At 38.7% G+C, this 461,373-nt stretch carries 409 protein-coding genes, 4 tRNA genes and 4 pseudogenes (2 of these 417 running past the window's edge); 226 read left to right on the top strand and 191 right to left on the bottom strand.

Features of this window, described 5'->3' with window-relative positions:
• From FUA48_RS05240 to FUA48_RS05230, 3 genes and pseudogenes are all read right to left on the bottom strand, one after another.
• A protein-coding gene (locus FUA48_RS05240) for an OmpA family protein (protein WP_147582571.1) crosses the window boundary here: on the bottom strand, window positions 1–54 show its start. Its footprint begins 1,818 nt before the window's first position; the window shows 54 of its 1,872 coding nt (coding positions 1–54); the start codon lies at window positions 52–54; the stop codon falls past the left edge of the window.
• A 20-nt stretch (window positions 55–74) separates the two neighbouring features.
• Window positions 75–1,006: pseudogene (locus FUA48_RS05235) on the bottom strand (PorP/SprF family type IX secretion system membrane protein).
• 78 nt (window positions 1,007–1,084) lie between these two features.
• Window positions 1,085–7,456: a choice-of-anchor L domain-containing protein gene (locus FUA48_RS05230; protein ID WP_147582570.1), complete on the bottom strand. Its 6,372-nt coding sequence runs from the start codon at window positions 7,454–7,456 to the stop codon at window positions 1,085–1,087.
• Window positions 7,457–7,667: 211 nt separating this feature from the next.
• Here FUA48_RS05230 and FUA48_RS05225 point away from each other — a divergent pair, with 211 nt between their 5' ends.
• Window positions 7,668–8,420: a UDP-2,3-diacylglucosamine diphosphatase gene (locus tag FUA48_RS05225; RefSeq protein WP_147582569.1), complete on the top strand. Its 753-nt coding sequence runs from the start codon at window positions 7,668–7,670 to the stop codon at window positions 8,418–8,420.
• Here the strand turns inward: FUA48_RS05225 and FUA48_RS05220 are convergent.
• Both FUA48_RS05220 and recJ read right to left on the bottom strand, forming a co-directional pair.
• Window positions 8,417–8,770, bottom strand: coding sequence for a hypothetical protein (locus tag FUA48_RS05220; RefSeq protein WP_147582568.1), 354 nt, complete (start codon window positions 8,768–8,770; stop codon window positions 8,417–8,419). The genes FUA48_RS05225 and FUA48_RS05220 overlap by 4 nt on opposite strands.
• A gap of 82 nt (window positions 8,771–8,852) precedes the next feature.
• A complete protein-coding gene (gene recJ / locus FUA48_RS05215; RefSeq protein ID WP_147582567.1) occupies window positions 8,853–10,550 on the bottom strand; it encodes a single-stranded-DNA-specific exonuclease RecJ in 1,698 nt (565 codons plus the stop codon).
• Window positions 10,551–10,634: 84 nt separating this feature from the next.
• On the opposite strand from recJ, the gene FUA48_RS05210 reads away from it, so the two are divergent.
• A complete protein-coding gene (locus FUA48_RS05210) occupies window positions 10,635–11,693 on the top strand; it encodes a carboxypeptidase-like regulatory domain-containing protein (protein ID WP_147582566.1) in 1,059 nt (352 codons plus the stop codon).
• A gap of 13 nt (window positions 11,694–11,706) precedes the next feature.
• On the opposite strand, the gene FUA48_RS05205 is transcribed toward FUA48_RS05210, so the two are convergent.
• The 3 genes from FUA48_RS05205 to FUA48_RS05195 are packed head-to-tail and all read right to left on the bottom strand — an operon-like array spanning window position 11,707 to window position 13,981.
• Window positions 11,707–12,177, bottom strand: coding sequence for a CPCC family cysteine-rich protein (locus FUA48_RS05205; protein WP_147582565.1), 471 nt, complete (start codon window positions 12,175–12,177; stop codon window positions 11,707–11,709).
• A gap of 17 nt (window positions 12,178–12,194) precedes the next feature.
• Complete coding sequence (gene rsmI / locus FUA48_RS05200; RefSeq protein WP_147582564.1) at window positions 12,195–12,905, bottom strand: 16S rRNA (cytidine(1402)-2'-O)-methyltransferase; 711 nt, start codon at window positions 12,903–12,905, stop codon at window positions 12,195–12,197.
• The gene (locus FUA48_RS05195) at window positions 12,905–13,981 is read right to left on the bottom strand and encodes a hypothetical protein (protein WP_147582563.1); all 1,077 of its coding nucleotides are present in this window, start codon (window positions 13,979–13,981) and stop codon (window positions 12,905–12,907) included. The genes rsmI and FUA48_RS05195 overlap by 1 nt, the downstream gene beginning before the upstream one ends.
• A gap of 102 nt (window positions 13,982–14,083) precedes the next feature.
• On the opposite strand from FUA48_RS05195, the gene FUA48_RS05190 reads away from it, so the two are divergent.
• The 13 genes from FUA48_RS05190 to FUA48_RS05135 all read left to right on the top strand — a co-directional run bounded on the left by FUA48_RS05190 (window position 14,084) and on the right by FUA48_RS05135 (window position 27,805).
• Window positions 14,084–14,704, top strand: coding sequence for a thymidine kinase (locus FUA48_RS05190; protein ID WP_147582562.1), 621 nt, complete (start codon window positions 14,084–14,086; stop codon window positions 14,702–14,704).
• A 21-nt stretch (window positions 14,705–14,725) separates the two neighbouring features.
• Window positions 14,726–17,164, top strand: coding sequence for a bifunctional UDP-N-acetylmuramoyl-tripeptide:D-alanyl-D-alanine ligase/alanine racemase (locus tag FUA48_RS05185; protein ID WP_147582561.1), 2,439 nt, complete (start codon window positions 14,726–14,728; stop codon window positions 17,162–17,164).
• Between the two features lie 63 nt (window positions 17,165–17,227).
• Window positions 17,228–17,662: a large-conductance mechanosensitive channel protein MscL gene (gene mscL, locus FUA48_RS05180; RefSeq protein ID WP_147582560.1), complete on the top strand. Its 435-nt coding sequence runs from the start codon at window positions 17,228–17,230 to the stop codon at window positions 17,660–17,662.
• 151 nt (window positions 17,663–17,813) lie between these two features.
• On the top strand, window positions 17,814–18,803 hold the full coding sequence (locus FUA48_RS05175) for an aspartate-semialdehyde dehydrogenase (RefSeq protein ID WP_147582559.1): 990 nt from the start codon (window positions 17,814–17,816) through the stop codon (window positions 18,801–18,803).
• Between the two features lie 52 nt (window positions 18,804–18,855).
• A complete protein-coding gene (locus FUA48_RS05170) occupies window positions 18,856–19,443 on the top strand; it encodes a hypothetical protein (RefSeq protein ID WP_147582558.1) in 588 nt (195 codons plus the stop codon).
• 155 nt (window positions 19,444–19,598) lie between these two features.
• Entirely contained in the window at window positions 19,599–20,363 is a 765-nt protein-coding gene (locus tag FUA48_RS05165) for a hypothetical protein (RefSeq protein ID WP_147582557.1), read from the top strand.
• 15 nt (window positions 20,364–20,378) lie between these two features.
• Entirely contained in the window at window positions 20,379–20,555 is a 177-nt protein-coding gene (locus FUA48_RS18325; RefSeq protein WP_168196940.1) for a hypothetical protein, read from the top strand.
• 1 nt (window position 20,556) lies between these two features.
• The gene (locus tag FUA48_RS05160) at window positions 20,557–21,669 is read left to right on the top strand and encodes a lactonase family protein (RefSeq protein WP_147582556.1); all 1,113 of its coding nucleotides are present in this window, start codon (window positions 20,557–20,559) and stop codon (window positions 21,667–21,669) included.
• A gap of 59 nt (window positions 21,670–21,728) precedes the next feature.
• Window positions 21,729–22,088 (top strand): hypothetical protein, encoded by a 360-nt coding sequence (locus FUA48_RS05155; protein ID WP_147582555.1) that lies wholly within the window; start codon window positions 21,729–21,731, stop codon window positions 22,086–22,088.
• 87 nt (window positions 22,089–22,175) lie between these two features.
• A complete protein-coding gene (locus FUA48_RS05150) occupies window positions 22,176–24,557 on the top strand; it encodes a TonB-dependent receptor (RefSeq protein WP_147582554.1) in 2,382 nt (793 codons plus the stop codon).
• A gap of 18 nt (window positions 24,558–24,575) precedes the next feature.
• Window positions 24,576–25,148 (top strand): type 1 periplasmic binding fold superfamily protein, encoded by a 573-nt coding sequence (locus FUA48_RS05145; RefSeq protein WP_147582553.1) that lies wholly within the window; start codon window positions 24,576–24,578, stop codon window positions 25,146–25,148.
• 123 nt (window positions 25,149–25,271) lie between these two features.
• Entirely contained in the window at window positions 25,272–25,646 is a 375-nt protein-coding gene (locus tag FUA48_RS05140) for a DoxX family membrane protein (protein WP_147582552.1), read from the top strand.
• Between the two features lie 44 nt (window positions 25,647–25,690).
• Window positions 25,691–27,805: a prolyl oligopeptidase family serine peptidase gene (locus FUA48_RS05135; protein ID WP_147582551.1), complete on the top strand. Its 2,115-nt coding sequence runs from the start codon at window positions 25,691–25,693 to the stop codon at window positions 27,803–27,805.
• A 56-nt stretch (window positions 27,806–27,861) separates the two neighbouring features.
• Here FUA48_RS05135 and FUA48_RS05130 read toward each other — a convergent pair whose 3' ends face one another.
• Complete coding sequence (locus tag FUA48_RS05130; protein WP_147582550.1) at window positions 27,862–28,812, bottom strand: lipid A deacylase LpxR family protein; 951 nt, start codon at window positions 28,810–28,812, stop codon at window positions 27,862–27,864.
• On the bottom strand, window positions 28,802–29,503 hold the full coding sequence (gene mtgA / locus FUA48_RS05125; RefSeq protein WP_147582549.1) for a monofunctional biosynthetic peptidoglycan transglycosylase: 702 nt from the start codon (window positions 29,501–29,503) through the stop codon (window positions 28,802–28,804). The genes FUA48_RS05130 and mtgA overlap by 11 nt, the downstream gene beginning before the upstream one ends.
• Window positions 29,504–29,620: 117 nt before the next feature.
• Here mtgA and FUA48_RS05120 point away from each other — a divergent pair, with 117 nt between their 5' ends.
• The gene (locus tag FUA48_RS05120) at window positions 29,621–30,151 is read left to right on the top strand and encodes a GNAT family N-acetyltransferase (protein ID WP_129752052.1); all 531 of its coding nucleotides are present in this window, start codon (window positions 29,621–29,623) and stop codon (window positions 30,149–30,151) included.
• Here the strand turns inward: FUA48_RS05120 and FUA48_RS05115 are convergent.
• On the bottom strand, window positions 30,120–31,232 hold the full coding sequence (locus FUA48_RS05115) for an NAD(P)/FAD-dependent oxidoreductase (RefSeq protein ID WP_147582548.1): 1,113 nt from the start codon (window positions 31,230–31,232) through the stop codon (window positions 30,120–30,122). The genes FUA48_RS05120 and FUA48_RS05115 overlap by 32 nt on opposite strands.
• 2 nt (window positions 31,233–31,234) lie before the next feature.
• Window positions 31,235–31,954: a DedA family protein gene (locus FUA48_RS05110; RefSeq protein WP_147582547.1), complete on the bottom strand. Its 720-nt coding sequence runs from the start codon at window positions 31,952–31,954 to the stop codon at window positions 31,235–31,237.
• Between the two features lie 313 nt (window positions 31,955–32,267).
• Here FUA48_RS05110 and FUA48_RS05105 point away from each other — a divergent pair, with 313 nt between their 5' ends.
• The 3 genes from FUA48_RS05105 to FUA48_RS05095 all read left to right on the top strand — a co-directional run bounded on the left by FUA48_RS05105 (window position 32,268) and on the right by FUA48_RS05095 (window position 37,173).
• Entirely contained in the window at window positions 32,268–34,166 is a 1,899-nt protein-coding gene (locus FUA48_RS05105; protein ID WP_147582546.1) for a S9 family peptidase, read from the top strand.
• A 60-nt stretch (window positions 34,167–34,226) separates the two neighbouring features.
• Entirely contained in the window at window positions 34,227–35,429 is a 1,203-nt protein-coding gene (locus FUA48_RS05100) for a C1 family peptidase (protein WP_147582545.1), read from the top strand.
• A gap of 160 nt (window positions 35,430–35,589) precedes the next feature.
• Window positions 35,590–37,173, top strand: a complete 1,584-nt coding sequence (locus FUA48_RS05095) for an FMN-binding glutamate synthase family protein (protein ID WP_147582544.1) — start codon at window positions 35,590–35,592, stop codon at window positions 37,171–37,173.
• A gap of 54 nt (window positions 37,174–37,227) precedes the next feature.
• Here the strand turns inward: FUA48_RS05095 and FUA48_RS05090 are convergent, their stop codons facing one another.
• From FUA48_RS05090 to pdxA, 8 genes are all read right to left on the bottom strand, one after another.
• Window positions 37,228–37,680, bottom strand: coding sequence for a hypothetical protein (locus tag FUA48_RS05090; protein ID WP_147582543.1), 453 nt, complete (start codon window positions 37,678–37,680; stop codon window positions 37,228–37,230).
• Window positions 37,681–37,867: 187 nt separating this feature from the next.
• A complete protein-coding gene (locus tag FUA48_RS05085; protein WP_147582542.1) occupies window positions 37,868–38,239 on the bottom strand; it encodes a hypothetical protein in 372 nt (123 codons plus the stop codon).
• Window positions 38,240–38,358: 119 nt separating this feature from the next.
• Window positions 38,359–39,708 carry an acetyl-CoA carboxylase biotin carboxylase subunit gene (gene accC, locus FUA48_RS05080; protein WP_147582541.1) on the bottom strand — a complete coding sequence of 450 codons (1,350 nt, stop codon included), beginning with the start codon at window positions 39,706–39,708 and terminating at the stop codon, window positions 38,359–38,361.
• Window positions 39,709–39,796: 88 nt separating this feature from the next.
• Entirely contained in the window at window positions 39,797–40,285 is a 489-nt protein-coding gene (accB, locus tag FUA48_RS05075) for an acetyl-CoA carboxylase biotin carboxyl carrier protein (protein ID WP_147582540.1), read from the bottom strand.
• A gap of 26 nt (window positions 40,286–40,311) precedes the next feature.
• Entirely contained in the window at window positions 40,312–41,310 is a 999-nt protein-coding gene (locus FUA48_RS05070; RefSeq protein ID WP_129752042.1) for a beta-ketoacyl-ACP synthase III, read from the bottom strand.
• Between the two features lie 160 nt (window positions 41,311–41,470).
• A complete protein-coding gene (gene rpmF / locus FUA48_RS05065; protein ID WP_082482157.1) occupies window positions 41,471–41,665 on the bottom strand; it encodes a 50S ribosomal protein L32 in 195 nt (64 codons plus the stop codon).
• A 9-nt stretch (window positions 41,666–41,674) separates the two neighbouring features.
• On the bottom strand, window positions 41,675–42,208 hold the full coding sequence (locus FUA48_RS05060) for a YceD family protein (protein ID WP_129752041.1): 534 nt from the start codon (window positions 42,206–42,208) through the stop codon (window positions 41,675–41,677).
• A 141-nt stretch (window positions 42,209–42,349) separates the two neighbouring features.
• Window positions 42,350–43,399 (bottom strand): 4-hydroxythreonine-4-phosphate dehydrogenase PdxA, encoded by a 1,050-nt coding sequence (gene pdxA, locus FUA48_RS05055; protein WP_147582539.1) that lies wholly within the window; start codon window positions 43,397–43,399, stop codon window positions 42,350–42,352.
• Window positions 43,400–43,453: 54 nt separating this feature from the next.
• On the opposite strand from pdxA, the gene FUA48_RS05050 reads away from it, so the two are divergent.
• The 6 genes from FUA48_RS05050 (at window position 43,454) to FUA48_RS05025 (ending at window position 54,118) form a co-directional block, all read left to right on the top strand.
• A complete protein-coding gene (locus tag FUA48_RS05050) occupies window positions 43,454–44,044 on the top strand; it encodes a riboflavin synthase (RefSeq protein WP_147582538.1) in 591 nt (196 codons plus the stop codon).
• A 59-nt stretch (window positions 44,045–44,103) separates the two neighbouring features.
• Complete coding sequence (locus FUA48_RS05045) at window positions 44,104–45,366, top strand: putative DNA modification/repair radical SAM protein (protein ID WP_147582537.1); 1,263 nt, start codon at window positions 44,104–44,106, stop codon at window positions 45,364–45,366.
• A gap of 2 nt (window positions 45,367–45,368) precedes the next feature.
• Entirely contained in the window at window positions 45,369–46,145 is a 777-nt protein-coding gene (locus FUA48_RS05040) for a TIGR03915 family putative DNA repair protein (protein WP_147582536.1), read from the top strand.
• Window positions 46,146–46,493: 348 nt separating this feature from the next.
• On the top strand, window positions 46,494–51,338 hold the full coding sequence (locus FUA48_RS05035; protein WP_205729431.1) for a PKD domain-containing protein: 4,845 nt from the start codon (window positions 46,494–46,496) through the stop codon (window positions 51,336–51,338).
• Between the two features lie 81 nt (window positions 51,339–51,419).
• The gene (locus FUA48_RS05030; protein ID WP_168196939.1) at window positions 51,420–53,381 is read left to right on the top strand and encodes a PKD domain-containing protein; all 1,962 of its coding nucleotides are present in this window, start codon (window positions 51,420–51,422) and stop codon (window positions 53,379–53,381) included.
• 176 nt (window positions 53,382–53,557) lie between these two features.
• Window positions 53,558–54,118, top strand: a complete 561-nt coding sequence (locus FUA48_RS05025) for a 2'-5' RNA ligase family protein (protein ID WP_147582533.1) — start codon at window positions 53,558–53,560, stop codon at window positions 54,116–54,118.
• Window positions 54,119–54,163: 45 nt separating this feature from the next.
• Here the strand turns inward: FUA48_RS05025 and FUA48_RS05020 are convergent, their stop codons facing one another.
• Window positions 54,164–54,370 carry a hypothetical protein gene (locus tag FUA48_RS05020; protein WP_147582532.1) on the bottom strand — a complete coding sequence of 69 codons (207 nt, stop codon included), beginning with the start codon at window positions 54,368–54,370 and terminating at the stop codon, window positions 54,164–54,166.
• A gap of 283 nt (window positions 54,371–54,653) precedes the next feature.
• Here FUA48_RS05020 and FUA48_RS05015 point away from each other — a divergent pair.
• Window positions 54,654–54,727, top strand: a tRNA-Ile gene (locus FUA48_RS05015).
• 97 nt (window positions 54,728–54,824) lie between these two features.
• Here the strand turns inward: FUA48_RS05015 and FUA48_RS05010 are convergent.
• Together FUA48_RS05010 and FUA48_RS05005 are read right to left on the bottom strand one after the other, a co-directional pair.
• Window positions 54,825–56,735: an ATP-dependent nuclease gene (locus FUA48_RS05010; RefSeq protein WP_147582531.1), complete on the bottom strand. Its 1,911-nt coding sequence runs from the start codon at window positions 56,733–56,735 to the stop codon at window positions 54,825–54,827.
• A 97-nt stretch (window positions 56,736–56,832) separates the two neighbouring features.
• Window positions 56,833–57,252 carry a winged helix-turn-helix transcriptional regulator gene (locus tag FUA48_RS05005; RefSeq protein WP_147582530.1) on the bottom strand — a complete coding sequence of 140 codons (420 nt, stop codon included), beginning with the start codon at window positions 57,250–57,252 and terminating at the stop codon, window positions 56,833–56,835.
• Window positions 57,253–57,345: 93 nt separating this feature from the next.
• Between FUA48_RS05005 and FUA48_RS05000 the strand changes: the two genes are divergently transcribed.
• The 5 genes from FUA48_RS05000 (at window position 57,346) to FUA48_RS04980 (ending at window position 61,662) form a co-directional block, all read left to right on the top strand.
• Window positions 57,346–57,924 carry a peroxiredoxin-like family protein gene (locus FUA48_RS05000; protein WP_147582529.1) on the top strand — a complete coding sequence of 193 codons (579 nt, stop codon included), beginning with the start codon at window positions 57,346–57,348 and terminating at the stop codon, window positions 57,922–57,924.
• A gap of 74 nt (window positions 57,925–57,998) precedes the next feature.
• Window positions 57,999–58,400: a methylmalonyl-CoA epimerase gene (gene mce / locus FUA48_RS04995; protein ID WP_129752023.1), complete on the top strand. Its 402-nt coding sequence runs from the start codon at window positions 57,999–58,001 to the stop codon at window positions 58,398–58,400.
• A 56-nt stretch (window positions 58,401–58,456) separates the two neighbouring features.
• A complete protein-coding gene (rbfA, locus tag FUA48_RS04990; protein ID WP_147582528.1) occupies window positions 58,457–58,849 on the top strand; it encodes a 30S ribosome-binding factor RbfA in 393 nt (130 codons plus the stop codon).
• Window position 58,850: 1 nt separating this feature from the next.
• Complete coding sequence (locus FUA48_RS04985) at window positions 58,851–60,056, top strand: ABC transporter permease (RefSeq protein WP_147582527.1); 1,206 nt, start codon at window positions 58,851–58,853, stop codon at window positions 60,054–60,056.
• A 193-nt stretch (window positions 60,057–60,249) separates the two neighbouring features.
• Window positions 60,250–61,662 (top strand): MATE family efflux transporter, encoded by a 1,413-nt coding sequence (locus FUA48_RS04980; RefSeq protein ID WP_147582526.1) that lies wholly within the window; start codon window positions 60,250–60,252, stop codon window positions 61,660–61,662.
• 49 nt (window positions 61,663–61,711) lie between these two features.
• Here the strand turns inward: FUA48_RS04980 and dusB are convergent, their stop codons facing one another.
• Entirely contained in the window at window positions 61,712–62,704 is a 993-nt protein-coding gene (gene dusB, locus FUA48_RS04975; RefSeq protein WP_147584956.1) for a tRNA dihydrouridine synthase DusB, read from the bottom strand.
• Window positions 62,705–63,272: 568 nt separating this feature from the next.
• Between dusB and lepA the strand changes: the two genes are divergently transcribed.
• From lepA to FUA48_RS04950, 5 genes are all read left to right on the top strand, one after another.
• Window positions 63,273–65,069 carry a translation elongation factor 4 gene (lepA, locus tag FUA48_RS04970; RefSeq protein ID WP_147582525.1) on the top strand — a complete coding sequence of 599 codons (1,797 nt, stop codon included), beginning with the start codon at window positions 63,273–63,275 and terminating at the stop codon, window positions 65,067–65,069.
• Window positions 65,070–65,183: 114 nt separating this feature from the next.
• Window positions 65,184–66,566 carry a pentapeptide repeat-containing protein gene (locus FUA48_RS04965; RefSeq protein WP_147582524.1) on the top strand — a complete coding sequence of 461 codons (1,383 nt, stop codon included), beginning with the start codon at window positions 65,184–65,186 and terminating at the stop codon, window positions 66,564–66,566.
• A gap of 439 nt (window positions 66,567–67,005) precedes the next feature.
• Entirely contained in the window at window positions 67,006–67,446 is a 441-nt protein-coding gene (locus FUA48_RS04960) for a response regulator (RefSeq protein WP_147582523.1), read from the top strand.
• A gap of 62 nt (window positions 67,447–67,508) precedes the next feature.
• Window positions 67,509–68,570 carry a thiamine-phosphate kinase gene (gene thiL, locus FUA48_RS04955; RefSeq protein ID WP_147582522.1) on the top strand — a complete coding sequence of 354 codons (1,062 nt, stop codon included), beginning with the start codon at window positions 67,509–67,511 and terminating at the stop codon, window positions 68,568–68,570.
• 200 nt (window positions 68,571–68,770) lie between these two features.
• Window positions 68,771–69,169 (top strand): hypothetical protein, encoded by a 399-nt coding sequence (locus FUA48_RS04950; RefSeq protein ID WP_147582521.1) that lies wholly within the window; start codon window positions 68,771–68,773, stop codon window positions 69,167–69,169.
• Between the two features lie 58 nt (window positions 69,170–69,227).
• Here FUA48_RS04950 and FUA48_RS04945 read toward each other — a convergent pair whose 3' ends face one another.
• From FUA48_RS04945 to FUA48_RS04935, 3 genes are all read right to left on the bottom strand, one after another.
• The gene (locus FUA48_RS04945) at window positions 69,228–69,641 is read right to left on the bottom strand and encodes a DUF2541 domain-containing protein (protein WP_147582520.1); all 414 of its coding nucleotides are present in this window, start codon (window positions 69,639–69,641) and stop codon (window positions 69,228–69,230) included.
• A gap of 107 nt (window positions 69,642–69,748) precedes the next feature.
• Window positions 69,749–70,120: a hypothetical protein gene (locus tag FUA48_RS04940; protein WP_147582519.1), complete on the bottom strand. Its 372-nt coding sequence runs from the start codon at window positions 70,118–70,120 to the stop codon at window positions 69,749–69,751.
• Window positions 70,121–70,180: 60 nt separating this feature from the next.
• A complete protein-coding gene (locus FUA48_RS04935; protein WP_147582518.1) occupies window positions 70,181–71,725 on the bottom strand; it encodes a glycine--tRNA ligase in 1,545 nt (514 codons plus the stop codon).
• Window positions 71,726–71,815: 90 nt separating this feature from the next.
• Between FUA48_RS04935 and FUA48_RS04930 the strand changes: the two genes are divergently transcribed.
• The gene (locus tag FUA48_RS04930) at window positions 71,816–72,499 is read left to right on the top strand and encodes a ComF family protein (protein WP_147582517.1); all 684 of its coding nucleotides are present in this window, start codon (window positions 71,816–71,818) and stop codon (window positions 72,497–72,499) included.
• 65 nt (window positions 72,500–72,564) lie between these two features.
• A complete protein-coding gene (locus FUA48_RS04925; protein ID WP_147582516.1) occupies window positions 72,565–74,217 on the top strand; it encodes an Ig-like domain-containing protein in 1,653 nt (550 codons plus the stop codon).
• Here FUA48_RS04925 and FUA48_RS04920 read toward each other — a convergent pair.
• The 5 genes from FUA48_RS04920 to FUA48_RS04900 form a co-directional block, all read right to left on the bottom strand.
• Window positions 74,204–74,971, bottom strand: a complete 768-nt coding sequence (locus tag FUA48_RS04920; protein WP_147582515.1) for an amidohydrolase — start codon at window positions 74,969–74,971, stop codon at window positions 74,204–74,206. The two genes, FUA48_RS04925 and FUA48_RS04920, sit on opposite strands and share 14 nt — an antisense overlap.
• 400 nt (window positions 74,972–75,371) lie before the next feature.
• Window positions 75,372–76,784 (bottom strand): glycoside hydrolase family 30 protein, encoded by a 1,413-nt coding sequence (locus FUA48_RS04915; RefSeq protein WP_147582514.1) that lies wholly within the window; start codon window positions 76,782–76,784, stop codon window positions 75,372–75,374.
• A gap of 59 nt (window positions 76,785–76,843) precedes the next feature.
• Window positions 76,844–78,298, bottom strand: a complete 1,455-nt coding sequence (locus tag FUA48_RS04910) for a glycoside hydrolase family 30 protein (RefSeq protein ID WP_147582513.1) — start codon at window positions 78,296–78,298, stop codon at window positions 76,844–76,846.
• A 14-nt stretch (window positions 78,299–78,312) separates the two neighbouring features.
• Window positions 78,313–79,797, bottom strand: coding sequence for a RagB/SusD family nutrient uptake outer membrane protein (locus FUA48_RS04905; RefSeq protein ID WP_147582512.1), 1,485 nt, complete (start codon window positions 79,795–79,797; stop codon window positions 78,313–78,315).
• 19 nt (window positions 79,798–79,816) lie between these two features.
• On the bottom strand, window positions 79,817–82,753 hold the full coding sequence (locus tag FUA48_RS04900) for a SusC/RagA family TonB-linked outer membrane protein (protein WP_147582511.1): 2,937 nt from the start codon (window positions 82,751–82,753) through the stop codon (window positions 79,817–79,819).
• A 385-nt stretch (window positions 82,754–83,138) separates the two neighbouring features.
• Here FUA48_RS04900 and FUA48_RS04895 point away from each other — a divergent pair, with 385 nt between their 5' ends.
• Complete coding sequence (locus FUA48_RS04895; protein WP_147582510.1) at window positions 83,139–86,057, top strand: triple tyrosine motif-containing protein; 2,919 nt, start codon at window positions 83,139–83,141, stop codon at window positions 86,055–86,057.
• 51 nt (window positions 86,058–86,108) lie between these two features.
• On the opposite strand, the gene FUA48_RS04890 is transcribed toward FUA48_RS04895, so the two are convergent.
• From FUA48_RS04890 to FUA48_RS04875, 4 genes are all read right to left on the bottom strand, one after another.
• Window positions 86,109–86,867 (bottom strand): succinate dehydrogenase/fumarate reductase iron-sulfur subunit, encoded by a 759-nt coding sequence (locus FUA48_RS04890; RefSeq protein WP_147582509.1) that lies wholly within the window; start codon window positions 86,865–86,867, stop codon window positions 86,109–86,111.
• Between the two features lie 12 nt (window positions 86,868–86,879).
• Window positions 86,880–88,889, bottom strand: a complete 2,010-nt coding sequence (locus tag FUA48_RS04885; RefSeq protein WP_147582508.1) for a fumarate reductase/succinate dehydrogenase flavoprotein subunit — start codon at window positions 88,887–88,889, stop codon at window positions 86,880–86,882.
• 15 nt (window positions 88,890–88,904) lie between these two features.
• Window positions 88,905–89,762, bottom strand: coding sequence for a succinate dehydrogenase cytochrome b subunit (locus tag FUA48_RS04880; protein ID WP_147582507.1), 858 nt, complete (start codon window positions 89,760–89,762; stop codon window positions 88,905–88,907).
• 224 nt (window positions 89,763–89,986) lie between these two features.
• Window positions 89,987–90,844, bottom strand: coding sequence for a ChaN family lipoprotein (locus tag FUA48_RS04875; RefSeq protein WP_147582506.1), 858 nt, complete (start codon window positions 90,842–90,844; stop codon window positions 89,987–89,989).
• A gap of 177 nt (window positions 90,845–91,021) precedes the next feature.
• Here FUA48_RS04875 and FUA48_RS04870 point away from each other — a divergent pair, with 177 nt between their 5' ends.
• A complete protein-coding gene (locus tag FUA48_RS04870) occupies window positions 91,022–92,377 on the top strand; it encodes a hydroxymethylglutaryl-CoA synthase family protein (protein WP_147582505.1) in 1,356 nt (451 codons plus the stop codon).
• A gap of 4 nt (window positions 92,378–92,381) precedes the next feature.
• Here the strand turns inward: FUA48_RS04870 and FUA48_RS04865 are convergent, their stop codons facing one another.
• Window positions 92,382–92,894, bottom strand: a complete 513-nt coding sequence (locus FUA48_RS04865) for a hypothetical protein (protein WP_147582504.1) — start codon at window positions 92,892–92,894, stop codon at window positions 92,382–92,384.
• A 109-nt stretch (window positions 92,895–93,003) separates the two neighbouring features.
• On the opposite strand from FUA48_RS04865, the gene FUA48_RS04860 reads away from it, so the two are divergent.
• Both FUA48_RS04860 and FUA48_RS04855 read left to right on the top strand, forming a co-directional pair.
• Window positions 93,004–94,296, top strand: coding sequence for an aminopeptidase P family protein (locus tag FUA48_RS04860; RefSeq protein ID WP_147582503.1), 1,293 nt, complete (start codon window positions 93,004–93,006; stop codon window positions 94,294–94,296).
• Between the two features lie 168 nt (window positions 94,297–94,464).
• Window positions 94,465–95,250, top strand: a complete 786-nt coding sequence (locus tag FUA48_RS04855) for an alpha/beta fold hydrolase (protein WP_147582502.1) — start codon at window positions 94,465–94,467, stop codon at window positions 95,248–95,250.
• A 17-nt stretch (window positions 95,251–95,267) separates the two neighbouring features.
• On the opposite strand, the gene FUA48_RS04850 is transcribed toward FUA48_RS04855, so the two are convergent.
• The 4 genes from FUA48_RS04850 to FUA48_RS04835 all read right to left on the bottom strand — a co-directional run bounded on the left by FUA48_RS04850 (window position 95,268) and on the right by FUA48_RS04835 (window position 103,991).
• Window positions 95,268–98,042 carry a PD-(D/E)XK nuclease family protein gene (locus tag FUA48_RS04850; protein ID WP_147582501.1) on the bottom strand — a complete coding sequence of 925 codons (2,775 nt, stop codon included), beginning with the start codon at window positions 98,040–98,042 and terminating at the stop codon, window positions 95,268–95,270.
• A 64-nt stretch (window positions 98,043–98,106) separates the two neighbouring features.
• Window positions 98,107–99,495, bottom strand: coding sequence for an OmpA family protein (locus FUA48_RS04845; RefSeq protein ID WP_147582500.1), 1,389 nt, complete (start codon window positions 99,493–99,495; stop codon window positions 98,107–98,109).
• A gap of 110 nt (window positions 99,496–99,605) precedes the next feature.
• Window positions 99,606–100,799, bottom strand: coding sequence for a glycine C-acetyltransferase (gene kbl, locus FUA48_RS04840; RefSeq protein ID WP_147582499.1), 1,194 nt, complete (start codon window positions 100,797–100,799; stop codon window positions 99,606–99,608).
• Between the two features lie 39 nt (window positions 100,800–100,838).
• The gene (locus tag FUA48_RS04835; RefSeq protein WP_147582498.1) at window positions 100,839–103,991 is read right to left on the bottom strand and encodes a UvrD-helicase domain-containing protein; all 3,153 of its coding nucleotides are present in this window, start codon (window positions 103,989–103,991) and stop codon (window positions 100,839–100,841) included.
• 123 nt (window positions 103,992–104,114) lie between these two features.
• Here FUA48_RS04835 and FUA48_RS04830 point away from each other — a divergent pair, with 123 nt between their 5' ends.
• Window positions 104,115–104,723, top strand: a complete 609-nt coding sequence (locus FUA48_RS04830; RefSeq protein ID WP_147582497.1) for a superoxide dismutase — start codon at window positions 104,115–104,117, stop codon at window positions 104,721–104,723.
• A 285-nt stretch (window positions 104,724–105,008) separates the two neighbouring features.
• On the opposite strand, the gene FUA48_RS04825 is transcribed toward FUA48_RS04830, so the two are convergent.
• Complete coding sequence (locus FUA48_RS04825; protein WP_147582496.1) at window positions 105,009–106,907, bottom strand: amidophosphoribosyltransferase; 1,899 nt, start codon at window positions 106,905–106,907, stop codon at window positions 105,009–105,011.
• Window positions 106,908–106,963: 56 nt separating this feature from the next.
• The gene (locus FUA48_RS04820; protein ID WP_147582495.1) at window positions 106,964–107,908 is read right to left on the bottom strand and encodes a PfkB family carbohydrate kinase; all 945 of its coding nucleotides are present in this window, start codon (window positions 107,906–107,908) and stop codon (window positions 106,964–106,966) included.
• Between the two features lie 204 nt (window positions 107,909–108,112).
• On the opposite strand from FUA48_RS04820, the gene FUA48_RS04815 reads away from it, so the two are divergent.
• A complete protein-coding gene (locus FUA48_RS04815) occupies window positions 108,113–108,616 on the top strand; it encodes a VOC family protein (protein WP_147582494.1) in 504 nt (167 codons plus the stop codon).
• Window positions 108,617–108,724: 108 nt separating this feature from the next.
• Window positions 108,725–109,243 carry a hypothetical protein gene (locus tag FUA48_RS04810; RefSeq protein ID WP_147582493.1) on the top strand — a complete coding sequence of 173 codons (519 nt, stop codon included), beginning with the start codon at window positions 108,725–108,727 and terminating at the stop codon, window positions 109,241–109,243.
• A 313-nt stretch (window positions 109,244–109,556) separates the two neighbouring features.
• Here the strand turns inward: FUA48_RS04810 and rnhA are convergent, their stop codons facing one another.
• Complete coding sequence (gene rnhA / locus FUA48_RS04805; RefSeq protein WP_147582492.1) at window positions 109,557–110,036, bottom strand: ribonuclease HI; 480 nt, start codon at window positions 110,034–110,036, stop codon at window positions 109,557–109,559.
• Between the two features lie 446 nt (window positions 110,037–110,482).
• Window positions 110,483–111,046, bottom strand: coding sequence for a phosphoribosylglycinamide formyltransferase (gene purN, locus FUA48_RS04800; RefSeq protein WP_147582491.1), 564 nt, complete (start codon window positions 111,044–111,046; stop codon window positions 110,483–110,485).
• Window positions 111,047–111,225: 179 nt separating this feature from the next.
• Between purN and FUA48_RS04795 the strand changes: the two genes are divergently transcribed.
• From FUA48_RS04795 to FUA48_RS04770, 6 genes are all read left to right on the top strand, one after another.
• Window positions 111,226–111,462, top strand: coding sequence for an acyl carrier protein (locus tag FUA48_RS04795; RefSeq protein ID WP_019037482.1), 237 nt, complete (start codon window positions 111,226–111,228; stop codon window positions 111,460–111,462).
• 191 nt (window positions 111,463–111,653) lie between these two features.
• Window positions 111,654–112,907 carry a beta-ketoacyl-ACP synthase II gene (gene fabF / locus FUA48_RS04790; protein WP_147582490.1) on the top strand — a complete coding sequence of 418 codons (1,254 nt, stop codon included), beginning with the start codon at window positions 111,654–111,656 and terminating at the stop codon, window positions 112,905–112,907.
• A 10-nt stretch (window positions 112,908–112,917) separates the two neighbouring features.
• Window positions 112,918–113,658, top strand: coding sequence for a ribonuclease III (gene rnc, locus FUA48_RS04785; RefSeq protein ID WP_147582489.1), 741 nt, complete (start codon window positions 112,918–112,920; stop codon window positions 113,656–113,658).
• Between the two features lie 116 nt (window positions 113,659–113,774).
• Entirely contained in the window at window positions 113,775–114,260 is a 486-nt protein-coding gene (locus FUA48_RS04780; RefSeq protein WP_147582488.1) for an IPExxxVDY family protein, read from the top strand.
• Between the two features lie 2 nt (window positions 114,261–114,262).
• On the top strand, window positions 114,263–115,693 hold the full coding sequence (gene pyk, locus FUA48_RS04775; protein ID WP_147582487.1) for a pyruvate kinase: 1,431 nt from the start codon (window positions 114,263–114,265) through the stop codon (window positions 115,691–115,693).
• Window positions 115,694–115,789: 96 nt separating this feature from the next.
• The gene (locus tag FUA48_RS04770) at window positions 115,790–116,572 is read left to right on the top strand and encodes a Bax inhibitor-1/YccA family protein (protein WP_147582486.1); all 783 of its coding nucleotides are present in this window, start codon (window positions 115,790–115,792) and stop codon (window positions 116,570–116,572) included.
• Between the two features lie 55 nt (window positions 116,573–116,627).
• On the opposite strand, the gene dinB is transcribed toward FUA48_RS04770, so the two are convergent.
• Together dinB and FUA48_RS04760 are read right to left on the bottom strand one after the other, a co-directional pair.
• Complete coding sequence (gene dinB / locus FUA48_RS04765) at window positions 116,628–117,719, bottom strand: DNA polymerase IV (protein WP_147582485.1); 1,092 nt, start codon at window positions 117,717–117,719, stop codon at window positions 116,628–116,630.
• A gap of 30 nt (window positions 117,720–117,749) precedes the next feature.
• On the bottom strand, window positions 117,750–119,795 hold the full coding sequence (locus FUA48_RS04760; protein WP_147582484.1) for a recombinase: 2,046 nt from the start codon (window positions 119,793–119,795) through the stop codon (window positions 117,750–117,752).
• A gap of 90 nt (window positions 119,796–119,885) precedes the next feature.
• Here FUA48_RS04760 and FUA48_RS04755 point away from each other — a divergent pair, with 90 nt between their 5' ends.
• Together FUA48_RS04755 and FUA48_RS04750 are read left to right on the top strand one after the other, a co-directional pair.
• The gene (locus tag FUA48_RS04755; RefSeq protein ID WP_147582483.1) at window positions 119,886–120,359 is read left to right on the top strand and encodes a CYTH domain-containing protein; all 474 of its coding nucleotides are present in this window, start codon (window positions 119,886–119,888) and stop codon (window positions 120,357–120,359) included.
• Window positions 120,347–121,321, top strand: a complete 975-nt coding sequence (locus FUA48_RS04750) for a YpdA family putative bacillithiol disulfide reductase (protein ID WP_147582482.1) — start codon at window positions 120,347–120,349, stop codon at window positions 121,319–121,321. Before FUA48_RS04755 ends, FUA48_RS04750 begins: the two co-directional genes overlap by 13 nt.
• Here the strand turns inward: FUA48_RS04750 and FUA48_RS04745 are convergent.
• Window positions 121,308–122,357, bottom strand: coding sequence for a PA0069 family radical SAM protein (locus FUA48_RS04745; RefSeq protein ID WP_147582481.1), 1,050 nt, complete (start codon window positions 122,355–122,357; stop codon window positions 121,308–121,310). The two genes, FUA48_RS04750 and FUA48_RS04745, sit on opposite strands and share 14 nt — an antisense overlap.
• A 125-nt stretch (window positions 122,358–122,482) precedes the next feature.
• Here FUA48_RS04745 and FUA48_RS04740 point away from each other — a divergent pair, with 125 nt between their 5' ends.
• On the top strand, window positions 122,483–122,806 hold the full coding sequence (locus FUA48_RS04740) for a hypothetical protein (protein ID WP_147582480.1): 324 nt from the start codon (window positions 122,483–122,485) through the stop codon (window positions 122,804–122,806).
• On the opposite strand, the gene FUA48_RS04735 is transcribed toward FUA48_RS04740, so the two are convergent.
• The 14 genes from FUA48_RS04735 to FUA48_RS04670 all read right to left on the bottom strand — a co-directional run bounded on the left by FUA48_RS04735 (window position 122,803) and on the right by FUA48_RS04670 (window position 141,043).
• Window positions 122,803–123,231 carry a hypothetical protein gene (locus FUA48_RS04735; protein WP_147582479.1) on the bottom strand — a complete coding sequence of 143 codons (429 nt, stop codon included), beginning with the start codon at window positions 123,229–123,231 and terminating at the stop codon, window positions 122,803–122,805. The two genes, FUA48_RS04740 and FUA48_RS04735, sit on opposite strands and share 4 nt — an antisense overlap.
• 219 nt (window positions 123,232–123,450) lie before the next feature.
• Window positions 123,451–124,851: an efflux transporter outer membrane subunit gene (locus FUA48_RS04730; protein ID WP_147582478.1), complete on the bottom strand. Its 1,401-nt coding sequence runs from the start codon at window positions 124,849–124,851 to the stop codon at window positions 123,451–123,453.
• Between the two features lie 18 nt (window positions 124,852–124,869).
• Entirely contained in the window at window positions 124,870–128,022 is a 3,153-nt protein-coding gene (locus FUA48_RS04725) for an efflux RND transporter permease subunit (RefSeq protein ID WP_129751970.1), read from the bottom strand.
• 30 nt (window positions 128,023–128,052) lie between these two features.
• Window positions 128,053–129,180: an efflux RND transporter periplasmic adaptor subunit gene (locus FUA48_RS04720; protein ID WP_147582477.1), complete on the bottom strand. Its 1,128-nt coding sequence runs from the start codon at window positions 129,178–129,180 to the stop codon at window positions 128,053–128,055.
• Entirely contained in the window at window positions 129,170–129,688 is a 519-nt protein-coding gene (locus FUA48_RS04715; RefSeq protein ID WP_147582476.1) for a GbsR/MarR family transcriptional regulator, read from the bottom strand. The genes FUA48_RS04720 and FUA48_RS04715 overlap by 11 nt, the downstream gene beginning before the upstream one ends.
• 119 nt (window positions 129,689–129,807) lie before the next feature.
• The gene (locus FUA48_RS04710) at window positions 129,808–130,245 is read right to left on the bottom strand and encodes a septal ring lytic transglycosylase RlpA family protein (protein WP_147582475.1); all 438 of its coding nucleotides are present in this window, start codon (window positions 130,243–130,245) and stop codon (window positions 129,808–129,810) included.
• A gap of 75 nt (window positions 130,246–130,320) precedes the next feature.
• Window positions 130,321–130,761 (bottom strand): hypothetical protein, encoded by a 441-nt coding sequence (locus FUA48_RS04705; RefSeq protein WP_147582474.1) that lies wholly within the window; start codon window positions 130,759–130,761, stop codon window positions 130,321–130,323.
• Between the two features lie 112 nt (window positions 130,762–130,873).
• A complete protein-coding gene (locus tag FUA48_RS04700; RefSeq protein ID WP_147582473.1) occupies window positions 130,874–133,465 on the bottom strand; it encodes a TonB-dependent receptor in 2,592 nt (863 codons plus the stop codon).
• A gap of 271 nt (window positions 133,466–133,736) precedes the next feature.
• The gene (gene pgi / locus FUA48_RS04695) at window positions 133,737–135,383 is read right to left on the bottom strand and encodes a glucose-6-phosphate isomerase (RefSeq protein WP_147582472.1); all 1,647 of its coding nucleotides are present in this window, start codon (window positions 135,381–135,383) and stop codon (window positions 133,737–133,739) included.
• Window positions 135,383–136,624: a M23 family metallopeptidase gene (locus FUA48_RS04690; protein WP_147582471.1), complete on the bottom strand. Its 1,242-nt coding sequence runs from the start codon at window positions 136,622–136,624 to the stop codon at window positions 135,383–135,385. Before FUA48_RS04690 ends, pgi begins: the two co-directional genes overlap by 1 nt.
• A 21-nt stretch (window positions 136,625–136,645) precedes the next feature.
• Entirely contained in the window at window positions 136,646–137,578 is a 933-nt protein-coding gene (locus FUA48_RS04685) for a tryptophan 2,3-dioxygenase family protein (protein ID WP_147582470.1), read from the bottom strand.
• Window positions 137,579–137,584: 6 nt separating this feature from the next.
• Complete coding sequence (locus tag FUA48_RS04680; RefSeq protein ID WP_129751961.1) at window positions 137,585–138,352, bottom strand: DUF3108 domain-containing protein; 768 nt, start codon at window positions 138,350–138,352, stop codon at window positions 137,585–137,587.
• 306 nt (window positions 138,353–138,658) lie between these two features.
• Complete coding sequence (hppD, locus tag FUA48_RS04675; protein WP_147582469.1) at window positions 138,659–139,819, bottom strand: 4-hydroxyphenylpyruvate dioxygenase; 1,161 nt, start codon at window positions 139,817–139,819, stop codon at window positions 138,659–138,661.
• Between the two features lie 66 nt (window positions 139,820–139,885).
• A complete protein-coding gene (locus tag FUA48_RS04670) occupies window positions 139,886–141,043 on the bottom strand; it encodes a homogentisate 1,2-dioxygenase (RefSeq protein ID WP_147582468.1) in 1,158 nt (385 codons plus the stop codon).
• Between the two features lie 383 nt (window positions 141,044–141,426).
• On the opposite strand from FUA48_RS04670, the gene FUA48_RS04665 reads away from it, so the two are divergent.
• Together FUA48_RS04665 and FUA48_RS18320 are read left to right on the top strand one after the other, a co-directional pair.
• Entirely contained in the window at window positions 141,427–143,238 is a 1,812-nt protein-coding gene (locus tag FUA48_RS04665) for a sodium-dependent transporter (RefSeq protein WP_147582467.1), read from the top strand.
• Window positions 143,235–143,390, top strand: a complete 156-nt coding sequence (locus FUA48_RS18320; RefSeq protein WP_168196938.1) for a hypothetical protein — start codon at window positions 143,235–143,237, stop codon at window positions 143,388–143,390. Before FUA48_RS04665 ends, FUA48_RS18320 begins: the two co-directional genes overlap by 4 nt.
• Window positions 143,391–143,411: 21 nt before the next feature.
• Here FUA48_RS18320 and FUA48_RS04660 read toward each other — a convergent pair whose 3' ends face one another.
• Window positions 143,412–145,631 carry a patatin-like phospholipase family protein gene (locus tag FUA48_RS04660; RefSeq protein ID WP_147582466.1) on the bottom strand — a complete coding sequence of 740 codons (2,220 nt, stop codon included), beginning with the start codon at window positions 145,629–145,631 and terminating at the stop codon, window positions 143,412–143,414.
• 3 nt (window positions 145,632–145,634) lie between these two features.
• Window positions 145,635–147,425: an excinuclease ABC subunit UvrC gene (gene uvrC / locus FUA48_RS04655; RefSeq protein ID WP_147582465.1), complete on the bottom strand. Its 1,791-nt coding sequence runs from the start codon at window positions 147,423–147,425 to the stop codon at window positions 145,635–145,637.
• Between the two features lie 102 nt (window positions 147,426–147,527).
• Here uvrC and FUA48_RS04650 point away from each other — a divergent pair, with 102 nt between their 5' ends.
• Both FUA48_RS04650 and FUA48_RS04645 read left to right on the top strand, forming a co-directional pair.
• Window positions 147,528–148,490: a succinylglutamate desuccinylase/aspartoacylase family protein gene (locus FUA48_RS04650; protein ID WP_147582464.1), complete on the top strand. Its 963-nt coding sequence runs from the start codon at window positions 147,528–147,530 to the stop codon at window positions 148,488–148,490.
• 1 nt (window position 148,491) lies between these two features.
• Window positions 148,492–149,055, top strand: coding sequence for a 5-formyltetrahydrofolate cyclo-ligase (locus tag FUA48_RS04645; protein WP_147582463.1), 564 nt, complete (start codon window positions 148,492–148,494; stop codon window positions 149,053–149,055).
• 2 nt (window positions 149,056–149,057) lie between these two features.
• On the opposite strand, the gene FUA48_RS04640 is transcribed toward FUA48_RS04645, so the two are convergent.
• The 4 genes from FUA48_RS04640 to ileS all read right to left on the bottom strand — a co-directional run bounded on the left by FUA48_RS04640 (window position 149,058) and on the right by ileS (window position 154,310).
• Window positions 149,058–149,678, bottom strand: a complete 621-nt coding sequence (locus FUA48_RS04640) for a lipoprotein signal peptidase (protein ID WP_147582462.1) — start codon at window positions 149,676–149,678, stop codon at window positions 149,058–149,060.
• Between the two features lie 69 nt (window positions 149,679–149,747).
• On the bottom strand, window positions 149,748–150,353 hold the full coding sequence (locus FUA48_RS04635) for a hypothetical protein (RefSeq protein WP_147582461.1): 606 nt from the start codon (window positions 150,351–150,353) through the stop codon (window positions 149,748–149,750).
• Window positions 150,354–150,517: 164 nt separating this feature from the next.
• Window positions 150,518–150,901 (bottom strand): TraR/DksA family transcriptional regulator, encoded by a 384-nt coding sequence (locus FUA48_RS04630; RefSeq protein WP_035133186.1) that lies wholly within the window; start codon window positions 150,899–150,901, stop codon window positions 150,518–150,520.
• A gap of 7 nt (window positions 150,902–150,908) precedes the next feature.
• The gene (ileS, locus tag FUA48_RS04625; protein ID WP_147582460.1) at window positions 150,909–154,310 is read right to left on the bottom strand and encodes an isoleucine--tRNA ligase; all 3,402 of its coding nucleotides are present in this window, start codon (window positions 154,308–154,310) and stop codon (window positions 150,909–150,911) included.
• A gap of 313 nt (window positions 154,311–154,623) precedes the next feature.
• Between ileS and FUA48_RS04620 the strand changes: the two genes are divergently transcribed.
• Window positions 154,624–155,541, top strand: coding sequence for an alpha/beta hydrolase (locus FUA48_RS04620; protein WP_147582459.1), 918 nt, complete (start codon window positions 154,624–154,626; stop codon window positions 155,539–155,541).
• A 21-nt stretch (window positions 155,542–155,562) separates the two neighbouring features.
• The gene (locus FUA48_RS04615) at window positions 155,563–156,270 is read left to right on the top strand and encodes a DsbA family oxidoreductase (protein WP_147582458.1); all 708 of its coding nucleotides are present in this window, start codon (window positions 155,563–155,565) and stop codon (window positions 156,268–156,270) included.
• Here the strand turns inward: FUA48_RS04615 and recO are convergent.
• The 4 genes from recO to FUA48_RS04595 form a co-directional block, all read right to left on the bottom strand.
• Window positions 156,267–156,980, bottom strand: a complete 714-nt coding sequence (recO, locus tag FUA48_RS04610; protein WP_147582457.1) for a DNA repair protein RecO — start codon at window positions 156,978–156,980, stop codon at window positions 156,267–156,269. The genes FUA48_RS04615 and recO overlap by 4 nt on opposite strands.
• A 1-nt stretch (window position 156,981) precedes the next feature.
• Complete coding sequence (gene porZ / locus FUA48_RS04605; protein ID WP_147582456.1) at window positions 156,982–159,252, bottom strand: type IX secretion system anionic LPS delivery protein PorZ; 2,271 nt, start codon at window positions 159,250–159,252, stop codon at window positions 156,982–156,984.
• Between the two features lie 120 nt (window positions 159,253–159,372).
• Window positions 159,373–160,716, bottom strand: coding sequence for an NADP-specific glutamate dehydrogenase (gene gdhA, locus FUA48_RS04600; RefSeq protein WP_147582455.1), 1,344 nt, complete (start codon window positions 160,714–160,716; stop codon window positions 159,373–159,375).
• 140 nt (window positions 160,717–160,856) lie between these two features.
• On the bottom strand, window positions 160,857–161,999 hold the full coding sequence (locus FUA48_RS04595) for a cystathionine gamma-synthase (RefSeq protein WP_147582454.1): 1,143 nt from the start codon (window positions 161,997–161,999) through the stop codon (window positions 160,857–160,859).
• 101 nt (window positions 162,000–162,100) lie between these two features.
• On the opposite strand from FUA48_RS04595, the gene FUA48_RS04590 reads away from it, so the two are divergent.
• Window positions 162,101–162,892 carry a DUF3298 and DUF4163 domain-containing protein gene (locus FUA48_RS04590; RefSeq protein WP_147582453.1) on the top strand — a complete coding sequence of 264 codons (792 nt, stop codon included), beginning with the start codon at window positions 162,101–162,103 and terminating at the stop codon, window positions 162,890–162,892.
• Here FUA48_RS04590 and FUA48_RS04585 read toward each other — a convergent pair.
• The gene (locus FUA48_RS04585) at window positions 162,885–163,340 is read right to left on the bottom strand and encodes a DinB family protein (RefSeq protein WP_147582452.1); all 456 of its coding nucleotides are present in this window, start codon (window positions 163,338–163,340) and stop codon (window positions 162,885–162,887) included. The genes FUA48_RS04590 and FUA48_RS04585 overlap by 8 nt on opposite strands.
• 8 nt (window positions 163,341–163,348) lie before the next feature.
• Window positions 163,349–163,879, bottom strand: a complete 531-nt coding sequence (locus FUA48_RS04580; RefSeq protein WP_147582451.1) for a hypothetical protein — start codon at window positions 163,877–163,879, stop codon at window positions 163,349–163,351.
• 80 nt (window positions 163,880–163,959) lie between these two features.
• On the opposite strand from FUA48_RS04580, the gene FUA48_RS04575 reads away from it, so the two are divergent.
• From FUA48_RS04575 to FUA48_RS04535, 9 genes are all read left to right on the top strand, one after another.
• On the top strand, window positions 163,960–164,316 hold the full coding sequence (locus tag FUA48_RS04575) for an arsenate reductase family protein (protein WP_147582450.1): 357 nt from the start codon (window positions 163,960–163,962) through the stop codon (window positions 164,314–164,316).
• On the top strand, window positions 164,309–165,226 hold the full coding sequence (locus FUA48_RS04570; protein WP_147582449.1) for a DMT family transporter: 918 nt from the start codon (window positions 164,309–164,311) through the stop codon (window positions 165,224–165,226). Before FUA48_RS04575 ends, FUA48_RS04570 begins: the two co-directional genes overlap by 8 nt.
• Window positions 165,227–165,282: 56 nt before the next feature.
• Complete coding sequence (locus FUA48_RS04565) at window positions 165,283–166,140, top strand: YicC/YloC family endoribonuclease (RefSeq protein ID WP_147582448.1); 858 nt, start codon at window positions 165,283–165,285, stop codon at window positions 166,138–166,140.
• A 27-nt stretch (window positions 166,141–166,167) separates the two neighbouring features.
• Window positions 166,168–166,737: a guanylate kinase gene (gene gmk, locus FUA48_RS04560; protein WP_147582447.1), complete on the top strand. Its 570-nt coding sequence runs from the start codon at window positions 166,168–166,170 to the stop codon at window positions 166,735–166,737.
• An 11-nt stretch (window positions 166,738–166,748) separates the two neighbouring features.
• Window positions 166,749–167,288 carry a hypothetical protein gene (locus FUA48_RS04555; RefSeq protein WP_147582446.1) on the top strand — a complete coding sequence of 180 codons (540 nt, stop codon included), beginning with the start codon at window positions 166,749–166,751 and terminating at the stop codon, window positions 167,286–167,288.
• Window positions 167,257–167,838: a nicotinate (nicotinamide) nucleotide adenylyltransferase gene (gene nadD / locus FUA48_RS04550; protein WP_147582445.1), complete on the top strand. Its 582-nt coding sequence runs from the start codon at window positions 167,257–167,259 to the stop codon at window positions 167,836–167,838. The genes FUA48_RS04555 and nadD overlap by 32 nt, the downstream gene beginning before the upstream one ends.
• 77 nt (window positions 167,839–167,915) lie before the next feature.
• Window positions 167,916–169,076: an iron-containing alcohol dehydrogenase gene (locus tag FUA48_RS04545; RefSeq protein WP_147582444.1), complete on the top strand. Its 1,161-nt coding sequence runs from the start codon at window positions 167,916–167,918 to the stop codon at window positions 169,074–169,076.
• A 261-nt stretch (window positions 169,077–169,337) separates the two neighbouring features.
• Window positions 169,338–170,333: an NAD(P)H-dependent glycerol-3-phosphate dehydrogenase gene (locus tag FUA48_RS04540; RefSeq protein WP_147582443.1), complete on the top strand. Its 996-nt coding sequence runs from the start codon at window positions 169,338–169,340 to the stop codon at window positions 170,331–170,333.
• 12 nt (window positions 170,334–170,345) lie between these two features.
• Window positions 170,346–171,386, top strand: a complete 1,041-nt coding sequence (locus FUA48_RS04535) for a TerC/Alx family metal homeostasis membrane protein (RefSeq protein WP_147582442.1) — start codon at window positions 170,346–170,348, stop codon at window positions 171,384–171,386.
• 17 nt (window positions 171,387–171,403) lie between these two features.
• Here FUA48_RS04535 and FUA48_RS04530 read toward each other — a convergent pair whose 3' ends face one another.
• Together FUA48_RS04530 and FUA48_RS04525 are read right to left on the bottom strand one after the other, a co-directional pair.
• Complete coding sequence (locus FUA48_RS04530) at window positions 171,404–174,199, bottom strand: GH92 family glycosyl hydrolase (RefSeq protein ID WP_147582441.1); 2,796 nt, start codon at window positions 174,197–174,199, stop codon at window positions 171,404–171,406.
• A 100-nt stretch (window positions 174,200–174,299) separates the two neighbouring features.
• Complete coding sequence (locus FUA48_RS04525; RefSeq protein WP_147582440.1) at window positions 174,300–174,707, bottom strand: hypothetical protein; 408 nt, start codon at window positions 174,705–174,707, stop codon at window positions 174,300–174,302.
• Window positions 174,708–174,767: 60 nt separating this feature from the next.
• Here FUA48_RS04525 and FUA48_RS04520 point away from each other — a divergent pair, with 60 nt between their 5' ends.
• A complete protein-coding gene (locus tag FUA48_RS04520) occupies window positions 174,768–175,229 on the top strand; it encodes a copper resistance protein NlpE (protein ID WP_147582439.1) in 462 nt (153 codons plus the stop codon).
• A 32-nt stretch (window positions 175,230–175,261) separates the two neighbouring features.
• Here FUA48_RS04520 and pheS read toward each other — a convergent pair whose 3' ends face one another.
• Window positions 175,262–176,281 carry a phenylalanine--tRNA ligase subunit alpha gene (gene pheS / locus FUA48_RS04515; RefSeq protein WP_147582438.1) on the bottom strand — a complete coding sequence of 340 codons (1,020 nt, stop codon included), beginning with the start codon at window positions 176,279–176,281 and terminating at the stop codon, window positions 175,262–175,264.
• A 58-nt stretch (window positions 176,282–176,339) separates the two neighbouring features.
• Entirely contained in the window at window positions 176,340–176,696 is a 357-nt protein-coding gene (locus FUA48_RS04510) for a hypothetical protein (RefSeq protein WP_147582437.1), read from the bottom strand.
• 96 nt (window positions 176,697–176,792) lie between these two features.
• Here FUA48_RS04510 and FUA48_RS04505 point away from each other — a divergent pair, with 96 nt between their 5' ends.
• On the top strand, window positions 176,793–177,344 hold the full coding sequence (locus tag FUA48_RS04505; RefSeq protein WP_147582436.1) for a CvpA family protein: 552 nt from the start codon (window positions 176,793–176,795) through the stop codon (window positions 177,342–177,344).
• On the opposite strand, the gene FUA48_RS04500 is transcribed toward FUA48_RS04505, so the two are convergent.
• The 8 genes from FUA48_RS04500 to FUA48_RS04465 all read right to left on the bottom strand — a co-directional run bounded on the left by FUA48_RS04500 (window position 177,341) and on the right by FUA48_RS04465 (window position 186,454).
• Window positions 177,341–178,087: a tetratricopeptide repeat protein gene (locus tag FUA48_RS04500; RefSeq protein ID WP_147582435.1), complete on the bottom strand. Its 747-nt coding sequence runs from the start codon at window positions 178,085–178,087 to the stop codon at window positions 177,341–177,343. The two genes, FUA48_RS04505 and FUA48_RS04500, sit on opposite strands and share 4 nt — an antisense overlap.
• 17 nt (window positions 178,088–178,104) lie before the next feature.
• Entirely contained in the window at window positions 178,105–179,856 is a 1,752-nt protein-coding gene (locus FUA48_RS04495; protein WP_147582434.1) for a BatD family protein, read from the bottom strand.
• Between the two features lie 65 nt (window positions 179,857–179,921).
• The gene (locus tag FUA48_RS04490) at window positions 179,922–180,815 is read right to left on the bottom strand and encodes a tetratricopeptide repeat protein (RefSeq protein ID WP_147582433.1); all 894 of its coding nucleotides are present in this window, start codon (window positions 180,813–180,815) and stop codon (window positions 179,922–179,924) included.
• The gene (locus FUA48_RS04485; protein WP_147582432.1) at window positions 180,816–181,850 is read right to left on the bottom strand and encodes a VWA domain-containing protein; all 1,035 of its coding nucleotides are present in this window, start codon (window positions 181,848–181,850) and stop codon (window positions 180,816–180,818) included.
• Between the two features lies 1 nt (window position 181,851).
• On the bottom strand, window positions 181,852–182,856 hold the full coding sequence (locus FUA48_RS04480; RefSeq protein ID WP_147584955.1) for a vWA domain-containing protein: 1,005 nt from the start codon (window positions 182,854–182,856) through the stop codon (window positions 181,852–181,854).
• Entirely contained in the window at window positions 182,856–184,478 is a 1,623-nt protein-coding gene (locus FUA48_RS04475) for a hypothetical protein (protein WP_147582431.1), read from the bottom strand. Before FUA48_RS04475 ends, FUA48_RS04480 begins: the two co-directional genes overlap by 1 nt.
• A 24-nt stretch (window positions 184,479–184,502) precedes the next feature.
• Window positions 184,503–185,366: a DUF58 domain-containing protein gene (locus FUA48_RS04470; RefSeq protein WP_147582430.1), complete on the bottom strand. Its 864-nt coding sequence runs from the start codon at window positions 185,364–185,366 to the stop codon at window positions 184,503–184,505.
• 83 nt (window positions 185,367–185,449) lie between these two features.
• Complete coding sequence (locus tag FUA48_RS04465) at window positions 185,450–186,454, bottom strand: AAA family ATPase (protein ID WP_147582429.1); 1,005 nt, start codon at window positions 186,452–186,454, stop codon at window positions 185,450–185,452.
• Between the two features lie 261 nt (window positions 186,455–186,715).
• Between FUA48_RS04465 and FUA48_RS04460 the strand changes: the two genes are divergently transcribed.
• The 4 genes from FUA48_RS04460 to FUA48_RS04445 are packed head-to-tail and all read left to right on the top strand — an operon-like array spanning window position 186,716 to window position 190,239.
• Window positions 186,716–187,585 (top strand): aldo/keto reductase, encoded by an 870-nt coding sequence (locus FUA48_RS04460; protein ID WP_147582428.1) that lies wholly within the window; start codon window positions 186,716–186,718, stop codon window positions 187,583–187,585.
• Between the two features lie 47 nt (window positions 187,586–187,632).
• Window positions 187,633–188,310, top strand: a complete 678-nt coding sequence (locus FUA48_RS04455; RefSeq protein WP_147582427.1) for a hypothetical protein — start codon at window positions 187,633–187,635, stop codon at window positions 188,308–188,310.
• Complete coding sequence (locus tag FUA48_RS04450) at window positions 188,261–189,094, top strand: SDR family NAD(P)-dependent oxidoreductase (RefSeq protein WP_449404036.1); 834 nt, start codon at window positions 188,261–188,263, stop codon at window positions 189,092–189,094. The genes FUA48_RS04455 and FUA48_RS04450 overlap by 50 nt, the downstream gene beginning before the upstream one ends.
• A 5-nt stretch (window positions 189,095–189,099) precedes the next feature.
• Window positions 189,100–190,239, top strand: coding sequence for an ATP-binding protein (locus FUA48_RS04445; protein WP_147582425.1), 1,140 nt, complete (start codon window positions 189,100–189,102; stop codon window positions 190,237–190,239).
• 33 nt (window positions 190,240–190,272) lie between these two features.
• Here the strand turns inward: FUA48_RS04445 and FUA48_RS04440 are convergent, their stop codons facing one another.
• Entirely contained in the window at window positions 190,273–192,414 is a 2,142-nt protein-coding gene (locus FUA48_RS04440; RefSeq protein ID WP_147582424.1) for a T9SS-dependent choice-of-anchor J family protein, read from the bottom strand.
• Between the two features lie 105 nt (window positions 192,415–192,519).
• The gene (locus tag FUA48_RS04435) at window positions 192,520–193,917 is read right to left on the bottom strand and encodes a T9SS-dependent choice-of-anchor J family protein (RefSeq protein ID WP_147582423.1); all 1,398 of its coding nucleotides are present in this window, start codon (window positions 193,915–193,917) and stop codon (window positions 192,520–192,522) included.
• 116 nt (window positions 193,918–194,033) lie between these two features.
• Here FUA48_RS04435 and FUA48_RS04430 point away from each other — a divergent pair, with 116 nt between their 5' ends.
• A complete protein-coding gene (locus FUA48_RS04430; RefSeq protein ID WP_147582422.1) occupies window positions 194,034–194,762 on the top strand; it encodes a metallophosphoesterase family protein in 729 nt (242 codons plus the stop codon).
• Between the two features lie 36 nt (window positions 194,763–194,798).
• On the opposite strand, the gene FUA48_RS04425 is transcribed toward FUA48_RS04430, so the two are convergent.
• From FUA48_RS04425 to FUA48_RS04415, 3 genes and pseudogenes are all read right to left on the bottom strand, one after another.
• Window positions 194,799–195,350: a tetratricopeptide repeat protein gene (locus FUA48_RS04425; protein ID WP_147582421.1), complete on the bottom strand. Its 552-nt coding sequence runs from the start codon at window positions 195,348–195,350 to the stop codon at window positions 194,799–194,801.
• A gap of 37 nt (window positions 195,351–195,387) precedes the next feature.
• Window positions 195,388–196,782, bottom strand: a pseudogene (locus tag FUA48_RS04420) (RtcB family protein).
• Window positions 196,783–196,813: 31 nt separating this feature from the next.
• Window positions 196,814–198,226 (bottom strand): PcfJ domain-containing protein, encoded by a 1,413-nt coding sequence (locus FUA48_RS04415; RefSeq protein WP_147582420.1) that lies wholly within the window; start codon window positions 198,224–198,226, stop codon window positions 196,814–196,816.
• A gap of 632 nt (window positions 198,227–198,858) precedes the next feature.
• Between FUA48_RS04415 and egtB the strand changes: the two genes are divergently transcribed.
• Window positions 198,859–200,007, top strand: a complete 1,149-nt coding sequence (gene egtB / locus FUA48_RS04410) for an ergothioneine biosynthesis protein EgtB (RefSeq protein WP_147582419.1) — start codon at window positions 198,859–198,861, stop codon at window positions 200,005–200,007.
• A gap of 3 nt (window positions 200,008–200,010) precedes the next feature.
• Complete coding sequence (locus FUA48_RS04405) at window positions 200,011–200,964, top strand: L-histidine N(alpha)-methyltransferase (RefSeq protein ID WP_147582418.1); 954 nt, start codon at window positions 200,011–200,013, stop codon at window positions 200,962–200,964.
• 53 nt (window positions 200,965–201,017) lie between these two features.
• On the opposite strand, the gene amaB is transcribed toward FUA48_RS04405, so the two are convergent.
• From amaB to FUA48_RS04390, 3 genes are all read right to left on the bottom strand, one after another.
• Window positions 201,018–202,565 carry an L-piperidine-6-carboxylate dehydrogenase gene (amaB, locus tag FUA48_RS04400; RefSeq protein ID WP_147582417.1) on the bottom strand — a complete coding sequence of 516 codons (1,548 nt, stop codon included), beginning with the start codon at window positions 202,563–202,565 and terminating at the stop codon, window positions 201,018–201,020.
• A 204-nt stretch (window positions 202,566–202,769) separates the two neighbouring features.
• Window positions 202,770–203,309 carry a 3-hydroxyanthranilate 3,4-dioxygenase gene (locus FUA48_RS04395; protein WP_147582416.1) on the bottom strand — a complete coding sequence of 180 codons (540 nt, stop codon included), beginning with the start codon at window positions 203,307–203,309 and terminating at the stop codon, window positions 202,770–202,772.
• Window positions 203,310–203,369: 60 nt separating this feature from the next.
• The gene (locus FUA48_RS04390) at window positions 203,370–204,449 is read right to left on the bottom strand and encodes an endonuclease/exonuclease/phosphatase family protein (RefSeq protein WP_147582415.1); all 1,080 of its coding nucleotides are present in this window, start codon (window positions 204,447–204,449) and stop codon (window positions 203,370–203,372) included.
• A 104-nt stretch (window positions 204,450–204,553) separates the two neighbouring features.
• Between FUA48_RS04390 and FUA48_RS04385 the strand changes: the two genes are divergently transcribed.
• A complete protein-coding gene (locus FUA48_RS04385; RefSeq protein WP_147582414.1) occupies window positions 204,554–207,454 on the top strand; it encodes a carboxypeptidase-like regulatory domain-containing protein in 2,901 nt (966 codons plus the stop codon).
• A 2-nt stretch (window positions 207,455–207,456) separates the two neighbouring features.
• Window positions 207,457–208,260, top strand: a complete 804-nt coding sequence (locus FUA48_RS04380; protein ID WP_147582413.1) for a DUF5689 domain-containing protein — start codon at window positions 207,457–207,459, stop codon at window positions 208,258–208,260.
• 25 nt (window positions 208,261–208,285) lie between these two features.
• Here FUA48_RS04380 and FUA48_RS04375 read toward each other — a convergent pair whose 3' ends face one another.
• The 5 genes and pseudogenes from FUA48_RS04375 to FUA48_RS04360 form a co-directional block, all read right to left on the bottom strand.
• A complete protein-coding gene (locus FUA48_RS04375) occupies window positions 208,286–209,338 on the bottom strand; it encodes a linear amide C-N hydrolase (protein ID WP_147582412.1) in 1,053 nt (350 codons plus the stop codon).
• 133 nt (window positions 209,339–209,471) lie between these two features.
• Window positions 209,472–210,230 carry an OmpA family protein gene (locus tag FUA48_RS18505; RefSeq protein ID WP_240732547.1) on the bottom strand — a complete coding sequence of 253 codons (759 nt, stop codon included), beginning with the start codon at window positions 210,228–210,230 and terminating at the stop codon, window positions 209,472–209,474.
• A gap of 112 nt (window positions 210,231–210,342) precedes the next feature.
• On the bottom strand, window positions 210,343–211,341 hold the full coding sequence (locus tag FUA48_RS18500) for a hypothetical protein (protein WP_240732546.1): 999 nt from the start codon (window positions 211,339–211,341) through the stop codon (window positions 210,343–210,345).
• 20 nt (window positions 211,342–211,361) lie between these two features.
• A pseudogene (locus FUA48_RS04365) lies at window positions 211,362–212,290 on the bottom strand (PorP/SprF family type IX secretion system membrane protein).
• Window positions 212,291–212,368: 78 nt separating this feature from the next.
• Window positions 212,369–218,524 carry a fibronectin type III domain-containing protein gene (locus FUA48_RS04360; protein ID WP_168196937.1) on the bottom strand — a complete coding sequence of 2,052 codons (6,156 nt, stop codon included), beginning with the start codon at window positions 218,522–218,524 and terminating at the stop codon, window positions 212,369–212,371.
• Window positions 218,525–218,685: 161 nt separating this feature from the next.
• Here FUA48_RS04360 and hflX point away from each other — a divergent pair, with 161 nt between their 5' ends.
• On the top strand, window positions 218,686–219,915 hold the full coding sequence (gene hflX / locus FUA48_RS04355) for a GTPase HflX (protein ID WP_147582410.1): 1,230 nt from the start codon (window positions 218,686–218,688) through the stop codon (window positions 219,913–219,915).
• Between the two features lie 123 nt (window positions 219,916–220,038).
• On the opposite strand, the gene FUA48_RS04350 is transcribed toward hflX, so the two are convergent.
• From FUA48_RS04350 to FUA48_RS04320, 7 genes are all read right to left on the bottom strand, one after another.
• Complete coding sequence (locus tag FUA48_RS04350) at window positions 220,039–220,344, bottom strand: hypothetical protein (RefSeq protein ID WP_147582409.1); 306 nt, start codon at window positions 220,342–220,344, stop codon at window positions 220,039–220,041.
• A gap of 89 nt (window positions 220,345–220,433) precedes the next feature.
• Entirely contained in the window at window positions 220,434–221,324 is an 891-nt protein-coding gene (locus FUA48_RS04345; RefSeq protein WP_147582408.1) for a DUF3078 domain-containing protein, read from the bottom strand.
• A 62-nt stretch (window positions 221,325–221,386) separates the two neighbouring features.
• Window positions 221,387–221,908, bottom strand: coding sequence for a DUF2480 family protein (locus tag FUA48_RS04340; protein WP_147582407.1), 522 nt, complete (start codon window positions 221,906–221,908; stop codon window positions 221,387–221,389).
• 70 nt (window positions 221,909–221,978) lie between these two features.
• On the bottom strand, window positions 221,979–222,302 hold the full coding sequence (locus tag FUA48_RS04335) for an SUF system Fe-S cluster assembly protein (protein ID WP_129750637.1): 324 nt from the start codon (window positions 222,300–222,302) through the stop codon (window positions 221,979–221,981).
• Window positions 222,303–222,307: 5 nt separating this feature from the next.
• Entirely contained in the window at window positions 222,308–222,727 is a 420-nt protein-coding gene (locus FUA48_RS04330; RefSeq protein WP_147582406.1) for a SufE family protein, read from the bottom strand.
• Window positions 222,728–222,729: 2 nt separating this feature from the next.
• Window positions 222,730–223,167 (bottom strand): hypothetical protein, encoded by a 438-nt coding sequence (locus tag FUA48_RS04325; protein WP_147582405.1) that lies wholly within the window; start codon window positions 223,165–223,167, stop codon window positions 222,730–222,732.
• Window positions 223,168–223,205: 38 nt separating this feature from the next.
• Complete coding sequence (locus FUA48_RS04320) at window positions 223,206–224,420, bottom strand: aminotransferase class V-fold PLP-dependent enzyme (protein ID WP_147582404.1); 1,215 nt, start codon at window positions 224,418–224,420, stop codon at window positions 223,206–223,208.
• Between the two features lie 207 nt (window positions 224,421–224,627).
• On the opposite strand from FUA48_RS04320, the gene FUA48_RS04315 reads away from it, so the two are divergent.
• The 5 genes from FUA48_RS04315 to FUA48_RS04295 all read left to right on the top strand — a co-directional run bounded on the left by FUA48_RS04315 (window position 224,628) and on the right by FUA48_RS04295 (window position 229,917).
• Window positions 224,628–225,506, top strand: coding sequence for a heme/hemin ABC transporter substrate-binding protein (locus FUA48_RS04315; protein WP_147582403.1), 879 nt, complete (start codon window positions 224,628–224,630; stop codon window positions 225,504–225,506).
• Window positions 225,496–226,530, top strand: coding sequence for a FecCD family ABC transporter permease (locus FUA48_RS04310; RefSeq protein ID WP_147582402.1), 1,035 nt, complete (start codon window positions 225,496–225,498; stop codon window positions 226,528–226,530). The genes FUA48_RS04315 and FUA48_RS04310 overlap by 11 nt, the downstream gene beginning before the upstream one ends.
• A gap of 1 nt (window position 226,531) precedes the next feature.
• Window positions 226,532–227,308 carry a heme ABC transporter ATP-binding protein gene (locus tag FUA48_RS04305; protein ID WP_147582401.1) on the top strand — a complete coding sequence of 259 codons (777 nt, stop codon included), beginning with the start codon at window positions 226,532–226,534 and terminating at the stop codon, window positions 227,306–227,308.
• 13 nt (window positions 227,309–227,321) lie between these two features.
• Entirely contained in the window at window positions 227,322–228,359 is a 1,038-nt protein-coding gene (locus FUA48_RS04300; protein WP_147582400.1) for a hemin-degrading factor, read from the top strand.
• A gap of 76 nt (window positions 228,360–228,435) precedes the next feature.
• Complete coding sequence (locus FUA48_RS04295) at window positions 228,436–229,917, top strand: leucine-rich repeat domain-containing protein (protein WP_147582399.1); 1,482 nt, start codon at window positions 228,436–228,438, stop codon at window positions 229,915–229,917.
• A 143-nt stretch (window positions 229,918–230,060) separates the two neighbouring features.
• On the opposite strand, the gene FUA48_RS04290 is transcribed toward FUA48_RS04295, so the two are convergent.
• The 7 genes and pseudogenes from FUA48_RS04290 to FUA48_RS04260 all read right to left on the bottom strand — a co-directional run bounded on the left by FUA48_RS04290 (window position 230,061) and on the right by FUA48_RS04260 (window position 237,907).
• On the bottom strand, window positions 230,061–231,161 hold the full coding sequence (locus FUA48_RS04290) for an HmuY family protein (protein ID WP_147582398.1): 1,101 nt from the start codon (window positions 231,159–231,161) through the stop codon (window positions 230,061–230,063).
• A gap of 19 nt (window positions 231,162–231,180) precedes the next feature.
• Window positions 231,181–233,298: a TonB-dependent receptor plug domain-containing protein gene (locus FUA48_RS04285; RefSeq protein ID WP_147582397.1), complete on the bottom strand. Its 2,118-nt coding sequence runs from the start codon at window positions 233,296–233,298 to the stop codon at window positions 231,181–231,183.
• A gap of 138 nt (window positions 233,299–233,436) precedes the next feature.
• Complete coding sequence (gene sufD / locus FUA48_RS04280; protein WP_147582396.1) at window positions 233,437–234,753, bottom strand: Fe-S cluster assembly protein SufD; 1,317 nt, start codon at window positions 234,751–234,753, stop codon at window positions 233,437–233,439.
• A gap of 40 nt (window positions 234,754–234,793) precedes the next feature.
• Window positions 234,794–235,123: pseudogene (locus FUA48_RS04275) on the bottom strand (four helix bundle protein); the annotation flags it as partial.
• Window positions 235,124–235,210: 87 nt separating this feature from the next.
• Window positions 235,211–235,957 carry a Fe-S cluster assembly ATPase SufC gene (gene sufC / locus FUA48_RS04270; RefSeq protein WP_129750626.1) on the bottom strand — a complete coding sequence of 249 codons (747 nt, stop codon included), beginning with the start codon at window positions 235,955–235,957 and terminating at the stop codon, window positions 235,211–235,213.
• Window positions 235,958–235,988: 31 nt separating this feature from the next.
• Window positions 235,989–237,437 carry a Fe-S cluster assembly protein SufB gene (gene sufB, locus FUA48_RS04265; RefSeq protein WP_147582395.1) on the bottom strand — a complete coding sequence of 483 codons (1,449 nt, stop codon included), beginning with the start codon at window positions 237,435–237,437 and terminating at the stop codon, window positions 235,989–235,991.
• A gap of 140 nt (window positions 237,438–237,577) precedes the next feature.
• Complete coding sequence (locus FUA48_RS04260) at window positions 237,578–237,907, bottom strand: HesB/IscA family protein (RefSeq protein WP_129750623.1); 330 nt, start codon at window positions 237,905–237,907, stop codon at window positions 237,578–237,580.
• A 159-nt stretch (window positions 237,908–238,066) separates the two neighbouring features.
• Between FUA48_RS04260 and FUA48_RS04255 the strand changes: the two genes are divergently transcribed.
• The 3 genes from FUA48_RS04255 to FUA48_RS04245 all read left to right on the top strand — a co-directional run bounded on the left by FUA48_RS04255 (window position 238,067) and on the right by FUA48_RS04245 (window position 242,567).
• A complete protein-coding gene (locus FUA48_RS04255) occupies window positions 238,067–238,927 on the top strand; it encodes an MBL fold metallo-hydrolase (RefSeq protein WP_147582394.1) in 861 nt (286 codons plus the stop codon).
• Between the two features lie 72 nt (window positions 238,928–238,999).
• A complete protein-coding gene (locus FUA48_RS04250; protein ID WP_240732544.1) occupies window positions 239,000–240,619 on the top strand; it encodes a S8 family peptidase in 1,620 nt (539 codons plus the stop codon).
• Window positions 240,620–240,677: 58 nt separating this feature from the next.
• Window positions 240,678–242,567: a M1 family metallopeptidase gene (locus FUA48_RS04245; RefSeq protein WP_147582392.1), complete on the top strand. Its 1,890-nt coding sequence runs from the start codon at window positions 240,678–240,680 to the stop codon at window positions 242,565–242,567.
• 154 nt (window positions 242,568–242,721) lie between these two features.
• Here the strand turns inward: FUA48_RS04245 and FUA48_RS04240 are convergent, their stop codons facing one another.
• Both FUA48_RS04240 and FUA48_RS04235 read right to left on the bottom strand, forming a co-directional pair.
• The gene (locus FUA48_RS04240; RefSeq protein ID WP_147582391.1) at window positions 242,722–242,946 is read right to left on the bottom strand and encodes a hypothetical protein; all 225 of its coding nucleotides are present in this window, start codon (window positions 242,944–242,946) and stop codon (window positions 242,722–242,724) included.
• Window positions 242,947–243,141: 195 nt separating this feature from the next.
• On the bottom strand, window positions 243,142–243,837 hold the full coding sequence (locus FUA48_RS04235; RefSeq protein ID WP_147582390.1) for a S24 family peptidase: 696 nt from the start codon (window positions 243,835–243,837) through the stop codon (window positions 243,142–243,144).
• A 98-nt stretch (window positions 243,838–243,935) separates the two neighbouring features.
• Between FUA48_RS04235 and rnpA the strand changes: the two genes are divergently transcribed.
• The 5 genes from rnpA to FUA48_RS04210 all read left to right on the top strand — a co-directional run bounded on the left by rnpA (window position 243,936) and on the right by FUA48_RS04210 (window position 249,772).
• Window positions 243,936–244,322, top strand: coding sequence for a ribonuclease P protein component (gene rnpA / locus FUA48_RS04230; protein WP_147582389.1), 387 nt, complete (start codon window positions 243,936–243,938; stop codon window positions 244,320–244,322).
• A gap of 65 nt (window positions 244,323–244,387) precedes the next feature.
• Window positions 244,388–245,212 (top strand): DUF4349 domain-containing protein, encoded by an 825-nt coding sequence (locus FUA48_RS04225; RefSeq protein ID WP_147582388.1) that lies wholly within the window; start codon window positions 244,388–244,390, stop codon window positions 245,210–245,212.
• Between the two features lie 4 nt (window positions 245,213–245,216).
• Window positions 245,217–246,854, top strand: coding sequence for a S41 family peptidase (locus FUA48_RS04220; protein ID WP_147582387.1), 1,638 nt, complete (start codon window positions 245,217–245,219; stop codon window positions 246,852–246,854).
• Between the two features lie 116 nt (window positions 246,855–246,970).
• On the top strand, window positions 246,971–248,944 hold the full coding sequence (locus FUA48_RS04215; RefSeq protein WP_147582386.1) for a KUP/HAK/KT family potassium transporter: 1,974 nt from the start codon (window positions 246,971–246,973) through the stop codon (window positions 248,942–248,944).
• Window positions 248,945–248,953: 9 nt separating this feature from the next.
• Window positions 248,954–249,772 (top strand): OmpA family protein, encoded by an 819-nt coding sequence (locus FUA48_RS04210; protein WP_147582385.1) that lies wholly within the window; start codon window positions 248,954–248,956, stop codon window positions 249,770–249,772.
• 2 nt (window positions 249,773–249,774) lie between these two features.
• On the opposite strand, the gene FUA48_RS04205 is transcribed toward FUA48_RS04210, so the two are convergent.
• From FUA48_RS04205 to FUA48_RS04190, 4 genes are all read right to left on the bottom strand, one after another.
• Window positions 249,775–250,221, bottom strand: a complete 447-nt coding sequence (locus FUA48_RS04205; protein ID WP_147582384.1) for a GNAT family N-acetyltransferase — start codon at window positions 250,219–250,221, stop codon at window positions 249,775–249,777.
• A complete protein-coding gene (locus FUA48_RS04200) occupies window positions 250,218–251,186 on the bottom strand; it encodes a DUF4837 family protein (RefSeq protein ID WP_147582383.1) in 969 nt (322 codons plus the stop codon). The genes FUA48_RS04205 and FUA48_RS04200 overlap by 4 nt, the downstream gene beginning before the upstream one ends.
• A gap of 9 nt (window positions 251,187–251,195) precedes the next feature.
• Window positions 251,196–252,908 carry a lytic transglycosylase domain-containing protein gene (locus tag FUA48_RS04195; RefSeq protein WP_147582382.1) on the bottom strand — a complete coding sequence of 571 codons (1,713 nt, stop codon included), beginning with the start codon at window positions 252,906–252,908 and terminating at the stop codon, window positions 251,196–251,198.
• Window positions 252,909–253,007: 99 nt separating this feature from the next.
• A complete protein-coding gene (locus FUA48_RS04190; RefSeq protein ID WP_147582381.1) occupies window positions 253,008–254,195 on the bottom strand; it encodes a phosphoglycerate kinase in 1,188 nt (395 codons plus the stop codon).
• A 348-nt stretch (window positions 254,196–254,543) separates the two neighbouring features.
• On the opposite strand from FUA48_RS04190, the gene FUA48_RS04185 reads away from it, so the two are divergent.
• A complete protein-coding gene (locus FUA48_RS04185; protein ID WP_147582380.1) occupies window positions 254,544–255,692 on the top strand; it encodes a DNA polymerase III subunit in 1,149 nt (382 codons plus the stop codon).
• Between the two features lies 1 nt (window position 255,693).
• Window positions 255,694–256,080 carry a DoxX family membrane protein gene (locus FUA48_RS04180; RefSeq protein WP_129750607.1) on the top strand — a complete coding sequence of 129 codons (387 nt, stop codon included), beginning with the start codon at window positions 255,694–255,696 and terminating at the stop codon, window positions 256,078–256,080.
• A gap of 51 nt (window positions 256,081–256,131) precedes the next feature.
• Here the strand turns inward: FUA48_RS04180 and FUA48_RS04175 are convergent, their stop codons facing one another.
• The 8 genes from FUA48_RS04175 to FUA48_RS04140 all read right to left on the bottom strand — a co-directional run bounded on the left by FUA48_RS04175 (window position 256,132) and on the right by FUA48_RS04140 (window position 267,884).
• On the bottom strand, window positions 256,132–258,408 hold the full coding sequence (locus FUA48_RS04175) for a helix-turn-helix domain-containing protein (protein WP_147582379.1): 2,277 nt from the start codon (window positions 258,406–258,408) through the stop codon (window positions 256,132–256,134).
• 99 nt (window positions 258,409–258,507) lie between these two features.
• The gene (locus tag FUA48_RS04170) at window positions 258,508–259,107 is read right to left on the bottom strand and encodes an OmpH family outer membrane protein (RefSeq protein ID WP_147582378.1); all 600 of its coding nucleotides are present in this window, start codon (window positions 259,105–259,107) and stop codon (window positions 258,508–258,510) included.
• A gap of 242 nt (window positions 259,108–259,349) precedes the next feature.
• Entirely contained in the window at window positions 259,350–260,204 is an 855-nt protein-coding gene (locus FUA48_RS04165; protein WP_147582377.1) for a class I SAM-dependent methyltransferase, read from the bottom strand.
• A complete protein-coding gene (locus FUA48_RS04160; protein ID WP_147582376.1) occupies window positions 260,204–260,731 on the bottom strand; it encodes a hypothetical protein in 528 nt (175 codons plus the stop codon). Before FUA48_RS04160 ends, FUA48_RS04165 begins: the two co-directional genes overlap by 1 nt.
• Before the next feature lies 1 nt (window position 260,732).
• On the bottom strand, window positions 260,733–262,604 hold the full coding sequence (gene mnmG, locus FUA48_RS04155) for a tRNA uridine-5-carboxymethylaminomethyl(34) synthesis enzyme MnmG (protein ID WP_147582375.1): 1,872 nt from the start codon (window positions 262,602–262,604) through the stop codon (window positions 260,733–260,735).
• A 160-nt stretch (window positions 262,605–262,764) separates the two neighbouring features.
• The gene (locus FUA48_RS04150) at window positions 262,765–264,159 is read right to left on the bottom strand and encodes a hypothetical protein (protein WP_147582374.1); all 1,395 of its coding nucleotides are present in this window, start codon (window positions 264,157–264,159) and stop codon (window positions 262,765–262,767) included.
• Between the two features lie 22 nt (window positions 264,160–264,181).
• Window positions 264,182–264,595 (bottom strand): rRNA maturation RNase YbeY, encoded by a 414-nt coding sequence (gene ybeY / locus FUA48_RS04145; RefSeq protein WP_147582373.1) that lies wholly within the window; start codon window positions 264,593–264,595, stop codon window positions 264,182–264,184.
• Window positions 264,588–267,884 carry a DUF4175 family protein gene (locus FUA48_RS04140; RefSeq protein ID WP_147582372.1) on the bottom strand — a complete coding sequence of 1,099 codons (3,297 nt, stop codon included), beginning with the start codon at window positions 267,882–267,884 and terminating at the stop codon, window positions 264,588–264,590. The genes ybeY and FUA48_RS04140 overlap by 8 nt, the downstream gene beginning before the upstream one ends.
• 201 nt (window positions 267,885–268,085) lie before the next feature.
• Here FUA48_RS04140 and gltX point away from each other — a divergent pair, with 201 nt between their 5' ends.
• Together gltX and FUA48_RS04130 are read left to right on the top strand one after the other, a co-directional pair.
• Window positions 268,086–269,594, top strand: a complete 1,509-nt coding sequence (gene gltX, locus FUA48_RS04135) for a glutamate--tRNA ligase (protein ID WP_147582371.1) — start codon at window positions 268,086–268,088, stop codon at window positions 269,592–269,594.
• Between the two features lie 83 nt (window positions 269,595–269,677).
• Window positions 269,678–270,673: an SPFH domain-containing protein gene (locus FUA48_RS04130; protein WP_147582370.1), complete on the top strand. Its 996-nt coding sequence runs from the start codon at window positions 269,678–269,680 to the stop codon at window positions 270,671–270,673.
• Between the two features lie 33 nt (window positions 270,674–270,706).
• Here the strand turns inward: FUA48_RS04130 and FUA48_RS04125 are convergent, their stop codons facing one another.
• The 4 genes from FUA48_RS04125 to FUA48_RS04110 form a co-directional block, all read right to left on the bottom strand.
• Window positions 270,707–270,946, bottom strand: coding sequence for a DUF6327 family protein (locus tag FUA48_RS04125; RefSeq protein WP_147582369.1), 240 nt, complete (start codon window positions 270,944–270,946; stop codon window positions 270,707–270,709).
• 2 nt (window positions 270,947–270,948) lie between these two features.
• Window positions 270,949–271,305, bottom strand: coding sequence for a competence protein (locus tag FUA48_RS04120; protein ID WP_129750598.1), 357 nt, complete (start codon window positions 271,303–271,305; stop codon window positions 270,949–270,951).
• A 17-nt stretch (window positions 271,306–271,322) separates the two neighbouring features.
• Entirely contained in the window at window positions 271,323–271,652 is a 330-nt protein-coding gene (locus tag FUA48_RS04115) for a YtxH domain-containing protein (protein WP_147582368.1), read from the bottom strand.
• Window positions 271,653–271,955: 303 nt separating this feature from the next.
• A complete protein-coding gene (locus FUA48_RS04110; RefSeq protein ID WP_147582367.1) occupies window positions 271,956–273,641 on the bottom strand; it encodes a glutamine--tRNA ligase/YqeY domain fusion protein in 1,686 nt (561 codons plus the stop codon).
• 114 nt (window positions 273,642–273,755) lie between these two features.
• On the opposite strand from FUA48_RS04110, the gene folB reads away from it, so the two are divergent.
• Together folB and FUA48_RS04100 are read left to right on the top strand one after the other, a co-directional pair.
• A complete protein-coding gene (folB, locus tag FUA48_RS04105; protein WP_147582366.1) occupies window positions 273,756–274,115 on the top strand; it encodes a dihydroneopterin aldolase in 360 nt (119 codons plus the stop codon).
• Window positions 274,116–274,249: 134 nt separating this feature from the next.
• A tRNA-Cys gene (locus FUA48_RS04100) sits at window positions 274,250–274,324 on the top strand.
• 50 nt (window positions 274,325–274,374) lie between these two features.
• Here the strand turns inward: FUA48_RS04100 and FUA48_RS04095 are convergent.
• The 4 genes from FUA48_RS04095 to rnr form a co-directional block, all read right to left on the bottom strand.
• Window positions 274,375–275,061 (bottom strand): LysE family translocator, encoded by a 687-nt coding sequence (locus tag FUA48_RS04095; RefSeq protein ID WP_147582365.1) that lies wholly within the window; start codon window positions 275,059–275,061, stop codon window positions 274,375–274,377.
• Between the two features lie 74 nt (window positions 275,062–275,135).
• Complete coding sequence (locus FUA48_RS04090) at window positions 275,136–275,789, bottom strand: head GIN domain-containing protein (RefSeq protein WP_147582364.1); 654 nt, start codon at window positions 275,787–275,789, stop codon at window positions 275,136–275,138.
• Window positions 275,790–275,913: 124 nt separating this feature from the next.
• Window positions 275,914–276,576 (bottom strand): head GIN domain-containing protein, encoded by a 663-nt coding sequence (locus FUA48_RS04085; protein ID WP_147582363.1) that lies wholly within the window; start codon window positions 276,574–276,576, stop codon window positions 275,914–275,916.
• Window positions 276,577–276,596: 20 nt separating this feature from the next.
• Window positions 276,597–278,786, bottom strand: a complete 2,190-nt coding sequence (gene rnr / locus FUA48_RS04080; protein WP_147582362.1) for a ribonuclease R — start codon at window positions 278,784–278,786, stop codon at window positions 276,597–276,599.
• 116 nt (window positions 278,787–278,902) lie between these two features.
• Here rnr and FUA48_RS04075 point away from each other — a divergent pair, with 116 nt between their 5' ends.
• The 3 genes from FUA48_RS04075 (at window position 278,903) to FUA48_RS04065 (ending at window position 281,122) form a co-directional block, all read left to right on the top strand.
• Window positions 278,903–279,142, top strand: a complete 240-nt coding sequence (locus tag FUA48_RS04075; RefSeq protein WP_129750589.1) for a DUF2007 domain-containing protein — start codon at window positions 278,903–278,905, stop codon at window positions 279,140–279,142.
• A gap of 625 nt (window positions 279,143–279,767) precedes the next feature.
• Window positions 279,768–280,196, top strand: a complete 429-nt coding sequence (rpiB, locus tag FUA48_RS04070) for a ribose 5-phosphate isomerase B (RefSeq protein ID WP_147582361.1) — start codon at window positions 279,768–279,770, stop codon at window positions 280,194–280,196.
• Window positions 280,197–280,210: 14 nt separating this feature from the next.
• Complete coding sequence (locus FUA48_RS04065; RefSeq protein WP_147582360.1) at window positions 280,211–281,122, top strand: cation diffusion facilitator family transporter; 912 nt, start codon at window positions 280,211–280,213, stop codon at window positions 281,120–281,122.
• 39 nt (window positions 281,123–281,161) lie between these two features.
• Here FUA48_RS04065 and FUA48_RS04060 read toward each other — a convergent pair whose 3' ends face one another.
• On the bottom strand, window positions 281,162–282,631 hold the full coding sequence (locus FUA48_RS04060) for a ligand-binding sensor domain-containing protein (protein WP_147582359.1): 1,470 nt from the start codon (window positions 282,629–282,631) through the stop codon (window positions 281,162–281,164).
• Between the two features lie 184 nt (window positions 282,632–282,815).
• On the opposite strand from FUA48_RS04060, the gene FUA48_RS04055 reads away from it, so the two are divergent.
• From FUA48_RS04055 to FUA48_RS04045, 3 genes are all read left to right on the top strand, one after another.
• Complete coding sequence (locus FUA48_RS04055) at window positions 282,816–283,382, top strand: helix-turn-helix domain-containing protein (RefSeq protein WP_147582358.1); 567 nt, start codon at window positions 282,816–282,818, stop codon at window positions 283,380–283,382.
• Between the two features lie 33 nt (window positions 283,383–283,415).
• On the top strand, window positions 283,416–285,536 hold the full coding sequence (locus FUA48_RS04050) for a Tex family protein (RefSeq protein WP_147582357.1): 2,121 nt from the start codon (window positions 283,416–283,418) through the stop codon (window positions 285,534–285,536).
• A gap of 114 nt (window positions 285,537–285,650) precedes the next feature.
• Entirely contained in the window at window positions 285,651–285,974 is a 324-nt protein-coding gene (locus FUA48_RS04045) for a DUF5684 domain-containing protein (protein WP_205729430.1), read from the top strand.
• A gap of 69 nt (window positions 285,975–286,043) precedes the next feature.
• Here the strand turns inward: FUA48_RS04045 and tatA are convergent, their stop codons facing one another.
• On the bottom strand, window positions 286,044–286,250 hold the full coding sequence (tatA, locus tag FUA48_RS04040) for a twin-arginine translocase TatA/TatE family subunit (RefSeq protein WP_205729442.1): 207 nt from the start codon (window positions 286,248–286,250) through the stop codon (window positions 286,044–286,046).
• Between the two features lie 190 nt (window positions 286,251–286,440).
• Here tatA and FUA48_RS04035 point away from each other — a divergent pair, with 190 nt between their 5' ends.
• From FUA48_RS04035 to purD, 19 genes are all read left to right on the top strand, one after another.
• Entirely contained in the window at window positions 286,441–287,307 is an 867-nt protein-coding gene (locus FUA48_RS04035) for a murein hydrolase activator EnvC family protein (RefSeq protein ID WP_129750581.1), read from the top strand.
• Window positions 287,308–287,313: 6 nt separating this feature from the next.
• The gene (locus FUA48_RS04030; protein ID WP_147582355.1) at window positions 287,314–288,798 is read left to right on the top strand and encodes a GH3 auxin-responsive promoter family protein; all 1,485 of its coding nucleotides are present in this window, start codon (window positions 287,314–287,316) and stop codon (window positions 288,796–288,798) included.
• A gap of 82 nt (window positions 288,799–288,880) precedes the next feature.
• On the top strand, window positions 288,881–290,572 hold the full coding sequence (locus tag FUA48_RS04025) for a DUF6909 family protein (RefSeq protein WP_147582354.1): 1,692 nt from the start codon (window positions 288,881–288,883) through the stop codon (window positions 290,570–290,572).
• Window positions 290,573–290,574: 2 nt separating this feature from the next.
• A complete protein-coding gene (locus FUA48_RS04020; protein ID WP_147582353.1) occupies window positions 290,575–291,552 on the top strand; it encodes a hypothetical protein in 978 nt (325 codons plus the stop codon).
• Window positions 291,545–292,561, top strand: a complete 1,017-nt coding sequence (gene rfbB / locus FUA48_RS04015) for a dTDP-glucose 4,6-dehydratase (protein ID WP_147582352.1) — start codon at window positions 291,545–291,547, stop codon at window positions 292,559–292,561. The genes FUA48_RS04020 and rfbB overlap by 8 nt, the downstream gene beginning before the upstream one ends.
• Before the next feature lie 6 nt (window positions 292,562–292,567).
• Window positions 292,568–293,428 carry a glucose-1-phosphate thymidylyltransferase RfbA gene (gene rfbA, locus FUA48_RS04010; protein WP_147582351.1) on the top strand — a complete coding sequence of 287 codons (861 nt, stop codon included), beginning with the start codon at window positions 292,568–292,570 and terminating at the stop codon, window positions 293,426–293,428.
• A complete protein-coding gene (gene rfbC / locus FUA48_RS04005; RefSeq protein WP_147582350.1) occupies window positions 293,429–293,980 on the top strand; it encodes a dTDP-4-dehydrorhamnose 3,5-epimerase in 552 nt (183 codons plus the stop codon).
• Window positions 293,974–294,813: a dTDP-4-dehydrorhamnose reductase gene (gene rfbD / locus FUA48_RS04000; RefSeq protein WP_147582349.1), complete on the top strand. Its 840-nt coding sequence runs from the start codon at window positions 293,974–293,976 to the stop codon at window positions 294,811–294,813. Before rfbC ends, rfbD begins: the two co-directional genes overlap by 7 nt.
• Window positions 294,814–294,818: 5 nt before the next feature.
• Window positions 294,819–295,745: a glycosyltransferase gene (locus FUA48_RS03995; RefSeq protein WP_147582348.1), complete on the top strand. Its 927-nt coding sequence runs from the start codon at window positions 294,819–294,821 to the stop codon at window positions 295,743–295,745.
• A gap of 30 nt (window positions 295,746–295,775) precedes the next feature.
• The gene (locus FUA48_RS03990; protein ID WP_147582347.1) at window positions 295,776–297,620 is read left to right on the top strand and encodes a glycosyltransferase family 39 protein; all 1,845 of its coding nucleotides are present in this window, start codon (window positions 295,776–295,778) and stop codon (window positions 297,618–297,620) included.
• 1 nt (window position 297,621) lies between these two features.
• On the top strand, window positions 297,622–298,875 hold the full coding sequence (locus tag FUA48_RS03985; RefSeq protein ID WP_147582346.1) for an oligosaccharide flippase family protein: 1,254 nt from the start codon (window positions 297,622–297,624) through the stop codon (window positions 298,873–298,875).
• Window positions 298,876–298,914: 39 nt separating this feature from the next.
• Entirely contained in the window at window positions 298,915–299,592 is a 678-nt protein-coding gene (locus FUA48_RS03980) for an acyltransferase (protein ID WP_147582345.1), read from the top strand.
• 3 nt (window positions 299,593–299,595) lie between these two features.
• Window positions 299,596–300,837, top strand: a complete 1,242-nt coding sequence (locus tag FUA48_RS03975) for a hypothetical protein (protein ID WP_147582344.1) — start codon at window positions 299,596–299,598, stop codon at window positions 300,835–300,837.
• Window positions 300,834–301,970, top strand: coding sequence for a glycosyltransferase family 4 protein (locus FUA48_RS03970; protein ID WP_147582343.1), 1,137 nt, complete (start codon window positions 300,834–300,836; stop codon window positions 301,968–301,970). Before FUA48_RS03975 ends, FUA48_RS03970 begins: the two co-directional genes overlap by 4 nt.
• Window positions 301,971–302,039: 69 nt before the next feature.
• Window positions 302,040–303,134 carry a DUF1972 domain-containing protein gene (locus FUA48_RS03965; protein ID WP_147582342.1) on the top strand — a complete coding sequence of 365 codons (1,095 nt, stop codon included), beginning with the start codon at window positions 302,040–302,042 and terminating at the stop codon, window positions 303,132–303,134.
• On the top strand, window positions 303,088–304,404 hold the full coding sequence (locus FUA48_RS03960) for an O-antigen ligase family protein (RefSeq protein ID WP_147582341.1): 1,317 nt from the start codon (window positions 303,088–303,090) through the stop codon (window positions 304,402–304,404). Before FUA48_RS03965 ends, FUA48_RS03960 begins: the two co-directional genes overlap by 47 nt.
• Complete coding sequence (locus FUA48_RS03955; protein ID WP_147582340.1) at window positions 304,401–305,384, top strand: UDP-glucuronic acid decarboxylase family protein; 984 nt, start codon at window positions 304,401–304,403, stop codon at window positions 305,382–305,384. Before FUA48_RS03960 ends, FUA48_RS03955 begins: the two co-directional genes overlap by 4 nt.
• Before the next feature lie 9 nt (window positions 305,385–305,393).
• Entirely contained in the window at window positions 305,394–306,755 is a 1,362-nt protein-coding gene (locus tag FUA48_RS03950) for an undecaprenyl-phosphate glucose phosphotransferase (protein WP_147582339.1), read from the top strand.
• A 27-nt stretch (window positions 306,756–306,782) separates the two neighbouring features.
• Window positions 306,783–308,057 (top strand): phosphoribosylamine--glycine ligase, encoded by a 1,275-nt coding sequence (purD, locus tag FUA48_RS03945; RefSeq protein ID WP_147582338.1) that lies wholly within the window; start codon window positions 306,783–306,785, stop codon window positions 308,055–308,057.
• Here the strand turns inward: purD and FUA48_RS03940 are convergent.
• Window positions 308,049–308,279: a DUF6341 family protein gene (locus tag FUA48_RS03940; protein WP_129750561.1), complete on the bottom strand. Its 231-nt coding sequence runs from the start codon at window positions 308,277–308,279 to the stop codon at window positions 308,049–308,051. The genes purD and FUA48_RS03940 overlap by 9 nt on opposite strands.
• A 102-nt stretch (window positions 308,280–308,381) precedes the next feature.
• Here FUA48_RS03940 and FUA48_RS03935 point away from each other — a divergent pair, with 102 nt between their 5' ends.
• The gene (locus FUA48_RS03935; protein ID WP_240732543.1) at window positions 308,382–309,257 is read left to right on the top strand and encodes a DUF6427 family protein; all 876 of its coding nucleotides are present in this window, start codon (window positions 308,382–308,384) and stop codon (window positions 309,255–309,257) included.
• Here the strand turns inward: FUA48_RS03935 and upp are convergent.
• On the bottom strand, window positions 309,252–309,905 hold the full coding sequence (gene upp, locus FUA48_RS03930; RefSeq protein ID WP_147582336.1) for a uracil phosphoribosyltransferase: 654 nt from the start codon (window positions 309,903–309,905) through the stop codon (window positions 309,252–309,254). The genes FUA48_RS03935 and upp overlap by 6 nt on opposite strands.
• A 67-nt stretch (window positions 309,906–309,972) precedes the next feature.
• Here upp and FUA48_RS03925 point away from each other — a divergent pair, with 67 nt between their 5' ends.
• A complete protein-coding gene (locus tag FUA48_RS03925) occupies window positions 309,973–310,578 on the top strand; it encodes a DUF4254 domain-containing protein (protein ID WP_147582335.1) in 606 nt (201 codons plus the stop codon).
• Between the two features lie 9 nt (window positions 310,579–310,587).
• On the top strand, window positions 310,588–311,628 hold the full coding sequence (locus tag FUA48_RS03920) for a glycosyltransferase family 9 protein (RefSeq protein WP_147582334.1): 1,041 nt from the start codon (window positions 310,588–310,590) through the stop codon (window positions 311,626–311,628).
• A gap of 47 nt (window positions 311,629–311,675) precedes the next feature.
• On the opposite strand, the gene FUA48_RS03915 is transcribed toward FUA48_RS03920, so the two are convergent.
• Complete coding sequence (locus FUA48_RS03915; RefSeq protein WP_147582333.1) at window positions 311,676–312,728, bottom strand: ferredoxin--NADP reductase; 1,053 nt, start codon at window positions 312,726–312,728, stop codon at window positions 311,676–311,678.
• Window positions 312,729–312,857: 129 nt separating this feature from the next.
• Between FUA48_RS03915 and FUA48_RS03910 the strand changes: the two genes are divergently transcribed.
• The 22 genes from FUA48_RS03910 (at window position 312,858) to FUA48_RS03805 (ending at window position 333,386) form a co-directional block, all read left to right on the top strand.
• Window positions 312,858–313,205, top strand: coding sequence for a PadR family transcriptional regulator (locus FUA48_RS03910; protein ID WP_147582332.1), 348 nt, complete (start codon window positions 312,858–312,860; stop codon window positions 313,203–313,205).
• 5 nt (window positions 313,206–313,210) lie between these two features.
• Complete coding sequence (locus FUA48_RS03905) at window positions 313,211–313,834, top strand: hypothetical protein (protein WP_147582330.1); 624 nt, start codon at window positions 313,211–313,213, stop codon at window positions 313,832–313,834.
• A 17-nt stretch (window positions 313,835–313,851) separates the two neighbouring features.
• Complete coding sequence (locus tag FUA48_RS03900; protein WP_147582328.1) at window positions 313,852–314,562, top strand: hypothetical protein; 711 nt, start codon at window positions 313,852–313,854, stop codon at window positions 314,560–314,562.
• Window positions 314,563–314,621: 59 nt separating this feature from the next.
• Window positions 314,622–316,097 carry a DUF5687 family protein gene (locus tag FUA48_RS03895; protein ID WP_147584954.1) on the top strand — a complete coding sequence of 492 codons (1,476 nt, stop codon included), beginning with the start codon at window positions 314,622–314,624 and terminating at the stop codon, window positions 316,095–316,097.
• Between the two features lie 24 nt (window positions 316,098–316,121).
• Window positions 316,122–316,817 carry an ABC transporter ATP-binding protein gene (locus tag FUA48_RS03890; RefSeq protein ID WP_147582326.1) on the top strand — a complete coding sequence of 232 codons (696 nt, stop codon included), beginning with the start codon at window positions 316,122–316,124 and terminating at the stop codon, window positions 316,815–316,817.
• Between the two features lie 141 nt (window positions 316,818–316,958).
• The gene (gene porW, locus FUA48_RS03885; RefSeq protein ID WP_147582324.1) at window positions 316,959–319,688 is read left to right on the top strand and encodes a type IX secretion system periplasmic lipoprotein PorW/SprE; all 2,730 of its coding nucleotides are present in this window, start codon (window positions 316,959–316,961) and stop codon (window positions 319,686–319,688) included.
• Window positions 319,689–319,690: 2 nt separating this feature from the next.
• Window positions 319,691–320,089 carry a bactofilin family protein gene (locus FUA48_RS03880; RefSeq protein ID WP_147582323.1) on the top strand — a complete coding sequence of 133 codons (399 nt, stop codon included), beginning with the start codon at window positions 319,691–319,693 and terminating at the stop codon, window positions 320,087–320,089.
• Window positions 320,067–320,291, top strand: coding sequence for an AtpZ/AtpI family protein (locus tag FUA48_RS03875; RefSeq protein WP_147582321.1), 225 nt, complete (start codon window positions 320,067–320,069; stop codon window positions 320,289–320,291). Before FUA48_RS03880 ends, FUA48_RS03875 begins: the two co-directional genes overlap by 23 nt.
• Entirely contained in the window at window positions 320,292–320,684 is a 393-nt protein-coding gene (locus FUA48_RS03870; protein ID WP_147582319.1) for a DUF6168 family protein, read from the top strand. It abuts the gene before it with no gap.
• 119 nt (window positions 320,685–320,803) lie between these two features.
• Window positions 320,804–321,976, top strand: coding sequence for a F0F1 ATP synthase subunit A (atpB, locus tag FUA48_RS03865; protein ID WP_147582317.1), 1,173 nt, complete (start codon window positions 320,804–320,806; stop codon window positions 321,974–321,976).
• A 39-nt stretch (window positions 321,977–322,015) separates the two neighbouring features.
• Window positions 322,016–322,207, top strand: a complete 192-nt coding sequence (atpE, locus tag FUA48_RS03860) for an ATP synthase F0 subunit C (protein WP_147582315.1) — start codon at window positions 322,016–322,018, stop codon at window positions 322,205–322,207.
• 94 nt (window positions 322,208–322,301) lie between these two features.
• The gene (locus FUA48_RS03855) at window positions 322,302–322,802 is read left to right on the top strand and encodes a F0F1 ATP synthase subunit B (protein ID WP_147582313.1); all 501 of its coding nucleotides are present in this window, start codon (window positions 322,302–322,304) and stop codon (window positions 322,800–322,802) included.
• Window positions 322,803–322,806: 4 nt separating this feature from the next.
• Window positions 322,807–323,340 carry an ATP synthase F1 subunit delta gene (gene atpH, locus FUA48_RS03850; protein WP_147582311.1) on the top strand — a complete coding sequence of 178 codons (534 nt, stop codon included), beginning with the start codon at window positions 322,807–322,809 and terminating at the stop codon, window positions 323,338–323,340.
• 37 nt (window positions 323,341–323,377) lie between these two features.
• Window positions 323,378–324,952 (top strand): F0F1 ATP synthase subunit alpha, encoded by a 1,575-nt coding sequence (gene atpA / locus FUA48_RS03845; protein ID WP_147582309.1) that lies wholly within the window; start codon window positions 323,378–323,380, stop codon window positions 324,950–324,952.
• Between the two features lie 80 nt (window positions 324,953–325,032).
• Window positions 325,033–325,899 (top strand): ATP synthase F1 subunit gamma, encoded by an 867-nt coding sequence (gene atpG / locus FUA48_RS03840; protein WP_147582307.1) that lies wholly within the window; start codon window positions 325,033–325,035, stop codon window positions 325,897–325,899.
• Window positions 325,900–326,029: 130 nt separating this feature from the next.
• On the top strand, window positions 326,030–327,487 hold the full coding sequence (locus FUA48_RS03835) for an oligosaccharide flippase family protein (protein WP_147582305.1): 1,458 nt from the start codon (window positions 326,030–326,032) through the stop codon (window positions 327,485–327,487).
• Between the two features lie 66 nt (window positions 327,488–327,553).
• Window positions 327,554–327,988, top strand: coding sequence for a dUTP diphosphatase (gene dut, locus FUA48_RS03830; protein WP_129750541.1), 435 nt, complete (start codon window positions 327,554–327,556; stop codon window positions 327,986–327,988).
• Window positions 327,989–328,007: 19 nt separating this feature from the next.
• The gene (locus FUA48_RS03825; RefSeq protein WP_147582303.1) at window positions 328,008–328,973 is read left to right on the top strand and encodes a tetratricopeptide repeat protein; all 966 of its coding nucleotides are present in this window, start codon (window positions 328,008–328,010) and stop codon (window positions 328,971–328,973) included.
• Window positions 328,973–329,983 (top strand): sugar phosphate nucleotidyltransferase, encoded by a 1,011-nt coding sequence (locus tag FUA48_RS03820; protein ID WP_147582301.1) that lies wholly within the window; start codon window positions 328,973–328,975, stop codon window positions 329,981–329,983. Before FUA48_RS03825 ends, FUA48_RS03820 begins: the two co-directional genes overlap by 1 nt.
• Window positions 329,984–329,988: 5 nt before the next feature.
• The gene (locus FUA48_RS03815; protein WP_147582300.1) at window positions 329,989–331,344 is read left to right on the top strand and encodes a tetratricopeptide repeat protein; all 1,356 of its coding nucleotides are present in this window, start codon (window positions 329,989–329,991) and stop codon (window positions 331,342–331,344) included.
• Between the two features lie 3 nt (window positions 331,345–331,347).
• Window positions 331,348–332,124 carry a DUF4292 domain-containing protein gene (locus FUA48_RS03810; protein WP_147582298.1) on the top strand — a complete coding sequence of 259 codons (777 nt, stop codon included), beginning with the start codon at window positions 331,348–331,350 and terminating at the stop codon, window positions 332,122–332,124.
• A 17-nt stretch (window positions 332,125–332,141) separates the two neighbouring features.
• Window positions 332,142–333,386, top strand: coding sequence for a murein hydrolase activator EnvC family protein (locus tag FUA48_RS03805; protein WP_147582296.1), 1,245 nt, complete (start codon window positions 332,142–332,144; stop codon window positions 333,384–333,386).
• A gap of 74 nt (window positions 333,387–333,460) precedes the next feature.
• On the opposite strand, the gene FUA48_RS03800 is transcribed toward FUA48_RS03805, so the two are convergent.
• The gene (locus FUA48_RS03800) at window positions 333,461–333,970 is read right to left on the bottom strand and encodes an acyl-CoA thioesterase (protein ID WP_147582294.1); all 510 of its coding nucleotides are present in this window, start codon (window positions 333,968–333,970) and stop codon (window positions 333,461–333,463) included.
• Window positions 333,971–334,040: 70 nt separating this feature from the next.
• Window positions 334,041–334,982 carry an HU domain-containing protein gene (locus tag FUA48_RS03795; RefSeq protein WP_147582292.1) on the bottom strand — a complete coding sequence of 314 codons (942 nt, stop codon included), beginning with the start codon at window positions 334,980–334,982 and terminating at the stop codon, window positions 334,041–334,043.
• A 101-nt stretch (window positions 334,983–335,083) separates the two neighbouring features.
• On the opposite strand from FUA48_RS03795, the gene dprA reads away from it, so the two are divergent.
• On the top strand, window positions 335,084–336,187 hold the full coding sequence (gene dprA, locus FUA48_RS03790) for a DNA-processing protein DprA (protein WP_147582291.1): 1,104 nt from the start codon (window positions 335,084–335,086) through the stop codon (window positions 336,185–336,187).
• A gap of 109 nt (window positions 336,188–336,296) precedes the next feature.
• On the opposite strand, the gene trpS is transcribed toward dprA, so the two are convergent.
• Window positions 336,297–337,268: a tryptophan--tRNA ligase gene (trpS, locus tag FUA48_RS03785; protein WP_147582289.1), complete on the bottom strand. Its 972-nt coding sequence runs from the start codon at window positions 337,266–337,268 to the stop codon at window positions 336,297–336,299.
• Between the two features lie 76 nt (window positions 337,269–337,344).
• Between trpS and FUA48_RS03780 the strand changes: the two genes are divergently transcribed.
• From FUA48_RS03780 to FUA48_RS03755, 6 genes are all read left to right on the top strand, one after another.
• Window positions 337,345–338,094, top strand: a complete 750-nt coding sequence (locus FUA48_RS03780) for a lysophospholipid acyltransferase family protein (protein WP_147582286.1) — start codon at window positions 337,345–337,347, stop codon at window positions 338,092–338,094.
• Window positions 338,095–338,175: 81 nt separating this feature from the next.
• Window positions 338,176–338,586, top strand: a complete 411-nt coding sequence (locus FUA48_RS03775) for a BrxA/BrxB family bacilliredoxin (RefSeq protein WP_147582284.1) — start codon at window positions 338,176–338,178, stop codon at window positions 338,584–338,586.
• 132 nt (window positions 338,587–338,718) lie between these two features.
• Entirely contained in the window at window positions 338,719–339,453 is a 735-nt protein-coding gene (locus FUA48_RS03770; RefSeq protein WP_147582282.1) for a lysophospholipid acyltransferase family protein, read from the top strand.
• Window positions 339,454–339,457: 4 nt separating this feature from the next.
• Window positions 339,458–340,456, top strand: a complete 999-nt coding sequence (locus FUA48_RS03765) for an acyl-ACP desaturase (protein WP_147582280.1) — start codon at window positions 339,458–339,460, stop codon at window positions 340,454–340,456.
• Window positions 340,457–340,514: 58 nt separating this feature from the next.
• Window positions 340,515–341,009 carry a hypothetical protein gene (locus FUA48_RS03760; RefSeq protein ID WP_147582279.1) on the top strand — a complete coding sequence of 165 codons (495 nt, stop codon included), beginning with the start codon at window positions 340,515–340,517 and terminating at the stop codon, window positions 341,007–341,009.
• A 16-nt stretch (window positions 341,010–341,025) separates the two neighbouring features.
• On the top strand, window positions 341,026–341,673 hold the full coding sequence (locus FUA48_RS03755) for an HD domain-containing protein (RefSeq protein WP_147582277.1): 648 nt from the start codon (window positions 341,026–341,028) through the stop codon (window positions 341,671–341,673).
• On the opposite strand, the gene FUA48_RS03750 is transcribed toward FUA48_RS03755, so the two are convergent.
• Window positions 341,646–343,166 carry a hypothetical protein gene (locus FUA48_RS03750; protein ID WP_147582275.1) on the bottom strand — a complete coding sequence of 507 codons (1,521 nt, stop codon included), beginning with the start codon at window positions 343,164–343,166 and terminating at the stop codon, window positions 341,646–341,648. The genes FUA48_RS03755 and FUA48_RS03750 overlap by 28 nt on opposite strands.
• A gap of 116 nt (window positions 343,167–343,282) precedes the next feature.
• Here FUA48_RS03750 and yiaA point away from each other — a divergent pair, with 116 nt between their 5' ends.
• The 3 genes from yiaA (at window position 343,283) to FUA48_RS03735 (ending at window position 344,883) form a co-directional block, all read left to right on the top strand.
• Entirely contained in the window at window positions 343,283–343,762 is a 480-nt protein-coding gene (gene yiaA / locus FUA48_RS03745) for an inner membrane protein YiaA (RefSeq protein WP_147582273.1), read from the top strand.
• Between the two features lie 73 nt (window positions 343,763–343,835).
• Window positions 343,836–344,153, top strand: coding sequence for a hypothetical protein (locus FUA48_RS03740; RefSeq protein ID WP_147582271.1), 318 nt, complete (start codon window positions 343,836–343,838; stop codon window positions 344,151–344,153).
• A gap of 10 nt (window positions 344,154–344,163) precedes the next feature.
• Window positions 344,164–344,883 carry a sterol desaturase family protein gene (locus tag FUA48_RS03735; protein ID WP_147582269.1) on the top strand — a complete coding sequence of 240 codons (720 nt, stop codon included), beginning with the start codon at window positions 344,164–344,166 and terminating at the stop codon, window positions 344,881–344,883.
• 38 nt (window positions 344,884–344,921) lie between these two features.
• Here FUA48_RS03735 and FUA48_RS03730 read toward each other — a convergent pair whose 3' ends face one another.
• The 6 genes from FUA48_RS03730 to FUA48_RS03705 form a co-directional block, all read right to left on the bottom strand.
• Window positions 344,922–345,704, bottom strand: coding sequence for an enoyl-CoA hydratase/isomerase family protein (locus FUA48_RS03730; RefSeq protein ID WP_147582267.1), 783 nt, complete (start codon window positions 345,702–345,704; stop codon window positions 344,922–344,924).
• An 11-nt stretch (window positions 345,705–345,715) separates the two neighbouring features.
• Complete coding sequence (locus FUA48_RS03725; RefSeq protein ID WP_240732541.1) at window positions 345,716–347,218, bottom strand: sensor histidine kinase; 1,503 nt, start codon at window positions 347,216–347,218, stop codon at window positions 345,716–345,718.
• A gap of 4 nt (window positions 347,219–347,222) precedes the next feature.
• Entirely contained in the window at window positions 347,223–347,774 is a 552-nt protein-coding gene (locus FUA48_RS03720) for a CopD family protein (RefSeq protein WP_147582265.1), read from the bottom strand.
• Window positions 347,774–349,114, bottom strand: coding sequence for an MATE family efflux transporter (locus FUA48_RS03715; protein ID WP_147582263.1), 1,341 nt, complete (start codon window positions 349,112–349,114; stop codon window positions 347,774–347,776). Before FUA48_RS03715 ends, FUA48_RS03720 begins: the two co-directional genes overlap by 1 nt.
• The gene (gene hemH / locus FUA48_RS03710) at window positions 349,114–350,145 is read right to left on the bottom strand and encodes a ferrochelatase (protein WP_147582261.1); all 1,032 of its coding nucleotides are present in this window, start codon (window positions 350,143–350,145) and stop codon (window positions 349,114–349,116) included. Before hemH ends, FUA48_RS03715 begins: the two co-directional genes overlap by 1 nt.
• A 170-nt stretch (window positions 350,146–350,315) precedes the next feature.
• Window positions 350,316–351,188, bottom strand: a complete 873-nt coding sequence (locus tag FUA48_RS03705) for a helix-turn-helix transcriptional regulator (protein ID WP_147582259.1) — start codon at window positions 351,186–351,188, stop codon at window positions 350,316–350,318.
• Window positions 351,189–351,416: 228 nt separating this feature from the next.
• Here FUA48_RS03705 and hemA point away from each other — a divergent pair, with 228 nt between their 5' ends.
• The 12 genes from hemA to FUA48_RS03645 all read left to right on the top strand — a co-directional run bounded on the left by hemA (window position 351,417) and on the right by FUA48_RS03645 (window position 362,129).
• Entirely contained in the window at window positions 351,417–352,673 is a 1,257-nt protein-coding gene (hemA, locus tag FUA48_RS03700) for a glutamyl-tRNA reductase (RefSeq protein WP_147582257.1), read from the top strand.
• Window positions 352,670–353,590, top strand: coding sequence for a hydroxymethylbilane synthase (gene hemC / locus FUA48_RS03695; RefSeq protein WP_147582255.1), 921 nt, complete (start codon window positions 352,670–352,672; stop codon window positions 353,588–353,590). Before hemA ends, hemC begins: the two co-directional genes overlap by 4 nt.
• 3 nt (window positions 353,591–353,593) lie before the next feature.
• Window positions 353,594–355,330, top strand: a complete 1,737-nt coding sequence (locus tag FUA48_RS03690) for a TrkH family potassium uptake protein (RefSeq protein ID WP_147582253.1) — start codon at window positions 353,594–353,596, stop codon at window positions 355,328–355,330.
• A gap of 10 nt (window positions 355,331–355,340) precedes the next feature.
• On the top strand, window positions 355,341–356,027 hold the full coding sequence (locus FUA48_RS03685) for a potassium channel family protein (protein WP_147582252.1): 687 nt from the start codon (window positions 355,341–355,343) through the stop codon (window positions 356,025–356,027).
• Window positions 356,028–356,038: 11 nt separating this feature from the next.
• Entirely contained in the window at window positions 356,039–356,707 is a 669-nt protein-coding gene (locus FUA48_RS03680) for a uroporphyrinogen-III synthase (RefSeq protein ID WP_147582250.1), read from the top strand.
• Between the two features lie 28 nt (window positions 356,708–356,735).
• Window positions 356,736–357,761 carry a uroporphyrinogen decarboxylase gene (gene hemE, locus FUA48_RS03675; RefSeq protein WP_129750513.1) on the top strand — a complete coding sequence of 342 codons (1,026 nt, stop codon included), beginning with the start codon at window positions 356,736–356,738 and terminating at the stop codon, window positions 357,759–357,761.
• A gap of 65 nt (window positions 357,762–357,826) precedes the next feature.
• Window positions 357,827–358,198: a hypothetical protein gene (locus FUA48_RS03670; RefSeq protein WP_147582248.1), complete on the top strand. Its 372-nt coding sequence runs from the start codon at window positions 357,827–357,829 to the stop codon at window positions 358,196–358,198.
• Window positions 358,199–358,200: 2 nt separating this feature from the next.
• The gene (locus tag FUA48_RS03665; RefSeq protein WP_147582247.1) at window positions 358,201–358,752 is read left to right on the top strand and encodes a GNAT family N-acetyltransferase; all 552 of its coding nucleotides are present in this window, start codon (window positions 358,201–358,203) and stop codon (window positions 358,750–358,752) included.
• Window positions 358,742–359,644: an oxygen-dependent coproporphyrinogen oxidase gene (hemF, locus tag FUA48_RS03660; RefSeq protein ID WP_147582245.1), complete on the top strand. Its 903-nt coding sequence runs from the start codon at window positions 358,742–358,744 to the stop codon at window positions 359,642–359,644. Before FUA48_RS03665 ends, hemF begins: the two co-directional genes overlap by 11 nt.
• Entirely contained in the window at window positions 359,635–360,588 is a 954-nt protein-coding gene (locus tag FUA48_RS03655; RefSeq protein ID WP_147582243.1) for a DUF4421 family protein, read from the top strand. Before hemF ends, FUA48_RS03655 begins: the two co-directional genes overlap by 10 nt.
• 11 nt (window positions 360,589–360,599) lie before the next feature.
• A complete protein-coding gene (gene hemB / locus FUA48_RS03650) occupies window positions 360,600–361,577 on the top strand; it encodes a porphobilinogen synthase (protein WP_147582241.1) in 978 nt (325 codons plus the stop codon).
• A 138-nt stretch (window positions 361,578–361,715) separates the two neighbouring features.
• Window positions 361,716–362,129, top strand: a complete 414-nt coding sequence (locus FUA48_RS03645) for a c-type cytochrome (RefSeq protein WP_147582239.1) — start codon at window positions 361,716–361,718, stop codon at window positions 362,127–362,129.
• 3 nt (window positions 362,130–362,132) lie between these two features.
• On the opposite strand, the gene FUA48_RS03640 is transcribed toward FUA48_RS03645, so the two are convergent.
• Both FUA48_RS03640 and FUA48_RS03635 read right to left on the bottom strand, forming a co-directional pair.
• On the bottom strand, window positions 362,133–362,816 hold the full coding sequence (locus tag FUA48_RS03640; RefSeq protein ID WP_147582237.1) for a response regulator transcription factor: 684 nt from the start codon (window positions 362,814–362,816) through the stop codon (window positions 362,133–362,135).
• Complete coding sequence (locus FUA48_RS03635; RefSeq protein ID WP_147582235.1) at window positions 362,813–364,093, bottom strand: sensor histidine kinase; 1,281 nt, start codon at window positions 364,091–364,093, stop codon at window positions 362,813–362,815. The genes FUA48_RS03640 and FUA48_RS03635 overlap by 4 nt, the downstream gene beginning before the upstream one ends.
• A gap of 170 nt (window positions 364,094–364,263) precedes the next feature.
• On the opposite strand from FUA48_RS03635, the gene FUA48_RS03630 reads away from it, so the two are divergent.
• From FUA48_RS03630 to FUA48_RS03595, 8 genes are all read left to right on the top strand, one after another.
• On the top strand, window positions 364,264–364,740 hold the full coding sequence (locus FUA48_RS03630; protein WP_147582233.1) for a DUF1573 domain-containing protein: 477 nt from the start codon (window positions 364,264–364,266) through the stop codon (window positions 364,738–364,740).
• 134 nt (window positions 364,741–364,874) lie between these two features.
• On the top strand, window positions 364,875–365,357 hold the full coding sequence (locus tag FUA48_RS03625) for a hypothetical protein (protein ID WP_147582231.1): 483 nt from the start codon (window positions 364,875–364,877) through the stop codon (window positions 365,355–365,357).
• Window positions 365,347–365,547 carry a helix-turn-helix transcriptional regulator gene (locus tag FUA48_RS03620; RefSeq protein WP_147582229.1) on the top strand — a complete coding sequence of 67 codons (201 nt, stop codon included), beginning with the start codon at window positions 365,347–365,349 and terminating at the stop codon, window positions 365,545–365,547. The genes FUA48_RS03625 and FUA48_RS03620 overlap by 11 nt, the downstream gene beginning before the upstream one ends.
• Before the next feature lie 32 nt (window positions 365,548–365,579).
• Window positions 365,580–366,056, top strand: a complete 477-nt coding sequence (locus tag FUA48_RS03615; protein ID WP_147582227.1) for a methylated-DNA--[protein]-cysteine S-methyltransferase — start codon at window positions 365,580–365,582, stop codon at window positions 366,054–366,056.
• 94 nt (window positions 366,057–366,150) lie between these two features.
• On the top strand, window positions 366,151–367,371 hold the full coding sequence (locus tag FUA48_RS03610; RefSeq protein WP_147582225.1) for a serine hydrolase domain-containing protein: 1,221 nt from the start codon (window positions 366,151–366,153) through the stop codon (window positions 367,369–367,371).
• Window positions 367,372–367,374: 3 nt separating this feature from the next.
• Window positions 367,375–368,088, top strand: a complete 714-nt coding sequence (locus FUA48_RS03605) for a 3'-5' exonuclease (protein ID WP_147582223.1) — start codon at window positions 367,375–367,377, stop codon at window positions 368,086–368,088.
• Between the two features lie 52 nt (window positions 368,089–368,140).
• Window positions 368,141–369,829 carry an ABC transporter ATP-binding protein gene (locus FUA48_RS03600; RefSeq protein ID WP_147582221.1) on the top strand — a complete coding sequence of 563 codons (1,689 nt, stop codon included), beginning with the start codon at window positions 368,141–368,143 and terminating at the stop codon, window positions 369,827–369,829.
• 1 nt (window position 369,830) lies between these two features.
• Complete coding sequence (locus FUA48_RS03595) at window positions 369,831–370,454, top strand: class I SAM-dependent methyltransferase (protein ID WP_147582219.1); 624 nt, start codon at window positions 369,831–369,833, stop codon at window positions 370,452–370,454.
• Window positions 370,455–370,487: 33 nt separating this feature from the next.
• On the opposite strand, the gene FUA48_RS03590 is transcribed toward FUA48_RS03595, so the two are convergent.
• From FUA48_RS03590 to FUA48_RS03560, 7 genes are all read right to left on the bottom strand, one after another.
• The gene (locus FUA48_RS03590; protein ID WP_129750496.1) at window positions 370,488–371,147 is read right to left on the bottom strand and encodes a CoA transferase subunit B; all 660 of its coding nucleotides are present in this window, start codon (window positions 371,145–371,147) and stop codon (window positions 370,488–370,490) included.
• Window positions 371,148–371,149: 2 nt separating this feature from the next.
• Window positions 371,150–371,851: a CoA transferase subunit A gene (locus tag FUA48_RS03585; protein ID WP_129750495.1), complete on the bottom strand. Its 702-nt coding sequence runs from the start codon at window positions 371,849–371,851 to the stop codon at window positions 371,150–371,152.
• Between the two features lie 95 nt (window positions 371,852–371,946).
• Window positions 371,947–374,265 (bottom strand): penicillin-binding protein 1A, encoded by a 2,319-nt coding sequence (locus FUA48_RS03580; RefSeq protein WP_147582218.1) that lies wholly within the window; start codon window positions 374,263–374,265, stop codon window positions 371,947–371,949.
• Between the two features lie 9 nt (window positions 374,266–374,274).
• The gene (locus tag FUA48_RS03575; protein WP_147582216.1) at window positions 374,275–374,769 is read right to left on the bottom strand and encodes a gliding motility lipoprotein GldH; all 495 of its coding nucleotides are present in this window, start codon (window positions 374,767–374,769) and stop codon (window positions 374,275–374,277) included.
• Window positions 374,753–376,144, bottom strand: coding sequence for a PSP1 domain-containing protein (locus tag FUA48_RS03570; RefSeq protein ID WP_147582214.1), 1,392 nt, complete (start codon window positions 376,142–376,144; stop codon window positions 374,753–374,755). The genes FUA48_RS03575 and FUA48_RS03570 overlap by 17 nt, the downstream gene beginning before the upstream one ends.
• Window positions 376,145–376,343: 199 nt before the next feature.
• A complete protein-coding gene (trhO, locus tag FUA48_RS03565; RefSeq protein ID WP_147582212.1) occupies window positions 376,344–377,687 on the bottom strand; it encodes an oxygen-dependent tRNA uridine(34) hydroxylase TrhO in 1,344 nt (447 codons plus the stop codon).
• 117 nt (window positions 377,688–377,804) lie between these two features.
• Window positions 377,805–379,367, bottom strand: a complete 1,563-nt coding sequence (locus FUA48_RS03560) for an ORC-CDC6 family AAA ATPase (RefSeq protein ID WP_147582211.1) — start codon at window positions 379,365–379,367, stop codon at window positions 377,805–377,807.
• A 144-nt stretch (window positions 379,368–379,511) separates the two neighbouring features.
• Between FUA48_RS03560 and recA the strand changes: the two genes are divergently transcribed.
• From recA to FUA48_RS03540, 4 genes are all read left to right on the top strand, one after another.
• The gene (gene recA, locus FUA48_RS03555; RefSeq protein WP_129750489.1) at window positions 379,512–380,516 is read left to right on the top strand and encodes a recombinase RecA; all 1,005 of its coding nucleotides are present in this window, start codon (window positions 379,512–379,514) and stop codon (window positions 380,514–380,516) included.
• A 104-nt stretch (window positions 380,517–380,620) separates the two neighbouring features.
• Complete coding sequence (locus FUA48_RS03550; RefSeq protein ID WP_147582209.1) at window positions 380,621–381,043, top strand: membrane lipoprotein lipid attachment site-containing protein; 423 nt, start codon at window positions 380,621–380,623, stop codon at window positions 381,041–381,043.
• A 22-nt stretch (window positions 381,044–381,065) separates the two neighbouring features.
• The gene (locus FUA48_RS03545; RefSeq protein WP_147582208.1) at window positions 381,066–381,614 is read left to right on the top strand and encodes an RNA polymerase sigma factor; all 549 of its coding nucleotides are present in this window, start codon (window positions 381,066–381,068) and stop codon (window positions 381,612–381,614) included.
• A complete protein-coding gene (locus tag FUA48_RS03540; protein ID WP_147582206.1) occupies window positions 381,611–383,338 on the top strand; it encodes a PorT family protein in 1,728 nt (575 codons plus the stop codon). The genes FUA48_RS03545 and FUA48_RS03540 overlap by 4 nt, the downstream gene beginning before the upstream one ends.
• Here FUA48_RS03540 and FUA48_RS03535 read toward each other — a convergent pair.
• The gene (locus FUA48_RS03535; protein ID WP_147582204.1) at window positions 383,328–384,470 is read right to left on the bottom strand and encodes a lycopene cyclase family protein; all 1,143 of its coding nucleotides are present in this window, start codon (window positions 384,468–384,470) and stop codon (window positions 383,328–383,330) included. The genes FUA48_RS03540 and FUA48_RS03535 overlap by 11 nt on opposite strands.
• Window positions 384,471–384,548: 78 nt before the next feature.
• Window positions 384,549–386,900, bottom strand: a complete 2,352-nt coding sequence (locus FUA48_RS03530; RefSeq protein WP_147582202.1) for a TonB-dependent receptor — start codon at window positions 386,898–386,900, stop codon at window positions 384,549–384,551.
• An 88-nt stretch (window positions 386,901–386,988) separates the two neighbouring features.
• On the opposite strand from FUA48_RS03530, the gene FUA48_RS03525 reads away from it, so the two are divergent.
• The 4 genes from FUA48_RS03525 (at window position 386,989) to FUA48_RS03510 (ending at window position 391,892) form a co-directional block, all read left to right on the top strand.
• Window positions 386,989–387,642, top strand: a complete 654-nt coding sequence (locus tag FUA48_RS03525) for a metal-dependent transcriptional regulator (RefSeq protein WP_129750483.1) — start codon at window positions 386,989–386,991, stop codon at window positions 387,640–387,642.
• 1 nt (window position 387,643) lies between these two features.
• Window positions 387,644–389,533, top strand: coding sequence for an Nramp family divalent metal transporter (locus FUA48_RS03520; RefSeq protein ID WP_147582200.1), 1,890 nt, complete (start codon window positions 387,644–387,646; stop codon window positions 389,531–389,533).
• Window positions 389,534–389,623: 90 nt separating this feature from the next.
• Window positions 389,624–391,039 (top strand): aldehyde dehydrogenase family protein, encoded by a 1,416-nt coding sequence (locus FUA48_RS03515; RefSeq protein ID WP_147582197.1) that lies wholly within the window; start codon window positions 389,624–389,626, stop codon window positions 391,037–391,039.
• 58 nt (window positions 391,040–391,097) lie between these two features.
• A complete protein-coding gene (locus FUA48_RS03510; RefSeq protein WP_147582196.1) occupies window positions 391,098–391,892 on the top strand; it encodes a helix-turn-helix domain-containing protein in 795 nt (264 codons plus the stop codon).
• On the opposite strand, the gene FUA48_RS03505 is transcribed toward FUA48_RS03510, so the two are convergent.
• Genes FUA48_RS03505 through FUA48_RS03485 form a run of 5 tightly spaced genes read right to left on the bottom strand, consistent with a single transcriptional unit; the run spans window position 391,889 to window position 395,934 of the window.
• The gene (locus FUA48_RS03505; protein WP_147582194.1) at window positions 391,889–392,014 is read right to left on the bottom strand and encodes a FeoB-associated Cys-rich membrane protein; all 126 of its coding nucleotides are present in this window, start codon (window positions 392,012–392,014) and stop codon (window positions 391,889–391,891) included. The two genes, FUA48_RS03510 and FUA48_RS03505, sit on opposite strands and share 4 nt — an antisense overlap.
• A gap of 2 nt (window positions 392,015–392,016) precedes the next feature.
• A complete protein-coding gene (locus FUA48_RS03500; protein WP_147582192.1) occupies window positions 392,017–392,844 on the bottom strand; it encodes a hypothetical protein in 828 nt (275 codons plus the stop codon).
• Window positions 392,845–394,947: a ferrous iron transport protein B gene (gene feoB, locus FUA48_RS03495; protein ID WP_147582190.1), complete on the bottom strand. Its 2,103-nt coding sequence runs from the start codon at window positions 394,945–394,947 to the stop codon at window positions 392,845–392,847.
• On the bottom strand, window positions 394,947–395,183 hold the full coding sequence (locus FUA48_RS03490; protein ID WP_129750476.1) for a FeoA family protein: 237 nt from the start codon (window positions 395,181–395,183) through the stop codon (window positions 394,947–394,949). The genes feoB and FUA48_RS03490 overlap by 1 nt, the downstream gene beginning before the upstream one ends.
• 55 nt (window positions 395,184–395,238) lie before the next feature.
• On the bottom strand, window positions 395,239–395,934 hold the full coding sequence (locus FUA48_RS03485; protein ID WP_147582188.1) for an SCO family protein: 696 nt from the start codon (window positions 395,932–395,934) through the stop codon (window positions 395,239–395,241).
• Window positions 395,935–396,099: 165 nt separating this feature from the next.
• Between FUA48_RS03485 and FUA48_RS03480 the strand changes: the two genes are divergently transcribed.
• Window positions 396,100–398,151: a M13 family metallopeptidase gene (locus FUA48_RS03480; RefSeq protein WP_147582186.1), complete on the top strand. Its 2,052-nt coding sequence runs from the start codon at window positions 396,100–396,102 to the stop codon at window positions 398,149–398,151.
• Between the two features lie 164 nt (window positions 398,152–398,315).
• Window positions 398,316–398,978 carry a response regulator gene (locus FUA48_RS03475; RefSeq protein WP_129750473.1) on the top strand — a complete coding sequence of 221 codons (663 nt, stop codon included), beginning with the start codon at window positions 398,316–398,318 and terminating at the stop codon, window positions 398,976–398,978.
• 184 nt (window positions 398,979–399,162) lie between these two features.
• Here FUA48_RS03475 and FUA48_RS03470 read toward each other — a convergent pair whose 3' ends face one another.
• The 4 genes from FUA48_RS03470 to FUA48_RS03455 are packed head-to-tail and all read right to left on the bottom strand — an operon-like array spanning window position 399,163 to window position 402,540.
• On the bottom strand, window positions 399,163–399,960 hold the full coding sequence (locus FUA48_RS03470; protein WP_147582184.1) for an SDR family oxidoreductase: 798 nt from the start codon (window positions 399,958–399,960) through the stop codon (window positions 399,163–399,165).
• A complete protein-coding gene (locus FUA48_RS03465; protein ID WP_147582182.1) occupies window positions 399,960–400,316 on the bottom strand; it encodes a hypothetical protein in 357 nt (118 codons plus the stop codon). The genes FUA48_RS03470 and FUA48_RS03465 overlap by 1 nt, the downstream gene beginning before the upstream one ends.
• Window positions 400,317–400,321: 5 nt before the next feature.
• Window positions 400,322–401,890: a bifunctional GNAT family N-acetyltransferase/carbon-nitrogen hydrolase family protein gene (locus FUA48_RS03460; RefSeq protein ID WP_129750470.1), complete on the bottom strand. Its 1,569-nt coding sequence runs from the start codon at window positions 401,888–401,890 to the stop codon at window positions 400,322–400,324.
• Window positions 401,891–401,895: 5 nt separating this feature from the next.
• Complete coding sequence (locus FUA48_RS03455) at window positions 401,896–402,540, bottom strand: DUF6000 family protein (protein WP_147582181.1); 645 nt, start codon at window positions 402,538–402,540, stop codon at window positions 401,896–401,898.
• A 161-nt stretch (window positions 402,541–402,701) separates the two neighbouring features.
• On the opposite strand from FUA48_RS03455, the gene FUA48_RS03450 reads away from it, so the two are divergent.
• Complete coding sequence (locus tag FUA48_RS03450; RefSeq protein ID WP_147582179.1) at window positions 402,702–403,034, top strand: single-stranded DNA-binding protein; 333 nt, start codon at window positions 402,702–402,704, stop codon at window positions 403,032–403,034.
• Window positions 403,035–403,089: 55 nt separating this feature from the next.
• Here the strand turns inward: FUA48_RS03450 and FUA48_RS03445 are convergent, their stop codons facing one another.
• Together FUA48_RS03445 and FUA48_RS03440 are read right to left on the bottom strand one after the other, a co-directional pair.
• Entirely contained in the window at window positions 403,090–404,073 is a 984-nt protein-coding gene (locus FUA48_RS03445; RefSeq protein WP_147582176.1) for a fasciclin domain-containing protein, read from the bottom strand.
• A gap of 95 nt (window positions 404,074–404,168) precedes the next feature.
• On the bottom strand, window positions 404,169–404,915 hold the full coding sequence (locus FUA48_RS03440; RefSeq protein WP_147582174.1) for a helix-turn-helix domain-containing protein: 747 nt from the start codon (window positions 404,913–404,915) through the stop codon (window positions 404,169–404,171).
• Window positions 404,916–405,122: 207 nt separating this feature from the next.
• Here FUA48_RS03440 and FUA48_RS03435 point away from each other — a divergent pair, with 207 nt between their 5' ends.
• The 6 genes from FUA48_RS03435 to FUA48_RS03410 all read left to right on the top strand — a co-directional run bounded on the left by FUA48_RS03435 (window position 405,123) and on the right by FUA48_RS03410 (window position 414,379).
• Window positions 405,123–405,521 (top strand): YbjN domain-containing protein, encoded by a 399-nt coding sequence (locus tag FUA48_RS03435; protein ID WP_129750648.1) that lies wholly within the window; start codon window positions 405,123–405,125, stop codon window positions 405,519–405,521.
• Window positions 405,522–405,526: 5 nt separating this feature from the next.
• On the top strand, window positions 405,527–406,240 hold the full coding sequence (locus tag FUA48_RS03430; RefSeq protein WP_147582172.1) for a PspA/IM30 family protein: 714 nt from the start codon (window positions 405,527–405,529) through the stop codon (window positions 406,238–406,240).
• Between the two features lie 11 nt (window positions 406,241–406,251).
• The gene (locus FUA48_RS03425) at window positions 406,252–406,905 is read left to right on the top strand and encodes an OB-fold-containig protein (RefSeq protein ID WP_147582170.1); all 654 of its coding nucleotides are present in this window, start codon (window positions 406,252–406,254) and stop codon (window positions 406,903–406,905) included.
• 150 nt (window positions 406,906–407,055) lie between these two features.
• A complete protein-coding gene (locus tag FUA48_RS03420) occupies window positions 407,056–409,089 on the top strand; it encodes a flotillin family protein (RefSeq protein ID WP_240732578.1) in 2,034 nt (677 codons plus the stop codon).
• Window positions 409,090–409,166: 77 nt separating this feature from the next.
• On the top strand, window positions 409,167–409,487 hold the full coding sequence (locus FUA48_RS03415) for a carboxypeptidase-like regulatory domain-containing protein (protein ID WP_147582166.1): 321 nt from the start codon (window positions 409,167–409,169) through the stop codon (window positions 409,485–409,487).
• Between the two features lie 38 nt (window positions 409,488–409,525).
• Window positions 409,526–414,379, top strand: a complete 4,854-nt coding sequence (locus FUA48_RS03410) for a DNA repair ATPase (RefSeq protein WP_147582165.1) — start codon at window positions 409,526–409,528, stop codon at window positions 414,377–414,379.
• A gap of 38 nt (window positions 414,380–414,417) precedes the next feature.
• Here FUA48_RS03410 and FUA48_RS03405 read toward each other — a convergent pair whose 3' ends face one another.
• Window positions 414,418–415,320: a histone deacetylase family protein gene (locus FUA48_RS03405; RefSeq protein WP_147582164.1), complete on the bottom strand. Its 903-nt coding sequence runs from the start codon at window positions 415,318–415,320 to the stop codon at window positions 414,418–414,420.
• The gene (locus FUA48_RS03400) at window positions 415,320–415,637 is read right to left on the bottom strand and encodes a hypothetical protein (RefSeq protein WP_147582163.1); all 318 of its coding nucleotides are present in this window, start codon (window positions 415,635–415,637) and stop codon (window positions 415,320–415,322) included. The genes FUA48_RS03405 and FUA48_RS03400 overlap by 1 nt, the downstream gene beginning before the upstream one ends.
• Before the next feature lie 216 nt (window positions 415,638–415,853).
• Between FUA48_RS03400 and FUA48_RS03395 the strand changes: the two genes are divergently transcribed.
• Window positions 415,854–416,483, top strand: coding sequence for a nitroreductase family protein (locus FUA48_RS03395; protein ID WP_147582162.1), 630 nt, complete (start codon window positions 415,854–415,856; stop codon window positions 416,481–416,483).
• A 56-nt stretch (window positions 416,484–416,539) separates the two neighbouring features.
• Here the strand turns inward: FUA48_RS03395 and metG are convergent, their stop codons facing one another.
• Window positions 416,540–418,603: a methionine--tRNA ligase gene (metG, locus tag FUA48_RS03390; protein ID WP_147582160.1), complete on the bottom strand. Its 2,064-nt coding sequence runs from the start codon at window positions 418,601–418,603 to the stop codon at window positions 416,540–416,542.
• 246 nt (window positions 418,604–418,849) lie between these two features.
• Between metG and FUA48_RS03385 the strand changes: the two genes are divergently transcribed.
• The 5 genes from FUA48_RS03385 (at window position 418,850) to FUA48_RS03365 (ending at window position 422,704) form a co-directional block, all read left to right on the top strand.
• A complete protein-coding gene (locus tag FUA48_RS03385) occupies window positions 418,850–419,746 on the top strand; it encodes a S66 peptidase family protein (RefSeq protein ID WP_147582158.1) in 897 nt (298 codons plus the stop codon).
• A complete protein-coding gene (locus FUA48_RS03380) occupies window positions 419,747–420,106 on the top strand; it encodes a YraN family protein (RefSeq protein ID WP_147582156.1) in 360 nt (119 codons plus the stop codon).
• A 77-nt stretch (window positions 420,107–420,183) separates the two neighbouring features.
• A complete protein-coding gene (locus FUA48_RS03375; protein ID WP_129750455.1) occupies window positions 420,184–420,846 on the top strand; it encodes an aspartate kinase in 663 nt (220 codons plus the stop codon).
• A gap of 123 nt (window positions 420,847–420,969) precedes the next feature.
• Window positions 420,970–421,530 carry a TetR/AcrR family transcriptional regulator gene (locus FUA48_RS03370; protein ID WP_168196935.1) on the top strand — a complete coding sequence of 187 codons (561 nt, stop codon included), beginning with the start codon at window positions 420,970–420,972 and terminating at the stop codon, window positions 421,528–421,530.
• A 79-nt stretch (window positions 421,531–421,609) separates the two neighbouring features.
• Complete coding sequence (locus FUA48_RS03365; RefSeq protein WP_205729429.1) at window positions 421,610–422,704, top strand: MBL fold metallo-hydrolase; 1,095 nt, start codon at window positions 421,610–421,612, stop codon at window positions 422,702–422,704.
• Between the two features lie 36 nt (window positions 422,705–422,740).
• Here FUA48_RS03365 and mfd read toward each other — a convergent pair whose 3' ends face one another.
• Both mfd and FUA48_RS03355 read right to left on the bottom strand, forming a co-directional pair.
• On the bottom strand, window positions 422,741–426,049 hold the full coding sequence (mfd, locus tag FUA48_RS03360; protein ID WP_394349207.1) for a transcription-repair coupling factor: 3,309 nt from the start codon (window positions 426,047–426,049) through the stop codon (window positions 422,741–422,743).
• Between the two features lie 47 nt (window positions 426,050–426,096).
• Window positions 426,097–426,786 (bottom strand): hypothetical protein, encoded by a 690-nt coding sequence (locus FUA48_RS03355; RefSeq protein ID WP_147582148.1) that lies wholly within the window; start codon window positions 426,784–426,786, stop codon window positions 426,097–426,099.
• Window positions 426,787–427,005: 219 nt separating this feature from the next.
• On the opposite strand from FUA48_RS03355, the gene FUA48_RS03350 reads away from it, so the two are divergent.
• Window positions 427,006–427,953, top strand: coding sequence for an L-threonine 3-dehydrogenase (locus tag FUA48_RS03350; RefSeq protein WP_129750450.1), 948 nt, complete (start codon window positions 427,006–427,008; stop codon window positions 427,951–427,953).
• Between the two features lie 109 nt (window positions 427,954–428,062).
• Here FUA48_RS03350 and FUA48_RS03345 read toward each other — a convergent pair whose 3' ends face one another.
• Window positions 428,063–428,584 carry a nuclear transport factor 2 family protein gene (locus FUA48_RS03345; protein ID WP_147582146.1) on the bottom strand — a complete coding sequence of 174 codons (522 nt, stop codon included), beginning with the start codon at window positions 428,582–428,584 and terminating at the stop codon, window positions 428,063–428,065.
• Between the two features lie 30 nt (window positions 428,585–428,614).
• Here FUA48_RS03345 and FUA48_RS03340 point away from each other — a divergent pair, with 30 nt between their 5' ends.
• On the top strand, window positions 428,615–429,547 hold the full coding sequence (locus FUA48_RS03340) for a hypothetical protein (protein WP_147582145.1): 933 nt from the start codon (window positions 428,615–428,617) through the stop codon (window positions 429,545–429,547).
• On the opposite strand, the gene mgtE is transcribed toward FUA48_RS03340, so the two are convergent.
• The 7 genes from mgtE to serS form a co-directional block, all read right to left on the bottom strand.
• Window positions 429,544–430,896 carry a magnesium transporter gene (mgtE, locus tag FUA48_RS03335; RefSeq protein WP_147582143.1) on the bottom strand — a complete coding sequence of 451 codons (1,353 nt, stop codon included), beginning with the start codon at window positions 430,894–430,896 and terminating at the stop codon, window positions 429,544–429,546. The two genes, FUA48_RS03340 and mgtE, sit on opposite strands and share 4 nt — an antisense overlap.
• Window positions 430,886–431,665: a 16S rRNA (adenine(1518)-N(6)/adenine(1519)-N(6))-dimethyltransferase RsmA gene (rsmA, locus tag FUA48_RS03330; RefSeq protein WP_147582141.1), complete on the bottom strand. Its 780-nt coding sequence runs from the start codon at window positions 431,663–431,665 to the stop codon at window positions 430,886–430,888. The genes mgtE and rsmA overlap by 11 nt, the downstream gene beginning before the upstream one ends.
• Before the next feature lie 52 nt (window positions 431,666–431,717).
• A complete protein-coding gene (locus FUA48_RS03325; protein WP_147582139.1) occupies window positions 431,718–432,038 on the bottom strand; it encodes a DUF4286 family protein in 321 nt (106 codons plus the stop codon).
• Between the two features lie 66 nt (window positions 432,039–432,104).
• Entirely contained in the window at window positions 432,105–433,880 is a 1,776-nt protein-coding gene (locus tag FUA48_RS03320) for a tetratricopeptide repeat protein (protein ID WP_147582137.1), read from the bottom strand.
• A gap of 1 nt (window position 433,881) precedes the next feature.
• Window positions 433,882–434,595, bottom strand: a complete 714-nt coding sequence (locus FUA48_RS03315) for a hypothetical protein (protein ID WP_147582135.1) — start codon at window positions 434,593–434,595, stop codon at window positions 433,882–433,884.
• A gap of 101 nt (window positions 434,596–434,696) precedes the next feature.
• A complete protein-coding gene (locus tag FUA48_RS03310; RefSeq protein ID WP_147582133.1) occupies window positions 434,697–435,236 on the bottom strand; it encodes a hypothetical protein in 540 nt (179 codons plus the stop codon).
• A 197-nt stretch (window positions 435,237–435,433) separates the two neighbouring features.
• The gene (gene serS / locus FUA48_RS03305; RefSeq protein ID WP_147582131.1) at window positions 435,434–436,705 is read right to left on the bottom strand and encodes a serine--tRNA ligase; all 1,272 of its coding nucleotides are present in this window, start codon (window positions 436,703–436,705) and stop codon (window positions 435,434–435,436) included.
• A 145-nt stretch (window positions 436,706–436,850) separates the two neighbouring features.
• Between serS and FUA48_RS03300 the strand changes: the two genes are divergently transcribed.
• On the top strand, window positions 436,851–438,764 hold the full coding sequence (locus FUA48_RS03300) for a M1 family aminopeptidase (protein WP_147582130.1): 1,914 nt from the start codon (window positions 436,851–436,853) through the stop codon (window positions 438,762–438,764).
• 118 nt (window positions 438,765–438,882) lie between these two features.
• Here the strand turns inward: FUA48_RS03300 and FUA48_RS03295 are convergent, their stop codons facing one another.
• The 5 genes from FUA48_RS03295 to FUA48_RS03275 all read right to left on the bottom strand — a co-directional run bounded on the left by FUA48_RS03295 (window position 438,883) and on the right by FUA48_RS03275 (window position 444,398).
• The gene (locus tag FUA48_RS03295) at window positions 438,883–439,878 is read right to left on the bottom strand and encodes an aldo/keto reductase (protein ID WP_147582128.1); all 996 of its coding nucleotides are present in this window, start codon (window positions 439,876–439,878) and stop codon (window positions 438,883–438,885) included.
• Between the two features lie 32 nt (window positions 439,879–439,910).
• Window positions 439,911–441,137 (bottom strand): MFS transporter, encoded by a 1,227-nt coding sequence (locus tag FUA48_RS03290; RefSeq protein WP_240732538.1) that lies wholly within the window; start codon window positions 441,135–441,137, stop codon window positions 439,911–439,913.
• Between the two features lie 115 nt (window positions 441,138–441,252).
• Window positions 441,253–442,206 (bottom strand): aldo/keto reductase, encoded by a 954-nt coding sequence (locus FUA48_RS03285; RefSeq protein ID WP_147582126.1) that lies wholly within the window; start codon window positions 442,204–442,206, stop codon window positions 441,253–441,255.
• Window positions 442,207–442,212: 6 nt separating this feature from the next.
• Complete coding sequence (locus FUA48_RS03280; RefSeq protein WP_147582124.1) at window positions 442,213–443,256, bottom strand: Gfo/Idh/MocA family oxidoreductase; 1,044 nt, start codon at window positions 443,254–443,256, stop codon at window positions 442,213–442,215.
• A 65-nt stretch (window positions 443,257–443,321) separates the two neighbouring features.
• Window positions 443,322–444,398: an NADH:flavin oxidoreductase/NADH oxidase gene (locus tag FUA48_RS03275; RefSeq protein WP_147582122.1), complete on the bottom strand. Its 1,077-nt coding sequence runs from the start codon at window positions 444,396–444,398 to the stop codon at window positions 443,322–443,324.
• Window positions 444,399–444,623: 225 nt separating this feature from the next.
• Between FUA48_RS03275 and rseP the strand changes: the two genes are divergently transcribed.
• From rseP to FUA48_RS03250, 5 genes are all read left to right on the top strand, one after another.
• Entirely contained in the window at window positions 444,624–445,967 is a 1,344-nt protein-coding gene (rseP, locus tag FUA48_RS03270) for an RIP metalloprotease RseP (protein WP_147582120.1), read from the top strand.
• A gap of 162 nt (window positions 445,968–446,129) precedes the next feature.
• Window positions 446,130–446,203: transfer RNA gene (locus FUA48_RS03265), tRNA-Asn, on the top strand.
• A 48-nt stretch (window positions 446,204–446,251) separates the two neighbouring features.
• Window positions 446,252–446,323: transfer RNA gene (locus tag FUA48_RS03260), tRNA-Arg, on the top strand.
• A 140-nt stretch (window positions 446,324–446,463) separates the two neighbouring features.
• Window positions 446,464–448,086: a hypothetical protein gene (locus FUA48_RS03255; RefSeq protein WP_147582118.1), complete on the top strand. Its 1,623-nt coding sequence runs from the start codon at window positions 446,464–446,466 to the stop codon at window positions 448,084–448,086.
• A 128-nt stretch (window positions 448,087–448,214) separates the two neighbouring features.
• Complete coding sequence (locus FUA48_RS03250; RefSeq protein WP_147582116.1) at window positions 448,215–448,820, top strand: hypothetical protein; 606 nt, start codon at window positions 448,215–448,217, stop codon at window positions 448,818–448,820.
• Window positions 448,821–448,889: 69 nt separating this feature from the next.
• On the opposite strand, the gene FUA48_RS03245 is transcribed toward FUA48_RS03250, so the two are convergent.
• Window positions 448,890–450,149: an NAD(P)/FAD-dependent oxidoreductase gene (locus FUA48_RS03245; RefSeq protein ID WP_147582114.1), complete on the bottom strand. Its 1,260-nt coding sequence runs from the start codon at window positions 450,147–450,149 to the stop codon at window positions 448,890–448,892.
• A 131-nt stretch (window positions 450,150–450,280) separates the two neighbouring features.
• On the opposite strand from FUA48_RS03245, the gene FUA48_RS03240 reads away from it, so the two are divergent.
• The 14 genes in view from FUA48_RS03240 to FUA48_RS03175 are tightly spaced (at most 50 nt apart) and all read left to right on the top strand, a layout consistent with a single transcriptional unit that may run on beyond the window.
• The gene (locus FUA48_RS03240) at window positions 450,281–451,798 is read left to right on the top strand and encodes an HAL/PAL/TAL family ammonia-lyase (RefSeq protein ID WP_147582112.1); all 1,518 of its coding nucleotides are present in this window, start codon (window positions 450,281–450,283) and stop codon (window positions 451,796–451,798) included.
• A gap of 39 nt (window positions 451,799–451,837) precedes the next feature.
• Entirely contained in the window at window positions 451,838–452,950 is a 1,113-nt protein-coding gene (locus FUA48_RS03235; protein ID WP_147582110.1) for a WG repeat-containing protein, read from the top strand.
• A 12-nt stretch (window positions 452,951–452,962) separates the two neighbouring features.
• On the top strand, window positions 452,963–453,694 hold the full coding sequence (gene fabG / locus FUA48_RS03230; protein ID WP_147582109.1) for a 3-oxoacyl-ACP reductase FabG: 732 nt from the start codon (window positions 452,963–452,965) through the stop codon (window positions 453,692–453,694).
• Between the two features lie 17 nt (window positions 453,695–453,711).
• Entirely contained in the window at window positions 453,712–454,929 is a 1,218-nt protein-coding gene (locus FUA48_RS03225; protein WP_129750425.1) for a beta-ketoacyl-[acyl-carrier-protein] synthase family protein, read from the top strand.
• Window positions 454,930–454,938: 9 nt separating this feature from the next.
• Window positions 454,939–455,187 carry an acyl carrier protein gene (locus tag FUA48_RS03220; protein ID WP_147582107.1) on the top strand — a complete coding sequence of 83 codons (249 nt, stop codon included), beginning with the start codon at window positions 454,939–454,941 and terminating at the stop codon, window positions 455,185–455,187.
• A gap of 6 nt (window positions 455,188–455,193) precedes the next feature.
• Window positions 455,194–456,072, top strand: coding sequence for an LpxL/LpxP family acyltransferase (locus FUA48_RS03215; protein ID WP_147582105.1), 879 nt, complete (start codon window positions 455,194–455,196; stop codon window positions 456,070–456,072).
• A 50-nt stretch (window positions 456,073–456,122) separates the two neighbouring features.
• A complete protein-coding gene (locus tag FUA48_RS03210) occupies window positions 456,123–457,034 on the top strand; it encodes a dialkylrecorsinol condensing enzyme DarA (RefSeq protein ID WP_147582103.1) in 912 nt (303 codons plus the stop codon).
• A 16-nt stretch (window positions 457,035–457,050) separates the two neighbouring features.
• Entirely contained in the window at window positions 457,051–458,181 is a 1,131-nt protein-coding gene (locus tag FUA48_RS03205) for a beta-ketoacyl-ACP synthase III (protein ID WP_147582101.1), read from the top strand.
• 2 nt (window positions 458,182–458,183) lie between these two features.
• Window positions 458,184–458,609 carry a hypothetical protein gene (locus FUA48_RS03200; protein ID WP_147582099.1) on the top strand — a complete coding sequence of 142 codons (426 nt, stop codon included), beginning with the start codon at window positions 458,184–458,186 and terminating at the stop codon, window positions 458,607–458,609.
• Between the two features lie 6 nt (window positions 458,610–458,615).
• Window positions 458,616–459,065 carry an ABC transporter permease gene (locus tag FUA48_RS03195; RefSeq protein ID WP_147582097.1) on the top strand — a complete coding sequence of 150 codons (450 nt, stop codon included), beginning with the start codon at window positions 458,616–458,618 and terminating at the stop codon, window positions 459,063–459,065.
• Complete coding sequence (locus FUA48_RS03190) at window positions 459,062–459,463, top strand: hypothetical protein (protein ID WP_147582095.1); 402 nt, start codon at window positions 459,062–459,064, stop codon at window positions 459,461–459,463. The genes FUA48_RS03195 and FUA48_RS03190 overlap by 4 nt, the downstream gene beginning before the upstream one ends.
• Before the next feature lie 4 nt (window positions 459,464–459,467).
• The gene (locus FUA48_RS03185) at window positions 459,468–460,463 is read left to right on the top strand and encodes a BtrH N-terminal domain-containing protein (RefSeq protein ID WP_147582093.1); all 996 of its coding nucleotides are present in this window, start codon (window positions 459,468–459,470) and stop codon (window positions 460,461–460,463) included.
• A gap of 5 nt (window positions 460,464–460,468) precedes the next feature.
• Window positions 460,469–461,224 (top strand): ABC transporter ATP-binding protein, encoded by a 756-nt coding sequence (locus FUA48_RS03180; RefSeq protein WP_147582091.1) that lies wholly within the window; start codon window positions 460,469–460,471, stop codon window positions 461,222–461,224.
• Window positions 461,217–461,373 carry the start of an ABC transporter permease gene (locus FUA48_RS03175; protein WP_168196934.1) on the top strand. 1,127 nt of this gene lie beyond the right edge of the window, so only the first 157 of its 1,284 coding nucleotides appear in the window; its start codon is at window positions 461,217–461,219; the stop codon falls past the right edge of the window. The genes FUA48_RS03180 and FUA48_RS03175 overlap by 8 nt, the downstream gene beginning before the upstream one ends.

The following is a 461,373-nucleotide window of genomic DNA, read 5'->3' as shown; positions in this document are numbered from 1 at the left end:
CATGGCAAACTGTGCTGCCAGCATAAAACTTAAACTGATATATAGGTTCTTCATTTTTCTTGGTCGCTTTTAGGTTAGAAATAACGTGGTGAACGTGATACTTTCTTAGGGAAGTTCAAATCGAATAAACAGCATTACCTCATGCGAGGCTGGGGTAGTGATGTTAAGGTCGGAAACAATATGGTCATAGGCATAACCCAGCCTAAGGTTAGGGGTAATCCTGTAGTTGACCATACCACCAAAAGAGTCATCAAGCCTGTAGGTGGCCCCGATCTCAAAGCGCTCAAAGAACAGCGCATTCAGTGAACCGTCTATAGAAGGCGATACGTTGAAGGCTGATTTTAACATGAAAGAGGGTTTTAGCTTTACGTTATCCGATAACTGGAATACGTAACCCCCCGTTAGGAAGTAGTGCTGAACTTCCGATCCGAACTGCCTTGTCAGTACCATCAAGGTCAAGGTGCTTGCTCTTAAGCATGTTCGGTACCGAGAAGGCCACATAGTACTTCTGGGTGTAGTAGAAGAATCCTGCACCTATGTTGAAATAGGTGTTGTTAACGTTCTCACTGAAGGCAGGGTCGCCCGGCGCCGGTACATATCCGTTACCGATGTCACTGTATAGCCCCACATCGTGGAACGTTGCTCCGGCCTTAAGGCCAAGGGCAAGGCGGTGCTCTCCACCTAAGTTAAGGGTGTAGGAGAAGTCCGCATAGGTGTTGGTCTCCTTTACAGGACCAATCTGGTCGTTGATTACAGATAGGCCCAATCCCACATTCTTACCAACAGGACTGTGCCCTGAGAAGGTTGCCGTGGTTGGGGAATCCTGGATGTCAACCCACTGTTTGCGGTACAATAACCCAAAGGACAAATTCTCCTTCGAGCCCGCATAGGCAGGGTTGATCACGTTCATGTTATACATGTACTGCGTATAGTGCGGGTCCTGCTGTGCAGAAACATCGGCAAGGCCACACAATGCCACTAAAGCGGCAAGGTATATTTTTCTCATGTGTGTGTTTTCTTTTTTGTTAGGCAAAGGAAGAACCGGGAGCCCATAAGGGCTCCCTGGTCATACCTTTATTATATCTTAGTCTTCTCTGTTGATGTAAACCCAACCTGTTTTGCTGGTACCATCGCCAAGCTCGATAGAGTAGAAATACGTCCCCGTAGGAAGCTCGTTACCACCCTTATCCTGGCCATGCCATTCTTTATTGTAAGAACTCTGGCTGTAAACCTCTTTACCGTAACGGTTAAAGATGCCTATCTTGGTTACATTAAATCCGGTCAGATCAAACTCGTCGTTCATACCATCACCATTCGGAGAAATACCGCGTGGGATTGTACAAGCAATACTCTCTACAGTCTGTACAAGAACAGAAGAACAGATATCACCACCAACAGGGGTAACGGTTACCATATATTCACCTGTCGCATCAGCAACAGCTGTAAGACCTGTACCTACCGTAGATCCGTTAGGGCCTGTCCACTCGATAAGAACTGTTTCCTCAGTATAATTATCATCAAGAGAAACTTCAAGCGTATAAATTCCGCCTTCACAACCACCTGTTATACCAAGTACCGGAGTAGGAACAACACTTACCATAAAGCTGCTCTCATCTGTACAATTTACAGGTGTAGTACCTGATTCTGCATAGATATAAATCATCTGGTCTGTTGTTATCTCAGTACCTGCTGTAAGCATATCACCTGAACCTGCAGGACCTGTGTAGTAGTTGTTTCCTGCACTTAGTGCCGGTAATACATAACTGTCGCACGAAGTAACATCTGTCATAACATCTGCAACCGGCACCGGAGTAACCGTTACAAATACTGACTGGGTAGCCTCACAACCTGAGTTGTTAACCGTAACCTCATAAGTACCTTCTCCTATAACAGCTACGCTGCTTCCTGTATCAGGTAATGGGTCTCCATCGTAAGTCCATGAGTAAGTAACATCAGGTGATGCAGGATCGTAGTTATTAGCTACAAGATCGATAGTTACATCAGTTGTACCTTCACAGATATTAAAATCGCCACCCATATCAAAATCAGGTGTAAGATCCTGAATGATCAGGTTAAAGTTAAGTATACCCACACATCCTGTTGGCGTGTAAACCACTCTAACATATATAGGTTGAGAGTCTGCAACCGTATTTTCATATACTGGACCTATAGGATTTGCATTATTCTGAGCATCATCCTCAGAAGCGTGGTAAGAAATTACAAAGTCTGCAACATCATAACCTTCAATAATTCCTGCCTCTATAAGATCTGTATTAGAAGTAAAGTCAAAAGTAGAGAATCCACTTGCATCACAAGCTATAAGGTCTACCGGAGCTCCTACAGTTTCAGGAACCGGAAGATAGAACTCAACACGTTTGTTACCTTCCAGTGAACATGTAGAGCCTGTATAAGTAGCAATTACTCTATAATCATTAGTCTCATTAACTACTAAATCAGCTCCTGTTTCACCCGGAATCTCAGTAGCTATACCATCTTCATCAACAGTGTACCAAACAAAGTCATAAAATTCTTCGTCTAATCCTGTTGAAATTGTAGATTCTTCCTGATCACAAATAGCTGTACCACCTATAACAGTAAGGTCTTCTCCAATATCTATACCTCCGATATCAAAACTACCACCCGCAAGGAATACGGCAGAGTTAAAGGACGAGTCATTATAATCGGCAATTACAAGCTTGATATGGTACTGGTTACCCGGTATTACATCTCCTGCAGCTGTCATTACAACTGTTTGTCCTCTATAGCCAATAGCCGAACCGTAAGGATTATCCTGGTTGAAAGTATCGAAATACTCAGGATTAACAGACTCACATCCTGCATTATAAGCCGCATCCCTAATATTTACAACTGATACCGGTACGTTTGTCCCTGGTATAACCGCTAAGTTTACCGGATCTACTGTATCATCTTCTAAATCCGTAAGGATGAATGCAAATGCATCAGAGAAGTTACACTGGAAAGTACCGTACTCATTTGAAGCAAATAGGAAATCGAATGTTATCTGGTTTGTTAACGGTATGAAATCAAACTCTAATATAGTAGCATTATTAAGTGTACCTGTGTTACCACCTTCAGCAATAATTGCAGACAGATCTGCATCACCACCCCAACCGGTTCCTACTGTACCTGCATTGTTATTAGGGTTTGGTCCAGGAGCTTCGTTAATACTACCTGTTGCCAGTATTACACCATCATTGAACGGGAAGCTTGAATCGTTAAAGTTAAAGTAACCGATACTGCTTGATCCTCCAAAATCAGAACCTGACTGAGAAGTAATATTAGATACAATAGCACACTCAGAACCGATAAGTACCGTTTCTACTAGCTGCTCTGTAGTAAATGTAGTATCATCTACAAGAATTGAACCAGCAGGAGTACCTACACATATATCAAAGTTTGATGTTTGACCAGCAGTACCTGTCCAAGAGTATACTCTTACTTTATAGGTAGTACCTACCGTTAAACCTGTTGCTAAACTCTGGTTGTTATCACTACAATATACCTGAGTTAATGCACCACACTCATCACCTTCATAAAGTACGTGGTATAAATCTGTTGTACCACCATTTATATTATAAAGTGTAATAAAGTGAGTTGTATTCGTTGCAGTAAATTCAAACCAAACGTCATCATCATCTGTACCACCACAAGTGTTACCTTCCGGTGAAGCGGTAGCTGAATAAATTGAAGCCGTTACAGACTCTATACATTCTGTACCTGCATTTACAGGAACTACTGTTGCATCTGCACACTCGTCATTTGCCGGTGGCGGTGGAGGTGTACCTACACAAACATCAAAGCTTGAAGTCTGGTTAGCAGTACTTGTCCAAGAGTAAACTCTTATTTTATATGTAGTACCAGCCGTTAATCCGGTAGCTAAACTCTGGTTAGGGTCGCTACAGTAAAGCTGCGTTAAAGCACCACACTCATCTCCTTCATAAAGTACGTGATATAAATCTGTTGTACCATCAGTAATGTTTATTAAAGAGACAATATGTTCCGGTCCTGTTGCCACGAACTCAAACCATACGTCATCATCATCTGTACCACCACAAGTGTTACCTTCTGCCGAAGCAGTAGCCGAATAAATTGTACCCGGTACTGTCTCAATACAGAACTGAGCAGGGTTTACCGGTACCGGAATAGCTTCAGCACACTCGTCGTTTGCTGGTGGCGGAGGTGGTGTACCTACACACACATCAAAGCTTGATTGCTGGTTAGATGTTGAAGTCCAAGAGTAAACTCTTATTTTATATGTATTACCAGCTGTTAAACCGTTAGCAACACTCTGGTTAGGGTCACTACAGTAAAGCTGCGTTAAAGTACCACACTCATCACCTTCATATAATACGTGATATAAATCTGTTGTACCACCTGTAATATTTATAAGGCTTATTAGGTGAGTTGGCCCTGTTGCTACGAACTCAAACCAAACGTCATCATCGTCTGTACCAAAACATGTATTACCTTCTGCAGATGGTGTAGTCCATGCAATTGAACCAGGCACAGTTTGTGCACATACCTGAGTTGGGTTAACCGGTACCGGAACAGCCTGAGCACACTCGTCGTTTGCCGGCGGCGGCGGCGGCGTACCAACACAAATATCAAATGTGGTAGTTTGACCTCCTGTAGCTGTAGAAGAATAAACTCTTACATAATATGTTTGACCTACAGTTAGTCCGGTTGCCAAACTTGAGTTAGCAGTAGAACAGTAAACCTGAGTCATAGAACCGCAAGAAACACCTTCATATAGAACATGATAAAGGAAAGTTGTACTACCAACTACGTTATTAAGATTTATAGTATGAACATCGTTTGTTGCAACGAATGAGAACCATACGTCATCATCATCTGTACCAAAACAAGAGTTTGGCTCAAGTGAACCAGTAGCCCACGCAATTGTACCAGACTCAAAGTTAGTACAGCTTAAATCAGTATTTGTTAAAACCTGAATTGCATCAGCGCACTCATCATTTGCCGGTGGCGGTGGAGGAGTACCTATACAAATATTGAACGTAGATGTTTGTCCTGAAGTAGAAGTCCACGAGTAAACTCTTACATAATAAGTATTACCTATTGTAAGTCCGCCAACAATACTGTTATTAGGGTCACTACAAACAAGGTTTGTTAATGCACCACAAGTACCTGAATAAACAGCATGGTATAAATCTGTTGTACCACCTGTAATATTAGTTAAATCAATGGTGTGAGTAGTACTTGTAGCTACAAACTGGAACCATACGTCATCATCGTCTGTACCAAAACATGAGTTAGCTTCAGCAGAACCTGTAGCCCATGCAATTGTACCTGTACCAACGTTACCACAAAGTAAATCAGGGTTTGTTAATACTACAGTAGCATTAGCACACTCGTCATTTGCAGGTGGTGGAGGTGGTGTACCAACACAAATATCAAATACTGATGTTTGTCCAGGAGTAGATGTCCACGAGTAAACTCTTACATAATAAGTATTACCTATTGTAAGACCACCCACTAAACTGTTATTAGGATCACTACAAACAAGGTTTGTTAGTGTACCACAAGAACCTGAATATACAGCATGGAATAAATCTGTTGTACCACCTGTAATGTTATTAAGGTTGATTGTATGAGTAGTAGCAGTTGCAACGAATGAGAACCACACATCGTCGTCGTCTGTACCAAAACAAGAGTTAGCATCAGCAGACGGTGTAGCCCAAGCAATTGTACCCTGAGTAAACTGTGTACAGTTTAAGTCCGGGTTAACAGCAACCGCAGTAGCGTTAACACAATCGTCGTTTGCTGGCGGCGGTGGCGGTGTACCAATACAGATATCAAAAGCTGAAGTTTGATTAGCTGTCGCAGTCCACGAATAAACCCTTACATAATAAGTGTTACCTATTGTAAGCCCACCTACAATACTGTTATTAGGGTCACTACAAACAAGGTTTGTTAATGATCCACATGTACCTGAATATACAGCATGGTATAAATCTGTTGTACCACCTGTAATGTTATTAAGGTTAATTGTATGATTAGCACTTGTAGCCACGAATGAGAACCATACGTCGTCATCGTCTGTACCACCACAAGAGTTAGCATCAGCAGAAGCTGTTGCCGAATAGATTGTACCTGTCGCAAACTGAGCACAGTTTAAATCAGGGTTAACAGCAACCGCAGTAGCGTTAGCACACTCATCATTTGCCGGTGGTGGTGGCGGTGTACCTACACATATATTAAAGTTTGATGTTTGTCCCGCAGTTGCAGTCCATGAATACACTCTAATATAATAAGTCTGACCAACAGTTAAACCATTAGCAGTACTATTATTAGGGTCACTACAATATAACTGAGTTAAAGCACCACAATCTGTACCTGAGTAAACCACATGGAACAGGTCTGTAGTACCATTTGTAATATTGTTTAAGTTAATTAAGTGAGTAGTACTTGTAGCCACAAAAGTAAACCAAACATCATCATCATCAGTACCACCACAAGTATTTGCCTCGGCAGAAGCCGTAGCACCATTAATACTTCCGGGTGTACTTGAAGTACAAATATTAGTTGGGTTAACCGTTAATGCAATGGCATCGGCACAAGCATCATTTTCAGGCGCCGTATTAAAGTTAAACGGTCCTGCCCAGTCGCTTGTATTACCCACACCACATACAGATCTTACATAAAATCTGTAAGGAGTCATTGGTAATAACGGATCGGCAACATAAGAGTTAGTGTCTACTATTTCACCAGAACCTGTAGGAACCTCAGTAAGCTGAACAACCTCAACCTCATATTGAGGAGCAGCACCTGTCCAGGTTAAAGTAGCAGTTGTATCTGTAACTCCCGAAACACCCAGGTTAGTAGGCGGTAAACACTGCTGAACGATAGCAACATCATCAACTAACCAACGATCCTGGAAGTCACCTTCCATAATGAAAGCCACATGATAGTTTTGACCTGCAGTACCCGGAAGGTTAAGCACAATCTCATTATATTCTGTTTGAGACGGGTTAATTAAAGCTTCCGTATAAGTCTGTACAGTTGTATAAGAAGCAAGATCATCTAAATCAGCACCTTCAGGTGCTATCATAATCCTGTAAATAGTCCCTTGGTTACCCGGCAGGGTAAGCCTTGACCAAAAACGTAATTGCCCGTTAACAGGCATCTCAAATAGTGGCGTTACTAACCAGTCTTTTGCAGGATCACCTGCATCCGACACGTTTTCACGATCAATAAAAGCAGCGAAAGTTCCTGTATTAGGCGGATAGGGATAACCCGGCTCATCCAGAGTTTGCTTCCACACTTGCAAATTTCCAATGTCATTATCATGAATTGACCACCCTGTAGGAGGGAAAGTTGCACCTTCAAAGCCTTCAGGCGGATCTATACCCACCTCTTGCGCAAAACTGCACAAAGACAATAATGACATGAAAAATAATAAAGTAATTTTTTTCATAGATTAATATTTAGTAGTTTATGTTTAAGTTACCGAAAATAGAAAAAAAAAGACAAAATCATACACCTAAGAGTGCCGATTATTTAAGTTTTAACTAAAAAAAACAAATTTTGCGCAATTTGTTATGAATTTAAAAATATATCAATAACATAACGTTATGTCATAATTTTAAAATACTCTTTATATCTTTGGCATAAACATTAAGATTTTCATGTCTGACAGACTCAAAATATACTTCGCTTCCGATCAACATTTAGGAGCTCCAACTCCCGAAGCCAGTTTCCCCAGAGAGAAAAAATTTGTTGCCTGGCTGGATGAAATTAAACATGATGCCGATATTATATTCCTTTTAGGAGACCTTTTTGACTTTTGGTTTGAGTACAAAACCGTTGTCCCTAAAGGGTTTGTGCGCGTTTTAGGCAAGCTGGCCGAAATTCGCGACTCAGGCACTCCTATATACTTTTTTACGGGAAATCATGACCTTTGGATGCACGATTATTTTGAAAAGGAACTTAATATTCCGGTATATCATAAACCAAAAGAATTCACTTTTAACAACAAGACCTTCCTTATAGGTCACGGAGACGGTTTAGGCCCGGGAGACAAAGGCTATAAGCGCATGAAAAAGGTTTTTACCAATCCTTTTTCCAAATGGCTTTTCCGATGGCTGCATCCTGATTTAGGGGTACGACTGGCACAATACCTTTCGGTAAAAAACAAACTTATTTCAGGTGATGCCGATGTAAAGTTTTTAGGAGAAGAAAACGAATGGCTGGTGCTTTATTCCAAAAGGAAACTGGAGAAAAAGCATTATGACTTTTTTGTTTTCGGACACAGGCACTTACCTATGACAATAGACCTTGGCAAAAACTCTACTTATATTAATCTGGGAGACTGGATAGGCTACTTTACTTATGGTGTTTTTGACGGAGAAAAATTTGAGCTGAAAGAATATAAAAATTAATTACGACAAACGTTATTTATATATTCATTAAGACTGATGGTAAACAAAGTACCTTCCAGCAGGTCTTTTATATCTGTAAGTTCCTGAGAAGATACAGCCAGATCAATTTCTTTTACAGGAGTTTTTAGTAATACCCTATGACATTTGTTTCTGAAACTACAGCCATTACAACCCGCATTGGCAAACATATCGCTAACAATTCCGGCAAACTGTTTTACCTCATCGTGCGTAAAGTAAAAGCCTGTTTCTTTGAAGATTATCTGTACCCTTTCTTTTAGCACAACATCATTTTTTCGCCAGTAAAACGATACACCAAAGTCGTTAAAGTATATTTGTTCAATCTCTTTCATTGTGATGGTTTTAAACAAAAATATAAATTATTTAAAACCGTTCTAAATAAAATAATTGATTTTGGAAAAAAGTTATTAACGGTTATTCTTCACAACGAATATCCCTTAATCGTAACTGTAGTGTAACATTGCCATTCCATTCGTTCTCCTCAATAGAATAAACGGCATCAAATAACTCACCTCCACAGGCAATATTCATTTTTGAAGCCAGTCCGAAACCAATAGCTCCAAACCCCTCTCCTTCTCCCTGTTTTATAAACAGTCTCAGATGCGTTTCATCAGCTCCTATAGGTTTACCATAACCGGTATCCCTTAAACCACGAGAAAGGAAAACCGGAGTCATATTACCGGGACCAAAAGGCTCAAACTGTTTGAGAATTCTGAAAAATTTCGGAGTTATATCTATAAAATCAATTTCGGCATCAACAGCAACTTCCGGAATTAAAAGTTCAGGAGCGATGGTGGTCGAAACCACTTCCTCAAACTTTTGCTTAAACCCGGCAAACTGTTCTTCCTTTAACGTTAACCCGGCTGCATACATATGCCCGCCAAACTGCTCTAAATAATCAGCACAGGCTTCCAGTGCATTGTAAATATCAAAATCCTTTACAGAACGCGCGGAAGCAGCCAGCTTTTCACCGCTCTTGGTAAAAACCAGTGTTGGCCTGTAATAGGTTTCTATCAGGCGGGATGCGACTATACCTATCACCCCCTTGTGCCAGTTCTCATCATACACCACTGTAGAAAATCGCTCCTGTTCATTGTTGGTTTCAATCTGCATAAGCGCTTCGGTGGTGATTTGCTTATCCAAATCCTTACGATCGGTATTAAGGCCTTCAATCTGTGAAGCAAACTCTTCTGCCTGCTCCAAATTGAATTCGGTAAGCAGTTCAACTGCTTTGTTACCGTGATAAATACGCCCTGCAGCATTAATACGCGGTGCAATAATAAACACCACATCGCTTATGGTTAGTTTTTGCTTTTTTACATTTTGAATAAGCGCCTGTATGCCCGGCCTGGGGAAAGTATTAATAATATCCAAACCAAAGGTGGCAAGTACGCGGTTCTCCCCTGTTATAGGGACAATATCGGCAGCTATAGCAGTGGCCACAAGGTCAAGATAAGGAACAAGATCAGTAATAGTTTGCCCTCTCCTCTCTGACAGTGCCTGTACCAGCTTAAACCCTACTCCACAACCGCAAAGTTCATCATACGGATAATTACAGTCGGCACGTTTGGGATCTAAAACCGCAACCGCATCCGGTAATTCATCACCCGGGCGGTGGTGGTCGCAGATAATAAAGTCTATCCCTTTAGATTTGGCATACTCAACCTTATCAATTGATTTTATCCCACAGTCCAAGGCAACAATAAGGGTAATGCCATTGTCGTCTGCAAAGTCGATTCCCGCATCAGACACCCCATAGCCTTCCTTATACCTGTCGGGAATATAGGTAGCTACATTCGGATAGAATGACCTTAGATAAGAAGAAACTAACGACACAGCAGTAGTACCATCCACATCATAATCGCCAAAAACCATAATGTTTTCTCCATCGGCAATAGCTTTTTCAATACGCATAACCGCCTTATCCATGTCTTTCATAAGGTACGGATCATGCAAATCACTTAAATGCGGACGAAAAAATGTTTTTGCTTCCTCAAAAGTTTCAATACCACGCTGCACCAACAATGAGGCTACAACCTCATCAATTTGAAGCACCTGCATTAAATGTTTTACTTTTTGAGAATCGGGTTTAGATTTGAGGGTCCAGCGCATGTAGAAAAGTTTATTCCCCAAATGTAACCATTGGCACGGGCTTTGCCAACCGAAAAGCAATTTTTACTAACTAAAATTACTTTAATGAAAAAACACATCTTACACTTTCTACTATTAATCATTTCTTTTTCAGTAGCAGCGCAAACAGCTATCAAATCAAAATTAACCGACAGCAACAACAACTCTGTAGCCTTTGCTAATATTTACATTCCCGAAAGCAAAAAATCTACTCTCTCAAACGAATCGGGCGATTTTTACATAGTTATCAATCCGGACACCGACAAAACATTACTGATATCACACCTTAGCTACCAACCTAGAGAAATTAAAATAACGAGCGACTTTCCTAAAAGCATCATTTTAGAGGAAGGTTCAATGCAGCTTAATGAGGTTGTGATAGGCAAAGAAAATACAGGATATGATATAGCCCTTAAAGTAGCAGAAAACCTTAAAAACAATCATGATGTAGACCCCGCCTACTATGAATATTTTACACGTGTAGTGCAATATGATGATAACTGGAAAGATATTGACCTGATACAGGAATATTACGGAAAACTAAAACATAACGGAGAACATAACACTAAAGCACTCGTTTATAAAAGCAGGGTGGTAACATATACACAAGCAGCAGAAGAGTTAACAAAAAAAGGCTCGATAGATTTATGGGGAATAAGAATGAATAACCTGTTGCTTTACAAACCTGACTATCTTAAAAAAGGCAGGTTAAAAAACTACGATATATCTATTGAAGGTACAACAACAATAAACGGACACGAATGCTATATATTGGAATATAGTACTGACAAAGACTATACAGACAAGTTTGTCACAGTATATGCGGACAAGAAAACATATGGAATTGTAAAAGTAATTGAAATGTATGATAAAAGTAAAACAAGCTATCTGGAAAGAAACTTTGTAAACATTAATGATAAGTGGGTATTAAGTTCGGCTACACGAAAATGGAATAACACAAAAGACATAACCACTACTGTATACAATTACCTTACTGAAGAAAAAGACTATGCAGATATAGATTTTACAAGAACACCTTTTTGGGAAAAACTGGAGAAGTTCAATAAAAACCCTAACGATACTTTTTGGGATAATTACCAGCACATACCTTTACCGGAAAATTAGTTTTCCGGTTTTTTTATTGTCTGAATAAAGAATCAAGTCCCGTAATACTATTCCCTTCAAAAACAGCAATAAGCTCTTCATGAGCTTTTAAAATATCATTTTTAGAATTATTATTTAGTATAAGATTATCGAGAAAAATCATTTTTAATTTAATGGTATTCCTTATATCATCCTTCATAAAATCCAAATCCATTAATTGCCTTTTTGAATTAAGAAAAATAGTCCTCGCTTCAGATAATGTCATATTGCCATTAGGCCCTCCTTTTGCAATTTCAGAATCAAAATTATCGGTTCCGTCATCTTCCCAAAAACAAAGCCAACATATATCATACGCACATCTTTGCTTAAGAGTAAGATAACCACAAACAGGACAACTAATTTTAAAAATCTCAAAGCGTGTATCAAGCCTTCTGACTTCAGGCCTGATTGAAAAATTATTATGAAAGAAATCTCTCCTGAAATGGAGCTCCTGTAAAAAGTCCATAACTACACAAAAAAAAGTTACTCTTCGCTATTCCTATCTTTTTTACCCTTCTTCACCTCGGGTTTACCCCCCACAATAACCACTATTTCGCCTTTTGGCTCTTTTTTGGTAAAGTGCTCCAGTACTTCAGTAGCTGTACCACGCACCGTTTCCTCATGCAGTTTACTCAACTCACGTGAAACCGATACCGGCCTGTCTTCTCCAAAATACTGTACAAACTCGCCAAGGGTTTTAACAAGTTTGTGCGGCGACACATAAAATATCATGGTACGGGTTTCTTCGGCAAGGGCTAAAAAGCGCGTTTGCCTTCCCTTTTTATCAGGCAGGAAACCTTCAAAAACAAACTTGTCGTTTGGCAATCCGCTGTTTACCAGGGCAGGCACGAAAGCCGTAGCACCCGGCAGGCATTCTACAGGTATATTGTTTTCCACACAGGCACGTGTAAGCAAAAATCCGGGATCGGAAATAGCAGGTGTACCCGCATCCGAAATAAGGGCAATGGTCTCCCCCATTTGCAGGCGCTTTACAATATTCTCAACGGTTTTGTGCTCGTTGTGCATGTGGTGGCTCTGCATGTGGGTGGCAATTTCAAAATGCTTCATCAGCTTACCGCTGGTACGGGTGTCTTCCGCCAGTATCAGGTCGGCTTCCTTAAGCACTTTAATTGCCCTGAAGGTCATATCCTCCAGATTGCCTATCGGCGTGGGTACTATGTATAGCTTAGACATTAATCAAATCTTTTTTCAACCAGTTGGAAGAAACGCTCTTCATACTCCTCTTTCCCTTCCCAGTTGTTATAATCAGGCTTGATAAGGTCGTTTATAAACGTTTTGGCCTCATCATAGGTATTGATAGTATTAAGCTGCGAAACCACACGGTTAAGATCATCGGCACTGCCGCCAAAAAGATGTTTCTCAAAAGCAATACGGTCGTTTAACCCTAATGTAATGGTTTTGGCAAACGTATCGTTTAAAGATCTTGATGATGAAGGTGCCCAACTGTCTTCTTTTTTAGGTTCTTCCGCTTTTGGCTCTTCTTTTACAGGTTCAAACACAGGCTCGCCAGGAGTTTCTGCTACAGGTTCCTCTTTTGGTTCTTCCTGTTTCGGAGCTTCAAAGTCTGATTTCTTTACAAATTCAGGCTCTACGTAATCATGAAAATCGTCTATCCCGATTTCCTTTTTAGGCTCTTCTTTCGGTTCCTCCGGAGCGGCTTTTCTTTCAAAGGCAAACTCAAAACCAACATCCGATTTCTCTACCTCAACATCCGCTTCCGGCTCAAGGGTTATCATTTCGGCATCGGCAGCCTGTTCTTCTTCATCTTCGGTACTGTCCTGTTCTTTTTCATACACCGCCTCAACAGACTCTTCCATCGCTTCAAGTTCCTCTTCGGTTTTTTCAAGCTCAATCTGTTGCTCCGGCTCAGGGGTTTCTTCTTTATTCTCTTCCTCTTTAACCTCGCCTTTGACTTCAACGGTTTCCTCTTCACTCTCGGCAGCAGCCTCTTTTTCTGCCTCTCCCGGTTCTTTTTTAGGCTCTCCGGCATCGGCAGGAGCTTCCTTAACGGCGTCCGGTTTTTCCGTATCTTCTTTTACCCCGTAAATATCTTCCAGCTTCTCCTCTGCAGAAGCATAGCCTATGGTAGGCTTTACATCATGAAAATTCTCCTCTACAAATTTAAGCACCGACAGTTTTTCATACAGCTTAAGCGTTTCCTGCTGCAGCTGCTCTATCTCTGCCTTATTCTTAAGCTTCAGTATCCTGTGTGCAATGCTTATCAATTCTGCTTCTAATTTTTTCTTCATAACTTTTGGAACAATAAAGAGTGGCGCAATACTTTTTTAATAAATTTGTTTAAATACAAAGTAACATAAAACATTTCTGTTTTACAGCCTGAAAAATACAAAATGTTTCTCGAAAATACAGTAAATCATAAAGAACAATTTGGGTGGATTGAAGTCATCTGCGGCTCGATGTTTTCGGGGAAAACCGAAGAACTTATACGCCGTTTAAAAAGGGCACAGTTTGCCCGCCAGCGTGTGGAGATTTTTAAACCCACTATAGACACCCGCTACAATGATGACATGGTAGTGTCGCACGACGCAAACGAAATACGCTCCACTCCGGTAGAATCGGCCTCCATGCTGCGCCTGTTAGCACAGGGGTGTGATGTGGTAGGTATAGACGAAGCCCAGTTTTTTGATGATGAGATCGTATCGGTTTGCAACGACCTTGCCAACAACGGCATAAGGGTTATTGTAGCCGGACTTGACATGGATTTTAAAGGCAATCCTTTTGGCCCCATGCCCGCACTTATGGCAACAGCCGAATATGTTACTAAAGTACATGCGGTTTGTACCCGCACCGGAAACCTGGCCAATTACAGCTTCCGTAAAGCGCAAAACGACAAACTGGTACTGCTTGGCGAAACCGAAGAATATGAGCCCCTTAGCAGGGCGGCTTTTTTCAGGGCGATGAAAGAGCAGGCAAAAGAATCTAAAAAGGAAGACAAAGAAGGCCTTTTGTAAAGAAACTAAAATACATTACCCTTGAGCATAAAAACAAACAATATCATAAAGGCTGTCAACCCTCATTTCGAAGGCATACAGCCCGATATGGAAATTGACAATGTTTCTATAGACAGCCGTTCGCTGCAAAACAATGCCGGAACATTATTTTTTGCCCTGCCGGGACAAAACCGCGACGGACATTACTACATACCTGAACTTATCGCTAAAGGAGTACTCAATTTTGTTGTTACCCATATACCTGCCGACACCAAAGGAAAAGCCAATTTTTTTGTAGTGGAAAACACCCTGAAAGCACTTCAGGATTTTGCGGTTTACTACCGCGGGCTTTTCAGTTTTCCGGTTATTGGGGTAACGGGCAGTAACGGCAAGACCATAGTAAAGGAATGGCTTAACTACCTTTTAAGCCCCGATTATAATATTATCCGAAGCCCTAAAAGCTACAACTCTCAGGTAGGTGTGCCGCTTTCGGTTATCGGTATAAACGAAAAACACAATTTAGGTATTTTTGAGGCAGGAATTTCCACTTCGGGCGAAATGGAAAAACTGGCAGCCATAATAAAACCCGGTATAGGAATACTTACCCATATCGGCGGTGCACATGATGAAGGCTTTACCGACAGGCAGCAGAAAATACAGGAAAAAGTCAAACTGTTTAAAGATTCAGATATTGTTATCCTTAAAAAGGACGATGCCGTTTTACAGGAACTGAACGGTAAAAAAACTTTTACCTGGAGTTTTAATAATGATGCCGATGTAAACCTTAACAGACAGTCAACCCCAGAGGGGACATTACTTTCCGTAAAATACAATGGCGACAATTTTGAAGTTGTAATTCCGTTTTTTGATGAGGCATTCGTAGAAAATGCCATAACCTGCCTTATGCTGCTGTTGCATTTGGGATACAACCACGAAGCCATAAGGGAGCGCCTTGCCGGACTGTATCCGGTGGAAATGCGCCTACAGGTAAAAAGCGGCATTAACGACTGCACCATTATAGACGACAGTTACAGTTCTGACTACCAATCTCTAAAAATAGCGCTTGACTTTTTAGAACAGCACAAAACCCATAAAAAGAAAACCATTATCCTTTCGGATGTTTTCCAGAGCGGATTTGCCGTAGAGGAACTCTATGCTAAAGTAAGCCGCCTTTTGGCTGCTAATAATATTAGCAGGGTAATCGGCATAGGCGAAACGATAAGCAAAAGGCTATCGGATTTTCCGAATTTTATAAGCTACAAAACCACTCAGGAATTTTTAGCCCAATACAATGCTAACAGTTTTAGCAACGAGACCATTTTGGTTAAGGGGGCAAGGAGTTTCCGTTTTGAGGAAATCGTTGTACTGCTTGAAGAAAAGACCCACGAAACGGTCCTTGAGATAAACCTCAATGCAATAGTGCACAACCTTAATTTTTACCGTGCAAAACTAAAACCCGAAACCAAGATTATGGTTATGGTAAAGGCTTTTGGTTACGGCAGTGGCAGCTATGAAATTGCCAAACTGCTTTCGCACCATAAAGTGGATTATCTGGGTGTGGCCTTTGCCGACGAAGGTATTGCCCTTCGCAATGCAGGTATAAGCACTCCCATTATAGTAATGAACCCTGAGGCCAGTGCCTTTAATGCCATGATTGCCTACAACCTGGAACCCGAAGTCTATTCGGCAAGGGAGCTTAGGGCCTTTATAGCCATTGCACAGCAAAAAAACCTATCGGACTATCCTATCCATATAAAACTGGATACCGGCATGCACCGTTTAGGGTTTGAGGCCCATCAGCTGGACGAACTTATCGACCTGCTTAAAAACAACAACTTCGTTTCGGTTAAGAGTATTTTCTCCCACCTGTCGTCAAGCGATGTTCCACAGTACAGGGATTTCACATTGGAACAGATTGAGAAATTCAGTAACCGTTCACAAAAAATAATCGATGCTTTAGGTATCAACCCTATTCGTCATATATTAAACACATCGGGCATTTATAATTTCCCCGAACATCAGTTTAACATGGTGCGCCTGGGCATAGGACTCTACGGCGTGGGCAATGATGCCGAGGAACGCAGATCGCTTGAAAACGTAGGCACGCTTAAAACCGTTATCCTCCAGATAAAGGATATTGAACCGGGAGAAAGCGTAGGATACAGCCGCAGGTTTATGGCCGACAAAAAAATACGCACCGCTACCCTGCCTATAGGATATGCCGATGGCATACCTCGAAGTTGGGGTAACGAAAAAGGCTATGTCATTATAAAAGGCCAGAAGGCGGTTATTACCGGAACCATTTCTATGGATATGATGATGGTAGATGTTACCCATATAGACTGCAAAGAAGGTGACAGGGCCGTAATTTTTGGCAATGCCCCTACCGTTGTGGAAATGGCAAACGCACTGGGAACCATACCCTATGAGATTTTAACCAGTATTTCCCAACGGGTAAAACGTGTTTTTTATAAGGAATAATCCAAGTTTTTTGTAAATTAGCTTTAGCTGAACAATCAATTTAATTAACCAAAATTTTAGCCTATGGGATTTTTTAAGGATTTTAAGGCCTTTTTGATGAAAGGTGATATTGTAAATCTGGCAACAGCCGTTATTATTGGTGGTGCCTTTGGTAACATCGTAAAATCTTTTACAAACGACATTTTAATGCCACCTATAGGCATGCTCCTTAACGGTGTTGACTTTAAGGATCTTAAATATGTATTGAAAGAAGGCGTTCCAGAAACCGTAGTGAATGGAGAAACAGTTGCTGCAGTAGATGCCGTTACTATTAACTACGGTAATTTTATACAGATAACACTCGACTTCATCATTGTTGGGTTCTGTATCTTTTTAGCACTTAAAGTATATGAAAGAACCAAAAAGAAAGAAGCCGAGACTCCGGCAGCACCTCCTGCACCAACTACAGAGGAGCAACTGCTTATGGAAATACGCGACATTCTTAAAACTAAACAGTAGAGTTACAGAAGTTTCCGCTACATTGCATATTCTTATATTTCTAACAAAACCGTCTGAAAAAGACGGTTTTTCTTTGTTATATTTTTTCGTTTCGAAACAAATTTATAACTAATTTTGCCGCAAAATTTATATAATTTAATAATTCAATACTATGAAAGTTGCTGTTGTAGGCGCTACCGGTATGGTAGGCGAAGTAATGCGAAAAGTGCTTGCGGAAAGAAATTTTCCGATAACCGAATTAATCCCTGTTGCTTCAGAGAAATCTGTAGGTAAGGAAATCGATTTTAACGGTAAGAAGTACAAGGTTGTGAGTCTTGAAACGGCAGTTGCCATGAAGCCTCAAATTGCATTATTTTCTGCAGGAGGCGACACTTCAAAAGAGTGGGCCCCTAAGTTTGCCGAAGCAGGAACAACTGTAATTGATAACTCCAGCGCATGGAGAATGGACCCGACAAAAAAACTTGTGGTTCCTGAAATCAATGCTTCTGAGCTTACTAAAGAAGACAAGATCATTGCTAACCCTAACTGCTCTACCATACAAATGGTACTGGCACTTAACCCGCTGCACAAAAAATACAACATTGAGCGCGTGGTGGTATCTACCTACCAGTCGGTTACCGGTACAGGTGTTAAGGCTGTACAGCAGTTAGAGAACGAATATGCAGGCGTACAGGGCGAAATGGCATACAAATATCCTATTCACCGTAATGCTATCCCTCAGATAGACGTTTTTGAAGACAACGGCTACACTAAAGAGGAAATGAAAATGACCCGCGAAACCAAAAAGATTATGGGTGACGACTCGATAAGGGTAACGGCTACTACAGTGCGTATACCAACCGTGGGCGGACACAGTGAAGCGGTAAACATTGAGTTCAGTAACGATTTTGACCTTAACGAGGTTCGCAGCATACTACACAACACGCCGGGCATTACAGTACAGGACAATACCGATACATTTACGTACCCAATGCCGCTTTATGCAGAAGGCAAGGATGATGTTTTTGTAGGGCGTATACGCCGTGACGAAAGCCAGCCAAACACACTTAACATGTGGATTGTGGCAGACAACCTTCGTAAAGGTGCAGCTACCAATGCCGTACAAATTGCAGAATACCTTGTTGCAAACGGGTTAGTGTAATTTATAATATTTAATATCTTTGAAAGGCTGCCAAATGGCAGCCTTTTGTTTTATGATAAAAAATATAAAATACTTATTTATCCCATTATTTATAGTCTCGTGTTCCTCAAACAAGATTTACAGAGATATAGATAAAAGTGTCAATTCTTTCACGAAAGAACACAATCATAAAATTGATCTAGAAAGAGACTGGAATCCTACTAAGGTAATATTTCAGGAATTAAAAGACAGCCTTACCAAGCCAACTAATATAATCTATATATTTTTATGGGAAAGCACAGCATATCAGGTAGCAAAAGTTGATTGTTCAGCACTGGTTTATGATCAAAATTCCGGAAAGAAACTTTACATAAAGGGTTTGACCGGGTTTAGATTAGACATTAAGAATAAAGAAAATGATTATTCCGATGATTTTTTTGTACAGAATTTCATATTAGAAAACTATCTCTTAGGAAAAACAGATTATTTACACACTATAGACAAACCTATATTTGCCGGTAGTTTTGCCTTTGACAGATATTATTTGATAGAAATAAATTCGAGCACTAAAAATGTTGAAACGTTTAGACAAATTAGCTTTGATAAAAATGGAAATCCAATCAGGCTTGAAGATTTAGAAAAGGATTTACCTTGGGAATAAGTTTTTGATAATTAATCTGTTTAAATAAAACTTATAAAACCTGCACAGTAATGTTGCAGGTTTTTTTATACGCCATACTACCTTTTAAAAAGAAAATAACAGAATTCTCGTTTATATTTAAACAATACCTTACTATTTCAAAACAAGTTATAATAATGAAAAACATAAGCCCTGCACTTCTTATTTTTTCTTTTATCTTATTCTCCTGTGTACAAAATAAAGATGACAGAAATATAAAAGATACATGCAATCATAATATTGACACAACCCGTATCATTACATCTAATGATGAAAGATTAAATATTCACTTTTCGGATTATGCCATTGACCCTGCAATAATTATAAACAACATTACCGATAACCAAACTAATATTGAAGTATCCAGTCATAAAATAGAATGGTTTGATAATGAAAAGGAAACCTATATGTTAATAGACAAGCAAAAGGTTTCTTTAAAAGATCAGTTAACAATTAATCAGGTTACAAACCTAAAGAAGTACAATGTAGATTTCGCTAATAACTGGAGACAAATAAGGCTTTATAAATACAACAACAAAGAGATTTTACTTATTGAATTAGTATATACACCTTGTACAGGACTAGGATGTAGTGTAAGCTATTATCTTTTGTATGACACTGACAAGAGGATAGCTAATTACTTTGGAACTTATGCCGAAAGACATGAAATAAATCTATTTAATTATGGGAACGGGGAAATTAGTTTTGTAAGCGAATCTAATATTACAACGCCTGCATGTGATCAAAAAAAATACAATCTCTACACAATGGACGACAAAGGTATTTTTCAATTACAAAGAAAAGAAGACGGCAACCCATATGAGATTGATCAGTATTATTCTGAAGAACGTTTAAAGGAATATGAACACTTAACACAAAACTGGATAAAAGAAGTAAAATAAATATCCTCCATCTTCATGAAAAAACAAACCAAATTATTATTAGCCTCAATAGGAATGGGAATCACAGGATGGCTTTCTATAGGAATTGGCTATACCTCAACTATAGGATCTACCCTAAACGGAATACTGTTTATGGGTGGATTACTACTGTGTTTTATTGCGTTGATTGTTTTTATTCTTAGCTTTAAATAACATGAACAGCAAATCTTGCCTTATCATCCTCATTCTCCTATTTTTAAGCTATACCGGCTACAGCCAAACCTATGCTTTTTTCGGGTCTTACAATCATGATAAAAATAAGGAAGGTCTGTACGTTTATGAGTTGGACACCGTTAAAGGCAGCCTTAAAAAGTTTACCTCAGCCAAAATACACAACCCTTCATACCTTACCCTTTCCCCTGCCGGAAATTTTATATACGCCTGCACCGATACCAAAACACCTAATGCAGGTAGCGTAAGCAGTTTTGTTTTTAATCCTGAAAAGAAAACCATCACGTTTGTAAACAGTCAGTCGAGCAGAGGTGAAAACCCGGTATACTGTGCCGTGCATCCTTCGGGCAACTGGCTTATAAACGGTAACTATACCGAAAGCGGCATTTCACTTTGCCCTTTAAATATCAACGGCAACATTGAACCTCCTGTACAGTTTTTAAGATATTTTGAAGGCAGTATCAACCCTGATAGACAGGCAAATTCCCATATTCATTCAACCGTATTTTCTCCCGATGGGAAATTTGTTTTTGTACCTGATTTGGGTAGTGATAAAATAAGACGCTACGAATTTGACACCTTAACAAAACAACCTCTGCTGGAAATAGCACCCTTAAAAACCACTCCCGGTAGTGGCCCGAGGCATTTTACTTTTCATCCTAACGGGAAATATGCTTACTGCATTGGAGAACTGTCGGGTACAGTAACCGTATATCAATACAGTAATGGCGAACTGAAACCCGTTCAGGAAATTGCCACACATGAAGATTCGATTACCGAAGCTTTTGAAAGTTCTGATGTACATTGTACACCAGATGGTAGGTTTTTGTATGCCACCAACAGGGGAGCAGAAAACAACATCGCTATTTTCTCTATCCGGGAAAACGGAACATTACAAAATATTGGCTATCAGTCCACACTGGGAAAACACCCACGCACTTTTGCTATAGATTCTAGTGGCAACTTTCTTATTGCGACTAACGTTAACAGTAGTTCGGCAGTCGTGTTCAGGATCAATAAAACAACCGGACAGCTCACAAAAACCAGCGAAACTACAATAGAACACGTAAGTTGCGTGAAGATAAAAACCTATTAATACATTTTTAACTGCAACCATGTTGCAATTGTAGATTCTTTTTCCCTACCTTTGCGGTAATGAAAAGAAAGTTTGCAATATTTAACCTTGCACTTATGGCTGTTGTACTCCTTACAACCGCCTTTCAGTCTTTTCACGCCTTTAGCCACGAGCATTATGCTGCCGGGCATTACCACAAGCATACCGAAGTATCTAAAACTGTAAAACAGTTTAGCGGCACAGACCACACACAACAGCACGACGATGACGACTGTTATGTATGTAGCTTTCACTTCGACTTTTTTGTGGCACCACAGCAGTTTTGCCTGAGGCTATATTTCCCATACAAACAAATACACTACACTTTCAGCAATATAGAAGGAAGCCCTTCATTTGCCGGAAGCCTTTTTGCACACCGCGGTCCCCCTCTTTCAGTATAAGCCTCTCCCCCCGCCCCTCTCCAATAGAGAGGGGAGTAACAGCACGTACTTAAACGTGAGTTTATTCATTACTGAACTGAAATTATCATGCGATTTAATATACTATTGCTTTTTGTCCTGGTGGCAATAAGCAACAGCACCTATTCGCAAAGTACGCTTAGCGGAAGGGTGACTGATACCAAAAACCAGCCTCTGGACGGGGCACATATACACATAGGCGAACGGCACGCCCTTAGCAATCCGGCTGGGACATACGAATTACACAATATCTCAAATGGGCAACAAAGGGTTGTAATATCCTACATTGGTTATTCTACACTTGACACCATTATGGATATACATGAAGATGTAGTTCTTAATGCCGTACTTAAACTCCAAAGCACCCAACTGGAAGAGGTGATGCTGAGTGAATCCGCAAGAGTCTCAAAAAGTGCTGTTGTAAAGCAGGATGTAAAACTCATAACACTTGAAAAATACAGCAGTGCAACATTGGGCGATGCCTTAAAGGAAATACCGGGCGTATATTCCCTTAAAACCGGGAACAGCATTGTAAAGCCCGTTATTAACGGACTGCACAGTAGCAGGGTTCCAGTTTTGGTAAACAATGTAAGGCTGGAAGACCAGCAATGGGGTACTGAGCATGCTCCTAACCTGGATATCAACTCGGCAGGAAAGGTATCGGTTATAAAAGGAGCCTCTGCCCTGCAATATGGCGGCGATGCTATTGGCGGGCTTGTATTGGTTGAGCCGGTATCAGTTTTAAAGGATACGCTGTATGGCAGGTCAATCGTTTCATTAAATTCAAATGGTCGCGGCAGTAGCATTACCAGCAGCCTGCATAAAGGTGCCGAAAAAGGCTGGGCATGGAATGCGGGAGGAACATTTAAGTACTTTGGTGACAGAGAAGCGCCCGATTATATATTATCCAATACAGGCAATCGTGAAGGCAATTTTTTTGGTGACGTTAAGTACATAGCCGACACTTACGACCTTTCGGCAAGCTACAGCTTTTATAACGCAACCATAGGCATTGCATCGGCGACCCACATAGGCAGTACCGCCGATTTGGCAAACGCAATAAACAGTGGCATACCGGCTGTAGTCAATCCGTTTACTTATAACATTAAAGCTCCCAAACAGGAAATTCAGCATCACTTAGGCAAACTTAATTTCAACACAGATCTTAGTCCCTTTTCAAAACTGGCACTGCAATATGCTTTTCAGCTTAACCACAGGAAAGAGTTTGACATACGTCGTGGTGACGACCGCAACAAGGCGGCCCTTGATCTTACCCTTATAACCCATTCAATACAGGCCGACTGGAAATACGAAAAAGACGATAACAGCCTTAAAGGAGGAGTAAGCTTTGCTATGCAAAACAATGAGGCGAGTCCGGATACGGGAATACGTCCCCTTATACCCAACTATAACCGTACAGATGCGGGTGCCTATGCCATAGCTGCACACCGCTTTACTAATAGCTTTAGTGCCGAAGCTGGTTTGCGCTACGATTTCTCTCATGTAGATGCTGATAAATTTTATCAGAAAAGCCGATGGACCAGTTTGGGTTACGAAGGAGAATTTGACAATTTTATAGTTGCCGATTATGGCACGCAATGGCTTACTAATCCAACCTTCACCTATAACAATATATCCGCCAGCCTGGGGATCAACAAACAGTTTAACTCTAACTGGGAATTGTTTGCCAATGCAGGTTTGGCCATGCGTAATCCAAACCCGTCGGAGCTGTTTAGCGACGGACTGCACCACTCTAACGGAACCATAGAACTGGGCGATTTACGCACCCAAAAAGAGGAGTCTTACAAGCTATCTACAACTCTTAAAAAACAAGGGAGGATTTTTAGTTTTGAGGTAACGCCTTATGCTAATTTTATTAGCAATTTTATTTTCCTTAAGCCCACAGGGGCAGAGTACACCATACGCGGATCATTCCCTGTGTACCAATACACCCAAAATGACGCACTGCTTACCGGAGTTGATTTCCATTCGGATGTATACCTCGGTAAACATTTAAAATACAGCCTAAATATGGCCTATGTGCACGGCACCAACAGAGATACCGATGAACCGCTTATAGACATGCCACCGTTCATTATGGGCAACTCGCTACTATACACATTTAACGACAGGCATAATTCCTATCTGGAATTGAACAGTCAGGCAGTATTTAAACAAAACCGTTACCCCAACTATAATTTTTATGCCGATGTACCTCAGGATGGCGAACTGGTTCCTGTATTGGTAGATGTAAGTACTCCCCCACCGGGCTATCATCTGCTTAACTTCAGCTCAGGGATGGATTTCACACTGGGTAAGACCCTAACATCGGTAAGTTTTACAGTAAACAACATTTTCAACACTTCCTACAGGGATTACCTTAACCGTCAAAGGCTTTATACCGATGACATAGGAAGAAACTTTATACTACAGTTAAAATTCAATTATTAATCATAAAAACAAGTATTCATGAAAAACTTAAAAATTTCATTATTAGCCTTAATTGCAACAGTATCATTTACATCATGTAGCAGCGACGACGATGCTTTAGTACCGGTAAATGAGGAGGAGGTAATAACAACCATCACGGCAACCTTTACACCACAGGGCGGCGGAGAAGCCATTGTACTTCAGTCACGCGACCTTGACGGCGACGGGCCTGATGCTCCAGTTGTAACCGTTTCGGGGGACTTTACAGCTGGTATTAATTACAACGGTACTGTTAGCTTTTTAAACGAACTTGCCAATCCTACGGAAGACATTACAGAAGAAATACATGAAGAAGGTGACGAGCACCAGCTGTTCTATCAGCAAAATGGTTTAGGCACATTTACTTATGCCGATGAAGATATAAACGGAAACCCTATTGGACTGCAGTTTACTTATCAGGCCAGTGCAACAGCAACTTCAGGCAACCTTACTATTACCCTTAGGCATGAGCCAAACAAGACTGCCGAAGGTGTAAGCAATGGTAACATTACAAACGCAGGAGGCAATACAGATGCTACTGTTACATTCACGATAAACGTGGTGCAGCCGTAACTTTCTCATTGTGAACACCCTGTTGATAAGGGTGTTCACAATTAAATAATTTTAAGTTAACATTTTATTTAAATATTCATTAATTTAGTTAAAATATTATTACTATCACCAAAACACTAAATTATGAATTCACAATTCACAAAGATTATACGAATACTTTTAGGTGTTATCCTTTTGGTATTCGGGTTAAACAAATTCCGTCCTTTTATTCCCCTACCACAACCTCCCGAAGCAGCCGCCAACTTTATGAACTCCCTTGCAGAAACAGGCTATGTTTTATATGTTGTTGCCTTTTTTGAAGTTGTTATTGGGATCATGCTGTTAGCCAAAAAATGGGTACCGTTTGCCATACTGCTTTTAGCGCCTATTTCGCTTAATATATTGCTGTTCCACATGTTCTTAGATGTGCCTGCAATAGCAACAGCCATAGTGGTGGTAGCCCTAAACGGTATATTAATTTATAAATACCGTCAAAAATACAGTCCGCTGTTCAGCTGATAAGCCTATTTCCTTATTTTTGTGTATAATCAAATTAAGCCAGAATGAATAAAACGATTTTAGGCATGGCTTTGGCTTGCAGTCTTAGCATGAACGCACAAACACAAAAAGGAGAGATTAGATATCCCGAAACAAAGAAAGGTAACCAGACAGACGATTATTTTGGCACTAAAGTGCAGGACCCATACCGTTGGCTGGAAGACGACCGCTCTGCAGAAACGGCAGAATGGGTTAAAGCAGAAAATGAGGTAACTTTTGCCTATCTGAAACAGATACCGTTTAGGGAGGAGATAAAGAACCGCATGCAACAGCTGTGGAATTATGAAAGGATATCGGCTCCGTTTAAGGAAGGCAATTACACTTACTATTATAAAAACGATGGTTTACAAAACCAGTCGGTATTATACCGCAGGGACGTAACCGGTGCAGAAGAGGTTTTTCTTGACCCTAATACTTTCTCTAAAGATGGTACCACATCACTTAGCGGTGTTAGCTTTACCAAAAAAGGTGATTTGGCCGCCTACTCCATTTCAGAAGGGGGAAGCGACTGGAGAAAAGTTTTTGTAATAGATACAGAAACCAAAAAACTTGTAGGCGAAACTTTAGTAGACGTTAAGTTTAGTGGTATTTCATGGAAAGACAGCGACGGATTTTACTATTCAAGCTATGAAAAACCAACAGGCAGCGAGCTTTCTGCAAAGACCGATCAGCATAAACTGTATTACCACAAACTGGGCACACCGCAAAAAGACGATAAAGTAATTTTTGGCGACAAACAAAAAAGAAGGTATGTGGGTGCTAATGTTACCGAAGATCAAAAGTATCTGGTTATATCGGCAGCAAACTCTACATCGGGTAACGAACTCTATATTAAAGACCTTACCAAAGCCAACAGCCCTATAGTAACCATTATAGATAATTTTGATACCGACACACATATTTTAGACAATGAGGGCACAAGATTAATTATCGCTACTAATTACAATGCTCCTAACAACAGGATAGTTACAGCAGACGCTTCTAACCCTGTACCTTCCAAATGGAAAGACCTTATTCCGGAAACGAAGAATGTATTAAGCCCTTCAACAGGTTCAGGATATATTTTTGCAGAGTACATGAAAGATGCCGTTTCGGTTGTGGAACAATACGACTATAACGGAAAACTGGTACGCAATGTAGAGTTACCTGGTATTGGTTCTGCCGGAGGATTCGGCGGCAAGAAAGATGAAAAGACACTTTACTATTCATTTACAAACTACATCACTCCGGGTACTATATACTCTTACAACCCTGCAACAGGAGAATCTAGAGTTTACCAAAAACCCAAAGTAGACTTTAACAGCGACGATTATGTATCAAAACAGGTATTTTATACCTCTAAAGACGGCACTAAAATACCAATGATAATAACCCACAGAAAAGACCTTGAACTAAACGGCCACAACCCAACAATACTATATGGTTATGGAGGGTTTAATATAAGCCTTACACCATCATTCAGCATTACTAATGCCGTATGGATGGAAAACGGAGGTATTTATGCTGTGGCTAACCTGAGAGGTGGTGGTGAATATGGTAAAGAATGGCACGATGCCGGAACCAAAACACACAAACAAAACGTGTTTGACGATTTTATTGCTGCTGCAGAATACCTTATTGCCAATAACTACACTTCATCGGATTATCTTGCCATAAGCGGAGGTTCTAACGGAGGATTACTGGTAGGCGCTACTATGACACAGCGCCCTGATCTTATGAAAGTAGCTTTACCGGCAGTAGGCGTACTGGATATGTTGCGCTACCATACCTTTACCGCAGGTGCGGGATGGGCTTATGATTACGGAACGGCAGAAGACAGTGCTGAAATGTTTGAATACCTAAAAGGTTATTCTCCGGTTCACAATGTAAAAGAAGGCGTTCAGTATCCTGCTACACTTGTTACAACGGGCGACCATGATGACCGAGTGGTTCCTGCACACAGTTTTAAGTTTGCCGCACAGCTACAGGCAAAGCAAAAAGGCCCGAATCCTGTATTAATCCGTATCGGCGTTAATGCCGGACACGGGGCAGGAAAATCGATAACACAAATGATCGAGGAGTATTCCGATATTCAGGCTTTTGCCCTTTATAATATGGGAGCAGAACCTAAGAGAAAATAGAGACTTCCCTAATGTTGAAATGACACAAAAAAGACCCTGCTGTAGCAGGGTCTTTTTTATAACAAATAGCTTACTCCTATCCTACCGTAGTAAAAGCCCTGTATAACGTTATTGGTAAGCTCTTTCCCCTGATAGTTGAACGAGAAGGAAAGGTTCCAGCTGTTTTTGCGGTACATTACTCCTGTTTCGGCTTCAAATCGCCATGGGATAAGCGGAAAAGTTACCGGACTTTCATCATTAAACAGGCTACCCTGTATAGTAGCATCATATATCTGGTAATTTACCTTAGGGCTTATAAAAAGAAAAAACTCACGGGTTTGGTCTCCGCACTTATTATTCCCCTCACTTAAGGTAGCACCATATAATGTAGAATCATACACCGGCTTTAATGGCCTTTTAAAACTTATACGCATCATTGGCCCGGCAGTTATTCCTGTAAAAATGGTTCCTGCTTTGGCCTTTGCCAGAAAATGCAGGTCTACTTTTTCATGCAGTTGCTTAGCAAGCACTTTATGGGAATAAAATGCCCCTACCTGAACCCCTAATGCAGTATGTATCTGGTATTCCCAGCCCCTTACTTTAGGATAGTTGAATACATTGTGCAGTCCTTTCTGAAAAGCCTCTGCTAAAGACTCCTTACCTACAATACCCAACTCAAAATTAAGCTTCAGTACACTTTCGCTTTTATAAAAAACATTGGCACCTGCCTGAGCAAAAAGATAGCCCGCAAAAGGCCTGTCGTGCACATTAATTTCTTCAGCCTTTACACTCTGCGGATTGTACATGTACTGCCCCGCCTTTACTTCACCAATAACCTTAGCGACCTTTTCGTCTCCGGTATAGGCCAGGTAACGGTAAAAAAGTTCTATTCCGTTTGTGTAATAGCGATCGTGTTTAAAGGAAGTATAAAGGTCGTTATCGGATATAAGGCCAATCTCTTTGGGCTTTTGTGCAAACAAAGACCCAAAGCATAAAAGAAGCGGTAATAGCAGTCTTTTATTTCTCATCCTTTGCTTCCGCATTATAATCAAGTTGAACATAACGCATAAGCCTCACAATCTTCCCTTTCCTTCTGTTTATGTATCCTGATGAATTTGTCGCTCTGTATTTAAGCGGATTTGGGAGTATTGCAGCTATACCCGCCGCCTCATAAGCCGTAAGGTCTTTAGCATCCTTATGGTACCAGTGCTGTGCCGCTGCCTGAACGCCATATACACCATCGCCCATTTCTATACTGTTAAGATATACTTCCATAATGCGTTCCTTGCTCCAAAGCAGCTCTATAAGCATCGTAAAGTAAGCCTCAAGCCCTTTACGCACATAGCTCCTGCCCTGCCATAAAAAAACATTTTTTGCCGTTTGCTGGCTAATGGTACTTCCGCCTTTTAGTTTTTTACCTTTCTTATTGCTTTCATAAGCCTTTTGCATCGCCTTAAAGTTAAAGCCATTATGCGTAAGGAAAGTATCATCTTCACTCGCAATCACCGCCTTTTGCATGTGTACCGATATTTCGTCTATAGATACCCAGTCATGGCTGCTGTGCATTTCCTCGCCATCGGCTTTTTGCTCAAAAGCACGAATAACCATTAACGGGGTACACGGCACAGGCACAAACCTTAAAAGCAAGACAGAAAATACCGAAAGCGCAATAAACCAAAGGAATAACTTAAAAAGAAAGCGGAATATTTTTCGCAGCATAAAACAATAGTAAAGATGATTGATATAGCGAAATTACAAATTAGTTAGCAATGACAATATGCTTATCCTATTGATTAGTAAAATATTTACATTTGTTAAAACTGTTATTATGTAAACATGAAACCCTTCATAACTGAAAGACTTATACTAAGAGAGCTATCTGTAAATGATGCATACTATTTTTATTTATTAAATGAGGATACCGAAGTTTTACAATATACCGGAGACATCCCTTTTGAAAATTTAGAAGCTGCAAAACAATTTTTGGCAGAATATGACCAGTATAAAAGATATGGATTAGGCAGATGGGCTGTAATCCGTAAAGATGACAATGCTTTTTTAGGATGGTGCGGATTAAAATATTCTTCAGATAAAAATGAATACGATATTGGTTTCCGTTTTTTCAGACACTATTGGAACATGGGATATGCCACCGAAGCAGCTAAAAAATGTATTGAAGTAGGATTTAATAAATTTAGAATTCCAATTATTATAGGAAGAGTAATGAAAAATAACAGCTCCTCAATAAGAGTTTTGGAAAAAATAGGCCTAACAAGAACAAAAGATTATGATTTTGACGGCCATGAAGGATATATTTATCTGATAAAAAGAAGCCTTAAACCAAATCAGCCAGTTCAGCACCAATAAGGCTTCCTATAGCCACACCCATACCACCAAGCCTTACGCCACAGTAAACGTGTTCTGACACCTTCTCTACTATAGGTTTTTTATGGCTGCCCATACCCATAATACCGCTCCAACGGTGTGCAATGGTAAAATCGGTATTTGGCAAGATCACTTCTTTAAGTAGTTGCTCCAGTCTGTTTTGTATCAGGTCGGTTTCCCCAAATTCAGTAGTGGTCTCACCTTCAAAATCAAGATTTCTTGCCCCGCCAAAAAGAATACGGTTTTCAATATTCCTAAAGTAGTAATAACCTTTCTCAATATGGAAAGTCCCGCGAATATCAAGGTTTGGTATAGGTTCTGTAATCAGCACCTGTGCACGGGCAGGTTTTACAGCATGATCAGTAAGTTCGGAAGCAAAACCATTGGTAGCAAAAAGCAGCTTTTTGGTATTAAAAGAAAATCCGCCGATATTAACCTGAACATGGTCGGCTCTTTCATGCCATCCTGTTACGCTGTGGCTGTTAAGAATATGTATGTTACTTGCAGCGGCAATTTTTAAAAGCGCCTGCATCATATTTCCGGTATCAATCTGCCCTTCAAACGGATTAAAGATAAGATACTCCTTTATCCCTTTAAAGTCAAAACGGTCTATCTCTTTTGCAAAGACATCATTCTTAAACAACGGGCGAAGCACATCATTTATAAACGGAAGTTTGCGCAGGCATTCCTCATAACCGTCGGTATTATCCTCAAGGAAAAGTTCATAACCTCCGTACGGTTTGTAATCCAAAACACCATCGCCCAAACGCCTCCTTAAAAGCTTAAGGCCGTTCCATCGTTTATGAATAAGATGCACAACATCCTCTTCGGTATGATTGTTAAGATCCTCAATAATTTCGGAAATACTGCCAAAGCAGGCAAACCCGGCGTTTTTTGTACTGGCACCCTGCGGAAGTGGGCCCTGCTCTAGAATTACAATCTTGCTGTCAGGAAAACGTTCACGAAGGCGAAGCGCGGTATGCAGCCCAACTATGCCGCTGCCTACCACGGTGTAATCTACACCTGTGTACCAGTTTTTAATTTCCCAATAGCTAAGGTTCATAATTAAAAGTCGCCGTGCTTTTCAGCCTCTTCTTCTGCTTCTTCCTCGGTAACTTTTTTACCTTTAAGTGCATTAAGAACAAGAGGTACTGTTGTAACAGCAATAATGATTAGTATTATATATTCTATATAAGACTTAAGGTCTATATTAAGTTTTGCAAGGAACAGCTCATACAGGTAGTGTCCAGAAAATATAAGCGTAAACGCCCATAATATGGAGCTTATTATATTGTAAAGCATGAACTTTTTACGGTCCATTTTTACAACACCTGCAATAATAGGTGCAAATGTCCTGATGATAGGAAGGAAACGGGCAAAAACAATAGCCCTGCCCCCGTGCTTTTCAAAAAAGTCGTGCGACTGGTACAGGTATTTCTTTTTAAACCAAAAAGTATCTTTCTTGTTATATAGGTAATTTCCGCTCTTGGCACCAAACCAGTAACCAAACGTATTACCTACTATACCGGCACCTGCAACAAGCAGTGCAAGGATAACCACATTTAAAAAGTCGCTCTCAATATTAAACAGGGTACCCATAAGTTCACCGCTGTAAATCCCCGCAAGGAATAAAAGGCTGTCACCCGGAAGGAAGAATCCGGCAAAAAGGCCGGTTTCGGCAAAAACAATAAACAGTACTACATAGATACCTACTGCTACTCCGCCAATTTCAAGATTAATATAAAACTCAGGATTTAATAACTGTGTCCAGTGAAAACTGTCCATATTTCTTCAAAAATTATAATCGTTACCGTAAAAATTTTGTGCTTTTAAGCGCCTCCCTCATTTGCCAAAACCCGTACGATTGCATCAATAACCATACCTGATATGCGGCTTTCATTTTAAGTTCGTGAAAATAACTATATTTTTTCAATCCTGCGTTCTCTTAATGTTTTTAAACAGTTCTTTTATGCTTTTTTCAAACATTTAACAATACATCGACCGCTTTATTGCTACTCTAACAAAAATTTACTCCTTTTTATAAATTTACCTTATTAAATAAAATCCTTACTTTTAGGGCCTCTTAACAGAAAAAACAATGAAAAAACTACTTATTTTAACCTTAAGTGTTATGGGATTAACCGCTACGGCTCAAGACCACATGACTCCTGAATTGCTATGGAAACTGGGCAGGATAAGCCCTTTAGGCATTACTAAAGACGGAAAGAATATAATTTACAAGGTATCTACCCCTGATGTAGACGAGAATGAATTCAACTCTAAGTTTTACATTATTCCGGTTAACGGAGGTGAGGGTAAGGAAATTGAAGATTATAAGAATCTACTGAAAGACCGTAATGTATCACCGGACGGAAAGTACCTTTTAAGCAGCCAGGAAATTAAGGTTGAAAAAGTAAACGGCGGAGACTACTATCCGGAACTGGACAAGTCTACCGTACAAATATATGACGGACTGGATTATCGCCACTGGGATACCTGGAATGAGGGAAAACACAATCATGTAGGTTATTCTCCTATAGATAATGCCGATAATTTTACCGACATAATGAAAGGTGAGCCTTATGATTCTCCACAAAAGCCTTTTGGCGGTGAAGAGGATTATACATGGACACCTAACGGAAATATTGTTTACGTTTCTAAGAAAAAATCAGGAACAGCATATGCCACAAGTACCAATACTGATTTGTATGAGTATGATATGGCAACCAAAACCACTAAGAACCTTACTCCAAATAACCCTGGATATGATACTCAGCCTGCATTTTCTCCCCAGGGAGATTTAACATGGTTACAGATGAAGCGTGACGGTTATGAAGCCGACAAGAATGACATCATTGTTCGCCATAAAGGTGCAGACATCAACCTTACTGCAGGATGGGATGGCACTGTAGATTCTTTCACATGGAGTGCAGACGGTAAAAAAGTATATTTCCTTGCCCCTATAGACGGTACAAAACAGCTTTTTGAAGTTAACTTCCCGGGACTTACTAGAATTGCCGTAAGGGTTACTCAGCTTACAGATGGTTACTGGGACGTAAACAGCATCATCGGTTTTTCAGACAACAATGTTGTTGTTACAAGATCTGACATGAACCATGCTAACGAGCTTTACAGCTACAACCTTAAGAAAAAGGACTGGAAACAGCTTTCGCATGTAAACGATGCTGCTTATTCTAAAATAGCTTTAAGCAAAACAGAGAAAAGATATGTTACCACTTCCGATGGCAAAAAAATGCTGGTATGGGTAATACTTCCTCCTAACTTTGATGCTAATAAAAAATACCCTACCCTGCTTTACTGCCAGGGAGGACCACAGTCGGCACTGTCACAATTCTATTCTTTCCGCTGGAACTTCCAGGTTATGGCTGCTCAGGGTTATGTAGTAGTAGCCCCTAACAGGAGAGGTATGCCGGGCCACGGTGTTGCATGGAACGAAGCCATAAGTAAAGACTGGGGTGGTGACGTTATGAACGACTATCTTGCAGCAATAGATGATGTTGCTAAAGAACCTTATGTAGACAAAAACCGTTTAGGTGCCGTAGGTGCCAGCTATGGAGGATACTCCGTATTCTATCTTGCAGGCATCCACAACAAACGTTTTAAAACCCTTATTGCTCACGACGGTGTATTTAACCTTCAAAGTATGTATGGCACTACCGAAGAGGTTTTCTTTACCAATTGGGACGGTGGCGGAGCTTACTGGGAAAAGGATAATGCCGTAGCGCAAAAAACATTCTCTCAGTTTAATCCAATAAACAATGTAGACAAATGGGACACTCCTATCCTTATATTCCAGGGCGATAAAGACTTCAGGGTACCAATCGGTCAGGGTCAGGAAGCCTTCCAGGCAGCACAGCTTAGAGGCATAAAAAGCCGTTTTATAGTTTTTCCGGATGAAAACCACTGGGTATTAAAACCACAAAACGGAATGGTATGGCAGCGCGAATTTTTTAAATGGCTTAAAGAAACCTTGTAAAAAACGTAACATTTAGATAATTTTAGCGACTATTTAAAAACAAAAATCAAATTACTACTTATGTATAAATTTTCAGTTAAACCAATTCTTGCAGCAACAGTGCTGTTGGCAGGTATGAATGCCGGGTTTGCACAGGATTACCTGGTTAACTCGTTAAAAAACAACCAAAGTGAAAACAGTAAAGACTCTTTTCAGTTTACCGAAGTAATAAATATTGAAAATACGCCGGTAAAAAGCCAGGGGTCTTCAGGTACGTGCTGGAGTTACTCTGCAAACTCTTTCCTTGAGTCGGAAATGATAAGAATGGGCAAAGAGCCTGTAGAGATTTCTCAAATATATACTGCACGTAACGCTTATATAGAAAAAGGGAAAAACTATGTACGTATGCATGGTGCTATTACCCTTGGTGATGGTGGTGCACTGCACGATGTAATAAACATGTACCGCAAATATGGTGCTTTACCGCAAAGCGAATATACCGGACTAAACTACGGTACCGCTAATAACAAATTTGCAGAAATGCAAACTATGGCTCAGGGTGTTCTTGAAGCTGCCGTTAAAAACCCTAACGGAGAACTTACACCAAACTGGATTAAGGCTTACACAGCAGTTATCGACTCTTACCTTGGTGAGGTTCCTGAATCATTTAAATACAAAGGAAAAACATATACTCCGCAAACTTTTGCTAAAGAGGTTATAGGTATTAATGCCGATGATTATGTAGAAATCTCTTCATTTAAAGAACACCCGTACTATACTAAATTTACTTTAATGGTACCGGACAACTGGTCTCTTGATCAGGTTTACAATGTAAAAATGAACGAGCTTACCGATATTATTGACAACGCTCTTAAAAAAGGTTACTCTGTAGCCTGGGCCGGTGACGTTAGCGAAAAAGGCTTTAGCTGGAAAAACGGTGTTGCTTACATTCCTTCAAAAGAATTTAGTGATATGACTCCGCAGGAAAGAGAGGAGATATTTAAAGGTCCTAAACCTGAAATGGAAATCACAGAAGATTTGCGTCAGGCTGCTTTTGACAACTATAACACTACCGATGATCACGGTATGCACATTGTAGGTATCACTAAAGACCAAAACGGTAAAGAGTACTACATCATCAAAAACTCTTGGGGTGCTACAAACGACTACAAAGGATATATGTATATGACTAAAAACTTTGTAAAGTATAAAACTACTGCTATCCTTCTTCACAAAGGAGGGGTTCCTTCATCTATCGCTAAAAAATTAGACATTAAGCAATAATTGCTTAATTACAGGATATAACTAAGCCCGAAGCAATGCTTCGGGCTTTTTGTTTATAATAAGTTCAAATTACACATTCCCGTAGCAGGAGCGGGTTAAACCGCTATCTTTATATACTTATAATCACAGCACATTCAAACACGCTAAAAAATACTATTTTATGAGAAGAGTATTTATTCTTTTTACAATTACTTCCTTATCCATTATTGCATTACTAACTTACATTAACTGGAAATCCATTTTACTACTGCTTATTTTTCTGCCTCTTATACTAATGGGGCTCTACGACATGTACCAGTCTAAAAAGACAATACGCCGTAACTTCCCTCTTTTAGGAAGGCTACGTTATGTATTGGAATCCATAGGACCTGAAATGCGCCAGTATTTTATCGAAACAGATCTTGACGGAAAGCCTTTTAACCGTCTGCAACGAAGTTTGGTTTACCAGCGCAGTAAAAAGGAACTTGACACCATGCCATTTGGTACCCAGCTTAATATTTATGATATAGGCTACCAATGGATAAACCACAGTATAAATGCCATCCCTTTTGCCGACATCAATTTTAGCCCAAGGGTAATAATCGGTTCTTCGCAATGTGAAAAACCATATTCGGCCAGTCTTTTCAATATTAGCGCTATGAGCTATGGCTCATTGAGCAAAAACGCAATTCTGGCACTAAATGCCGGAGCCAAAATAGGCGGCTTCTATCATAACACAGGCGAAGGGGGATTATCTCCTTATCATCTTAGTGAAGGCGGAGACATCGTTTGGAACATAGGTACCGGCTATTTTAGCTGTCGTGATGGCGAAGGTAAATTCAATTATGACGAATACGCCAAAAGAGCTGTACTCGATTCGGTAAAAATGATTGAGATAAAATTCTCCCAAGGTGCAAAACCCGGACATGGCGGAATACTGCCTAAAGAAAAAGTTACCGACGAAATTGCCGCTATCCGTATAGTGAGTAAAGGGCACGATATTGTATCGCCACCTTACCACTCGGCATTTACAAATCCGTTAGAACTGATGGATTTTGTAAAGCTGCTTAGAAAGGGATCCGGAGGAAAACCTGTAGGTATTAAAATATGTATCGGTAACAAATCAGAATTCATTTCTATTTGTAAAGCCATGGTTGAAACAGGAACCTATCTTGACTTTATTACAGTTGACGGAGGTGAAGGAGGAACAGGAGCTGCACCTCAGGAATATTCAGATCACGTAGGGATGCCACTTCGCGATGCACTCGCTTTTGTATACGACTGCCTTGTGGGCTTTGGAATAAAAGACCAGATAAAGATTATTTGCAGCGGAAAGATTGTGAGCGGATTTGACATTATTAAAACCCTTGCCACAGGGGCCGACTTATGTAATTCTGCCAGAGGGATGATGTTTGCCCTGGGGTGTATCCAGGCTTTAGAGTGCCACGCCAACACCTGTCCTACGGGTGTCGCAACACAAGATCCTGAGCTGGTTAAAGGACTTGTACCACAGGAAAAGAAACACCGTGTGGCAAGCTTTCAGCATGAAACGGTAAAAAGCGCAATGGAACTTATGGCTTCCGCCGGATTAAGGCACCCTGATGAAGTAGACAGAAGTGTTGTGAGCATGAGAACTGACCGAACAAAGATTGAAACATTTCTGGAAACCTATCCAGAGCCAAATAAAGGCTGTATGCTCGAAGAATCGACCGTACCCCCCACATTCCTTCATTTTTGGAAAAAAGCTTCAGCAGAACGCTTTTAAATAAAAAATCCCGAAGCGTCGCTTCGGGATTTTCTTTCTATTGCTTTTTAATTCTTAAGCTGCTTCTTTTACAACTTTTAAGCCTCCGTTTGATTTGGAAGCCCTGCTAAGTCTTTTAATAGCCAAATCGGCAAATTTCTTAGCATCCTTCTTATTATCTACAGACACCCTAACCTTTACATTTTGACCTCCTTTTAACTTTATCAGCATATAGTAGCTCTTCTCTGCCATTACAACAGAAAAAACAGATATACCAATAGCTACAAAAGAAAGTAAGATGAACATGGCTCCGTCAAGCATGGCACGTTGCAGGTAAAGCAAAACAAAAATACTTGATGGCATTAGCGCCCACATAACTGATTTTAAGCTGACATTGACGCCAAACTTAATTTTTTTAATCTCTTTAAATTCAATTTCGTCTTCCCTGTGTGCAGAGGCAAGTACGATTTTGTCATTAAAAAGTTTGCCGCAGCTGTTATTGAACAGCGGCATTTCTAACTTTTTCATAGGTTTTTTATTAGTTTTTCTCTTTCGTTTACAAAAGTAACATCTTATGGTCAAAAAACCCTAATGAAATCTTAAGATTTTTATAACCTGAAAGTCCAATCTAAATAGTAAATTACGCGCGTCTCCCTTTTCATAGGCTTTTCATGAAAGGTATTTATTTTTTAATTATGTTAAAGTTTTGTTAAATCTACATATCTACCACTTCCTTATACACCCTTGCGTTAGCAGAACGATTAGCAACATAAATTTTATACTGCGAATCATTAAGCACAGATTTTAATTTTCCATCCCTCTCTTCATCATATACCTTCTTATTTTTTGATTTTTGAACAACGGTAGCTCCTGGATTATCAACTACCTTTTGAAGGTAGTCTTTATTAATTGCCAAAACTCTGCTGTATTGTCCGTCATTAAGAGAAAGTTGAGACTTCATATGAGCGGTTACTTTTACTGCTCCTTCCTGCACTTTATCCTGTGCATTTACAGCTACTGTAAACACTAAAAAAAGCGCAAGTGTAGTGATAAAGCTTCTTAAGCTAAGTGTAAATTTGTTTGTCATGGTTGGTTAATTTTTTAGTTAATGCACTCTAATATAAAAAAATTGACACCAACATGAAAGAGCATAAAAAAAGCCTGCAATTTTGCAGGCTTTTTCCTATTTACTTTTTAACTACATATTTAATTTGCAGGTTCATTCATTTTGAAACTCTCCATGAACTTAGTTGTATAATTACCCGCCACATAATCCGGCTCATCCATAAGCTGTCTGTGGAAAGGTATAGTCGTTTTAACACCTTCAATAACAAACTCATCAAGAGCACGCTTCATTTTGTTTATAGCCTCTTCCCTTGTTTGGGCAGTTGTTATAAGCTTTGCGATCATTGAATCGTAGTTAGGCGGAATTGTATAACCTGAGTATACGTGAGTATCTAAACGCACTCCGTGACCTCCCGGCATGTGTAGGGTAGTAATTTTACCTGGTGACGGCCTAAAGTCGTTATATGGATCCTCAGCATTGATACGACACTCTATTGAGTGAAGCTGCGGAAGATAGTTCTTACCTGAAATAGGCACACCTGCAGCTACTAATATCTGCTCACGGATAAGGTCATAATCAATAACCTGCTCTGTAATAGGGTGCTCTACCTGAATACGGGTATTCATCTCCATGAAGTAGAAGTTTCTATGCTTATCTACAAGAAACTCAACTGTACCGGCACCTTCATACTGAATATATTCTGCTGCTTTAACAGCTGCTGTACCCATAGCCTCACGAAGCTCGTCTGTCATGAATGGAGACGGAGTTTCTTCAGTAAGTTTCTGGTGACGTCTTTGTACTGAACAGTCTCTTTCAGAAAGGTGACATGCTTTACCAAAAGAGTCTCCTACAACCTGAATCTCGATGTGTCTTGGCTCTTCGATAAGTTTTTCCATATACATACCGTCGTTACCAAAAGCAGCACCAGCTTCCTGCTTAGCACTTTCCCATGCTTTTTGAAGGTCTTCGGCTTTCCATACTGCCCTCATACCTTTACCACCACCACCGGCAGTAGCTTTAAGCATTACAGGGTAACCAAATTCTTTGGCAAGTTTTTGAGCATGCTCAAAAGACTCAAGAAGTCCGTCAGAACCCGGCACACATGGTACGCCTGCCGCTTTCATGGTAGCTTTTGCAGTCGCTTTGTCACCCATTTTTTCAATCATCTCAGGAGAAGCACCAATAAATTTAATACCGTGCTCCTGGCATATTTTAGAGAACTTGGCATTCTCTGAAAGGAAACCGTACCCGGGATGTATTGCATCTGCATTTGTAATCTCTGCAGCAGCAATAATGTTAGACATTTTAAGATATGATAAATTGCTTGGTGCAGGACCTATACATACAGCTTCATCAGCAAATTTTACGTGAAGGCTTTCTGCATCAGCAGTAGAATATACTGCTACGGTCTTGATGCCCATCTCCCTGCAGGTTCTTATTACACGTAGTGCAATCTCTCCCCTGTTTGCAATTAATATTTTTTTAAACATCGTTTGAAATTTTAAATTGAACTGTAAATTTTAAATAAAGCAAATGAGGAAGTTTCTTCCTCATTCGTATATCAGTATCTAAAATTCCTTATGACGGATCAACCAAGAATAAAGGCTGATCGAACTCAACAGGTGAAGCATCGTCAACTAATACCTTAACGATTTTACCTGAAACTTCAGATTCGATCTCGTTGAATAACTTCATAGCTTCGATAACACAAACCACATCTCCTTTAGAGATTGTGCTTCCTACCTCAACAAACGGAGCTTTATCCGGAGAAGGTTTTCTGTATAAAGTACCTATGATAGGCGATTTTATAGTTATATATTTAGAATCATCTTCAGCAGCAGCTGGTGCAGCAGGAGCGGCAGCCGGTGTAGCGGCAGGCGCCGGTTGATGCATTACCTGAGGAGCCGGTTGTCCTACAGGAACGTGCTGTACATAAGTAGTAGCAGCTTCTGCACCTGCTTCTGTAGTTTTGATGGTGATTTTAAAATCATCCATTTCTAATTTTACTTCGGTAGCACCGGATTTTGCTACAAACTTAATTAGGTTTTGAATTTCTCTAATATCCATAATTTCCGAATTTTGTTTAGTTTGTTCTATTTTTTATCGTAGGCCCATTTAAGATAAATTGAACCCCATGTAAAACCTCCTCCAAAAGAAGCAAAAACAAGGTTATCGCCTTTCTTCAAAAGGTGTTCAAAATCGTTTAAAAGCAAAGGTAGTGTTGCTGATGTTGTATTACCGTATTTTTCGATATTAATCAGCACTTTAGATTCATCCAGGTTCATTCTTGATGCAGTGGCATCAATAATTCTTTTGTTTGCCTGGTGGGCAATAAGCCAGTCTACATCATCGTGAGAAAGATTATTGCGTTGCATTATCTTTTCACTTACGTCGGCCATGTTAGATACCGCATACTTAAATACGGTCTTACCGTCCTGAAAAACATAATGCTGTTTGTTTGCCACAGTTTCTGCAGACGGAGGAAGTAAAGACCCTCCCGCATCAATTTTAAGATATTCACGACCAATACCGTCGCTTCTTAAATATTCATCCTGCAAACCAAGACCTTCTTCATTTGGTTCAAACAATGCAGCACCTGCACCGTCTCCAAATATAATACAGGTTGCCCTGTCTGTATAATCTATAATAGATGACATTTTATCTGCCCCTATAAGAAGTACTTTTTTATACCTGCCGCTTTGAATATAAGCTGCAGCGGTAGACATACCGTATAAAAAGCTGGAACATGCTGCCTGCAAGTCGTATGCAAAGGCATTAACAGCGCCTATTTGTGAAGCCACATAAACCGCAGTGGCAGCCACAGGCATATCAGGAGTTGCTGTTGCAACAAGAACCATATCGATGTCCTCCGGTTTTGTTCCTGATTTTTTCAGCAGGTCTTCTGCTGCTTTTATAGCCAAAAAGGAAGTCCCTTTATCTTTATCTTTAAGTATACGCCTTTCTTTAATACCTGTACGGGTGGTAATCCATTCGTCATTAGTATCAACCATAGTTTCCAGAACCTGGTTAGAAAGGACAAAATCTGGCACATAAGCCCCTACAGCTGTAATGGCGGCTGTTATTTTATTCATAAGGATAAATTATTTCTATTCAAATCCGGGATTTGAAAAAGTGGTGGAAATTACAAAAAAAATATAAAATCGCTTGTAATAATCCTCCTTAATTTCAAATAGATTGCGTTTAACAAAAAAACTCTCACTATGTGAGAGTTTTTCTCTTATATCTTAACAATTAAGCAACCGCTTCCTGCTTGTCTATTACTACCTGTCCTCTGTAGTACATTTTACCTTCATGCCAGTATGCTCTGTGGTATAAATGTGCTTCTCCGGTTACTGGACATGTAGCAATTTGAGGAACAGACGCCTTATAGTGTGTCCTTCTCTTGTCTCTTCTCGTTTTCGAGGTCTTTCTCTTAGGATGTGCCATTTTACTATATTATTTATCCGTTAATAGTTTTTTTAATTGATCCCAACGGGGATCTGTATTATCTTCTTTTTTATGTTCTTCTTTGGGAGCAAGCTCCTTCAGTTTGTCTAAAATTTCGGCGTTTAGCGTACCGTCTTTAATTCCCGGATGAATTCGTTTTGAAGGAACCGAAAGCACGATCATTTCATAAATGTACTGGCTTACGTCAACCTGATACTCACCATGCGGCAACACCAGCATCTCTTCATTCTCATCATTGTACTCATCCCCAAATTTCACTATGAGGTTAAGCTTACCTTTTACAGGTAAATCAAAATCTTCATTAGAAAGGTCACATGGTACATTTACAGTACCTTTATGCTTAAACGTTAACTCAAGCATTGTGCTCTTTTTCTCCAGAACTAAATTTACTTTAACATTTACGTCGTTAAACTCTTCAAAGTTAAAATCATCAAAGAACGCTTTTCCTATCTCAAATTCAAACTGATGCTTCCCTTGTTTTAACCCGGCGAACTGGATTAAAAATTCTTTATTCACTTTCATGTGTAGCAATTTTTAGATTTCACATGAATTTACGGATTATATACCATCTACACAACCCCAACTCACTTCATCACAACAGTTTTGAGCGTGCAAAGATATAAAATTATTGTAAATCCAAACCTGTTATCAACATTTTTTTGTTTATAACTGCTTTTCTTTTGTTTTTAGCGGATTTTTGGTTATTTCACTGTAATCATTTCGGTTATTAAACACATCCAGTGCTAAATAAACCGCCTCCTTAAAAGAGTTAAAATCGGCCTCACCCTTACCTGCAATATCATAAGCCGTTCCATGATCGGGAGAAGTTCTTATACCTTCAAGTCCTGCAGTATAATTTACACCGTTACCAAAAGAAAGCGTTTTAAACGGCACAAGCCCCTGATCGTGATAAGCCGCAATAACCGCATCATACTTTTCATAAGACCCGTTACCAAAGAACCCGTCGGCAGAAAACGGCCCGAAAGCAAGAATACCTTCATCAAACAGCTCTCTTAATGCAGGCTTCATTACCTTATCATCTTCATCACCTATAACACCATTATCTCCGCAATGCGGGTTTACGCAAAGCACGGCTATTCTTGGCCTGTTAACCCTAAAGTCCTGCTTAAGCGCATTGTTTACCGTAGTTATCTTTTTCTTTATAAGCTCTGCCGTTAAATGAGAAGCAACTTCGTTAACCGGTAAATGATCGGTTAAAAGCCCTACCTTTAAACTATCGTGTACCATAAGCATAAGGGCATCGCCCTCCAGTTCCTGATTCAGATAATCGGTATGTCCGGGGAATTTAAATTCTTCCGACTGAATATTATATTTATTTATAGGTGCCGTTACCAGCACATCTATTTCTTTATTTTTCAGAGCCTCTGTAGCAGCGGTAAACGATTTTATGGCATACTTTCCTACTGCCTCATCGTTTACACCAAATTCTATATTAACTCCTTCACGCCATACATTTAGCACATTTAGTTTACCATGCACTAACTGATCTATACTGTCTATACCATGCAGCGGCATATCAAGACCCAATGTTTTCCTTACAAAGGACATAATTTTTGCATTAGCAAAGATTACCGGAGTACACATCTCCATCATTCTGCTGTCCTCAAAGGTCTTCAGAACTACTTCACTGCCTATTCCGTTTAGGTCTCCTATAGATATACCTACAATTACATTTTCTGCTTTTTTGGTCATAATGGCGCTTTAATTTGCTACTTTTGAATTGCAAATTTATAAAATTAAATCAGGATGTTTACAGGAATCGTAGAAACACTTGGAACCATTAGAGAATTAAGGAAAGACAACGACAATCTTCACATAACCATACACTCATCTTTAACACCCGAACTTAAAATTGACCAAAGCGTATCACACAACGGGGTTTGCCTAACAGTAGTATCACTTACCGAAGAAACCTACACTGTAACAGCCATTAGGGAAACGCTTGAAAAAACCAATTTAGGCTTATGGAAAGAAGGTGAAATAGTAAATTTGGAAAGAGGCATGAAACTGGGCGACAGGCTGGATGGCCATATCGTACAGGGACATGTTGACCGAACGGGTATATGCAAAAGTGTAGAAGAGGCTAACGGAAGCTGGTACTATACTTTTGAATATGACAGGAATTTAAGCAACATCACTATAGAAAAAGGCTCGATTACCGTAAACGGGGTTAGCCTTACTGTAGTAAACTCTAAACCAAATGAGTTTAGCGTTGCAATTATACCTTATACTCACGAGCACACTAACTTTAAACACATAAAAGCGGGCACCGTAATTAACCTGGAGTTTGATGTGATAGGAAAGTATGTGAGTCGTATCCACGAACTGAGAAATTAACTTTCGTTCAACCCTACATATAAGATTATTTTCATAGCTTTGTTAGAAAATAATCTTATATGTATGATCGTATCCGTGAAAAGCTATCTATTTTAGCTGATGCCGCCAAGTATGATGTATCCTGCTCTTCCAGCGGAAGTAACAGAAAAAACGACAATAAAGGTCTTGGTAATAGCCACGCCAGTGGCATTTGCCACACTTATACCGAAGACGGGCGTTGTGTTTCGCTGCTAAAAATTCTCCTTACCAACCATTGCATTTATGATTGTGCCTTTTGTGTTTCCCGCAAAAGCAACGATATAAAACGTGCTGCTTTTACCGTACAGGAAGTAGTAGATCTTACTATCAGCTTTTACCGCCGTAACTATATTGAAGGATTATTTTTAAGTTCTGGTATATTTAAGGATGCCGACTTTACAATGGAGCGCCTTTTACGAATTGTAAAAAAACTTCGCCTTGAGGAGCGCTTTAACGGCTACATTCACTTAAAGACCATACCCGGCGCGAGCCAGGAACTGCTTACAGAAGCAGGATTATATGCAGATAGGATGAGCATTAACCTGGAAATGCCCACCGAAACAGGATTAAAACTCCTTGCCCCAGACAAATCGCACGAAGAGGTAAAAAAACCCTTAGGCTTTATAGAAAACACCATTACACAATATAAGGACGAAAAGAAAACCGGACTCATTAAGAGCATCCCGAAGTTTGTACCTGCCGGACAAAGCACCCAAATGGTAATAGGTGCCACACCGGAAACAGACATGGAAATTATGTACAGCGCTGCCGAATATTATAAGAATTTCAAACTGAAAAGGGTTTATTATTCCGGTTATATACCAATCAGTTACGACAGCCGTATGCCGCAAATAGGCAGCCAGCCTCCCCTGCTTCGCGAAAACCGACTTTACCAGACCGACTGGCTTATGCGTTTTTATGGCTTTGAAGTACAGGAGCTGCTTAACCCTCACAATCCGCATCTGGATACCGACATTGACCCCAAACTAAGTTGGGCGCTACGCAATCCTGAGCAGTTTCCCGTTGACATTAATACTGCCGATTATCGCATGATACTTCGCATACCGGGCATAGGAACACAATCAGCATTAAAGATTATAAGGGCAAGAAAATTCGGAAAGCTTCGCAGCGACCAGCTCAAAAAAATCGGTATTGCCTATAACAGGGCCAAATTTTTTATGCGTTGTGCAGATACACCCTACCAGCTTAATGACCCGGAGCCATCGCATATTAAAGGACTTATTCTTAGCGAAACCAACAGTAAATACCTAAAAGTTGCACAAAACCAGCTAAGCCTGTTTTAATTATGATTACTTATGTTTTTGACGGAAGCTTTGAAGGATTGCTTACGGCTATTTTTGAATTTTATGAATACAAACCCAAAGCTGTAAAATTGGTTTGGGACAGGCACTATCAGCCTTCAATGCTAGAAGAACCACATACAGTAACAAGCGACCCAACTAAGGCAGACAGGGTTTGGAAAGGACTGAAAAAGAAAATAAGCCCCGAATGGCTGTTTAATTTTTACAGAACATACCTTAGTGAGGACCCTGTTATTTTTCAGCACCTGTTTGAATTTGCCAGATACGTTTTTGATAACCCGCAGGGAGCAGAAAACAATTTTGGCAACCCACATGTAATGGCCGTTTCTAAAATGAACAGAATGGTAGGCCGTGAAAAACATCGTTTTACTGCCTTTATACGTTTTCAGCAAACAGCAGATGGTATTTACTATGCTCCTGCCGAACCCGACTTTAATATACTCCCACTTATTTCCTCCTTTTTTAAGAAGCGCTTTGCCGACCAAAAATGGGTCATCTATGATGTAAAAAGAAAATACGGACTCTATTATAACCTCAACACGGTAGAGATAATCTCTTATGAATTTATACAGAACGTAGACACTTCAAAAACGTTGCTTCCTGCTAACATGCTGGACGAAAAAGAAGAGCTCGCAGATGTGCTTTGGAAAGACTATTATAAGAGCACAAATATACCTGCAAGAAAGAACATGAAACTTCATATTCAGTATTTACCTAAGAGATATTGGAAATATCTCAACGAAAAACATGAGAAAAATTAGACAAATCCCTGTTAATCAATAAAAAAATAGAATTTTATAGATTTTACGTAAATCAAATAATGAATAATTTTTTTCCAGCATTAGCTCGCTTTTTTTTAAAAATATTTACAAAACAAATACAATGTTTTATTTGTAACATTTTTAAATACAATTGTTATAAAACGAAAACACCTTATTTTTAAGGCATTTTTAGCAAAACGTTAATAAAACTAAAAAATTTAGCTTTTCATTAACATTTTAACATCATTTTTCATAATTAACTTTAAAAAGCTAAAAAACAGATGTTTAACCAATCTAAAACCATGCCTTACTATGAGGAACTTTTCATGGCCGCTAAAAACGCGGCACATGCTGGCACTTGCAATATTTTTTATTGCATTCACACACACAGTAAATGCACAGCAGGCAATTTCAATCCTTTGGGATAAAGAAACAGGATGTCTTGTCTACGACGAGAAAAAACGTGAGTACGTAGAAGACATTAACGACGGACCCTGTGTAAGGGTTTGCGAATTCAGCACAGTTACCTATTCCTTAACAGGCAATAGCGCAAACTGGAACAACACACAATGGACGGTAGGTGGAGGTACAATCCAAAGCCAGAGCCTTACACAGTGTGTAGTTGTTTGGGGATCTTCCGGCGCAGCATCAGTTACTGCCGAGGTAACCAAAAATGACGGAACTGTACAGGTAGAAGAAATTTGCGTGGAAATTATTGTTTCACCAAAAGCTTTGTTTACGGTACAGCCTTACAGCCCGGGACAAACCGTGGAAGCCTGTATAGGTCAGGATTTGTATTTTACTAACTTATCAGATAATATGGGAGGCACTGAGCTTATCTCCTATTTCTGGGATTTTGGTGACAATACAACTTCTACAGAGTTTGAGCCGGTACACGCTTATCAGCAAGACGGTTTATATACGGTATACTTAACCGTAACTAATGCCTGTAACTGTACAAGCACCTTTGAAATGAACATTAACGTAGACAAATTCCCTGGCGTTGAGATCGTTTGCCCCGGAGTTGTTTGTGATGGGGCGACTGCTACTTACAGCGTTAATGATCAGGTTGGGCAACTTTGTGCTAATGTAGGCTTTAACTGGCATGTAGATGGTGGCCATATTGTGTCGCCACAACCATACGGACAGAGCATTGATGTGGTATGGGATAACGTAGACGAATCAGGATTTGGTTATGTAAGCTTTGATGCTACAGGTTGTGACATTAAATGTGCAGGTGTAACTACCATAAAAGTTCCTGTAATATTAAGTAAAGGCACAATTTTAGGTGATTCTACAATATGTATTGGAGAGCAAAACATATACAAATTACCACAGTGGCCATCTACAAACTTTACATGGACTCTAAATGCAAACGGAACAGGTGCATATTTAATAAACACACCTCTTGCCAATGAAGTTGTAGTATCAGCTCCAAGTTCTCCGGGAACTATAATCCTAAGTGCAACTTACAACAACACATTACTAAACTGTGGAGGTACGGCAGAAATACAAATTACCGTTAAGCCAAAAGCAGAAATATCCGGTGATACCGCGATGTGTGTAAACAGTACAGAAACTTACCAGTTAAGTAATGGCTACTCAGGTTCATGGACTCTAACAGGACCGGACGGCACACTAACAGGTAGCGGAAACACATTTACAAAAACATTTACAGTAGCCGGAAATTACATTTTAAATGTAAACGGGACCACCTTCTGTAGATCAAATCAGATATCTATAGTAATAAGAAATAAAGAGCAGGCTCCTCCTGCAATTACAGGACCACCTACAGCATGTCCCGGTATTGCAGAAACCTACTCGGTAACAAACAGCGTTCCGGGCACAATAATAACCTGGCAGGTAACCGGCGGCACAATTAACGGTAGCGATACCGGCAACAGCATTAATGTTACATTTGCAGGCCCGGGCCCATATGAAGTAAGGGCAAGGAGAGAAAACTCTACTGACCCTAACTGTCCGTCAGATTATGTTATAAAAACAGTAACTGCACCGGTGGTTAATGCACCAATTTTGGGAGATAATATTGTTTGTGGTAGTAGCTATGCAACATACCAAACTAATTATACCGATGGTGAATTCTACTCATGGAGCATAAGTCCTTCAAACAGAGGTAGTGTTAGCACAGGAAACGGAACCAATCAGGTAGAAATCCTTTGGAATCAGGAATCGGCAACCGGAGTGGTGCTAAAATTAGTTGTTACAAAATGTGGTATCCCTCATGAAGAGTTTTTTTATGTAGATATTGTACAAACCCCTCCTGCATCATTAGTAAATCCAATTACATCTATATGTGCCGATACTCCTTTCAGCTTAACAATGACAGGTGTAACAACGGGTACTGTTACGTGCGATTTTGGTGATGGCTCAATACCATATACCAGTACTAATCCACTGGCTCCTATTCTTTATTCTTATGACAATATAACTGGTGGTAACACTAATTATACTGTACATATTACTATACAAAACCCTAATGGCTGCCCAATGCCGGCAGAAATATTCCATACTATTACGGTTATACCTGCACCGGTAGCAAGTATTACTCCGGGTGGTACTTATTCTGTATGTCCGGAATCTGCTATAGATGACATACTAACCGTAAATATTCAGGGAGGTTTTGGAAGTGCTTCAAGTGTAATATGGTACCATAATGGCAATGTTATAGCCTCAGGCGTACCTAGTATAGACCTTGGCGCATTAGCATTAGGATATGGTGAGTATTATGCCGAGGTAAGTAATGGTTATTGTACTACTGTTACCAACAAGGTAAAATACAACGGCAACTGTAATGTAACACCTTGTACTATAACACCGGAACCAACAGTAACAGTATTTGGAACAAATAACTGTGGTGTTATTTCTGCAACTGCAAGTGCATCAGGAAGCCCTACAGGATATCAGTGGTTCTCGCAACCGGCTGCCTTATCTGTATCTTCTGTTACTTCAACATCAGCACAGTTTACATTTGGTGAATCGGGTACTTACAGAATTTATTACAGAGCAATTTATGGTAGTTGTGCAGTAGACAAATATTATGACGTGCTGGTGCCTTACATGCCAGATCTAAGATATAATATTACCTGCGGCACAGGAGGTAATTATAGTGTTACCCTATTAGACCACTCAAATTACCATCCGCTTACTCCTATGCAAAACTACGAGTTTATAGTAGATGGCGGCACGGTGTCTAACAGCCCGGCTAACTCTTATACTCTTAACTTAGCTCCTGGTAATCATACTCTACAACTTATCATTCAAGGCAGCGGGTATCCTGCATGCAGCACAAGCCCAATAACAATAAACCTGCCTGATATGCCTGATGCCAGCTTTACAATACCGGCAGAAATATGTCAGGGTACTCCTTTTGATTTAGCATTAGATACTCCACAGTCGGGATTAACCTATGAGTGGGTATTTGCAGATGGTTCAACAAACCTTCAGCCTAGTCCTTCAAAAGTTTATACAGATGTTAATACCTACAATGTTAAACTTAGAGTTGTAAACCAATATGGTTGTGAAGACATATACTACCATGCGCCAATAGATGTAAAATCTAATCAGCTAGATGGTATTATTGTCGCTAATCCTGCCGTAGCTTGTGAAGGAGGAACAAGTACTTTAACTTTCACCTCAACTTCTTCAGTTTTACCAACAAGCTATGAGTGGATGAAAGGCAATCAGGTTATAGGTACCACAACAACAAATACGTTTAATGTTACACAACCCGGCAGCTATTGGGTAAGAATAAGCGGTGCTTATGACTGTTACAAAGAAATAGGGCTTGATAACCCTGTAACCGTAACATTTGTAGAGCCAACACCTGCCCATATTTCGGGACCGGATGAAATTTGCTACAACGAAGGGTTTGGCCTTTCAACTCCGGAAGGACCTACAGGAACACTGTATACCTGGACCAAAAACGGAAATGTTGTAGGCTCAACAAACAGCATTACTGATTTTGCAAGTGCTATAACAACCTATACTTATACGGTTACGGTAAATACTCCAAACGGAGTGGGCGGCTATTGTACAACTACAGATACTCATACAGTAACTGTAAGGCCTATTCCAAGTGCCCCTTCAATCTCTATAACAAACGTTCAGTGTGACCCATACAGAATTCAGCTTACAGCTACTGCAGGCGAAGTGGGTACATTTAACTGGAGCAATGGTGAATACAGCTTTAACACCACTTCTCACTCTATAGAAGTAACACAGGGCGGAGCATATCAGGTGCGTTTTACAAACCAATACGGCTGTTCACGTACAGCACAAATTGATGTGCCTAAAGACCCGGCAATTTATTTATGGAATGTACCTGCGGGCTGTTACACACTTTGTGATTTAGGAACGGCTTACCTACAGGGTACCTCTCCTTTATCATTCCCTTCATGGCAATGGCTATATAACGGTTCAACAATAAATTCAGGATCTTATTCACCGGCAGCAGACCAGCCTGTATCATATCCGGGAGCGGGTACTTATCAGCTTGTTCTTAACAACGGACTTTGTTCAAGAGTGAGTGACAGAGTGAACATTGAGCAGGAAGAATGTACCGGTTGTAAATTTGAGATAAGAATAAAAGACCTTAAGCCTATATACGATCATGGTTATTGTTATTATGATATCCTATTTGATATCTACAATACTTATGGTATGCCGGTTCAAACAACCTTAACATTACCAGGTAACGAAGGTATATTTGTTCCTTCATCAATTACCCTTAATCCGGGACCGGGAGTATATCCTATACAGTTGATTCCGTTAAACGGATTCTCAGGAGGATATGTAACTGTAATGTTTGAAACTGTTATTGACGGTAAAACCTGTAGAGTTAAAATCGGACTTGAATTACCTGGATGTGCAGGCGAAAGACCTGCTCAGGATGCCGATACAAACAATTTTGCAGAAGTAACAGGTTATGATTTAGTTATTGCTCCTAACCCTGCCAAGGAAAATGTAGCAATGAACTACAGCTATGCTTATGCAGATTCAGAAAAATCTATTCAGGTTTACAACCTTCTTGGAGTTCTGTTGGAAACTTACACCCCTACAGAGCAAAAAGGAACATGGAACTTTAACCTGGGCCGATTGGCAGCAGGTCAATACATAGTAGTTATGAAAGAAAACGGTAATATGCTTATGCAGAAAAACCTTATAATACATTAATACTATTATAATGCAACTGGCCGGCAGTTTTACTGCCGGCTTTTTGTCATTATATAAATGCTCAACAGAAACTTATTTTTTATGAAAAAGAACTACTTTACACTTAACACTTTTCTTCTTATCACCTTTTTAACCCTGTCTTACTCTGCGCACTCTCAAAGTTGGCAATGGGGTGTTTCAGGAGGGAGTTTTAATCAGATTCAGAATAATGAGAAAACAGAATCTATAGTTACTGATGCTGATGGAAATGTATTCTTTCTGGCATCCGTAGGCCGTAACGGACTACATCTTGAGGACATGGAACTCACACCCTATGATGCAGGCAGCAATCGCGATTATGTTATTGCAAGCTACAACTGTAGTGGCGATTTTCGCTGGTCTAAAGTCATTGGAGGTGGCGATAAAGACTTTATCAAAAATATACAGGCAGATTCTCAGGGAAATATTTATGTGGGAGGTACAGTATATCGTACGTCACAAAATTATCCGGTTCATTTTGACACCGACACCATATTACCCCAGGGAAATCCTAATAACTTAGACGAACACAAAAGGAACCTTTTCCTGTTAAAATATAACAATACAGGTGAGATGCAATGGTTGAAAATGCCTCAACCTGAAGATGTAACTTTTATAGACGCTATAAGCCATAGCTTAGGTGCAGATATACAAACTGACGCTTTAGGCAACACCTATTGGTTATGTATATTACCTCCCGGCACTTATGCTGACGGAAGTTTTATAAATACCACCGAAGGTGATAACTTTTTTGTCTTAAAGTATGACACTAACGGCAATTTTGTTGAAGCCATTATTCCTGACATTCAATTTACCGGAGCCTTAGAATCATATAAAATGGTGAGAAACCATAACACCGGCAACTTTTATATTACCGGAAGAACAGGTTCTCAGGGAACGCTTACAGCCGGAGGAGAAACCATAACACACAATATGTATCTTATTGCTTTTAGCCCGGAAGGCGAAATGCTATGGAAAAATGAAAATAGTAGCGAAATAGGAGGTTACCTTAATGATATGGTTATAGGCGACCAGAATAACATTTATGTAGCAGGCTCTATATATGATGGAGATACTTTTTCAGGAATAACTTTCACCAATCCTGCTCCTTCTTCATCTCCTTTTTTAATGAAAATAAATTCTGAAGGTGTAGCGACTTGGGAAACCCATGCTCAAACTGAAAATTCAAACACCATGATATATGGTATCACATTAAATAATAACGAAGTAGCCGTCACCACGGGCTATGGAGTTATAAGTTGGCAGGGAGAAGAGCTCGCAATTGAAACCAATCAGGGTTATGACGTGCTCTTCGCCCGGTTCAACAAAAGTAACGGAACCATTATAGAAATGACAAACATTCCCGGAAATTTAGGCTTTTATGATTACGGACAAAGCCTCGCGGCAGACAGTTTTAATAACTACTATGTAGGCGGCAGATTTGGCAATTTGCTTTATGTAGGCGACGAAACATTGACAAACGGATCATCGGGAACAGATTTCTTTTTAGCAAAATACGGAACCGATAATTGTAACTGTACACTGCCTCAGCCTGGTTTTGGGTTTGAGCAGGATAGTGAAAACCAATTAGCCTATACATTTACCTACAGCGGATCAGGATATGATACTATTGAATGGGATTTTGGAGATGAAACAACTTCAGGTGAAGAGAGTCCTTCGCATACTTTCAACGAATCAGGAAACTACACTGTATGCGTTACCGTAACAAACGAGTGTGGCAGCCAGACTTACTGTAATGATATTGAAGCTGTTTTAGGAACTAACTCCTTTGTCTTTGCTGAAACCAAGGTATATCCTAACCCGGTTAACGGAGTACTTACAATAAGTACCGATACTAACATTGAATATACATTGTATTCTGTACTGGGTAGTGTTGTAGGATCCGGAGCCATGAATGCAGGTGAAACAACCATCGATTTTTCAGGATACGAATCGGGAATATATATGCTTGAACTGAAAAAAGAAAGCGGAGAAAGAAAAATCGTACGACTAATTAAAAACTAAATAAACAGGGACACACAAGTGTTAAAATATAATTACTGAAAAAAAATTTTAACTTATTTTTGCCCTGACACACCTTGCCTCCGGCATCTGTGTCAAAAACTACTTTTTAAATACAGCTCTCACAAGGAGCTGTATTTTGTGTTTAATAGAATAGGTATATTTGAAAAAATAAAACAATGGATTTTCAAAACCTTTACTTTACAGCTTTAATACCCCCGCAAACAATTTGTGAGGAAGTTACCGCCATTAAAACTGATTTTGCCAACCATTACAACAGCAAAAAAGCACTTAAGGTAATGCCACATATTACCCTGAAAGCCCCTTTTAAACTTTATGAGGAAGACCAAGCAAACCTTTTGGATTGGTTTAGAAACCTTAACCTTACACCACAAAACTTTACTGTACACCTAAACGGATTTGGTTGTTTTGATAACAGTAAAGCACCTGTAATATATGTAAAGCCTGAAGTTTCTCAGGCGCTCATATCGCTACAAAAAGAACTTATTAAAAGCTTCACATCACATTTCCCCGAAATAAGCGTGCATTATCATGAAAACGATTTTAGCCCCCACATGACGGTTGCTTACAGGGATTTATCGTATGAAGAATTTACAAAGGCATGGCAGGTATATCAAAAAAAGGAATATAAAGCCTCATTTGAAGTAAACGGACTCTATTTACTTAAACACGACACCAAACAATGGAATATAATTTCTGAAAATTTTCTTCAGGAATAAAAAAAAGCAGCCAATGGCTGCTTTCTTATTAATTTCATATCCAGATTATGGACCCATAACGGTATCTACGTCTACTTTAACAGTATCCTCATTAACATCTACATCCACATCTACATCTTCAATGTGTTCATCATGGTTTTCCATATTTTCCATATCAGCGTCTTTATCCTTTTTCTCGCCGCATGAAGTTAAACTAAGCGCAGTTACAAACAGTCCTGCGAATAGAGCGTTTTTTAGCAATCTCACGTTCATAATGTTTGGTTTTAATTAGTAATGTGTTTAAGTATCAAATATAATATTCTCATTTACAGGTTTTTCCCATAGAATTATTAAAATTCAGAATTAACTGTTAAAAAACACGGCTACTTTTTAACAGTATTAAGTTTTCACTTATAACTCAAAATCGAATACTATTATCAAATATTAAAATTCACATTATCAGGAAGTAAAAATTTATTATCAGGTTTTACAAAATAATCCTTTAAATTTATTTGCATTGAATTAAAAATAGTAGTAATATTGCAACCTCAAAACTGGTCCTATAGCTCAGTTGGTTAGAGCACCTGACTCATAATCAGGTGGTCCCTGGTTCGAGCCCAGGTGGGACCACCCAGTTTTATTAAAACCCTGCAAACGATGTTTGCAGGGTTTTTTGTTTTATACGACAGTAATTAATTGACAATAAAATCTACTTTTACAAGTCCAATTAATCACTATCCATTATCTTCTCGCAGATTTTGATTAAGTTTTCTGGAAGATATTGAACATCGTCTAAAAATTTTGCAATAAGCTTCCCAGATTCTAATCCTTTAGAAGGCAGGGCTTCATCAATAGTATGAAAATCACCTCTTCCAATATCAATCATTTTTTTACGTACAGACTGGATTAAAGCTGGATAAAATTTCTTTTTACTATCCTCTTCCGCATCACTTTTGATTGAATTTTTGATGTCATCAATTTCATCAATACTTAATCTTAAATCTTTTTCTAATTGATTTTCTAAAATTGCCATCCAAACAGTTGACGAGATAGAATCTTCAATATCTTGTTTACCAATAAATGTTGGAGAATATTTTTCTTTTTGATGTGTTGAAAGTTTAAAACTTGCATCATTATCCAAAATATAAAATACAGTATTAGTGGTCTTCTTAAACTCTCCTAATATTCCTTCTAAAATTAGAGCATTTTGTACAATTTTATCTTTACCCCCTAAATTAATTATTTTAATACTTTGCCCTTCAATTGAACAACCCGTAGCAAGCTTAAAACAATGCGGAATTAAACTTTCTTCCGTATCACCCTCAACAACAATAAATTTATCGTAAAATAAAAAATCACTGTTTTTCAATCGTAAACTTTCATATATATCATCAACTGAATTACATTTTGAAATAGTAGTTATTCCACTATTTAAATCCACTTTATTTATACTTTTCAAGATTGTTTTATCAACAAATATTGTTGAATGAGTTGATATTAAAGATTGTACATTTGCTGAGGTTGTTTTTTTTATAGTATCATAAAAGTCTCTTTGTGCAGTTGGATACAAATGAGTTTCCGGCTCATCAAAACACCATAAAAACCGTTTATTTTTCTCTTGAGCTTGAATAGCATTCAAAGCGTTCCATTTAATAAGTTGAAACCAAATTTGTCTCTTTATTCCTTCACCTTGTGAGTCGATATGAATATCACCAATACTATTTTTTTTATTAATCAGGAGATCGGTAATTTTAGGTGTGACATCAAAATATATATTCGCCTTTAATTTTTCGATATTAGGCAATTCCCTTAAAAAGGTTTCTTTAAATGTTTCTAATTCTTTATTAATCTTTTTTTGAGCCTGTATTCGTTTATCATCTGCATAACTTCTAGCGTCTTTCAAATCGGATTCAATTTGTGCTTGCATCACATCATTTGTAATCTGCGTAAGTTGATCCATGGAAATATGCCAATCTAAATAACGATATTGAGGGAAAATATTTTTATCAAACTTATACTCACTCCAAACAAGCTCAAGATCATCCATTTTCATTATACTTCTTAAAAGCTCAAGTGAAGTAAATCGACCAACACCATTTCTGTTTTCTGGCTTATCAGCACCTTTCTCTTTAGCTATTTTAGACAAAGCTGTTGCTCTTTCTTTATAATATTCAGCACTATCAGTTTTTCCCCTTGGAGTAAGCAACAAATATTGAGAATTCCTAAAAGAGTTATCAAACTTTCGACAGAGAAAGAAAGTATCATTTTCTTCCTCATCCAACACCCATTGAAGATGAGTTGAAATATCATTTATTGCATCATGCTCTTCAAGAATAAATTTACCGAAAAGAAAACAACAATTTTCAGAGTAATCTAAATGGGAAACACCTAAACTATCTAACACTTTATGAAATTCATCTTCCTTTATAGGAGAGTTTGACAAATCTTTTTTGGTCTTATCATCTTGAAAAAAATTGAATTTAGCTCTTTCCTCCAAAAGCAACCCTACAGCATTTAAAATAGTAGACTTCCCACAATCATTGATCCCAATAAAAATATTAGGATTATCTACTTCTAAATCTAAATAAACATTATTACAACTTTTATAATTTACAATTTGAAAAGCAGTTAATTTCATTTGATTAAATTTTAAGTATTTTTTAAAGTTAAAGAATTACTTTTCTTTTAATCAATATTTTACAGAAAAATACCATTTACATGTTTAAGGTTTTTTTTTACACCTTCACCCCATCTTCTTCCAACATACACGGCAGGCTTTTGGCAGAAGAAGGCATCATGTTTAAAAAGTCGTTGTAAAGCTCCCTAAAAGTTTCCCCTTCAAAAGAGAGGCTCCACTCGATAATATTACCCAATAGTTTTCGTAGTGAAACACCCTTATCGGTAAGTGAGTATACAACTATTTTCGGTTCTTTGGTTTTAAGCTCTTCCCTGCTTATAAGTCCGTCAGCTTCCAGTTGCTTAAGCTGATCGGTAAGCACCTTGCGGCTCACTTTAGGCATGTGCGCCAGCATTAGGCTAAAACGGTTAATATCATTTTCTATAAGGTAAAGTATAATGGGCTTCCACTTACCGGAAACCAAAGCCGAAAAACGTGTCATTACACATACATCGGCATCATAAAGCGGCTGGTTCATCTTTAGGTTTTTTAAGGTTACAAAAAAGTAACTTATTGACAGCGATACCTTTTACCGGTTTCTTTGCTGTACAATTGTAAAGTTAGCAAAACCATGAAAAAAATACTGACCAAACTAAAAGTAAACGATAATATTACCCCGCTGGAACTTACCTCATCAAAAAATGAAACAGTACTGCTCCCAAACCCCGAAAAGATAACCCATATACAGTTTCGCCGTTTTGCAGGCTGCCCCATCTGTAACCTTCACATACAGTCGGTCATGAAGGCAAAAGAAGAAATCGAGAACAAAGGCATTGCCGAAGTTATCGTTTTCCACTCCACCCTTAAAGAGCTGCAACTCTATGCCGATGACATTCCCTTCCCCACCATAGCCGATGCCGAGAAAAAACTTTATCATCAGTTTGGGGTAGACAAATCGGTTAAATCGTTATTAAACCCTCCATCATGGCCGGGTATGTTTGGCGGGGTATTCTACAGCCTTTGGGAAACCATAAAAAAAGGCAAGCGCATCCCTCCGGTAAATGCCACAGGCGGAAGCTTTGGCCTCCCTGCCGATTTCCTTATTTCTCCACAGGGCAAAATACTTGCCGTTAAGTATGGTACTCATGCAGACGACCAATGGTCGGTTAGCGAGATCCTGCAACTGGCAGATCGTTTTAACAACAAATAGCCCTTTGCAGCCTGCATCCTGTTATCTATTTCATCGTAAAAGAATATCTTTACCCCCTTTAAAGAAAACATACAATGAGAAAAATAGAACACATTGGCATAGCAGTTAAGGATTTAGAGGCATCAAACCAGCTTTTTGAAAAACTTTTTGGCGCTCCGGCATATAAAATGGAGGAAGTGGCAAGCGAAGGCGTTAAGACTTCTTTCTTTATGAACGGCCCTAACAAAATTGAACTTCTGGAAGCTACAAACCCAGACAGTCCTATTGCAAAGTTCTTAGAGAAAAAGGGAGAAGGCATACACCACATCGCTTTTGACGTGGAAGATATTGTTGCCGAAATTGCCCGACTAAAGGAAGAGGGTTTTACCGTACTTAACGAAACTCCTAAAAAAGGAGCCGACAATAAGCTTGTTGCTTTTTTACACCCTAAAGGCACAAATGGCGTGCTTGTAGAGCTTTGTCAGGAAATTGCATAATGACAAGCCTTAAAAAATAAAGGCTCAACTTGTAAAACTTTCTGTACTTTTGCATTATGGAAACGAACAGGCAAAAAAAAATAGGCACCCTGCTGCAAAAAGACCTTGTAGACATATTACAGGGAGAGGTGCGCAAAAACGGCATCAGCAATCTTATTATCTCTATATCTAAAGTAAATGTTACTTCAGACCTTTCAATAGCAAAGGTTTACATTAGCGTATTCCCTTCAGAAAGGGGCGATGAAATTCTTGCTGCGGTAAGATCTAATACGCCACTTATTAAGCACGATTTATCACAGCGCGTAAAAATGCAGCTTAGAAAAGTACCTAATCTTATTTTCTATATAGACGATTCGCTTGACCAGATTGAAAAAATTGACCAGGAACTTAAAGGCGAAAACAATCCTATTAAAAACCCTGAACTTTTAGACAAACGCAAGAAATCTTAAATTGAGCTTTCCTTTCTACATTGCCCGAAGGTATACTATTAGCAGAAGCAAAAGCACTGCGGTAAATATTATTTCCGTAATTGCTGCCTTGGGTATTGTAGTAAGCGCCACCGCTCTTTTTGTTATCCTTTCGGTTTTTAGCGGACTGAAAAATTTCAGTCTTTCTTTTACAAACGCTACAGATCCTGACCTTAAGATAACAACCAGCGTAGGCAAATCGTTTGTTATTTCCCCTGAACAGGAAAAGAAACTAAAAGCTATTAACGGCATTACCGTTTATACTAAAGTAGTAGAGGAACGTGTACTTTTTTATTACGATCAAAAAGAACACGTAGCCTTTCTTAAAGGAACCGACAGCCTTTTTACTACTGTAAACCCTATGGAAAAACAACTGGTTGTGGGTTACTGGGCAACGCCTCTTACCACACAATGTGTTGTAGGTATAGGCACTGTTAGCAAGCTATCATTAGGCCTTTCCTCTTTTAGCCACAGGCTGGAAGTGTATGTACCCAAACCCGGCAAGGGAACCATTGACACCCCCGATGACGCATTCAACAAGTCGGCATTGATTCCGGTAGGTATTTACTCCATTAACGATGATGTAGACAGCAAATATGTATACTGCGATTTAGGCATAGCACAAAGCCTTTTACAATTTAAACCCAATCAGGTTACGGCAATAGAAATTAAACTTGCCCCGGATGCTTCGGAAGACAACATTAAGGAGCAACTGATTACCGTATTTGGCAAAAATGCCGTTGTAAAGAACAGGGCACAATTAAACGACTCGCTTTACAAAATGCTTAATTCAGAGAACCTGATAACTTATCTTATCTGTTCGCTGGTAGTGGTGTTAACCCTTTTCTGTCTTGCAGGAGCATTGATAATGCTGATACTTGACAAAAAAGAAAACATCAAGACACTCTATTGTTTAGGACTAGAGGTAAGAAGTATAAGGAATATCTTTTTATATCAGGGACTTTTCATTACTGCACTGGGCGCTTTTGCCGGACTTCTTTTAGGCAGTATCATCGTACTGCTGCAAATGAAATTCAGCCTGATAACCATAACTCCTACCCTTCCTTTCCCGGTAGAGTTTAATATCCTGAATATTGTAATCGTATTACTTACTTTATTCATATTGGGTTACTTAGCTTCAAGAATAGCAGCAGGCAGGGTAAATCGTAAGCTGATTGAAAATTCATAATTTTTTTACTTAACGATTTCATTTTTAATCTATATTTGCCGTTCAAAGCATATAGAAATATGAAGTTATTTGCTGCTTTAACACGATAAGGCAAAAATACCACCGCTAACTTTTAAAGTGAATGAAGCATTAACCCTTTAATGCCTCTCTTCATTTTTATATTCTTTTTTATAACAATTTATTTCGAAATATTATGACACAGCAGGCACAGCGAAGCAGTGCATTGTCACGCTTTTATACATTATTACAACAATCCCTTAAAGGGGAAAATATAGATTTTACTACCGGCAGTATCCGTAGGGGTGTGTTGCTTTTAGCCATTCCCATGATGCTCGAGATGATGATGGAATCGGTTTTTGCACTGGTAGACCTTTACTTTGTAGGACACCTGGAAAACAGCAGCTTTGCCGTTCAAACCGTAGGCCTTACAGAGTCGGTACTTACAATAATCTACTCCATAGCCATAGGTATGAGTATGGCCGCCACGGCTGTTGTGGCAAGGCGTATAGGTGAGAAAAATCCCGAAGCCGCCGCAAGGGCTGGTATGCAGGCCATAGTAGTGGCAGTTGCGGTAAACCTTATTATTGCGGTTTTCGGTTTTATTTATGCTACCGAAATACTTGTATGGATGGGCTCTTCAACAGCATCCGCCGTTTACGGAACCAACTTTGTACGCATTATGATGGGCGGAAGCTTTGTTATCATGCTGTTATTTCTGTTCAATGGTATATTTCGTGGTGCAGGTAATGCAGCCATAGCCATGAAAAGCCTTTGGATTGCCAACATCTGTAATATTATACTTTGTCCTATATTTATTAACGTACTTGGATTCGGACTTACAGGCGCAGCCATAGCCACAACAATAGGACGTAGCACAGGCGTACTGTATCAGTTATACAACCTGTTTAACGGAAAAGGTGTATTGAAAGTAGTGCTGTCTTACTTTAAGCCAAATATGGAACAGATAAGAAACCTGGTAAAGATTGCTGCTCCGGGCGTACTCCAGTTTGTTATAGCGTCATGCAGCTGGATATTTTTAGCCCAGTTGGTTGCCACTACTGGTGGTGATGAAGGCTCGGCAGGATACCAGAGTGCTTTACGTATCATGATGTTCTTTATGCTGCCGGCATGGGGGCTTAGTGGAGCTGCCGCAACACTGGTAGGACAAAATTTGGGTGCACAACAGGTAGACCGGGCAGAAAGATCGGTACTGGTAACTGCTAAATTTAATGCTATTTATATGGGTGTGATTATGATTATTACCCTTGTCGCTGCCGATGAGTTCATGTGGTTCTTTACCAATAATACTCACGTGCACGATATTGCGGTAAAAGCAATTATGATATTAAGTTCGGCATATATATTTTACGGAATAGGCATGGTGCTTATTAACGCGTTTAACGGTTCGGGAGATACCAAAACACCTACATGGGTAAACTTCTTTGGTTTTTGGGTATTGCAAATCCCGTTAGCCTACCTGCTTGCCAAACATTTTAATCTTGGCCCTACAGGTGTCTTTATAGCCATCCCAATTGCAGAAACCGCCATGACCATTGCCAGTATGGCCTTATTTAAAAAAGGAAAGTGGAAAAAAGTACAGGTATAAAAAAGGCTCAGCAAATGCTGAGCCTTTTCATTTTATATCTAATGTTTTATTATACCATTTTATAGTCGGCAAATTTTTCAAGTACCTCATCAAAAACGGCATAAACATCTTCAGGTTTGTCGTTAGACACCATTCGTTGCCTGTATTCCTTAAAGCCGTGAATACCTTTAAAGTAATTGGTATAATGCCTGCGGGTTTCAAATACCCCTACCCTTTCACCTTTCCAGTCTATAGACCATTTAAGATGGTTACGTGCCGCCTCCACACGGTCTTCAACAGTTGGTTCCGGCAGATGCTCTCCCGTTGCAAAGTAATGTTTTATCTGATTGAATATCCACGGATACCCTATAGCCGCACGGCCTATCATAATACCGTCAAGTCCGTATTCATTTCTGTATTTAAGTGCCTTTTCAGGACTGTCTATGTCTCCGTTACCAAAAATAGGGATCTGTATGCGCGGGTTGTTTTTTACCTTAGCAATAGGAGCCCAGTCGGCTTCACCTTTGTACATCTGTGCACGGGTACGTCCGTGTATGGTTAAGGCTTTAATACCTACATCCTGTAACCTTTCGGCTACTTCATAAATATTAATGGAATCTTCGTCCCAACCCAAACGGGTTTTTACCGTTACGGGAAGATGGGTACTGTCTACCACAGCTTTGGTAAGGCGCACCATAAGGTCTATATCCTTTAAAACCCCGGCTCCCGCACCTTTACAAACCACCTTTTTTACAGGGCAGCCAAAGTTAATATCAACTATATCCGGATTTACGGTTTCCACTATTCTGGCACTCATAGCCATAGCTTCTTCGTCACCCCCGAATATCTGAATCCCTACAGGTCTCTCATAATCAAATATATCCAGCTTCTGGCGGCTTTTTATCGCATCACGAATAAGTCCCTCAGAAGAGATAAACTCACTATACATCAAATCGGCACCATGCTGTTTGCATAACCTGCGGAAAGGCGGATCGCTCACGTCCTCCATAGGCGCTAACAACAGTGGGAATTCAGGCAGTTCTATATTACCAATCTTAACCATCTTCTTCATTTTGTGCAAAATTACAACATTTTCACGATATGGTAATTAAGCACTATAAGCAAACCCAATAACACCATAAATAAAAACAATTATATTTTTTTATGATAATAGAAGCGAGCATATTACATTTGCGCCATCTTTAAAAACGCCATAAGCCCCCAATGGAATTTTAAGGGTATAAAAAACAGCTAAATTACATATTAAACCGGACGTGTCTTCCCTCCATGGCATGTCCGGTTTTTATTTTTCCAGTCTATGGAAAACCATAAACAATTTTCCTACGTATACATTCATATCAATGAATGTATTTCCTGAAAATCCGGATGATGGATATGCCTCCATCCGTTAAACCAAGGAACAGAAATAAAGCATTCGTTGGTAACCTAAATCCCCCCTTATAGTTGCAGCACATGCGTTAAAACATGTGCTGCTTTTTTATTTAGAAAATCCTGCTTTGCAACTTGCTAACTTTAACTATATTTGCCGATTAATTCACTACCTTTACTAAAGGCCGCATATTTTTCACGAATACTGGGCAAAAGGTATATTAAACTGATACTGAACGAAGATGAAGAATATTAGGAACTTTTGTATTATTGCCCACATTGACCACGGTAAAAGTACCCTGGCCGACAGGCTTCTGGATGCCACACAAACTGTTACTGCGCGCGAGCAGCAGGCACAGTTACTGGACAATATGGATCTTGAGCGTGAAAGGGGTATTACCATTAAAAGCCATGCCATACAAATGGATTACATGCATAATGGCGAAAAATACACCCTTAACCTTATTGACACCCCGGGCCACGTAGACTTCTCTTATGAAGTATCGCGTTCCATTGCTGCGTGTGAAGGAGCTTTGCTTATTGTAGATGCTGCACAAAGCATACAGGCGCAAACCATATCTAACCTTTACCTTGCACTGGAAAACGATCTTGAAATTATTCCGGTACTTAACAAGGTAGACTTACCAAGCGCCAATCCGGAAGAGGTAAGTGACGATATCGTAGACCTTTTAGGCTGTAAACTTGAAGACATTATTCCTGCCAGTGGTAAAACCGGTTTTGGAGTAGACAAAATATTAGAAGCGATTATTGACCGAATACCGGCACCTAAAGGTGATCCGGAAGAGCCGTTACAGGCGCTTATTTTCGACTCGGTTTATAACCCTTTCCGTGGTATTGAAGTTATATTCAGGGTAATTAACGGTTCTATAAGCAAAGGACAAAAAGTTAAGTTTATGGCAACGGGCAAAGAATATTTTGCCGACGAAATTGGTACGCTTAAACTAAACCAGGTTCCTAAACAGGAAATAAAAACAGGTGACGTAGGTTACCTTATTTCCGGTATTAAGGAAGCTCGTGAGGTAAAAGTGGGTGATACCATTACCGATGCCAAAACGCCAACCCAAAATATGATTGCCGGTTTTGAGAACGTAAAACCGATGGTATTTGCGGGTATTTATCCGGTGGACACCGAAGATTATGAAGAGCTTAGAAACTCGATGGAAAAACTTCAGTTAAATGATGCTTCCCTTGTTTTTGCTCCCGAAAGTTCGGCTGCACTTGGTTTTGGTTTCCGATGCGGATTCTTAGGAATGCTTCACATGGAGATTATCCAGGAGCGTTTGGAACGTGAGTTTGATATGACAGTAATTACTACTGTTCCCAACGTATCGTACCATGCCTACACTAAAAAAGAACCTGAAAAGGCAATTATAGTAAACAACCCTTCCGACTTACCGGAACCCTCTAAACTGGATCACGTAGAGGAACCTTACATTAAGGCCACGATTATTACAAAGAGCGACTTCGTAGGAAACGTAATGAGCCTTTGTATAGAAAAACGTGGTTTGATTACGAACCAAACGTATCTTACAACAGAACGTGTGGAGCTTACTTTTGATATGCCGCTTGCCGAGATTGTATTCGACTTTTACGACAGGTTAAAAACGGTATCTAAAGGATATGCTTCGTTTGACTACCACCCTATAGGTATGCGTACCTCTAAGCTTGTACGTTTAGATGTACTTCTTAACGCACAGCCGGTAGATGCCCTTTCGGCTCTTATCCACGAGGATAACGCTTACAACATCGGTAAAAAAATGTGTGAAAAGCTTAAGGAGCTTATACCGCGCCAGCAGTTTGATATTCCTATTCAGGCAGCTATCGGGGTTAAGGTAATATCAAGGGAAACAGTTAAAGCCCTTCGTAAGGACGTGACCGCAAAATGTTACGGTGGTGATATTTCACGTAAACGTAAGCTACTTGAAAAACAGAAAAAAGGTAAAAAACGTATGCGCCAGGTAGGTAACGTAGAGATACCACAGGAAGCGTTTATGGCAGTACTTAAACTAAATGACTAAAAGCCCCTCCCAACCTCCCCGAAGTGGAGGAGACTAAAAGAGGAATGAATAGAGAAACCCGGTGCAGATGTGCCGGGTTTTTTGTTTATTTTTAGATTTTTTAATCTCCAAAAAATGACTGAACGGGAATTACTTGAAAATATTGCTAATGGTAAATATAAATTTAATGGTGAAGTTTTTTCTTCAAACATCTCACTAAAATCAATTAAATTATTAAAAACTCTACAATTCAGGAACTGCGAATTCAACCGCAAATTCCTATTGAGAGATATCTACAGCGGCTCCTGTTCAATAAATTTTTACAATTGCAGTTTTCATAATTTTGAAATTGAATATTGTGATATAAATACTCTTGAGCTTTTAGCTGTTAAAAAGATCAGTAACCTTAAAGTCCATGATTGTAAATTTCAACAACTATTATTAAGAGACCACAATGCCATTGAATGTTATTATGAAATTTTTCAAACACAAATAAATCAATTATTTATTTGTACTAAAATAAATAATTCTAAAGGCGTATTTAACTCCAGCATTAATATTATTTCCGAAAAAACACTCCAAGCCAGCTTTTTATCGTCCAAATTTGGACATCTTGAAATTGATGGAAATTATGGATATTTTGATTTTAGAAAAAATGAAATCAATACATCTAGTAACTTTTTTAAAATAAACACTAATAAAGCATATTTTAATAACTCAAACTTTGGGCCTATTAGTAAATTCAACAGCTGCAATTTTGAATCTACAGCAAGTTTCAAAGAATGTGGCAATATATCCCATAATATATTTTTCCAAATATGTACTTTTAAAGAACAGGTATATTTCACTAATGCCAATTTTAACCATTTTGAAATCACTGATACTTCATTTGAATCTAGAGCATCATTTGATAATTTGGAAACCAACACCATTCGATTACATTTAGTTAGCTTTATAAAAACAGCTTATTTTGATAATTTAAAAATCAACCTATTAACTAATAAGAAAAATTTTAAAGCTTGGAAAACCGACACTGCTAAACAATGGCGAAGTACATTAAGACAAATTAAACAAGAACTTCAAAAAGCAGAAAACCGTATTGACTATAACCGATTTAGAGGATATGAATTACAAGCTTATTATCAAGAATTAGATTGGAAAAATAATTTTAAAGACAAAGCCATATTATGGGCTACAAAAGCATCTACAGGCTTTGAACATAGCTGGACAAAAGCATTGCGTTTTGTGTTAACAGGAGCGGCAATTTTCTACACCTTATTTTTCATTTCAGAAAATTACATGCTAACCCTAAATTTAAATCTATCCTCAATAAAAGATTTTGTATCCGGGTATTTTAGATTTCTAATTGTAACTGACTTTTACAATCCTCTGGAGGAAAAACGAATTTTTATTGACAATAGTAATACTATAGGTTGGATTATATTCATCTTAGGTAAAATTGTTTTGGCTTTTGGTATCTACGAGATGATACAGGCTTTCAGGAAGTTTAAGGCATAACACACCCCTACCCCCCTCTCAAGAGGGGAACTAGCAACCCTAAACTAACAACTAGCAATGACAAAACATGAGTGAAGCTATGGCATTAAACTCTGTGGCGTAAAGGAAATTATAAATGAGGCGTTAAAAAGCATCCGCTGTTTGAGCGCAGCGAGTTCGGATGGTTTAGCTGAATGCCATAATTTTTAGCCTAAGGAGTTAGAGTCTTGAATTTTTGGTTCTTTTGTGTCAAGACAAAAGAACAGAACAACCCAGATTGCCGCGTCGCCCCTCCTCGCAATGACACACCCCTAACCCCTCTCAAGAGGGGAACCAAAAACCCGAAGCTAATAACTTGAACAGCACTAAAACTTTATGACTCTTTTATGTTAGCAAAAGCCTAATGTGCATGGGTTTAAAAATCAGGCCCTTTACTTTTGCAGCGCTAAATAAATAAATCATGAAAAAAGAAGGCCCCATAGTTATAATTGAAGACGACGAGGACGATATATTAATTTTTGGAGAGGTTCTTAAAAGTTTTAACCTGCCTAACGAATTGGTGTTTATAAACGACAGTACCAAAGCTATTCCCTATCTTGAACAGAAGCACATCAACCCTTTTATGGTGATTTCTGATATCAATATGCCTAAAATGAGTGGGTTTGAACTGCGCGATGCCATTTGTAAAGATCCCTACCTTACCCAAAAGACCAAACCTTTTATATTTTTTACCACAGTTGGCAACGGCTACACCATAGAAGAAGCCTTTAAACGCGATGTACAGGGCTATTTCCATAAAACACCGGATCTTAATCAACTCACCGAAACCCTTAAAGAGGTAATTACCTTTTGGCAGGATATTGAGGAGGCAGAACCTAACAACCCTGAATTATGTGTTTAAAGCTATAGCGCTTTAGGACTTCTTTGAAACTTCGTACCTTTGCAACTTAGCAACTCAAAGAAATGATTGAAGATAAAAACCAACAACGCACTGATTTAGGTCAGCTGGGCGAATTCGGACTTATAGAGCATCTTACAAAGAACATAGAAATAAAACAGCCTTCTACCCTTACCGGTATAGGCGACGATGCTGCCGTACTTGACTTTAAGGACAGGAAAACTGTAGTTTCTACCGACCTGCTTATAGAAGGCGTGCATTTTGACCTGGCCTATGTTCCGTTAAAGCACTTAGGCTACAAAGCCGTAGTAGTTAACGTGAGTGACATTTGTGCCATGAACGCAAAACCTACCCAAATTACGGTTTCTATAGCGGTATCTAACCGTTTTCCGGTAGAAGCACTGGAAGAATTGTATGAAGGTATTAAACTGGGCGCAAAAGTTTATGATGTAGACATTGTGGGCGGTGATACAACTTCGTCTCAAAAAGGAATGATTTTAAGCATTACCGCCATAGGCGAGGCAGATGCCGAAGAGATAGTGTACCGCAACGGCGCTAACGATAACGATTTGTTGGTACTAACCGGTGATGTAGGCTCGGCTTATATGGGGTTACAGGTACTTGAAAGGGAAAAAGAGGTATTTAAGGTAAACCCAAACAGCCAGCCCGATTTAGACGCTTATACTTACCTTATTGAACGCCAACTGAAGCCTGAAGCGCGCAAAGACGTAAAAGAGCTCTTAAAAGCGCTTGAAATTAAGCCTACGTCGATGATTGATGTTTCTGACGGACTGTCATCGGAGATTATTCACCTATGTAAGAACAGTGGTGTGGGATGTAACCTGTATGAAGAGAAAATCCCGCTTGATCCTGAGTTTATAAATGTATGTGAAGAGTTTAATATAGATAGTACCACAGTTGCCATAAACGGAGGTGAGGATTATGAGTTACTGTTTACCATTAAACAGGATGACTACGATAAACTGAAAGGTAATCCTAACTTTACTATTATAGGCCACATGACACAGGAAAGCGAAGGCATACACCTTATTACCCGTGCCAACACTAAAATACAGCTTAAGGCAAGAGGCTGGAATGCTTTGAGTAACGAAAATAACGAACAATAAACATCCGTCTTTGCGAGGAGGCACGACGAAGCAATCTGAAAAATAGATTGCCACACTCCATTACATTTCGTTCGCAATGACACACCTTAATAAAAAGCTCCCGATTGGGAGCTTTTACTTTATTATATAATCTGTTAATACAATCCCTTTGTTTTTTGTTTTGAAATAAAAGCTTTAGTTTTATAGTAAAACCATTCAAAATGAAAAAGATAACCTTACTATTAGCCCTTTTTCTTGTAACGATTTCCGCCTATGCCCAGGAAAAAGAGATTTCAGATATAGAGAAAAAACAAGAAGTATCTATAATAGAAAAAACACCTGAACCGCTTCAAAGCAAGGATTTTTCTTTTGCATCAAGCCTTTTTAAATCTGACTACAATAAAAATTACACAGGTCTATATTTTCAGGGAGCAAAAATACATTCAACTGAAAATATTTTTTCAGTGTATGCTGAAAAACACCCTGAAGAGTATTCTCTCATAAATACATACAACAATGGTTCCCGCTATGATGCCACCGACGGATTTTCTTTAGGCAAATGGAATAACAAGAAAGGGTTTACTATGAACATAAGTTTAGGAGGTAAATGCGGTTTATAGCAATAAAAACATAATTAAAAAGGCTCCCGATTGGAAGCCTTCTTTATTGCATATTTTATTAATGTGAAACTCTTCCCTGTACCTCGACCTTAGCTTTTTTGGTAACCAGCATATTCCCTACGGAATCATACTCAAGTTCAATTTTTTTGATTTTAAGTTCGCCGCTTTTACCGGGCAAGTCCCATGCCAGTGAGGTCATCCCTTTTGTAAGTACGCCTACCCCTTTGGCATCATAGTCTTTTTTGGCACCGTCGCTCATTTCCACGTGTACCTTCTTTAGCTTTACAGTACCCTCAGTACATTTAATACGTATCTTATCTATATTCTTTTCGTTACCGCGTGGTGTTACCACATCTTTTTCGGCTTTAAAGTTAACCGTCTTTTCGGCAATCGTAGTCCAGTCCTGCGCCAAAGCTTTTGGTGAAACAGCCAAAAACAGGCAAATGGTGATTAGTTTGATTACATTTTTCATGGTACTATATAGATTTACATTACTCGTCAACACAAAGCACTACACATCAAATAGTTAACAAACTAAAGTTACAAAAAAGAAAGATATCAAAACTATATTTATATCCTTTAATCCTTTACCGGAATTGAAACATACATCTTCTTATTCTCTCTGTCCCCACTAAGCTCATAGTAAAACGTAATCTTAAAATAACCATCAACTACTCCTTTTTCATCTATTATTAATTCCCATGCGGCACAGTTATCCCCGCATTGTTCTTTTTTTCTTAATCCCCTTGCAATTGAAGAACTGTTTTTTATATCTATATTCTCAAAATAGGTTTTAAGTAGTGTTGGTTTATTTAATTCCAGGTAAGGTAATTTAGTATCCAGTACCACTGTTATTTTTTTATCGCCTTCGCTTACAACAAAAACTCCGTTTTCCTGAGCAAAAGAGGAAAGGCCTAAAAAAAGAAACAACAGCAAGGTAATTTTTTTCATATCGTATAATTTGACAATTTAAATATATAAAAAAAGGCTCCCGATTGGGAGCCTTTACTATTATTTCATTTTCATGAGCCAGTTTCTTACCGAAACCTCTTCGTTGATGATACCTCTTAATTCCGATATCTTCACCCTATCCTGCTGCATAGTATCACGGTGACGGATAGTTACCGTTTGATCCTCCAGCGTTTGGTGATCTACCGTAATACAGAACGGAGTACCTAGAGCATCCTGTCTTCTGTAACGACGTCCTACTGCATCTTTCTCGTCATAAGCCACATTGAAGTCCCATTTAAGATCTTCTATAATTTCGCGGGCAACTTCCGGAAGTCCGTCTCTCTTGATTAGCGGAAGTACGGCAGCTTTAGTAGGCGCCAGTACAGCCGGCAGGCTAAGTACGGTACGTGTAGAACCGTCTTCAAGGGTTTCCTCTTTTAATGAAGTTGAGAATACCGCTAGGAACATCCTGTCAAGACCCACTGATGTTTCCACCACATAAGGCACATAGTTCTGGTTAAGCTCCGTATCAAAGAACTGAAGCTTTTTACCTGAAAACTGTTCGTGTGCTTTAAGGTCGAAATCGGTTCTTGAGTGAATACCTTCAAGCTCTTTAAACCCAAACGGGAAGTTAAACTCAATGTCGGCAGCAGCATTAGCATAGTGAGCCAGCTTCTCATGGTCGTGGAAACGGTAGTTCTCCTCACCAAGTCCAAGAGATTTATGCCATTTTAATCTTGTTTCTTTCCAGTATTCATACCATTTCATTTCCTCACCCGGACGAACAAAGAACTGCATTTCCATTTGTTCGAACTCCCTCATACGGAAAATAAACTGTCTTGCCACAATCTCGTTACGGAAAGCCTTACCTGTTTGTGCTATACCAAAAGGAATTTTCATCCTTCCTGTTTTTTGCACATTAAGGAAGTTTACAAATATACCCTGGGCAGTTTCCGGACGAAGGTATAAATCCATTGCAGTAGAAGCCTCTGCACCCAGTTTAGTACCAAACATAAGGTTAAACTGACGTACCTCTGTCCAGTTTTTAGATCCTGTTTCAGGATCGGCAATACCAAGCTCCTCTATAAGCGCCTTTACATCGGCAAGGTTTTCGGTTTCCAAACTGTTAGCCATACGCTTAAGTATAGCATCTTTCTTTTCAAGGTACTCCTTAGTACGTGCATTAGTAGCCTTAAACTCCTCCTCATTAAAGGCATCGCCATAACGGTCTTTTGCCTTGTCTATTTCTTTTTGAGCTTTTTGGTTAAGCTTCTCGGCATAGTCTTCAATTAAAACGTCTGCCCTGTATCTTTTTTTGGAATCCTTATTGTCAATCAAAGGGTCGTTAAAAGCATCTACGTGTCCCGATGCTTTCCACGTTGTAGGATGCATAAATATTGAGGCATCTATACCTACAATGTTCTCATGCATCTGCACCATTGATTTCCACCAGTATTCCCTGATGTTCTTTTTTAGTTCGGCACCGTTTTGACCGTAGTCATACACAGCACTTAATCCATCGTATATTTCGCTTGACGGAAATATGTATCCGTATTCTTTAGCATGCGAAATTACATTCTTAAAAATATCTTCCTGTTTTGCCATGGTGCAAAAATATAAAAAGCGATTGTATATATAAATGCCCTCTTTTATTATCTTTAGCCTAAATCAAAATATTTTTGTGTTAACCACACCATGTTCAAAAGTTTAGTCAACTTATTATATCCAAAAACCTGCTCAGGCTGCAATGAAACGCTATTGGATAGCGAATCGGTACTATGTACTACCTGCAGGCATGAGCTGCCTTACACACAGCACCATCTTAACCCGGAAAACGAAACCTATAACAAATTTTACGGCAGATTGCCATTGGAGCACGCTTCTTCCCTCCTTTATTTCCACAAGGAAGGCATCGTACAACAGCTTATCCATAATCTTAAATACCGTGGACATGAAGAGGCAGGAAAACTTGCAGGAGAACTCTATGTTGATGATTTAGTAAAAACGGAAACATTACAGTCGGTTACCGATGTTATTCCCGTACCGTTACATAAGAAAAGACTAAGGGAACGCGGCTATAATCAGGTTACCGAATTTGGCAGGGCACTGGCAAAAGGTTTAGGTGTAAACTACAGCGACAACATCCTGTTAAGGGAAAGCTATACCAAAACCCAAACTAAAAAAGGATTATCAGACAGGGCAGAAATTACACGTTCTGCTTTTGAAGTTTCTTATACCGAAGCACACCATAACAGGCACTTTTTATTAATTGATGACGTTATTACCACAGGTGCTACCCTCGAGGCTTGCGGCAGGGCATTGCTTAAAATACCGGGAAGCCGCTTAAGCATTGTTACTATTGCTTATGCACATACTTAAATTTTACAAAAACATTTTATTTACACTAAATATAATTGTTATTTTGTGCTGTTAAAGAATACTATATGTACAGGAACCGATTTCTGCTTTATATCACACTTGCTTTATTTATATCCCTTTTATCGCTTAACAGTTGCGCAAAAAGAGGAACTATAACCGGTGGACCTAAAGATTCCATACCTCCGGTACTGGTATACAGCACACCTGATAATATGTCTACTGAATTTAAAGGTAACGAGATTCAGATAAACTTTAGCGAATACATTAAGGTAAAGGACATAAGCAAGCAGCTTATCATTTCCCCTCCAATGAAAAACACACCTACCATTTACCCAATGGGAAGTGCCAGCAAATACATACGCATAAAAATTAAAGACACACTGGAGGACAACACAACCTACAGCTTTAACTTCGGGCAAAGTATTACCGATAATAATGAGGGTAACCCTTACTCACAGTTTAAATTCGTTTTCTCTACAGGAACCTATATTGATTCCCTTACATTAGGCGGAAAAATTAAGGATGCCTTTGAAAAAAAGCCCGATAATTTTGTTACGGTTATGCTTTATGAGGCTAACGATACCTACAACGACTCTATAGTTTATAAGGAAAAACCACGCTACATAACCAACACGCTGGACAGTATGGTAAACTACAAGTTAGAAAACCTTAAGGAAGGCAAATACTATGTAGTGGCATTAAAAGACAAAAACAACAATTATAAGTTTGACCCTGCATCCGATAAGATTGCATTTCTTAATAAGCCAATAACAGTTCCTAACGATTCGCTTTATGAACTTAATCTCTTTATGGAGAAAAAGCCTTTTAAAGCGCTTAAACCTGTACAGGCATCATCAAACCGTTATTTTGCAGGATATGAAGGCGATGGCAGAGATGTAACCATCGAAGTTAAAAATGCTGCGACAAAAGAACTTATAAAAACCATAACCTCTAAGGTTCCAGAAAAGGACTCACTACAGATATGGACACCAAGAGACATTAACAGTGTAGCCGACTCACTATTGGTTTCGATTAGGAAAAATGATTCTCTAAGAGAATTTGTAGTAAAAACCAAAGAAATGAAAGCAGCCGATTCACTTGGTGTGGATGCCGTTCAAAAAGGAACATTACACTTTAGGGATAAGTTTGCCATATTTGCCAGCACACCACTTGTAAAAATAGACACCACAAAGATTGCACTTATCAATAAAGATTCAGTAGCTGTTCCTTACACCACTAAGTACGATGAACTGAAACAACAGTTGGAGTTTGACTTTAAAAAAGAGGAAGAACAAAAATATAACTTTACCCTTTTACCGGGAGCGCTTAAAGATTTCTACGAAATGGAAAACGACACTTTAAGCTATACCGTAACTACAAAACTATATTCGAATTATGGAAACCTGCGTATTAGCCTGCGCAACGCAAACCGTTTCCCTCTTATACTGGAAATATTTAATACGAAGGACAAAGTAATAGGGACTGCTTACATAGAAAATGAAAGCCAGGCCAGAGAAATTGCTTTTGATGCTATTGCTGCCGATAAATATTCTGTCAGGGTAATATATGACGGCAACGGCAACCGCGAATGGGATAGCGGAAACTATCTGGAAAAACGCCAGCCTGAAGAGGTATTTTATTATCTGGAAGGTATTAAGCCTAAAGAAATTGATATTAGGGAAAACTGGGATGCTATCGAAACTATTACTTTACCATAGTATAAGTATCCCTGTCGTTTAGAAATCCAAATCTTTTACGGGTTTGCAACATGGCTTCTTTATCCAGCGAAATGGTTATTACCTCTTCGCCGTCTGATGCCTTTGCCAATTCATTACCCAAACAATCCAATACCTGAGAATGCCCCGGATAATTGTGTCCGTTCTCATCCTGACCTACCCTATTAACGCCTGCCGTATAGCACATATTCTCTATACTGCGAGCCTTTAAAAGGGCATCCCACGCCAGTACCCTTGGTGAAGGCCAGTTAGCCACATAAAGCAACAAATCATAATCCTCCAGGTTACGGGAAAAAGCAGGAAAACGAAGATCATAACACACTAGAGGGCATATCTTCCACCCTTTATATTCTACTATCAGTTTTTCACTACCCGATGTATAGGCTTTATCCTCTCCCGCAAGGGTAAACAAATGGCGCTTGTCATAGGTTTTAATACTACCGTCAGGATACACAAAACATAGCCTGTTATAATAATTTCCGCCTTCCTTAATTACAAGGCTGCCTGTTATGGCAAAACCCTTTTGAGAAGCAATAGCTTTCATCCATTGCACCGTTTCACCTTCCATGTCTTCGGCGACCAATTCCGGCTTCATGGTAAAGCCCGTTGCAAACATTTCAGGCAATACAACAAGATCTGTATGTTCACCAATACTGTTTATTATCCTGGTAAAATTCTGCCTGTTTGCTTCGTGGTTTTCCCATTGCAGGGCCGTTTGTATAAGGGTTATGTTCATCGCAGTTATTTTTACTAAATGTACAAATAGCACATCACTCCTGCAAACAAAACAAAAGAGCCGCGCTAAAAGCGCGGCTCCCGTAACTAACCTAAACATAAACTATTCTTTCAATGAAAACTCATTTTAAGCTGTAACCATTATTATAAAGTCACATTTTTCGGGTCTCCACTCCCTGCAAATGTGTAGCTCCTACTTTAAAATAGCGGCACTAAAAGTTATGTTATCTCTTTATAATTAAACATCAAAAAGGTTTAGTGCATACCTGACTGTTATAGATTGCGGACAGCTTTGTTATCCTAATGCCTTAATTAAGGCTTTCACAAAAAACTATATACTCTTTAAGGCTACACTTATACGCTTGGCAAGGATTGCATGCACCAAACCCGTTGATTTATTATTACAGCACAAGCGTTGCCACAGCGCCTGCTTTTAGCATTACCGCTGCATTTTTAGCTCCTGCATTTATTGCTACTGCTTTATCTTCTCCTGATGTATTTTGTACAATAACCACAACTTTCCCTTCCGGTGTTTTATAAGCCACATTAGGCAATCCGTCTATAAGGTTAGAATCTATCCTTACACTGCCCGGGCGTACAAATTTTGAAGCATGGGCTATTATATAATAAGCCGGTTCTCTTGTTACCTTATCACCTGCTATAGTAACCGCGCCAAGGCAACGGTCGCAACCACCCCTGTCGGTATGAGGCTGTTGGTTTTCATCGGCTGCAAGATTCCATTCCAGTACCGTTTTACACCAGTTTCTTGGTGCGCCAATAATAAGGTTTTCCACATGCCAGTTCAGTTCTTTGGCAAAGTCGCCCGGAGCCCCTACCCACTGTTCGGTAAAGTATAAGTTTTTATTCGGATGCGCGTCATGAACCTTCGAAACCGCATCGATAGTACCCCCATACAAATGGAAGGCAGAACCATCAATATACTTGGCTGCTTCAGGATCATCCAGAATAGTGATGGGATAGTCCGGACGGTCTGCATTATGATCATAAACTATGATCTTAGTCTTTATCCCGTTCTTTTCAAATTCAGGACCTAAATGATCCCTTACAAATTCCTTTTGTGCCTCAGGCAACATTAAAAGGCTTGGATTGTTCCCCGGATGTAATGGCTCATTTTGTACGGTAACAGCATCTATTGTAATACCGTTAGCCTTCATCTCCTGAATGTATTTTACAAAATATTTGGCATAAGCAGGATAAAACTCCGGCTTAAGGCTTCCTCCCCTTGCATCACCATTATCTTTCATCCACACAGGCGGCGACCATGGTGATCCCAGAATTTTAATATCAGGGCTTATTTTTAGTATCTGTTGTAAAACCGGAATAAGGTATTGTTTGTCATAGCCTAAGTCAAACTTCTCCATCTTCACATCGGTTTCCCCTTCAGGAAGATCGTTATAAGAGAACACTTTTTCATCAAGATCTGACGCTCCCACGCTTATCCTGATGTAGCTAACCCCTATACTGCCCTCACCGGTACCGTATAGTTCCTGTAAAAGTTTTTCCTTTTCAGGCTCGCTCATATTGCTTATATGCTTAGCGCTCCCTCCGGTTAGTGTATACCCAAAACCATCCATTTCCTGATAGGTTTTTGAGGTATCTATTGTAATTACGTTTTGGTTTTCTGATTGATTGATTAAAAAGTTTTCCTGCTTTTGAAAAACAACCGATTTATCGGGCATGGTTAGCCACAATTCGGTATCATTTTTCTTTTCAGCAGATCCACATCCGGCCAGCATAGCCAGGCCTAAAAGCGGTAAAGTAATCTTTTTCAGTGAGGTATTTTTTTTATGCATAATCGTATTAAAGTGCTAAACAGCACTGCTTATTATTGTAAATGTTTGACAAATGCGGCTTACTGCCATACGATAGTCGCTACTGAATTAGCTTCTACCGAATAATTTATTTTGGTTTCCCCAACTACTATAGAAACAGTCCTGTTTTGAGATGATTCGTTAAGCAATACCATTACCTTAGAACCATCAGTATTTATAAAGGCTACGTTTCTTATGTTTAGGGAATTGTCGAAATTGGACGAGTTAACACGTTTAGCGCCCGGCCTCACAAATTTTGAAAAATGGGCAAGACAGTAGTACTCCACATTTTTTGTTACCTGTCCCGATGAACTTACAGTTACCACTCCACGACAGTCGGTACAGCCACCGTTTGTAGGTCCGTGATTACTGTTTAAAGCTAAGTTCCACAACAAGGCATTTTTAGACCAGTTTCTGGTAGTACCTATAAAAATATTTCCAACATTCCATTTTAAGTTACTCGAAAAATCAGTACTCCACTCGCCACCTGAAACCTCGGTAAAATAAAGTTTCTTATCAGGAAAGGCTGCATGTACCTGGTTCATAGCCGAAACATCTCCCCCATAGGCATGGAATGCAGAACCATCTATATATTGAGCAGCTTCCGCATCTCCCAATACACTAATTGGGTAAGAAGGCTGATCGAAATTATGGTCGTAAGCAATAATTTTAGTGGTAAGCCCTGCCTGTTGAAATTTAGGCCCAAGGCTGGATTTTATAAATTCGGCCTGCTCTGTTGCGGTCATTCCCATTGTTGGATAACCTCCGGTTTCGTGCAACGGTTCATTTTGTGGTGTAACAGCATCAATGGTTATACCGTGGTTAGCATAAGCATTAATGTATTTCACAAAATAATCACCATAAGCGCCATACCATTGCGGGTCTAAACTTCCGCCGCCAAGGCTGCCGGAATCCTTCATCCAGGCCGGAGCACTCCACGGGCTGGACACTATTTTAATACCGGGAGCGTAGCCTAATACAGACTGCAGCACCGGGATTACATGAGCTTCATCTTCAGCAATGGAAAACTGTTCCAGATTCGGATCAGTACTTCCCGCCGGAATGTCATCATAAGTAAAATCCTGTAGGGAAAAATCAGAAGCACCTATGGTAAGTCTTAAATAACTAAGTCCTATACCTTCCTGTTCGCTGAACAGGTCTTTTAGCAATGCTTCCTTTTGAGTGGCATTCATCTGACTGATAACATAAGCCGATGAACCTGTTAATGCGGCACCGAAACCGTCAATTTCCTGATACTGCTGAGAGAAATCAACTGAAACTGACGGATAGTCGGTCGCATTATTATCATAAATATTAAGAGAAGGCTGCCCACTTAAAAGCTTTTCTTTACTGCCGTTTGTTACCCATACATTAGCACTGCCTATAACATTACCGTTATTTTGGGCTGGCGGCGGCGGTGTTACCGGCCCATCTTCATTATCTGAACATGACCAAAACATACCGACAAGGCTTAAAAGTAAGAGCGTTTTTCTCATAATATCATTTTTTATTAATTATAACCTGGGTTTTGCTCAAGGTTAGGGTTTCTGCTTATTTCCTGTTGAGGTATAGGCAGGAAGATTTCATGCTCATCCATATCGTAATCTACTGGCTGACCATCTCTTAAATCTATGTCATCAACCGCATTCATAACCTCTACTACAACACCGTTTCTAACAAGGTCGTCCCAACGGTGCGCTTCCTGAGCAAGCTCCAGTCTTCTTTCTTTTAATATTACCTGTTTCATAACAGCTGCAGAAGCTGTTTGTGCCGCAGTAAGTACAGGCAGGTTAACCCTTTGTCTTACTTTATTAACCTCTGCCTCTGCCGATGCAATATCACCTAATGCATTGTGAGCTTCCGCTTTAAGAAGGATAATATCTGATAAACGAAGTAAGTAGATATGGTCTGAACTTGCCCATCCCATTGCATTTTTCCATTTGTAAGCAAAAGGAACTGAGCTTCCTGAAGCATTACCCCAGTACTCATCTATCCAGCTTACTTCCTCAAAAAGTATGGTTGCATTTTTACGGATATCGTCACCTTCAGAATCAAAAGCATCAACAAGGTCATGAGAAGGAGTAACAAACTTTCTCCATGTATCTCCGCTTATTGATGGCGGCAGGTGCATTTGAGGCCCCCAAGAACCTTCGTTACCTCCTAAATACTGCACTTCAAGGATAGACTCAATATTGTTGTAGTGGCTTCCGTCAAAAAGCTCGGCATAACTACCCATAAGATCGTATCCTGCAGGGCTTGTAAGTACCATGTTTGCGTAGCTTATTACCTGTCCGTAATCCGGATTTGGTTTTTGAGCATAGGCTTTAGCCAATAGTGCATAAGCTGCACCTTTAGTAGCACGTGCCTTATTTATGCTGGCGTCATCACCATAAGTATCAGGCAACATTAAAGCTGCTGTTTCTAAATCTTCAATTATCTGAGCATAAACTTCTTCAGCCGTACTTCTTGGCCTTCTTGTTACTGAAGGATCTGCAGAGTTAACCGGTGCAGTAAAGATTGGCACGCCTCCAAATAACCTTACAAGTGTGTAGTAATGATAAGCTCTTAAAAAATAAGCCTCACCCATTATCTGCTCTCTTCTTTCCTCTGTTATTTGCTGGGTTACGTTTGGTGTTTGCTCTAATACCACATTTGCTTTTGCAATAGCGTTAAATATAGCTCCCCATGCGTTAAGCACCCTGCTGTTTGCCGTTTCAACATTAATAGCCTCTATCTGGAAAACCTCAGGGTTATCACCTCCTGCATAATGATTGTCTGAACGAACATCAGAAAACAATACATGATCCCACACATAGTAATCATTACCCTGGAAAGATTCATACACCCCTGTAAGAGCTGCCTCAATCTGGTCTCCAGATGTATAGGCATTATCCTTTATAGATTGTGAAATAGGTGTATCGTCCAGTCCGTTTTCACATGCAGTGAATAAAAACCCTGCTAATAAAAGTGAAAAAACTATTTTCTTATTTTTCATAATAATACTGTTCTGTTAATTAAAGTGATGCCCTTATACCAAAAATTATATTTCTTGTTTGAGGGTATGTTCCATAATCTATACCGTATACCTGTGTGCTGTTACCTGCGAAGTTAACCTCAGGGTCAAATCCTTTGTAATTAGTAATGGTAAACAGGTTCTCGCCTGTAGTATAGATACTTAAATTACTAAGACCTATTTTATCAGTAACATTTTTAGTAAAGTTGTAGCTTAATGTTATTGCCTTTAGCCTTAGGTATGAACCGTCTTCTATATATCTTGTAGATATTCTTGAATTAGCTATACTACCATCTGTAGAAACTCTTGGGATATCTGTAATATCACCAGGCTGTTGCCAACGGTCTAATACTGCTGCAGACTGGTTTTTAGAGTTTATCATACTTTCTGTCTCGATTCTTGTAGCATTGAAAATATCATTCCCCTGAGAACCCTGGAAGAAAATATTAAGGTTAAAGTTTTTATAGCTTAAATTGTTAGTAACACCATAAATGAAATCCGGATTAGGGTTACCTATAATCTTACGGTCATCATCTGTAGGGTTAAATGTAGCCTCACCATCAGCACCAATATAGTATACATTACCGGTATCAGGATCTACTCCCCCCCACTCATAACCATAGAATGTTCCTACAGGCTGGCCTTCTTCAAGGCGAACTGCATCACCTCTTCCGGCAACTCCTCCTGTAGAGATAGTTTCACCTACAAGACTGGTAATTTTATTCTTATTGAAAGACATGTTTAAATCGGTAGTCCATTTAAACTCACCGTCCATGTTCACTGAACTTATTGCAAATTCGAAACCTTTGTTCTCAATTTCACCTGCATTCATTAATGCAGAATTAAATCCTGTAGCCCTTGGGATTGGCACATCAAGTAAAAGGTCGTTACTTGTTTTCTTGTAATAATCGGCAGAGAAACGTATTCTGTTGTTAAACAAGGCAACATCTATACCTATGTTAAGCTGCTCAGAAGCTTCCCATTTAAGGTCTTCATTCTGAATTCTACCCGGATAGTTACCCGGCTGTGTAGATCCGCCAATAGGATAGTTAGATCCGGGCACCACAGTACCATACCATGCATAGTTAGGAATACCTGTATCATTACCAACAAGACCCCAACCCGCTCTTAATTTTAAATCGTTAACAGCTGTAACTTCTGAGAAAAACTCCTCGTTAGAAATCCTCCATCCTGCAGAGAATGACGGGAAGTAACCCCATTTTTGGTTAGGTCCGAATTTTGTAGAACCATCTGCCCTAAAGTTTGCTGTTAATAAATATCTGTCGTCAAATGAATAGTTAAGCCTTGAAATAACCGAAGAGTTAACCTGTTCTGTTTTGTCTGCAGTAGCAGTTACAATTTGAGAACCTCCGTTTGGAGTTGTAATAGCATCACCGGCAAAGTTTCTTGTTTCGATGCTGCTGTTTTCTGCACGCCACTTTTGGTAAACAGTACCTACAAGAGCTTCAAAATGGTGTTTTTCAACATCAAAATTGTAAGTTAACGTGTTTTCGAAATTATAGTAATTGTTTAACCATGTCTGGTAACGGCTGATACCTTTCATAGCACGACCATAGCTGGTACGGTACGGATCTAAGAAATAATCACTTTTAGCATTACTGAAATCAATACCTAAAGCAGATCTGTATTTTAATCCTTTTAAGAATTCTACCTCTGCATAAACGTTACCAAAAACTCTTTGGTTTCTGTAGCCTCTTTGTGCCGCATCTGTACTTGAAATTGGGTTTTCCCAATCCTGGAAAGGGTTACTTGTAAAAGTACCGTTCTCATTATAGATACCTATGTTTTGAGGAGTAGTTAATACTCCAAGGATTACACCTCCCTGATTTACTGCAGAGTTATCTGTAACATCTACGTCATTATAATCAACATAGTTAAAGTGAGTACCAACTTTTAACCAATTATTCACCTCCTGATCAAGGTTTACCTTGAATGTTTTTCTTTTCATTTGTGCACTTCTTACAGCACCTTCCTGGTTAACATAACCACCGGACATGTAGTAAGATGTTTTATTTGATTTACCGGATACAGACACCTGCTGGTTGTTAGAGAAACCTGTCTGGAACACTTCATCCTGCCAGTTTGTATCGGCAGTATATAGTTCCCATGTAGTATTTCTACCCATCTCTTCCATTAAATCCCTGTATTGAGCAGCGTTTAAAACATCCAGCTTTTTCCATACGGTCTGGAATCCTACATAAGTATCATAAGTAATAACCGGTTTTTCTGATTTACCCTGTTTAGTAGTAATAATTACTACACCATTACTACCCTGAGAACCGTAAATTGCAGCTGCCGAAGCATCTTTAAGTATAGACATGCTTTCTATATCAGCCGGGTTAAGAGAACGCGTATCAGAAGTAACAACTCCGTCAATTACATAAATTGGGTCACTACCACCTGTAATTGAACTCGTACCACGAACACGTACACTAAAACCTCCACCTGGTTTACCTGAGTTTGAGATAACCTGAACACCGGCTGCCTGACCCTGCATAAGGCTGCTAACCTGATTATTTACACGGTTTTCAAACTTCTCACCATCTATAGTGGCAACAGCTCCTGTTATATCTTTTTTGGCTTGCGAACCATATCCCACTACTACCACCTCATTAAGTTCGGTAGCATCTTCTGCAAGTGTGACATCTATATTTCTGTTGTCAATAACCGAAACTTCCTGAGTGGCATAGCCAATATAGGAAAACACTAATACATCTCCCGGTACAGCCTGTATGGTAAAATTACCATCCACATCAGTAGATGCGTTAGCTTGCTTACCCTTAACCAGTACATTAACGCCCGGTAGGGTTAAGCCGGTTGCTTCTTCCTTAACAGTACCTTTTACCTGCCCAGACTGAGCAAAGGCTGCTGCCGAAAAAAACAACACTAATAAAATTAAGTAGTTTTTGAATCTCATAGATTTTAAGTTAGAGTTAAGTTTAAACTAATGAAAAACAATGTTTTACTTTCCATTTTTGCATTCCCAAACGGCCAAATTGAGAAAACAATAATTTTAGCAAAACCGAAATCGTTTTCGATTTAATTTTGATTGACGCCAAATTATAATTATGTAATGTATCCTATAAAAAATTGAATACACTTTATTTACACCATTTAGAAAAACAAACTACTTTTTTAGTTACTTTTTTTTTATAAAAAACTACAAACCAATTTTTTATGTAAAAATATTTCTTGGTAATTTCAAACTTTTTAATAGCTTTGTTTCGCCTCAAAAAGCTATTTTTACATCGTTTTCGTACGTTATTATTTAACAACACGATGACAAACCCTTAACACGACCCATGAAAAAAAACATTTTTTACATTTTAGCAACTATTTTTTTTCATTTATCGTTTTTTGCACAAACTCAGGATACTGCACTTCAGGCATTCTCGGGAAAGATAAAACAGTACGTTCGGAATGATTTTAATGCCGACCCTCAGTTTTGGGCAATGTGTGAAGACCGTGACGGAACTATTTTTTTTGGCAACAATGATGGTGTTATAATTTTTGACGGTGAACACTGGCAAAAAATAAACCTGCCCAATAATTCATCAGTCCGTAGTTTACTTACCACACCTAACAATACTATATATGCCGGAGGTTATAATGAAATAGGCACAATACAGAAGGACTCTAACGGTAGGTACTTTTACAGGTCGCTGATTGAAGACCTGCAACTTGAAGGCAAAAACATAGAGAACATCTGGCAGATACATTCACTGAACAACAAGATACTTTGCCGCGCTTTTGATGAACTTATTATAATTACAGGAAAAACGGCAACCCATATTCCTGCCTCAACCTCATTTATTTATTCCAATCTTGCAGGCAACAACTATTATATTCAGGATGCAAACCACGGGATTTTAAAACTGGACAGTAAAGGGCGCGAACTTGTTCAGGTATTTACTGCCGACGAATTTAATAATGAGGAAATTGCAGCCATATTACCCGCGGCCAATAATAAACTACTGGTATCGGTTAAATCAGGTAATATCTATGAAGCCAATCCTGAAACCGGTAAAATGCAGCTTTTAAATAATGTATTTACCAACCTTCCTAAAGATCAGGTTATATCTGCCATCCGTTATTCTTCAGATGCTATTTTCCTGGGCACTCTTAGCTCCAAAATACTGGTAATTAACAATAAGGGCGAAGTACTTAAAACACCTGCTGTTTTTCAAAACCTTCAGGATGCCGTTATACATCAGCTTTACAAAACCGCTTCAAACAATGTTTGGGCCATGCAAAACATAGGCCTTGCCTTTATAGACTTTAAATCACCCTATACTTACCTTTTCAATAAGGCCTCAGTTTACGATGCCCTGTTACATAACGGCGTATATTACCTGGCAACCAATCAGGGGATATATTACTCCAGCCAGAACTCTAACTCGATGGCGCCGGAATTTAAAAAAGTCCCTAACCTGCACGGGCAGGCATGGTCTTTACAGCTTTTGGAAGGCGACATTATTGTGGGGCATGATAACGGACTATTCAAAATACAGGACGGGCAGGCAATAAAAATAGGAAGTGTGAGTGGTTTTTGGAAAGTTACCCCAATAACAAATAAGAAAGGATTTTACCTAGCCTCACACTATAACGGGATTTACCTTCTTGAAAACAACTCAGGCAACTGGGTACTCCATAACAAGATTACAGGATTTGATGAATCTTCAAGAGATATAATTGCTTCCGACGAACCGGATACTTACTGGGTATGCCATGGTTATAAAGGGGTTTTTAGGATAAGAATCAATCCGTCTTACCAAAGGGTTAGCGCAGTAGATCACTTTACTAATAAAAACGGACTGGGTTCTTCGTTTAACGTAAATGTTACCCGTTGGCAAAACGAGATAGTATTCACCACTAATACCGGCATCTATAGGTTTGATGCCGCCCAAAACAAGTTTATTCCTCATGCACAGTTAAACTCCATACTGGACAGCACTAAAAACACAAGAAAACTTACCCAGTACGGAAACAAAACCTGGTTTGTACAGGATGATGAGGCAGGCTACTTTTTTACCGATGAAAAACATCCTACCCTTCACAAAGACCTTTTCCTCAATCTTAAAGGGAGTTTTAACAGGGGAATGGAATGTATTGTAAGCCTAAGCTCAAATTCTATCCTTTTTGGCACCACAACAGGACTGTATTTATATAACATAGAAAATAATAAGAACAGTAACGGAATAAACACGACTTTAACCCAAATTTCCTATTCCAAAGATCAGGAACTGAAGTTGCTTCCGCTAACCACTAATGAAAGCGAACCCATTACGCTTCCTAACCAAACTGACATATTACGTTTTGAGTTTGCCACTCCAAAAATGCCCCATGGCACCGAGGTACAATACAGCTATGTACTAGAAAATGTAGATAAAAACTGGTCTAACTGGCAAAATATCGCCTATAAGGAATATACCCACTTAAGGCCGGGCAATTATAAATTTAAGGTAAGAAGCCGCAATACTGCCGGACTATCGGGCACCGAAGCTGTTTATAACTTTACCATATTACCTAAATGGTATCAAACTACACTGGCTTACATTTTATATATAATTGCCGCCATAGTGCTTTTATTTGCAATTATACGCTATATAAGCAAGCGTATGGAGCGAGACCATCTAAAAAGCCAAAAAGAGGCACAGAGAGCAAAAAAACTACTGGAACTGGAACTTGAGCAGTTAAAACTGCAACGTGACAAAGAACAGATGAGCCGCGACAAAATGCACCTAGAAGAAGACGTACTCAATAAAAGTAAGGAACTGGCTAACTATACCATGCTGCTTGCCAGTAAAAAAGACATCTTTTCTGAGATTACAGACGACCTGAAGCAATTAAAGGAAAGCGTTAAGAACGACGACTCCCGCAAAAAGATACTGGAGATGTTCCAAAAGCTGAACCAACATAAAATTGGCGAGGAATATATGGAGGTGTTTGATGTTAACTTCGAGAAAGTACATCATAACTTTTTTGAAAAACTTAAAGAGATAAACCCTACCCTTACCAAAAGGGAATTAAGACTATGTGCTTTCGTTAAGATGGACCTTACCAATAAGGAAATCTCTCCCCTGCTTAACATTTCCCTACGCGGTGTAGAAAACGCCCGTTACAGGGTTCGTAAAAAGCTTAATGTAAACCATGAAGATAACTTTGTATCCTTCCTGGAAGGAGTTGCCAAAGAAGCAGAGGAACCACAGGAAAATGAATAATAAAAAAGCACCCTAATCGGGTGCTTTTTTTATATCGATAAGAACTGATTCTTATTTTACACTTGCAAACAGATACTCTCTGTTCATACGGGCAATGTTCTCAAGAGAGATTCCTTTAGGACACTCAACCTCACAAGCACCTGTATTGGTACAGTTACCAAATCCTTCCTCGTCCATTTGTCTCACCATGTTAAGTACACGCTCTGTAGCCTCAACTTTACCTTGTGGTAATAAAGCATACTGAGAAACTTTTGCACCAACAAAAAGCATAGCCGAACCATTTTTACAGCTGGCAACACAAGCTCCACAACCAATACATGCAGCAGCTTCAAAAGCTCTGTCTGCATCATGTTTAGGAACCGGAGTAGCGTTAGCATCAATAGTACGTCCTGAAGTATTTACAGAAACGAAACCACCAGCCTGCTGGATACGGTCAAAAGCACTTCTGTCAACAATAAGGTCTTTCACTACAGGGAAAGCCTTAGATCTCCATGGCTCAACATAAATAGTATCACCATCTTTAAACGATCTCATGTGCAGCTGACAAGTTGTTACTTTAGATGCAGGACCGTGTGCGCGTCCGTTAATATATAATGAACACATACCGCAAATACCTTCACGGCAGTCGTGGTCAAAAGCCACAGGCTCTTTTCTTTCGTTGATAAGCTGTTCGTTAAGCTGATCAAGCATTTCAAGAAAAGAACTGGCAGTAGAAACATTATCAAGTTTGTAAGTCTCTATTTGTCCTTTAGATTTAGCATCTTTCTGACGCCAGATTTTAAGGTTTATATTGATAGATTTTGAAGCCATTTCTGTTGAATTTTATTTGTAGTTCCTTGCGGCAATTTTAATATACTCATAGTTAAGAACTTCTTTATGAAGTGTCTCTGCATTAATATCGCTGCCACCATATTCCCAGGCACCTACGAAATTAAAGTTAACGTCGTCACGAAGTGTTTCACCTTCAGAATCCTGATATTCTTCTCTAAAGTGACCACCACAAGACTCTTTACGCTGTAGTGCATCCATAGCCATAAGCTGACCCAGTTCCATAAAGTCGGCAACACGAATAGCTTTTTCAAGCTCAGGGTTAAGCTCATTAGCAGATCCCGGAACGTAAACATCCTTATGGAATTCAGCTCTAAGCGCATCAATCTCAGCAATCGCTTCTTTTAGGCCCTGCTCGTTACGAGCCATACCTACCTTGTTCCACATAATGTTACCAAGGCGTTTGTGGAAGTGATCTACCGATTTAGTACCGTTATTATTAAGGAATCCGTCAATCTGAGCTTTAACAGCATTTTCAGCCTCAACGAATTCAGGAAGGTCTGTAGAAATCTTACCTGTACGGATATCGTTTGCAAGATAATCAGAAACAGTGTAAGGAATTACAAAATAACCATCAGCAAGACCCTGCATAAGTGCAGAAGCTCCTAAGCGGTTAGCTCCGTGATCTGAGAAGTTTGCCTCACCGGCAACAAAACATCCCGGAATTGAACTTTGTAGGTTATAATCAACCCAAACACCACCCATGGTATAGTGTACCGCTGGATAGATTTTCATTGGGGTTTCATACGGGTTCTCATCAGTAATCTGTTGGTACATCTGGAAAAGGTTACCATATTTCTCCTCTAACCATGCTTTACCAAGCTTAATTACTTCTTCATCTGAAGGGTGGTGATTACCTGAAGCATAAGCTGCCTGCTTACCTTTACTGATAATCTCTGAAGAGAAATCAAGGTAAACACCTTCGTTTGTATCGTTTGCCTCAATACCAAAACCGGCATCACAACGCTCTTTTGCAGCTCTCGATGCAACGTCGCGAGGTACAAGGTTACCAAACGCAGGATATCTTCTTTCAAGGAAGTAATCTCTGTCTTCTTCAGCAATCTGTGTCGGTTTTAATTTACCTGCACGGATAGCCTCAGCATCTTCTATCTTTTTAGGAACCCAAATACGTCCTGAGTTACGAAGTGACTCAGACATAAGCGTAAGCTTAGACTGGTTTGTTCCGTGAACCGGTATACATGTTGGGTGAATCTGTACATAACAAGGGTTAGCGAAGTAAGCTCCTTTTTTGTGGATCTTCCAGGCTGCAGTTACGTTACTTCCCATTGCATTTGTAGAAAGGAAGTATACGTTACCATAACCACCCGATGCGATAATTACCGCGTGAGCAGAATGTCTTTCAATTGCACCTGTAATAAGGTTACGTGCAATGATACCACGAGCTTTACCATCTACTTTTACGATGTCAAGCATCTCGTGGCGGTTGTACATTTCAACACGACCAAGACCAACCTGTCTTGAAAGCGCAGAGTAAGCACCTAATAAAAGCTGCTGACCTGTTTGCCCTGCAGCATAAAAAGTACGTTGTACCTGAGTACCACCAAATGAACGGTTATCAAGAAGTCCGCCGTAATCACGTGCAAACGGAACACCCTGAGCCACACACTGGTCTATAATATTTCCTGAAACTTCGGCAAGGCGGTGAACGTTTGCTTCACGAGCCCTGTAGTCTCCTCCTTTAATTGTATCGTAAAACAACCTGTAAACACTGTCACCGTCGTTTTGATAATTTTTAGCAGCATTAATACCACCCTGTGCAGCGATTGAGTGTGCACGGCGTGGAGAATCCTGAAAACAGAAAGCTTTTACGTTGTAGCCCATTTCACCAAGTGAAGCAGCAGCAGAAGCTCCCGCAAGACCTGTTCCTACAACAATTACATCAATTTTAGGTCGGTTGTTTGGAGCAACCAGCTTTAAATGGTCTTTGTATTTAGTCCATTTTTCTGATATATGCCCTTCTGGTATTTTAGAATCTAACTTCATAGTATTGATGTTGATTTATTTTAGAAAAAAGTGAATATAAACCGGAATTACGGCAAACAACAGTGGTACTATTATAGCAAACGCTTTTCCGAAATTTTTAATCAATAGGTTGTATTTTGGATTGTTTAATCCAAGAGACTGGAATGCACTACCAAAACCGTGGTAAAGGTGGAATGCTAAAACCAGCATAGAGAATACATAAAGTATAGTTGCGATTAATCCCCATTTAGCATCTTTAAAGAACTCTACAGTAATTTTATAAAGGTCTTTGTAAAGGTGAGCTATTTTAAGATTATTGTCTGTTCTGTAAACTTCAGTCCTGTTCTGGATAGAAATCATACCCTGCTCTACAGCAGCAACCGGTATGTAAGAACCTTCTACAGTTACAAACATTTCCTGAGTTTGCGGAGGCATACCTGGCATAACTTCAGACTCGATAGTTACGGTTTGTAAAGGCATTTTCTTATCAAAATGCATTACCGCCCAAAAGTTTGTCATGTGAGTAACAATGAAAACAAGGATTAGGGTACCTAAAACAGCCATGTTTCTTGAAGCCCAGATAGTGTTGCTTGAAGCACTGTTCTTAACATAGCCTACAGGCCTTGCCTTTTTGTTTTGCACTGTAAGCACTATTCCGTCTACAGCGTGGAAAAGAATAGAGAAGTAAGTCAGGTAAGACAGTAGTTTTACTGCCGGGTTCGTTGTCATAAATAACGCGTACTTGTTGAAGTTAAGTGCCGCATCTTTACCTGTAGAAAGCAATTGAAGGTTACCTAGTAAGTGCCCTATTAAGAACAAACATAAAAATAAACCTGTCAAAGCCATCCAGTATTTTTTTGCAAGCGACGACTTTAATAGTGCAGATTTTGCCATAGTATTTAAATAAAATAGTTTTTAAAAAAATCATACAAAAGTAAAGTTAAAACACAATAACTACAACCTTTGCGACCTAATTTATAATCAGTTTAAAGTAGACATGTTTTTCGTGGTTTTTTCACTTATTCTTTGTGAAATATCTTTTAAACCTTAAATAACTTTAAAAAATATAACAAAACTGTAAACTCATTATAAATTTTACGTTTTGTTAAAAATCAATATCAGTGGGTTTTGGTCATATCCTCGTCTACAACCAGTATAAAATCAGCTTTTTGAGTATTGTCTTTCTCCAGTTCTGTCACATCTTTTTGCGACACTGCCGAGATCGTTACAACTTTAAGTTCAGGCTTTGCTTTTTTAAGATACCAGTTTATCCCTTCAAAATTATCGCTGTGATATGTACCGTTAAAATGGACAAAAACATAATCCTTTTTAAGGTTTTGAGTAATAAAATAAGCCATTGTAGCATCTTTTATAGCCTGTGCTTTAGGCATGTTCTCTCCCGAAGCTCCACCATGGCCCGCCATCATCTCAACCATTTTCTTATAACCCGGCAAAGAGGCATCATAAGCTATTGGCAGCGGTGCAACCCAGCCTTTTTCCTCATCGCTTAGTTCCTCCAGAGATTCAAGACCTTTTTTGTATACCTGACTGGCATATCTTCTAGGTACATTAGTTGCAACAAACGGAATATTGCTAGCCTTTGCATAATCAACAATCGGTTTATAATCGGTTTTATAATTACTCCAAAGCCTTGCCACAGTATCAAATGCTTTCTGGTCAATTTCACCTGCAAGGTATTGGTCAAGCTGTTTCTGATTATCAGCCTCAAACATTTCTGCACCAAGAACCAGGTATTTTTCTGTAGAGAGGTCTTTGGTAAACTCAAGCTGCAACCAGTGAATAAGTGAATTATCGTGATATTCGCCAAAAAGCACCACATCAGCACCTTCCGCTTCCTTCAACAGCTTTTTATAAGTGGTTTTTTTTCCTTCTTTTGTATATAACTGATACGGCTGTTTATCCTGAGCCTTAACCCCTAAAGACAAAAGCAATAGCAGAGTAAGTATTTTTTTCATACAACACAGTTTTTTAGAACGGCACTAAATTAAGATATAATGAGCGGTTTTTTGATTATTACTTTGTAAAATTTAAGGTCATTTTATTCATAAATCCGCAAAAATCACCCCTTCATGCATTTTTATCAACGTTTTATGCGTTAGCTGTTCTAATTTTACTGTCCAAATCTATTATTAATGACTACCGGAATTGATGCTATCGCTTTTGATATAGCAAAACTGCACCTGCCCATAAAAACGCTTGCAAATGCAAGAAATATTGACCCTGAAAAGCTTGAAAAAGGATTGGGATTATTAAAGATGACATTACCCGATGTACATCAGGATACTGTTGTCTTTGCTGCTAATGCACTTACAAAACTGATAAGCAAGAACAATATAAATCCACAGGAAATTTCGAGGGTATATGTAGGTACCGAAAGCGGCATTGACAGCTCTAAACCTATAGGGTCTTTTGTGGTTTCACTTATGGAACAGTTATATGGAGAAGGCAGCTTTTCCAACTGCGATACGGTAGATTTTACTTTTGCCTGCATAGGCGGTGTGGATGCCCTTCAAAACTGTCTTGATTATATAAGGCTTAATCCGGAAAAGAAAGCAGTGGTTATTACCAGCGATATTGCGAAATATGATTTGGAGTCGACAGGTGAATATACACAGGGTGCGGGTGCATTAGCTATGCTAATTACCGCCAACCCAAAAATAATAGCTTTTAACCATAACTGGGCAGTAAGCACCAAAGGTGTTTTCGACTTCTTTAAGCCCTATCGCACAATTGAAAAAGAAGCCATAACAGGCACCAATAGCAATACCGAATGGTTTGGCAATCTGGAAGCGGAAATTGAAATACACAAAGACCAACCCGTGTTTGACGGTCAATACTCTAACACCTGTTATACCGACCGTACCCGTGAGGCATATTTCAGGTTTAAGGAAGCAAACAACATAAAGGGATCGTTATACGAAAAATGGGAAAGTATAATTATGCACCTTCCCTACGCTTATCAGGGCCGCAGGATGTTTAGTGAAATATTTGCTGTTGATGCGACGGAGCCTTTAGCACAACAAAATGATGCCGACTATGCAACAAAACTGAAAGAGATAAGTAAAAGTGAGGCATATAAGGAATTTGTAAACCAAAAATTACAGCCCGCAGAACCTGCTTCTTCACTTATAGGCAACCTTTATACGGGATCGGTATTTATGGGGCTGTTATCAGCTTTGATTCAGTTTACAGAAAAAGACATAGATGTGACCGGAAAAACCTTTGGTTTCCTGGCATACGGCAGCGGATCGAAATCTAAAGTCTTTGAAGGAACCATACAAAGCGGATGGAAAGAAGCTGTCACTACTGTAAAACTATTTGAAACGCTTTCCAATAGTAAGGAAATAGCGTTTGAGGATTATGTGTCACTACACAAAAAAGAACAGAAAACAAGTTTACTGCAACCTCACAACGAATGGGTATTGGATTATATAGAAAAAGAGAATCCTAACCTGGTGGGAGCAAGATATTATAAGTGGATGGAGTAAATATTTACCTACCTACCCATTTCTCAAGCTTTAGCTTTTTAAAATATTGTTTGGTATCGGTAAAATCTACAAAGTATTCCGGTATGGCGTTGCTTTTACGGTTATAGTTACCATCGGCATATACACCATATCCAAAACCGCATTCATACTGCTCATCTATAATTTCAATAACCAGCTTATTATCGGCAAAATTCATACTCCATTTGCAGCCCTCATCGGCATAATCCGATTTGAATTCAAAAATCCCTTTACCGTCTGTCAGGGTTACCCTGCCGCATAAATCGCCCATATTATAAGAAGGCTCGCCCGCCTGAAGCTGTATGTAAAACAAAATGGTTGAATCACTTTCCGGATACACTATAACTTCTCCTTCACCATAGCCCTCGCCATTATCATAACTGTATTTTCCGGCATATTGTGCCGTTTTAAGGTTTTCCATTTCCTTTTTACTCATTTGGGCAAAAGCCGAAACCGAAACAAAAAAGAATGTGGCCAAAAGCAAATATGTTTTTCTCATAATGAAGCCATTATTTTTAGTAAATATAAAAAACTACCTCTTTGCTTTAACATTATTTCGTTTTAATCTTAGTATTTTTGAAATTCAAAATTTAAAAACCCAGTATATCATGAAATACCATCAGATAGACCGCAACCTGTTTATTAAGAACCGTAAAAAGTTTACGGCCGAAATGAAACCTAAAAGCGTGGCGGTATTCAATTCTAACGATATTTACCCTATTAGTGCCGATAGCACCATACCTTTTCAACAACACCGCGATATATTTTACCTGAGTGGCGTTGATCAGGAAGAAAGCATACTTTTACTTTGTCCGGATGCTCCGTATGAGCACCTGCGCGAAATACTTTTCCTTCGTGAAACCAACGAACATATTGCCGTTTGGGAAGGTGAAAAACTAACAAAAGAGCGTGCTTTTGAGGTATCGGGAATTAAAAGTGTATACTGGCTACAGGACTTTGAAAAAGTGCTTTTTGAAGTTATGACGTACTGCGACACCATGTACATAAATACTAACGAGCACTACCGTTCTTCTGTACAGACAGAGACTCGCGAAGCCCGTTTTATTAAATGGTGGAAAGAGAAATATCCTGCACATCAGGTAGCAAAAAGCAACCCTATATTACAACGCCTGCGCTCTATTAAAGAGAGTGAGGAACTTGACCTTTTACAAAAAGCGTGTGATATTACCGAAAAAGGTTTCCGTCGCGTGCTTTCTTTCACCAAACCGGGTATTATGGAGTATGAAATTGAGGCCGAGTTTATCCACGAATTTATCCGTAACCGTTCTAAAGGTTTTGCTTACGGACCAATTATCGCTTCGGGTGCTAATGCCAATGTACTTCACTATGTGGAAAACAACCAACAATGCCGCGAGGGCGAACTTATACTTTTTGACGTAGGTGCCGAGTATGCCAACTATTCAAGCGATATGTCGCGTACCATACCTGTATCAGGACGTTTTACACAAAGACAAAAAGACGTTTACAATGCCGTATTACGCGTTAAGAATGAAGCTACTAAAATGCTGGTTCCGGGTACGCTTTGGAAACAATATCATGTAGAAGTGGGCAAGATTATGACTTCGGAGCTTTTAGGGCTTGGCCTTATAGACAAAGCTGATGTACAGAATGAAAACCCTGACTGGCCTGCCTACAAAAAGTACTTTATGCATGGTACGTCTCACCATTTAGGTCTAGATACTCACGATTACGGATTATTAGTTGAACCAATGAAACCTAACATGGTATTTACCGTAGAGCCGGGCATTTATATCCCTGCAGAAGGCTTTGGTATCCGCCTGGAGGATGATGTAGTAATCCAGGAAAGCGGCGAGCCGTTTAACCTGATGCGCAACATCCCTATCGAGGCTGATGAGATTGAAAGCCTGATGAATGTATAAATAAGTTTTCAGTCACAGTACCCAGTTCCCCTCTTGAGAGGGGTTAGGGGTGTGTAAAATATAAAACGGCTCATACTTATGAGCCGTTATTTTTTTACTAAAACTTTCTCTGCATTAGTATTCTAATACGGTAAAAGCTAATTTTGCAATTCATTTTATATCTGAAACTTGAAGCATTTACACTACAAAAACGCCGCTGTTAGCTATACCGATACCGGAAACGGAAAAGTAATCGTACTGCTGCATGGCTTTTTAGAAAACAGCACGATGTGGGTACCCTATGTTGCTGAATTTTCAAAATACTACCGTGTTATAACCATAGACCTTTTAGGCCACGGCCAAACCGATTGCATAGGCTACATCCATACCATGGAAGATATGGCCGATGTTGTGTATGCCGTACTGGAAGAACTAAATATTACAGAAGCTGTTTTTGTGGGCCATTCTATGGGGGGTTATGTTTCACTTGCCATAGCAGAACTGTATCCTGATATGGTTAAAGGTATTGTGCTTCAAAACTCCACATCACGCCCCGATAGCGAGGAACGCAAACTAAATCGGGACAGGGCCATTAAAGCGGTAAAGCAAAGCTATACCAATTTTGTACGCCTGGCTATTGCTAATCTTTTTAGCGAGGAGAATCGTGAGCGCTTAACTGATGAAATCGAGGCTGTACGCAACGAGGCTTTAAAAACACCTTTACAGGGCATTGTAGCCGCACTGGAAGGTATGAAGGTAAGAAAGGACAGGGAAATGCTTTTACACACAGCAAACTATCCTATACTACTTGTTTTAGGCAAAAAAGATCCTGTTATGAATTATCAGGACAGCCTTAGCCAGCTTGACGGGACCAACATAAAACTTATTACCTACCCCGACGGGCACATGGCACATATAGAAGATAGGGAAGATTTACAAAGAGACCTTTTAGAGTTTTTCAGAACAATCTATTGACAAAACATAAATAAATACTAATCCATTTTTTCCTCAAACGGGATATCTGGATTTAAAATTTCATTAATAAGGCTTACAAGCTGTGTTTTAAACTCTTCAAGGGTATCGCTATCAATAACATTAGAGGCAGGTGCGCTTCGGTCAAAACCATCCTTAAAGCTAAAATTCATAAAGCCTGTTTTCATATTCTTGAACGATATAATACCTGCCTCGGTTTCCATACCGTTTGCGTTAGGTTCATACATAAAAGCATAGGTAAGCAGCTGTATTATCTTTTCGTTTTTTATATCTAACGGGAGTCCGTCCCATGCTTTCAGCACAAGATTACCTTTCTCTACCTTTCCGGTCTTGTAGTCAACTATTCTAATCTTTCCGTTGCGTTGCTCAATGCGGTCTATATTACCCGATATCTTTACAGAAAAAGGCAGCCTGCTGTCTTCCAGTGTACGTTCAAAAGTCTGTTCCAATGCCAGTACTTTTACCGCATCGCCTTCTTCTATAAGCCTTCGTTCCTGTTTTAATAAATTATGCACGTTACGTTTGGCTACCTCAAAGGCTAACAGGTTACGCCCTTTTTTAATCTCGCCTTCTTTATATACCAAAACAAATTGACGCATAACCTCATCATCGGCTAAGGCTTTCATGCCGTCTATATCCTGAACGGTAAGGAATTTATTAACGAACGGTTTGTAAAGCTCTTCCAGAGCTCCGTGTATAATGGTTCCCAATGTATTAAGCGCAATACTCTCTTCTACCTCGTCCACTTCACGGATTCGCAACACCCTTTGATAATAAAACTGTATAGGGTTACGGATATATCCCGTTAATGCCGATGGCGAAAAGCCCTTACCAGTAGCTATCTCCTTAAGCCTTTCCATAACCTTTTCAGACTTCTGTATCACCATTGGCTCATAGGCCTTATCAGGCAAATAAGCATTATAAATGGTACTTTGCAGGTTATGTTGTGGTTTTCTTTCTATTTCAAGCTGGGTAAGGAAACGGCTTCGCTCTCCGGCATCAAGCCCCTCACTTTCGGTATTGTAAAGCAGGTATACGTTTTTTGCCCGCATAAGCAGGTGGTAAAAGTGGTAGCTGTAAATAGCATCCTTTTCTTTGTATGTTGGCAGCCCCAGTTCCCTTTTCACATCATAGGGAATGAATGAGTTTTGTGTTTTTCCTGACGGAAACTTCCCTTCATTCATAGACGTGATGATTACGTTCTCAAAATCAAGCACCCGGCTTTCCAGCACCCCCATTATCTGAAGTCCGGTAAGCGGCTCTCCTTCGAAGGATACCTCCGCCAGTTCGGCGACCTGCTTGTAAATAGTATAAAGCACAGCCAGGCTGTTCATTTCATGATGCGCCTCGGCATAATTGATAAGCTTATTGATTACTTTGAACACCGAATATAAAAATGCCTTAGCTATCTTTTCTTCATCATCATCATTACCCATATATGATTTAAGCGTAAGCAGTATTTCCGAAAGGCGGTTAAGCACTGCCTTCACATCATTATCCCATCTTTCAAAAAGCAGATTGAAGAAAGGGGTGGCCTCTCCCTGAATTTCAAACAGCTTGTTTAAGGAAAAGAATGTGATATTATTTTTATTGATGGTCTCAACCAGTTTTGCAGCCCCCGAATGCGGCTCTACCAATGGATGCGTTAGAATATCCAGTACTTCACGATAGTAAAGCGTATAGCTTTTCTCGCTACGGTTTATGGCATTGGTATGCAGTTTAAACAGCTTTTGTATAAGCAACTGCGCAGGATTGTTCTTACTACTATAACCCATAGTAATATTAAGACTACCTACACTTGCAGGAAGGCTATATAGCATTGGGATAAGCATATTTTCCTCTCCCAATACCAAAGCAGTTTTGTCCAGGCTATGCCCTTCAGACTGGAGTTTTTCAACAATCTGCCCGGCTATTTTGGCCTGCCCTACAGTTTTGGGCGTACCAATAACCTTAATATTTTTCTCTTTGCTAAAATCGTTAGCAATCCATTCAAACGGTTGTGTATGGTATTCCCTCCAAGACTGCTTAAAGCGCCTTACAAAAAGCCCAGCATCATGGTAAGGATCATTTAAGAAGGTCTCGTCTATATCCCAGTAGATTTCTGCCTGCCCTGCGGAAAGCAAATGCCTGATAATTTTTTCTTCAGCAGCATTTAGGGCGTTAAACCCTGCAAAAATCAGTTTATGCTTTTTAAATGCATTAGAAAAGTGATTGATGTTACCTACCGCCTCACGATAAATAAGCCCCTGGTAGCCCGTTTCTTTTTGCAACAGATGATTGTATAACGAATCATAATATAAAGGCAGGAGATTCCAAAATTCAAGGTAATTCTCAATCATTGTGGTCCTGTTTTGTAAATCCAGTGACCAGTGTTTAATATCTTCTATATCCTTTAGGTAAGAAAGTACATGTTTTGGATTAAGCAGGTAACGGTCTATTTCATTAAAATCCTGAAGAAGTGTTTTTGCCCAATTGGCAAAATTTTCAAAAGGCTGTTGTTTCTCCTTTTCGGTTATCCTTAGATAAACAGCATAAAATTCAAACAACAGTTCGATAGGATCTATCGATCTTATACCCGATACATTCTGCACAAAATCTTCTATACTGATAATTTCGGGAGCAAAAACAGTTTTGTCCAGTTGTCTTTTTAAGGCTTCCAGTAAAAAAACCTTTGCCCTTTTATTAGGAAGAACAATAACAATATCCTGAAGCTTATCAGGATAGCTATGTACAATCTTTTCGCTTAGCTTATCAAGAAAGGTGTTTTGTGCCATGCTATAAAAATAAAAAAACGCCCCGGAAAAACCGGGGCGTTCTTATTTATTTTGGAAAAGTAAATTATTCCTTGATTAACTTAACTTCTACCCTTCTGTTTTGAGCTTTACCTGCAGCAGTTTTGTTAGAAGCAATTGGTTGAGTTTCACCAAAACCAACAGATCTTAATCTTCCTGCATCGATACCATGCTCAATAAGGTACGTTTTAACAGCAGCAGCTCTGTTTTCAGATAGCGTCTGGTTAAGCGCGTTGCTACCATCACTGTCAGTGTGACCTTCAATGCTGAATTTAGCGTGAGGGTACTCTTTAAGGATATTTTTCATGTTTTCAAGAACCGGCATAGTCTCATCTTTAAATGTTGACTTACCACTGTTGAACAGGATAGTTCTTGCATAGTCATTAAGTTGTTTCATTACCTCTTCAGTAACTTCAGGACAACCACGGTTAGCAGCAGTACCTTTTACATCCGGACACATATCGTCTTTATCAAGAACACCGTCTCCGTCTGAATCCGGCCAAGGACAACCTCCGTTTTCTTTAGGACCAGCCTGAGTAGGACATTTATCATCTTTATCAGCTATACCATCACCGTCTCCGTCAGGACAACCGTTAAGCTCTTTAGGACCTGCAACATCCGGACAAGCATCATTTCTGTCAGCTATACCATCTCCGTCTGAATCAGGACATCCCTGGAACTCAGCAGTACCTGCCTCATTTGGACATTGGTCATCTTTATCAGGAATACCATCTCCGTCTGAATCAGGACATCCCTGAAATTGTTTAAGCCCTGGTTCGTTAGGACACATATCATCCTTGTCATAAATACCGTCTTTATCAGTATCTTTTCCTCCAAACTTGAACGTTAAGCCTGCCATGTGTTGGAAGTGAGATGGAACCTCAACTCTGTCAGCAAAAGATTTTTTGTAACCTGACTGAAGTGAAAATGCTACATTTTCTGTTATCCAGAAATTAAACTGAGCACCGAAGTTGAAAGTACCTGTATTTTCATCTCCCCACCATAAATAGCCTCCACCTACATAAAGTGCAGGATCAAACCATTTAGAGTTAAGCGGCTTCATGAAACTGTATTTAACTGCAGCATCAAGGCCAAAATAGCTTAAATCACCTGGATTAGTTACAATACGATTTCCGTTTGCATCCTTCTCTACAAGTTTATCAATTCTGTTTACCGAACCGGTTAAACCAACTGAAAGATTTGACCCAACATAGCGGGATACATTAAGATAAGATACAGATGGAAGAATATTCCAATGATCCTTAGCATCAAAGAACTGACTGAACCTGTCTCCAAAATCGTCAGCAGTACTTGTTCTTGTATCAACTGCGTTAACGCCAAAGGAAACAGCCCATGGGTTGTTCTCGTCCTGCGCTTGTGCATTCAAGCCCACAGCCATACATGCAGCAACGATTAGTTTGTTAAGATGTTTCATACTTTTTTTATTTAATTACAAATAGGTTATAGTAAACAAATTTAGCTCGTTAAGTAATACTAACAAAACGATTTATTAAAAATTATCCTACTTATAAGCCTAAAATGTAGTTAAATTATCGTTAATTCGCGGCCAACTTCTGTAAAAGCAGCAATTGCTTTATCCAAATGCTCTTTTGTATGAGCAGCGGAAAGCTGAACACGAATACGTGCTTTTTCTTTTGGCACAACCGGGAAGAAGAACCCGATAACATAAATACCCTTCTCTAAAAGCTTATCGGCCATTACCTGAGAAAGCTTTGCATCATATAACATAACAGGCACAATAGCCGAGTCTCCGTCTATAATATCAAAACCAGCATTTTTCATACCTTCTTTAAAATAATTGGTATTCCATTCCAGCCTGTCTCTTAGCTCTGTATTCCTTCCCAGAAGCTCAAATACTTTTATGGAAGCCCCTACAATTGAAGGTGCTAACGAGTTAGAGAACAAGTATGGCCTTGAACGCTGCCTAAGCATTTCTATAATTTCTTTTTTACCTGTAGTATAACCTCCCATAGCGCCACCTAACGCTTTACCAAGAGTACCGGTAATGATATCTACCCTACCCATAACATTTTTAGCCTCAAGGGTACCTTTACCGGTAGCACCTATAAAGCCTGCTGCGTGACACTCATCTACCATTACCATAGCATCATATTTATCTGCAAGGTCACATATTTTATCAAGCGGAGCCACAAGTCCGTCCATTGAGAAAACACCATCGGTAACAATTATCTTGAACCTTCTGTTTTCCGCATTGGCTTTTATAAGCTGTTGCTCCAACTCTTCCATATTATTATTCTCATAACGGTAACGTGCCGCTTTACACAAACGAACACCGTCTATAATAGAGGCATGGTTAAGGCTGTCTGAAATAATTGCGTCCTCTTCACCTAAAAGGGGCTCAAAAACACCACCATTAGCATCAAAAGCTGCCGCATAAAGAATAGTATCTTCCGTTCCGTAGAATTCAGCAATTTTTTGCTCCAGTGTTTTGTGTATATCCTGAGTACCGCAAATAAACCTTACCGAAGACATACCGAATCCGTGAGTATCAAGAGCATCCTTAGCGGCCTGAACTACCTCCGGGTGAGATGACAACCCAAGGTAATTGTTAGCACAAAAGTTTAACACCTTTTGTCCTGACTCAAGGGTAATTTCTGCATCCTGAGGCGAAGCGATAATACGCTCTTTTTTATATAATCCGTTTTCTTTGATAGTTTCCAGCTCCTTAGCTAAATACTCTTTAATTTTTCCGTACATAATTTGTTAGTTATTTTATTAAAAGTGTATGAGGAGACACTAATTATGCGACAAATGTACCACATTTATATTTTCTGATATATACACCAATGCTTTTTTAGCCACCTCATAACCCATTTCTTCCAATGCCTTTTCGTACTCTGCCAACTGTGTTTCATAACGCGGTGTATGTGCCCCGGTTTTGTAATCCAGCAGCCATGCCTTATTGTCTTTTATGGTTACCCTGTCCGGTTTGATGGTCTGTATATTTTTCCTGATAATGTTCTGCTCATTAAATACAATACTGTCAGGAGTAAAAAACTCCTTAAGTTCGTCATGATGCACAACTGCCTCCAGACTTAGTTTAATTTCCTCTTCCTGCAGTTTTGTAATAAGTCCCGCTTCTGTTGCTTTTATAATGGCAAGATCTATATCATCGGCTGTATGCACAAACGACAATATTTCGTGCATCACGTTACCAAACTCTATTGCCTTTAGCTGGTTTGTACCCCACATAAGAGATTCCCTTTGGGCAATTTTCACCCCTCTCGGACTAAACCTTTCGCCAACCACTTTTATAGTCTGCTGGTTGGAAACATATTCTTTAGCCCCTGATATTTTCTCCGGACTACCAAACTCATATCCAGCAATGCGGTTATCAAAAACACCTTTCTGCATCAGGTATTTTATAAAATAAGACGACATGTTATTGGTCAGCTCGCCTTTAGAGGTAAAGTTCCTGTTAGATATAATATACAGTTGCTCTTCAGCCCGGGTTAATGCCACATAAAGGATATTGATATTATCAAGCATTTCTTCCTGCGACTTTATCGTATACAATTCCGAAGCCTTATCTCCATATTCGGCAACTTCCTTTTTACTGTCGATAAGTGCTTTTTGAAACCCAAGTGTTTCATCATCCAGTTCAAGCCACATTTTATCGCGGGGCGACTTTGCATAATCTTCCTCAGCAAAAGGGAATATCACTACAGGGAATTCCAAACCTTTCGATTTGTGAATTGTCATAATTCTAACCGCATCATTTCCTTCCGGAGACGGTATGCTGAATTTTGATCCGTTATTGTCCCAATATTCCAGAAAGTCGGCTATACCGGACTGTGCCCTTACATCTTTTTCAAGCACCAGGTCAAGAAAATACTGCACATACGACTGATTACCTTTTTCCTTTATAAAGGCGTCTATAATGGTTTCCACCGCTTCGTAAAGCGACCGTTTCCTGCAATTCTTAAATGAGATACTTATCCCATAATTTTTCAGCCAGAATTCAAGAGCTTCCTCGGTAGGCTGCTCCATTCCTTCAGCAATAAAATCATGTGTTCTTTGTCCTAAATTCTGACTGTTTGCTGCAAAATACAGGAAATGCGCTTTAGCCTCTTTGTTAGCATTGCTTTTAAGATAACGCAACAGGTTGATAATCAGTTTTACCTCAGCTGCATTTTCTATAAGCAGCGTTTCTGAAGATAGTATAGGGACTTTATTTTCGGTCAGAAAATTAGCAAGCAACACCCCCGGCTGTCTCCTTCGTGTAAGCAATACAATATCCCTGTAATTAAACCCTTTTGCTTTTACTTCCTGTATGGTGTGTAAAACAGCTTCAAGATATAGCTGATTTTTATCGGGAGCTTCTTCTGCATCTTCATCCTGCTGTATTTCGGGAAGGAACGAAATATTTACATAGCCTCCGGTTTTATCATTAAATTCCTGTTTGCTATGATTCGCATATAAATCCTTATAATCGGCATCCTCAAATTCTCCCGAAAGCAATGAGAAGAATTCATTATTAAAATTAATCACCTCACTGTAACTCCTGTAATTCTGACCCAGCTCTATTATCTCCTTATCAGGGTTTGAAAAAGGATTAAACTCCTTACTCAACTCAATAAACTGTTCGGCCTTACCGCCTCTCCATCGGTAAATGGACTGCTTAGGGTCGCCAACTATCATAAGGGAACCTTTTACTCCCATATCTTCAGAAGATAATGAGTTATCTATAAGAGGTATCAGGTTATGCCACTGCATTTGTGAGGTATCCTGAAACTCGTCTATAAAAAAGTGCCTGTACCTCTCTCCTAATCTTTCATAAATAAAAGGAGCAGGCTGGTTCTGGATCTCTTTATATATAATGGCGTTAAACTCTGATATAGAAAGTACGTTCTGCTCTTTTTGTATGCGCTCCAACTCCTGGCTTATAGAATTAAGCAGTGACAGGGGTGTAATATTTTTAAGGAAGGCCTCATAAAAGTTTTTCTTTTCATAGTTCCTGTACACCTTTTGAAGCATACTAATCAACTCTCCCGAAACGGAATCAATACTATCTTTGTCCTTTGCCGTTTTGTTGACTGCTATATCTTCCGGCTCATGATATTTTTTATGAGTTGATTTAAGCTCCCCTTTTTGTATATAACCAATATGATTAGGGAATATACCTCTTGAAAACGACTTTAAGTCTATTCCCTTTTGTTCCAGTAAATCAAAAATAGAATCACCTAAAGCTTTGCTTTCATGTTCAAGCTCAGCTATATTCTGTCGTAATTTTTCCTTTACAAACAAAAATTCCTCAATGGGCTTATCTTTAAAATGGACTACCTCATTGCGGTTGTTCTCGTTAATAAGCAACTTGCCTATTTCAAAAAGCTCATAGGTTACATCCCAGCTTTTATCATTATCCGTTTTATCTACAGAAAAATCTACCAACAAACTTGTAAGCACATCATTTTCTCCTGCTTTAGCAATAATGGCATCAACCGCTTCCTGAAGCAGATTTTCGGTTTCCAATGATACATCAAATGACACGGAAAGATTTAAATCATGTGCAAAAGCACGTATTACCTTATGTGTAAAACGGTCTATTGTAGAAATATCAAAAGAAGCATAATTGTGTATTATATTCTTGATGATAGCCCTCGACTTATCTTTTATGGTAGCTAATGACAAGCCCGTTTCTATAGAAAGGCTCTTCATTAATGCCCCGGCCTTTACATCCGGTTCGTCTTTTGAAAATTCAGAAAGGTTCACTATAATCCTGCTCTTCATTTCCTCTACAGCTTTATTGGTAAAGGTTATGGCAAGAATTTTACGATAGGCATCATCTGTAGGGGCGAGCAACAGAATTTTAAGATACTCTTTTACAAGCATATATGTTTTACCCGAACCTGCAGAAGCATTATATATTGAAAAGGCAGCGTTTTTCACTAAGTTATTTATGTATTTAGTATTTAGTAAGATAAATTATAACAAAATCTTATTTCGTTATAAAGCTTAAAATTTCTAAATTTGGATTAAAATTAATATTAATCTTTTAAATTTAGACATATTATGGCTTTTGAATTACCAAAACTTCCTTATGCGTATGATGCGCTGGAGCCTCACATTGATGCACGCACTATGGAAATACATCATACCAAACACCATAACGCCTATACAACCAACCTTAATAACGCAATAGACGGAACTGATCTTGAGGGAAAAACGATAGATAATATCCTTATCAATCTTGACATGTCTAACGGTGCTTTAAGAAATAATGGTGGTGGTTACTACAACCACAATCTTTTCTGGCAGATACTTTCTCCAAAAGGAGGAGGCGAACCTACGGGTGAGCTTGAAGCTGCTATTGAAAAAGCATTTGGTTCTTTTGCTGAGTTTAAGGCAAAATTTGCTAAGGCTGCTGCTACTCAATTCGGTTCAGGATGGGCATGGTTATGTGTACATAAAGGAGGCAAACTTGACATTTGTGCTACCCCTAATCAAGATAACCCATTAATGCCGGAAGTTGGTTGCGGAGGTACTCCAATACTTGGACTTGACGTATGGGAGCATGCTTATTACCTAAACTACCAGAACAGAAGGCCTGACTATATTGATGCTTTCTTCAATGTTATTAACTGGGAAGAAGTGGCAAGACGTTACGCTAACGAAAAATAAACATTAAGCAATCGTTAATATTTATTTTTTAAATAATAGAAAAGGGAGCTCAGTTGAGCTCCCTTTTTTGCTGTAAACAGCTATATACTAAACGATTGAAATGCTTTTAAAAAATAAGAAGGGGAACTATGTTCCCCTTCTTTGCCCCCAAAAATACCGTAAAAATTAATTTACTAATGCTATTTTGCCGTAAAACTAAGATTACCTTCGATAATTTGCAAGTTTTTTAATCAAAAATCGGGTAAAAAGTTCAAAAAATCGACGAACTGCAACCTTAGAACCTAATTAATAGGCTCTTGCATCATTTCCTTCGTAAAAGTTTATAAACGCCCTGTTAACCACACGGTTACCTCCATGAGTAGGGTAATCACCCGTAAAGTACCAGTCTCCTAAATTCTTAGGACACGCTTTGTGAAGGTTATCCACACTCTGGAAAATGATTTTTACCTCCGCATTTATATCATCTGAACTTAACATTTCGGCAATCTTATCAGATATCTCCTGATCGGTAAATGGCGCATAGAACTCTTTTACATAGTTCACCACTTCATCATCCGGCAGGTTTTCCTGTGCTTTCGATTTTTTATATACTTCCTCAACAATATGCTCCATTCCTCTTTCCTTAAGAAGCTCATGAGTCGCTTTAAAGGCTATCAGGCCTTCTAATTTAGCCATATCTATACCATAACAGTCCGGATACCTTATTTGTGGCGCAGAAGACACTACAACAATTCGTTTAGGATTTAGCCTGTCCATCATTTTTATGATGCTCTTTTTAAGCGTTGTACCCCTAACGATACTGTCGTCAATAATTACAAGGTTATCTTCCGGTTTAATAACACCGTAAGTAACGTCGTAAACGTGAGCAACTAAATCATCCCTGCTGCTATCCTCTGTAATAAAGGTTCTTAGCTTAGCATCCTTAATAGCCACTTTCTCTGTACGTATTTTAACCGAAAGAAGTTCTTTAAGAGTTTCTTCTGTAAGTGTGGTCCTGTTGTTAAGTATGTAATCGTTCTTTCTCTGGTTAAGGAAATCCTGAGCGGCTTCCACCATACCGAAGAAAGAAGTTTCTGCTGTGTTTGGAATATAAGAGAATACGGCATTATCTGTATCGCTGTCTATAGCTTCAAGAACCTGAGGTAATACTAAACGACCAAGTTGTTTACGCTCTTCATATATCTCAGCATCGCTACCTCTTGAGAAATAGATTCTCTCAAAAGAACATGACTTTTTAGGCAGTGCAGGAATAATTTCCTCGATATTTGTCTCACCGCTTTTCTTAATGATAATTGCATTACCCGGAGTAAGCTCCTGTACTGCCTCAAAAGGAACATTGAATACGGTTTGGATAACCGGCCTTTCTGAAGCAACAACAACAACCTCATCATCCTGGTAGTAATATGCCGGACGGATACCCGCCGGATCTCTCATTACAAATGAATCTCCGTGTCCTACCAAACCGGCCATGGCATAACCACCATCCCATTTTTTAGAAGCACGTTTAAGTATTTTAGCAACATTAAGCCTTTCTGCAATAACTGCCGAAGCTTCCTGTTTTGTATAACCTTCATTTTTACACTGCTGGTAGATATCCATCACATCCTCATCCAGGAAGTGGCCTATCTTTTCCATAACCGTTACCGTATCGGCAAGTTCTTTAGGATGTTGGCCTAATTCTACAAGACTGTCAAAAAGCTCCTTAACATTAGTAAGGTTAAAGTTACCCGCAACAATAAGGTTACGGTGCATCCAGTTATTTTGACGAAGGAACGGGTGAACACTTTCTATACTGTTCTTACCAAAAGTACCATACCTTACGTGTCCTAAAAACACCTCTCCAATATAAGGAACATTTTCTTTTTGTAACTGTACATTATCAGCATATTCAGGATGTGCAGCCATCTCCTCATTAATCCTTCCGTTTATCTGCATAAAGATATCCTGTATAGGCTGCGGCTGATTAGATCGTACCCTGCTTATGTAACGCTGCCCCGGTTTTAAATCCATTTTGATGCTGGCAAATCCTGCACCGTCCTGACCGCGGTTATGCTGCTTTTCCATCAGCAAATACATTTTCTGCACTCCGTAAAAAGCCGTTCCGTATTTTTCTTTATAATACTCTAAAGGCTTACGTAATCTTAATAGTGCTATACCACATTCATGCTTTAAAGCGTCACTCATAGTTGTGTATTGTTGTGTTTATTAAAAAAAGCCCCACAATGAGGCCTTAGTATTTTTTACTCTTCTTCGTTATCAAGTCCCAGCGAGATGTCAAACTGGGTTAAAGCTTTAAACTGCTGCAGGCGGTCTATTACCTCCTCCTTCTGCAGGCGTTCCATCCTTTGTGTACCAAACTCCTCTACGCAATACGAAGCGAGAGTGGAACCATAAATAATCGCGTTTTTCATATTCTTAAACGACAGGTTTTCGCTTTGCGTTATATAACCTGCAAACCCTCCTGCAAAAGTATCTCCTGCCCCTGTTGGGTCAAACACTTCTTCAAGCGGAAGCGCCGGTGCATAAAACACCTGCTTATCATGAAACAGCAATGCGCCGTGTTCTCCTTTTTTAATTACTACAAATTCCGGGCCCATTTTCTGGATTTTGGCAGCCGCCTTAACCAGCGAATATTCTCCTGTTAATTGTCTTGCTTCCTCATCATTAACCGTTATAACATCTACACGCTTAATAACTTCTTTAAGCTCCGGCAGTGCACAGTCCATCCAAAAATTCATGGTATCAAGAACTACAAGCTTAGGCTCCCTTTCCATTTGGTCAAGAACGCTAATTTGTACAAGCGGATGCAGGTTGCCTAACATAACCACATCGGCATCCTTAAAGTTTTGAGGAACCTTAGGCTGAAAATCGCCCAATACATTTAATTGCGTTTCCAGTGTATCCCTTGAGTTAAGGTCGTTATGGTAACGTCCTTTCCAGAAAAAGGTCTTACCTCCCTTAACTACCTCGATAGCCGAAACATCAATTCCCCTGTTTGAAAATAAGTCGATATATTCCTGTGGAAAGTCTTCTCCAACAACTGAAACAATAGCTGACTGTACTTTGAAAAATGAAGATGCAAGCCCTATGTATGTACCCGCGCCACCCAGTATCTTATCGGTTTTGCCGAAAGGTGTTTCGATAGCATCAAAAGCAACTGAACCTACAATAAGTAATTTATTCATAAACAGGATTAAAAATGAAGGTGCAAAGATACTTCATTAGTTGGATAACAGCAAATTTGTCTATAAATTTCATTTATAGTTATCAAGGGGATTTTTTATAGTTTGTCGTGATATGCCCCATCCTTTGTCCGTTATGCACCCTTTACAGGTAAATCATTACATATAACTTTGTAATATTCTTAAAATCAGTCAAATAAAAATATTATGAAAAATTCAGTCAAAGAGCCGCTTACCGTTAATTTATGGTTTGAAAAAGATGCAGACGAAGCCGCCAACTTTTACACCTCAGTATTTAGTGACGGTGAAATTTTAGGCACGTTTAGATACGGAAAAGAAGGACAGGAAATTCACGGGATGCCCGAGGGAGCACTAATGACAATTGAGTTTATGGCACACGGCACTAAATTCGTAGGATTGAATGGCGGCCCGCTATTTAAATTCAACGAGTCGGTTTCCTTTATTATTAAATGCGAAGACCAGGAAGAAGTAGACTACTACTGGAACAAACTTGGCGAAGGCGGTAATCCCGAGTCAAAACAATGCGGATGGCTTAAAGATAAGTATGGGGTATCGTGGCAGGTTGTACCTAAAGTACTCTACAAACTACTTAGCGATTCTGACAAGGCAAAAACCGGAAAGATGATGAATGCACTGCTGGAAATGAAAAAGCTCGACATTGCTAAACTGGAAGAAGCCTTTAACAGCTAAAAAATTAAACAACAACAACTATAATCCGCTGCATAATTTGTAGCGGATTTTTTATTAAATTTAAAATTCCTTTAAAAAGAAATTGAAATACTATAATCACAAAAAATAATGACCCCTATAATCCCCTACAGAAAAACTACACTTCATACTTCACTCACTCCTGAACAAGCCGCAGAAAGAATTACTGAAATAACAAATAATAAAAGAATCCTAAAATCTCAAAAACAACATGAATACAATAATTTTTGGGGAACGGTTGAAAAAGATTACTTCAAAATATGGAGAAACATAAATTATCGTAATTCCTTTTTACCTGTAATTTCCGGAAAGATAAAAAAGGGACGAACAGGAACTGACATTAAATTACGAGCTAAACCCAGCATCATTATCATAATATTCATGACTATATGGATGGGCATAGTGAGCATTGCATGTATTGCAATTACCATAGCAGCACTAAATACTCCTAATTTGTCGGACAAAATATCTTCAGACTCGTTCCCGGCACTAATACCATTTATAATGTTTGTTTTTGGAGGAATACTATTTAATGTTCCTTTTACAATAGAATATAATATTGCTGTAAAAAAAATAAAAGAAGCTCTTGAAATAAAAGAAAAAGTATAGCAATTCACGCATTGTGCTTTATAGCAAGCACAAAGTCTCGTGAAACATAATTAAAGTATGGTAAAAGCGACATCTGCATTTATAATATTCATTGTATTAACAATATTCGTCTGTACAATCAAGTCACTTGACAATCCTGAGTTTACTTTTGGTATACCTTTCTTATGCTTATTACTTGGCTTAATAATGCGATATCAAAAAACAAGACCAACAATACGCAGAATAGGTTCAGGAATCTTTTACAGTTCATTAATCTGTATAATACTATTAGTTTCTTTCTTTATATGGCTCAGTTACAATTGGCCAAAATAAATTACAGCAACTTCTCCCCTTCAGTTTCGTAGTAAGCATCAATATTAAGCACAGGCTGTTGCGAAGCCATAACCGCAAGCTGGTCACAACGCTCATTTTGCGGATGATTATTATGCCCTTTAATCCATTTAAAATCTACTTTATGCTGCCTGTATATTTTAAGAAAACGCTTCCATAGATCAGGATTCTTTTTTCCGGCATAGCCTTTTTTCTCCCAGCCAAAAACCCAGCCTTTTGTAACCGAATCTACCACATACTTGGAATCGGAAACCACAAGGACAGCCATTCCGGGAGTTTTTAGTTTTTCAAGACCCACGATTACCGCAAGCAGCTCCATACGGTTATTGGTTGTTAGCCGAAAACCTTCATAAAATTCCCTTTTATAACCGGTACCCACCTGCTCCATAACCACACCATAACCGCCCGGCCCGGGATTACCCTTGGCTGCGCCATCAGTATATATATGTATTTGGTGTGTCATTAATTTTGTCGATTTTTAATAATTTCTAGCCAAATATTTTTTCGGGAAAAGGTATTAGATAAAGGATATTTAATGAAATAAGTAAACATAAAAGCTAGCCCGAACCCAAAAAATATATAAAGATTAGTAATTGGACTCATAAAAAAAACATCAAACAAATTATCATAATACAGGTTGATTAAACTCCCTTTTTTATTTTTATAACAATCAAAAGACATCAGTCCCTTAACATGATATTTAGACCCGTTATATTCAATCCAAACATCAGGTTTACGATTTTTACTACTATCACGAAAATGTTTATAACAATTTATATCAGAAATCTTATACTCTTTAGGCTGTGTTACATTGACAATATATTGTTCATTAGCATATTTAACCAAAAAGAGAAGGATAACAGGCAAAAGGATAATTCTTATAACAAATAAAAGACTTACGCGCTTCATTTAATCACCTAAAAGTTCTTCTATAATTCTTGGAAAATGCTCATGCTCCAGTGTTAGCACTTTTAGCGCAACATCTTCGGGAGTAAGGCATTCTTCAACAGCAATAGCCTGCTGGAATATAATATTACCCTCATCATAATTATCATCTACATAATGTATGGTAATGCCGGTTTCTTTCTCTTTATTTTCAAGAACCGCCCTGTGCACATTAATGCCATACATCCCTTTACCGCCATATTTAGGTAATAATGCCGGATGTATATTGACAACCTTATTAGGATATTGAGCAATAATATTTGAAGGAAATTTCCATAAAAAGCCGGCTAAAACTATAATATCAGGATTAAGAGCCTGCACTTTTTTCAGTACAATATCGCTGTTAAGCTCCTCACGATTAAATACAAAAACAGGTACATTATAGTTTTTTGCCCTGTCTATTGCACCCGCATTTGGGTTGTTGGTAAACAGTCCAACTACATCAAAATTGTCTTTTTTCGCAAAGTATTCCATGATCTTTTCGGCGTTAGACCCCCCTCCCGAAGCAAAAAGTACTATGTTTTTCATACCTTTTTTAATTTTTTTTCACTCTGCAAAAAAAAGAATAATAAACTGTAAAATAAAGGCTCTCTGGCAAATTTGTGAAATTAATTTTTTATTTTAGTAGTCAATTTTTTTAGTAAAACATGGTTTTAAAATAAAGTTTTTTATTTTTGCCATCAATTTAAATTCTAAAATTAAAGATTATGTCAGACATTGCATCAAGAGTAAAAGCGATTATCGTAGACAAATTAGGTGTTGACGAAAACGAAGTTGTAACAGAAGCAAGCTTCACAAATGATCTAGGAGCAGATTCACTAGACACTGTTGAGCTTATCATGGAGTTCGAAAAAGAATTTGACATTCAGATTCCGGACGATCAGGCTGAGAACATCTCTACTGTTGGTCAGGCTATTTCTTACATAGAAGAAGCAAAAAAATAATAAATAATATACATCCATGTATTTGATACATGGATGTTCTTATTTATTGCTTTACCAATTTTTGCGTTACGCTTTGAAAATGAACGGGATTTTCCATTCATAAATATATCCTGATGCCCATGTTTTCTTACTATTTTTAAAAAGAGACGCATGGGTATTGTTCTATAATTTGAAACTATAAAATTTAACTTATGAAATTAAGAAGAGTTGTAGTAACCGGCTTAGGCGCCCTTACACCAATAGGAAACAACGTTGAGGAGTACTGGAATGCACTTATCAACGGAGTTAGCGGTGCTGCCCCTATTACATATTTTGATACGACTAACTTCAAAACAAAATTTGCCTGCGAAGTAAAAAATTTCAAGGTAGAAGATTTTATAGACAGAAAAGAAGCAAGGAAAATGGACCGTTACGCTCAGTATGCCATTGTTTCGAGCGATGAGGCTGTAAAAGACGCCAATTTTGATTTTGATAAGCTGGATAAAGACAGAGTAGGTGTAATTTGGGGTTCAGGTATTGGAGGTTTAGAAACCTTCCAGGAAGAAGTAATGAACTTTGCTGCCGGTAACGGTACACCAAAATTCAACCCGTTCTTTATTCCTAAAATGATAGCTGATATTGCAGGTGGCCACATTTCTATGAAATATGGCTTTAGAGGGCCAAACTTTACTACGGTATCTGCCTGTGCATCATCAACAAACGCTTTAATAGACGCTTTTAATTACATTCGTTTAGGCCATGCAGATGTTATGGTTACCGGAGGTAGTGAGGCTGCCGTTACCATTGCAGGTATGGGCGGTTTTAATGCTATGCACGCGCTTTCTACAAGAAACGACGATCCTAAAACAGCTTCAAGGCCAATGGATAAAGACCGCGATGGTTTTGTACTTGGTGAAGGAGCAGGATCACTTATTATTGAAGAATATGAGCACGCTATAGCAAGGGGCGCAACTATTTATTGCGAAATTGGCGGAGGCGGAATGAGCGCCGATGCACACCACATTACAGCTCCACACCCTGAAGGGCTTGGCGCTAAAAATGTTATGCTAAACTGTTTAAGGGATGCAGGATTACAGCCTACAGATGTAGACGCTGTTAACATGCACGGAACATCTACACCACTTGGAGACATTGCAGAGTCTAAAGCAATTCTTGAAGTGTTTGGAGAACATGCATACAACCTTAACCTTAACTCTACAAAGTCTATGACAGGTCACCTTCTTGGTGCTGCCGGGGCTATAGAAGCTATTGCTTCAATACTTTCTATCAAACACGGTATTGTTCCTCCTACCATCAATCACTTTACTGATGACGAGAACATTGACCCTAAACTAAACTTTACTTTTAACAAAGCTCAAAAGAGAGATGTAAAAGTAGCTATAAGCAACACGTTTGGTTTTGGCGGTCACAATGCCTGCGTTTTGGTTAAAAAACTGGAATTATAATTTTCCCGGGATGGGTATTATAAAAAAAATATTCAATAAATCCCGTTCTCAAGAAGACGGGATTTTTTTTGAAGAAATGAGAAAACTGCTGGGCTTCAACCCAATAGAGCTATCACATTACCGCAGAGCATTTACACATCGCTCTTCAAACAAAACCGATGCAAACGGCAGCCCTATTAACTATGAGCGCCTGGAATTTTTAGGCGATGCCATGTTAGGGTCGGTTATCGCTGCACACTTATTCAATGAGGTACCTACCGGAGACGAAGGCTACCTTACCAAAATGCGCTCTAAAATTGTGAGCCGTGAACACCTAAACGAGCTGGGCCGCGATTTAAACCTTATAAAATGGGTAGAAAGCAAAGTATCTACTCAGCATTTTGGCGAAAATATACACGGAAACCTATTTGAAGCTTTTATAGGCGCTATATATCTTGACAGAGGCTTTCCTTATTGTGAAAAGTTCATCAATAAGAAAGTTATAGCCCCTTATGTTGATATCCCTAAACTTGAAGGCAAGGTTATAAGTTACAAAAGCCTTGTTATTGAATGGTGCCAGAAAGAAAAAAAACAGTTTCATTACGACGTTTTTGAAGACAACGGTAATGAAGGTGTAAAATACTTTGGCGTACGATTAAAAATAGACGGCAAAGTTGTTGCTAAAGCCAGGGCCACTTCAAAAAAGAAAGCAGAAGAAAAAGCATCCCAAAGAGCGTATTTTGCATTTCAGGAAAAAATTAACAAAAAATAAATCAATTTAATACCAAACTATAACGTTTTCGTTGATAATTTACCGTTAACTTAATTTTAAGACTATTTTTTGTAATTTATAAATAGTATATTTACGCCTTATTATTTTGAATAATAATGGCTATTCACAAACTGCTGATTGATGACTTTGTAACAATCGATTATGAATTGATTGCCATACATTCTTCCCTGGAAGATTACAGGCTTGCTTATTTCATTAATCGTGAACTGTCCATTCTCCTGGAAAAAAGCCCAAAAAACATAGGTATTAAGGTTAAGGAAGGTGAAAGCTGTTTTTCAAGATTTATTTATGAGGATATAGATAAAGACATTACCTGGAACCTTATAGAAAACAAAAACACTATCGTGAGCAAACAACAGGAAAACATTTCCCTGTTTGATGCCGCGGGACTCGATGTGAGCACTAATGTCTTCCTTTTACCGGAATTCAAAAAAGTGGATTACATTATAAAAATAGAAAATATTTGTGGCCATTTAGCGTTGGAGGAACTAATAGAAAAGCTCCTGAAAATACGCCATGTAACCACCGCTTATAAAATTGACCATCAAAAACTAAAATCGAAAAACAATTTAATTTTTTAAGAATGCCAACAAGAAAAAAAACTAAAATTGTAGCTACACTGGGACCTGCCTGCAGCACAAAAGAAGTATTAAAAGACATGATTGATGCAGGTGTTAACGTTTTCAGGATTAACTTTTCTCATGCCGATTACACTGACGTTAAAGAACGTATAAACATTATAAGAAGCCTTAATGACGAATTTGGTTATAACACTGCTATCCTAGCCGACCTTCAGGGTCCTAAACTAAGGGTAGGTGTTATGAAAGAAGATGTAGTTGTAGACAGAGGCGATGTAATTACCTTTACTACTGCAGAAGACGTTCTTGGAACTGCAGAAAGGGTATACATGAACTACAAAGAATTCCCTAACGATGTAAATCCGGGGGAAAGAATATTACTGGACGACGGTAAGCTTATTTTTGAAGTTCTTGAAACTAACAGAGTTGATGAAGTAAAAGCTATTGTTATACAGGGAGGTCCTTTAAAATCTAAAAAAGGAGTTAACCTGCCTAACACTAAAGTATCTTTACCTGCACTTACACAAAAAGACATTAAAGATGCCATTTTTGCTATCAAGGAAGAGGTAGACTGGATTGCACTTTCGTTTGTAAGAACGCCAAAAGACCTTGAAGAACTTCAGGATCTGATTGCAGAACATTCAAGCTATAAAATTCCGATTATTGCAAAAATTGAAAAACCTGAGGCTGTAGAGAACATCGATAAGATTGTTGCTTTTTGTGATGCTCTTATGGTTGCCCGTGGTGACCTTGGTGTTGAAGTTCCGGCACAGGAAGTACCGCTTATCCAGAAAAAACTGGTTAACCGCGCTAAAACTGCACGTATCCCTGTAATTATCGCTACACAGATGATGGAAACGATGATTACAAGCCTTACTCCTACAAGAGCAGAGGTTAATGACGTTGCAAACTCAGTAATGGACGGTGCCGATGCGGTAATGCTTTCAGGAGAAACATCTGTAGGTAACTATCCGGTACAGGTAATTGAGAGAATGACTCAGATTATTGAAGCTGTAGAAGACTCTCCGCTTATCACAGTACCACAAAACACACCACAGGTAAGAACTAAGCGTTTCATTACAAAATCTATCTGTTACCATGCTGCACAAATGGCAAACGTTATTAAAGCAAAAGCGATTTGTACACTAACAAACAGTGGTTATACAGCTTTCCAGATATCTGCATGGAGACCAAATGCACACATTCTTGTATTTACTTCAAACAGAAGGATATTAACACAAATGAACCTTCTATGGGGAGTTAATGCTTTTCATTATGACAAGTTCTTAAGCACAGACGAGACTGTTGATGATGTAAATGCTGTAGCTAAAGAAATGGGTTATGTAGAAAAAGGAGATATGCTTATTAACCTTGCTGCCATGCCGGTTGTAGAAAAAGGTATGGTAAACACACTAAGGGTGTCTGAAATACAATAATATACCTTACATAATATACCTAAAGTCCGTTTAACAACGGACTTTATTTTTTATCATGGAAATTATTTATATTTGAAAAAAAACAATCACACACAAATGAACCTTAAATCTAACAATCCGTTTTTAAAGAACAAATCTTTTACCAAGCCTGTAGAAGCTACTGTTTTTGACGCAGAAGGCCGCCCTGTGGAAATTATTGATTACAATAATACCATGACCATTAACGGCGCAATCAACAAAAGTTTTATTCTGTTATTTGTGCTACTGGCAAGCTCTTTCTTTACATGGTATATGGTTAATAATGGTCAGAATCCTTATGTAGTTGCAATTACAGGCGGATTAATAGGCTTTGTAATGGTTTTGATTGCATCTTTTAAACCAAACTACTCACAGTACCTGGCTCCTGCATATGCTCTTTTTGAAGGCATGTTTATAGGAGGGATTTCTGCCGTTTTCGCTTTATATTTTTATCCGGAAATAATAATGCAGGCTGTACTGGGTACATTTGTAACGTTTATTGTTTGCTTTTTACTATACAGATTTAAAATAGTAAAGGTAACAGAGCAATTTAAATCTATAGTAGTGGCAGCAACTTTTGCTATAGCCTCTTATTATCTTGTAAGCTGGATTCTTTCATTATTCACTTCGTGGCAACCTGTACATCACGGAAACTCTTTAATGAGCATAGGTATAAGTGTTTTTGTAATCGTAATTGCTGCACTTAACCTTTTCCTTGATTTTGATATGATTGAGCAGGGAGCAAAAAAACGCCTTCCAAAATATATGGAATGGTTTAGTGCAATGGGCTTATTAATAACATTAGTTTGGTTATATCTTGAAATACTAAGACTACTTGCCAAACTGTCAAGCAGAGACTAATAAATCTTTATAAAAGCAAAGCCACCTGTAAGGTGGCTTTTTTATTTTCATGAAATCAGAAATCAAACTTTAACTGTACAGCAACCACCGTTTTCTTTTCGCCTTCTTTTACATCAGTATTTAAATTAGCCAAGGATATTCCCAAAAGCCTCACAGAATCTTTTGGTTTTTCCTGATATAAAAGTTCTTTTACCGTTTCCATAATAAGAGACCTATCAGCAACAAAGTAAGGTAGGGTTTTACTTCGGGTCTGTACGGTAAAATCGCTGTATTTAATTTTAAGCGTAATGGTTTTACCGGCTATTTTCTTTTTGTGCAGCCTCCTGTCAAGTTCTTTTGCTATATCATCCAGTTTCTCCAGCATAAAGACCTCAGACACCAGATTCTCAAAAAAAGTATGTTCTGTGCCTACAGATTTGACAATCCTGTCGGGTTTTACCTCACTGTTATGTATTCCCCTAACCACATGATAATAATATGCCCCAGACTTCCCAAAATGCTCCGTAAGGTATTCCACACTCTTTTCCTTAAGTTCCTTACCGGTAAAAATGCCCAACTGATACATTTTCTCTGTAGTAACCTTACCCACACCATAAAACTTACTAATCGGTAAATTTTCAAGAAAATCGAGTACCTCATCAGGGTTAACGGTCTTTTGTCCGTTAGGCTTGTTATAATCGCTGGCAACCTTTGCTATAAATTTATTGATGGATACTCCTGCCGATGCGGTAAGTCCGGTTTCTTCAAAAATGCGTTTCCTTATTTCCTGGGCTATTAAGCTTGCACTGGGATTACCTTTCTTGTTTTTGGTAACATCAAGATAGGCCTCATCAAGCGAAAGAGGTTCAACCAAGTCTGTATAATCCAAAAATATATTGCGTATACGTTGGGAAATTTCACGATACCTGTCAAAACGGGGTTTTACAAAAATAAGTTCAGGGCATCGCTTTTTAGCCAGATACCCGCTCATGGCGCTACGAACACCAAACTTACGGGCCTCATAACTTGCTGCCGAAACCACTCCCCTTGCCGAACCTCCGCCTACAGCAACAGGCTTACCCCGCAACTCGGGATTATCAAGCTGCTCAACAGAGGCATAAAAGGCATCCATATCCACATGGATTATTTTGCGTAACGGCAATTCCATACGGTAAAATTAATGCTTATTAGCCAAAAATCAGGCTTTGTTTTCGCTTCTTAAACTGGGAAAGAAAAATGAGGCAGGTTTACGCTTAAAATGTTTCCAGATGGAGCTTATTACTGGTCTTACTTCTGATATAGGAATATTTCGGGAACGGAACGCAAGCCCCATTGAAAGCCCAAAACTTACAAGGAAGTTAATTAACCCAATTATGCCTATACCAAAAACACCCCAAAACAGCATGGCGTTTGATACATTATAGTTTGCTCCATATATCCCTAACGCAAGGTTACCACTGGCAAAAGTAATGTGGCGAATATCAATATTAAGCCCTAAAAATATACCTATGGAAGCTGTACTTCCCATAAAAACACCAAACCAAAAGTTAGAAACAATACCCGCCCAGCGCTTTTCATACCATTCAGAAAGTTTTTTGGTTTTTACCCTGCCCAAACTTAATTTTAACAACGGATGTTCCTGTATACGGTAATACATCTGCTCATGCTTGTCCCTATTTGCCACACTCCCCGCAATAATACCGGAAAGGAAAAGGAATACTCCGGCAATAGCCGCATGGAATATAGCCAGTGAATGTATAGGGCTTAAATCGTTAATAAGCTTATACCATTTGGTTAATGCAAGGTTATAGTTAAAGGCTTCGTCAATAAGCCATATCCCCAATAATGCTACCGGAAAAGCAAACAGTACGTTCCCTACAAAAGCAATAAACTGCGAACGGAATACCCTTGCAAAGAATTCGGCAAAGGCTTTGTGTTTTTCTGCCTCATCCACTCCCTGAGATTTTCGCCCTACTTCCAACGCGCGAATTAATGCCGAAGCTGTCATTGCCGGCTGCTTGGTAGCAAGGGTAAAACCACACAGATAAATACCTATAAAAGCAAAGGCATAATTAAGGCTGTAGAAAAAGGCATGACCAAAGGCACTGTTATCCATCATAGAGAGAAAAACCTTTATAATACAGGCAAAAGCAACAATTATACCCCCACCTGCCGCAGTCCAGAACATTTTAAAATACTCATTCCTGTCTTTTGTAATATAATGTTCGCCTGTTTTTGCGGTATGCTGTGTTACCTCATAAGATAGTAACTGAGTACTCTCGCTTATCAGCTTTCTTACATTAGTCTTATCACAATTGTATTCAATAAGATCAAAAGATAACTTGATACTGTTTTTACGGGCACAATCCACATCTTCAAGCACCAGTAAAGGCAATAAAGTCTGTAATCGGAAGAGTTGCTGCCTTATTCGCAAAAGGCTTTGGTTTACCCTTAACGATATACCGTATTTCTCACTATTCTTAAATGCTATCTGTACATATTCAAGGCATTGCTTGTGCAGTATGAGTAATTGTTTGTAACCAAGATCTTTTGGTGCCAAAAAATTATTTTTCTCACTTATAAGCTTTTCTGTAAGCAATGCAAACTCCTTTTGAAACTCCAGAAACGGACTTTCAAGATTTTCATATTCGGGTACCATTTTAATCACTTCACTTTCCATAGCACGCCCTGCAATCCTGTGGATAAGAGCGTCAATGGCAAAAAGTAATTCAGCCAACGGGCTTTTTGCCGCCACCGAAGTATAGATGGAGCTGAACTTAACAAGATCAAAAAGGGATTCTATCTGTTCATAAGGAATCTTTCTTATCCAGATAGGGTCGGTTTTTACAAAAAATACCTGGTTTAAAACATATTCAAGAGTATCTTTTTTTGGCTGATCGGGTATCAGCTTTGCAAACATCCTTTTTCTTACTTCATAGAAAAAGTCAGCATCAGTAAGTATTCCCGCATCAGTAAGTATCTTGTTAAACCTCTTGTTTTTAAGTATTCCCTTAAGGTATTTGGAAAATCCGGCGCTGTAGTTTTCATTTTCCCTTAGCAGCTTTATAAGATCACTTATATCAACCGAATAGACACCCTTAAGATCTTTAGGCCTTATGATATCTACCAGCTCGGCAAGCAGGTCAACCTCATCTGCCTTATATTCCCAAAGATTGTTTTCTTCAAAGTTTATTTTGAAGAATTCTTCGAGTGTGGCTTTTGGTCGGGGTTTTCTAAATCTCATAAAACAGCAGCAGGATTTACTATGCTTGCGTAAAAATACAAATAGCACTTTATATTTTCACTACCTTGCAGTTAATTTTAGCATGGGATTATGATTGAAATTGAGCGAAAATTCCTCGTTTTGAATAATAGCTTTAAAAACGAGGCTACAGGCCATAAAAGGATTGTGCAGGGGTATCTTAGCTCTAACCCCGAAAGAACCGTTAGAGTGCGTTTAAAAGGCGAAAACGGGTATTTAACAATAAAAGGCAAAGGCAACGAAAGTGGTACTACCCGAATGGAATGGGAAAAAGAGATTACGCCAGCCGAAGCAGAACAGCTTTTACAGCTATGTGAAAGTGGCAGTATTGACAAAGTGCGATATGAAATTCCGTATGGTGAGCATATTTATGAAGTTGATGAGTTTTTTGGTGACAACAACGGATTAGTTCTTGCCGAAATTGAACTGAATGATGAAAATGATGATTTTATAAAACCTTCATGGCTGGGTGAAGAAGTTACCGGAGATAACCGATACTACAACGCTTACCTAAGCAATAACCCTTACACTTCATGGAAGAAATAAAAACCAATTATGACCTGCTTATTATTGGTGGAGGCCCTATAGGTATGGCATGCGCCATAGCTGCACAGCGTGAAGGTCTTAATTACATAGTTATTGAAAAGGGTTCACTGGTAAACAGCTTATTTAATTACCCTCTATACATGACCTTCTTCTCTACTGCCGAAAGACTGGAGATAGGAGACATTCCCTTTAGCTGTATTGCACCTAAACCGGGCAGGCAGGAAACGCTTGAATATTATCGCAACATTCAGCGTCACTTCAGGCTCAACATAAATCTGTTTGAAAATGCCGAAGCTGTTAAGAAAAATGAATCCTGTTTTGAGGTAACCACAAACAAGGCAACCTATCTGGCAAAAAAAGTTATAATCGCTACCGGATTTTATGACATTCCTATTTACATGGATATTCCGGGAGAAGACCTTCCTAAAGTAAGCCACTATTACAAAGAGGCACATGAGTACGCCTTTAGAAAAGTTATGGTGGTGGGAGCCAATAACTCATCGGTTGATGCCGCCTTAGAGTGCTGGCGAAAAGGAGCGGAAGTAACTATGGTAATCCGCAAAAATGAAATAAACCCAAGGGTAAAGTATTGGGTTAAACCCGATGTGGAAAACCGTATAGCCGAAGGCAGTATTAAAGCCTATTTTAATTCCAACATCACCGAAATAAGAAACGGTTATGTAGACATACAAACTCCGGACGGACCTGTTTCTATAGAAAATGATTTTGTGCTTGCCCTAACAGGCTACAGGCCGGATATTGATTTCCTGAAAAGGGCAGGCATCAATATAGAAGGTATAAACTGCATACCACAATACAATCCCGATACTATGGAAACCAATGTTAACGGATTATACCTTGCCGGCGTGGTTTGCGGCGGGATGGAAACACACAAGTGGTTTATAGAGAACTCAAGGGTTCATGCCGACATGATAATAAACGATATAATTAAAAAAGCCTGAGTTGCTCGCCTTTTGTACCATCAAATAGATGAGTAGCCAATGGTTGAATCTTTTTACCCTTAAAATATTTTTGCCTCGCAATCTTAAAGGTATTGTGAATCATCTCTGCCATATTACCTTCACCCACCTTTCGTTTGGCAACGCTTTTTTCACCCAACTTACCGCCATGAAGCGATGCTATCTGGTTAAGCACCTTTTCTTTCCTGTCGGGATAATGTTCTTCTAACCAATCAATAAAAACAGGCTCAACCGTATCGTTTAGCCTAACTAACGTATAGCCAAATCCTAAAGCTCCTTTTTCTGCAATTGCTTCGGTAATAGGCAGTATCTCCATAGTATTGAGTCCCGGTATCATAGGCGCAATCATTACATGGGTGGGAATTCCTTCTTTTGAAATGGTGTCGAGTGCCTGCAGTTTTGTTTTGGCAGATGATGTACGGGGTTCGAGCTTTCTTCGCAGCTCCTCATTAATTGTCGGGATACTGAATGATACTGTTACAAGATTCTTTTCTGCCAGTTGGGCAAGTATGTCTATGTCACGGGTTACCAATGCATTTTTGGTAAGTATGCTTACCGGATGCCTGTAATCCAAACACACCTGCAGCAATCCTCTGGTTATTTTAAGTTTTCGTTCTACTGGTTGATAGCAATCGGTATTCCCTGATAACATAATTGGCTCTGGTTTGTAACCTTTCTTTTTAAAGAACTGTTCTAATAGTTCAGGTGCATTTTTCTTGGCGAGAATCATTCTTTCAAAATCAACTCCTGCACTATAACCCCAATATTCGTGTGTTGGCCTGGCATAGCAGTAAGCACAGCCATGTTCGCAACCCTGATACGGATTCATGGAGTAAGCCATGGCCAGATCCGGGCTTTTTACCTTGTTTACTATTGTTTTAGGAAAAATAGTCTGTACCTGTGTTTTAACCAACTCCTCTTCCAAGTCATCATCATAAATTGACTTTTCATAACGGTTCTTTTCAAAGTGATTATGGACATTAGTTACCGCTCCCTGCCCTTTTATTTCCTGTTTCATAATACCTCCTGCTTTTCTGCTAAGGTAACAACTATAAGAAAATAATCTTATAATTATAAGAAAATATTACCAACAGTAACAGAAGGTTTAATTTTGTAGTTTTGTAAAACACCTAATAAAAAGACATGACAACTTTAGATTTTACCGTAGGCGAAGCAGCAATTACTTTCTACAATAACGATTGGGGAAAAGAAACTGTAACTTACAATGGTAAGGTTGTTTCAGAAAAAACATCAGTTTTTGGTACGCGCCATGAATTTACGGTAGACGAAGATACTTATGAGCTTATTACCTCATTAGTTATCAATTCAACCATAGGATTAAAAACGCAATTACGCAAAAACGGAAGATTACAGGAAGAGAAAACCACAGGACAAAGCCTTTTACATCTGGTTATAGGTATTGCAGCTTTAGCAATATTAATAGAAGTATTCAGGTCTCTGTTTTAGGCTATATCCTGCTTTTCAAAGTTTATATTCCTAAACTGTATATTAGACTCAAGAGAAGATATAAACTCCTGCTCGTAATCCAGCCTTTCTAAGCAATCCTCTATTTGGGTACGGGTGAATTTGGTTTTTTCAATTTCCGTTTCTGCTTTGTCTGAATATTCGATATCATGTTTCTCTTTCAGAGTTTCTATAAGCTCTGCAAAAGTAATATCGGTATCCTCAAAAGCATTGTAAGACCAAATATCATTTTTGCTTACATAAACTTCAAGTTCGGTATAAAGTTTAAGGCTGTTTTCCCTGTTTTCCCTAAACAATATAAGGGCACGTTTGCGGCTTGAGCGCATGTGGGCATCTTCAAAAGAATTACTCGCATAATACAACGCTACCATAAGGAAAGCAGTTGTAGCCATCAGCATAAAATCCATAGTAGTAATTTTGTTTGTTCGAAACAAATGTATATTAAAAACAATCACAAAATGAGCGGGTTATCATTTTTACCATTCTCATAATTTCATTAACAAAATTTTAAGTTTTGTTACGGACTTTTTATTAAAAAAACAAAACCGCCCGATAAAATAAAGTTATCAGACGGTTTTACATAAAACAAACAATTAATCAAATAATCCGGACTACCCGAAATTATATTATTTCCATCCGCCCCCTAACGCTTTGTAAAGGTTAATTACGGCCAGATATTGCCTATATTTATTATCAACTAAATCAAGTTCGGCATTAAGCGCGCTGTATTTAGCTGTTAATGATTCCAGATAGTTTACAAGTCCGTACTCCAGTAACTCATCTGAGTAATCAGAAGCCTTTCTAAGAGCCTCAACCTGCTTATCCCTTATGGTAAGTTTCTTGGTTTCATTATTGTATTGTGCCAACGCATCCGATACTTCTTTACCCGCATTAACCAACGCCTGCTCAAACTGTATGTATGCCTGCTCTTTGTTGGCTTTGGCCACCTCGTTTTGAGTCCTTATCTGCCTTTGGTTAAAGATAGGCTGGGTAAGTCCGCCCACTATATTAGCAAACAATGAATTTGTACTAAACAACTGGCTAACATCAAGGCTTTGTAAGCCTCCCGTTGCCGTAATAGTGAATTGAGGATAAAAGTTAGCCCTTGCCACATTGGTAAGCTCAAACTTATTGATAAGATTATATTCGGCAGCGATTACATCAGGTCTGTTTTTAAGAAGTGAAGCAGAATATCCCAACTTAATATCAGGGTTTAAAACCTGCTCTTCCAGCGTAGTTCTCTCTATCTCATCCGGAGCTTCACCTAACAATATACTCATTACGTTCTCCATAAGTATAATGTTGGTTTTTACATCCTCAATAATAAGCTCTGTAGCATATTTTTGAGCTTCGGTTTGCTGCACTGCAACTTCGTTCACACTTCCCGATTCTTTTAAGGCCAAAATTGCATCAACACTCTCATTACGGTTAATAAGTGTTTCTTCTGCCACTTTTAACTGTGCATCAAGAGCTAAAAGCTGGTAATAAGTGTTGGCTATATCAGTAATTACTTTAGTCTTTACTGCCTGATTAGCTGCTATAGTCTGTAAATAGGTAGCGTTGGCTGCACGCTTATTGCTTCTTATTTTACCCCAGATATCGGCTTCCCATGAAAGATTTGCACTTAACTGGTACTGATCCAATGCTCCGTTAAAAAAACTACCAAACTGGCTGTTTTTAGCAAGTTCCTGATGCGTTAAGCTTGCCGTACCGCTTAAAGTTGGTAAATAACCCGATTTTGCCTGTTTTAAATAAGCATCTGCTGCCGTTATATTTTGTATTGCTACTCTTATATCAAAATTGTTCTGCAGGCCTTTATTTATATGCTGTTGCAAAACAGGATCTGTAAACAGTTTATCCCACGATACATCTGCAAGCGATGTACTGTCCTGAGCTACCACCTCTGTCCTGTAGAGGTTCTCTGCCTTAACATCCGGCCTTTCGTAGTCTTTGGCAACAAGGCACGACTGCATAATCAATCCTGCACCTGCCAAAAGAACTACTCTGTATATTTTTAAATTTCTCATTTTCTTCTGAAACTATAATTATGCTTCCTTATTTTCTGTTTCCACTAACTTAGGTCCGCCTGATATCCTTTCCTGAAGTCCCTGGAATATTACAAACAGTACCGGTATTACAAATACCCCGAATACCGTACCTATAAGCATACCTCCTACGGCACCCATACCTATAGAGCGATTACCTACAGCACCTACCCCGTTAGCAAGTGCAAGTGGTAAAAGTCCCAGTATAAATGCAAACGACGTCATAAGGATAGGCCTTAAACGCGCCTTAGCTCCTTCTATAGCCGATTCGGCAAGGCTCATACCATGTCGCCTTCGCTGAATGGCAAACTCTACAATAAGGATAGCGTTCTTAGCGAGGAGACCTATAAGCATGATTAGTGCTACCTGGAAATAAATATTGTTTTCCATACCGGCAAGCTTAACAAAGCCAATTGCTCCCGCTATACCCACAGGTAATGAAAGGATAACCGATAGAGGAACTATGTAGCTCTCATACTGCGCACTTAAAAGGAAGTACACAAATATTAAGCTTAAAAGGAATACTCCCATCTGCTGGTTACCGGCAAGGATTTCCTCACGGGTCATACCCGAAAACTCATAGGTATATGTTTTAGGCAGGTGCTGAGCAGCTACTTCCTGAATAGCCTTAATAGCGTCACCCGAACTGTATCCAGGATTTGCCTTACCGTTTACGTTAACCGCTTTTAAAAGGTTGAAACGGGCAACAGCTTCGGGACCATATATTTTCTTAAAGTCGATAAACTGGCTAATGGCAACCATTTGTCCGGCTGCATTACGTACATAAATATTGTTTATCGATTTTTCATCCGCTCTTGAATCGGGCTTAGCCTGTATCATTACACGGAATTGCTTACCAAATCGGTTAAAGTCTGTTGTATAAAGACCACCATAGTAACCCTGCATGGTATTGAATATATCGCTAACCGATACACCCGCATCCTTAGCCCTTTCCACATTAATATCCATTTGATATTGCGGGAAGCCAGGGTTAAAGTTGGTTATGGCATATTGTACTTCCGGTCTTTTAGACAGCTCTGCAAGGAACTCATTGGCAACTTTACTTACCGTTGTCCAGTCGTCATCTCCCTTATCCTGAAGTTTAAACTCAAAACCATCGGCAGTACCAAATCCCTGTACACTTGGTGGCGTAAAGAATAACGCCCTTGCATCTTTAAATCCGGCTGTACGTCCAAATAATTCTTTCACTATGGCATCTACCGACTGGTTGTCTTCTGTCCTTTCACTCCAGTCTTTAAGCTTGATTACAGAGAAAGCGTAAGAACTACCATTAATACCGTTAAGCAAACTGAAACCAACAATATTCATCCTTGCTTCTACCATTGGCATAGAAACCAATATTGAATCCAGCTGATTTACTGCTTTTTGAGTTTTCTCTAACGTTGTTCCCGGAGGCATGGTAATGTCTGCCATGATTATACCACGGTCTTCGTTAGGAATAAATCCTGTAGGGGTAGTTGTGAAAAGGAAATAGGTTATTCCTGTAAATACAAGAAGCCCTAATACACCAACCCATTTTCTTTTTATAAGGAATCCAAGCGATTTGCTGTACTTGTTATTCATAGAGTCAAAACCGGCATTGAAAGCTATAAAGAACCTGTCTTTAAAGTTTTTCTTTTTACCGTGTTCATGTTCATCATGAGGTTTAAGGAAAAGCGCACAAAGTGCCGGACTCAACGTTAACGCGTTTACCGCCGAAATTAAGATGGATACGGCAAGTGTTATGGCAAATTGCTTATAGAAAACCCCTGAAGGACCATTAAGGAAAGATACCGGAATAAATACCGCCGACATTACAAGAGTAATGGAAACGATAGCCCCTGATATTTCACTCATGGCAGAAAGGGTTGCCTCCTTAGCCGATTTGGCTCCTTCATCGAGTTTGGCGTGTACCGCCTCTACAACCACGATGGCATCATCCACTACAATACCAATTGCCAATACTAATGCAAACAGTGTTAGCAGGTTTATAGAGAAGCCAAACAATTGCAGGAAGAAGAACGTACCGATAATAGCAACCGGAACTGCTATAGCCGGAATTAATGTAGACCTTACATCCTGAAGGAAAAGAAACACTACGATAAATACCAGTATAAAAGCTTCAACTAATGTATGGCTTACCTTATCAATAGATGCATCAAGGAATGTTTTAGTATTATATGGTATTACATATTTAATACCCTCTGGGAAACTCGCTTTACTTTCTTCAAGAATGGTGTTAACCTCATCAATAATGTCATTGGCGTTTGATCCCGATGTCTGGAATATACCAATAGCAACACCTTCGTTACCCATACCAAAGTTCTTAGAACCGTAGTTAAACGCTCCAAGCTCTACCGTAGCAACATCCTTAAGTCTTAAAAAGTTTCCGTTACCTACTGCCTTAACCACAATATCTTCATATTCCTTTGTGGTAGAAAGTCGACCTTTGTATTTTATTACATATTCATAGATACCTTCGGCATTTTCACCAAATTTACCTGGCGCTGCCTCTACGTTCTGTTCCTGTAGCGCTGCCTGAATATCTTTTGGAGAAAGGTTATAGGCAGACATTTTTTCAGGATCTATCCATATACGCATAGAGTAGTCTCTGGCGCCAAATACGTTTACCTGACCTACACCTTTTACCCTTTGCAGGCTTGGTACAAGGTTAATTTTTGCGTAGTTCTGCACAAAAGTACCATCATATTCCTTGTTTGTGGAATACAGTGAAAGGAACATAAGCGCACTGGTTTGACTTTTTACTGTGGTAACACCTGTTTGCAGTACCGCCTGAGGCAGTTTACTGTTAGCACGTGCCACACGGTTTTGTACGTTTACCGCAGCAATATCAGGGTTAGTACCCAGCTCAAAGAAAACGCTTATTTTACCTGTACCGTCGTTTGCGGCAGAAGAGGTCATGTAGGTCATCCCTTCCACACCATTTATTTCTTCTTCCAGCGGTACAATAACACTGTTTAATACCGTTTCGGCATTCGCACCCGTGTAGGTAGCTGTTACCTGAACGGTAGGAGGGGCAATTTCAGGATACTGCTCTACCGGCAGCGACATAAGCCCTAAAATACCCAATATGGTGATTAATATCGAAATTACGGTACTTAGTACCGGCCTTTCTATAAATGTTTTTAGCATAGTTTATCTTATTTTATGCGGAGTAACTTCTTATTTTTTTGCTGAAGCTGCTGTATCGGCAGCCTGTGCAGGTGCAGCATCCTCTTTTTTAGACTGAGGCACAATCTGCTGCCCGTCTCTAAGTTTAGTAGCGCCTTCCACAACTATTACATCGCCAGGGTTTAATCCTTCCGTAACTATATAGTTAAGTCCTGAAGTAGTGGCCACCTGTATTATGGTCGATTTTACCGTATTATCTTTATTTACAATGTAAATCATTTGTTTACCCTGCATATCCATAACTGCATTTTGGGGAACCAGTATGGCGTTTTTCTTTTGTATAGGAAGTTGAACAACACCACTGCTTCCGCTTCTTAATATACTTTGCGGGTTAGGGAATTCTGCCCTGAACTCGGTAGTACCTGTTTGCGGATTGATTAAGCCGTTTACAGTTCTAATGCGGCCTTTTTCCTCATACACAGAACCATCAATCAATAAAAGGTTTACATCCGGTGTGTTAGCAATTTTCTTAGCTAATGAATTTCCTTCAAACTCTCTTGTAAAATCAAGCATCTGTTTTTCGTTCATTGTAAAATAGGCACGCATTATTTTAGTATCTGCTACTGTAGTAAGCGGATCCTGCATTGTAGCGCTAACAAGGCTACCCTCTTTATACGGAAGCCCTCCTACAACTCCGTTTACCGGAGATGTAATGGTTGCATAACCTATATTTGCTGCCACTGAACTATAGCTTGCCTGAGCCTGAGCCAGTTTAGCCTTAGCTGTTTCAAGCTGAACGTTACTTATAATTTTTCGGTCAACAAGGGGTTTAAGTCTGTCTACCTCAACCTGTGCAGCATCTACATTTGCTTTTGCAGCTGCAGCATCCTGGCTCAGGGTTTGGGTTTCCAGCTTAAATAAAAGCTGCCCTTTTTTAACTTCCTGACCCTCGTCTACATAAACTTTCTGGATAAATCCGGTAACTTTTGGCCTTATCTCAACATTTTGCTGACCCTCAAGGTTAGCAGTGTATTCCTCATATATAACAGCATCCTGTTGTGAAATAGTTTGAACAGGAAAAGGCATAGGGCCCATTTGTGGTGCCTGCTCCTGTTTTTTTCCACATGCCGTTACCATTAACATGGCGGCTACTGCTCCTAAAAATGATTTATTTCTCATTATTAATGTTTGAATTAAATTGATCTATTCTTTCTTTTTCTATCTGTTTAAACTGTTCAATTGTCTTTTCTAAAAGATTGCCTATTTCCAAAACGTGATCCTTATAGGCTTGTACGTGAGTGAGGTCAAACCGTTCTAAAGGGCATGAAGCTGTTCTTTCACGATACGACAACATTTTATCTACCAGTATCTTTTCCTGCTCCACCATTTTTACATAACTCTCCAGCCTTTCGCTAAACGGTGCAGGCTTAAAGTATTTTTTTCTGTCGCCCGGTAAAGTATAGTATCTTATTTTACCCATTTTAAGCAACAGGTTAAGATTGGTTGAAATAGAGCTTTTGCTCGCAGAAAGTTTTTCTACCAGTGCTTCAAAAGTCATTGCCTGTTTACAGTCTACTATAAGCGTACCCATAATGCGGCCTGCCAACGGAGGCAAATTATAATGTGTCTCGAAATGGATGCCAAACAACTCCACCAACTCATCCCTATCCTTGCTTAAATCTGACATTTTATAAAATTTTGAACAAAGGTATAAAATTTAGTTCGGTCTAAACCGAACCAATCGAACTATTTTATTGTTAAATTTTCTTTAACAATAAAAAAAACCGGCACAAGTGCCGGTTTCAATTATTCAATTATTTCTATTTTAACCTTAGCGGTTCCTGAATTTTTATTGGATACTATCTCCATAAAAGCCTTTTTTGTAAGGTCTATTTCCAGAGTTTTACTAAACGGCCCCCTGTCGTTAATCTTAACATCCACGAACTTTCCGTTCTTTTCGTTTGTTACCCTAACAACAGTGCCAAAAGGAAGGCTTTTGTGTGCCGCAGTATATTTAGTATTATCAAAACGCTCTCCGCTGGTTGTTTTCCTGCCGTTAAACTTATCATGATAATAAGTGGCAAGAACATCTGTTTTATACATTTTTAAAACAGGAACAACCGTATCGTTTAATGCAGCAGGCAGACTACCCGACACAGAAACTTTCTTTTCGCTTAAAACCGAAAAAGCGGAAACAACCGCAAAAACAAAAATCCCAATAATAAAAATTACTGCTTTCTTCATACACAAAAATTTATCCCTTTGCAGCAAATTAAATGCCACAAAATAAAAAAGGCCGCAAAGCGGCCTATATATTTTTTATGATAACCATGCACTCCATGGAATTCTGCTTAGTAAAAGCAGGAATGCTATTGCATACATCCAACCAATTTTTTTAAACTTAGCCTGGCTGTCTTCTGTTTTTTTATGTTTAGACCAACCTATAGTAATTAGTACAATTGCAATAATATTAACAACCGGATGTTCTACAAGATATAATCTTAATGTACTGTCTTTCATTACAGCTCCCATTCCTGCGTCTTTAGCTGTTTGCAAATAAGGCGAAACAAAATAAAGCACTATTCCCAACAATAACTGTATGTGTGAAAATATAAGTGCAATCATTGATATTTTCCTGTCTTTTGGAGTAAAAGCCCTTTTAGAAGATAAACCCGCAAAGGCATTTAAAGTTGCAATTAATAAAAGTCCAAGTGCGGCAAAAGCCCAGTAAGAGTGTAATTCGAAAACGGAATCGTACATAAAAGTTAGTTTTTGTTTCCTACAAAAATAGGAATTTTATCATTGCATAAATCATAAAAATGAGCCCCGCTTAAAGCGGGGCTCGGTGAAATTAAATAATCCTGCTGTATAATTAGAAATTAAATCTCATACCAAAGTTCCAGGTAGTACCGTTACCAAAGAACACGTTATTACTAACGTTAATCCCTTTGTAAGAGTCATCTCCGTCTTCAACCGGGTTAGCCGATGTCATTTCAGACATGTAAACTTCTCCAAAAACGTTGTTCACATTTAATCGGAACGTTAAAGATGTTTCAGGGAATGTAAGTTTGTAAGTAGCTCCTGCATCAAAAACATCAAAAGAAGGTAATTGAATATTATTTTTCACTACGGCAGTACTGTAAAGGTTATCGTAGTTTCTCCAGTCTACATCAACAGATAGTCTTCCTGTAGCTCTGTACACTAATCCAAATCCGTAAGTAGTTTGTGCACCTCCACCTACTTTACCACCTTCTACATCAACAATCTCTTCATCAAGAAGATTTTGATTCTGATCAAAAGTTCTCTGATAAATGTTATCGTCATAAGTCCAGTCACCAAACGACCCGAAACCTTTAACATCAAGGAATGTAAACGGATGTGCTGCAAAATCAACCTCTATACCTTTGTGTAATTGTACCACACCGGAGTTATTAAAATAGATTCTGTCTCCACTAATTTCATCCTCATCTGAAGTTGTCGTTACACGATCTTCCCATGTAGTTCTGTAAAGGTTTACGTTAGCATCTATAAACTGGGTTCTTAACCTGTAACCTAACTCAAGACCGGTTACCTTTTCATTTTCAGTTAATGGGTTTACATCGTTACCAAAATTAAGGTAGATATTATCGTGGTACGGCTGTCTTGAATAATAACCTGCATTACCAAAGAAAGTATGGTTTTCGTTAATGCTATAGCTTACACCTCCTTTAATATTGAAACCTGTATTGTTTACCTTAGGAGATTCTTCTTCAGCCTCTACATAACCAAATCTGTCCCAACGAATATGAGATTGTGTAGATACAGCTCCCTGAAAATATGCAGAGAAAGAATCTGTAGCATATTCAACCTGCCCGAAAACACCTCCGTAGCTAATTCTCTCACTATAATCATAGTTTACTTTTTGGTCGTCATCTGCTTTATCAAATAAAGAGCTCCAAGGTTTTGCACTAAATGCATCTGTTACAATATATCCACCTGGATATTGTGCATTATCTGTTGTTTCCCATCCGTTAAGACCTAAGAAATGGTTGATTGTTCTATAGTGATCTCCTTTATAAGTTCTTAAATCGACACCTGCATTATAGCTAAGATTATCTGTAAGCTTATGGTTAAAGTTAGAAACCAAACCATACCAGGCGTGGTTGTTAACTGAGTTACGAATTGCATAAGCACCATTACCCAGTGAACCTATAGCTCCCGGAAGAGCAGCATTGTTCTCTGCAATAGCATCAAAATCAACATGACCATCTGCAGTTCTTACTCTACCGCTACCCCAGTTTCCGGTTCCGCCACCACGACCCCATGAAGCATATAATACTGTAGAAAGCTGCATTGCATCGTTAATAGTAAAATCCCAGTTAAAGTTAGCTACCGGCTTATGGTAGTAATTTCTTCTCTCCGACATATAATCACCGTTATAATAACCGTAATTGTTGTTATATTTTCTACCGTTAGTTAAATAACTTGAGATAGATTTAGTGAAGTTTTGGTCATGCCATTGTGGTGCACCAAAAATAAGGAAGTTGAAAAGGTGTTTTTCATTTGCTTTATATCCTGCAGATATAAAATAGTTTTGTCCCTCACCATAAGTACCGCGGTTGTAACCGTCGCCACTCCATTTAGTAAGAAGGGCACTAAAACCCCACCCGTTTTCCATCATACCTGTGTTGTATGATACCGTATTTTTAATGAAATTGTTATTTCCTATTGTAGACTGTGCAAAACCACCTTCTCTTAACTGAGTAGCTTTTGTAACAATGTTTACCGTACCACCCACAGATGAAATAGCAAGTTTAGAAGAACCTAAACCTCTTTGCACCTGTACAGAGCTTGCAACATCTGTCATACCGCTCCAGTTAGACCAGTACATGTTACCGTCTTCCATACCGTTTATTGGCTGACCGTTTAATAAGAATGCAGTATTTGTCTGGTCAAAACCACGTACATATACTTTTGAATCACCAAAACCTCCTGCCTGACTCGCAACGTATACAGACGGAGTGTTTTTCATAACCTCAGGAAAATCCTGGCTTCCTGATTTCTGCTGAATTTCTTTATAGCTTATTTTAGATACGGCAACAGGAGTTTTCCTGTCTTCCTCCATATCAATAACCCCGGCTCCTACTATAACAACGGCTTCCAGTTCTTCAGAATCTGTAAGTAGTGTTATAGAACCGATATTAAGTGTTTGTCCCGCATTGATTGTAAACGGAACAACTTTGGTTTCATAACCAACAAAAGAGATTAAAAGATCTCCCGAAGTCCTGCTCGTTTTAAGTGTAAATACACCATCTACATTAGCTGTAGTCCCTTCCGATGTACCTCTAACAAAAACGTTAGCTGCAGTTAAAGGTAAGTTAGTATCGCCATCGATAACTGTACCTGTAATAGTTTCCTGAGCAAATGCAACTACTCCAAGCATAAGCATAGAAAAAGTGAATAACAAGGTTTTAAAATTCTTCATTTTTACGCGTGTGTTTAAGTTTGAGCGCAAAATTTGTGTTTTACCTCTAACCTCAGGTTAAGCAATTATTAAATACACCTGTATTTACAATATATTGATAACCAGTAAACTATTAGTTTAAAAAAACTTTAAAAACCTCATTATACGTTTACCTAGAGGTAAACTTTTATTTGCAGAATGGTAACCTGATTTTTTTGATTTAGGCATAAAAAAAGCCCGAATTGATATTCGGGCTTTTGTTTTATACATAACTTATTAAAGCTACAGTGTGTTATTTTCTGTTTTTAAGGAAGTATTTTAACAGGAATTCGGTAGAATTATCGTGCTGTTTTACGTCCCCGGAATTAATCTCATCTAAAATAGAGTTAGCCAGCTGTTTTCCTAATTCCACACCCCACTGGTCGTAGCTAAAGATATTCCATATAACACCCTGAACAAATATCTTGTGTTCATATAATGCTATAAGCGAACCTAAGGCCTCTGGAGTCAGTTTATCAATCAAAAGAGTATTTGTAGGCTTATTACCTGTAAACACCTTAAACGGAAGTAAAAATGCCGCTTTATCGCCATCTATCCCCTGCTTGGCAAACTCTGCCTTAACCTGAGCTTCTGTCTTACCGTTAAGTAATGCCTCAGTTTGCGCAAAGAAGTTAGACATCAGTTTATCATGATGGTCCTTGTTTCCATGTAGCGGAGCCACAAAACCAATAAAATCAGTCGGGATAAGTTTAGTCCCTTGGTGTATTAACTGGAAGAAAGCATGCTGAGAATTAGTTCCCGGCTCTCCCCAAATAATAGTACCCGTTTGATAATCTACCGGATTACCGTTACGGTCTACACTCTTACCGTTACTTTCCATTATACCCTGTTGCAGGTATGGAGCCAGTTTTTGCAGGTATTGTGTGTAAGGTATTAATGCTTCACTCTCGGCACCAAAGAAATTGTTGTACCAAATGCTTAATAAAGCAAGTACTACCGGAATGTTTTTATCATGCTGTGCTGTCCTGAAGTGCTCGTCCATATCATGGGCACCTTTCAGTAACTTATCAAAATTATCAAACCCTACAGAAAGGCTTATGGAAAGACCCACCGCACTCCATAAAGAGAAACGTCCGCCTACCCAATCCCACATAGGGAAAATGTTATTCTCATCGATACCAAACTCGGTAACTTTACCAATATTAGTAGATACAGCAACAAAATGTTTGGCCACATCCTGCTGCGAACCCGACTTAAGGAACCATTCCCTTACCGTTTGTGCATTAGAAAGTGTTTCCTGAGTTGTAAAGGTTTTAGATACAATTACAAAAAGTGTAGTTTCAGGATTAAGGCCTTTAAGGCTTTCCATTACATGGTCGCCATCTACATTTGATATAAAACGTACATTTAAATGGTTACGGTAATAAGCCATAGCTTCCACTACCATAGCAGGACCTAAGTCGCTACCCCCAATCCCAATGTTTACCACATCGGTAAATGTTTTTCCTGTATATCCTTTACGGGTTCCGTTTATAACACCGTTACAAAACTCCTGAATTTTACTCTTTACCGAAAAAACTTCCGGCATTACATTCTCGCCATCAACTTTTACATCTGCAGTTTGCGGTGCTCTTAATGCGGTATGAAGCACTGCCCTGTTTTCTGTCCTGTTAATAGCATCTCCTGCAAAGTAGCTTTCAATTGCTCCTGCAAGACCCGATTCGCCTGCCAGTTTTACTAAAAGGCCTAAAGTTTGTTCGTTAACGATGTTTTTTGAGTAATCTACTAAAAAGTTATTCCACTGAATATGGAACTTTTCGCTCCTGTTCTTATCAGCGGCAAACATCTCCTGCATGGAAGCATTCTGCATATCGGCATAGTGCTTTTGTAATTCCTTCCAGGCTGCGGTACCTGTTGGATTGATATTTTCCATTGCCATTACTTATTATTATTAAATTTGAGGTTTGAGATACTGTCAAGTTCTTTCTTTAAAGGCTGCATATAAGCCTCATATCGCGGCAAATGTTCCTTCTTCATAGGTTCTGAGCTGGTAAACTTCTGCTTAAGCGCATCTACCTGTACTCCATTTTTCCAGAAACGATAGCAAACGTGAGGTCCCGTTGCAAGTCCTGTACTACCTACCTTACCTATAATTTGTCCCTGGCTTACCCTTTGTCCTGTTTTTACTAAAATCTTAGACATGTGCAGGTACTGTGTAGAGTAAGTATTATTGTGTTTTATTTTCACATAGTTACCGTTACCCGATGTATATCCTGCCCTTTCTACAACACCGTGGGCAGTAGCCATAATAGGTGTTCCAGTAGGTGCGGCATAATCGGTACCGTTATGAGCTTTCCATCTTTTTTGAACGGGGTGGAAACGTTTTGGTGAAAAGCGCGAACTTATACGGCTAAATTTAAGCGGTGCCTTAAGGAACATACTCTTTAAGGCCTTACCGTCCTGATCGTAATAATCGTAGGTTTTTGCAAGGGTGTCCTGCTTAAAAGGGAAAGCATATATTTTATCTCCCTTATATTCAAAGAAAGATGCTTCTATATTTTTAATACCGGCATAAATGGTATCGCTAATGTATGTCTCGTTTATAATTACACCAAACTTATCACCTTTTTGTATCCTGAAGAAATCGACACTCCAGGCATAAATCTCCGAAAGTTCCTGAGCCACTGCCGGCCCTACCCCTTCTTTATCTAAAGTACCTGCAAGCGAACCTTCAATTTCTCCCGCTATAATCCTGCGTTTAACCGTTACAGGGCGTTTCTTTTTATGTACTACAACAGAATCCCTTAAGTCAACTACATAATAACTCAACTTATCAGGTTCATAAACAAACACCATTAAGTCATTCGGTGCGTTTTTATCTTTAAAAAGTGTATAGGGCTTACCTACACGTATATCCCTTAGGTTAAAGGTATCCCTTATTTTTTCGGTTATATTGTGTATGGCAGCTGCATCAAAATTCTGTTTTGCAAGTAATGCCCCAAAGGTATCACCACTCCTTATAGTGTCGTGCACTACCTGAAAGCTGTCTACCGCAAAGCCAAACTCTTTTATTATTTTAACCTCTTTCTTTGCTACAGGTTCTGGTATCTTTTCCTCTTCCTTTTTGTTGTTACACGCAATTAAAGTAGTTAATAATAATATGAAAGTAAGATATCTCAATTTTGATGTTTTATACGGTTATTATACGTTTTCTCCCCAGTGCTTCAATTCCTCCTCACTCCATAGTTCAGGGAAAAATATCCTTCTCTGGTATTTAGGATGCATATACTTTTTCCAGTCGCTTCCTCCTGTGGCTTCCTGAGGCCCGGCAACACTCTCAATGTATTTTTTTGCAGTGTTGTAATGCCCCATAACCCAGGTTACGTTTACCGTATAATCATAATGGCGCATTGCCTTAACCAGTGTAGCATCATTTTGTGCTTCATCCGGCAGCTGCTTAAATTTCCTCCAGATGTTTATGGTATTGTACTCTTCCATAAAGTGAAGGAACTCGCCTTTGTATTTTTTCTCAAATTCGCTTAACAGGTATGACTTCTCTCCGGTTTTATAATCTTTACCGGCTGCCTGCCAGTACAGGTGCTCCAATGCATGTTCATACGGAGTATTCCTGTCTATAGTAGCCCTGTATCTGTAATCTATAAGGTTTATAAGATCTGTAGAAGCAAATTCAATTAAGCGGTATTGAGCGCTCTGGAAACCACTTGCAGGAGTTAGGGTATTCCTGAACTTCATGTACTGATCTACCTCCATACCGTCTCCCATAATGGTAAACGAAGTGGTTAGCATATCAAAGTAACGGCTTATGCGCATAAGCTTCTCTGTAAAGTAAGCTGTTTCCGGTTTTTCGGTATGGCAAAGCTGTTCCACTTCCCACAATATCATTTTAAACAGCAGCTCGTTTACCTGATGATACATAATAAAAACCATCTCATCCGGAAGCGTAGTCCTTTGGATTTGCAGGTTTAATAATGCATCGGTTTGAATGTAATCCCAATAGGTAATTGGCTTGGCCCAACGAAGTCCCTCCAAATGGGTTTCGGTCTTTTGGTTTAAGGCCTTAAATTTTTCATCAAGTTCGTCAAGCTGTTGCTTTATTGCGGGTGTAATATCCATTTTGTTTTACTTCGATTTTATTTTAAAAGAGTGGCTAAGCCCTTTATATTCATCTAAATCTGCCTTTAGGGAACCCACCGCCAGTTCGGCCTTAATTCGTAAAGGAATTCTGTTTTCATCGTCTGAAATCCAGACAGTTAAACTCTCCTCCTCCTTAAATACACGACCTGCCTGAACATAGGGTCTGAATATCATTGCAGAAACGGTCCCAAATTTAGTCTTTAAATCCTCTCGCCCAAGGAATTTTAACTTAAACTTCGTCACCTCATCATCAAAAAACATATCTACAGCAATAGACTCTCCCGTCTTAAGATCACTCACGTCAGGATGATTCCTTAAATAATAAAATACTGACACGATGTCCTGTACATTATTAGGAACTGTAAATGTTTTTTTAGTATCGTTCTTGTAATCGTTTACCGTAACGGTATTGTTACCCTGATTAAAAAAGCCTTCCTGATTTTTAGTATAACCACCCTCATCTATTTTTCTTACAAACTGATAAGGCCTGCCGGTTTCTTTATCAAAATAACTTTGGTAGTTGTCCTCTACCTTAAAAAAGAATTTTGTCATACCCGTGGTATAACCCTTGCCCACAACATGGTGCACTTTCTTGTTGTTCTTAACCGCATCCTTTACCTCAAGAGTGGCATAGCCGGCATTTACAATTCCGTAGTGAATACGGAACTTAAAATACTCGCCCGTAGAAAAGGCACTTTGGGAAAAGACATTACAGATTGTAAAGAACAAAAGAACTGTCATTAACTTTTTCATAGCAATTTTCTAAATTTTGGTGTTTTTACAACTGTATTTTTGCAATATTCGTTCCAAAAATAATAAACAAAAAAACCCAGTCAAAATTAATGACCGGGTTTTTATGCTATTAACCAACCAAAAAACTATAAATTATGAAAAATTACTTTACAAAAAGTGAGTTAACTATACCTCCTTTTTTGCGAGTGCAAATGTATTCACTTTTATTGAAAAATTATTTGTTAAATTTTTACTTTAACACATATTCCTCAAAAAAATAGCCTTTTGATAGTCTAAAATTATCAATAGTTAAATTTTAATGCAGTTTTATAGCGTTCCTCTCAATGCCTGTTCTCTCTCAATTGACTCAAACAGAGCTTTAAAGTTACCTGCACCAAAGCCTCTTGCACCCATTCTTTGAATTATTTCGTAGAAAAGTGTTGGGCGGTCTTCAACCGGCTTAGTGAAAATCTGTAATAAATAACCTTCCTCATCGGCATCAACCATGATACCAAGGCTCTCTAAAACGCTAATATCCTCTTTCATTATACTCATGTGATCACCAAGACGGTTTGGCACTTCCTCATAATAAGCATGTGGCGGTGCAGAAAGAAATTCAACCCCTCTTGCTTTAAGAGCACTTACTGTTTTAATGATATCATCTGTTGCGATAGCAATGTGCTGTACACCGGGACCACCATAGAAATCAAGATACTCTTCAATCTGAGATCTCTTTGCTCCTTCAGCAGGCTCGTTGATAGGGAACTTAATCCTACCGTTACCGTTACTCATTACTTTACTCATAAGCGCAGAGTACTCAGTATGTATTTGTTTGTCGTCAAACGAAAGGAAGTTAACAAATCCCATTACATCCTCATACCATTTAACCCATGTATTCATTTCATTCCAACCCACGTTACCTACCATGTGGTCTACATATTTAAGACCTGTTGACTCAGGGTTATAATCAGATTTCCATTCTTTATATCCCGGAAGGAAAGCACCTTTGTAGTTTTTACGCTCTACAAACATGTGTACCGTTTCCCCATAAGTATAGATACCTGCACGTACCACTTCACCAAACTCATCTGTTTCAACAGTTGGCTCCATGTATACTTTAGCACCTCTCTTAGTAGTTTCCTCAAATGATTTTCTTGCATCCTCTACCCAAAGCGCTACAATTTTAACACCGTCACCATGTTTAACGATATGATCGTTAAGTGGAGAATCTGCTGTTAAAGGAGTAGTTAATACTAAACGGATTTTATCCTGCTTAAGCACATAAGATGCCCTGTCTTTCATCCCAGTTTCAAGTCCTGCATAAGCATGAGACTGGAATCCGAATGCTGTTTTATAATAATGAGCCGCCTGTTTAGCGTTACCCACATAAAATTCAATATAATCTGTACCTAAAAGAGGTAGGAAATCCTGTGCCCCTTCAAATATTTTCTCTAAGCCGTATTCTACGCTTTTTACTTCTTTGCTCATAGTCTAAAAGTATTTTAAGCTCCCCTAAAAGGAGATGTTTTTGTTTTGTCTGTTAGTTTTTAAAAATTATTCTACCCACGATTTGTAGTACTTACCATCGTCAATACCCATGGCAGCTTTAGTAACTTTAAGCGGACGGAAAGTATCTACCATTACCGCAAGCTCCTGAGTTTCGGTTTGACCTATACTACGCTCCATAGCTCCCGGTGCAGGCCCGTGAGGGATACCTTTAGGGTGAAGTGTAATATGACCCTGCTCTATATTGTTACGGCTCATAAAGTCACCGTCTACATAATAAAGCACCTCATCACTGTCTATATTACTGTGATTGTATGGCGCCGGTATAGATTTAGGGTGGTAGTCATAAAGCCTTGGGCAGAATGAACAAACCACAAATCCGGTAGTTTCAAACGTTTGGTGAATTGGCGGCGGTAAGTGAACCCTGCCGGTAATAGGCTCAAAGTTATGAATACTAAAGCCGTAAGGGAAGTTATAACCATCCCAACCCACAACATCAAAAGGATGTGTTGCATAAACAACCTCATGCATCATTCCTTCTTTTTTTATCTTGATAAGGAAATCCCCTTTTTCATCATATGTTTCAAGCTCTTCGGGCAATTTAAAATCCCTCTCACAGAACGGAGAATGCTCTAAATGCTGTCCGCTTGCATTTTTGTAACGCTTAGGTGTATAGAAAGGACTGGTAGATTCTACATAAAACAGGCGGTTATCGCTGGTTTCAAAATCTATCTGATAAATCATACCGCGAGGTATAATAAGGTAATCTCCATATTCAAAAGGAATGTTACCCATAAAAGTGCGAAGCTTACCTTTACCCTTGTGAATAAATAGCATCTCATCGGCATCAGCATTTTTATAAAAGTATTCGCGAAGCGATTTTCTTGGAGCGGCAAGACCTATTATACATTCGTTGTTTACGAGCATATCGGTACGGCTTTCAAGAAAGTCATCTTTAGGCTGCAGCTCAAATCCTTTTAATAAAAGTGATTTTATATTCTTATCTATAGCAATTTCGGGTTCAACTGAATAAGACCTTAAAACCTCTTTTACCTGAGTAGGCCTGTGTACATGATACAGTAACGAAGCATGCCCGTGAAAACCTTCTGTCCCGAAAAGCTGCTCATAGTAGAACCCTCCGTTTGGTTTCTCAAACTGCACATGTCGTTTTTGAGGAAAATCCCCTAATTTATGATATATAGGCATAATTGAAATTTATTAATTAAACATATTAAACGGGTACACCATTAATATGGATCATTCCGGATTCCTCTTGATGAGGAATTTAAGGTGACTTAATAAATCTGTCCAAGCTGAATTCATTAGACAAATATCGGAAAAATTTAATTTTAAGCCTTAATTATTAGACAATATTTACAATAACCAGCCATTATCAATTAAAAATTAAGTATACTGATAAATCAACTAGTAATTAAGAATCTTTTGTACACATTTCTTTGCATTTAATAAAAGTGAAACACTTATGTTAAAAGCCTTTACGGATTTTTAATTTAATTTACGTTTTCTTTACTTTTCTATTTGTTTTTCTATCTTTGAAGCCATTATAAACCAAAAAACAAATATCCTTTATGGCAGCGAAAGCAGAATCGTGGGGCTCACGGGTAGGCTTAATTCTGGCAATGGCAGGTAATGCGGTTGGATTAGGTAACTTTTTAAGATTCCCTGTACAGGCAGTGCAAAACGGAGGTGGTGCTTTTATTATACCTTACCTTGTGTGTTTTGTAGTAATGGGAATACCGCTACTTTTTATAGAATGGTCTACAGGCCGTTTTGGCGGAAGGTTTGGCAATCACAGTACCCCTTATATTCTTGACACCATGGCTAAGGGCCGAATATGGAAATATATTGGTGTCTTCGGTATCTTTACCAATATTGCTGTCGCTTCCTATTATTGTTATATCGAATCCTGGACTATGTCTTATGTATACCATTCCGTATCGGGAACTTTCAACGGAATGAATCAGTCAGATGTTGCAGGATTTTTTGATACCTATACCACAATAGCAAAAAGCACAACAGGAATCCCTTTTGAGGCTGTTGTTTTCTACATAATATGCTTACTTTTAAACACATACATATTATCTAAAGGCCTTGGCGGTATAGAAAAAGTAGCTAAAATAGGTATGCCGCTACTTATTTTATTTGGTGTTGTACTGGCTATTAAAGGCTTAACATTAGGTACAGACGGTGCTTCGGCATTATTCCCTAATGCCAATGCCTGGGACGGACTTAACTTCTTGTGGACACCACAGTTTGACTCTCTCTGGAATCCTAAAGTGTGGCTCGCTGCCGCCGGACAGATATTCTTTACCCTATCTGTAGGTATGGGTACTGTTCACTGCTATGCAGCTTATATAAAATCTAAAGACGATATCGCCTTAAATGCAGTTTCTGCCGGTTTCATGAACGAATTTGTAGAGGTTGTACTGGGTAGCTCTATAGTAATACCTATCGCAGCAGGTTATCTTGGCCTTGACTGGGTACTTCAAAACGCAGGCTTTGGTATGGCGTTCCAAACCATGCCTTACCTCTTCCAGCAATGGGGTGATGTATTAGCCATTTTTGCCGGAATCTTCTGGTTCGGACTATTGTTCTTTGCCGGAATTACCTCATCTCTGGCTATGGGTACGCCATGGATAGGCTTTATGCGCGACGAGTTTGGCTGGAAAAACAAGAAAGGCGCATGGTCTTTCGGGCTTATTGCCCTTATCATGGGATTACCAACAGTAATTTTCTTTAAAGAAGGTGTATTTGATGAATATGATTACTGGGCAGGAACTGTAAGCCTTGTGGTGTTTGCTTTCCTTGAAACAGTATTATTTGCTTGGATATTTGGTATTAAAAGAGGTTGGGAAGAAATTAACCTTGGTGCCGATATTAAAGTGCCAGTTATATTTAAATACATCATACTTGTTGTAACGCCGGGTCTTTTAGGATGGGTACTTATTGCAAGTATACCGGATATAGTAAACAAAGCAACTGACGCAGATACAAACAACAAGGAATGGTTTGCCGATGCCTACTATGCAGAGAGCTATGGCAGCACTGCAGAATTTGGCGTGGTAGACTCTGTTGCACCAAACTTTGTAAAAATTGCTTTTGATAATGAAAGAAAAGTGTTTAACAAAGCACAAAGCAGCTTAACTACCGTAAAGTATACCGACTTTAAAACATACTCTTTTAAAGGTGACCAGCATACAGTAGTTAATAAAGGTGATGTTGTAAAACCTAAAGACAAAATTGCCGAAGGTAAGTTTACAAACAATGTAATGTATAAAACACTGGGCAGGCTATTATTGATAACTTTATTTATCTTTATATGTGTAGTGGTTTACAGAGCATATTTAAAACGAGTTAAAGAAGGGAGGGCAACAGTATGAAAACAGAAGCAATAATAATAATGGCATGTGCACAGGGAATTGTAATTGCCATAACAGCATATTTTTTCTATAAGGTTTTAACCACAAAACCAAAACAGGAGCCGGACTCCTACTCAGAAAATGATAATGAAACACAAAGGCAGGATAATTAATCCTGCCTTTTGGCTTTTATTTTAGAACCAGAATCCTACGCTAAACCAGGTATAGTGATTTCTGGTATCGGGAGACCAGCTGTGTTTTATCTCTATTGGCCCTATAATGGTTTCCATACCATATCCAAAAGCATAACCCGAATATTGAGGTACAGAGAAGATGTTACCCTCATCATAAATCCTGTGTCCTATATTGGCATAGTTTGCCGTAAAATTGATATGGTTTTTCCTGAAAATCTCATAATCCATAATTGCTGTACCTTTAATATAGCTGTCTCCTGAAAGACTAAGGAAATCATATCCAAAAAAGTGTCGGAAATTATTGGTCATATAATAACCATATCCTCCCAAAATAAATTCAAAGAAAGGTACTGTAGCATCACTCGTAACGGTAAATCCTCCTTCTGTTCGCAGCTCTATGGATAATTTAGGCAACACTTCCTTAACTATACCCATATCGGCTTTAAAGATGCTGAAACGCCCAAAAATCTCGTTATAATCAGAGGAGAATAGGAAGGTTTTTGCCTCTCCCGAAAAATACCATCCTTTTTTAGGGAAATACTTGTTATCATAGGAGTCATACTTTAAATAGCCATAAAGAGAAAAGTAATCACTATCATCAAAAATATGATCGGCACTGTTTACCGTTTCACTCTGTATTTTCAGGTGTTTAAGCTCTGCCCCACCACCTATAAGGAATTTTTGGGTAAAAATGGTTTGAAGATAGGCCCTGTTTGTAAAATCGGTAAAGTCAAGATTAAGGGCATTAACCCCAAATGCTCTTAAAAACTCTCCTTCGTTATATTCAGCAGAAATATTACGGTTAAAATTACTGTATCTGGAATGGAAACCATAACTTATGTGGAAACCATTGTCAAGATAATAATCAAAATTGTAACGGAAATGATCTCCTAGTATAACATCCAGCGATGCCACATCATTTTGAAACAGAAGTTTTTTCTGGGTAAGATTTACCAGTACAGCACTCTTATAAAGTCCATCATAATGCAAACCGAACTTAAGGTAGCGGTTAATAGGGTTTTCTTCAAGATGCATATTAAGTACATCCTCGCCATTAGGCCCTTTATCAAAGCAATAAGATATAGCATTAAAGTTTTGCGTCGCGTTAAGGCTGCTTATACCTTCATCAAGCTTTTTGTAAGTTACTTTAGATCCTGCTTTAATCCTAAGTTTACCCACTACATATGACTTATTGTAATACTTAAGACTGTTTACTTTAATATATTCAATATTCAGCGTGTCTTCGGTTTTTGGTTTCTCTTTTACAATTGGCCTGCCTGAACCGTATTTTCTTATTGTATCCCACATCTTTACAGCCGCCTTTTCGCCCTCATCTATAATTTCCCTTCCCTGATCAAACGAAATAACCGAATAGCCTGAAATATCGGGTTTTATATACACATCAGTCTCTTTTCGTTTCTTCACCATCTTTTCAATCATCTGGTAGTTATTTATCTGTACCAGAATTCCGGTAGCGCCCTTAATTTCATCACGGGACTTAAGGCCGTCCTGTACATCAATCCCTATAATTATATCGGCTCCCATCTTCTTCACCTCCTCAACAGGATAGTTATTGCTTACACCGCCATCAATAAGCAATTTACCGTCTATCTCTACCGGATAATATAATGATGGAAAAGCCCCACTTGCTAATATGGCATCCGGCAAAACACCTTCATGAAGAACAACTTCCTCTCCGGTTTCTATATTAGTTGCAATACACACAAAAGGAATAGGGAGATTATTAAAATCCCTTATATGCCTTACATGATTGGTAAGGCGGTTTATAATAGCATAGTTATAAAGACCTTTAGATACGGCTGTAGGGAACCCGAGTTTAAAATTTTTAAACGGAAGGGTTAATGCATAAATCTCATCATTACGTTTCTCAAAAAAGTTTTTAGAACCCCTGGGGGTAAAATCACGAAGTAAAGCATCGGAATCCACATTCTGAAAAATGGAATCAAGCTGTTTGGCACTATAGCCCGAGGCATACAATCCCCCTATTATGGCACCCATACTGGTACCGCCTATGTAGGATATTTCAACACCCGCTTCTTCAAGCACCTTAAGGGCCCCTATATGGGCTAATCCTTTAGCGCCTCCTCCACTTAATACTACCCCTATTTTTGGCTTTTTCGGCTGTAAGGTATCCTCTTCCTGCGCCATTATTACATGGACTGACAAAAGGCATAACAGGAGAAGGAGTGGACGTTTCATTACTTACTTATTTTTATAAAATTCTGTAATTTTTTTAGCTTTAGACGGCCCCACCACTTTAGCAATATCTTCTTCAGAAGCGGCAGTGAGCCTTTTTACCGATTTAAATTCTTTTAAAAGCGTAACCATAGTTTTTTCGCCTATACCCGGTATGCTTTCCATAGACGTTTGAAGAGCACCTTTGCTACGCTTATCCCTATGGAAGTTTATACCAAAACGGTGCGCCTCATTCCTAAGGTGCTGGATAATCTTTAAGGTTTCCGATTTCTTATCCAGATAAAGCGGCACAGAGTCGCCCGGATAAAAGATTTCCTCAAGTCTTTTCGCTATTCCCAATATAGTGATTTTTCCGCGTAATCCTAACGCATCCAGGCTTTTTAATGCAGAGGAAAGCTGGCCCTTACCTCCGTCAATAATTATAAGCTGCGGCAATGGCTCGTTTTCATCCATCAAACGCTTATATCGTCTGTAAACCACCTCTTCCATTGAAGCAAAATCGTTAGGGCCTTCAACAGTTTTTATATTAAAATGACGATAGTCTTTCTTACTCGGTTTTCCGTCTTTAAACACAACGCAGGCAGATACCGGATTAGTACCCTGAATGTTTGAGTTATCAAAACATTCTATATGCCTTGGCTCCTCAGGCAAACGAAGGCCTTTTTTCATCTGCGCCATAATACGGTTGGTATGCCTGTCAGGATCTACAATCTTTATTTGCTTAAGCTGATCCATGCGGTAAAAACGGGCATTACGTTCAGACAAATCTAATATTTGCTTCTTATCTCCCAGTTTAGGTACTGTTACCTTTACATTATCTCCAAGGTCAAGTTCAAAAGGCAGTAATATCTCTCTTGATCTAAGTCCGAAACGTTCCCTAAGCTCCACAACCGCCAGCTCTAGTAGCTCCTCATCGCTTTCATCGAGTTTTTTCTTTATATCCATTGTATGCGAACGGATAATAGCCCCATGCGACACCTGAATGAAGTTTACATAAGCCATGGTCTCATCCGAAACTATGGTAAACACATCTACATTTGAAATCTTAGGATTAAATACAGTAGAACGTGACTGGTAGTTTTCCAGCACATCTATTTTATCCTTTATTTTTTGTGCCTCCTCAAACTGCATATCGGCAGCCAGCTCATGCATCAGTTTTTTAAAATCCTTAAGACTCTCCTTAAAATTACCTTTAAGTATTTCCCTTACCGCATTTACATTACTTTGATATTCTTCCAGCGACTGGTAACCCTCACAAGGACCTTTACAGTTACCTATGTGATATTCCAGGCAAACCTTAAACTTACCGCTTTTTATATTGGCAGCACTCAGGTCGTAGTTGCAGGTTCTTAGCGGATATAGCTCCTTAATAAGATCCAGCAGCGTATGTACCGTTTTAAAACTGGTGTAGGGACCAAAATACTCTGACCCGTCCTTTATCATTTTACGGGTAGAGAAAATGCGCGAAAAAGGCTCATTCTTAATACAAAGCCACGGATAGGTCTTATCGTCACGCAACATAACATTATAGCGTGGCTGATGCTTTTTAATAAGGTTGTTTTCCAGCAGCAGGGCATCGTTCTCTGTAGGCACAACAATATGCTTAATGGTTACAATTTTTTTAACCATTACCCTTGTCTTACCTACTTCATGAACCTTATTAAAATATGATGAAACCCTCTTTTTCAGGTTTTTAGCCTTGCCCACGTACAGCAGTTTCCCTTCTTTATCATAATACTGGTAAACACCGGGGCTATCGGGCAGGGTTTGTATTTGTAATTCCAGCGGTGTTTGCATATAACAAAGTTAACAAACAAATCATTACATTAAATCTCAAAATAAGGCTATTGTTGCCATAATATGCGGCATAATTTATATTTTTATCCTTTCTGCATAACTATGGCAAAACACAAAGACATTACCATACTGGGCCAAACCATATTACCCGGCGAAAGCAAAACCATAAATATGGAAATTGCGCGCCTGCATACCATGACAAAACTTAAGGTTCCCATTATCGTGGAACGCGCTAAAATTGATGGCCCCGTGGTACTTTTTTCTGCCGGGCTACATGGTGACGAAATAAACGGCGTTGAGATTGTACGCCAGATAATAGTGCGTAAAATAAACAAACCGAAAAAAGGAACAATTATCTGCATGCCGGTAATAAATGTTTTCGGGTTTGTGAATAAGACACGTGAGTTTCCCGACGGACGCGATTTAAACAGGGTGTTTCCGGGTAGTAAGAACGGATCGCTTGCAAGCCGCTTTGCCTTTCACCTGCTTGATGAGGTTATTCCTAATGTGGATTATTGCATCGATTTTCATGCCGGTGGTGCCAGCCGTTTTAACGCAGCACAAATACGCATAGTACCCAATAATACCGAGCTTAAAGAACTGTCGGACATATTTAATGCGCCTTTTACTTTATACTCTAAGAATATTGCAGGATCATTTAGAAATGCCTGTGGCAGACTGGGTGTGAAAATGCTTTTGTTTGAAGGGGGAAAATCGTTAGACATTAATAACGACATCACCCAGGAAGGTGTAAGGGGAGCAAAACGTTTCCTTGCACATTTTAACATGCTTAACCCTAAAAAACAGGCTAAGGAAGCACCGGCACCCAGTATATACATTGAAAGATCGGGGTGGGTTCGTGCCAAATACTCGGGCATGTTTCAGGCACATTGCTCTGCCGGAAAGTTTGTGGAGAAAGGAGAAGTAATTGCGCATATAACCGATCCTTTCGGAAAATTTGAACACAAGGTAAAAGCTCCTAATACAGGCTACATCATTAATGCAAATGACGGCCCTATAGTATATCAGGGCGATGCCATTTTCCATATTACCCAAAAGCATTAAAATGACCAAAAAAGAACTACGCATAAAATACAAAGCACTTAGAAATGCTTTATCTATAGAAGAAACCGAAGACAAAAGCCTGGCTATTGCCAACATGCTTTTAAAGCTTGATATATGGGATAAGGTTTATTTTCACCTGTTTTTAAGTATAGAAGAGCATACGGAGATTCAAACGGAATACATACTCCAGATACTTGCCGGAAAGGATAAGGAAATAGTAGTTTCTAAATCTGATTTTGCTGACTGCAGCATGACACATTACCTGCTTACAGACAATACACGCCTTAAAAAGAATGAATATGGTATTCCTGAACCTGTACACGGACTGGAAGTACCCGACAATAAAATAGACGTGGTTTTTGTACCCCTATTGGCCTTTGACACCAAAGGACACCGCACAGGGTATGGAAAAGGGTTTTACGACCGATTTTTGGCCAAATGCAAAAGCGATGTAATAAAAATAGGATTATCGTTTTTTGATGCCGAAAAAAAAATAGATGACATTAACCACACCGATATGGTACTGGATTATTGTGTTACCCCAAACAGGATATATACTTTTTAGAATTATTCGGTAACGCCTGCAGGCTTTGCAAATGCTCTTTTGTTGAATAGGATAAGCACTGCCACTCCTACTGAGATAGCCGCATCGGCCACATTAAAAATAGCATTAAAGAAAAGAAAATCCTGGCCTCCCCAAAACGGCAGCCATGAAGGCAACTGCCCTTTCCATATCGGGAAGTAGAACATATCTACAACCTTGCCGTGAAATACTGTTCCGTAGGGATTACCGGAAAAAAGAGTAGCTACGTGGCTTTCGCTGCTGTAATCAAAAATAAGTCCGTAAAAAACAGAATCAACAATGTTACCGAAAGCTCCCGCCAAAATAAGGGATATGGCAACTATAAGGTAATTGGAATATCTTTTCTTTACAGAATCATACAGCCAGTAACCTATACCGCCTACGGCCACTATCCTGAATAGGGTTAGTATAAGCTTACCATAAGTACCCGGAATAACAGCTCCCCAGGCCATACCTTCATTTTCAATAAAGTGTATCCTAAACCAATCCCAACCAAATACCCTTACAGCCTCGTCCAGCCTAAAATGAGTTTTTACATATATTTTAGACACCTGATCTATAATCAGTATAAGGATAACAATAAGGTAAGCTCTTTTTAAAGACATTCTATTTTTAAATTTACCCGCAAAAATAAATGAAATTATTAAACAATAATTAAAATTTATATTAAAAGGCTATTCTCCGCAATATTCATTATACAAATCGTTTAAAAGAACAAGACCTTTCTCTTTAAACGCATCTTTACTAAGGTTCTCAACAAGTTCAGGACAGCTATCCTTAAAAATTATTTTACACATATATTTTATGTTGGCAAATTCATTTATATGAAACATATTATCGGCATAAAAAACAGTTAAGTATTTACAGTGATCTTCTCCTTTTTTATGCAAATAATAAACCGGTCCTACATAACCATCTAAGGATTTAGTATAAGCTACAACGATACTTATCGTACCTTCTGACTCCACCCTTACCCAGGCTACCTCATCATCAATATTAAACTCTTTTTTAAAGGTCTTAATGTTTGCAAGCTTCAGAGTCATATAATTATAGGTCTTACCATCGTCAAATATTGTAAACCCGTTAATACCCTTTATCTCAACGTTAACCGCCTTTGCCTTTTCGTTTGATTTAAAACGAATATTTTTTGATTTAGAATGTTTAGGAATCTCGACCATCCCCATCTTTACCGAACCATTGCTTAAAGTAATGGTGCCATCATAAAATTTTGCAGATACAGTTAAAGGAAATAATAAGAGGAAAAATAAAATTTTCTTCATAAAGCAAGGTGTTTAGTTAGTTTTTTTAACAAATACAATATATAAAATATTACCTATTAACACAATGCCATAAAGAATTTAAGCAAACCTGCCCTCAGAAAGTACGTTTTAAACACTTCCTATAAAAAAGAAAGGGCTGCTATTAGCAGCCCTTTTATCAAAATTTATCTTTGCATGTTTTTTGCTTCGATACTCATGGTAGCATGCGGTACAAGCTTAAGCCTTTCTTTGCCTATCAGTTTACCAGTTACCTTACAAATGCCATAGGTTTTATTTTCAATCCTTATCAGGGCATTTTTCAGGTCACGAATAAACTTCTCCTGACGAATAGCAAGCTGTGAGTTGGCTTCTTTAGACATAGTCTCGCTGCCCTCTTCAAATGCTTTAAAAGTAGGTGATGTATCATCAGTACCGTTATTTAAATCATTCATATAGGCACTTTTAATTAAGTCAAGGTCAGCTTTTGCTTTTTCTATCTTCTTAGTAATAAGCTCCTTAAACTCTGCTAAGTCCGCATCCGAATATCTTATTTGCTGCTCATCTACCATATTTCAATTATTTTGAAATTAATACTAGTGTTTTTATATCATCGAATTCAATTTCTGTACCATTTTCAACTTCTTCGTTAAATATAAGCTCATCTGTAAGGGTCTCCGACTTGATGTAGCTTTCGTTGCTTTTTACAGCCTGCTCCAGCGTATCGTTGTCCTTTAAATAAACTTTTATCCTGTCGGTAACTTCAAATCCTGAATCTTTTCTGATATTCTGAATTCTGTTTACCAGCTCGCGGGCTATACCTTCTTTCCTTAAATCATCAGTTATGGTAATATCTAACGCTACTGTAATACCATTAGAATTTGCCACTAACCAACCCTCGATATCCTGCGAAGAAATCTCAACATCTTCGTTTGTTAAAGTAATACTTTTTCCCGAAATAACAACATCCAGGCTTCCGTTCCTCTCTATTTCATTAATCTGCTCCTGTGAGAAATTTTGTATCTCTTTGGAAATCAGACCCATATCTTTGCCAAACCTTGGTCCAAGAACTTTAAAATTAGGCTTAACCTGCTTCACTAAAACACCCGAAGCATCGTCCATAAGTTCTATTTCCTTTACATTCACCTCTGCTTTTATAAGCTCTGAAACGGCCTCTATTTCGCTCTTCTGTTTAGCGTCAAGTACCGGTATCATTACCTTTTGCAGCGGTTGGCGCACTTTAATCATCTCTTTTTTCCTTAATGAAAGTACTAAAGAGGAAATTGTCTGCGCTTTTTCCATTCTGCTTTCTAACGATTTATCAACAAAGTTATCAGCATACTGAGGAAAATCGGCCAAATGTACGCTTTCAAACGTCTCTTTTTGTGAAGCCTTTGTTAAATCTTTATAAAGTCTGTCCATAAAGAATGGTGCTACAGGCGCACTTAATTTAGCAACGGTTACAAGACACGTATATAGTGTTTGGTAAGCCGCAATTTTATCCTGAGCATATTCACCTTTCCAGAAACGTCTTCTACATAATCTTACATACCAGTTACTAAGGTTTTCCTGAACAAAGTCAGATATCGCCCTGGTTGCTTTTGTAGGCTCATAATCGGCATAGAAACTGTCTACATCCTTAATAAGCGTATTAAGCTCTGATAATATCCAACGGTCAATTTCCGGCCTTTCATTCAACGGAACTTCCGGCTCAGCAAAACTGAAATTATCAATATTGGCATATAACGCAAAGAAAGAATATGTATTATACAGCGTACCAAAGAATTTACGTCTTACTTCGGCCACACCTTCAATATCAAACTTAAGGTTATCCCAAGGGTTAGCATTACTTATCATGTACCAGCGTGTAGCGTCAGGACCATATTCTGCAAGGGTTTCGAACGGATCTACAGCATTACCTAAACGCTTAGACATTTTCTGCCCGTTTTTATCCAGTACAAGCCCGTTACTTACAACGTTCTTATAAGCAACCTGATCGAACACCAATGTACCTATAGCATGCAGTGTATAGAACCATCCTCTTGTCTGGTCAACCCCTTCCGCAATAAAATCGGCAGGATAAGCACCGTGGTTATCTATCAGTTCCTTATTTTCAAAAGGATAGTGCCACTGCGCATAAGGCATGGCACCACTGTCAAACCAAACGTCAATAAGGTCGCTTTCTCGATTCATTGGCTTACCGCCTGGTGATACCAGTGTAATTTTATCCACTACATTTTTGTGCAGGTCAACAAGGTCATAATTTGCTTCGCTCATGTTGCCCGGTTCAAATCCTTTAAACGGATTTTCGTTCATAACACCGGCAGCGATAGCTTTTTCTATTTCATTATAAAGTTCTTCTGCCGAACCTATTATCATTTCTTCGGTCTTATCCTCAGTTCTCCATATAGGAAGCGGGATACCCCAATACCGCGAACGTGAAAGGTTCCAGTCGTTAGCATTTTTAAGCCAGTTACCAAAACGTCCTTCACCTGTTGCCTTAGGCTTCCAGTTAATGGTCTCGTTAAGTTCAAACATTCTTTCCTTAACGTCAGTAACACGGATAAACCAGCTGTCTAACGGATAGTATAGTAATGGCTCATCAGTCCTCCAACTGTGCGGATAACTGTGAACATATTTCTCTACCTTAAAGGCTTTGTTTTCTTCTTTCAGACGGATAGCAATCTCTACATCAACTGATTTTTCAGGTGCTTCCCCTTTATCATAATACTCATTCTTAACATATTTGCCAGAAAGGTCTCCAAGCCCCTGAATGAACCTTCCCTGAAGGTCTACCAATGGCACCGGGTTTCCGTTTGCATCAAGAACAAGCATAGGCGGTACTTCCGGCTTAGCCTCTTTTGCCACCTTGGCATCATCAGCACCAAAAGTAGGAGCTGTGTGAACTATACCTGTACCGTCTTCGGTAGTAACAAAGTCTCCCGAAATTACACGGAATGCATTTTCAGGATTTTGATATGGTAATGCTAAAGGAAGTAATTGCTCATAGCGTATGCCTACAAGGTCTTTACCTTTTGCTTCAGCAAGTATTTTATATGGTATTTTTTTATCGCCTTCCTTAAAGTTTTCAAAGTCGGCAGCATCTTCACTTTCAAAGTAGTTTTTACCAAACTGCTTACCTATAAGGTTTTTAGCCAACACTACATTTATAGGCTGGAAAGTATATTGATTAAAGGTTTTAACCAATACATAATCAATATTAGGTCCTACAGTAAGAGCCGTGTTACTTGGCAGGGTCCACGGTGTAGTGGTCCAGGCCATGATATCTACATCACCAAAACCTCTAAGGAAATCAGGAAGGGTATCGGCTATAGTTTTAAACTGAGCAACGATAGTAGTATCGGTAACATCGCGGTAAGCACCCGGCTGGTTAACCTCGTGCGAACTTAAACCTGTACCCGCTTTTGGCGAGTAGGGCTGTATAGTATATCCTTTATATAAAAGGCCTTTATCATAAATCTGTTTCAGCAACCACCATACCGATTCCATGTATTTTGACTTATAGGTAACATACGGATCTTCCATATCCACCCAATAACCCATTTTCTCGGTAAGGTCATTCCATACGTCGGTATAACGCATAACGGTACGCTTACAGGCTTCGTTATATTCTTCTACTGTAATTTTAGTACCAATATCTTCTTTAGTAATGCCAAGTTCCTTTTCGGTGCCAAGCTCAACCGGAAGTCCGTGAGTATCCCACCCGGCCTTACGCTTAACCTGGAAACCTTTTTGGGTTTGGTAACGGCAAAAAATATCTTTAATGGCACGTGCCATAACGTGGTGAATACCCGGCAATCCGTTTGCCGAAGGCGGGCCTTCAAAAAACACATACTGAGGATTACCCTCACGGGTAGTTACACTCTTATCAAAAATATTTTCCTTCTTCCAGAAATCAAGGACCTCACTAGCAACTGTTGGCAGGTCAAGACCCTTATATTCAGCAAATTTATTACTCATTACAATAGCATTCTAAAAAATCAATCTGCGAATGTAATGATTTTTTTTTGAGAGGCGGGCATCTGTATCATAATATAGGTAACTCAAACGTTATCATTAAAATATTTATATTTACGATACACACTTTACTCTTATGAAAAATAAAATTCTACCTAAAACAGCAGCACTTCTTATCTTTTTTTGCGGGATAACAGCATTTGTATATCACCAGTCGGGGTCTTAATCTTTTAATGTCTGCTAAAAAACGTTTCGGAAAGTAAAACTTACATTCCCTTCATATTTATGTAAGTTTGTACCAAACCGTATCTAAATCATGAAAAAGCACCTATTACTGCTGTTTGTCTTACTGTTTTCCATTACAGCCAAAGCTCAGGAGTTTAAGACCCTAACCTATTTCGTAAACGATTCAACCAAACTGGAACTGGATCTCTTTATCCCTAAAAAACAGGGAAAAGAAAAAAGCCCTTTACTCATACATGTACATGGCGGCGGTTTTGCAGTAGGAACCCGAGAATGGGGGCACCACATTGCTAAACATGCAGCATCTCAGGGTTATGTGGCAGCATCTATAAGCTACACACTCTACATGAAAGATAAAAAATTTAGTTGCGACGGCATTTTATCCGAAAAAGTAAAGGCTTTTCAAATTGCTGCAAACCAACTTTGGCAGGCTACCCTTTTCTTTATTAAAAACAGTGAAAAATATAATATAGATACTTCTAAAATATTCATTTCAGGAAGCAGTGCAGGAGCCGAAACTGTTTTGCATGCCACTTACTGGAACAGGGACCTCATGAATATCTATCCTGATAAACTCCCTGCCAGCTTTAAGTATGCCGGAGTAATATCCGGTGCAGGTGCTATTATGGACCTTAACCTTATTACAAAAAAAAGTGTAATACCTATGCTTCTTTTCCACGGTAGTTGCGACCCAACGGTTCCTTATGGTACTGCTGCACACCACTACTGCCCTACTAACGTATCCGGCTGGCTTATGCTTTTTGGCTCCTACTCCATTTACAATCATATTCTTGACCTTGACGGCAACACAAAACTGGTTACCTACTGCAATGGCGGACACGAATACAGCGACGAATTGTTTAGTAAAGACCCTCAAACAGTGGTAGATTTTATGAATAACACCTTAAATAGCAAAAAAGAACAGTCACATATCATAATTTCAACAAATAAGGAATGTAAAAAGCCTAACGGGTATAGTTTTTGTGATTAAACCCGATATAATATTAGAGTGATGAAAATAGAAATATGGAGTGACATTATGTGTCCCTTTTGCTACATAGGCAAAAGAAGATTTGAAGAGGCACTTGCCGGTTTTGAAGGCAGTAATGACGTAGAGATAGAATGGAAAAGCTTTTTGCTTTCGCCGGAACTTAAAACAGACCCGACCAAAAACATACATCAATTTTTAGCCGAACATAAAAACATTAGCTTAGAAGAAGCTAAAGGCATGAACAATTATGTAACCAATATGGCTGCCCAGGCAGGATTAATTTATGATTTTGACCGTGCCATACCGGCTAACAGTTTTAACGCCCACCGTTTTTTACATTTTGCCAAAAAATACGGAAAACAAAATGAGGCGGAAGAAAAACTCTTCAGGGCTTATTTTACTGAAGGAAAGAATATTGATGATGCACAAATACTTATGCTTCTTGCCATAGAACTTGGCTTAGATGCAAATAAACTGGCTGAAGCAATGAATAACGGTGAGTTTGCTAACGATGTTATTGCCGATATAAACGAAGCACAGCAGTTAGGCATACGCGGAGTACCTTTTTTTGTATTTAACCGCAAATATGCCGTTTCAGGAGCTCAGGAAAGCAGGGCATTTGCCGAAACGCTGGATAAAGCTTTTGAAGAATGGCAGGCAACACAGCCTAAAAACAATTTTGAGACTATTAAAGGACAAAGCTGTGATACCGAAGGGAATTGTGACTAACTGAATATTTCTTTCAGCACATCAAGCGATTTTGGCCTTTTAAAACCATCCAGATGGAAAGCATAGTAATCCAAAAGTATTTTGAGCAATGCCTGGCGTTCGCTTACATGAAAGCTTTTTATACTGTTATCCAGTTTTAACTGCATAAGCCTTTTAAAAAGATTTGTTTCCTCTACGGAGAGACAGCTTATTGACTGATATGGGGTAAAAACCCCTTCAGTCATTTCAAAGAAGTCGTTTTCATTTTGAGGACGTTCCGGGAAAAAACCAAGGAATTTTGTTATTTCCATCATAAGTATCAAATGGAAATTGGCAACCTCATCATGGTTGTCAAACCATAAAAGGGCTGTTTCAAGAAAATGGTAGAGACTTTCGTTCTTTTCCTCCTCACGTATACAGTGGTGCAGTATCTCTGAAAGAAAGATGGCAATGGTAGTTTTTGTAATATCGGTATTGACGGTATAATACGGATGTGCCATCTTAACTTCCTTAAAATATTCCAGGCTGCCTTTATTTTTATGGGCAGCCTCTATTTCCAGTATATTAAGCGGCTGAAAAAAAGCTATTTTCTGGCTGTTCTTCCGGGTAGAGAAAGCATCTCTTATAAAATAGGATTTTAGCCCGTCACTTTCGGTAAAACACTTTACGATCAGGCTTTTTTCCTGATAGCGAAGTGAACTTATCACTATGGCTTTTGTTTTTACCAGCACGTTACTCCCCTCTTATAATCATTACCTTTTTTACCTTGGTCTGGGTACCGTCTTCAGATGATATAAATATCATGTAAACACCAGATGCTACCCTGTATTTACCAAAAGCAGTAGTATCCCAGGTTACTGTACCTCCCTGCGAAGTAGTTTCATACACAAGGTTGCCTTCTATATCGGTAATTTTAAGGTTTACCTTATTCATTAATCCGCTAATATTCACTTCTCCCTCAAATCCCGGGCGTACAGGATTAGGAAATACATAAACATTATTAAGATTATCCTCTGCAGCTGTAGACGTACCTAAATAAGATACCATTCCTTTATCAGTAGCAAAGAAAACTTCTCCGGTAACACCATTAATTTCTATATCGTAAATTGAATTACTCGGTAAAGGCGAATTATCTTTCGTAAAATGCGCAAGGGTTTCCTGTCCGTTTGGCGATACCAAAAATGCTCCTGCACCTGCCGTGGCTATCCATTTATTATTAGAACCGTCTACTTCAATTTCATTAATAACCTGCTCATACATTAATTCCTGAGCAAGATCGTCCTCAATTATTATAATTGCATTTGTGGTTAACTGGTTTTCACTTACAAAACGTTCCACACTTGAAAGCACCCTTAACCCTCTTACAGTTCCTATCCATAATTGGTTACGATTGTCAATAGTCAGACATTTTACATAAGTAGTAGGCAAATTACCAGTATTCTCATCTATTACAATAAACTTGTTACCAAGGGTTTCGTTAAAAGCTACAATTCCGTTATTCACTGTAGGAACCCATTTTGTACCGTTCTTATCTATAACCATCCTTCCGTACGCGTCAGATGTGGGACTTGAAGTTACATCAGCAAAGCTATAGGAAGTCCACTGCCCGTTAGAACTCATTTTTTTCAATGGTTTTTCAACTAACGCATTGGTAACCCACACGTTTCCGTTCTTATCAAAAGCAGGTCCGTTTATCCTAATAGAATTATTGCCTATTGCCTGTAAACCATTTTGACCTGTATTAGTATTATCATACAAAATATCCGGAACATTATCAGTCACCCGTAAAAGACCCGATTCGTGTGAAGCTATATAAACCTGATTTTGATTTGCAGGATTAACCGCAATGGCAGATAGCGACTTTGCCCCTAAAACATCTGAAGCAGGTATATGAAACCAACCATTTTCGGTGAGTTTACTTATTCCTTTTATCAAATAATCCGGAGTATAATAAAAATCATACTCTCCATATACAGACCATAGGTTTCCGGACGCTATTTTTAATGAGAAAATGCTGTTTTGTAAAGGTCCGTCGGGGGTTATGTTTTCATAATAAGTAAGATTATTCAAAAAGCTTGTAAACACGCCTTTTTCATAAGTACCTATATAAATCTTTTCGTTTAAAATAGTAGCACAGGTAAAATTAAGCGATTCTCCGGGAATGTAATTAATAGTATACATGTGCATAAGTTGCTCATTGTATACATTTATCGTATTACCCCCCATCGCTATCAGGTATCCGCCCGAAGACCTTAACCCGTTTACTGAACCAGGAAGCTGGGCAAAAAAAGAAAAAGAATCGTTTAAAAGTCTGTAAACAGCCCCTGAGTTATCTGAAACGAACAAATTACCCGCAAAAGATGCTATTCCGGTAAACTGCCCCGGAGTGAACTCACTCCACTGATTAAAATCGTTAAGGTTAGGATTAGTATAAACTGCCCTTCTTATCCCATTTTGAGCCGTAGAGGCATAAATATAACCATTGTAAACCGCACATTGCTGTACAGGTATTTCAGCACCATTAGGTCCTAAATAAAAAGTATCTCCAAATTCAAGGGTTTGAAGATTAAATACCGATATACCAAAGTCACAGGATATGTAGGCCTTTCCTTCATATTCATAAATACCGTTTATTTTCTTCTTGTTTTGCGCTACAGTTGTTTCCTCAACTATATCTATAACATTAAGTATGGAATTATCCTGATTAACAACTATAAGTAAGCCGTTTGAGTTACCTACAAGTGTTTTGCCGTAAGTGTTACTGTGATATATTGCCGTAATCGACTCCGATTTAAGTCCGTCTACAGATGTTAATGTGCTTAGCTCATTAGTAAGCACATTTTTAGAAAAAACAGCATATTCGCCTGCTGCAAACACCCTGCTTGGGCTATTGGTAATATCAACGATACGATTGTAGGAAAAATAACTCTTCCACAGCTGATTAGCCTGAGAAAAAGCCACTGTACAAGTTAAAAACAGCAGTATGGCAAAAACCCTTTTCATTAATGATAATTTACAGCAAATATAGGTAAAACGCTTTTATCCCTTTTTTTGTATACTCTTTATAAAAAAAGCCCTTCATTTAACTTTGAAGGGCTCTTAAATATTTGGTTTAGGTAATTATTAAACTACTCCTTGTGCCAGCATAGCATCAGCAACTTTTACAAAGCCTGCAATGTTAGCTCCTTTTACATAGTCAATAAAACCATTCTCTTCTGTACCATAAGCAAGGCATGAAGCGTGGATGTTAGCCATAATACCTTTAAGTCTTTCATCAACTTCTTCTCTTGTCCAACTTAAACGAAGTGAGTTTTGAGACATTTCAAGTCCTGAAGTAGCAACACCGCCGGCATTTGACGCTTTACCTGGGGCAAATAAAATTTTTGCCTTGTGGAAAACCTCAACAGCTTCTGGTGTAGAAGGCATGTTAGCTCCTTCTGCCACACAATGACAACCATTGTCTACAAGTATTTTTGCCTCTTCACCGTTAAGTTCATTTTGTGTAGCACATGGTAATGCAACATCACACTTAACTTCCCACGGTTTACCGTTAGCAACAAATTTAGCCTCAGGATATTTATTAAGATACTCGCTTATCCTTCCGTAATTAACATTCTTAATTTCCATTACGTGAGCAAGCTTTTCTTCGTTAAATCCTTCAGCATCATAAATATATCCTGAAGAATCTGAGAAAGTAACTACTTTACCGCCAAGCTGCATTGCTTTTTCGGCAGCATACTGCGCCACGTTACCAGAGCCTGAAATAACTACCGTTTTACCAATAAAGCTTTCGTCTCTTGTAGCTAGCATACTCTGTGCAAAATATACACATCCGTAACCTGTAGCTTCCGGACGGATTAATGAACCTCCAAAAGTGATACCTTTACCGGTAAGTACTCCTGTAAATTCATTTCTTAATCTTTTGTATTGGCCAAACAGGTAACCTACTTCACGTCCGCCCACACCTATATCACCGGCAGGAACGTCTGTGTCAGGACCTATGTGTTTTGCAAGTTCAGTCATGAAGCTCTGGCAGAATTTCATTATTTCGTTATCTGATTTTCCTTTAGGATCAAAATCAGAACCTCCTTTACCACCGCCCATAGGCAACGTGGTTAAGCTGTTTTTAAATGTTTGTTCAAACGCCAGGAATTTTAAAATACTAAGGTTTACAGATGGGTGGAAACGAAGACCTCCTTTGTAAGGGCCAATCGCCGAATTCATTTGTATCCTGTATCCTCTGTTTACCTGAATCTGGCCTTTATCGTCAAGCCAGTTTACACGAAACATTACTACTCTCTCTGCCTCAACCATTCTTTCCAAAAGCATTTTGCCCTGGTATTTAGGGTTGTTTTCAATAAAAGGAATAACTGTTTCGGCAACTTCTCTTACTGCCTGCAGGAACTCCGGCTCATTTGGGTTTCTTTTTGAAACTGAATCTATAAAAGTTTCTATGCTTCCACTCATAATTATTATAAGTTTTTAATATTTAAGAAAACGTTTTCGTTAACGGCGCAAATATACATTTTTCTATTAAAAAAACACTTAGGGATTTGATTTCAAATACTTTATGTTTTAAAGGTCAAAAACATTTAAAAATGAAGCTCTTAACCCAGTGCCTGACGTATGTCTTCCAGTAAATCTTCTATATCCTCTACCCCTACACTAAGCCTTACAAGGTCATCAGTAATGCCTATTTCCTTTCTTTTGTCTTCCGGAATCGATGCATGTGTCATTAAAGCCGGATGGTTCGCAAGAGATTCTACCCCCCCTAACGATTCGGCAAGTGTAAATACCCTAACACTCTCTAAGAATTTAATTGCGTCTTCCTTTTTTCCCGATTCAAAAGTGAATGATACCATTCCTCCAAAACCGCCCTGCATCTGCTTTTTGGCAATTTCATGGAAAGGATGACTTTCAAGCCCCGGATAGTAAACTGTTTTAACTTTAGGATGGCTGCTAAGGAAATTAGCAACTTTCTCTCCGTTTTCACAATGGCGTTCCATTCTTAAATGCAGGGTTTTAATACCACGCAATACAAGATAAGAATCCTGAGGACCTAAGGTACCTCCCGTTGCAAACTGAGAAAAGTGTAGTTTTTCGCCTAATGCCTCATCTTTAGTTATAAGCGCACCGGCAATAACATCACTGTGCCCTCCAAGATATTTTGTAGCCGAATGCATAACAATATCGGCACCCATATCAAGTGGCCTTTGCAGGTATGGTGTTGCAAAAGTGTTATCTACTGCAAAAAGAATGTTTTTTTCTTTTGTTATTTTAGCGATTGCTTCGATATCGGCAAGCTTCATAAGCGGGTTAGTTGGCGTTTCTACCCAAACCAGCTTCGTTTTTTCATTTATCAGTGACTTAAATTTATCAATATCGTTCATGTCCACAAAATGGAAGTTGATACCGAAATCCTGATAAATTCTTGTAAACATCCTGTAAGTACCACCATAAAGGTCGTCCATAGCTATAACCTGATCACCAGGCTTAAGCAGTTTCATTACACAGTCGGTTGCTGCAAGACCAGATGAGAATGCAAGTCCGCGCACACCGTTCTCTATGCTCGCCAAAGCATCTTCAAGCGCTGTTCTTGTAGGGTTGGCAGCTCGGCTGTATTCATATCCTGTATGTACTCCCGGGCTTTTTTGTGCAAAAGTAGAAGTTTGATATACCGGTGGCATGACTGCTCCTGTAGAAGGATCAGGGTGTTGCCCGCCATGAATGGTTTTTGTGTTAAATTTCATATAATTAAATATTCTTTATCCGTACAGTAGGCAAATTTACTGTAATTTAGTTGACCCTGTATAAGGATACTAACCTTTTGCAAAACAATAACATTATTAACATGGCAAAACACTTAACCTTACTATTAGCCGCATTTATGCTTTTTAGCTGTGGCAAGGACAAGAAAAACAACAATGAAGAACTGGTAAACGAGGAAACCCCTGTACTGGCATTCACTACAAAAACCTACTATAAAAAAACATCACTGCCATGTGATGATTATTGCCCAAGCGTTTCTATTAAAGTACCTGAAGCAGAAAATGTGCCTGTAGTAGCAGACAGCATTAACAATAAGGTATTTAATACTGTAAGAGGAATAGTTTACTTTGGCGAAACTCCTTATAAAGCGGCAAACTATGAAGACCTTATGGCTTCCTTTATGGGATCGTATGAAGAACTGAAAAAGGAGTTCCCAGATGATGTAATGACGGGCTTTGAGGCTAAAATAAACGGATCTGTAGATTATAAGACCGACAGTATTATAAACATAAAGCTTAACAACTATACTTTTACAGGTGGTGCTCACGGGTATGAAGGCAACAGGTCTTTAATTTTTGATGCCAAAACAGGTAAAAGCCTTAAATATGAAGATATTTTTACCGATGTAAACGCTTTTAGGCAATATGCCGAAAAGAAATTCAGGGAGAAATTTAAAATCCCGGCAGGCAAATCGATAAATGCTACAGGGCTTTTATTTGAAGATGACAAATTTGCGCTTCCCCAAAATATCTTCTTTAAGGAAAACGGGTTATTGCTTTTTTATAATTCGTATGAAATATCATCTTATGCTGAAGGGCAAAAAGAACTCTTTTTACCCTACAGCGAGGTTGATGAATTTTTAAAGCTTAAATAAATTTCTTTATCTGCATCATTATACCCAAATGGATGGCTTCATGGTAATTATTGAAGTCTATAGCCATTTCTGTTGAGGAAAGTAAAAATCCAAGCTCAGAAGTCCTTTCGTTATATGATGTAAATAAACCTTTTTTATAATCATCTTCTGTTTTCTCTATCGTAGTAAACAGAAGATTTTTTATTTCATTTACTTCCTCCTGTGTTACATCGCCTTCAGGCTTGCTGCCTCTCCTGTATTTGGCGAGCATTTCCTCGCTTACCATCATGGGTTGGTTAGACCCTGCATACACTAACAATTGTTGTGATACCACAATGTGGCCTATATTCCATATCAGGTTATTGCTAAAGCCCTGCGGTATTTTATTTAGCTGCTCTAACGAATATTTTTCCAGCCATTTTGCATATATCTCCCTGCTGGTACGGGTTATTGTAAAAGTGGTTTCCATTGATTAATTTATATAAGTTTATCCTGTTTATATCTTTCTAAATATCTCTTTAAATCATTAAACTTTTCAGCATTCCAAACTTCTCCCCACCTTTCTTTACCTGTATCATTTAAAAACTCCTGAGGCAATATAACTTCTGTCTTATGTTTAGCTAAAATTGCCACACATTGCTGAGTTGCCAAAACAGGAGCAGTAGTATCTATACCATACATATCGGCAATACCAATTTCAGAGGCATTATCTGTAAGTTTCTGAAAATCATCTCTAAGTTTTAGAGGGATACTATTTTCAACGGACTGTGGCACTGGCTCTCCCCTTCCTATAATTTTCACCTTTAACCCTTTGCTTTCCCAATCAGGCAAATTATCTGTAATCAGTATATTCAATAAATGATCTATGAAATCCCGAATATCTTCATGGTATATCTCATATTTTTGACAAAAGGAAATAATACACAAAGCTCCTACTAACTGCTGTTCCCTTATTTTTAAATCAGAGATATTCATATTTTTACCAATCACCTCTACTCTGCTTTCCATCAGAATTTATTTTTTTATAAAAGTACTATATCCTTAATTATAAAACAGCTTACTTTTGCAAACAAGTATAAAAACATAATATGAAAAAGATATACTACCTTAAAACCTGCGATACCTGTAAAAAGATAATCAAATCGTTACCTAACACAAATGGTTTTGTTTTACAGGACATTAAAGAAGAACCTATTACCGTAAAGCAGCTTGAGGAAATGCATGCTCTTGCCGGGAGCTATGAAAAACTTTTCAGTAAAAGGGCAAAGCTTTATAAAGAGCGTGGCATGAAGGATATGGATCTTACCGAAAATGACTTTAAGCACTACATACTGGAACATTATACTTTTTTAAACCGTCCGGTTATTATTGCAAACAACAACATATTTGTAGGCAACAGCCCTAAAAACGTAGCTGCAGCCATTGAGTACCTAAGTAATGAATAAACGCCTTCTTGCCTTAACAGCTGCCACAATGGTATCTGTTATATATGGGGTAACTTTTACTATTGCTAAAGATGTAATGCCTGCCTTTGTAAAACCTTTTGGATTTATCGCATTGCGTGTGGGAGGCTCGGTTATCCTTTTTTGGCTGATTGCTTTTTTTGCCACCAAACAAAAAATAGCATTAAAAGATTTTCCGCGCATTATAGCTGCGGCATTTTTTGGTGTAGCCTTTAATATGCTTACTTTTTTTGAAGGACTTAGCCAAACATCTCCCATAATGGCATCGGTACTTATGGTTACCACCCCTGTGATAGTGCTTCTTTTAAGTGCTGTTATAATGAAAGAGAAAATTGTGGGTAAAAAGGTAGGCGGGATAGTTCTTGGGCTTATAGGAACCATATTGCTTATTCTTTATGGCAAATCCATTGGCGGTGGAGAAAACGAACTTTGGGGAAATTTTCTGGTATTTGTAAATGCCGTTTCATACGGACTCTATCTTATAGTCGTTAAAAAACTGATGGACAAATACAGTCCGTTTGCTTTTGTAAAATGGATATACCTTTTCGGTTTCATTATGGTATTGCCTTTTGGCTGGCAGCAACTAAGCGAAGTACAATGGGAAGTTATGCCAACAAGCATCATGATAAAAGTTGGATTTGTAGTTATTTTCTCCACTTTCCTTACTTATCTGCTTAACCTCCTTTCTATGAAAGAACTTAAGCCTACAACGGTTGCTGTTTTTATTTACCTTCAGCCCTTGTTTGCAACAATATTTGCCGTAAGTTTGGGTAAAGATGCGCTCAATCCGGTTAAGATTTTTTCGGCAATCCTAATCTTTACAGGTGTTTATCTTGTTACCGCTCCACCCAAAAAACCGGTACTCACTAAAGCCGGACTAGGGGATATTTAACCCCTTACCTCACCGTTAGTGAATTTTAATTAACTTTGTGCCACAAATTTTTTTGTATGATACAATCTATGACGGGTTTTGGAAAGTTTTCTTTACAACTACCCACAAAAAAAATTACCGTTGAAATAAAATCCCTAAACAGTAAAGGCTTAGACCTTAGCGTAAGAATGCCGTCGGTATACAGGGAAATGGAATTAAAGCTCCGCAACCAGATAGCCCAAAAACTGGAAAGAGGAAAAGTAGATTTTTCTCTTTTTGTAGAGGTTACTGCCGAGGAGACTTCCTCAAAGGTAAATATCCCTATCGTAAGGTCTTACATTAACCAGATGAAAGAAGTGGTAAACGGAGATGAAACCGAACTTCTTAAAATGGCTGTTCGTATGCCTGATGCGCTTAAAACTGAACGCGATGAAATTGATGAAAGCGAATGGGCAAGCATTCAGGGAGTTATAGACCAGGCTCTGGAAAACATACAAAGTTTCAGGGTATCGGAAGGTATCGCGCTTGAAAAAGAATTCCTGGTAAGGGTGTCTAACATCCTTAACCTGATGAAAGAAACCGTAGCACTTGACGGTGAACGCATAGAGAATGTAAAAACAAGGCTTCGTAATGCCATTAAGGAACTTGAGGTAAATGTAGATGAGAACCGCTTTGAGCAGGAGCTTATCTATTATCTTGAAAAAATGGATATTACCGAAGAAAAGGTAAGGCTGGAAAACCACCTTAACTACTTCATGGAAACCCTTGCCGGAAATGAGGCAAACGGGCGTAAACTTGGTTTCATTACTCAGGAAATAGGCCGTGAGATAAATACCATGGGCTCTAAATCTAACCATGCACAAATGCAAAAGCTGGTAGTACAAATGAAGGATGAGCTGGAAAAGATTAAAGAACAGGTTTTAAATATTTTATAATAAACGGTAATACCGTAAGCATACACAATGAATAAAGGCAAACTGATAGTATTTTCCGCTCCGTCAGGATCAGGCAAGACCACAATTGTAAAACACCTTTTGGCACAGCCCGAGCTTAACCTTGAATTTTCAATCTCGGCTGCTACAAGAAGTGCAAGGGATGGCGAGACAAACGGAAAAGACTATTATTTTATATCGCTTGAGGAGTTTAAAAAACACATTAAGCAGGAGGATTTTGTAGAATGGGAAGAAGTATACCGTGATAATTTTTACGGCACACTTAAAAGCGAGGTAGAGCGCATTTGGGCTCAGGGCAAAAACGTGATTTTTGATATTGACGTTGCCGGAGGCCTTCGCATTAAAAAGAAATTCCCTGAAGAAACCCTTGCCGTGTTTGTAAAACCACCAAGTATTGATGAACTGAAGAGACGTCTTAAAAACCGTTCTACAGAGAGTGAAGACAAGATAAACATGCGTATCGCAAAGGCATCGGTAGAACTGGCTACAGCTCCGCAGTTTGACACCATTATAAAAAACTATGACCTTGATACTGCAAAACAGGATGCCTATAACCTTGTAAAGGAGTTTATAAAGTAAGGTAAGAACTGATGATAGAACATATCAAACGAAATCGTAAAGCATTATCTAACACCTTTGCGCTATTTTTTTCTAGCTTTTTTATTCCTGTTTTTATTATAATGTTATTAACGGGGAATCTGAGACTGAAACTATTATTATTTGTAGCTGTTTTGTCCATTGCTATTGCGTTATTTATTCCTTTATACTTATTATTTCTTTTCTCGATAGGAGATTATAAAGAAAAGCGTTTTTTTTCAAAGAGTCCGTACGATTATATTGAAAGAAACCTTATTGAGCACAAATACGATAAAGAAAGTAGCCGATTTAGTTTATATAAAAAAAGACTTGTATTTAACCATAAAGGGACAACATATTCAGCTATATATTATACTGATGTATATAGAAACTATTATGGTAATGCTCTGCTGATATACAAGCACATGGATGACGGTGCTTATATCAATATTACTATTGAATACAAAAAACAAAAATTAAGAGAAAAGGAGTTTATAGAGAAGCTGGAAAATATAGAAATCGATGAAAGTAGGATTGTACTTCGGGACTTTTAATCCCATACATACAGGGCATTTGATAATCGCCAACCACATGGCCGAGTTTACCAATCTTGATCAGGTATGGCTGGTGGTTACGCCTCACAATCCGTTTAAAAAGAAAAGCACATTACTGGAAGACCATCACCGTTTGGAAATGGCTTTTCTTGCTACAGAAAGTTTCGACAGGCTAAAACCTACCGATATAGAGTTCCGCCTGCCACAGCCTAATTATACGGTCAATACTTTAGTTCATTTACAGGAAAAGTTCCCAACCCATGAATTTTCACTTATTATGGGTGAAGACAACCTTAATTCCCTGCACAAATGGAAAAACTATGAGGTAATTCTGCAAAACCACGATATCTATGTATATCCCCGCATTAATACCGAAATAGCTAACGAAGAGCTCATCAACAACCCTAAAATTTACAGGATAGATGCCCCTGTTATAGAAATATCTTCCACTTTTATAAGAAACAGTATAAAAGACGGTAAGGATATCAGGCCGTTACTTCCGCAAAAAGTTTGGGAATACATAGATCATAATCTTTTCTATAAGAAATAAATACCCCTAACACTTAACAATTCGTTATCGACAATTTTTAGGGTATTTCGTACCTTTGGGTAAAATACTTTCTAATCATGTTAAATTTCGAACTTTATAACCCTGTCGACCTGGTGTTTGGCAAGGGACAAATCGCTAAATTATCCAAACTTATCCCGCAAAATGCAAAAGTACTTTTAGCCTATGGCGGAGGCAGCATTTTTAAAAATGGTATTCATTCTCAGGTAACTGAAGCCCTTAAAGGCTATGAAATTACCGAGTTTGGGGGTATAGAACCCAATCCGCGTTATGAAACCTTAATGAAAGCCGTTGAGCTTATCCGAGAGAAAAAGCTGGACTTTATACTTGCAGTAGGCGGAGGATCGGTAATAGACGGAGTGAAATTCATATCAGCTGCCGTTAATTTTGAAGGTAACCCTGTAGACATTCTGGTAAAAAGAATACGAATTGAAGATAATGCCGTGCCTTTTGGTACTGTATTAACCCTTCCGGCAACAGGAAGCGAGATGAATTCAGGAGCCGTTGTAACCATAGAAAAAACACAGGAAAAACTTTCTTTTGGCGGGCCGGCTGTATTTCCGCAATTTTCCATTTGCGACCCAACAGTTATCGCATCGCTACCTAAAAGACAATTGCAAAACGGAGTAATAGATGCTTACACTCACGTTATGGAACAGTATTTAACTTATCCGCACGATGCATTGTTACAGGATCGTATTGCCGAAAGCATACTTCAAACCCTTATAGAAATAGGTCCGGATGTGGCAGAAAATCCTACCAATTATAAACTGGCATCCAATTTTATGTGGTGCTGTACGATGGCTCTTAACGGGTTGATCCAAAAAGGTGTACCTACCGACTGGGCCACACACATGATAGGTCATGAGCTTACTGCTTTGTATGAAATAGACCATGCCCGCACACTGGCAATAATAGGGCCTAACCTTTACAGGGTAATGTTTGACACCAAAAAAGACAAACTGGCTCAGTATGGCCGAAGGGTTTGGGGCATTACCACAACCGATATAGAAGAGGCTGCTACACAGGCAATAGAAAAAACAGTACAGTTTTTCCACACTATGGGTATGGAAACCAAGATATCTAACTATACACCGGATTATGAAAAAACAGCCGACTTTATAGTAAAACGTTTTGAGGAACGTGGCTGGAAGGGGTTGGGCGAACGCCAAAACGTTACACCGGAAAAAGTTAAGGCGATTGTAGAAATGAGCTATTAAAAAAATAAAAGGCATTCCGGCTTGACCCGAATGCCTTTTAAAACACCAAAAACAAAAAATTTAACTAACCTTGTTGTAAACTTCGTCTAGAACAAAATTCTATAGAATAACGCCCCTAAAGATTTTAAATTGTATCAAATTGGCATAATAATATGTTAATATTTAAAAATATGACCTTTATATAATATGCTAACAGTAAAACCCATTGGCACATGCTGTATTTTTTAAGTACATTTGGGCTTTGTAAAACAAACAATTAAAATGAACGATACTCCCAAGTTCGCTGTAATAGGTGGTGGAAGCTGGGCTACGGCAATCGCAAAGATGCTTTGTGTAAATGTAACCGAGATAGCCTGGTATATGAGGAGCACCTATGCCATCGAGCATATAAAGCTGCAGAAGCACAATCCTAATTATTTAAGCTCTGTTGAGTTTGATAATGCTAAACTGAAGCTTACCAACGATATTAATGAGGCGGTAGCCTATGCAGATTACATAATTTTTGCCATTCCTTCGGCATTTTTAAGCGGAGAGCTTGAAAAACTTACCGAAAGTCTGGAAGGGAAAGTTATCTTTTCGGCTATTAAAGGTATCGTACCGGAAACAAGCCTTATTGTAGGCGAACATTTTCACGAGAAATACGACATTCCATACGAGAACATAGGTGTTATAACCGGTCCCTGCCACGCAGAGGAGGTTGCCCTTGAAAGGCTATCTTACCTAACCATTGCCTGCGGTGACCAAAAGAAAGCCAAAATAATGGCAAAAAGGCTGGACAGCTATTATATCAAAACCAAAATATCTGATGATATTGTTGGGACAGAATATGCTGCCATGCTTAAAAACATTTATGCCATAGCCGCGGGTATTGCCCACGGTTTAGGATATGGAGATAATTTCCAGGCCCTTTTGATGAGTAATGCCATAAGGGAGATGAAAAAATTTATACGCAAGGTTCACCGAATGAAACGTAACATAAACAATTCGGCTTACCTGGGCGACCTTCTGGTTACAGGATATTCGGTTTTCTCGAGAAACAGAATGTTTGGTAACATGATAGGTAAAGGCTATACCGTAAAATCGGCCATGATGGAAATGAGCATGGTTGCCGAAGGGTATTATGCCACAAAGAGTGCTTATAACCTTAATGAAGAATACAAAGCAAAAACCCCTATTATAGATGCAGTATACAGCATTTTATATGAGGGTAAAGATGCAAAACAGGTATTTAAAAAGCTTACCGATAAACTCGATTAAAATTAAGTAGCCATGAATCATGACCACCTGATTAACCATCCGGGTATTTTAACCGGGTTCACTATTCTTGTCGTTATTATGCTGTTGTTAGACCTTGGTGTGTTTAACAAAAAAAGCCATGTGATAAGCAATAAGGAAGCGTTAGCGTGGTCGGTTGTATGGATATCACTGGCAATGGCCTTTAGCGGGGTAATTTATTACCTTATGGGCTTCCAGCAGTTTGCCCAGTTCCAAAGTGCTTACTGGATTGAAAAAGCCCTCTCGGTAGATAACCTATTTGTGTTTATAATGGTATTCGGGTTCTTTAATGTTCCCAAGCACCTGCATCACAAAGTATTGTTTTGGGGCATTATAGGTGCATTAGTTTTCCGTGCCATATTTATATTCACAGGCGTAGAGCTTATAAACATGACATATTTGCCCGAAATGGAAGTTTTTGGACAAATGGTAAGCATCAACGTAGTTTTGACCTTATTTGGCTTCTTTTTGCTTTTTGCGGGTATTAAATCGTGGAGTGCTCACGAAGATGAGGATGAAAACAAAGATTTTTCCAAAAGTCCGGGTGCAAAACTGGTTTACCGTTTCTTTAAAGTCACCGAAAACTTTGAGGGAGATCGCTTTTTTGTAATCAGGGAAGGTGTTCGTATAGCAACTCCCCTATTAGTAGTGGTTACCGTTATAGAGTTTACCGACCTTCTTTTTGCAGTAGATTCCATACCTGCGATTTTTGCCATCGCTCCCGATGATCCTTTTATCCTTTATACTTCTAACATTTTTGCCATATTAGGATTAAGGGCTCTGTATTTTTTACTAGCCAACTTTATGTATATGTTCAGCAAGCTGCACTATGGCCTTGCCGTTATACTTTCCTTCATAGGTATAAAAATGCTTATAAGTCCGTTTTACCATATATCGTCTCCGGTATCGCTTATGGTAGTGGGCGGTATATTGGCTGTTTCCGTTATAATATCCTTTATGTTTCCCGGCGAACGTGAAGAAAAGGATGACGACGATGATTTTGAAGAAGATAATGAAGATGAAGATGACGATTAATCATCTTATTAATTTTATTAGTTAACCGTTATTTCATCAATAAATATAAAGGCCTGCCCTCCGGCTCCCTGATGCCATTGTGGCAATGTCCCGAAATTATAAGCTTTTACTTTTACATATCTGGCAGAAACATTATTAAGATGTGCTGTGTAATTCTCAATCACATTATCCTGCCTTGCATCTGTTTTTGTTTCAATGGTTTTTACTAAGGTAAAGTCCCTGTTATCATTAGACACATAGTATTCCACTTTTACAGGCATTAATATCCACGAACGGCTATCCTGCAGGAAACTTGCCTCAATAGCATTTACAGGCATTTCTTTTTGTAAATCGACTACCGCTTCAAAATCTTGGTTTTGGTAGCCCTGCCAGTCACCTTTACGCCAATTGGTAGTTCCTTTTATCCCGTCTATAAGACCTTCTGCTCCTCCGGCATGATATAACCTGTTATACTTCGATTTAATATCGATGGTATAATCATTTGTTTTTTTAACGAATTCAGCAGATACACTTTTACTTCTTTTCCCCTTTTCATTTTCGGCATAAGCTGTTAACATGTGCCATTTTTTTATCGTTAATGGCTCTTTATACTCTTTAATTGCCGACTCTCTTTCAAAATTATAATAAAGTTTTCCGCCAAAAGGGGCATGTAAAGAAACCTTAGTAGAATCCTTAAAAGATTTCCCTTCAGCCTCAATAACCGGAACAGGGACAACTTTATCATAAGCTTTTGTCTGAGTACCTACTATTGGGTCAAATACTTTTAAATCCTCATTATAATTTGATTTTCTTATAACAGCAGGTGTACGATTTTCCAAATGCACTTTGGCTTCCTGGAAATATGGCTCAGTTTTCTGCCAGTAATTATCTCCTGGGGTAACATCATAGAGGCCGATGCTGCTCAATACATACCAGGCACTCATCTGACCGCAATCTTCGTTACCAATAAGTCCGTCTGGCGAGTTCTTATAAAACTCTTCCAGTATGTAATGTACTTTTTCTTTTGTCTTCTCCGGTTTACCTACATAATTGTACAGGTAAGCCATATGATGGCTAGGTTCGTTACCGTGAGCATACTGACCTATAAGCCCTGTAACATCTGCCTGGTCACGCCCGGTGGTCTTACTTGGCAGGCTAAACATTTCGTCAAGCTTGGCTTCAAACTTTTCTTTACCTCCAAAAGCATCGATAAGGCCTTCTATATCCTGAGGCACAAAAAAGGTATACTGCCAGCTGTTGCCTTCAGTAAAATTGTTGTTTATCTCACGGGCGTCAAAAGGTTTATCCCAACCACCATTCTTTTTAGGACGCATATGACCTGTTTGTGGGTCAAAAATATTCTTCCAATATTGCGAGCGCTCCATAAAGTAATTATACTCATCGGTCTTACCCAGCATCATTGCCATTTGTGCAATACACCAGTCATCATAAGCATATTCAACCGTTTTAGAAACGCTTTCATGCTCATCATCTATGCTTATAAATCCATTTCTCTTATAGGCTTCTAATCCTAAATGATCAAGCATCGCACTATGTTTGGCAGCCTCAAAAGCTTTTTCGTAATCAAAACCTTTAATGCCTTTTGCCATAGCATCTGCCATAACCGAAACCGAATGATACCCAATCATACAATCGGTCTCATTACTCGCGAGTTCCCATACAGGTAACCTACCACCCTGCTCGTACTCGGTTAAGAACGTATTGATAAAATCAGCTGTGCGTTTCTTATCAATCAGAGTATACAGCGGATGTGCCGCCCTAAAGGTATCCCACAAAGAAAATACCGTATAATAATCAAACCCCTGCGCTTTATGAATTTCATTATCCCGCCCACGGTACATACCATCCACATCCATAGCAATATTAGGCTGCATCATGGTATGATATAAGGCCGTATAGAAAATATTTAATTTCTCTTTATTATCAGATGTCACTTCAATTTTAGAAAGTTCCTTATTCCAAAGTTTTTCAGCTTCTTTTCTTGTTTTCTTAAAATCAAAACCGGGCATTTCCTGTTTCATGTTTTTGGCAGCACCCTCATAACCCGTTGGCGATAAGGCTACCTTGACCAAAAGCTTCTCCCCTTTTTTCACTTCTTTACTAAAACTTATTGCCAATAGTGAACCCGCAAAAAACTTGTCCGTCACTTTTGCCGGAGCAAAAGCATTATTATTAACTGCCGTTACCTTTACAGGTGCGCTAAACTCTATTCGGGCATAAACATACTGGTCGCGTGCCCATGCCGAGCTTTCCCTAAGCACTTCAATGGTTTTGCTGTCAATTAATCTTACCTCGCCCATAATAAGCTTATCACGATGGTTAAGATCCAATATGATATTAGCCTGGCCCTTTTTAGGGAAAGTATATTCATGCAGTCCTACCCTTGTCGAAGCTGTTAACCGTACCTGTATATTGTCATCATGCAGTTTTACGGCATAGTAACCTGCCGAAGCTGTTTCATTATCATGAGAAAATGTTGATGAGTAGTCTTTAGCCTCAAGTTTAGGCTCGCCCATGGTAGGCATTAACATAATGTCGCCAAAATCGGAAACACCTGTACCGTTAAGATGCGTGTGCGAAAAGCCATAAATTACACTATCGGAATAATGGTAACCGCCACAACCGTCCCAACTACCGTCAATACGCGTATCCGGACTAAGCTGTACCATACCAAAAGGCACTGTAGCTCCCGGAAAGGTATGTCCGTGCCCCCCTATACCAATAAACGGATTTACATATTTTACATAGTCATGAGACTGAGAAAATGCAGCTATCGTAAAAAGCAGCGATAACAGTAATGATGATTTTTTCATTTTAGCTAAAATGTTTTGCTAAAGATGAAAAAATTACCGTTTAAAAACAAAAAAACAGCGCCTTAATAGGCGCTGCTTATATCAATAACTTAGTTACAGATTATTTAACCAATATACCGTCTTTAGCTATTACAGGCAGCTCAACCGTATCTTCTTCATTAATGGTTCCCGCAATAAACACATAGTTCTTATCAAACAGCATATTGTTCTTAAAGAACGTAACCATAAAGCTGTTATGAAGCTGTAATACGGTTTCTTCCAGCAGCTCAACCTTTACGGCAGAGTTTGCCGGCACTTCCATAAATGCATGGCGCATCATAGATGTTTTACGCTCTTCGCCATCTATAACCCCTGTAGCATTAGAAACCACAATAACCGTTTCCAGTTTATCATCACTATCGTTAATCAAATAAGCATACCAGGTTTTTTCCATGAAATCGTCGTTCCACTCCTGCATTACTGCCATATACACATTTTCCACTACCGGTATCTTAATATCTTTTTTCATTTTCTTACCTTTAAATTCTCTAAAATCAATTATTAAACATTACAAAAAACCAAAAACACCATGAAAAAAATTTCAGCTATAGCGATTTTGGCATTACTGGCGTTTACCGCATGCAAAAATGGAGAAAAATCATCGGATGACCAAATGGCTACAGATTCAACTGATATTGAACAAGTTACAACTGACACCCCTATAGGAGATACAAGCAGGAACGCTCTTGACTGGCCGGGAGTATACAGCGACACCCTGCCTTGTGGCGATTGTCCGGGCCTATTGTTTGATATTCAGCTTAATGATAACAATACTTATGCACTTTCTCTAAAGTATCTTGAAAAAGAGGAAACTGCCAATAAATATACAGGAACCTTTACCTGGGATGATTCCGGAAACGTTATTACCCTAGATGCCAACGGCGACCACAAAAAACTTAAGGTTCAGGAACACAGCCTTAAAATGCTGGATAAGTTTGGCAATCCGGAACAGGGTGACCAGAGTGATTATATTATAAAAAAGATAGACTAAAAAAAAAGGCAGCTTAAAGCTGCCTTTTTTAATTATATATTCGATTTGAACTGTTCTAAGAAACGTACGTCGTTCTCATAGAACATACGTATATCACCAATTTGATATAACAGCATGGCAATTCTTTCCACACCCATACCAAAAGCAAAACCATTGTACTTAACAGGATCTATACCACAGTTGGTAAGTACATTAGGATCTACCATACCGCAACCGCCTATTTCAAGCCATCCGGTACCTTTAGTAATCCTGTAATCGGTTTCCGTTTTTAATCCCCAGTAAATATCAATTTCCGCACTTGGCTCCGTGAACGGGAAATAAGACGGGCGAAGACGTATTTTTGATTTACCGAACATCTCTTTTGTAAAGTATAAAAGCGTTTGCTTTAAATCGGCAAACGAAACATCTTTATCAATGTATAAACCTTCTACCTGATGGAAAATACAGTGTGAACGTGCAGAAACTGCCTCATTCCTGAATACCCTTCCCGGAGAAATGGTACGGATAGGTGGTTTGTTGTTTTCCATATAACGCACCTGTACCGATGATGTATGTGTTCTTAAAAGCACATCAGGGTTTGTCTGGATAAAGAAGGTATCCTGCATGTCCCTTGCCGGATGGTATTCCGGTAGGTTAAGGGCCGTAAAGTTGTGCCAGTCGTCTTCAATTTCCGGACCTTCAGAAACATTAAAGCCAATGTTAGAGAATATATCTATTATCTGGTTCTTTACTATGGATATCGGGTGGCGTGATCCTACCTGGAAAAGTTCACCCGGACGTGTAAGGTCACCATAAACGCCTTTAGCATCCTCTTTGCTTTCCAGTGCATCCTGAATTTCGGTCACCTTGTTTTGTACTGCTGTTTTAAAAGCATTGATTACCTGTCCGAATTCTTTTTTCTGTTCGTTTGGAACATTCTTAAATTCAGCCATAAAGTCGTTAACAATACCTTTTTTACTCAGGAACTTAATCCTGAATGCCTCAAGCTCTTCCTTATTTTGTGTCTGGAAAGCTTCGGCCTCAGCAATATAACTTTTAATCTTCTCTATCATCGTTATTCAGTAAAAGTGTGCAAATTTAGGTATTTTAAAAATGTAATACCATTAAACTTTAAGAAATAAGTCCCTTTTCCAAAAAGTACTCTACAATCGCTCCCTTCATTAAAACCGACTGCTCTCCTGCCTTTAATGGCGGCAACTCTTCCTTAACGGTATAGTGCGGCCAGCCGTCTTCATCAAAAAAGTCAAATTCATAATAGCCATAAGGCTCCAAAAGCCTGCAAATGGCAATATGCATAAGGTTCACCTTTTCATCTTTTTTAAACTTACGGTTAAACTTACCCAGTTCCTGCACACCTATAAGATAGATAATTGCATCAAGGTCAAGTGTTTCGCCATCGGCAAAACGGTCTGATAGTATATTTACAAGCTGTTCCCAGCGTGATTTTAATTGTTCGTCTCTGGACATTTTTCTGTTTTAGATGGCAAAGATAACTACTTGCCGATTAATTATGTGTATACTCGCTATTTGGATTATAACTAAAGTCTGTTAACTTTGTTTTTAATGAGTGTTATTGATATCATATTAGGCGGCCTGCTGCTGTACGGACTTATAAAAGGGCTATGGAGAGGCTTTTTTGTGGAACTGGCATCATTGGTTTCACTAATTGCGGGTATTTTTATTGCCCTTAAGTTTTCAGGCTTTATAGCCGATATTATAAGCGGTCATGTTTCCTGGGAACCTCGCTATATATCCATAACCGCGTTTTTAATCACCTTTGTTGCCGTAGTGGTAGGCATAATACTACTGGCAAAGTTTTTTACCAAACTGGCCGACTTCGCAAGCCTTGGGCTTCTAAACCGTATATTGGGCGGAGTATTCGGCTTCCTTAAAATGGTATTGATAGTAAGCGTATCGCTTAATTTTTTCCTTAAGATGAACAGCTCCCACATTTTTGCGGAAGAGGAAACTTTGGAAGAATCCATTTTCTTTTACCCCATCCTGGAAGTGTCCAATACTATTTTCCCCGTTCTTGAAGAATGGTTTCAGGAATTTAAGGATCAGGAAATGCCCGAGGAAAAGCCCGAAGTTTTCAGTAACGAGCAAAGTGCTTAATCCTTCAGCTCTTTAATATCACTATCTTTTATCCAGCCGGTACTTTCGTCGGCAAGAGTTACTTTTTTCCAGTTATCCAATACCTCAACCACGTTTACCTTTGTGCCTTCGTGCAGAATAAAGGCATCGGGCGCATTGTTTAAAGGCTCACTTTTTACAGATGCTACCTCACTAAACACAATGGCTGGTCTCATTTTAGAAGTTTCTGTCCTTACAAAAGTTGCCGAAATAACACTGATAACTATTACCACCAAAGACAGTAATATACCTGCAAAAAACATTCTCTTTAAAAGTGTTGAACCTGCAAAATAGTAACCTATAAAAAACAATAGTACGCCAAAAGCAAAGCCTACTGCTATCCATGCCCAGGTGTCATAATGACAGATACCTACCAAACCATAAAACAGTTTTGAAAAACCAACCTTTGGAGTTGCCTGAATATCGTCTATCACCATTTTTTGGGCAAAACCAAGGTTAACTTTTATATCCTTATCGTTAGGTTTTAAAAGCAGGGCCTTTTCATAATTATAGATGGCGGGAGCCGTTTGGTTGAGCTTGTAATAGGCATTACCAAGGTTAAAATACACCTCTGCCGATTCCTCGCCCCCTTCGAGTATGCTTTCATAACTTTGAGCTGCCTCTTCATACTTCCCTTCCCTGTACTGCTCGTTACCTTTATCAAAAGCCGACTGCGCAGCCATAAGCTGCGTAAAAAACAATACTATATATGCTAATTTTTTCATTCGTAAAGTCCTTAACATTACACTTGTTTTTCTAATGCTGTTATTACCGATACCGCGCTCTCATAATCCTGCTGCATTGCCGCTCCCGATGACGGTGCATAACGTGCAAATTCACAACTGTCCATTATCCTGATGAAATCAGCTACCGTTTCCGGATTCGCTTTCCTGTTCAGTAACAGCTCCTGAATGTTTTGTTTACTCATTTCAGAAGTTTCGATATTCAGTTTAGCCTTAAGGAAATTATGCAGGGCTTTTTCAAGTGCCACATAGAACTCCTCTTTATTGCCAAGCTGTTTTTTAGCAGCCGACAGGTATTTTTTAGCCAGTCTGTTATTCTGTCGTATCTTATTACCCACAACATCGCTGTCGTAAGCCTCTTTTTTCCTCTTACCTAATACAATTAGTGGTATTATAAGGAATGGCGCCGCTAACAGGCCATAAAACAGCGTTGAGCCAAAGAAATGATCCCTTTCCCTAGGCAGAAGTTTTGTTTCCAGATCTACAAAACGGAACTGCTCTTTAGATTCCACTGTTTGCTTTTGAGTTCCTGCAGCAGCAGGTGTAGTTGCTGCAACAGCATCTCCCGTAACCTCTATCATTAAATCTTTAGAAGTTATTGTTTTATATTTCCCTGTAGCCGGATCAAAATAAGAGAATGAAAGCTGGTTAATAGGATATTTACCCCTGTTTTGAGGCACTATGGTATAAATGTCAGATATCTTACCTGTCATCCCGCTTATAGGCACATTCACATTCTCTTTGTGCTCCGGGTCATACATTTCCAATGCAGATGGTACAACCGGTTTAGGCAGCGTGAACAGTTTTAGGTTACCCTTACCGCTAACGGTTACATCAAGCTGTAACGATTCTCCTGTTTCAAGGCTTGTTTTAGAAGGTGTTACTCTAAAATCAAAACTACCTACAGCCCCTGTAAAATCATCCGGTTTTCCTGCCTCAGGTAATGGTTTAACGTTTATGGTTCTTATACCCGAAGACAATAATTTATCTTCAGACACATAATTTACCATACCAAAACGATTGCGTCCGGTAGGCACCTGTAATGTAGCATTAACCAACAGAGGCTCTAATTCCAATTGTCCGCTCTTTTGCGGATATAATACTGTTTTTTGCAACACTACATAACGGTACATTTCACCGTTATACATACCTTTTTCTATGGTAAGATGTTGGGGATCGAACCTGTCGGTTTGGCTCCAGAAATCATTAAAGCTCGGATTTTCCTTTACAAAGAAGTTTGTTACATCGCTGCTTTGGCTTACATACAGTTTGTAAACCACACTTACAGGCTCATTTACATAGGGATTGGTCTTACTAACCTCAGCCACAAGATGCACACCCTCAGTAGCACTTTGTCTTGCCGCTTCATAAGGGTCCTGAATTTTAACCGCATCACCCACCGATATTTTTACCGGTAGCGTTTTGTATATTTTATCGTCTATTTCAATACTTGCCTGCCCTATGGTAAAATCACCCTTAGAGGTAGGTGTAAGTATATAATCGTAACTTTTGCTATAGGTATGCTTACCGTTTACCCATGAGTTCCTTATGTTTTGCATAGGTCCCTGCGCCCTGAAGCCGTCAAAGGAAGGAGGCACGAAGTTATCGCCATCCTTATTCATGGTAAAGCTAACCCTAAGGCGTTCATTTACGCCCAGCCTGGTCTTGCTGGGTTCGGCTTTAAACTCAACGTCCTGGGCATATATACCCTGTATTAAAAATAAAAATATCAGTAAGATGTATCTTTTCATCGTTGTCAATTCCTTACTCTGAATAATATAACATTTTTCAAATAAGTATCCGTTTTAAACCGGGTTTACCAGTCTTTTTCCTGTCTTTGCGGCGGCATGCCTTTTGCTTTTTTGGCATTTACCTTATCCTGAACTTTCTTTTCTTCGTTGTTCATGGCATCAAGCAGGTTTTCCATTCGCTGTTTAGAAGGGCTGCCTTCCGCAGGTTCCTGGTCACGGTCTCCCTCATTTCCTCCTCCAGGCTTATTCTGGCCATCCTTATCAGATTTATCCTTGTCCTGTTGGCCTCCCTTATCTTTCTGTTCGTCTCCTTTTTCCTTATCTTGTCCGTTACCTTTCTTATCGTCAGGTTTATTCTGCTTGTTATCTTTATTATCCTTATCTCCCTGATTGTTACCTTTATTCTCGTCCTTGTTATTATTGCCCTGATTCTGATTATCTTTATTATCCTGCTTATCCTGCTGGTCTTTATTCTGATCCTGGTTTTGTTGCGGCGGTGGCGGATTCTTTTTAAGCATCTCTTTTGCTAAGGCAAAGTTATAACGGGTCTCCTCATCATAAGGATCATTTCTTAATGCATTCCTGTATGCCTCAACAGCCGTCTGATAGTCTTTAACCTTCATAAGGGCATTACCCAGATTATGATAAGCCCTGTGTTTGTCTTTTTTACTTTCGGCCTTTTCTATAGCCGTAAGGTAGGCATACATCGACTCCTCAACTTTACCCTGCCTGTATATGGCATTACCAAGATTATAAGCCCCCGCCGATTTGGTAGGTGAATCAGACTGAGATATCCTGTAGTTGGCCTCAGCATCTACATATTCCTTATCAGCAAATTGACTGTTACCTTTTGAAAGATATACATCTTTTTTGTTGTCTTTGTTTTCCTTGTCCCCTTTTTGCTGAGAAAAAGCGACTAACGAAAATAAAAGCAGGCTGTATGTTACTAATCCTTTCATTTATTCTTTTTCATTAAAAAGGTTCAACTTCCTTATCCATGCCGTTTTCCTGTCTAAAAGGAAAACATCCAGAAACAGCAGCAAAAAGGCTGCCCCTAAAAACCACTGGTATTGCGAATCGTAAGTTGCTATTTCTTTAGCTTCAAACTCAGTTTTCTCAATATTATCCAATGCCTTTTTCACGTATTCTGATACTTCCCTTGTGTTCCCTCCGTACACATAACCGCCTTTTGTTTGATCGGCAATAGTTTTAAGTGCATCCGGATACATTTTGGTAATTACTACCTCACCCTCCCTGTCACGTTTATAGCTTTCGGTTATACCGTTTCGCTTAATGGGAATAGTACTTCCTTTTTCTGTACCTACACCTATGGTTATTATCTTAATGCCTTTTTCTTTAGCATTTTCTGCGGCTTCCATAGAGCCTTCACCATGATCTTCACCGTCGCTTACCAAAATAAGCAGTTTACTGGTTTGCGGATCATCATAATACGTAGTTGCCAACTGTATAGCATCGCTTAATGCTGTACCCTGAGAAGATACCATATCGGTATTCATGTTCTGAAGGAACATTTTTGCCACGCTGTAATCAGACGTTATAGGCAACACCGGATAAGCACTACCCGCATAACCTATAATACCAATCCTGTCCGTTCCCAGCTGATTAATGATTTGCGATACAATCTGCTTTGCCTTTTCCAGCCTGTTAGGAGCTACGTCTTCGGCAAGCATACTTTTAGAAACGTCTATCGCAAAAACAATATCAATACCTTCACGTTTTACCGTTTCGGTCTTAGTGCCTATTTTAGGGTTTACCAGTGCAATAATAACACCCGATAAAGCCAACAGCAATATTACAAACTTAAAAACAGGTTTAAAAACCGATTTTTCGGGCGTAAGTTTTTTTACGAGTTCATCATCACCAAACTCACGCTGTTTTTTTCTTTTCCAGTATAGGTTAAACAGGAACAGCAGTAATAAAACCGGCAGTACCGCAAACAAATACAAATATTTTGACTCGTCTAATTCGTACATATTAAATAAAACTTCTGTAAACCGTTTTTCTAATCACAACCTCAACTAATAACAGCCCGAAAGCAAACCAAAGGTATGGCCTGTATTTCTCGGTATAGTTATAATACTTAAGCTCTTTTATCTCGGTTGTTTCAAGCTTGTTTATTTCCTGGTAAATAGATTCCAGCTTACTGTTGGAATTTGCCCTGAAATACTGTCCGTCTGTTTTCTTGGCAATCTCTTTCATAAGTGCCTCATCAATTTCCACTTTCATGGTTTGATAAACCCACTCACCGTTTGCCCTCCTTGCATAAGGCATTTGTGCCATGCCGTTAGTACCTAACCCAATGGTGTACACCTTAATTCCGTATTCTTTAGCAATATCGGCAGCCATCCTCGGGTCTATAAATCCGGAGTTGTTTACACCATCTGTAAGCAGAATTATTACGCGGCTTTTTGCCTTACTTTCCTTAAGCCTGTTTACAGCCGTGGCAAGCCCTACACCTATACCTGTACCGTCCTGCAATACAGAATCGTCATAATTAACCGATTTAATTGCATTTTTAACCAGTTCCTTATCGCTGGTAACAGGGGTTTTAGTATAACTTTCGGCAGCATATACCACTATACCTATACGGTCATTGGGCCTTTCGTCAACAAACTTTTCGGCTACAGTTTTAAGTGCCTCAAGCCTGTTGGGTTTCAGGTCTTTTGCAAGCATACTTCCTGATACGTCTATCGCCATAACGATATCTATACCACGAGTGGTTTTTGTCTTGCTGTCAACATCCACACTTCTGGGCCTTGCCAGTGCCACTATCATGGCGCTCAATGCCAGTAACCGGAATGCAAACAGTACCGGTTTTAATTTTGCCAATAGTGACGGCTTAACCTTAAACCCGTTTAACGAACTTATTTTTAACGTTGCCGTTTGTTGTCTTCTTTTCCATATATACCAGCCTATTGCCAGAGGCAGTAATGTGAACAGCCAAAAGAATGCCGGATGTAAAAATGTTACGTCTTTCATCATTGTTGAGTACGTTTTCTAAATTCGACTGAGTTTTTAATCCTGTCCACAATTTTTGGCGCATATTCATCGGTTGTAGGATACACCATGGTTACCTGTTGTACTCCGTTAGCCTGCTTGAAATAAAGTATTTCATAATCATACTTAACTCCATCATCGCTCAACGGGTTTGGCATTATCATGCTTCCAAAAGCCCTTAGGCCTTCGGCTCCGTCAGCAGTGCTGAAACTTTCCTGTTTAACCAATATATCCTTTGCCTTCATAGCCTCCCACTGCTTGGCAGTATCATTAAAAAGCATATCAAGCTTTATGTCTACCTGCTGTTTGTAGCTTACCGTAGAGACCATAACATTAAAGTTGCTGAACATTATACCGTAGCTGAATATTTCCATATCCTTAACGATGGCAGCAGCATCTTTAGGCACCATTTTTTCGGTGTTCTGTCTTTTAAGTACTTTTGGTGTTTCTATTATCACACCCGGGTTACCATATTCACTTTTTACCCATTGCCCTTCTAAGAGCTCATTGGTTGGAGAAAAGTTATCCTTGATAAAACTCATTCCCTTAAACACAAGGAAGCCAACGATAAGCGCCACCACTAAACCAACAGAACCTCCAATAATGATATTTCTCTTTCTTTTGGCTTTCTTTTGACGCTGTTTTTCAAGCCAGGCAAGCGTGTGCTCTTCGTCCTCCTCTTTTTCTTCAGGTATTGACTTATCTATAACCACAATGGTTTTTTCTATCCTGTTTCGGTCTTCAGCCACTTCAAACTCCAGTGGTTTGGATTTTGCAAACTTCACCATATCGGCAGTGCGAAGCACCCTTTCCAGTTCTTCAAAAGTTTCACGGCTAAGCGACATTCTTTTACGCATTACTGCCTGCCTCATGGCTTCTATAAGTTCGCTTGTAGTACTTTCCATTGCAGGTACATGAATAGCTTCCTCAATATAAGTACGGGCAATATCGGTAAGTTCGCTATAGTAATCCTTTATGGCTCCTTTTTGTAAAAGCTCTTTGCTTTCAAGGTTTCTAAGCTGAATGGTTGCTTTTTCTATAGGTGATTTAAATACAATCGGTGCCTGTTTAGGTTCTACTTTCCTGTTCTTAAAATACCTGTATGCAAAAAAGCCTGCAGCACCTATTGCCGCTAACCCTAATAAGATATACAACCAAAGCCAACTCATTTTAGAATCGGCAGTTGCAACATCCTTAATGTCATACATTTTTTGCTTCAGGGTATCCACCTTTACATTGGTTACCTCTATGGCAAGTGAATCACTTTGAAAAGGTTCGCCGTCTATAATAACCGGAAGTCCCGGTACTACATAACGACCGGAATCGAACTGTGTAAGTCCGTATTTTTTTATTAGTTCATACAGTGCCCCTTTTTTTATGGTATCTGTCGGATAGGATTCCAGCACTTCCAGTTGACCAAAGGTTTTTCCTTCGGGGAAACCAACGGCAGAAGTACTGTCGACAGTAGCTTTTAAAGTAAGGTTAAACTGCGACCCAATCTTTATTTTGGTAGAATCTATACTGGTTTCTAACCGCTTTTGCTGCCCGAAAACGGCAACCGCAAAAAGCAGTAACAAAAACGTATATAATTTTGTTTTGGTCATCTTTATCATGATTATCAACCTAAACTATCGTGATTTAAAATAGCCCAGCAGCTTAGTAACATACGACTCGTCTACACGCGTGCTTACAGTACCCGCCCCACATCGGCTAAAGGTTTCCTTAAAGTATTTTACCTTATCCTGATAGTATTTTTCATACTCAAGCCTTACCTGCTTAGAACCTGTATTTACAAGCAGGGTTTGCCCTGTTTCGGCATCGGTCATGTTTACAAGCCCAAGGTTTGGCATTTGCTCCTCTCTAGGGTCATAAACCCTTACTCCGGTAATGTCATGCTTTTTAGCCGCTATTTTCAGCGTATGCTCATAATCGGCTGCCATAAAATCGGAAATAAGGAAAACAATTGCCTTTTTCTTTAGCACGCCCGAAAGGAATTTAAGTGCCTGTGCAACATCCGTTTTTTTGCTTTTGGGTTCAAACTCAATAAGCTCACGGATAATACGCAGCACGTGCGATTTTCCTTTTTTAGGCGGGATAAAAAGCTCTATCTGGTCTGAAAAAAGGATAAGCCCTATCTTGTCGTTGTTTTGTGTAGCCGAAAAAGCCATAGTTGCAGCAATCTCTGTAACTATCTCCCTTTTAAACTGACTTTTGGTACCAAAGCTTTCCGAACCACTCACGTCTGCCATAAGCATCATGGTAAGTTCGCGCTCCTCCTCAAAAACCTTGATATAAGGTTCGTTATAACGGGCTGTTACATTCCAGTCTATAGCCCTTACATCATCCCCAAACTGGTACTGGCGCACCTCGCTAAAGGTCATACCACGTCCCTTAAAGGATGTGTGATACTCCCCCGAGAAGATATGATCGCTCAGCCTTCGGGTCTTAATCTCTATTTTACGTACCTTTTTTAATATATCTTTTGTATCCATAATCTTGCAGTGTAAAGTCTAAAGTTTTTAAAGTCATAAAGGCCTCTAGGCTTTCCTCTTTATGACATTTGACTTTATTACTACTATGGCACCTCAACCTGGTTCACTATCTTATTGATAATGTCCATCGAGGTAATGTTCTCTGCCTCGGCTTCATAAGTAATTCCAATTCTGTGGCGAAGTACGTCGTGAACTACTGCCCTAACATCTTCCGGAATTACATAGCCTCTTCTCTTTATAAAGGCATAACACTTTGCAGCCAGAGCAAGGTTAATACTACCCCTTGGCGAAGAACCAAAGCTAATAAGCGGTTTAAGGCTGCTTAGGTTATATTGTTCAGGATAACGGGTTGCAAAAATCAGGTCAAGTATATATTTCTCAATCTTTTCGTCCATATATACTTCACGAACGGCCTGCTGTGCCCTTAAGATCTGCTCAAGCGTTACCACCTGGTTTACCTTATCAAAACTACCGGCAAGATTCTGGCGAATCACCTGGCGCTCGTCTTCAATTTTAGGATAATCAATAACTGCTTTCAGCATAAAACGGTCAACCTGTGCTTCCGGTAGCGGATAAGTACCTTCCTGCTCTACCGGGTTTTGAGTTGCCATTACAAGGAAAGGTTTTTCCAGCTTAAATGTTTCTTCCCCAATGGTTACCTGCTTTTCCTGCATGGCCTCAAGTAATGCCGACTGCACTTTTGCCGGTGCCCTGTTAATCTCATCGGCAAGCACGAAGTTGGCAAATATAGGCCCCTTCTTAATACTGAATTCGTTTTGTTTTATATTGTAAATCATCGTTCCCACCACATCGGCAGGAAGCAGGTCTGGTGTAAACTGTATACGGCTAAAGGATCCGTGTACTGCCTGCGAAAGGGTGTTAATCGCTAAGGTTTTTGCAAGTCCCGGCACACCTTCAAGCAAAATGTGACCCTGACCCAAAAGTCCTATCAAAAGACGTTCTATCATGTACCTTTGCCCAACTATAACCTTGTTCATTTCCATGACAAGAAGGTCTACAAAAGCACTCTCTCTTTCTATTTTCTCATTTATTGCCCTTATGTCTAAAGCGGCAGTATTTTCTTCCATATTATATAGAGTTTAGAAATGTGAAGTTAATAAGCTTTTTTTACATTACAAATTCATTGCCGAAATTGAATTTTTGTTGTTAACATAGTGTTAATGCTTCATCAAAATACCAACATAACTCTTAATCAGTTAATTGTTTTTATAATTTTAGCCTGAAACAAATAAAAATTCAATAAAAATAGCAGCAATTAAAACGGGTACTACCCAAATAAAGTATATAAAAGTGTAAATTTATCACACTAAAAATCTTATTAAATACTTATGGATATTAATTTATCTCCCATCATAGCAGGAGCAATGAATTGGGGTGTGTGGAGCAGGAGCTTCACTACTGCCGAAATGGCAGAAATGATACAGAGCTGCATCGAATACGGAATAACTACTTTTGACCATGCTGACATTTATGGCGGATACACTACCGAAGCCGATTTTGGAAAGGCTTTTACACAAAGTGGTGTAAAAAGGGAAAATGTACAAATCATTTCTAAATGCGGAATACAACACACAATAGGTAACCGCGACAACAAGGTAAAACACTACGATTACTCTAAAGAATATATTATCAACTCGGCCGAAAACTCTCTAAAATATCTCGAGACTGATTACCTGGACATTTTACTGTTGCACCGCCCTAGCCCGCTGATGAATCCGGATGAGATTGCCGGGGCTGTTGAGAAACTAAAAAAAGAAGGAAAGATAAAACAGTTTGGTGTTTCCAACTTTACCAATTCGCAAACAGAACTGATTAAATCCCGCACTGATGTTTACTGCAACCAAATAGAGTTTTCTGCTACCTGTTACGAGCCTATGCTTGACGGATCACTGGACTACATGACCCTAAACAATATAAAACCATTGGCATGGAGCCCTATTGGTTCTGTTTTTAAAGAAGATAACGAACAAACCCAGCGCCTTAAGAAACTGCTTATGGAACTGGTTGTGAAATATGAAGTTACTGCCGATGTAATATTACTGGCCTGGATACTAAGGCATCCTGCAGGAATTATTCCGGTAACGGGATCAACCAGTCCTGAAAGGCTTAAAAACCAAATGAAAGCAACCGAAGTTGAGTTGGAACTGGAAGACTGGTTTGCCATCTGGACAGAAAGCATGGGTAATAAAGTACCTTAATTCAGTAATAGAGTTTGAAAGTCAAAAGTCATAAAGCCTAAAGAAAAATGAAGCTAGTAGATAAAGAAATAGATTCATGGATTGAGCCTTATGCCACAGTAGTTGGCAGTGGTGTGACTGTTGATATTGGACTTAAAGAAAGTGACATAGCAAAATATTTTTTAAAACTTACACAACCAGAAATATTTGAAGCATATGCTTTTTCTCTGACCTCTTTACGATTTTATGAAAGTATTTCTCAAGATAAATCTACTAACAACTTAATTGACTTACAAGAAGATGAATACAAAAAAATAAAGTGGAAAGATTTTTTTAAATCTAAAGATGTTGACTTTAGACTTAATGATGCCATTGCAAAAGCTATAGACCCCAAACTATCTCTTAATGAAACATATCCCGGAGATGGCCATATGGAAAAAGAGCAAATAAACTCATTTACAGAATGTATCCTTTCGTTATATGGAGATCAGGAAATAGAGGTTTTTTATGTGTTCATGTCAACTTGGGAAATGAAAAATCTTTTATATCAGGGTAATATTTCAGAACTTCCTAAACTTTTGAATAATCCTGATTTACGTTTAACACCCAGCCTTGTTTATCCAAAAGAAAAAAACTGGGCATTGAATACTGACTATGATTTACCATTCACAACCATAGGAGGAGAAAGTAGGTTAATTGATTTGCTGGCAGAAAAGAACAAAGACAAAATATACAGGATTAAATAAAAATCAAACTAATTACGCAACAACACGAAATATGAAAACAGCATTAATAACAGGAGCTACCAGCGGTATAGGCCGTGCAACGGCCACTTATTTTGCAAAAAACCATTTCAGGCTTATCCTTTGCGGAAGACGCGAGGAACGCCTGGCAGAGTTGCAGGATGAGTTTTCGTCACTTACACGTGTTCATACCCTTAATTTTGATGTTAGGGATAAAGAAGCTGTAGCCGAAGCCATACAATCCATCCCTGAAGATTTAAAAAATATTGATATCCTGATTAACAATGCAGGTAATGCACACGGGCTTGACCCTATTGAAAATGGGGATGTGGATGACTGGGATGCCATGCTGGATATTAACGTAAAGGGACTTCTGTATGTTTCTAAGGAGATAATTCCCGGAATGGTGGAGCGTCGCAGCGGACACATTATTAACATTGGTTCTATTGCCGGAAAAGAGGTTTATCCTAACGGTAATGTGTACTGTGCCTCTAAACATGCAGTAGATGCCATTAATCAGGGTATGCGCATGGACTTAAACCAGTATGGTATACGCGTGGGAGCAATAAACCCGGGACTGGTTGCAACAGAATTCTCTGAAGTACGTTTTAAAGGAGACAGGGAACGTGCCGAAAATGTATATAAGGGCTATTCTCCGCTTAAAGCCGAAGATATTGCAGATATTATCACTTTTGTGGTAACAAGGCCTTATCACGTAAATATTGCCGATTTGCTTGTTTTACCTACAGCACAGGCAAGTGCCACGATTCTGCATAAAAAAGTTTAAGAAATATGATTAATAAGCGCCTTCTTATCAAAAATCTGCTTGCTCACAATGATGAGAGCAGTTTTTATGATAAGAAGCGCCAGCTTAATCTGCATACTAAAGAAGGAAAGGCAAAATTTGTTAAGCACATCTGTGCGCTTTCAAATTCCAATCCCTCTAACAATTCTTATATTGTTGTGGGTGTTGAGGACCATGACAATGAAATATCGGGTACTGATTTCTATGATGACAGCCGTATACAAAACCTGGTCAATGCGTTTTTAGAAAACCCACCAAGAATACAGTATGAGAATGTTCCTTTTCCTCATTTACCAAAAGACAAGGTAGTAGGACTGGTAACCATCAAGCCGAACAACAAGATCTCTTATTTCAAAAAGAATATCTATACCATACCGGGCGGTACTGTATTTATTCGTTTAGGAAGTAATTCTACTCCTGTTGAAGAAGTCCCTTCTCTAAATTACCAGAATACCGCTACGGTTATTGATATAGAAAACAATTCCCGTAACAGTATAGCCCATACGCTTGAAGGCGTGCTGGATTTTTTAAATACCCGACATAAGGACATGACCTCGGGTTATAAAGTGTTTAAGGAACTGTTTATTGTATGCTGGGCAGGTAATAAGAAAGTGGTTAAGGGAAAAACATATTACTCCCGTGTGGATATAGAGCTTATTAATGAGCAGGTAAAGTTGTTTTATTCTGCCTTAGATGAAGTAAGCATTGATTATACAGATGATACTTTTTCCATTACCGAATACGTATCGTTAGGCCTTAATGACAAGACCAGTTATTATCCGCTGGAAGAGGTAAGCATCCATTTTCACGACAATGGTTATTACAAAATAGATTCAAACCTTTTGTTTGACCCTCCACAGTATAACCGTAAAATGATGTATCATATTTACAACTCCAATCTTTCCCTGTTGCATAAACTGGAAAAGGGCACACCATTATCGGAAAGGGAAAAACGTGATATGACGAACCTGCCTTCTACTTTTATGATTTGTTACCTTAACGGTTTTGAAGATGCAAAACAAAAGCTAATAGACGCAAAAGCACTCTTAAAAGCTCATGAAGACCCTGCCGTATATATATCCTTTAAAGAAGTAATGCGCGTACTGCGCAAAATGAAATATGCATAAAAAAGGCAGGTTTAAAACCTGCCTTTCCTTTTTTTATTTCTTAATAAACTTATAGTTTAGTGTTGTTGTTTCTGTTGTGAGTTTTATAAAATAAAAACCGGAATTAAGCGATTGTACATCTATACTACCCTGTAAACTATCCTGTTTAAAGCAAAGCTTTCCGTTTATATCATATACCTCAGCATAAATAATATTCTCTCCGCTTTGTGAAGTTATGTATAACCTTTCTGTTACCGGATTAGGATATAGTATAAACTTAACGGTATTAAATTGCTCAACACCTACAAGAGCTATTTCAGTATGGGCTGTATTGGTTATTATAGCAGGGTTAAAATCAAAATAAATATCAGCGATACTATTAAATTCATCTCCATCCTCTACTTCACTCAAAGGTTTAACCCTATAGGTAACAAAACCATGACTGCCCGGTTCGTCTGTAGTGCTGTCAGGAAGATGAATATTATCAAACTTAAATTCCAGTTCATTTTCCTGTCTTATAACCGTATAAGCATGGCTCGATGCTAAAGGCTCAAATGTACTCCAGTCAAAATTATCATCAAGGATATTTTCAAGCCTGATATTTACAGCATCTGCCGTACCCGTATTTTGAAAACGAATAGTATAATGCAGATAACCCTGAGCCTGCTCCATAGAAATGTATTCTCCTTCATGTACTGTTATATCGTTAGGATCATAAGAATTTACTATAGTCTGATATAAAACAGCACTGTTATCAGCAGGTGTATTTTCATTTTCAGGAACCGTTACATTAGAATCAAAACTGATTTCTTCGCCACCTATATTTTCAGGAGGAGGCATTACCGAAAAACTAACCGGGATATACTGCGTTGAATAAGGAGCTAAATTCATCAGATCAAAACTTACAATATCATCATTTAGGGTATATGAATTAGGTGAGCTATCAAACTCCAGCTTAACATCGTCAAATTGAACTGTAGCCGTAGCAGTTGATATTGCTACAGAACCATTATTTTTTACCAATAACTGATAATTGGCTACAAACCCGGGCCTTGCCTGATTAACAGGTATAAGTGTAATGCTTAAATCTGTAACTGCTTCAGGTTGTTCTAGGCATACGTTTAAAGTTAAATCTTCTTCGGCAAAATCAAATTCTTCTACTAAAGCAGGAACATTATTAAACCCAACAGCATTTACATTAACAGTTACTGTTGCTGTCTCAGCAGCTATATTATAAAAATTAAAATGACCTTGCTCATCTGTATAAACAGAATATTGTTCATCACCTATGGTTATAATCACTTCTGCGCCGGGAAGAGGTGTATCACATACACTATCTCCTTCACTATCGTAATTTACCACTCCGTTAAATCCGTTTAAAATATCAAAATAGAACGGGCCAGCCCATGAACTCTGCAACGCTTCAGAGCATATTGACCTTACATAAAACCTATACTCACCCATATCAAGATCAGTAACCGTATAAGTATTTTCATCAACGATAACCCCTTCACCCGTAGGTGCAGCATCTAAAGGCAATACCTCAATTTCCCATTGAGCAGTTTCACCCCAGGCTGTCCAGGAAAGTTCTGCCGAATCACCTGTAGTTGCCACCGCAAGATTATAAGGTTGCGGACATGCTCCCACTAAAGCTACGTTATCTATAATCCACGTGTTACCATCTTCTCCTGAGTTTATTTCAGTAACAAATGCAATATAAAAGTCCTGTCCTTCCATAGTTTCGGGGAAATAAACCTGGACATCAGTAAAAATTTCTCCTAGTGGATCCACTACCTGAACTATAGTATAATTAGATAATACAGAAGGATCTGCATCTGCAGGACATACTCTTACAGAACAAGTCCCTCCTTCTGGGCCAAAATCAAGATACGATGATTTAAACTGCAAAGACATTCCTGAAGCAATATTAACAACCGGAGTAACAAGCCAGTCTTGTGCAGTGCCTGATTCCGGAGCAAATAAGTTAACGTAAGCAGAATGGTAACCTTCATACACAGGTGTACCAAATAGTATTTGATCACCGTGCTTCCAGTCAAAATCAGTACCAATACCATTATCATAAACATTCCAGCCATCTGGTGGAAAAACATCGCCCTCGAAACTTTCAACATAAGGAGACTGGGCATAACAACTTAGGGACAACCCTAAGAAAGCGGTAAGGAGTTTTCTTTTCATAGCAAAAAATTAAATTGGTTTACTGCTAAAATACAAAATTTCACCAGTCCCTAATCTTATTTTTCTTATACTAAAAAAGGCAGGTTAAAACCTGCCTTTTATTTTTTATTTCTTGATAAACCTCTTATTTATCGTCATTGTTTCGGTTGTGAGCCTTATAAAATAAAAGCCTGATCTAAGGGACTGTACATCTATACTCCCCTGTAAATTATCTTGTTTAAAACAAAGTTTACCGTTTACATCATACACTTCAACAGCTTTTAGTTGCTCATTATTTTGGATGTTAAAATATAGCATGTCTGTTACAGGGTTAGGATATAAAGAAAGCTGAACAGCATTACCCTGATTTATACTTTTTGTTAAATCAACAAAACAAGGTATAGGCCTTACTTTATTAAAACACATATCGATATTTACATCCGGCTGTTCATTAAAGTCAACAAACATTGTTACCGGATCTATCTCTTTAAAATTTTGCGGAGCTATAACACTTATACTTACATTTGCTGAATTATAGAATAACGGATAAAAACTGTAATACCCCGTATTATCTGTATAAGTAGTATATTGCTGTTCGCCATCATTTATGGTCAGTATTACCTCAGCACCTTCCAGTCCGCTGTCGCATTCTTTGTCTTTATCACTGTCAAAACTTACAACACCTTCAATACCATTATACAATTCAAAATTGTACGGTCCTGACCACAAGCCTATGTTTGTTTCAGAACATACAGCTCTTACATAAAACTTATAATTCCCGGCAGCCAATCCGTCAACAGTATACGAATTTTGATTTACCAGCACCCCTTCATTAGCAGGTACTTCATCTGAACCCAGAAGCTCAACTTCCCAAAGTGACTCATTTCCTCCTGTCCAACTTAAAGTAGCAGAGTTAGGGGTTGTAGTAACCGCATTAAGGTTAGTAGGCAGTCCGCAATAATCTTCCTCAAAAGACACATTATCTATTAACCATCTGTCTCCATTATCTGTAGACATAACAAAAGCATAATAAACCTGTTGCCCTACAAATTCTAAAGGCACAGGTACATATATTTCATTATACTCAGCTTGTACCGGATTGATTTCAAATTCCGACCATTGCTTTAATGTAGCATACGCATCAATATTAAAAGGATCAGAATCAGTACTTATCATAAGTCTATACACATTTCCCTGATCTCCCTGAAGAGTAAGTCTGGAATAAAAATGTACAACAGGGCTGTCTCCCGAAACTGTTTTTAATGGAGTTATAAGCCAATCTACTGCCGGGCCATCAGGGTCGTAAACATTTTCACGATCCATAAAAGCTGCGTAATCGCCTTCATAAGGAGGGAAAAGAAAGAAGTCATAAAAACTCTGCTGCCAGGTTTTTATCCATCCGGAGTTGCTTTGATTAATAGTCCATCCGGGAGGAGGAAAATCGCCTTCAAAGCCTTCAACATCAGTTTGTGCAAAACATCCCAGCGAAATCGCCAGAAATAAGGTAAGGATTTTTGTTTTCATTATTGTGGTTTTTAGTTTAAGGCACTAAAATACATTTTTTGCTTATTTATATTAGTCACTCCAGTTTTATATTCATTTTAAATTTTCTTATCCTGTATTTTTCGTAAACTTGTAAAATGAGCAGAACACTTGTAATTGGGGACATCCACGGTGCTTACAGGGCACTGGAACAAATACTGGAACGCGCGGCGGTAACCGAAAATGACCGTCTTATTTTTTTAGGCGATTATGTAGACGGATGGGGGCAATCTCCTGAAGTTATAGATTTTCTTATTCAGCTAAAGCAAAAATACCATTGCATTTTTATGAGGGGTAATCATGACGACCTCCTTTTAAAATGGCTGGTTACAGGGCAACATACCGAACAGTGGTTTATGCATGGCGGACAGGTAACGACCGCTTCATACCTTAAGGTAAATGAGGAAAAGAAACAGCTGCACATACTTTTTCTGGAAAGTCTGGAAGATTACTATCTTGATGAAGACAATCGTCTTTTTGTGCATGCAGGATTCACCAACCTTAATGGCGTAAAGCACGAATACTTCAGTAAAATGTTCTATTGGGAAAGGACGCTTTGGGAAACCGCACTGGCATTAGATAAGTCTATGGATCCGAATGACCCACTTTATCCAAAACGTTTCACTCTGTATAAAGAAATTTTTATAGGCCATACACCGGTAACCCGTATAGGTGAAACCACTCCTATAAACAAGGCCAATGTTTGGAACGTTGATACCGGAGCCGCATTTAAGGGTCCGCTTACCATACTGGATGCCGACACTAAGGAATATTGGCAGAGTGACCCGGTATATAAACTCTATCCTGAGGAAAACGGGAGGAATTAATACTAAAAAAGACGGCTATAAGCCGTCTTTTTCTTATCAGGAAGATTCTTGTTTTTTCTTCTTTTCCTGCTTTTTGTCCGATTTGTTTTTTTCAGACTTTTTATCCATTCCTTTTTTGGTTTTAACTCTTTTTATGTGTTCATCCATAGTATCCATAAAACTATTATTGAGACATACCTTTTTAGCATCCGTATAATACTGTATTGCTGTAGCATACATCTCAAACTTTTCATACAACAAACCTTTATAATAAAACATAGAGGCTTTATCGATACCGGGAGCCCATAATCCCGCATCTATAATGGCGAGTGCTTCTTCGAGCCTTCCCAAATTTATTAAAAGCCCCGCTAAATGACTGTATACCGGAAAATAATCCCTATCAAGGTACAATGCCATCCTGTAATAGTATTCGGCTTGCTTATAATCTTTTAACTGCTCTTCATAAATAAGCCCCATAAGGCAATGCGCTCCCGCGTGCTCATCATCGGCTGCAATTACATACTGCAGTTTTTCTATGCATTCTTCCACATTAAAAGGGTAATTATCCAATGCCTGGATATACATCACTTCATAGGTACTAATTCCCATTGTTATTGTCTTTTTTGCTGTTTTGCAGCGATTAATTTTATCCTTTGTCCATTCGGACTATTTTTGGCATAAACATCCCTACCACATCTATAAGTTCGGTTTGGTTAGCCATTACTTTGGTAATATCCTTATAGGCCATAGGGGCTTCATCCATTCCCGCACCTAAAAGTGTAACCCCATAATCGTTAAGCACCTTTTTAAGGTCGCTTCGCGTAAGAGTTCTTTTTGCCTCAGAACGCGACAGCACCCTGCCTGCACCATGAGATGCCGAACTTAACGACAGCGGGTTTCCTTTACCTTTTACTATATAACCCGGTGCGGTCATAGAACCCGGTATAATACCCAGTACATCTTTTTGGGCAGGTGTTGCTCCTTTTCTGTGTACTATCAGTTCTTCACCGTCAATAATTTCCTTCCAGGCAAAGTTGTGGTGGTTTTCAACCATAGCCAGTGGCCTTGCTCCCAGTTCCTTTGCTATCCTTTTATGGATATCATGGTGGCAAGCCGAGGCATAATCTCCGGCAAGGTTCATGGCCAGCCAGTACTCCTGTCCGTCGTGCGTGTTAAGGTCCAGCCAAGCCAAATGCTTCGCTTCCTTAGGTAATGGTGTTTGCTTCATAGCCAGATAAGTATACTGCTTGGCAATGTTGGCGCCAAGCCCCCTTGATCCGCTATGAGAAAGCACTCCCACATATTTCCCGGGAGGTACTTTCAGTACATCATCATGTCACCTCAATGATACCAAATTCCACAAAGTGATTACCACCCCCCGAAGTCCCGAGCTGTTTATAGGCCTTATCCTTAAGTTTCTTTACAAAAGGAATATCCTTAAACTCGCTCCTTTCAAAAATCTCATGATCATTGGGCCTGCTATGCACTTCGCTCATACCAAAGCGTGTTTGCTTTTCAAGTATGTTTACATACTTATCCTTATGCCCTTCTATAAACGAAGGATTAATATCATACACACTAAGGCACATCCTGCAGCCAATATCTATACCCCCACACCATAAGGTATTACAGCATTTTCGGTAGCCAGCACACCCCCTATAGGTAAACCGTAACCATGATGCCCATCGGGCATAAGCGCACCCGCTTTAGATACAGGCAATTTAAGAGCAGTATACAACTGGTCTTTTGCACTGCTTTCTATCTCATTTTCACCAAAAATGGTAAACGGTGCGCGGTTAGCATTCAGTTGCCTGAATTCGGTTTTCTTCACATCGGTAAGTGCTTCGGCTATTTTTCCGAATATCCCGTCCTGTTTAAACTGCTCAGGAGCATGGAGTACCTCCTTAAGCATCCTGAGCACTTTTTCTTTAGGCTCCCGCTTATAATGTTTAAGCATGGCTGCTATTGCAATGCTTATTGATTTGTTTTGCGGGTATCCTATATCTATGAGGTCTTTCCCTCTTAATTTTAATTTTGCCATAATTTTTACATTTTAAATTAAGTCAGGCATATTATTCCTGACTACATTTTGCAATAAGCCACAGGATTTTCATAATGGCTATTATTATATAGCCTATGTTTCTGTCGCTTGTTGTCTCTTTAAAACCTGCATCTCTGTAAGGTTCATAATTCTGCCTCTGCATTGGCGGATTACCTGCTGCCTGAGGAAGTTGAATTGCAGGTTGTGGCTCATTATGTACAGGTACATAAAAATCATAATCAGCAGAAAGTCCTTCCTGTTTAGCCCATTTAATAATTACTTCATTGGCTTTTTCACTAATCATTTCATTATACCTTGCCTGTGCCTGAACTATTTCTTTAGCAACAACATCAACTTCAATGGTAGCAAGCCTTTCAAAATCACTATTTTCATGAGTAAATTTCCTCAAAGAGAAAATAGCTGATTCGCCGCCTGCACAAGCATCTGTATAATCGGCCACACAGTGAGACATCTCATAACCTTCCTCATATATTGCTTCAGAGTTTGTTAACTGTATAATACTAAACACCTCATCTTCTTTCTCAATATAAAAGTTGGTTATTGCTGCCGGTTTCCATTGGTTATAGCTTTCCGCAGCTTTTCTCTTCAACATCTCCCTTTCCCATTCAACGGCCTGCCTCAACAAAGCATCCCATGTCCTGCCTTTCATAGTGAAAGCAGCATTTTGGGCTCTTATGTAGAATACATATTCTAAAACCGTTTGAAACACATCCAGGCTAATCTCACCTTTTACAGTAGCAAAAAACTTAACCAATTCTGTCCTGAAAGCTTCGTTTTCAAAACTGTCACTCAAAGCAGACCACGCAATTAGTTCTGCCCTTTGTTTTTCAGCCCCAAAACCTAAAGCCTGCGCCCTCCTTATAGCTTTGTTTACAGACATATCGCTTGGCGTATTCCTGAATTCGTGAGCCATTTTACACGTGAAGGCTACAGGAAAACCGCTTAGCTTCTTAATACTATCTCCCCTACCCATTTGGATATACCACAACATATGTACTTTGTTCTCCTCGCCAAAAGCATTTACCATAAACTCAGGAACATCATACTGTGCGAAACAGTGTTTTACAAAACTCTTCAACTGGTCTTCTGCCGTAAAACCTTTCTTTTTCCAGGCATCAACACTCCTAACCATCTTATTGCCAAAAAAACTCATGTTTGCCAATACCCCTATAAACTCAGGGTTTCTTAGCATGGTATAACAACCTTCGCTGTATATGTGAATAAGTATACCTTTAAAGGTTTCCCTTCTCCAAACATGGTTAACGGCACTCATTGTTGAGAAATAGTGACAAATAGCACTTTCTATTGTCGTTCCTTTCCCAATAAGATCCTGCGGCTGTTTACTGGCCCTTTCTACAATGGCAACAAAACCTGTCGCCCTTACTTCCATAGCTGCCATAGCCATTGTTACTTGTGTTTCCATAGTTTTACTGCTTTACGGCAGCACTTTTAGGTGATGCCTGATGTTGTGATTCTAATCATTTATTGTTTTTTAAATTTTTGCTTAAATAAAAAGCCCGATTCACTTAAGAACCGGGCTTACCTAGTATAAAGGCACTATTCCTCCTTTCAGGAATTATCCGGTTCAAAAAATACAGCCCCTGTCCATGACTGGTTACTGATTATCTGTATGTTGTTGTTAAATTTTTTCATTGCATAAAAAAAGCCCGGAGCTTTTCAGTTCCGGGCTTGCGTATTATAGATTTGTTGTCAGACTATCTAAAAAAACTGTGCGCAATAAAACCCGGCACCGTTACAGGGAAATTTCCTGCAAGATCGTTATGGTATGTAGATTTTATTAAACGCATTGTTATTGTTTTTTCTGTTATTTTTCGTTTCGAGCTGCAAATGTAAAGTAATTTCCTAATAAACAAAATTTTCACCTCTATTTAAATTTAGAATAAATAACTAATACACAAACATATACAAACAAAACCCTTTGTTTTACTGCAAAAAAGGCCTTCAACGTGTGTTATAATTTGGTTAAAACAATTTTTAAAAACACCCTCTGTAAACATTCTTCGTAAATTAGTACTATACACCTGATTTACAACCATGAGTATTATTGACAAATACAACCATATAAGAAAAAGAACAGAAGATATTTGCAGCGTTCTTACTACTGAGGATTATGTACCGCAACCTGTAAATTTTGTGAGTCCGCCCAAATGGCATCTTGCCCACAGCAGTTGGTTTTTTGAGGAATTCCTGTTAAAAAAACACCTGCCGGACTATAAAGTCTATAACGAGGATTTCTGCTTTTTATTCAACAGTTACTACAATACGGTAGGCAATCGCACTTTTAGAGCGGAACGCGGGCACATAACCCGTCCTACCGTTTCTGAGGTATACGATTACCGCAATTACATTGATATGCACATGCAATTGCTGTTACAGCTTAAGGATCCGCAGGTTCATGAACTTGTAGAACTAGGCCTTAACCATGAACAACAGCACCAGGAGTTATTGCTAACCGATATAAAATACATTTTGGGATGTAACCCTTTGTTCCCTGTTTACAACGAAAACCTTGAATGGGAGAATCAGGAGAATAGTCAATCGGGATATATTTCTTTTCCCGAAGGAATCTATGAAATAGGTTTTAATGGCGACGGATTTAGTTTTGACAATGAGCACGGAAGGCATAAAGTATACCTTGAACCATTCGAAATATCTCAGGCACTGGTAACAAATGCAGAATATCTGGAATTTATTAATGCCGGAGGCTACCAAAACTTTAATTACTGGCACGACGAAGGCTGGGCTTGGGTAAATGAAAATCATATTGAGGCTCCGTTACACTGGCATAAAATAGATAAAGAGTGGCACATGTTTACGATGGCAGGACTGCAAAAAGTAAATCCCGATGCCACAGTAACACACATAAGTTTTTATGAAGCATGGGCTTATGCCGAATGGAAGAAAATGCGCCTCCCTACAGAGTTTGAGTGGGAAGCAGCTGCCATTCAGCTGGACTGGGGGAAACGTTGGGAATGGACAAACAGCGCTTACCTCCCTTATCCTCACTTTGCAAAGCCAGAAGGGGCTATAGGCGAATATAATGGCAAGTTTATGGTTAACCAAATGGTTTTGCGCGGTGCATCCTGCGCTACCTCTAAAGACCATAGCCGAATTACTTACAGAAACTTTTTTCACGCAAACGAACGCTGGCAATTTACCGGTATCCGTTTGGCAAAACGATAAAACATGAACACAAGCACACTTACTCCCTTTGCAGAAGATATACTGGAAGGGCTTAAAGCAGAAGAAAAGTATATACCGTCTAAATATTTTTATGACGACAACGGCAGCCGTATTTTTATGCAGATTATGAAAATGCCGGAGTACTACCCTACCGGCTGTGAGTTTGAAATACTTACAGGGCAATCGGGCAACATACTGGATTCATTGCAGTTTAAAAGCCCGTTTAATATTGTTGAATTCGGGTCGGGTGACGGGATGAAAACCAGGCAGATGCTAAAAGCTTTTCTTGACAAAGGTGCCGATTTTACTTATATCCCGATAGATATTTCGCAGGAAGCGCTTGATGCTCTGGAAAAAAACATTACATCGGTACTGCCGGAAGTAAAAATGAATCCTAAAACAGGCGATTATTTTGAGGTTCTGGAAAATATGCAGGATACAAAAACCCCCAACCTTTTTCTGTTTATGGGTGGAAACATTGGCAATTACCTGCACGATGAAGCTGCCGAACTGCTTAAAAAATTTAATGCCGGAATGAAAAAGGGAGACATGCTACTTATGGGTATGGACCTGCAAAAAAACCCCCGTATCGTTCAAAAAGCATATGACGACCCACACGGTATTACCAAAGCTTTTAACATGAACCTACTAAAAAGGATAAATACCGAACTGGATGCCGATATTAATCTGGACCAGTTTGATTTTTACAGCTTTTATAATCCTGAAAACGGCGAAGTACATACGTACCTGATAAGCCTTAAAAAGCAACGCTTTTACAGCAAAGTACTGGACTCTGAATTTACTTTTGATAAAGACGAAATGATTTGGACAGAGCTTTCAAAAAAATTCAGCTTGCAGGAAATATCTGGCCTCGCTAAAGAAACGGGATTTGAAGTAGTTAAGAACTTTATGGATTGCAGGCATTATTTTACCGACACCTTATGGATTAAAAAATAAAAAAAGGCTGCCAATTGGCAGCCTTTTTACACATAACAACTTAACAAATTTAATTACAAATCAAAACGGATACCTTGTGCCAATGGCAGTTCAGACCCGTAGTTTATCGTGTTGGTTTGTCTTCTCATATATGCTTTCCATGCATCAGAACCACTTTCGCGTCCTCCGCCTGTTTCTTTTTCACCACCAAAAGCACCGCCAATTTCAGCACCTGAAGTACCGATGTTTACATTGGCAATACCACAATCAGACCCTGCCTGAGAAAGGAATAATTCCATCTCTCTCATGTTTTGAGTAAAGATTGAAGATGAAAGACCCTGCGGAACATCATTTTGCATTGCAATAGCTTCCTCAAGGGTAGTATATTTCATTACATAAAGAATTGGGGCAAACGTTTCGTGCTGTACAATCTCAAAGCTGTTCTTAGCCTCAATAATACATGGTTTAACGTAGCATCCGCTTTCGTAACCTTCACCCTGCATTACACCGCCTTCAACAATTACTTTACCGCCTTCAGCTTTTGCTTTCTCAATTGCCTCAAGATAATTCTTTACAGAATCCTTATCAATAAGCGGCCCTACGTGATTGTTACTGTCAAGAGGGTTACCTATTTTTAACTGGCCGTAAGCATTTTTAAGTACGTCGATAGTTTTATCATACATACTTTCGTGAATGATAAGCCTTCTTGTTGTAGTACAACGTTGTCCTGCAGTACCTACTGCACCAAATACAGCCCCTACAAGTACCATGCTTAGATCAGCATGTTCAGATACTATAATGGCATTATTCCCTCCAAGTTCAAGTATAGTGTTACCAAAACGCTCGGCAACTGTTTTAGATACGTGGCGGCCCACACGTGTAGAACCTGTAAACGATACTAATGGTAAACGTTTGTCAGTATTCATACGGTCTCCGTTTTCCCTACCGTTTATTAAACAGCTAACACCTTCGGGAACATTATTTCTTTCTAATACTTTCTGTATAATATTTTGGCATGCAATACCACATAATGGAGTTTTTTCGCTTGGTTTCCACACACAAACATCACCACATACCCAAGCCAGCATCGAGTTCCAGCTCCATACCGCTACCGGGAAGTTAAATGCAGATATAATACCTACTATCCCTACCGGATGGTACTGCTCATACATACGGTGCATTGGTCTTTCACTGTGCATTGTAAGTCCGTAAAGCTGACGTGATAAACCTACTGCAAAATCGCAGATATCTATCATTTCCTGAACCTCACCTAAACCTTCCTGAAGGCTTTTACCCATTTCATAAGAAACAAGCTGCCCAAGAGGCTCTTTATATTTGCGAAGTTCTTCACCCATCTGGCGAACAATCTCACCTCTTTTTGGTGCAGGAATAAGCCTCCATGTTTTAAAAGCTTCCTGAGCTTTTACCATAGCTGCCTCATAATCTTCTTTAGTAGAAGATTTTACTTTTGCAATAAGAGTACCGTCTACCGGAGAGTAAGACTCGATAATCTCGCCGTTAGCGAAACTGTTACTCCCTGTTGATGTACCATCGTTTATTTCCTTTATGCCCAGTTTTGAAAGGGCTTCCTGAATACCAAACTGATCAGTAAGTGTTGCCATTTTTTAACTTTTATGCTTTTAAATGTTATATTTTACAAATATATGCCTTTTTTAATTTTAATCATTAAAAGTGGCATTTTGTTTATAAAATAGTAATATCAGACTATAAAAATCAGGATTAAAATAAGTTTTTACTATTCAGAGTACAAACTTTGACAGTCACTTAAAAAACTGAAATAAATTAGATTTCACAAAATACCAATACTACCTTTTAGCTGTAAACCTTGGGTCGGCTTCCATAACCGTACCGCATTTTTTACAGGTACGCAGGTGTTCATTATTGTAAAAAAGTTCAAAATGAGGTAAAAAGTCCTTTTCAATATCATTAAGTTCAAAATACACCTCATGCAGTTTGTTATTGCAGTTTTCACAAAACCATAAAAGCCCGTCGGTAAAACCTCTTCCTGCACGTTTTCTTTCCACAACAAGTCCTATAGACCCTTCACTCCTAACGGGCGAATGCGGCACTTTACCCGGATGCAGGTACATATCTCCCGCATTAAGTTCCATTTCCTTTCGTTCCCCGTTTTCCTGAATAATTACTTTAATTCTACCTTCCAGCTGATAGAACAGCTCTTCGGTTTCATTGTAATGATAATCCTTACGGGCATTAGGGCCTGCAACTATCATCACAATATAATCATCAGAAAGAGGGTAGATGTTTTTGTTGCCTACAGGCGGTTTTAAAAGATGGCGGTTTTCGTCAATCCATTTGTTAAGGTTAAATGGTTTCATGGCTCCCATGATAAGGCTTTTTAAATTTTACACTAAGGTACGCAAAATGAAAACGAGGATTAAATGTTTTTACATTTCTTTTATGAGATATATAAAAACAGGAAAATGGTCGCTATAGCCCACTACACCATCCCATGTCCTAAGGGGATAGCCCTTATATTTTCCGCTGGTTTGTGTAATGTATGTTTTGTTATAAACCCCGGCTTTCCAAAACTCCAATGAGGCAAAATCATCATGTATCAATGGTTCAGAAAGTATAATCTGGTCAAAGATATCCCAACTATCCCTATACGCTACAGATCCTACTCCGCTTCTAACCATATCTCCCATTGGGTTATACAGTTCCTTAGGCTTTATCTGCTCTCTCCTGTCGTTAGCAGCCAGTTCTTTACGCACACTGTTATTGTAAGGGCCATCATTAAAATCGCCCATGGTTATAATCTTAGCCTGTGGGTTAATGGCAAAAAGGGAGTCTACAATCTTTCGGTTAAGCTTGCCTGCTGCATCCCTGTAGGGCTTGGTTTTTTTTTCTCCTCCCCCTCTTGACGGCCAATGACTCACAATAAAATTGAATTCTTCACCGTCTAACAAGCCGGAAACAAGCAACTGACTTCGGGTAAAATATTTATGTGTTTTAACGGTGCTTAGTGTGTCGGGCAAATCTGTTATTCTTCCTTTCTCATCCAGCGTAAGTACTAATGGGATACTCTTATAACTCTCAGGCCTGAACTTTTTCTTATCGTACAATAATGCTACATCAATTCCTCTCCTGTCGGGCGAATCAAAATGTATAATACCATAGCCGGTATTTATTAGCTTAGGGTTCTTTACCAGATCTTCGAGCACCATCCTGTTCTCCACTTCTGCAAGGCCTATTATACTTGGCGGTTCGGTATTGGTTTCCTTACCTATATCTGCCAGCACGGTGGCAATATTATCAAGCTTCTGCCTGTATTTTTCTGTGTTCCAATAATAGTCACCATAAGGGAGAAATTCCTCATCGTTGGTTTTTGGGTCATTTATGGTATCAAATAAATTCTCCACATTGTAAAAAGCTACGGTATGTACCATATACTTCTTCTCTCCTTGTGCAAAAACACAGGAAAACCATAACAAAACCAAAATGCTTATAGTAATTTTTCTCCTCATTCAGTAAAATTTAAAACAAGCTTGTTTTCAAAGTTAAAATTTTATTGGCAAAAAATCTATATTTACAGCTTTAAGAAATTACTTACCAAGCACCTTACCTACTAATGAAAAAACTGCACGTCAGCTTTTTATTCATCCTGTTATCTATTGTTTGTACCGCACAGCAAACGGCACTCGTACAATGCAAAGTGCTCGAAATGCAAAGCGGCAACCCTATAGAAAACGCAATAGCAACCCTACAAAGCACTAACCAGACCGCCATTACCAATTCTGAAGGTGTTTTTATACTGGAAGTCCCAGCAGGGAAACAGGTTTTGGTAATAAGCAGCAGCGGATACATTTCGCAGACTTATAACCTGACCGTAGTACCCGAAAGAAAACTGGACTTGGGAATAGCATTGCTTGAATCTGATCTTACAGCCGAACAGCAGCTCAGCCTTATTACCCTTACCGAGGATGATTTAAACGATAACATTGTTTCCGATAATACTTCGGGATTATTACAGGCCTCAAAAGATATATTACAACAGTCTGCTGCCTATAACTGGTCTCAGGCACGTTATAAAAGCCGCGGACTGGAAAGCCAGTATGCCACCACTTTGATAAACGGGGTGAAGATGAACAAAATAAGTGACGGACGGCCACAATGGAACAACTGGAGCGGACTTAATGATGCGACCCGAAATCAGGAATTTAGTTTGGGCACCACACCATCCGATTATACTTTCGGTGGTCTTTTAGGCACTCAGGAAATTAATACCCGCGCATCGGTTTTCAGAAAAGGATCAAGAATTTCTTTTACATCGACCAATACATCCTACAACTGGCGCACTATGGCAACCTATGCTTCGGGGATGAATAAAAAAGGAATTGCCTATGTGTTTTCCGCCTCACGAAGATGGGCAGAAGAAGCTAATTTTGAGGGAACCGATTACGGCGGCAACTCACTTTTTTTAAGTGTGGAAAAAACACTGAATGACAACCACAGCCTGAACTTTACGGGAATTTATGCCCAAAGCAATCGTGGTAAGAACTCTGCCAATACTGAGGAAGTAACAAACCTTATGGGTGAAAAATATAATTCTTATTGGGGATACCAAAATGGCAGGAAAAGGAACTCTCGAGATATTGATATTGAAGAGCCGATACTTATGCTCACCCATTATTACAAGATAAACAGCCACAACAGCCTGCAATCCAACATCGCTTATCAGTTTGGTAAAATAGGCAATAGCCGTATTGACTTCCAAAATGTTGCCAATCCTGACCCTGTTTTTTATCGCAACCTACCCAGTTATTATACTTCGCAGTATAATAACAACCCTTCATCAGTACCTGATGAAGCCTATTTACCCGGAGGACTGGGCGGTGTGTATACAGGCAACACCCCCGAAAATATGGCATTAAGTCAGCAGGCAATACAAAGTTTTACTGCAACCCCACAGTTAGACTGGAACAGCATGTATCTTGCCAATACCCGTGCGGTAACAGATGATAATAATATTGAAACGGGACGCGTTGCCGATGTAAGCAAATATGTTTTGTATGAGGATAGAAATGATGACAGGACATTAACCGTAAACTCCATATTACAATCGCAGTTATCAAATAATATTCTTTTTAATGCCGGTATTTCATTTAAAAAACTAAAATCACACAATTACCAAAAACTGTTGGATTTACTGGGTGGCATTTATTATAACGATATTGACCCCTTTTTTACCGGTAATCAGGCACAATCCGATCTTAATAATACAAACAGAACTGTTGGCGTAGGCAATACCTTTGGCTACAATTACAATCTATATGCAACTCAGGCCGATGCTTTTACCCAGTTTAAATTCCTGTATAAAAAAACCGATTTCTATCTTTCGCAAAGCTATTCCCGTTCAGACTATCAGAGAGAAGGTCTGTACCAAAACGGCATTTATTCCAATAACTCTTTTGGCAAAAGCGAAAAAGTATCGTTTGATAATTTCGGTTTTAAGGGTGGTTTGTCATACAAGTTAACCGGAAGGCTCATGTTTGCCGTAAACGGACTTTATACGACAAAAGCCCCTGCCCTGCGCAATACTTTCCCCAATGCCCGGCTGAACAATACTATCGTTCCTGAAATAGCAGCTGAAAATATTGCTTCTGTAGATGCCGGTTGTATTATCAGGATTCCAAAACTCAAAGCCAGGCTTACGGCATTCTATACTCAGATAAATAACACTACCGAAACATCTTTCTTTTTTGCAGAAGGTATCTATCAGGGAGAAAATGCAGAAACCAATGCCTTTATAGCAGAGACCGTTACAGGTTTAAATAAAAGAATGATGGGAACCGAACTTGGGATTGAGTACAGTTTCAATACAACATTAAAAGCCCTTTTTAGTTTTGCTTACGGTCAGTATACATATAGCAGCAACCCAACAGTATATGTAAACAATGATGCCTTTGCCTCATTACAGCAGGAAGTAAATCTCCCCAATATAGCCACTTCGCCCACTACAAATTTTGGGGAATCACAACTTAAAAACTATAAGCTTCCGGGAATGCCACAACAGGCTTGTTCACTAGGATTTGAATACAGAGATCCTAAATACTGGTGGATTGGTGCTAATGCCAATTACCTTACCGGAAGCTATCTTGATATTTCTGCTCTTTTACGAACAGATAATTTCTTTAAAAATCCGCAGGACGCAAACGGATTCCCTTTTCCCGAAGTCACTCAGCAACGTTCAAGGGAGCTACTTAAACAGGAACAGTTTGAAGATATATTCCTTATGAATATAGTAGGCGGAAAATCGTGGCGGGTTAAGAAGAAAACCTATCTGGGCTTTTTTGCCAGTGTAAACAACGTATTCAACAGCATTTATAAAACCGGAGGCTATGAGCAGGCCCGCAATGCCAATTACAGGCAACTCAATCAGGATGTCTCCAGTGGCACGCCTTCATTCGGTCCGAAATATTTTTACAGCTATGGGCGTACTTTTTACCTAAACATCTATTACAACTTCTAATCATGAAAAAATATATAATTTTACTGCTTACATTATCTCTTGTATCCTGCATAAACGATGATGATTATAATATTCCCAATCTGGAATGCCCAGAAACCTCATTGTTAAAAACAATAGAGCCTCAGGATATTGTTGCAACCGGGAATATTCAGGAATATACTGCCAATGATATCATCGAAGCTTATGTGACCTCAAGCGATGAAAACGGTAATTTTTACAAGACGATATCTTTTCAGTCGGCAGATGGGTTGTTTGGTTTTAGTAGCTCTGTAGATGCAACATCGACTTTTGTGAGCTACGAACCGGGGCGTAAAGTACTGATTAAACTGAAAAACACGTATTACAGAAATTACAATGGTTCGCTTCAAATAGGTGGTCTTTCCGTTTACAATGGATTTGCCACCATAACAGGATTTTCTGCTTACGAATACACCTCCATACTTAACCGTTCGTGCACTTTGATAGATGAAGAAACAATGGTTCAGCACACTTCTATAACTCAACTTCAGGATGACACCTACCTAAACAGACTCGTAGAAATAGAGAACATTCAGTTTACTGAGGATGCTATTGGACAGCCCTTTTATGATACCAATAACGATATTGGCGGAGGAACAAACTATTTACTTACAGATGAAACCGGAAATACTATAATTTTCCGCACCAGCAGCTTTGCAACATTTGGAGGAAATATAATCCCTCAAAACAGTGGTAAGGTTAGGGGCATTTTAACCAAATATGGCACTACGTACCAATTTATGATACGCACTATTGAAGATTTAAAACTAACCGAAGAACCGTTTTAAAAAAGCTGCCTAAAGGCAGCCTTCATTAATCGTTAACCCCTAAAAATTTGAAAGGCTTGCTTTCTTTAAAGTCCTTTACTGCGTTTCCGGCATAGGTTTCTCCTCCGGCAACTGTTAACTTTTTTACCTTTCCCTTTTCGGAGAAATCAATATCCTTAAGATCTACCCAAAAAGTGTTTGGCGTTAATACCGACTCATAGTAATACACAAGATTCTTATGATCTGAGACCGTTCTCCAACGCGTAGAAGAAATATTGGGCTGATTTGAGGTTGATATACCATAAGGTACAGAACAGTTTCTTATAACGCTGAAAACGCTTGCTACAGCCACACGTGTATTATCTGTTTTAGGAACAGCTTCTGTATAAAAAGAAGCCCTTACAAATCTGTCTGAAGCCCTGTTTGTTCCCGGAAGCATAACCGTCCCTCCTATTTCCTTCCAGTATTCATTAAGTGCTAGTTGTTTTTCAAATATGGGAGAATTGGTCATCACTGTGTAAGAAGTATCATGATGTATAACGAGTTTGCCGTTTATATACTCAAAAATAGCGCTATCCCCTTTTGCATCTGAAACAGAAAGATGAAGAGTTGCCTTACGCTGCTGTCCCGGAACATTATCAGTAACTATTACAAAGCTTTCTTTAGACAGACCCTCTACTGCTTCATTAACAGTAGCATAATTATCCAATACATACTGTACCCAGGCTGCTATACTAAGTCCCGGCTTCTTATGATCCCATACAGGATATTCCGATTCCACCAACCAAAGCAAGTTTGCAACCAAACCTTTTTCGTTCATACCGTCGGTACTGGAAATTTCATAGGCACTGGCTACCACACTACCATATTTAGACTTCCATGTAATAGTGTTCTTACCTGTTTCACCGGACCTTTCCATACCCCTCGGGAAAATCCAGAGATTGGTCATGATATCTTCACTCCAATCCATTGACCTCGCTGTGAGATATAAGCCATTTTCCCCTTTATACATTACCCTTGTACAGGCAAATAGGTTATAAATACTTCCTATAAAACATAATAGGATAGCATAGCCTAATAGTGACGTTCTTTTTTTCATAGTTAGCTGGTTTTGTGTCTAATAAAGTTAACCAAAAAAAGAACAGGTTGCTTTATATCCATAATGAAAATAAAAAGCCCCGCACTTAGTGCAGGGCTTTAAAAAACTATGTAATAAATAATAAAATGAAAAATTATTTCTTCACGATTACAAACTCCGAGCGTCTGTTCTTAGCATGCTCTTCCTCTGTACATTTGTCTTTACAGTCAACAAGCGGCTGGCTCTCACCATAACCCTGTCCTGAGATGCGCTCCTTGGCAATGCCTTTGGAGATGACATACTGAACAGTAGATTTTGCCCTCCTGTTAGAAAGGTTCATGTTGTACTGGTCACTACCACGGTTATCGGTGTGTGCCTTAACCATGATCGTCATTTCCTTGTTATTGTTCATAACCTCTACCAGTTTGTCTAACTCAAAGGCTGCCTCTTTGGTGATGTTACTCTTATCGAACTCAAAGAAGATGTCGTTAAGTTCCACTACAACTTCTTTCACGATTTCCTCGATCGGTTTCAGGTCAGCCATAACGTTCACCTCACCACCATGGGTTTTGGCAATCGGGAAGCTGTTCTGCTCATAACCCGTCATGCTTGCCTGGATGGTATAGGCCCTGTCACAATCAACATTGTAAACTACCTTACCTCCTGCATCTGCAGTCCTGGTCTCAATAACATTGTTCCTCTCATCAAGGATTGATACCCTCGCGCTTGCCAGCGGTTTGCCCGTGTTGGCATCCCTTACCATTACAATAGCCTCAACGCCACAGATTGGCGTTGCGCTGTAAAGCTGGTCAACACCTGTCCTGTTACTACTGAAGAAACCGATGTTCTTCCGGTCGTTGAAACTGAAGGCAAAGTCATCCTGTCCTGAGTTGATTGGTAAGCCAACGTTCATCACTTCTGTTCCTTTCTTCAGGTCCACCACAAACACGTCCAGTGCTCCAAAGCCTTTCCTTCCGTCTGAGGAGAAGTACAGCTTGCCCTCTGAGGTGATGTATGGGAAATTGTCATTGGCGGGGTGTTGATCTTATCCCCAAGGTTCTGTGGCTCACCATAGGTGTTGTTGCCCTTAACCTCCACCTTCCAGATATCGTTGCCGCCCTGGCCTCCCGGACGGTTCGAACAAAGTAAAGCGTCTTGCCGTCTGCACTGATGGCAGGGTTACCTGTTGAGTAGGTCTTCTCGTTGAAAGGAAGCGGCTGGATGTTACCCCATTTGCCGTCAGCCTTGGTAGCCTTGTAAAGGTATACCTGGCCCAGTTTAAGGTTGTTGTCCTTATCCCTCTCAAACTGTTTGCTCTCCTTAAAGCTCTCGCTGGAGAAATACATCGTGTTACCGTCTGCGCTTACCGCTGCAGGGCCGTCGTGCCATTTGCTGTTCACATCGGCAATAGGGGTCGGCTCACTAAGGGTACCGTCGGCATTATAGGTAGCCATGTACATATCAAGGAACGGCTGTTCGTTAGCCCCGTAGGTCTTCCTTGCCGTATTTCTTGCGCTGGTGAAGTAGAAGTTGTTGTCATCGGTAAGTACCGCACCAAAGGAGCTGTACTTCTCATCGTTGATGTCCAGCTTCTTCTCATCAAACAATCTTGTCTGGTTCCTTAATTTCGGAAGGTAGTCAGGGTCTTTCATAAAGGCCACAGACCTCTCGTCATTCGGCTTTAACTGGGCAAACTTACGCATCTGCGCATTAGCCTCCTCATACCTGCCTTCGGCCTTAAGCATCTGGGCATAGTGGTAATAGATCTCAGCTTCCTGCTGGCTCTCGGTAGCCTTGGCATACCATTTTACCGCCTCCTTGCTGTTAAAGACATTGTAGTAGCTCTCGGCCAGCTGCCTGTAAACATAAGGGTCGCTCTTGCCTGATAGCTTCATATATTCATTGGCGGCATCAACATATTCCATCCTGGCATACAGCTTGTCCGCCTTCTCGGTTTCCCTGCTCTGTGCCATGGCAAACTGTGCTGCCAGCATAAAACTTAAACTGATATATAGGTTCTTCATTTTTCTTGGTCGCTTTTAGGTTAGAAATAACGTGGTGAACGTGATACTTTCTTAGGGAAGTTCAAATCGAATAACAGCATTACCTCATGCGAGGCTGGGGTAGTGATGTTAAGGTCGGAAACAATATGGTCATAGGCATAACCCAGCCTAAGGTTAGGGGTAATCCTGTAGTTGACCATACCACCAAAAGAGTCATCAAGCCTGTAGGTGGCCCCGATCTCAAAGCGCTCAAAGAACAGCGCATTCAGTGAACCGTCTATAGAAGGCGATACGTTGAAGGCTGATTTTAACATGAAAGAGGGTTTTAGCTTTACGTTATCCGATAACTGGAATACGTAACCCCCCGTTAGGAAGTAGTGCTGAACTTCCGATCCGAACTGCCTTGTAGTACCATCAAAATCAAGGTGCTTGCTCTTAAGCATGTTCGGTACCGAGAAGGCCACATAGTACTTCTGGGTGTAGTAGAAGAATCCTGCACCTATGTTGAAATAGGTGTTGTTAACGTTCTCACTGAAGGCAGGGTCGCCCGGTGCCGGTACATATCCGTTACCGATGTCACTGTATAGCCCCACATCGTGGAACGTTGCTCCGGCCTTAAGGCCAAGGGCAAGGCGGTGCTCTCCACCTAAGTTAAGGGTGTAGGAGAAGTCCGCATAGGTGTTGGTCTCCTTTACAGGACCAATCTGGTCGTTGATTACAGATAGGCCCAATCCCACATTCTTACCAACAGGACTGTGCCCTGAGAAGGTTGCCGTGGTTGGGGAATCCTGGATGTCAACCCACTGTTTGCGGTACAATAACCCAAAGGACAAGTTCTCCTTCGAGCCCGCATAGGCAGGGTTGATCACGTTCATGTTATACATGTACTGCGTATAGTGCGGGTCCTGCTGTGCAGAAACATCGGCAAGGCCACACAATGCCACAAAGCGGCAAGGTATATTTTTCTCATGTGTGTGTTTTCTTTTTTGTTAGGCAAAGGAAGAACCGGGAGCCCATAAGGGCTCCCTGGTCATACCTTTATTATATCTTAGTCTTCTCTGTTGATGTAAACCCAACCTGTTTTGCTGGTACCATCGCCAAGCTCGATAGAGTAGAAATACGTCCCCGTAGGAAGCTCGTTACCACCCTTATCCTGGCCATGCCATTCTTTATTGTAAGAACTCTGGCTGTAAACCTCTTTACCGTAACGGTTAAAGATGCCTATCTTGGTTACATTAAATCCGGTCAGATCAAACTCATCGTTCATACCATCACCATTCGGAGAAATACCGCGTGGGATTAAACATGCCACATTATCAACCTGTAGTGTAAGTACTGCCGGGCAGCTTACATCTCCTACAGGAGTTACAGTTACCATATATTCACCTTCTTCCTCAGCAATTACAGTACTACCAGTACCAATTGTAGCTCCCTGAGGATTTGTCCACTCAATAATAGTGTTCTGCTCGTTGTAGTTTTCATCCATTGCCACTTCAAGTACATACTGATTGTTTTCACAACCACCTGTAATTCCTAAAACAGGACTTGGTATAATATCTACAGTAAAGCTGCTTTCGTCTGAACAGTCAGTTCCCGGAACCTGAGCAAAAATGTAGATTGTCTGGTCTGTTGTTATTTCAGTACCTGCTGCAAGCATATCGCCTGTTGCATCAGGGCCTGTATAGTAGATATTATTAGTGCTAAGAACAGGTAATTCGAACACATCACATTCAGTAACATTTTCCATTACATCTGCAACCGGTATTTCATAAACAGTAACCTGAACAGCTTCTGTAGCTTCACAACCTGTTACCACGCTTACTTCATAAATACCCGTTTCAGAAGCTACGATGCTTGATCCTGTATCAGGAAGTGCAGCTCCGTCAAGAGTCCACGCATAAGTCGCTTCAGAAACTTCAAAGTTAATTGGCTGTACGGTAAGTGTTGTGGTTTGACCTTCACATATATCAAGATCTCCCGCGATGGTATACTGTGGTGGGTTGTTTGTAATAATAATATCAAACATACCTGTTGAATAACAGTCACTACCATTTTCCTGCACCCTTACATAGATAGTCTCTGATGCATTGGTCTCATAAGGAGTAACAAGGTTATCATCGCCTCCTAAATCTGCTGCTTCCTGAGTTGCATAGAATGTAACCGTGAAGTTTTCAGGGCTATTTAATCCTGCAAGAAAATCAACAGTACTTTCGTTAAGATCAAACGATACCATTTCACCTGTAGAACAAGCTGTAAGATCTATTAGGTTATCTACAGTAATCTCTTCAGCTAAACGGATTGTTACATCACTTTCCTTAACTAAAAGTTCGCCATTACAGTTTGTATAAGTAGCACGCGCTGTCATAACAGTTGGCTCGCTTACACATACAGTAATATCTGTATCATCACTAAATGATACACCATCCTGTAACCATTCAAACACAACGTTTGTATTACCATTTGGAGTAAATCTCCAAGCTTCTTCAATAGCTGTCCAAGGACCTGTGTTTCTTCCGTCCGGCACAAAAGCTTCTGTACCACCAGCATTTTGAAGACCTATTATACCTGCTCCATTCTGCCAGTCTTCACATGGTACTCTTCTGCCTACATATATCTCAATTACGTTTGATATCTCATAAAGAACAATTTGAGTTGTTTGTGCTCCTATATCAGGGTTATCTTTACATTCAAAACCAAACTGAGCCACATTAGAGAAGTTTACAACCAGTGCACGACAAGGGTAGTTACCCAATACCTGATAGTTAATATCCGGATTTGCAAAATCATTTTCCACACTTGGGTCGATATCCTGATAAACACCATAGATAGCATTTAGGATAGGGAAATTAGGATCTGGTGCAACTTCATCAAAAGAATATGGACAGTATCCTTCAGCTGTATGATTTGGAATATCGCTATTAAAAGTAATTACACCGTTTGAACCCACAAGAACCTCTGAATAGATTTCTCCGAAGAAACAAAATTCAAAAGGAAGTTCAACCGTAGGTGACCAAACGTCATCCGTACCAACTGATACCGGAGTACCACCCGTGAACGGGAATGGCGGAGCATAGTCAATACCTTCTATTTCATAAGATGTTGTTTCACCTGTAAGCATGTAGTTAGCGCTTAATGGTATACAATTATCTTCACCAGGGCAAACTACATATTCCGAACCCGGAAGTATAATATCCTGCTCAGGGTCAAAAACCTCAACATTAGCACATCCAGGTGGGTTGAAGATAGAGAACACCTGAGGGCCACTCCAGAAACTTGAATCTGTATCACTACATATAGCTCTTACATAGAATTCATAGTAAACACCCGACTCTATTTCTAATGTATAGGTAGGATCATCAGTAACGATTACCGATTCTTCCGGTGCGTCACCAGGCGCGCCTGAACCCATTTCCTGAACTACAATTTCCCATTGTGTTTCAGTACCTGCAGGAGTCCACGAAAGCTCTACGTAAGAAGAACCCTGAACACCCGTTGATAATAAATCTGTAGGTTGAGGACAAGTTAAGAAACGGAAGTCTACATTGTCTACAGCTGCAGGTGGCTGAGTACCACCGCTACCATCATTTCTCCATTCGAATACTAAACGTACAACCTGACCTGCGTATGCAGTTCCGTCAAAAATAAACATCTCTGATGTCCAGTCACTTTCCTGATTAAAGTTACCACCAATCTGTTGTCCGTTAGCAGTTGTAATTTGTGTACCCGGTGTTGGGTTAAAGGCTACAGGAACTAACCATACTCTTAAGTAATCGTAGCTACTTTCTCCTAAACCTAACCAGTCGAACGACAGAACAAGGTCATTAGTTATTGTTGCAGGCATTTGTATGTCTCTGTAAGCATGTACAACAGAATTTGAGCTACCTGTTGTATAAGTGTGAGAAACACCATTATCGTTAGATATATACAATGCATTATCAGGGCTGTTAAATACAGCAGAACCTATATACCATTTGTTTATTTGCTCGCCGTTAATAAGCGACCAGTTAGAAGGCAGGGTGTCAAAATCATCTGCGAAATTCATATCGGCAGGAATTTGTGGCGTCATAATAAGCTGCGGACCTACCCAATAGCTGTGGTCACCATTACCACAATTACTTCTTACCCAAACATAGTATGTAGTAGAATCTTCAAGATCATCAAAGGACACGTTAGGATCACTTACTGTATCTGTAGGATCTGTAGTTTCTTCCGGAGCCGTATTTGATGTACTTATGTAATAATCATAATCCGGTGTTACCGTTACAGGTGCGTCCCATGCAACATCAGCCGTATTTAAAGTTACGTTTGATGCCGAAAGGTTATCCGGTGCAGGACATGTAATAAATGAAAGGTTGATGTTATCTACCGCTGCAGGAGGGTTAGTTCCTGTAAAGGCATTGTTTCTCCACTCAAATACAAGTCTCATTACCTGACCACCAAATGTCTCGGCATTGATAATATAGTTTTCTGTAACAAACTCAGCACTTCCTGTATGGTTACCTCCTACCTGTACACCTCCACTGTTAGCAGCGGTAATTTGTGTACCCGGTGTAGGTAAAAATGTTGCAGGAACCATCCATACCCTAAGGTAATCGTTTGTTTCACCTACTGATCTCCAGTCGAAAGAAAGGTTTAATTCTTCAACAGTAGTTGGCATCTGTACATCTCTGTAAGCATGAGATACAGTAGTTTCGTTACTGTAAGCGTTAGTAACACCTTCATCGTTAGTTATATAAAGACTGCTTGTACCTCCGTTATTTACAGCAGTACCTATTACCCATTTGTTAGGCTGGCCTATGCTGTTTAATGTCCATTCTGTAGTACCGTCAAAATTCTCAGCATAATCTAAATCTGCAGGAACCTGAAGCGTATTGATAATAACCGGACCAACCCAGTTACTTGCATCATCGTTACCACAGTTGCTTCTTACCCAGAAGTAGTAAGTTGTAGCATTATCAAGATCATCTAATGTTACTGTTTCATCAGAAACGTTATCAGTTACCGGAGTAGTCTCATCCGGAGCTGTAGAAGAAGTTGTTATGTAGTAATCAAACGTTGGTGAAACCGATGTTGGGCCATCCCATGCAAACGTAGCACCGTTTAAAGCAATATCACTAGCAGTTAAGTTAGACGGAATTGGGCAGGTAACTAAAGATAAGTTAATGTTATCTACCGCTGCAGGAGGGTTAGGACCTAAACTTCCGTCGTTTTTCCACTCAAATACAAGCCTTGCTACCTGACCTGAATATGCAGCAGCCTGAATATAAAATTCCTCTGTTGTAAATTCAGCACTTTGGTTAAAGTTACCTCCTAATTGGATACCACCACTGTTACCAGCTGTAATTTCTGTACCCGGCGTTGGGTTAAAAGTAGCAGGTACTAACCATACTCTCATGTAGTCACAACATGGTTCAGCTTCTGCTCTCCAGTCAAAAGAAAGTGTTAGTGCATCTACCGTTGCAGGCATTTGGATATCCCTGTAAGCCTGTACTACAGATGTACTTGAATTTGTATAAGCATTACTTACACCATTATCATTTGTAACGTATAATGAATTAGCACCACCATTGTTTACGGCATTACCAATAATCCATTTGTTTGTAGCATCACCGTTTAACAGTGTCCAACCTGTAGTTCCTTCAAAATCCTGAGTATAGTCTAATGCTGCAGGAATTTGAGTTGTATAGAAGCTAACCGGGCCTGCCCATGCACTAAAAGTACCGTCGCCACAATCGTTTCTTACATAGTATTCGTAGTTTGTTGAAGGAGCAAACGGAGTACCGTCTGTCATTTCAGTAGCATCAAACGCCATATTTGTGGTTACAGTTGTTCCTGCTCCCGCCGGTATACCTGTACCTACAGGCTGTATAACGATTTCAAAAGATGTTGCACCGTTTGCATCCCAAGAAAGATCTGCCGATGAACTGTCTACGTTTGCAACAGTTAAGTTTGTTGGCGGAGCACAGTTTACCGTTTGAACTATTAAAGTATATGGCGTAGACTGTGGTGTAGCCCATGTAGATATTACAATGTAATAAGTTGTTCCTGCCGTAACTGCAAAAACAGGTATTGAAAGCGGGTCAGTAGTACCTCCCGAAACAACACCAGCCAAACATTCTGTACCTATATCAGCACAGTTATCATAAATAAACATACCTGCATAAGTACCATTGCCTGTAATGTCTACACTTATAATACCATCTGCAGGGGCAGTATATGAATAAACTACATCATCACCATTAAGGTAATTGTTTGTGTTTCCACAACTTGTACCCGGCACACCTTCATAATCATCACCGTAGTTTGCCGTATTATCTGTAGTAGAATACGGTAATGTTGTTATTTGTATAGGAGCTGCACACGTTTCTCCTAAAGCTGCAGTAATAAATGTAATTGGTGTAGTCCATGGGCTGTTGTTATTTGTCCCACATATTGAACGAACATAAACTTTATAAGCAGTAGCCGGATCAAGATCCGTAGCCTGATAAGGCAAAGTACCGTTATAAACATCACCAGCTCCCGTAGGAGCATCTGCTACAGGAACAATTTCTATTTCCCAAGATGTAGCGCCATTAGCATCCCAAGTAATGTCAGCTGTGTTTAAACCCGTATTATCTACCGTTATGTTTTCCGGGGCTAAACATTCCTGAACAACACTTACATTGTCTATAAGCCATCTGTCTCCATCATCACCTACTAAAACAAAAGCAACATACACCTGCTGCCCAACAAGGTTTTCAGGAAGCGATAATATCTTCTCCGTATAAACCTGCTGTGTAGGGTTAATTTGTGTTTCAGTCCACTCTTCCACCTGCACATAAGCAGAAAGGTCAGAAGGATCTGCATCTGCAGAAATCATAATGCGGTAAAGACTACCCTGATCTCCGTTTAAACCTAAACGTGAAAAGAAGCGTAATTGCGGATTACTTGGTAAAGTAAACTGTGGGGTTACCAACCAGTCCTGAGGAACCGGGGCTGTATCCGACACGTTTTCTTTATCAACAAGAGCCGCATGATCTCCAGCGTAAGCCGGGAAAGTTGTATCTCCGGCGGCTGTCTGTACCCAGAATTTCAGCATTCCGGAGCCGTTGTTGTAAATTCCCCAATCGGTAGGGGGCCATGTCTCAAAACCTTCTGTTGCCAACTGTCCAAAAGAGGCAATAGAAAATAATGACATGAAAATCATGAAAGTAAATTTTCTCATAAAAAAAGCTAGTTTTGGTAGAATTAAAGTATCAAAATTAAAAAAATATAACATTTTAATAACTTTCTGTTTGCTTTTAACGATTTCGATTAATTATTCGCATTTTTTTTACAAAATGGACTTGTATATATTTTGTATTTTTGCAGATATAAATAACATTTATGCTTGAAAAAGAAGTGATAAGGTTTGAAAAAACCGTGATTGTCGGGATAATAACACAAAATCAGGACGAAGAAAAGCTAACAGAGTATCTGGATGAGTTAGAGTTTCTTACTTTTACTGCAGGTGGTGAAGTAATAAAGCGTTTTTCCCAAAAAATGGACAAACCTAACCCCAAAACCTTTTTAGGTACGGGTAAGATTGATGAGATACATCATTACATAAAAGAAAATGAGGTTTCAACCGTAATTTTTGATGATGAGCTGTCGCCTGCACAGCAAAAAAATATAACCAGAATACTTGAGTGTAAAGTATTAGACAGGACGAACCTTATCCTTGATATTTTTGCCCAAAGGGCAGAAACCTCTTATGCCCGCACACAGGTAGAATTGGCTCAGTGCCAGTACTTACTGCCAAGACTATCGGGTATGTGGACCCACCTTGAAAGGCAGCGCGGTGGTATTGGTATGCGTGGTCCCGGTGAGACAGAGATTGAGACTGACCGTCGTATTGTCAGGGACAGGATTGCCTTGCTAAAGGAAAAAATAAGAACCATTGACAAACAAATGGCCGTGCAGCGCAGTAATCGTGGTGCACTGGTTAGGGTTGCCCTTGTAGGGTACACTAACGTAGGGAAATCTACCCTTATGAACGTTATAAGCAAAAGCGAGGTTTTCGTTGAAAATAAGCTGTTTGCAACACTTGATACAACTGTAAGGAAAGTAGTTATCAAAAACCTTCCTTTCCTGCTTTCAGACACGGTAGGATTTATAAGAAAACTACCTACGCAACTTGTAGAATCGTTTAAAAGTACGCTGGACGAGGTACGTGAAGCCGATTTGCTTTTACACGTGGTAGACATCTCCCATCCGGACTTTGAAGATCATATCGCATCGGTTAACCAGATATTACAGGACATAGGCTGTATAGACAAGCCTACTGTTATGGTATTTAATAAAATTGATGCCTATAAACCGCTTGAAATTGATGCTGATGATCTTGTTACCGAAAAGACTACAAAACACAATACCCTTGAGGAATGGAAGTCTACCTGGATGAGCAATGTGGGCGAAAAGAATGCGCTTTTCATTTCGGCCACCAATAAAGAAAACTTTGAGGAATTTAGGGAAAAAGTGTATGAAGCTGTTAGAGAGATACACATAACACGTTTTCCTTATAATAATTTCCTATACCCAGATTATAAGGAAAATCATTCTGAGGAAAAAGAATAAAGAAAATCCGGACTTTTACAAGGCCGGATTTTTGTTTTTTATAATCTATATCAGCATTGGAGTTTTAAAATCGATATATCTTTAATCCAGAATTAAACTTTCTTAAATTTCATATCCTTCTCTTTATCCATTCTTAAAATCCACGCCTAACGATACAAGATAGTATACCTCACCATGACTTATTATCTTAAAAAAGTTAGTGTTGCTGGGGTTTAAACTTTTCCTCCTTTCCAATAGTTTTTTTCGCTCCTCTTCATTTAACAGCCATATCTCAAAGCCGGCCAGTGACCTTGGAAGTTCCATATAAAAAACACCAAGGAATTTTACTACAAGGTCACTTTCAAGTGCTTCTAAACGCAATTCAGAATGTCCAAAAGTAAAGGACTTAGGCGTAAATATTTCCTTTGTTTTGTATATCAGTTTTTCCATTTCAAAAAAGGTAAGACTCAAATATAAGAATAGTTACAAAAAAAGGCCGTCATAAAATGACAGCCTTACTTTTTTATATTTTTCAGGGATTAAAATCCGTAATTAACTGCTACACCAAATACCTGTCGTATCTGAAATCCTTTAAAGGCATTATCATCATAAATAGTTTGGAAAGAAACATTAGTAGTAAGATATCTATTAATCTTCATCACTATGTTTAATTGATAATCAATATCCACATTTTGAGGATCTTCAAGATAATTGGAATACAGGTTAAGTATATTTTCAAATGTAACGTTTGCAATTACGTCAAGCTTATAGTATGCAGAAGCATTAAAACCCAGCTCATAACGCATCGATTCCCCTTCTTTTACTCCAAAATAGGCCTCATCAGGCAATGTAAAGTTCTTATCTACAAAAGTGATTTTCGAGGTTGCCGGAGACAGGTTGATCTTAAAATTATCGTCCTTTTTATACATCATTCCGGGACCTACAAGTAAATAACCCGGTGACAAAATATTTGTATATTCTTCCCTTATTTCTGCTCCGTTTTCGTCTGTGCTGTAATTGTATCCTTTTGTAAACTGTGTCTTAAAGTTCAGGAAAGCAGAATAGTACCATCTTTCCGTTGCTTTTTTACCTAAAACTGAATTTATTTCAAGCTTATCATCAGTCTTTTTAGCAAAAGAACTGTTTCTGGTTTTTACCAAGCCATAGGATGCTATAAACTTATTATCCCAAGACCAGGGGCCTTTCTTATAGTTTATATCGTAATTTAGGCCTACACTCCCCGAAATATTATTTTCACCACCAGCCAGCCAGTTATCAAAGGTTGACTGGTTAAATAATAAAGAGGCATTTCCTTTTTTAGTCCACGGACCAATTGTGTCGTTATCAGCTGCTGCATCAGAAACCTGATCTTGTGCTTTGGCAGCCATAAAACCCAGCATAGCCGCCGCAAGGAGTAATTTTTTTCTCATAAACGGTAGTGTTTTACACAAATATAGCCAAATTGCAGTAAAACCTCACAGTTAATAAAAAGTTAAAGCTTAGCCTTTTTGTATAAAGGTACTGAAGAACAAGCCTCTCCAAACATTATACTTTTTGCTACCGGCATTAGTTTTTGCATAGCCAGCATATAGGCCTCTTCCGGTACCGGTTTGCGGGAACAACCCTTAATGATTACCGGTTTTGCTTCATAAGCTGTATAGTCCAATCCGTTAAGTATATCGTTATAAAGCAGCACATCCAAGTCATGTAATTCACCCTGCATTACCTTTTTAGCAAACGGCTGAAGGTAGGATGTTATAAGCATATAAGCCCATGCGGGTACAATAGCATCTTCGCTGCAGTACAAGGCTACATATTTGTTTTGGTATTGTTGCCAGTCGTAGTTTTTAAGGGCATCCCTAAACTCTTTTTCCTTAAGTACAAGGCCCTGCCATAACCATTGGGTTATATCTATTGAAACCCTCTCCCCTTCAGGATAATAATCTTCAAGGTCAAAAACCTCAAGGACGCTGTTAGCAACCCTGTTTACTATTTCTTCTTCCTGTTCTTTCATAATTTTCAGGCTAAATTTATAATGCCGGCCTTAAATTAAGAGGCCGGCATCTATTGTAGAAATCAAATTATTATAGCATACCAAGCTCAAGCTTAGCCTCTTCGCTCATTAGATCGCGTGTCCATGGCGGATCGAAAGTAATTTCAACCTCAGCGGCCTTTACACCTTCTATTTTAGTGATCTTTTCTTCCACTTCCTGCGGAAGGCTTTCTGCCACAGGGCAGTTAGGTGATGTAAGTGTCATAAGTATTTTCACTTCATGATCGGTATTCACCATTACATCATATATCAATCCCAGTTCATAAATATCAACCGGAATTTCGGGGTCATAAATCGTTTTTAAGATCTTTACAATCTCTTCCCCCAGCTGTGCAGTATCTATTTGCTGTTCCATAGTATTTAATTTTTTGCCTGAAATGCCAGGGCATACATTTTAATCTGTTTAATCATAGAGACAAGTCCGTTAGCCCTTGTTGGCGACAAGTGTTCCTTAAGCCCTATCTCATCAATAAAAGCGGTATCGGCTTCCAGTATATCAGCAGGTTTCTGGTTAGAGAAAACACGTATCAGGATTGCTATTATACCTTTGGTTAAAATAGCGTCGCTGTCTGCCGTAAAAACAACATTGCCATCCTTTTGCTCGCCATGAAGCCAAACTTTGCTCTGGCAGCCTTTAATGATGTTCTCCTCGGTTTTATACTCTTCATTAATAAGTGGAAGTGAGTTACCTAAATCAATTACATACTGGTAACGTTCCTCCCAATCATCAAACATTGAAAATTCGTCTATAATCTCTTCCTGAATCTCTCTAATATCCATTTCTATTTTTTTTGCAAATCGGATGCCAAGATAATCTTCTCTACAACATCTTTTATTTCCTGTGGAGGATTGCCATGATCAAAGCTGCTGCTCTGGTAGGTTTTATCTCCTCTTATTACTTTTAAATTGGCTATTGGGGCAGCATCAACCTGATGCTTTACGCTTGGCGCCTTAATTTCACTAAGTCCGTCAAGGTCTACACCTTCAAGCGATTTAAGTATGCCGTTCCATTCACCGTTTTTAAGAGCTTTTGTAACCACGTTTTCAAGACCTCTGTCCTTAATGGTAATTACGGTATCCTGTTTTACAATAACTTTTTTATAGCTCCCTCTGGTAATGGCTTCATATTCAAAAGAAATCTCATCGCTTTCCTTTTTAAGTGCCGAAGCACAACCTACCGCAAAAAGAGCCAGTAATACAATGGCTGCAAACTTTTTCATATACTTTATTTTACCTGTAAAAGTAGCCATTTTTATATTTAGCCCAACATTCTTTGCGCTTTCTTAACAGCCTCTGCAAGCGCATCTATTTCTTCTTTTGTATTGTAGAATGCAAACGATGCCCTTACGGTTCCAGGTATTTTAAAGAAGTCCATTACCGGTTGTGTACAGTGATGGCCTGTTCTTACGGCAATACCCATTTTATCTACAATTGCGCCTATATCATACGGGTGAATATTACCCACATTGAATGATATTACCGATGTTTTGTTTTCGGCAGTACCAATAATTTTCAGGCCGTCTATTTCAAGTAGTTTTTGTGTTCCGTAAACCAATAGTTCGTGCTCGTAAGCAGCTATATTATCAAGGCCAATTGTGTTTAGGTAATCTATAGCCGTACCCAATACAATTCCGCCTTCAATATTTGGCGTACCCGCTTCAAACTTGTGTGGCAAATCGGCATAAGTAGTCTTTTCAAAGCTAACTTCCTTAATCATTTCACCACCACCCTGATAAGGAGGTAGCTTGTTAAGCCACTCTTCTTTACCATAAAGTATGCCGCTTCCGGTAGGCCCACAGGCTTTGTGTCCTGAAAAAGCATAAAAATCACAGTCCAGTGCCTGAACATCTATCTTTAAATGCGGTGCAGCCTGTGCTCCGTCAATAAGTACTGCTGCTCCCACAGCATGTGCATTATCAATAATATGCTTAACCGGATTAATAGTGCCAAGCGAGTTGCTTATATGATTTACCGCTACGATTTTAGTCTTTTCGGTAAGCAGTTTTTCAAATTCCTCAATAATCAGTTCTCCCCTTTCATTCATTGGGATAACCACCAGTTTGGCTCCTGCCCTTTCACAAAGCATTTGCCACGGCACTATGTTACTGTGGTGCTCCATAGCCGATACCATTACCTCATCGCCTGCCTTTACAAAAGCAACAAAACTGTTTGCAACCAGATTAATACCATGAGTAGTGCCTGTTGTAAACAGTACCTCATAGCTATGTTTGGCATTAATGTGTTTTTGTATTTTTTGCCTCGAAATCTCATAAGCATCTGTAGCCAGCTGGCTAAGTGCATGTACACCTCTATGGATGTTTGAGTTTATCTGCTCATAATATCTTGAAATGGCATCAATAACAACCTGCGGTTTTTGTGAAGTTGCGGCATTATCAAAATATACAAGTGGCTTACCATTTACGGTTTGGTTAAGTATCGGGAAATCAGCCCTTACAGCTTTTATATCTAACATTTTCTTCTCCTCTATTTTTTGCCAACTAATGGCTTTACAACAAATTGGGTACAAATTTACGGCTTGTTTATTTAAAAACAGCATAAATGTTTGAGATTTAACCACACCTACTCTTAACACTAAATTTTTATCTTATTTTTTTTCATTCTAAATAAAAATAATACATTTGCGTTAATTTAGATTTATTAAAAATAATTTAATTAACCAATGAAAAAAATAAGCCTTATAGTCTTTTTTGCAATTAGTCTTTTTACAGCAACTTCCTGCAAGAATGATGTTTCAAAAACAGAAGAAACGACTGCTGAACAAAAAATAGAAACACAACGTATCATATCCTTAAACGGGGCCATAACAGAGGTTGTAGCAGCATTAGGCCACGAAAAAGAAATTGTGGGTGTGGATGTCACCAGTACTTACCCCGAAACCGTAAAAAGCACTGCCAAAGACTTAGGACATGTAAGGAGTATTTCTGTAGAAACGGTTATGGAACTTAAGCCTACACTTATTTTGGCTACAGATAAAGATCTAAACCCAACCCTTATCGAAAACCTTAAAGCATCAGGAATTACAGTTAAGGTATTTTCTCAGGATATCAGTGTAGACGGCACAAAAAAACTTATTGCTGAAGTAGCAAATACTTTAAACAACAATAACTACGAAAAACTACAGAATGATATAGACAACGACCTTGCACAGGTAAAACCAATTGAAAAGACCCCAAAAGTACTTTTTATATATGCCCGTGGCGCTAATATGCTAATGGTTAGCGGTACAAACACACCGGTTGATAAAGTAATTACACTGGCAGGCGGTCAAAATGCCGTTTCAGAGTTTGAAGATTACAAACCACTTACACCGGAAGCCCTTTTACAGGGAAATCCGGATGTGATACTGATGTTTGATTCAGGTTTAGGAAGCGTTGGCGGTCCTAATGGAATATTTAAAATACCCGGAGTAGATAAAACAAATGCAGGAAAAAACAAAAAGATAATAGCAATGGATGGCGGGTTACTGGCAGGATTTGGTCCACGCCTTGGTGAAGCTGCCGTACAATTAAACACATTGCTTAGGGAAAATGCAAAATAAGCTCTCTTTATATATTACTTTCGGAATGCTGCTGCTGGTCTCACTGGCAGTAGTTTCCCTGTATATGGGAGTTTATATGTTTGAAAGGCATTCTCTTGCAGAAATAATCAGGGGCATAATCGCCCAGGACAGTTCTGTTTCTCAAAGCGACCGTTTTGTTATAATGGACCTAAGGCTGCCCCGCATCGCTATGGGCGTGCTTATAGGTAGTGCCTTAGCAGTATCGGGAACATGTTTGCAGGGTATGTTTAAAAACCCCCTTGCCACCCCCGACTTAATAGGAATAACATCGGGAGCATCACTATTTGCTGCCATAACCATTGTTTTGGGCAGCTCTATTAAGCCCTATATTCCGGAAGTCTTTCATTATTCACTGTTAAGTATAATGGCGTTTATAGGCGCATTGCTAACCATGCTTTTGGTATATCGCATTTCTACCACAAATGGTAAGACAAACGTAGTGGTTATGCTGCTTTGCGGCGTGGCCTTTACTGCCTTAGGCTTTGCCATAATGGGACTACTTATCTATATCTCTAAGGAAGAACAGCTAAGGGATCTGACTTTTTGGAATCTGGGCAGCCTTGCCGGAGCCACCTGGACTAAAAATGCAATACTGGCCAGTATTATGGCCGTAGCCTATATATTGCTCATAAATAAGGGCAAAGCCCTTAATGCCATGATGCTTGGCGAAAGGGATGCACAGCACTTAGGTATTCCCGTTGAAAAAATAAAAAAACAGATTGTAATATTAACTGCGCTAATGGTAGGAACCTCGGTTGCCTTTGCAGGAACCATAGGCTTTGTGGGGCTCATTGTCCCATACATTTTGAGGCTTATTTTTAAATCCAACTATAATATTATCCTGCCTCTTTCTGCCGTAATGGGAAGTGTACTTCTACTTTCGGCAGATACCGTTAGCCGAACCATCGCGCAGCCCAGTGAAATACCTATAGGCATACTTACTGCCTTTATGGGCGCGCCTATTTTCATCATAATATTAATACGCAGCCGAAAATCGATGTAATATGCTGGAAGCCTATAAAATATCATTTGCCCATAAAAAAAATTCCATACTGGAAAACATAGATATTTCGGTAAAGTATGGCGAACTGCTTGTTATTGTTGGCCCTAACGGAGCCGGTAAATCGACTTTGCTAAATTTATTAGCAAATGAGGCCGGTAAGAATGAGGAACCCATATTCTTCAAAAAGAAAACTTTTGAAGAATGGGATTACAGAGATCTCGCGTACAATAAAGCGAAGTTCTCACAAAACAACAGTCACGATATACCCCTTTCTGTTAAGGATGTAGTTATGATGGGGCGTTATCCCTATTTTCAGTCCAATCCACACAAAAAGGACTTTGAAGCGGTACAAAAAGCTATGGAAGAAACCGACGTTGCCCATCTTGAAACAAGGGATTACAATTCGCTTTCGGGCGGGGAGAAACAGCGTGTTCACCTGGCAAGGGTATTAACACAGCTGGATAATGAAGTACTTAACAAACTGGTGTTTTTAGACGAACCATTAAACAACCTGGACGTATTGCATCAGCATCGCATATTACATACCATAAAGAATTTTACCGAAAAAGGAAATACAGCAGTTATGGTATTGCACGACCTTAACCTTGCCGCACAGTTTGCCGACAGGATAATGCTGCTTAAAAAAGGTAAGGTAGTAGCACATGACACACCAAATAACGTCTTTACAAAAGAAATAATAAGCAAAGTGTACAATTTCCCCTGTACGGTTTGCCCTAACCCGGTCAATAAAAACCCTCTTATAATTTTTGGAACATAATAAAAACAGCATTATGGATACTATAACTAATAATCTTAAATCGCAATGGGATGCCCTAAAGGCAGAAAACCCGCATCTTAGAATAAGAACCGCTGCAGAAAAGCTTAGTGTTAGCGAAGCCGAACTTTTAGCAACACAAACCGGAGAAACCGTAACAAGGTTAAAGCCAGAGTTTGCTGCAATACTTTCGGAAATTGAAAGCCTTGGCAAAGTAATGGCACTTACCCGTAATGATGAGTGCGTACATGAAAGAAAAGGTGTTTACCTTAATCCTGATTTCAGCAGCCCGTTTGCAGGCCTTTTTGTGGGAGAGGATATCGACCTGAGGATCTTCTTATCACATTGGGACAAGGCTTTTGCCGTAGAGGAAAAATCAGAACACGGTAACAGGAAAAGCCTTCAGTTTTTTGGAAAAGACGGACTTGCTATTCACAAAATATACCTGACTAAAGACAGCAATGAAGCTGCTTTTGATGCACTGGTAAAAAAATATACTTCAGACAATCAGAGTACAGAAGAAGCTGCTGTAGCTGTTGCGTTAAATATCGATGAGAAACCGGACAGCGAAATAGACGTTAAAGGTTTTCAGGATGCCTGGGAGACATTAAAAGATACTCACGCGTTCTTTGGTATGCTTAAAAAGTTTGGCGTTACCAGAACGCAGGCGTTGCGTTTAGCTCCAAATGAAACCTTCGCCCATAAGATTGAGAAAGATGCTATAGTAAAAATGCTTGAAGGTGCTGCTGCACAAAAGCTGCCTATTATGTGTTTTGTAGGGAACAGGGGTAATATCCAAATCCACACAGGGCTGGTAAGAAAAACAATGTGGCACAACAACTGGTTTAATGTTATGGACCCTGATTTTAACCTTCACCTCGATATGGATATAATTGCACAGGTATGGGTGGTAAGAAAACCAACCGAAGATGGTGTGGTTACCGCTATCGAGGTATTTAATGAAATGGGAGAAATAATTGTTCAGTTCTTTGGAAAAAGAAAACCTGGAATACCTGAATTGGAAGAATGGCGAGAACTTGTCGCTTCGTTATAAATCTTGAATTATCTAAATTGTAACCCCGCTATATGCGGGGTTTTTATATTTTTGTAAAAACCTTTAAAAAATTAAAATGAAGAATTTTTACACCTTGCCATTGTTATTTGTATCGGCTTTTACTTTTTCACAAAACATTGAGTTTAACGACCCAAATTTTAAAGAAACCCTTTTAAATATAACTGCTGAACCCGAAAACTCTTATGCCAAAGACATAAATGACAATTATATTACCATAGATGCTAATGAAGACAACGAAATACAAATGTCTGAAGCCTTAGAAGTTGCTGAGCTTTTTCTTAATGGCATGCCATATGATATAAATGATTTACAGGGTATTGAGCATTTCACAAACATAAAAACCCTTTCTGCATATAATCTTTTAATAACTTCTTTAGACCTCACTTCTTTAACTTCACTTGAAAGTTTAGCTTGTTCTAATATGCCTTTATCGACTCTTAATATAACAGGAATATCCGGGCTTTCATTTTTAAACTGTAGCAATACATCTTTACAATCAATAGATTTTACAGGGGTTACAAACCTTAAAGAGCTAATATGTAATGAAATCCCAACGCTAAACATCCTTAGCTTTTCAATGATTGATAGCATAGAAAAACTTACCTTAAATGATAATTATTTAACTTCTATTGAGTTATCAAGCCTTGTTAATCTTGAAAGACTGGAAATTAAAAATAATTCATTAACGACCTTAGATTTATCTTCATTATCTGCCTTGGTATATTTAAACTGTTCAAATAATAATCTAAGTTCTCTTGATTTTCAAAACAACATAAACTTAAAATTTTTAGACTGTAACATAAATGACTTAACTGAACTTAATTTAGAGCAATCAACATTGCTTGAAACTATTTATTGTTCTAATAATGAATTAATTTCTTTAAGTGTCTCTGGGCTAAATAACCTTTCGCTTTTACACTGCGAAGAAAACAACTTAGTTTCGTTAGACTGTTCTGGTCTAGAAAGCCTGTTCACTTTAAATTGCCAACAAAATAACCTCACTTCATTAAATGTGGATAATTGTAATTCTATAAATTTGCTTAACTGTAGTTTAAATGAATTAACAACTTTAAGTCTGGCAACTACTCCCGGCATTGATGCATTAAATGTTGCTAATAACAATCTTGAATCTCTTTATTTAAAAAACAACAGTATCAATGCTAATATAAATCTTCCTGGTAACCCTGACCTTTTATATATATGCGCAGATGCTGAAGAAATTGATTATATTTTAAATAATAGCTTTTTAAATGAAGGCTGTATTGTTACATCTGAGTGTTCATTAGGCACATCTCAATTTGATTTGAACAAAGCAATAGGCCTTTATCCAAACCCAGCCGGTAATGACTTAAATTTTAACACTCATAATGTAATTATTGATAACGTGGAGATTTATAATCTAATGGGTCAATTAATTTTAAAAAGAGATTTAAAAAACACCTATTCTGTAGATATTTCTAACTTACTTACAGGAAGTTATTTAATAAAAATAAATACAGACACAGGTTTTATTACCCGTAAATTTATCAAGATGTAGCTCTTTTACTATATTATTAGCCGCTTAATAGCGGCTTTTTTATATTAAAAACCCGGCTGGTAACTATGAAAAAACCAGCCGGGACACTGTAAAAACAAAAACTAACTTAACTACTGCTTTTTATTGAATATGAAATGATTTACTTATTGCAAAAGTTTGTATTCAAATACAGGGTAACCTCTTTCTCCTAAATCGTTTTTAAGAGCCCTGAATAATACTTTGTAAAAATTACCATCTGCATCTTTAATTACAAAAAAGCGATCTGTCTTAACAGTCATGGTAGCATTTGGCCCTGCTTCTGTCCTCCAGGTCACAAACCTGTGATCTGCAGCTGAAGCCTCAAATTGTGCAGAGTCTACCTGAGCAAGAGTAAAGGCATTATAGCCTGCCTCTCCTCCTTCGGCCTCCTCTGTAATAATCTCATAAGCTCTTGTACCACCTTTAACGTTAAGTAAAGTATAATCGGCAAATGGGTATAAAACAGTTATATCGTTATATGGGTAATAGTTGGTAAAAGTTGTAAAGTTTAAATCCCAGTCTCCCTTTTTAGGTTCTACTAAAGTTTGAGTATTATTCACCATACTGAAAAAAGTAAAATTATACTCGCCGTTTTTAGCTATAGTTACTTCTTCGTGTGTTGTAGCGTCCAGTTCTGCATACTGAAGTTTATAGTCGTTACCGCTTCTCAATACACGAATTTTCATCCAGCCACGCGGGTCACCATCTACACTCGCACTTCCTGTTGAAGGTATAGTGTTTGAAAGTCCGTAGCCCATATTTACAAGATAAACATAGTTTTCGCTATCGGTTGCTGAAATTTCTGCTATAGCAGTACCCTCTCCCCCACCGTTACCGGTAAGAATTCCTGTTGGGTTATCCACATAACCTAAGGTTGCATCGGTAGCATAGCTTACTGTTACTGTAGGATCTGCTTCCTGAACCTCATCAATGTTGGTTGTTTCCAGTTTTTTAGCAGCCATTTTAACCGATCCGTTAAGGATTACCCTAAAATCGGCTCCCGAATAAAACCCAAGATCCCACGATGTTCTTACAACTGCCGTAGACTCTCCTGTACTAAGATCTACATAAACCTGATTGGGCTCATTAGGACCACCAATATTTGGTTGTACTATGCTTCCTTCGGCAGCGCCGCCCGTAATAGGGTCAGTAGTAATACTGTCGTCACTTGAGCAGGAAGCTAAAAAGCCAACTGCTGCGGCAAGGATTAATATGCTTTTTTTCATATGATATTGATATTATGAATTAAAAATTAAGATTGTACATAAGTTTTATATAATAAGACCTGCCATAAGCAAGCATTACATTGTTTGAGGCAGCGTGGCTGCCGGTTTGGTTAATTCCCGTACGGGTTACATTGGTTATATCAAGCAGGTTTCTTGCCCCAAGGGTTACATCACACCTGTTATTATAAAATGATTTTATTATCGAAGCATCCAGCCAGTTTGTTGCGGCTACGCTGGTAAGCACATATTCGTTTTCTGAAGCGGTGTAGTCCTGTGTTTTGCCGTTATACTTGTAGTAGGCGGAAAAAGTGGTTTTCCATTTTGGCACCCTATAGGAAATACTGCTGTTAAGGTTAAGTGTATACAGGTACTTGTCATCACTCTGAAAATCGCCGTTATCCAACTTTTGCGATATTCCTGCCAGTGTTGTTCCTAATGAGAATGTAAGATTATTATACTGCAATTGGTTTGTGGTTGAAACATTCCACATATTGTATTTGCTTACATTAATGGACTCATACATAGGCACATTATCCGGCGTGTAGCCCGTAAAAGCCGTGCTTATCCTGTCTTTTATATCCATAAAGCTTACAATAACATTGTTAGAAAGCATCAATCCTGAATCAAAGTAGCTGTTCTTTTTAACGCTAACCTCATAAGAGGTGCTTGTTTCGGGTATCAGGTTTTCATTACCGGTAAAGTAATGCCCTGAAAATATCATCTTGGTATAAAGCTCTTCAAAGGTTGGTGTACGGAACGATTTGCCTATTGCCCCCCTTAACTGATAATCGTTTTTAAACAGCTGCCTGAAGCCTAAAGAAGCGGCGTACTGGTTATCAAAACGGGACTGGAACGAGTAACGGAATCCCGGGCGAAGGGAAAAGTTTCTGTTTACATTTACTTCCGATGAAGCAAAAACATCATAATTCTCAAGTCGTTCCCTTATCCCTACATATACATTGTCTGCCTCCTGAACTACAGAAAAACCGTTGTTGTTCACTAATTCATAGCCCAGTTGTAACTTGACTGTTTCACTTTCAAAGAAATTACTTAAAGTCCCTGTAGAATATAAAACCTCCATAGACTGGTCGGTTTCAGTTGTATTGTTTACTTCCTGATCCTGCCATACACGATATAAGAAGCTCTCAACGTCTCTCTGCTGCTTTTGATGAGAAACCGACACATTATATGCTAATCCGGAAAAAAGCTTTCCTGTGGCGTTTAAATGATGGTAAAATCTGTCGGTAAAATAACGTTTGTCCTGCGATGCCCTGTAAGAACCTAATTCAGCATTAAAAAGTGTTTCCACTTCGCTGTTATAGTAGTCAATGTTCTCATCCATCATCTCAAAGCGATAAAAGAACCTGAACTCGTTTCTCCTGTAGCTTAGCAGTGCATTGGTCATCAGCTGTTCCTTTGGCAGCCAGTTATAGCCCCTCATGTCATCGTTAACTGCATAATCCATTCCTTTCCTATCTCCCAGATAACCCTGAAAATCGTTTCGGTTGGCATTAAGTGATACAAACCAGTTGTCTGTTAAGGTATGCGATACCTGAAGTGCCTGTATGTGCCTTCCCTCATCAAAAGTGGCGTATTCGTTTCCAACGGTTTCTTCCTGAAGTGTTGCTGATATCTCCCACTTATTTTTAGATGATTTTTTGGTAATGATGTTAAGGATACCGCTAACGGCATTAGCACCGTGTGTTACCCCCATAGAGCCTTCTATAATTTCTATACGCTCTACATCATTAAGGTTTATTTGAGATAAGTCGATATTATTACCTAATCCGGCTTCATTAGCTATCGGTACATTATCTATAAGAATTTTGAAGTAAAGTCCGTCAAGTCCAAACATGCTAACGGTTGAACGGCCATCGGTGCCACTGGGGCGCACCGTTATGTTTACATACTGGTTTAATACATCACCAAGATTATTAGCGGCCAGCTGATCGATATCCCTTCGTGTAATTACCCTTACATTCTGCACTGATTTTTTTAAGGACTGTGGCTCAAACTGACCGGTAACAACAACTTCATTTAAATCAGAATTGATATTAACGGAATCTCTTTGTTGTTCCTGTGCAGATAGTTTTATATGTAGCAATAAAAAGAGTAGTGCGATACGGCTGGGTTGCATTCTAATTTAAATTAGATTAATTCTAAATTGCAAATCTAATTAGCTTGAAAGACATATGCAAGTTATTTTTATTAATTCTAAATAAAAACAAAAGCAGCGCAATTAGCGCTGCTTTGTAATAGTGTATTAAGTTGTTAATTACAGGTCAAACCCCATACTAACGCCTAGTTTCATTGCTATAATTTTGTTGATCCTGTTCTTAAGCTCAGGTATTTTAATGCTTTCAATAACTTCGTTAGAAAAAGCATACATTAATAATGCTTTTGCTTCTTTTTGAGGAATACCTCTTGACTGCATGTAGAACATGGCATCATCATCCAACTGACCGATTGTACAACCGTGAGAACATTTAACATCATCTGCAAAAATCTCAAGCTGTGGTTTAGCATTTATGGTAGCCTTATCGCTTAATAGGACGTTATTATTCTGTTGGAAAGCATCAGTTTTTTGTGCTTCTTTCTCAACATAGATCTTACCATTAAACACACCTGTAGAGCTTCCGTCAAAAATACCTTTATAGTTTTGGTGGCTCTCACAATTTGGTTGAGCATGGTGTACAAGCGTGTAATGATCTACATGCTGTTTATCACCTATGATTGTGATTCCTTTTAGGGTACTGTCTATATTTTCCCCTTCGTGGAAGAAGTTTAGGTTGTTACGTGTAATATTTCCACCAAAAGAGAAGGTATGTACACTGGCATTACTGTCTCTCTTTTGAGAGATATAAGTATTATCTATAAGGTTTGCCGTTTGAACGTCATTTTGAATCTTATAGTAATCTACATTAGCGTTTTCATGAGCAAATATCTCAGTAACCGCATTTGTAAGAACAGGGTTGCTGTTTAAGCTCTGGTGTCTTTCAATAATGTGTACCTGAGCATTTTTACCTACAACGATCAGGTTACGTGGCTGTACCATAAGTGCTGCCTCATTTCCTGTAGAAAAACTGATTATCTCTATCGGTTTATCAGCAATCTTGTTCTTAGGGATATTAATAAACGCCCCTTCATGAGCAAAAGCCGTATTAAGTGATGTAAGGCTATCGTCTTTCTTTGCGATCTTATTAAAATAAGTATCTATTACTTCCTTGTACTTAGGCTTTGTAAGTGCCGAAGACATTAAGCAAACATCCAGCCCGTCGTGTGTTGTGGAAGACAGGAAAGAACTAAATATACCGTCTATAAAAACAATTTTATAGGTATCTATTTCATGCAGGAAATACTTTTTAACCTCAGCATAACTCAATGCATTTTCCTTTTTAGGGAAAACACTAAAGTCATTTTTTAGCACCGCGTTTAACGATGTATATTTCCAGGCCTCTTCCTTTTTGCTGGGGAATCCCTTATTTTCAAAATTCTTTATCGCTTCGGTACGTATGTTATGTAAATCTGCTGTTACATCAACACGCTCTTCAAAAGCCATAAAAGAAGATAATAATTTCTCTTTCAAATCCATTTATCAGTCAAAAGTTTATAAAGTCAAAAGTCATAAAGACTTACTCCTTCGTACTTTGTTTATTAAGATATTTTATAAAGCCACTTAGCAGCCTTGCTATTTCATTGATATCAGAAAGTAATTCATTAAATACTTCCTGTGTTATATATTCTAAATCTAAAGCCAGATATAATTGAGATCTTATTTCTCCTGCCGAACCTTTTGCCACAAATAAAAAATGAACAAATTCCCTATCTGTATTTCTTTCAAACCCTTCAGCTATATTAGATGAGATTGATACTGAAGCCCGCCTTAATTGTCTGACTAAATCAAAATCTCTCTTAAAACTATCTGTTTCGGTTATCAGGTAAATCTTTTTATTAAACTCTCTGGCTTTTTGCCATTAATTAATATCTTCAAAAGAATTAAACTTACCCATCAGCCCGCTTTCGACTTTATGACTTTAGATCTTAGACTATTAATTTTCAGATTTAATCCAGTCGTAACCTTTTTCTTCAAGCTCGTATGCAAGCTCTTTACCTCCTGATTTTACGATCTTACCATTGTAAAGAACATGTACATAATCTGGCACGATATAATCAAGAAGCCTCTGGTAGTGCGTAATAACAACTACAGCGTTGTCTTTACTGCGAAGTTTGTTAACCCCGTTTGCAACAATACGAAGCGCATCGATATCAAGTCCTGAATCGGTTTCGTCAAGAATGGCCAGTTTTGGCTCAAGCATAGCCATCTGGAATATTTCATTACGTTTTTTCTCACCACCCGAAAAACCTTCGTTTAACGAACGTGATAAAAACTTCCTGTCTATTTCTAAAAGTTCCGATTTTTCACGGATAAGCTTAAGCATTTCATTAGCCGGCATTTCCTCAAGGCCTTTAGCCTTACGGCTTTCGTTAATTGCCGTTTTCATAAAGTTAGTAACCGAAACTCCCGGTATTTCTACAGGATACTGGAAAGAAAGGAAAACACCTTTGTGTGCTCTTTCTTCCGGTGCAAGCTCACCTATATCTTCACCTTCAAGAAAAATCTCACCATCGGTAACTTCATACTCCTCTTTACCTGCAATTACAGATGAAAGTGTACTCTTACCGGAACCGTTAGGTCCCATTATAGCATGTACCTCTCCCGCTTTTACTTCAAGGTTTATTCCTCTTAAAATCTCTTTATCTTCAACACTTGCGTGTAAATTCTTAATTGATAACATAAAATATATAATGGTGTATTTTTATTCGTAATTAACCTACTGACCCCTCAAGGCTTATTTCTAATAATTTTTGAGCCTCTACAGCAAACTCCATAGGAAGCTTGTTTAATACTTCTTTACTGAAACCGTTTACGATAAGAGCAATAGCCTTCTCTGTAGGAATACCCCTTTGGTTACAGTAAAACACCTGGTCTTCACCAATTTTACTTGTTGTCGCCTCGTGCTCTATTTTAGCTGTTGTATTTTTAGACTCTATGTAAGGGAAGGTATGTGCCCCGCAGCTGTTACCCATTAGTAATGAGTCACATTGAGAGAAGTTCCTGGCATTTTCTGCCCTTGCACCAATCTGAACTAAACCACGGTAACTGTTTTGCGACTTACCTGCCGAAATACCTTTAGAAATAATAGTACTCTTAGTATTTTTCCCTAAGTGGATCATTTTTGTACCCGTATCTGCCTGTTGGTAATTATTGGTAACGGCAATAGAGTAAAACTCCCCTACCGAATTATCTCCCTTAAGCACACAACTAGGGTATTTCCATGTAACAGCAGATCCTGTTTCAACCTGTGTCCATGATATTTTTGCGTTCTTTTCACAAAGTCCGCGCTTAGTTACAAAGTTGTACACTCCACCTTTACCCTCTTTGTTACCAGGGAACCAGTTTTGTACAGTAGAATATTTAATCTCGGCATCATCAAGTGCAATAAGCTCTACAACTGCAGCATGCAGCTGGTTCTCATCACGTGATGGCGCTGTACAGCCTTCAAGGTAACTAACATAACTACCTTCATCAGCCACTACAAGCGTACGCTCAAACTGTCCTGTTCCTGCCTGATTAATCCTGAAGTAAGTTGATAACTCCATTGGGCAACGAACTCCCTTAGGTATATAACAGAAAGACCCGTCTGAGAAAACGGCCGAGTTAAGTGCTGCATAAAAATTGTCTTTTTGCGGCACCACAGTCCCTAAGTACTTTTTAACAAGTTCAGGGTGTTCTTTAATCGCCTCAGAAATTGAACAGAAAATAATTCCTTTTTCTGCCAGTGTTTTCTTGAAGGTAGTCGCTACAGAAACAGAGTCCATAACGATATCTACAGCTACACCTGCCAGTTTTTTCTGTTCGTCTATAGAGATTCCCAGCTTTTTAAATGTATCTAAAAGCTCAGGATCTACCTCATCAAGGCTATCATATTTAGGTTTTTTTAATGGTGCAGAGTAATATGAAATTGCCTGAAAATTGGGTTTTTCATAATGTACATTAGCCCATTCCGGCTCTACCATTTGTTCCCATGCCCTAAAGGCTTCAAGGCGCCACTCAGTCATCCATTCCGGCTCTTCTTTCTTTTTAGAAAGGGCACGAATAATATCCTCGTTTAACCCGTTAGGAAACGTATCTGACTCAATATCGGTATAAAAACCGTACTCGTATTCTTTATTCTCGAGTTCGATTTTTAATTCTTCTTCTGTGTACTTACTCATGTTTTGTTTAGTTTCAGGTTCAAAGTTTAAGGTTACAGGTTACCCTCCTTAAACACTACTGAAATACTTATATTCTTATAATTATTTACATTTCAGGTTTCAGGTCTCAATAGTAAACCTGAAACCTGAAACATAATCACTTAAAGTGAAAAACTTTCCCCGCAACCGCAGGTTCTGCTTGCATTTGGGTTATTAAATACAAATCCTTTACCGTTTAATCCTCCTGAATATTCCAGGATTGTACCTGCTAAATACAGGAAGCTTTTTTTATCAACGGCTATTTTTATATTGTTGTCCTCAAACACTTTGTCATTTTCTCCCAGCGCTTTGTCAAATTTCAAATCGTATGACAACCCTGAGCATCCGCCACTTTTAACCCCTACCCTAACATAGTCGGTAGCAGCATCAAATCCGTCGTCCTCCATCAGGCTTACGACTTTCTTTCTTGCTGTGTCAGAAACTTTTATCATAATCGTATACTTATATTTAATCTAAATTTAGTGCAAAGATACCACCATTTTTACAGATTGCAATAGATAGTAACCTTTTTCTCTTTATTGTATTATAAGCAATACTTATACCGCTATGTGAGGTTAAATTATTAATTTGGCAGCTTTAAACTTATTCTGATGAAATTATACCCTATAGAAAGTGGTAACTTTAAGCTGGATGGCGGCGCTATGTTTGGCGTTGTGCCTAAAACCCTTTGGAGTAAAACCAACCCTGCCGACAATAATAATCTGATTGATATTGCTGCAAGGTGCCTTTTAATTGAAGACGGTAACAGGCTGATTTTGATTGATACGGGAATGGGAAACAAGCAAAATGAGAAATTTTTCGGGTACTATTCTCTTTGGGGCGACCACTCTATGGACAAATCACTGGCCAAATATGGGTTTCACAGAGACGATATTACCGATGTTTTTATGACCCACCTTCACTTTGATCATTGTGGCGGCAGTGTTCAGTGGAATAAAGACCGTACCGGCTATGAGGTAGCATTTAAAAATGCTAATTTCTGGACAAACGACAATCATTGGGAATGGGCCACAAAACCAAACGCCCGTGAAAAGGCTTCTTTTTTAAGTGAAAACATTCTGCCGATGCAGGAAAGCGGACAGCTTAAGTTCATTAACAGGCCTGAAGGTGATTTTCTCGACAAAAGTGAATTGGGATTTGGTATCTTTTTTGCCGACGGACATACCGAAAAACAAATGATACCGCATATTAACTACAACGGAAAAACCATTGTATTCATGGCCGATTTGCTTCCTACAGCAGGGCATATTCCGCTGCCTTATGTTATGGGTTATGATACACGCCCGCTTTTAACATTGGAGGAAAAGGCAAAATTTATGAACGCTGCAGCCGATAACGGCTATTACCTTTTCCTGGAACACGATGCGCATAATGAAATAATTACGGTAGAACATACCGAAAAAGGCGTACGTTTAAAAGACATTTACAAATGTAGTGATATACTAATTTAGTGTTAATCCTGATTTTTGTGTAACAAATTGAGAATACATTAGACCTATTTTAAAAATTAAATAAAACGAATTATGAAGTTTAAGTCTATTTACCTGTCGGCTGCCTTGGCATTGTTCCTGGCAAGCTGCGGTTCATCAAAAAAAATCACGGCAACTCCACTTGCCATAAATACGACTATCACAGCTAAAAAAGCTGACCTTACTGATATACAGGAAGAGCGTTGGAGCCACTTAGACCTGCTAACAGACACTATTCCGGGAATGAGTGTGGACAGGGCTTACAGCGAACTGCTTAAAGACAAAAAGGCAGACAAAATTATTGTTGGTGTAATTGACTCAGGTGTTGATATTGAGCATCCTGATTTACAGGCCGTAATATGGACAAACCCTAAAGAAATTGCAGGTAATGGTATTGATGATGACAATAACGGATATGTAGACGATATTCATGGTTGGAACTTCTTAGGAGACATCAACCACGAAAACATGGAGTTCATCAGAATCCTTAAAAAAGGTGATGATGGTTCTGCTATTTACAAAAGAGCAAAAGAAAAGTATGATGAAGAATACAACCACGCTCTTGCAGGCAAAATGCAGATGGACTTTATTCAAAAAGCAGATAAATCTTTCCAGGAGCTTACCGGTAAAGAAAATTATACCGCAGAAGACCTTAAGGGCCTTGATATAAAAGACCCGAATCTTGCCGGTGTAAGAAACCAGTTTGTAATGATTTTAGCAGATCTTACAAGAGAAGAGCTTGCTAAAGAAGTTAACTCTGGTGTAGAACACTATAACAACGAGCTTGAATACCACCTGAACCTAAAATATAACGCTCGTGAAATTTTAGGCGATAACCCTGATGATTTCAGCACTAAAAGTTATGGTAATAACAACGTAATTGGTCCTGATAAAGACGGTGCTAAACACGGTACTCACGTATCTGGTATTATCGCTCAGGTAAGAAACAACGGTATTGGTGGTGACGGTATTGCCAGCAATGTTGTCGAAATTATGGCCGTAAGAGCCGTGCCGGATGGTGATGAGTATGATAAAGATGTTGCTCTTGCTATACGTTATGCTGTAGACAATGGTGCTAAAGTTATTAACGGTAGTTTTGGTAAATACTTCTCTACTCACAGCGACTGGGTATATGATGCTATTAAATATGCAGGAGAAAAAGACGTTCTAATTGTTTGTGCTGCCGGTAACGAAGGTACTTTCCTTGACAAAAACGGTGGCGTAGAGCGTTATCCTAACGATAACATGGTTACAGGTCCTGAAATTTCAGATAACTTTATCTGTATTGGTGCCCTTAACAACAAGCTTACTGAAAAAGGTTTAGTAGCTCCTTTCTCTAACTACGGTAAAAATAACGTTGACGTATTTAGCCCGGGTATGAGAATTTATGCAACAACTCCGGATAATCACTATGAGTTCCTTCAGGGTACTTCTATGGCATCTCCTAATGCAGCAGGTGTTGCGGCACTTATACGTGCTTACTACCCTAAACTTTCTGCTTCTCAGGTTAAGCACATCCTTATGGATTCAGGTTTAGCTGTTAACATGCAGGTACAGGTAGGTGAAGATGATGACAAGAAAGTAATCATGTTCAGTGAGGCTTCAAAATCAGGTAAAATTGTAAATGCTTACAACGCCCTGATCATGGCCGATCAGATTTCAAGAGGAAAATAATTTTCATTAAACCATACTGACGGAAGGGGCTTTCCCTTCCGTTTTTTTATTTTAGCCCATGAAAAAATCAGTATTATTTGCCCTTTTTGCGGTAACAGGATTGTTTGCACAAAATAACCCTAATCCGGGTTACTGGCAACAACATGTAGACTACAAAATGAATGTGTCTATGGATGTAAAAACCTTCCGCTATACCGGAAACCAGGAACTTGTTTATACTAATAATTCCCCTGACACGCTGCGCCGTGTTTTTTATCATTTATACAACAATGCTTTTCAGCCGGGAAGCGAAATGGATGCACGCCTGCAAACCATTGCCGACCCTGACAGCCGAATGGTAAAAAGCTTTAAGAAAGGTGAAGAAACCATTAAGGAGAGCCGTATAAGTACGCTTAAACCGGACGAAATAGGTTTCCTTAAGATAAACAACTTTAAACAGGACGGCCAGGAGACTAAAACCATTGTTTCAGGTACTGTTCTTGAGGTAACTTTAGCTACGCCTTTATTACCGGGTAAATCAACTACTTTCACTTTAGACTTTGACGGACAGGTTCCTTTACAGGTACGCCGTTCAGGAAGAAATTCAGAAGAAGGAGTTGCACTTTCCATGACGCAGTGGTACCCTAAAATGGCAGAATATGATTTTGAAGGATGGCATGCCGATCCATACATTGGCCGTGAGTTTCATGGCGTATGGGGAGATTTTGATGTAAAGATTACTATTGATAAAGACTATACTATTGGTGGTACAGGGTATCTTCAAAACAAAAACGAAATAGGAAAAGGTTATGAAGATGAAGGAGTTACCGTAAAATATCCTAAAAAGACAAAAACGCTTACATGGCATTTTACGGCACCTATGGTTCACGACTTTGCCTGGGGTGCAGATAATAACTATATCCACGATAAGTTAATAGGCCCTAATGGGGTTGAGCTTCACTTCTTCTACAAAGACAATCCTAAATACAACGAAAACTGGAAAAAGATGCAGCCTAAAACAGCTGAGCTTTTGGCTTTTTATAACGAAAACATTGGGCCATACCCTTACAAACAGTACTCTGTTGTACAGGGAGGTGACGGCGGTATGGAGTATGCCATGTGTACATTAATAACGGGTAACCGCAGCTATGGAAGCCTTGTTGGTGTAACTGCACACGAATTCGCACACTCCTGGTTCCAGCATATTTTGGCAAGCAACGAGTCCAAACACGAATGGATGGACGAAGGGTTCACTTCTTTCATAAGCGACTTGGCTATGGAAACCATTCTTCCTAACGATAAGAAAGAAAAAGAAACAAGCCCTTGGGCAGGTGCTTACTCTAACTATTTCTATATGGTTTCTACAGGAAACGAACAACCGCTTACCACTCATGCCGACAGGTATTCACAAAATATGCTTTATGGTATTTCCGCTTACAGTAAGGGGACTATTTTCCTTTCGCAACTTATAGATGTTATAGGTCAGGAAAATGTTATGAAGACCATTAAGCGTTATTACCACGATTTCAAGTTTACCCACCCTACGCCAAACGACATTATACGTACGGCCGAAAAAGTATCGGGTGCAGAGCTTGACTGGTATTTAACCGATTGGTGCCAAACGACCAATACTATTGATTACAGCATTAAAGATCTGGCTGAAAACAACAATAATACAACAGTTACATTGGAGCGTATAGGCCTTATGCCTATGCCTCTGGATATAATTGTAGTGTATGAAGACGGTACTCAGGAAAGTTTTTATGTACCGCTTAACCTTATGCACTATGTAAAAGACAATCCTTTTAGCAAATTAAAGCGCACTGTGCTGCCGGAATGGGACTGGGCACACCAAACCTATCAGTTCACAATAAACAAGCCTAAATCAGCTATAAAAGTGGTTATGATAGACCCAATGGAGCTCATGGCCGACGTAAACAAGGAAAATAACTTTTTCGTAAAGCAATAATATAAAAAGCCCCACTTAATGTGGGGCTTTTTCATGATAACAAAAAACCTCCGACATTTACTGCCGGAGATTTTTTGAAACAGATAAATAGAATCAAAAAACTGTTTCTTTATATAGGCGCTAAAAATCGACTTCAACTAAATTCGGGTAGTACTTATCTTGATTTCTTAGCTGGTTCTGCCTTTGTTGTTGACTTTTCTTCCGGCTTAACGGCCTCAGCTTTTTTCTCTTCAGTTTTTTGAGGCTGTGCAGTTTCAGCAGGCTTTACCTGTTCTGTTTTAGCAGGCTGTTGCTGAGTTTGTGTTTGTGCTTTTGGTTGTTCCTGTGCAAATGCCATTACTCCTGTAAGCATTAATGCGCTTAAAAATAATTTTTTCATAGTCTTGTTATTGTTTTTTAATATTTCACTTAACATAAGCCAATTACAATGCCTTTTTGAGATGAAAACAAAAAAATAAAACGCAATTATCTAAAAATCAAAAACTTATAATACACAAAAAATCTACCTCATCATTCAGAAATATGAGGAATATTGGGTAATTGTGTAGAAAAAATTGTGGATTTACTGTAGAATTTAGTTATTTCGGATAGTAGCCTTAACTAAAGCAAGTGCTTTTACTTTATAAAGCTCAATTTCCTTATCCTTATGATATTTGTTCTCGCTAACGAGCTTAATCATACCCGGCTCTTCGGAACGCTGAATAAATTTCACGGTTATGTACTCTTCACCCTCATTATCTATGCTAAGCAAGTACATCTCTCCCCAAAAAATATTATTCACTATATCCTTAACTTCTTTATAAAGTACAATATCTCCGCTTCTAAGTAAAGGATACATACTGTCTCCGGTTACATAAATGGCTCCGTCACATTTTGGTAAATGAGGAATACTTATATGATCTGAAGGTACAGCTGCTTTACCCTCATTAAACAAAGGTACTATACCCGCCACAGCTTCAAGATCGTATAATGGAATTTGTTGGGAATCGATATTTGTATCGGTTTTTAAGCTAAAAGTCCTTATTATCCTTTCATTAGCAAGAGCATCAGAATTATTATCTATAAGCATGTTTCCTTCTCCGGTTAAAAGCCAAACCGGATTAAGATCGCTATATACCTGAAAAATTTTCTCCAGCACATTAGAGCCTATGCTCTTATTGTCTTTTACTGCTTTAGAAATGCTGCCTCTGCTTGCATCTATACTGTTTTCAAATGCATAGTAGCTAATTTCTCTTGTCTTAATATATTTCTTTAAACGATCCGCAACCATAACTCATACTATTTTATTCCACTACAATATTAAGAAAATTTTCTTATACCTGCAGCAACATAAAGCTGATTTAAAAAAATGTACCTTTGCCCCAGCAAATGGAACAAAAGAAATACACATACCCAAAAGAGGAAAAGCTAAAGAGCAGAAACACGATAGACCTTATGTTTAGTGAAGGGAGGTCGGTTTCAAAATATCCGTTACGACTGGTGTATGTGCCATTACCTGAAACCGAGGAAAATCCAATAAAGGTAGGAGTTTCAGTATCTAAAAAACATTTCAAAAAAGCGGTAGACCGTAACTATTTCAAAAGATTACTTAGGGAAACTTACAGGCATAATAAGCACCTGCTGTTAGAGAATATACCCGGTAATTATGCTTTTATGCTGATGTACCAAACTAAAGACCGTCTTTCTTTTGAGGAAATAAATACCAAAACCATTCAGCTTTTTGAAAAGTTTATTACCCATATTAAACAGCAATAATCTGTTTTTTAGCGTTTTGTAATATTGGTACGGTTTTTTGCGTTTTAACAAAAACACCTTATACCATGAAAAAAATCATCTTACTGTTAAGTGTTATTGTTTTAGTGATTTCCTGTAAGGAAACAGTGGAAGAAGCATATATTACAGAAGAAATTGCACATCAGATTGTTGCAGACCCATCAAGTGCAGAATTCTACAAAATCGCTCCTAAATCTATTGCTAAGGCAAAGCAAACAGACCCAAAAATAATTAAAACTGCTACTCTTCATTTTGAAACACAAAACCTTGAAACTACTGCCGACAAAATAAAACAGGCTATTGGTAAATTTAATGGGCAGGTGCAAAGTGATGAAGAAAGAAATGAATACAACACAGTAACCCGCTCCCTTATCATAAGAATACCTAACGAATCGTTTGACAATTTTATAGACGAAATCAGTAAAGGTGTATCGTATTTTGACAGAAAAGAAATCTCTTCACGCGACGTTACCGAAGAGTATATTGATAACGAATCCCGTATAAAAACAAAAAAAGCGCTGGAAGAACGCTATTTGGAACTCCTTAAAAAAGCCAATAAGGTTTCAGAAATGTTGGAAATAGAAAAGGAACTCTCAGTTATACGTGAGGAAATAGAGTCAAAACAGGGACGTTTACAGTATTTGGATAACCAGGTTTCATTTAGTTCAGTTTACCTTCAGTTTTACAAAACCGTTGCCGAAAGAGAGGACGCTACCGTTTCTTACGGAAGCAAAATAGGTAATGCCCTGAAATCAGGATTCAACTCGCTTTCAAGTTTCTTTATCGGTTTGATTCAAATATGGCCATTTATCCTTATTTTCGTAATTGCTTTTATTTTAATCAGGAGAAGATTCCGACGTAAAAAACAATAATATCATGCTATCCAGACTAAAAAGAAAATATGTTATCCCGGCTTTTGCAGTTGCTTTTCTGTTTGTTGGGGCCAGCTTTAAGGAAGATTTTTTTGAAATCGCCAAGCAGGTGGAGATTTTTACAACGCTGTTTAAAACAGTAAACGTAAACTATGTAGATGAAACCAATCCGGGTGAGCTTATGGATACTGCCATAAAAAACATGCTTACTGATCTGGATCCGTATACCGTTTATTTCAATGAGCAGGATGTTGCCAAATTCAAGATAAACAATACCGGAGAATATACCGGCATTGGTGCACTTATAACCCGTAAGGAGGGTAAACTAATCATTAAAGAGCCTTACAAGGATTATCCTGCCGACAAAGCAGGCCTTAAGGCAGGCGACGAGATTATACAGATAGGTGATGTAAGCCTTATTGATTTTAAGGAAGATGCCGGCGAACTTTTAAAAGGGACAAAAAACACGGCTATTGATATAAAATACCTGCGTCAGGGTAAACCTTACAGTACACAAATCATTTTAAATGAGGTAGATGTCTCGGCGGTTCCCTTCTATTCAATGGTAGGCGATGACACCGGATATATCGTTCTTAGCCAGTTTAATGCTAAAGCTTCGGCAGAAACAAAAGAAGCTTTACTGGAACTTAAAAAACAGGGTGCTAAAAAAATAATCCTTGATTTAAGGGGTAACCCCGGAGGTTTATTAGGGGAAGCAGTTAACATCTGTAACCTTTTCCTGCCTCAAAACGAGACCATTGTTACCACAAAGTCTAAAAACGAAAAATATAATAATACCTACAGAACACAAAGGGCTCCGGTTGATACCGAAATTCCTCTGGCTGTACTGGTAAACGGTAAAAGTGCTTCGGCTTCCGAAATTGTTTCAGGGGCTTTACAGGATTTGGACCGTGCTGTGATTGTAGGAAGCAGAAGTTTTGGAAAAGGACTGGTACAAAGACCCATCGAGCTTACTTACGGTACTCAGGTTAAGGTAACTATTTCCCGTTATTATACTCCTTCAGGCCGGGGCATTCAGGCTCTTGACTATACTCACAAGGATGCTGACGGTAAAGCCATAAGAATAGACCAGAAAGACTACAACGCATTTAAAACCAAAAACGGCCGTACCGTTTATGATGGCGGCGGTATATTACCGGATGTGGTTCTTGAGGAATCTAAACAAAGTTCTATAGCCGATGCCTTACAGCGAAACGATGCTATTTTTAACTATGTTACCGAGTATTACTATAAACATCCTAATCAGGGTACCGCGATACCAACGGTAAATGATACTGATTTTGAAGGCTTTAAACAGTTCCTGAAAAGAACCAATTTCGACTTTGATACTGAAACCGAAAAATCGCTTAAGGCTACGTTGGAAATCGCCAAAAAAGAAAAAGTAGATGAAACCATAGCGGCAGAGTATAATCAACTGCTGGCAGCACTTAAGAAAAGTGAGGAAAAAGAGCTTAACCAAAACAAAGAAGAGATAAAAGAGCTTTTACTTGATGAGATTATAACCCGCTATCAATATAAAGAAGGTTTGTATAAATACTATACAACCAGTAATGCAGAGATAAAAAAAGCAGCCGCTTTACTTAACAATACTGCAGAATATAACAAGATACTTTCAAAATAATGCACCGAAATCCTCAGGTTTAAGTACCTGAGGATTTTTTTTAGGTTAAATATCACAGGTGCACTTAACGTTATTTATAAAAACATATACCTTTGCTGTTTTAATTTATTGTTATCGTGAGCAGTAGTCACAAACATTTGAACAAAGTAACCTTAGGCGGACTTATTGTTACTTTAGGAATTATTTATGGAGATATAGGTACTTCTCCCTTATATGTAATGAAGGCCATAATGGGAGGTGAAGCCATAGAGCAGGATATTGTTCTTGGTGCTCTCTCCTGTATCTTCTGGACACTTACACTGCAAACCACAGTAAAGTATGTAATACTTACCTTACAAGCCGATAATAAGGGCGAAGGTGGTATTTTCTCTCTTTATACCCTTGTAAAACGATTAAAGAAAAAAGGACTTATAGTTCCCGCCATTATAGGAGGTAGCGCCCTTTTGGCCGATGGTATTATTACCCCACCCATCTCCGTTTCATCTGCAATAGAAGGTTTAAGGATTTATAATCCGGAACTGGATACGGTGCCTATCGTTATAGGAATCCTTTTTATCCTTTTTGCCATACAGCGCTTTGGTACTAAGCTGGTAGGTAAGTTTTTCGGGCCTATGATGCTTATTTGGTTCGGTATGCTGGGAATATTAGGTATTATTCCGCTTATCTCAAACATAGAAGTTTTAAAAGCGCTTAACCCTTACTACGCTTTCCACTTATTGAAAATACATCCCGAAGGTTTCCATGTGTTGGGCTTTGTTTTCCTTTGTACAACAGGAGCTGAAGCTCTATACAGCGATATGGGACACTGTGGAAGAAGCAACATCCGTATCAGTTGGGGATTTGTAAAAAGCATGCTGGTATTAAACTATTTTGGGCAGGGAGCTTACCTAATATCTCATTCGGGTAAAACCCTGGCTGAATTAAGCGATAACTCTAACCCCGGTAACCCTTTCTACCTTTTAATGCCAGATTGGTTTGTACCCGTTGGTATTGCCATTGCAACCTCAGCGGCCGTTATAGCTTCGCAAGCTTTAATAAGTGGTTCGTTTACACTAATAAGTGAGGCAATGCGTCTAAACTTCTGGCCTAAAGTGTCGGTTAAATTCCCTACAGAACTTAGGGGACAGCTGTATATTCCGTCAGTCAACTGGCTATTATTCCTGGGATGTGTATTTGTAGTACTGCACTTTAAGGAATCAGGTAATATGGAAGCGGCTTACGGCCTTGCCATCGTACTGTGCATGATAATGACCACTACCCTTTTGGGCTATTATATGGTCATGAAACGCTATAATCCAATCCTGATAATCTTTACCGTAGCGGTATATTTCTCAATAGAAATTTCGTTCTTTATAGCTAATATCAGTAAGTTTACCCACGGAGGATATGTTTCGCTCATCATTGCCGGATTGCTTTCGTTTATCATGGCAGTTTGGTTTACAGCGAAAAAGATACGCAGCGAGTACACCGAGTTTACTAAAATTGACAACTATAAAAGCGTACTTGCCGACCTGAGCAACGATCAGTCGATACCTAAGTATGCCACTCACCTGGTATACTTAACTAACGCTCAGTTTAGTGACGAAATAGAATCGAAAATTATATATTCGATATTACAAAAAAGACCAAAACGTGCCGACATTTACTGGTTTGTGCATGTCAATGTGGTAGATGAACCTTACCGTATGGATTACCGTGTAAGGGAAATCATGAAAGATGATGTGATAAGGGTTGACTTTTATCTTGGTTTCCGTGTGGCACCAAGGGTTAACCTTATGTTTAAGAACGTTGTAAGGGACATGGTTAAAAACGGAGAGGTAGATATTACCAGCCGTTATGAATCGCTAAACCGTAACAATGTAATTGGTGATTTTAAATTTGTGATTATCGAAAAATTCCTGTCTTACGACAACGATTTACCTTGGTATGAAAGAATAATCCTTGATATATACTTTGTGCTTAAGAAGGTGAGCCTTACTGAAGGCCGTGCATTTGGACTAGACAACAGCTCTGTTAAGGTAGAGCAGTTCCCAATTGTGATACACCCTCCTGAGGACCTGCATTTAACAAGGGTTGAAGATCCTAACTAATAATTACAAATGAAACCTTTTTACTGCATCTTATTATTATTTTTACTGCCAAAACCATTATTTTCCCAAGAGGAAGTAGTACACTCAATTTACTTTGAGTTTGACAAATTTGACCTGAAAGAAAAACAGGCTACCGACGTGGTTGCCTTTATTCAGGCATTAGACACTACCCGTGTAGAAAGTATCCAGATTTTTGGGTACTGCGACGACCGCGGAAAAGATGAATACAACTTTAAGCTTTCTAACAATCGTGCTAACACCATTAAAAACAAGCTGATTGAAAAGGGTATTAAAAACAAGATTATTGTTACCATTGAAGGCCGCGGAAGAATCTTACTGGAAGAAGATATTGATAACGTATCTGAAGCACGTGCTAAAAACAGGCGTGTAGACGTTGTGGTTAATTTTGAGCCGCTTCCTCCCCCTCCGTTAGATCCGGGCGTATATGATGCCCTTAAGGAGAAAATGGTAGTGGGCGACAGGGTAATTATGCGAAACATCCTTTTTGACAGGGGTAGCAGCAAATTAACCCTTTCCTCAAGAAAAGAACTTGACAAGGTTGCCCGGATACTACACAAATACAAAAACCTTGAATTTGAAATCCAGGGGCATATATGCTGTACGCCAACCTTCCAGAAAGAAGCCATTGATATGGATACCAAAAAAAGGGAATTGTCTAAAAACAGGGCCTATGCCGTTTATAAATACCTGGTGTCTAAAAAGATTCCTGCTAGACGTCTTACCTACAAGGGTTATGGGAACACCCAGCCTCTTGGTAAAGGATCTGAATTTGACAGGCGTGTGGAATTTTTAATTACAAAAATCTAGATTTACAGAATATTCATTTTTATATGGGGAATGCCGTCTTCAAGATAGCCTTCCCCTTCCTGTTTAAAGCCGTGGGCTTCATAAAACTTTTTGAGATAAAGCTGCGCAGAGATTGTAACCGCTGTAGCATTAAAATGAATTTTAATGCCTTCCAGCGCTTCTTTTATTAAATCATGACCCCATTTACGGTCACGATACTTTTCGTCTATTACAACCCTTCCTATGGAGGCATTGTCAAAATAATAACCCGCAGAAAACAATCGAGCATAAGCCACTATCTTCCCATCATATTCTCCAATAAGATGAAGCGCCTTCATGTCTTTACCATCTATGTCCTGATAAACGCAATTTTGCTCCACCACAAACACCTCACTACGCAATTGCAGGAGTTCGTATAGTTCGGTTAAAGAAAGTTCGTTAAATCGCTTTATTTTGAATATTGGTTTCATAGAAATTCTGCAGACCTGATTATAGACTCAAGTTCTACAATCAAATCTCTTTTGGGGGAAGAAGGGCTGTATATAAATCCTTCAATTACCAGGTAACTGTTGTTTTTATCATCCCTAACGGCATAATTTATAAATGGCCCGTTCATAAAATCGTTTTTCATTTCCCAGTTGCCACGGGTTTCAAAAACCATTTTATTATGATAGCTTGTAGTAAAAAAGTACGGAGAATAGGCCTCTTCGGTTACCATAAATGTATTATCGTCCTGCCCATGTATATACCTTGCCCCAACAGAATCACGCATTTTGATAATGTTATTCAAAATAGTCTTGTCTCTTTCAATAACATTGCACGGTACCCTGTATAATAGCAGGCTGGTATTACCTCCGGGCGTATCTTTTTTTAGCCACAAAAAATCATTGTTATTTATGGCATAAGTATAGGTGGAAGGAACATTGATGCAAACCCCAAACTTTTCGAAAACACCATGATTAACCAATCCCGATTTAATATTTCGCTGTTGATTCTCATTAACTTCGGTTTCCTTAATGGCCCTGATTATTTCGTCGGCATGTATTTCAATAAGAAAAAGTATTTCCTGTGCATTCTTACCCCTTATGGTAAATACATTTTGTGGCCTGCAGTACCTGTTGGTCTTTTCGGTAAAGCTGTTAATGGTATCCTTATCGATAACAATAATGTTTCGGCCTTTTGTAAGCTTACCTCCAAAAACTTTTTCGTTGTATTGATTAAGGGTAAAAAGAGGTTCTTCCTGAGTGAGGCCCTCTACGGGAGCGGCGAGTTTTTTTCGCAGGCTGTCGCCCACATCGCCGTTCCACAGGACATCATCTATAATTATAGAAATTTCATTGATATTGGAATCGCTGCTATCACTGCTATTATCACTGTTACAGCCGATAATACACAGGATAAAAACAAAATACAATATTTGTTTTGCTCCCGACATGACAGTTTTTTAGTTAATAGCAGACTTAACCTTAAGCTTCATTCCCGGTTGAATGTTTTCGCCCTTAAGCTTATTCCAGTCCTTAAGGTTTTCAACAGTTACACCTGGGTGCTTTCTTGCTATACTGAAAAGTGAATCTCCTTTTTGAACAATATATAAACGCTCTTCTTCGTAGTTTACACTTTTAGATCTTTTGGTTTCCTTAGCAACAACAACCGGTTTAACTTCTTCAGCTTCCTCAGTGTCAGCATCCGCAACAGCAACAGCAGTTTCTTCATCTGAAGTAGCTTCAGCTACTTCAGGCTCTGCCTCTTTCTTAACTTCCGGCTTGGCAGCTTTTTTAGGCTTAGCTGCAACAGCAGTTTCCTGAGGTATATTAACTATAATAGTTTCGTTAATTTTTAGCTTTTGTCCGGCATAAATGGTATTGCCTTTAATTTTGTTCCACTTTCTTAAATCTGTAATGGATACATTGTATTTATCGGCAATCTTACCTAAAACATCACCTCTCTTAACGGTATGATATTTAGTCTTAACTTTAGTCGTTTTTCCAATAGTAGCTAATGCTTCCTTATCGCCTTCGTCAACAAAGTACGGCCTTTCCCTCTTAAGGTCTTCATAATCTACATAAGCATAGATTGCCGTTTCATTAGAGGTAAATAATCCTACCTTGTCTTTCGGTAACCTTAAATAATGTGGCTCATCTGCAACAAAAGGAATAACATCCAGTTTATAGATGGGGTTTAAGAACTGTAGTTCCTCAACAGGTACATCAAGTAAATCAGCAACCTGCCTGAACGACATTTTGCGTTTTACCATAACAGTGTCGGTCTCAAAATAAGTCATTGAAGCCTGTCTTGGTTTAATACCGTGCTCTTTACCATATTCATAAATATACATGGTTGCAAGGAATGCAGGAACATAACCCTGTGTTTCACGTGGAAGGTTTTTTCTTATGTTCCAGTAGTTTTTATGACCGTTTGACCTACGGATAGCCTTAGTTACGTTACCCGGACCGGCATTGTATGATGCAAGTACCAGATCCCAGTCGCCAAAAATATTATACAGGCTTGATAAGTACTGGCATGCAGCTTCGGTAGCCTTAAGCGGGTCGCAACGCTCATCCACATAAGAGTTTACCTCAAGATTATACTGCTTACCTGTAGGGTACATAAACTGCCACAAACCGGTTGCACCAACCCTTGATTTTGCTCTTGGGTTAAGTGCCGACTCGATAACAGCCAGGTACTTAATTTCGATAGGCACATCATATTTCGCCAAATGTTCTTCAAACATCGGGAAATAGTACTGGGAAATAGCCATAAGGCGCTCAAAGCCTTTTGGCCTGTTTTTTAAATAAGATTTAATAATGTTCTCAAGGCCTTTACTGTACTCAATGTTAAATGGCGACTTAGCGTCCATTTCTTTCAGTCTTTGCTGAAGTAGTTCTGTAGACAGGTCAAAAGTTACATCGTCATCGGGGTTTAACCTTTCTATATCCTCCTGCATGTCTTCAAACAAATCATTGTTTGCAAGCTCCTTCATCCATAGGCTGTCGATACATCTCATTTCCTCATGGCGTACAAAACCCGATTTTACAGAGTCCAGGAAGGACATCTTTATAACTGGTTTAATTTGTATGTCAGCTTCTGCCGTTTCCTGTGCAAAAGCTCCAATCGAAAATGCTGCCAACAGCAAAGACAATGTTCTTTTTTTATTCATAATTTACTTATTAAGCAGTTAAATTACAATGTATTACAAAGTAACAATGTATGGTATAACTTTAGTTTCTCGTTAATCGTATAAATTTTAACACTCCCACTATTCTAAAATGGCAGCGATACCCGGAAGCGTTCTTCCTTCCAGCATTTCAAGCATTGCACCACCTCCGGTAGATACATAGCTCATTTTCGGCTCAAGGCCAAACTGCTTAACAGCAGCAACAGAGTCCCCCCCTCCTACAAGAGAGAAAGCTCCTTTTTCTGTAGCTTCGGCAATAAAATTACCAAGCTCTATAGTACCTTTTGAAAAGTTCTCCATTTCGAAAACCCCAAGAGGCCCATTCCATAAAATGGTTTTGGAATCCAGTATTACTTTTTTGAAATTTTCCAGCGATTTTGGTCCGGCATCAAGACCTTGCCAGCCATCAGGAATAGCAGAAACATCGGTAATTTTAGTATTTGCGTCATTGCTAAAAGCATCCGCAGCAATAACATCTACCGGTATGTGTAACTGTACATTTTTTTCTTTGGCTTTTGCCATAATCTCAAGGGCAAGATCCAGTTTGTCGTCCTCACAAATTGAGTCGCCTATCTTACCTCCCTGAGCTTTAATAAAAGTAAATGTCATCCCTCCTCCAATAATCATGTGATCTACTTTATCAAGAATATTTTCAATAACCGTAATTTTAGAGGATACTTTAGAACCTCCTAAAACAGCCGTAACAGGTTTCTTGCTATCATTTAAAACTTTGTTAAGACTTTCTATCTCTTTAGCAAGAAGTGAGCCAAAACACTTATTTTCAGGGAAAAACTTTGCAATTATTGTTGTAGATGCATGTGCACGGTGTGCCGTACCAAAGGCATCGTTAACATAAATATCGCCTAAATCGGCAAGTTTTTTTGCAAAATTTTCGTCACCTGCTTCCTCTTCATTATAAAAACGTAAGTTTTCTAAAAGAAGTACTTCTCCCGGTTTTAAATCGGCTGCTGCCTGTTCAGCTTCAGCTCCAATACAATCGTTAACAAATTTTACGTTAACTCCAAGAACCTCACTTGTTTTTGCAACTATATGTTTAAGTGAATATTTTTCTTCTTTACCTTTTGGTCTTCCAAGATGCGACATTAAAATGGCACTTCCCCCGTCTTTTAAGATTTTATCTATTGTTGGCTTGGCAGCTACAATCCTTGTGTCATCGGTTACGTTAAAATTGTCGTCAAGAGGTACGTTAAAGTCTACTCTTATTACTGCTTTCTTGCCTTTAAAATCAAAGTCATTAAGGGTCTTCATGGTGTATTTTAAATATTGTTTAAATTTGGTTAAACGCAAATATAGTTTTTTCCCTTAATTATTTTAAAATAAAATTAAGATACCCTTGTTAATTAACAAAGTTAATCATTTGATAATTAATCTGTTTTTGAAAACGGCATAAATATCTGTTTTTTAGATAGCCAGGCAGTATTTGAAACTCTTTCTTTTGGAAAAGTTCTTACTAATAGCCTTTTACAAAAAGTAGTTTTATGTAGTTATGAAAATGAGAAAAACAAAATTGTATCCCCCCGTTACTATAGAATACGCATATTACATATAACATAATTCTGTACCGTTACATCCCACAAATTCTTCTATATTTGCCCTATGCTTTTTTCAGATATATTAGGCCAGGAACATATTAAAAGCCATTTGACTAAAAGTGCAGATTCTTCAAGAATTCCGCATGCACAATTGTTCATTGGAGCCGAAGGCTCCGGAACTTTACCTATGGCAATAGCCTATGCCCAGTATATTTTATGCAGTAATACCGAAGGTGAAAACAATAACGGAAATGCTGCCTGCAATTTAAAATTCCAGAATTTTTCGCACCCCGATCTTCATTTTGTATTTCCGGTAGCCACAAACGGTGAGGTAAAAAGCCATCCTGTAAGTGCCAACTTTTTAAAATACTGGAGAGAGTTCATTACAGAAAATCCTTACGGAAGCCTTTTTGACTGGTACAGAAAAATTGATATTCAAAACAAACAGGGACAGATTGGTGTTGATGAGGCTCACGAAATTGTAAAATCACTATCCTTAAAGTCTTATGAAGGAGGTTACAAAGTAATGATTATCTGGATGGCAGATAAGATGAACGTAGCCACAGCAAACAAATTGCTTAAGTTATTGGAAGAGCCTCCGCAAAAAACTGTTTTTATCCTTATTGCCGAAAGTGATGATGATATACTGCAAACCATTTTATCCCGTTGCCAGATACTTCATTTCGGCGGCTTAAGTGAGCAGGCTATTGCCGATGCTTTGGTTTTCCAACAAAATCTTGACCCTAACGAAGCTTTAAAAATTGCGCATCAGGCTCAGGGAAATTATAATAAGGCACTACAGCTTTTAAACAAAGATACCGGGGGTAATCCTTTTGAACAATGGTTTGTACAATGGGTAAGGGCGGCTTTTCGCGCAAAGGGAAATGCGGCAGCCATACAGAATCTTATTGAATGGAGCGAACAGATATCATCAATTGGCCGAGAGGCCCAAAAACAATTCCTGCATTTTTGTATTGATATGTTTCGCCAGGCATTGCTTTTAAATTACAATGCCAAAGAACTGGTTTTCATGGAACCATCGGTAGAGAAGTTCAAACTTGAAAATTTTGCACCGTTTGTAAACGGAAATAATATAAACGATATCTTTAAAGAACTGTCGGATGCTATTTACCACATTGAACGAAACGGTAATGCAAAAATAATTTTAACCGACCTTTCTATTAAACTAACGCGATTAATTCATAAAAAATAAAATTATGACACCAGCTATTATTATCATTCTTGCATTTCTCGCCATCACTTTCATTCAGTCAGGCTATGATAAAGTAACCGACTGGAAAGGTAATGTGGAATGGCTTAAAGGACATTTTGCCCAAAGCGCTATTAAAAACCAGGTTCCGGCTGCTTTACTTTTAGTACTTGTACTTGAGGTAGTTGCTGGGGCTTTTGCCGTAATAGGTATTATAGAAATGCTAATGAAAGGCGGAACAGCAACGCAATTTGCATATTATGCAGCCGTTTTATCATCTATTACATTGTTGCTTCTTCTTTTAGGCCAGCGTATGGCTAAAGATTATGATGGGGCAAGAACTATCGTAATATATTTCATTCCCACAGTACTGCTTTTAAGCTGGCTATAGTATTTAGAATTTTAATTATTAATATAAAAGCCCCTTATTGGGGCTTTCTTTTTATTCGTTTTTAAGGCTTGCCTTATACAGGCGCAACTCTCCCCAGGTAAAGTTGTCGCCATATTTTTCTTTTAACGATGTAAGCGATTCTCCGTCAAAATCCTTAAAGGCTTCGGCAAGTGCTTTAATCTTGTCTTCCGGCAATACTTTTTCAATACTCATTTTACCAATCTGTATTAATCCCGCAAAATGACTTAACACAGTGGTTTCTGTCAGCTTCCTTATCCTTGCAATTTCGGCAATGCTAAGGTTTTGTTCCCAAAGCTCAAAGGTTTCTTCCAGCGTAGATTTTTTAGGTTCCTTTTTCTTTTTGGCCGGATAACGCTCTGTTTCATAATCTTCAGTATCCTCTTCCAGCAGGGTAATAGGGTTATCCTTGATATTCTTACGTATAGCTTCCAGCTTTTTAAGCCTGTAAGAGTGTATTTGCGGAGTGATAAGATTCTCCTTTACGATTTCTTCTTCGTTAAGCACCACTTCCATTAAGCGTTTGGCCTTCATAAGCCTAATTACAGTATAGGTTTGTAGTTCCTCCAACTCACTTAGCTCCTCATAAAAACCTTTTGCCTTTCTTAGTCTTTTTATCTCCTCAATTTTTTGAAGAATACCCGTAACCAGTTTATCCATAACAGGATAAAAATAATTGTAGGCCGCCTCTACCCTTTCAGCAACAAATTTCATATCGGGTTGTTCCACGGAAAACAATTTGGCAAGCTGGCTAATAAACTTGTGCCCCGGCTCGTGCATCTTTTTTATCCTTTCTTCCGATTCATGAGCCCATTCCCTGTATTTGAATTTGAGTGACTTTTTACCTTCGTGCAGATAGGTTAGCCTGTGGCGCTGCCACACATCAACCAGTTCGTCCCAATCGAAGCTGTTTTTCAGATAGTTAAAAATAAATCGTAACGTATCCTTTTGAAGAAAATGCTCCATCTGCTCCTCTTTTACTTTTGAGGAAGCATAGTCCATAACATCAAGATCGTTACTAAGACCATTCATTTGTAGCTGAGAAAGCAAAATAAGGCCGTTTAACGAACGTAAACGCGAAAGAGCGACATAGGCCTGTCCCGGCAGGAAAACGCCCGATACATCAAGCGCAGCCTTGTCAAAGGTTAATCCCTGGCTTTTGTGCACCGTTATAGCCCATGCCAGTTTTAACGGATAATGAACGAAAGTACCTAATACCTCCTCCTCTATTTCCTTAGTATTTTCATTAACGTGATAGCGAACATTCTTCCACTCGTACTTGTCGGCTTCAATGGTAAGGTCTTCTTCCGGAAAATGCACTAATATTTCCTCGTCCGATAACGATTTGATCACCCCTATCTTTCCGTTAAAGTAATTCTTATCCGGAGAAAGGTCGTTTTTAATGAACATTACCTGAGCCCCTTTCTTAAGCTTAAGTTCTTCCTCCACCGGATATATTTTCTCCGGAAAGTCGCCCACTATTTCAGGTTCAAAAACATATTCCTTTTCATCAAGCTTATCCAGTGCCTTGGCATTAATGCTGTCTGCTTTGGCATTGTGTGTAGTAAGCGTAATAAAACCCGGATTTTTTTCCAAATCAAACGCCGGATCAACATAATTGTTTAAAACAGCAATGTCATCACGTGTTATTACGTTGTTTCTCAGGTTATTAAGTATAGAAATAAAGTCGTCATCAGTTTGTCTGTATATTTTTGAAAGCTCAATATACAGCGGCGGATTTTGGCTAACCACATGAGAATGAAAGAAATACTTACCTCTGTAGTACTGGCTTAACACTTCCCATTCCTCATTTTTAACCACCGGAGGAAGCTGTAATAAGTCTCCAATAAACAATACCTGTACACCTCCAAAAGGAATATCTTTATGACGCACGCTTCGAAGCATAAAATCCATAGCGTCAAGCAGATCGGCACGCAGCATACTAACTTCGTCTATAACGAGAAGTTCCATGTTTTTGATTACCGCCTGCTTATCACCGCGCATTTTAAAGTGCCTTCTAAGGCTGTCTTTATTCTCAAAGCGTACAGAATCAGTTATATGCGGTAAAGTATTATCGGGTATAAAGCCTGCAAATGGCAACTGAAACATGGAATGTATAGTTACGCCGCCCGCATTAAGAGCTGCAATACCTGTGGGTGCCACAACTACTACATTTTTGTGTGTAGTGCGTATAATTTCCTTTAACAGGGTTGTTTTACCGGTACCGGCCTTACCTGTTAAAAAAATTGACCTATTAGTTTGATTTATAAAGCGTAAGGTATACTCTGCTGCTGTAGATAAGCTTTCCATTTGGCGTGTAATTATTCGTTCCCGAAAATACGTATTCTAAAAATTATGACAATAAAAAAGCTCCCATAAAGGGAGCTTTTTAACTAAGATAAAATTTTATTATTTTTTTGCAGGCTCTTCTTTCTCTGTAGTTGCTGCTTTTTCTTCTGTTGGTTCAATAGTAGTTTTATTGCCGCTATACTTTTCATTAAGAGCTTTGATTATATCTTCAGTGATATCATATGCATCTTTTGCATAAATAATAGATACTGCATCACCAGTACCATAAATATAATCATAACCGTTCTTCTTACCGTAATCTTTAATGTATTCTCTCATCGCTTTACGGATAGTATCACTTTGAGAACCAAACTCTTCCTGAAACTGTTTGATCATCGTTTCCTGCATCACACCAATCTCCTGCTCTCTTCTCTGAAACTCCTGAGCTTTAAGCTGGGCCCATTGAGGACCTTTACGCTGTGCTTCATTTTGTGCACTTGCATAATCAAGTTTAAGTTTTTGAACTTTATCATCAAGCTCCCTGCCCATTTCCTCCTGCTTAACTTTACTTCTGGACTCAAGATCTTTTAATTCTTTCGATTCTTCCATTAGCTTTTGAGTGTCAACATAAGCAGTTTTAAATTCTGTTACAGTTCCTTCATTTTTGTTGCACGAAAAAAGTGTAACAGCCAGGCCAAGTATTAATAATGATTTTTTCATTTGCGGTCTTTTAATTTTTAAAATTTCGGTAAAAGTAATAATTCGTTCTAAAGTTCCAAAAACAAGTTTTTATTAAAATTATTGCCATTTTTTAAGCTATAAATATTCTTTATGCAGAAATGGCTTTCCTATAAAGGTATTATATTAAAATCGACCTGTATAAATCGCTTGTAAAAACGTTTTAAAAAAAGGAAAGGTATTTCCTTATTAAACAACTCAAAACAGCCTTAAACAGCTTTTATTTAATTTTTAGCCTGTTTTATGATATAAATATGTGATGAGTATTCAAAATTGCGTGCTGCTTTCACATTAGATCTCAAACCAATTAAAAATCCGTTCACAAAATTCATTTTTCCGGTTTTGTATTTTTCGGAAAGCAGACTTACATAAAAACTGTCAAATTTCATTGGCAGGATTTTTTTTACTTCTAAATCTTCTTTTGCAAAAAGATGTGCTATTGCTTTTTTAGAAAAATGCCAAAGGTGTCTTGGTACATCATAAGCCGCCCAAAATTTACCATAATATCCTGCATCATAACTTTTATAATTAGGAACTGCTATGATTATTAGTCCGTTAGGCTTCAAAATACGCTTTAATTCTGCTATATGTTGCTGAATATCAGGAACATGTTCCAATACATGCCACATAGTAACCACGTCAAAAGAGGCATTTTCAATCTCTTTAATATCATTTTTGAATGAAATTCCTTTAGAAAGCGCAATTTTTTTAGCTTTTTCGCTTGGTTCAATTCCTAAAGTCTCCCAACCACTGTTTTTTGCAGTTACTAAAAAATCTCCGGTTCCGGCTCCAATATCTAAAAGTTTACCTTTTTGGGTTTGGTTGGCATTAACTATACTTATTTTATCTCTAAGCGCCTTTTGCTTTACAACATGGTATAATTTTTCAAAAAGAGAGCGTTTTCCGTCAGTATGGGAAATATAATCATCGCTTTCATAATAACTCCCTAAATTTTCAAGAGATGGCTGCGGATGTGTTTTAAGCAGTTCCAATTCCTCATCAATTAGAAGTTGAAATTCTTCACCCGATACAGAATAATCTTTTACAGTAAGATAAACCTTGTTTTCAGAAAAGTTCATTATAAATTGTCGTATTGGTCTTTAAGGTCTTTTAAATATTTTATAACTACATTTTTAAAAAGGGAATCATCTGCAAGGCAGTCTTCATTAAATTCATTAACTACAGAAATAGCCAAAAACTTAACCTGAGATCCTACCACAGCATTTTCAGGCACTCTATTAGATGCAACAAAATCTGTTGTGTCAAAATATTTGTTTAATTCATCCTGTGTGTACAGCATTACTTTAAACTTAGTTCCGTCTATAGTTGTCCAGTATTCAATTTCCGTGAATTTGCCTAATTTGTACTTTTCTGCTAAGAACTCGTTAAAAGTTTTTTTTGCTGGCTGATTTTGAAAAAGAAAAGCGGTTAACCCTTTTTCAGTTCCCATTACATGTTTTCCGTCTTCCAGCAAAACATAATCAGAAACATCAACTGCATACCTTGGCGTACTACAGGATAAAATTACAACACTTAATAAAAACAGAAAAAACCCTTTATAAAAAAGGGTTTTATTATAGCGTTCCACGTGAAACATATTTTTCATATTATCTTCCCATGTGTATTAATAGTACCGAAACATCACTTGGAGACACTCCACTAATGCGAGATGCCTGTGAAATTGTAACCGGTCTTATTTTTTTCATTTTTTCTCTCGCTTCATAAGAAAGAGACTTTATTTTGTCGTAATCAAAATTCTGAGGGATTTTTACATCCTCTAACCTATTAAGCTTATCGGCATTGTTTTTTTCCTTCTCTATATATCCGGAATATTTAACCTGGATTTCAGCCTGCTCAATAACTTCCTTGTCCAAATTGTTTTCTTTGATATATTCCTGAACTTTTTCGAATTTAAGAATATCTTCAAGATCTAATTGCGGACGGGAAAAAACTTTAAACATTTTATCAGGCTGTACAATTGGTGCTGATCCTTTAGATTCTAAAATAGGATTTGCCTCAGCAACCTTAACACTCGTTTCTTTAAAGAAATTTACAAACGCATCTGATTCATCACGTTTCTTCTCCATTTTACGTAAACGGTCTTCTTTAGCTAAACCAATTTCATAAGACAACGGCGTTAACCTGAAATCGGCATTATCCTGACGAAGCAAAGTTCTGTATTCAGCCCTAGAGGTAAACATCCTGTAAGGCTCTTCAGTTCCTTTAGTAATAAGATCATCTATAAGTACCCCTATATAAGCTTCATTACGTTTTAAAACAAACGGTGCTTTATCATGTACTTTAAGGTGTGCATTAATACCAGCCATTAAACCTTGAGAAGCCGCCTCTTCATATCCTGTAGTTCCGTTAATCTGTCCTGCAAAATATAAATTCTCCACTACCTTCGTTTCAAGCGTATGCTTTAACTGCGTAGGCGGAAAATAATCATATTCTATAGCGTAACCCGGGCGGAAGAATTTTACATTCTCAAATCCGGCAACAGAACGCAAAGCTTTAAACTGAACATCCTCCGGCAAAGAGGTAGAAAATCCGTTCACATAAACCTCTACCGTATTCCAGCCTTCCGGCTCAACAAAAAGTTGGTGACGGTCTTTGTCTGCAAAACGGTTAATTTTATCTTCAATAGAAGGACAGTAACGCGGGCCTAAACTTTTAATCCTTCCGTTAAACATTGGCGAACGGTCAAAGCCTTCACGAAGTAAATCGTGAACCAGTTCTGACGTATACGTCATATGACAGGCACGCTGATGCGTTAATGGCCTTGTTATATCAGAATATGAAAACTTATCAGGGTTTTCATCTCCCGGTTGTTCTATCATTTTAGAATAATCAAGAGAACGACCATCTACACGCGGCGGTGTTCCCGTTTTCATTCTTCCGGCATCAAAACCTGCCTTAATTAAATCTTCAGTTATACCATATGAGGCTCCCTCTCCTGCTCTGCCTCCACCAAACTGTTTTTCTCCAATATGAATCAATCCGTTTAAAAAGGTTCCGTTTGTTAACACAACCGACTTAGCTTTGATTTCAATCCCAAGAGAAGTTTTCACCCCTGTTACTTTTCCGTTCTCAATAAGAATTCCGGAAATCATTTCCTGATAAAAATCAAGATTTGGAGTTTGTTCCAACATCGTTCTCCACTCTTCAGCAAAACGCATACGGTCACTCTGCACCCTTGGACTCCACATAGCAGGCCCCTTTGATTTATTGAGCATCTTGAACTGGATTGCCGTCTTGTCTGACACAATTCCGGAATATCCGCCCAAAGCATCAATTTCTCGCACGATTTGGCCTTTTGCTATACCGCCCATAGCCGGGTTACAAGACATTTGTGCAATGTTTTGCAAACTCATGGTAACCAAAAGCGTTTTTGAACCCATATTAGCAGCAGCAGCAGCAGCCTCACTTCCGGCATGCCCTGCACCTACTACAATTACATCATAAACATCCTGAAACATTTCTCTATATTCTCCTATTCTGTTCCACGTGGAACGTCTAAAAAATTTTCTCCTCACTCAAACGTTCCACGTGGAACGTTTATATATTTTTCTTTCAAACTAAAACTGTTCCACGTGGAACGCTCCTAGATTTGACATGTAAAATGTTTCACGTGAAACATTAATTAATCATTTTGCCTGTATAAATTTTACCATCATTCATTGTAAGGCGATACAAAAGTATGCTATTATTTTCTAATTGATAGCTGTACCTGTATGAATTAACATTGTCTGAAGCGACTAATCTGCCGGAAAGATCAAAGATTTCAACAGTCGTAATAATCTCTGACAATGAAGTGAAATTGCAATTATTATCATCATAATAAACAGACAAATGATTATCATTAATAAAACCTGCAACCCCTAAACCTAGCGCATCTAAACAAACTAGATTACGCAAAATGGTATTATTAACTTTACCAAATTGACCTGCCAAAAGTATTTTTCCTGAAGAAAGACCTAATAGCTTTGAACCGTAAGCAGTATCTGAAACATTAGGATAAGATGTTAATCCGCCAACAATAAATTCGTAATTAACAACTCCGTCAGCATTAATCCCTATAAAGTCATCAACACCATCATAATCAGTAAAACGACCTGTAGCAAGATAATTACTCCCAAACTTTTCTATTGAGAAAACACCGTCTAAAGTCTCTAGAAAATTAAACTCAAAAGCATTAAATGTCTCGTCTAATGAACCATTTGAATTGTATCTCATAAGGACAAAAGACTCCTGAGCCTCATTAACAAACCTTCCTCCTAAAAGAAACTTTCCATCGGGTAAAACACATATAGCACTTGGTGTTGATAGAAATAAAGACTCAAACTGAAATGTATCATCTATACTTCCATTTTCATTAAGTTTGAAAACTCCAGAAGTTTTGCTAACAAAAACAACACTCCCGTCAGTCTGAACACTAAACGCTGTAACAAGTCTTTTATCAAGAGATTGATCAAATTGAAAGGATTCATCAATACTACCATCGAGATTTAATCTTATAACAGGATTAAATATTGCCTGAAAAGAAGAATTGTAAAAAGCTCCTGATAAATATATCTTATTATTTACAACGGATAACTGAGTTATATTCGCAGAGGCTACATCAGAAGGTAAAGAAGTAGTCAAGTTGAAAGATTCATCAAGCGAACCGTCGTCATCAATTCTGGCAATGTACTTTCTTTCAACTCCGTTAAAAGCTGTAAAAGTACCTCCAAGAATAATTTGATCAGACTGAATTACAGATGCTGTAACATTACCATTAATGCAATCATTACAAATAAAGTTAGTATCTATAACACCATCCTCACTTAACAAAACCATGTTATCTACATTAGAATTATTATAAGAGGAAAAACTCCCTCCTATAAATATCTTTCCATTTTGAAGTTGTGAAAGTGTAGAAATAACAGACGTAGAATCAAAACCCGACCCCTGATCAAACGATAAGTCAACTGGTAAATTTTGAGAAAAAACTGACGAAGTAGCAAGCAATGCTAAAGAAAAAAAAGCCTTCATGTAAGGTGAATTTTAATAGTTATTATTGGTTAAACAGATTCATTTTTTCGTTTTCCTTATCACGCATCAAAGCAGAATCTTCTTCCGATTTATCTTTATAACCGCAATAATGAAGTATGCCATGAGCCATTACCCTGCGAAGTTCATCTTCAAAAGCAACATTAAAATCTTTGGCATTATCCTTTACCCTTTCAACAGAAATAAAAATATCTCCGCTAATAAGGTTACCCATAGTATAATCGAAGCTGATAATATCAGTTAAGGTATCGTGGTTTAAAAACTCAATATTCTTTTGTAAAAGATATTCATCATCACAAAAAATGTAATTGATTTCTCCTTCGGTTTTATCCTCAGACTCTATAATCTCTGAAACCCAATCTTCATATTGAGATTCATTTTCAAGTTCAAAATCGGTTTCGTAATTAAAGCTAATCATTGTTTTTAAAATAGGTTTGTACCCTTTGGTTAAAATTTGGGCGCAAAGGTAAACTTTGTCTGTTTAAAATCTCTACACTATTCAGATAATCTTTTAGTTCATCGGGAATAGCATTAGCATTATTATCAAACTCTTTAGTATTGGTTTGCGACTGACGTTTGTTCTCTTCACCCTGCTGTTGCATTGCCTTATCAAGCTTTAAAAGTTCGTACTTAAGATTAAGCATTTTTTGAAGGGTTTCATTCTTAAAACCTTTATTAAGTAATTGCTTCTCTATATCTTTCATCTGCTGTAAAGCACGCTGGCCATTACCTCCCATTCCTTCTTTTTCAAGAGCTTTTTCTAAAGCTTCACGAAGTTGCTGTTGTTCTTTATATATCTCTAAAAGATCTCCTGCATTACCTTCACCATCCTGTCCGCCTTCACCAGATTGTCCTGGCTTTTTACCGTCTTTACTATCACCCGGTTGTTCTCCTTCCTGCTTTCCGTTTTTCTGCATACCTTTTTGCATCTCTTCTGATAGTCCCTGTTGTTTCTGGATAATATCTTTGAGCTGCATACCACTTTGACCCTGCCCTGGTTTAGACTGACCCATGCCAGATCCCTGCATTTGCATCTGCATATTATTAAGAACATCACTTAAATAATCGGCCAGTTTATTAGCAGAAGTTACAGCATACTGTTGGTTAGAAACACCTCGGGGAATAATATTTTCAGCAAGATCGCTCAAAGCCTTATCAACATAATAATGCACGTTTCCTACCTCCTGAGTTATCTGTTCGGTAATTTTAGGATTACGTAAAGACATAGCAAAAAGACTATCGTCTACATGGCGGAACTGTTGTTTTAAGTCCTGTTGTTTTATAAGATATTTACTGAATGATGGCGAGCCTGAAGATGATTTCCTGAACTGTTCCATAACACTTTCCTGTGAAAAGGAATAGGCCAAAAGGTTATCAAGAATCTGACGAAGCATTTTTACATCTTCTTCCATTTGCTCCATACCACCCATCATCATAGATTGCATCATTTTGCCACTCATCTGCTTCATTTTTTGTCCTGCAGATTTTTGTTTAGGTGATGCTTTCTGTTTATTATCCTGTTTTAAATCGTCAGTTGCTTTTTGCATATCCTGTTCAATGTTTTCCTCCTCTGCTTTATCAGTAGGAATATCCATTGGTTTTTTAAGCTCCTCATTTTGCTTTTCAAGATCGCGCATTTCTTTTTGAAGCTTGTCAAACTCCTTATTTATCGCTTCCTGTTTCTCAGCAGAATTTTCTTTATCATCAGCCAGCTGTTCCTGTTTTTCACCAAGCTTTTCAAGTTCATCGGCTATCTGTTCTGCCTTCTTTTCTACGTAAAAACGCTTGGTAAGTTCCACCAGTTGCTCTAAGCTTTTTGTCTGACTTTTTGATTTCTGTTTGAACTTTTCCATTTTATCAAACAGTTCTTCCTTCTCTATTTTATCTGTAAGCTTTTGCAGTTCTTCCAAAAGTTTTTCATTTTTCTGAGCTTCTTTTTCCTGTTGTTCCAAGCGCTTCATCAGCTCTTCCTTACGCTCATCCTTCTTCTCAGGATTAAATTCATCTAGATTATCATTCAGTTTTTTAGAGAATTCTTTCATGCGCTCCTCAACCATCTTTTGACGATTAATAAAATCCTCAACCTTTTTAAGGTCTTTGTATTCCAGTGCAGATTTCTCCTTATTCATTTTTTGAAGCTTATCAAGCTCACTTAACTGCTTATCCTGATTTTTAAGAGACTTCTCTAAACTGTTTATATTACTGTTTTGTTCCTGTAAAGATTTCTCCTGTTTTTCTTCATCGGTAAGTTCTCTATGAGAGAATACCGATGATTTAGAACTCTTGAAATTATGTACTGCATCATTGTCAAACACTTCAAAGTAGTATTCATAGTTTACGCCTTTTCTTACATTTAACCCTTGTGGGAAGCTGTAATAAAAACGATCGAAAACTTCTTTCTTAACCGGCAACACAAATTTTTGAGCTTCATTTTCGTTACCTTGAGGATAATAAACTATCTGTAGTTTTGTTAATCCGTAATCGTCAGAAACCTGACCAAGTATAATCTCTTTCTTCAGATTGAGGCTATCCGGTGCCGATGAAACTTCAATAGTAGGATATTGGTCCTTTATTGTCGTAATGGAATATTGAAGTTTTTCATGATGTTCTACCTTATCGTTAGATGTGAATATCTGATAATCAGTATTATTAAGTATGGTTTTAGAAGTTGAAAACAAACCATCAGTATTTGTAAACAAAGAGCTTCCCTCCTTGCCTACCCATTCAATCTTACCGGTAGCTAGCGCACTAATATTCCATGTTACTTTAGTCCCTTCCGGTACTACTGCATTTCCTGTTCCACGAATAACATCAGCCTTTTTATGAAGATATCCCGGAAAAGTAAGTACCATTTCAAAATTAGAGATGGTAGGTACAGCAACGACATTAAGTTTATACGGCTGAGATGTTACATTGTTTGCAGATAACTGAAAATCAATAGGTTTAGATGGTTTTTCAAATCTGTATTCAAAAATACCCGGTTCAGTATTCTCTAAATAATAATTTTCATCGCCAATGGTAATCATGGCATTTTCAGGTACAAGATTACCAACTGTTTTAACCTTCAAAAGGAAATCTATATCCTGCTGAGCTGTAAGTGAATTGTTTACAATAACAAATTCAAAAGGAGCAGGTGGTGCATAATGCTTGTCGTAATGCACTACTCTGTCAAAACTTTGAGTAAATATGGAAGAGTTTCCGCTTAATGCAAATACCAAAATTAATAACACAGGTATAGCAGCATAAGGCAGGTATTTAATATTCTTTTTAAAATTGATGGCATTGGTAAACGGAACCGGCTGTAAGTTTTTAGCCTTTTGATCTATAGAAGCCAATAATAATTCTGACTGAGCAGACTCTGCAGAAAGCTGAAGGAAATTGGTAAGCTTATCACTAACCTCAGTAAAATGATTCCCAATAATGGAAGATGCCTGTTTATAATCTATACCCTTTTGTAATTTGAATAATTTAAAAACAGGGAATAATATAAATCGCAGAAGCAGAAAAATCTCAACAGCAATAAACAGCCAAAACAAAATACTTCGCCAGGTTGTAGACAGCCATAAAAAATATTCAACCAGTAAAGTGAATATAAAATATAAAAGTCCAAGCCCTATAAAAAAGATACTACCCCTTATTAATTCGTTGGTATAGTACTTCTTAATAAAGCCTTCCAGCTTGTTGAAAATTATGTTTTTTGCTTCCAAAATTACAGTCGATTGTTAATAACTGATAAAATTACAATTTCTGCCGAATAAATAACAGTTAAATCCTATTTTCCGAAATTTTAAAAACTAACCTTTAAATACTGATTATTAAATATTTACAATACATTAAAAAATATCTGACATAAATTGGCCAAAAGCAAAATATCATAATTGTATCTTTGCAGCAAAATTTTATCAACAATGTCAAAACAAGTTCGCGTGCGTTTTGCACCCAGCCCAACCGGGCCTTTACACATAGGCGGGGTAAGAACTGCCCTTTTTAATTATCTGTTTGCTAAAAAGCATAGCGGAGTATTTTACCTTAGAATTGAAGATACCGATCAAAACCGTTTTGTTCCGGGAGCAGAAGAATATATTATAGAAGCATTAAACTGGTTAGGAATTCCTTTTGATGAAGGTGTGGGAAAAGAAGGAAAATTTGGTCCTTACCGCCAAAGCGAACGTAAAGCTATGTACAATCAATATGCACAACAGTTGATAGATTCAGGTTGGGCATATTATGCATTTGATACAGCTGAAGCTCTTGATGCCTTAAGAAAAGAGGAAGAAGCGCAGGGTAAAACGTTTATATACAATCATACCAACAGGGATAAACTGGATAACTCTTTACGAATAAGTAAAGAAGAGACCGAAAAAAGGATTGCAAACGGAGAAGAGTATGTTATCCGTTTTAAAATTCCTGTAGGTGAAACATTGTTTTTAAAAGACATTATAAGAGGTGACATTAAGTTTGAAACCAATCTATTAGATGATAAGGTATTATTTAAAAGCGATGGTATGCCTACTTATCACCTGGCCAATATAGTGGATGACCATTTGATGGAAACAAGCCATGTTATACGTGGCGAAGAATGGTTACCTTCCCTGCCCCTACACGTATTACTTTACAGGGCTTTTGAGTGGGAAGCTCCGGAATTTGCCCACCTTCCGTTAATATTAAAACCTGTAGGTAATGGTAAGTTATCAAAAAGGGATGGCGATAAAATGGGATTCCCGGTATTCCCGCTTGAATGGAAAAATGCAGATGGTACCAAATCATCAGGATACAGAGAGGAAGGCTTTTTACCGGAGGCAGTTGTTAACTTCCTTTCTTTATTAGGCTGGAATCCGGGAACAGATCAGGAGCTATTCACATTAGATGAGTTAGTAAAACTGTTTGATTTAGAAAGAGTACATAAGGCAGGAGCAAAATTTGACCCTGAGAAAAACAAATGGTTTAATCACCAGTACTATACAAGACAGGATAACCAGACTATTGCAAAAGAATTTAACCATACTCTTATAGAAAGAGGTATTAATAAACCTGCAGAATATGTTGAACAGGTTGTAGGTTTAGTAAAAGAGCGTGCTACTTTTACAAGTGAACTTTGGGATTTGAGTGACTTTTTCTTTACTGCCCCATCGCAATATGATGAAAAAGCAATTAAAAACTGGAAAGAAGATACCGGTGCTCTAATGATCGAAGTTAGTGAGGTTATTAATAATACCTTAGATTTTTCTTCTGAAAACCTGGAAGATGTAATAAAAGCCTGGATTAACGAAAAAGGCATAGGAATGGGTAAAGTTATGCAACCACTGCGTTTAAGCCTTGTAGGCTCGCTAAAAGGCCCTCATTTGTTTGATATTATGGCATTAATAGGAAAAGAAGAAACAGTAAACAGGATTAAAAAAGCTGTTGAAACATTATAAAATTTAAAAAGCCTCTGTAACAAGAGGCTTTTTTATTGTACTAATAGTCGTATCTTAACAATCAATAAAAAAATCAACTAATCATGGGAAACATTTTTTTGTATGTAGTGCTGTTTTTTGCATTCATACTATTTCTTTCATCATTCTTTACAGTTAAGCAGCAAACAGCTGCCATTATAGAACGATTTGGTAAATTTGGCAGTATAAGGCATGCAGGCCTTCACTGGAAAGTGCCTATTATCGATAAAATAGCAGGAAGGATAAACCTAAAAATACAACAGCTGGATGTAATTATAGAAACCAAAACAAAAGAGAACGTATTCGTTAAAATGAAGGTTTCTGTTCAGTTTAAGGTAATTCAGGAAAAAGTATATGAGGCATTCTATAAACTGGAATATCCTCATGATCAGATAACATCTTATGTATTTGACGTAGTTCGTGCAGAGGTACCTAAGCTAAGGCTTGACGATGTTTTTGAACGTAAGGATGATATTGCAATTGCAGTGAAAAGAGAACTTAACGATGCCATGACCACTTATGGTTATGATATTATCAACACACTAATAACAGATATCGATCCGGACATTCAGGTTAAAAATGCAATGAACCGTATTAATGCTGCCGACAGGGAAAAATCAGCTGCAGAATATGAGGCAGAGGCACAAAGGATTCGTATCGTTGCTAAAGCTAAAGCAGAGGCAGAAAGTAAAAGATTACAGGGTCAGGGTATTGCAGACCAAAGAAGGGAAATTGCAAGAGGTCTTGTAGAAAGTGTTGATGTTCTTAATAAAGTAGGTATTAATTCTCAGGAAGCATCAGCATTAATTGTTGTAACGCAACATTATGATACACTTCAGTCTATAGGTAGCGACACCAATTCTAATCTGATACTGTTACCTAACTCACCACAAGCAGGTACAGACATGCTTAATAACATGGTGGCTTCGTTTTCAGCTTCAAATCAGATAGGAGAAGCTATGAAAAAGCAGAACAAGAAAAAGAATACCAAAGATGAAGATTCTAGGTATATAGCTCCCAGACATGAGGATGAAGATGAAGATTCTAATGACAACGAGTAATAAAAAAAGCGGCTTTTAAAAGAGCCGCTTTTTTTATTTAAATATCTTTTTAAACAGGAAGGTCATTGCCAGGCTTTTTAACGGGCCTGCAAATAAGCTTAAAATGTTTAGTATTTTTTTAGGTGTATCCCCTATCATATTTTTTAACTGTAGACTTTCTTTAGTCTCTTCTACTTCTTTAAGCAGTTTATGATAGGCAAGATCTTTTTCAACCTTTAGTATTCTAAGGTCTTTATTGATTTCCTCGTAACTGGTGTAAATCTTTGATTTCATGGCTAATCGTAATCTTTAAAGAATATTCGTGAAAAGTTAGCCAGTAACGGTCCTTCGGTAAGTTTATCCTGGTACTTATATACTATAATGGCCAGTATTAAATAAATACCGCCTACAATAAGAAAACCATAGGCCATATTATCCAGGGCATACCCAATACCGATAGCTAAGGCAATTGAAAAAAACAGGGTAACAATCAGTAACATAATGGCTAAAAGAAACACTTTCAGCATTATGGAGGTTGATTTCATAAGAATCTTAAAACCCCAAAGCTTATAATACTTTAAGTTAGCATCAATAAGTTCTTTGGCCTGGTTTTTAAGATCCTCTGCATTTTCTTTTATTTCTTCAAATGCCATAAATAAAACAAATTAGTTTATTTGCCTGCAGCAGCTTTTGCTGTTCCTTTTAGTTCCTCAAGTTTTTTTTCAAGAGTAGCTATAATGTCTTCTTTTTTTTGTTCTACTGTAGAAACAAGATGATTTAATCCGGATTCGATATCAGCCGTAGAGTATCCAAACTTGCTTTTCACCTGTTCAGATAATTCATGAAGTTTATCTTTTATCTCATCTCTTTTATGATCATAACCGTCTTTAATTTTCTTTCGGGTTTTAGATCCTTCATCCGGAGCAAATAAAATTCCTACAGCAGCCCCTATCGCCGCACCTGCCAAAACTGCAAGTACTGTTTCTGTCTTACCAGCCATAATTTATGAATTTTTCAGTTAATAATTATAAAGGTAAAGACTTTAACATTTGTAGGATGTTAATGTGTAGTTAATTGAAGGCTAAATAAAACAAAAAATTAAAATAACGAGATTTAAAAGGGTTTTACAGGTAGCACCATATAAATACATTTCTTACAAAAAATTATCTCTTATAACTCATTTATAAAGGTCACTTTTAATAGTAAACGATTATAATATTTATTATAATAATAGTATTTATATATAATAAAAAACTCCGGATAACACCCGGAGTTTTAATAGAAAAAATTTATATGTTGTAGTCTATTCCTTACTTTCAATTTTTGCCCATGTATCTCTCAATCCAACCGTTTTGTTGAAAACTAAATTTTCAGATGTTGAATCTGGATCCACACAAAAATATCCTAAACGTTGGAACTGGAATCTGTCTCCGGAATTTGATTCCTTAAGGCTTGGTTCTAAATAACCTGTAATTACTTCCAAAGAATTTGGATTTAAATAGCTCTTAAAGTCAATTTCCTTATCTCCATCCGGATTTTCATGAGTAAATAACCTGTCATAAATCCTTATTTCAGCTTTTTCAGCATGTTGGATAGATACCCAGTGAATAGTTCCTTTTATCTTTCTTAAGCTGGCTTCTGTACCGCTACCACTCTTACTGTCAGTATCATAAGTACAGTGTATTTCAGTTATATTTCCATCTGCATCCTTAACAACACTTTCACCCTTAATGATATAAGCATTTTTAAGACGTACCTCCTTACCTAAGGATAAACGGAAGTATTTACGGTTAGCTTCTTCCATAAAGTCTTCTCTTTCAATATATAATTCTCGTGAAAAAGGAACTTTTCTAAATCCTGCAGCTTCATCTTCAGGATTGTTTTCTGCATCCAGCCATTCTTCCTGTCCTTCAGGATAGTTAGTTATAACAAGTTTTACAGGATCAAGTACTGCCATTACCCTTGGAGCTGTTTTGTTAAGGTCTTCCCTTACGCAAAACTCTAATACAGAAACATCTACAAGGTTCGTACGTTTAGCAATACCAATAGTATCAGCAAAATTCCTGATAGCCATTGGAGTATAACCCCTTCTTCTCATACCTGATATAGTAGACATTCTTGGGTCATCCCAACCGGTAACATGACCTTCCTGTACAAGTTGTAATAACTTACGTTTGCTTACTACTGTATGGCTAAGGTTTCTGCGCGCAAATTCACGTTGTTTTGGCCTCATCGATTTGTTATCATAAATCTGATCAAGGAACCAATCATATAACTCCCTGTGCATAAGGAACTCAAGGGTACAAAGTGAATGTGAAATCTGTTCAACATAATCACTTTCTCCATGAGCCCAGTCATACATCGGGTATATTTTCCAGTTGTCACCTGTTCTGTGATGATGTTTATGAAGTATCCTGTACATAATAGGATCACGCATAAGCATATTAGAAGATGACATATTTATTTTAGCTCTTAAAACATGAGTACCTTCAGGGAATTCACCATTCTTCATTTTCTCAAACAGTTCAAGGTTCTCTTCTACCGAACGATTCCTGTATGGACTTTCTGTTCCCGGTTGTGAAGGAGTTCCTTTTTGTTTAGCCATTTCTTCTGATGACTGGCTGTCTACATAAGCCAATCCTCTCTTAATAAAATCAACAGCCCAATCATATAATTGCTGGAAATAATCTGAAGCATAACGCTCTTCTGCCCATTGGTAACCTAACCATTCCACATCTTTCTTAATGGCATCTACATACTCCTGCTCTTCTTTTGCAGGGTTTGTATCGTCAAAACGAAGGTTAACAGGTGCATTATAACGTAATCCTAAACCAAAATTAAGGCATATGGAGCTGGCATGCCCAACATGCAGGTAACCATTAGGTTCCGGAGGAAAACGAAAACGAAGTTCATCTTTTGGCATTCCTTTCGCCAAATCATCTTCGATTATCTCTTCAATAAAATTCAGTGATTTTTCTTTTGTAGACATATACTATAAAATAATAAGATTGCAAAGGTATTTAAAAAACCCGACTTTAAAGAATATTTAAAACAGCATAAAAGGCTAATAAATTGTATTTTTACGCCACAATAATTTATTGCTATGGGAACCATAAAACTTAAAAATATACGCACATTTTCTTACCACGGCTGTTTAGTTGAGGAAAGTAAGATAGGATCTGATTACAGGGTAGATCTTGAAATAAAGGCAGATCTTAGAAAATCTATGGAAACAGATGAACTGGATGATACTGTTGATTATGTGCATCTTAACAAGATAGTTATAGAGGAAATGGCTATACGTTCTAAACTGTTAGAACACGTTGCAAAAAGGATAGTAAAAAGGATTTTTGATGAAATTCCGGCTGTATCAAGAATAATTGTAGGTGTTTCTAAAATCAATCCTCCTATTGGCGGAGATGTGGAAGCTGTAACAATTGAGTTAGAAGAGTACAGAACCTAAAGTTTTCATTAATAAATGATTAAAAAAAGATAAAACATTTTATCTTGCAGGAAGTTTACGGAAAAATAAATTTACCTTCAAAATTTCTTGCGTTACTGCAAAATATATGTAAATTTGCCAACCATAAACCTAATGGCATCGTGGCCGAGGGGCTTAGGCACAGGTCTGCAAAACCTGCTACAGCGGTTCGAATCCGCTCGATGCCTCCACAAAAAAAGCTATCATTTTCATGATAGCTTTTTTTATTTATTTATGTTTCTTAATTATTGTTTTCCAGCCTGTCTATAGCAGAATCCATTATCTTTCTTTCTGCCGGAAACCAACCCTGTACTAGCAGTGCAATACCAAAAATTATAAGTATGATACTTATCCCTTTTTTAATCTTGTTTATGTTATTCATGGTTAGTTTGCTTCTTAACTGCTTAGCCAGCATTATTTTACCTATATCAATAAGTAAATAAGTACATATAACCGCAGTAAAGAAAATAAATATCCTTGTAGGATCTAAATCAAGCTGAGGGCCCCAGGTAATGATGATGGCAAGCCAAAACCCTAATACACCAATATTAATGAAATTAAGAAGGAAACCTTTAGCAAACAGACTGAAGTAGTTCTTTTTGATAATATCGCGTGAGGCGTCGTCTATTATCTCATTTTTAGCCGATTTATTAATCTTTATAAAAGAAATAATACCGTATGTAACCATAATGAGCCCGCCAAAAGTAAATAAGGCAGGCTCATCTTTAATATTCTGAAGCAATTTATAACTACTGAAATAAGCAATAAGAATAAATATAATATCGGAAAATATAGCTCCTAAATCAAACGCTAATGCGGCTCTAAAACCTTTAACAACACTCGTTTCCAGTAATACAAAAAAAACTGCTCCGGGCATTATACTCAAGAAAAAACCTAAAGATACGGCGCTTAAAATATCCTGTAACATCAATTAAATTTAATTGATGCAAGTTACTACTTTAAATTTTTAAATAAAACCATCAAAAAGCTTAAAAACTATGTTTATCTGATGATATTTAACTCACCATCAGGAGCTGTATTATCATTTACTTTTTTAGGATTACCATAAACATTTAATTCCGTACCTGAAGCAACCGTTGCGTTAACCATTTCTGTAGCATAAATAGATACCTCTGCTCCTGATGCTACAACTGCAGAACTGTTTTCTGTTTTAAACTTGTCTGCATTAAGTTCAGCACCCGATGCTACATGAACCTCAAAGTTTTTTGCCTTCCCACTAAGATGAATTTCAGATCCTGAAGCTGCTGCAATACTCACATTATCAGCATCTGCCTTAAGGTTAACCTCTGAACCATCGGCAACACTAACATTCAGGTTTTTGGTTTTAATGTTATCTTTTACATTTACTTCAGCCCCACCGGCAATAGCAATAACTTCAATAGTACTGTTATAATAAATAGTAAGTTCTACTCCGTCAGATTCATTACTGATAGCCAGGTTACCCTCTACGGTACCTATTTTAATATCATCCTCATTACCTTCTGTAATAACCACTTTATTGTCTGAAGATTTTACAAGTGTGATTTCCATACTTCCGCTAATAGCAAGATTAGAAAAACCTTTTATGTTTTTAGTAGTTTGTGCTCCCGCAAACTGAAATACTGCTATTGCAGCACATACAAATAATGTTTTCATGGTATAATAATTATGATTGATACCACTAAAGACAGTATTGATATACTGATTGTTACAGTTATAATAAAAAAATCCCGAAAGCTTTACACTTTCGGGATTCTGTATTTTATATTATCAAGGCTATTTACATGATATTGATATCACCTCCTGCGGTATTCTTTTGGTTAACCTGTTTAGGACTGCCAAAAACATCTATATCACCTCCGGCAGTAGTTTCGGCATCTACAAAATCAGTAGCATAAACATCTGCCTCCCCTCCTGCTTTAATGCCTATTGTAGTTTGTTTAGTTGTTAAATCCTTAGAATTTAAAATACCACCATAACTAATACTAACATCATGGTTATCAGCAGTACCGGTAATAGTAACTATACCGCCCGATTTAATTTTACTTTTAAGCTTTTGTACATCAAGATTAAGCTTTACCTCTGCCCCTTCTTTTACATTAAGTTCAAAAGCAACGCTTTTAAAAGTATCCTGAGAAGAAACATAAGCACCTTCGCTGGCTTCAATCTGATCTACATTTTTGTAATATAAAGTAACTGAAATATCATCGCCCTGAAGCAGTTTGGAAAACTTCATACGGATTTTTACCTCACCATTTTTATTTACAACTTCCACATCTTTAGAGTCATGTCCGGAAATAAGAATCTTATTTTCATCAGACTGAACCATTAAAACATGAATCTGGTCAAACACCTTTACGGTAGAAAAATCTCCAAGGTTTCTTGTTTCCTGAGCAAAAATGCTACCTGAAACAAGTAGTAAAGCTACAATGAATTTTTTCATAATTTATTGATTTTGATTGATTACTCCTTCTTACCAAGGAACTGAAAATCAAGCTGCTTTTTAACCAGGTCGGCATTTTTCACTTTTACATAAACTTCATCACCCAGCTGTAATAAATTATGGGTTACCTCACCTACTAAAGCATATTGCTTTTCATCAAAAGTGTAATAATCATCTTTAATTTCACGAATGCGGCACATACCTTCACATTTGTTAGAAACTATCTCCACATAAATACCCCATTCGGTAACACCTGATATCACACCTAAGAATTCCTCGTCCTTATGATCCAGCATGTACTTAACCTGCATGTATTTAATACTGTCACGCTCTGCATTGGCAGCCAGGTTTTCCATGTTAGACGAATGGTTGCATTTTTCCTCATAAGCTTCTTCATCAACCGATTTGCCTCCATCCAGATAGTGTTGCAGCAATCTGTGTGCCATAACATCCGGATAACGCCTTATGGGCGATGTAAAATGCGAATAATAATCAAATGCAAGTCCGTAATGTCCTATGTTTTCGGTAGAATACTTAGCCTTACTCATAGTTCTTATCGCTAAGGTATCTACAAGATTCTGTTCTTTTCTTCCCTGTACTTCTGCCAATAAATTATTAAGCGATTTAGAAATAGCATCTTTTGATTTAAAGTTGATGCTATAACCAAACTTAGAGATTACAGTTTGCAGGTTAATAAGCTTATCCTCATCCGGTTCATCGTGAATACGGTAAACAAAAGTTTTTTGAGGTTTTTGCTTTCCTATAAATTCTGCCACCTTACGGTTAGCTAAAAGCATAAATTCTTCAATAAGATGATTGGCATCTTTAGCTACTTTAAAGTAAACGCCTATTGGTTCTGCCTCTTCATTTAAATTGAACTTAACTTCCACTTTATCAAAAGAAATGGCACCATGCTGCATACGTTTTCTACGCATAATCTTAGCCAGGTCATCAAGCTTTAATATAGCTTCCTGTATATCATTGCTTATCTGGTACTCCTCCCCTGTTAATGAAACATCTGCAGGAATGGTATTTCCTTTTGTCTCGATAACACTTTGTGCTTCCTCATAAGCAAAACGCTGATCGGAATAAATAGCCGTACGTCCAAACCACTGGTTTACTACTTCTGCTTTTTCATTAAGCTCAAATACGGCAGAGAAAGTATATTTCTCTTCGTTAGGCCTTAGTGAACAGGCAAAGTTTGACAGTACTTCCGGAAGCATAGGTACTACCCTGTCTACCAGGTAAACAGAGGTTGCCCTGCTGTAAGCTTCTTCGTCCAGTAGGGTACCTTCTTCAAGATAGTACGATACATCGGCGATATGAATACCTACTTCATAATTACCGTTTTCAAGCTTTTGGAACGATAAGGCATCATCAAAATCCTTTGCATCTTTAGGGTCTATGGTAAAGGTAAGTACCTTACGCATATCCCTCCTGTTTGCAATCTCTTCTTCTTTGATTGATGTATCTATCTTTTGTGCATAGGCCTCGACATCCACAGGGAAGTCGTAAGGAAGCCCGTATTCGGCCAAAATAGCGTGTATCTCGGTATTGTGCTCACCAGGGCGTCCAAGTACCCTTAAAACCTCTCCAAAAGGGCTGTCTGCCTTTTCAGGCCAGTCTTCTATCTTTACAAGTACAACATCTCCGTTTTCGGCATTGCCTAATTTATTCTTAGGAACAAAAATATCAGTATACATTTTAGGGTTTGCAGTACTTACAAAAGCAAAGTTCTTTTGTATATCAATAACGCCTACAAATTCTGTTTTGGCCCTTTCAATAATTTCAACTACCTCTCCTTCAGGTCTTCTTCCTCTTCTTCGGTTATAGATATAAACCTTAACCTTGTCTCCGTCTAAAGCTTTATTAAGGTTACCGGTAGGTATAAAAACATCGTCTTCAAGTTCTGTAGATACAAAATAGGCAGTTTTCCTGCTGGTCATATCTATAGTTCCTTCAATATAATCGGCTTTAGATATAACCCTGTATTTCCCTCTTTCCACTTCTTCAATCTTTTCTTTAGAGGCAAGGTATTTTAACTCTTTTATAATCTCGTTTCTGCTTTTTGTATCGTTAAGTTCAAGAGCAGCTGCTATCTGCTTGTAGTTAAATAGCTTATTGGGATCTTTAGAGAGTATTTTAAAAATCTTTCTGGAAAAGTCTTTTTCCATCTTTACGGTTGGTTTTCCGTTTCTTTTTTTACTCATATATATTTTAATAATGCTGAAAATTACAAATTACTTACAGAATAGTTACCACAATTAATGAAATAATAACTTTTACTTACTAAATTTATAGGGATAATACTGAACCTCATTTACATATGACAAATTTTATAGTAGCAGCTGTATACAGCTATCCGCATGAAATTACCATACTGAAGCACTTATTAACAGAGGCCGGTATAAGCTTTTATTTCGAGAACGAAACCATTACGGGCCTCGCTCCTTTCTATTCGCACGCACTGGGAGGAATCAAACTCAAAGTACATCCTAACGATCTGGAAACCGTAAAAGAGATACTCAGCAACTTTGAAGATCAATCCAATTTAAAAATCGTCTGATCAAAAGTTATAAAGGTTTTCAACATTCATTAAAAACAAAAAAAGCTTTTTTAAAATTTTGAAATCTTTATGATGATGATTATTGCGTGTTAATAACGGGTATAACTTTCTTCCGATTTGTTTTTTAAGTGAGTTATACAATTTTATACAAAGGTATTAACAAAGTTAAGAAATTGTAAACAATTCAAAATAAAGGTTTTTTGTAAAAAGGGGTACAGGTTATTAACAATGGTTAATTAGTGTTTTTTAATTGTTTTGTTTGAAAACTTACCCTGTTAATTGCTGTTAATAACCCTTGTTAACCTTTTCATAACTTTCAAAGAAAAAGTAAGAAATAAATTTGGATAGGAAGGTTAGGTTTTGGATTACGAAAATTTTCAATAGGTTCTCAAAAATTTTACTTTTTTCTATTTAAAGTTATGAACAATAACTGTTAAAATTTAACTACTTAGTTTTCAGTACATTTACATATTCTGTTAACAATTCAAAAATTTAACATTTTTACAGAAAGTCAAGGTGCTGAAAATCAGGCAGGAAAGATAAATTAACTTGCTATACTATTAAGGATGCTTAATTCTTGGTAACTTTGCAGGGTAAATTTAATATTTAATTACAGCAGAAACGTATGAAAATTTCAATTGGTAACGACCACGCAGGTCCTGACTATAAAAAAGCCATTGTAAAATACCTGGAGGACAAAGGTATAGAAGTTATTAACCACGGTACAGATACTTTTGACAGTGTAGACTATCCAGACTTTGTACACCCGGTTGCTAATGATGTTGAAAACGGTGTTGCCGATTTTGGTATTATTATATGTGGTAGCGGTAACGGTGTTGCCATGAGTGTTAACAAACACCAGAAAATTAGGGCTGCACTATGCTGGATAAAAGAAATCGCGGCGCTGGCGCGCCAACATAACGATGCTAATATTATTAGCATACCTGCCCGTTACACTTCTATACAACAGGCAATAGAAATGGTAGACACGTTTTTAAACACCGATTTTGAAGGCGGAAGACACCAGAACAGAGTAAACAAAATACCTTGTTAAAAACATAAATTGTAGTGAGCGGGCACCATCATCATCGTATACATAAACATGAGGTTGAGGGAAAAAACCTGCTTTTTTCCATATTGCTCAATACACTAATAACAATAGCCCAGGTTGTGGGAGGAATAATTTCCGGCAGCCTGGCCTTATTGTCTGATGCGTTGCATAACTTTAGCGATGTACTTTCGCTGGTAATAAGTTATGTGGCCCATAAACTCTCCCGAAAAAAAGCCACCATTTCCCAAACCTTTGGGCTTAAGCGATCAGAGCTTATTGCGGCTTTTGTAAATTCCCTTACTCTTGTTCTTGTAGCCATTTACCTTATTTATGAGGCAATTACCCGTTTTTTTGAACCGGTTATTATCAAGCCGGGGCTGGTTATATGGTTGTCGGTTTTAGGTATCGTAGTAAACGGACTTTCGGTACTGTTGCTTAAAAAGGATGCCGACCATAACCTGAACATGAAATCGGCTTACCTGCACTTATTAACAGACATGATGGCATCGGTAGCCGTACTGGTAGGCGGTATAATGATGAAGTATTTTGAACTGTACTGGGTAGACGGGGTTATGACACTTATTATTGCCATTTACCTGGTAGTAGTAGGGGCAGACCTGTTATTAAAATCCACCAAAATGCTGATGCTGTTCACGCCCGAATTTATAGACATTAAAGCCATAGTTAGGGAAGTACACAAAATTGAGGGTGTTAATAAACTGCACCACATTCACGTTTGGCACCTAAACGAGGAAGAACTGCACCTGGAAGCACATTTAGACTGTACGCACGATATTACACTATCGCAGTTTAATGTACTGTTACAGGATATTGAGGATGTGTTGTATGAAAAATTTGGCATTAACCACGTTAACATACAGCCCGAATTTAAAAAGGAAGATCCTAAGGATTTTATTGTTCAGGATTAAAAAAACTGAAGCTATTTATAACTTCAGTTTTGATAAAATTTATTTCTTTTCAATTTTTACAAGCCCTTGTCTTGTAGCCAGTAAAATATTTCCGTTATTATCCAAAATTACTTTTGATATGTAAGAAGTAGGAATGTCAGAATTTTTATTATGGTAATTTTCCCACCCGTCTTTTAAATCATATCTTACTAAACCTGCATTATTAGTAGTTATCCACAAAACGTTTTCCTTTTTATCATAAACCAGACTGTTAGCATGATCAGAAGGCATTCCTGAATTTTCAATACTAAGAAGATTAAAAATTCCATTATTTGACCAAACTGCAATTCCTTCAACATAATTTAAAGTTTTGCTGTCTTTTCTGTCATATTCAAATAAAGTAAAGTATAGATTTCCCTTAGGATCTTCGTCCATAGAGCTAATACATTTACCTTTAAGTAATGTTTTTGTTTTTTCAAAGTTAGTAACAACGCCATTTTCATCAATCATTGCTGTACCCTCATAAGTCCCTATCCAAAGTCTGTTTTTAGAATCTCTTTTTACAAAGAAAACTCTATTAGAAGGGAGTCCTTTAGTATTATCTTTATTTAAGACTGACCATTTGTTATTTTTTAAAATAGCCAAACCTTCATTTGAACATACATAGATTTCATTTGAGTTTGGATTGTTTATAACTTCATGTATTCCGTCTAACCCTATATCTTCAGAAGTATATATTGACCATTTTTTATCATCATAACTGTATAAATTATTTTTAGCATAGACCCATTTAGTATCATTATTATCAATAGCTAAAGATGAGTAACCAAAATATTTCCCTTTATCAGTAATATCCTGCTCTGTTCGGGTAAAATTTTTACCGTTAAACTGAACTAAACCTTCATCAATTGTAAGCCATATAATACCATTTTTTGATATGGCTATGTTATTTGTCATATTATTCGGAAGGTCAGAATTTTTTGAATTCCAAACAGTTATATTATAGTTTTTTAAATTGTCATTTGTATACGTGTAATGGTCATTAGATACTTTCGGATCAACGGGTTTATCGAAAGACTTCATAAAAGCATCCATATCAACCCGTTCAATTTCTCCGGTAAGCTTATTATTCTCAATTTTAAAAATAAAGTTAACTGACGTTTTTTCTATTTTCTCACCATCGGTTTCTGCAGGTATCCACTTATTGAACTTATTAAGTTCATCAATAATTTTTTGGGATATAAAGCTTTTCGAATTGTCGGTGTGACTAAGAACACAACCTCTACCTTTTTTATCTATTAAAACCTGAAATTTGACAGCTCCTTTAATACCTTTTAAATTAAGTGATTTATTAAGAGTGCTTAGCATTTTTGAAAATTCATTTTCGTCATATCCTGCTTTTATATCACCGCAGTCAAGACAAAAGCTATCTGTTTTACAATTTTCTAATTTTACGGGAAATAAATTTTGAGCTGATAAATTAATTGAAAAGGCTATTGAAGCAATTAATATTAAGGTCTTTTTTTTCATTATTTAGGTGCGTGTTTTAAAATTAGGGACGAATATAGGATTAATTAATTATAGATTTAAATATTTATTTTACCCTTATTTTCCAGCACTTTGACACAAATGCCGTAAAAATGCCGTAGTAAAACCGCTATCAAATGCCTACCTTGGTCAATAATTTTGTCCCATAACTTTAAATCAAAAAATTATGGAAACCATTGGAAAAAGAATTGCCGAAATAAGAAAGCAAAAAGGGTTAACCCAGGAAGAGGTAGCCGAGATTGCCAGGATAAATTTACGCACACTACAGCGTATAGAAAAGGAAGAAACCGAACCCCGTGGCAACAGCCTTAAAGGGATATGCGAAGCCCTTGAGATTAACATAGAGGATTTGGTAGATTACGGTAAAACCGAAGACAGGACCTATTTGGTATACATGCACCTTTCGGTAATGAGTTCGGTAGTGATACCGCTGGGTAATATAATCCTTCCGCTTATATTATGGCTTAACAAAAGAGACAGGATAGTTTCGGTAGCGGGGCAGGGTAAGAACATATTAAACTTCCAGATATTTTGGACGGTATGTTTTTACTTATTGATATTTGCTTTTGCCTTTTGTAAGATTATGCACTACCCGTTTAACCCGTTTCTGTTTGTAGGTTTATTAATTGGTGTGGGTACTTTTAACTTCCTGTATCCGGTATATGCGGCGGTAAGGGTAAGTAGAGGGTCCGTTAAAAACTTCTGGCCGGCACCCATTAAATTTATAAAATAAGAACACTATGTTTGTAGTCCTTATTCTATAATAATGACAAACATCCAATTCATTTCGGGGCAGGTTACCGCCCCTGTAAAAAGCATTGAAAACACCTTACAGCTGCTAAACGAAGACTGTACTATTCCTTTTATTGCACGTTACCGTAAAGACAGGACGGGCAACCTTGATGAGGTGGTTATAGAACAGATTGCAAAGCTTAGCCAGGCGTATGAGGCTATTGTAAAGCGTAAAGAAGCGATTTTAAAGAGTATTGAGGAGCAAAACGGGCTAACGCCCGATTTAAAGCAGAAAATCGATGCCAGCTTTGATATGACCGAACTGGAGGATTTTTACCTTCCGTTTAAAAAACGCAAAAAGACCAAAGCCGATACCGCACGCGAAAACGGACTGGAGCCGCTTGCAAAAATTATCATGGCTCAAAACAGCGATGACATCGATTTTATAGCATCAAAATACCTTAACGATAAAGTGGCAAATGAAGACGAGGCGCTGCAGGGTGCCCGCGACATTATTGCCGAATGGATAAACGAGAACCTTTATGTGCGTAAAAACCTGAGAAGGATGTACGGCCGTAAGGCAGAAATTACCACTAAAAAGGTTAAGGATGCCGACGAGGAGAAAGCCAAAAAGTTTGAGCAGTATTTAGACTGGAGCGAAAACCTTGCAAAAGCCCCGTCACACAGGGTACTTGCAATGCTCAGGGCCGAAAACGAAGGCGTTATCAAGTTTAAGGTAGAGATAGACAGCGACGAAGCACTCGATTTTATGGAGCAGGCTGTTATAAAAAATAACCGCGAAACCGCGGGCCAGCTAAAGCTGGCCATTAAGGACAGTTACAAGAGGCTGCTGGCACCTGCCATTTCTAACGAGGTGCTGCAGGAAGCCAAAGCAAAGGCCGATGCTACCGCTATAGGTGTTTTTGCCGGAAACTTAGGGCAGTTATTACTGGCTCCGCCACTGGGAGAAAAGAGGATACTGGCATTAGACCCGGGATACCGTACAGGTTGTAAGGTGGTTTGCCTTGACGAAAAAGGAGACCTGCTGTACAATGAGACCATTTTCCCGCATCCGCCGCAAAATGAGAGTGCCATTGCCATGAAAAAAATACGTTCTATGGTAAATGCCTATAAAATAGATGCCATATCTATAGGAAACGGAACCGCATCGCGCGAAACCGAACATTTTATCAAGAAAATCGCCTTTGACAAGCCTATACAAGTATTTGTAGTAAGCGAGGCAGGGGCATCGGTGTATTCGGCATCAAAAATAGCAAGGGACGAGTTTCCTAATTATGATGTAACCGTGAGGGGAGCTGTGTCCATAGGCCGCAGGCTGAGCGATCCGCTTGCCGAGTTGGTAAAAATCGAGCCAAAGGCGATTGGTGTGGGTCAGTACCAGCACGATGTAGACCAGGGCAAACTGAAAGAGGAACTGGATACTGTGGTAATGCGATGTGTGAACTCGGTAGGGGTTAATATCAATACGGCCAGTAAATCACTGTTAGGGTATGTTTCGGGTATAGGCGAAAAGCTGGCCGAGAACATTGTAAACTACCGTAGTGAAAATGGTCCGTTTGAAGACAGGAAACAGCTTAAAAAAGTACCAAGGCTGGGAGATAAGGCCTACCAGCAGGCGGCTGCTTTCGTAAGGATACCGAATGCCAAAAACCCGCTGGATAACTCGGCTGTACACCCTGAAGCATACAGCATTGTGGAGAAAATGGCGAAGGACATGAAGCTTAAAACAGCCGACCTTGTTTCGAATAAAGAAGCTATTGCAAAAATTTCGGTTACCAGTTATGCTACCGAAGATGTAGGGGTACTGGCACTAAAGGATATTTTAAAGGAACTTGAGAAACCGGGACTTGACCCGAGGAAATCGGCAAAGGTATTTGAGTTCGACCCTAACGTAAGGACAATAAACGACCTGCGTACAGGGATGATATTACCGGGAATTGTAAACAACATTACTAATTTTGGCTGCTTTGTGGATATAGGCATCAAAGAAAGCGGACTGGTACATATCTCACAGCTTAAGGAAGGCTTTGTGAGCGATGTGAATGAAGTGGTAAAACTGCATCAGCATGTTGAGGTAAAGGTTCTTGAGATTGATGATGCAAGAAAAAGAATACAACTTACCATGATATTGTAAAAATCTATAAATTAGCATTTAACAAATTTTAACAACCTTATCATTAAGGACGATTCAACACTATTTGCCTTTTTAGGGGCATACTTTTTCTTCATTTTAGCTATTGTAATATTTATGATAGTTTGCAAATGGAAAATTTATCAAAAGGCTGGAAAACCGGGATGGGCCAGCATTGTGCCTATTTATGGAACACTTGTTTTTCTTGAAATTATAAGGAAACCATGGTGGTGGTTTTTCCTTCTTATAATACCGGGGGTTAACTTCATATTTGGTATTTGGGCAACAAATTTATTATCAAAAAGCTTTGGAAAAAACGAAGGCTTTACGATAGGGCTTATATTTCTATCAATTGTTTTCTACCCTATATTGGCTTTTGACAAGTCTATACAGTACATCTACAACACTAATGAAGTAGATCATATCGGTCAGAATAACTAATCATAACAGATATAAACAAAAAAACCTCTAAGCAAATACTTAGAGGTTTTTATTATAATAAAAGGGATATTATAATTTATTTTCTTCTTTTTGAGACTGTTCGTTTCTCGAGTTTGCAGGTTGGTCTTCTCTTGCTGCATCTTTAAATTCCTTAATACCAGACCCCAGCCCTCTCATTAATTCAGGAATTTTCTTTCCGCCAAAAAGCAGTACAATTAAGACTACAACTATGGCTATCTGCCATGGGCCAACTGCTCCTAAAAAAATTGCTAACATGTTCATAATTATAATAAATAAAATGATTATTTGCGACAAAGTTAAATATAAAATAATTTACAATAACTATTTACGGCAATTATTTGGTATTGGTTTTCGTTAATTAACAAAAAAATTGATGTATAATACCAAAACATTAGCTATAATAAGAGCTGGCGTATTATTATATTTGTCAAATTAAACAAAAAGTATGTCGGGCAAAAGACGAAAAAGGCAGTTAATAAAGAAAAAGCTTTTTACAAAAAACCGCCTTGTAATTTTAAATGAAGATTCCTTTGAGGAGATATTCTCCTTAAAGCTTAACCTTATGAATGTTTTTGTGGGGATAACGGTTATAAGTATCGTGATGATTGCCCTAACAACCTATATAATCGCATTTACCCCTTTAAGAGAATACATACCGGGATATTCGTCGGCTAAGCTGAAAAAGGAAGCAACCGATAACGCTATAAAATCAGACTCGCTTCAAAAAGTGCTTAATGCCAATACGGCCTATTTAAATTCCATTAAAAAGGTACTTACTGGTGACCTTGAACATACCAAACTGGACAGGGATTCCATAATAGCGGCAGAGCATAACGATGCTGTGGCAGATTTAGCCCCTAAAGAGGCAGAACTCAAGCTAAGGGAAGAGGTTGCGCTTGAAGATAAATACAACCTGTTTGAAAAATCGCAGCCAAAGGTGAACCTTGTACTTTTTCCGCCGGCAAAAGGACATATAACCGAAAATTACAATGCTAAGGAGAAACACTTCTCGGTAGATATAACATTGGTTAACGATACTCCGGTAAAATCGATAGCGGCAGGTACGGTATTGTTTGCCGACTGGACCCCAACAAAAGGAAATGTAATTATAGTACGTCATAACGATGGTATTATCTCTATATATAAAAGGGTAGCATCATTAAGTAAAACACAGGGAGACGTTGTTAAGTCGGGTGAGGCTATTGCCACCGCCGGCACACCACCTACAAACGGAGGGGGAGCTAACTTTGAGTTTGAATTATGGAAAGACGGATATCCTATTAACCCAACACAATTTATTGATTTTGAATAACAGCCTATGTCTATAAAATCGTTTGCAGCTAAATTATTTGCCAAAAAGGTATACAATGATACCCAAAAATGGGCAAAGCACCCTGTGGAAACGCAACAGCAGGTTTTAAAAATGCTGATTGAAAATGCCTTGGGGACGCAGTTTGGCAAAGACCATCATTTTGAAGGTATAAAAAAGCATTCAGATTTTGTAAAACATGTACCTGTAAGGGACTATGAGGATTTAAAACCCTATATAGAAAAGGTTGTAAAAGGAGAAGAAGATATAGTATGGCCGGGCAAGCCGTTATATTTTGCCAAAACATCGGGGACTACCTCGGGCGCAAAATACATTCCGCTTACCAAAGAATCGATGCCGTATCATATTCAGGCCGCAAGAGATGCCATATTACACTACATCCATGAAACAGGTAAAGCCGCTTTTGTAGACGGTAAAATGATATTTCTACAAGGTAGCCCTGAGCTTGAGGAAAAGCACGGTATTAAGTTTGGACGACTTTCGGGCATTGTTGCCCATTTTGTACCGGCTTATCTGCAACGGAATCGTATGCCAAGCTGGGAAACCAATTGTATAGACGATTGGGAGCAAAAAGTAGATGCTATAGTAGAGGAGACATACAACGAGAATATGACCGTAATATCGGGCATACCGTCGTGGGTACAAATGTATTTTGAAAGGCTTGAGAAAAAAGGAAGTAAAAAAGTAGGCGAGATATTTAAAAACTTTAGCCTGTTTATATATGGGGGGGTTAACTATGAGCCTTACCGTGCAAAATTTGAAAATCTTATCGGGCGTAAAGTAGACAGTATAGAACTGTTTCCTGCATCCGAAGGTTTCTTTGCCTATCAGGATACCCAAACCAAGAAAGGAATGTTGTTGTTGCTTAACTCCGGTATCTTTTATGAGTTTATAAAAGCGGATGAGTTTTTTAACGAACATCCTAAGCGTTACACCATAGGCGAAGTGGAATTAGGTATTAATTATGCTATGATTATTTCTACCAATGCCGGATTGTGGGGTTACAATATAGGAGATACCATACAGTTTACTTCATTAAGTCCGTACAGGATAGTGGTAAGCGGCAGGATTAAGCACTTTATATCTGCCTTTGGTGAGCATGTTATTGGGAAAGAGGTGGAAAGTGCACTTAAAGAAGCAATGGAAGGGACAGATGTTAGTGTAAACGAGTTTACGGTAGCCCCTCAGATAAACCCTGAAAGCGGACTTCCTTACCATGAGTGGTTTATAGAGTTTGAAAAAGAACCGGCAGATATGGATGCCTTTTCTCTTGCAATAGATAAGGCCATGAGAAAACAAAATGTTTATTATGATGATTTAATATCGGGTAATATACTACGTACGGTAGTTATTACAAAAGTGCCCAAAAATGGTTTTCAGGAATACATGAAATCCATAGGTAAACTGGGAGGCCAAAACAAACTGCCAAGGTTGTCTAACGACAGAAAAATAGCCGATGCCTTAAAAGCATAAAAAAGCATTCATAATTTCGTTAAATACATAAAAACTTCAGTCAAAATAAAAATCCTACATTTGCCAATAAACACATAAGAGTATGCAGGGACTTAAAAATACATCTCGATCTAAAGCACAGGAATCATCTGCTGCCATAGAGCGTTTGTATATAACCATGCGTCACCTTTTAAACAGGGGATTTTATAAGCCCATGGGGGTTTCGGGCGATACCCTTAGGGAAGCACTTTTGTTGTTAAGACCCGAAATATACGGCTCTATAGCCGAGGAAAAAGCAGAGCTTAATGGATTACTTTATGTAATAGAACGTTTACCCATAGGGATAGAGGAATGCCGTTTTATCAATTTAACGTCTGACGAAGGTTATTCCAAATCTCACTTTAAGGCTATCGTACCGCCTAAGCGAAGGAGAAACTGCTACCGTATAGATGAGGAGCAGATGAATGTGGAGATTACCCGCGGGCGTTCGGATATTTATGATATACTAACCCACCTCACCTTTATTTTTATAGAATCGCATAAAATAAAGAGCAGGGTACTTATAGATGATAACGGAGAAATTACTCACGACTGGTACAAACTGGAACAGGTAGTACTTCAAAAAACCAAAAAACTTAACCCTGTAGAGCGCGAAAAAGCGATATCACATGTTTCGGGTGTATTGGGAAGGACATTCTCTGAAGTACTCGATATCTATGATGCTTTTGGTTCTGCTGAAGCGCCGGACAGGTTCCTGCAGATTGTATACTGGTTAGGGAAGCTGGCTATTGATGAGGCAATGGGCGGTGCAAAAAGAACCATAACCTTTAGCCCTATATTAAGGGAAAGATTAGGCCACCATATACATGGTGAAATATGGGCAAATAATATAAAGACCATTTTAAAGCAAAACGGACTTTTAGAGAGGCCTATACACATTATAAGTGCAAACATGCACAGTGTAAAGAATTCTTTCTTTGCCGATTATGTACTTGGAAAGGAATATAAAGGGAAAAGTGATTTCTTTATTTTTGAGGAACTAAGCAAAGCCGGAAACGGGGAACTTAGGGCAAGGGTAGAGGAAGAGGCGCTTAAAAACGGAATGATATTTATACCCGATGCATCGGGTACTAATATAGATGTACAGGTTTTTGATACGGCAGGCATAGATTTTTCTAAAACACCTTTTAAACTGGCCGAAAAAAATTCGGAGAGACCGGTAATAATCGTAATGGATTATGCTTTTGGAGAACAGGCTTACGAAACCATAGATGAGCTTTTAAAACCGTTTAAGGAACATAAGGTAAAAACCTTTCTCGATGTAGAATCGGTTTCCATAATGGGTAAAGCCGGAATACTGGAAGGGAACAAGGGAGATATAATGATACCTTCGGCACACATTAACGAGGGGACAGGAGATAATTACCCGTTTGAAAACGATTTAAAACCTGAAATGCTGGAAGGGCAGGGTATACCCGTATATTCGGGACCTATGGTAACCGTTTTAGGCACTTCATTACAAAACAGGGACCTGCTTAAATTTTTTAATGAGTCTACCTGGGGTGTTATTGGTCTTGAAATGGAAGGAGCCTATTACCAGAAAGCAATACAGTCGGCTTCAAAAATAAGAAAGAGCATTAATCCCGATGTAAAGGTGAGATATGCTTATTATGCTTCAGACAATCCGTTAGAAACCGGTAGTACACTGGCTTCGGGAGGACTTGGAACATCAGGGGTTAAACCAACCTATTTAATAACAATCAAGATTTTAGAACAAATTTTTAATGTCACCTAACTATGGCAGAAAACACTAACAGTCCTTATGATAAGGAATTGGATTTTAATTATGTGTCCGGAAAAGTAAAAGGTTATTTTACTAAAACCGGCGATTCTTTTTTTAATGCAGTGCAGTTTGTAAAGCGTAACATTATTGTTCTTGTAATACTTTTTATTGCAGGAGTTGGTTTTGGTTATTATAAAGACTACAAAAAAGGGCCATATTTCAAGAACCAGATTTTTGTTATCCCTAATTTTAAAAGTGTGGATTACCTGTACTCTCAGGCTGATTTCCTTAATTCAAGGGTTGGGGATTCTACTTTTTTCAGCAATTTAGGAATTAACAGTACTAAACAGGTTAGAAAAGTTAAGGTAGAACCGGTTGTTGACATCTATGATTTTGTAAGAGAAAATGATAACCTTAAGTTTCAGATACTTAAACTTATGGCAGATAATGGTGACATAAACAAGATAATGGAAGATGATGTTACCAGTAAGAACTATAAGTTTCACGTTATTAACTATTATTCTTCTGAGTGGTCTACCCAACAGACTGTTGACGGAATAATGAAATTTTTAAATAACGATCCTTTTTTAGAATCCATGCAAAAAGAATGGACAAAAAATATGGAAATAAAGATTGCTGCAAACGACACATTATTAAAACAGATAGATGGTATTCTGGACAGTTATGCTAAAAAAATGTCAGGCAACTCTGTTGTGTTCAATGAGGAAAAAGCTCTTGATGAGGTTTTAAAAGAAAAGCAAAAACTGGTAGATGAACAGGCAAGAAACCGCGTGGATCTTGTTAACTATTCGAAGATAATTAAAGACGGTAGTGCTGTGCTTAATATTAATGAGCCAACACTTTTAAGAGGAAAGATGAAAATGATTTACCCAGTGGTATTTGTAGCGGTATTCGTGCTGTTAGCATGGTTTTTATCCTTCTATAAAAGACAGGTAAACAAAAGAAAGATTGTAATAACAGAGAATGAATAAAGCGATATTAGTAACAGGAGGAGCCGGATTTATAGGAGCTAACTTTGTAGAATATTTTTTAGAAGAGAATAAGGATATTCTGTTAGTAAACCTTGATAAACTTACTTATGCCGGAGATTTGGCAAACCTTAAGGAAGCCGAAGGCAATCCTAATTACAAATTTGTACAGGGAGATATTTGTGACAGGGAACTGGTAAATAAACTTTTTAAAGAGTATGACTTTAGGGGTGTAATACATTTTGCGGCCGAATCGCATGTGGATAATTCTATTTCGGGGCCGGAAGCATTTATTAAAACCAATGTAGTGGGAACATTCAACCTTTTGGATGCTGCCCGCAATCACTGGATGGATGCTCCTAACCAATATAAAGAAGAATATAAAGATTGCCGTTTTCACCATATTTCTACCGACGAGGTATATGGTACGTTAGGGGCAGAGGGATTGTTTACGGAAGAGACACCGTATGCACCTAATAGCCCATACAGTGCTTCAAAAGCATCCAGCGATATGGTAGTAAGAAGCTATTTTCATACCTACGGAATGAATGTAGTAACTACTAACTGTTCTAACAATTACGGACCAAAACAGCATCAGGAAAAGCTTATCCCAACTATTATCAGAAAGGCCGTTTCGGGAGAAAATATTCCTATTTACGGTAAAGGAGATAATGTAAGAGACTGGTTATATGTACTGGATCATTGTAAGGGTATAGACCTGGTTTATAAAAACGGAAGGGCCGGTGAGACTTACAATATAGGCGGAAGGAATGAAAGGAATAACCTGTACATAGCCAACAAGATTTGTGATTTGCTTGATACCATGCATCCAAGAAAAGAGGGCAGGTACAATGAGCTTATAACTTTTGTGAAAGACAGACCGGGACATGATCTTCGCTATGCTATAGATGCTACTAAGATAGAGAATGAACTGGGCTGGAAAGCCGACGAGAATTTTGAGACAGGTATTGTAAAGACCATAGAATGGTATTTGCAAAAACTAACAAAATAAACTGATATGAAAGGAATAATATTAGCCGGAGGATCGGGAACCAGGCTGCATCCGCTAACCTTAGCGGTAAGTAAGCAATTGATGCCAATTTATGATAAGCCGATGATATACTACCCCTTATCAACACTGTTGTGGTCTGGTATAAGAGAGATACTTATTATTTCCACTCCACATGACTTACCATTGTTCAGACAGCTTTTGGGCGATGGCTCTAGATTGGGCTGTAAATTTGAATATGCGGTTCAGGAACATCCTAATGGTCTTGCAGAAGCTTTTATTATTGGAAAAGAATTTATAGGTAACGATAAGGTAGCCCTTATACTTGGGGATAATATATTCTACGGAACAGGTCTTTCGGACCTTTTACAGGCAAATAATGACCCTGAGGGAGGTATTATATATGCTTATCATGTGCATGACCCTGAGCGTTATGGAGTAGTGGATTTTGATGTAAACGGGAACGTATTATCAATAGAAGAGAAACCACAAAACCCGAAATCGCATTATGCTGTACCGGGAATTTATTTTTACGATAATGATGTGGTACAGATAGCAGCAAGTATACAGCCAAGTGCCCGGGGAGAACTTGAAATTACCGATGTGAATAAAGAATACCTTAAAAGAGGCAAGCTAAAAGTAAGTATACTGGACAGGGGTACTGCATGGCTTGATACCGGGACATTTAATTCGCTGATGCAGGCAGGACAGTTTGTACAGGTAATAGAAGAGCGCCAGGGATTAAAAATAGGAGCAATTGAAGAAGCAGCCTATAAAATGGGCTTTATAGATAAAGAACAATTAACAAAACTTGCCGAACCCCTTTTAAAGAGCGGGTATGGCAAACATTTATTAAGCATATTGGATTAAATGACGGCAATACCTACAAAACTGGAAGGATGTTTTATAATAGAACCTAAAGTTTTTAACGACGAAAGGGGCTATTTTATGGAAAGTTATAATGAAGAGCGTTTTGAACAGGAAACCGGACAAAAAGTTCATTTTGTACAGGACAATCAGTCGTATTCCTCTAAAGGAGTTTTAAGAGGACTGCATTACCAGACCGGAGAGCATGCTCAGGCTAAGCTTGTAAGGGTGTTTGAAGGCGAAGTACTGGATGTTGCTGTAGATGTAAGGCCCGGATCTTCTACTTACGGAGAGCACGTTGCAGTATTACTTACTGCAGAAAATAAACGTCAGTTGTTTGTGCCAAGAGGATTTGCCCACGGCTTTATTGTTTTAAGCGATACGGCTTCTTTTTTCTACAAGTGTGATAACTTCTATAATAAGGAATCGGAAGGAGGAATACTTTTTAATGACCCTGAACTGAATATAGATTGGAAATTACCACAGGAAAGCCTTATTATTTCTGAAAAGGACAAAGTATTGCCTGTTTTAAAAAATGCCAGAGCAATATGGTAGTATTAGTTACAGGAGCATCGGGACAGTTAGGACAGTGCATTAAACATATTGCACATAAGTATGAAAACCTTACGTTTTATTATGCCGACAGTAAAGAGGCAGATGTTACGGATAAGGTCTCACTGGAATCTGTTTTTGCTAAAATAAAACCTGATTGTTGTATAAATGCAGCAGCCTATACTGCGGTTGATAAAGCAGAAAGCGATAAGGAAAATGCTTTTGCCATTAATGTTGCCGGAGCCAAAAATCTTGCTGAAGTTTGTGTGGCAAATAAAGCTACGCTTGTACATATCTCTACCGATTTTGTATTTGACGGAGAAAAAACAACACCTTATACGGAGGAGGATATTACTAATCCGCAGGGAGTGTATGGCCTTACAAAAAGACAGGGAGAGGAAGAGATAGAAAAAATACTTCCGGAACATTTTATAATAAGAACTTCCTGGCTGTATTCTCAGTTTGCCAATAACTTTATGAAGACAATGCTCAGGCTGGCTTCAGAAAGGGATTCACTAGGAGTGATAGACGACCAAAAAGGCACACCAACCAATGCTGTTGATCTTGCAGATGCAGTTTTAAAGATTATTGTAAGCGGTAAAAAAGCTTATGGCATTTACAATTACAGTAATGAAGGAGAAACAAGCTGGTATGGTTTTGCAAAGGAAATTTTTAAAGTAAATAAAGTAGATATCGATTTAAAACCAATACCTACAACTGCATATCCAACTCCGGCTAAAAGGCCTAAATACAGCGTTTTGGATAAGAAAAAAATAAAATCTACATTTGATTTACAGATAAATAACTGGCAGGATTCCTTACAACCTTATAACTAACGCCTATGCAAAAAGTTTACTGTGTTACGCCTCTTTATAACGACTGGCCCAGCTGTGCTGTTTTAGCAGATAAAATTATGCAGTTGGAAGGAGAGCATAGTGAACTTATATTTAATTTGGTTATTGTTAACGATGGGTCTGTAATATTGCCCGAACAGGAGATTTTTCAGTCAGAAAACATAAAAATACTCAATCTTAAGGTTAATGTAGGCCATCAAAGGGCAATAGCTGTAGGGTTACAGTATGTTTACAATGAAGTTACCGATTGTGATGCCGTAGTCGTTTTAGACAGCGATGGTGAAGACAGGCCCGAAGACATACCGTTACTTCTGGAAAAGAGCCTTAAAACCCAAACCATTGTTTTTGCCGAAAGAAACAAAAGAGAGGAATCGCTTATGTTTAAAACCGGATATTGGTTTTATAAGATACTTTTTAATACCCTGACAGGTAAAAAAATAAGCTTTGGTAATTTTAGCGCTATGCCTTTTAACCAGTTAAAAAAGGTGGTGGCATTAAGTAATATATGGAATCATTATTCCGGAGCTGTGATGCATTCCCGACTGCCTTACAATAAGGTTTTATTAGACAGGGGTAAAAGATATGCCGGGCAGTCTAAAATGAACTTTACCAGTTTGGTATTACATGGGCTTAGTTCTATTTCGGTTTATTTTGATTCAATTTCCGTAAGAATATTAAAGTTTTGCTTTTATGGTATTGCTCTGTGTTTTGCAGGGGTTTTCTATATACTGTTTCAAAAGTTTTTTACTGAAAAAGCTATTCCCGGATGGGCATCAAGCCTTATAATGATAATTATGGGCATCATACTGCAGTTGTTCTCGGTTACCCTGATAGTATTGCTTTTACAGCTTAGTTCAAGAAAAAATACAGACGCGCCTAATACTAAAAAATATCTTGATTTTTTAGAAGATTAATTGTTCTTAAAAACAAGCCTTTCACCAGGTATGAAAAAAATTACAGCATATATACAACAAAACTATTGGCTATTAGCAATCTTGTTATTGGCGTCGTTTTTGCGCCTGTTTCATGTAGACTATCAAAGTATTTGGATTGACGAGATCCATACCATGATCGAATCAGACCCTTCCATGACTTTTCGAGAAATGAATCATATCATTCTTTTAAGGGAGGGCATAGGCCACATGTATTTTTTAATAGTTAAGGGACTTAATGTAATATTTGGATACTCAACCCTAACGGCAAGGCTGTTTTCGGCATTTACAGGTATAGCAAGTGTATATGCCATTTATTTGTTAGGGAAGGAACTATATAATAAAAGAACAGGGCTTATTGCGGCCTTACTTTTAACGGTTAACCTGTATCATATAACTTATTCGCAGGAAGCAAGATCGTACATCCTTTTGGTTTTGTTCTGTACACTGGCTTTTTATAAGCTGGCCGTTTTCCTTAAAAGGCCCTCGGTTAAAAATGCTATATGGTATGGAGTATTTGCGGCCCTTATGTTTCATGCCCATATTGTATCTGCCATTACTTTGTTTGGGCAGGCATTGCTTATACTGTTTATATTATATACCCAACCCAAAGAAGAAAGAAAGGCTTTTTTCCAAAAATGCGTTGTAGCCGGGACAACTCTTTTTTTATTACTGCTTCCCGGATACAGTTTGATATTAAAAGTATCTAAATATAAGTCGGGTTGGCTTACTTTACCGGGCCCCGATGGTTTTTCGAATATAGTAAAAGCAATAACAGGAGACACAGAGCTATTATGGTTCCTTTTCCTGCTTTTGGCCATATTTTACTTTGTAAATCTTTTTAAGCAGAAAGAAAACAGGCTGTCGGCACATGCCCTGCTTTCCAATAATATTATATTCTCGGCACTCATCTTTTTTTGCTGGATATTTTTTGCCATACCGTTGTCCATAATCAAATCATATCTGGATGAGCCTATGATTCTGTCCAGGTATTTTATACATATGCTTCCTGCATTGGCATTACTATTTGCCATTGCTATAGAGCAAATGCGAAACAGGATTTCTCAGGTACTTATCGTAGTAATGATAGTTATACTTTCCTTAACCGATATTTTCATAGTAAAAGAGTATTATTATAAGCTTTCCAAATCGCAGTACAGGGAACTGACAACCGAAATAATGAATAACAATCCACAGGGAGATAAAGTGGTTTCATCATGGGGCTGGCTCATGAGTTATTTTTTTAAATCAACTGGTGAGCCGGTTTTAGAAATGAAACTGCGGGATTATGTAAATGCAATGAAAGAAGGGACTGTACAAAAAGAATCCTTTTGGTACCTTGACGGTAACTCAAGGCCTTATGACCTTACACAGGAAGAAGAGGCATTTTTAAATGAAAACTTTTCGGTTAGTGAAAATATTGAACTGTATGATAGCTGGGCAAGGCATTATATAACTAAGACAAAGCAGGGATTTCCTTTGCTATTATCTTCCGACAGGTTTATCCCTAAAAATATTGATGATAAGGGGAACTTATATCTTTTTGAAAACGGAGGGCTAACATCAGAAAGTTTTAAACTGGAAAAAGGACAGTATAATCTTGTTATAAAAGCAAACAGCCTACCTAAAGAACCCATAAAAGGAGAGCACGCACACCTACAGGTAAAGATAGGAGATGAAAAGATAGGGGATTACTATTTGAATGGTAATGAAAATAATAATGAGATGAAACTGCCTTTTGAGATAAAGGCAGATACCAAAACTAAAGCTCAGTTTATTTTTGACAATGATACTTTTGCAGAAGACAAAGACAGGAATCTTGTAATATATTTTGTTCAGATAGAAAAAAAGGAGTAAAATGGGGGTACTTAAAGTACTTAAGGGAAAATCGATAACCAATCTTATGGTTTATGGTATTGGGCAGGGCTTTAACCTTGTTACTCCTTTATTGGTAGCTCCTTACCTTATATCTGTTTGCGGAGAGGATGGTTTTGGTAAAATCAGTACCGGACTGGCCATTTCATTTCTGTTAATTGTTATTATAGATTATGGTAGTGATATAACAGGAGTAAAAGAAGTTGCCGTAAACAGGGAAAACAAACAAAAGCTGGAAAAGATAGTAGGTACGACTTATATAGCTAAAGCATTATTGGTTGCGGTAGTTTTAGCTTTTATGAGTACTCTGTATGTTACAGTACCATACTTTAGTAAAGAAAAGGAGTTATACCTTTTGGCTCTTCCTATTTTAGTAGGTCAGTTTATAAATCCCACATGGGTTTTTCAGGGTGTTGAAAATTTTAAATGGATTACCATACTTAATATCCTTTCAAAAGTGATTTATGTAGTTGGGGTGTTTTGTTTTATTAAAACCTCTAACGATTATATTTATGCTAACCTATGGTGGGGATTGGGAATGATAATAGCCAATACAATAGCATTTTTATACCTTAAAAACCATTATGAAATAAGTTTTAAAGCCACTTCTTTTAATGAGGTTAAGGAATATCTAAAAGAGAATTTTTCCATTTTTACCTCTCAGGCTGTGTTGTCGCTGCAAATGTACAGCCCTGTTATATTGGTAAAACTTTTTATGGGAGATGCTGCCGCAGGTATGTATGCCATTGTAGAAAGAATAGTGGTAATGTTCAGGACATATATACTGCTGTTCTTTAATTATGTTTTCCCCAGAGTGTGTTATTTGCTGGATACCAATGCTAAGAAGGCAATACGTTTTTGGAAGGTGTTTAACGGAGCCAATTTTGTGTTTATAGTAATAGCAATGTTGCTGCTGTTTGTTTTATCAAAACCGGTTGTTATTTACTTTAAAGCAGAATCTGTAGAGGAAATTTCCGGGCTGTTACGATTAGGAACAGTGATACCAATAACATTTGCATTATCGGTACCATTAAAGCAGCTGGTTTTAGGATGGAATTATAACAGGCAATATACCCGTATAACAATGGTTATGGTTATAGTTAATCTTATAGCCATAGTAACAGTAATGCCTTTTTATAAATTACAGGGAGTTTTAGTAACGTTTATAGCAACCGAACTTATAACAGGCCTTTTATTTTTAAGCGTTATTAAAAACAGGCTCAAACAGGCAAATTAGAAAAACTATTGTACTTTTGAGACCATATCAGCATAAGGAATGACGAAAAAACTGTTTCAGAAGCTTTTGCACAAATCGGGTAAAAACTACACCGTAGATTCTGCTATACCCGATGGTTTTTTCCGAAAAATATTATCCCAGAGAATAACAATGCTTTTAAGAGGTTATTTAAAGCTGGGCAAGAAAGTATACATAGGCTCAGGATGTAGTATTACTAATAAAAGGAACATAGACTTTGGACATAGTGTAACCATTGCCCATAATACAAAAATAGACGGGTATGCCAGTGAGCGGCTTTCTATAGGCAACGGAAGCAGCATTGGTGCCTACTCTCAGGTTAGCTGTACCAGCCATCCTTCAAAATATGGTAAAGGATTAAAAATAGGCAGTAATTCGGCTATGGGTCGTTTTACCGAATTTGGTGCTGCCGGAGGAATTGAAATTGGCGATGACGTTATTATGGGTTCTTATGTAAGCTTTCATTCCGAAAATCACAATTTTAACGATACAACAAAACTGATAAGGGAGCAGGGCGTTACCTCAAAAGGCATTAAGATAGGCAACAATGTATGGGTAGGTGCTAAGGTTACCTTTTTAGACGGGTGTGTGGTAGGCAACCATTGTGTGGTAGCTGCCGGAGCAGTTGTAAATGGTGTTTTTCCCAACAATTGTGTAATTGGGGGAGTACCCGCAAAAATCATAAAGACTATAGAATAAGATATGGGACTTAAGATAAAGAAACAGCGTATTTATGAGTTATTATTTATGGCCTGTATCGTGGTACCTTATTTTAACGTATATGAGGCTACTTTTTTTGTGTGGAGTTTAACAGCCTTAATTACCTTAAGAAAAAAATACAGCCTTACTATGGTAAAACAGCTTGCCTGTTTTACAGGAATACTTCTAATTGCTCTAATTGTAAGTTTTTTTGATTTTCCTGAGCCCTATCCTTTTGCAAGGGATTTTGCCTATATGCTCAAACCTATTTTAGGATTACTTATAGGCTATCAGATATGTAAAGACGAATTTGATAATCCGTTTAATATAATTGTAAAAACAGGTGTTGTTATAGCAGTTTTTCACATGCTTAATCTTGCTTATGCTTTTACCTTCCTTTACATAAGGGACATGCCTACACTCAGGATGTATACCGGTTATTTTAGTGATTTTGAAGTGTATACTATTATTATATTGATTTTCAGGAAACAATTAGGTCTTCAAATATCAGACAAGAGGGTTAAGTTGTTTCTTCCGTTATTAATATTTTCCACAATCCTTTATCTGGCAAGAAGTAACTTTATCCAGTTTGCCATTTTATATGTTGGGATGAAAGGATATTTTGTAGCCGACAGGCGTTCACTTACCATACTTGCTTTCTCGGTACTTATTTTGGGAGGCGGATATACTGCTATATATTATTCAAACCCCAGCAGAACCAGAGGGGTTGAGGCGTTTTTCTATAAAATTAAAAATTCGCCTAAAGAAGCGTTTAAAACCCATGTAAATAAATATGACTGGAGAGACCTTAATGACAATTACCGTTCTTATGAAACGATAATGACCTATAAGCAGGTAACAGATAAGGGACCTGCAGCAGTTGCGTTTGGTAAAGGCTTGGGCTCAACTACTGATTTGAGAATGAAAATGTGGTTGCAAAGCAGCTATATGCGCTTTATTCCTTACCTGCATAACGGGTTTACAACCGTTTTTCTAAAATCAGGTTTGATGGGGTTAATATTATTGCTAATATCCATCTTCCTACTGTTTAAAAATAAGCCTTTTGACGACCCTGTAATAACCAATATTAACTTTTTAATAGTGGGTACGGGCGTATACCTGTTTGTGTCTTATTGGGTGTTTATGGGCTTTTACTTTACGGTAGATACTAAGGCAGTAATATTTGGCTTTTTAGTGAGATACAGGGAAAACATAGCCAGGGCTGTAACAAACCGCGTGCAATGAAAAATATCCTTGTAATACATCAGGCAGCAGAAATGTATGGGTCAGACAGGATGCTGTACCTTACTGTTACCGGACTGGATAAAACTAAATTTTTTCCGGTTGTGGTATTACCACAGGAAGGCCCGCTTAAAACTGAGCTTGAAAAACAGGATATAAAAGTAGTTGTTGCTCCTGTACTTAAGGTTTACAGAAGTATGTTTACACCAAAAAACCTGATAAGGTTTTCAAAAGACATAAAAAAAGGGATAGCGATTCTTGATAAGCTTAATAAGCAATATAAATTTGATATTGTTTACTCTAATACACTCGCAGTATTGTTAGGAATGATGTATGCCCGAAAAAGGAAAATAAAGCATGTTTGGCATGTACATGAAATAATTGTACATCCTAAAATTTTTGCAGAAGCTTATCCTAAACTGCTTGCCAAAAGAGCAGATGTTGTGATATGTAATTCGCAGGCAACGGAAAGCAACCTGGTAAACAGGCAACCGTCTTTAAGTAAAAAAACGGTTGTGGTGCATAATGGCCCTGCTGTATCAAAATCGCAGAGGGAAGCTGCAACAAAAGAAGATTTTGGGTTCTCACAGCAAGATATTATTATTACCCTGGTGGGCAGGATAAGCAGGCTTAAAGGGCACAAATGGCTTTTAAACACATTTACTAATTACCTGCAACAAACCAAAGCAAAATTACTTTTGGTAGGCTCTCCGGTACCGGGGCAGGAGTTTTATGAGGATGAGGTTTATGAAATAGTACAAACCGAAGGTTTGGAAAACAAAGTAACAGTTTTACCTTTTACTAAAAGCCTTAAACAGATTTGGGATGTTACAGATATAGCTGTTATGCCATCTACAGAGGCAGAGTCTTTTGGATTGGTAGCTTTAGAAGCCATGCTGGCAAAAAAACCGGTTGTAGCCTCTAATCATGGGGGAGTAACCGAGATAGTGGTAAACAATGAAACAGGTTATCTTGTGGAACCATCAAATGAAGGAGAGTTTGCCGATGCTTTGCTGAAGCTTATTAATAGCGCAGATCTTAGAAAAGAACTGGGAGAAAAGGGATATGAAAGGGCGATTGCTGAATTTTCTCCGGAAAAATATATTGCGAATATATCCAGCATACTGGAGGGATAGTTAAGGCATTATTACCTTTTAACATAAGTTTTTAAAAAGGCCTATATTTGCACACCTTAAAAACACACAATGAAAATAGCCATATTAGGTACAAGAGGGGTTCCCAATTATTACGGTGGTTTTGAACAGTTTGCCGAATACTTTTCGGCTTACCTGGCTGATAAAGGGCATGAAGTATATGTGTATAATTCGCATAATCATCCTTATCAGGAAAAAATGTTTAAGGGAGCTTATATTATCCATCAGCACGATCCGGAATATAAGATGGGTACTTTCGGCCAGTTTATATATGACTATAATTGTATAATGGATTCCCGAAAAAGGGATTTTGATATTATACTTCAATTAGGTTACACCAGTAGTTCTATATGGTTTTTCCTGCTTCCAAAAAAGCCGCTTATTATAAGTAATATGGATGGCTTGGAGTGGAAGCGCTCTAAATATTCGGCTCCGGTAAGGCAGTTTTTAAAGTTTGCCGAAAGGCTGGCTGCAGTAAGCAGTGATTATCTTATTGCCGACTCACTTGGAATACAAAAATCCCTTAAAAAACGATACGGTAAAGAATCAGAATATATTGCCTACGGTGCTTACCCGTTTGAAAATCCACATGAAGACCTCATAAAAGAATATTTTGTTGAGAAAGGCAATTATAATATGGTAATGGCCCGTTTTGAACCGGAAAACAATCTGGACATGGTGTTGGAGGGCGTTGTTAAAAGCGAAGATAAAACCCCGATTCTTGTAATAGGGAACCATCAAACCAAATATGGTGCTTATCTTAAGGATAAGTTTGGGGCATACACTCACATTCGCTTCATGGGAGGTATTTATAATATAGAACACCTGGATAACTTAAGATATTTTTCTAATATTTATTTCCACGGACACTCGGTAGGAGGTACCAACCCTTCTTTATTAGAGGCAATGGCATCAAAAGCATTTATTGTTGCACATAACAACGATTTTAATAAAGGAGTTCTTAAAAATAACGCCTATTATTTCTCAAATCCTGAAGAAGTGGCAAATATTCTTAAAACCTTAAAAAAAAGTGATAATTTGCAGCTCGTTGAGAATAATTATAAAGCAATTATAGAAGACTTTAACTGGGAAAAAATTAATGGAGACTATCTTCAATTCTTCGAAAAATGCCTTGCCAAAAAGTAAGAGGCCTGTAACAAACCCTAAAACGCTGGTTTTTTTAGCAGTTGCCGTATTGCTTACCACTCCGTTAAACTATGCATTTGGCAGTATAACGGTTATACTTTTTACCCTTTATGCTCTGTTTACGGCAAAAAAGGAGGACTTCAGTTTTAATATAGCCCTGTTTATGCCTGTAGCTCTTTTTTTGCTTATGGTAGCTTCTCTTATCTGGTCCATAGATTTTAAAAGTACATTAAAGGCACTTTCCAAAGAGATTCCGTTACTTATTATTCCTGTTGTTTTTTTTGTTATAAGGCTTTGGCCTAAACAACAGAAAGACATACTTAAATTTTACAGTTGGGGAATGTTTACGTATGCCCTTTTTTATGTTATAAGGGCTGTTATAAAATATTTTGAAACAGGAGACACTAATGTTTTCTTTTATCATGAACTGGTTACAAAAGATGTAAATGCCATTTATGTATCGGTTTTCATGTCGGTTGCCCTGTTTTATTTTGTAGCGAAAAGAACAAAACGAAAATTTGACTATCTGGCACTGGCGTTTCTTTTCGTTTTCATTTTTCTGTTATCTTCTAAAAACATACTCCTTACAGATATTTTACTGATTATATTGTATTTCCTGTTCTGGTCTCCGGTTTCTAAAAAAACCAAATGGACATTTGCAGTAGTATTTGCAACAGCGATAGTAATAGCAGGATATTTTAGTAAAATAAAAGAAAGGGTTGAGGTAGAGTTTAAACCGGATACCGAACAGGCAGTTCAGGATATGGGGACTAGAGCCATTACTATAGCACAGGCATGGAATAGTGAAACCTTTTCACAAAACGATTATTTTAACGGAACTTCTTTCAGGGTTTATCAAATCCGCATATTTACCGAAATGATTCAGGAAGACCCTGTTTTCTTTCAGGGCTACGGTCTTAATGCCTCTTTGGTTAAGGTAAAGGAAAAAGGAGATGAACATAATGTTTTTAAGGGAAACGAAACCCACAGGGGATATAACGGACTTAATTTTCATAATCAGTATGTTGAGGTTTTTGCCGATTTAGGACTGTTTGGGTTTTTAATTTTAATAACCATGATGTTACTTAACCTTAAAAACGGTTTAAGCAATAAAGATTTTGTTCATATTGCTTTCGCAATTCTAATGATAGCCTTATTTTTGACCGAATCTTTTTTATGGAGGCAACGAGGCGTTGTTTTCTTTACATTATTGTATTGCCTTTTTAATAAAGAATTGTATTCCAGTGTTATAGAAAAAGAGAAAAGATGAAAAAAATACTTATTACAGGAGCTGCAGGTTTTTTAGGATCTCATCTTTGTGACAGGTTTATTAAGGAAGGTTATTTTGTAATAGGTATGGATAATCTTATTACGGGAGATCTTAAGAACATAGAACATCTTTTCAAACTTCCTAACTTTGAGTTTTATCATCATGATGTAACCAAGTTTGTAAATATTCCGGGCAACCTGGACTATATATTACATTTTGCTTCTCCGGCAAGCCCTATAGATTATTTAAAGATTCCTATTCAAACCCTTAAGGTAGGTTCGTTAGGAACACATAACCTTTTAGGTTTGGCAAGGGTAAAAAAAGCAAGGATACTTATAGCTTCTACTTCAGAAGTATACGGAGACCCGTTGGTACATCCTCAAAATGAAGATTACTACGGAAACGTAAACACCATAGGACCAAGAGGGGTTTATGATGAAGCAAAACGTTTTCAGGAATCTATAACGATGGCTTACCATACTTTTCATAGTGTGGAAACAAGAATCGTAAGGATATTTAATACTTATGGCCCAAGAATGAGGCTCAACGACGGAAGGGTAATTCCTGCCTTTATCGGTCAGGCCTTAAGAGGTGAAGATCTTACTGTTTTTGGTGACGGTATGCAAACCAGGTCGTTTTGTTATGTAGACGATCAGGTAGAAGGTATTTTCAGGCTTTTGCTTTCTGATTATGCTTATCCTGTTAATATTGGAAATCCTGATGAGATTACTATAAAAGACTTTGCTGAAGAAATTATAAAGCTTACGGGTACTACCCAAAAAATTATATACAAGCCATTACCAGTAAACGACCCGTTACAAAGACAGCCTGATATTACAAAGGCAAAAGAACTTTTGGGTTGGGAACCTAAAGTAGGCCGTGAAGAAGGAATGAAAATAACTTACGACTACTTTAAGTCACTTAGCCACGAAGAATTACTGAAAGAAGAACACAAAGATTTTTCAGGATATATCTACTAAAAAACAATTATGTCCGGAAAGGGAAGATATTCTAAATACCTAAGGCCAATAAGCATATTTTTTGACGTATTGGTGCTAACAGTACTGTTTCCTTGTTTTTTTTGGGAACTGGGTATTAACGAATTTTATTTTGGCTTATATCAAGTAGGGGCGTGGGCAGTAATATCCTATTTTTTTGGATTTTATGAGATTTACCGTTTTACAAAACCTATCGAAATAATAGCAAAACTGGTTAGGCAGGGTATTATATTCCTGTTGGTAGTAATTGCTTTTTTTCCGTTTTCTAAGCAGGCTGTATTTAGCGGGCAGGCCATAGCAGAATACCTTGTAACGGCTTTTACGCTTATTACCCTGTTTAAATTCCTTTTGTTTTACTACCTTAGGAAGTATAGAATAATGACAGGCAGTAATTACAGGAATGCTGTTATTGTGGGGTATACCCCTGATGCTTTAAGGCTTAAAACCCTTTTTGAGGATAAAACGGAATACGGATACAAGTTCAAGGGCTTTTTTTCTGACAAGAAGCAGAATGAAAATATAACAGGAAAGATCTCGGAAATTGAGGCCTTTACCCTGGATAATAATATTGATGAGATTTACTGTTCGCTTAATGAAATAACCAACCTGCAACTAAAAAGGCTGGTAGAGTTTGCCGATATTAACGACAAGACATTAAAGTTTATACCCGATACAAAGGAGATATTTGCCAAGAACCTTAAAATAGATTACTACGAGTTTTTCCCTGTGCTGTCCTTAAGAAAGACACCATTACACGAACCTGTGGCAAAGATTTTTAAAAGGCTGTTTGACATTCTTTTCTCTCTGTTTGTTTTTGTGTTTGTATTGTCTTGGTTAACGCCATTACTGGCCATATTGATAAAACTGGAATCGCCGGGTCCTGTATTTTTTAAACAGGGAAGGCCGGGTATAGATGAAAAGGAATTCTTTTGTTATAAGTTCAGGTCCATGCGACTTAACAAAACAACAGAGGAATCGGTTATTAAGAATGACCCAAGGGTAACAAGGATAGGGCGTTTTATAAGAAAAACAAGCCTTGACGAAATGCCACAGTTTCTTAATGTGCTTAAGGGCGAAATGAGCGTTGTGGGGCCAAGGCCGCATTTATGGGCACAAAATAACCTATATAGCAAAAGCATTAAAAAATATCTTGTAAGACTGTATGTAAAGCCGGGTATTACCGGGCTTGCACAGGTTAAGGGATACAGGGGAGAGATAAGTACCGATGAAGATATGATAAACAGAATTAAGTATGATGTTTTTTATATAGAGAACTGGTCACTTTTACTGGATTTAAAAATTATAGTACAAACGGTGGTAAATATCTTTAAGGGTGAAGAAAAAGCCTATTAGCATTTATCGCAATAATTATCAATTCATATGAATATTTTATTACTGGGATCTGGAGGAAGAGAGCACGCACTGGCCTGGAAAATGCTGCAAAGCCCGCAGTGTTCTAAATTATTTGTTGCACCTGGTAACGCAGGAACATCGGCTATTGCAAACAATGTAAACATAAGCCCAACTGATTTTGAAGCTGTAAGACAACTAGTGCAGCAGGAAAACATAGGGATGGTAGTAGTTGGTCCCGAAGACCCGCTGGTAAAAGGAGTATATGATTATTTTAAGAACGACGAGGCTTTAAAAAATATTCCGGTTATAGGGCCGTCTAAGCATGGTGCCGAACTGGAGGGAAGTAAAGAGTTTGCTAAAAAATTCTTAGTTAAGAATAATATACCTACAGCTGCTTATGAGAGCTTTACAAAAGAAACCGTGGAGCAGGGATGTGAATTCCTTACAACGCTTAAGGCTCCCTATGTATTAAAAGCAGACGGACTTGCAGCCGGTAAAGGGGTACTTATATTAAACGATCTTGCCGAAGCACAACAGGAGCTTAGAAATATGCTTGTGGATGCTAAATTCGGTCAGGCGAGTACTAAAGTTGTAATCGAAGAGTTTTTAGACGGTATAGAGCTTAGCTGCTTCGTTTTAACCGATGGAGAGAGCTATAAGCTGTTACCTATGGCTAAAGACTACAAACGTATTGGAGAAGGCGACACAGGCCTTAATACGGGGGGTATGGGAGCAGTTTCTCCGGTTCCTTTTGCTGATGCCGGGTTTTTAGAGAAAATAGAAACAAGAATCGTTAAGCCAACAATACAGGGGCTTAAAAATGATAATATAGAATACAAAGGATTTGTATTCATCGGTCTTATAAAAGTAGGTAACGATCCGTTTGTTATTGAATATAACGTAAGGATGGGCGACCCGGAAACAGAGGTTGTTATACCAAGAATCAAATCAGACCTTGTAGAAGCCTTTAAAGCATTATCTAATGGTACGCTGGCACAAACCGCTTTTGAAATTGACGAAAGAAGTGCGGCAACTATTATGATGGTTTCCGGAGGGTATCCTGAAGATTATGAAAAAGGTAAAGTAATAACAGGCCTTGACAAAGTAGAAGATTCTATTGTTTTCCATGCCGGTACTAAAGATGATAACGGTAATGTGGTAACAAATGGCGGGCGTGTACTGGCTGTAACCTCATATGGTGCAGATTACAAAGAGGCCATAAAAAAATCTTATCAAAATATAGACAAGCTAAATTTTGATAAGATGTATTTTAGAAAGGATATCGGTTTCGATCTAGGATAAGAAAGAGTGTGCTGTGGTATCCTGGTTATCGTCGTTATTAGCTTTGAAAACTTTCAATTGCTTAATCCAGTACCAGGTTGCCGCGCAGCATATAATGATAAAAATCCATGTAATTATATTAGCTGTCCACCAGTTCTTAAGCTCTAAAGCTCTAAAAAAGTCAAGTGGTGCAAATAGTATGTGTACAAATAGGTAATCTATTCCTTCAAAAAATGCTCTCATTTTTAAACAAGTATTATATTTACAATCACAAAAGTATAAAATATTCACATGCTGGCAAGTGTTTTTAATAAATCGAGGCCGATAAATTATGCTTTAATTGGTGTGCTGTTAGTTTTTTTCTATTTCGCATACCTTTTTAAGGACACTTACTGGACAGAATATTACTACATGATATTCGAAAAAGTAGGTCTTTTCCTTTTATTGGCTTTTTCGGTTTTCCTTGTAAATTTTATTACCAGAAGAAACACCCTAAGCAAGGACAATACCTATGCTATGTTCCTGTTTATGATGTTTTTAGTTCTGTTTCCTACCATATTGGTAAACACTAAAATCATTATATCAAACTTCTTTTTATTGCTTGCTTTAAGGCGACTGATTTCGTTACAGTCACTTATTACTCCCAAGGAAAAAATATTTGATGCATCCTTCTGGATATTTGCTGCGGCACTGTTCCATTTTTGGTGTATTATTTATATTATACTGGTATTTATATCCATAATTTTTCACGTTTCTAGAGATTATCGCAACTGGATTATACCTTTTATAGCCTTTTTTGCCATGGTTTCTATGTATGCCATGATCGTTCTACTTTTTGGCAACGAATTGTTTTATGACCTTTATGCCGAAATGAGGATTAGTTTTGACTTTACTTATTTTGAAAATGTATACCAAAATATTGCCTTGGCAGTGTTTTCTTCCATTGCGATTTTATTTGCGGTGGCACAGGTAGGTATGTTATCGTCAAAACCCCTTAACCTGCACTCGTCTTACAAAAAGGTAATTTTTTCGTTCCTTATTGGTGTAGGGATATATGTACTTTCTGCCGATAAGAATAATAGTTTCCTTGCGTTTACTTTTGCACCCTTGGCAATTATGGGAGCAAACTTTATTGAAAGTCAAAAAGTTAAGTGGGTAAAGGAAAGCATAGTGGCATTAATAGTAATTATTACCGTTTTCCTGTTTTTCTCACAATTATAATCGGTTACCGTAAGCCAGGTCTCCGGCATCTCCAAGTCCGGGAACAATATATTTGTGTTCATTAAGGCGCTCATCAGTATCGGCAATCCATAAATGACAATTGTTTGGCAATGTCGCTTTTAGATGCTCAATCCCTTCGGGAGCGGCAATAACTACAGCAATATGAATTTCTTTTGGGGTTTGGTTTGCCATAAGGTTTTTAAACACCGCTTCCAGCGATAGGCCGGTAGCCAGCATAGGGTCGGCTAATATCAGGGTTTTTCCGGTTAGGTCTGGTACAGCCTGATACTGTGTTTGTATAATGAAGAAATCGTCATTATTGGGGTGGTATCGATATGCCGAAACAAAGCCGCTTTCTGCCGCATCAAAAAAATTAAGCAATCCGTTATGCAGGGTAAGCCCGGCCCTTAATATGGAGCAAACTACCATGCCATTTTTAAGTAGCGAAGTGCTTTTTGTGCTTAAAGGAGTAGTAATTTCTACAGGGGCATACTCCAAAGTCTTACTTATCTCAAAAGCCATGATCTCCCCAATCCGTTCAATATTTTTCCTGAAACGCATGGTATCCTTTTGGATATTTACATCACGAATTTGTGCCAGAAAATGGTTAAGCACACTATTATTTTCTGATAAATTATGAATATGCATGGCTTTTCAATTAGTATTAGCAGGTTAAAAGTATTAAAACTATATTTGTAAAATAAAATTTAACCCTATGTTTTCTAAAATAGCATTCCCGGTTTTTGAACAGAGTATCAACGATTACCATCAGTTTGATAATGTAGATCAGCCGATAAATAATCCTTTCAGCAAGGATAAAATTGAACATTTATTATATGCCAAAAACTGGATTGATACAGTACAATGGCACTTTGAAGATATTATCCGTAATCCTGAAATTGATCCTGTTGAGGCACTTGCCCTAAAAAGAAGAATTGACGCTTCTAACCAGGAAAGAACGGATATGGTGGAATATATAGACAGTTATTTTTTACAAAAATATCAGGATGTTAAACCTAAGGAAAATGCAAAGATAAACTCTGAGAGTCCAGCTTGGGCTATAGACAGGCTTTCTATCCTTGCCCTTAAAATATACCACATGCAGGAAGAGGCTACCCGTGAAGGTGCATCTCCTGAGCACAGGGCTAAATGTCAGGAAAAGCTAAACGTACTTTTAGAGCAGAAAAAAGATCTTTCTACTTCTATAGACGATCTTTTAACTGATATTGAAAATGGTGATAAATTCATGAAAGTGTACAAACAGATGAAAATGTACAACGACGAGGAATTAAACCCTGTTTTATACCAAAACAAAAAATAAAACCTGCACATGGCGGGTATAAAGCATATACTTGTAATAAGGCTCTCTGCAATGGGTGATGTCGCTATGACTGTACCCGTGTTGAGAGCCTTAGCTTTACAACACCCTGAGGTAAAGCTAACCGTACTTTCAAGAGGCTTTTTCAAGCCTTTTTTTGAGGGCATTCCTAATGTTTCTTTTTATGAAGCCGATGTAAAAGGAAGGCATAAAGGTTTTGGCGGACTGTTTAAACTGTACCGTGAACTTAAAAAACGGGACATAGATGCCGTAGCTGATTTGCATAATGTGCTGCGCTCTAAAATAGTTACCAGGCTATTTGCCCTTTCCGGTAAAAAGACAGCAACTACTGATAAGGTCCGTAAAGAGAAAAAAGCCCTTACCCGTGCGGAAAATAAAATTTTTAAACCGCTTACCCCTATAGTACAAAGACATGCCGAAACATTTCGTCAGTTGGGTTTTGCTATAGATGTAAGTGTTCCTGTATTTCCGGAAAAGCATATCCTTACACAGGATGTATTAGCTGTTACAGGCGCTAAAACGGAAAAATGGATAGGCATTGCTCCTTTTGCCCAACATGATGGAAAAGTATATCCTCAAGATTTAATGCAGGAGGTTATTAGCCTTTTGGCAGAGAATAAAGCGAATAAAATATTCCTTTTTGGAGGAGGGGCTAAAGAAATCGAGGTGCTTAACCGGTTTGCTAATACTATTAGCAATGTTGTGGTAGTGGCAGGAAAACTAACCCTAACCCAGGAATTACAGCTTATAAGCAATCTTGACGTGATGTTAAGTATGGATAGTGGTAATGCCCACATGGCTGCCATGCTGGGAGTAGATACGGTTACACTTTGGGGAGCGACACATCCTTATGCGGGTTTTGCCCCGTTTAATCAACCGGAGGAAAATCTGTTGGTGTCAGACAGAGAAAAATATCCGTTGCTTCCTACTTCAATTTACGGGAATAAAAAGGTTGAAGGCTATGAAGACGTTATGAGAACAATAGTGCCTGAAAGCGTGGTAAAGAGAATAAATCAAATACTTAACAAATAAAAAAGGATGCTGAAAGCATCCTTTTTTTGTTTCTATAAATGAGACGATTAAACGTCGTCAAAATCAATATAAATTTCTGAAGATGTTGGGTGTGCCTGGCAGGTAAGTGTAAGCCCTTCTGCAATTTCGCCATCGGTAAGAATAGCGTTCTTTTTCATTTCGGCAGTACCGTTTGTAATTCGTCCCATACAGCTGCTGCATATACCGCCCTGACAAGAGTAAGGAGCATCTATACCCTGCTTAAGGGCAGCATCAAGAATGGTCATTTTTTGAGACATAACAAAAGTAGTCTCCTCATCATCAACAAGGATAGTTATTTTAGTTTGTCCGTCAAGATTATCATCAATTTTCTTTTCTGCAATAGGTGTAGAGAAAAGCTCAAACTTAATGCTCTTTTCAGGAACATTATTTTCTTTAAGCACTTCGCTTACGGTTTTAATCATTTCTTCCGGTCCGCACAGGTAAAACTTAGCAAACTCTTTTTCTTTGTGCTTGTTCTTCACAACAAAGTTAACTGCAGCACGGTCTATCCTTCCAAAAAGGGAATCTTCTGCCCTTGCCTGACTGTAAACAAACTGGATAAAGAAACGGCCCACATATTTTTGCTGTAGCTCATGCAGGTATTGGTGGAAAATAGTTTCGTCCGGAGTTTTGTTACCATATACCAGTACAAAAGTACTTTCCGGTTCATTTTCCAACACCGAATGGATAATGGAAAGTATAGGAGTAATACCGCTACCCGCGGCAAAAGCAGCATAGTTGCGCTGGCGGTCGCTTTTAGGTTCAAAAGTAAATTTGCCTTCAGGCACGCCTACTTCCATTGTATCCCCAACAGATAGTTTTTCGTTCGCAAAAACAGAAAAACCACCATTTTTAACCGCTTTAATGGCTACTCTCAGCTCATTTCCGTTTGGAGAAGAGCAAATAGAATATGCTTTTCTTACTTCTTCGCCGTTATAGTGTGTTTTGATGTTAATATACTGGCCTGCAATAAATTTATATTCGTCTTTTAAATTAGCCGGAATTTCAAATGCAATTGAAACCGCGTTAGGAGTTTCTCTCCTTATGTCTTTTATTGTAAGTGAGTGAAATGTTGACATACTTTGTATTTTACCTGCAAAAATAAGCAATCCTGTAAAGGAAATAAAGCAATAATTTTAAAATAAACATACATAAAAATTTTATGCATAAGATATTTATGTATTATATTTGCGCTGTAAATATGCACAATGAAAAACTCCCAACTATATAAGGGCAGCCTTACCACTATAATTATGAAACTGCTGGAAGAAAACGGCAGGATGTATGGCTATGAAATTACCCAAAAGGTAAAGGCACTAACTAATGGCGAACTGAATATAACCGAAGGTGCATTATACCCGGCATTGCACAAGCTTGAGGGAGAAGGTTTTCTTGATGTGGAAGTGGAGAAAGTGGGCAACAGGCTGCGAAAGTATTACAAGCTTACCGAAAACGGCCAGAAAGAGACCGTTAACCGCTTAGCAGAACTGGAGGGATTTATAAAGAATATGCAAAGCCTGGTTAACTCAAAAATTAATCCGGAAGTAGAATTTTAATTATTATGTTAACACAGCAGCAATTACAGTTAATAGAAGACCAGTTGTTGGGTTTAGGTATAAAATATATTGATCTTAGGTATGAAATGCTGGATCATATCGCCACAGAACTGGAAGAAAAAGAAGGTGATTTTTATACAAATGCAGAAGAATATTTTTACAGCAATGTGCAAGAGCTAATTCAGCTTTATAAAAAAACAAAACAACAGTCTTTTATAAAGGCAGCACGTTATTATTGGGAAACATTAGCAAGCCCTTTAGGTTTTCTATTGTTTATACTGGTGTTTGGATCTGTAAAATATTATATGATTCATTATGTGGAAGGACAAGATATAACAACCCATGCATATTGTTTTCTGATTCCAATTGCCATTTCATTTCTATGGTTTGGAAGAGGAAATAAAAAAATATCAGTATTTAAGGCACTGGTACAGATGTATGGACTTTTCTATCTGTTTTTTAGTGTGATAAATCTTTGCTCTCTTTCTTTTTATCGAAATACCAAAGGCTTATATTATGTAATTATGCAATATAATTCATCATTTTTTTTAGCATTTATAATAGTGTTGCTTTTAGCAATTTCTAGATGTCGAGAGCGATATGCAATAAAGTATTTAAAAACAAATTAAAAAATACAAACTGAGATATGAAGGATGATGAGATAAAAAAAATTTCTGATGAAGAGGTTGAGAAACTGTATGACTTTACAAAAAAACATTTTGTATACTACTATGACCTGCAGGTTGAACTGGTAGACCACCTTGCAAATGCCATAGAAGAAAAATGGACAGAACAGCCACAGCTTTCTTTTGATGATGCACTTAAGGCAGAGTTTAAGAAGTTTGGCATATTTGGATTTACCGGTATAGTTGAAAAAAGACAACTGGCACTTCAAAAAAAATACAATAAGATTTTATGGGGGTACTTTAAGGAGTTTTTTAAACTACCTAAAATAATGCTTACGCTGGCACTAATACTCTTTGTGGTAAAAGCAATGCAGTATATACACCCGATAACAGCAGGTGTTTTGGCTTTAGCAATACTACTGTTTAGTATTGTACGCTTTTTTGTGCTTAACAGGCAGTATAATAAAAAAGTAAAGAAAACAGGCCGCCGCTGGATGTTGGAAGAAACTATTTTTCGTTGCGGAGGTATCTCGTTTATTTTTTTTATACCCTATAATTTTATTCAGTCTTTATTTAAAGATGAATATACTGTAACAGCACAATGGATTATGGCAACAGCAATAGTATTATTTGCGCTTTATGAGTATATTATACTTTATGTAATTATTTCTAAGGCAGAAAGACTTCTTAATGAAACCTATCCGGAATATGCTGTATTAAAGCAGAATTAAAAGTGTAACATTTCGGTTAGTTTTACTACATATAAATAACAAACCAAAATAACATAATGATGTTTAGAAAATTACTGAGCCTGGAATGGAAAGCATTCTTAAGGTCTAAGTCCTTTGCCGGAAACGTAGCTATAAAAGTATTTATGGCTATTGGGGCAATATATTTTACGCTTGTATTTCTTGCACTTGGCTTTTTTAGCTTTGATATGATTAAAGATAGTGGCCTGGCTTCAGATCCTTTAGAGCTTATAAGCAAATACCTTATTTACTATATTGTTTTTGATTTGGTTATAAGGCTTTTTTTCCAAAAAATACCTGTAATAAACATACGGCCGTTATTACCGCTTCCAGTAAAACGAAGCACTATCGTGAATTTTGCATTGGGGAAAACCATGGTTTCTTTCTTCAATATAATGCACGCTTTCTTCTTTGTGCCTTTTTCAATAAAATTGTTGGTTGAGGGCTACGACACCCTGCATGTTGTGTTTTGGCACATAAGCATGCTGGCTATTATATACAGTAATAATTTTCTTAACTTACTGCTTAACAATAAAGACGGCCTGTTTGCCATCTTTATAGGATTGATACTGGCATTTGGAGGCCTTCAGTATTTTGGCATATTTGATTTAACCGATTATACGGGGCCTGTTTTTCATGCATTGTATACAACAGGATATGCTTTTGTTGTTCCGCTACTTATAGTAGTTGGATTGGGGATTGTTACCTATAAATATTTTTATAAGAACCTATATCTTGATGCCGGACTTACAAGCAAGCATGAGGAAGCAAAAACAGAGGAGTATACATGGCTTAATCAGTTTGGCACATTGGGAACCTTCCTTAAAAACGACATTAAGCTTATTCGCAGGAATAAAAGATCTAAAACCACAGTGTTTATAAGTATTGTTTTCCTGTTTTACGGAATGTTATTTTTTACCGGTGCTTTAGAAATGTATGATACGCCAATATGGAAAATGTTTGCTGCCATATTTGTAAGTGGTGGTTTCCTGTTCACCTTTGGGCAGTTTGTACCAAGCTGGGACAGTGCTTACTATCCTCTTATGATGAGCCAGAATATACAATACAAAGAATATATAGCATCAAAATGGTGGCTTATAGTTATAGGTACATTGGTTTCGGCAATTATAAGTTCTTTTTACCTGTATTTTGGTTGGGAGGTATATATACTTATCCTTATTGGGGCAGTATATAATATAGGTGTAAACTCTTATTTGGTACTTTTGGGCGGGGCGTTTATAAAAACACCTATAGACCTTGCTTCAAGCAAACAGGCTTTTGGTGATAAAAAAGCTTTTAACCTTAAGGTTTTCCTTATTTCAATGCCTAAGCTTGTATTACCATTAATACTTTACGGAATAGGCTATTATTTCTATAGTCCCGAGGCAGGATATGCTTTAGTAGTGTTGGCTGGTATATTGGGCTTTGCTTTCAGGAATAAAGTATTCGCTTTAATTGAGCGTATTTACAAATCGGAGAAGTATGATACGCTTGCGGCATATAAACAAAAAAACTAATCAATCAAAAAACCAACATATATCATGATACAAGTACATAATCTTAAAAAAGTATATAACGGAACCACCGTATTAAACATACCTAACCTTGATATACCTAAAGGCGAAAGTTTTGGCCTGGTAGGTAATAACGGTGCAGGAAAAACAACTTTCTTTAGCCTTCTACTGGATTTAATTCAGCCTACACAAGGATATATTACTACAAATAGTATTAAAGTTAACGAAAGCGAAGGGTGGAAGCCGTTTACTTCGGCATTTATAGATGAGACATTCCTAATAGGTTATCTTACTCCGGAAGAGTACTTTTACTTTATAGGTGAATTAAGAGGATGGAACAAAGCAGATGTTGATGCTCTTTTAACTAAGCATGAAGACTTTTTTAATGGAGAGATTCTTAACAGGAAAAAATATCTAAGAGACCTTTCTAAAGGTAACCAAAAAAAAGTAGGCATAATAGCAGCGCTTATTGGCAAGCCTGAGGTAGTAATACTTGATGAGCCGTTTGCTAATCTGGACCCAACAACACAATTCAGACTTAAAAAGATAATAAAAGAGCTTGCAGAAGACGGTAATACAACAGTGCTTGTTTCAAGCCATGATTTAGCTCATACAATAGAGGTAAGCAATCGTATTGTAGCACTTCATAAAGGAGAGGTGGTTAAAGACATTATAACCTCTCAGGAAACACTAAGGGAGCTCGAAGAATTTTTTGCAGTATAGTATATATAGGTGTCCCCCGAAGTTTCGGGGGATTTTTTTTGCATCCCCTTTTTTTGCATATAATAAAAAAAGAAACGTATTTTTACCACTCCTTAATACTAAAAATCGATTTTAAAAGTTAAGGATAAAAAATCTTTTGCGTTGAAAACCAGTACTTATAAATATATAGCCCTAACGGGAGCATTTGCCTTTTTGGTTGCCTGTTCAACCAAAAAGAACTCTTTTGTAAACCGCAATTACCACGCAGTTACTACAGAATATAATGTACTGTACAATGGTAATGTTGCCCTTGATAAAGGGATTGAGGACCTTAAAACCACATACTCCGATAATTTTTGGGAACTGTTGCCCATAGAGCGTATGCCCGCTAAAGCCAAGGAAGTAGATAAGCCTATTGCGGTTGGTAAAGAGGCAAAAGAAAAGCAAAAGGAAAGCGAAAAAAATCCTGACTTTTCGAGAGCTGAAGACAAAGCGATTAAAGCCATACAAAAACATTCGATGAATTTGGGAGGTAGCGAAAAGAATCCGCAAATGGATGAGGCACACCTTTTACTGGGTAAATCAAGATATTATCAAAACAGGTTTATACCTGCGCTAGAGGCTTTAAATTACATACTGTATAAGTACCCAACAAGCGACAAGATTTTTGAAGCAAAAGTCTGGAGGGAAAAAACAAACCTTAGGCTGGAGAATGAGGCGATTGCCATAAAAAACCTAAAACAGCTTTTAAGCGAAAAATCTAAAATAGACGAGCAGATTTTTGCCGACGGTAATGCTATCCTTGCTCAGGCTTATATAGCAACCGGCTCTAAAGACAGTGCTGTGTATGTGCTTAAAAAAGCTGCTGAATTTACAAAAAGAAATGAGGAGAAAGCACGTTACCATTTTATACTGGGGCAGTTATATGAAAGCCTTGAATATCCTGACAGTGCCTTTGCAGAGTTTCAGACTGTTATAGACATGAAAAGGAGATCGCCGAGAATGTATACCATTCAGGCTCACGCAAGACAGGCTGCTCAGTTTGACTATAAAAACGGCGATACTCTTGTTTTTATGGAAAACTACAGAAAACTTTTAAAAGACAGAGAAAACAGGCCTTATCTTGATATTATCAATTATCAGGTCGGTCTTTTTTACGACAATCAGGAAATAGACGACAAAGCTGTTGAATACTATAATTACTCACTTCGCAAAAATCCGCAGGATAAATACCTGGCAGCCTCTGACCATAGAAATATTGCTGAGATATACTTTAAAAATGCCGAATATGTAAAAGCAGGAAAGTATTATGACAGTACTCTTGTATTCCTGGATAACAGAACAAGGGAATTTAGAGCGATAAAAAAGAAAAGGGATAATCTCGATGACGTTATTAAATATGAAGGTATTGCACAAACTAATGACAGTATTCTTAGTTTAGTAGCAATGACTGATGCTGAAAGAGTTCGATATTTTGAGGACTTTATCGTAAAACTTAAAGAGGCCGACGAAAGAGAAAGAGAAAGACTGGAAAAAGAGGCCCAGATTGCCGAGAATATGAGCAGGGCTAATAATGGCGGAAATCAGTCATCCGTAACCGCAAAGGCAGGTAATAATACTTCTATGGATCAGTTTTCAGCAATGAGTAAAGATGCTGCGTTAGCACAAAATCAGGGAATGAAACCTACTTTACAATCGGCAAATTCTCAAACAACTACTAGTCCACAGTCGGCAGGTCAGCAAGGAGGAACGTTTTACTTCTATAACTCTTCCATGGTTTCTTACGGCCGCATGGATTTCCAAAGAAAGTGGGGCAACAGGCAGCTTACCGATAACTGGAGATGGTCTTCAGAAAATAAAAGTAAAAACAATTCAGGTAGCGAAACTGAAACAGATAGCACAGCGGTAGCATCGTCAAAAGGAGAGGAAGGATTTAATCCAAGATACAGTCCGGATTTTTATATAGGGCAGTTACCAACTTCTCAAAAGGTAATAGACAGTTTGGCTAAAGAAAGAAATTTTGCTTATTACCAGTTGGGTAACATTTATAAGGATAAGTTTAAGGAATACCAAAGGGCGGCCGATAAGTTTGAAAAGCTTTTGGTAAACGATCCAGAAGAAAGACTTGTGCTTCCGTCTAAATATAATCTGTACAAAATATACCAGATTATTAATCCGGAAAGGGCAGAGTTATATAAGCAGCAGATATTAAACGAATACCCGGACAGCCGTTATGCAGAAATCATCAGAAACCCTTCTGCAGAGCAAAACAACAATCAGAGTCCGGAAGCGGTTTATGCAAACCTGTTCAAGCAATATGAAGAAGGAAAACTAAGAGAAGTATATCCTTTAGTGGAAGAAGCGATTGATACATATACCGGAGAAGATGTTGTTTCCAAGTTTGAACTGCTTAAGGCAAATATTACGGGAAGGCTTAAAGGGATAGAAGAGTTTAAAAATGCCCTTAATTATGTAGCCCTTAACTATCCTAATAAGGAAGAAGGTAAAAAAGCAGAGACAATACTTAGCAAAGATATCCCAACATTAGAGAAAGTTGATTTTGGTAATTTGGCAGTGAGCTGGAAAATTGTTTTCAAATTTGAGCCTACGGCAGAGAATCCGGATATGAAACAACTTATTGATAAGCTTAAAAAGTATATAGACGAAAGCCATAACAGGAGCATTACACTGTCTAACGATATTTATACGGTAAACGAAAACTTTATCGTTATGCATGGCTTTAACAGTAAAGAGGCGGCTGTAGATGCTGTTTCTATTCTTAAGGATTATAAAGACTATAAAATAACCGAAACGCCTTATGTAATATCAACCGAAGATTATAAGGTAGTACAAATTAAAAAGAACTTTACAGAATTTTTAGCAATTAAATAAGCATGTTTGACAAATCTCAAAAATCAACCACAACAGACTTAGGCAAAACGAATAGAATTGTAGAGGGAACGATGATAAAGGGAGATATTATTTCTAAAGCCGATTTTCGCCTTGACGGCGAACTAATAGGAAACTTTACTTCACAGGGTAAAATTGTTATAGGCCCTGCCGGTAGCGTAACAGGAGACATTAACTGTACCAATGCCGATATTGAGGGCAACTTTGAAGGCAAAATAGAAGTATCTGAACTGCTTAATGTAAAATCTAAAGCAACAATTAAGGGGGAGGTAATAGTAAATAAGCTTTCGGTAGAACCGGGAGCCGAATTTACTGCAACCTGTACCATGAAGAATGCCGTAAAGCCTTTGGCTAAAAAAAATGAGCAGCAACAAGCAGGATAAAAACAAACGCAATAAATGGATTGCACTTATTAATATCCCCATTCAAATGGGGATTATTATTTTTTTGTTTGCCTGGTTTGGGGGCTGGCTGGACGATAAGTATGGCAACACCTCTAACCCAAACAGAATACTCTTTGCACTTATAGGTGTAGCTATAGCCATGTATAATGTTATAAGGCAGGTAAACGAATTGAATAAATAAATGAAGAAAAAATACGCATCAGCACTTTTACAATTAGCAATTATTGCCATTGTTTTATTTGGCCTTAATACTTTACTTTATTTAATACCGGATATAGGATTAGCTACAGATGATTTTATATATCCGATTTCTGTTGTTTACCTATTCTTTTTCGTGTTTTCGGCAGTAATCATATCAGTACTTATATTTATTTCAGGAAAAAACAGGGAACAGTTAGGTTATGCTTTTTTGTTTTTAACCGGGGCAAAAATGGCTATAAGCTATGTTTTGGCCAGGCCTGTAATAAATAAACTAAGCGAAAACCCCACAGAAAAAATTAATTTTTTTGTGATTTTCATTTTGTTTTTGATAATAGAGGCCTATTATACAGCTCGTTTATTAAACAATAAGTAATAATAAACATCATAATCTGAAATTACGGTAAATTTTTTTGCGCAATAATATTGGAATATTAATTAAAAATGTACCTTTGCACAAAATTTAAGGACCGTAAAATTAAGATATTTAATAAGATGGTGTTTCACGTAAAATCACTTAAAAACACGCTAACAGCCCTTATTGCTGTAGTTCCGTTTATTGCTATGGCAAATCCTGTAGAAGATTCCCTACAGGTTAATAACCAGGCTACTGCTCACACAGCAGAACATCACGCAGCCGAAAACCATGAACCGGCTGATGAAAAAGGAAAAATTAAAGCGTTTATTGATCATCACTTACAGGATGCTCACGATTTCACTTTCTTTTCAGATGAAGCTACAGGAAAGCATTATGGTTTCCCGCTTCCTGTTATCTTATTAGATAATGGTTTAAAAGTATTCTCTTCTTCAAAATTCCACCACGGTGAGGAAATTGCAGAGGCAGACGGTAACTACTACGCGTTATACCACGGTAAAATATATAAGACAGATGCTCAGGGAACATTAAGTTTTGATGAACATCATCACCCAACAAATGCAATGCCTCTTGATTTTTCAATCACGAAAAACGTAGTGGCTATGCTTGTTACTTCTATACTATTATTTGTATTCTTTATTGGTCTAGCAAAATCATACAAGAAAGGTCCTATACCTACAGGTCTTGGCAGAGTATTAGAGCCGCTTATAATATTTATTAGAGACGAAGTAGCTTTACCTAACATAGGTGAAAAGAAATACAGAAAGTTTATGGGTTACCTTTTAACTGTATTCTTCTTTATTCTTATCCTTAACCTTTTAGGTTTAACTCCACTTGGAATTAACGTTACTGGTAATATTGCAATTACTGCATGTTTAGCTTTATTTACCTATTTTGTTACACAGTTTAGTGCAAACAAAGATTACTGGAAACACATTTTCTGGATGCCGGATGTACCGGTACTAATGAAGATAGCTTTAATACCTATCGAGATTTTAGGTACTATTACAAAGCCGTTTGCGTTAATGATACGTCTTTACGCTAACATTTCTGCGGGTCACATTGTAGTAATGAGCTTACTGGGTCTGATCTTCGTATTCAAAAACTGGATCGCAGGGCCTTCATTCTTCGGATTAACATTATTTATCTCTATCATAGAAATACTTGTTGCTTTCCTTCAGGCTTTTGTATTCACAATGCTTTCGGCACTGTTTATAGGTATGGCTGTACAGGATCATCACCATGAAGAAGATCATGACGCTCACACAGAAGAGGAGCCGATAATAATATAATAAGAGTAAGAATTTTTTAATTAAATAAATCAAATAGTTATGACAATTCCAGGAATTATTGGAGCAGGTTTAGTAGTAATAGGTGCTGGCCTTGGTTTAGGTAAAATCGGTGGTTCTGCAATGGACGCTATTGCTCGTCAGCCTGAGGCTGCTGGTAAAATCCAGACTGCGATGATCATTATCGCTGCGCTTCTTGAAGGTGTTGCTTTTGCAGCTCTTTTCGCAGCTTAATTAAAACTAAAAAACAAATACCTGCAGCGGTTGGCTGCAGGTGTTGTTTTGAATTATTGATTTAAATTTAAAAGAACTTAATTAGACATATATAATGGAAAAGTTAATTAACGATTTTTCATTCGGGTTGTTTTTCTATCAGGCAGTTATCCTGATAATCCTTTTAGTATTATTAGCAAAATTTGCATGGAAGCCAATTATGGATGCCATTACTGCAAGAGAAGAAGGTATCGCTAATGCTTTAGCTGCTGCTGAGGCTGCTCGTAAAGAGATGCAAAACCTACAGGCTGATAACGAAAGAATTATCCAGGAAGCCAGAGCTGAAAGAGATGCAATGATGAAAGAAGCCAGAGAGATCAAAGAAAAAATGATCGCTGATGCTAAGCATGAGGCTCAGCTACAGGGTGAGAAAATGATCGAGCAGGCTAAAGCTACTATCAACAGCGAGAAAAATGCTGCTATGGCAGAGCTTAAGGCTCAGGTATCAGGCCTTTCACTTGAAATTGCAGAGAAAATACTTAAACAGGAACTATCTAACGATGCTGCTCAAACTACATTAGTTGAGAAAATGTTAGAGGACGTAAAATTAAACTAATCTTATGACAGGTTCAAGAGCTGCAGTAAGATATGCTAAGGCAATCCTTGAAATGGCACAGGCTACAAACGTAGCGGTGCAGGTTAACGAGGATATGGCTCTTATAGCATCTACAATTAAGGAAAATAATGAGCTTAACAGCTTTATCAATAGCCCTACTATTAAGGCAGAGGTAAAGGAGAGTGCATTAAACGAAGTTTTTTCGGCATCGCAAAGCATCACTAAAGGATTATTCCGTCTTTTACACGAAAATAAAAGATTTAAGATCCTTGAACAGGTAGCTGTACAATACGGCAAACAGTTTGATGTGGCAAACGGGCTTGAAACGGCTAAGGTAACAACAGCTTTCCCTATTACTGCTGAACTTGAAGCTAAGGTATTGGCAAAAATAAAAGAGTTTTCAGATAAGAAAATCACCATTGAAAATATAGTTGATCCATCAATAATAGGAGGATTTATCTTAAGAATAGGAGATAAGCAGTTTAACGCATCTGTTGCCAACAGGTTGTTAACATTAAAACGAGAATTAAGTAATTAGTATTTACCACACAATAGTGTTTAAATTATAAAGTAAGATGGCAGAAATTAAACCTGCTGAAATTTCAGCAATATTAAAGAAACAATTGTCCGGTTTTGAATCGGGTGCTACATTAGAAGAAGTAGGAACTGTTCTTCAGGTAGGTGACGGTATTGCCCGTATTTACGGTCTATCGAACGCTCAATATGGTGAGTTAGTTCAGTTTGACAACGGGTTAGAAGGTATTGTATTGAACCTTGAGGAAGACAATGTGGGCGTAGTATTGCTTGGCCCTTCAATTGGGATTAAAGAAGGTTCTACTGTAAAAAGACTACAGCGTATCGCTTCACTTAAAGTAGGTGAAGAAATGGTAGGCCGTGTAGTTGATACTCTAGGTAACCCAATTGATGGTAAAGGCCCAATAGGTGGTGATCTTTATGAGATGCCTCTTGAGCGTAAAGCTCCGGGAGTTATCTTCCGTCAGCCGGTAACTGAGCCGCTACAAACAGGTATTAAAGCGGTTGATGCCATGATTCCAGTAGGACGTGGTCAGCGTGAGCTTGTTATTGGTGACCGTCAAACAGGTAAAACAACTGTTTGTATCGATACCATCCTTAACCAAAAAGAATTCTATGATGCAGGTAAGCCTGTATTCTGTATATATGTTGCTGTAGGTCAAAAAGCTTCTACAGTAGCTGGTATTGCAAAAACATTAGAAGAAAAAGGAGCAATGGCTTATACAGTTATCGTTGCTGCTAACGCTTCAGATCCTGCTCCAATGCAGGTTTATGCTCCGTTCGCTGGTGCTGCAATAGGTGAGTACTTCCGTGATACCGGTCGTCCTGCACTTATTATTTATGATGATTTATCTAAGCAGGCTGTTGCTTACCGTGAGGTTTCCCTTCTACTTAGAAGACCACCGGGACGTGAGGCTTACCCTGGAGACGTTTTCTATCTTCATTCAAGATTATTAGAGCGTGCTGCTAAGGTTATTGCTGATGATGATATCGCTAAAACAATGAACGACCTTCCTGAGTCGTTAAGACCAATCGTTAAAGGTGGTGGTTCATTAACTGCTCTTCCTATTATCGAAACTCAGGCTGGAGACGTTTCTGCTTATATCCCAACAAACGTTATCTCGATTACTGACGGTCAGATATTCCTTGAGTCAGATCTATTCAACTCAGGTGTACGTCCGGCTATCAACGTAGGTATCTCTGTATCTCGTGTAGGTGGTAACGCTCAGATCAAATCAATGAAAAAAGTATCTGGTACTCTTAAGTTAGACCAGGCACAGTTCCGTGAGCTTGAAGCTTTCGCTAAATTTGGTTCTGACCTTGATGCTGCTACATTAAACGTAATTGAAAAAGGTAGAAGAAACGTTGAGATCCTTAAGCAGGCTGTAAACGACCCTTATACTGTAGAAGATCAGGTAGCTATTATCTATGCAGGTACTAAAAACCTACTTAGAAAAGTTCCTGTAAGCAAAGTAAAAGAGTTTGAAAAAGACTATATCGAGTACCTAAACGCTAAGCACAGAGATACTCTTGATGCGCTTAAGGCAGGTAAGTTTACAGATGAGCTTACAGATGTACTTGAGAAAGCTGCTGCTGAAGTTTCTGCAAAATATTAATTAGATTTTAGATTTAAGTATTGAGCGGTGAGATGTTGAATCTCAATACTCACTTCTCAATACTCAATACCATATAACAAATGGCAAACTTAAAGGAAATACGTAACAGGATTGCTTCGGTTTCATCGACTATGCAAATTACAAGTGCGATGAAAATGGTTTCTGCTGCCAAGCTTAAAAAAGCTCAGGATGCTATTACGGCTATGAGGCCTTATTCTGAAAAGCTTACAGAACTATTACAAAACCTTAGCGCTACCCTAGAAGGTGATAACGGAGGTGCATTTGCTGAGCAACGCGAGGTAAACAATGTACTTGTTGTTGTTATTACTTCAAACAGGGGATTGTGTGGTGCCTTTAATGCTAATGTGATAAAACAGGTTAAAAACCTTCAGTCTGTTTATGCAGGTAAAAAGGTTGATGTTTTAGCTATTGGTAAAAAAGGTAATGATGCCTTAAAAAAGACCTGCAACATTATAGATAACCAAAGTGCTGTATTTGATAGCCTTACTTTTGAAAACGTAGCGGTTATTGCACAAACACTTATGGATAAGTTTGCAGAGGGTCAGTATGACAGGATTGAACTGGTTTATAACCATTTTAAAAATGCTGCTACCCAAATTGTAAAAACAGAACAGTTTTTACCGTTAGCTCCTGCTGAAGCTACAGAAGTAGAAAGCAATGCTACAACAGATTATATCTTTGAACCGTCTAAAGAAGAAATCGTATTAAGCCTTATACCACTTTCGTTAAAAACGCAGCTGTATAAAGCTATCCGCGACTCTTTTGCTTCTGAGCATGGTGCACGTATGACAGCAATGCATAAAGCAACCGATAATGCAACGGAACTTAGAAACCAGTTGAAATTAACTTATAACAAAGCGCGTCAGGCTTCAATTACAGGTGAGATTCTTGAGATTGTAGGTGGTGCAGAAGCTTTGAACAATTAATAAACTGAACGACACACAACTATAAAGAGCCACGCTACAGCGTGGCTTTTTTTATTACCTTAGTAGCTAAAAGAACAAATAGTGATGCTATATTTGATGGTTCTTTTATATTTACTAAATCAACTAACTTTTGAGTCTTTATAAAAATCTTTTTAAGCAAACTGCAGTATATGGTTTGGCAACAGTTTTGCCACGCATGCTCAGTTTCCTTTTGGTAAGGCTTTATACCGATTATCTCCCTAATAGTGAGTATGGGGAAGTATCGGTAATATTCTCGTGGATGGTATTTTTTAATGTTATCCTTGCCTATGGTATGGAAACCTCTTTCTTTAGGTTTTATAATACTGATAGCTCACGAAACGTTGTAAGCACGTCTACAATTTCCATTTTTTGGTCTTCCATATTTTTCCTTTTTGCTGCATTGGTAGGGCGAAATTATCTGGCAGAATGGTCAGATATCGATGTGCAGTACATTACATATACCATTTGGATATTAGTGCTTGATGCTCTTGTAATTATACCCTTCTCTAAACTGCGAGCCGACGGAAGGCCTATATATTATGCAGCTATAAAAATTGGAAATGTATTTGTAAACCTCGGCCTTAATGTGGTTTTCATAGCCTGGCTGCCAAAATGGGCTGCCTCAAATCCGGGGAGCTTTTGGGAAATGATTTATAAAGAAGATTTCCAGATAGGATATATTTTTGTGTCTAACCTTATAGCCAGCTTTTTAACCCTAATGGTACTGGCTCCACATTACTTTAAAATTCGCTGGTCTTTTGACAGGGAATTATGGGGAAGGATGATGCGTTACAGCCTGCCGGTTTTAGTTGCGGGTGTGGCATTTGCCATTAACGAGACTTTTGACCGTATTTTACTTGAAAAACTATTGCCGGATAATATAGCCAAAGCAGAAGTAGGTATCTATTCGGCCTGCTATAAGCTGGCCCTGTTCATGACGCTGTATGCCACAGCATTCAGGCTGGGAATAGAGCCGTTCTTTTTCAGTTACGCCAAGAACGAATCGGCACCCAAGGCCTATGCCATGATAACCAAATACTTTGTAATATTCGGTTCGGTAATATTGGTTTGTGTTGTAGTTTTTTCAGATATACTTAAAGTCCTCCTTATTGATAATAAGTCCTATTGGGACGGGATGAAGGTGGTACCGCTTATAATCATAGCAAATTTCTTTTTAGGAATTTATCATAATCTTTCGGTATGGTATAAACTTACCGATAAAACTAAGATGGGAGCCTACATCTCTATAGTAGGGGCGATAGTAACCTTAGCTCTTAACTTTTTACTTATTCATGAATACAGCTATATGGGTTCGGCAATTGCTACGATATCCGCATACGGGACCATGATGATAATCTCTTATGTTTTGGGAAACAAGTACTACCCTATTCCTTATGATATGAAAAAGATAGGCGGTTATCTGGGGCTTTCCATAGCGCTTTCCTTACTGTATTTTTATAAGTTTAGGGAAAACTATTTTGTAGGTGTGGCTGTTATAATTATATATGCGGTATTTATATACCGAAACGAAAGGGAAACCCTACAGCGTGTTTTAAAGCGCAAATAAGCCCGGCCAAAGGAAGGCACTTACATTTGATTTTGATATATTTGAATTATAAATAAAATACCAGTAATGACAATTAAAATAATTAATAAATCCAATCACGCTTTACCAAATTATGAAACAATCGCCTCTGCAGGCATGGACCTTAGGGCAAACCTTGAGGAGTCTGTAATATTAAGTCCGTTGGGAAGGGCTATAATAAAAACAGGTCTTTTTATGGAGCTGCCTATAGGGTATGAAGCACAGGTAAGGCCGCGTAGCGGACTGGCGGCAAAAAAAGGTATAACGGTGCTTAACAGTCCGGGAACTATTGATGCTGACTATAGGGGGGAGATTGGTGTTATTTTAGTTAATCTGTCTAACGAACCGGTAACAATTGAAAATGGGGAAAGAATAGCGCAGCTTGTAATTGCCAAACATGAGCGTGCCGAATGGCTGGAAGCAGAAGTACTTACCGAAACTACCCGCGGAGCTGGAGGTTTTGGTAGTACTGGTGTAAAGTAACCAACTAAACCAACCACATATGAAAACCGCCAATTATTTTAAAAATGTAAGCCTTACTGCATTGTTGGCAATGGGCTCTTTTGTTTATGCACAGGATGCAAATAAGATATCCAGCCAAAAAGTAAAGGAATTGGCCGATAAAGCTTGCGAATGCTGTTATGAAATAAGTGTAAATCAGCCAAAAGACAGTATAGTAGCAAAAATTAATGGATGCATTAGGAATACGATTATTAACAATCAGATTTTTGAATCCCTTTCAGGAAAATCAGAAGAAAAACAGATAATTGTAGATAATGATACTATTGTAAGCAGTAACATTATTATAGCTAACGAAGGTTTTGATGAAATACAGAATTACATGAAAAAAGAGTGTAAAGCTGTAAAGACTCTGATGTTTTCAGATAATAAGGAAAATGCAAATTCATTGTCAAAAAACAAAAAAGCCATGAAGTTTTATGAGGAAGGGCTTAGTTATTCTGATGAGGAAAAATATGATATGGCAATTGTAAGTTATAATAAGGCGGTAAAAATTGACCCTAAATTTGCTTTTGCATGGGATAATCTCGGAATTTGTTATAGAAGAATGGATAACTATAAAGAAGCTATTAAATGTTATAAAAAATCTTTAGAGTTGGATCCCACAGGTAGAGTTCCGTTAATGAATATAGGAACAGCTTATGAAAAGCTTAAAGATTATAAATCTGCAGGAGAATCTTTCGTTAAGCTTATTGAAATATATCCGGAAGATCCGGAAGGTTATTTTGGGGCAGGTCGTATATTTTATATATCGCAGGATTATGAAAAAGGAGTGGATTATATGTTTAAGGCGTATTTAAAATATTCTGAAAATCAATCACCCTATATACATGATGCTGAACAGAACTTAGCATATTATTACCAGGACTTAGAACAAAAAGGCAAGCTTGATATTTTTATGCAGGCTGCAAAAAATAATAATATAAACATACAAGACGAAGAAGAATAATGAGAATAATAGTTCCTATGGCAGGAAGGGGGTCACGCCTTCGCCCGCATACGCTTACAGTACCAAAACCGTTAATACCAATAGCAGGTAAACCTATAGTACACAGGTTGGTAGAGGATATTGCAGGAGTAATAAATCAGGAAATAGAAGAGATAGCATTTATTATACATAAAGATTTTGGTACTCAGGTAGAAAAAGACCTTGTTGCCATTGCCGAAAAGCTGGGTGCAAAAGGTAGTATTTATTACCAGGAGCAGCCATTAGGTACTGCCCATGCCATTATGAGTGCTAAAGAATCTATGAAGGGACCGATAGTTGTGGCCTATGCCGATACACTTTTCAGGGCCGATTTTACGTTAGATACTACAGCCGATAGTGTAATTTGGGTAAAACAGGTAGAAGACCCAAGTGCTTTTGGTGTGGTTCAGTTAAACGACAAAAATGAAATTGTTGATTTTGTTGAGAAACCTAAAGAGTTTGTGTCTGACCTTGCCATTATAGGAATCTATTATTTTAAAAGTGGTGAAACGCTTCGTGAGGAACTTCAGTACCTGTTAGACAACAATGTTGTTAAAGGGGGAGAATACCAGCTTACAGACGGGCTTGAAAACATGAAGCAAAAGGGCATGAAGTTTGTGCCGGGTAAAGTAGACGAATGGATGGACTGTGGTAACAAAAACGTTACGGTTGAGACCAATTCAAGAATGCTTAACTTTTTGCATAACGATGGCGAAAACCTAATATCAAAAAGTGCGGTGCTTGAAAACAGTACTATTGTACCGCCATGCTTTATAGGCGAAAACGTAGTGCTTAAAAATGCTACTGTTGGTCCTAATGTATCGTTAGGCAATAATACGAGAGTAGAGAGCAGTGTTATTAAAAACAGTTTGGTGCAAACTAATGCTGTTATTACAAATGCTCATTTAGATAATGCCATGATAGGTAACCATGCAGCTTTTAACGGTAAGTTTACAAGCATAAGCATTGGTGACTACTCTATTATAGAATAAATACAATGAACAGAAAGATTCTTTTTTGCGGACTGCTGTTTTCAGGGATGCTCTTAGCCCCTGCAGTTTCCCGTGCCCAGGAGGAGCCGGATCAGATTGCATTGGCTAACGATGTTTTTGAAAATAATTTTTATGAAGCACTCAAGCAAAAAGGAATAGAAAATTATGATAAGGCACTTCGCGCTCTGGAAATATGCAGGGCCGAAGAGCCAAATAACCCGGTAGTATATCATGAAATAGGTAAAAATTACCTTGCCCTTATGAACTATCCGGAAGCAGAAAAAGCTTTTTTAAAAGCTACTGAACTCGATCCAAAAAACAGATGGTATTGGGTAGGACTATATGATGTGTACTACCAAACCCAGGATTTTAATAAGGCCATTCCGATAGTGCAGAAACTTACCGAATGGAGAAAAGAGTTCTATCAGGAAGATTTGGTGTCGCTTTATATGTATACCGAACAGTTTGACAAGGCACTTACACTTATTAATGAACTGGAACAGACTGTAGGGCAAACCGAAAGAAGGGAGATGTTTAAGTTACAGATTTTAAGTAACAACAAACTGAACAAGCCTAAAAAGCAGGATCTGGAAGAAGCGATAAAAAAATATCCTAAGGAAGAGTCTAACTATCTGGAGCTTATTTACCTGTATTCTGAAAGCAATGAGGAGGAAAAGGCCGAAAAGATAGCCGAGAAACTGGCAAAGGAAATTCCTGAATCCGATTGGGGGCAGGTAAGCCTGTTCAAATTTAACCTTAACAATAATAAGGGAGATGAAGCCGCAAAATCGATGTTCAGGATTTTAGGCAGTAAAAAAATTGACAGAAAAATAAAGCATAGGGTATTAAATGAGTTTATCATTTTTGCCTACAACAACCCTCAGTATTATAACGATCTTGAAAAAGCTGTAGATTATTTTGCAGATGATGAGGAAGTAAACGTACCTAAAGAGGTAGGTAAATTCTTTTTCACTAAAAGGAATTTTGATCAGGCAGGTCATTACTTTCAAAAGAGCCTTGCTGCCGATGCCGATGATATTGAGGCGATAGAACTGTTGCTGTATACCTATCAGGAAAGCCAGCGTTTTGACGAACTATATACTAAAGCGACTGAGTATACAGAGTTGTTCCCAACCCATGCAAGGCTGTATTATTTTGCAGGTTTTGCAGCAAACAAAAAGCAACAGTACAAAAAAGCAAAGGAATGGCTTGAAAACGGAATGGACTTTGTAGTAGAGGATATTGAGCTTGAAGCTGGCTTTAACAGGCAACTGGGAGAAGCATATGCCGGGCTGGGAGATGAAAAGAAAAAAGAGGCTTATTTTTCTAAAGCCAATAAACTGCAAAAACCGGGAGAATAATCCATGAAAAAAATAACAGTAGCCCTACTGCTAACCCTTGCCCTTGTTTCATGTAAATCGAAACAGGGACTTATTGCTGAAAAGAATGCAAATACTGAAAAATCGGTAAAGGAAATAGTAAAAGGTCATAACGAGAACCCTTTAGATTTTAACAACCTTCAGATAAGGGCATCTGCCAGTTATAAGGGAGGCGGCGAGTCGTATAGTTTTAGTCTGGATATAAGGGTTAAAAAAGACGAAATGATTTGGGTTAATGCCAGCGTACTGGGCTATCCTGTCGCAAAGGCATTAGTAACTCCAGAAAAAGTAAGCTATTATGTAAATACCCAAAAAGAATACTTTGAGGGTGATTATGAAATGCTAAGCCAATGGCTGGGAACTGACTTAGATTACAATAAGGTACAGAACATGCTTTTAGGTCGTGCCATGGATAATCTTGCAGAAGGAAAGTATAAGGCCGGATTACAGGATGGTCTATACAGCCTGGACGGTAAAGAGGACTATGATATTTTTAAGCATTTTCTGTTTGAAGGGGCTAACTTTTTACTAAAGCAACAGGTTATAGAACAGGGAGGATATGAGCCGCAAAAGTTAACGGTAAACTATCCCGGATACAAAGAATACGGAAAGACAATCCTGCCAACAGGGCTACAGGCTGAAGCTCAAAAAGAGGATAGTGTAAACGTTGATATTGAATACAATAATATTACCTTTGATAAAGAAGATTTGAGGTTTACCTTCAATGTGCCAAGTGGCATGAAACGTATAAACATAGAATAGACTAACCGGGACGGAAAATGATTAGAACGCTTCTTACTTTATTTCTTATTTGCACCACTACTATAGGCTGGAGCCAAACCAGTGCCGAGCAGAAAAAGCTGGAACAACAAAAAAAGCAAATACAGAAAGAGATAAAGGAATTTCAAAACCTGCTTAACAAGGAGGATAAAAAAGAGAAATCAGTTTTAGGGCAAATAAAGGAAAGTGAGGTTAAAATACGCCTTACAGAAAACCTTATTGGTACCATACAAAAACAAAGCAGGCTGCTTAGTGACGATATATACCTTAATCAGAAAAAAGTAAACAAGCTAAACAAAGAGCTTGAAGTGCTTAAGGAAGATTATGCTAATACCATAGTAAAAGCATACAAAAGCCGATCGGAACAAAGCCGTATTATGTTTATACTAAGTTCTGAAAGTTTTCTTCAGGCCTATAAAAGGGTTCAGTATATGAAACAGTATGGTGAGTTCAGGAAGATGCAGGCCGAGGAAATTAAGGAGAAAATGGCAGAGCTCGATGCGCTTATACAAAAACTTAATGGTCAGAAAAAAGAGAAAGAAGTGCTTCTTGCCGAAACCAAAGAACAAAAAGAAGATTTAGTTGGCGACAAGAAAGAACATGAAAAGCTGGTAAAGATTATCCAGAGGGATAAGAAGAAATATGCTGCTGACATTAAGAAAAAGCAAAAGCAGGAAAGGGATCTTCAAAACCAGATTGACGAGCTTATTAGAAAAGCAATTGCAGAGGCTAATAAGAAAAAAGCCAAAGCTGAGGGCAAAAGCACTACTAATGTATCTTCAAGCAAATTTGCTGAGTTAAGTAAAGAAGGTAAGATAGTAGCCGATAACTTTAAGGCCAGTAAAGGCCAGTTGCCGTGGCCGGTAGATAAAGGATATGTTTCAGTTCCTTTTGGTAAATACAGGGCAACAAGTGCAGATGTAAAGACAAGTAGTGAGATGAACAGTACCGGAATTGAAATTACTACTGAGAAAGGATCCAGTGCCAAAGCAGTATTTGACGGAGTGGTAAACTCGGTATCCCAAATTAACGGGGGGAGAAAATTTGTAATAGTTGAACATGGTAATTACCTGACACTTTATTACAACCTGAGTTCAGTTAGTGTTAGCATTGGCGACAAGGTTAAAATGGGACAAAAACTGGGCACTCTATGGACCAACCCAATAACCGGTGAAACTGTCATCAAGTTTATTATGACACAAAATACCGATTATCTAAATCCACAGCAGTGGCTTAACCGATAAAAAATAAAACAAAAAAAGCAGCTCTAAGAGCTGCTTTTTTATGTTCTGTTTTCTCTTAATGAGAAAAGAGTATATTATATAAATAACGCTTTCAGCTCGGTGGCATCATGTGGGCTAAGCTTTCCGGCCAGTACAAGGCTAAGCTGCTTTCTTCTTAGTGCAGCTTCAAAACGTTGCTTTTCAATTTCTGTTTCCGGCTCAATGGCTGGAACTTCTACAGGGCGTCCTGTTTCGTCTACAGCTACAAAAGTATAGATGGCTTCGTTAGCTTTCGCTCTTGTGCCCGATTCACGGTCTTCTGTCCATACATCAATAAAAATCTCCATAGAGGTCTTAAAAGTACGGGAAACCTTGGCTTCAACAGTAACAACACTCCCTAAAGGAATAGACCTGTTAAAGGCAACGTGGTTAACCGATGCCGTTACAACAATCCTTCTGGAATGCCTGCGCGCAGCTATACTTGCCGCACGGTCCATTCGTGCTAACAGTTCGCCACCAAAAAGGTTGTTAAGCGGATTGGTTTCTCCGGGTAAGACCAAATCGGTCATAATGCACATAGAGTCAGAAGGGTGTTTTGCCTGCATTGAATAATATTTTTGGCAAAGATAGTGCAGAATCATAAAAAAACCCATGCATTAACATGGGTTTAGTTTTTTATAGGTCTTTTACAAGTAACCAGGCTTCTTTATTGGTTTCCTTTCTTATCTTACTAAGATTTTCGTGTGCCGACTCATAAGTTGGGTAGCTTCCGTAAATAACCGGATATAGCCCGTATTTGTTTTTGTCCAGCTTTCTTGCTTTAAAGCCTTTTGCCCTAAGCTGCTGTAGTGCTTTTTCGGCATTAGCCTCACTGCGGAAAGCATTAGCAACAATATGGTAGTATAGCTTTTCTTCAGTTTCTTCTTTTACCGTAAGCTTTACTGCCGGCATAGGGTCAAGAAAAAACGTTGCTGTTTGTATTTCCTGATTAACCTGCTCCTGAACGTGTTGTTCTGCCAGTCGGGTTTCCTTGTTTATTTTGTTGTCGTAGTATACTTTAAAGCCTGCACTTCCTGCAAACAGAGCTGTTATAAATACAGCTGCATATTTAAGGAAAGAGTAGTTCTTTCTTCTTTCGGGAGTAAACATAACCGGAACTTCTTCCTCAAGCTCCTCTACCTCTGCCTTAAGTACCTCACGTGTAATTACAGGAGAAGTAAAGCTGCCAAGACCAAAAGAATCGGTAAGGTAGTTAACCGGTGTGTTAGGATAGAACACAAGGCTGCTCTCACTGTTGTAAGCAAGGTCACCTATATTTTTAAGTATAAGGCGCTCACCATTTTGCAGCTCGTCAAGCCATAGCTTTACTATTTTCTCGATATCGCTTACGGCTTCGTTGTAAGAAATTTTTTCCTGTAAGGCGATATGATTCGCTAAAAGCCCGTCATTATTCTTTAAATTCGCATTAAAAGAAATTAGCTTTTTAGGTGGATAGAACGTATTAGTGTCCGTATCTATGCTTGCTGACCTGGTTTCGGTTAAAAAAGCACCAAAGCCCGGAACGATAACGCACTGGTAACGATATAGTAGCGCTGATATGTGTTTCTCTATCATCATAACAACAAATTTAACGAATCAACCGCTAATGCAAAATTTTATTCACAATTTTTATTAACAATTGTCGAGGCGGGTTTTATTCAGAATATTTTAAAGTATTAATGACTGATAACGAATTGTTTAGTACGCTTGCCCTGCTTAAGATAGAGGGTGTGGGCGATATTGTGGCAAAAAGACTAATAAACCATTTAGGTAGTGCCGAAGCCGTTTTTTCAGCAAAAAGGCAGCAGGTTCTGGCTATTGAGGGTGTAGGGGATATCTTATATAAAAGTTTACAGGATAAGGAAGTTTTTAAGCTGGCCGAAGCCGAAATGAAGTTTATAAAAGATAGCGGCATTAAAACGTCCTATTATCTGGATGCAGATTATCCTGAAAGGCTAAAGCATTGTATTGATGGCCCGGTGGTGCTTTTCAGCTCGGGGAATATAAACCTTGAAGGCAAAAAAACAATAAGCATTGTGGGTACCCGCCAAATGACATCTTATGGAGCTGATTTTTGCCGTAAACTCATTGAGGATATTGCTCCGATGGATCCGGTCATTATAAGCGGTTTTGCTTATGGCGTAGATATTTTTGCGCATCAGGTGGCTATGGAACAAAACCTGCAAACCATAGGTGTGGTAGCACACGGGCTTAATCAGATATACCCTAAGGTACATAAAAAGTATGTAGCAAAGATGGAGGAAAACGGAGGTTTCTTTACAGAGTTTTGGAGTACATCAAACCCCGATAAGGAAAATTTTGTAAAGCGTAACCGTATTGTGGCAGGGTTGGCTGAAGCTACGGTAATTATAGAAAGTGCCGATAAGGGAGGCTCGCTTATAACGGCTAATATTGCTAACGATTATAACAGGGATGTGTTTGCCGTACCGGGTCGTGTTACCGATAAATACAGTATGGGCTGTAACAATCTTATTAAAAGCCAGAGGGCTCATTTGCTTACCGATGCTGCTGACCTGCTTTATATATTAAACTGGAGTACTGAAGATAAAAAGGTGGCTCCCATACAAAAGCAGCTGTTTGTTACCCTTGAGGATGACGAACAGAAAGTATATGATTTTTTACAGAAAAACGGCAAAGAACTTATGGACATCATAGCATTAGAATGCGGTATGCCGGTATTTAAGCTTTCATCGTTATTGCTTACTATGGAACTTAAAGGAGTAATAAGGCCATTACCGGGAAAACTATTTGAAGCGATTTGATAAGTATTCAATTTGCCTATCATTTCGACCGGAAGGAGAAATCCCTAAAAATATAAAAGCCCGATAATAGTTATCGGGCTTGTTTTTATATTGAATGCTGTGATGCTTTTTAGTTGAATCCAAGCTTTTCGCGTACTCTTTTAAGTACACCGTTTGCTATGATAGCTGCTTTGTCTGATCCTGTTTTTAAAAGGGCGTCTACTTCTGCAAGGTTGTTCATGTAGTAAGTATACTTTTCCCTTTCGGTTTTAAACTTCTCAACAATAAGTTCAAATAAAGCCTGCTTGGCATGGCCGTAACCATAGTTACCCCCAAGGTAGTTTGCTCTCATTTGCTCAGTTTGTTCCGGTGTTGCCAATAGTTTATAAATGGCAAAAACATTACACGTATCAGGGTTTTTAGGATCTTCAAGCGGTGTGCTGTCAGTCTCAATAGACATTACCTGCTTTCTAAGCGGTTTGTCTTCCTGGAATATATTGATGATGTTATTACGGGACTTACTCATTTTCTCCCCGTCAGTACCCGGAATGATTTTTGTCTCCTCGCCTGTAATTGCTTCCGGTAATACAAAAGTTTCTCCCATCTGGCTATTGAATCGGGAAGCCACATCGCGTGTAATCTCTATATGCTGTAACTGGTCTTTTCCTACTGGTACAAATTCTGCATCATATAATAATATATCTGCAGCCATAAGCATAGGGTAAGTAAACAGTCCGGCATTTACATCGGCTAATCTGTCGGCCTTGTCCTTAAAGGAGTGCGCCAGTGTTAAACGCTGGAAAGGAAAAAAACAGCTAAGGTACCATGTAAGCTCTGCGGTTTGAGGTACATCGCTCTGGCGGTAAAAAATTACTTTATTTATATCAAGGCCAAAGGCAAGCCATGTGGCTGCCACGCTGTATGTGTTTTCACGAAGTGTTTTGCCATCCTTTATCTGTGTAACAGAGTGCAGGTCGGCAATAAATAAAAACGATTCGTTTTCTGGTTTGTTAGCCATTTCTATGGCTGGTATAATAGCACCTAAAAGGTTGCCTAAATGCGGTGTTCCGGTACTTTGAATACCGGTTAATATTTTTGCCATGGTATGCTTTTCAAATTTTACACAAAGGTAAAAGGTTTTGCGAAAAAATAGGGATTGAATTCTTACATTTGACAGCATGAAAATACTAAAGGCGATTTTTTGGACACTATGGCGCATATGGTTTTATGTCCTTATGGGTGTTCCTATTATCATTATGTCGCCTTTTCTTATACTTAGTATCCTTTCTGAGAAAACCTATCCTCAGTTTTTTATAATGGCACGGTTATGGGCAAAAATCATTCTTTTCGGGATGGGCTTTTACTATAAGATAGAGCGCGAACAAAAACTGGAAAAAGGTAAAAGCTACATGCTGGTAGCTAACCATACCTCTATGACCGACATTATGCTGATGCTGGTTATATCTAAAAGCCCGTTTGTGTTTGTAGGAAAAAAAGAACTGGTTAAGATTCCTATATTCGGGTTCTTCTATAAACGTACCTGCATACTGGTAGACAGGGAAAGTTCAAAAAGCCGTTTTGAGGTATTTAAGCGCGCGCAGCACAGGCTTAACCAGGGGCTTAGTATTTGTATTTTTCCTGAAGGAGGTGTTCCTGAAGATGAAAATATCCTGCTTGATGAGTTTAAGGACGGAGCCTTCCGTTTGGCTATAGAGCACCAGATTCCTGTGGTGCCCATGACCTTTGCCGACAATAAAAAACGATTCTCATTCAGTTTCTTTAGCGGCAGTCCCGGCCGTATGAGGGCTAAGGTGCATCATTTTATAGAGACCAAAGGGCTTACCCTTGACGATAAAAAAGACCTGAAAGACAGGGTGCGACAGGTAATTTATCATCAGTTACTGCATAATACAAAAGGAAAAGCTTAACACTTTTACAAAACGGATTTTGCTTAAAAAATCCGTATCTTTGTAGCCTGTTTAAGTAACATTTTTAAAGAATTCTAATTTATGTATCCAGAAGAATTAGTAAAACCAATGCGTGCTGAACTTTCAGAGGCAGGTTTTGAAGAACTATATACACCAGAAGCAGTAAAAGATGCAATCGCTACAGAAGGAACTACACTTGTAGTGGTAAACTCTGTTTGCGGATGTGCAGCAAGAAATGCAAGACCGGGTGTAAAAATGAGCCTTAGCAACGGTAAAACTCCGGCAAAACTGGTAACGGTTTTTGCAGGTGTAGACAGGGAAGCTGTAGATGCAGCAAGAGAACTTATGTTCCCTTTCCCTCCGTCATCTCCAAGTATGGCATTATTTAAAAATGGTGAGCTTGTGCATATGCTTGAGCGTCATCATATTGAAGGTCGCCCTGCAGAAATGATTGCAGAGAACCTTAAAGATGCTTACGACGAGTTTTGCTAATAAAAGCTTATTTAAAAGTTTCAAGCCACGCCTTTGCGTGGCTTTCTTTTTTACAATAGTATGCTTACATACTAAATGTTTTTATTATTAATTAAAAAGACTGTATTTTTACGCGAATTTTTAAGAACATACATGGGCAAGATACTGTCATATCCTTTATCGATAATCTACTATCTGGTTTTTTTGCTTATACTGCTTATATTTCATCCTATACAGTGGTTTTGTTTAAACGTGTTTGGATACCAGGCACATAAAAAAAGCGTAGATATATTAAACGGATGCTTAGTTAGAAGTACACACCTTTTAGGAACAACATATAAAATTGAAGGTAGGGAAAAAATACCGACAGGGGTACCGCTTATTATAGTGGCAAATCACCAGAGTATGCATGATATCCCGCCTATTATATGGTTTATGAGAGAATTCCACCCTAAATTCATCAGTAAGAAAGAATTAGGAAAGGGAATACCAAGCGTGTCTTACAATTTAAGACACGGAGGTTCCGTTTTAATAGATAGAAAAGACCCAAAGCAAGCCTTACCTGCCATAAAACAGATTGCCACTTACATCGAAAAGAATACACGTTCGGCAGTAATTTTTCCTGAGGGTACCCGAAGTAAAACGGGAGCCCCTAAGAAGTTTTCGGAAAACGGTCTTAAAATCCTTTGTAAATTCGCCCCTTCTGCTTATATTGTACCTATAAGCATCAACAATTCGTGGAAGATGGTGCAATACGGGCAGTACCCGTTAGGATTAGGCAACCGATTAACTTTTACAGTACAGGAACCATTTGCCATAAAGAATATTCCTTTTGAAGAAGTAATGGAGAGAACAGAGAACGCAGTAGTACAAGGAATAAAAAATTAATATTATGTCAATAAAAAATGTCCGCATAGAAGTAATGCACTTTTTGGAAAAGAACATTGATTCTTTTGTGGAAAACTATCTTATACCGGTAGAGAAAATATGGCAGCCATCTGACATGCTGCCGGATTCCCAAAAAGAAAACTTTTATGAAGAATTAAAGGAGCTTAGGGAAATTGCTAAAGATCTTCCATATGATTTTTGGGTGGTACTGGTAGGCGATACCATTACCGAGGAAGCTTTACCTACCTATGAGTCATGGCTTATGGATGTTGAGGGTATAGAACAGGTTGAGGAAGGACCGGGTAACGGTTGGAGCAAATGGGTAAGACACTGGACAGGTGAAGAAAACCGCCATGGCGACCTGCTTAATAAATACCTATACCTTAGCGGAAGGGTAAATATGCGTGAGGTTGAAATGACAACCCACCACCTTATAAACGATGGTTTTGATATTGGTACCGACAGGGATCCGTATAAAAACTTTGTGTACACAAGTTTCCAGGAGCTTGCCACATATATTTCGCACAATCGTGTAGCGCAGCTGGCTAAGAAATACGGAGACAACAAACTGTCTAAAATGTGTAAGCTTATCGCGGGAGACGAAATGCGTCACCACATGGCATACAGCGAATTTGTAGACAGGATTTTTAAGGTAGACCCAAGTGAAATGATGTTGGCTTTCCAGCACATGATGAAACTTAAGATTACCATGCCTGCACATTTTCTAAGGGAGTCTGGTGATGCTAAAGGAAGTGCTTTTGAGCAGTTTTCAGATTCGGCACAGCGTATAGGGGTTTATACCGCTTTAGACTATGTTGACATCCTTAGAAAACTGATTGAAAAATGGCAGATTGACAAAATAAACGGACTTACTGCCGAAGCAGAGAAGGCAAGGGATTTCCTTATGAAGCTTCCGGACAGGATGACAAGAATATCTGAAAGAATTATAATACCGGAAGAGTCGCATATTTTTAAATGGGTACAACCGGCATTGGTTAAATAATATATAAGCTGCTTTAGGGCAGCTTTTTTTATTAAATTACTGTCCTTTTAAAGTAAATATGAAATCCATAAAAATAAGTGTAGAGCATTTTGATTCTGATATTATAGCAGATAATGCAGATATTTTGTGCCACGAAGCAATACAGAATCCGGGAGAACCCGTTGGTTGTTCTGTAGCCAATATTGAAGTTGAAAACCATAGGGTTACTGTAAAGTTTTTATGGTTTGAAGCGCCCGAAAAAATAGATGAAAATGATTTTTGTTTTATTGAGGAAACAAATATGCTCTTTTTCCGATCAGTTTATCAATGGGGTGTTATAGATATTGAAAAAAGAAAACTAAAAAGGCACACTAAGGCTTTTTGCTATCCCTGCTTTGAAAAATATGAAACTTTTGTTTTGGTGATAGACGAGTTAGATGCCGAATCGGTTACATTTAAAGGTGACCGTATCCATCAGGTTCCTATAGACCCTCCTTATGAGATGGAAAGATTTGACGACAGGATTGAATTTACAAGTTATGTATCTGGACACCAGGTTCTTAAAATAAAATAATTTTTAAGTTAAAGTAATGAGCAATCTTATTGAAAGAACAAAAGCATTTGTAAAACAACAACTAAAGGATGCCGAAGGAGGGCATGACTGGTTTCATATAGAACGTGTATACAATAATGCCCTGCTTATTGCAAAAGGGGAGGAATGTAACCTGCTTATTGTACAGCTTGGAGCATTACTTCATGATATAGCCGACAGCAAGTTTCATGATGGTGATGAAACGGTAGGCCCGGCACTGGCATGGCGCTTTATGGAAAATGAAAATGTTCCTGAAGAGGTAATATTACAGGTAGTAAACATTATTGAGAACATTTCCTTTAAAGGAGGTAATTTTGAAAAGAAGTTCCATTCTAAGGAGCTCGATATTGTTCAGGATGCCGACAGGCTTGATGCTTTAGGAGCTATAGGCATAGCGCGTACATTTAATTATGGGGGTTTTAAAAATAGGGCTTTGTATGACCCTCAAATAAAACCGAACCTAGCCATGACCAAAGAGGAATACAAGGCGAGTACCGCACCAACCATAAACCATTTTTATGAGAAGCTGCTATTACTTAAAGACAGGATGAATACCGAAACCGGTAAATATCTTGCCGAACAGCGCCACAGGTACATGGAAGATTTTCTTGCGCAGTTCTATGCCGAATGGAACGGGGAGAAATGATTGTTTATTAAATTGAGAATGGCAGGGTAAACAGGTTTTTTATTCACCTTTGCAGATAGCCATCCTATAAAGCTTAATACAAAAACATCTCCGCTTTCTGCCAGGGCCTGCTGTGTTAGTTGGTTAAGCTGTTGTATAAAGCTTTTGGAATGTATTATAGTGTTATCGGTTATGAATTTTTCTACTAATGAGGTATAGGCAATAACCCTTTCTTCTTTTACTTCTGTCAGGTATTTTTTGTAGCGCCTTTTAAAACCCTTTAATCGGTAAAGGGCCTGTTCAGGATCTTCCAGTTCTGCATGCATTACAATTTCTACCAGGCTTCGTTTAATGGCCCAGTCCATACCCATCCTTTTCTCATACCAACTGTCCGAATGAATAAACTCGCGCATGTACCTTCGGGCTTCTCGTGCATTGTCTTGCTGTAGCCAGTAGGTTACATAAAAGAATAACAGATCGTTTTTATCGGTAGGGTCGGCTTTTTTGGTTTCTGTCTGTGCTTTATCTATAAGGTTAAGTATCGCCTGCGCATTGCCGCTATAGTTTTCGTTAAGCATAAGCAACAGGTAATAGCGACCTATAAAACGGCTGTAGTATTTTTTATTCTGTTTGTGCATTTCGGTAAACATAAGGTCTAAATAGTCACTGCATTCGCTAAACCTTCTGTTCCTAAAATGAATATTAGCCATAAAATATAGGATGTAGATATGGTAATACAAATGCTTTTGGGCTAGCTCCTGCCTGTCTATTATAAAACGGTATCCTTTTACCAAAAAAGTCTCCACAAGGCTGTAATTACTGTTAATGGAGGCATATTCGTTTGCAATAAACAGCATTTGGTACAGCGACTTGAATGTAAGCACTTCCCGTAACGAAATACCAAAGGATTTCATGGTATTGGTTATCAGTTGCTGTACATCGGTAACTTTTCCCTTATGGTAAATATCCATTAGTTCCCTTCGCATTACAGCATAAGCAAGGTTAAGCTGTTCTTCGTTGCGTAGCCTCTTACTGTTTTGGGTAAAATTCTTTAGTACTTTATCAAGATTAAACTGCGGGTCAAAATGGGCAAACTGTATTTGTACCTGGTAAATTTCGTTTAGCAGAGAAAAATACTCTCCTGCCATAGCACGCGCTTCGGCTTTTGCAAGGCATTTAAACGCTTCCCTGTATAGTTTATGCTCAAAAAAAACACGGCTTACCAAAAGCAGGCGGGTAATTTCATGCTCATCTCCGGTGTTGTTTTCAAAGCTGCGGTTTGCCATAAAACCGATAAGGCTGTCATACATTCTTTTACGCAGGGCATGGTAGGCACCTGCATTTTTTGCGTCGGAATATAATTTATCCTTAATGTTTATATCATCAGTTATTAATAATTTAAACAAGTCGGTGTTAAGGGTGTCTTTCCGCTTGTTCTTATTGTTAACATGTTTTATAAATGCTTGTTTATCATCTAAAGACATGATGGATATAATATCGGTAAGTGCATTCATAATCTGATCTTATTTGCTATAAATATACATAATATATCATCAGTTTTTAAATGATATTGACTTTTACAGCCTGTTGTTTTATATGAGATTTGCTCCATAATCAAAAACCAAAAATTATGGATTCGCTAAAAACAACAGAGGTTACCGAAACCTTTAAAAATGAAAAACTGTATAAAACTTCAACGGCAGCATCTAAACCGAGTAATGCTTTTATAGGAGCATCGTGGTGTGCGCTTATTATAGGTATGGCTTCCTTTTGTATAGGACTTTTTAATGCTAATACTATGCTGCTTAATGAAAAAGGATATTATTTTACCATACTGCTGTTTGGATTATTCTCGGTAGTATCGGTACAAAAGAGTGTAAGGGACAGACTGGAAGGAATACCCGTAACCGACCTGTATTACAGCATTAGCTGGTTTACGACTTTTGCGGCTATACTGTTACTGATAATAGGGCTATGGAATGCCGATATGGAACTGAGTGAAAAGGGTTTTTACGGAATGTCGTTCACCCTTAGTCTTTTTGCGGCTATAGCTGTGCAAAAAAATACCCGTGACCTTAAAGTATTTGAAAAAGAGAATTTAAACGCTTAGCGGATGCCTTTCCCCGCGGCGAATTTACACACCTTACTGCTGCGGGGATTTTTTAACCATTAATTATCCTACTATGAAAAATACAGTAAAAATAATTCTCTATAGTCTTGGACTGGTATGCCTACTTGCCACCATGACCAATATGATCTTATGGTTTAGGGCCTGTGCCCGATATGAAGATTTTGAAACCATAAAACAGGCCTACCGGTCTCACTTTCCTGTAAGCCTTAGGGGGCAGTATACCCTTACGTTTATCAATTGTGGTATGCTTGCTGTTTCTGTAGCTGTTTTTGCCAACTCCATAAGCGCTGGGTTTCTAAAAACACTTTCGCTTGTATTGGTAATTGTTTCAGGATTTTTGTTGTTCTGGCAAATATTTTCATTAATGTAAATCAGGGTTTATGCTAACCATTATATTTATTTCCTTTGCAGTTTGCTTTATAATAGAAAGACTGAACCTGGGGTGGAAACTGCCTCAGGTACCTACCTGGACTATCAGGGTACTGGGTGTTAACTTTGTACAGTTGGGGGTCGTATTGCTTGCTGGAATCAGTTGGGAGAAATGGCTTTCTTCTTATTCCATTTTTCATCTTTCAAATCATGTTTCTCCTGCCTTAGGGGGAATTATAGCCTATTTTATAGCTACTTTAATATTTTACTGGTGGCACAGGTGGAGACATCGTATTGATTTTTTGTGGACTCATTTTCATCAGATACACCACAGCCCTCAGCGTATAGAGGTGATAACGTCTTTTTACAAGCATCCGCTGGAAATGGTTGTAAACTCGATTATAGGAAGCTTACTGGTTTATACGCTTTTAGGGTTAAGCCTTGAGGCAGCGGGAATTTATACGGTATGCACTGCCTTAGGAGAATTTTTCTATCATACCAATATTAAGACTCCGCAGTGGATTGGCTATATTTTTCAGCGACCTGAAATGCATCGCATTCACCATGAATACAACAAGCATACTAATAATTATGGCGATATAGTTTGGTGGGACATGCTGTTTGGAACGTATGAAAATCCAAAAGAGTTTAAAACATCCTGCGGTTTTGATAACGAAAAGGAGCAACGCCTTTTTGATATGCTCAGGTTTAAGGATGTTCATAAAGAATAAAAAAAGCCACTCATTGAGTGGCTTTTTTTTATCTAATATTATTTTCCGGGAAATTCAGCTTTTCTTTTTTCAAGGAATGCTGTGGTACCCTCTTTAAAATCTTCGGTACCAAAGGCTTCACCAAAAGCTTTTATTTCAGCATCATAACCGTTAACGCCATCTTCATAGTTGGCATTAATAGCCCTGATTGCAGCCGAAATAGCCACAGGAGAGTTCTTCATTATTTTAGATGCGATACCTTTACAAAAATCAAGTAGCTCTGCCTGTGCCACTACATGGTTTACAAGTCCGTATGCTTTTGCGTCTTCAGCGCCTATCATACCGGCAGTCATAATCATTTCCATAGCACGGCCTTTACCTACAAGCTGAGGTAAGCGTTGTGTACCGCCATATCCCGGTATTACACCAAGAGATACTTCCGGTAATCCCATTTTTGCATTATCTGAAGCTACCCTAAAGTGTGCTGCCATAGCAAGCTCAAGTCCTCCGCCAAGTGCAAAACCGTTTACCGCAGCAATAACCGGAGTAGACAGGTTTTGTACAAAATCAAATAAAAGCTCCTGTCCTTTTGCAGCAAGCTCACCACCCTGAGTTACATTAAAGTCGGCAAATTCAGAAATATCTGCACCTGCAACAAAAGCTTTTTCACCGCTACCGGTAACAATAATAACTTTTACATTCTTATCGGCATCAAGAGCTTTAAAAGCTTCGTGTAGTTCCAGTATGGTTGCTTTGTTAAGGGCATTAAGTTTAGATGGCCTGTTTATGGTAATAACCGCAAGACCATTATCCTGTTCTGCTAAAATATTTTCGTAGTTCATGAGATTTTATTTTAGTTATTGTCTGTTTCTTTAGGAGGTAAATCAGAATCGGTAATCGGCAACGAAACCAGGAATTCTGTGCCATGGCCCAATTCGCTTTCAAAAGTAATTGTTCCGTGATAATTTTCCACGATATTCTTTATAATTCCCAGGCCTAGTCCCATACCACTGCTTTTAGTGGTAAACTTAGGCTCAAAAATACGATTTTTGTTTTCTACGCTAATTCCCTTTCCGTTATCCCTTACCTTAATCTTTACAGAATTTCCTTCACGGTAAACACTTACTTCCACTAAAGGTTCAGGATGGGTAGAAGGGATAGCCTGAATGGCATTTTTAACCAGATTGGTAATAATACGGATCAGTTGGGTACGGTCCATTCGGGTAATAATGCTTTGCTCTTCGGCACTAAAGGTAATAAACCCTTCATTAAAGATTTCCAGTGCAAGCTGAACAATCTTAACGATATTGATGTTTTCGTTTTGCTGTGCCGGCATGGAAGCAAAGCTGGAGAATGCCGAAGCTACAGAGCTCATGGTGTCAATCTGCTGGATAAGGGTTTTGGAAAATTCATCCAGCTTTTTATTTATATCAGGATCGTTAGGATCAAACTTACGCTGAAAGCTTTGTACGGTAAGTCGCATTGGCGTAAGCGGATTCTTAATTTCGTGTGCTACCTGTTTTGCCATTTCGCGCCATGCCTGTTCCCTTTCGCTTTGTGCCAGTTTTGCGGCACTGTCGTCCAGATCGTCTACCAATGCGTTGTACGACCGCACCAGCTGATTGATTTCCTGAGGGGAATCGTGCATTTCAATCTTCTGATTGATCTGACTAAGGCGTATTTCGGCAATCCGTTCACTAATTGACTTAAGTGATTTTGTAATATAGCTGGAAAGGAAATAGGCTACAATAATGGAAATAAGCAGCATGAAAGAGTATACCTGGCCGAAGCGCATAAAAAAGTTACGCTGCTCCTTTTCATAATACCCTTCGTCTTTTATGTAAGGCAAGTTAAGTATCCCCAAAGGTTTAAACTTGGTATCCTTAAGGTAGCTGTATGAGGAACGGAACTTTTGCCCGTCTTCGGTTTTTAGGTCTACATAGCGTTTTTCTGCCGTACTGCGAAGTACCCTAAGTATGCTTGGAGGGATATTGTTATTTATGGTATCTACCGAGAAGGCGGCTTTAGAGGATTTAAGCAGATGTCCGTTAAGATCGTATATGTTTACCTCAAGTCCGTGGATGTTTGCCAGTTCGTGTATCCTTTCCCTGAAAATCAATGGAAGGTTTTCTGTTGAAAGCGGGTAAGTAGTAGTAGAAAGGATATAATTGATATGCTCTTTTATGGCATTTTCCTTTCTTTCCAGCCTGTCCTCATGGTATTCCTTGGCTTCCTTGCCAAACTGGTATATGGAAACTGCGGCGATAAGTAAAGAGGCGATAAGGGTAACAAATATCATGGAAAGGAAAATCCTTACCCTTAATGACCATTTACCTATCTTAAACTTATGCCTCATCCTGTTAGGAGTTGTTCTTTTTCCTTATTCGTTTGTAAAATTTAAAGCCAAGCATTATAAGTACAGAAAACAGTATAATACCCACCACGCCATAAATCCAGTTTACGGCATTCTTTAAAATTACTAAAAAAACAACGGCAAATAAAATTATGGTGGCACCTTCGTTCCAAATCCTCATAAAGTTTGAGGTGTGTTTTATTTCGTCATTCTGTAGCTGCCTGAAAATAGAGTGACATTTTAAATGGTAGAGGTATAAAAGGAATACAAACCCCAGTTTTACATGCATCCAAGGTTGGGTAAGCCATGCATTTCCGGTAGCGGTAAAAAACAGCATCCAAAAGGCAAAAATACTTGCCAGCACTGCCGATGGCCATGTAATAATATACCACAGCCTGTAAGCCATAAGTTTGTACTGCTTTATAAGAATCTCTTTTTCGGGAGACGGTTTATCATTAGCCTCTAAATGGTAAACAAAAAGCCTTACTATGTAAAAAAGCCCGGCAAACCAGGTTATCACAAAGATGAGGTGCAGCGATTTTATATAATTATATTCCATTATGCTTCTTTAAGATGGTAGGTCATTTCTTTTTTAAGGAATAACCCTGTAACTATTGTTGACAATACATCGGCAATGGGGAATGATACCCATACACCAAAAATACCAAAAAAGTGCGGTAAAATAAGTATTAGCGGTATTAAGAAAAAGCCCTGTTTTGTTAGCGTAAGCAGTAATGCTTTTGTAGCCTTGCCCGCTGCCTGAAAATAAGCAGCGCCTATAAGCTGAACAGCAATAATGGGCGATGCAGCAAATACCCAGCGTAAAGCACCGGGGGTATCGGCAATTACAATTGCATCGGTAGTAAAGACAGAAACGATAGGTTTGGCAAATACTAATACTACTATAAATACCAATACGGCAAAGAAACCTGCATATTTTATGGCAGTGATAACAGTTTCCTTTACCCGCCCGTAATTATCGGCGCCGTAATTATAACCGGCTATAGGCATAAAGCCCTGCGTTATTCCCAGTACAGGGAACAGTGCAAACATAAGCATTCGGCTTATGATGCCATAAACGGCTACGGCATGTTCGCCGCCTTCTGCATATAGGGTATGGTTAAGTAGAATAGCCAGGATACTTATTACGCCCTGCCTTGCAAACGTTACAAAGCTTAAGGATACAATTTCTTTTGCGAGTTCCTTATGAAAAACAAAATGTTTTAGTTCCAGTTTCAGTTCGCTTTTGTAAATAAAGAACCAAAGGATATATAAAAAGCAGAAGAAAAAGGAAAATGCGGTTGCCAGTGCAGCACCAAATACCCCTAAGTTCAGGATCTTGATTAAAAGTATATCCAGTATGATATTTGACACTGCCGATATTATCATGGCAGTCATTGCATGGCGTGCCTTGTCTTCGGCCCGTATTACATTGTTTCCCGTCATGCAAAAGGCCTGAAAAGGAACAGCAATAAGTATGGGTATAAAAAACTCTTTGGCGGGAGCCATTATCGCTCCGTTAGCACCAAAGGCAAACAATATTTCTTCGCTGAAAAAAAGTCCTAATATTGCAAAAAGGGAAGCAATGCCAAAAGTCATCATGATTTGATGAGCAAAGGTGTTAAGGGCTTTTTCCTTATTGCCTTTACCTAAGGCTCGTGAAAGTACCGAGCTTCCGCCTATACCTATGGCCATACCCATAGAAGAAATGAAAAAAGTAATAGGCATTACTACAGATAGCGCGGCAATTGCCAGTGCGCCAATCCATCGGCCTACGAATATAGTGTCAATAAGGACATTAACTGTCATGAACAATATACCTATGGAAGCAGGTACCGACTGCCGGAAAAGCAGCTGCTTAATGTCCTTATTGGCTAGATCCGTAGAGGTTACAGACATTATACTACAGGTGTTTCTGCATGGGCCCACTCATTAATCCAGTTCGCCACCACATCAACCCAATCGTTATTATCATTAAGGCAAGGAATAGCCATGAAGTTTTCTCCTCCGTGTTCCTTAAAATCTTCGTTAGCACGCATGGCTATTTCCTCGAGCGTTTCAAGACAGTCTGTTACAAACGCAGGTGTAACTACCGCAAGGCTCTTAACTCCTTTTGCCGGCATGTTGTTTATCTCAACATCGGTATAAGGTTCAAGCCATTTGTCTCCTGCAAGCCTTGACTGGAATGTTAGTGAGTATTTATCTTCAGGAATACCCAGTTGCTCCACTACTAATCGTGTAGTTTCGTAACACTGATGACGGTAGCAGAATTTATGTGCCGCCGAAGGCGTTGTACAGCAGGTGCTGTTTATTTTACAGTGTGATTTTGTTACATCTGTTTTTCTTATATGGCGTTCTGGTATACCATGGTAAGAGAACAGCAGGTGGTCGTAATTAAAACCTTCCAGTGAACTCTTAATTGAGTCTGCCAGTACTTTTATATAGTCGGGTTTATTATAAAACGCAGGGACATCGGTAAATGTCATTTGCGGGAATTTCTTTTTGCGAACTTCTTCTGCCTCTGCTAAAACAGTAAGGGTAGAAGCCATGGCATATTGCGGATAAAGAGGGAAAAGCAGTACCTCGGTTACACCCTGGTCTGCCAGTTGCTGTAATCCTGTTTCTATAGACGGTTTACCATAACGCATGGCTAATGTTACAGGCAGTTCGGTTTTTTGTTCCACTTTTTTGTACATCCTTTCCGATAGTACAATAAGTGGAGACCCTTCTTCCCACCATATTTTCTGGTAGGCTTCTGCCGAATCTTCCGGTCTTTTTCTAAGTATTATACCTCTAACTAAAAGAGCCCTTAGTAAAAAAGGAACATCTATAACATACTTGTCCATCAGGAACTGGTCCAGATAGGGTTTTACGTCTTTTGGATCCGGACTGTCCGGAGAACCAAGGTTAATTAACAATACACCTTTCATGTTTATCTTACAGTTGTTGTTTTTGTGTTTGTTGGGCAAAGGTCATCAAAAACCATGCTCTGAATATTATTATTTTTGTTTTTAACGATTGTTGAATATTAATTGCTGCAATTCTTTATTGAACTCTCGTGATGATTTTATCAAAAATTTCTTGGAGAGTTGCTTTGATATTAAGCATTAGCGTTTAAAGACATAAGGTATTTTTTAGGCGTGGTGCCAAATTTCTTTTTAAAGGCAGCAATAAAGTGGCTGGCAGTGCTGTAACCTATTCGAAGCCCTACTTCGTTTACATTATAGGTTCCGCTGTCCAGTAGCTTACGGGCATACTCCATTTTATAATCAAAAAGGAAACTATATACACTGTCGCCGTAAATCTGTTTAAAGCCCATTTTCAGCTTTTTCAGGTTAATGCCTACCTGGTCTGCAAGTTCCTGAAGCCCCGGTGGTTCGGCCATATTGGCAATAACAATATCTTTTGCCTTCCTTATCTTTATTACATTGTCTTCATCCACCAAAAACGGACACTGCTCTGTATTGGCATCTTCGGCACGGTTAAAGTACAGGCTAAGCAATTCATAAACCTTACCCTTAAAGTACAGTTTCCTTATGGACTGGTGCAGGTTAAAGTTAAACAGCTGGTTTAATGCAATAGCCATAGAGGGGTTTATCCTGTCGTCCTTATAGTACTTCTTATCTATATTTTCTGAACTCAGGAATGGGATGTAATCGGCCTCTTCCGAAAAAAAGCTGTGAAACTTTTTAATGGAAATAAGAACGGATATTACCCATGAGTGCGGGGCAATCTCCAAATGAACCGGTAATTCCTTTTGCGGATTGTATAAAAAAAGCGATACCTCTTCCCTTAGGTCCAGTGCATAGCGGCCCTGATTAAAAATAAACTTGGCCCTGCCCTTTAACCCAAAGTGAAATTGTATCAGGTCGGTATTTACTTCCCTTTCAAAATGGGAGGTTTCGTCGCTGTCATTTTGGAAACGCAGCACAAAAAAATCATCCTCAATTTTAATTTCCTCGTGAGAACCCATAGCGATATTTTTTTGACGGGTTTTTTAAAAATATAAAATCTCTTTATTTAGAACTGTTCTAAACTGTATTTTTGCAAAACATTGATTTCATTGCAAATTTAGCGTATTTAAGGTTTAAAAAAGCAATTTGGGTTAAAATATCCCGCAGCGACACAAAAAGAACTTTTAGCGTTATTTTTTAATAAGCCTTAATGATAATTTTGTGAAACTTTTAGGAAAGTGAGTACTATGGAGAATAATAACTTGTCGAGGCACCTATACTTTTATGCTATAGGATTGAGTTACAGGAAGGCAGATGCCGAGACTAGGGGTAAATTCAGCTTGGGAAACGAAGCAAAGCTTAATGTTCTTGAACAGGCGAAAAATGAAGATATAAGCAGTCTTATTGTTACATCTACCTGTAACAGGACCGAGATATACGGGTTTGCACAGCACCCTTTTCAGCTAATCAAATTACTTTGCGATAACAGCCAGGGCTCTGTAGAGGAGTTCCAGAGAGTTGCTTTTGTATACAAAGGCAAAGAGGCTATTAACCATATTTTTAGGGTAGGTACCGGGCTTGACAGCCAGATACTGGGGGATTTTGAGATTATAAGCCAGATTAAAACCAGTTTTATAGAATCTAAGTCAAGAGGCCTGGCCAATGCATTTATGGAAAGGCTTGTAAACTGTGTTATCCAGGCAAGCAAAAAAATAAAGAACGAAACAGAACTTAGCTCAGGGGCTACTTCGGTTTCTTTTGCTTCGGTACAGTATATCCTTAACAATGTAGAGGATGTGAGCAATAAGGGCATACTGCTTTTCGGAACCGGAAAAATAGGCCGCAATACCTGCGAGAACCTTGTTAAGCACACTAAGAATGACCACATTGTTCTTGTAAACAGGACAAAGGAAAAGGCAGAAAAGATTGCCGGTAAATTTAACCTTGTGGTTAAGGATTATGATGTGCTTCCGCTTGAAATACCTAAGGCCGATGTGCTTGTGGTAGCTACAGGGGCACCTATGCCAACTATAGATAAAGATATACTTAAGCTTAATAAACCACTTTTAATACTGGATCTTTCTATTCCTAAAAACGTTCATGATAACGTGAAGGAACTGGATAATGTAACAGTTGTTCACCTTGACGATCTTTCTAAAATAACCGATGGTACACTGGAAAACAGGAAAAAACACATTCCTGCTGCCGAAGCGATTATTGAGGAGATCAAGGATGAATTTATCAACTGGATGAATGCCAGGAAATTTGCGCCCACCATACACGCGCTTAAGGAAAAGCTTAACTCAATAAAAGAAACCGAACTTAACTTTCAACGCAAAAAAATAAGTAATTTTGATGAAGAGCAGGCTGAGATAATCAGTAAGAGAATAATTCAGAAAATTACAACACACTTTGCGAATCACTTAAAAGACAGCGATACCATGGTAGATGAAAGTATCGAATGGATTGAAAAAGTCTTTAAGATTGAAAATACTTCAAAATGAACAAAGCCATCAGAATAGGCACAAGAGATAGTGAGCTTGCCCTTTGGCAGGCTCATACTGTACAAAAGAAGCTGGAAGATTTAGGATATGCTACCGAAATTGTAGCAGTAAAATCAGACGGTGACGTAGTGCTGGACATTCCCCTTTACGAATTCGGAATAACAGGAATATTTACCAAAACCCTTGATGTCGCTATGATAAAAGGGCAGGTGGATATTGCTGTACATTCTATGAAAGATGTGCCTACTGCCCTGCCAAAAGGTATAGTGCAGGCAGCGGTTTTAGAGCGTGCCAATGTACACGACATACTGGTGCATAAAGGAGATCTTGAATTTTTACACGGAGCCGGTACCATTGCTACAGGCAGCCTTAGAAGGCAGGCACAATGGCTTAACAGGCATCCGCACCATTCGGTAACCGATTTAAGGGGTAATGTAAATACAAGGCTTAGAAAACTTAGTGAAAGTGACTGGAACGGTGCTGTATTTGCCAGTGCCGGACTGGAGCGTATAAACCTGCTTCCGGAAAACCACATGGTACTCGACTGGATGATTCCTGCACCTGCACAGGGAGCAATGCTTGTGGTAGCTATGGAAAATGACAGCCATTGCAGGGAGGCGCTTGCCAAATTAAACCATAAAGAAACAGAAATTGCCACCCATATAGAACGCCAGTTCCTAAAGAAACTGGAAGGAGGCTGTACGGCCCCTATTGGTGCACTTGCTACTTTTGTAAACAATGAAATACGCTTTGAAGGGACATTACTGTCTATAGACGGAAAGCAGAAAATTCATGTTGAAAAGGCAATGCCGTTGTCGGTAGACTTTAGTAACTTTGGTAATGACTGTGCTGAAGAAGTGCTTGCGAATGGAGGAACGGAATTAATGGCGGAGATACGCGAAAAACTTAAAAAATAGGCAATGGCTAGAAATCTGGCATATACTTTATCAAAAATTTACGGCTTTATTGACATCCTGCTAATTGTCTTCCTGATTTTTGATTTTGGATATGAAAACGTCATAACCACATGGCTGGACCATAAAACGCTTTACCTTACCCTGCTTATAATAGCACTTATAGGGTTTAATGTGCTGCGCATTAAGCATGCTTACAGGCCGGGAAGGCGTAAAATGTTTAAGGCAAACATACTGGTACTGGTAATAACGTTTATTATGGCATCTTTTGCCTTTATTACCGGCGATGAGTATGGCAGGCTGCACGATGTAAATTATATACTGGATACAGGCCTTATCATTTACTTCTTTTTGAGGCTTACCAACCTGATTCGAAAATTATATGCCATATACTATAACCCTACGGTTTTATTTGTAGGGAGTTTTGCGGTAGTGGGACTTATAGGTGCATTTTTACTGATGCTGCCTAATGCCACCACACATGGAATTAGCTTTACCGATGCCTTGTTTACATCTATCAGTGCGGTATGTGTTACAGGTCTTGTAGTGCTGGATACGGCTCATGATTTTACCTTTATGGGCAAAACGGTAATATTGATATTAATACAGTTAGGGGGTATAGGGATGCTTACTTTTACCTCATTTTTTGCCTATTTTTTTAAACAGGGTTCTTCCTTTAGGGAAGGAATGAATGTGAGTAGCTTTGTAGAGAGTGAAGGGCTTCATGATGTAATGCGACTGGCCATGAGGGTAGTAGTATTTACCGTAAGTATAGAAATTGTAGGTGCGGCCTTTATTTATTATTACATTAGCGATATACCGGAGATAAAGAATAAGTTTTTCTTTTCGGTATTCCATTCTATATCGGCGTTTTGTAATGCCGGATTCTCTACACTTTCCAGCGGACTTAACGATACGGCATTACAGGGAGCTTATATGTTCCAATGGATTGTAATGCACCTTATCATTCTGGGAGGTTTAGGATACAACATTGTTTTCAACTTCCTTAGGTACATTAAGCGATTTATCTTAAATATTGTATTCAACAGGAAGATGCATACCACGGTGAGGGTTATTACCCTTAACTCTAAAATTGTGGTAATAACAACAGCCATATTATTGACGGGCGGTACGTTGTTTTTCTTTTTTGCCGAAAGCACTCATTTGTTTCAAACAGATACTTTATTCGGTAAGGTTACATCGGCGGCATTTACATCGGTTACGGCAAGGACTGCCGGTTTCAACACATTTGATTTTGCCGATCTTACCATGCCTGCCATACTTTTTGTTATCTTTTTAATGTGGATAGGTGCCTCACCGGGGTCTACCGGAGGTGGTATTAAAACAAGTACCTTTGCACTGGCAACTCTTAATATAATTTCCATAGCTAAAGGCAAGGAGCATATAGAACTTAGGGGGAGAAAGATAAATAACCAGTCGGTTAAGCGCGCCTTTGCCATTATATGCATATCGCTTATAGTAATAGGCATGGGTATATTAATGATACTGTTTTTTGAAAAAGACTTTACGCTTATACAAATCGCATTCGAAACATTCTCGGCATTCAGTACCGTAGGGCTTAGCCTGGGTATCACCGCGAGTTTAAGTATAGGCAGTAAATATGTTTTAATATTTGTAATGTTCTTCGGAAGGATAGGTTTACTCAACCTCCTTATAGGTATGATGAAGCGCCTTCATACACAAAGCTATGAGTATCCGGAAGAGAATATCTTAATAAACTAAAGTTATGAGTATGAAGATTATCATCTTTGGATTGGGGAATTTCGGTATGTCGCTGGCAGTTAACCTGACAGAAACCGGAAATGAGGTTATTGGGATTGATAATAAGATGGACAAGGTAAATATCGTTAAGGATAAAATTTCGCATGCCATATGTATGGATGCGACTAACGAACAGGCTTATAAGGCACTACCTATTAAAGATGCCGATATTGCTGTAATTGCTATTGGTGAAAACGAAGGTGCAGCTATTATAGCCACGGCAGTAGTTAAAAAACTGTCTAAAGCCAAGATCATTGGACGTTCGCTTTCGCCTATTCACGATACGGTACTTAATGCTATGGGTATTGAAACTATTATTCACCCGGAGCAGGATTTTGCCGACAGGCTTGCCAAAAAGATAAACCTTAAAGGTATAGTGGATAACTTTGATATCGACAAGAACTATTCGATATCAGAGCTAACAGCAGTGCCTGATTTTGCAGGGAAGACACTTGAGGAGCTTAACTTTCAGGAGAAGTTTAACCTTAGGGTTATTACCATTCTTAGAAAGAAACAGCGCAAGACTATTTTAGGGACAACCAATCATGTACATCAGGCCGAAGGTTTTGTTGATAAGAACACGGTTATAGAAGAAGGAGATATATTGGTGGTATTCGGCCTTAATAAGGATGTGGGTAAATTCTGCAGCCGCAGGTAAAAACAGGAAGTTTGGAAAACGGTATCCGAATAGTATCAACTAAAAAACTGCAGGGAAACCATAAGCAGTACCTGCTTAATGCAGGATTTAGTGTGCTTGAGGCCGATTTTATAACAACCGTTAGCCTGCCTTTTAAAATGGAGGTAGCGAAAAACCTGATATTTACCAGCCAGAACGCTTTTAAAAGTTTTCTGCTTAATGAAAAAAGCAGTGAGTATAAAGAAAACCCTGTTTTTTGTGTAGGAGCCAAAACAGCCGAAGTAGTACAGCAAAACGGATATAGCGTTGAGGTTTGTGCCGATTATGCCGAAGACCTGGCAACTGCCATAAAAAAGGACTATGCCGATGAGAGCTTTACGTTCTTTTCGGGAAATTTAAGGCAGGATACTTTGCCACAGGCAATGAAGGAAGCGGGCATAGGCTTTACGGAAATTGAGGTATACAAGACAGCCTTAACGCCACACAAAATAAATGCAGTAACAAACGGAGTGCTGTTTTTCAGTCCGTCTGGAGTGCAGAGTTTTTTAATGGAGAATGAAATAGGCCAGGCCATTTGTTTTTGTATAGGGACAACCACTGCAAAAGCACTGGAAGGCATAACAGAAAATATTGTAATTGCAAACCGCCCTACGGTAGAGAATGTAATTATACAGTGTATAAATTATTATAAAGAGAAATAAGCCGCTTTGTGGCAGCAAATATTGAGAGATGAGCATAAAAAACGACCTATTTTTAAAAGCGCTACGTAACGAAACAGTAGAAAGGCCACCCGTATGGATGATGCGCCAGGCAGGAAGATACTTACCTGAGTTTCGTGCATTAAGGGATAAATATGACTTTTTTACCCGATGCCAGACACCGGAACTGGCTGCTGAAATTACTGTACAGCCAATACGCATTGTGAAGCCCGATGCTGCAATTTTATTTTCGGATATTCTTGTGGTACCGCAGGCTATGGGTATTGAGGTGTTAATGAAGGAAAGCGTTGGGCCGTTTTTGCCAAACCCTATCCGTACTGCACAGGATGTGGAGCAGGTGCGTATACCGGACATTCACGAGTCATTAGGCTATGTAATGGATGCCATTAAACTTACTAAGGAAATGCTTAATGATGAGGTGCCGCTTATAGGTTTTGCAGGTTCGCCATGGACAATATTCTGTTATGCGGTAGAAGGAAAAGGTTCAAAAAGCTTTGATACGGCAAAAGGATTCTGTTTTTCACAACCGGAAGCTGCCCATGCCTTATTACAGAAAATAACTGATACTACCATTGCCTACCTTAAGGAAAAGGTAAAGGCAGGTGTTAATGCGGTACAGGTTTTTGACAGTTGGGGAGGGATGCTTTCTCCTGTAGACTATCAGGAGTTCTCATGGAAATACATTAACCAGATTGTTGAGGCATTGGCTCCGGAAACTCACGTTATCGTGTTTGGTAAAGGATGCTGGTTTGCCCTTAATGATATGGCACAAAGTAAGGCATCTGCCCTTGGGGTAGACTGGACCTGTTCGGCACGTAATGCACGTTACCTGTCGGGAGGAAAAATAACCCTTCAGGGTAATTTCGATCCGTCAAGATTATTATCACCTATACCAACCATTAAGAAAATGGTACATCAAATGATTGATGAATTTGGTAAGGACAACTATATAGTTAACCTGGGTCATGGTATATTACCAAACATCCCGGTAGACCATGCAAAAGCATTTATAGAAGCAGTTAAAGAATATAAATAATAGTTTACAGTTGCAGTTGTATAGATAGTTTATACAACTGCCGGCTGTGACAGATAACTCAGGGTATGCCGTTAAGTTTAGGTTTAAGGGACGAAGAAAACGAGAGGATAAACAATCAGCTCAAAAAGCTGATATCACTGGTTTTTGTTCCGGACGGGTGGAGTGATACCACTGCCGATGAGGACCTTTCACAAATTGGGTTGTCGCTTGGAAAGCTAAAAGGCATAACTCCCGATGAGCTTAACAATCATCTTAAAGATACAGGGCTGGACTGGGCTAATATTGAGCTCTTTGCCGATTTTATGGCAGAACTTAGCCAGAAGCAGGAATTTGAAAACCTGAAACCAAAAGCGGTATCTTTATATAGTTTTATACAAATGGGGAGCAAGATGTTCTCTTTTGATATAACCAGTAAAATAGCCCGATTAAAACAATAGCAATGGAATTTACTAACTGGAGAACCGACCGTATAGCAAAAATCCTTCCGGGAGAGTTTTTTAAGCTCATTGACAGGAACAGGGAGCACATACGCAAAACGTTTCCGGTTACGGCCTTTGCTAATTCCGACAGGGAAAAAACAGAACAGTTTTTAACCGATGCTCTGGAGACCGAAAAGAAAAGAGAAGGCTATTATTTTTACCTGCGCAGTACAGAAACGACAGAGCTTATTGGTTATGTGGTTGTAAAAAACATAAATGAGAAAGTACATAAATGTGAACTTGCCTATTTTATAGATATGGACTATGAAGGCAAGGGCATAACCTCTAAAGCAGTGGCAGATGCCGTTGCTTTTTGTTTTAATGAACTGGATATGAATAAGGTTTTTATATGTACTTCTCCGGTAAATAAAGGAAGCCGCAGAATAGCCGAAAAGACAGGTTTTATACAGGAAGGGATTTTGAGGCAGGAATTTAGAAATGGTTTTGGACAGCTGGAGGATATTATTTACTACGGGTTATTAAAATCAGATTACAACAACAATGAAAGATAAATTTTACCAATACATACAGGATTTACAGGATACCATAACATCTAAACTGGAAGCGGTAGATGGCAAAGCAAAATTCAGGGAGGACCTTTGGGAACGTGCTGAAGGCGGTGGTGGTCGTACCCGTGTTATAGAAAACGGAAATGTATTTGAAAAGGGAGGAGTAAACATCTCTGCCGTACACGGACCGTTACCTAAGGCCATGCAGGCTTACTTTAATGTGGGCGATGTAGATTTTTTTGCGTGCGGACTTAGCCTTGTAATTCATCCTAAAAATCCGTTTGTACCTACAGCACATGCTAACTGGAGATATTTTGAAATGTATGATAAGGAAGGTAACCTTGTAAACAGTTGGTTTGGCGGAGGTCAGGATCTAACACCCTATTATCTTTTTGAGGAAGATGCAATACATTTTCACCAAACCTGTAAAACGGCTTGTGATAAACATAATCCGGAATTTTATACTAAATTTAAGAAACAGTGCGACGAGTATTTTTGGAATGCACACCGTAACGAAGGTCGCGGTATAGGCGGATTGTTTTTTGACCATTGTAAGGCGACAGAGAACTTTAGTATGGAAAACTGGTATGATTTTGTAACCGAAGTGGGTAACAGCTTCCTTGAGGCTTATGTGCCAATTGTAGAAAGAAGAAAAGATATAGAATATACTGATGAAAACAGGACATGGCAGGAAATACGCCGTGGACGTTATGTGGAGTTTAACCTTGTACATGATAAAGGAACCCTTTTTGGGCTTAAGACAAACGGAAGGATGGAGAGTATCCTTATGAGTCTTCCGCCACATGTGCAGTGGGTGTACGACCACCATCCTGAAGAGGGTAGTGAGGAGGAGAGACTGATAAAAGTATTAGCTAAACCGGTAAATTGGATGTAAGAGGCTACATAGGAGGCTTGTTTTTTATATGTGGAGGCTGTTTTGCACAACAGGACAGTATTAGTAATCCTTATATCCAATATTTCGATGATAAGATTTCGGTACAACTTTATATGCACCAAACCTCTAATGATTTTATGCTGAAGTATACAGAGGATAATACGGTGGTTGATGTTGAACCAAATAAAAAGACCACGCTTGGAGTTGCGGTACAGTACGATTTTATATCGTTTAGCATAGGTGTGGCACCAAGGTTCTTTGCAAACAATAAAGACAGAAAAGATTCTAAAATGACTTCTTTTGGCTTTAATTTTTTTCCGGGTCAGTGGGTGCAGCATTTTGATTTTTATTATCAAAAAGGTATTTCACTAAAGGCAGACGGATTTGAAGATGTTTATTTGCCCGGACTTAAAACATTAAAAATAGGAGGAAGCACCGGGTATGTTTTTAACGAGAATTTTTCGTTTAAAGCAGTTGCTTTTCAAAATGTAAAGCAGTTAAAAAGTGCAGGCAGCTTTGCCCCTTTTGTAAGTTATTATTATACCGAGCTAAACGGTAAAAAAGAACCGCAACTGGGAGGTAAGGCATATTTTATAGATGTGGCACTGTCACCAAGTTATAATTATAACCTGGTAGTGGCAAAAAATTTTCTCATTGCGGCAGGGGCTTCATTTGGAGCCGGGTTTTCTTATATAAATGATGAAGGAGAGAACAATACGGCTTTTTTAACACAGGTAACATTGAGCCTCTCTATGGGATATAATTCGGATACTTTTTATGGCGGACTATATTCTAAAGGGAGGGTGTCTAACCATAATACCAGTTTAGGTGTCAATATGAATGATACAATAGGCTATGGCACCCTGTTTTTTGGTTACAGGTTTGGAGCGCCTAAGGTTGTAAAGGAAGAAACACAAAAGATAAAAGACATAATAAAAATTTAAATATATAATACATGTTCCCTATACACAGAAACAGAAGATTAAGAACAACCGATGCCATGCGTGCATTGGTAAGGGAAACCGTTCTTACACCTAATGATTTTATGTTCCCTATGTTTATTGCCGAAGGCAGTAACGTGGAGGTGCCTATCCCTTCTATGCCGGGTATTTACCGCCGCTCTGTAGACCTTACCGTTAAGGAGGTAAAAGAGCTTTGGAATTTGGGTGTTAAGGCAGTTAACATTTATGTAAAGGTAGACGATAAGCTTAAGGATAATACAGGAAAAGAGGCATGGAATCCTAACGGGCTAATGCAGCAGGCCATTAAGGCTATAAAAGATGCTGTTCCCGGAATGGTAGTTATGCCCGATGTGGCACTTGACCCATATTCCATTTACGGACATGACGGGATTGTAGAAAACGGAGAAATTTTAAACGATGCTACTGTAGACGCCTTAACAAGAATGAGTGTAAGCCATGCTGATGCAGGAGCTGATTTTGTGGCACCAAGCGATATGATGGACGGACGTGTGCTGGCTATACGTAAAGCACTTGAGGAGTCTGGCCATCATAATGTAGGGATTATGAGCTATAGCGCTAAATATGCTTCGTCATTCTACGGGCCATTTAGGGATGCACTGGATTCGGCTCCGGGATTTGGTGATAAGAAAACCTACCAAATGGATTATGCCAATCGTATCGAGGCCATTAAAGAAGCACTGCATGATGTGGAAGAAGGTGCCGATATAGTAATGGTAAAACCGGGTATTGCTTATCTTGATATTGTTAGGGAAGTAAAGAATGCGGTTAACGTACCGGTATCGGTATACCATGTTTCGGGAGAATATGCCATGATTAAGGCAGCTGCCGAAAGAGGCTGGCTGGATCATGATAAGATTATGATAGAGCAGCTGCACTGTATTAAACGTGCAGGGGCAGATATTATATCTACCTACTTCGCTAAAGAAGCAGCTATACTTTTAAATAAATAAAAATATAAATACTGTCTCAAGAGTGTCGTTTTCTGTCATTTCGACGTTAGGAGAAATCTCATGTAAAAGATTGAGATTTTTCGACTCCACTTCGTTTCGCTCAAAATGACACATTTGAGGTGGTTTGTAATTCATCCAATGAAAAAAATCGTACTGTTACTACTTGCTACCTCCCTGTTTTCATGTAAACAGGAAGAAAAGAAAGAATCTTTATATACAACCCCTGCTGCCGATGAAGGTGCAGAAGCTGCCGGAATATCTCAGGACCCGTCGGTTTCCTTAGGGCGTGAAATATTTAATGGTAAAGGGAACTGCTTTTCCTGCCATAAGCCGGAACAAAAATTTGCAGCGCCAAGCATAAAGCAGATTGCAAAAATCTATAAAGATAAAAACGGCGACATGGTACAGTTCCTTAAAGGGAAGGGTGAGCCTATAGTAGACCCTTCACAATATGAGGTAATGAAGACCAATTTTTACATTACAAGAAACTTTTCTGAAAAGGAACTAAAGGCACTGGAAGACTATATGTACAGCCATTTGGATAAGCAATAACCATTAAGGAGCTACCAGTTTAAATCCTATCCTTGGGATATTTTCTATACGGATGCTTTCGTCCTCACGGAATATTTTCCTAAGCCTTGATATAAATACATCCATACTCCGGCCCATGAAATAGTCGTCGGTTCCCCAAAGGGCTTTCAGCATCATTTCACGTTTAAGTATGGTATTCTTATTTTCTATAAAAAGCTTTAATAATGCCGATTCCCTTTCGGTAAGCATCGTTGTTTCCCTGCCTTTGGTAAGAGAGTAATTGGTAGGGTCAAACACAAATGAGCCTATGGTATAGGTAATGTTTTTTACTGTTGCCTGTTTTTGGCTGCGTTGCAGGAAAACTTCAATTTTAAGTATAAGTTCCTCTATGCTGTAAGGCTTTATAAGGTAATCATCGGCACCCAGTTTAAGGCCTTTTATACGATCTTCCTTAAGCGTTTTTGCCGAAAGGAAAATTATAGGGATTTCCACATCCAGTTCCCTTATGGCAGTAGCCAGTTCAAAACCATCCATTCCGGGAAGCATAATATCCAGTACGCAAAGGTCAAAACCGTTTTTCTTAAAAGCCTCAAACGCATCTTTACCGTTAGCAAAATGAACTACCTCAAAATGTTGTTCAAGGTTATCGGAAGTAAGAAAGGCAAGCGTGTTGTCGTCTTCTACATATAATATTTTTTTCCTGCTCATTGTATTTGCTTTTTAGGAATAGCTATGGTTACTGTAATACCCTTTTCGGGATTATTGGCAATGCTGATTTTCCATTTATGAAGATCGCATATTTTTTTTACATAAAACAAACCGATACCAAAGCCCTCTACCTCTTCCCTGTTTTCACGAGGTACACGATAAAAACGGTCGAAAACATAATCAATATGGTCTTTAGGTATTCCCGGGCCGTTATCGCTAAACCGTATTTCCAGTTTCTTATCGGTCTCCACCAGGTTTATGTTTACCTCGGTACTTCCGTTAGGGCCGTATTTCATTGCGTTTTCCAAAATATTAAAGGCAATGTTGTAAAAATGGAACTCATCGGCATATAAGCTGTAACTGTCCTTTAAGGAAGTGAGATTAACGTTAGCATGACCATATTTAAGCAATGCATTTTCCTTTACCAGTTCAAGAGAATCTACAATGTTGAATTCCTTTTTATGGATTCCCCTGTGCATCTCGTCAGACTTAGCGACATTTAATATCTTTTCAATATGAAGGTTAAGCTTATTGCTTTGCTCTATAATGATTTCAAGATATTTGTTCAGTTTAACATTGCGTTCTATCTCGGGTTGCTTGGCAGCATAATTTGAGGCAATAAGTATAGACGACAAAGGTGTTTTAAACTCATGGGTCATATTGTTTATAAAGTCCTTTTGCAGCTCGCTGTATTTCTTTTGCTTTAATAACAGGAATACAGAGTATACATATATAACCAGTACAAGGAACAGTACTCCGGTATAAATCCAGTATTGTTGTAAGGAAGAGATGTAGCTGTATTTTAAATCGGGAAAGCGTACTGCAAAATAATATACCAGCCCTTCTTTTTTGGTAAAGCAGTTTTCACATTTCTTTTCGTTCTTCTCTGCCGTACCGCTGGAGGAAATATATTCGCCATACACCATTTCGTCTGATGCGCAGTCGTAAATGGCATACTCATAGTCCATGTCCATTTTCACTTTTTGAAACTCCAGATTTAGGTAGTATTCCAGTATCGGGGCTTCAAAAGTATCATCCACATTCACCACATAATAGTCTTCCGATACCTTTTTAATGGGTGAGGCTGCCGGAAGGTCGCTGTTATTATCGCGATATATTTTATTTACCACATCCTGCAGGGCAAAATGTATTTTCTCGCCTATTTCCTTTTTTTCAAAAGCATAGGCCTGATTTAGCATAAGCAATTGCATGGTGAGTACCCCCACTATGGCAATTAGTCCTACAAATACTATTATATTAAGTGTACTTAATTTCAAACCGCATAAATTTCCTGAATCGATATTACTTTAAAAAACACTACTGCACAACACGTTAACATGTTATTAACAAGAGTTTGAAGCTGGTTAACAAATATGTGGATATTAGTAGATATATTTGTCATGTTTCAAATAAAAAGACAGTTTAACCAAATTTAAATAATTAGATTATGAAAACATTAAAACTTTCATTATTTGCAGTAGTAGGAGCTTTATTTTTTACTTCTAACGCTGCAAACGCTCAAACACCTACAGCGAGAAAAGTGGCAGCTGCACCTGCGGCTACTGCTACAACTAATGTAGCTGCGGCTAAAAACATGGAGCCTTCTAAAATTACATGGACAGAAGACGTGTTTAACTTTGGTGATGTAGAAAAAGGACATCCTGCATCTCACGAGTTTACTTTTAAAAATACTACAGATCAGACTATCTTAATTACAAACGTAAAAGCTTCTTGCGGATGTACAGCTACCAACTATACTAAAACTCCTATCAAGCCGGGAGAAATGGGTACTGTAACTGCTACTTATAATGCAGCTAATCCGGGTAACTTTACTAAAACAGTAACAGTTACTACTAATGACAGCGACGTGAAAAAAGTACTTACGATAAAAGGTAAAGTTGTTGCTCCTGAAGTGAAGCAATAATTAGTTTTCATAGCAATTCGATAAGAAAAGCCATCAGTTATGCTGATGGCTTTTTTGTTTTACAAAATGTAAAGTTTATTTTACTTATTGAAAAATTTGTCTTACATTTGACTCATAACTTTAATTCAATCATCATGAAAACGAACTATTTATTTCCTTACCGTCTAAAAAAAGTTAGCGGTATTATTTTCCTCCTTTCTTTTGTAGTTTTGACATTACTCTATTTTTTAGATGGATTTGAAAGATTTTCAATTAAGGCAAAGGTCTTTGCCTTAGTTTCAGATTACGGAATTTTGGGAGAAAGAAAAAGCTTTGGCTTTATAGAAGATTCTGTTACAGATGAGATACTTGTTGTACTCACAATTTTATTTGGTATAATATTCGCCTTTTCCAAAGAAAAATATGAAGACGAAATGGTGGTATCTGTAAGGCTTAACAGCTTAGCCTGGGCAACAATAATAAACTATGGACTTATAATGTTAAGCTATATATTTATATACGGAATGCCTTTTCTAACGGTAATGAGTGCCATAATGTTCTCCCAGCTTCTTATCTTTATCATCCTGTTTCGTTATAATATTTATAAACTTAATAAAGCAGGGGCAGATGAAGAATAATATAAAAGTACAAAGGGCTATACATAATTTTACCCAGCAGGTGCTTGCCGATAAAATAGGGGTAAGCAGACAAACCATTAATGCTATGGAAAAAGGTAAGTATGTACCTTCTACAGCGCTGGCATTAAAGCTGTCTCAACTTTTTAAGATTAGCGTAAATGATATTTTTGAGTTGGAAGCGGGTGATTAAGTCAGCACATTTAAGCACTTAAATTTTAAGTCATGGCAGAAATTTATATACAGTCTCCGGTAGGTATCACCCTTATAGAAGGGGGTGCCGAAGGCGTGTCTAAAATTTCTGTATTAGATGATGATAAGCTTGTACCTTCTCATGATATTCCCCACGAACTCGCTGATGCAGCTAAACAGCTTGAGGAATATTTTGAAGGAAAGCGAACTGGTTTTGATTTTAAGCTAAATCCGCAGGGTACCGATTTTCAGAAGAAAGTATGGAAAGCCCTGCTTGAAATCCCTTTTGGTAAAACCATGTCCTATCAGGATCTTTCAATAAAGCTTGGCGATGTAAAGGCGATTCGTGCTGTAGCCAGTGCAAATGGAAAAAACCCGTTATGGATAGTTGTTCCCTGCCACCGTGTTATAGGCAGTGATGGTTCCCTCACAGGTTATGCAGGCGGGCTGTGGCGTAAAAAGTGGCTTTTGGAACATGAAAATCCGGTAAAGCAGCAATCCCTTTTTTAAAAAGTATTTTCCCTTCATAAGGAAATCATAGGTTTAGTTTGGAGGTAATAAAAATTATGTAAATTCGTAATAACACAAACAAAACCAAACCACCATGAAATTCCTTAAGAAGTTTCTTATATTCCTTATAATCACTATTGCGGTTATAGTGGCTTTACTGTATATATTTAATGTTGACTATCTTTTAAAAGCGGTTAGGGTAGTTTACCTAAATGGTAAAACCACAGCCTTTTTAGACGATTACGAATATTTTGATAACCGCGTGGTAGAAGCCGGTACTGCACAGCCTTGGGCGACAGATAAAGATTATAATAAAGTACCCGCAACCCAAAGACTGGAAGATGCCCATAAAACATTGGGAACTGTAGCTTATCTTATTATTAAGAACGACAGCATTTGGCATGAAAGCTATTATGATGGTTATGGAAAAGATTCTAAAACCAACTCTTTCTCTATGGCAAAAAGTATTGTTTCGGCAGCACTTTTTAAAGCTATTATGGAGGGTAAGGTTAAAAGTCTTGACCAAAAGGTTTCAGATTATTTTCCCGAATACAATCATGGTTATGCTGCCGAACTTACGGTGGGCGACCTTTCCTCTATGGCAACAGGCTTGGATTGGGGAGAGCAGTACAGTAGTCCGTTTTCTGTAACAACAAGAGCTTATTTTGATGATAACCTTAGGGAAACGGTTTTGGGTGTTAAAGTAGTGAGAGAACCGGGAAGGGATTTTGAATATGTAAGCGGTGCAACAGAACTGCTTGCCATGGTACTGGAAAAAGCTACTGGGCAACATCTTTCTGATTATGTGTCTGAAAAATTCTGGAAACCTATGGGAGCAGAAAATCCTGCCTTATGGCAATTGGATGAACCGGGAGGGATAGAAAAAGCCTATTGCTGTTTTGCCAGTAATGCAAGGGATTTTGCACGTTTTGGTAAACTGTTCCTTCATGAGGGTAACTGGAACGGAAATCAGATACTGGATACTACAGCTGTAAAAACTATGGTAACGGCACGTTTTCCTGCCTCTCCGCAATATGGTTACGGCTGGTGGCTTAACTATTACCTTAACAGGAAAATGTATTACATGCGAGGCCATTTAGGTCAGTTTGTAATTGTTGTACCTGAGGATAATGTTATAATTGTTCGTTTGGGGCACACCAAAGGCCTACAAACAGAGAAGGACCCACACAGTAATGATTTTTATGTGTATGTAGATGAGGCCTACAAAATGATGGGACTGATAAAAGAGAATGAAGGAGTGGGGAATTATAAGCCATTAACAAAAGAGGAAGAAGAGCAACAGGAGAATAAATAGTTTATGATAGAAAGGATAAACCTTGAAAATATACTTTTTTTAGATATAGAAACGGTTCCTGAGCAAAGGCATTTTGGGCTTTTGGATGAGGAAACCCAACAGCTTTTTGAACAAAAGACATTTTATCAGCGAAAGGAAGATCATACTCCTGAGGAGTTTTATGACCGGGCAGGTATTTGGGCCGAGTTTGGTAAGATAATATGCCTTTCCGCAGGATTCTTTACGCTTCGCGGAGACATAAGGCATTTTAGGGTTACGTCCTTTTTTGGTGAAGAAACCCAAATACTAAAGGATTTCAGTAATCTGGTCAATAATCATTTCAGCCAGCCACAACATATAATGTGCGGACATAATGCAAAGGAATTTGATTTTCCCTTCATAGCCCGAAGGATGATAATAAACAATGTCCCGATTCCTAACAAACTTAACCTTTTTGGTAAGAAACCATGGGAAGTCCCGCATCTTGATACAATGGAGCTGTGGAAGTTTGGCGACTATAAAAGTTTTACTTCACTAAAACTGCTTACCAAGATACTGGGGATACCTTCTCCTAAAGGAGATATAGACGGCAGTCAGGTAGCTGAGGTATATTATATTGAAAAGGATATAGACCGTATAGTTACCTATTGCGAAAAGGATGTTATAGCCGTAGCACAGGTGCTGCTACGTTTTCGCCGTGAAGACCTGTTGATTGAAGAAGAAATAATACATGTGTAGCTTAGCTACTTTTGTTACCGAATAAAAGGGAATAAACCCTTATTTTTACCACATGAGCAATACCCTGTTAAATATAAACCATGTTACCATTTCGGCAAGAAAAGAAGGAAAATGGACTCCCATAGTACATGATAGTACTTTTACCCTTCAGGAAAATGAGATACTGGGAATAGTGGGTGAGTCAGGTAGTGGTAAGTCGGTTACCTCACTGGCAGTAATGGGATTATTACCAAAAGGTATACTGGAGGTAACATCGGGTACCATAGCCTTTAATGGGGATGATATAGCAAAACTCGATAATAAAAGATTACGAGAGATAAGGGGTAATGATATTGCCATGATATTTCAGGAACCAATGAGTTCCCTTAACCCGTCGCTTAAATGTGGCTATCAGGTAGGGGAAATACTAAAAGAGCATACTTCTTTATCCCAAAAAGAAATAAAGGCAACGGTACTTTCCTTATTTGAAAAGGTAAAGCTGCCCAATCCGGAAAAGATATACAACCGTTACCCGCATGAAATATCAGGAGGGCAAAAGCAAAGGGTTATGATTGCCATGGCAATTGCCTGCAAGCCCAAGATACTTATTGCCGACGAACCTACCACAGCACTCGATGTAACCGTACAAAAAGAGATAATACTATTGCTTAAGGAATTGCAGCAGGAAACAAAAATGAGCATCATTTTTATTTCTCATGACCTGTCACTGGTTTCTGAAATTGCAAACAGGGTACTGGTAATGTACAAAGGGAATATAGTGGAGCAGGGCAATGCCGAAGAGATTTTTCATAATCCGGAACATACCTATACCAAAGCTCTTATCAATTCAAGGCCATCCCTTGATGTTCGTTTAAAGCGGTTACCCACTATTCAGAACTACCTTGAAAACACAGTTGATAAAACGGAGGTTACCCCGCAACAGCGTAAAAAGGAACATGAAGCATTATACAGTCAGCCTCCTTTACTGGAAGTGATTAATGTAGAAAAGGAATATGTTTCTTCGGCTGGTTTGTTTGGTAAGGATGTAAAATTTAAGGCTGTAAACGATGTAAGCTTTAAGATTTATGAAGGAGAAACACTTGGCCTTGTAGGCGAGTCAGGTTGTGGTAAGTCTACATTGGGTAATGCCATACTACAACTGGATAAGGCAACAGCAGGAAAGATATTATATAGGGGAACCGACCTTACAAAACTATCCTCAAAAGAGATTAGAGCACTGCGAAAAGAAATACAGATTATTTTTCAGGACCCTTATTCGTCCCTAAACCCAAGGATAACTGTAGGCAAGGCTATAATGGAGCCTATGAAGGTACATGGCCTGTATAAAAATGATAAGGAACGAAAGGAAAAAACCATAGAAATACTAAACCGTGTAGGTTTAGGTGAAGAACATTTTAACCGATACCCGCATGAATTTTCGGGAGGGCAGCGTCAGCGTGTGGGAATAGCCCGTACCATAGCATTACAGCCCAAACTTATAGTTTGTGATGAATCGGTTTCAGCATTAGATATTTCGGTACAGGCACAGGTACTCAACCTGCTTAATGAATTAAAGGAGAACTTTGGTTTTACCTATATTTTCATTTCGCACGACCTTGCCGTTGTAAAATACATGAGTGATCAGGTATTGGTAATGAATAAAGGACAGATTGAAGAAATGAATGAGGCAGATGCCCTTTATGAAAATCCGCAAAAGGAGTACACCAAAAAATTAATTGAAGCGATACCTAAAGGAGAATAGGATGACAGAGACATTTGACAGGAAAAAACACTGGGAAAATATATATACCACAAAACAGTTAAACGAGGTAAGCTGGTATCAGCCACAGCAGGTATCAGCCATCAGGTTTGTTGAAAAATTCAACCTGCCTAAAGAGGCTAAAATAATTGACATAGGAGGTGGTGACAGCTTTTTTGCCGACTGGCTTCTGGAAAACGGATATAGCGATATTGCTATTCTCGATGTATCTGAAGCAGCACTTGAAAGAGCAAAACAACGGCTGGGCGATAATGCTGCTAAGGTAAAATGGATTGTGGCCGATGCATCAAATTTTACAGCGGGAGAACAGTATGATTTTTGGTACGACCGTGCGGCCTTTCATTTTTTAACGGAAGCAGATGAGGTTGCTAATTATATTAGCAATGCTACTGCTGCTATAGTAGATAATGGTGTTGCGGTTATAGGGACATTTTCTGAAAGCGGACCGTTAAAATGCAGCGGTATCCCTATCAGGCAATATTCTAAAGAAGAACTTGCGGCTCAGTTTGAAAACTCATTTGAAAAGATAGAGTGTTTTAATGAAGACCATAAAACACCTTTTGATACCGTACAGAATTTTACTTTCTGTAGTTTCAGGAAGAAATAAAAAAGCGAAGCTAAATGCTTCGCTTTTGTTTATTTAGTCAATTACCATTTCAGGAATATCGCCTTCAACGATAAGGTTTCCTTCGGTAGCATTTTTAATGTCTTCAACAGTTACTCCCGGAGCACGCTCTAAAAGCTTAAAGCCTTCCGGTACTATTTCAAGAACGGCAAGTTCAGTAACAATTTTCTTAACGCAGCCTACACCTGTTAAAGGTAGTGAACAACGTTTTAAAAGTTTAGATTCACCGGCTTTGTTTACATGCATCATGGCTACGATGATATTCTCGGCAGAAGCTACAAGGTCCATAGCACCACCCATACCTTTTACCATTTTACCCGGAATTTTCCAGTTAGCGATATCGCCGTTTTCGGCTACTTCCATAGCCCCTAAAATAGTAAGGTCTACGTGCTGGCCACGAATCATACCAAAACTCATGGCAGAATCAAAAAATGATGCGCCCGGTAATGTTGTTATGGTTTGTTTACCTGCGTTGATTACATCAGCATCCTCTTCACCTTCAAAAGGGAAAGGACCCATGCCAAGTACACCATTCTCACTCTGGAACTCAACTGATATATCTTCTCTAACATAATTGGCAACTAGGGTAGGGATACCAATACCAAGGTTAACAAAATATCCGTCTTTAACTTCTTTTGCTATTCTTTTTGCGATTTGTTCTTTACCTAATGCCATGATTAATTACGTTTTCTGGTTGTACGTTGCTCAATTCTCTTCTCATATTTCTCACCCTGAAAAATACGCTTTACAAATATCCCCGGAATATGTATCTGGTTAGGGTCAAGCGTTCCTGCAGGAACAAGCTCTTCTACCTCGGCAATGGTAATTTTTGCAGCACCAGCCATGCATGAGTTAAAGTTTCTTGAAGTACCTTTAAATATAAGGTTACCGGCCTCGTCACCCTTCCATGCCTTTACAATGGCAAAGTCAGCTTTAAAAGCCTCTTCAAGGATGTGCATCTTACCGTTAAATTCTCTTGCTTCTTTACCTTCAGCTACTTCGGTACCATATCCTGCCGGAGTATAGAAAGCAGGAATACCTGCCTGTGCAGCACGGCATTTTTCTGCCAGTGTACCCTGAGGCGTAAGCTCAACCTCAAGCTCACCGCTTAACATCTGTCTTTCAAATTCGGCATTTTCACCTACATAAGAAGAGATCATTTTCTTGATCTGTTTCTTTTGTAATAGCAGGCCAAGGCCAAAATCGTCCACACCGGCATTGTTAGAAATACAGGTTAAGTTTGTAGTGCCTTTTTTTACCAGTTCGGCTATACTGTTTTCAGGAATACCGCAAAGGCCAAATCCGCCCAGCATTATGGTCATTCCGTCATTTATATCGCGTAATGCTTCCTCTACGTTTTGTACTTTTTTATTAATCATACAATGTATTTTAATTTTGAGGGATAAATATATAAAAAAACGCCCTTTTAATGGGCGTTTTTTAATTTTTTAAAGAGTTGCTTTAAGCGAATTTTTTAGAGGCCAAATTCATCCATAGGTTCAACGTTAGTGTCTACAGAATCCTTGACAGCTTCCTTATGATCGTCGCAATCTAAGTCTATGGAAAGACTTTCAGGCCTTTCAAATTCTTTCTTGGAAACTTTAAGTGTTTCATCATTATAGCATTTTCTCATGTATATTGCCCATATAGGTAATGCCATGGTAGCTCCCTGCCCGTATGTAATGCTCTTAAAGTGAGCGGCACGGTCGTCGTTACCTACCCAAACACCGGTAGCAAGATCCGGTACCATACCGATAAACCAACCGTCTGACTGGTTTTGTGTAGTACCTGTTTTACCGGCAATAGGGTTAGTAAACTGATACGGGTGGCCTGTTACACGCTTGTATGAAGCAGCATTTGATTTTCCTGTTCTTAATCGTACACCAGAGCCGCTTCTGGTAACACCTTCAAGTAATTTTATAACCGTATAAGCGATATCCTTGTTCATTACCTCTACCGGTTTAGCAACCTGTTGGTAAAGCACTACTCCGTTTTTATCTTCAATACGGGTAATAACCATAGGTTTCATGTATAGACCTTTGTTTGCAAAAGTACTGTAAGCAGCTACCATTTCGCTAACGGTAACATCTACTGCACCAAGTGCAATTGCAGGCTGTTCCGGTATTTTAGAAGTTATACCCAGTTTATGGGTTAAGTCTACTACTGTTTTTGGTCCTACACGATCCATAAGTTTTGCCGAAGCAGTGTTCACAGATTTTGCCAAAGCTTCACTATAAGGTATCATCCCCCTAAACTCACCATCAGAATTTCTTGGTGTCCAGTCAGCCTCAATGCCGTAACGGCCCCTAGGCATGGTAAACGGAGAGTCGTTTATAGAGTCGCAAGGCCTTATGTGTAACTGCTCTATTGCAGTGGCATATACAAATGGCTTAAAGGTAGAGCCTACCTGTCTTGCACCCTGAGCTACGTGGTCGTACTGGAAGTATTTGTAGTCCACACCACCTACCCAGGCCATAACATGTCCTGTTTCCGGCCTCATAGACATCATACCTGTTTGCAGGAAGTTTTTGTAGTACCTTATAGAGTCCATAGGACTCATAATAGTATCTTTTTCTCCCTTCCAGGTAAAGATTCTCATTTTGGTTTTTACGTTAAATGATTTTTTGATATCGGCTTCACTCTTGCCTTCATCTTTCATCATACGCCACCTGTCAGAATTTTTCATGGCCCTTTCCATAATCTTTTCAGTCTCTTCTTTAGAGATGTTTATAAAAGGCGCATTCTTGTTGTTCTTTTGTTGTAAAAAGAACTCTTCCTGCAGGTTAGCAAGGTGTTCCTGTACTGCTTCTTCGGCATACTTTTGCATGCGGGAGTCTATAGTAACATATATTTTTAAACCGTCTCGGTAAATATCATAAGTGCTTTCGTCTTCTTTAGGGTTATCCTCCACCCATTTTTTCATGAACTCCCTCAGGTATTCACGGAAATAAGTGGCAACACCCTCTTTGTGTGATTCCGGAGAATAGTGCATTTCAAGATCTTTGTTTTGTAATGCCACTTTTTCCTCTTCGGTTATAAAGTCGTTTTTCTCCATCTGGTGGAAAACCACATTACGTCTTGCCTTAGAGTTATTAGGGTGAGATTTTGGGTTGTATAGCGAAGGGTTTTTAAGCATACCCACAATAACAGCTGCTTCTTCGGTAGTAAGGTTTTTAGGCTCTTTACCAAAATATACTTTTGCTGCCGAACGTATACCCACAGCATTATGAGTAAAGTCTACCGTGTTAAGGTACATGGCAATAATCTCGTCTTTGGTGTATTGCCTTTCCAAACGTGTAGCTATTACATACTCCTTAGCTTTTTGGATAACCCTCATCACAAGGTTTTTAGAACCCTCACCATGGAAAAGGTTTTTGGCAAGCTGCTGGGTAATGGTACTGGCACCACCGCCTCTACCTAAAGTAAGGATAGCTCTTAGTGTACCTCTTGCATCTACACCCGAGTGTTCGTAGTAACGCTCATCCTCTGTAGCAACAAGCGCTTTTACAAGATTATCAGGAAGATCGGCAAATTTAACCGGAGTACGGTTTTGCAGATAGAACTTACCTAACGTTTCGCCGTCTGAAGAAATGATCTCTGTAGCAACGTTAGATTCCGGATTTTCCAGTTCCTCAAACGTAGGCATGTGCCCAAAGAAACCCCATGAGGCAAAAAGGAAAAACAATACAGCCAGTACCACCATACCAACGTATATTTTCCAGAAAGCCTTTATGTATTTAGAGAAATTCTCCTCTTGCTTGTTATTTGCAGCACTCTTTTTGTTTGTTGCCATAAATATTTTTTATTCTTTAGATTCTACAGATTCTATCCTGAAGCCTACTTCGGTAACACCGTTAAGCTCTTCCACGCCCGGTATGTCTCCTGATTTTCTTACGGCCTGCTGTATGCTAACCGTATAGTTACCCGCTTTAGGAAAATGTTCATTTTCCTTATACCAAAGCTTACTTTCCTTTACATCAGAAAAACCTTTACCTAAAAGCGAGCCGTCAGGATTTGCCATCATATATTCAAGTGTATCGGTAACCGTAACACCATTGGGCTGTTCCAGGTTTACGATAAGGAATATATTATTAAACGGGTAATCGTTGTTGTTTCTTATATTAAGAAACATATTGTAAGGAGTAACAGTATCGTTTTGTTCAAACTGAAACGAAACAATACTGTCCTTATTCCATGTGCCTTTAATGGCTTTGTAGTCGTCAAAAACTCTTTTCTTATCGCACGAAGCGGTAAGGAAAAGCAATCCTATGGCTAAAAGGCTATTTCTGATTAGCATTTTTGTCGTTTGATTGTTGTTTATTATTGTTGCTGTTGTTGTTCGGCTTTCTGTTATTGTTGTTCGGCCTTTTATTTTTATTACCCTGGCCGCCCTGTTTATTAGGGTTATTGCCGTTGTTATTATTTGCAGGCCTGTTGTTATTGTTCGCAGGCTTGTTACCGCCGTTAGCCTGTTTGTTTTTATTAGTTTGTGCAGGCTTCGCCTCATTAGTGGCAGCTGCAGCAGTTTCAGGCTTTTTATTTTTAACCGGCCTTTTCTTTTTCTTTTTAGGCTTATCAAAACGTGTAAGGCTGTCCTGACCCACAACATTCTGGAAGTTTTTCTCGATAGTGTCCTCTTCCGTAACGGTAGGGTCTATTGCATATTCTTCCAGTGATGAGATACGTTTCTTCTCTTTGTTTAACGCTACTATTTCCTTCACATTGTCGGCACTGATAACATGCCAGTGTGCCATATTATCAAAATAGGCAAACCACATAAGACCTTTAAAGATGTCTACCTTTTGGCAAACAGCATCACCTTTTTCGGTATATACTTTAGTATCCAGATCCGGAAGATCTTTTAACGCATCCAGATAAGTATCAAGCTCATAGTTAAGGCAGCATTTAAGCTTACCGCACTGCCCTGCAAGTTTTTGCGGGTTAAGTGAAAGCTGTTGGTAACGTGCCGCAGCGGTATTAACGCTCCTAAAGTCGGTTAGCCATGTAGAGCAGCAAAGCTCCCTTCCGCACGAACCGATACCTCCAAGCCTTGAAGCTTCCTGACGGAAACCTACCTGCTTCATCTCGATCCTGATACTGAATTCACGCGCATAATCCTTAATAAGCTGACGGAAATCCACACGGTCGTTTGCCGTATAGTAGAACGTAGCCTTAGAAGCATCTCCCTGAAACTCGATATCCGATATTTTCATTTCAAGGTTTAGCTTAATAGCCAGCTCACGGGCAATAACCTTCATAGGCTCTTCCCTGTTACGGGCTTCGCTCCATATATCAATATCCTTTTGGGTAGCTTTCCTGTATATTTTAGGAACCTCCCCAAACGGGTCAACATTCTTTTTCTTCATCTGTACCTTAACCAGTTCTCCGGTTAGGGTTACAATTCCTATATCGTGGCCCGGCGAAGCTTCTGTTGCAACTATATCGCCTATGCTTAGTGTAAGTTTTTCGGTATTTCTGTAGAACTCTTTTCTTCCGTTTTTAAAGCGAACCTCCACACAATTAAACGTCTCTTCTCCGCCCGGTAGGCTCATATTAGAGAGCCAGTCAAAAACAGTAAGTTTATTACAACTGTCCGTTCCGCAAGTGCCATTATTTTTACATCCTCTCGGCGTTCCGTCTTTAGAACCCGTAGAACAGTTTGTACATGCCATAATTTTAAATATATATAGATCGCGGTTAATCCCGCTACTGATTCTTAAACGATTTTGTGTGTAAAGATAGTATTTTTAAGCTAATATTATGTGAATGCCAACATAAAGCTCGGTAGCTGCTGTGAGGACTGATTCTCAGGGGTAAAAACAAAAAAAGCCCGCACATGGTGCAGGCTTTTTATATTGTGGTAAGCGGTTTTTAGCTAAGTACCTTAAACAGCTTATCTGAAAGTCGTATCCTGAACGGAACAGTAAAGGTAACTTTGTCTCCTTTTACGGCAGTATCGCTTTCTTTTCCGTTAACAAACATTTTGTCTATAACCAGTTCCTCCTGACCTGTGGTTGGGCCCACAATCATAACCGTATCGCCTGTTTTAAGCTCCTGGTTCTCTATGGTAAACTGGCCTATAGATGCTTTTGTAAAGAAGTGTTCTCCTTTACCCACAAGCACTTTTTTAATCTTTTTAACCGGTTTTGCCTTAGCAAGCGGTACACTGGTAACTGCTTCACCTGTTTTTTTGTAAGTAAGCCTTTCCGATTTTCCTTTTTTAAATACCATGTTACCGTTCATGATACCGCGGCGAAGTGCTTTTTGCTCTTCTTCCGGAAGGTGTATAATATCCTGGCAGGTCTCGCTACAGCAGTTTTCGCTGGCAGCCTTACACTCGTCACACTGAATGAACAGCAGGTGGCAGGCTTCGTTAGCACAGTTGGTGTGGTTATCACACGGTTTGCCGCACTGGTGGCACTGCGAAACGATATCGTCGGTAATGCGCTCCCCAAGACGGTGGTCAAACACGAAGTTTTTACCTATAAACTTGCTGTCAAGTCCTTCTGCCTTTACCTGGCGGGTATATTCTATAATACCGCCCTCAAGCTGGTATACGTTTTTAAAACCTTTGTGCTTAAAAAAGGCACTCGCTTTTTCACAACGGATACCCCCTGTACAGTACATAAGCAGGTTTTTGTCTTCTTTATGGTTGGCTAACTGGTCTTCTATAATAGGTAACGATTCCCTAAACGTATCTACATCCGGCTTAATGGCGCCTACAAAGTGGCCTATTTCGCTCTCGTAGTGGTTACGCATGTCTACCACAATGGTATTAGGGTCTTCCAGCATCGAGTTAAACTCGTTTGCCTTTAGGTGTACCCCTTTGTTGGTAACATCAAAAGTATCGTCGTTTAGTCCGTCGGCAACAATCTTGTTACGCACTTTAATGGTAAGCTTAAGGAACGAAAGGTCGTCCTGCTCTACCGCCACATTCAGCCTTATGCCTTTCATAAAAGGATAGGTTTCTATAAAGTCCTTAAACGCATAGAAATTATCGGCCGGTAGCGAAAGCTGGGCATTAATACCCTCTTTTGCCACATATATCCTGCCTAAAACCTCAAGCGGGTTCCAGCCAAGAAATAATTCGTTTCTAAATTGTTGTGGATCTTGAATGTGCGCGTATGCGTAGAAAGACAGCGTAAGGCGCTGCTTGCCTGATTGCTCTATAAGCTCAGCTCTTTCTTCGGCGCTTAAAGTGTTGAACAGTTGCATGCTATACAAAAATTTAAGTTTCAGAAAGTTATTGTAAAAATAAGTTCGGCTCTAAATGGAAGAACCGGCGGCAAAGATAGGGAAAATCAGTTAATTAGCAAGTAGAGGTTTTTGGATTTATTCTAAATGCTGTTCGGTAAGTATTATTCTTCTTATACTCCTTTTATCATCAAAAGGAACAATGAATTCTTCTGAGTCTACTTCTTCCGTAAATTCAAATTCAATTTGTGGCTGTTTACTTGTGTTTATTAAATCAACATAAGTTCCGTAATCAAGAGAATAAATATTATATCTAATTCCTGGGTTGTCTTTATCGGAATATCCTCTTTTAACGATATGAATTACTCTGGCATCAAATAACTTTTGGATAATTGGATTTTGCTCTAATTTTCTTGACACTAAAAAAGATCTAGCTTTCTTCTTACCGATTACTTCATCAATAATTAAACGAACTTTTTCATGTAAAAAATCATCAAGATTTTTTGCTTTATCGTTTTCAAACCATTGTCGACTAGCCTCTACAACTATCTTTTTATCTATATTAGAAGAATTTTTTCTTTGGGCGTCAAAAAAAGCGAGAGTAAAAATATTTATATAATCTCTTACAACTCCTTCCGAGGCTCTTACTAATTCATCAAAGGCGGTATTTCCTGTAAATAATGTTTGTAAGAGTTGTTTGTTGGTTTTTATGGCGTAGTTTTCATATAAAAAATTTTCCGGCAGTTCTGATTTTATATGCTTAAATAAAATTTCAGAAAAAGTATTTGTGATTTCACTTGGATTTCTATCATATACGAAATATTCATCAATATCAAGGTTTGTGCTTATATCACTACCTAATTCAAAACCGATATAATTATGTTTCTCTCTAGGGATAGTAAAACTCGATCTATACTCAAGTGCTCCAATTTTTAAAATAACTTCAGGAACAGGAATAAAAGATTTTTTTAAGAACTCTGCAAGATATGGTTGAATATCAATAGGTATAGCTGACCATTCATCTATAATAAGAAACAAATCAACTTCTGCTTCTTTTAAAACTCTTTGTAAATAATAATGTAAATCTGGAAAAACTATTTTTTCAAATTCTTCTGTTTCGAATTCCGTTGTTTTCTCATTTTCATCACTTTTTTTTGAGGCATTTGTAAAGCTAACATCAATAGATGATGGGTTTAAACTAATATTATTTCCAGACTGTTTTTCCTTAAGTCCTTTTTCTCTGTTAGTAATTTTCTTTGATTTTTGGATTTCTTCTATTGAAGTTTTTTCTAGAGAGTTTAGAGAATCTAAAGCTAAATCAGAATTTTTATTTGGATTATAAGCAATATAATTTAATATAGAATTAAATATTTCGTTTAAAATATCAGTAAATAAAGACGAGCATCTATATTCTATTGACATTGTATGGTCTGTGAATTGAGGAGAGCTACCCAAGAATCTACAATCTATATAACAAGTAGTTTTATTAGGAGTCTTATTTATAGTGTCCTCTAAAATTCTTAAAATATGAGTTTTACCTGTTCCCCTTCTGCCGTATAAAATTTGATTATTATTATTAATAAGTTGGGGTAGTATACCTACTTCAACGTAAGAATCAATTATTTTATTTATATCTCTTTGCCTTTCTGCTCTTTGCGAAATACTAGAAACAGCTTGTATAATTTTACTGTCTTTTATCATAGGGAGGTGTGTTTTTAAATTCTTTTAAATCTACAAAAAATCTCTCAAAACAAGTATAAGAAAAAAATCTTATAAGATTTTTTTCTTATACCTTTGGTGCAACAAAAAAAAGCACTAATTTTACTGAAAATTAAAAAGCAAACAATGAGCGGAGATAAAGAAGCCAAACTAAAGGCACTGCAGCTAACGCTGGATAAACTGGACAAAGCATACGGTAAAGGAACGGTAATGAAGCTGGGCGACCAGGCCGTTGAGGAGGTAGAGGCCATTCCTTCGGGATCGCTTGGTGTAGATCTTGCCCTTGGGGTAAACGGGTACCCGCGCGGAAGGATAATAGAGATTTATGGTCCGGAATCGTCGGGTAAAACAACCCTTACCCTTCATGCTATTGCCGAAGCGCAAAAAGCAGGTGGTATTGCCGCGTTTGTGGATGCCGAGCACGCTTTTGACCGCCATTATGCCGAAAAACTGGGTGTAGATGTAGAAAATCTTATCATCTCTCAGCCCGATAACGGTGAGCAGGCACTTGAAATTGCCGAAAACCTTATCCGTTCAGGAGCTATAGATATAGTGGTAATCGACTCGGTTGCCGCACTTACACCAAAAAGTGAGATTGAAGGAGAAATGGGCGACTCTAAAATGGGTCTTCATGCACGCCTTATGTCGCAGGCTTTACGTAAGCTAACGGCTACCATAAGCAAAACAAACTGTACGGTATTCTTTATCAACCAGCTTCGTGAAAAAATAGGTGTTATGTTTGGTAACCCTGAAACTACAACGGGTGGTAACGCACTTAAGTTCTACGCTTCGGTAAGGATAGACATCCGTCGTTCTTCACAAATCAAGGATGGTGAAAACGTACTGGGTAACCGTACTAAGGTAAAAATCGTTAAGAACAAGGTTGCACCTCCGTTCAAGACTGCCGAGTTCGACATTATGTATGGCGAAGGGGTAAGCAAAACCGGAGAGATACTTGACCTTGCGGTAGAGTTTGAAATCATTAAGAAATCGGGCTCATGGTTTAGCTACGGCGACACCAAACTGGGGCAGGGAAGGGATGCTGTTAAATCGTTGATTAAAGACAACCCGGAACTGGCAGATGAGCTGGAAGAGAAAATAAAATTAGCAATAAAAGAAAGCATTGCTTAAACAAAATGTAAAAGCCCGAAATTATTCGGGTTTTTTTATTGCTAAACGCAACCTTTTGTGCATTTTAGCATCCTAATTGTATAATGGATATTGAAAAGGTTTTTATGAAAAAGCTGATTTTGTTTTTTGCTGCTTTATTTTTATTAACGTCCTGCTCTTTTGATGAGGACAATCCGCAGTTTCACGTGGCGTTTGTTCCTGTTGTTGGGGTAGAGATGCCCGAGTATTTTGTGCACGGTGAAAACTATGAGATAAAAGTAAAGTACCAAAGGCCAACAGACTGTTATTTTTATGACGGGTTTCATTATGAGGAAAAAAACAATGCCCTGGTAATTGCGGTACAAACACTGGTTATTGAAGACTCCAACTGTGCTTCCCTGGACGGGGTAGAGCCGGAAGAGGCTTCTTTTAATTTTGCCTGCAGCCCTACCTATGGCGGCTCGTCTTACCTGTTTAAGTTTTACACGGGGAAAAATGAAGACGGAACTAACTCATACATGGAGGTAGAGGTTCCTATTGCACAGTAGTAATTTATAATACATAAAACCCTTGGGTCTTGAGCAGATAATACATGATTGCCAAAACAACAGTATTAAGGCGCAGGAACAGCTTTACAGGCTATACGCCTCTAAGCTGTTTGCGGTATGCCTTAAATACTCGCGCAATTATGCCGATGCTCAGGATAATTTGCAGGACGGATTTTTACTGATCTTTAAAAAAATAGACCAGTTCCGTTTTCAGGGCTCGTTTGAGGGTTGGGCAAAAAGGGTAATGGTAAACAACGTTCTTCAAAAATACAGGACACAGGGTGTTGTAGAACTGGTTAATGAGAACATTCCTGACGAGGAAGACACTATGGAAATTGAGGAAGACAACATTTCCATGGATTTTTTGCTCGCCATTATTCAGGAACTGCCCGACAGGTACAGGATGGTTTTTAACCTGTATGTAACCGACGGGTTTTCGCATAAAGAAATTGCAGAGATGCTTAATATAACAATAGGCACCTCTAAATCTAACCTTGCCAGGGCAAGGATAATATTGAAGGAGAAAATTGAAGCCCATAAGGGCAACACAAAAGTTCATTCGGCAAAATGAGTGAGAAAAAACACATAGACAGATTATTCCAGGAGAAGTTTAAGGACTTTGATGTGGCTCCACCGGAAAACATGTGGAAAAACATTGAGGCAGAACTGCAAAAGGATAAAAAGAAACGAAGGGTTATTCCTATATGGTGGTACAGGGTAGGCGGCATTGCGGCACTATTTGTAATAGGGCTTATGCTTTCGTGGCCTATTATTAACGGTAACCACGATACAGTTACAGATCCGGTTGTGAATCCGGTAGTACAGGAAGAGGATGCTGCCAAGCAAAATTCAAACGGCGGAGATCAAAACGGTAACGGCGCTATTGTACCCGATACCGAAAGCGCGGTTACACAGGGTGGTACTAACCAAACCGGTAATGCTGCTTCGGCTACTGAAAACGAAACAACAAATTCGGGAGTGAATGCTACATCAGGAAACCAAGGTGCTACGGTTATGGGTTCTGTAAAGCAACAGGATGCCGTAGTGATGGGAACAGGTAGTAATAAATCAGGTAAAACCAGTAGTAAAACAAAATCGGGTAATGAAAATATTACTTCCCCTGTAACTCAAGATAAATTACTTACTCAGGAAGAAAGGATTGCTCAGGGCAAAACGAATACTAAGAGTAATGGCAATACTGCTTCCGGTAACGAAAATAGAAGCGGCATTACTACCGATACAGATAAGTTAGACGTATTACAAAAGGAAAACAATCAGGGTGTGGCAAATAATAATACCCCTGTAAATTCTGATAAGATCGATATCCAGAATGATAACAACACTACTGACGAAAACAGCATACAGTTTGATGATGCTGAAAAAGAAAGTAAGCTTAACCAACTGATAAACGGAAACGAATCGGAAGTTGCGGATGCTGAAGCTACTGTAGACACTGCTGTTGTGGAGGAGGAGAATGAGCTTGAAAAACTGCTTAGGGAAAAAGAAGAGGGAGAAAAAGATGAGGCTATTGCCGAGGCGGTTAAAAACTACAAGTGGAATGTTAAGCCTCAGGTGGCTCCGTTATTTTATAACTCAATGTCGCAGGGTTCTCCTATTGATGCGCAGTTTGCATCAAACAGTAAAAATTATGATGCCGATATGAGTTATGGTGTAGGGTTGGATTATGCCATAAATGATAAGATTTCCATACGTTCGGGTATCAACACGGTAAACCTTAGCTACTCTACTAACGATATTACTTATTATGCTTCGTTAGACGGGCAAACAAATAATATAGTATCGGCAGGCAGCAGGTCGGCTAATATAGTTATAGAGACTCAAAACGGAAACGGAGATATAGCAGGACTTACACCTACTTCAGGCACGGCACCGATACTGTTTGCTTCCAATACTTTTGCCAACCAAAACTTTGAAGGGCAAATGGTACAGAAGATGGGTTATATAGAGGTGCCGCTGGAAATGTCTTACAAACTGCTGAATAAAAAGTTTGGTATTGAGCTTATAGGTGGTTTTAGTACATTGTTCCTAAACGATAATAACATAAGCGTGGTTTCTGATCAGGGTTACAGCACTGAGGTAGGAGAAGCCGGAAACCTTAACGACGTGAACTTTAGTACCAACCTTGGTGTTGGATTTAAATATAGTTTCTGGAAATCATTTGAAGCTAACTTCGAGCCTACCTTTAAATATCAGGTAAATACCTTTAACGGAAGTTCGGGTAATTTCAGGCCTTACTTTATAGGGCTTTACTCGGGTGTGAGCTTTAAATTCTAAATATGTTTCTCAGAAGGGCCTTTATAAAAAGGCTCTTCGGGCATTTAGCAATTACAGACAGATCTTCACTTAATGAGGTTTCCTCATCAAGGAACTTAAATACAGGGGATGCATTTCCCTTTTTGAACAGGGCAGCGAATATCTCACTGCCTTTTTCATTGGTGCGGTATAGTATATCCAGTAATAAGAGGTCGTAAAACCAAAAACGGTTGGTTTTGTAAAATTTCCTCAAATCATTTTCCTGCTCTAAAAAGCGGATAAGTTTTTCAGACTGTTTATCACTGTTTTTAAAGGTATACCCGGTTGAGGCTTTTGTCCATCCTCCGGCACTGCCTATATGCATTATGTTTTGTGTATTGTTTTTCCAAAACGGATATACCGTCATGGGGATGCTGCCTTTTTCTTTATCAGCTATTTCATAGTAAGTAATTCCTAAGCCAGTTATATAGTCCTTAATGGCACTATCATACTCTTCCTCTGGAAGCAGGTGTTCTGAAAATAAGGTATATTCAATCAGGGCTTCGGTTGATGAAACGGGTAGAACATACATAAAGCGGGTATTGCCTTTTTGAGGAATGCTGAAATCCATAAAGGTAGCTTTGCTGTCATCAAAAACAGGAGTATTGGTTTTAATAAACCAGCCCTTAAAGTGTTGTTGCAATACAGGGTGTTTTCCTTTTTTAGGGATATCAGGATTGTATATGCTGTTAAAGAGTTTGTTACAAGTGTAGTTCTCTGTTTCCGTTTTAACCAGAACATGGGTTTGTAGATCGGCAAAATCCACAACTTTCTGATTGGCAAATTCAATATTGGGATGTTGCTTCAGTTCGTTGAAAATAAAAGCGTAGAAATCGAGTCCGCGAACCATTTTGTACTGATAATCGCCAAAATCCAGTTCTTTTTTAAACGATTTAGCGGAAAACCATGCAGTATCCCAGTTTTTGCTCACTATGTTGTCCCATTTGCCTTTGCCCTGTTCCCAAAAACACCAGGTACGGTCGTTTGTGTTTTTAGAATTGCTGTCTATAAGCAAAACAGACTTATCGTTAAACCTGCCTGATAGTGCCATTTTATACACTGTCATTAAGGACGATAACCCTGCTCCTGTAAAAATATAATAGTAATGCTTCATAGACGGATAAACACAAAAGGCTTATAAGATAAATGTAAGCATTTATTCTTATAAGCCCAGTGATATGAGTAACTCTTATTACAGGTTCGTACCTATTTTTACACCTACAAAAATGGTTCGCAGCCTTCCCGGACCGTAAATGTAACTGGCATCCCTGTCTACGCCAAGGTCAAAATCCTTTTGGTAGGCATTAAAGATGTTTTGTATACCACCGCTAAGCTGTAACTCAAACTGATCCTGAAGCGTAAATGTGTACGATGATTTCCAGCTTACCTCAGTGAAGCCTTCTGTTTTTTTAAGCTCATCATTGGCTATATATCCGGCATAATGAGGTACATACATACTGCCGGTATAGACAAGTGTAAGGTTGTTTTGAAACTCTTTTTTAGGAGCATAGGTAACTATCATGTTCCCGTAAAAATTAGGTGATCGGAAAAAGTTCCTGTTGGTATTCTCAAGGTTATCGCTCCAGTCTACGGCTTCGCTGTATAAAGCTTTTTGAAGTGTGGCTCCGGCCTGCATCTGCCATTTTTCGTTAGGGGCAAATTTTCCTTCAATATTAATACCGTATACATCGGCACCTTTGCCGTTGCGTTTTTCCCAAAGCGTTTCTCCTACCTGCTCCAGTATAAACGGATTATTAAGGCGGGTGTAAAAAGCCTCTATTGTGGCTCCGGCTTCCAGGTGTTCGGTAGTTTTGCTCCAGTCGAGAGAAGTAAGGAAACTGTTTGAAGTTTCCGATTTCAGATTGTCAGACAGCCGTATAAGGCTAACTTCTCCCGCAGCGATACGGGCATGTATATCTTCCGAAAACACCTGTGGGGCACGGAAACCTTTAGCATAGCTTGTTCGCCATTGCAGGTTCTTTTTAATATCGTAAAGTATGTTTAGGCGGGGGTTAAAAACAACATCTTCCTGAGCTGCATTATGGAAATCGGCACGCAGCCCTCCCAGTAGTTTTAATCTTTGGTTTACTTTCCATTCTTCCTGAGCATATATGCCCAGTATGTTAAGCTGTTGGTTCACAAAGGCATTGTATCCCGGTTTACGATCGGTCATTTCTTCCCTTTTATATTCAGATCCCGCTGTAAATGTACCTCTTCCACCCAAAAAGCTTTCCTGGTTATGTATCCATTGTGCACCGGTTATATAGGTCGTTACTTCGGTATTTCCAAAACCTCTAATGCTTTCTTCATAATCAATATTCCCGAATTCGTCATTGGCACGGCCACCATAAAAGTTCTCGTTTTTAGACTGCTGTGCATTGGCATATAGTGAATATTTATTGTTCATATCCTCATTAGAGAATTCGTAGGTAACACCACCTCCTGTCATTTTAGAGCGTATCTGTTCGGTAATGTCCGATTCAAAAGGCTGTAAGTCTAACTGGCTTCCCCCTCTCCTGAATTCATTAATGGTATGGAAGTCCAGGGTTAGTTTTCTCCTGTTCTGGTAACGTTGAAAAGCCTTAAAGCCAAAGGTTCGGTTTTCCATTCTTGTAATCTCGGTGAAGCCGTCACCGTTGGCATCATAGGGATTCCTGTCGCGCAGCATCCCAAAAACCTGCATGCCTAAAGTGAGGTCTTCATTAAGAACCGTTCCGTTAAGGGTTAGCGCCTTATCGGGCTGTTTACCATCTATAAGGCCAAGATGGCTGTTTATCTCAAAATTGTTTTCAACAGGATCTTTAGTAATAATATTTATGGTTCCTGCAATAGCATTGGAACCGTATAAAGCCGACCCGCCCCCGCGCACAACCTCAATACGATCAATCATGTTAGTGGGGATTTGATCAAGACCATATATTCCGTTGAGTGCAGAGAATACCGGGCGGCTGTCTAAAAGTATTTGTGAATAGGCCCCGTCAAGCCCGTTCATACGTACCTGACTGAAACCGCAGTTTTGGCAATTGGTTTCCATCCTTAAACCGGGCTGAAAATTAAGCCCTTCCGAAAGGCTTAACGATTCTGTTTTTTGCAGTATTGCCGAATTGGTTACCGTAACAATAACAGGGGCTTCCTGTCTCCTTTCCTGACTGCGGCTGGCAGTAATAACAACCTGATCAAGATTTAGGGAAGAGGTTTCCAGTTCTATATTAAGCTGGCTTTCATTATTTGCTGTTATGTTTATTGTTCTTTCTTTTGTTTTATATCCTATGGCCGATACCATGAGGGTATAGTTGCCTGCCGGTAGCTTAATACTGTAGTTTCCGTTCTCATCGGCAGAAATTCCATAACCTGTTTCCTTTACATGTATGCTTGCATACGGCAAAGGGCTGCCGTTATCGGTTATTTGTCCTTTTACTGTTCCTGTGGTTTGTGCGGTTGCTATGCCCGATGCTTTATTGATAGTAGGCATAGTAATATTTTCCTCCTGAGACCACGAGAAGAAGAAGGACAATATTAAGGAAGAGTAAATTATTTTTTTCATTTAACAAATTATATTTTTAGACAAAACTAAAAATGTTTTTCAACATAACAAATTAATTATTTATATTTGTTTAATAATTAATATTATAATGACGTATTCTGAGGAGAATTACCTTAAGGTTATCTATCATCTTTCTATAGGAAACACTAAAGGAATTACTACAAATGCAATTGCAAACGAAATGGACAGTAAACCATCATCGGTAACCGATATGGTAAAGAAGCTGGCCGAAAAAGACTTGGTTATCTATAAAAAATATCAGGGTGTTTCCTTAACCGATAAGGGTAGGCAGCATGCCGTTATGATAGTGCGAAAGCACCGCCTGTGGGAAGTTTTTCTGGTAGAAAAGCTGGACTTTTCATGGGATGAAGTACATGATGTTGCCGAACAGCTGGAACACATAAAATCGGAAAAACTGACTGATAAACTGGATGAGTTTCTTGATTTCCCAACCGAAGACCCGCATGGCGACCCAATACCGGATAGGGAAGGTAAAATAGCCAAAGTAGAAAAACAGTTGCTTAGTGAAACCGAACTGCATCAAAAGGTAATATGTGTTGGGGTTAAGGACAGTTCCGCATCTTTCCTTCAGTATCTGGACAAACAGCAAATTGCTTTGGGTTCTTCTATAGAAATAGTATCACGAGAACATTTTGATCAATCCCTTACCCTAAAGGTTAACGACAGGCAGTTAAGCGTTTCTTATAAGATCGCTGCCAACCTTTTTGTGAAAACCGTGTAGTATGAATACAAAGAACAGCCATTCCCTGGAAGAGGTACATGAGTCGGTAAATATTGTACAAAATACCTCTGTATGGAAAAAGATACTTGCCTTTTTCGGACCTGCCTATATGATAAGTGTGGGCTATATGGATCCGGGTAACTGGGCAACCGATCTTGCCGGGGGTAGCCAGTTTGGCTATAAGCTGTTGTGGGTACTGTTAATGTCTAACATTATGGCGCTGCTACTGCAAAGCCTTAGTGCCAGACTTGGAATTGTAAGCAGGCGCGATTTGGCTCAGGCCTCGCGTGAAACCTATCCTAAAGGCGTCAATTATATTTTATACGGACTGGCAGAAATTGCCATTGCAGCCTGCGATCTTGCCGAAGTTTTGGGTATGGCAATAGGTTTGCAGCTTTTGTTTGACATTCCTTTACTTTGGGGTGTGAGCATTACCATGCTGGATACCTTCCTGCTTTTGTTCCTGCTTAATAAAGGAATAAAAAAGATGGAAGCCTTTATAATTGCCCTTATCGGGATAATAGGTTTTTCTTTCCTTGCCGAAATGTTCTTTGCAAAACCACAGATGGGTGAGATAGTAAAAGGACTGGTACCCGAAATTCCTAATAGTGCAGCATTGTATATTGCCATAGGTATTATTGGGGCAACGGTTATGCCACATAACTTATACCTGCATTCATCTCTGGTACAAACCCGAAAGTTTGACCGAACCTTTAAAGGCATTAAGCAGGCGATTCGCTATAACTTTGTAGATTCGCTTATAGCTTTAAATCTTGCCTTTTTTGTAAATGCCGCTATACTTATATTGGCCGCCGCCACATTTTTTAATAATGGTATGCACGAGGTGGCCGACATACAGGATGCCCATCAATTATTGGCTCCGCTGTTGGGTACCGATTGGGCCTCGGTATTGTTCGCTCTCGCACTTATTGCCGCCGGGCAAAGCTCTACCATTACGGGCACGCTTGCCGGGCAAATTGTTATGGAAGGCTACCTTAGCCTCAGGATACAGCCTTGGGTAAGGCGTATTGTTACCCGATTACTGGCTATAGTGCCGGCCTTTATTGCTATTGTATATTTAGGAGAAGATGCAACGGGAGAATTACTTTTACTCAGTCAGGTAATTTTGAGTCTTCAGTTAGGTTTTGCCATTATCCCGCTGATACACTTTGTAAGCGATAAGGAAAAGATGAATGAGTTTGCAATAGGTACAGTAACCAAAATTGCTTCGTGGGCCATAGCATTAGTTATAGTTGGGCTTAATGCCAAACTGGTATTTGATGAAATAAGAGGTTGGGTAGCTACTTCAGAAAATCCTGTATATATATGGGTATTTGTGGTGCCGCTTGCAGTAGGTGCGTCTGCACTGTTGCTGTATATTATCTTCAGGCCACTTATTCATAAAAAACACAAACAGGAAAAACTGGTGCCGCATATTGATGAGATTATCGTTAACGATGAAAATGGTATTAAGGAATACAGGAAGATTGCCCTGGCACTCGATTTTTCCAAAACCGATACCCGTGCTATATCCAGTGCGTTGCAAATGGGAGGCAAGGAAGCCGAATATACTCTTATCCATATTGTGGAAACGGTAGGCGCCATGATGTATGGCGACCAGGCTCATGATTATGAGACATCCAGTGATAAGGATTACCTTAAGGCCTATAAAAAGAGTCTGGAACAAAAAGGTTATAAGGTGGCTACCGAGTTAAGCTTTGGTAGTCCTAAAAAACAGATTCCGGCCATAATAAATAAGGAAGGCGGGAATTATGATATCCTTATTTTAGGAGCTCACGGACATAACTGGCTTAAGGATCTTATTTTTGGTACCACCGTAGATGCCGTTAGGCATAAGGTTGATATACCTGTACTTATCATTAAGGACTAAAATTCATGTGAACTTTTTAACAAAGTAAACTTGGACTTTTCAGCAAAGTAAAAAGCTGAAAAGCGGCAGAACTTTGTAAAAAATTAAGACATGAAAACAATTGACACCATTTATGTAAACGGAGCGTTTGTAAAACCGCACGGAACAGAAGTTTTCGATTTAATTAGTCCGACAGATAACGGACTTATCGGCAAAGTTATCCTTGGTGACGAAACCGATACCCAACTGGCTGTTGCAGCAGCCAAAGAAGCATTTAAAACCTTTTCTCAAACTACAAAGGAGGAGCGCATTGCTTATCTGCAAAAGCTTTATGATGTGGTAAAGCAAAGAGAATGTGAACTTATAGAGGTAATGGTAAAGGAATATGGCGGGACATTGCATTTTTGTACCATGAGTATTCAAAATGCACTTTCCGGATTTACCTCTGCAATAGAAGTATTAAAAACATTCGAATTCCAAAAGATTGTAGGCAAATCAAAAGTTATGTTGCAGCCGCTGGGAGTGGTAGGTATCATAACTCCGTGGAATGCAAGTAACGGTTTTATATGCAGCAAGCTGGCTATGTCCATAGCTTCGGGCAGTACGGCAGTGATAAAGCCCAGTGAAATGAGTGCGCTTCAAACACAGTTACTGCTGGAATGTTTTCATGAAGCCGCGTTGCCAAAAGGAGTATTTAATATTGTAAACGGTCGTGGTGACGTGGTAGGGGCAACTTTGGTTAATCACAGAGATGTGGCAAAAATATCTTTTACGGGTTCTACAGCAGTTGGTAAGTTTATAGCGCGTAGTGCCGCAGAGACCATGAAACGGGTAACACTGGAACTGGGAGGAAAATCGCCTAATATTATTCTTGATGATGCTAACCTTGAAGACGCTATACCTATGGCAGTTTCGGCAGCCTATATGAACAGCGGGCAAGCCTGTATTGCAGGAACACGATTATTAGTTCATGAAAGTAAGATAGCCGAAGTAAAGGAACTCCTTAAGGAAACTGTAGAGCAGGTAAAGGTGGGTAACCCCGCTGATGCCACTACTGTATTAGGCCCTATGGTAAACCAAAAACAATATAACAGGGTACAGGAATATATACAATTGGGTATGGAAGAAGGAGCCGAGTTGCTAATGGGAGGCCCGGGAAAACCGGAAGGCCTTGAGGCAGGTAACTTTGTTAAGCCAACAGTTTTTGTAAATGTTACTAACGATATGCGTATTGCCCGTGAGGAAATATTTGGCCCGGTACTTTCTGTTATTACCTATAAAACCGAGGAAGAGGCTATTGAGATTGCTAACGATACTGATTACGGCCTACAGGCCTATGTAAGCTCATCGGATGTGATGAGGGCTAAACGTGTGGCTTCACAAATTGTAGCGGGAAGGGTACTTATTAACGGACTTTACCATGACCCACTTGCTCCCTTTGGAGGATTCAAGCAATCTGGTATAGGCAGGGAAATGGGAGTGTATGGCCTTGAAGAGTATGTTGAACCAAAAACTATTTTAGTATAATTATTTGATTAAAAGCAGCAGTACTATACCTGCTGCTTTTTACGTATCTTTAAATATTATGGAAAAAACTGTATTCCCTTCTATAAAATTTTCATGCTATTTTACCGAATCCCGACAGGGCGAACATTTTATAAGCGATCATGTGCTTGGTTATGTGGAATCGGGCAGCACTACTTTTAACGACGGTAACAATTCAGTAACCATGGAGGCGGGGCAGCTTTACTTTTGCCGCCGCAACCAGCTGCTTAAATATGTAAAAACGCCACCGCAGGGAGGAGAGTTCCGTTCGGTTTCCGTTACATTTTCTCAGGAAATATTAAAGAATTTCAGTCTTAAGTATGGCTATGAAAGTGAAAGGAAATCATCGGGGAATTCCTGCCTTGTTCTGGATAACAATTCGGTGCTTGCCAATTATATGAATTCGTTAAGGGAATATGAGCCGGTATTAAAATATCCGGGTTCACCCTTATTGCCGGTTAAACAGGAAGAGGCAATTTTGCTATTGCTTAAATTGTGCCCTGAGATTAAGGATGTACTCTTTGATTTTACCGATCCCGGAAAGATAGACCTTGAAGCCTTTATGGAGCAAAACTATCACTTTAATGTGGGTGTTAACCGTTTTGCCTATTTAACTGGAAGAAGTCTTTCAGGGTTTAAAAGGGATTTTGAAAAAGTCTTCAGTATCTCACCGGGTAAGTGGCTTGTGCAGCGCAGGCTACAGGAAGCCTATTATTTACTTACCGAAAAGAAGATGACAGTATCGGATATTTATCCCGAAGTGGGATTTGAAGATATGTCGCACTTTTCCTATGCCTTTAAAAAAAGGTACGGAATGGCACCCACTAAAATTTAGTGACAGCCGCAGTCGTCGCTGCCGCAGCCTGATTTCTTTTTCTTTTTGAAAAAGAATTTCTTTACCAGAAAGGCTGCTGCCCCAGCTACAAGTATATATACTACTATTTCCTGTACATCCATAATTATAAATAAATGCCTCCTCCTAAGGTCGCAAAATTGTAGTTAGGTGTTGCAATATCAAGGTGCTCAAAGCCCACACTTATAAAATAGTTCTTCCTGTGAAAACGCCCTTCAATTTCAAAGGCATTAACGGGCTTTTCGTTTATAAAGGACCATTTTGCTCCTGCTAAAAAGCTGATATTCCTTTTGCAGAAGTATTCGGCATTGGCGCCAAATGAAAAGCCAAACTTATTTACATCGTTGGCAATGTAAGATGCACCCAGCGTCCACCCTAAATTAAAACGCTTTAAACGTATTCTGTCGTATCCCAAATTAAAATAGAATAACGAAAGATTATCAGAACTGTGTTCCTGAAATTCGAATAACTGATAGTAATCAGCTTTTATATAAAAGTATTGAAAAGGTCGCAGTTTTGCTTCAAGATGATTGCCAAAAAGGTTACCGTTATTATACAGAAACTTATCCTTAACATCAAACCTGAAATTATTTATGTTGCCGTTTTCATGCAAAAAGGGGTCAAAATAGTTACCATGTTCAGAAATGTAAAAGGGGTACTCTGTGAGTTCATTATGAAGATGGTTTTCTACACCATAGTGCCCTACTGTTGACATTCCAACTGTAAATAAAGCAATCTTTCCTAAAAGCTCTAATAAAATGGAACCATCTCCATCGCCGCCATTTCCTGACGAAGAAGATGACGATTGAGGGGCGGCGGTATTTAAATCTTTTTGCTGGTTTAATTCATTTTTAGATTTGTCCAGCTTATTTTGAGAATACCCTCCCGTAACGATTATTAGACTACAACAAAGAGCAAAAACTATTTTTTTCATTTATTTTAATAACTGGTAGGCGATTAGCGATACAACATAAGCAAAAGTACTCATGCCAAACAGCTGAATAAGTGGCCATTTCCAGGAATTTGTTTCTTTTTTGGTTATAGCCAGCGTACTGATACACTGCATGGCAAAAGCATAAAACAATAACAGTGAAACACCAGTGGCAAAATTAAATACCTTTTTACCTGTTACCGGACTGACATCGGCATCCATGCGTTGTTTTATGGTAGCATCGTCGTCACTGCTGCCTATATTGTATATGGTAGCCAGTGTCCCAACAAATACCTCTCTTGCAGCAAAAGAAGACACAATTGCTATGCCAATTTTCCAATCGTAACCCAAAGGCGTTATGGCTGGTTCTATACTTTTACCCATAATACCTATGTAAGAATTTTCTAACTGATAACCGGCAATCTCGTTGTCTAACTCCTGTTCAGTTAGCGAAAGAGATTGTGGCTGCTGTCTTACATGGGCTTCAGCATTTTTAAAGTTGTCGCCCGGGCCGTGAGATCCTAAAAACCAAATGATAATGGAAAGTGCAAGGATTATTTTACCGGCACCAAATACAAAGGCTTTAGTTTTTTCTACCACATTAATTCCCACATTCTTAAACATAGGGAGTTTGTAGTTAGGCATCTCTGCCACAAAAAAGCTTTTAAAACGTACCTTTAATATAAGGTTGAGTATATATGCGGCAAGTATGGCACCTGCAAAACCTAAAAGGTAAAGCAGCATTAGTGTTAAACCCTGAAGGTTAAAAACACCCAACACCATCCTGTTAGGGATAATAAGGGAAATAAGTATGGTGTATACCGGTAACCTTGCCGAACAGGTTGTAAAAGGGGTAACCAAAATGGTGATAAGCCTTTCACGCCAGTTCTCAATATTTCTTGCCGCCATAATAGCCGGGATGGCACAGGCCGTACCCGATATTAACGGAACAATACTTTTTCCGCTAAGGCCAAAGCGTTTCATTATCTTATCCATCAGGAAAACCACACGGCTCATATAACCGCTTTCCTCTAAAAGGGAAATGAACAGGAACAGGAAGGCAATTTGCGGAATAAATATTACCACACCGCCTATACCCGGAATAATACCATCGGCAACAAGCTCGGTGAGCTTGCCCGGGGGCAAGGTTCTGGAGGTCCATGAGCTTAACCATGTAAAGCTTCGGTCTATAAAGTCCATCGGAATTTCTGACCATGCAAATATCGACTGGAATATAAGCATGAGTATACAGAAGAAGATAACATAACCAAACACTTTGTGTGTAAGTACCCTGTCCAGCTTTGCCCTTAGGTCTTTAGCTTTAGAGGAGTCTATGGTCTGGCCCTGCTTAAGCACATCATTTATAAACTGATAACGCTTAATGGTTTCTTTTTGCTGTAATCGCTTAAGCTCAGATTTTGATTTTGTAAACGAGCTGTTTTGTATTTCGTTTCTTTCCAGTGCACCAAAGTTAACGTCCTGGGTAATTACCAGCCAAAGTTTATACAGCAACTGGTTAGGGAAAGCATTGCGTAGTTTATTAAAGTATTCAGGATCTATACCTGATGCATTAAGGCATGGTTCGGTAGAAAGGGATTCATAGTTTACTATAAGTTTCTTCAGTCCGTCAATACCAGTTCCTTTTCTTGAGCTTACAAGGGCAATCTTTGTGTTTAAGTGCTGTTCAAGATGAGGTATATCCAGGCTAATACCTTTACGCTCCATCCTGTCGGCCATGTTTATAACCAGTATGGTAGGGATTTCAAGGTCTTTTATCTGGGTAAACAGCAGCAGGTTTCGTTTCAGGTTTTCCACATCGGTAACCACTACTGCCACATCAGGAAAGTCTTTATCGTTACGGTTAAGAAGCAGTTCTATAACCACATTCTCATCCATAGAGCTGGCATTAAGGCTATAAGTACCGGGAAGGTCTATAATGGTGCCTTTTATATTGCCCGGCAGCTTTACCGAACCCTGCTTTCGCTCAACGGTGATTCCTGGGTAGTTACCTACCTGCTGGTTTAGACCTGTTAGCTGATTAAAAACAGATGTTTTTCCGGTATTGGGATTGCCAATTAAGGCTATCTTTAGATTTTGGGCTGCCATTAAATCGTTTCAATTATTTCAACATCAATTTCTTCGGCAGTTTCCAGCCTTATGGCTACATGGCTGTCGTTTACATTAATGTAGATTGGATCCCCCAGGGGGGCAACTTGTAAAAGTTCCACAAAATTGCCGGGAAGGCACCCCATTTCAAGTAACTTTAACGGGATGGCATCAATATTAAAATCGGTAATGATGGCCTTTTGTCCTTTTTTTAGCCCTGCAAGTGAAGTTTTCAAAGCTTATTTAGAATAAATTAAGACTGCAAAATTATGAATTAATATTCAATTAGCATCACTTTTCGTGCTCGCAAAGCCAATTAATATCTTCCAGCAGTTGTTTAACATTTTTTTCGCCTTCCACTTCCTGGTCTAAGTTGGTTCCGTTATAAAAACCACGAATCCTTCCTTTCTGGTCTACCAGTATAAAATTCTCGGTATGTACCATATCATACAACTCATCTGAAGTAGTGGTTTTTACTGCCAGATATGATTTTCGGGCTATGTAATAAATGTCTTTTTTATCTCCTGTTACCAGGTTCCATCTGCCATTTTCTATAACCCCTTTCTTTTCCGCATAATCCTTTAGAACTTCAGGACTGTCAATATCGGGAGTAACCGAATGTGATAACAGCATAACATTGGGGTTGTCTTTGATTTTGTCCTGCAGCCACACCATATTATCTGTCATTATAGGGCAAATGGTAGGGCAGGTAGTGAAAAAGAAATCGGCAACATATACTTTACCCTCATAGTCCTTTTGAGTAATGGTATCTCCGTTTTGGTTAACAAAGGCAAAGTCTGCAATTTTATGGTCGCGTGCAACGTACTGTATAGTAGTGTCTACAAGTTCCGGATTTACATCGGACGGATTGTAAACCTGAAGCCTTTTTTGAGGCTTTAATGCCGAGTAAAATAATACCAGTATTATTGCTGAGAGTATAAAGAATACAACGAAAAAAGTCCTGTATTTTTTAAAGAATGAAAGCATGTTTGGATATATTTTTCACAAAACTACAAAACAGTAGTCTATTACAGCTTGTTTATTATGACTTATGCATTGTTAAATTGCCGAAAACGATATATTTAACAGATTTAAGCAATGCTATTTATGTTAACTTTATATTTTTGTAACCGAAGGTTTAAACTTTAAAAGATGAAATTAGATAAAAATTTTAAAATTGCTGCTGCAGCACTTGTATTAGGTACAGGTATTTGTAGTGCGCAAAAGCAGGAAACACATGGTATTAACCTGTCTTATATGGATAAGAAAGTTAGCCCTGCAGATGACTTTTTCAGATATGTGAACGGAACCTGGATAGACCAGACAGAGATTCCCGGAAACAAAACCCGTTGGGGTAGCTTTGATGAGCTAAGAGAGAATACCAATAACGATGCGCTGCAAATACTTAAGGAAGCAGCTGCTAACCGCAACTATACTGCAGATACTGATGCCGGTAAGGCAGGAAGGCTATACAGGTCTATTATGGATACTGTTGCCCGTAATAAATCAGGAATAGCACCTATACAGCCTTATTTAAGAAGAATTGACCAGGTTAAGGATGTACACGGCCTGCAACAATTACTTAGTGATATGGAACCGGAAGGAGGCCTTGGATTTTTTAATTTAGGTGTAGGAGCTGATGCTAAAGACAGTAATAAGAATGTACTTTATATAGGGCCTGGTGCTCTTGGTTTACCGGACAGGGATTACTACGTTTCTGACGATGACGATTCTAAAGAGAAAAAAGAAAAGTATGAGCAGCATGTTGCAAGAATGCTTAAATATATTGACTACAGCGATAAGGATGCAAAAGATGCTGCAAAAAGAATTGTAGCTCTTGAGACTGCTATGGCTGAGCCAAGACTTGACAGGGTAGAGCGTCGTGATGACAGGAAAACCTATAACCCAATGGCTGTAAACGATCTTAGAGGACTTACACCAATAGTAGACTGGAAAAAATTCCTTAACGATACAGGTATAGGAAACATAGATACTCTTGTGGTATCTCAGCCAAGATATATGAAAGCTCTACAGGCTATTTTAGCTAAAGGAGATGTAAAAACATGGAAAGATTACCTGAAATGGACACTTATAAACAAGTCTTCAGGATATCTTACTACTGATATAGAAACTGCCGACTGGGAGTTTTACAATAAAACACTTAGAGGTGCACTTAAAGAGGAAAGCCGCGATAAGAATGCACTGCAAACGGTTAACGGTACAATAGGAGAAGCCCTTGGTAAACTTTATGTTGAGAAAAAATTCCCTGCAGAGGCTAAGGTAAAAGCAGAAAGCATGATTAAAAATGTAATACTTGCTTATGAGAACCGTATCAATAACCTGCCATGGATGGCAAAGAGCACGAAGCAAAATGCTATTGACAAATTAAGAAGACTTAGAGTTAAGATAGGTTACCCTGATAAATGGAAAGATTATTCTCAGCTTACCGTTAAAGGGCCTGAAGAAGGAGGTACTTATTTTGCTAACATGAAAGCTATTGCACGCTGGAGATTTAATCAGGATAAAGAAGATCTTAAAAAGCCGGTTAATAAAGATGAGTGGCACATGGCTCCTCAAATTGTAAATGCTTACTTTAATCCTGCTTATAACGAAATTGTATTCCCTGCCGGTATATTACAGCCGCCATTCTACGATTATAAGGCAGACGAAGCTGTAAACTACGGAGGCATTGGTGCAGTAATAGGCCACGAAATATCTCACGGTTTTGATGATAGCGGTTCACGTTATAATGCAGATGGTAACCTTGTTAACTGGTGGAGTGATACCGATCTTGATCAGTTTACAGGTCTTGGAGGTGCTTTAGCAGATCAGTACAGCAAGTTACAACCATTACCGGGTATCTATGTAGACGGTAAATTTACTTTAGGAGAAAACATTGGTGACCTTGGAGGTGTAAATGCTGCTTTTGATGGTTTACAACTTTATCTTAAAGAGCACGGAAACCCAGGGTTAATAGACGGGTACACTCCTGAGCAGCGTTTCTTTATTTCATGGGCTACTATCTGGAGAACAAAAATGAGAGATGAGGCTATTAAAAATCAGGTTAAAACCGATCCGCACTCACCGGGTATGTACAGGGCTTATGTGCCTCTTCAAAATATTGATGCTTTCTATAAAGCTTTCAATATTAAAGAGGGTAATGGTATGTATTTAGCACCGGATGACAGAGTAAAAATTTGGTAGAATAATTCTTACAGAAAAAATAAAACAAAAACCTATGAATTTTTCATAGGTTTTTGTTTTTTAAGCACATACAAACAAAAGTGTTAATTGCGGGTTTCCCGTAATGATTGTATGTATTTAACATTTAAATTTGTTAAAGCTAAAAAATAAAATGATAACGCCGATTGAAAAATTCGTTGCATGTTCTTGCCATTGACGATCATGTGGTGGTTCTTGAAGGCTACCACTCAATCTTTAGAAATTTAGAAGTAACTCCTCCCCACGGATTATTTTTTACTAAAGCAACTGACTGTAAAACTGGCTATGATGCTGTAACAAGCAGCACCACGCCTTTTGATGTAGCGGTTATAGATTATAGTATACCACATTTTGCCGAGAAAAAATTATTCTCCGGTGCAGATATTGCTATGCTTATTCGTAACCAGATGCCCGACTGTAAAATAATTATGATGACTATGCATAAAGAAATGGACATCATGGATAGGATTTTGCAAAAAATAAACCCTGAAGGATTTATTAATAAGAGTGATTGTAGTACTGATGAACTTGTAAATGGGTTTGGTAAAGTGCTCTCTAATGAGGTTTTTCGTTCTAAAACAGTTGCTGACTTTATAAAACGTGCCGAAAACGGGATTGTTCTCGATGCGACCGATATGAAGATAATACAACTGCTTTCCAAAGGAATAAAAAACAAAAATCTTGAAAAATATATACCGCTTTCTGCCAGTGCCATAGAAAAAAGAAAATATAAACTTAAACGGCTACTGGATGTAAAAGGCGATGATGAAGATTTAATTCGTACAGCCCGAAAACAGGGATATCTTTAATAAAAAAGCAGGAAATACCCTTTCCTGCTTTTTTATTTACATAAAATTCTTAAAAAAATAGCAATAATTACGGATATCCGTATATTATTAAGCGTTAGTTATACGTTATTTGAAAAACCAAATCACCTTACTTTAATTTATTGAGTGGAAACTGTACAGATTTTGTCTGTATGGTTCTCCACTTTTATAAATTATTAAACAGGTGTCCCAACACGGAAGTTATTTTTTCAGAAGAAATAATTTTTCCTTCTTTCTTATCGTCAGTAAGAAAGGTTGGGGCAGTTAAGTTTAATTCCTTTGCTTTTTTGGTATAATATTCTTTTCGTGTAGGATGTTCCGGACTGGCAGCATTAAAAGTTTCTTCCCAAGTGTTTTTTTCGATAATCTTTTCTATCACAGCTACACAATCATTTCTGTCAATAAGGTTAACAGGAGTGTTGGCATTTGGTAAATTCTCTTTTCCTGCAAGATGATAAACAGGATGCCTTTCCGCGCCTATCAGCCCTGCAAAACGCAATAGGGTTGTTTTGAATTTCTTGTTTTCTGATAAAAGCTTCTCGGTTTCCAGTAATTGTTTTCCTGATTCTGTATCAGGGAACGGAGTAGTCTCTTCGGTAACTATACCTGCGTTCTTTTCACCATAAACAGAAATGGAACTTACAAAAAGCACTTTTTCTATACCCGATTGTTCTATGTAAGGAATAAGAGCTTTAATCTTATCTGTAAAGTTTTCACTATCGGCATTACGAAGCTTTGGAGGGATGTTTATAATAAGCACATCACTTTTGCTAAGGAAATTAGCAATGTCTCCTTCAACGGTGTTAGCTGTTAGTGAAACCTGATAAGGAATAATATTATGTTCTTTCAGTAATTCCAGCTTTTCAGCCGAAGTGACTGATCCCTTAACTGTAAATCCTTTTTGAAGTAATGACTGTGCCAATGGCAGCCCCAACCATCCAATCCCTAAAATTGATATCTGCATTATTGTGAAACTTCTTTTTTAACCAGTATATAATAATCGTTTTCCAAAGGCATATAACCCTGCTCATACACAAAATAGTAAGTGTTACCTGTTTTGGTATGCAGCAGGTTAGTAAAATAATCAAAATCAAACCCTTTGCTTACCAGCTTGGATTTTGTGGTTTTTGTTTTGCCTTCGGTATTTAGTGATGCAAGTATACGGTAGTTTTTGCGCAATCGGTTATTAATATTACGCATATAGTTATTACTGTCTTTATTTATTTTGTTGTTAAAGGCATTGCGGCAGGCATCGCTGCAAAACTTTTTGTCTTCGCGGCCTACAATAACATCTCCACATTCCGGACAGGTTCTTGGCATCCTTATTATTTTTTGGTTGTTTTATTTTCTGTAGTTTCAGCCTTTGCAGGTGTTACCTTTTTTATTTTATACAAGTCATGCCTACGGTCTTTTAAAATACGTACACTACCATATTCGTGCAGCTCTTTCAATAAATCGAGGTCAATGTCTACGATTAGGGTCATCTCTGTATTAGGGGTTGTTTCTGCTTTTACTCCGTTAGAAGGAAAAGCAAAGTCAGACGGGGTAAATACAGCTGTTTGCGCATACTGTATGTCCATGTTGTTTACCCTTGGCAGGTTTCCTACACATCCGGCAATGGCAACATAACATTCGTTTTCTATGGCACGTGCCTGGGCACAGTGTTTTACGCGGGTATAACCGTTTTGGGTATCGGTAAGGAAAGGCACAAACAGTATTTCCATACCTTCGTCAGACATCAGTCTTGAAAGTTCCGGAAACTCCACATCATAGCATATCATAATCCCTATTTTACCACAATCGGTATCAAAGGTCTTGATCTCACTTCCGCCCTTCATACCCCAGTAATGCACTTCGTTAGGTGTTATGTGTATTTTAGAATACATTTCACTACTACCGTCTCTCTTACAAAGGAAACCTACATTATACAGGTGGCCGTTTTCAAATAGCGGCATACTTCCGGTAATGATATTTATATTATAGGAAATAGCCATTTCCTGAAAACGCTTTTTGATAGGCTCGCAATAACGCGAAATTTCCCTAATTGCATCGGCTTCGCTAAGGTGGTTAAAGTCGGCCATAAGCGGAGCCACAAACAGTTCCGGGAACAGGGCAAAGTCACTACCATAACCTGATACGGCATCGATAAAGAATTCGGCCTGCTCAAACAATGCCTCCAAATTTGCTAACGGGCGCATTTGCCATTGTACCAGTCCTAAACGCACAACGCTTTTACGGGTATTAATAAGTTTAGGGCTTTTGTCGTAATAGATATTATTCCATTCCATCAATACCGCATACTCCTGTGAGCTCTTATCGCCTTCAAGGTAATTGCGCATTACACGTATAACATGAAAGTCGTTACTTAACTGAAAGGACAGTACAGGGTCATGCAGTTCCTTTAGGCGCACCTTATCTATATATTGTTTTGGGGTAAGATCCTTAGCGTGCTCATTGTAGTTAGGAATTCTTCCGGCAAATATTATGGACTTAAGGTTAAGTTGTTCGCACAGTTCTTTTCGGGCATCATATAAACGCCTGCCTAAACGCAGTCCGCGGTATTCAGGGTGTATAAAAACATCTATACCATATAATACCTCGCCATCATAATCGTGTGTTTTGAAGGAAGAGTTACCCGTAATCTTATCATACGTGTGTACCGATGTGGCTTTTTTATAGTCAACAATAAGCGACAGGGCAGAACCCACCACTTTTCCGTCCACTAAAATTACAAGTTGCCCTTCGGGGAAAATTTTCAGCAGTTTTTCAATATCCTTCTCCGTCCAGTAAGGTTCTTCCATGTCGTTATAGGCATGCTGCATGGAAATCTTTAACTGTTTGTAATCCTCAATCTGAAGGTTGCGTAGTTCAACCTTATTAATTTCAATCTGCATAAATTTTAAATATTTCTTTTATTAATAGCCTCTATAATTGCAATATTATTTTCAATAAATTCAGTAGTTATATCTTTTTCCCAGTTTGGTTTGTTTTCAATAAACTTTATCCAGTTATCATAATGCTTTAAAAGGTTGTTTGTGCCGTTAACCTTGTCAAGATAAGCTAAAGCCTGCATTGCTTCTTTTTGATCAAACCATAAATCAGGCTGTTTTAGATAAAATTTTAAATAGGTGTTTAAAAAAGTTACACTCTCTTTAGTATTAAAATAGGCGAGTACTAAACAATACACTTTACCGGCATAACATACTTCGCTTTTTAAAAGAAGGTTTCCTATACTTTTTACATATTCATTTCTGTTAGTAACGGCAGCAAAATAAGCTCCTGTTTGCCTTGAACGCCAGTTAAAGTCGCCTAAACAATTATCTATTACATCACTTGTTATTTCATTTTTTCGTTCCGTTAAACGAATTATTAGGCCTTGGTTATGTTCTCGGCTTAATAAATCCATATAACAAGGTGCGACCCATTTATTGATAAATTCCTGGGGTAACTCTCTCTTATTTTTAGGAACGGGCAATTTTTTAAAAGGATTTTTGTGTCTTATGATTGCCCCTGCCGAGTGATTAAGAATGTCTTTTAAATTCATAAAGTGAATATGAATTCTAAATGTACGAATTATTTCCGTTTACAAACGTTTACAAATAGTTATAACCGATAGTAAATAGTTAAAAACCGGTTAAAGTTTTCATGGTGCAGCATCTTTGCTGTGTACAATTCAAATAACAATAACATTTAAAACGAAAAGCCATGAATGCATTAAAGAACAAAGTACAGTTAATAGGTAACGCAGGTAACGATCCTGAGATTAAAATTTTTGAAGCCGGTAAAAAGCTGGCAAGGCTTATAATAGCCACAAACGAAAACTATTTTAACGACAAAGGGGAAAAAGTTACCGACACACAGTGGCACACGGTAACCGCCTGGGGCAAAACAGCGGAGATTATAGAAAAGTATGTAAAGAAAGGAAAAGAGATAGCGGTTGAAGGTAAGCTTACCCACAGGAGCTATGACGATAAGAACGGGGAGAAACGATACATAACCGAAGTACTGGTTAGCGATGTTTTACTGTTTGGTAAATAAAAAGGGCTGTCTATTTTAAGACAGCCCTTTTTCAATAATCAACCTAACTTTAAATTTATAAGCTTGGTAATATAACGGTGTTTATAGCATGAATAACACCATTAGAAGCCTGTACATCGGTAGCAATAATCGTACTTGTTCTGTTGTTAGCATCAGTAATTGTTGCACCTCCGTTAAGATTAACAGTAAATGTATCTCCCTGGAATGTAGTTACCTCCATATTATTAGTAAGATCTGTACTTAATACATTGTTGTTAACTACAACATGATATTTTAGAGTGTTTTCTAATACTGCCTGCGGGATATCACTTAAACCTGTAAGTTCAAGTTCAGCAAGTAAACTAACAAACGCAGTGTTGTTTGGGGCAAATACTGTGAATGGCGAATTTTCAGTACCTGATAATATTCCTGCAAAATCAGGCTGGTCATTTCTTGTTAAGGCCTGAACTAAAATGCTGAAATCAGGATTTGCTACTGCATGTGTTACTATTGTGGGTAGGTCTATAACACCATTTACAATATGTATCACACCATTATCTGCCATAATATCTGCAGAAGTTACCATTGCTCCGCCGTTAGCTGTACCGCCATTAAGTACTACTCCCTGAACAGTATTTATATACATACTTAATGTGTTTTCGGCAGACGCGCTGCCTTTTGCTAAAGTTTTTACATAACCTGTAGAAATAGAAGATGAAGTTACTTCACCACTTATAACATGGTTAAGTAATATTTCTTTAAGTACAGGTGTAGGTACATCATCTAATGTAGCAAACCCTTTTGCCTGTAAAAATGCTGTAAAAGCTGCATTTGTAGGGGCAAATACTGTGAATTCACCACTACCGTCAAGGGTTAAGGTTAAATCGGCCTTTGTTAAAGCCTGCGTCAAAATACTAAGATTCTCTGTTTTGGCTGCAATGTCAGCAATAGAGTTACCTTCGTTAACCATATTGTTGTCATCATCACTACTACATGAATTTAATGTAACAGCAAAAAATACTAACAATAATGCTTGCTTAAAAATGTCTTGTAGTTTCATAGTTTTTCTTTTTTAAATTTTGATTTGAAGGATAAAATTAATTAAAAGAAAACGTTTGTTTAATCTTTTTAATAAAACATTAAACAGTGTTTAACCTACCATGGTTTTTGTCTTAGCGAGGCAATAGTGTTTTCAAGTTGTGCCAAACGCTGTTCCAGAGCATTGCTGTCGCTGTGCATAGTATAGCGAAAAACATGTATAATACGCCATGCAGCTTTTATATCTCCGGTGCTTAATAATACGGGCTCCACCCCGGGGTGGTTTGCGGTTAGCATTACGGTATTATTATTATAGGTAAGCTTCCTGAAATAAAGCTGGTCTTTTGTTATTACTACACTTAACTCACCCGAAAGGTTTGCTAATTCCGTTAGCGGAACATTTGCACCTATTATAGTATCTTTTGGAAAAAAGCCATTAGTTCCGCCACTCATGGTAAGATCATCAATCACAAAAGCCATTTTATCTTTGCCGGTCACATGGGGTAATTTTACCGTTGGCAGGTCTTCATTGCTAATATTATTAGCAAAGTTATCCAAATACCTTGTTTTTACTTCTTCTGTTATACAGGGTATAGTGTCAAAATCATCATTATTGTAGGATGATTCGGTAGTTATAGCCTCATTAAAGCGTAATAAACGGTTTACGGTTAGCTCTTTCGTTAGTAGTTCTTCCAAACCAATGCTAAAATAATTAGCAATTTTTATCACGGTGTCAATTTTAGGATTACTGCGCTCTTCTTCGTATGCTCCAAGCGTAGCGCGCTTTAAATCAAACAGTTCTGAGAATTCCTGCTGACTCATATTTCTTACACTGCGTATTTTTTTGAGGTTCTTTCCAAACATAAAAAATATTTTTTGCTAATTTTATTTGCAATTTATGTTAATTGTTGTAAATTTGTACTAACATTATTAGCAAAGGTAACAAATATTGCTAATATAATGAGCTTGTTAAGTGAAAAAGTTGCATATCCTGTTAAAAAGTACTTAAAACTTAACTTGCTTAAAAAAGCTAAATAAACGAGTTTTATAAAATTATTTAATACCTGTATGATGAAAGATTATTTTGGAGTGGTGAAAAATTACCTGAATGACCTTCAGCTTGAAATAAAATATGAAAATGCCAAGAATGGTATTTTTATGGTAAACAGCGAGCAGGATGGTATTGTTAACCTTATTATATGTGTGGCACATCCTATCGTGATTTTTGAGCAGTTCTTATTTGAGGTCAAACCAGACGCTAATAACGTCGTCTTTAAGGCGCTCCTTCAAAAAAACCGCGACATTATTCACGGCGCATTTGTTCTTGACGATACAGGGAGAAAAGTAATTTTCAGAGACTCCCTTCAGCTCGAAAATTTAGATAAAAACGAGTTTGAGGCAACATTAAATTCGCTCAGCCTGCTGTTGAGTGAGTATTCTGAACAGATTATTAACTTTTCAAAAAATTAAGAGCTATGAAATTTCTAAAGAGACTATTTAAAATCGGGCAGGCAGAAGTACATCACGCCATCGATAATATGGAAGACCCTATAAAAATGACCGAACAGGGTATTAGGGACATGAAGGAGGATCTAGACAAGAGCCTGGAGGCACTTGCTCAGGTGAAGGCCATGAGTATTCGTGCGAAAAACGAAGTTGAGCAATACGGCAATACGGCCGAAGACTATAACGAGAAAGCCATGCTTATTTTAAAGAAAGCACAAAAAGGCGATATGGAAGCCGAAGAGGCCGACCGCCTGGCAACCGAAGCGCTGGTTAAAAAGGAGGAAGCTTTAGGCCATCAGTTAAGGGCCGAAGGCGACAAGGAAAAGTTTGACCAGAACGTTATCCAGATGGAGGGCAATGTGCAAACCATTAAACAGAATATAAGCAAATGGGAAAACGAGCTTAAAATATTGCGTTCAAGGGTTAAGGTGGCCGACGCTACCAAGAGCCTTAACAAGCAAATGGCTAAAATTGATACAAACGGAACCATATCACTGCTGGAACGTATGAAGGAGAAAGTGCATCAGGAAGAGGCACTGGCAGAGGCTTATGGCGAAATTGCAAATTCAACAAAGTCTGTTGATGACGAAATAAACAGGGCTGTGGACGTTAAAAAGACCAAGGCCACCAGTGAGCTTGAAAAATTAAAAGAGCAGCTGGGCATCAGCAGTCCTAAGGACTAAAAACTAAAACAATGAAGGAATTAATAGAGATTTCTTTTTCACCTGTAAATGCGTTTTTTACCATTATGTCTATCATTATGGTAATCTATTGGCTGCTGGTTATTATTGCGGGCATAGACCCCGATTTGTTTAGCGTTGATTTTGACGCGGCAGATGTGGATGCCGATTTTGACAGCGATGTTACCGGAAGCGAGAACGCTGCAGAGGGCAGCAGTTTTATGAAAGCGCTGGAGTACTTTAATTTTGACGAACTCCCGCTCATGTTCATAATAACCATTATCTTTTTCTCAATGTGGCTGGTGGGAGTTAACGTTACCTACTACCTGGGGATAGAGAGTACATTATTGGGCTTTTTGCTGCTTATCCCAAACTTTATACTAAGCCTTTTTGTGGTAAAGCTCTTTAGCAAACCCCTTGGCTACCTATATAAAATGGTAAACCATAAGGGCGAACCCGAAATAGATTTTTTAGGCAGGAGATGTACGGTAATATCTGCCGTGGCACAGGATAAAACGGGACAGGTGGAACTGACGGTGAACGGAGATCCCATGAAAATTTATGCGAGAAGCAATACTGATGAAAGGCTTACAGCCGGACAGCAGGCGGTTATAGTGGGAGAAACGGAAGACAGGAAATATTACCTCGTTGAAAAATTCGATTATTAAAAAACCAACCAATCATGCTATCAATCATCAATCATTTTATTGCGGCCGTATCGGCTGTGATACAGACAATTATTGAATTTATTTTTTAAACCAATTATTATCATAAAACACCTTTAAATTAAAATGTTAGGAGATTCTTTACTCGTTGGGATGATTGCTATAATAATAGTATTCATCGGAGCCCTTGTTTGGATTGTATCAATGTATAAGAAAATTATACAGGGCAAGGTTATTGTACGCACCGGAGCCGGAGGAACAAAAGTGTTCTTTAATGCCGGGCTTGTAGTACCGGTACTTCATAAAATGGAGATCATGGATATCTCTGTGAAAAAACTGGATGTGGAGCGTACAGGTGTGAACGGACTTATCTGTAAAGATAATATACGTGCCGATATTAAAGTTACCTTCTTTATCAAGATAAATAAATCTACTGCCGATATTATTAATGTGGCCCAAACCATAGGCTGTGAAAGGGCATCAGAAATTGATGTACTGCGCAATCTGTTTGATGCAAAATTCTCGGAAGCGTTAAAGACAGTAGGTAAAAAGTTTGATTTTGTAGAACTGTATGAGGCACGAAGCGAATTCCGTGAAGAGATCATTTCCATTATCGGTACCGATCTTAACGGATACATACTGGACGACTGTGCTATAGACGACCTTGAGCAGACACCTCTTAGCCACCTGAAATCAGATAACATCCTGGATTCGGAGGGTATCAAGAAAATTACAGAGCTTACTGCGGTACAAAATATCAAGTCAAACCTTATCAGAAGGGATGAGGAGAAAACCATACGCAAGCAGGACGTAGAAGCACGTGAGGCAATACTGGCTTTAGACCGTCAGCTGGCAGAAAAAGAGGAACAGCAAAAACGTGAAATTGCAAACATCAAGGCTCGTGAAGAGGCAGAGATTGCAAAAGTGTTTGAAGAGGAAAGGCTGAAATCTGAAACAGCAAGAATTAGCACTGCCGAGAAAGTTCAGGTAGCTGAAGAAAATAAGGACAGGCTTGTAATTGTTGCTGCCAAAAACAAAGAGCGTACAGCAGCTGTCGAAACCGAAAGGGTAGAAAAAGACCGTGCGCTGGAGCAGACAGAAAGAGAGCGTATCGTTACACTGGCCCAGATTGAAAAAGACAAAGCCGTTGAGGTAGAGCGTAAAAACATACAAAATGTTATCCGCGACAGGGTAATGCTTGAAAAAGGCGTGGTTCAGGAGCAGGAGAACATGAAGGATATAGAAGCCTTCAAAGAAGCAGACAGAAGGAAAAAAGTGGCTGTTACACTTGCTGAAAAGGAAAGTGAAGAGCTTTACATTAAACGTCTTAAGGCTGCTGAGGCAGAAAAAGAAGCTGCTAAGCAAAAAGCCGAAGAGATCAATATCGAAGCTGCTGCTAAAATGGCTGCAAGCGAGAAAGAAGCTGAGGCAAGAAAGATACTTGCAGAGGCTAAGGCTAAAGAAGATGCTACTGTAGGATTGTCTGAAGCTCAGGTAATGCATGCTAAGGCAGATGCCAGCGAAAGACAGGGTATTGTTGACGCTGTTATTATCGAGAAAAAAGCCCTTGCAGAAGCTGCCGGTATTAAGGCGAAAGCTGAGGCCGAAAAACAACTTGGTGTTGCAGAGGCTGATGTGATTAAAGAAAAAGCCCTTGCAGAAGCCAGCGGTATTGAAGAGAAAGCGGAAGCAATGAAGAAACTTGACGGTGTAGGTAAAGAACACGAAGAGTTTAAACTACGCCTAAACAAAGAACTTCAGGTAGATCTTGCCCATATCAACATCCAGAAAGACATTGCCGATGCTCAGGCTAATGTAATTGGTGAGGCGCTTAAGGCTGCTAAGATTGATATTGTGGGTGGTGAGACCATGTTCTTTGATCAGATTGTTGGACAGATAACTAAGGCTAAAGGGTTTGACAGGCTGGTAAATCATTCAGAAAACATTACCGATATTAAAGATGCGGTACTGGGTGACGGCAGCGAAGGAAAGGAAAATCTTTTAGAGAGGATTAAAGGCTTTGCAGATAAGTACGGCATTACATCGGAAGATATTAAAAACCTTACGGTAGCCGGCCTGCTTATGGAACTGCAGAAACGCAGTAGCGATGACGGTGAAAAAGGCCTGTTCTCTAACCTTATGGATATGGCAGGAAACCTTGGCCTTTCTGACAAAAAACTGGGATAAGTTTTATTTGATTTTTTATATTTTTTCTCCGCGCAGCTGCCACTGTGCGGGGAATTACCCTTCTTTTTTCAAAGACTATGAAAAAAATAATAATGCTGGCTTTTATAACATGTATTACTATTTCATGCGACTGTTATCAGGTTGCAGAAGGTATCGTTATAGACAAGGAAACTAAAAAGCCTTTGAAGAATGTTGTGGTGTATAATAAAAACAAACCTTACAATAAAAAACAAACCGATTCATTAGGCAAATTTGAACTTTCAGGTATATCAGGCGGAATGTTTGGATGTCCACCAATGAAAGTAATAATTGAAAAAGCAGGATATACATCAGGGGAGGTAGAAATATCTTCGGGAGAAGAAAAAACTATTGAACTTGAAAAGAAACCAGCAAATTAAACCTATCCGGTTATATAATAAATAAAAAACAACCAACCATGAGCACACTGGAAGGCGGTACATATGAAATTATACGCAGCCGCCTTGAAACCCAAAAGAACGATCTTTTGGGCAGGCTGCACAAACTTAATGAGGCACGAAAAGAGGTTTTTGGCAGCATAGAAACTAAACTTATAGCCAACAACAGGATTATTACCGATAACAGCTGTATCCCCAGCGATATAGTAACCATTGGCGATAAATGTATTTTTGGTTACAATGTGCACTTTGGGTTGCGTACTGATATCAAGACCGAAGACGTATTCAGTATCTACAGTTATGAGGACGGCGAGTTTATTAAGCAGGGGCTTGAGCTTATTGCCGATGAGACTTTCCTTACCGATTTCTATAACCTGTACAAATATTACAGGGATACCGAGTTTCGCAAGTTCTTTATAACAGGCAACTACCTGCACATGGTTTTCCAGATAAGTGACAGGATAAGTGATGTTAAAACCTTTAAATGGCTTATAAAAGAAAATAGCCTGGTCTACCAGGATAACCGAAGCGATCATGAATATCGTTTCCCTAGGCAGCACGATTTTAACTGGCAGGAAACCACCCGCGATATGCACAGGTATGGCAAACACCCGCACGTGTCTATTATGGACAGGGTATTTGTTGAAACTGTGGGCGGCACGCTAACCATAAAAATTGAAGATAATACTGCCACAGGTAAAGGGATTTATGACGAGGAGGTTATTCATCCTGACCAAACATTAGACGACGGAATCTACAAGTTTGCCGATTTGGGCAACCTTGTCACCTTACAGATTAAGCCGTTTCAGGAGGAGGCCAGGTTTTTTGTCTATAATCACAAACTGCAGGAAGTAAGAAAGGTAGACAGCCTCTCTACATCGGCAATACTCTTGCCGGACGAGCATGGTATCATCTTTTCTAACGGATATTACCTCCAGACGGGCGAATATAAAATTTTTGAGAACAGTTTGGAGAACCTGCTGTTCCAGGAAAGGATTGCTTCGCCAAACGGAGAAGATTTCCTGTATGTGTTTTATGAGGAAAAGTACGGGCAGTATGTATTAATGTCCTATAACCTTATTACGCAGCAGGTAAACACCCCTATAATATGCAACGGGTTTACGCTGCTTGAAAACGGGGAGCTGTGTTACTTTAAGGCTTCGGAAGAGCAAACCAAGAACCACCTGATACAAATTTGGCAAACGCCTTTTGTAAAAGGAGATATTATGCCTTCGCAGCACAAGGACAGTTACATATATAAAATAGGCAACAAGGATATCGTTAAGGCCATGGCCGACTGCCAGTCTATTATTATCCTGCTTAATAAGGATGATGATTATGACGGGCTGTATGCCGACCTTACCAGGCTTTCACGTAACATACTGGACACCTATTACTGGATTACCTCAAAGGAAACCTTTGAGCTGCACCTGCCCCTTACCGAGATTCGTAATACGGCAAATGCAGCGATAGACGAATTTGAAAAAGTAGTTCAACTAAGGCAAAATGCGCAAAAGCTTACCGATGAGCTTAGGCAGAAAGCCCAAACGTTATTTGAAAAGATAAAGAGCTCACCGCTAAATGATATAGATGTTTTTGTATCTGACCTGGCAGGTTTAAGAGGGCTTCACGGAGAAGTGATAAGCCTTAGGGAAGTACGTTATACCGATGGGGATTTCATTACGAATCTTGAAAAGGAAATAGTAGAACAAACCGAGGTGATTTCTCAAAACTGCGTGCAGTTCCTTGTGGACGATAAGGCATTGGTTCCTTATCATAACCGTGTGGAGGAAAAGCAAAAGGATTTAGATGGTATTGCCACTGTTATGGAGGCGCGCAAACTTGAGGATGAGGTAAACGGTATTACAGCCGATTTGGAAATGCTTATTGATATAGTGTCTAACCTAAAAATAGAAGACACTTCGCAGTCTACGCAGATCATCAATAACATATCGCTCATATTTGCAACGCTTAACAGGCTTAAGGCAGATATTAAGAACAAAATATCGTCATTGGGAGGTAAGGAAGCCAAGGCCGACTTTGCTGCTCAAATCAAATTGATTGACCAGAGTATTGTAAATGCACTGGACAGGGCAGATACTCCGGAAAAGACAGAAGAACTGCTTAATAAGATATCGGTTCAGCTTGAAGACCTTGAAGCGCGTTTTGCCGATTATGAGGAGTTTACCGAATCGATAATAGAAAAAAGGGAAGAGGTTTATGCTGCTTTTGAAGCAAAAAAGAACGGCCTTACCGAAGCCCGAAACAAGAAGGCAGTTGCCATAGAGAGCGCTTCGCAGCGTATACTTAAAAATGTGGCTTCAAAAGCCCTGACATTCAATTCTGTTGAGGATATAAACGGTTATTTTGCTTCTGACCTTATGATTGCCAAACTTCGTGATTTGGTGCAGCAGCTGGTAGCATTGGAAGATACCGGAAAGGCAGAGGCTATTGAAACCGAGCTGAAATCGGCTCGGGAGGATGCCCTTCGTAAGCTTAAGGACAGGCAGGAACTGTATGAGGATGGCGATAATATAATTCGTTTTGGTAACCATAGGTTTGCAGTAAACAAGCAGCCTTTAGACCTTACCATTGTGTACAGGGACGGTAAACTGAACTATCACTTAACAGGTACCGATTTTTATCAGGAACTGAAAAGTGAGAACCTTTTGTCATCACAAAAATACTGGGATCAGGATTTGGTGTCAGAGAATAATGAGATATACAGGGGTGCTTACCTTGCTTATAAGATTTTCAGGAACTATAATCCTGAAGAGTTAAACAACTTTACCGATGAGGAATTGGCAAAACTGGTTAGTGAAGAGACCTCTAAAAACTATACCGAAGGTTATGTAAAAGGGGTGCATGATGCCGATGCCTTTAAGTTTTTAAAGGCTTTGGTAAGCAAACACCATACATTGGGGCTGTTACGTTACAGTCCTGTGGTTAGGGCCTGTGCACAGTTTTTTTGGTATAGCCTGCCGGAAGAGCAGCGCACTAAACTGAACAGTAAAATAAAAGCTGCGGGAGGCGTTTTGGCCATATTCCCTAACAGCACAGAGTTTGATTATATAGTTGAGGAACTGACTCAGGAAATAGAAAAATTCCTTGAAAAGCGAGCCTTAAACAAAACCGGTAATACAGATGCTTATACCATTGCCGGTTACCTGTTTGAGGAACTTAAAAATGATGATACCTTCAGTATAAGCCATAAAGCTTCGCATCTTGCGGAGAGCTTTGTAAAAATCTTGGAAAATAAGGGTGCCGCTGTGGCGTTTAGACATAATCTTGAAAATGCCCACGATACAGAAGCCCCTATACAGCTGGCAACCCAGTGGGTGTCGTCTTACCTTAATCAGGGAGGGCAGCAGGACAATATGGAATACCTGTATGAAATTGCAGCCCTGCTGTTGTACAGGCATGAGTCGGCTGAGAAGAAAGTCAATGTTGAACCGGAAGAGGAAATAACAGGTCTTGCAGGTTCGCATAATACGATTGCCGAGGGAACTTACCATTTCCATTACCACCATTTCGTACAGTTAATGGAAAGGTATTTTACGGTAGATGTTCCGGCATTTGAGGCTTTTAGGGCAGAGCGCCATAAGCTTACCCAACAGCTTAAAACAGATTTGAGGCTTAATGAGTTTATGCCAAAGGTATTAACCTCGTTTGTGCGTAACAAACTTATAGATCAGGTGTACCTGCCGTTGTTTGGTGATAACCTTGCCAAGCAGTTGGGTAGTGCCGGAGAGAACCGCCGTACAGATCGTTCGGGAATGCTACTGTTAGTTTCGCCTCCTGGATATGGTAAAACTACCCTTATGGAGTATCTGGCAAACAGGCTTGGTCTTGTGTTTATGAAAATAAACGGACCGGCCATTGGACACGAGGTAACCTCGGTAGACCCGTCTTCGGCAAATAATGCCGCAGCAAGGGAAGAGCTTAAGAAACTGAACCTTGCACTGGAAATGGGTAATAATGTGATGCTGTATCTGGACGATATTCAGCATTGCAGTCCTGAGTTCCTGCAAAAGTTTATTTCGCTTGCCGATGGTACCCGTAAGATTGAGGGTGTATACAACGGACAGCCTAAAACGTATGACATGAAGGCTAAGAAATTCTGTGTGGTAATGGCGGGTAACCCGTATACCGAAACAGGAGAGAAATTCCGTATACCGGACATGCTTGCCAACCGTGCTGATATTTATAATCTGGGAGATGTAATTGGCAACACCTCACAGTTGTTTGAACTGAGCCTTATTGAAAATGCGCTTACTTCAAACCCGGTACTGGCACAACTGGCTTCTAAAAGTATGGACGACCTGTATCCGCTCATCACTATGGCCGAAACAGGGCAGCGTGACGGACTGGAGCTTAAGGGTAACCACACCAAGCAGGATATTGAGACTTACATCTCATTACTGGATAAAGTGGTTAAAGTGCGTAAGGTTGTGCTTAAGACTAATGCAGCCTATATAGCATCGGCAGCGATGGAAGATGCCTACCGTACCGAACCGCCTTTCAGGCTACAGGGATCGTACCGTGATATGAACAAGCTGGTGGGTAAAATTGTTCCTGTAATGAATGATGCCGAGATACAAACCTTATTGTTATCGCATTATCAAAACGAGACACAAACGCTTACCAGTGCTGCCGAAGCCAACCTGTTAAAGTTTAAGGAAATGACAGGTATGCTGGGCGATGATGAAAAAGAACGCTGGGCTTCCATTAAGGAAACCTTTGTGAAAAACAATAAGCTGAAAGGCTTTGGAGATAAGAATGAAATGGCGCAGATGCTTTCGCAGGTAATGGAATTTACCCAGCATATAGAAGGTATAAAAGAAATATTGCGTCAGGGGTTGAGGGAGAAATAGCTATGAAAGAAGAAGCGGGGCAATTGCCCCGCTTTTTTTTATACATATATATGCCTTGCCACTCTGTAAGTATTGGCGTGGGCTTCAATAATAATTTTGATATCGGGGCTGTAACCTCCACCCATACTGCATTGCACCGGTATACCCAATTTATGGCAAAGCGATAGTACATACTCATCACGTTGCCTGCACCCTTCAATAGTACAGCCTAATTTACCCAGTTTGTCAGAAGCTAGTATGTCTACCCCACTCAGGTAAAAAATAAAATCGGGCTTTTCAGTCTCAATAAGTTTAGGTAATGTATCTTCCAGTATGGAAAGGTATTCGGCATCTCCGGTATTATCCGGTAGGGCAATATCAAGGTCAGACGTTTCCTTTTTAAACGGATAGTTGCTTTTACCATGTATGGAAAAGGTAAATATATCGTTATTACCTTCAAATATCTCGGCAGTACCGTTACCCTGATGTACGTCAAGGTCTACAATCAGTACTTTTTTAGCCAGTTTGTTATTGATGAGGTATTTTGCCCCTATCGCCTGATCGTTAAGCAGGCAAAACGCCTCACCCCTGTTGCTGTAGGCATGGTGTGTGCCGCCTGCAATATTAAAGGCAATGCCGTGTTCCATAGCTTTATGGCATCCCCAAATAGTACCTTCGGCAATGCGCAGTTCCCTTTCCACCAGTTCTGCCGAAAGCGGAAAACCGATTTTTCTAACCGCCCTTGGGTCAAGTGTCAAATTAACAAGCTCATCCACATATTCCTTTTTATGTACCTCAAGTATATGCTGCATATCGGGCAGGGAAGGCGAATAGAAATCGCTTTTCACAGCCGTGCCTTCATGAAGTAATTGCTGAGGCAGGAGTTCATATTTTATCATGGGAAAGCGGTGGCCTTCCGGTAACGGATGTTTGTAAATGGGGTGGTAAGCTATAGGGAGCATTAATAAATAGAGAACATTTTCCAGATTAAAAAAATGGCCAGCAGGACAGCAAGTGTTGCCCCGGCTATCTTAATGAAATTGGTTCTGGCCGAACGTATAAAAAACAGCGAAGCAAAGGTAAGCAATACCAACGGCAGTATAATAAGCCCCTGCAGGTTTCTTACAGGATTAGGGTAATGCTGTATATAAGCCGAACGCATTTCTTCCTTTCCGTCAAAGCCATTGGCAACATTTATCCATAAAAACACATCGACTAAAACAAAAAGCAATGACATTAATGCTATAAATACCAGAAAACCTTTTGTGTTCCTGTTCATAATTCTTAGGTATAAATGGTTAGTATGTACTATAAAGTTAGCGATTAATTTGCTGATAGAGGTTTAGTTATGTTCTTTTTAAAGGTTACAGGGTTAAATAAACAAACTTTTTAAGCGTATTGCATTTATCATCGTATTTTTGCATTTCAAAATGAGGAGACAGGGTTTATGTTTTGAAAGTCAAAAAAGGGCCCTGCACTCGGTAAAATACTACATATGGAATTTTTAGAACATTTAAACTGGAGATATGCTACCAAAGCCATGAATGGTGAGAAGATAGCAGACGATAAAATAGAAAGGATTTTAGAAGCGGTACGGCTGGCGCCTACATCTAGCGGGCTTCAGCCTTTTGAGGTACTTGTGGTTAAAGGCGAGGAGCTTAAAAATAAGATCATGCCTGTTGCCAATAATCAGACCGTAATAAGGGACTGTTCCCACCTGCTGATATTTGCAGCATGGGATAATTATACTGAAGAGCGTATTACAGATACCTTTAAGAGTATGTATGCGGTGCGTGGCTTTAGTGAAAAATGGGATGAGTACCGTCAGTTTTTAATTAAGTCGTATGCAAACAGACCGGCTGAAGTTAACTATAACCATGCGGCACATCAGGCCTATATTGCTTTTAGTTTTGCCATAGCAGCCGCTGCTACCGAAAAGGTAGACGCAACCCCGATAGAAGGCTTTAACCCTGAGGCTTTGGATGAGCTTTTAGGGCTTAAAGAACAGGGCTTTAAAAGCGTATTATTACTGCCTTTAGGCTATCGTGATACCGAAAAGGACTGGCTGATAACAATGAAAAAAGCAAGAAAGACTAAAGAGGAACTGATAAAGGAATTAGACTAAGCATAAAAGTAAAAGGCTCCCGATTGGGAGCCTTTTTTATATTAACAGGGAACGGATTAACTAATCATTTCACCGTTACCAACACCATCAGCATCCGGGTTAATGAAAACCAGTTTGCCTTCGGCATTTTGTGTCATAAGAATCATACCCTGGCTCTCCACACCTCTAAGGGCACGAGGGGCAAGGTTAACAAGAACGCTAACACGTTTGCCTATTATATCTTCAGGTTTAAAACTTTCTGCAATACCCGAAACAATAGTACGAACATCAATACCCGTATCTACTTTTAATACTAAAAGCTTGTTGGCTTTAGGCATTTTTTCTGCTTCAAGAATAGTACCCGTACGGATATCCATCTTGGCAAAATCTTCAAAAGTAATAGTCTCTTTTTGAGGTTCTACAGTCTTATTGGCTGCATTGTTAGCTGTTTTTGTAGCTTCCAGTTTCTCCACTTGTTTTTGTATTTCTTCGTCTTCTATTTTAGCAAAAAGCAGTTCTGCCTGCCCTATCTGATGGCCTGCTTTTATAAGATCTTCCTTAAGTGTAATATCATTCCATGCCAGTTCGCCGTCAGCAAGGTTAAGCATGCTTTTAAGTTTAGCTGCCGTAAACGGAAGGAATGGCTCAGAAAGTACCGATAATGCCGCAGCAATCTGTAATGCCACATACATTTGTGTCTGTACCCTTGCAGGGTTTTCTTTTACCATTTTCCAAGGCTCCTCATCTGCAAGGTATTTGTTACCAAGGCGGGCAAGGTTCATCAGTTCGCTAAGGGCTTCCCTAAAACGGTAACGCTCTACAGAGCTCGCTATAACAGCAGGATACGCACGCATTTCGGTAAGCGTAGCCTCATCTACATCACTAAACTCATTTGGTGCAGGAATAACACCGTTGTAATATTTGTTGCTAAGTACTACCACACGGTTTATAAAGTTACCAAATATGGCTACCAGCTCGTTATTGTTTCTTGCCTGAAAATCTTTCCAGGTAAAGTCGTTGTCCTTAGTCTCAGGGGCATTAGAAGTTAATGCATAGCGCAGTACATCCTGTTTGCCCGGAAAATCTTCAAGGTACTCGTGCAACCATACTGCCCAGTTTTTAGAAGTAGATAGTTTGTTGCCTTCAAGGTTAAGGAACTCGTTTGCAGGAACGTTGTCCGGTAATATATAAGTACCTTCTGCTTTAAGCATGGCAGGGAATATCACACAGTGGAAAACAATATTATCCTTACCTATAAAGTGTACCAGTTTGGTATCGTTGCTTTTCCAGTAAGGTTCCCAGTCTTTTCCTTCGCGTTGCGCCCACTCTTTTGTAGATGATATGTAACCTATAGGAGCGTCAAACCAAACATAAAGTACTTTACCTTCGGCACCATCTACCGGTACCGGGATACCCCAGTCAAGGTCGCGGGTAACCGCACGAGGCTTAAGTCCGTCGTCCAGCCATGATTTTACCTGACCGAATACATTAGGTTTCCAGTCGTTTTTATGGCCTTCCAGTACCCATTCCCTTAAAAAGGTATCATATTGATCCAGCGGAAGGAACCAGTGCTTGGTTTCCTTTAATACCGGTTTAGATCCGGTTATTGTCGATTTCGGATTGATAAGATCGGTAGCGTTAAGCGATGAACCACATCTTTCACACTGGTCGCCATAAGCCTCCTCATTACCACATTTAGGGCAGGTACCTGTTACAAAACGGTCGGCCAGGAACTGGTGTGCTTCCTCATCATAAAGCTGTTCGGTTACTTCTTCAATAAATTTCCCTTCATCATACAGTTTCCTGAAAAACTCACTTGCCGTTTCATGGTGTACTTTGGCTGAAGTACGGGAATAGTTATCGAAAGAGATACCAAAATCCTCAAAAGACTGCTTGATAATAGTGTGGTACTTATCTATTACCTGCTGCGGAGTAATGCCTTCTTTTTTAGCCTTCATGGATATTGCCACACCATGCTCGTCGCTTCCGCAAATAAACGCCACATCTTTACCCTGTAACCTAAGGTAACGCGAATAAATATCAGAAGGAACATAAACACCAGCCAGGTGACCTATATGTATAGGCCCGTTAGTATAAGGCAATGCTGCCGTAACAGTATATCTTTTTGGATCTTGTAACATCTCGAAAATTTAAATTGAATCGCAAAAGTACGAATAATTAGCGTTATTTTTTGTACCCTTATTGTAATAAGAGCGATACTGATTTTGTATAATTGTTAAGAATTTGAACGAAGACATAGTCGGTATTTTTCGTTAAGTTTGTTTAACTGAAAAAATAAGCGAATGCAAAGGATATCACGATTTATAAAAGCCGTTTTAGTTTTAACCTTAATACATTTTACATCTCTAATACAAGCACAAGACCTTATGAAAATTCCGCCGTACCTTACTAAAGGAGATACTGTGGGCATAGTAGCCACCGCCCGCAAAGTTGAAGCCGTACACCTGCAGCCTGCTATAGATTTGCTTAAAAGCTGGGGGCTTAATGTGGTAATAGGTAAAAGCATAGGTAAGGAAAACAATCAGCTTGCCGGGGCCGACTGGCAGCGCGCAACCGATTTTCAGGAAATGATAGACAATCCTTCCATAAAGGCAGTATGGTGTGCTAAGGGTGGTTACGGTACTGTGAGGATGGTAGACCGTATAAAGTTTGACAACTTTAAAAAGCACCCCAAATGGATTATTGGCTTTAGTGATGCTACCGTACTGCACAGCCATATCAATAATATGGATATTGCAACCCTGCACGGTATTATGTGTGTAAGTGTGCTTCATGCTACCGATGCCGCTAAGGAGACTTTAAGAAAAGCACTTTTTGGAGAGAAACTGCAATACAGCATCCCGGCGCACTCTTATAATAAACAGGGTAAAGCTACAGGAGAATTGGTAGGGGGTAACCTTTCGGTATTGTACAGTATTGTCGGATCGGAATCGGAAGTGGATTATAAAGACAAGATCCTTTTTATTGAAGACCTTGACGAGTACCTGTACCATATAGACCGTATGATGATGAACCTAAAACGCAACGGTTACTTTAAGAATGTGAAAGGTATTATTATTGGTGGGATGACCAAGATGAATGATAATGATATACCATGGGGGCATGATGCGCTCGAAATTATAAAAGACATTACCAAAGACTACGATATACCTATTTGCTTTAATTTCCCCGCAGGACATACAACCGATAACAGGGCTCTTGTTTTTGGAAAGAAAATCACTCTTGAAGTAACGGCACAGGGCACTAAAGTGACATTTGAATAAATGGCAGAGCATAATGAACTGGGCAAAAAAGGCGAAGAACTGGCCGTAGATTTTTTGCTTAAGGAAGGTTATGAAATACTGGAAACCAACTGGGTTTTTCAGAAAGCAGAAATAGATATCCTTGCAAAAAAGGGAGATATCCTTGCCGTTGTGGAAGTAAAGACGCGATCGAGCCTTGAATTTGGCCTTCCGCAGGATTTTGTTACACCAAAGAAGATAAAATTAATGGTAAAGGCTGTAGATGAGTATATTAACCTTTATGATTTAGACGCTGAAGTACGGTTTGATATAGTATCAATTTATAACAATAACGGCAATTTTGTTATAGAACATATAGTTGACGCTTTTTTTTATTTTTAGTTGTTAAATATGTAACAATTATTTTTATTTTTTATATTTGTTACGGGAAAAGACTTTATGTAACAACCTATTAAGCTATGAAAACTATTTCTTCTGTAGTAGAACACTACATCAAGACAAAGCCCTTTTTATTAAGTGCGTTGTCGCAAGGTATCATCAACCTTACCTCTCTCGCGAGAACAATGATGCCCGAACTTGAACAGGAAATTGGTAAAGACGTTAAGCAGGGAGCTGTTGTAATGTCTTTAAAAAGACTTTCTGAGGACCTTGATTTCAGAGTAAATCACAAAATTGTAAAAGTACTTCGTTCTATTGGCGAGATAACCGTAAGGTCATCTTTAACGGATTATACTTTTGCGATTTCTGACACCATTCTTAACAAGCAGGCCGACCTGATATCTAATATCAATTCGTTCCCTGAGGTTTTCTACACTTCATCAAGAGGTGTAAACGAAACTAACATCGTGGTAAGCTCTTCTATAGATCACATCGTAGAAAAGTTGTTTGCCGATGAAAAACAGATTGAACGCACAGATAATCTGGCGTCTATTACTGTAAAGCTGCCTAAAGATAATATTTCTACACCGGGTGTGTATTATTATATTTTCCAAAGGTTAGCATGGGAAGGTATTATAATCAATGAGGTTATCTCAACTTCTTATGAGTTTACCATTTTGGTAAGCGAGCAGGAGGTAGATGTTGCCTTTAAGGTTATAAAAGACCTTAAAAATCTAAGCTAATTAGGCTTTTTGACAATTAAAACACACACATGATGATAAAACGAACCCTTTCTTATTGAAAGGGTTTTGTTTTTAATAAAAAAGATATATCTTTGTAGAGTGATTAGTCGGTCTAATATGACAATGGATAAACAGGAACAAATACTTACAACAGCATTAAGGCTTTTTGTTGAAAACGGGTTTCATGCAACCCCTACCAGCAAAATAGCTAAGGAAGCCGGTGTGGCAAACGGTACCTTGTTTCATTATTATAAGACCAAAGAAGATCTTATCGTGTCACTTTATCTGTATGTAAAATCAAAAATGGGCGCTTATGTAGAGGAGCATTCCAAAGCGGAAACCAATCCGAAGGAAAAGTTCAGGAGTCAGTTCAGGGCAGTGTTAGACTGGTCGCTAAAAAACACCAATGAGTTTTATTATGCCCAGCTGTTTAGCACGTCTCCTTTTGCATCGTTGTTATCTCCCGAAGAGGTGAAGAAAACATTGAAGAAGAGCTGTGATCAGATACAAGAGGCTATAGATGCGGGCGCAATTAAAGAACGCGATACAGATTTTATACACACCATTATGGGCAGCCATATTTTCGGGCTGTATTCTTACCTTAATAAATACAAGCTTACCAAAGCAAAACAACAGCAGGTTATTGACGATAGCTTTGAGATGTTATGGGGAATGCTGGTTTAAAAAAATTTGAACAAATTTTAGAGTGATTAGTCAATCAATATAGATGAAACGGTTAAAAAAAATAATTAAAAGAATATTTATGTCAATACTTATTGTCATAGCGTTGCTGATAGTGGCAACGGCTATATTTATGCAACAGCCGCAATTTGGCAAACAGCCTGCGGGAGCAAGGCTGGAGAGGATAAAACAGTCGCCTAATTACAGGGATGGCAAATTCCAAAATCTCAGCCATACGCCAGATCTTGCCGAAGGCACCAGTTACTACACCGTATTTAAGGAGTTCTTTTTCGGAAAAAAGGAACGTAACAAGCCACAGGACAGTATCCCTACAAAAAAAGAAGACTTATTACATCTGGACCCGAAAGAGAATGTAATAGTTTGGTTTGGGCACTCGTCCTATTTTATGCAGGTAGACGGTAAGACCATTTTGGTTGACCCGGTTTTTAGCGGAAGTGTTTCTCCGATTGGTTTCACAAACAAGGCTTATCCCGGTAGTGATGCCTATACGGCAGACGATTTCCCTGATATAGATATCCTGTTTATCAGTCATGACCATTGGGATCATTTGGATTATGATACCGTTTTAAAACTTAAATCAAAAGTAAAGAAAGTGGTTACAGGTTTGGGTACAGCACAACACCTGGAGTACTGGGGGTATGACACCGCAATTATTGAGGAAAAAGACTGGGGTGAACATGTGGAACTGGGCGATGGCTTTACGGTAGATATTACCCCGGCCAGGCATTTTTCAGGAAGGAGTTTTAGCAGGAACAAAGCGTTATGGGTATCTTTTGTACTACAAACACCAAGTATGAAATTGTTTTTGGGAGGTGACTCCGGTTACGATTACTTTTTTAAGGAAATAGGCGATAAGTATGGGCCGTTTGACCTGGCTATTTTAGAATGCGGACAATATAATGAGTACTGGAAATACATACACATGATGCCGCAGCAGGTGGTACAGGCGGCAGCAGATTTAAAGACCAAAAGGCTTATGCCGGTACACTGGTCTAAATTCTCACTGGCTTTACATGCCTGGGACGAATCTATAAAAACAGTTGTAGATGAGGCAGGCCAAAAAGGGATGCCGTTGTTTACCCCTATGATAGGTGAAAAGACAAATCTTACTGATATTGGTATTCCGCAGCAGCAGTGGTGGAACGAACTTAATTAAAATAAAAAGCGGACTATAAAGTCCGCTTTTTTTATTTTATTCAAAAACCATTTCAAGCAGTTCTTTTGCTTTCTTAACCGATTTTACATTCTCAAAAGTAATAAGCAGTCGCAATCCGTTTTTGGTTTGTTTTTCCTTCATTCGTATAAGGGAAGGATGTTTTTGTACAAACTGTAGTACTTTATGGAAAGCACCCGACTGATAGTAAGCCGATTGTTGATCGGATACAAAATAGCCAAGCATTTTCCCTTGTTTAAGCACCAGTTTTTCCACACCCATTTTTGTTGCCAGCCACTTAATGCGCATACTGGTTAAAAGAGCCTGTGCCTCTTTTGGTAAAGCACCAAAACGGTCAATTAATTTCTGTTCAAAAACGTTAAGCTCTTCGTCGTTTTTAATGGTGCTTAACTCGTTGTACAGGTTAAGCCTTTCGGTAATATTGTTTACATATTCGTCAGGGAATAGCAACTCGAAATCGGTATCGATCTGAATATCCTTAACGTATTCTTTTTCGTTAGTACCTTCCACTTCCTCATAAAGGTCCTTAAATTCATTTTCCTTAAGTTCCTCTATGGCTTCGTTCATAATCTTTTGGTAGGTTTCAAAACCAATCTCATTAATAAACCCGCTTTGTTCTCCTCCTAATAAATCTCCGGCACCACGAATTTCAAGGTCTTTCATGGCGATGTTAAAACCGCTGCCCAAATCGCTAAACTGCTCCAGTGCCTGAATACGCTTGCGGGCATCTTCGGTCATGGCAGAATAAGGTGGTGTTATAAAGTAACAGAATGCCTTTTTATTGCTTCGGCCTACACGCCCGCGCATTTGGTGCAGGTCACTAAGCCCAAAGTTATTGGCGTTATTAATGAATATGGTATTGGCATTAGGAACGTCAAGGCCGCTTTCTATAATGGTAGTGGCTACCAGTACATCAAAATCACCATCCATAAAGGCAAGCATAAGCTCTTCCAGTTTTTTACCTTCCATCTGTCCGTGTCCTATACCAACCTTAGCTCCGGGAACAAGTCGTTGTATCATTCCGGCAACTTCCTTAATGTTCTCAATACGGTTATTAATAAAGTATACCTGCCCGCCACGCTGTATCTCATAAGAAATAGCATCGCGAATAATCTCTTCGTTAAACCCTACCACCTGTGATTCTATAGGGTAACGGTTAGGTGGAGGCGTTGTTATTACCGATAAGTCCCTGGCAGCCATAAGCGAGAACTGAAGTGTTCGTGGTATAGGGGTAGCCGTTAGGGTAAGGGTATCTACATTTTGAGCTATGGTTTTAAGTTTGTCTTTTACATTTACACCAAACTTCTGCTCCTCATCCACAATAAGAAGCCCCAGGTTTTTAAACACCACATTTTTATTGGTAAGCTGGTGCGTACCTATTATAATGTCGAGTTTGCCTTCGGAAAGGTCTTTAAGTGTTTCGTTTTTTTGCTTTGCCGTACGGAAACGGTTTATATAGCCTATGGTAACAGGCATATCCTTTAGACGCTCACGAAATGTTTTAAAGTGCTGGAATGCCAGTATGGTAGTAGGTACCAGTATGGCCACCTGCTTACCATTGTCTACTGCCTTAAAGGCGGCACGTATGGCCACCTCGGTTTTACCAAAACCTACATCACCACAAACAAGGCGGTCCATTGGGCGTTCGCTTTCCATGTCTGCTTTTACATCACGAGTTGCAGTAATCTGATCCGGAGTATCCTCATAAATAAAAGACGATTCCAGTTCTGCCTGCAGGTAACTATCCGGAGCATACTGGAAACCTTTTTCCAGCCTGCGTTTTGCATACAGCTGTATAAGGTTAAAGGCAATATGTTTAACCCTGGCTTTTGTTTTTTGTTTAAGGGTTTTCCAGGCACTCGATCCCAGTTTGTATATTTTGGGAGGTGTGCCGTCCTTCCCGTTATATTTTGATATTTTGTGCAGCGAGTGAATGCTTACATATACAATATCATTATCGGCATAAACCAGTTTTATGGCTTCCTGTGTTTTGCCTTCCACCTGAATTTTTTGCAGTCCGCCAAATTTACCTATACCGTGGTCTATGTGAGTTACATAGTCGCCTACCGAAAGGGAGTTAAGCTCCTTAAGGGTAATGGTTTGTTTTTTGGAGTAACCGTTTTTGATGCTGAACTTATGGTAACGTTCAAAAATCTGGTGATCGGTATAGCAGGCAATCTGGTTCTCCTCGTCTATAAACCCTTCATAGATTGGGAAAACAATTGTTTTGTATTGCTTGCGCACATCCTCGTGATTAGCATCGTCAAGGCTTTCAAAAATATCGTGAAAACGTTTTGCCTGCGACTCGTTAGAGCAAAACAGGTAGTTTTTAAATCCGTTATTATGGTTGTCGTTGAGGTTGTTAAGCAACAGGTCAAACTGTTTGTTGAATGACGGCTGCGGCTGAATGTAGAACTCAAAACTTTTTTGAGTTTTAAAAACCGCCTTTGATGCAAGCTCAACAACCGTAAAGTCTAAAGCCCGCTTAACAAAAGACTGCTGGTTAAGAAAAAGCTCTTCGGGAGAAGCATGCTTTATGTCTTTGCTCAGTTTTTCAAAAGCCTCACTTGCTTTATGGAATAATGAATCCAACTGGCTTAAAAGCCCTTCGGTATTTTGTATAAAAAGTACGGTCTTCTCGTTAATATAGTCTAAGAAGCTTTCGCGTTTTTCCTGCAAAAACTTATTTTCCATATTAGGGATAACCGTAATTTTTTTCTGCTTTTCCAGAGAAAGTTGTGTTTCCACATCAAACGTACGGATACTGTCTACCTCATTGCCAAAAAACTCAATTCGGTAAGGGTTGTCGTTAGAGAAAGAGAATACGTCTACAATACCCCCGCGTACCGAGAATTCACCCGGTTCGGTAACAAAATCCACACGACGGAACTCATACTCAAACAGTACCTCATTAATAAAATCTATAGAAACCTGATCGCCTACCGCTACCTTAAGCGTATTCTTGTCAAGGTCTTTACGGGTAACTACTTTTTCAAAAAGGGCTTCGGGATAGGAAACTATTATTGCCGGTTTTTTGCGTGAGTTGATGCGGTTAAGCACTTCGGCCCTAAGCAGTACATTGGCATTATCGGTTTCCTCTATCTGGTAAGGCCTCCTGTAAGAACCTGGATAGAACAAAACATCGTTAGCTCCTGTAAGCTGCTCCAGATCGTTCAGGTAATAAGCTGCCTCTTCCTTGTCTTTAAATATAAGAAGAAAAGGAAGTTCACTTTGCCTGAACAGCGGATCTATAACAAACGACAGCGAAGAGCCGGTAAGACCTTTTACATGAAGTTTATTTTCACGCTGTAAAAGGCTGTCGCTAATTTGTTTTACTTTGGCCGACTGACTGTATTTTTCTAAGATTTCCGGTTTCAATTTTCAGTTTTGGGTTTTAATTCCTTTAAAGGAGGAGCAAAAGGCTTTAATTTTTTAGAATCCATTTTTTTAGGCGTAGCAGGGGCAGGCTTTTTCTCTGCTTCAGGTATCATGTCCGGGTTGGCCATTCTTACGGTATCAAGAGCCATAAGCAGTTCTTCTTCGCCTTTTTCCATAGGGATTTCACTAAAGCGCACCATTTCGTCCATTTGGTTTTGTATCGATGTGGTTTCTTTAGAGATTTCCTTAATGTACTGAATCACCTTTTTTTCCTGCACTACGGTAAGGTCAATATAAGTGTATAGCGATCGTACTTTAGTCATTAAGACCCCAAGGCGGCTGCGCATTTGCGGCTGATTGAAAAAAGGAGGGATGGTTTTGTTAAGCTCTTCTGCTTTTTCGGCAATGGCTTTAACCTTTCCCCTGTATGCGTTAAGCGAACCGGTAGGCTTATCGGCCAGTTCGGCCTTAAACTGTTGCCATTCGTTCCACCCGTCTATTTTTGCCTTTACTTTTGGCGTAACGGGAGGAATGTTGAATTTCCAGTTTTGGTTTATTATCGTTAAAATGGAGTCATTATATTTTTGTGCCCTAAGCGCTTCGGCAGCCCTAACCTGTTCATCATCATTGCATGATAGCATAAGAGCCGGAAGGCAAAGCAGTATAATGAATTTTAAATACTTCATAGTGTTTTTATTGCAAAGCAAATTTACAAATGTTAGGCCAATTTACCCGCAGCCCTAAAAAATAATAGCTGTTAAATAAAAATCGCGGCTAATTTGGGGATATCGTAATGAGTGCAGGGTGTAAATCACAATCTTTTAACAGATTGTTGTATATACCAGTTAAATAAATGGATTTCATAATGGTAAAATACTATCTTTGCAGCCACTAAACTTAAAATTATGGGTACGATTTTAATCATTGGCGCCTGTGGGCAAATAGGAACTGAGCTTACAAAAAAGCTTAGAAGCATATACGGAACAGATAAGGTAATTGCTTCTGACGTAAGAAAAGGTGATGCTGAATTTGTGGCTTCGGGTCCTTTTGAAGTGGTTAACGCCCTTGATTTTAACCAAGTTGAAGAAACTATCGAGAAATATAATGTTACCGATGTTTACCTGATGGCTGCGTTACTTTCGGCTACTGCCGAGAAAAACCCTGCCTTTGCCTGGGATTTAAATATGAACTCTCTTTTCCATGTACTTAACCTTGCTAAAGCTGGGAAAATCCAAAAAATATTCTGGCCTTCAAGTATTGCGGTTTTCGGGCCTACAACCCCTAAGCAAAACACGCCGCAGTATACCGTAATGGAGCCTTCTACTGTTTATGGAATCTCTAAGCAGTCGGGCGAAAGATGGTGTGAGTACTACCATAACATTTACGGTGTGGATGTAAGAAGCATACGTTATCCTGGCCTTATAAGCTGGTCTACACCTCCGGGTGGTGGTACTACTGATTATGCTGTAGATATTTACCACAAGGCATTAGAGAACGGTGAGTATACCTGTTTCCTTAGTGAAGAGACGAGACTACCAATGATGTACATGGATGATGCCATCCGTGCAACTGTTGAAATTATGCAGGCTCCTGCCGAAGACATAAAAATAAGATCGTCTTACAACCTTTCGGCAATGGACTTTACACCGAAAGAAATTACTCAGGCGATACAAAAACACATGCCGGATTTCACCATCTCTTATGAGCCGGATTTCCGCCAAAAGATAGCCGACAGCTGGCCGCAAAGTATTGACGACAGCAGTGCAAGACAAGACTGGAACTGGAAACACGAGTTTGACCTTGATGCCATGACAACAGATATGTTAGAGCATTTAAGTGCAAAAGCAGAATAATAAAAAAGTCCCGCCATTGGCGGGACTTTTTTATTATTCTTTGATCTGTTCACTTCTGAGATTTCTCACTTCGCAATGCTGCGTATCGAAATGACAGAATATATTGCAGTTACTTTTTCTCTTTCAGTTTCTCTATATAAGCATCCTCATATTTTGCTTTTAAAGGAATAACCTCTTGGGTTACCTCATTAGGTACGGTCATGGAAAGTACATAGTGCTTAATTTTCCATTCCTTTCCTTCCTTTTCCAGTACGCCAGACCCACGGCATCCTTTCATCCAGGTATCCAGTAATTCGTCAAACCAAGCGACTTTACCGTTTTTACTGAAGTATATGTTGCGCTCAACGGGCTTGAAATCCCAGGCACGGCCTTTATCAAAATAAGGTTTGGAGAAAGCCTCAAATGCTTTTTTGTCCCAGTTTTCGGCAGCATCGGTACCTATGTACCTACCGTCATCGGCTATTTTGCCAAAGTATCCGTTATAGTCGGTATTCGCAGCAGCTTTATGCCAATCGTCTAATAGCTGATTGATAACGGCTGTTTCTTTTTCCGGATTTACAGTGGTATTGTTTTGTATAAGTAGTGTTGTTCCTATGGATAGTACCGAAAGGAACAGAAATAATTTTTTCATGTTTACGTTTTAAGTAAAAATAGTAATTAAATGAGACACCTTTACCTTATACTGCTTTTTAGTTATACAGCCTGTTTTTCACAACAGGCAAAAATTACGGCTTACAGACTCCTTATTGAAGATGATGACGGGCCCTGCTCTGTAAAGATATACGTAGAGGAATACAGGAAGTTAGGTTTTAAAGGGTTTTCATGTTATGTAATGGCGGAATCTGATGATGAAAAACTTGCAGAAAGATTACTTTCATTAAAAAAGAAAGCTAAGGAGTGGAGTGAAGTGCCACATGGTTGTGGCAATAACTATGGCGTTATAGGAGCAGGGGATATGATCCATAATATGATTGTGGTAGAGAAGGAAGAGTTTAGGGATACTCTTTTTACAACAGCTGATAATAATCGTATTGTTTTTCCTGAAATAACAAAAGCTTATATTGATGAAAAAGGTGTGTTTAAAAAGTCACTTACAGGAACTTTAAAAGAGTTTTTTGAGTTTGATTTCACAAGAGATGTTAAGGGGATGAGGATGGTTGATTTTCCAACAGAGAACCCCGGTATAGCTTTATTTAAAGGAAAAAACCTTGAGGGGCATACCAAGTATGAGTTTGAAAAACAATTTGGAAAACTAACCCTTGTTGATAAAGTGAATAACTATGGCAGTAAGGAGTTTGTGTACAGCTTAAACGGAGATATCTATACCTTTGAAGATGATACTAAGCTGATAAGTGTTGATATTAATAACCCTGATTCGGGATGGGAAATAGATGGTTTGTCTATAGGGAGCAAACAGGAATTGTTTTCAGAAAAGTATCCTGAATCAATGTCGTTTAATGCGATATGTTCTGAGAGTTATGAAGACTACAAAAAAGAGCAGTTACACTGGCTACTTTTTAGTGAAGATAAAGGTTCTGTAAGTTATTGGATAAAAGACGGTGTTTTAAACCGGTTTACAGTTTTTTATAATTAAAACCCTAATATTGCCCTGGCAATAGTAAAATAAATAAGGATACCGCAAATATCATTACTGGTTGTAATAAATGGACCCGTAGCCAAAGCGGGGTCAACACCTACTTTGTTTAAAAGGATAGGTATAAACGTACCTATAAGTGAGGCTATAATAATAACCGAAACCAGCGATATACTTACGGTTAGGCCTAAATCATAATCTACATCTAAAAGGAAATGGCTTCCGAGGATTAAGATTATGGCAAGTATGGTACCGTTAAGCAAACTTAGGGAAACCTCTTTAATAAGCCTGCCAAAAAGAGAGCCGCTAATTGTGTTATTAGCAAGACCCTGAACGATAATAGCGGACGACTGTACTCCTACATTACCTGCCATAGCGGCAATAAGCGGGGTAAAATAAAAAAGATCACCGTGGTGTTTCATAGCGGCATCAAAAAGTCCCATTACTTTAACGGTAATAAATCCTCCCAAAAGGGCAAGAACGAGCCACGGCAGTCTCGCGCGGGTAAGTTCGATTATGCTGTCATCGGCTTCAACGTCCTGCGAGATACCTGCTGCCAGCTGATAATCCTTGTCGGCCTCTTCCTTAATAACGTCTACGATGTCATCAATGGTAATACGGCCCACGAGCCTGCCCAGCTCATCCACAACCGGAATTGCTTCCAGGTCATACTTTTGCATTATACGGGCTACCTCCACATCGGGAGTGTCAACCTTAACAAAATCCACTTTAGGGATATAAACTTCACTAATAGGTGTTTTGGTAGAAGTAGTTAAGAGGTCTTTTAAGGAAAGCCTTCCTTTTAACCTGTTTTCATCATCTACCACATATATGGAGTGTACACGCTGCACATTGGCAGCCTGTTCCCTCATTTCTTTTACACAGGTAAGGACGTTCCAGTTCTCGTTAACCTTTACAAGCTCCTTACCCATCAAACCACCGGCACTGTCTTCGTCATAACGCAAAAGATCTACAATGTCCTTCGCGTGCTCAACGTCTACAAGTTCAGAGATTACCTCTTCTTTTCTTTCCTGCGGTAATTCGGCAATAATATCGGCAGCATCATCGGTACTAAGTTCGTCAAGCTCTTCGGCAATTTCCTTTGGCGAAAGTTCACGAAGAATCTTTTCCCTTACCTCTTCATCCAGCTCAAGAAGTATCTCGGCTGTTTTTTCGCTGTCGAGTATGTGGAATATATAAATAGCCTCGGAGTCATCGAGGTCGCCCATAATTTCGGCGATATCAGCATAGTGGAGATCATGAAGAAGGTCCTGTAGTTCCTTTTCACGGTTCTCACTTATCAGTTGCTCGATCTGAGCAATAAAATCCCTGCTGATTTTAAACTCCATTGGCCGCTATTTTTTTTGTTAATTCAATAAATTCTTCCGTAGACAGTTGCTCCGGACGAAGGTCAAAGATACTATCTTCCTTTAAATTATCAGAAAGGTTGAATGTTTTTAAACTGTTACGAAGCGTTTTTCTGCGCTGGTTAAAGGCGGTTTTCACCACATTAAAGAAAAGCCTTTCGTCTACCGGAAGGTGGTAGTTTTCTTTTCGACGCAGGCGCAGTACGCCCGACTTTACCTTTGGTGGCGGGTTAAACACATGCTCCGGGACGGTAAACAGATATTCAGCATCATAAAAAGCCTGTGTAAGTACCGAAAGGATACCATAGGTTTTGCTGCCTTTTTTCTCGCAAACGCGTTCGGCTACCTCTTTTTGAAACATCCCGGCAAATTCAGGAATTCTGTCTCTCATTTCCAGAGTACGGAAAACAATTTGTGTTGAGATATTATAAGGGAAATTACCGATAATGGCAAACTGCTCATCACCAAAATCTTTAGCAATATTATATCTTAAAAAATCCTGAGATATAATCTTGCCGTGTAACTTAAAATAGTGTGCATTAAGATACTCAACCGATTCGTTGTCAATCTCAATTACATACGTTTCTATGGGTTTCTCCAAAAGGTATTTGGTTAGTACCCCCATACCGGGGCCTATTTCCAGTATTTTATTATAACCCTCAAGGGAGAGGGTATCGGCTATGTCTTTAGCAATGCTTTCGTCCGTAAGGAAGTGCTGCCCAAGATGTTTTTTTGCTTTTACTTTATCCATCGTCATTAAAAATATAGGCCTGCAGCACTACAGGCTTCAGGCAGCGTTGTTGCTAATTGCGTTTAAACTCGTGTAACAGTTCCAGTTCGGTTCTGAAAGCAAGCATTTTGTCACCAAAAAGCCTTAGGCCTTCTTCCCTTAATTTAGGTGCATCTTCCTGATAATACCTTTCCAGCATCTGTTTGTTCTCTGCAAAGTACTGTATAGAATAGGTAGTACCACCCATTTCCTCAACGATAAGTACCTTAACCATTTTAGCTTTCACAAACTTTCCGGTAGCAAGTACTTCCGGTATGTGTTTGTCCTTCATCCAGCTAAGCCATTGGTCGTGTACGGTATCGTCTATATTTATTGTTACGTTATATATTATCATGAAATGTAAATTTGGTAATTCGTTAAACCGGTTATTTGGAACAACCGATGCAAAGGTACAATTTAATTAGCTGTTTGCATCACCCCTAAGCTGCCTGTATTGTTTTCTGGCCTCCACAAAATGGATACTGTCCTGATGATTAAAAATCACCTTTTCATACAAAGGCATGGCCTTACCGGTATCTTCAAGCTGTTTGTTATATATCTCTGCCGAATAGAATAGTGCCTCATCGACATAAATGCCATCGGCATAATTGTCTATAATCTGCTTGTAGTATTGCAGGGCAAGGTCATATTGTTTTTGTTCTTCATACAGCCTGCCTATGCGAAGCAGGGTAACATCCTGAATGCTTTGTGTCTTGTCGTTTGCCAGTATATCCTTGTAGGCATCTAGAGCTTCGGTCTTTTTGTTTTGGTATAGTTTAAAGTCGGCACGGGCAAACTTTTTAAGGGCTGTTTGGGTGCTGTCTTCTACAGTATTATCAATTATAAGCAGGTAAAGCTCTAAGGCATCGTTGGCAATTAACTGCGATGATGACGACTTAAGAACCTTGAGCTGTTTTTGTGCCCACTCAAAATCACCTTTAAAATAACTTGCCTTGGCTACTTTAAGACTGGCTTCGTGTGCTACCGCATCATTTTTGAGATCGTCTTCAATTTGGGCATAATAAATAATTGCCTGATTGAATTTCTCATCCAGCAGTAATATATCCGAAAGCTTCATTTTTACTTTGGCTTTCTGGTAACGGTTAAGCTGTTGGTCCAGTGTGGTGTTAAGCGTATTTATACCGGCCTGCGTGTTTTTTAAATGAAAAGCTTCAAAGTCAGCTTTAAGAATCTGCAGGTCCAATGTTGTAGGTCCGGTACCATATTCTGTAAGCAGGTTGTTTATGCGCTGCTCTATGGCAGGGTATTCTTTCTCGGTACCGTCTTTTATATCTGCCGTAATAAGATATTCATGTGCCTGTAACAGCAGGTCAGGGTCTGTTGTGTTTTCAAGTACAAAGCCATATATCTCGCGTGCGGTTTCCGTTTCGTTTTCATCGGCTGCTACCCTTGCCAGTATAACAATATTGTTAAAGGTATCGGGGTCACGTTTAAAAATGGCCTTTTCCTGAATAAACGCTTTACTATAATCTTTTTCCTGAACATAAAACCAGCTTAAGAAGTGATTCCAAAAGATATCCTGGTTTTTCTGGGTATTTACAAGGAGTGCTTTGCGCAGAGAGGTATTAAAAGTGTTGCTCTCCTCATTCATGAATCGGGAAAGCTGATTTTGTACAACAGGCAAAGACTGTTTGTTGTTATAAGAGTAGCTAAGCAGTCGCTCTATCATCAGGTCTATATTACCTAACTGTCCCTGTAGTAATGCCATTTGGTAATCAAAATTCAGGCTTTTGTTTATAGAGGTGGCTGTCTCGTAAGCTTCAAGTGCTTTTTCTACCTGTACCTTCTGTTCAAAAGTTGAAGCTACGGCATAAACGTTTGAAGGGTTTTGTGCTACGGTTTCTATTGCTTTGTTATAATTCTTTTCGGCCTTTTCCTTATCGCCCTGTAACTGATAGTTGTAGCCAAGCTCTACATACAGGTAAGGTTTTTCGGTGCTTTTAAGTTTTTCGTTAATAAGCTTTTCGGCTTCGCCATATTGTTGCAGCTGCTGGTAGCAGGCAATGATCTTCTGAATAAAAAAAGTATTATTTTGATGCCTTGCATCAAGGTCCTGATAGATAACCAGTGCTTTTTCAAACTCGCCTTTTTCAAAATAGTTTTGTGCCAGCTGCTCGTTTTGTGCAAGCACCGCAACCGACCACATAAAGGCTATAAGGGCAAATACTTTTTTCATATCAAAATTCAATTTCGTTGGGCCACTTCAGGTTTGCTAAGTTAATCAATTCATTTGTTTCTATGTCTTCCCAGGTAGTTTGAATTAAACTGTTGTCATTGTCATCAAATAATTTTTCTCCTGTCGTTGTACTCTTTTTACCCGTAAGGAAATTAATACTTACTTCGGTAATGTCGCCAATGTTCCTACTGGACTCCCACAAGTCATAGCCTATTAGCACAAACCTGTTATCCTGATAGCGTAACCTAAATGTTTCTCTGCTTATCCCATAACTGCCGCAGGACATCCAGGTATGGAAGTTTATGCTAAGCACTCCTTTTGTAATTGACATTTCTTCGGCTTCTGCAAGAGGGTCTTCCAGGCAGGGAGACTCTATGTCGTTTTGCGAAGGGATAAAACTTTTGTTCAGGGTATTGAGTATATAACCTTTTTTATCCTTAAACAGGATAAGAAGATAACGCGGATTTAGATTCAGTATTTGTGAGCCAAAATTTTCATTAGTAACAAAGTTGGCTGAGTCGGTATTTTCAATCACCATTGCTATGTCCTCCGCCTTATCCTTATTAAGGTCACCGGATGCAGAGGAGATAATTTTCCAGCCTTTAGGAACAAAATCTTCTGTAGTTTTACCCTGTTGGGGTATAACAGGACCCGCACTTTGTGCAAATGCTATGGCTGATGCCAGAAGAGCGATAAAGGCAAACGGTTTTTTCATAGCAATAATGGTATAGTAACAAATTTACTAATTAAATATATATACTGAGCTTTTGGTTACAGGGCATGATTAGTAAAGTGAACTTTAGCGTTGCCGGCAATTTATTTTGAATAATTACAGGCTTGAAAAAAATCGTGATTCTCAATTTTACATTGATGATAACTAAATTTATTCTTCATTGTATCAATTTTTATCGGATGGATTTTCTCAAAATTTATAGAAATACAGGAGTCGTTTATCCAAGCTGCATACGTTCGTCCTATAATGTATTCCTCAATAATCGCTTCATCTTTGTAATAAAAAGTTGATTTTGGGAATTCTTTTACCATAAGCAAATCATTATCTCTGCTCATGAATGATATGTTAAATATTGTATCATTCCTAATGCCCTCAATAACTCCTGCGCAGAGGTTGTTACTGACTTTGCCACCTACTACTCCTATAAACTTATCGTTATATTTTTTAAATAAGTTTGTTCCTAGTAACTGATTAAGTTCATCTTTATAAATAATTTCCATCAGTTCTATTTTTTCAATCAATTTTTCAGACTCTACTTTCTTTTGAGTGAATTTAGCAGAACAGAAAGTAAGAGTTGAAAAAGCCAGAATGATTATTATGATTAAATGAATTGTTTTGCTCATGGTTTTATTGGTTTAGCTTAATTTGAAACAATTACATGAAAACAGACTGAAAAATAATCATTAGTAATATTATGTACAATTCTTGAATGTTTTGATACCATGTTTACGGTAAAGCTATGTTTTTTGAAAGCTATAATAAAAAACGCGGATAATACCTGGTTTAGCATTATCCGCGTTTTGGTATAGTAATAAATTTACTAATTTATAATATCAAAACCAGTGTATGGGCGTAAAACTTCCGGAACCACAATACCCTCAGGAGTCTGGTAATTTTCAAGTATACCCGCAAGTACCCTTGGTAATGCCAGTGAGCTTCCGTTAAGGGTGTGTGCCAAATGGTTTTTGTTGTCCTTATCACGGAAACGAAGCTTTAGCCTGTTTGCCTGGAAGGTCTCAAAGTTAGAAACCGAGCTGATTTCCAGCCAACGGTCCTGAGCAGTTGAGAATACTTCAAAATCATAAGTAAGTGCCGATGTAAAGCCCATGTCGCCACCACATAATCTTAAGATCCTGTATGGAAGCTTTAATTCCTGTAAAAGTGTTTTTACGTGCTCTACCATGCCATCCAGCGCTGCATAGCTGTTGTCAGGGTGCTCTACACGAACAATCTCTACCTTGTCAAACTGGTGAAGGCGGTTAAGTCCGCGAACGTGTGCACCATAAGATCCCGCTTCTCTCCTAAAACACGGAGTATATGCTGTACAAAGTACCGGAAGTTCATTTTCAGGGATGATAACATCACGGAAAAAGTTAGTTACCGGAACCTCAGCCGTAGGGATAAGGTACATATCGTCAAGGCCTACATGGTACATTTGGCCTTCTTTGTCTGGAAGCTGGCCTGTACCGTATCCTGATGCCTCGTTAACAAGGTGAGGTACCTGATACTCTTTGTAGCCTGCATCTGTATTTTTGTCTAGGAAATAAGTAATAAGCGCACGTTGCAGCCTTGCTCCCTTACCTTTGTATACAGGGAAGCCTGCTCCGGCAATCTTGTTACCTAATTCAAAATCGATAATGTCATATTTTTTAGCCAGTTCCCAGTGTGGCAGGGCACCTTCAAAAAGCTGAGGGATATCACCTTCGCGGTGTACCTCAAGGTTATCCTCAGGGGTTTTACCTGCAGGAACAATATCTGCCGGTAGGTTAGGCAGTTTGTAAAGTACCTGTAGCAGTTCATCCGAAACTTTATTAAGCTCTTCGCTAAGTTCTTTACTCTGCTCTTTAAGCTGGCCTGTTTTTTCTTTTAAAAGCAATGCTTTTTCTTTTTCGCCTGCCTTCATCATTTCTCCAATGTCTTTAGATAGCTTGTTGGATTCCGATAAAACAGTATCAAGCTCTACCTGGGTAGACCTTCTTTTTTCATCAAGGGCAATTACCTCATCTACCATTTCGGTAGCATCAATGTTCCTTTTGCCCAAAGCCTCAATTACTTTCTCTCTGTTTTCTCTGATAAATACTGTCTGTAACATGGATATGGTTTTTTATAAAGTGAGCAAATTTAATGAATTGTTTTAATTAATACCCGTGCCTAACCAAAGTTTAAAGTATGGTTTTTTAAGAATTAAGGCGCTAAAAAACAGGTTTTTCTGTTTACATTTGAAAAAAATAGCTTTAATGAGAAGAAATATACTTACTGTTTTAGGATTACTTGCCTTTTTTACGGCCTTTTCTCAAGGCTCTGATACAGAGATACAACAGATTGCCGAAGCCGAAATGAAATCGGCTTTTACACTAAAGGATCTTTCTACAAATCCTGATACCCAAAATTATGACATTACCTACCACAGGCTTGAATTTACGGTAGACCCTGCTGTGTTTTTTATAACAGGCAGTGTAACCACAAATTATATTGCACTGGAGGATATGACGACCATTACTTTCGATCTTACAAGTCAGCTTTCGGTAAGCTCGGTTAAGCAGGGCAATACCAACCTTAGCTTTACCCAGGGTGGGAATGAACTTGTAATAACCCTTCCACAGCTACAGCTACAGGGAGAGGAAGGTACGGTTACCATAAACTATTCGGGATCACCTTCCACACAGGAAGAGGCTTTTAACCTTTCCACACACAATGGGATACCTGTAATGAGTACGTTGTCTGAACCCTATGGAGCAAAAGACTGGTGGCCATGCAAGCAGGATCTTAATGATAAGATAGACAGTATAGATGTGTATATAACGGCTCCACAACAATATACCAGTGTTTCTAACGGTGTAGAGCAGTCACAGGAACTGGATGGCGGAGGATTTAAAACAACACATTTTAAGCACGAATACCCTATTCCGGCATACCTTATTGCCATTGCAGTTACCGAGTACAGTATCTATACTCAACAGGCGGGTACGGCTCCTAATACTTTTCCGATAGTGAACTATATCTATCCGGAGAATTTTGAAACTGCCCAACAGCAGCTTGCCGTAACACCGGCTATTATGAGCCTGTTTGAAAACCTGTTTGAAACCTATCCTTTTTCTAATGAAAAGTATGGTCATGCCCAATGCAACATAAACGGGGGTATGGAGCATACCACAGTATCGTTTATGGTAAACTTCGGAAGGAACCTCATAGCCCACGAATTGGGGCATCAGTGGTTTGGAGATAAGGTTACCTGCGGATCATGGAGCGATATATGGCTTAACGAAGGTTTTGCTACTTACCTTTCGGGCCTTGTTATAAAAGAGCTTGATGGCGATTTTAGTTTTGTAAACTGGAAAGGGGAAAGAATAATAAACATTACCTCGGCACCGGGTGGCAGTGTTTACATACCGGAAAGCCAGCTTAATGATGTAGGGCGTATTTTTAGTAGCAGGCTTAGTTATAATAAAGGGGCTATGGTAGTGAGCATGCTTCGTTATGTATTAGGTGATGAGGATTTTTTTGAGGGAATACGTAATTATCTTGATGATGAAGCACTGGCCTACAGCTATGCTACCACACCCGATTTACAGGCGCACCTTGAAGCTGCCTCGGGAATGGACCTGACAGAGTTTTTTAACGACTGGGTGTACAATCAGGGTTATCCTATTTATGATGTTACAACACAGGATTTAGGTGGCGGACAGGCAAAGATTACTATTAACCAACAGCAGTCGCATAATTCGGTTGACTTTTTTGAAATGCCTGTAAAAGTAAGGCTGCTAAGCAGCGAAGGCGAAACTTTTGATGTACTACTGGACAATACCTTCAGTGGACAGGAATTTACGGTCAATGTACCTTTTGCCGTTGCCGGATTTGAATTTGATCCTGAAAAAGATATCATCTGTTCTAACAGCGCGTTTTTAAGCAGGCCACAGTTTAACCTTTCTCAGGTAAAGCTGTATCCTAATCCTGTTAAGGATGAATTACATATTACCCTGCCACAAAATGCAACCATACAAAAAGCAGTATTTTATAATGTGTTAGGGCAAAGGGAAATGGAAACAGGCCCGCAAACACAATGGAATGTGTCGCAGCTTTCACCGGGAATCCATTTTATAAACCTGATAACAAACGGGGGTAAAGCAACCCTTAAATTTATAAAGGAATAAAAAGTGCATAGCTGTCATTTCGAACCGTAATGAAATGCAGGGAGAAATCTCTAATACTTCGCTGTGCTTTGTATCGAAATGACAAAAGATAAAAAAAGAGGCTGAAAGCCTCTTTTTTTTATTTTACCAGCTCCAGCTTATTAAGCTCGGTGGTTATAAAATCTATTTCTTCTTTATTAAGTTTTACGTTAATCGCCTTGGCGTTTTGTACCGATTGCTGTGCATTTCTTGCTCCGGCAAGTGCAATGGTAATGCCCGGCTGCTCTATTGTCCAACGTAATACTAACTGAGAAAGCGTAGCATTTTTATCATCCGCCAGAGGCTTAATCTTAGTAAGGAATTCGTTAGTACGTTTCAGGTTTTCATCTTTAAAGAAGTAAAGTTTGGCGCGGTGGTCACCTTCCTCAAACTGATGTCCCGGCTGCATTTTTCCGGTTAAAAGACCACGTTCCAGCGGGCTGTAGGCAATAATAGATTTGGCTGACTCAATAGTATAAGGAATAAGCTCCCTTTCTATATCACGTTTAACCATACTGTAAGGCACCTGGTCTGATACTATGTTTACATATTTATCAGCTTCCTGAACCTGTGCTGCATTGTAATTACAAACTCCTGCATGGCGTACTTTACCTTCTTTTATAAGTTGGGCAACCGCTTTCATACTTTCCTGGATAGGAGTAGTGCTGTCCGGCCAGTGTATTTGGTAGAGGTCAATATAGTCGGTCTTTAACCTTCTAAGGCTGTCTTCACACTCTTTGATTATGCTTTCCTTTCCGGCATATTTATAAATATCGATATCCTGACCCAAATTGTTTTTGCTGCTCATGGCAAAGTCACCTTTAGCCAGATCCCAACGCATACCATATTTTGTAATGATCTCTACTTTGTCGCGGGAAATACCCTGAACAGCTTCGGCAACAATCTCTTCGCTGTCGCCCTGCCCGTAAATGGGCGCGGTGTCTATAGAAGTTACACCTTCGTCATAAGAAGCCTGAATGGCATGTATGGCATCTTTACGCTCGGTGCCACCCCACATCCATCCTCCGGCAGCCCATGCGCCAAAAGTTATTGCTGATAATTTTAAGTCAGAGTTTCCTATTTTTCTGTATTCCATTTTTTAGCTGAATGTTTTTATTATTAATTGATTTATCGGATAAAAAGGTGACCTATGGATTTGATTCTCGTTACCATTATGGTAATACCAAACCCAAAGATACCGATTATCGCAAAAGAAATTTTAAGTCCGAATGCTTCGGCAATATAACCAATAACCGGAGGGCCTAACATAAACCCTAAAAAGCTGATGCTCGATACCATGGTAAGTGCTATACTGGGAGCAATATCGGGAGTGCGCCCCGCAAGGCTGTAAACCGTTGGTACAATTGTAGAAACACCTATCCCCACAAGCATAAATGAGAGGGCAGCAGTTACTATATAAGGAAGTAAAACGGCGCTTAATAACCCTACCGAAATAAGGCAGCCGCTTACCTGTAATACCTTTTTACGCCCAAAACGCTGGACTACCCGGTCGCCTAAAAAACGGCCTGTAGCCATCATAAGCATAAATGAAGTATAGCCTAAAACTACCAGACTTGCAGGTGCTTTTACAACGTCTTTAAAATACACTCCGCTCCAGTCAAACATAATACCTTCACTAAGCATACAGCAAAAGCCTATAACGCCCAGCCACATAAGTGTAGGGTTAAGCTTGGGGAAGCCTTTTTTCTTAGTTTGTTCTGTAGGTTTATTTTTAACCCTTACAAGATATTTAAAGTTAGTGGCTACAACAATAAGTAAAACAGATGACACTATAATGAAATGCACTAAAGGACTTAAATGCAGTGCTGTCATTCCCAGACTTATTACTGCCCCGGTAAAACCGGCGATACTCCATGCCCCGTGAAAAGATGACATGATTGCGCGCTTGTAAAGCCCTTCGGCATAAATGCCCTGAGTGTTTACCGAGATATTGGTAAGGTTACTGCACATACCAAAAAAGAACAGGGCTAACAGCAAATGCCAGCGTTCTGTACCCAAACCTAAGGTGGTAAGACTTATAACATATAGGCTTATACCTATTACGGCTGTTTTATGGCTTCCGTACTTTGAGGCAAGCCTTCCTGAGAAAGGCATGATAAACAGCTGCCCAAACGGAATGGCAAACAATACGGTACCCAAATCGGCTTCAGACAGGCCAAGGGATGTCTTAATATCAGGTATACGGCTTGCCCATGTGGCAAAACAAAGGCCCATAGAAAAGTAATACAGCGATACGGCCCATCGTACCCTTTTTAGATAAGAGACTTTTACATCCTTATACTGCTTTTTATATTGCAGTACGCCTGTTGCCATATCGTCACGCTTTACTTCCAATGCTGAAAGGTTATTTGTTTAAACATAGATGTTTTAATAAGACTTTTTTAGAGCTTAAAATTAGATAATACCTTTTATTTTGAGTTGTACAATTTTATCATAATGTTGTGCCATATTAATGCCATGCACTTATTTGGGTAAGATAATCCAACTGTTCCTTGGTAATAGCCAGATCGGGAGCTGTTATAATGCTGTCCAGCTGTTTAAGATTGGTAGCACTTACTATGGGGGCTGTTACCGATGGGCGATGAATAAGCCATGCCAATGCAACTGTAGCCGGAGCAGTGTTAAGTTCGGCAGCTACCTTGTCCAACGCATCAAGTATTTTCATCCCTCTTGCGTCAAGATATTTTGCTACGCCCCCGCCACGCTGACTTTTACTCAGGTCGGCCTCGCTACGGTATTTTCCGGTAAGGAAACCACTTGCCAGTGAAAAGTAGCTTATTACTCCCAGATTGTGCTGTAGGCATACCTCTTCGAGACTGGCTTCAAAAACCTCCCTTTCATAAAGGTTATAATGTGGCTGAAAGGTAACATAGGAGGGTAGTTTCTGTTCAAAGGAAATACGCATGGAAGCCTGAAGCCTTTCGGTAGAAAGGTTAGAGGCACCAATGTAACGAACCTTACCTTCTTTTATCAGTTGATCATACGCTTCAAGTGTTTCCTCAATCGGTGTGGTTTCGTCATCCCAATGGGTTTGGTATAAGTCGATATAATCTGTCTGTAGCCTTTTAAGGGAATCTTCGGCAGCCTTAAGGATGTACTTTTTGGAAAGGTCACGTTTTCCGCTTCCCATATCACCACCTACTTTAGTGGCTATAATAACTTTATCACGATTATTATTCTTTTTTAGCCAGTTGCCTATAACGGTTTCCGATTCACCTCCTTTATTACCGGGTGCCCAGCGGGAATATATATCTGCAGTGTCTATAAAATTAAAACCGGCACCTGTAAAGGCATCCAGTATTTCAAAAGAGGTTTTTTCATCTATCGTCCAGCCAAACACATTTCCTCCAAAGGCTATAGGGAAAACCTGAAGATCAGACTTTCCTAATTGTCGTTTTTGCATGATAGTTTATTTTAGTTGAATAACTTTTTTCTGTTCGCTGCTTTGTATGGCAGCATCTATAACCTTCATTACCTTAACGCCGTCTTCTGCAGGAACAGGTTCCGGCTTATCTTCGGTAATAGAATGGTATAATGCATCAAAAAGGCCGTAGTAATTGCCATGGCGGGTAGGGATATGCCCGCGGTACACTTCGCCATGTTTCTCGGTATGCAGTATCCCGGCCTTATCTTCCGGTTCTATTCCCCAGCCTTCAAGAGTAGGTTTTTTACCGGTTTTAAGTTCGTCTTCCTGAATGTCGCCACGGCTTTTAAGGAAAGATCCTTTAGTACCGTGAACAGCATAAGCAGGTACAGCTTCCCTAAAAAAGAAACCTGCCCTAAGCCGTACTCTCTTATCAGAATAATACAACAGTATATCCATCAGGTCGTCTACAAGTGAATTTTTTCGGGTAATCCTTAAATCGGCAAAAACTGCATTGGGTAATCCAAAGAGATGTATTGCCTGATCGATAAGGTGAGAGCCGAGGTCCTTTAAAACTCCTGCTCCTGCATTAGCGGTTTCCTTATGTATTTTAGGGCTAAGATTAGGGTTGTAGCGGTCAAACCTGAACTCGGCTTCTACAACATCGCCCAGCAATTTTTCGTCTATAACCTCCTTAACGGTTTTAAAATCGCTATCCCAACGGCGATTTTGATACACCGAAAGTTTCAGTCCTTTTTGTTTGGCAAGGTCACGAAGTTCTTCGGCTTCGGCAGTTGTTGTGGTAAAAGATTTTTCTACCAGGGCGTGTTTACCTGCTTCAAGTACTTTTTTGGCATATTCATAATGCGTTTCAACCGGAGTATTAACAATAACCAGGTCTACATCATCATTTAAGAGCTCTTCCAGTGAACTGTAGCTTTTTACTTCGGGATAATCTTGTTGTATAAGTTTTTTGCTGCGTTCCCATGAACCGGTTAGCTCAAAGCGCGGATGCAGCTCTAAAAAGGGCGCATGAAACACTTTGCCGGACATACCATAGGAAAGCAGAGCTGTTTTTAGTTTCTTCATAATTATTAACAGATGTTGCGGTTAATTCCTGAAAGAGTACAGGCAAATTGAATGACTATTGCGGATTAGTCTTCGAGCTGTGCCCTTTCATATTGTTTAGGCCAAATAACATTGGCTTTAAGTTCGTGTGCAAAGTTAAGGGCAAGATTAGGATCACGAAGCGATTCACGGGCAAAAAATACTAAATCGGCCTGATCTTTTTCCAATATCTCTTCTGCCTGATGCGCTTCGGTAATTAGTCCGACAGCTCCGGTGTGTATTCCTGTTTCTTTTTTTATGCGTTCGCTTATGGGAACCTGGTAGTTAGGTGCTGTAGGTATGTTTTGGAAATGTACGGCCCCGCCGGACGAACAGTCAATTACATCCACCCCTTTTTCTTTCAGCAGTTTTGCCAGTTTAACAGAATCTTCTACCTCCCAACCTCCTGCAGCCCAGTCGGTGCCCGAAATACGTACAAATAAAGGCAGGTCGTTAGGCCATTCGGATTTAACAGCTTCCAGTATTTCGATCAGCAATCGGATACGGTTTTCAAAACTTCCTCCATACTCATCCGTACGCTTATTACATAATGGCGACAGGAACTGATGGATGAGGTAACCGTGAGCCGCATGTATCTCCAATACTTTGTAGCAGGCATCGTGAGCCCTTTTGGTGGCAGCCTTAAAATCGGCAATTACTTTTTTAATATCAGCTATGCTCATTTCCCTTGGTGGGTGTGCGTCGTTATCATAATACGGTATGGCACTTGGCGCTACCGTTTGCCACCCGTTTTCGGCTTCGGTAAGTTTACGCCTTTCCTGCCACGGTGCCGATGTGCTTGCCTTTCTGCCTGCGTGTGCCAGCTGAATGCCGGGAACAGCATTTTCCTGCATTATAAAAGCAGTTATCTCTTTGTATTTCTCAATGTGCTCATCTTTCCATATGCCCAAATCTTCGGGAGTTATTCGTCCTTCGGGAGAAACGGCGGTTGCTTCCTGTATAATAAGTCCCGCTCCGCCAATCGCACGTGCGCCTAAATGTACCAGATGCCAATGGTTGGCAAAACCGTCTTCTGCCGAATACTGGCACATGGGAGATATTACAATACGGTTTTTAAGGATTATACTTTTTATTTGAAGTAATGAAAACAATTTTGAAGCCATAATCTTACTTTTTGAGGTTAAAAGAAGTAATCAAAAAACAGATGTTTTTGATGGTAAAATCAAATCAACAGATTTTACAAAACGTAAAGTTACCTTACAAAAAGCAAAGTTAAAACGTGTAGAGCTATTATTAACAAACATTTAAATAGGATAACGTTTGAAATTAAATGACCGATAGTAATCAGAAAATGCTATTTTTGTGCGTTAACAGAGTAAAATTGACAAATGGAAGTAGTAATAAAACTCTCTCAGTTTTTATTGAGTTTATCTTTATTGATCGTGCTGCATGAGCTGGGGCACTTTATACCGGCTAAGTTATTTAAGACCAAAGTTGAAAAGTTCTATCTTTTCTTTGATATAAAATATTCACTTTTTAAAAAGAAAATAGGCGAAACCGTTTATGGTATTGGCTGGCTGCCTCTCGGGGGGTATGTAAAAATTGCCGGTATGATAGACGAGAGTATGGACAAGGAGCAAATGGCCGAGGAGCCAAAGCCTTGGGAGTTTCGCTCTAAACCGGCATGGCAGCGACTAATTATAATGCTTGGCGGTGTTACCGTAAACTTTATTCTGGCTATCGTGATTTACATAGGTATGGCCTATGTGTATGGCGATACTTATATTGCCAACAGCGAAGTTAAAGACGGTATTGCAGTAGTAAACCCTGTAGCAGAAGAATTAGGCTTTAAAAACGGGGATAAGATACTTGAGCTGGATGGTAAAGAAGTTGAGAAGTTTAATGACGTTGCTTATGATGTGCTTTTTGCAAAAAAAGTTACTATAGAGAGAAACGGCAGTGTTCAGGATATTAATTTACCAATAGACCTTATTGATAAAATGATGGACGGTAAGAAAGCTCCGTTAGTGTCATTAAGATATCCGTTTGTGGTGGCTAAGGTTGATGATTCTTCTGTTAATAAGGATGTTTTACAGAAAGGAGACGTTATTGTTTCTATTAACGGGCAAAAAACAAAATATGCAGATGAGGTAGTTGCTTTTGCAGAAAACAATAAAGGAAAGACTTTTGATGCGATTGTTTTTAGAGATGAAAAAGAGCAGCCGATTAAAATTGGTTTTGATAAAGAGGGTAAGGTAGGAGTTCTAACGACTTCTTTAAGTCTTAGTAATCTTGAAAAGCTTGGATATTATAAAATAAGTCAGGAAGAGTATGGCTTATTTGAATCTGTTCCGGCAGGCTTACAAAGAAGTAAGGATGAACTTGGAAAATATTTTACTCAGCTTAAAGCTATTTTTACGCCAAGTACCGGGGCTTATAAAGGGGTAGGTGGTTTTTATGCCATTTTTGATATTTTTCCTAATTCATGGAGTTGGTTTGCGTTTTGGAACATTACCGCATTGTTATCAATCATGCTTGGTGTAATGAATTTATTACCTATTCCGGCTCTTGATGGTGGTCATGTAATGTTTTTATTATTTGAAATGATTACAGGCAGAAAACCTGGTGATAAATTCATGGAATATGCCCAAATTGCTGGTTTTGTTATACTTATTTCATTAGTGTTGCTGGTTAACGGGAATGATATTTTTAAGATAATTACTGGCAAGTAAAATTTTTCAAATTTTTTTCTTGAATTTGTTTGCGAAAATTAAAAATGGTTATATATTTGCACCGCAATAAAGGCAACAATATTAGCAAACACAAGTTCTTAGAAACATTAAGTATAGCTGGGAAAACAAAATAAACAGCAGTTACTTTTAAAATATACAGTTTCCTCCTTAGCTCAGTTGGTTAGAGCATCTGACTGTTAATCAGAGGGTCCTTGGTTCGAGCCCAAGAGGGGGAGCTACTTTAACCAAAGGCTTTACAGAAATGTAAGGCCTTTTTTTGTTTAGGCCTCGTAGTTCAACGGATAGAATGGGAGTTTCCTAAACTTTTGATACAGGTTCGATTCCTGTCGAGGCTACAAAACCCGCTTATGTAAATAAGCGGGTTTTTTGTTTTAATATTTTACATGTCCAGATGAGGTAAAAGACTACAAAAAAATGTTAAAAAAACTAAAATATCTTTGTAAAATTGCGGTCGTTTTTAACCAACCTTAATTTTATGATGAAAAAACATCTTATGCTCCTTGCATTATTACTAAATGCCTGGATAACTATGGCTCAAAAAGAGCTTTCTGCAGATTATAGCTATACCGTTAGTAACACTTATGAAGTTTGTGATGGTTTTGAAAAATTCTATTTTTCAAAAAATGACCAAATCCTTACAATAAAAATAAAAAGAAAGGAAATTTTTATTCAAAAGTTTGATAGTAAAGAAGAGAAAATAGTTTTTAAGTCAAAAAAGCGATATGAGGTGGCAAAACTTTTTCCTAAAGATGTGCAGTTGGAAAAGCTTATGGAAATTGGTAACAGGTATTATTTATTCTATTCCTTATGGGATGGTCGTGTAGAGCAGCTTTTTTCAAGAGAAATAGATTTTGATAAAGGAGAATTTATTGGCAAAAATACACTTGTGCTAAAAGTAGAAGGCAAAGTAACAGGAAGTGCAATGGGTGCATTTTATATATTGCCAGACGGGGCAGCAAAATTTAATTTTGTTACTTCAAAAGAAGGAAATAAAATTTTAATCCACTACACAAAAAAGCCTAAGAAAAAGCGGGACACTAAAAGCTGGAATATTATTGGAGTGTGTCTTATGGATGAAAATGCCAATGTGACATCTCAGCAAGAAGTTAAAATGCCGTATACCAGAAGGAGAATGGGCATAAGTGATTATGCCATAGATGCAGAGGCTAACACTTACATGATGGCAAACGTCTATCATGACGATAGTGAAGAAATGAGTAAAAAAGATAAGTCAGTCAATTATCATCTTGAACTTTTTAAGATTCCGGCAGGTTCAACAGAAATTAATATTACAAAAATTGAGATCAAAGACAATTTTGTCTTCGCCAAAAAACTTTTTGAAGATAAAGAGGGTAACATTGTTTGTACAGGTTTTTATAATAATACTGACGAATATGATGCAGATGGTATTGCTGTTATAAAAATACATAAGGAAAGGGGGCAGTATAATATATTTACTCATGAAATCCCTACAGAGATAGTTAAGTCTTATTTAAGTGAAAAGGAAAGGAAAGAAATTGATAAAGGAGATGATCCTAATGTCGATATGCTATGGTTGTGGTATAGAGATCTTGTAACTAATGAAGACGGAAGCATGGTACTTTTTATAGAGCACTTTTCTATAGGGTCAGTCTTTTCACCAACACCAGATAAACCTTTAGAAAATACTTACACAACGAATTTCAGAGATATATTAGTTACTAAAATAGATGCACAGGGTAATTTGTCCTGGATGAAAAAGCTCCCTAAAAGACAGGTTGGCCTACAATACAAAGGAGGTTTATCGTTTAAATATATTAATGTAGGGAATTATCACTATGTGTTTTTCCTTGATGATATAAAAAACCATAACCTTTCAAAGGATCAGGCTCCTGAAGAATACTTTGATGGTCGTGACGGTTATTTTACTTCCTTTAAGATTAAGGATACAGATGGGAGTTATGTAAACAGTCCTGTGTTTAATTTACAGGATGTAGAAGGAATGCCTGTTTATCAGTTCGGAATAGGCAGGATTGTTGAAGTTGCTGAAAATTATTTTGCCGTAGAGGTATATAAAAAGGAAAAAGAAGATGTGATGATAAAGGTTCACATTAACTAATTGAGAGGCCTGCGAAAACAGGTGTTTTTTTGTAATATATATAGGATATTTTTAATTATTTAGTAATAGTTGGTACAGCTAAGTGAAATATTTTTATATTTTTGGCTTTCAATTAACCAATTTAAATCATGAAAAAAATAGCACTATTAGCATTAATGCTGGTATCTTTTGCAGGTATTGCACAAGATATGGACGTTAAAAAAGGAGACTTTAAGTTCTTAAAAGGAGAGAAAGAACTTAACGTGGAGTTTAATTACTCTGACCTTAAATTAATGAAAGATAACCTTACTAACGAGCAGTATGTTGAAGAAAGGGTAAAAGACCTTAACGAAAAAAGTAAAGGTAACGGTAATGCCTGGAAAAAGAAATGGGAAGCAAGTCCGCAAATGATATGGAATCCTAAATTCATGGAGCTTCTTAATAAAGTATATGGTAACGAGAAAAATGTAACTGTAGAAGAAGGCTTAACAAGTGCAAAGTATACTCTTATTGTAGATGTGGTATGGATTTATCCGGGATGGGACGTAGCCATGATGAAAAAACCTGCAAAGGTTAGCACAGTATTACGTTTTGTAGAGACTGCAAATAAAAGTAATGTTCTGCTTGAAATCCAGAGTGATGAGGCTCCGGGCGATCAGTGGGGTAATAACTTTAGTAACGAAAGCAGAATAGGTGAAGGTTTTGCTAAAACAGCAAAATCATTGGGTAAAATGATGCTTAAAAAAACAAAGTAATTTTTACTGAAATAAAATAAAAAAAGCGCCTCTTTAAAAGGCGCTTTTTTTATTTATAAAACTTTGGTTTTAATTATCATAGGATTCCTGATCCATTGTTTTGCCCATTTCTATCATGTAAGCCATGTTCTTAATTACATGGGCATGTTTTTTTACAAACGAATTTTCCTTATCCCATACATAACCTGCTAATACGGCGCATATTTTCTTCTTCACATCCGAATTTTCCGGCCTGTGGAAAAACAATGTCTGCAGGTTTCCGGTGTACCATTCCTTAACGTAAGTGGCAAATACGTTTACACCATATTTCATGTATTCAGTATATTCTTTATCCCAGTCTACTTTTTCGCCCTGTAATTCCTTTAGGAATAATTTAGCCGAAAGCATACCTGATTCGGTAGCAAAACATACTCCTGAAGAGAATACCGGATCTAAAAACTCTGAACTGTTTCCTGTTAAGGTAAAGCCCGGGCCACATAATTTAGTTACAGAGCACGAATAGTTTTCAATTTTATGAGGCTCAAATAAAAAGTCTACATCCTTAAAACGGTCACGATAAAAATCAGACCTGTTAATTACCTCTTTAAGAGCTTCGGCATTACTGCCTCCTAAAGAGTTTATAAAAGAAGTAGGGCCTACAACGCCAATACTGGTATTGCCGTTAGAAAATGGTATTACCCACAACCATACTTTTGTTTCTAAGATATCAAAAGATATTAAAACACCTTCCCGCCCTTCAGGCCTGTTAACATCTTTTACATGGCTAAAGAGAGATGAGTTTTCAGGTATAGAAGAAGGAGCATCCAGTTTTAATATTCTTGGCAGTACACGGCCATATCCGCTGGAGTCTATTATAAAACGGGCATGTATTTCATTTATATCCCCTTCTTTGTTTTTTACTGTTGTTATAGAGGAGCCGTCTTCATTAAAGACAACATCAAGTACTTCGCTTTCAAATTCAAGATCAATTCCTTTGTTTACTACTTCCTTAGCCAGGGTATTGTCAAAATCTGCACGGGGTACCTGCCAGGTCCAGTCCCAGCCTTCACCAAATTTTTCGCTAAAATCAAACTCACATATTTCTTCACCTCTTATAAAGCGGGCGCCAAATTTCTTTTCAAAATTCATGGCCTTAAGGCTTTCAAGAAGTCCTGCTTCCTCAAAGTGGTCCATTACTCTTGGTATAAGACTCTCGCCAATAACAAATCGTGGAAATTTAGACTTTTCAACTACTTTTACCTTTATGTTATTGTTATGTAAGTATGAAGCCGCTACACATCCTGAAGGTCCAGCGCCAATAATAAGTACATCTGTTTGTTGTTTTAGCATATAAGTTTTTATGTGTCTTAAATTTTTCTTAAAAATTTCTACATTTGTAGCCCCTGTAAAATTAAAAGACAATTTGGTTATTCAAAACAAAAGTGTTGTTTTTGCAAAAAATAAAGTAATTGATTTTATAAATGAGTAAGATAAACCAATATTTAAGCCTTGAACAATTTGAATCTTTCATCTTTGAAAATGAAACTGTTGAGCTTAGTGCAGAAGTGCTTGAAAGAGTTTCTCAAAGTTTCGATTTCTTAAAGGAATTCTCGGCTAATAAAATAATATATGGTGTTACCACAGGTTTTGGCCCTATGGCTCAATACCGCATTGAAGATAAAGACAGGGTACAGTTACAGTACAATTTAATAAGAAGCCATTCGTCCGGTACAGGAAAGGTTTTATCACCTGTTTTTGTAAAATCGGCTATACTGGCACGTCTAAATACACTGGCATTAGGTAACTCGGGAGTACATCCTTCTGTAATTCACTTAATGCAGGAATTACTAAACAGAGATATCACCCCGCTTATATTTGAACATGGCGGAGTGGGAGCCAGTGGAGATTTAGTGCAGCTTGCACATTTAGCCCTTGTGCTTATAGGTGAAGGTGAAGTTTTCTATAAAGGTGAGCGAAAAGCAACTTCAGAAGTTTTTGCTGCCGAAGGGCTACAGCCTATTCATGTAGAAATACGCGAAGGGTTGGCACTTATGAACGGTACATCGGTAATGACGGGAATAGGTGTTGTTAACCTTGCCAATGCTAAAAAGCTTTTAAACTGGTCGCTTAAATTTTCTGCAGCCATTAATGAGATGGTCAGGGCTTATGATGATCATTTGTCTCAGGAACTTAACGGTGCTAAATTACATAAGGCACAGCAGGAAGTGGCTAACAGAATGAGGGAACACCTTGAAGGAAGCCAACTGATAAGGAAAAGAGAAGACCACCTTTATAAGGGAGAAAATAATGAAACCGTATTTAAGGAAAAAGTGCAGGAATATTACTCCCTGCGTTGTGTGCCTCAAATACTGGGGCCGGTTCTTACCACAATTGAAAATGCCGCTGAGGTTCTTGAAAATGAAATCAATTCGGCAAACGATAACCCTATTATAGATGTGAAGAACAGGCAGGTATACCACGGCGGAAACTTTCACGGAGATTATATATCGCTTGAAATGGATAAGCTAAGGCTGGTAGTTACAAAATTATCGATGCTTGCAGAGCGCCAGTTAAACTACCTGATGAATGCTAAAATTAATGAGCTGTTGCCTCCATTTGTAAATCTTGGTAAATTAGGATTTAACTTTGGGCTTCAGGGAGTACAGTTTACAGCCGTTTCTACAACTGCCGAAAACCAAATGCTGTCTAACTCTATGTATGTACACAGCATACCTAATAACAATGACAATCAGGATATTGTTAGTATGGGTACTAATGCAGCCCTGCTAACAGCAAAAACTATAGAAAATGCTTATGAGGTATTGGCTATAGAAGCAATGGCAATTGTTCAGGGTATAGATGCCCTGGGATATAAAGACAAAGTTTCGCCAGCTACGGCAAAACTATATAATGATATTAAAGCGATATTCCCTGTAATTTCAGATGACAGACCTTTGTACCCTTATGTACAGTCTATTAAGGAATATCTTATGAGATAGAAAATAAAACAACAATTAAAGACCTTAATTTACACACCCATGAAAAAAATTGTTCTTATTCTTTTGTTTTGTACTCAGTTTGCCTTTGCACAACTGGCACTGGTAAGGCTGGATGGTAAGGTAGGTTACTTAAATAAAAAAGGTGAGTTTGCCATAAAACCACAGTATGATAAGGCCAAAGATTTTTCAGATGGGCTTGCCGCTGTAAATGTTGATGGTAAGTGGGGTTTTATCAATACTAACGGGGAGCTGGCAATTCCTGCCGGTTTTGATGATGTAGAGTATTTTAACAGTGGCCTTTGTGTGGTATCTAAAGACAGAAAACGTTTTTACATTAATAAAAAAGGTGAAACTGTAGAGACTCCTGCTACAGATAAGTATTATGATTTTGAGGACGGTGTAGCCATAATACGCAAAGGTGAGAAAGTAGGATTGATGAACGCCAAATGTGCTGTTATAGTTGATTATAAATACGACGTTATAAAATCGTTTGAAGGCGATTATGCCCGAGTAAAAAATGATGGCAAATGGGGTATTATAGACAAAACCGGAAAAGTTGTTATTGAGTTACAGTATGAAGAAATAGGTAACTTGTACAAGAATATTACATGGGCAAAAAGCGGAGATGCTTTTGGCCTTATAACAGCAGGAAAGTTTAAGGCGATTGAAGGTGTAGATAAGATTTGGGATTTTTATGCCCAGGATATCACTTATGCCAGAAAAGATAAAAAAATAGGTTTTATAGATACTAAAGGTAACTGGGTAATAGAACCGAAATTTGATAAGGTAAAAGCTTTTTCTAAAAATCTGGCTCCGGTTTTGGTAGGTAAAAAATGGGGTTATGTAAATACTTCGGGTAACCTGATTGTTGATGCCGTATATGATGATGCCGAAGTTTTTAGTGAAGACGGGCTTGCTCCCGTAAAATTAAAAAACTGGGGCTTTATAGATACAACGGGTAAAATAATAATCCCAACTGAATATGATATAACAGCTGCATCCATTGGCTCTATTTTTGGTAAAGAAGAAAAAGGCTTCATAGATGGCTTGGTTAGAGTTAAAAACAGTAAAAAGAAATGGGGCTTTTTAGATACTAAAGGGCAGCTATTTACAGGTAAGTGGTTTGATAACGCCGAATTGTTTAAACAATAGAAAATATAATTTATGAAGTGTGCATTAGTTACAGGTGGTTCAAGAGGTATAGGTCGTGCTATTTGTCAAAAACTGGCAGCAGAGAGCGATTACCATATTCTTATCAATTACCAGTCTAACCTGGCAGCAGCCGAAGAAACATTACAAAAGGTAATTGAAAACGGGGCTACAGGTGAGTTACTGAAATTTGATGTGGCTAATGCCGATGAAGTTAAAAATGTATTGCAGGAATGGCAGGATAATAATCCTGATGCAACTGTAGAGGTAATAGTTAATAATGCAGGTATAACAAGAGACGGCCTTTTTATGTGGATGTCTAACGACGACTGGTCTCAGGTTATCAATACCAGCCTTAACGGCTTTTATCATGTTACCAGCTTTTTTATACAAAAACTATTGCGTAACAAATATGGCAGGATTATAAATATGGTTTCGGTTTCGGGGGTAAAAGGAACACCGGGACAAACCAACTATTCTGCTGCAAAAGGAGCTGTTGTTGCAGCGACTAAAGCACTGGCTCAGGAAGTGGCAAAACGTAATATTACGGTTAATGCTGTTGCTCCGGGCTTTATAAAAACAGATATGACCGGAGAGCTGGATGAAAAAGAACTGGTTAAGCTGGTTCCTGCAAACCGTTTTGGTGAAGCAGAAGAAGTGGCAGACCTTGTTAGCTTCCTTGCTTCAAGAAAAGCCGGATATATAACAGGTGAGGTAATAAATATTAACGGAGGTATATATTCTTAACATAACCAAATTATAACATGGAAAGAAGAGTAGTAGTTACCGGAATGGGAATTTATTCCTGTATTGGAACTTCGTTAGAAGAGGTAAAGAACTCTTTATATAATGGTAAGTCCGGAATTCAGTATGATGAAGAAAGAAAAGAATTTGGTTTTAGGTCGGCCCTAACAGGTCTGGTTCCAAAACCCGAGCTTAAGGATTTATTAAACAGACGTCAGCGTATAAGTATAGGTGAAGAGACCGAGTATGCTTATATGGCAACGATTCAGGCGTTAAAACAGGCGGGTATAGACGACGATTTTCTTGATAAAAACGAGGTAGGTATATTGTATGGAAACGACAGTGTTTCTAAAGCTATTATAGATGCTACCGATATTATCAGGGAAAAGAAAGATACAGCATTAATAGGTTCGGGAGCTATATTTAAGTCTATGAACTCTACCGTAACTATGAACCTTTCTACCATTTTCAGGCTAAGGGGTATTAACATGACAGTAAGTGCAGCCTGCGCCAGCGGATCGCACTCATTAGGTATGGGGTACCATCTTATTAAAAGCGGTTTACAGGATTGCATTATTTGCGGAGGTGCTCAGGAAATCAATAAATATGCGATGGGTAGCTTTGACGGTTTGGGTGTATTTTCTCCGGACGAGGCAGAACCTACCAAGGCATCAAGGCCATTTGATGCATCACGCAACGGTTTAGTTCCAAGCGGTGGCGGTGCCACACTTGTTTTGGAAAGCTACGAGTCGGCAGTAAAAAGGGGAGCTCCTATTTTAGCCGAAATTATTGGTTATGGTTTCTCTTCAAACGGAGGCCATATCTCTACACCAAATGTTGAGGGGCCTGCAAGTGCAATGCGCAAAGCGATTGAACAATCGGGCGTGAAAGCAGAAGATATAGATTATATAAATGCACATGCTACATCTACACCTGTGGGAGATGCTAATGAGGCCAAAGCTATCTATGAGATATTTGGTAATAAGCCTTATGTAAGCTCTACCAAATCTATGACAGGACATGAGTGCTGGATGGCAGGTGCAAGTGAGGTTATATACTCGATTTTGATGATGCAAAATTCGTTTATTGCGCCTAATATAAACTTTGAAAAGGGTGATGAAGACTCGGCTAAATTAAATTTAGCGTCTTCTGTGATTAATAAGGAAATTAATATATTTTTGTCGAATTCATTTGGGTTTGGAGGTACAAATTCGGCTTTAATAGTAAAAAAAGTATAAAAATTATATATGGACAAATCAGTAATTATTGAGAAGATTAATGATTTTTTAATCGATGAGTTTGAGGTTGATGCAGATGTTATAACACCTGATGCAGTTTTAAAAGATACTCTGGGACTTGACAGCCTGGATTATGTAGACCTGGTTGTTACTGTAGAGTCTAACTTTGGTGTAAAACTTGGTGAAGCTGATTTTGTAGGCATTTCTACATTTCAAAACTTCTACGATCTTATAGAAAATAAGATAAAAGCTAAATAATAAAACATGAGTGAATGGGATGGTAAATCTAAAGGTAATCTTCTTGGGTATAAAATATTTGTGTTTTGTATCAGGAACTTTGGTGTAAAGACCTCCTACTTTGTTCTTTATTTTGTTGCCACATACTATTTTTTATTTCTCAGGAAAATAAACAGGGCTACTTTTTATTATTTCCATGAGAGGCTTGGCTATTCACGTGGTAAGGCAAAAAGAATGGTTTACCAGAGTTATTATACTTTTGGACAAACGCTTATTGATAAAACGGCTATATCTGCCGGTTTAAGAGATAAGTTTACATATGAGTTTGACGGAGTTGAAACATTAAAAGACCTTCTGGCTAAAAAGCAGGGAGGCGTGCTTATAAGTGCACATATTGGGAATTTTGAAATTGCAGAGTATTTCTTTTCTGAGCTTGACGACCAGTTCCAGATTAATCTTGTAACTACAGATATGGAGCATCAGGCCATAAAAGAATATCTTGACAGTATTTCAACCCATTCTAAGGTAAAGTTTATCCTTATAAAGGAAGATCTGTCGCATGTTTATGATATTAATAATGCGCTGAGTAATAACGAGCTTATTTGCCTTACCGGCGATCGTTATTTTGAAGGGGTTAAGTTTTTAACAGAACCTTTTTTAGGGAAAGAAGCTAATTTCCCTGCCGGTCCGGTTGTTATAGCCTCAAGGCTTAAGGTTCCGGTTGTTTTTGTTTATGTAATGAAAGAGAAAAACCTGCATTATCATTTGTATGCAAGGGAAGCCGAAGTAAAGCACAGAGATGCTCAGGGGCTGCTTGCAACTTATGTTAAGAGTGTAGAGTCTATGCTAGAGAAATATCCATTGCAATGGTTTAATTATTTTGATTTTTGGAAAGCGTCTAAATAATAAGATATAGGTTTAAAACAGTGTTTGTTTTTACTATTAATAACAATTAAATGAAAAATGTTCTCGTAGTTTATTTCTCCCAGTCAGGGCAGCTTAAGGAAATAGCTGATGCTATAACAGGCCCCCTGGAGGCTATGCAGGACGTAGATGTTTCCTTTTATTGTATTGAAATGGAAAAGCCTTTTCCCTTTCCTTGGGTGAAGGAATCTTTTTTTGATGTTTTTCCCGAATCCTTTTTGCAGATACCCGCACAAATAAAACCGATACCACAGGAAATTTTAGATAAAAAATACGACCTGGTTTTATTCCATTATCAGGTTTGGTTCCTTTCGCCGTCTATCCCGGCAAATTCTTTCCTTAAAAGCCCGCAGGCAAAACAGCTGTTGCAGGGTGTACCGGTAGTTACCATAAGCGGTAGCCGCAATATGTGGTTTCTTGCGCAGGAAAAAATCAAGGCACTGCTTAAAGAAAACGGTGCTTTGCTAAAAGGAAATATAGCACTTGTAGACCGTGTGGGTAACCTTATAAGTGTTATTACCATTGTTGAGTGGATGTTTAGCGGAAAGAAAGAAAAACATCTTGGCATTTTCCCTTTACCGGGAGTGTCGCAAAAAGATATAGACGAATCGCAAAAATTTGGGCATACCATAGGGCAGGCATTGCAAAGCAATCATTATGATGATTTGCAGGAAAAGCTATTGGCTCAGGATGCCGTAAGGGTTAGTCCGTATCTTGTTGCAGTAGATAAAAAGGGGAATTTTATATTCAGTAAATGGTCGGCTTTTATAATAAAACGTACCAATACCCGAAAAAAATGGCTTAAAGTATTTGTGGTCTATTTAGTGTTGGCTATATGGGTTATATCGCCAATTGTGTATATATTGCACCTGATTACTTATCCTTTTAAAATAAATAAAATAAAGAAAACGGTAAAATATTTTAAAACCGTACATAGCGTATAAAATCACCGGGAATACTATGTTTAATGTTTATATAACAAAGGCAGGTAAATATTTGCCAAATGAAGCAGTTTCTAATGACGAGATGGAAGGCATACTCGGCATGATAAACGATACTGCCTCTAAGGCGAGAAGAATAGTGTTAAGGAATAATGGAATAACTTCCAGATATTACGCAATTAAAGATGGTATTATTACCCATAATAATGCACAATTAACACACCTTGCCATAGAGCAGCTGTATGACAGCCGCTTTACAAAAAATGATGTAGAACTGCTTTCATGCGGTACATCGTCGCCAGATAATCTTTTTCCGTCGCATGCTGCAATGGTACACGGGCTTATGGACAACCGTTCATTAGAGCTTAATTCATCTTCGGGGGTATGCTGTGCCGGTATGAATGCACTTAAATACGGATTTTTATCTGTTAAATCAGGAAATACATCAAATGCGGTTTGCACAGGGTCTGAAAGGTCTTCAACCTGGATGCTTGCCGATAAATTCAATAACGAAGTTATAAACCTTAAGAATCTTGAAGAGCAGCCTATAATAGCATTCAAAAAAGATTTTTTAAGATGGATGCTGTCAGACGGCGCTGGGGCTTTACTTTTAGAAAATGAGCCTGCAGGCGACATTTCTTTAAAGATAGAATGGATGGAGTCTTTCTCTTATGCCCATGAACTGGAAGCATGTATGTATGCAGGGGGTGATAAGATGGATGACGGAAATATAAAACCATGGCAGGATTATCAGGCCGAAGAGTGGCTTAAACAATCGGTTTTTGCCGTAAAGCAGGATGTAAAACTGCTTGAAAAATATGTATTGAAGCTGGGAGCAAAAAGTACAAAAATTGCTTTAGACAAGCATGGCGTGAGTGATAGTGATATAGATTATTTGTTACCGCACGTATCGTCAAACTTTTTTGCAACCCGCCTGTACGACGCTTTATTAGAAGAAGGGATTGACCTGCCTAATGATAAGTGGTTTATGAACCTAAGCACTGTGGGTAATGTAGGCTCTGCCTCAATATACCTTATGGTAGAAGAGATTATGGCTTCACGCAAACTTAAAAAAGGCCAAAAGCTGTTACTTATAGTTCCTGAAAGCGGTAGGTTTACCTACTCAATTGCTTATTTAACCGTTTGTTAATTATGGAATCAATTCTGGAAAAAAACTTAGTTGAGAGTCTTATACCACAAAAGGCTCCTTTTGTAATGGTAGACAAACTCCTGTTTTTTGAGGAAAACAACATAATAGCCGGACTTACAATCCCTAACGATAATATTTTTGTACAGGAAGGAAATTTTGTAGAGTCGGGCATTATAGAGCATATGGCCCAATCGGTAGCATTATATACAGGTTACCAGTTTTATCTTAAAAAAGAACCGGCACCTACTGGGTATATAGGTTCTATAAAGGATGTAGAGGTATTTGAGCTTCCCCTTGCCGGAGAAGAACTGGTTACCGAAGTAAAGGTTATACAGGAATTTATGGGGATTACCCTTGTTGATATAATTACAAAAAGAGGCGGAGTGCAGATTGCCTCTGCACAAATGAAAACCGTACTGGCAAAATAATTATTTATGGAAAACACTATAGAAATACAAAAGTACCTGCCACACAGGGCTCCCATGCTAATGGTAGATCTTATTGTTTCTATGGACCATGAAAACGTAAAGACCATATTCACGATAGCCGAAGACAACATTTTTGTTGAAAAAGGCCAGTTTGTTGAAGCCGGTCTTGTAGAGAATGCTGCCCAAACCTGTTCTGCCATTGTAGGAAGTTCTTACTTTGTAGACGCAGAGGGAGAAGATATACCGGGAGTAAGGGTGATAGGCTTTATAAGCTCTATAAAAAGTGTAAAAATACACGCCTTGCCAAAGGTAGGTGCCGAGATTACTACAACTGCGGTACTGCAATCCAGCTTTGATATGGGTACTTATACCACCTGTACAATGCAATGCAGTACTTATGATGGAGATACATTGCTTTTAGAAGGAGATATTAACTTATTTATTCAGCAACGATGAAAGAGAGCGAAGTACCACAGGATAAGAGCAATCTGGAAACGGTAAACATGCGCGAGCTGTGTTATGCTACAGATGAGAACGGTAATTACAAAACAGCATTAAGTGCAGGATGGGAGCCAAAAACCATTGCGCTAAACAATGCTATTGAAGATATTAAAGAACGTACCGAAGCCGCAAGGCAACAGGTTATAAAAGGAGAAGTGAGTCCTTTAGTATATTTTATGGAACTCAACAAAATGGATACCGGTATCCTTGCCGATTATGCAGGGATATGGCAATGGAGAGTTAAAAGACATTTTAAACCGCAAGTGTTTCAAAAATTAAGCGACAGGATGCTTAACAAATATGCAGACGCTTTTTCTATAACACTGCAGGAACTAAAAAATTTTAAGGGCTGATATAATGAAGACTGATTTTAAGCACTACCAGTCGGCACATTGCGAGAATGGTGTTGCCTCAAACTTATTAAAGCATAATGGGCTTAACATAAGCGAACCTATGATATTTGGTATCGGTTCAGGCCTGTTTTTTGTATACCTTCCATTTATTAAAGTAAATCATGCACCCGCTTTTAGCTACAGGCCATTGCCGGGAGCTATCTTTGGCAAGGTTGCCAAAAGGTTAGGTATAAAAATAAAAAGACAAAAATTTTCAGGGTCTCAATCTGCCGTAGCGGCATTAGACAACAACCTTAAAAACAATATTCCATCGGGATTGCAGGTAGGGGTATATAACCTTACCTATTTTCCTGATGATTACCGCTTTCACTTTAATGCCCACAACCTTGTGGTGTATGGAAAGGAAGGTAACGATTACCTGATAAGTGACCCGGTTATGGAAACCGTAACCACACTTTCTGCACAGGATCTTGACAGGGTAAGGTTTGCCAAAGGTGCTTTTGCACCAAAAGGGCAAATGTATTATCCTATACACATACCAAAAGATCTTGATTTTAAAAAGGCGATAATCACTGCTATTAAAACTACCTGCCGCGATATGCTTGCACCTGTTCCTATTGTAGGAGTAAGGGGAATAAGGCTTGTGGCAAAGCAGATAAAAAAATGGCCTTTAAAGCATGGCGTTAAAAAAGCGAATCATTACCTGGCGCAAATTGTGCGCATGCAGGAAGAGATAGGCACCGGAGGCGGAGGCTTCAGGTTTATATATGCGGCATTCTTACAGGAAGCGTCGGTGGTTTTGGACAACCCTAAACTAAAGGAACTTTCTTTTGAAATGACCCAGATAGGCGATATGTGGCGCGACTTTGCCGTAGAGGCAGCAAGGGTTTATAAAAAGCGCAGTTCTCAGCCTGATGTATATAACGTACTGGCAGACCAGTTAAATACGATTGCCGATAAAGAAGAGGAGTTCTTTAAAAAACTAAGAAAAAGCATTTAAGGGTAATGACAGATCCTATAATAGAAATACAATCCCTTTCTAAAAAGTATAAGAATGCCGATGTCTATTCGGTTAATAATTTGTCTTTGGGAATAAACAAGGGAGAAATATTCGGTTTGCTTGGCCCTAACGGAGCCGGTAAGACGACACTTATTTCTATGTTATGCGGACTTATAAAACCCACATCGGGCAATTTTAGCATTAATGGGTACAATTATGCTAACGATGCGCATGCAATAAAAAAGATTATGGGTGTGGTTCCGCAGGAATATGCTTTATACCCTACACTTACCGCCCGCGAAAACCTTATGTACTTTGGCAGTATGTATGGCCTTAAAGGAAAGGTGTTAAGACAAAAGATAAACGATTCGCTGGATTACCTGGGCCTTTTAAAGTTTGCCGATAAAAAAATCGACACTTTTTCAGGTGGTATGAAAAGAAGGATCAACCTTTTGGCAGGGCAGTTACACGAACCATCAGTACTGTTTTTAGATGAGCCTACCGTAGGGGTAGATGTGCACTCTAAAGCGGTTATTATTGAATATCTAAAACAGGTAAACCAAAGCGGTACTACCATTATATATACCTCACATCATTTGGCAGAGGCGCAGGATTTGTGCAGCCATATTGCCATTATTGATAATGGTGAGATAATGATTAAAGGTACTCCGCAGGAAATAATAGAACTTACTCATAACGCACACACTCTTGAAGATGTGTTCCTTTCATTAACCGGTAAAGCCTTAAGAGACCATGTATAAGTTATGGATGTCCATATATAAGGAAGTGCTTTTGCTTAAGCGTGATGCGGGAGGGCTGGTTATACTTTTTGTTATGCCGCTGGTACTTATCATTACCATAACGCTTATACAGGACAGTACGTTTAAAACAGCTACCGAAACCAAAATCC

Origin of the sequence: Flavobacterium alkalisoli (assembly GCF_008000935.1) — a bacterium.
In the GTDB taxonomy this organism is placed as follows: domain Bacteria; phylum Bacteroidota; class Bacteroidia; order Flavobacteriales; family Flavobacteriaceae; genus Flavobacterium; species Flavobacterium alkalisoli.
This window is presented reverse-complemented; position numbering and strand designations above follow the sequence as displayed.

Excerpts from the sequence above, each read along its gene's own strand:
- FUA48_RS05230 (WP_147582570.1), bottom strand. The coding sequence starts at position 7,456 with ATGAAAAAAATTACTTTATTATTTTTCATGTCATTATTGTCTTTGTGC.
- FUA48_RS05225 (WP_147582569.1), top strand. The coding sequence starts at position 7,668 with ATGTCTGACAGACTCAAAATATACTTCGCTTCCGATCAACATTTAGGA.
- FUA48_RS05220 (WP_147582568.1), bottom strand. The coding sequence starts at position 8,770 with ATGAAAGAGATTGAACAAATATACTTTAACGACTTTGGTGTATCGTTT.
- recJ (WP_147582567.1), bottom strand. The coding sequence starts at position 10,550 with ATGCGCTGGACCCTCAAATCTAAACCCGATTCTCAAAAAGTAAAACAT.
- FUA48_RS05210 (WP_147582566.1), top strand. The coding sequence starts at position 10,635 with ATGAAAAAACACATCTTACACTTTCTACTATTAATCATTTCTTTTTCA.
- FUA48_RS05205 (WP_147582565.1), bottom strand. The coding sequence starts at position 12,177 with ATGGACTTTTTACAGGAGCTCCATTTCAGGAGAGATTTCTTTCATAAT.
- rsmI (WP_147582564.1), bottom strand. The coding sequence starts at position 12,905 with ATGTCTAAGCTATACATAGTACCCACGCCGATAGGCAATCTGGAGGAT.
- FUA48_RS05195 (WP_147582563.1), bottom strand. The coding sequence starts at position 13,981 with ATGAAGAAAAAATTAGAAGCAGAATTGATAAGCATTGCACACAGGATA.
- FUA48_RS05190 (WP_147582562.1), top strand. The coding sequence starts at position 14,084 with ATGTTTCTCGAAAATACAGTAAATCATAAAGAACAATTTGGGTGGATT.
- mscL (WP_147582560.1), top strand. The coding sequence starts at position 17,228 with ATGGGATTTTTTAAGGATTTTAAGGCCTTTTTGATGAAAGGTGATATT.
- FUA48_RS05175 (WP_147582559.1), top strand. The coding sequence starts at position 17,814 with ATGAAAGTTGCTGTTGTAGGCGCTACCGGTATGGTAGGCGAAGTAATG.
- FUA48_RS05170 (WP_147582558.1), top strand. The coding sequence starts at position 18,856 with ATGATAAAAAATATAAAATACTTATTTATCCCATTATTTATAGTCTCG.
- FUA48_RS05165 (WP_147582557.1), top strand. The coding sequence starts at position 19,599 with ATGAAAAACATAAGCCCTGCACTTCTTATTTTTTCTTTTATCTTATTC.
- FUA48_RS18325 (WP_168196940.1), top strand. The coding sequence starts at position 20,379 with ATGAAAAAACAAACCAAATTATTATTAGCCTCAATAGGAATGGGAATC.
- FUA48_RS05160 (WP_147582556.1), top strand. The coding sequence starts at position 20,557 with ATGAACAGCAAATCTTGCCTTATCATCCTCATTCTCCTATTTTTAAGC.
- FUA48_RS05155 (WP_147582555.1), top strand. The coding sequence starts at position 21,729 with ATGAAAAGAAAGTTTGCAATATTTAACCTTGCACTTATGGCTGTTGTA.
- FUA48_RS05150 (WP_147582554.1), top strand. The coding sequence starts at position 22,176 with ATGCGATTTAATATACTATTGCTTTTTGTCCTGGTGGCAATAAGCAAC.
- FUA48_RS05145 (WP_147582553.1), top strand. The coding sequence starts at position 24,576 with ATGAAAAACTTAAAAATTTCATTATTAGCCTTAATTGCAACAGTATCA.
- FUA48_RS05140 (WP_147582552.1), top strand. The coding sequence starts at position 25,272 with ATGAATTCACAATTCACAAAGATTATACGAATACTTTTAGGTGTTATC.
- FUA48_RS05135 (WP_147582551.1), top strand. The coding sequence starts at position 25,691 with ATGAATAAAACGATTTTAGGCATGGCTTTGGCTTGCAGTCTTAGCATG.
- FUA48_RS05130 (WP_147582550.1), bottom strand. The coding sequence starts at position 28,812 with ATGAGAAATAAAAGACTGCTATTACCGCTTCTTTTATGCTTTGGGTCT.
- mtgA (WP_147582549.1), bottom strand. The coding sequence starts at position 29,503 with ATGCTGCGAAAAATATTCCGCTTTCTTTTTAAGTTATTCCTTTGGTTT.
- FUA48_RS05120 (WP_129752052.1), top strand. The coding sequence starts at position 29,621 with ATGAAACCCTTCATAACTGAAAGACTTATACTAAGAGAGCTATCTGTA.
- FUA48_RS05115 (WP_147582548.1), bottom strand. The coding sequence starts at position 31,232 with ATGAACCTTAGCTATTGGGAAATTAAAAACTGGTACACAGGTGTAGAT.
- FUA48_RS05110 (WP_147582547.1), bottom strand. The coding sequence starts at position 31,954 with ATGGACAGTTTTCACTGGACACAGTTATTAAATCCTGAGTTTTATATT.
- FUA48_RS05105 (WP_147582546.1), top strand. The coding sequence starts at position 32,268 with ATGAAAAAACTACTTATTTTAACCTTAAGTGTTATGGGATTAACCGCT.
- FUA48_RS05100 (WP_147582545.1), top strand. The coding sequence starts at position 34,227 with ATGTATAAATTTTCAGTTAAACCAATTCTTGCAGCAACAGTGCTGTTG.
- FUA48_RS05095 (WP_147582544.1), top strand. The coding sequence starts at position 35,590 with ATGAGAAGAGTATTTATTCTTTTTACAATTACTTCCTTATCCATTATT.
- FUA48_RS05090 (WP_147582543.1), bottom strand. The coding sequence starts at position 37,680 with ATGAAAAAGTTAGAAATGCCGCTGTTCAATAACAGCTGCGGCAAACTT.
- FUA48_RS05085 (WP_147582542.1), bottom strand. The coding sequence starts at position 38,239 with ATGACAAACAAATTTACACTTAGCTTAAGAAGCTTTATCACTACACTT.
- accC (WP_147582541.1), bottom strand. The coding sequence starts at position 39,708 with ATGTTTAAAAAAATATTAATTGCAAACAGGGGAGAGATTGCACTACGT.
- accB (WP_147582540.1), bottom strand. The coding sequence starts at position 40,285 with ATGGATATTAGAGAAATTCAAAACCTAATTAAGTTTGTAGCAAAATCC.
- FUA48_RS05070 (WP_129752042.1), bottom strand. The coding sequence starts at position 41,310 with ATGAATAAAATAACAGCCGCCATTACAGCTGTAGGGGCTTATGTGCCA.
- rpmF (WP_082482157.1), bottom strand. The coding sequence starts at position 41,665 with ATGGCACATCCTAAGAGAAAGACCTCGAAAACGAGAAGAGACAAGAGA.
- FUA48_RS05060 (WP_129752041.1), bottom strand. The coding sequence starts at position 42,208 with ATGAAAGTGAATAAAGAATTTTTAATCCAGTTCGCCGGGTTAAAACAA.
- pdxA (WP_147582539.1), bottom strand. The coding sequence starts at position 43,399 with ATGACCAAAAAAGCAGAAAATGTAATTGTAGGTATATCTATAGGAGAC.
- FUA48_RS05050 (WP_147582538.1), top strand. The coding sequence starts at position 43,454 with ATGTTTACAGGAATCGTAGAAACACTTGGAACCATTAGAGAATTAAGG.
- FUA48_RS05045 (WP_147582537.1), top strand. The coding sequence starts at position 44,104 with ATGTATGATCGTATCCGTGAAAAGCTATCTATTTTAGCTGATGCCGCC.
- FUA48_RS05040 (WP_147582536.1), top strand. The coding sequence starts at position 45,369 with ATGATTACTTATGTTTTTGACGGAAGCTTTGAAGGATTGCTTACGGCT.
- FUA48_RS05035 (WP_205729431.1), top strand. The coding sequence starts at position 46,494 with ATGCTGGCACTTGCAATATTTTTTATTGCATTCACACACACAGTAAAT.
- FUA48_RS05030 (WP_168196939.1), top strand. The coding sequence starts at position 51,420 with ATGAAAAAGAACTACTTTACACTTAACACTTTTCTTCTTATCACCTTT.
- FUA48_RS05025 (WP_147582533.1), top strand. The coding sequence starts at position 53,558 with ATGGATTTTCAAAACCTTTACTTTACAGCTTTAATACCCCCGCAAACA.
- FUA48_RS05020 (WP_147582532.1), bottom strand. The coding sequence starts at position 54,370 with ATGAACGTGAGATTGCTAAAAAACGCTCTATTCGCAGGACTGTTTGTA.
- FUA48_RS05010 (WP_147582531.1), bottom strand. The coding sequence starts at position 56,735 with ATGAAATTAACTGCTTTTCAAATTGTAAATTATAAAAGTTGTAATAAT.
- FUA48_RS05005 (WP_147582530.1), bottom strand. The coding sequence starts at position 57,252 with ATGAACCAGCCGCTTTATGATGCCGATGTATGTGTAATGACACGTTTT.
- FUA48_RS05000 (WP_147582529.1), top strand. The coding sequence starts at position 57,346 with ATGAAAAAAATACTGACCAAACTAAAAGTAAACGATAATATTACCCCG.
- mce (WP_129752023.1), top strand. The coding sequence starts at position 57,999 with ATGAGAAAAATAGAACACATTGGCATAGCAGTTAAGGATTTAGAGGCA.
- rbfA (WP_147582528.1), top strand. The coding sequence starts at position 58,457 with ATGGAAACGAACAGGCAAAAAAAAATAGGCACCCTGCTGCAAAAAGAC.
- FUA48_RS04980 (WP_147582526.1), top strand. The coding sequence starts at position 60,250 with ATGACACAGCAGGCACAGCGAAGCAGTGCATTGTCACGCTTTTATACA.
- dusB (WP_147584956.1), bottom strand. The coding sequence starts at position 62,704 with ATGGTTAAGATTGGTAATATAGAACTGCCTGAATTCCCACTGTTGTTA.
- lepA (WP_147582525.1), top strand. The coding sequence starts at position 63,273 with ATGAAGAATATTAGGAACTTTTGTATTATTGCCCACATTGACCACGGT.
- FUA48_RS04965 (WP_147582524.1), top strand. The coding sequence starts at position 65,184 with ATGACTGAACGGGAATTACTTGAAAATATTGCTAATGGTAAATATAAA.
- FUA48_RS04960 (WP_147582523.1), top strand. The coding sequence starts at position 67,006 with ATGAAAAAAGAAGGCCCCATAGTTATAATTGAAGACGACGAGGACGAT.
- thiL (WP_147582522.1), top strand. The coding sequence starts at position 67,509 with ATGATTGAAGATAAAAACCAACAACGCACTGATTTAGGTCAGCTGGGC.
- FUA48_RS04950 (WP_147582521.1), top strand. The coding sequence starts at position 68,771 with ATGAAAAAGATAACCTTACTATTAGCCCTTTTTCTTGTAACGATTTCC.
- FUA48_RS04945 (WP_147582520.1), bottom strand. The coding sequence starts at position 69,641 with ATGAAAAATGTAATCAAACTAATCACCATTTGCCTGTTTTTGGCTGTT.
- FUA48_RS04940 (WP_147582519.1), bottom strand. The coding sequence starts at position 70,120 with ATGAAAAAAATTACCTTGCTGTTGTTTCTTTTTTTAGGCCTTTCCTCT.
- FUA48_RS04935 (WP_147582518.1), bottom strand. The coding sequence starts at position 71,725 with ATGGCAAAACAGGAAGATATTTTTAAGAATGTAATTTCGCATGCTAAA.
- FUA48_RS04930 (WP_147582517.1), top strand. The coding sequence starts at position 71,816 with ATGTTCAAAAGTTTAGTCAACTTATTATATCCAAAAACCTGCTCAGGC.
- FUA48_RS04925 (WP_147582516.1), top strand. The coding sequence starts at position 72,565 with ATGTACAGGAACCGATTTCTGCTTTATATCACACTTGCTTTATTTATA.
- FUA48_RS04920 (WP_147582515.1), bottom strand. The coding sequence starts at position 74,971 with ATGAACATAACCCTTATACAAACGGCCCTGCAATGGGAAAACCACGAA.
- FUA48_RS04915 (WP_147582514.1), bottom strand. The coding sequence starts at position 76,784 with ATGCATAAAAAAAATACCTCACTGAAAAAGATTACTTTACCGCTTTTA.
- FUA48_RS04910 (WP_147582513.1), bottom strand. The coding sequence starts at position 78,298 with ATGAGAAAAACGCTCTTACTTTTAAGCCTTGTCGGTATGTTTTGGTCA.
- FUA48_RS04905 (WP_147582512.1), bottom strand. The coding sequence starts at position 79,797 with ATGAAAAATAAGAAAATAGTTTTTTCACTTTTATTAGCAGGGTTTTTA.
- FUA48_RS04900 (WP_147582511.1), bottom strand. The coding sequence starts at position 82,753 with ATGAGATTCAAAAACTACTTAATTTTATTAGTGTTGTTTTTTTCGGCA.
- FUA48_RS04895 (WP_147582510.1), top strand. The coding sequence starts at position 83,139 with ATGAAAAAAAACATTTTTTACATTTTAGCAACTATTTTTTTTCATTTA.
- FUA48_RS04890 (WP_147582509.1), bottom strand. The coding sequence starts at position 86,867 with ATGGCTTCAAAATCTATCAATATAAACCTTAAAATCTGGCGTCAGAAA.
- FUA48_RS04885 (WP_147582508.1), bottom strand. The coding sequence starts at position 88,889 with ATGAAGTTAGATTCTAAAATACCAGAAGGGCATATATCAGAAAAATGG.
- FUA48_RS04880 (WP_147582507.1), bottom strand. The coding sequence starts at position 89,762 with ATGGCAAAATCTGCACTATTAAAGTCGTCGCTTGCAAAAAAATACTGG.
- FUA48_RS04875 (WP_147582506.1), bottom strand. The coding sequence starts at position 90,844 with ATGAAAAAAATACTTACTCTGCTATTGCTTTTGTCTTTAGGGGTTAAG.
- FUA48_RS04870 (WP_147582505.1), top strand. The coding sequence starts at position 91,022 with ATGACTACCGGAATTGATGCTATCGCTTTTGATATAGCAAAACTGCAC.
- FUA48_RS04865 (WP_147582504.1), bottom strand. The coding sequence starts at position 92,894 with ATGAGAAAAACATATTTGCTTTTGGCCACATTCTTTTTTGTTTCGGTT.
- FUA48_RS04860 (WP_147582503.1), top strand. The coding sequence starts at position 93,004 with ATGAAATACCATCAGATAGACCGCAACCTGTTTATTAAGAACCGTAAA.
- FUA48_RS04850 (WP_147582501.1), bottom strand. The coding sequence starts at position 98,042 with ATGGCACAAAACACCTTTCTTGATAAGCTAAGCGAAAAGATTGTACAT.
- FUA48_RS04845 (WP_147582500.1), bottom strand. The coding sequence starts at position 99,495 with ATGAAACATCTTAACAAACTAATCGTTGCTGCATGTATGGCTGTGGGC.
- kbl (WP_147582499.1), bottom strand. The coding sequence starts at position 100,799 with ATGTACGGAAAAATTAAAGAGTATTTAGCTAAGGAGCTGGAAACTATC.
- FUA48_RS04830 (WP_147582497.1), top strand. The coding sequence starts at position 104,115 with ATGGCTTTTGAATTACCAAAACTTCCTTATGCGTATGATGCGCTGGAG.
- FUA48_RS04825 (WP_147582496.1), bottom strand. The coding sequence starts at position 106,907 with ATGAGTGACGCTTTAAAGCATGAATGTGGTATAGCACTATTAAGATTA.
- FUA48_RS04820 (WP_147582495.1), bottom strand. The coding sequence starts at position 107,908 with ATGAATAAATTACTTATTGTAGGTTCAGTTGCTTTTGATGCTATCGAA.
- FUA48_RS04815 (WP_147582494.1), top strand. The coding sequence starts at position 108,113 with ATGAAAAATTCAGTCAAAGAGCCGCTTACCGTTAATTTATGGTTTGAA.
- FUA48_RS04810 (WP_147582493.1), top strand. The coding sequence starts at position 108,725 with ATGACCCCTATAATCCCCTACAGAAAAACTACACTTCATACTTCACTC.
- rnhA (WP_147582492.1), bottom strand. The coding sequence starts at position 110,036 with ATGACACACCAAATACATATATATACTGATGGCGCAGCCAAGGGTAAT.
- purN (WP_147582491.1), bottom strand. The coding sequence starts at position 111,046 with ATGAAAAACATAGTACTTTTTGCTTCGGGAGGGGGGTCTAACGCCGAA.
- FUA48_RS04795 (WP_019037482.1), top strand. The coding sequence starts at position 111,226 with ATGTCAGACATTGCATCAAGAGTAAAAGCGATTATCGTAGACAAATTA.
- fabF (WP_147582490.1), top strand. The coding sequence starts at position 111,654 with ATGAAATTAAGAAGAGTTGTAGTAACCGGCTTAGGCGCCCTTACACCA.
- rnc (WP_147582489.1), top strand. The coding sequence starts at position 112,918 with ATGGGTATTATAAAAAAAATATTCAATAAATCCCGTTCTCAAGAAGAC.
- FUA48_RS04780 (WP_147582488.1), top strand. The coding sequence starts at position 113,775 with ATGGCTATTCACAAACTGCTGATTGATGACTTTGTAACAATCGATTAT.
- pyk (WP_147582487.1), top strand. The coding sequence starts at position 114,263 with ATGCCAACAAGAAAAAAAACTAAAATTGTAGCTACACTGGGACCTGCC.
- FUA48_RS04770 (WP_147582486.1), top strand. The coding sequence starts at position 115,790 with ATGAACCTTAAATCTAACAATCCGTTTTTAAAGAACAAATCTTTTACC.
- dinB (WP_147582485.1), bottom strand. The coding sequence starts at position 117,719 with ATGGAATTGCCGTTACGCAAAATAATCCATGTGGATATGGATGCCTTT.
- FUA48_RS04760 (WP_147582484.1), bottom strand. The coding sequence starts at position 119,795 with ATGAGATTTAGAAAACCCCGACCAAAAGCCACACTCGAAGAATTCTTC.
- FUA48_RS04755 (WP_147582483.1), top strand. The coding sequence starts at position 119,886 with ATGATTGAAATTGAGCGAAAATTCCTCGTTTTGAATAATAGCTTTAAA.
- FUA48_RS04750 (WP_147582482.1), top strand. The coding sequence starts at position 120,347 with ATGGAAGAAATAAAAACCAATTATGACCTGCTTATTATTGGTGGAGGC.
- FUA48_RS04745 (WP_147582481.1), bottom strand. The coding sequence starts at position 122,357 with ATGAAACAGGAAATAAAAGGGCAGGGAGCGGTAACTAATGTCCATAAT.
- FUA48_RS04740 (WP_147582480.1), top strand. The coding sequence starts at position 122,483 with ATGACAACTTTAGATTTTACCGTAGGCGAAGCAGCAATTACTTTCTAC.
- FUA48_RS04735 (WP_147582479.1), bottom strand. The coding sequence starts at position 123,231 with ATGGATTTTATGCTGATGGCTACAACTGCTTTCCTTATGGTAGCGTTG.
- FUA48_RS04730 (WP_147582478.1), bottom strand. The coding sequence starts at position 124,851 with ATGAGAAATTTAAAAATATACAGAGTAGTTCTTTTGGCAGGTGCAGGA.
- FUA48_RS04725 (WP_129751970.1), bottom strand. The coding sequence starts at position 128,022 with ATGCTAAAAACATTTATAGAAAGGCCGGTACTAAGTACCGTAATTTCG.
- FUA48_RS04720 (WP_147582477.1), bottom strand. The coding sequence starts at position 129,180 with ATGAGAAATAAATCATTTTTAGGAGCAGTAGCCGCCATGTTAATGGTA.
- FUA48_RS04715 (WP_147582476.1), bottom strand. The coding sequence starts at position 129,688 with ATGTCAGATTTAAGCAAGGATAGGGATGAGTTGGTGGAGTTGTTTGGC.
- FUA48_RS04710 (WP_147582475.1), bottom strand. The coding sequence starts at position 130,245 with ATGAAGAAAGCAGTAATTTTTATTATTGGGATTTTTGTTTTTGCGGTT.
- FUA48_RS04705 (WP_147582474.1), bottom strand. The coding sequence starts at position 130,761 with ATGTACGATTCCGTTTTCGAATTACACTCTTACTGGGCTTTTGCCGCA.
- FUA48_RS04700 (WP_147582473.1), bottom strand. The coding sequence starts at position 133,465 with ATGAAGAATTTTAAAACCTTGTTATTCACTTTTTCTATGCTTATGCTT.
- pgi (WP_147582472.1), bottom strand. The coding sequence starts at position 135,383 with ATGGCAATGGAAAATATCAATCCAACAGGTACCGCAGCCTGGAAGGAA.
- FUA48_RS04685 (WP_147582470.1), bottom strand. The coding sequence starts at position 137,578 with ATGGATATTACACCCGCAATAAAGCAACAGCTTGACGAACTTGATGAA.
- FUA48_RS04680 (WP_129751961.1), bottom strand. The coding sequence starts at position 138,352 with ATGAAAAAGTTAATGACAGTTCTTTTGTTCTTTACAATCTGTAATGTC.
- hppD (WP_147582469.1), bottom strand. The coding sequence starts at position 139,819 with ATGAGCAAAGAAGTAAAAAGCGTAGAATACGGCTTAGAGAAAATATTT.
- FUA48_RS04670 (WP_147582468.1), bottom strand. The coding sequence starts at position 141,043 with ATGCCTATATATCATAAATTAGGGGATTTTCCTCAAAAACGACATGTG.
- FUA48_RS04665 (WP_147582467.1), top strand. The coding sequence starts at position 141,427 with ATGGCAGCGAAAGCAGAATCGTGGGGCTCACGGGTAGGCTTAATTCTG.
- FUA48_RS18320 (WP_168196938.1), top strand. The coding sequence starts at position 143,235 with ATGAAAACAGAAGCAATAATAATAATGGCATGTGCACAGGGAATTGTA.
- FUA48_RS04660 (WP_147582466.1), bottom strand. The coding sequence starts at position 145,631 with ATGAAACGTCCACTCCTTCTCCTGTTATGCCTTTTGTCAGTCCATGTA.
- uvrC (WP_147582465.1), bottom strand. The coding sequence starts at position 147,425 with ATGCAAACACCGCTGGAATTACAAATACAAACCCTGCCCGATAGCCCC.
- FUA48_RS04650 (WP_147582464.1), top strand. The coding sequence starts at position 147,528 with ATGGCAAAACACAAAGACATTACCATACTGGGCCAAACCATATTACCC.
- FUA48_RS04645 (WP_147582463.1), top strand. The coding sequence starts at position 148,492 with ATGACCAAAAAAGAACTACGCATAAAATACAAAGCACTTAGAAATGCT.
- FUA48_RS04640 (WP_147582462.1), bottom strand. The coding sequence starts at position 149,678 with ATGTCTTTAAAAAGAGCTTACCTTATTGTTATCCTTATACTGATTATA.
- FUA48_RS04635 (WP_147582461.1), bottom strand. The coding sequence starts at position 150,353 with ATGAAGAAAATTTTATTTTTCCTCTTATTATTTCCTTTAACTGTATCT.
- FUA48_RS04630 (WP_035133186.1), bottom strand. The coding sequence starts at position 150,901 with ATGGTAGATGAGCAGCAAATAAGATATTCGGATGCGGACTTAGCAGAG.
- ileS (WP_147582460.1), bottom strand. The coding sequence starts at position 154,310 with ATGAGTAATAAATTTGCTGAATATAAGGGTCTTGACCTGCCAACAGTT.
- FUA48_RS04620 (WP_147582459.1), top strand. The coding sequence starts at position 154,624 with ATGAAAAAGCACCTATTACTGCTGTTTGTCTTACTGTTTTCCATTACA.
- FUA48_RS04615 (WP_147582458.1), top strand. The coding sequence starts at position 155,563 with ATGAAAATAGAAATATGGAGTGACATTATGTGTCCCTTTTGCTACATA.
- porZ (WP_147582456.1), bottom strand. The coding sequence starts at position 159,252 with ATGAAAAGGGTTTTTGCCATACTGCTGTTTTTAACTTGTACAGTGGCT.
- gdhA (WP_147582455.1), bottom strand. The coding sequence starts at position 160,716 with ATGAGTGGAAGCATAGAAACTTTTATAGATTCAGTTTCAAAAAGAAAC.
- FUA48_RS04595 (WP_147582454.1), bottom strand. The coding sequence starts at position 161,999 with ATGAAATTTAACACAAAAACCATTCATGGCGGGCAACACCCTGATCCT.
- FUA48_RS04590 (WP_147582453.1), top strand. The coding sequence starts at position 162,101 with ATGGCAAAACACTTAACCTTACTATTAGCCGCATTTATGCTTTTTAGC.
- FUA48_RS04585 (WP_147582452.1), bottom strand. The coding sequence starts at position 163,340 with ATGGAAACCACTTTTACAATAACCCGTACCAGCAGGGAGATATATGCA.
- FUA48_RS04580 (WP_147582451.1), bottom strand. The coding sequence starts at position 163,879 with ATGGAAAGCAGAGTAGAGGTGATTGGTAAAAATATGAATATCTCTGAT.
- FUA48_RS04575 (WP_147582450.1), top strand. The coding sequence starts at position 163,960 with ATGAAAAAGATATACTACCTTAAAACCTGCGATACCTGTAAAAAGATA.
- FUA48_RS04570 (WP_147582449.1), top strand. The coding sequence starts at position 164,309 with ATGAATAAACGCCTTCTTGCCTTAACAGCTGCCACAATGGTATCTGTT.
- FUA48_RS04565 (WP_147582448.1), top strand. The coding sequence starts at position 165,283 with ATGATACAATCTATGACGGGTTTTGGAAAGTTTTCTTTACAACTACCC.
- gmk (WP_147582447.1), top strand. The coding sequence starts at position 166,168 with ATGAATAAAGGCAAACTGATAGTATTTTCCGCTCCGTCAGGATCAGGC.
- FUA48_RS04555 (WP_147582446.1), top strand. The coding sequence starts at position 166,749 with ATGATAGAACATATCAAACGAAATCGTAAAGCATTATCTAACACCTTT.
- nadD (WP_147582445.1), top strand. The coding sequence starts at position 167,257 with ATGAAAGTAGGATTGTACTTCGGGACTTTTAATCCCATACATACAGGG.
- FUA48_RS04545 (WP_147582444.1), top strand. The coding sequence starts at position 167,916 with ATGTTAAATTTCGAACTTTATAACCCTGTCGACCTGGTGTTTGGCAAG.
- FUA48_RS04540 (WP_147582443.1), top strand. The coding sequence starts at position 169,338 with ATGAACGATACTCCCAAGTTCGCTGTAATAGGTGGTGGAAGCTGGGCT.
- FUA48_RS04535 (WP_147582442.1), top strand. The coding sequence starts at position 170,346 with ATGAATCATGACCACCTGATTAACCATCCGGGTATTTTAACCGGGTTC.
- FUA48_RS04530 (WP_147582441.1), bottom strand. The coding sequence starts at position 174,199 with ATGAAAAAATCATCATTACTGTTATCGCTGCTTTTTACGATAGCTGCA.
- FUA48_RS04525 (WP_147582440.1), bottom strand. The coding sequence starts at position 174,707 with ATGAAAAAAGATATTAAGATACCGGTAGTGGAAAATGTGTATATGGCA.
- FUA48_RS04520 (WP_147582439.1), top strand. The coding sequence starts at position 174,768 with ATGAAAAAAATTTCAGCTATAGCGATTTTGGCATTACTGGCGTTTACC.
- pheS (WP_147582438.1), bottom strand. The coding sequence starts at position 176,281 with ATGATAGAGAAGATTAAAAGTTATATTGCTGAGGCCGAAGCTTTCCAG.
- FUA48_RS04510 (WP_147582437.1), bottom strand. The coding sequence starts at position 176,696 with ATGTCCAGAGACGAACAATTAAAATCACGCTGGGAACAGCTTGTAAAT.
- FUA48_RS04505 (WP_147582436.1), top strand. The coding sequence starts at position 176,793 with ATGAGTGTTATTGATATCATATTAGGCGGCCTGCTGCTGTACGGACTT.
- FUA48_RS04500 (WP_147582435.1), bottom strand. The coding sequence starts at position 178,087 with ATGAAAAAATTAGCATATATAGTATTGTTTTTTACGCAGCTTATGGCT.
- FUA48_RS04495 (WP_147582434.1), bottom strand. The coding sequence starts at position 179,856 with ATGAAAAGATACATCTTACTGATATTTTTATTTTTAATACAGGGTATA.
- FUA48_RS04490 (WP_147582433.1), bottom strand. The coding sequence starts at position 180,815 with ATGAAAGGATTAGTAACATACAGCCTGCTTTTATTTTCGTTAGTCGCT.
- FUA48_RS04485 (WP_147582432.1), bottom strand. The coding sequence starts at position 181,850 with ATGTACGAATTAGACGAGTCAAAATATTTGTATTTGTTTGCGGTACTG.
- FUA48_RS04480 (WP_147584955.1), bottom strand. The coding sequence starts at position 182,856 with ATGAAAGACGTAACATTTTTACATCCGGCATTCTTTTGGCTGTTCACA.
- FUA48_RS04475 (WP_147582431.1), bottom strand. The coding sequence starts at position 184,478 with ATGACCAAAACAAAATTATATACGTTTTTGTTACTGCTTTTTGCGGTT.
- FUA48_RS04470 (WP_147582430.1), bottom strand. The coding sequence starts at position 185,366 with ATGGATACAAAAGATATATTAAAAAAGGTACGTAAAATAGAGATTAAG.
- FUA48_RS04465 (WP_147582429.1), bottom strand. The coding sequence starts at position 186,454 with ATGGAAGAAAATACTGCCGCTTTAGACATAAGGGCAATAAATGAGAAA.
- FUA48_RS04460 (WP_147582428.1), top strand. The coding sequence starts at position 186,716 with ATGGATATTAATTTATCTCCCATCATAGCAGGAGCAATGAATTGGGGT.
- FUA48_RS04455 (WP_147582427.1), top strand. The coding sequence starts at position 187,633 with ATGAAGCTAGTAGATAAAGAAATAGATTCATGGATTGAGCCTTATGCC.
- FUA48_RS04445 (WP_147582425.1), top strand. The coding sequence starts at position 189,100 with ATGATTAATAAGCGCCTTCTTATCAAAAATCTGCTTGCTCACAATGAT.
- FUA48_RS04440 (WP_147582424.1), bottom strand. The coding sequence starts at position 192,414 with ATGAAAAGAAAACTCCTTACCGCTTTCTTAGGGTTGTCCCTAAGTTGT.
- FUA48_RS04435 (WP_147582423.1), bottom strand. The coding sequence starts at position 193,917 with ATGAAAACAAAAATCCTTACCTTATTTCTGGCGATTTCGCTGGGATGT.
- FUA48_RS04430 (WP_147582422.1), top strand. The coding sequence starts at position 194,034 with ATGAGCAGAACACTTGTAATTGGGGACATCCACGGTGCTTACAGGGCA.
- FUA48_RS04425 (WP_147582421.1), bottom strand. The coding sequence starts at position 195,350 with ATGGGAATTAGTACCTATGAAGTGATGTATATCCAGGCATTGGATAAT.
- FUA48_RS04415 (WP_147582420.1), bottom strand. The coding sequence starts at position 198,226 with ATGGAAACACAAGTAACAATGGCTATGGCAGCTATGGAAGTAAGGGCG.
- egtB (WP_147582419.1), top strand. The coding sequence starts at position 198,859 with ATGAGTATTATTGACAAATACAACCATATAAGAAAAAGAACAGAAGAT.
- FUA48_RS04405 (WP_147582418.1), top strand. The coding sequence starts at position 200,011 with ATGAACACAAGCACACTTACTCCCTTTGCAGAAGATATACTGGAAGGG.
- amaB (WP_147582417.1), bottom strand. The coding sequence starts at position 202,565 with ATGGCAACACTTACTGATCAGTTTGGTATTCAGGAAGCCCTTTCAAAA.
- FUA48_RS04395 (WP_147582416.1), bottom strand. The coding sequence starts at position 203,309 with ATGGGAGCCATGAAACCATTTAACCTTAACAAATGGATTGACGAAAAC.
- FUA48_RS04390 (WP_147582415.1), bottom strand. The coding sequence starts at position 204,449 with ATGAGGAGAAAAATTACTATAAGCATTTTGGTTTTGTTATGGTTTTCC.
- FUA48_RS04385 (WP_147582414.1), top strand. The coding sequence starts at position 204,554 with ATGAAAAAACTGCACGTCAGCTTTTTATTCATCCTGTTATCTATTGTT.
- FUA48_RS04380 (WP_147582413.1), top strand. The coding sequence starts at position 207,457 with ATGAAAAAATATATAATTTTACTGCTTACATTATCTCTTGTATCCTGC.
- FUA48_RS04375 (WP_147582412.1), bottom strand. The coding sequence starts at position 209,338 with ATGAAAAAAAGAACGTCACTATTAGGCTATGCTATCCTATTATGTTTT.
- FUA48_RS18505 (WP_240732547.1), bottom strand. The coding sequence starts at position 210,230 with ATGAACGTTGGCTTACCAATCAACTCAGGACAGGATGACTTTGCCTTC.
- FUA48_RS18500 (WP_240732546.1), bottom strand. The coding sequence starts at position 211,341 with ATGAAGAACCTATATATCAGTTTAAGTTTTATGCTGGCAGCACAGTTT.
- FUA48_RS04360 (WP_168196937.1), bottom strand. The coding sequence starts at position 218,524 with ATGAGAAAATTTACTTTCATGATTTTCATGTCATTATTTTCTATTGCC.
- hflX (WP_147582410.1), top strand. The coding sequence starts at position 218,686 with ATGCTTGAAAAAGAAGTGATAAGGTTTGAAAAAACCGTGATTGTCGGG.
- FUA48_RS04350 (WP_147582409.1), bottom strand. The coding sequence starts at position 220,344 with ATGGAAAAACTGATATACAAAACAAAGGAAATATTTACGCCTAAGTCC.
- FUA48_RS04345 (WP_147582408.1), bottom strand. The coding sequence starts at position 221,324 with ATGAGAAAAAAATTACTCCTTGCGGCGGCTATGCTGGGTTTTATGGCT.
- FUA48_RS04340 (WP_147582407.1), bottom strand. The coding sequence starts at position 221,908 with ATGAAAGAACAGGAAGAAGAAATAGTAAACAGGGTTGCTAACAGCGTC.
- FUA48_RS04335 (WP_129750637.1), bottom strand. The coding sequence starts at position 222,302 with ATGGAACAGCAAATAGATACTGCACAGCTGGGGGAAGAGATTGTAAAG.
- FUA48_RS04330 (WP_147582406.1), bottom strand. The coding sequence starts at position 222,727 with ATGGATATTAGAGAGATTCAGGAAGAGATTATAGACGAATTTTCAATG.
- FUA48_RS04325 (WP_147582405.1), bottom strand. The coding sequence starts at position 223,167 with ATGAAAAAGTTTGCAGCCATTGTATTACTGGCTCTTTTTGCGGTAGGT.
- FUA48_RS04320 (WP_147582404.1), bottom strand. The coding sequence starts at position 224,420 with ATGTTAGATATAAAAGCTGTAAGGGCTGATTTCCCGATACTTAACCAA.
- FUA48_RS04315 (WP_147582403.1), top strand. The coding sequence starts at position 224,628 with ATGAAAAAAATAAGCCTTATAGTCTTTTTTGCAATTAGTCTTTTTACA.
- FUA48_RS04310 (WP_147582402.1), top strand. The coding sequence starts at position 225,496 with ATGCAAAATAAGCTCTCTTTATATATTACTTTCGGAATGCTGCTGCTG.
- FUA48_RS04305 (WP_147582401.1), top strand. The coding sequence starts at position 226,532 with ATGCTGGAAGCCTATAAAATATCATTTGCCCATAAAAAAAATTCCATA.
- FUA48_RS04300 (WP_147582400.1), top strand. The coding sequence starts at position 227,322 with ATGGATACTATAACTAATAATCTTAAATCGCAATGGGATGCCCTAAAG.
- FUA48_RS04295 (WP_147582399.1), top strand. The coding sequence starts at position 228,436 with ATGAAGAATTTTTACACCTTGCCATTGTTATTTGTATCGGCTTTTACT.
- FUA48_RS04290 (WP_147582398.1), bottom strand. The coding sequence starts at position 231,161 with ATGAAAAAAAGCATATTAATCCTTGCCGCAGCAGTTGGCTTTTTAGCT.
- FUA48_RS04285 (WP_147582397.1), bottom strand. The coding sequence starts at position 233,298 with ATGCAACCCAGCCGTATCGCACTACTCTTTTTATTGCTACATATAAAA.
- sufD (WP_147582396.1), bottom strand. The coding sequence starts at position 234,753 with ATGGATTTGAAAGAGAAATTATTATCTTCTTTTATGGCTTTTGAAGAG.
- sufC (WP_129750626.1), bottom strand. The coding sequence starts at position 235,957 with ATGTTATCAATTAAGAATTTACACGCAAGTGTTGAAGATAAAGAGATT.
- sufB (WP_147582395.1), bottom strand. The coding sequence starts at position 237,437 with ATGAGTAAGTACACAGAAGAAGAATTAAAAATCGAACTCGAGAATAAA.
- FUA48_RS04260 (WP_129750623.1), bottom strand. The coding sequence starts at position 237,907 with ATGATAAAAGTTTCTGACACAGCAAGAAAGAAAGTCGTAAGCCTGATG.
- FUA48_RS04255 (WP_147582394.1), top strand. The coding sequence starts at position 238,067 with ATGAAATTATACCCTATAGAAAGTGGTAACTTTAAGCTGGATGGCGGC.
- FUA48_RS04250 (WP_240732544.1), top strand. The coding sequence starts at position 239,000 with ATGAAGTTTAAGTCTATTTACCTGTCGGCTGCCTTGGCATTGTTCCTG.
- FUA48_RS04245 (WP_147582392.1), top strand. The coding sequence starts at position 240,678 with ATGAAAAAATCAGTATTATTTGCCCTTTTTGCGGTAACAGGATTGTTT.
- FUA48_RS04240 (WP_147582391.1), bottom strand. The coding sequence starts at position 242,946 with ATGAAAAAATTATTTTTAAGCGCATTAATGCTTACAGGAGTAATGGCA.
- FUA48_RS04235 (WP_147582390.1), bottom strand. The coding sequence starts at position 243,837 with ATGGTTGCGGATCGTTTAAAGAAATATATTAAGACAAGAGAAATTAGC.
- rnpA (WP_147582389.1), top strand. The coding sequence starts at position 243,936 with ATGGAACAAAAGAAATACACATACCCAAAAGAGGAAAAGCTAAAGAGC.
- FUA48_RS04225 (WP_147582388.1), top strand. The coding sequence starts at position 244,388 with ATGAAAAAAATCATCTTACTGTTAAGTGTTATTGTTTTAGTGATTTCC.
- FUA48_RS04220 (WP_147582387.1), top strand. The coding sequence starts at position 245,217 with ATGCTATCCAGACTAAAAAGAAAATATGTTATCCCGGCTTTTGCAGTT.
- FUA48_RS04210 (WP_147582385.1), top strand. The coding sequence starts at position 248,954 with ATGAAACCTTTTTACTGCATCTTATTATTATTTTTACTGCCAAAACCA.
- FUA48_RS04205 (WP_147582384.1), bottom strand. The coding sequence starts at position 250,221 with ATGAAACCAATATTCAAAATAAAGCGATTTAACGAACTTTCTTTAACC.
- FUA48_RS04200 (WP_147582383.1), bottom strand. The coding sequence starts at position 251,186 with ATGTCGGGAGCAAAACAAATATTGTATTTTGTTTTTATCCTGTGTATT.
- FUA48_RS04195 (WP_147582382.1), bottom strand. The coding sequence starts at position 252,908 with ATGAATAAAAAAAGAACATTGTCTTTGCTGTTGGCAGCATTTTCGATT.
- FUA48_RS04190 (WP_147582381.1), bottom strand. The coding sequence starts at position 254,195 with ATGAAGACCCTTAATGACTTTGATTTTAAAGGCAAGAAAGCAGTAATA.
- FUA48_RS04185 (WP_147582380.1), top strand. The coding sequence starts at position 254,544 with ATGCTTTTTTCAGATATATTAGGCCAGGAACATATTAAAAGCCATTTG.
- FUA48_RS04175 (WP_147582379.1), bottom strand. The coding sequence starts at position 258,408 with ATGGAAAGCTTATCTACAGCAGCAGAGTATACCTTACGCTTTATAAAT.
- FUA48_RS04170 (WP_147582378.1), bottom strand. The coding sequence starts at position 259,107 with ATGAAAAAATCATTATTAATACTTGGCCTGGCTGTTACACTTTTTTCG.
- FUA48_RS04165 (WP_147582377.1), bottom strand. The coding sequence starts at position 260,204 with ATGAACTTTTCTGAAAACAAGGTTTATCTTACTGTAAAAGATTATTCT.
- FUA48_RS04160 (WP_147582376.1), bottom strand. The coding sequence starts at position 260,731 with ATGAAAAATATGTTTCACGTGGAACGCTATAATAAAACCCTTTTTTAT.
- mnmG (WP_147582375.1), bottom strand. The coding sequence starts at position 262,604 with ATGTTTCAGGATGTTTATGATGTAATTGTAGTAGGTGCAGGGCATGCC.
- FUA48_RS04150 (WP_147582374.1), bottom strand. The coding sequence starts at position 264,159 with ATGAAGGCTTTTTTTTCTTTAGCATTGCTTGCTACTTCGTCAGTTTTT.
- ybeY (WP_147582373.1), bottom strand. The coding sequence starts at position 264,595 with ATGATTAGCTTTAATTACGAAACCGATTTTGAACTTGAAAATGAATCT.
- gltX (WP_147582371.1), top strand. The coding sequence starts at position 268,086 with ATGTCAAAACAAGTTCGCGTGCGTTTTGCACCCAGCCCAACCGGGCCT.
- FUA48_RS04130 (WP_147582370.1), top strand. The coding sequence starts at position 269,678 with ATGGGAAACATTTTTTTGTATGTAGTGCTGTTTTTTGCATTCATACTA.
- FUA48_RS04125 (WP_147582369.1), bottom strand. The coding sequence starts at position 270,946 with ATGAAATCAAAGATTTACACCAGTTACGAGGAAATCAATAAAGACCTT.
- FUA48_RS04120 (WP_129750598.1), bottom strand. The coding sequence starts at position 271,305 with ATGGCATTTGAAGAAATAAAAGAAAATGCAGAGGATCTTAAAAACCAG.
- FUA48_RS04115 (WP_147582368.1), bottom strand. The coding sequence starts at position 271,652 with ATGGCTGGTAAGACAGAAACAGTACTTGCAGTTTTGGCAGGTGCGGCG.
- FUA48_RS04110 (WP_147582367.1), bottom strand. The coding sequence starts at position 273,641 with ATGTCTACAAAAGAAAAATCACTGAATTTTATTGAAGAGATAATCGAA.
- folB (WP_147582366.1), top strand. The coding sequence starts at position 273,756 with ATGGGAACCATAAAACTTAAAAATATACGCACATTTTCTTACCACGGC.
- FUA48_RS04095 (WP_147582365.1), bottom strand. The coding sequence starts at position 275,061 with ATGTTACAGGATATTTTAAGCGCCGTATCTTTAGGTTTTTTCTTGAGT.
- FUA48_RS04090 (WP_147582364.1), bottom strand. The coding sequence starts at position 275,789 with ATGAAAACATTATTTGTATGTGCTGCAATAGCAGTATTTCAGTTTGCG.
- FUA48_RS04085 (WP_147582363.1), bottom strand. The coding sequence starts at position 276,576 with ATGAAAAAATTCATTGTAGCTTTACTACTTGTTTCAGGTAGCATTTTT.
- rnr (WP_147582362.1), bottom strand. The coding sequence starts at position 278,786 with ATGAGTAAAAAAAGAAACGGAAAACCAACCGTAAAGATGGAAAAAGAC.
- FUA48_RS04075 (WP_129750589.1), top strand. The coding sequence starts at position 278,903 with ATGACAAATTTTATAGTAGCAGCTGTATACAGCTATCCGCATGAAATT.
- rpiB (WP_147582361.1), top strand. The coding sequence starts at position 279,768 with ATGAAAATTTCAATTGGTAACGACCACGCAGGTCCTGACTATAAAAAA.
- FUA48_RS04060 (WP_147582359.1), bottom strand. The coding sequence starts at position 282,631 with ATGAAAAAAAAGACCTTAATATTAATTGCTTCAATAGCCTTTTCAATT.
- FUA48_RS04055 (WP_147582358.1), top strand. The coding sequence starts at position 282,816 with ATGGAAACCATTGGAAAAAGAATTGCCGAAATAAGAAAGCAAAAAGGG.
- FUA48_RS04050 (WP_147582357.1), top strand. The coding sequence starts at position 283,416 with ATGACAAACATCCAATTCATTTCGGGGCAGGTTACCGCCCCTGTAAAA.
- FUA48_RS04045 (WP_205729430.1), top strand. The coding sequence starts at position 285,651 with ATGATAGTTTGCAAATGGAAAATTTATCAAAAGGCTGGAAAACCGGGA.
- tatA (WP_205729442.1), bottom strand. The coding sequence starts at position 286,250 with ATGTTAGCAATTTTTTTAGGAGCAGTTGGCCCATGGCAGATAGCCATA.
- FUA48_RS04035 (WP_129750581.1), top strand. The coding sequence starts at position 286,441 with ATGTCGGGCAAAAGACGAAAAAGGCAGTTAATAAAGAAAAAGCTTTTT.
- FUA48_RS04030 (WP_147582355.1), top strand. The coding sequence starts at position 287,314 with ATGTCTATAAAATCGTTTGCAGCTAAATTATTTGCCAAAAAGGTATAC.
- FUA48_RS04025 (WP_147582354.1), top strand. The coding sequence starts at position 288,881 with ATGCAGGGACTTAAAAATACATCTCGATCTAAAGCACAGGAATCATCT.
- FUA48_RS04020 (WP_147582353.1), top strand. The coding sequence starts at position 290,575 with ATGGCAGAAAACACTAACAGTCCTTATGATAAGGAATTGGATTTTAAT.
- rfbB (WP_147582352.1), top strand. The coding sequence starts at position 291,545 with ATGAATAAAGCGATATTAGTAACAGGAGGAGCCGGATTTATAGGAGCT.
- rfbA (WP_147582351.1), top strand. The coding sequence starts at position 292,568 with ATGAAAGGAATAATATTAGCCGGAGGATCGGGAACCAGGCTGCATCCG.
- rfbC (WP_147582350.1), top strand. The coding sequence starts at position 293,429 with ATGACGGCAATACCTACAAAACTGGAAGGATGTTTTATAATAGAACCT.
- rfbD (WP_147582349.1), top strand. The coding sequence starts at position 293,974 with ATGGTAGTATTAGTTACAGGAGCATCGGGACAGTTAGGACAGTGCATT.
- FUA48_RS03995 (WP_147582348.1), top strand. The coding sequence starts at position 294,819 with ATGCAAAAAGTTTACTGTGTTACGCCTCTTTATAACGACTGGCCCAGC.
- FUA48_RS03990 (WP_147582347.1), top strand. The coding sequence starts at position 295,776 with ATGAAAAAAATTACAGCATATATACAACAAAACTATTGGCTATTAGCA.
- FUA48_RS03985 (WP_147582346.1), top strand. The coding sequence starts at position 297,622 with ATGGGGGTACTTAAAGTACTTAAGGGAAAATCGATAACCAATCTTATG.
- FUA48_RS03980 (WP_147582345.1), top strand. The coding sequence starts at position 298,915 with ATGACGAAAAAACTGTTTCAGAAGCTTTTGCACAAATCGGGTAAAAAC.
- FUA48_RS03975 (WP_147582344.1), top strand. The coding sequence starts at position 299,596 with ATGGGACTTAAGATAAAGAAACAGCGTATTTATGAGTTATTATTTATG.
- FUA48_RS03970 (WP_147582343.1), top strand. The coding sequence starts at position 300,834 with ATGAAAAATATCCTTGTAATACATCAGGCAGCAGAAATGTATGGGTCA.
- FUA48_RS03965 (WP_147582342.1), top strand. The coding sequence starts at position 302,040 with ATGAAAATAGCCATATTAGGTACAAGAGGGGTTCCCAATTATTACGGT.
- FUA48_RS03960 (WP_147582341.1), top strand. The coding sequence starts at position 303,088 with ATGGAGACTATCTTCAATTCTTCGAAAAATGCCTTGCCAAAAAGTAAG.
- FUA48_RS03955 (WP_147582340.1), top strand. The coding sequence starts at position 304,401 with ATGAAAAAAATACTTATTACAGGAGCTGCAGGTTTTTTAGGATCTCAT.
- FUA48_RS03950 (WP_147582339.1), top strand. The coding sequence starts at position 305,394 with ATGTCCGGAAAGGGAAGATATTCTAAATACCTAAGGCCAATAAGCATA.
- purD (WP_147582338.1), top strand. The coding sequence starts at position 306,783 with ATGAATATTTTATTACTGGGATCTGGAGGAAGAGAGCACGCACTGGCC.
- FUA48_RS03940 (WP_129750561.1), bottom strand. The coding sequence starts at position 308,279 with ATGAGAGCATTTTTTGAAGGAATAGATTACCTATTTGTACACATACTA.
- upp (WP_147582336.1), bottom strand. The coding sequence starts at position 309,905 with ATGCATATTCATAATTTATCAGAAAATAATAGTGTGCTTAACCATTTT.
- FUA48_RS03925 (WP_147582335.1), top strand. The coding sequence starts at position 309,973 with ATGTTTTCTAAAATAGCATTCCCGGTTTTTGAACAGAGTATCAACGAT.
- FUA48_RS03920 (WP_147582334.1), top strand. The coding sequence starts at position 310,588 with ATGGCGGGTATAAAGCATATACTTGTAATAAGGCTCTCTGCAATGGGT.
- FUA48_RS03915 (WP_147582333.1), bottom strand. The coding sequence starts at position 312,728 with ATGTCAACATTTCACTCACTTACAATAAAAGACATAAGGAGAGAAACT.
- FUA48_RS03910 (WP_147582332.1), top strand. The coding sequence starts at position 312,858 with ATGAAAAACTCCCAACTATATAAGGGCAGCCTTACCACTATAATTATG.
- FUA48_RS03905 (WP_147582330.1), top strand. The coding sequence starts at position 313,211 with ATGTTAACACAGCAGCAATTACAGTTAATAGAAGACCAGTTGTTGGGT.
- FUA48_RS03900 (WP_147582328.1), top strand. The coding sequence starts at position 313,852 with ATGAAGGATGATGAGATAAAAAAAATTTCTGATGAAGAGGTTGAGAAA.
- FUA48_RS03895 (WP_147584954.1), top strand. The coding sequence starts at position 314,622 with ATGTTTAGAAAATTACTGAGCCTGGAATGGAAAGCATTCTTAAGGTCT.
- FUA48_RS03890 (WP_147582326.1), top strand. The coding sequence starts at position 316,122 with ATGATACAAGTACATAATCTTAAAAAAGTATATAACGGAACCACCGTA.
- FUA48_RS03880 (WP_147582323.1), top strand. The coding sequence starts at position 319,691 with ATGTTTGACAAATCTCAAAAATCAACCACAACAGACTTAGGCAAAACG.
- FUA48_RS03875 (WP_147582321.1), top strand. The coding sequence starts at position 320,067 with ATGAGCAGCAACAAGCAGGATAAAAACAAACGCAATAAATGGATTGCA.
- FUA48_RS03870 (WP_147582319.1), top strand. The coding sequence starts at position 320,292 with ATGAAGAAAAAATACGCATCAGCACTTTTACAATTAGCAATTATTGCC.
- atpB (WP_147582317.1), top strand. The coding sequence starts at position 320,804 with ATGGTGTTTCACGTAAAATCACTTAAAAACACGCTAACAGCCCTTATT.
- atpE (WP_147582315.1), top strand. The coding sequence starts at position 322,016 with ATGACAATTCCAGGAATTATTGGAGCAGGTTTAGTAGTAATAGGTGCT.
- FUA48_RS03855 (WP_147582313.1), top strand. The coding sequence starts at position 322,302 with ATGGAAAAGTTAATTAACGATTTTTCATTCGGGTTGTTTTTCTATCAG.
- atpH (WP_147582311.1), top strand. The coding sequence starts at position 322,807 with ATGACAGGTTCAAGAGCTGCAGTAAGATATGCTAAGGCAATCCTTGAA.
- atpA (WP_147582309.1), top strand. The coding sequence starts at position 323,378 with ATGGCAGAAATTAAACCTGCTGAAATTTCAGCAATATTAAAGAAACAA.
- atpG (WP_147582307.1), top strand. The coding sequence starts at position 325,033 with ATGGCAAACTTAAAGGAAATACGTAACAGGATTGCTTCGGTTTCATCG.
- dut (WP_129750541.1), top strand. The coding sequence starts at position 327,554 with ATGACAATTAAAATAATTAATAAATCCAATCACGCTTTACCAAATTAT.
- FUA48_RS03825 (WP_147582303.1), top strand. The coding sequence starts at position 328,008 with ATGAAAACCGCCAATTATTTTAAAAATGTAAGCCTTACTGCATTGTTG.
- FUA48_RS03820 (WP_147582301.1), top strand. The coding sequence starts at position 328,973 with ATGAGAATAATAGTTCCTATGGCAGGAAGGGGGTCACGCCTTCGCCCG.
- FUA48_RS03815 (WP_147582300.1), top strand. The coding sequence starts at position 329,989 with ATGAACAGAAAGATTCTTTTTTGCGGACTGCTGTTTTCAGGGATGCTC.
- FUA48_RS03810 (WP_147582298.1), top strand. The coding sequence starts at position 331,348 with ATGAAAAAAATAACAGTAGCCCTACTGCTAACCCTTGCCCTTGTTTCA.
- FUA48_RS03805 (WP_147582296.1), top strand. The coding sequence starts at position 332,142 with ATGATTAGAACGCTTCTTACTTTATTTCTTATTTGCACCACTACTATA.
- FUA48_RS03800 (WP_147582294.1), bottom strand. The coding sequence starts at position 333,970 with ATGCAGGCAAAACACCCTTCTGACTCTATGTGCATTATGACCGATTTG.
- FUA48_RS03795 (WP_147582292.1), bottom strand. The coding sequence starts at position 334,982 with ATGATGATAGAGAAACACATATCAGCGCTACTATATCGTTACCAGTGC.
- dprA (WP_147582291.1), top strand. The coding sequence starts at position 335,084 with ATGACTGATAACGAATTGTTTAGTACGCTTGCCCTGCTTAAGATAGAG.
- trpS (WP_147582289.1), bottom strand. The coding sequence starts at position 337,268 with ATGGCAAAAATATTAACCGGTATTCAAAGTACCGGAACACCGCATTTA.
- FUA48_RS03780 (WP_147582286.1), top strand. The coding sequence starts at position 337,345 with ATGAAAATACTAAAGGCGATTTTTTGGACACTATGGCGCATATGGTTT.
- FUA48_RS03775 (WP_147582284.1), top strand. The coding sequence starts at position 338,176 with ATGTATCCAGAAGAATTAGTAAAACCAATGCGTGCTGAACTTTCAGAG.
- FUA48_RS03770 (WP_147582282.1), top strand. The coding sequence starts at position 338,719 with ATGGGCAAGATACTGTCATATCCTTTATCGATAATCTACTATCTGGTT.
- FUA48_RS03765 (WP_147582280.1), top strand. The coding sequence starts at position 339,458 with ATGTCAATAAAAAATGTCCGCATAGAAGTAATGCACTTTTTGGAAAAG.
- FUA48_RS03760 (WP_147582279.1), top strand. The coding sequence starts at position 340,515 with ATGAAATCCATAAAAATAAGTGTAGAGCATTTTGATTCTGATATTATA.
- FUA48_RS03755 (WP_147582277.1), top strand. The coding sequence starts at position 341,026 with ATGAGCAATCTTATTGAAAGAACAAAAGCATTTGTAAAACAACAACTA.
- FUA48_RS03750 (WP_147582275.1), bottom strand. The coding sequence starts at position 343,166 with ATGAATGCACTTACCGATATTATATCCATCATGTCTTTAGATGATAAA.
- yiaA (WP_147582273.1), top strand. The coding sequence starts at position 343,283 with ATGGATTCGCTAAAAACAACAGAGGTTACCGAAACCTTTAAAAATGAA.
- FUA48_RS03740 (WP_147582271.1), top strand. The coding sequence starts at position 343,836 with ATGAAAAATACAGTAAAAATAATTCTCTATAGTCTTGGACTGGTATGC.
- FUA48_RS03735 (WP_147582269.1), top strand. The coding sequence starts at position 344,164 with ATGCTAACCATTATATTTATTTCCTTTGCAGTTTGCTTTATAATAGAA.
- FUA48_RS03730 (WP_147582267.1), bottom strand. The coding sequence starts at position 345,704 with ATGAACTACGAAAATATTTTAGCAGAACAGGATAATGGTCTTGCGGTT.
- FUA48_RS03725 (WP_240732541.1), bottom strand. The coding sequence starts at position 347,218 with ATGAGGCATAAGTTTAAGATAGGTAAATGGTCATTAAGGGTAAGGATT.
- FUA48_RS03720 (WP_147582265.1), bottom strand. The coding sequence starts at position 347,774 with ATGGAATATAATTATATAAAATCGCTGCACCTCATCTTTGTGATAACC.
- FUA48_RS03715 (WP_147582263.1), bottom strand. The coding sequence starts at position 349,114 with ATGTCTGTAACCTCTACGGATCTAGCCAATAAGGACATTAAGCAGCTG.
- hemH (WP_147582261.1), bottom strand. The coding sequence starts at position 350,145 with ATGAAAGGTGTATTGTTAATTAACCTTGGTTCTCCGGACAGTCCGGAT.
- FUA48_RS03705 (WP_147582259.1), bottom strand. The coding sequence starts at position 351,188 with ATGGGTTCTCACGAGGAAATTAAAATTGAGGATGATTTTTTTGTGCTG.
- hemA (WP_147582257.1), top strand. The coding sequence starts at position 351,417 with ATGGAGAATAATAACTTGTCGAGGCACCTATACTTTTATGCTATAGGA.
- hemC (WP_147582255.1), top strand. The coding sequence starts at position 352,670 with ATGAACAAAGCCATCAGAATAGGCACAAGAGATAGTGAGCTTGCCCTT.
- FUA48_RS03690 (WP_147582253.1), top strand. The coding sequence starts at position 353,594 with ATGGCTAGAAATCTGGCATATACTTTATCAAAAATTTACGGCTTTATT.
- FUA48_RS03685 (WP_147582252.1), top strand. The coding sequence starts at position 355,341 with ATGAAGATTATCATCTTTGGATTGGGGAATTTCGGTATGTCGCTGGCA.
- hemE (WP_129750513.1), top strand. The coding sequence starts at position 356,736 with ATGAGCATAAAAAACGACCTATTTTTAAAAGCGCTACGTAACGAAACA.
- FUA48_RS03670 (WP_147582248.1), top strand. The coding sequence starts at position 357,827 with ATGCCGTTAAGTTTAGGTTTAAGGGACGAAGAAAACGAGAGGATAAAC.
- FUA48_RS03665 (WP_147582247.1), top strand. The coding sequence starts at position 358,201 with ATGGAATTTACTAACTGGAGAACCGACCGTATAGCAAAAATCCTTCCG.
- hemF (WP_147582245.1), top strand. The coding sequence starts at position 358,742 with ATGAAAGATAAATTTTACCAATACATACAGGATTTACAGGATACCATA.
- hemB (WP_147582241.1), top strand. The coding sequence starts at position 360,600 with ATGTTCCCTATACACAGAAACAGAAGATTAAGAACAACCGATGCCATG.
- FUA48_RS03645 (WP_147582239.1), top strand. The coding sequence starts at position 361,716 with ATGAAAAAAATCGTACTGTTACTACTTGCTACCTCCCTGTTTTCATGT.
- FUA48_RS03640 (WP_147582237.1), bottom strand. The coding sequence starts at position 362,816 with ATGAGCAGGAAAAAAATATTATATGTAGAAGACGACAACACGCTTGCC.
- FUA48_RS03630 (WP_147582233.1), top strand. The coding sequence starts at position 364,264 with ATGAAAACATTAAAACTTTCATTATTTGCAGTAGTAGGAGCTTTATTT.
- FUA48_RS03625 (WP_147582231.1), top strand. The coding sequence starts at position 364,875 with ATGAAAACGAACTATTTATTTCCTTACCGTCTAAAAAAAGTTAGCGGT.
- FUA48_RS03620 (WP_147582229.1), top strand. The coding sequence starts at position 365,347 with ATGAAGAATAATATAAAAGTACAAAGGGCTATACATAATTTTACCCAG.
- FUA48_RS03615 (WP_147582227.1), top strand. The coding sequence starts at position 365,580 with ATGGCAGAAATTTATATACAGTCTCCGGTAGGTATCACCCTTATAGAA.
- FUA48_RS03610 (WP_147582225.1), top strand. The coding sequence starts at position 366,151 with ATGAAATTCCTTAAGAAGTTTCTTATATTCCTTATAATCACTATTGCG.
- FUA48_RS03605 (WP_147582223.1), top strand. The coding sequence starts at position 367,375 with ATGATAGAAAGGATAAACCTTGAAAATATACTTTTTTTAGATATAGAA.
- FUA48_RS03600 (WP_147582221.1), top strand. The coding sequence starts at position 368,141 with ATGAGCAATACCCTGTTAAATATAAACCATGTTACCATTTCGGCAAGA.
- FUA48_RS03595 (WP_147582219.1), top strand. The coding sequence starts at position 369,831 with ATGACAGAGACATTTGACAGGAAAAAACACTGGGAAAATATATATACC.
- FUA48_RS03590 (WP_129750496.1), bottom strand. The coding sequence starts at position 371,147 with ATGGCATTAGGTAAAGAACAAATCGCAAAAAGAATAGCAAAAGAAGTT.
- FUA48_RS03585 (WP_129750495.1), bottom strand. The coding sequence starts at position 371,851 with ATGATTAATAAAAAAGTACAAAACGTAGAGGAAGCATTACGCGATATA.
- FUA48_RS03580 (WP_147582218.1), bottom strand. The coding sequence starts at position 374,265 with ATGGCAACAAACAAAAAGAGTGCTGCAAATAACAAGCAAGAGGAGAAT.
- FUA48_RS03575 (WP_147582216.1), bottom strand. The coding sequence starts at position 374,769 with ATGCTAATCAGAAATAGCCTTTTAGCCATAGGATTGCTTTTCCTTACC.
- FUA48_RS03570 (WP_147582214.1), bottom strand. The coding sequence starts at position 376,144 with ATGGCATGTACAAACTGTTCTACGGGTTCTAAAGACGGAACGCCGAGA.
- trhO (WP_147582212.1), bottom strand. The coding sequence starts at position 377,687 with ATGCAACTGTTCAACACTTTAAGCGCCGAAGAAAGAGCTGAGCTTATA.
- FUA48_RS03560 (WP_147582211.1), bottom strand. The coding sequence starts at position 379,367 with ATGATAAAAGACAGTAAAATTATACAAGCTGTTTCTAGTATTTCGCAA.
- recA (WP_129750489.1), top strand. The coding sequence starts at position 379,512 with ATGAGCGGAGATAAAGAAGCCAAACTAAAGGCACTGCAGCTAACGCTG.
- FUA48_RS03550 (WP_147582209.1), top strand. The coding sequence starts at position 380,621 with ATGAAAAAGCTGATTTTGTTTTTTGCTGCTTTATTTTTATTAACGTCC.
- FUA48_RS03540 (WP_147582206.1), top strand. The coding sequence starts at position 381,611 with ATGAGTGAGAAAAAACACATAGACAGATTATTCCAGGAGAAGTTTAAG.
- FUA48_RS03535 (WP_147582204.1), bottom strand. The coding sequence starts at position 384,470 with ATGAAGCATTACTATTATATTTTTACAGGAGCAGGGTTATCGTCCTTA.
- FUA48_RS03530 (WP_147582202.1), bottom strand. The coding sequence starts at position 386,900 with ATGAAAAAAATAATTTACTCTTCCTTAATATTGTCCTTCTTCTTCTCG.
- FUA48_RS03525 (WP_129750483.1), top strand. The coding sequence starts at position 386,989 with ATGACGTATTCTGAGGAGAATTACCTTAAGGTTATCTATCATCTTTCT.
- FUA48_RS03520 (WP_147582200.1), top strand. The coding sequence starts at position 387,644 with ATGAATACAAAGAACAGCCATTCCCTGGAAGAGGTACATGAGTCGGTA.
- FUA48_RS03515 (WP_147582197.1), top strand. The coding sequence starts at position 389,624 with ATGAAAACAATTGACACCATTTATGTAAACGGAGCGTTTGTAAAACCG.
- FUA48_RS03510 (WP_147582196.1), top strand. The coding sequence starts at position 391,098 with ATGGAAAAAACTGTATTCCCTTCTATAAAATTTTCATGCTATTTTACC.
- FUA48_RS03505 (WP_147582194.1), bottom strand. The coding sequence starts at position 392,014 with ATGGATGTACAGGAAATAGTAGTATATATACTTGTAGCTGGGGCAGCA.
- FUA48_RS03500 (WP_147582192.1), bottom strand. The coding sequence starts at position 392,844 with ATGAAAAAAATAGTTTTTGCTCTTTGTTGTAGTCTAATAATCGTTACG.
- feoB (WP_147582190.1), bottom strand. The coding sequence starts at position 394,947 with ATGGCAGCCCAAAATCTAAAGATAGCCTTAATTGGCAATCCCAATACC.
- FUA48_RS03485 (WP_147582188.1), bottom strand. The coding sequence starts at position 395,934 with ATGCTTTCATTCTTTAAAAAATACAGGACTTTTTTCGTTGTATTCTTT.
- FUA48_RS03480 (WP_147582186.1), top strand. The coding sequence starts at position 396,100 with ATGAAATTAGATAAAAATTTTAAAATTGCTGCTGCAGCACTTGTATTA.
- FUA48_RS03470 (WP_147582184.1), bottom strand. The coding sequence starts at position 399,960 with ATGCAGATATCAATTTTAGGGATTGGATGGTTGGGGCTGCCATTGGCA.
- FUA48_RS03465 (WP_147582182.1), bottom strand. The coding sequence starts at position 400,316 with ATGCCAAGAACCTGTCCGGAATGTGGAGATGTTATTGTAGGCCGCGAA.
- FUA48_RS03460 (WP_129750470.1), bottom strand. The coding sequence starts at position 401,890 with ATGCAGATTGAAATTAATAAGGTTGAACTACGCAACCTTCAGATTGAG.
- FUA48_RS03455 (WP_147582181.1), bottom strand. The coding sequence starts at position 402,540 with ATGAATTTAAAAGACATTCTTAATCACTCGGCAGGGGCAATCATAAGA.
- FUA48_RS03450 (WP_147582179.1), top strand. The coding sequence starts at position 402,702 with ATGAATGCATTAAAGAACAAAGTACAGTTAATAGGTAACGCAGGTAAC.
- FUA48_RS03445 (WP_147582176.1), bottom strand. The coding sequence starts at position 404,073 with ATGAAACTACAAGACATTTTTAAGCAAGCATTATTGTTAGTATTTTTT.
- FUA48_RS03440 (WP_147582174.1), bottom strand. The coding sequence starts at position 404,915 with ATGTTTGGAAAGAACCTCAAAAAAATACGCAGTGTAAGAAATATGAGT.
- FUA48_RS03435 (WP_129750648.1), top strand. The coding sequence starts at position 405,123 with ATGAAAGATTATTTTGGAGTGGTGAAAAATTACCTGAATGACCTTCAG.
- FUA48_RS03430 (WP_147582172.1), top strand. The coding sequence starts at position 405,527 with ATGAAATTTCTAAAGAGACTATTTAAAATCGGGCAGGCAGAAGTACAT.
- FUA48_RS03425 (WP_147582170.1), top strand. The coding sequence starts at position 406,252 with ATGAAGGAATTAATAGAGATTTCTTTTTCACCTGTAAATGCGTTTTTT.
- FUA48_RS03420 (WP_240732578.1), top strand. The coding sequence starts at position 407,056 with ATGATTGCTATAATAATAGTATTCATCGGAGCCCTTGTTTGGATTGTA.
- FUA48_RS03415 (WP_147582166.1), top strand. The coding sequence starts at position 409,167 with ATGAAAAAAATAATAATGCTGGCTTTTATAACATGTATTACTATTTCA.
- FUA48_RS03410 (WP_147582165.1), top strand. The coding sequence starts at position 409,526 with ATGAGCACACTGGAAGGCGGTACATATGAAATTATACGCAGCCGCCTT.
- FUA48_RS03405 (WP_147582164.1), bottom strand. The coding sequence starts at position 415,320 with ATGCTCCCTATAGCTTACCACCCCATTTACAAACATCCGTTACCGGAA.
- FUA48_RS03400 (WP_147582163.1), bottom strand. The coding sequence starts at position 415,637 with ATGAACAGGAACACAAAAGGTTTTCTGGTATTTATAGCATTAATGTCA.
- FUA48_RS03395 (WP_147582162.1), top strand. The coding sequence starts at position 415,854 with ATGGAATTTTTAGAACATTTAAACTGGAGATATGCTACCAAAGCCATG.
- metG (WP_147582160.1), bottom strand. The coding sequence starts at position 418,603 with ATGTTACAAGATCCAAAAAGATATACTGTTACGGCAGCATTGCCTTAT.
- FUA48_RS03385 (WP_147582158.1), top strand. The coding sequence starts at position 418,850 with ATGAAAATTCCGCCGTACCTTACTAAAGGAGATACTGTGGGCATAGTA.
- FUA48_RS03380 (WP_147582156.1), top strand. The coding sequence starts at position 419,747 with ATGGCAGAGCATAATGAACTGGGCAAAAAAGGCGAAGAACTGGCCGTA.
- FUA48_RS03375 (WP_129750455.1), top strand. The coding sequence starts at position 420,184 with ATGAAAACTATTTCTTCTGTAGTAGAACACTACATCAAGACAAAGCCC.
- FUA48_RS03370 (WP_168196935.1), top strand. The coding sequence starts at position 420,970 with ATGGATAAACAGGAACAAATACTTACAACAGCATTAAGGCTTTTTGTT.
- FUA48_RS03365 (WP_205729429.1), top strand. The coding sequence starts at position 421,610 with ATGTCAATACTTATTGTCATAGCGTTGCTGATAGTGGCAACGGCTATA.
- FUA48_RS03355 (WP_147582148.1), bottom strand. The coding sequence starts at position 426,786 with ATGAAGTATTTAAAATTCATTATACTGCTTTGCCTTCCGGCTCTTATG.
- FUA48_RS03350 (WP_129750450.1), top strand. The coding sequence starts at position 427,006 with ATGGGTACGATTTTAATCATTGGCGCCTGTGGGCAAATAGGAACTGAG.
- FUA48_RS03345 (WP_147582146.1), bottom strand. The coding sequence starts at position 428,584 with ATGAAAAAATTATTTCTGTTCCTTTCGGTACTATCCATAGGAACAACA.
- FUA48_RS03340 (WP_147582145.1), top strand. The coding sequence starts at position 428,615 with ATGAGACACCTTTACCTTATACTGCTTTTTAGTTATACAGCCTGTTTT.
- mgtE (WP_147582143.1), bottom strand. The coding sequence starts at position 430,896 with ATGGAGTTTAAAATCAGCAGGGATTTTATTGCTCAGATCGAGCAACTG.
- rsmA (WP_147582141.1), bottom strand. The coding sequence starts at position 431,665 with ATGGATAAAGTAAAAGCAAAAAAACATCTTGGGCAGCACTTCCTTACG.
- FUA48_RS03325 (WP_147582139.1), bottom strand. The coding sequence starts at position 432,038 with ATGATAATATATAACGTAACAATAAATATAGACGATACCGTACACGAC.
- FUA48_RS03320 (WP_147582137.1), bottom strand. The coding sequence starts at position 433,880 with ATGAAAAAAGTATTTGCCCTTATAGCCTTTATGTGGTCGGTTGCGGTG.
- FUA48_RS03315 (WP_147582135.1), bottom strand. The coding sequence starts at position 434,595 with ATGAAAAAACCGTTTGCCTTTATCGCTCTTCTGGCATCAGCCATAGCA.
- FUA48_RS03310 (WP_147582133.1), bottom strand. The coding sequence starts at position 435,236 with ATGAGCAAAACAATTCATTTAATCATAATAATCATTCTGGCTTTTTCA.
- serS (WP_147582131.1), bottom strand. The coding sequence starts at position 436,705 with ATGTTACAGACAGTATTTATCAGAGAAAACAGAGAGAAAGTAATTGAG.
- FUA48_RS03300 (WP_147582130.1), top strand. The coding sequence starts at position 436,851 with ATGAGAAGAAATATACTTACTGTTTTAGGATTACTTGCCTTTTTTACG.
- FUA48_RS03295 (WP_147582128.1), bottom strand. The coding sequence starts at position 439,878 with ATGGAATACAGAAAAATAGGAAACTCTGACTTAAAATTATCAGCAATA.
- FUA48_RS03285 (WP_147582126.1), bottom strand. The coding sequence starts at position 442,206 with ATGCAAAAACGACAATTAGGAAAGTCTGATCTTCAGGTTTTCCCTATA.
- FUA48_RS03280 (WP_147582124.1), bottom strand. The coding sequence starts at position 443,256 with ATGAAGAAACTAAAAACAGCTCTGCTTTCCTATGGTATGTCCGGCAAA.
- FUA48_RS03275 (WP_147582122.1), bottom strand. The coding sequence starts at position 444,398 with ATGGCTTCAAAATTGTTTTCATTACTTCAAATAAAAAGTATAATCCTT.
- rseP (WP_147582120.1), top strand. The coding sequence starts at position 444,624 with ATGGAAGTAGTAATAAAACTCTCTCAGTTTTTATTGAGTTTATCTTTA.
- FUA48_RS03255 (WP_147582118.1), top strand. The coding sequence starts at position 446,464 with ATGATGAAAAAACATCTTATGCTCCTTGCATTATTACTAAATGCCTGG.
- FUA48_RS03250 (WP_147582116.1), top strand. The coding sequence starts at position 448,215 with ATGAAAAAAATAGCACTATTAGCATTAATGCTGGTATCTTTTGCAGGT.
- FUA48_RS03245 (WP_147582114.1), bottom strand. The coding sequence starts at position 450,149 with ATGCTAAAACAACAAACAGATGTACTTATTATTGGCGCTGGACCTTCA.
- FUA48_RS03240 (WP_147582112.1), top strand. The coding sequence starts at position 450,281 with ATGAGTAAGATAAACCAATATTTAAGCCTTGAACAATTTGAATCTTTC.
- FUA48_RS03235 (WP_147582110.1), top strand. The coding sequence starts at position 451,838 with ATGAAAAAAATTGTTCTTATTCTTTTGTTTTGTACTCAGTTTGCCTTT.
- fabG (WP_147582109.1), top strand. The coding sequence starts at position 452,963 with ATGAAGTGTGCATTAGTTACAGGTGGTTCAAGAGGTATAGGTCGTGCT.
- FUA48_RS03225 (WP_129750425.1), top strand. The coding sequence starts at position 453,712 with ATGGAAAGAAGAGTAGTAGTTACCGGAATGGGAATTTATTCCTGTATT.
- FUA48_RS03220 (WP_147582107.1), top strand. The coding sequence starts at position 454,939 with ATGGACAAATCAGTAATTATTGAGAAGATTAATGATTTTTTAATCGAT.
- FUA48_RS03215 (WP_147582105.1), top strand. The coding sequence starts at position 455,194 with ATGAGTGAATGGGATGGTAAATCTAAAGGTAATCTTCTTGGGTATAAA.
- FUA48_RS03210 (WP_147582103.1), top strand. The coding sequence starts at position 456,123 with ATGAAAAATGTTCTCGTAGTTTATTTCTCCCAGTCAGGGCAGCTTAAG.
- FUA48_RS03205 (WP_147582101.1), top strand. The coding sequence starts at position 457,051 with ATGTTTAATGTTTATATAACAAAGGCAGGTAAATATTTGCCAAATGAA.
- FUA48_RS03200 (WP_147582099.1), top strand. The coding sequence starts at position 458,184 with ATGGAATCAATTCTGGAAAAAAACTTAGTTGAGAGTCTTATACCACAA.
- FUA48_RS03195 (WP_147582097.1), top strand. The coding sequence starts at position 458,616 with ATGGAAAACACTATAGAAATACAAAAGTACCTGCCACACAGGGCTCCC.
- FUA48_RS03190 (WP_147582095.1), top strand. The coding sequence starts at position 459,062 with ATGAAAGAGAGCGAAGTACCACAGGATAAGAGCAATCTGGAAACGGTA.
- FUA48_RS03185 (WP_147582093.1), top strand. The coding sequence starts at position 459,468 with ATGAAGACTGATTTTAAGCACTACCAGTCGGCACATTGCGAGAATGGT.
- FUA48_RS03180 (WP_147582091.1), top strand. The coding sequence starts at position 460,469 with ATGACAGATCCTATAATAGAAATACAATCCCTTTCTAAAAAGTATAAG.